At 37.6% G+C, this 461,373-nt stretch carries 461 protein-coding genes, 41 tRNA genes, 4 rRNA genes, 2 pseudogenes, 3 riboswitches and 5 other annotated features (2 of these 516 cut by a window edge); of the genes and pseudogenes, 121 read left to right on the plus strand and 387 right to left on the minus strand.

What is annotated here, in order from left to right:
* Positions 1 to 621 carry the 5' portion of a LysM peptidoglycan-binding domain-containing protein gene (locus MKY88_RS16635; RefSeq protein WP_340814187.1) on the minus strand. It extends 387 nt beyond the left edge of the window, so the window shows 621 of its 1,008 coding nt (coding positions 1-621); its start codon is at positions 619 to 621; its stop codon lies beyond the left edge, outside the window.
* A gap of 141 nt (positions 622 to 762) precedes the next feature.
* On the opposite strand from MKY88_RS16635, the gene MKY88_RS16640 reads away from it, so the two are divergent.
* Positions 763 to 1,296 carry a transcription repressor NadR gene (locus MKY88_RS16640; RefSeq protein ID WP_069482148.1) on the plus strand — a complete coding sequence of 178 codons (534 nt, stop codon included), beginning with the start codon at positions 763 to 765 and terminating at the stop codon, positions 1,294 to 1,296.
* Between the two features lie 75 nt (positions 1,297 to 1,371).
* Here MKY88_RS16640 and MKY88_RS16645 read toward each other — a convergent pair whose 3' ends face one another.
* The 39 genes from MKY88_RS16645 to MKY88_RS16835 all read right to left on the minus strand — a co-directional run bounded on the left by MKY88_RS16645 (position 1,372) and on the right by MKY88_RS16835 (position 43,333).
* On the minus strand, positions 1,372 to 1,764 hold the full coding sequence (locus MKY88_RS16645) for a thiol-disulfide oxidoreductase DCC family protein (RefSeq protein WP_340814189.1): 393 nt from the start codon (positions 1,762 to 1,764) through the stop codon (positions 1,372 to 1,374).
* A 27-nt stretch (positions 1,765 to 1,791) separates the two neighbouring features.
* Positions 1,792 to 2,670, minus strand: a complete 879-nt coding sequence (gene pheA / locus MKY88_RS16650) for a prephenate dehydratase (protein ID WP_069482150.1) — start codon at positions 2,668 to 2,670, stop codon at positions 1,792 to 1,794.
* 182 nt (positions 2,671 to 2,852) lie between these two features.
* Positions 2,853 to 3,308, minus strand: a complete 456-nt coding sequence (locus MKY88_RS16655; protein ID WP_004226679.1) for an ACT domain-containing protein — start codon at positions 3,306 to 3,308, stop codon at positions 2,853 to 2,855.
* 24 nt (positions 3,309 to 3,332) lie between these two features.
* The gene (gene obgE, locus MKY88_RS16660) at positions 3,333 to 4,622 is read right to left on the minus strand and encodes a GTPase ObgE (RefSeq protein ID WP_036119237.1); all 1,290 of its coding nucleotides are present in this window, start codon (positions 4,620 to 4,622) and stop codon (positions 3,333 to 3,335) included.
* Between the two features lie 5 nt (positions 4,623 to 4,627).
* Positions 4,628 to 5,155, minus strand: a complete 528-nt coding sequence (locus tag MKY88_RS16665) for a Spo0B domain-containing protein (protein WP_089986688.1) — start codon at positions 5,153 to 5,155, stop codon at positions 4,628 to 4,630.
* A gap of 349 nt (positions 5,156 to 5,504) precedes the next feature.
* Positions 5,505 to 5,804, minus strand: a complete 300-nt coding sequence (gene rpmA / locus MKY88_RS16670) for a 50S ribosomal protein L27 (RefSeq protein WP_004226673.1) — start codon at positions 5,802 to 5,804, stop codon at positions 5,505 to 5,507.
* Positions 5,801 to 6,157, minus strand: a complete 357-nt coding sequence (locus tag MKY88_RS16675) for a ribosomal-processing cysteine protease Prp (RefSeq protein WP_069482153.1) — start codon at positions 6,155 to 6,157, stop codon at positions 5,801 to 5,803. The genes rpmA and MKY88_RS16675 overlap by 4 nt, the downstream gene beginning before the upstream one ends.
* A gap of 16 nt (positions 6,158 to 6,173) precedes the next feature.
* The gene (gene rplU, locus MKY88_RS16680; protein ID WP_054609178.1) at positions 6,174 to 6,482 is read right to left on the minus strand and encodes a 50S ribosomal protein L21; all 309 of its coding nucleotides are present in this window, start codon (positions 6,480 to 6,482) and stop codon (positions 6,174 to 6,176) included.
* Between the two features lie 14 nt (positions 6,483 to 6,496).
* Positions 6,497 to 6,578: a sequence feature (ribosomal protein L21 leader region), on the minus strand.
* A gap of 45 nt (positions 6,579 to 6,623) precedes the next feature.
* Positions 6,624 to 7,235: a stage IV sporulation protein FB gene (locus MKY88_RS16685; RefSeq protein WP_328204174.1), complete on the minus strand. Its 612-nt coding sequence runs from the start codon at positions 7,233 to 7,235 to the stop codon at positions 6,624 to 6,626.
* Positions 7,225 to 7,779, minus strand: a complete 555-nt coding sequence (locus MKY88_RS16690; protein ID WP_328204171.1) for a peptidoglycan DD-metalloendopeptidase family protein — start codon at positions 7,777 to 7,779, stop codon at positions 7,225 to 7,227. Before MKY88_RS16690 ends, MKY88_RS16685 begins: the two co-directional genes overlap by 11 nt.
* Positions 7,780 to 7,869: 90 nt before the next feature.
* A complete protein-coding gene (gene minD, locus MKY88_RS16695; protein ID WP_008180704.1) occupies positions 7,870 to 8,667 on the minus strand; it encodes a septum site-determining protein MinD in 798 nt (265 codons plus the stop codon).
* A gap of 1 nt (position 8,668) precedes the next feature.
* On the minus strand, positions 8,669 to 9,337 hold the full coding sequence (gene minC, locus MKY88_RS16700; protein ID WP_069482156.1) for a septum site-determining protein MinC: 669 nt from the start codon (positions 9,335 to 9,337) through the stop codon (positions 8,669 to 8,671).
* A gap of 27 nt (positions 9,338 to 9,364) precedes the next feature.
* Positions 9,365 to 9,889 carry a rod shape-determining protein MreD gene (gene mreD / locus MKY88_RS16705; RefSeq protein WP_004226656.1) on the minus strand — a complete coding sequence of 175 codons (525 nt, stop codon included), beginning with the start codon at positions 9,887 to 9,889 and terminating at the stop codon, positions 9,365 to 9,367.
* A complete protein-coding gene (gene mreC / locus MKY88_RS16710) occupies positions 9,889 to 10,803 on the minus strand; it encodes a rod shape-determining protein MreC (protein ID WP_193832689.1) in 915 nt (304 codons plus the stop codon). The genes mreD and mreC overlap by 1 nt, the downstream gene beginning before the upstream one ends.
* 13 nt (positions 10,804 to 10,816) lie before the next feature.
* Positions 10,817 to 11,836 (minus strand): rod shape-determining protein, encoded by a 1,020-nt coding sequence (locus MKY88_RS16715; protein WP_008180696.1) that lies wholly within the window; start codon positions 11,834 to 11,836, stop codon positions 10,817 to 10,819.
* A 593-nt stretch (positions 11,837 to 12,429) separates the two neighbouring features.
* Positions 12,430 to 13,101 carry a RadC family protein gene (gene radC / locus MKY88_RS16720; protein ID WP_193833735.1) on the minus strand — a complete coding sequence of 224 codons (672 nt, stop codon included), beginning with the start codon at positions 13,099 to 13,101 and terminating at the stop codon, positions 12,430 to 12,432.
* A gap of 33 nt (positions 13,102 to 13,134) precedes the next feature.
* Positions 13,135 to 13,728 carry a Maf family protein gene (locus MKY88_RS16725; protein ID WP_193832690.1) on the minus strand — a complete coding sequence of 198 codons (594 nt, stop codon included), beginning with the start codon at positions 13,726 to 13,728 and terminating at the stop codon, positions 13,135 to 13,137.
* Between the two features lie 96 nt (positions 13,729 to 13,824).
* Positions 13,825 to 14,469: a hypothetical protein gene (locus MKY88_RS16730; protein ID WP_193832691.1), complete on the minus strand. Its 645-nt coding sequence runs from the start codon at positions 14,467 to 14,469 to the stop codon at positions 13,825 to 13,827.
* A 179-nt stretch (positions 14,470 to 14,648) separates the two neighbouring features.
* Complete coding sequence (locus MKY88_RS16735) at positions 14,649 to 15,899, minus strand: bifunctional folylpolyglutamate synthase/dihydrofolate synthase (RefSeq protein WP_328204163.1); 1,251 nt, start codon at positions 15,897 to 15,899, stop codon at positions 14,649 to 14,651.
* A complete protein-coding gene (locus MKY88_RS16740; protein ID WP_340814841.1) occupies positions 15,896 to 17,176 on the minus strand; it encodes a bifunctional folylpolyglutamate synthase/dihydrofolate synthase in 1,281 nt (426 codons plus the stop codon). Before MKY88_RS16740 ends, MKY88_RS16735 begins: the two co-directional genes overlap by 4 nt.
* A gap of 137 nt (positions 17,177 to 17,313) precedes the next feature.
* The gene (locus MKY88_RS16745; protein ID WP_069483398.1) at positions 17,314 to 17,712 is read right to left on the minus strand and encodes a hypothetical protein; all 399 of its coding nucleotides are present in this window, start codon (positions 17,710 to 17,712) and stop codon (positions 17,314 to 17,316) included.
* 253 nt (positions 17,713 to 17,965) lie between these two features.
* Positions 17,966 to 20,611: a valine--tRNA ligase gene (locus MKY88_RS16750; protein WP_258268831.1), complete on the minus strand. Its 2,646-nt coding sequence runs from the start codon at positions 20,609 to 20,611 to the stop codon at positions 17,966 to 17,968.
* Between the two features lie 72 nt (positions 20,612 to 20,683).
* Positions 20,684 to 20,941 (minus strand) — a binding site (T-box leader).
* 273 nt (positions 20,942 to 21,214) lie between these two features.
* Positions 21,215 to 21,895, minus strand: a complete 681-nt coding sequence (locus MKY88_RS16755) for a valyl-tRNA synthetase (protein ID WP_340814193.1) — start codon at positions 21,893 to 21,895, stop codon at positions 21,215 to 21,217.
* A gap of 175 nt (positions 21,896 to 22,070) precedes the next feature.
* A complete protein-coding gene (locus MKY88_RS16760) occupies positions 22,071 to 22,517 on the minus strand; it encodes a CoxG family protein (protein WP_193832694.1) in 447 nt (148 codons plus the stop codon).
* A gap of 244 nt (positions 22,518 to 22,761) precedes the next feature.
* Positions 22,762 to 24,054 carry a glutamate-1-semialdehyde 2,1-aminomutase gene (gene hemL / locus MKY88_RS16765; protein ID WP_193832695.1) on the minus strand — a complete coding sequence of 431 codons (1,293 nt, stop codon included), beginning with the start codon at positions 24,052 to 24,054 and terminating at the stop codon, positions 22,762 to 22,764.
* Positions 24,055 to 25,035: a porphobilinogen synthase gene (hemB, locus tag MKY88_RS16770; protein WP_340814194.1), complete on the minus strand. Its 981-nt coding sequence runs from the start codon at positions 25,033 to 25,035 to the stop codon at positions 24,055 to 24,057.
* Complete coding sequence (locus MKY88_RS16775; RefSeq protein ID WP_258268829.1) at positions 25,032 to 25,793, minus strand: uroporphyrinogen-III synthase; 762 nt, start codon at positions 25,791 to 25,793, stop codon at positions 25,032 to 25,034. The genes hemB and MKY88_RS16775 overlap by 4 nt, the downstream gene beginning before the upstream one ends.
* On the minus strand, positions 25,783 to 26,715 hold the full coding sequence (gene hemC / locus MKY88_RS16780) for a hydroxymethylbilane synthase (RefSeq protein WP_340814195.1): 933 nt from the start codon (positions 26,713 to 26,715) through the stop codon (positions 25,783 to 25,785). Before hemC ends, MKY88_RS16775 begins: the two co-directional genes overlap by 11 nt.
* An 18-nt stretch (positions 26,716 to 26,733) precedes the next feature.
* Positions 26,734 to 27,561, minus strand: coding sequence for a cytochrome C assembly family protein (locus MKY88_RS16785; protein ID WP_036119291.1), 828 nt, complete (start codon positions 27,559 to 27,561; stop codon positions 26,734 to 26,736).
* A 174-nt stretch (positions 27,562 to 27,735) separates the two neighbouring features.
* Positions 27,736 to 29,100: a glutamyl-tRNA reductase gene (gene hemA / locus MKY88_RS16790; protein WP_328204156.1), complete on the minus strand. Its 1,365-nt coding sequence runs from the start codon at positions 29,098 to 29,100 to the stop codon at positions 27,736 to 27,738.
* A 197-nt stretch (positions 29,101 to 29,297) separates the two neighbouring features.
* A complete protein-coding gene (locus tag MKY88_RS16795) occupies positions 29,298 to 32,219 on the minus strand; it encodes a VWA domain-containing protein (protein WP_340814196.1) in 2,922 nt (973 codons plus the stop codon).
* An 18-nt stretch (positions 32,220 to 32,237) separates the two neighbouring features.
* Positions 32,238 to 33,686 carry an S-layer homology domain-containing protein gene (locus MKY88_RS16800; RefSeq protein WP_340814198.1) on the minus strand — a complete coding sequence of 483 codons (1,449 nt, stop codon included), beginning with the start codon at positions 33,684 to 33,686 and terminating at the stop codon, positions 32,238 to 32,240.
* 206 nt (positions 33,687 to 33,892) lie between these two features.
* Complete coding sequence (locus MKY88_RS16805; protein WP_340814199.1) at positions 33,893 to 35,551, minus strand: DUF5666 domain-containing protein; 1,659 nt, start codon at positions 35,549 to 35,551, stop codon at positions 33,893 to 33,895.
* A 141-nt stretch (positions 35,552 to 35,692) separates the two neighbouring features.
* A complete protein-coding gene (locus MKY88_RS16810; protein WP_083244723.1) occupies positions 35,693 to 35,866 on the minus strand; it encodes a YjfB family protein in 174 nt (57 codons plus the stop codon).
* A gap of 136 nt (positions 35,867 to 36,002) precedes the next feature.
* Positions 36,003 to 36,584: a ribosome biogenesis GTP-binding protein YihA/YsxC gene (gene yihA, locus MKY88_RS16815; RefSeq protein ID WP_054609155.1), complete on the minus strand. Its 582-nt coding sequence runs from the start codon at positions 36,582 to 36,584 to the stop codon at positions 36,003 to 36,005.
* Positions 36,585 to 36,588: 4 nt separating this feature from the next.
* A complete protein-coding gene (lon, locus tag MKY88_RS16820) occupies positions 36,589 to 38,913 on the minus strand; it encodes an endopeptidase La (RefSeq protein WP_069482224.1) in 2,325 nt (774 codons plus the stop codon).
* A gap of 229 nt (positions 38,914 to 39,142) precedes the next feature.
* Positions 39,143 to 40,414 carry an ATP-dependent protease ATP-binding subunit ClpX gene (gene clpX / locus MKY88_RS16825; RefSeq protein WP_008180649.1) on the minus strand — a complete coding sequence of 424 codons (1,272 nt, stop codon included), beginning with the start codon at positions 40,412 to 40,414 and terminating at the stop codon, positions 39,143 to 39,145.
* A gap of 517 nt (positions 40,415 to 40,931) precedes the next feature.
* Positions 40,932 to 42,221, minus strand: coding sequence for a trigger factor (gene tig / locus MKY88_RS16830; RefSeq protein WP_193832701.1), 1,290 nt, complete (start codon positions 42,219 to 42,221; stop codon positions 40,932 to 40,934).
* A 119-nt stretch (positions 42,222 to 42,340) separates the two neighbouring features.
* Positions 42,341 to 43,333: a DUF3196 family protein gene (locus MKY88_RS16835; RefSeq protein WP_340814842.1), complete on the minus strand. Its 993-nt coding sequence runs from the start codon at positions 43,331 to 43,333 to the stop codon at positions 42,341 to 42,343.
* A 205-nt stretch (positions 43,334 to 43,538) separates the two neighbouring features.
* On the opposite strand from MKY88_RS16835, the gene MKY88_RS16840 reads away from it, so the two are divergent.
* The 7 genes from MKY88_RS16840 to MKY88_RS16870 all read left to right on the plus strand — a co-directional run bounded on the left by MKY88_RS16840 (position 43,539) and on the right by MKY88_RS16870 (position 50,821).
* Positions 43,539 to 44,003, plus strand: coding sequence for a hypothetical protein (locus MKY88_RS16840; protein ID WP_069482227.1), 465 nt, complete (start codon positions 43,539 to 43,541; stop codon positions 44,001 to 44,003).
* A gap of 260 nt (positions 44,004 to 44,263) precedes the next feature.
* Positions 44,264 to 45,106: a DUF2785 domain-containing protein gene (locus tag MKY88_RS16845; RefSeq protein ID WP_328204146.1), complete on the plus strand. Its 843-nt coding sequence runs from the start codon at positions 44,264 to 44,266 to the stop codon at positions 45,104 to 45,106.
* An 817-nt stretch (positions 45,107 to 45,923) separates the two neighbouring features.
* Positions 45,924 to 46,829: a cytochrome aa3 quinol oxidase subunit II gene (gene qoxA / locus MKY88_RS16850; RefSeq protein WP_008180850.1), complete on the plus strand. Its 906-nt coding sequence runs from the start codon at positions 45,924 to 45,926 to the stop codon at positions 46,827 to 46,829.
* Positions 46,830 to 46,889: 60 nt separating this feature from the next.
* Positions 46,890 to 48,833 (plus strand): cytochrome aa3 quinol oxidase subunit I, encoded by a 1,944-nt coding sequence (gene qoxB, locus MKY88_RS16855; RefSeq protein ID WP_069482229.1) that lies wholly within the window; start codon positions 46,890 to 46,892, stop codon positions 48,831 to 48,833.
* Between the two features lies 1 nt (position 48,834).
* Complete coding sequence (gene qoxC, locus MKY88_RS16860) at positions 48,835 to 49,434, plus strand: cytochrome aa3 quinol oxidase subunit III (protein WP_025114588.1); 600 nt, start codon at positions 48,835 to 48,837, stop codon at positions 49,432 to 49,434.
* The gene (qoxD, locus tag MKY88_RS16865) at positions 49,434 to 49,715 is read left to right on the plus strand and encodes a cytochrome aa3 quinol oxidase subunit IV (protein WP_012295499.1); all 282 of its coding nucleotides are present in this window, start codon (positions 49,434 to 49,436) and stop codon (positions 49,713 to 49,715) included. Before qoxC ends, qoxD begins: the two co-directional genes overlap by 1 nt.
* A gap of 248 nt (positions 49,716 to 49,963) precedes the next feature.
* A complete protein-coding gene (locus tag MKY88_RS16870) occupies positions 49,964 to 50,821 on the plus strand; it encodes a DUF6612 family protein (RefSeq protein WP_069482230.1) in 858 nt (285 codons plus the stop codon).
* Between the two features lie 82 nt (positions 50,822 to 50,903).
* On the opposite strand, the gene MKY88_RS16875 is transcribed toward MKY88_RS16870, so the two are convergent.
* The 7 genes from MKY88_RS16875 to MKY88_RS16905 form a co-directional block, all read right to left on the minus strand.
* Positions 50,904 to 51,323, minus strand: a complete 420-nt coding sequence (locus MKY88_RS16875; RefSeq protein ID WP_069482231.1) for a universal stress protein — start codon at positions 51,321 to 51,323, stop codon at positions 50,904 to 50,906.
* A gap of 50 nt (positions 51,324 to 51,373) precedes the next feature.
* Entirely contained in the window at positions 51,374 to 52,441 is a 1,068-nt protein-coding gene (locus tag MKY88_RS16880; protein ID WP_340814204.1) for a PQQ-dependent sugar dehydrogenase, read from the minus strand.
* Between the two features lie 42 nt (positions 52,442 to 52,483).
* Positions 52,484 to 52,648, minus strand: a complete 165-nt coding sequence (locus MKY88_RS16885) for a hypothetical protein (protein WP_008180835.1) — start codon at positions 52,646 to 52,648, stop codon at positions 52,484 to 52,486.
* Between the two features lie 151 nt (positions 52,649 to 52,799).
* Positions 52,800 to 53,216 (minus strand): YugN family protein, encoded by a 417-nt coding sequence (locus tag MKY88_RS16890; RefSeq protein WP_069482233.1) that lies wholly within the window; start codon positions 53,214 to 53,216, stop codon positions 52,800 to 52,802.
* A gap of 128 nt (positions 53,217 to 53,344) precedes the next feature.
* Positions 53,345 to 54,298 (minus strand): alpha/beta hydrolase, encoded by a 954-nt coding sequence (locus tag MKY88_RS16895; RefSeq protein ID WP_340814205.1) that lies wholly within the window; start codon positions 54,296 to 54,298, stop codon positions 53,345 to 53,347.
* A gap of 29 nt (positions 54,299 to 54,327) precedes the next feature.
* Positions 54,328 to 55,053: an SDR family NAD(P)-dependent oxidoreductase gene (locus tag MKY88_RS16900; protein ID WP_340814206.1), complete on the minus strand. Its 726-nt coding sequence runs from the start codon at positions 55,051 to 55,053 to the stop codon at positions 54,328 to 54,330.
* A 25-nt stretch (positions 55,054 to 55,078) separates the two neighbouring features.
* Positions 55,079 to 56,704, minus strand: a complete 1,626-nt coding sequence (locus MKY88_RS16905; protein ID WP_340814207.1) for a flavin-containing monooxygenase — start codon at positions 56,702 to 56,704, stop codon at positions 55,079 to 55,081.
* Between the two features lie 141 nt (positions 56,705 to 56,845).
* Between MKY88_RS16905 and MKY88_RS16910 the strand changes: the two genes are divergently transcribed.
* Complete coding sequence (locus tag MKY88_RS16910; protein ID WP_340814208.1) at positions 56,846 to 57,535, plus strand: response regulator transcription factor; 690 nt, start codon at positions 56,846 to 56,848, stop codon at positions 57,533 to 57,535.
* 115 nt (positions 57,536 to 57,650) lie between these two features.
* On the opposite strand, the pseudogene tsaA reads toward MKY88_RS16910, so the two are convergent.
* The 4 genes and pseudogenes from tsaA to MKY88_RS16930 all read right to left on the minus strand — a co-directional run bounded on the left by tsaA (position 57,651) and on the right by MKY88_RS16930 (position 62,122).
* Positions 57,651 to 58,079, minus strand: a pseudogene (gene tsaA, locus MKY88_RS16915) (tRNA (N6-threonylcarbamoyladenosine(37)-N6)-methyltransferase TrmO).
* 65 nt (positions 58,080 to 58,144) lie between these two features.
* Positions 58,145 to 59,335, minus strand: coding sequence for a Ger(x)C family spore germination protein (locus MKY88_RS16920; protein ID WP_340814209.1), 1,191 nt, complete (start codon positions 59,333 to 59,335; stop codon positions 58,145 to 58,147).
* Positions 59,332 to 60,429, minus strand: coding sequence for a spore germination protein (locus tag MKY88_RS16925; RefSeq protein WP_340814210.1), 1,098 nt, complete (start codon positions 60,427 to 60,429; stop codon positions 59,332 to 59,334). The genes MKY88_RS16920 and MKY88_RS16925 overlap by 4 nt, the downstream gene beginning before the upstream one ends.
* Positions 60,407 to 62,122 (minus strand): spore germination protein, encoded by a 1,716-nt coding sequence (locus tag MKY88_RS16930; protein ID WP_328204116.1) that lies wholly within the window; start codon positions 62,120 to 62,122, stop codon positions 60,407 to 60,409. The genes MKY88_RS16925 and MKY88_RS16930 overlap by 23 nt, the downstream gene beginning before the upstream one ends.
* Before the next feature lie 255 nt (positions 62,123 to 62,377).
* Here MKY88_RS16930 and MKY88_RS16935 point away from each other — a divergent pair, with 255 nt between their 5' ends.
* The 5 genes from MKY88_RS16935 to MKY88_RS16955 all read left to right on the plus strand — a co-directional run bounded on the left by MKY88_RS16935 (position 62,378) and on the right by MKY88_RS16955 (position 67,358).
* Entirely contained in the window at positions 62,378 to 63,385 is a 1,008-nt protein-coding gene (locus tag MKY88_RS16935) for a hypothetical protein (protein ID WP_328204115.1), read from the plus strand.
* Positions 63,386 to 63,620: 235 nt separating this feature from the next.
* Positions 63,621 to 64,742, plus strand: a complete 1,122-nt coding sequence (locus MKY88_RS16940; protein WP_340814211.1) for a hypothetical protein — start codon at positions 63,621 to 63,623, stop codon at positions 64,740 to 64,742.
* Positions 64,743 to 64,910: 168 nt separating this feature from the next.
* Positions 64,911 to 66,407, plus strand: a complete 1,497-nt coding sequence (locus MKY88_RS16945; protein ID WP_340814212.1) for a serine hydrolase domain-containing protein — start codon at positions 64,911 to 64,913, stop codon at positions 66,405 to 66,407.
* Positions 66,408 to 66,520: 113 nt separating this feature from the next.
* Positions 66,521 to 67,000, plus strand: coding sequence for a GyrI-like domain-containing protein (locus MKY88_RS16950; RefSeq protein WP_291756726.1), 480 nt, complete (start codon positions 66,521 to 66,523; stop codon positions 66,998 to 67,000).
* Positions 67,001 to 67,175: 175 nt separating this feature from the next.
* Positions 67,176 to 67,358, plus strand: coding sequence for a hypothetical protein (locus MKY88_RS16955; RefSeq protein WP_340814214.1), 183 nt, complete (start codon positions 67,176 to 67,178; stop codon positions 67,356 to 67,358).
* 52 nt (positions 67,359 to 67,410) lie between these two features.
* On the opposite strand, the gene MKY88_RS16960 is transcribed toward MKY88_RS16955, so the two are convergent.
* Both MKY88_RS16960 and MKY88_RS16965 read right to left on the minus strand, forming a co-directional pair.
* On the minus strand, positions 67,411 to 67,728 hold the full coding sequence (locus MKY88_RS16960; RefSeq protein WP_069482246.1) for a hypothetical protein: 318 nt from the start codon (positions 67,726 to 67,728) through the stop codon (positions 67,411 to 67,413).
* A 59-nt stretch (positions 67,729 to 67,787) separates the two neighbouring features.
* The gene (locus tag MKY88_RS16965; RefSeq protein ID WP_069482247.1) at positions 67,788 to 68,216 is read right to left on the minus strand and encodes an NUDIX hydrolase; all 429 of its coding nucleotides are present in this window, start codon (positions 68,214 to 68,216) and stop codon (positions 67,788 to 67,790) included.
* Between the two features lie 192 nt (positions 68,217 to 68,408).
* On the opposite strand from MKY88_RS16965, the gene MKY88_RS16970 reads away from it, so the two are divergent.
* Positions 68,409 to 68,873: a DinB family protein gene (locus MKY88_RS16970; protein ID WP_069482248.1), complete on the plus strand. Its 465-nt coding sequence runs from the start codon at positions 68,409 to 68,411 to the stop codon at positions 68,871 to 68,873.
* A 144-nt stretch (positions 68,874 to 69,017) separates the two neighbouring features.
* On the opposite strand, the gene MKY88_RS16975 is transcribed toward MKY88_RS16970, so the two are convergent.
* Together MKY88_RS16975 and MKY88_RS16980 are read right to left on the minus strand one after the other, a co-directional pair.
* Positions 69,018 to 69,533 carry a DinB family protein gene (locus tag MKY88_RS16975; RefSeq protein WP_069482249.1) on the minus strand — a complete coding sequence of 172 codons (516 nt, stop codon included), beginning with the start codon at positions 69,531 to 69,533 and terminating at the stop codon, positions 69,018 to 69,020.
* Between the two features lie 308 nt (positions 69,534 to 69,841).
* The gene (locus tag MKY88_RS16980) at positions 69,842 to 71,794 is read right to left on the minus strand and encodes an LTA synthase family protein (protein ID WP_340814215.1); all 1,953 of its coding nucleotides are present in this window, start codon (positions 71,792 to 71,794) and stop codon (positions 69,842 to 69,844) included.
* 810 nt (positions 71,795 to 72,604) lie between these two features.
* On the opposite strand from MKY88_RS16980, the gene MKY88_RS16985 reads away from it, so the two are divergent.
* Positions 72,605 to 73,087: a hypothetical protein gene (locus tag MKY88_RS16985; RefSeq protein WP_328204096.1), complete on the plus strand. Its 483-nt coding sequence runs from the start codon at positions 72,605 to 72,607 to the stop codon at positions 73,085 to 73,087.
* A 17-nt stretch (positions 73,088 to 73,104) separates the two neighbouring features.
* The gene (locus tag MKY88_RS16990; RefSeq protein ID WP_340814217.1) at positions 73,105 to 74,124 is read left to right on the plus strand and encodes a hypothetical protein; all 1,020 of its coding nucleotides are present in this window, start codon (positions 73,105 to 73,107) and stop codon (positions 74,122 to 74,124) included.
* A gap of 358 nt (positions 74,125 to 74,482) precedes the next feature.
* On the opposite strand, the gene MKY88_RS16995 is transcribed toward MKY88_RS16990, so the two are convergent.
* From MKY88_RS16995 to MKY88_RS17025, 7 genes are all read right to left on the minus strand, one after another.
* A complete protein-coding gene (locus MKY88_RS16995; protein ID WP_258268801.1) occupies positions 74,483 to 74,707 on the minus strand; it encodes a hypothetical protein in 225 nt (74 codons plus the stop codon).
* A complete protein-coding gene (locus MKY88_RS17000) occupies positions 74,704 to 74,928 on the minus strand; it encodes a hypothetical protein (protein WP_340814218.1) in 225 nt (74 codons plus the stop codon). Before MKY88_RS17000 ends, MKY88_RS16995 begins: the two co-directional genes overlap by 4 nt.
* Positions 74,929 to 74,970: 42 nt before the next feature.
* Positions 74,971 to 75,585, minus strand: coding sequence for a hypothetical protein (locus MKY88_RS17005; protein ID WP_340814219.1), 615 nt, complete (start codon positions 75,583 to 75,585; stop codon positions 74,971 to 74,973).
* Between the two features lie 224 nt (positions 75,586 to 75,809).
* The gene (locus MKY88_RS17010) at positions 75,810 to 76,526 is read right to left on the minus strand and encodes a peptidoglycan recognition protein family protein (protein WP_340814220.1); all 717 of its coding nucleotides are present in this window, start codon (positions 76,524 to 76,526) and stop codon (positions 75,810 to 75,812) included.
* A complete protein-coding gene (locus tag MKY88_RS17015) occupies positions 76,523 to 76,783 on the minus strand; it encodes a phage holin (protein ID WP_340814222.1) in 261 nt (86 codons plus the stop codon). Before MKY88_RS17015 ends, MKY88_RS17010 begins: the two co-directional genes overlap by 4 nt.
* Positions 76,773 to 77,072 carry a hypothetical protein gene (locus tag MKY88_RS17020; RefSeq protein ID WP_193832725.1) on the minus strand — a complete coding sequence of 100 codons (300 nt, stop codon included), beginning with the start codon at positions 77,070 to 77,072 and terminating at the stop codon, positions 76,773 to 76,775. Before MKY88_RS17020 ends, MKY88_RS17015 begins: the two co-directional genes overlap by 11 nt.
* A gap of 739 nt (positions 77,073 to 77,811) precedes the next feature.
* On the minus strand, positions 77,812 to 78,933 hold the full coding sequence (locus MKY88_RS17025) for an acyltransferase family protein (protein WP_332838549.1): 1,122 nt from the start codon (positions 78,931 to 78,933) through the stop codon (positions 77,812 to 77,814).
* Between the two features lie 419 nt (positions 78,934 to 79,352).
* On the opposite strand from MKY88_RS17025, the gene MKY88_RS17030 reads away from it, so the two are divergent.
* From MKY88_RS17030 to MKY88_RS17040, 3 genes are all read left to right on the plus strand, one after another.
* A protein-coding gene (locus MKY88_RS17030; protein ID WP_340812835.1) for an IS3 family transposase occupies positions 79,353 to 80,710 on the plus strand; the annotation gives its coding sequence in 2 pieces (ribosomal slippage) (positions 79,353 to 79,806 and positions 79,806 to 80,710; 1,359 coding nt in all).
* A 318-nt stretch (positions 80,711 to 81,028) separates the two neighbouring features.
* Complete coding sequence (locus MKY88_RS17035) at positions 81,029 to 81,541, plus strand: hypothetical protein (RefSeq protein WP_340814225.1); 513 nt, start codon at positions 81,029 to 81,031, stop codon at positions 81,539 to 81,541.
* A gap of 101 nt (positions 81,542 to 81,642) precedes the next feature.
* On the plus strand, positions 81,643 to 82,164 hold the full coding sequence (locus MKY88_RS17040; RefSeq protein ID WP_340814227.1) for an SHOCT domain-containing protein: 522 nt from the start codon (positions 81,643 to 81,645) through the stop codon (positions 82,162 to 82,164).
* A gap of 38 nt (positions 82,165 to 82,202) precedes the next feature.
* Here the strand turns inward: MKY88_RS17040 and MKY88_RS17045 are convergent, their stop codons facing one another.
* Entirely contained in the window at positions 82,203 to 82,928 is a 726-nt protein-coding gene (locus MKY88_RS17045) for a hypothetical protein (RefSeq protein WP_069482261.1), read from the minus strand.
* A gap of 96 nt (positions 82,929 to 83,024) precedes the next feature.
* Here MKY88_RS17045 and MKY88_RS17050 point away from each other — a divergent pair, with 96 nt between their 5' ends.
* A complete protein-coding gene (locus tag MKY88_RS17050; RefSeq protein WP_340814229.1) occupies positions 83,025 to 83,351 on the plus strand; it encodes a DUF3139 domain-containing protein in 327 nt (108 codons plus the stop codon).
* Between the two features lie 137 nt (positions 83,352 to 83,488).
* On the opposite strand, the gene MKY88_RS24660 is transcribed toward MKY88_RS17050, so the two are convergent.
* From MKY88_RS24660 to MKY88_RS17065, 3 genes are all read right to left on the minus strand, one after another.
* On the minus strand, positions 83,489 to 84,070 hold the full coding sequence (locus MKY88_RS24660; protein ID WP_445669173.1) for a peptidoglycan recognition protein family protein: 582 nt from the start codon (positions 84,068 to 84,070) through the stop codon (positions 83,489 to 83,491).
* A gap of 414 nt (positions 84,071 to 84,484) precedes the next feature.
* The gene (locus MKY88_RS17060) at positions 84,485 to 85,075 is read right to left on the minus strand and encodes a hypothetical protein (RefSeq protein ID WP_340814230.1); all 591 of its coding nucleotides are present in this window, start codon (positions 85,073 to 85,075) and stop codon (positions 84,485 to 84,487) included.
* Between the two features lie 345 nt (positions 85,076 to 85,420).
* A protein-coding gene (locus tag MKY88_RS17065; RefSeq protein WP_340812835.1) for an IS3 family transposase occupies positions 85,421 to 86,778 on the minus strand; the annotation gives its coding sequence in 2 pieces (ribosomal slippage) (positions 85,421 to 86,325 and positions 86,325 to 86,778; 1,359 coding nt in all).
* A 350-nt stretch (positions 86,779 to 87,128) separates the two neighbouring features.
* Here MKY88_RS17065 and MKY88_RS17070 point away from each other — a divergent pair.
* The gene (locus tag MKY88_RS17070) at positions 87,129 to 88,100 is read left to right on the plus strand and encodes an SHOCT domain-containing protein (protein ID WP_340814231.1); all 972 of its coding nucleotides are present in this window, start codon (positions 87,129 to 87,131) and stop codon (positions 88,098 to 88,100) included.
* 13 nt (positions 88,101 to 88,113) lie between these two features.
* On the opposite strand, the gene MKY88_RS17075 is transcribed toward MKY88_RS17070, so the two are convergent.
* The 3 genes from MKY88_RS17075 to MKY88_RS17085 form a co-directional block, all read right to left on the minus strand.
* Positions 88,114 to 88,329 (minus strand): hypothetical protein, encoded by a 216-nt coding sequence (locus MKY88_RS17075; protein WP_340814232.1) that lies wholly within the window; start codon positions 88,327 to 88,329, stop codon positions 88,114 to 88,116.
* Between the two features lie 154 nt (positions 88,330 to 88,483).
* Complete coding sequence (locus MKY88_RS17080; RefSeq protein ID WP_340814234.1) at positions 88,484 to 89,266, minus strand: Rha family transcriptional regulator; 783 nt, start codon at positions 89,264 to 89,266, stop codon at positions 88,484 to 88,486.
* Positions 89,266 to 89,472 (minus strand): helix-turn-helix domain-containing protein, encoded by a 207-nt coding sequence (locus MKY88_RS17085; protein WP_340814236.1) that lies wholly within the window; start codon positions 89,470 to 89,472, stop codon positions 89,266 to 89,268. Before MKY88_RS17085 ends, MKY88_RS17080 begins: the two co-directional genes overlap by 1 nt.
* 165 nt (positions 89,473 to 89,637) lie before the next feature.
* Here MKY88_RS17085 and MKY88_RS17090 point away from each other — a divergent pair, with 165 nt between their 5' ends.
* Positions 89,638 to 90,153, plus strand: coding sequence for a helix-turn-helix domain-containing protein (locus MKY88_RS17090; protein ID WP_340814238.1), 516 nt, complete (start codon positions 89,638 to 89,640; stop codon positions 90,151 to 90,153).
* Positions 90,154 to 90,576: 423 nt separating this feature from the next.
* Here the strand turns inward: MKY88_RS17090 and MKY88_RS17095 are convergent, their stop codons facing one another.
* The 4 genes from MKY88_RS17095 to MKY88_RS17110 form a co-directional block, all read right to left on the minus strand.
* Complete coding sequence (locus MKY88_RS17095; protein WP_340814240.1) at positions 90,577 to 91,797, minus strand: SIR2 family protein; 1,221 nt, start codon at positions 91,795 to 91,797, stop codon at positions 90,577 to 90,579.
* Complete coding sequence (locus tag MKY88_RS17100) at positions 91,766 to 93,046, minus strand: hypothetical protein (RefSeq protein ID WP_340814241.1); 1,281 nt, start codon at positions 93,044 to 93,046, stop codon at positions 91,766 to 91,768. Before MKY88_RS17100 ends, MKY88_RS17095 begins: the two co-directional genes overlap by 32 nt.
* Before the next feature lie 175 nt (positions 93,047 to 93,221).
* Entirely contained in the window at positions 93,222 to 93,560 is a 339-nt protein-coding gene (locus MKY88_RS17105; RefSeq protein ID WP_340814242.1) for a YolD-like family protein, read from the minus strand.
* A gap of 15 nt (positions 93,561 to 93,575) precedes the next feature.
* Positions 93,576 to 93,848: a YolD-like family protein gene (locus MKY88_RS17110; RefSeq protein WP_340814243.1), complete on the minus strand. Its 273-nt coding sequence runs from the start codon at positions 93,846 to 93,848 to the stop codon at positions 93,576 to 93,578.
* A 165-nt stretch (positions 93,849 to 94,013) separates the two neighbouring features.
* Between MKY88_RS17110 and MKY88_RS17115 the strand changes: the two genes are divergently transcribed.
* Positions 94,014 to 94,160, plus strand: coding sequence for a hypothetical protein (locus tag MKY88_RS17115; RefSeq protein WP_340814244.1), 147 nt, complete (start codon positions 94,014 to 94,016; stop codon positions 94,158 to 94,160).
* A gap of 250 nt (positions 94,161 to 94,410) precedes the next feature.
* Positions 94,411 to 94,611, plus strand: coding sequence for a hypothetical protein (locus MKY88_RS17120; RefSeq protein ID WP_340814245.1), 201 nt, complete (start codon positions 94,411 to 94,413; stop codon positions 94,609 to 94,611).
* 47 nt (positions 94,612 to 94,658) lie between these two features.
* On the opposite strand, the gene MKY88_RS17125 is transcribed toward MKY88_RS17120, so the two are convergent.
* The 3 genes from MKY88_RS17125 to MKY88_RS24665 all read right to left on the minus strand — a co-directional run bounded on the left by MKY88_RS17125 (position 94,659) and on the right by MKY88_RS24665 (position 97,021).
* Positions 94,659 to 96,232, minus strand: a protein-coding gene (locus MKY88_RS17125; protein ID WP_340813836.1) for an IS3 family transposase whose coding sequence is annotated in 2 segments (ribosomal slippage) — positions 94,659 to 95,590 and positions 95,590 to 96,232 — 1,575 coding nt in all. Because the reading frame shifts where the segments join, the coding sequence is not laid out codon by codon here.
* Positions 96,233 to 96,466: 234 nt separating this feature from the next.
* Positions 96,467 to 96,805: a sigma factor-like helix-turn-helix DNA-binding protein gene (locus tag MKY88_RS17130; protein WP_340814246.1), complete on the minus strand. Its 339-nt coding sequence runs from the start codon at positions 96,803 to 96,805 to the stop codon at positions 96,467 to 96,469.
* A gap of 51 nt (positions 96,806 to 96,856) precedes the next feature.
* On the minus strand, positions 96,857 to 97,021 hold the full coding sequence (locus tag MKY88_RS24665; RefSeq protein ID WP_427535614.1) for a YvrJ family protein: 165 nt from the start codon (positions 97,019 to 97,021) through the stop codon (positions 96,857 to 96,859).
* Between the two features lie 101 nt (positions 97,022 to 97,122).
* Here MKY88_RS24665 and MKY88_RS17135 point away from each other — a divergent pair, with 101 nt between their 5' ends.
* The gene (locus MKY88_RS17135; protein ID WP_193832751.1) at positions 97,123 to 97,413 is read left to right on the plus strand and encodes a hypothetical protein; all 291 of its coding nucleotides are present in this window, start codon (positions 97,123 to 97,125) and stop codon (positions 97,411 to 97,413) included.
* A 22-nt stretch (positions 97,414 to 97,435) separates the two neighbouring features.
* Here the strand turns inward: MKY88_RS17135 and MKY88_RS17140 are convergent, their stop codons facing one another.
* The 55 genes from MKY88_RS17140 to MKY88_RS17410 all read right to left on the minus strand — a co-directional run bounded on the left by MKY88_RS17140 (position 97,436) and on the right by MKY88_RS17410 (position 136,925).
* Positions 97,436 to 98,071 (minus strand): hypothetical protein, encoded by a 636-nt coding sequence (locus MKY88_RS17140; RefSeq protein ID WP_340814247.1) that lies wholly within the window; start codon positions 98,069 to 98,071, stop codon positions 97,436 to 97,438.
* 165 nt (positions 98,072 to 98,236) lie between these two features.
* The gene (locus tag MKY88_RS17145) at positions 98,237 to 98,956 is read right to left on the minus strand and encodes a peptidoglycan recognition protein family protein (RefSeq protein ID WP_445669174.1); all 720 of its coding nucleotides are present in this window, start codon (positions 98,954 to 98,956) and stop codon (positions 98,237 to 98,239) included.
* Positions 98,956 to 99,222, minus strand: a complete 267-nt coding sequence (locus MKY88_RS17150) for a holin (RefSeq protein ID WP_322605366.1) — start codon at positions 99,220 to 99,222, stop codon at positions 98,956 to 98,958. The genes MKY88_RS17145 and MKY88_RS17150 overlap by 1 nt, the downstream gene beginning before the upstream one ends.
* Entirely contained in the window at positions 99,222 to 99,494 is a 273-nt protein-coding gene (locus MKY88_RS17155) for a BhlA/UviB family holin-like peptide (protein ID WP_340814248.1), read from the minus strand. The genes MKY88_RS17150 and MKY88_RS17155 overlap by 1 nt, the downstream gene beginning before the upstream one ends.
* Before the next feature lie 147 nt (positions 99,495 to 99,641).
* Positions 99,642 to 100,154: a hypothetical protein gene (locus MKY88_RS17160; protein ID WP_340814249.1), complete on the minus strand. Its 513-nt coding sequence runs from the start codon at positions 100,152 to 100,154 to the stop codon at positions 99,642 to 99,644.
* A gap of 80 nt (positions 100,155 to 100,234) precedes the next feature.
* Complete coding sequence (locus MKY88_RS17165) at positions 100,235 to 100,429, minus strand: hypothetical protein (protein ID WP_340814250.1); 195 nt, start codon at positions 100,427 to 100,429, stop codon at positions 100,235 to 100,237.
* A 15-nt stretch (positions 100,430 to 100,444) separates the two neighbouring features.
* Positions 100,445 to 102,259 (minus strand): phage tail protein, encoded by a 1,815-nt coding sequence (locus MKY88_RS17170; protein WP_340814251.1) that lies wholly within the window; start codon positions 102,257 to 102,259, stop codon positions 100,445 to 100,447.
* 70 nt (positions 102,260 to 102,329) lie between these two features.
* Complete coding sequence (locus MKY88_RS17175; protein ID WP_340814252.1) at positions 102,330 to 102,509, minus strand: hypothetical protein; 180 nt, start codon at positions 102,507 to 102,509, stop codon at positions 102,330 to 102,332.
* Positions 102,506 to 102,799 (minus strand): hypothetical protein, encoded by a 294-nt coding sequence (locus MKY88_RS17180; RefSeq protein WP_340814253.1) that lies wholly within the window; start codon positions 102,797 to 102,799, stop codon positions 102,506 to 102,508. The genes MKY88_RS17175 and MKY88_RS17180 overlap by 4 nt, the downstream gene beginning before the upstream one ends.
* An 11-nt stretch (positions 102,800 to 102,810) precedes the next feature.
* Complete coding sequence (locus MKY88_RS17185) at positions 102,811 to 104,781, minus strand: collagen-like triple helix repeat-containing protein (protein ID WP_340814254.1); 1,971 nt, start codon at positions 104,779 to 104,781, stop codon at positions 102,811 to 102,813.
* Between the two features lie 11 nt (positions 104,782 to 104,792).
* Positions 104,793 to 105,713, minus strand: a complete 921-nt coding sequence (locus MKY88_RS17190; protein WP_340814255.1) for a phage tail domain-containing protein — start codon at positions 105,711 to 105,713, stop codon at positions 104,793 to 104,795.
* A 12-nt stretch (positions 105,714 to 105,725) separates the two neighbouring features.
* Complete coding sequence (locus tag MKY88_RS17195; protein WP_340814256.1) at positions 105,726 to 110,282, minus strand: hypothetical protein; 4,557 nt, start codon at positions 110,280 to 110,282, stop codon at positions 105,726 to 105,728.
* A gap of 13 nt (positions 110,283 to 110,295) precedes the next feature.
* The gene (locus MKY88_RS17200) at positions 110,296 to 110,460 is read right to left on the minus strand and encodes a hypothetical protein (protein WP_340814257.1); all 165 of its coding nucleotides are present in this window, start codon (positions 110,458 to 110,460) and stop codon (positions 110,296 to 110,298) included.
* Between the two features lie 113 nt (positions 110,461 to 110,573).
* Positions 110,574 to 111,077: a tail assembly chaperone gene (locus MKY88_RS17205; protein WP_340814258.1), complete on the minus strand. Its 504-nt coding sequence runs from the start codon at positions 111,075 to 111,077 to the stop codon at positions 110,574 to 110,576.
* 64 nt (positions 111,078 to 111,141) lie between these two features.
* Complete coding sequence (locus tag MKY88_RS17210) at positions 111,142 to 111,915, minus strand: phage major tail protein, TP901-1 family (RefSeq protein WP_340814259.1); 774 nt, start codon at positions 111,913 to 111,915, stop codon at positions 111,142 to 111,144.
* Between the two features lie 10 nt (positions 111,916 to 111,925).
* The gene (locus tag MKY88_RS17215) at positions 111,926 to 112,348 is read right to left on the minus strand and encodes a DUF3168 domain-containing protein (RefSeq protein WP_340814260.1); all 423 of its coding nucleotides are present in this window, start codon (positions 112,346 to 112,348) and stop codon (positions 111,926 to 111,928) included.
* Positions 112,345 to 112,761 carry an HK97-gp10 family putative phage morphogenesis protein gene (locus MKY88_RS17220; protein ID WP_340814261.1) on the minus strand — a complete coding sequence of 139 codons (417 nt, stop codon included), beginning with the start codon at positions 112,759 to 112,761 and terminating at the stop codon, positions 112,345 to 112,347. Before MKY88_RS17220 ends, MKY88_RS17215 begins: the two co-directional genes overlap by 4 nt.
* The gene (locus MKY88_RS17225) at positions 112,761 to 113,084 is read right to left on the minus strand and encodes a phage head closure protein (protein WP_340814262.1); all 324 of its coding nucleotides are present in this window, start codon (positions 113,082 to 113,084) and stop codon (positions 112,761 to 112,763) included. Before MKY88_RS17225 ends, MKY88_RS17220 begins: the two co-directional genes overlap by 1 nt.
* Complete coding sequence (locus MKY88_RS17230) at positions 113,071 to 113,397, minus strand: hypothetical protein (protein WP_340814263.1); 327 nt, start codon at positions 113,395 to 113,397, stop codon at positions 113,071 to 113,073. Before MKY88_RS17230 ends, MKY88_RS17225 begins: the two co-directional genes overlap by 14 nt.
* A gap of 8 nt (positions 113,398 to 113,405) precedes the next feature.
* Positions 113,406 to 113,561, minus strand: coding sequence for a DUF7302 family protein (locus MKY88_RS17235; RefSeq protein WP_340814264.1), 156 nt, complete (start codon positions 113,559 to 113,561; stop codon positions 113,406 to 113,408).
* Between the two features lie 13 nt (positions 113,562 to 113,574).
* Positions 113,575 to 114,438, minus strand: a complete 864-nt coding sequence (locus MKY88_RS17240; RefSeq protein WP_340814265.1) for a phage major capsid protein — start codon at positions 114,436 to 114,438, stop codon at positions 113,575 to 113,577.
* A 29-nt stretch (positions 114,439 to 114,467) separates the two neighbouring features.
* Complete coding sequence (locus MKY88_RS17245; protein ID WP_340814266.1) at positions 114,468 to 115,136, minus strand: DUF4355 domain-containing protein; 669 nt, start codon at positions 115,134 to 115,136, stop codon at positions 114,468 to 114,470.
* A 537-nt stretch (positions 115,137 to 115,673) separates the two neighbouring features.
* The gene (locus tag MKY88_RS17250; RefSeq protein ID WP_340814267.1) at positions 115,674 to 116,693 is read right to left on the minus strand and encodes a phage head morphogenesis protein; all 1,020 of its coding nucleotides are present in this window, start codon (positions 116,691 to 116,693) and stop codon (positions 115,674 to 115,676) included.
* Positions 116,690 to 118,108: a phage portal protein gene (locus MKY88_RS17255; protein WP_340814268.1), complete on the minus strand. Its 1,419-nt coding sequence runs from the start codon at positions 118,106 to 118,108 to the stop codon at positions 116,690 to 116,692. The genes MKY88_RS17250 and MKY88_RS17255 overlap by 4 nt, the downstream gene beginning before the upstream one ends.
* Before the next feature lie 12 nt (positions 118,109 to 118,120).
* A complete protein-coding gene (locus tag MKY88_RS17260; protein WP_340814269.1) occupies positions 118,121 to 119,329 on the minus strand; it encodes a PBSX family phage terminase large subunit in 1,209 nt (402 codons plus the stop codon).
* Complete coding sequence (terS, locus tag MKY88_RS17265) at positions 119,329 to 120,111, minus strand: phage terminase small subunit (protein ID WP_340814270.1); 783 nt, start codon at positions 120,109 to 120,111, stop codon at positions 119,329 to 119,331. The genes MKY88_RS17260 and terS overlap by 1 nt, the downstream gene beginning before the upstream one ends.
* Positions 120,112 to 120,226: 115 nt before the next feature.
* On the minus strand, positions 120,227 to 120,616 hold the full coding sequence (locus MKY88_RS17270) for a helix-turn-helix domain-containing protein (protein ID WP_340814272.1): 390 nt from the start codon (positions 120,614 to 120,616) through the stop codon (positions 120,227 to 120,229).
* Between the two features lie 12 nt (positions 120,617 to 120,628).
* Entirely contained in the window at positions 120,629 to 120,946 is a 318-nt protein-coding gene (locus tag MKY88_RS17275) for a hypothetical protein (RefSeq protein WP_340814273.1), read from the minus strand.
* A 174-nt stretch (positions 120,947 to 121,120) separates the two neighbouring features.
* On the minus strand, positions 121,121 to 121,582 hold the full coding sequence (locus MKY88_RS17280) for a hypothetical protein (RefSeq protein WP_340814274.1): 462 nt from the start codon (positions 121,580 to 121,582) through the stop codon (positions 121,121 to 121,123).
* Between the two features lie 189 nt (positions 121,583 to 121,771).
* Complete coding sequence (locus MKY88_RS17285) at positions 121,772 to 123,058, minus strand: hypothetical protein (RefSeq protein ID WP_340814275.1); 1,287 nt, start codon at positions 123,056 to 123,058, stop codon at positions 121,772 to 121,774.
* 663 nt (positions 123,059 to 123,721) lie between these two features.
* Positions 123,722 to 124,135: a LuxR C-terminal-related transcriptional regulator gene (locus MKY88_RS17290; RefSeq protein WP_340814276.1), complete on the minus strand. Its 414-nt coding sequence runs from the start codon at positions 124,133 to 124,135 to the stop codon at positions 123,722 to 123,724.
* 269 nt (positions 124,136 to 124,404) lie between these two features.
* Positions 124,405 to 124,956: a hypothetical protein gene (locus MKY88_RS17295; RefSeq protein WP_340814277.1), complete on the minus strand. Its 552-nt coding sequence runs from the start codon at positions 124,954 to 124,956 to the stop codon at positions 124,405 to 124,407.
* Between the two features lie 94 nt (positions 124,957 to 125,050).
* Positions 125,051 to 125,773, minus strand: a complete 723-nt coding sequence (locus MKY88_RS17300; protein ID WP_340814843.1) for a phosphoadenosine phosphosulfate reductase domain-containing protein — start codon at positions 125,771 to 125,773, stop codon at positions 125,051 to 125,053.
* Positions 125,774 to 126,043: 270 nt separating this feature from the next.
* Positions 126,044 to 126,220 (minus strand): RusA family crossover junction endodeoxyribonuclease, encoded by a 177-nt coding sequence (locus MKY88_RS17305; protein WP_340814278.1) that lies wholly within the window; start codon positions 126,218 to 126,220, stop codon positions 126,044 to 126,046.
* Positions 126,162 to 126,461, minus strand: a complete 300-nt coding sequence (locus tag MKY88_RS17310; RefSeq protein WP_340814279.1) for a RusA family crossover junction endodeoxyribonuclease — start codon at positions 126,459 to 126,461, stop codon at positions 126,162 to 126,164. The genes MKY88_RS17305 and MKY88_RS17310 overlap by 59 nt, the downstream gene beginning before the upstream one ends.
* A gap of 77 nt (positions 126,462 to 126,538) precedes the next feature.
* Complete coding sequence (locus MKY88_RS17315; RefSeq protein WP_340814281.1) at positions 126,539 to 126,799, minus strand: hypothetical protein; 261 nt, start codon at positions 126,797 to 126,799, stop codon at positions 126,539 to 126,541.
* A gap of 27 nt (positions 126,800 to 126,826) precedes the next feature.
* Positions 126,827 to 126,994, minus strand: coding sequence for a DUF6011 domain-containing protein (locus MKY88_RS17320; protein ID WP_340814844.1), 168 nt, complete (start codon positions 126,992 to 126,994; stop codon positions 126,827 to 126,829).
* Entirely contained in the window at positions 126,994 to 127,596 is a 603-nt protein-coding gene (locus MKY88_RS17325) for a dUTP diphosphatase (RefSeq protein ID WP_340814282.1), read from the minus strand. The genes MKY88_RS17320 and MKY88_RS17325 overlap by 1 nt, the downstream gene beginning before the upstream one ends.
* Positions 127,597 to 127,633: 37 nt before the next feature.
* On the minus strand, positions 127,634 to 128,155 hold the full coding sequence (gene ssb / locus MKY88_RS17330) for a single-stranded DNA-binding protein (RefSeq protein WP_340814283.1): 522 nt from the start codon (positions 128,153 to 128,155) through the stop codon (positions 127,634 to 127,636).
* Positions 128,121 to 128,855 (minus strand): NUMOD4 motif-containing HNH endonuclease, encoded by a 735-nt coding sequence (locus tag MKY88_RS17335; protein ID WP_340814284.1) that lies wholly within the window; start codon positions 128,853 to 128,855, stop codon positions 128,121 to 128,123. The genes ssb and MKY88_RS17335 overlap by 35 nt, the downstream gene beginning before the upstream one ends.
* Positions 128,852 to 129,040, minus strand: coding sequence for a hypothetical protein (locus MKY88_RS17340; RefSeq protein WP_340814285.1), 189 nt, complete (start codon positions 129,038 to 129,040; stop codon positions 128,852 to 128,854). Before MKY88_RS17340 ends, MKY88_RS17335 begins: the two co-directional genes overlap by 4 nt.
* Positions 129,037 to 129,390 carry a hypothetical protein gene (locus MKY88_RS17345; protein WP_340814286.1) on the minus strand — a complete coding sequence of 118 codons (354 nt, stop codon included), beginning with the start codon at positions 129,388 to 129,390 and terminating at the stop codon, positions 129,037 to 129,039. The genes MKY88_RS17340 and MKY88_RS17345 overlap by 4 nt, the downstream gene beginning before the upstream one ends.
* 3 nt (positions 129,391 to 129,393) lie before the next feature.
* Entirely contained in the window at positions 129,394 to 129,579 is a 186-nt protein-coding gene (locus MKY88_RS17350; RefSeq protein WP_340814287.1) for a hypothetical protein, read from the minus strand.
* Between the two features lie 32 nt (positions 129,580 to 129,611).
* Positions 129,612 to 130,487, minus strand: a complete 876-nt coding sequence (locus tag MKY88_RS17355) for a DnaA ATPase domain-containing protein (protein ID WP_340814845.1) — start codon at positions 130,485 to 130,487, stop codon at positions 129,612 to 129,614.
* Positions 130,417 to 131,283 carry a phage replisome organizer N-terminal domain-containing protein gene (locus tag MKY88_RS17360; protein WP_340814289.1) on the minus strand — a complete coding sequence of 289 codons (867 nt, stop codon included), beginning with the start codon at positions 131,281 to 131,283 and terminating at the stop codon, positions 130,417 to 130,419. The genes MKY88_RS17355 and MKY88_RS17360 overlap by 71 nt, the downstream gene beginning before the upstream one ends.
* Positions 131,284 to 131,979: 696 nt before the next feature.
* A complete protein-coding gene (locus MKY88_RS17365; RefSeq protein WP_340814290.1) occupies positions 131,980 to 132,783 on the minus strand; it encodes a PD-(D/E)XK nuclease-like domain-containing protein in 804 nt (267 codons plus the stop codon).
* The gene (locus MKY88_RS17370; RefSeq protein ID WP_340814292.1) at positions 132,734 to 133,621 is read right to left on the minus strand and encodes a hypothetical protein; all 888 of its coding nucleotides are present in this window, start codon (positions 133,619 to 133,621) and stop codon (positions 132,734 to 132,736) included. The genes MKY88_RS17365 and MKY88_RS17370 overlap by 50 nt, the downstream gene beginning before the upstream one ends.
* Positions 133,622 to 133,689: 68 nt before the next feature.
* Positions 133,690 to 133,920 carry a YqaI family protein gene (locus MKY88_RS17375; RefSeq protein ID WP_340814293.1) on the minus strand — a complete coding sequence of 77 codons (231 nt, stop codon included), beginning with the start codon at positions 133,918 to 133,920 and terminating at the stop codon, positions 133,690 to 133,692.
* Positions 133,917 to 134,126, minus strand: a complete 210-nt coding sequence (locus MKY88_RS17380) for a hypothetical protein (protein WP_193832798.1) — start codon at positions 134,124 to 134,126, stop codon at positions 133,917 to 133,919. Before MKY88_RS17380 ends, MKY88_RS17375 begins: the two co-directional genes overlap by 4 nt.
* A gap of 282 nt (positions 134,127 to 134,408) precedes the next feature.
* Entirely contained in the window at positions 134,409 to 134,654 is a 246-nt protein-coding gene (locus tag MKY88_RS17385) for a hypothetical protein (RefSeq protein WP_340814294.1), read from the minus strand.
* Positions 134,651 to 135,169: a helix-turn-helix transcriptional regulator gene (locus MKY88_RS17390; protein ID WP_340814295.1), complete on the minus strand. Its 519-nt coding sequence runs from the start codon at positions 135,167 to 135,169 to the stop codon at positions 134,651 to 134,653. The genes MKY88_RS17385 and MKY88_RS17390 overlap by 4 nt, the downstream gene beginning before the upstream one ends.
* A 176-nt stretch (positions 135,170 to 135,345) precedes the next feature.
* Entirely contained in the window at positions 135,346 to 135,696 is a 351-nt protein-coding gene (locus MKY88_RS17395) for a hypothetical protein (protein WP_340814296.1), read from the minus strand.
* A 41-nt stretch (positions 135,697 to 135,737) separates the two neighbouring features.
* Positions 135,738 to 135,965 carry a hypothetical protein gene (locus MKY88_RS17400; protein WP_340814297.1) on the minus strand — a complete coding sequence of 76 codons (228 nt, stop codon included), beginning with the start codon at positions 135,963 to 135,965 and terminating at the stop codon, positions 135,738 to 135,740.
* A gap of 14 nt (positions 135,966 to 135,979) precedes the next feature.
* Positions 135,980 to 136,204, minus strand: coding sequence for a hypothetical protein (locus tag MKY88_RS17405; RefSeq protein WP_340814299.1), 225 nt, complete (start codon positions 136,202 to 136,204; stop codon positions 135,980 to 135,982).
* Between the two features lies 1 nt (position 136,205).
* Positions 136,206 to 136,925 carry a Rha family transcriptional regulator gene (locus MKY88_RS17410; RefSeq protein ID WP_340814301.1) on the minus strand — a complete coding sequence of 240 codons (720 nt, stop codon included), beginning with the start codon at positions 136,923 to 136,925 and terminating at the stop codon, positions 136,206 to 136,208.
* Positions 136,926 to 137,003: 78 nt separating this feature from the next.
* Here MKY88_RS17410 and MKY88_RS17415 point away from each other — a divergent pair, with 78 nt between their 5' ends.
* Positions 137,004 to 137,207, plus strand: coding sequence for a KTSC domain-containing protein (locus tag MKY88_RS17415; protein ID WP_340814302.1), 204 nt, complete (start codon positions 137,004 to 137,006; stop codon positions 137,205 to 137,207).
* Here MKY88_RS17415 and MKY88_RS17420 read toward each other — a convergent pair.
* Complete coding sequence (locus MKY88_RS17420; RefSeq protein WP_340814303.1) at positions 137,189 to 137,524, minus strand: BC1881 family protein; 336 nt, start codon at positions 137,522 to 137,524, stop codon at positions 137,189 to 137,191. The genes MKY88_RS17415 and MKY88_RS17420 overlap by 19 nt on opposite strands.
* A 67-nt stretch (positions 137,525 to 137,591) precedes the next feature.
* Between MKY88_RS17420 and MKY88_RS17425 the strand changes: the two genes are divergently transcribed.
* A complete protein-coding gene (locus MKY88_RS17425) occupies positions 137,592 to 137,762 on the plus strand; it encodes a hypothetical protein (RefSeq protein WP_340814304.1) in 171 nt (56 codons plus the stop codon).
* Here MKY88_RS17425 and MKY88_RS17430 read toward each other — a convergent pair.
* Together MKY88_RS17430 and MKY88_RS17435 are read right to left on the minus strand one after the other, a co-directional pair.
* Positions 137,751 to 137,930: a hypothetical protein gene (locus tag MKY88_RS17430; protein ID WP_340814305.1), complete on the minus strand. Its 180-nt coding sequence runs from the start codon at positions 137,928 to 137,930 to the stop codon at positions 137,751 to 137,753. The genes MKY88_RS17425 and MKY88_RS17430 overlap by 12 nt on opposite strands.
* 12 nt (positions 137,931 to 137,942) lie before the next feature.
* Complete coding sequence (locus MKY88_RS17435) at positions 137,943 to 138,188, minus strand: helix-turn-helix domain-containing protein (protein WP_340814306.1); 246 nt, start codon at positions 138,186 to 138,188, stop codon at positions 137,943 to 137,945.
* 162 nt (positions 138,189 to 138,350) lie between these two features.
* Here MKY88_RS17435 and MKY88_RS17440 point away from each other — a divergent pair, with 162 nt between their 5' ends.
* The 3 genes from MKY88_RS17440 to MKY88_RS17450 all read left to right on the plus strand — a co-directional run bounded on the left by MKY88_RS17440 (position 138,351) and on the right by MKY88_RS17450 (position 140,533).
* The gene (locus MKY88_RS17440; RefSeq protein ID WP_340814307.1) at positions 138,351 to 138,761 is read left to right on the plus strand and encodes a helix-turn-helix domain-containing protein; all 411 of its coding nucleotides are present in this window, start codon (positions 138,351 to 138,353) and stop codon (positions 138,759 to 138,761) included.
* Positions 138,762 to 138,867: 106 nt separating this feature from the next.
* Positions 138,868 to 139,356, plus strand: a complete 489-nt coding sequence (locus tag MKY88_RS17445) for an ImmA/IrrE family metallo-endopeptidase (protein ID WP_340814308.1) — start codon at positions 138,868 to 138,870, stop codon at positions 139,354 to 139,356.
* Between the two features lies 1 nt (position 139,357).
* The gene (locus MKY88_RS17450; RefSeq protein WP_340814309.1) at positions 139,358 to 140,533 is read left to right on the plus strand and encodes a tyrosine-type recombinase/integrase; all 1,176 of its coding nucleotides are present in this window, start codon (positions 139,358 to 139,360) and stop codon (positions 140,531 to 140,533) included.
* Positions 140,534 to 140,627: 94 nt separating this feature from the next.
* Here MKY88_RS17450 and MKY88_RS17455 read toward each other — a convergent pair.
* A tRNA-Arg gene (locus MKY88_RS17455) sits at positions 140,628 to 140,701 on the minus strand.
* Positions 140,702 to 140,924: 223 nt separating this feature from the next.
* On the opposite strand from MKY88_RS17455, the gene MKY88_RS17460 reads away from it, so the two are divergent.
* The gene (locus MKY88_RS17460) at positions 140,925 to 141,671 is read left to right on the plus strand and encodes an SDR family NAD(P)-dependent oxidoreductase (protein ID WP_340814310.1); all 747 of its coding nucleotides are present in this window, start codon (positions 140,925 to 140,927) and stop codon (positions 141,669 to 141,671) included.
* A 71-nt stretch (positions 141,672 to 141,742) separates the two neighbouring features.
* Complete coding sequence (locus MKY88_RS17465) at positions 141,743 to 142,411, plus strand: hypothetical protein (protein WP_445669175.1); 669 nt, start codon at positions 141,743 to 141,745, stop codon at positions 142,409 to 142,411.
* Between the two features lie 41 nt (positions 142,412 to 142,452).
* Here the strand turns inward: MKY88_RS17465 and MKY88_RS17470 are convergent, their stop codons facing one another.
* From MKY88_RS17470 to MKY88_RS17530, 13 genes are all read right to left on the minus strand, one after another.
* Positions 142,453 to 143,142 carry a YqjF family protein gene (locus tag MKY88_RS17470; RefSeq protein WP_340814312.1) on the minus strand — a complete coding sequence of 230 codons (690 nt, stop codon included), beginning with the start codon at positions 143,140 to 143,142 and terminating at the stop codon, positions 142,453 to 142,455.
* Positions 143,143 to 143,201: 59 nt separating this feature from the next.
* Complete coding sequence (locus tag MKY88_RS17475; RefSeq protein ID WP_258268780.1) at positions 143,202 to 143,375, minus strand: YflJ family protein; 174 nt, start codon at positions 143,373 to 143,375, stop codon at positions 143,202 to 143,204.
* A gap of 100 nt (positions 143,376 to 143,475) precedes the next feature.
* Entirely contained in the window at positions 143,476 to 144,936 is a 1,461-nt protein-coding gene (locus tag MKY88_RS17480) for a protein adenylyltransferase SelO (RefSeq protein ID WP_340814313.1), read from the minus strand.
* Between the two features lie 124 nt (positions 144,937 to 145,060).
* Entirely contained in the window at positions 145,061 to 145,564 is a 504-nt protein-coding gene (locus MKY88_RS17485; protein WP_340814314.1) for a metallophosphoesterase, read from the minus strand.
* Positions 145,565 to 145,576: 12 nt separating this feature from the next.
* The gene (locus MKY88_RS17490; RefSeq protein WP_258268777.1) at positions 145,577 to 146,170 is read right to left on the minus strand and encodes an XTP/dITP diphosphatase; all 594 of its coding nucleotides are present in this window, start codon (positions 146,168 to 146,170) and stop codon (positions 145,577 to 145,579) included.
* A 1-nt stretch (position 146,171) separates the two neighbouring features.
* Positions 146,172 to 146,918 (minus strand): ribonuclease PH, encoded by a 747-nt coding sequence (gene rph / locus MKY88_RS17495; RefSeq protein WP_340814316.1) that lies wholly within the window; start codon positions 146,916 to 146,918, stop codon positions 146,172 to 146,174.
* Between the two features lie 131 nt (positions 146,919 to 147,049).
* Positions 147,050 to 147,847 (minus strand): glutamate racemase, encoded by a 798-nt coding sequence (gene racE / locus MKY88_RS17500; RefSeq protein ID WP_008179152.1) that lies wholly within the window; start codon positions 147,845 to 147,847, stop codon positions 147,050 to 147,052.
* A 10-nt stretch (positions 147,848 to 147,857) separates the two neighbouring features.
* Positions 147,858 to 148,310: a MarR family winged helix-turn-helix transcriptional regulator gene (locus MKY88_RS17505; protein WP_025114538.1), complete on the minus strand. Its 453-nt coding sequence runs from the start codon at positions 148,308 to 148,310 to the stop codon at positions 147,858 to 147,860.
* A gap of 74 nt (positions 148,311 to 148,384) precedes the next feature.
* Entirely contained in the window at positions 148,385 to 148,606 is a 222-nt protein-coding gene (locus MKY88_RS17510; protein WP_004226437.1) for a helix-turn-helix domain-containing protein, read from the minus strand.
* A 187-nt stretch (positions 148,607 to 148,793) separates the two neighbouring features.
* Complete coding sequence (locus tag MKY88_RS17515; RefSeq protein ID WP_069482271.1) at positions 148,794 to 149,258, minus strand: acyl-CoA thioesterase; 465 nt, start codon at positions 149,256 to 149,258, stop codon at positions 148,794 to 148,796.
* A gap of 256 nt (positions 149,259 to 149,514) precedes the next feature.
* Positions 149,515 to 150,294: a succinate dehydrogenase iron-sulfur subunit gene (gene sdhB / locus MKY88_RS17520; RefSeq protein WP_012295561.1), complete on the minus strand. Its 780-nt coding sequence runs from the start codon at positions 150,292 to 150,294 to the stop codon at positions 149,515 to 149,517.
* 5 nt (positions 150,295 to 150,299) lie between these two features.
* Positions 150,300 to 152,054: a succinate dehydrogenase flavoprotein subunit gene (sdhA, locus tag MKY88_RS17525; protein WP_012295562.1), complete on the minus strand. Its 1,755-nt coding sequence runs from the start codon at positions 152,052 to 152,054 to the stop codon at positions 150,300 to 150,302.
* Positions 152,055 to 152,118: 64 nt separating this feature from the next.
* On the minus strand, positions 152,119 to 152,727 hold the full coding sequence (locus MKY88_RS17530; protein WP_193832815.1) for a succinate dehydrogenase cytochrome b558 subunit: 609 nt from the start codon (positions 152,725 to 152,727) through the stop codon (positions 152,119 to 152,121).
* Positions 152,728 to 152,999: 272 nt separating this feature from the next.
* Here MKY88_RS17530 and MKY88_RS17535 point away from each other — a divergent pair, with 272 nt between their 5' ends.
* Positions 153,000 to 153,434 (plus strand): YslB family protein, encoded by a 435-nt coding sequence (locus MKY88_RS17535; protein ID WP_193832816.1) that lies wholly within the window; start codon positions 153,000 to 153,002, stop codon positions 153,432 to 153,434.
* Positions 153,435 to 153,524: 90 nt separating this feature from the next.
* On the opposite strand, the gene MKY88_RS17540 is transcribed toward MKY88_RS17535, so the two are convergent.
* The 14 genes from MKY88_RS17540 to zapA all read right to left on the minus strand — a co-directional run bounded on the left by MKY88_RS17540 (position 153,525) and on the right by zapA (position 170,232).
* Positions 153,525 to 154,751 (minus strand): aspartate kinase, encoded by a 1,227-nt coding sequence (locus MKY88_RS17540; protein ID WP_328204044.1) that lies wholly within the window; start codon positions 154,749 to 154,751, stop codon positions 153,525 to 153,527.
* Between the two features lie 131 nt (positions 154,752 to 154,882).
* Positions 154,883 to 155,061: riboswitch (Lysine riboswitch) on the minus strand.
* Between the two features lie 91 nt (positions 155,062 to 155,152).
* A complete protein-coding gene (gene uvrC / locus MKY88_RS17545; RefSeq protein ID WP_340814317.1) occupies positions 155,153 to 156,943 on the minus strand; it encodes an excinuclease ABC subunit UvrC in 1,791 nt (596 codons plus the stop codon).
* Positions 156,944 to 157,062: 119 nt separating this feature from the next.
* Positions 157,063 to 157,374 (minus strand): thioredoxin, encoded by a 312-nt coding sequence (gene trxA / locus MKY88_RS17550; protein ID WP_008179170.1) that lies wholly within the window; start codon positions 157,372 to 157,374, stop codon positions 157,063 to 157,065.
* Positions 157,375 to 157,501: 127 nt separating this feature from the next.
* Entirely contained in the window at positions 157,502 to 158,812 is a 1,311-nt protein-coding gene (locus MKY88_RS17555; RefSeq protein WP_069483400.1) for an amino acid permease, read from the minus strand.
* Between the two features lie 95 nt (positions 158,813 to 158,907).
* Positions 158,908 to 159,139 (minus strand) — a binding site (T-box leader).
* A gap of 154 nt (positions 159,140 to 159,293) precedes the next feature.
* Positions 159,294 to 160,271 carry an electron transfer flavoprotein subunit alpha/FixB family protein gene (locus tag MKY88_RS17560; RefSeq protein WP_193832819.1) on the minus strand — a complete coding sequence of 326 codons (978 nt, stop codon included), beginning with the start codon at positions 160,269 to 160,271 and terminating at the stop codon, positions 159,294 to 159,296.
* A gap of 37 nt (positions 160,272 to 160,308) precedes the next feature.
* The gene (locus MKY88_RS17565) at positions 160,309 to 161,082 is read right to left on the minus strand and encodes an electron transfer flavoprotein subunit beta/FixA family protein (protein ID WP_025114531.1); all 774 of its coding nucleotides are present in this window, start codon (positions 161,080 to 161,082) and stop codon (positions 160,309 to 160,311) included.
* 116 nt (positions 161,083 to 161,198) lie between these two features.
* Positions 161,199 to 161,972: an enoyl-CoA hydratase gene (locus MKY88_RS17570; RefSeq protein WP_069482276.1), complete on the minus strand. Its 774-nt coding sequence runs from the start codon at positions 161,970 to 161,972 to the stop codon at positions 161,199 to 161,201.
* 14 nt (positions 161,973 to 161,986) lie between these two features.
* Positions 161,987 to 162,568: a TetR/AcrR family transcriptional regulator gene (locus MKY88_RS17575; RefSeq protein WP_193832820.1), complete on the minus strand. Its 582-nt coding sequence runs from the start codon at positions 162,566 to 162,568 to the stop codon at positions 161,987 to 161,989.
* A 148-nt stretch (positions 162,569 to 162,716) separates the two neighbouring features.
* Positions 162,717 to 164,411 carry an AMP-binding protein gene (locus MKY88_RS17580; protein ID WP_193832821.1) on the minus strand — a complete coding sequence of 565 codons (1,695 nt, stop codon included), beginning with the start codon at positions 164,409 to 164,411 and terminating at the stop codon, positions 162,717 to 162,719.
* 426 nt (positions 164,412 to 164,837) lie between these two features.
* Entirely contained in the window at positions 164,838 to 165,251 is a 414-nt protein-coding gene (locus MKY88_RS17585) for a DUF350 domain-containing protein (RefSeq protein ID WP_008179180.1), read from the minus strand.
* 22 nt (positions 165,252 to 165,273) lie between these two features.
* Positions 165,274 to 167,640: an endonuclease MutS2 gene (locus MKY88_RS17590; RefSeq protein WP_328204031.1), complete on the minus strand. Its 2,367-nt coding sequence runs from the start codon at positions 167,638 to 167,640 to the stop codon at positions 165,274 to 165,276.
* An 18-nt stretch (positions 167,641 to 167,658) separates the two neighbouring features.
* Positions 167,659 to 169,368 (minus strand): DNA polymerase/3'-5' exonuclease PolX, encoded by a 1,710-nt coding sequence (gene polX, locus MKY88_RS17595; protein ID WP_291756635.1) that lies wholly within the window; start codon positions 169,366 to 169,368, stop codon positions 167,659 to 167,661.
* Positions 169,369 to 169,426: 58 nt separating this feature from the next.
* Entirely contained in the window at positions 169,427 to 169,966 is a 540-nt protein-coding gene (locus tag MKY88_RS17600) for a CvpA family protein (protein WP_012295574.1), read from the minus strand.
* Between the two features lie 5 nt (positions 169,967 to 169,971).
* Positions 169,972 to 170,232, minus strand: a complete 261-nt coding sequence (gene zapA / locus MKY88_RS17605) for a cell division protein ZapA (protein WP_012295575.1) — start codon at positions 170,230 to 170,232, stop codon at positions 169,972 to 169,974.
* 134 nt (positions 170,233 to 170,366) lie between these two features.
* Between zapA and rnhC the strand changes: the two genes are divergently transcribed.
* On the plus strand, positions 170,367 to 171,293 hold the full coding sequence (gene rnhC / locus MKY88_RS17610) for a ribonuclease HIII (protein WP_328204027.1): 927 nt from the start codon (positions 170,367 to 170,369) through the stop codon (positions 171,291 to 171,293).
* A gap of 204 nt (positions 171,294 to 171,497) precedes the next feature.
* Here the strand turns inward: rnhC and pheT are convergent, their stop codons facing one another.
* The 3 genes from pheT to MKY88_RS17625 form a co-directional block, all read right to left on the minus strand.
* The gene (gene pheT, locus MKY88_RS17615; RefSeq protein WP_069482279.1) at positions 171,498 to 173,915 is read right to left on the minus strand and encodes a phenylalanine--tRNA ligase subunit beta; all 2,418 of its coding nucleotides are present in this window, start codon (positions 173,913 to 173,915) and stop codon (positions 171,498 to 171,500) included.
* Positions 173,916 to 173,927: 12 nt separating this feature from the next.
* Entirely contained in the window at positions 173,928 to 174,965 is a 1,038-nt protein-coding gene (gene pheS / locus MKY88_RS17620) for a phenylalanine--tRNA ligase subunit alpha (protein WP_258268765.1), read from the minus strand.
* A gap of 393 nt (positions 174,966 to 175,358) precedes the next feature.
* Positions 175,359 to 176,123: a TrmH family RNA methyltransferase gene (locus tag MKY88_RS17625; RefSeq protein WP_069482280.1), complete on the minus strand. Its 765-nt coding sequence runs from the start codon at positions 176,121 to 176,123 to the stop codon at positions 175,359 to 175,361.
* Positions 176,124 to 176,320: 197 nt separating this feature from the next.
* Between MKY88_RS17625 and MKY88_RS17630 the strand changes: the two genes are divergently transcribed.
* Entirely contained in the window at positions 176,321 to 176,716 is a 396-nt protein-coding gene (locus tag MKY88_RS17630; RefSeq protein ID WP_193832827.1) for a (deoxy)nucleoside triphosphate pyrophosphohydrolase, read from the plus strand.
* Positions 176,717 to 176,723: 7 nt separating this feature from the next.
* Here the strand turns inward: MKY88_RS17630 and MKY88_RS17635 are convergent, their stop codons facing one another.
* The 3 genes from MKY88_RS17635 to MKY88_RS17645 all read right to left on the minus strand — a co-directional run bounded on the left by MKY88_RS17635 (position 176,724) and on the right by MKY88_RS17645 (position 180,020).
* The gene (locus MKY88_RS17635; protein ID WP_193832828.1) at positions 176,724 to 177,701 is read right to left on the minus strand and encodes a sensor domain-containing diguanylate cyclase; all 978 of its coding nucleotides are present in this window, start codon (positions 177,699 to 177,701) and stop codon (positions 176,724 to 176,726) included.
* 27 nt (positions 177,702 to 177,728) lie between these two features.
* On the minus strand, positions 177,729 to 178,520 hold the full coding sequence (locus MKY88_RS17640) for an alpha/beta fold hydrolase (protein WP_069482283.1): 792 nt from the start codon (positions 178,518 to 178,520) through the stop codon (positions 177,729 to 177,731).
* Positions 178,521 to 178,670: 150 nt separating this feature from the next.
* Complete coding sequence (locus MKY88_RS17645; RefSeq protein ID WP_340814321.1) at positions 178,671 to 180,020, minus strand: FAD-binding oxidoreductase; 1,350 nt, start codon at positions 180,018 to 180,020, stop codon at positions 178,671 to 178,673.
* A gap of 163 nt (positions 180,021 to 180,183) precedes the next feature.
* On the opposite strand from MKY88_RS17645, the gene MKY88_RS17650 reads away from it, so the two are divergent.
* The 3 genes from MKY88_RS17650 to MKY88_RS17660 all read left to right on the plus strand — a co-directional run bounded on the left by MKY88_RS17650 (position 180,184) and on the right by MKY88_RS17660 (position 182,073).
* Complete coding sequence (locus tag MKY88_RS17650) at positions 180,184 to 181,593, plus strand: LysM peptidoglycan-binding domain-containing protein (protein WP_340814322.1); 1,410 nt, start codon at positions 180,184 to 180,186, stop codon at positions 181,591 to 181,593.
* A 117-nt stretch (positions 181,594 to 181,710) separates the two neighbouring features.
* A complete protein-coding gene (locus tag MKY88_RS17655) occupies positions 181,711 to 181,872 on the plus strand; it encodes a YfhD family protein (protein ID WP_139133748.1) in 162 nt (53 codons plus the stop codon).
* A gap of 12 nt (positions 181,873 to 181,884) precedes the next feature.
* Positions 181,885 to 182,073 (plus strand): H-type small acid-soluble spore protein, encoded by a 189-nt coding sequence (locus tag MKY88_RS17660; RefSeq protein WP_008179225.1) that lies wholly within the window; start codon positions 181,885 to 181,887, stop codon positions 182,071 to 182,073.
* 49 nt (positions 182,074 to 182,122) lie between these two features.
* Here the strand turns inward: MKY88_RS17660 and MKY88_RS17665 are convergent, their stop codons facing one another.
* The gene (locus tag MKY88_RS17665; protein ID WP_232540669.1) at positions 182,123 to 184,273 is read right to left on the minus strand and encodes a bifunctional diguanylate cyclase/phosphodiesterase; all 2,151 of its coding nucleotides are present in this window, start codon (positions 184,271 to 184,273) and stop codon (positions 182,123 to 182,125) included.
* A gap of 189 nt (positions 184,274 to 184,462) precedes the next feature.
* A complete protein-coding gene (locus tag MKY88_RS17670) occupies positions 184,463 to 185,005 on the minus strand; it encodes a sigma-70 family RNA polymerase sigma factor (RefSeq protein ID WP_328204012.1) in 543 nt (180 codons plus the stop codon).
* Positions 185,006 to 185,242: 237 nt separating this feature from the next.
* On the opposite strand from MKY88_RS17670, the gene sspI reads away from it, so the two are divergent.
* Entirely contained in the window at positions 185,243 to 185,452 is a 210-nt protein-coding gene (sspI, locus tag MKY88_RS17675) for a small acid-soluble spore protein SspI (RefSeq protein ID WP_069482287.1), read from the plus strand.
* 78 nt (positions 185,453 to 185,530) lie between these two features.
* Complete coding sequence (locus MKY88_RS17680; protein ID WP_340814324.1) at positions 185,531 to 186,910, plus strand: FAD-binding oxidoreductase; 1,380 nt, start codon at positions 185,531 to 185,533, stop codon at positions 186,908 to 186,910.
* A gap of 41 nt (positions 186,911 to 186,951) precedes the next feature.
* Here MKY88_RS17680 and MKY88_RS17685 read toward each other — a convergent pair whose 3' ends face one another.
* The 12 genes and pseudogenes from MKY88_RS17685 to MKY88_RS17740 form a co-directional block, all read right to left on the minus strand.
* Positions 186,952 to 187,464 carry a GNAT family N-acetyltransferase gene (locus MKY88_RS17685; protein ID WP_193832834.1) on the minus strand — a complete coding sequence of 171 codons (513 nt, stop codon included), beginning with the start codon at positions 187,462 to 187,464 and terminating at the stop codon, positions 186,952 to 186,954.
* A gap of 17 nt (positions 187,465 to 187,481) precedes the next feature.
* Complete coding sequence (locus MKY88_RS17690; protein ID WP_193832835.1) at positions 187,482 to 188,189, minus strand: amino acid ABC transporter permease; 708 nt, start codon at positions 188,187 to 188,189, stop codon at positions 187,482 to 187,484.
* A gap of 11 nt (positions 188,190 to 188,200) precedes the next feature.
* Positions 188,201 to 188,905 (minus strand): amino acid ABC transporter permease, encoded by a 705-nt coding sequence (locus MKY88_RS17695; protein ID WP_328204005.1) that lies wholly within the window; start codon positions 188,903 to 188,905, stop codon positions 188,201 to 188,203.
* Positions 188,906 to 188,929: 24 nt separating this feature from the next.
* A pseudogene (locus MKY88_RS17700) lies at positions 188,930 to 189,754 on the minus strand (transporter substrate-binding domain-containing protein).
* 19 nt (positions 189,755 to 189,773) lie between these two features.
* A complete protein-coding gene (locus MKY88_RS17705) occupies positions 189,774 to 190,052 on the minus strand; it encodes a glutaredoxin family protein (RefSeq protein WP_069482293.1) in 279 nt (92 codons plus the stop codon).
* A gap of 12 nt (positions 190,053 to 190,064) precedes the next feature.
* Positions 190,065 to 191,078, minus strand: a complete 1,014-nt coding sequence (locus tag MKY88_RS17710; protein WP_193832838.1) for an LLM class flavin-dependent oxidoreductase — start codon at positions 191,076 to 191,078, stop codon at positions 190,065 to 190,067.
* Positions 191,079 to 191,124: 46 nt separating this feature from the next.
* Positions 191,125 to 192,453, minus strand: a complete 1,329-nt coding sequence (locus tag MKY88_RS17715; protein ID WP_069482295.1) for an LLM class flavin-dependent oxidoreductase — start codon at positions 192,451 to 192,453, stop codon at positions 191,125 to 191,127.
* Between the two features lie 185 nt (positions 192,454 to 192,638).
* The gene (locus MKY88_RS17720) at positions 192,639 to 193,535 is read right to left on the minus strand and encodes a LysR family transcriptional regulator (RefSeq protein ID WP_193832840.1); all 897 of its coding nucleotides are present in this window, start codon (positions 193,533 to 193,535) and stop codon (positions 192,639 to 192,641) included.
* Positions 193,536 to 193,835: 300 nt separating this feature from the next.
* Positions 193,836 to 194,801: an ornithine carbamoyltransferase gene (gene argF / locus MKY88_RS17725; RefSeq protein ID WP_069482297.1), complete on the minus strand. Its 966-nt coding sequence runs from the start codon at positions 194,799 to 194,801 to the stop codon at positions 193,836 to 193,838.
* Positions 194,802 to 195,112: 311 nt separating this feature from the next.
* Complete coding sequence (locus tag MKY88_RS17730; protein WP_440590424.1) at positions 195,113 to 196,618, minus strand: thiol-activated cytolysin family protein; 1,506 nt, start codon at positions 196,616 to 196,618, stop codon at positions 195,113 to 195,115.
* A gap of 218 nt (positions 196,619 to 196,836) precedes the next feature.
* Positions 196,837 to 197,925 (minus strand): M42 family metallopeptidase, encoded by a 1,089-nt coding sequence (locus MKY88_RS17735; RefSeq protein ID WP_008179256.1) that lies wholly within the window; start codon positions 197,923 to 197,925, stop codon positions 196,837 to 196,839.
* A gap of 97 nt (positions 197,926 to 198,022) precedes the next feature.
* On the minus strand, positions 198,023 to 198,508 hold the full coding sequence (locus tag MKY88_RS17740; protein ID WP_069482300.1) for a dUTP diphosphatase: 486 nt from the start codon (positions 198,506 to 198,508) through the stop codon (positions 198,023 to 198,025).
* A 105-nt stretch (positions 198,509 to 198,613) separates the two neighbouring features.
* On the opposite strand from MKY88_RS17740, the gene MKY88_RS17745 reads away from it, so the two are divergent.
* A complete protein-coding gene (locus MKY88_RS17745) occupies positions 198,614 to 199,006 on the plus strand; it encodes a hypothetical protein (protein ID WP_008179260.1) in 393 nt (130 codons plus the stop codon).
* A gap of 27 nt (positions 199,007 to 199,033) precedes the next feature.
* On the opposite strand, the gene MKY88_RS17750 is transcribed toward MKY88_RS17745, so the two are convergent.
* The 24 genes from MKY88_RS17750 to citZ all read right to left on the minus strand — a co-directional run bounded on the left by MKY88_RS17750 (position 199,034) and on the right by citZ (position 222,980).
* Complete coding sequence (locus MKY88_RS17750; protein ID WP_025114501.1) at positions 199,034 to 199,297, minus strand: DUF1294 domain-containing protein; 264 nt, start codon at positions 199,295 to 199,297, stop codon at positions 199,034 to 199,036.
* 132 nt (positions 199,298 to 199,429) lie between these two features.
* Positions 199,430 to 199,789 carry a 50S ribosomal protein L20 gene (gene rplT / locus MKY88_RS17755; RefSeq protein ID WP_025114500.1) on the minus strand — a complete coding sequence of 120 codons (360 nt, stop codon included), beginning with the start codon at positions 199,787 to 199,789 and terminating at the stop codon, positions 199,430 to 199,432.
* A 55-nt stretch (positions 199,790 to 199,844) separates the two neighbouring features.
* Complete coding sequence (gene rpmI, locus MKY88_RS17760) at positions 199,845 to 200,045, minus strand: 50S ribosomal protein L35 (RefSeq protein WP_004226312.1); 201 nt, start codon at positions 200,043 to 200,045, stop codon at positions 199,845 to 199,847.
* A 31-nt stretch (positions 200,046 to 200,076) separates the two neighbouring features.
* The gene (infC, locus tag MKY88_RS17765; RefSeq protein WP_025114499.1) at positions 200,077 to 200,580 is read right to left on the minus strand and encodes a translation initiation factor IF-3; all 504 of its coding nucleotides are present in this window, start codon (positions 200,578 to 200,580) and stop codon (positions 200,077 to 200,079) included.
* A gap of 414 nt (positions 200,581 to 200,994) precedes the next feature.
* Positions 200,995 to 202,926 carry a threonine--tRNA ligase gene (thrS, locus tag MKY88_RS17770; protein ID WP_069482302.1) on the minus strand — a complete coding sequence of 644 codons (1,932 nt, stop codon included), beginning with the start codon at positions 202,924 to 202,926 and terminating at the stop codon, positions 200,995 to 200,997.
* A gap of 429 nt (positions 202,927 to 203,355) precedes the next feature.
* Complete coding sequence (dnaI, locus tag MKY88_RS17775; RefSeq protein ID WP_269781133.1) at positions 203,356 to 204,285, minus strand: primosomal protein DnaI; 930 nt, start codon at positions 204,283 to 204,285, stop codon at positions 203,356 to 203,358.
* A gap of 27 nt (positions 204,286 to 204,312) precedes the next feature.
* Entirely contained in the window at positions 204,313 to 205,677 is a 1,365-nt protein-coding gene (locus MKY88_RS17780; RefSeq protein WP_340814328.1) for a replication initiation and membrane attachment family protein, read from the minus strand.
* Between the two features lie 16 nt (positions 205,678 to 205,693).
* The gene (nrdR, locus tag MKY88_RS17785) at positions 205,694 to 206,164 is read right to left on the minus strand and encodes a transcriptional regulator NrdR (protein WP_008176873.1); all 471 of its coding nucleotides are present in this window, start codon (positions 206,162 to 206,164) and stop codon (positions 205,694 to 205,696) included.
* 182 nt (positions 206,165 to 206,346) lie between these two features.
* Entirely contained in the window at positions 206,347 to 207,369 is a 1,023-nt protein-coding gene (locus MKY88_RS17790; protein WP_008176871.1) for a glyceraldehyde-3-phosphate dehydrogenase, read from the minus strand.
* Between the two features lie 204 nt (positions 207,370 to 207,573).
* Positions 207,574 to 208,167: a dephospho-CoA kinase gene (gene coaE, locus MKY88_RS17795; protein WP_340814329.1), complete on the minus strand. Its 594-nt coding sequence runs from the start codon at positions 208,165 to 208,167 to the stop codon at positions 207,574 to 207,576.
* A 13-nt stretch (positions 208,168 to 208,180) separates the two neighbouring features.
* A complete protein-coding gene (gene mutM, locus MKY88_RS17800) occupies positions 208,181 to 209,053 on the minus strand; it encodes a bifunctional DNA-formamidopyrimidine glycosylase/DNA-(apurinic or apyrimidinic site) lyase (protein WP_340814330.1) in 873 nt (290 codons plus the stop codon).
* A gap of 12 nt (positions 209,054 to 209,065) precedes the next feature.
* Positions 209,066 to 211,693 carry a DNA polymerase I gene (polA, locus tag MKY88_RS17805; protein WP_193832845.1) on the minus strand — a complete coding sequence of 876 codons (2,628 nt, stop codon included), beginning with the start codon at positions 211,691 to 211,693 and terminating at the stop codon, positions 209,066 to 209,068.
* A gap of 53 nt (positions 211,694 to 211,746) precedes the next feature.
* Entirely contained in the window at positions 211,747 to 211,872 is a 126-nt protein-coding gene (locus MKY88_RS17810; RefSeq protein ID WP_269781048.1) for a hypothetical protein, read from the minus strand.
* Between the two features lie 370 nt (positions 211,873 to 212,242).
* Complete coding sequence (locus tag MKY88_RS17815; RefSeq protein WP_232540671.1) at positions 212,243 to 212,659, minus strand: DNA polymerase I; 417 nt, start codon at positions 212,657 to 212,659, stop codon at positions 212,243 to 212,245.
* A 185-nt stretch (positions 212,660 to 212,844) separates the two neighbouring features.
* Complete coding sequence (gene hflC / locus MKY88_RS17820; RefSeq protein ID WP_069482309.1) at positions 212,845 to 213,855, minus strand: protease modulator HflC; 1,011 nt, start codon at positions 213,853 to 213,855, stop codon at positions 212,845 to 212,847.
* The gene (hflK, locus tag MKY88_RS17825; protein ID WP_193832847.1) at positions 213,855 to 214,817 is read right to left on the minus strand and encodes an FtsH protease activity modulator HflK; all 963 of its coding nucleotides are present in this window, start codon (positions 214,815 to 214,817) and stop codon (positions 213,855 to 213,857) included. The genes hflC and hflK overlap by 1 nt, the downstream gene beginning before the upstream one ends.
* Positions 214,818 to 214,916: 99 nt before the next feature.
* Positions 214,917 to 215,630: an LrgB family protein gene (locus MKY88_RS17830; protein ID WP_193832848.1), complete on the minus strand. Its 714-nt coding sequence runs from the start codon at positions 215,628 to 215,630 to the stop codon at positions 214,917 to 214,919.
* Entirely contained in the window at positions 215,627 to 215,995 is a 369-nt protein-coding gene (locus tag MKY88_RS17835; protein ID WP_036196478.1) for a CidA/LrgA family holin-like protein, read from the minus strand. Before MKY88_RS17835 ends, MKY88_RS17830 begins: the two co-directional genes overlap by 4 nt.
* A 382-nt stretch (positions 215,996 to 216,377) precedes the next feature.
* Positions 216,378 to 217,910, minus strand: a complete 1,533-nt coding sequence (gene pnpS / locus MKY88_RS17840; protein WP_069482312.1) for a two-component system histidine kinase PnpS — start codon at positions 217,908 to 217,910, stop codon at positions 216,378 to 216,380.
* Entirely contained in the window at positions 217,907 to 218,623 is a 717-nt protein-coding gene (locus MKY88_RS17845) for a response regulator transcription factor (RefSeq protein WP_012295616.1), read from the minus strand. Before MKY88_RS17845 ends, pnpS begins: the two co-directional genes overlap by 4 nt.
* A 53-nt stretch (positions 218,624 to 218,676) precedes the next feature.
* On the minus strand, positions 218,677 to 219,117 hold the full coding sequence (locus tag MKY88_RS17850) for a MaoC/PaaZ C-terminal domain-containing protein (RefSeq protein WP_069482313.1): 441 nt from the start codon (positions 219,115 to 219,117) through the stop codon (positions 218,677 to 218,679).
* Between the two features lie 283 nt (positions 219,118 to 219,400).
* The gene (gene mdh, locus MKY88_RS17855; RefSeq protein WP_193832849.1) at positions 219,401 to 220,339 is read right to left on the minus strand and encodes a malate dehydrogenase; all 939 of its coding nucleotides are present in this window, start codon (positions 220,337 to 220,339) and stop codon (positions 219,401 to 219,403) included.
* A gap of 183 nt (positions 220,340 to 220,522) precedes the next feature.
* Positions 220,523 to 221,785, minus strand: coding sequence for an NADP-dependent isocitrate dehydrogenase (icd, locus tag MKY88_RS17860; RefSeq protein WP_025114483.1), 1,263 nt, complete (start codon positions 221,783 to 221,785; stop codon positions 220,523 to 220,525).
* A 79-nt stretch (positions 221,786 to 221,864) separates the two neighbouring features.
* The gene (gene citZ / locus MKY88_RS17865; RefSeq protein ID WP_025114482.1) at positions 221,865 to 222,980 is read right to left on the minus strand and encodes a citrate synthase; all 1,116 of its coding nucleotides are present in this window, start codon (positions 222,978 to 222,980) and stop codon (positions 221,865 to 221,867) included.
* Between the two features lie 238 nt (positions 222,981 to 223,218).
* On the opposite strand from citZ, the gene MKY88_RS17870 reads away from it, so the two are divergent.
* Positions 223,219 to 224,184, plus strand: a complete 966-nt coding sequence (locus tag MKY88_RS17870) for an AI-2E family transporter (protein ID WP_069482315.1) — start codon at positions 223,219 to 223,221, stop codon at positions 224,182 to 224,184.
* On the opposite strand, the gene MKY88_RS17875 is transcribed toward MKY88_RS17870, so the two are convergent.
* From MKY88_RS17875 to MKY88_RS17910, 8 genes are all read right to left on the minus strand, one after another.
* Complete coding sequence (locus MKY88_RS17875) at positions 224,168 to 224,557, minus strand: FxsA family protein (protein ID WP_193832850.1); 390 nt, start codon at positions 224,555 to 224,557, stop codon at positions 224,168 to 224,170. The genes MKY88_RS17870 and MKY88_RS17875 overlap by 17 nt on opposite strands.
* A gap of 226 nt (positions 224,558 to 224,783) precedes the next feature.
* Positions 224,784 to 226,544, minus strand: a complete 1,761-nt coding sequence (gene pyk, locus MKY88_RS17880; protein WP_193832851.1) for a pyruvate kinase — start codon at positions 226,542 to 226,544, stop codon at positions 224,784 to 224,786.
* 26 nt (positions 226,545 to 226,570) lie between these two features.
* Entirely contained in the window at positions 226,571 to 227,530 is a 960-nt protein-coding gene (gene pfkA, locus MKY88_RS17885; protein ID WP_008176840.1) for a 6-phosphofructokinase, read from the minus strand.
* A gap of 311 nt (positions 227,531 to 227,841) precedes the next feature.
* Positions 227,842 to 228,798 carry an acetyl-CoA carboxylase carboxyltransferase subunit alpha gene (locus MKY88_RS17890; protein ID WP_193832852.1) on the minus strand — a complete coding sequence of 319 codons (957 nt, stop codon included), beginning with the start codon at positions 228,796 to 228,798 and terminating at the stop codon, positions 227,842 to 227,844.
* Positions 228,791 to 229,648 carry an acetyl-CoA carboxylase, carboxyltransferase subunit beta gene (gene accD, locus MKY88_RS17895; RefSeq protein ID WP_069482319.1) on the minus strand — a complete coding sequence of 286 codons (858 nt, stop codon included), beginning with the start codon at positions 229,646 to 229,648 and terminating at the stop codon, positions 228,791 to 228,793. Before accD ends, MKY88_RS17890 begins: the two co-directional genes overlap by 8 nt.
* Positions 229,649 to 229,672: 24 nt before the next feature.
* On the minus strand, positions 229,673 to 230,314 hold the full coding sequence (locus tag MKY88_RS17900) for a FadR/GntR family transcriptional regulator (protein WP_258268738.1): 642 nt from the start codon (positions 230,312 to 230,314) through the stop codon (positions 229,673 to 229,675).
* A 132-nt stretch (positions 230,315 to 230,446) separates the two neighbouring features.
* Positions 230,447 to 233,530, minus strand: coding sequence for a DNA polymerase III subunit alpha (dnaE, locus tag MKY88_RS17905; RefSeq protein WP_328203971.1), 3,084 nt, complete (start codon positions 233,528 to 233,530; stop codon positions 230,447 to 230,449).
* A 21-nt stretch (positions 233,531 to 233,551) separates the two neighbouring features.
* Positions 233,552 to 234,496 carry a DHH family phosphoesterase gene (locus tag MKY88_RS17910; RefSeq protein WP_083244729.1) on the minus strand — a complete coding sequence of 315 codons (945 nt, stop codon included), beginning with the start codon at positions 234,494 to 234,496 and terminating at the stop codon, positions 233,552 to 233,554.
* Positions 234,497 to 234,586: 90 nt separating this feature from the next.
* On the opposite strand from MKY88_RS17910, the gene MKY88_RS17915 reads away from it, so the two are divergent.
* The gene (locus MKY88_RS17915) at positions 234,587 to 234,892 is read left to right on the plus strand and encodes a YtpI family protein (protein WP_069482323.1); all 306 of its coding nucleotides are present in this window, start codon (positions 234,587 to 234,589) and stop codon (positions 234,890 to 234,892) included.
* A 52-nt stretch (positions 234,893 to 234,944) separates the two neighbouring features.
* Here MKY88_RS17915 and MKY88_RS17920 read toward each other — a convergent pair whose 3' ends face one another.
* Both MKY88_RS17920 and MKY88_RS17925 read right to left on the minus strand, forming a co-directional pair.
* Complete coding sequence (locus MKY88_RS17920) at positions 234,945 to 236,252, minus strand: DRTGG domain-containing protein (RefSeq protein WP_008176826.1); 1,308 nt, start codon at positions 236,250 to 236,252, stop codon at positions 234,945 to 234,947.
* Between the two features lie 152 nt (positions 236,253 to 236,404).
* Entirely contained in the window at positions 236,405 to 237,088 is a 684-nt protein-coding gene (locus tag MKY88_RS17925) for a metal-dependent hydrolase (RefSeq protein WP_340814339.1), read from the minus strand.
* 232 nt (positions 237,089 to 237,320) lie between these two features.
* Here MKY88_RS17925 and MKY88_RS17930 point away from each other — a divergent pair, with 232 nt between their 5' ends.
* Positions 237,321 to 238,409: a M24 family metallopeptidase gene (locus MKY88_RS17930; protein ID WP_340814340.1), complete on the plus strand. Its 1,089-nt coding sequence runs from the start codon at positions 237,321 to 237,323 to the stop codon at positions 238,407 to 238,409.
* Positions 238,410 to 238,609: 200 nt separating this feature from the next.
* On the opposite strand, the gene ald is transcribed toward MKY88_RS17930, so the two are convergent.
* The gene (gene ald / locus MKY88_RS17935; RefSeq protein ID WP_340814341.1) at positions 238,610 to 239,725 is read right to left on the minus strand and encodes an alanine dehydrogenase; all 1,116 of its coding nucleotides are present in this window, start codon (positions 239,723 to 239,725) and stop codon (positions 238,610 to 238,612) included.
* Between the two features lie 402 nt (positions 239,726 to 240,127).
* Here ald and MKY88_RS17940 point away from each other — a divergent pair, with 402 nt between their 5' ends.
* Positions 240,128 to 240,577: a universal stress protein gene (locus tag MKY88_RS17940; RefSeq protein ID WP_008176818.1), complete on the plus strand. Its 450-nt coding sequence runs from the start codon at positions 240,128 to 240,130 to the stop codon at positions 240,575 to 240,577.
* A gap of 58 nt (positions 240,578 to 240,635) precedes the next feature.
* Here the strand turns inward: MKY88_RS17940 and MKY88_RS17945 are convergent, their stop codons facing one another.
* The 5 genes from MKY88_RS17945 to mbcS form a co-directional block, all read right to left on the minus strand.
* Positions 240,636 to 241,565, minus strand: a complete 930-nt coding sequence (locus tag MKY88_RS17945; RefSeq protein ID WP_069482328.1) for a class I SAM-dependent methyltransferase — start codon at positions 241,563 to 241,565, stop codon at positions 240,636 to 240,638.
* A gap of 89 nt (positions 241,566 to 241,654) precedes the next feature.
* Positions 241,655 to 242,158 carry a thiol peroxidase gene (gene tpx, locus MKY88_RS17950; protein WP_069482329.1) on the minus strand — a complete coding sequence of 168 codons (504 nt, stop codon included), beginning with the start codon at positions 242,156 to 242,158 and terminating at the stop codon, positions 241,655 to 241,657.
* Positions 242,159 to 242,297: 139 nt separating this feature from the next.
* The gene (locus MKY88_RS17955) at positions 242,298 to 242,924 is read right to left on the minus strand and encodes an RDD family protein (RefSeq protein ID WP_193832859.1); all 627 of its coding nucleotides are present in this window, start codon (positions 242,922 to 242,924) and stop codon (positions 242,298 to 242,300) included.
* Between the two features lie 12 nt (positions 242,925 to 242,936).
* Positions 242,937 to 243,950 carry a signal peptide peptidase SppA gene (sppA, locus tag MKY88_RS17960; RefSeq protein ID WP_340814343.1) on the minus strand — a complete coding sequence of 338 codons (1,014 nt, stop codon included), beginning with the start codon at positions 243,948 to 243,950 and terminating at the stop codon, positions 242,937 to 242,939.
* 184 nt (positions 243,951 to 244,134) lie between these two features.
* Positions 244,135 to 245,718, minus strand: a complete 1,584-nt coding sequence (gene mbcS / locus MKY88_RS17965; protein ID WP_328203956.1) for an acyl-CoA synthetase MbcS — start codon at positions 245,716 to 245,718, stop codon at positions 244,135 to 244,137.
* A gap of 187 nt (positions 245,719 to 245,905) precedes the next feature.
* A riboswitch (TPP riboswitch) is annotated at positions 245,906 to 246,004 on the plus strand.
* An 86-nt stretch (positions 246,005 to 246,090) separates the two neighbouring features.
* Here mbcS and thiM point away from each other — a divergent pair.
* Genes thiM through thiE form a run of 3 tightly spaced genes read left to right on the plus strand, consistent with a single transcriptional unit; the run spans position 246,091 to position 248,301 of the window.
* Positions 246,091 to 246,858: a hydroxyethylthiazole kinase gene (gene thiM, locus MKY88_RS17970; RefSeq protein WP_340814344.1), complete on the plus strand. Its 768-nt coding sequence runs from the start codon at positions 246,091 to 246,093 to the stop codon at positions 246,856 to 246,858.
* Positions 246,846 to 247,670: a bifunctional hydroxymethylpyrimidine kinase/phosphomethylpyrimidine kinase gene (thiD, locus tag MKY88_RS17975; RefSeq protein WP_340814346.1), complete on the plus strand. Its 825-nt coding sequence runs from the start codon at positions 246,846 to 246,848 to the stop codon at positions 247,668 to 247,670. Before thiM ends, thiD begins: the two co-directional genes overlap by 13 nt.
* Complete coding sequence (thiE, locus tag MKY88_RS17980; RefSeq protein ID WP_069482335.1) at positions 247,660 to 248,301, plus strand: thiamine phosphate synthase; 642 nt, start codon at positions 247,660 to 247,662, stop codon at positions 248,299 to 248,301. Before thiD ends, thiE begins: the two co-directional genes overlap by 11 nt.
* A gap of 73 nt (positions 248,302 to 248,374) precedes the next feature.
* On the opposite strand, the gene MKY88_RS17985 is transcribed toward thiE, so the two are convergent.
* The 5 genes from MKY88_RS17985 to ezrA all read right to left on the minus strand — a co-directional run bounded on the left by MKY88_RS17985 (position 248,375) and on the right by ezrA (position 253,486).
* Positions 248,375 to 248,593 (minus strand): alpha/beta-type small acid-soluble spore protein, encoded by a 219-nt coding sequence (locus MKY88_RS17985; protein ID WP_008176803.1) that lies wholly within the window; start codon positions 248,591 to 248,593, stop codon positions 248,375 to 248,377.
* 151 nt (positions 248,594 to 248,744) lie between these two features.
* Positions 248,745 to 249,959, minus strand: coding sequence for a tRNA uracil 4-sulfurtransferase ThiI (thiI, locus tag MKY88_RS17990; RefSeq protein ID WP_069482336.1), 1,215 nt, complete (start codon positions 249,957 to 249,959; stop codon positions 248,745 to 248,747).
* Entirely contained in the window at positions 249,959 to 251,113 is a 1,155-nt protein-coding gene (locus MKY88_RS17995; RefSeq protein ID WP_193832866.1) for a cysteine desulfurase family protein, read from the minus strand. Before MKY88_RS17995 ends, thiI begins: the two co-directional genes overlap by 1 nt.
* Before the next feature lie 118 nt (positions 251,114 to 251,231).
* A complete protein-coding gene (locus MKY88_RS18000; RefSeq protein ID WP_340814350.1) occupies positions 251,232 to 251,699 on the minus strand; it encodes a GNAT family N-acetyltransferase in 468 nt (155 codons plus the stop codon).
* Between the two features lie 83 nt (positions 251,700 to 251,782).
* Positions 251,783 to 253,486: a septation ring formation regulator EzrA gene (gene ezrA, locus MKY88_RS18005; RefSeq protein WP_069482339.1), complete on the minus strand. Its 1,704-nt coding sequence runs from the start codon at positions 253,484 to 253,486 to the stop codon at positions 251,783 to 251,785.
* Positions 253,487 to 253,648: 162 nt separating this feature from the next.
* Between ezrA and hisJ the strand changes: the two genes are divergently transcribed.
* Together hisJ and MKY88_RS18015 are read left to right on the plus strand one after the other, a co-directional pair.
* Positions 253,649 to 254,443: a histidinol-phosphatase HisJ gene (hisJ, locus tag MKY88_RS18010; RefSeq protein ID WP_193832867.1), complete on the plus strand. Its 795-nt coding sequence runs from the start codon at positions 253,649 to 253,651 to the stop codon at positions 254,441 to 254,443.
* A gap of 24 nt (positions 254,444 to 254,467) precedes the next feature.
* Positions 254,468 to 254,947, plus strand: a complete 480-nt coding sequence (locus tag MKY88_RS18015) for a GAF domain-containing protein (protein ID WP_069482341.1) — start codon at positions 254,468 to 254,470, stop codon at positions 254,945 to 254,947.
* 82 nt (positions 254,948 to 255,029) lie between these two features.
* Here the strand turns inward: MKY88_RS18015 and MKY88_RS18020 are convergent, their stop codons facing one another.
* Entirely contained in the window at positions 255,030 to 256,913 is a 1,884-nt protein-coding gene (locus MKY88_RS18020; protein ID WP_069482342.1) for a sensor domain-containing diguanylate cyclase, read from the minus strand.
* A gap of 471 nt (positions 256,914 to 257,384) precedes the next feature.
* On the opposite strand from MKY88_RS18020, the gene rpsD reads away from it, so the two are divergent.
* The gene (gene rpsD / locus MKY88_RS18025; protein WP_008176787.1) at positions 257,385 to 257,987 is read left to right on the plus strand and encodes a 30S ribosomal protein S4; all 603 of its coding nucleotides are present in this window, start codon (positions 257,385 to 257,387) and stop codon (positions 257,985 to 257,987) included.
* A 306-nt stretch (positions 257,988 to 258,293) separates the two neighbouring features.
* Here rpsD and MKY88_RS18030 read toward each other — a convergent pair whose 3' ends face one another.
* The 3 genes from MKY88_RS18030 to MKY88_RS18040 form a co-directional block, all read right to left on the minus strand.
* Complete coding sequence (locus tag MKY88_RS18030; RefSeq protein WP_340814353.1) at positions 258,294 to 258,545, minus strand: hypothetical protein; 252 nt, start codon at positions 258,543 to 258,545, stop codon at positions 258,294 to 258,296.
* Positions 258,538 to 258,792: a YolD-like family protein gene (locus MKY88_RS18035; RefSeq protein ID WP_340814846.1), complete on the minus strand. Its 255-nt coding sequence runs from the start codon at positions 258,790 to 258,792 to the stop codon at positions 258,538 to 258,540. Before MKY88_RS18035 ends, MKY88_RS18030 begins: the two co-directional genes overlap by 8 nt.
* Before the next feature lie 144 nt (positions 258,793 to 258,936).
* Positions 258,937 to 259,521 (minus strand): DUF4352 domain-containing protein, encoded by a 585-nt coding sequence (locus MKY88_RS18040; RefSeq protein WP_089985673.1) that lies wholly within the window; start codon positions 259,519 to 259,521, stop codon positions 258,937 to 258,939.
* 352 nt (positions 259,522 to 259,873) lie between these two features.
* On the opposite strand from MKY88_RS18040, the gene MKY88_RS18045 reads away from it, so the two are divergent.
* Entirely contained in the window at positions 259,874 to 260,182 is a 309-nt protein-coding gene (locus tag MKY88_RS18045) for a hypothetical protein (RefSeq protein WP_340814355.1), read from the plus strand.
* A gap of 287 nt (positions 260,183 to 260,469) precedes the next feature.
* On the opposite strand, the gene MKY88_RS18050 is transcribed toward MKY88_RS18045, so the two are convergent.
* The 4 genes from MKY88_RS18050 to MKY88_RS18065 form a co-directional block, all read right to left on the minus strand.
* Positions 260,470 to 260,655, minus strand: a complete 186-nt coding sequence (locus tag MKY88_RS18050) for a hypothetical protein (protein WP_069482347.1) — start codon at positions 260,653 to 260,655, stop codon at positions 260,470 to 260,472.
* 84 nt (positions 260,656 to 260,739) lie between these two features.
* On the minus strand, positions 260,740 to 261,594 hold the full coding sequence (locus MKY88_RS18055; protein ID WP_069482348.1) for a malate synthase: 855 nt from the start codon (positions 261,592 to 261,594) through the stop codon (positions 260,740 to 260,742).
* A 720-nt stretch (positions 261,595 to 262,314) separates the two neighbouring features.
* Positions 262,315 to 263,520, minus strand: a complete 1,206-nt coding sequence (locus MKY88_RS18060) for an MFS transporter (protein WP_340814357.1) — start codon at positions 263,518 to 263,520, stop codon at positions 262,315 to 262,317.
* A gap of 91 nt (positions 263,521 to 263,611) precedes the next feature.
* On the minus strand, positions 263,612 to 264,160 hold the full coding sequence (locus tag MKY88_RS18065) for a MarR family winged helix-turn-helix transcriptional regulator (protein WP_008176776.1): 549 nt from the start codon (positions 264,158 to 264,160) through the stop codon (positions 263,612 to 263,614).
* A gap of 545 nt (positions 264,161 to 264,705) precedes the next feature.
* On the opposite strand from MKY88_RS18065, the gene MKY88_RS18070 reads away from it, so the two are divergent.
* On the plus strand, positions 264,706 to 265,911 hold the full coding sequence (locus tag MKY88_RS18070; RefSeq protein WP_069482351.1) for an iron-containing alcohol dehydrogenase: 1,206 nt from the start codon (positions 264,706 to 264,708) through the stop codon (positions 265,909 to 265,911).
* Positions 265,912 to 266,055: 144 nt separating this feature from the next.
* Positions 266,056 to 266,862 carry a cobalamin-binding protein gene (locus MKY88_RS18075; RefSeq protein WP_328203771.1) on the plus strand — a complete coding sequence of 269 codons (807 nt, stop codon included), beginning with the start codon at positions 266,056 to 266,058 and terminating at the stop codon, positions 266,860 to 266,862.
* Positions 266,863 to 266,912: 50 nt separating this feature from the next.
* Here the strand turns inward: MKY88_RS18075 and tyrS are convergent, their stop codons facing one another.
* The gene (tyrS, locus tag MKY88_RS18080; RefSeq protein WP_340814359.1) at positions 266,913 to 268,181 is read right to left on the minus strand and encodes a tyrosine--tRNA ligase; all 1,269 of its coding nucleotides are present in this window, start codon (positions 268,179 to 268,181) and stop codon (positions 266,913 to 266,915) included.
* A gap of 85 nt (positions 268,182 to 268,266) precedes the next feature.
* Positions 268,267 to 268,475: a binding site (T-box leader), on the minus strand.
* Between the two features lie 102 nt (positions 268,476 to 268,577).
* On the opposite strand from tyrS, the gene MKY88_RS18085 reads away from it, so the two are divergent.
* Together MKY88_RS18085 and MKY88_RS18090 are read left to right on the plus strand one after the other, a co-directional pair.
* The gene (locus MKY88_RS18085) at positions 268,578 to 271,652 is read left to right on the plus strand and encodes a transglycosylase domain-containing protein (protein WP_340814360.1); all 3,075 of its coding nucleotides are present in this window, start codon (positions 268,578 to 268,580) and stop codon (positions 271,650 to 271,652) included.
* 111 nt (positions 271,653 to 271,763) lie between these two features.
* The gene (locus MKY88_RS18090; protein ID WP_340814362.1) at positions 271,764 to 272,645 is read left to right on the plus strand and encodes an NAD-dependent epimerase/dehydratase family protein; all 882 of its coding nucleotides are present in this window, start codon (positions 271,764 to 271,766) and stop codon (positions 272,643 to 272,645) included.
* A 52-nt stretch (positions 272,646 to 272,697) separates the two neighbouring features.
* Here the strand turns inward: MKY88_RS18090 and MKY88_RS18095 are convergent, their stop codons facing one another.
* From MKY88_RS18095 to acsA, 5 genes are all read right to left on the minus strand, one after another.
* The gene (locus MKY88_RS18095; protein ID WP_069482356.1) at positions 272,698 to 273,828 is read right to left on the minus strand and encodes an acetylornithine transaminase; all 1,131 of its coding nucleotides are present in this window, start codon (positions 273,826 to 273,828) and stop codon (positions 272,698 to 272,700) included.
* 73 nt (positions 273,829 to 273,901) lie between these two features.
* The gene (gene argB, locus MKY88_RS18100) at positions 273,902 to 274,687 is read right to left on the minus strand and encodes an acetylglutamate kinase (RefSeq protein WP_340814364.1); all 786 of its coding nucleotides are present in this window, start codon (positions 274,685 to 274,687) and stop codon (positions 273,902 to 273,904) included.
* Positions 274,650 to 275,882 (minus strand): bifunctional glutamate N-acetyltransferase/amino-acid acetyltransferase ArgJ, encoded by a 1,233-nt coding sequence (gene argJ, locus MKY88_RS18105; RefSeq protein ID WP_340814365.1) that lies wholly within the window; start codon positions 275,880 to 275,882, stop codon positions 274,650 to 274,652. Before argJ ends, argB begins: the two co-directional genes overlap by 38 nt.
* A 44-nt stretch (positions 275,883 to 275,926) precedes the next feature.
* The gene (gene argC / locus MKY88_RS18110) at positions 275,927 to 276,961 is read right to left on the minus strand and encodes an N-acetyl-gamma-glutamyl-phosphate reductase (RefSeq protein WP_258268714.1); all 1,035 of its coding nucleotides are present in this window, start codon (positions 276,959 to 276,961) and stop codon (positions 275,927 to 275,929) included.
* A gap of 234 nt (positions 276,962 to 277,195) precedes the next feature.
* Positions 277,196 to 278,923 (minus strand): acetate--CoA ligase, encoded by a 1,728-nt coding sequence (acsA, locus tag MKY88_RS18115; protein WP_445669176.1) that lies wholly within the window; start codon positions 278,921 to 278,923, stop codon positions 277,196 to 277,198.
* A 324-nt stretch (positions 278,924 to 279,247) separates the two neighbouring features.
* Between acsA and MKY88_RS18120 the strand changes: the two genes are divergently transcribed.
* From MKY88_RS18120 to MKY88_RS18130, 3 genes are read left to right on the plus strand one after another with little or no spacing between them, the layout of a single operon-like run.
* A complete protein-coding gene (locus MKY88_RS18120; protein WP_025116994.1) occupies positions 279,248 to 279,880 on the plus strand; it encodes a GNAT family N-acetyltransferase in 633 nt (210 codons plus the stop codon).
* A 24-nt stretch (positions 279,881 to 279,904) separates the two neighbouring features.
* A complete protein-coding gene (locus tag MKY88_RS18125; protein WP_193832879.1) occupies positions 279,905 to 280,552 on the plus strand; it encodes an acetoin utilization AcuB family protein in 648 nt (215 codons plus the stop codon).
* The gene (locus MKY88_RS18130; RefSeq protein ID WP_340814366.1) at positions 280,552 to 281,712 is read left to right on the plus strand and encodes an acetoin utilization protein AcuC; all 1,161 of its coding nucleotides are present in this window, start codon (positions 280,552 to 280,554) and stop codon (positions 281,710 to 281,712) included. Before MKY88_RS18125 ends, MKY88_RS18130 begins: the two co-directional genes overlap by 1 nt.
* 119 nt (positions 281,713 to 281,831) lie before the next feature.
* Here the strand turns inward: MKY88_RS18130 and ccpA are convergent, their stop codons facing one another.
* Together ccpA and MKY88_RS18140 are read right to left on the minus strand one after the other, a co-directional pair.
* Positions 281,832 to 282,836, minus strand: a complete 1,005-nt coding sequence (gene ccpA / locus MKY88_RS18135; RefSeq protein ID WP_008176748.1) for a catabolite control protein A — start codon at positions 282,834 to 282,836, stop codon at positions 281,832 to 281,834.
* A 174-nt stretch (positions 282,837 to 283,010) separates the two neighbouring features.
* On the minus strand, positions 283,011 to 284,096 hold the full coding sequence (locus tag MKY88_RS18140) for a bifunctional 3-deoxy-7-phosphoheptulonate synthase/chorismate mutase (protein WP_008176746.1): 1,086 nt from the start codon (positions 284,094 to 284,096) through the stop codon (positions 283,011 to 283,013).
* 174 nt (positions 284,097 to 284,270) lie between these two features.
* Here MKY88_RS18140 and MKY88_RS18145 point away from each other — a divergent pair, with 174 nt between their 5' ends.
* On the plus strand, positions 284,271 to 286,424 hold the full coding sequence (locus MKY88_RS18145) for a cell division FtsA domain-containing protein (protein ID WP_328203750.1): 2,154 nt from the start codon (positions 284,271 to 284,273) through the stop codon (positions 286,422 to 286,424).
* Between the two features lie 54 nt (positions 286,425 to 286,478).
* On the opposite strand, the gene MKY88_RS18150 is transcribed toward MKY88_RS18145, so the two are convergent.
* The 9 genes from MKY88_RS18150 to MKY88_RS18190 all read right to left on the minus strand — a co-directional run bounded on the left by MKY88_RS18150 (position 286,479) and on the right by MKY88_RS18190 (position 296,440).
* The gene (locus MKY88_RS18150; protein ID WP_036119633.1) at positions 286,479 to 286,970 is read right to left on the minus strand and encodes a YtxH domain-containing protein; all 492 of its coding nucleotides are present in this window, start codon (positions 286,968 to 286,970) and stop codon (positions 286,479 to 286,481) included.
* 137 nt (positions 286,971 to 287,107) lie between these two features.
* Positions 287,108 to 287,605, minus strand: a complete 498-nt coding sequence (locus MKY88_RS18155) for a DUF948 domain-containing protein (RefSeq protein ID WP_043990204.1) — start codon at positions 287,603 to 287,605, stop codon at positions 287,108 to 287,110.
* A gap of 108 nt (positions 287,606 to 287,713) precedes the next feature.
* On the minus strand, positions 287,714 to 289,027 hold the full coding sequence (murC, locus tag MKY88_RS18160) for a UDP-N-acetylmuramate--L-alanine ligase (protein WP_193832881.1): 1,314 nt from the start codon (positions 289,025 to 289,027) through the stop codon (positions 287,714 to 287,716).
* 229 nt (positions 289,028 to 289,256) lie between these two features.
* Complete coding sequence (locus MKY88_RS18165; protein ID WP_328203745.1) at positions 289,257 to 292,394, minus strand: DNA translocase FtsK; 3,138 nt, start codon at positions 292,392 to 292,394, stop codon at positions 289,257 to 289,259.
* A 261-nt stretch (positions 292,395 to 292,655) separates the two neighbouring features.
* On the minus strand, positions 292,656 to 293,270 hold the full coding sequence (gene ytpR / locus MKY88_RS18170) for a YtpR family tRNA-binding protein (RefSeq protein ID WP_193832883.1): 615 nt from the start codon (positions 293,268 to 293,270) through the stop codon (positions 292,656 to 292,658).
* A complete protein-coding gene (locus tag MKY88_RS18175) occupies positions 293,267 to 294,091 on the minus strand; it encodes a DUF1444 domain-containing protein (RefSeq protein ID WP_258270488.1) in 825 nt (274 codons plus the stop codon). The genes ytpR and MKY88_RS18175 overlap by 4 nt, the downstream gene beginning before the upstream one ends.
* A 72-nt stretch (positions 294,092 to 294,163) precedes the next feature.
* A complete protein-coding gene (locus MKY88_RS18180) occupies positions 294,164 to 294,682 on the minus strand; it encodes a hypothetical protein (RefSeq protein ID WP_069482368.1) in 519 nt (172 codons plus the stop codon).
* A 101-nt stretch (positions 294,683 to 294,783) separates the two neighbouring features.
* Positions 294,784 to 295,305, minus strand: coding sequence for a DUF84 family protein (locus tag MKY88_RS18185; RefSeq protein ID WP_328203738.1), 522 nt, complete (start codon positions 295,303 to 295,305; stop codon positions 294,784 to 294,786).
* 58 nt (positions 295,306 to 295,363) lie between these two features.
* Complete coding sequence (locus MKY88_RS18190; protein WP_054610884.1) at positions 295,364 to 296,440, minus strand: M42 family metallopeptidase; 1,077 nt, start codon at positions 296,438 to 296,440, stop codon at positions 295,364 to 295,366.
* Positions 296,441 to 296,604: 164 nt separating this feature from the next.
* Here MKY88_RS18190 and MKY88_RS18195 point away from each other — a divergent pair, with 164 nt between their 5' ends.
* Positions 296,605 to 296,919 carry a hypothetical protein gene (locus MKY88_RS18195; protein WP_008176726.1) on the plus strand — a complete coding sequence of 105 codons (315 nt, stop codon included), beginning with the start codon at positions 296,605 to 296,607 and terminating at the stop codon, positions 296,917 to 296,919.
* Positions 296,920 to 296,984: 65 nt separating this feature from the next.
* Here the strand turns inward: MKY88_RS18195 and MKY88_RS18200 are convergent.
* From MKY88_RS18200 to pepV, 8 genes are all read right to left on the minus strand, one after another.
* Positions 296,985 to 298,342, minus strand: a protein-coding gene (locus tag MKY88_RS18200) for an IS3 family transposase (RefSeq protein ID WP_340812835.1) whose coding sequence is annotated in 2 segments (ribosomal slippage) — positions 296,985 to 297,889 and positions 297,889 to 298,342 — 1,359 coding nt in all. Because the reading frame shifts where the segments join, the coding sequence is not laid out codon by codon here.
* A gap of 80 nt (positions 298,343 to 298,422) precedes the next feature.
* Positions 298,423 to 299,649 carry a carboxylate--amine ligase gene (locus MKY88_RS18205; RefSeq protein ID WP_328203733.1) on the minus strand — a complete coding sequence of 409 codons (1,227 nt, stop codon included), beginning with the start codon at positions 299,647 to 299,649 and terminating at the stop codon, positions 298,423 to 298,425.
* Between the two features lie 118 nt (positions 299,650 to 299,767).
* Positions 299,768 to 300,631 carry a YtnP family quorum-quenching lactonase gene (locus MKY88_RS18210; protein ID WP_291756352.1) on the minus strand — a complete coding sequence of 288 codons (864 nt, stop codon included), beginning with the start codon at positions 300,629 to 300,631 and terminating at the stop codon, positions 299,768 to 299,770.
* An 11-nt stretch (positions 300,632 to 300,642) separates the two neighbouring features.
* Positions 300,643 to 301,293, minus strand: a complete 651-nt coding sequence (gene trmB, locus MKY88_RS18215) for a tRNA (guanosine(46)-N7)-methyltransferase TrmB (protein ID WP_258270484.1) — start codon at positions 301,291 to 301,293, stop codon at positions 300,643 to 300,645.
* A gap of 97 nt (positions 301,294 to 301,390) precedes the next feature.
* Complete coding sequence (locus MKY88_RS18220) at positions 301,391 to 302,326, minus strand: diacylglycerol/lipid kinase family protein (RefSeq protein ID WP_340814376.1); 936 nt, start codon at positions 302,324 to 302,326, stop codon at positions 301,391 to 301,393.
* A 2-nt stretch (positions 302,327 to 302,328) separates the two neighbouring features.
* Positions 302,329 to 303,333 carry a nuclease-related domain-containing protein gene (locus MKY88_RS18225; RefSeq protein ID WP_258270482.1) on the minus strand — a complete coding sequence of 335 codons (1,005 nt, stop codon included), beginning with the start codon at positions 303,331 to 303,333 and terminating at the stop codon, positions 302,329 to 302,331.
* A gap of 226 nt (positions 303,334 to 303,559) precedes the next feature.
* Positions 303,560 to 304,414 (minus strand): D-amino-acid transaminase, encoded by an 855-nt coding sequence (gene dat, locus MKY88_RS18230; protein ID WP_069482374.1) that lies wholly within the window; start codon positions 304,412 to 304,414, stop codon positions 303,560 to 303,562.
* Between the two features lie 27 nt (positions 304,415 to 304,441).
* Complete coding sequence (gene pepV / locus MKY88_RS18235; protein WP_193832889.1) at positions 304,442 to 305,848, minus strand: dipeptidase PepV; 1,407 nt, start codon at positions 305,846 to 305,848, stop codon at positions 304,442 to 304,444.
* Between the two features lie 357 nt (positions 305,849 to 306,205).
* On the opposite strand from pepV, the gene MKY88_RS18240 reads away from it, so the two are divergent.
* Positions 306,206 to 306,427, plus strand: a complete 222-nt coding sequence (locus tag MKY88_RS18240) for a DeoR family transcriptional regulator (protein ID WP_004226074.1) — start codon at positions 306,206 to 306,208, stop codon at positions 306,425 to 306,427.
* Between the two features lie 327 nt (positions 306,428 to 306,754).
* Entirely contained in the window at positions 306,755 to 307,924 is a 1,170-nt protein-coding gene (locus MKY88_RS18245) for an MDR family MFS transporter (protein WP_193832890.1), read from the plus strand.
* A 58-nt stretch (positions 307,925 to 307,982) separates the two neighbouring features.
* Here the strand turns inward: MKY88_RS18245 and MKY88_RS18250 are convergent, their stop codons facing one another.
* The 4 genes from MKY88_RS18250 to asnB all read right to left on the minus strand — a co-directional run bounded on the left by MKY88_RS18250 (position 307,983) and on the right by asnB (position 314,120).
* Positions 307,983 to 309,503 carry a GGDEF domain-containing protein gene (locus MKY88_RS18250; protein WP_340814380.1) on the minus strand — a complete coding sequence of 507 codons (1,521 nt, stop codon included), beginning with the start codon at positions 309,501 to 309,503 and terminating at the stop codon, positions 307,983 to 307,985.
* Between the two features lie 161 nt (positions 309,504 to 309,664).
* Entirely contained in the window at positions 309,665 to 310,378 is a 714-nt protein-coding gene (locus MKY88_RS18255) for a pseudouridine synthase (protein ID WP_328203725.1), read from the minus strand.
* 10 nt (positions 310,379 to 310,388) lie between these two features.
* On the minus strand, positions 310,389 to 312,002 hold the full coding sequence (locus tag MKY88_RS18260) for a putative polysaccharide biosynthesis protein (protein WP_193832892.1): 1,614 nt from the start codon (positions 312,000 to 312,002) through the stop codon (positions 310,389 to 310,391).
* Positions 312,003 to 312,272: 270 nt separating this feature from the next.
* Positions 312,273 to 314,120, minus strand: a complete 1,848-nt coding sequence (gene asnB / locus MKY88_RS18265; RefSeq protein ID WP_291756319.1) for an asparagine synthase (glutamine-hydrolyzing) — start codon at positions 314,118 to 314,120, stop codon at positions 312,273 to 312,275.
* Positions 314,121 to 314,407: 287 nt separating this feature from the next.
* Here asnB and MKY88_RS18270 point away from each other — a divergent pair, with 287 nt between their 5' ends.
* Positions 314,408 to 315,658, plus strand: coding sequence for a BaiN/RdsA family NAD(P)/FAD-dependent oxidoreductase (locus tag MKY88_RS18270; protein WP_258270478.1), 1,251 nt, complete (start codon positions 314,408 to 314,410; stop codon positions 315,656 to 315,658).
* Positions 315,659 to 315,701: 43 nt separating this feature from the next.
* Here the strand turns inward: MKY88_RS18270 and MKY88_RS18275 are convergent, their stop codons facing one another.
* From MKY88_RS18275 to MKY88_RS18300, 6 genes are all read right to left on the minus strand, one after another.
* Positions 315,702 to 316,394: an AIM24 family protein gene (locus tag MKY88_RS18275; RefSeq protein ID WP_008176687.1), complete on the minus strand. Its 693-nt coding sequence runs from the start codon at positions 316,392 to 316,394 to the stop codon at positions 315,702 to 315,704.
* A gap of 268 nt (positions 316,395 to 316,662) precedes the next feature.
* Positions 316,663 to 317,931, minus strand: a complete 1,269-nt coding sequence (locus MKY88_RS18280) for an L-lactate MFS transporter (RefSeq protein WP_025117501.1) — start codon at positions 317,929 to 317,931, stop codon at positions 316,663 to 316,665.
* Between the two features lie 763 nt (positions 317,932 to 318,694).
* Positions 318,695 to 319,600: a DMT family transporter gene (locus MKY88_RS18285; protein ID WP_328203714.1), complete on the minus strand. Its 906-nt coding sequence runs from the start codon at positions 319,598 to 319,600 to the stop codon at positions 318,695 to 318,697.
* A 168-nt stretch (positions 319,601 to 319,768) separates the two neighbouring features.
* Positions 319,769 to 320,980: an amidohydrolase gene (locus MKY88_RS18290; RefSeq protein WP_328203712.1), complete on the minus strand. Its 1,212-nt coding sequence runs from the start codon at positions 320,978 to 320,980 to the stop codon at positions 319,769 to 319,771.
* On the minus strand, positions 320,977 to 322,227 hold the full coding sequence (locus MKY88_RS18295) for an amidohydrolase family protein (protein ID WP_193832897.1): 1,251 nt from the start codon (positions 322,225 to 322,227) through the stop codon (positions 320,977 to 320,979). Before MKY88_RS18295 ends, MKY88_RS18290 begins: the two co-directional genes overlap by 4 nt.
* A 42-nt stretch (positions 322,228 to 322,269) precedes the next feature.
* Positions 322,270 to 323,829: a glutathione ABC transporter substrate-binding protein gene (locus MKY88_RS18300; protein ID WP_340814381.1), complete on the minus strand. Its 1,560-nt coding sequence runs from the start codon at positions 323,827 to 323,829 to the stop codon at positions 322,270 to 322,272.
* A 181-nt stretch (positions 323,830 to 324,010) separates the two neighbouring features.
* Between MKY88_RS18300 and MKY88_RS18305 the strand changes: the two genes are divergently transcribed.
* Genes MKY88_RS18305 through MKY88_RS18335 form a run of 7 tightly spaced genes read left to right on the plus strand, consistent with a single transcriptional unit; the run spans position 324,011 to position 330,654 of the window.
* A complete protein-coding gene (locus tag MKY88_RS18305; RefSeq protein WP_069482384.1) occupies positions 324,011 to 324,913 on the plus strand; it encodes an ABC transporter permease in 903 nt (300 codons plus the stop codon).
* A 14-nt stretch (positions 324,914 to 324,927) separates the two neighbouring features.
* A complete protein-coding gene (gene nikB / locus MKY88_RS18310; protein WP_008176673.1) occupies positions 324,928 to 325,848 on the plus strand; it encodes a nickel ABC transporter permease in 921 nt (306 codons plus the stop codon).
* A gap of 15 nt (positions 325,849 to 325,863) precedes the next feature.
* On the plus strand, positions 325,864 to 326,877 hold the full coding sequence (locus tag MKY88_RS18315) for an ABC transporter ATP-binding protein (RefSeq protein ID WP_069482385.1): 1,014 nt from the start codon (positions 325,864 to 325,866) through the stop codon (positions 326,875 to 326,877).
* Positions 326,874 to 327,866, plus strand: coding sequence for an ABC transporter ATP-binding protein (locus MKY88_RS18320; RefSeq protein ID WP_008176669.1), 993 nt, complete (start codon positions 326,874 to 326,876; stop codon positions 327,864 to 327,866). Before MKY88_RS18315 ends, MKY88_RS18320 begins: the two co-directional genes overlap by 4 nt.
* A gap of 37 nt (positions 327,867 to 327,903) precedes the next feature.
* Entirely contained in the window at positions 327,904 to 328,656 is a 753-nt protein-coding gene (locus tag MKY88_RS18325; protein ID WP_328203703.1) for a sensor histidine kinase, read from the plus strand.
* Between the two features lie 38 nt (positions 328,657 to 328,694).
* Positions 328,695 to 329,393: a response regulator transcription factor gene (locus MKY88_RS18330; protein WP_008176665.1), complete on the plus strand. Its 699-nt coding sequence runs from the start codon at positions 328,695 to 328,697 to the stop codon at positions 329,391 to 329,393.
* Between the two features lie 4 nt (positions 329,394 to 329,397).
* The gene (locus tag MKY88_RS18335) at positions 329,398 to 330,654 is read left to right on the plus strand and encodes a permease (protein ID WP_328203700.1); all 1,257 of its coding nucleotides are present in this window, start codon (positions 329,398 to 329,400) and stop codon (positions 330,652 to 330,654) included.
* A gap of 36 nt (positions 330,655 to 330,690) precedes the next feature.
* Here MKY88_RS18335 and MKY88_RS18340 read toward each other — a convergent pair whose 3' ends face one another.
* The 3 genes from MKY88_RS18340 to MKY88_RS18350 are packed head-to-tail and all read right to left on the minus strand — an operon-like array spanning position 330,691 to position 332,145.
* A complete protein-coding gene (locus MKY88_RS18340) occupies positions 330,691 to 331,638 on the minus strand; it encodes a DUF4181 domain-containing protein (protein WP_328203698.1) in 948 nt (315 codons plus the stop codon).
* Positions 331,625 to 331,876, minus strand: a complete 252-nt coding sequence (locus tag MKY88_RS18345; RefSeq protein ID WP_328203695.1) for a sigma-70 family RNA polymerase sigma factor — start codon at positions 331,874 to 331,876, stop codon at positions 331,625 to 331,627. Before MKY88_RS18345 ends, MKY88_RS18340 begins: the two co-directional genes overlap by 14 nt.
* A complete protein-coding gene (locus MKY88_RS18350) occupies positions 331,852 to 332,145 on the minus strand; it encodes a sigma factor (RefSeq protein ID WP_232540674.1) in 294 nt (97 codons plus the stop codon). Before MKY88_RS18350 ends, MKY88_RS18345 begins: the two co-directional genes overlap by 25 nt.
* A 470-nt stretch (positions 332,146 to 332,615) precedes the next feature.
* Between MKY88_RS18350 and MKY88_RS18355 the strand changes: the two genes are divergently transcribed.
* The gene (locus MKY88_RS18355; protein ID WP_069482390.1) at positions 332,616 to 333,797 is read left to right on the plus strand and encodes a NupC/NupG family nucleoside CNT transporter; all 1,182 of its coding nucleotides are present in this window, start codon (positions 332,616 to 332,618) and stop codon (positions 333,795 to 333,797) included.
* Between the two features lie 130 nt (positions 333,798 to 333,927).
* Here the strand turns inward: MKY88_RS18355 and leuS are convergent, their stop codons facing one another.
* The 4 genes from leuS to MKY88_RS18375 all read right to left on the minus strand — a co-directional run bounded on the left by leuS (position 333,928) and on the right by MKY88_RS18375 (position 340,181).
* The gene (gene leuS / locus MKY88_RS18360; RefSeq protein ID WP_340814383.1) at positions 333,928 to 336,345 is read right to left on the minus strand and encodes a leucine--tRNA ligase; all 2,418 of its coding nucleotides are present in this window, start codon (positions 336,343 to 336,345) and stop codon (positions 333,928 to 333,930) included.
* Between the two features lie 86 nt (positions 336,346 to 336,431).
* Positions 336,432 to 336,642, minus strand: a binding site (T-box leader).
* 65 nt (positions 336,643 to 336,707) lie between these two features.
* The gene (locus tag MKY88_RS18365; protein WP_340814384.1) at positions 336,708 to 338,450 is read right to left on the minus strand and encodes a SulP family inorganic anion transporter; all 1,743 of its coding nucleotides are present in this window, start codon (positions 338,448 to 338,450) and stop codon (positions 336,708 to 336,710) included.
* A 57-nt stretch (positions 338,451 to 338,507) separates the two neighbouring features.
* Complete coding sequence (locus tag MKY88_RS18370) at positions 338,508 to 338,855, minus strand: ArsR/SmtB family transcription factor (RefSeq protein WP_008176651.1); 348 nt, start codon at positions 338,853 to 338,855, stop codon at positions 338,508 to 338,510.
* Between the two features lie 147 nt (positions 338,856 to 339,002).
* On the minus strand, positions 339,003 to 340,181 hold the full coding sequence (locus tag MKY88_RS18375; protein WP_340814386.1) for an MDR family MFS transporter: 1,179 nt from the start codon (positions 340,179 to 340,181) through the stop codon (positions 339,003 to 339,005).
* A gap of 226 nt (positions 340,182 to 340,407) precedes the next feature.
* On the opposite strand from MKY88_RS18375, the gene MKY88_RS18380 reads away from it, so the two are divergent.
* Entirely contained in the window at positions 340,408 to 341,364 is a 957-nt protein-coding gene (locus MKY88_RS18380) for a TIGR01212 family radical SAM protein (protein WP_193832904.1), read from the plus strand.
* Positions 341,361 to 341,939 carry a tRNA (mnm(5)s(2)U34)-methyltransferase gene (locus MKY88_RS18385; protein WP_193832905.1) on the plus strand — a complete coding sequence of 193 codons (579 nt, stop codon included), beginning with the start codon at positions 341,361 to 341,363 and terminating at the stop codon, positions 341,937 to 341,939. The genes MKY88_RS18380 and MKY88_RS18385 overlap by 4 nt, the downstream gene beginning before the upstream one ends.
* A gap of 59 nt (positions 341,940 to 341,998) precedes the next feature.
* Here MKY88_RS18385 and MKY88_RS18390 read toward each other — a convergent pair whose 3' ends face one another.
* Both MKY88_RS18390 and MKY88_RS18395 read right to left on the minus strand, forming a co-directional pair.
* A complete protein-coding gene (locus MKY88_RS18390; RefSeq protein WP_340814389.1) occupies positions 341,999 to 343,507 on the minus strand; it encodes an alanine/glycine:cation symporter family protein in 1,509 nt (502 codons plus the stop codon).
* 126 nt (positions 343,508 to 343,633) lie between these two features.
* The gene (locus MKY88_RS18395) at positions 343,634 to 344,440 is read right to left on the minus strand and encodes an alpha/beta hydrolase (RefSeq protein WP_069482397.1); all 807 of its coding nucleotides are present in this window, start codon (positions 344,438 to 344,440) and stop codon (positions 343,634 to 343,636) included.
* Positions 344,441 to 344,573: 133 nt separating this feature from the next.
* On the opposite strand from MKY88_RS18395, the gene MKY88_RS18400 reads away from it, so the two are divergent.
* On the plus strand, positions 344,574 to 345,086 hold the full coding sequence (locus tag MKY88_RS18400) for a gamma carbonic anhydrase (protein WP_069482398.1): 513 nt from the start codon (positions 344,574 to 344,576) through the stop codon (positions 345,084 to 345,086).
* 170 nt (positions 345,087 to 345,256) lie between these two features.
* Here the strand turns inward: MKY88_RS18400 and metK are convergent, their stop codons facing one another.
* The gene (metK, locus tag MKY88_RS18405; protein ID WP_069482399.1) at positions 345,257 to 346,453 is read right to left on the minus strand and encodes a methionine adenosyltransferase; all 1,197 of its coding nucleotides are present in this window, start codon (positions 346,451 to 346,453) and stop codon (positions 345,257 to 345,259) included.
* Between the two features lie 283 nt (positions 346,454 to 346,736).
* Positions 346,737 to 346,855, minus strand: a riboswitch (SAM riboswitch).
* Between the two features lie 392 nt (positions 346,856 to 347,247).
* On the opposite strand from metK, the gene pckA reads away from it, so the two are divergent.
* Both pckA and MKY88_RS18415 read left to right on the plus strand, forming a co-directional pair.
* Complete coding sequence (pckA, locus tag MKY88_RS18410; RefSeq protein WP_193832906.1) at positions 347,248 to 348,834, plus strand: phosphoenolpyruvate carboxykinase (ATP); 1,587 nt, start codon at positions 347,248 to 347,250, stop codon at positions 348,832 to 348,834.
* An 87-nt stretch (positions 348,835 to 348,921) separates the two neighbouring features.
* On the plus strand, positions 348,922 to 349,878 hold the full coding sequence (locus MKY88_RS18415) for an alpha/beta hydrolase (protein ID WP_340814391.1): 957 nt from the start codon (positions 348,922 to 348,924) through the stop codon (positions 349,876 to 349,878).
* A gap of 80 nt (positions 349,879 to 349,958) precedes the next feature.
* Here the strand turns inward: MKY88_RS18415 and MKY88_RS18420 are convergent, their stop codons facing one another.
* From MKY88_RS18420 to MKY88_RS18465, 10 genes are all read right to left on the minus strand, one after another.
* Positions 349,959 to 350,735, minus strand: a complete 777-nt coding sequence (locus tag MKY88_RS18420; protein WP_340814392.1) for an alpha/beta hydrolase family protein — start codon at positions 350,733 to 350,735, stop codon at positions 349,959 to 349,961.
* Positions 350,719 to 351,186 (minus strand): NUDIX domain-containing protein, encoded by a 468-nt coding sequence (locus MKY88_RS18425; RefSeq protein WP_340814393.1) that lies wholly within the window; start codon positions 351,184 to 351,186, stop codon positions 350,719 to 350,721. Before MKY88_RS18425 ends, MKY88_RS18420 begins: the two co-directional genes overlap by 17 nt.
* A 228-nt stretch (positions 351,187 to 351,414) precedes the next feature.
* Positions 351,415 to 352,338 carry an aminopeptidase gene (locus tag MKY88_RS18430; protein ID WP_340814394.1) on the minus strand — a complete coding sequence of 308 codons (924 nt, stop codon included), beginning with the start codon at positions 352,336 to 352,338 and terminating at the stop codon, positions 351,415 to 351,417.
* Positions 352,339 to 352,349: 11 nt separating this feature from the next.
* Positions 352,350 to 353,111 (minus strand): IclR family transcriptional regulator, encoded by a 762-nt coding sequence (locus MKY88_RS18435; protein WP_340814395.1) that lies wholly within the window; start codon positions 353,109 to 353,111, stop codon positions 352,350 to 352,352.
* A 134-nt stretch (positions 353,112 to 353,245) separates the two neighbouring features.
* On the minus strand, positions 353,246 to 354,514 hold the full coding sequence (locus MKY88_RS18440; RefSeq protein WP_036119752.1) for a M20 family metallopeptidase: 1,269 nt from the start codon (positions 354,512 to 354,514) through the stop codon (positions 353,246 to 353,248).
* On the minus strand, positions 354,507 to 355,460 hold the full coding sequence (locus MKY88_RS18445) for a DUF1177 domain-containing protein (RefSeq protein WP_193832910.1): 954 nt from the start codon (positions 355,458 to 355,460) through the stop codon (positions 354,507 to 354,509). Before MKY88_RS18445 ends, MKY88_RS18440 begins: the two co-directional genes overlap by 8 nt.
* 62 nt (positions 355,461 to 355,522) lie before the next feature.
* Entirely contained in the window at positions 355,523 to 356,530 is a 1,008-nt protein-coding gene (locus MKY88_RS18450; protein ID WP_328203674.1) for an ABC transporter ATP-binding protein, read from the minus strand.
* Complete coding sequence (locus tag MKY88_RS18455) at positions 356,514 to 357,536, minus strand: ABC transporter ATP-binding protein (protein WP_340814397.1); 1,023 nt, start codon at positions 357,534 to 357,536, stop codon at positions 356,514 to 356,516. The genes MKY88_RS18450 and MKY88_RS18455 overlap by 17 nt, the downstream gene beginning before the upstream one ends.
* A gap of 17 nt (positions 357,537 to 357,553) precedes the next feature.
* Positions 357,554 to 358,420, minus strand: coding sequence for an ABC transporter permease (locus MKY88_RS18460; RefSeq protein ID WP_328203673.1), 867 nt, complete (start codon positions 358,418 to 358,420; stop codon positions 357,554 to 357,556).
* Positions 358,421 to 358,422: 2 nt separating this feature from the next.
* Positions 358,423 to 359,385 carry an ABC transporter permease gene (locus tag MKY88_RS18465; protein WP_340814398.1) on the minus strand — a complete coding sequence of 321 codons (963 nt, stop codon included), beginning with the start codon at positions 359,383 to 359,385 and terminating at the stop codon, positions 358,423 to 358,425.
* 217 nt (positions 359,386 to 359,602) lie between these two features.
* On the opposite strand from MKY88_RS18465, the gene MKY88_RS18470 reads away from it, so the two are divergent.
* The 4 genes from MKY88_RS18470 (at position 359,603) to MKY88_RS18485 (ending at position 364,154) form a co-directional block, all read left to right on the plus strand.
* The gene (locus MKY88_RS18470) at positions 359,603 to 361,204 is read left to right on the plus strand and encodes an ABC transporter substrate-binding protein (RefSeq protein WP_340814399.1); all 1,602 of its coding nucleotides are present in this window, start codon (positions 359,603 to 359,605) and stop codon (positions 361,202 to 361,204) included.
* A gap of 63 nt (positions 361,205 to 361,267) precedes the next feature.
* A complete protein-coding gene (locus tag MKY88_RS18475) occupies positions 361,268 to 362,338 on the plus strand; it encodes an amidohydrolase family protein (RefSeq protein WP_340814400.1) in 1,071 nt (356 codons plus the stop codon).
* Positions 362,335 to 363,510: an amidohydrolase gene (locus MKY88_RS18480; RefSeq protein ID WP_340814402.1), complete on the plus strand. Its 1,176-nt coding sequence runs from the start codon at positions 362,335 to 362,337 to the stop codon at positions 363,508 to 363,510. Before MKY88_RS18475 ends, MKY88_RS18480 begins: the two co-directional genes overlap by 4 nt.
* Entirely contained in the window at positions 363,483 to 364,154 is a 672-nt protein-coding gene (locus MKY88_RS18485) for an AroM family protein (protein WP_328203667.1), read from the plus strand. Before MKY88_RS18480 ends, MKY88_RS18485 begins: the two co-directional genes overlap by 28 nt.
* Positions 364,155 to 364,219: 65 nt before the next feature.
* Here MKY88_RS18485 and MKY88_RS18490 read toward each other — a convergent pair whose 3' ends face one another.
* Positions 364,220 to 364,537 (minus strand): hypothetical protein, encoded by a 318-nt coding sequence (locus MKY88_RS18490; RefSeq protein ID WP_025117462.1) that lies wholly within the window; start codon positions 364,535 to 364,537, stop codon positions 364,220 to 364,222.
* Between the two features lie 134 nt (positions 364,538 to 364,671).
* Between MKY88_RS18490 and ytzI the strand changes: the two genes are divergently transcribed.
* From ytzI to MKY88_RS18510, 4 genes are all read left to right on the plus strand, one after another.
* Positions 364,672 to 364,821, plus strand: coding sequence for a YtzI protein (gene ytzI / locus MKY88_RS18495; protein ID WP_225316113.1), 150 nt, complete (start codon positions 364,672 to 364,674; stop codon positions 364,819 to 364,821).
* Between the two features lie 51 nt (positions 364,822 to 364,872).
* A complete protein-coding gene (locus tag MKY88_RS18500; RefSeq protein WP_175423068.1) occupies positions 364,873 to 365,034 on the plus strand; it encodes a hypothetical protein in 162 nt (53 codons plus the stop codon).
* A complete protein-coding gene (yidD, locus tag MKY88_RS18505) occupies positions 365,031 to 365,264 on the plus strand; it encodes a membrane protein insertion efficiency factor YidD (protein WP_069482413.1) in 234 nt (77 codons plus the stop codon). Before MKY88_RS18500 ends, yidD begins: the two co-directional genes overlap by 4 nt.
* Before the next feature lie 108 nt (positions 365,265 to 365,372).
* On the plus strand, positions 365,373 to 366,392 hold the full coding sequence (locus MKY88_RS18510; RefSeq protein ID WP_328203663.1) for a metal ABC transporter solute-binding protein, Zn/Mn family: 1,020 nt from the start codon (positions 365,373 to 365,375) through the stop codon (positions 366,390 to 366,392).
* Here the strand turns inward: MKY88_RS18510 and MKY88_RS18515 are convergent.
* From MKY88_RS18515 to MKY88_RS18540, 6 genes are all read right to left on the minus strand, one after another.
* Positions 366,386 to 367,564: a transglutaminase domain-containing protein gene (locus MKY88_RS18515; protein ID WP_340814405.1), complete on the minus strand. Its 1,179-nt coding sequence runs from the start codon at positions 367,562 to 367,564 to the stop codon at positions 366,386 to 366,388. The two genes, MKY88_RS18510 and MKY88_RS18515, sit on opposite strands and share 7 nt — an antisense overlap.
* Before the next feature lie 157 nt (positions 367,565 to 367,721).
* A complete protein-coding gene (locus tag MKY88_RS18520) occupies positions 367,722 to 369,146 on the minus strand; it encodes an o-succinylbenzoate--CoA ligase (RefSeq protein WP_193832918.1) in 1,425 nt (474 codons plus the stop codon).
* A gap of 234 nt (positions 369,147 to 369,380) precedes the next feature.
* A complete protein-coding gene (gene menB / locus MKY88_RS18525) occupies positions 369,381 to 370,199 on the minus strand; it encodes a 1,4-dihydroxy-2-naphthoyl-CoA synthase (RefSeq protein ID WP_008180343.1) in 819 nt (272 codons plus the stop codon).
* Between the two features lie 63 nt (positions 370,200 to 370,262).
* Entirely contained in the window at positions 370,263 to 371,072 is an 810-nt protein-coding gene (gene menH, locus MKY88_RS18530; protein ID WP_193832919.1) for a 2-succinyl-6-hydroxy-2,4-cyclohexadiene-1-carboxylate synthase, read from the minus strand.
* Positions 371,069 to 372,784, minus strand: a complete 1,716-nt coding sequence (menD, locus tag MKY88_RS18535) for a 2-succinyl-5-enolpyruvyl-6-hydroxy-3-cyclohexene-1-carboxylic-acid synthase (RefSeq protein WP_340814408.1) — start codon at positions 372,782 to 372,784, stop codon at positions 371,069 to 371,071. Before menD ends, menH begins: the two co-directional genes overlap by 4 nt.
* Positions 372,777 to 374,162: an isochorismate synthase gene (locus MKY88_RS18540; RefSeq protein WP_328203657.1), complete on the minus strand. Its 1,386-nt coding sequence runs from the start codon at positions 374,160 to 374,162 to the stop codon at positions 372,777 to 372,779. Before MKY88_RS18540 ends, menD begins: the two co-directional genes overlap by 8 nt.
* 248 nt (positions 374,163 to 374,410) lie before the next feature.
* Between MKY88_RS18540 and MKY88_RS18545 the strand changes: the two genes are divergently transcribed.
* Entirely contained in the window at positions 374,411 to 375,328 is a 918-nt protein-coding gene (locus tag MKY88_RS18545; protein WP_069482420.1) for a 1,4-dihydroxy-2-naphthoate polyprenyltransferase, read from the plus strand.
* A 14-nt stretch (positions 375,329 to 375,342) separates the two neighbouring features.
* On the opposite strand, the gene MKY88_RS18550 is transcribed toward MKY88_RS18545, so the two are convergent.
* From MKY88_RS18550 to MKY88_RS18560, 3 genes are all read right to left on the minus strand, one after another.
* The gene (locus MKY88_RS18550; RefSeq protein WP_340814409.1) at positions 375,343 to 376,272 is read right to left on the minus strand and encodes a dipeptidase; all 930 of its coding nucleotides are present in this window, start codon (positions 376,270 to 376,272) and stop codon (positions 375,343 to 375,345) included.
* 45 nt (positions 376,273 to 376,317) lie between these two features.
* Positions 376,318 to 376,770: a TraR/DksA C4-type zinc finger protein gene (locus MKY88_RS18555; RefSeq protein ID WP_340814410.1), complete on the minus strand. Its 453-nt coding sequence runs from the start codon at positions 376,768 to 376,770 to the stop codon at positions 376,318 to 376,320.
* Positions 376,771 to 376,843: 73 nt separating this feature from the next.
* Positions 376,844 to 377,605: a MerR family transcriptional regulator gene (locus MKY88_RS18560; protein WP_291756212.1), complete on the minus strand. Its 762-nt coding sequence runs from the start codon at positions 377,603 to 377,605 to the stop codon at positions 376,844 to 376,846.
* A 176-nt stretch (positions 377,606 to 377,781) separates the two neighbouring features.
* Between MKY88_RS18560 and MKY88_RS18565 the strand changes: the two genes are divergently transcribed.
* Positions 377,782 to 379,095 (plus strand): trypsin-like peptidase domain-containing protein, encoded by a 1,314-nt coding sequence (locus MKY88_RS18565; RefSeq protein ID WP_328203654.1) that lies wholly within the window; start codon positions 377,782 to 377,784, stop codon positions 379,093 to 379,095.
* Positions 379,096 to 379,163: 68 nt separating this feature from the next.
* Here the strand turns inward: MKY88_RS18565 and MKY88_RS18570 are convergent, their stop codons facing one another.
* Both MKY88_RS18570 and MKY88_RS18575 read right to left on the minus strand, forming a co-directional pair.
* Entirely contained in the window at positions 379,164 to 380,369 is a 1,206-nt protein-coding gene (locus MKY88_RS18570) for a diaminopropionate ammonia-lyase (RefSeq protein WP_328203653.1), read from the minus strand.
* Positions 380,370 to 380,487: 118 nt separating this feature from the next.
* On the minus strand, positions 380,488 to 381,483 hold the full coding sequence (locus MKY88_RS18575) for an ABC transporter substrate-binding protein (protein ID WP_340814411.1): 996 nt from the start codon (positions 381,481 to 381,483) through the stop codon (positions 380,488 to 380,490).
* Positions 381,484 to 381,629: 146 nt separating this feature from the next.
* On the opposite strand from MKY88_RS18575, the gene MKY88_RS18580 reads away from it, so the two are divergent.
* From MKY88_RS18580 to MKY88_RS18590, 3 genes are read left to right on the plus strand one after another with little or no spacing between them, the layout of a single operon-like run.
* The gene (locus MKY88_RS18580; protein WP_340814412.1) at positions 381,630 to 382,631 is read left to right on the plus strand and encodes a FecCD family ABC transporter permease; all 1,002 of its coding nucleotides are present in this window, start codon (positions 381,630 to 381,632) and stop codon (positions 382,629 to 382,631) included.
* Entirely contained in the window at positions 382,631 to 383,686 is a 1,056-nt protein-coding gene (locus tag MKY88_RS18585; RefSeq protein WP_328203650.1) for a FecCD family ABC transporter permease, read from the plus strand. Before MKY88_RS18580 ends, MKY88_RS18585 begins: the two co-directional genes overlap by 1 nt.
* A gap of 15 nt (positions 383,687 to 383,701) precedes the next feature.
* Complete coding sequence (locus MKY88_RS18590) at positions 383,702 to 384,499, plus strand: ABC transporter ATP-binding protein (protein WP_328203647.1); 798 nt, start codon at positions 383,702 to 383,704, stop codon at positions 384,497 to 384,499.
* Positions 384,500 to 384,619: 120 nt separating this feature from the next.
* On the opposite strand, the gene MKY88_RS18595 is transcribed toward MKY88_RS18590, so the two are convergent.
* The 22 genes from MKY88_RS18595 to MKY88_RS18700 all read right to left on the minus strand — a co-directional run bounded on the left by MKY88_RS18595 (position 384,620) and on the right by MKY88_RS18700 (position 387,915).
* Positions 384,620 to 384,691, minus strand: a tRNA-Glu gene (locus MKY88_RS18595).
* A gap of 2 nt (positions 384,692 to 384,693) precedes the next feature.
* A tRNA-Ser gene (locus MKY88_RS18600) sits at positions 384,694 to 384,784 on the minus strand.
* A 10-nt stretch (positions 384,785 to 384,794) separates the two neighbouring features.
* Positions 384,795 to 384,871: transfer RNA gene (locus tag MKY88_RS18605), tRNA-Asn, on the minus strand.
* 7 nt (positions 384,872 to 384,878) lie between these two features.
* A tRNA-Ile gene (locus MKY88_RS18610) sits at positions 384,879 to 384,952 on the minus strand.
* 1 nt (position 384,953) lies between these two features.
* Positions 384,954 to 385,027 (minus strand) — tRNA-Gly (locus tag MKY88_RS18615).
* A 5-nt stretch (positions 385,028 to 385,032) separates the two neighbouring features.
* Positions 385,033 to 385,108, minus strand: a tRNA-Phe gene (locus tag MKY88_RS18620).
* A 52-nt stretch (positions 385,109 to 385,160) separates the two neighbouring features.
* Positions 385,161 to 385,236 (minus strand) — tRNA-Asp (locus MKY88_RS18625).
* A 3-nt stretch (positions 385,237 to 385,239) separates the two neighbouring features.
* Positions 385,240 to 385,314, minus strand: a tRNA-Met gene (locus MKY88_RS18630).
* 51 nt (positions 385,315 to 385,365) lie between these two features.
* A tRNA-Ser gene (locus MKY88_RS18635) sits at positions 385,366 to 385,458 on the minus strand.
* 15 nt (positions 385,459 to 385,473) lie between these two features.
* Positions 385,474 to 385,550, minus strand: a tRNA-Ile gene (locus tag MKY88_RS18640).
* Between the two features lie 7 nt (positions 385,551 to 385,557).
* Positions 385,558 to 385,631: transfer RNA gene (locus MKY88_RS18645), tRNA-Met, on the minus strand.
* A gap of 26 nt (positions 385,632 to 385,657) precedes the next feature.
* Positions 385,658 to 385,733 (minus strand) — tRNA-Ala (locus tag MKY88_RS18650).
* Positions 385,734 to 385,750: 17 nt separating this feature from the next.
* A tRNA-Pro gene (locus MKY88_RS18655) sits at positions 385,751 to 385,827 on the minus strand.
* 9 nt (positions 385,828 to 385,836) lie between these two features.
* Positions 385,837 to 385,913 (minus strand) — tRNA-Arg (locus tag MKY88_RS18660).
* 6 nt (positions 385,914 to 385,919) lie between these two features.
* Positions 385,920 to 386,008, minus strand: a tRNA-Leu gene (locus MKY88_RS18665).
* A 5-nt stretch (positions 386,009 to 386,013) separates the two neighbouring features.
* Positions 386,014 to 386,088: transfer RNA gene (locus tag MKY88_RS18670), tRNA-Gly, on the minus strand.
* Between the two features lie 36 nt (positions 386,089 to 386,124).
* Positions 386,125 to 386,209 (minus strand) — tRNA-Leu (locus MKY88_RS18675).
* Between the two features lie 23 nt (positions 386,210 to 386,232).
* Positions 386,233 to 386,308 (minus strand) — tRNA-Lys (locus MKY88_RS18680).
* A gap of 8 nt (positions 386,309 to 386,316) precedes the next feature.
* A tRNA-Thr gene (locus MKY88_RS18685) sits at positions 386,317 to 386,392 on the minus strand.
* Between the two features lie 3 nt (positions 386,393 to 386,395).
* A tRNA-Val gene (locus tag MKY88_RS18690) sits at positions 386,396 to 386,471 on the minus strand.
* Between the two features lie 10 nt (positions 386,472 to 386,481).
* Positions 386,482 to 386,597 (minus strand): 5S ribosomal RNA (gene rrf / locus MKY88_RS18695).
* 247 nt (positions 386,598 to 386,844) lie between these two features.
* A complete protein-coding gene (locus tag MKY88_RS18700) occupies positions 386,845 to 387,915 on the minus strand; it encodes a cysteine desulfurase family protein (protein WP_069483407.1) in 1,071 nt (356 codons plus the stop codon).
* A gap of 100 nt (positions 387,916 to 388,015) precedes the next feature.
* On the opposite strand from MKY88_RS18700, the gene nadB reads away from it, so the two are divergent.
* From nadB to MKY88_RS18720, 4 genes are all read left to right on the plus strand, one after another.
* The gene (nadB, locus tag MKY88_RS18705) at positions 388,016 to 389,602 is read left to right on the plus strand and encodes an L-aspartate oxidase (RefSeq protein ID WP_340814413.1); all 1,587 of its coding nucleotides are present in this window, start codon (positions 388,016 to 388,018) and stop codon (positions 389,600 to 389,602) included.
* Positions 389,559 to 390,419 carry a carboxylating nicotinate-nucleotide diphosphorylase gene (gene nadC / locus MKY88_RS18710; protein ID WP_328203587.1) on the plus strand — a complete coding sequence of 287 codons (861 nt, stop codon included), beginning with the start codon at positions 389,559 to 389,561 and terminating at the stop codon, positions 390,417 to 390,419. The genes nadB and nadC overlap by 44 nt, the downstream gene beginning before the upstream one ends.
* Positions 390,406 to 391,509 carry a quinolinate synthase NadA gene (gene nadA, locus MKY88_RS18715; protein ID WP_340814414.1) on the plus strand — a complete coding sequence of 368 codons (1,104 nt, stop codon included), beginning with the start codon at positions 390,406 to 390,408 and terminating at the stop codon, positions 391,507 to 391,509. Before nadC ends, nadA begins: the two co-directional genes overlap by 14 nt.
* Positions 391,510 to 391,649: 140 nt before the next feature.
* The gene (locus MKY88_RS18720) at positions 391,650 to 392,066 is read left to right on the plus strand and encodes a VOC family protein (RefSeq protein ID WP_258270615.1); all 417 of its coding nucleotides are present in this window, start codon (positions 391,650 to 391,652) and stop codon (positions 392,064 to 392,066) included.
* A 75-nt stretch (positions 392,067 to 392,141) separates the two neighbouring features.
* Here the strand turns inward: MKY88_RS18720 and MKY88_RS18725 are convergent.
* The 24 genes from MKY88_RS18725 to MKY88_RS18840 all read right to left on the minus strand — a co-directional run bounded on the left by MKY88_RS18725 (position 392,142) and on the right by MKY88_RS18840 (position 400,150).
* Positions 392,142 to 392,213 (minus strand) — tRNA-Glu (locus MKY88_RS18725).
* A gap of 2 nt (positions 392,214 to 392,215) precedes the next feature.
* A tRNA-Ser gene (locus MKY88_RS18730) sits at positions 392,216 to 392,306 on the minus strand.
* A gap of 10 nt (positions 392,307 to 392,316) precedes the next feature.
* Positions 392,317 to 392,393, minus strand: a tRNA-Asn gene (locus MKY88_RS18735).
* A gap of 7 nt (positions 392,394 to 392,400) precedes the next feature.
* Positions 392,401 to 392,474, minus strand: a tRNA-Ile gene (locus MKY88_RS18740).
* Position 392,475: 1 nt separating this feature from the next.
* Positions 392,476 to 392,549, minus strand: a tRNA-Gly gene (locus tag MKY88_RS18745).
* Between the two features lie 5 nt (positions 392,550 to 392,554).
* A tRNA-Phe gene (locus MKY88_RS18750) sits at positions 392,555 to 392,630 on the minus strand.
* A gap of 52 nt (positions 392,631 to 392,682) precedes the next feature.
* Positions 392,683 to 392,758: transfer RNA gene (locus tag MKY88_RS18755), tRNA-Asp, on the minus strand.
* Between the two features lie 3 nt (positions 392,759 to 392,761).
* Positions 392,762 to 392,836, minus strand: a tRNA-Met gene (locus MKY88_RS18760).
* Positions 392,837 to 392,887: 51 nt separating this feature from the next.
* Positions 392,888 to 392,980, minus strand: a tRNA-Ser gene (locus MKY88_RS18765).
* 15 nt (positions 392,981 to 392,995) lie between these two features.
* Positions 392,996 to 393,072 (minus strand) — tRNA-Ile (locus MKY88_RS18770).
* Between the two features lie 7 nt (positions 393,073 to 393,079).
* Positions 393,080 to 393,153 (minus strand) — tRNA-Met (locus MKY88_RS18775).
* A 26-nt stretch (positions 393,154 to 393,179) separates the two neighbouring features.
* Positions 393,180 to 393,255, minus strand: a tRNA-Ala gene (locus MKY88_RS18780).
* A 17-nt stretch (positions 393,256 to 393,272) separates the two neighbouring features.
* A tRNA-Pro gene (locus MKY88_RS18785) sits at positions 393,273 to 393,349 on the minus strand.
* Between the two features lie 9 nt (positions 393,350 to 393,358).
* Positions 393,359 to 393,435: transfer RNA gene (locus tag MKY88_RS18790), tRNA-Arg, on the minus strand.
* A 6-nt stretch (positions 393,436 to 393,441) separates the two neighbouring features.
* A tRNA-Leu gene (locus MKY88_RS18795) sits at positions 393,442 to 393,530 on the minus strand.
* Between the two features lie 5 nt (positions 393,531 to 393,535).
* Positions 393,536 to 393,610: transfer RNA gene (locus MKY88_RS18800), tRNA-Gly, on the minus strand.
* Between the two features lie 36 nt (positions 393,611 to 393,646).
* A tRNA-Leu gene (locus tag MKY88_RS18805) sits at positions 393,647 to 393,731 on the minus strand.
* A 23-nt stretch (positions 393,732 to 393,754) separates the two neighbouring features.
* Positions 393,755 to 393,830, minus strand: a tRNA-Lys gene (locus tag MKY88_RS18810).
* 8 nt (positions 393,831 to 393,838) lie between these two features.
* A tRNA-Thr gene (locus tag MKY88_RS18815) sits at positions 393,839 to 393,914 on the minus strand.
* Positions 393,915 to 393,917: 3 nt separating this feature from the next.
* Positions 393,918 to 393,993 (minus strand) — tRNA-Val (locus tag MKY88_RS18820).
* A 10-nt stretch (positions 393,994 to 394,003) separates the two neighbouring features.
* Positions 394,004 to 394,119, minus strand: a 5S ribosomal RNA gene (rrf, locus tag MKY88_RS18825).
* Positions 394,120 to 394,307: 188 nt separating this feature from the next.
* Positions 394,308 to 397,235: ribosomal RNA gene (locus MKY88_RS18830) — 23S ribosomal RNA — on the minus strand.
* 308 nt (positions 397,236 to 397,543) lie between these two features.
* A 16S ribosomal RNA gene (locus MKY88_RS18835) occupies positions 397,544 to 399,095 on the minus strand.
* The 16S, 23S and 5S rRNA genes sit together here with 20 tRNA genes alongside, the layout of an rRNA operon.
* Before the next feature lie 956 nt (positions 399,096 to 400,051).
* A complete protein-coding gene (locus tag MKY88_RS18840; RefSeq protein WP_232540804.1) occupies positions 400,052 to 400,150 on the minus strand; it encodes a putative holin-like toxin in 99 nt (32 codons plus the stop codon).
* Between the two features lie 658 nt (positions 400,151 to 400,808).
* Here MKY88_RS18840 and MKY88_RS18845 point away from each other — a divergent pair.
* Both MKY88_RS18845 and MKY88_RS18850 read left to right on the plus strand, forming a co-directional pair.
* Positions 400,809 to 401,531 carry an MgtC/SapB family protein gene (locus MKY88_RS18845; RefSeq protein WP_008178169.1) on the plus strand — a complete coding sequence of 241 codons (723 nt, stop codon included), beginning with the start codon at positions 400,809 to 400,811 and terminating at the stop codon, positions 401,529 to 401,531.
* A gap of 13 nt (positions 401,532 to 401,544) precedes the next feature.
* Positions 401,545 to 402,522, plus strand: a complete 978-nt coding sequence (locus MKY88_RS18850) for a cation diffusion facilitator family transporter (protein ID WP_193834102.1) — start codon at positions 401,545 to 401,547, stop codon at positions 402,520 to 402,522.
* Between the two features lie 50 nt (positions 402,523 to 402,572).
* Here the strand turns inward: MKY88_RS18850 and MKY88_RS18855 are convergent, their stop codons facing one another.
* The 5 genes from MKY88_RS18855 to pruA form a co-directional block, all read right to left on the minus strand.
* Positions 402,573 to 403,304, minus strand: a complete 732-nt coding sequence (locus tag MKY88_RS18855; RefSeq protein ID WP_340814416.1) for a hypothetical protein — start codon at positions 403,302 to 403,304, stop codon at positions 402,573 to 402,575.
* Between the two features lie 348 nt (positions 403,305 to 403,652).
* Positions 403,653 to 404,816, minus strand: coding sequence for an iron-containing alcohol dehydrogenase (locus MKY88_RS18860; protein WP_069482436.1), 1,164 nt, complete (start codon positions 404,814 to 404,816; stop codon positions 403,653 to 403,655).
* A 219-nt stretch (positions 404,817 to 405,035) separates the two neighbouring features.
* Positions 405,036 to 406,280 carry a Glu/Leu/Phe/Val family dehydrogenase gene (locus MKY88_RS18865; protein WP_008178162.1) on the minus strand — a complete coding sequence of 415 codons (1,245 nt, stop codon included), beginning with the start codon at positions 406,278 to 406,280 and terminating at the stop codon, positions 405,036 to 405,038.
* A gap of 84 nt (positions 406,281 to 406,364) precedes the next feature.
* Positions 406,365 to 407,558 (minus strand): ornithine--oxo-acid transaminase, encoded by a 1,194-nt coding sequence (locus tag MKY88_RS18870; RefSeq protein ID WP_008178160.1) that lies wholly within the window; start codon positions 407,556 to 407,558, stop codon positions 406,365 to 406,367.
* Between the two features lie 248 nt (positions 407,559 to 407,806).
* Positions 407,807 to 409,351: an L-glutamate gamma-semialdehyde dehydrogenase gene (gene pruA / locus MKY88_RS18875; RefSeq protein WP_069480049.1), complete on the minus strand. Its 1,545-nt coding sequence runs from the start codon at positions 409,349 to 409,351 to the stop codon at positions 407,807 to 407,809.
* 145 nt (positions 409,352 to 409,496) lie between these two features.
* On the opposite strand from pruA, the gene MKY88_RS18880 reads away from it, so the two are divergent.
* The gene (locus MKY88_RS18880; protein ID WP_069482437.1) at positions 409,497 to 410,804 is read left to right on the plus strand and encodes a sigma 54-interacting transcriptional regulator; all 1,308 of its coding nucleotides are present in this window, start codon (positions 409,497 to 409,499) and stop codon (positions 410,802 to 410,804) included.
* 43 nt (positions 410,805 to 410,847) lie between these two features.
* Here the strand turns inward: MKY88_RS18880 and yugI are convergent, their stop codons facing one another.
* The 3 genes from yugI to MKY88_RS18895 form a co-directional block, all read right to left on the minus strand.
* Positions 410,848 to 411,225: a S1 domain-containing post-transcriptional regulator GSP13 gene (gene yugI / locus MKY88_RS18885; protein ID WP_008178152.1), complete on the minus strand. Its 378-nt coding sequence runs from the start codon at positions 411,223 to 411,225 to the stop codon at positions 410,848 to 410,850.
* Between the two features lie 84 nt (positions 411,226 to 411,309).
* Positions 411,310 to 412,947: a hypothetical protein gene (locus MKY88_RS18890; RefSeq protein WP_340814418.1), complete on the minus strand. Its 1,638-nt coding sequence runs from the start codon at positions 412,945 to 412,947 to the stop codon at positions 411,310 to 411,312.
* Entirely contained in the window at positions 412,940 to 413,488 is a 549-nt protein-coding gene (locus MKY88_RS18895) for an RNA polymerase sigma factor (RefSeq protein ID WP_069482439.1), read from the minus strand. The genes MKY88_RS18890 and MKY88_RS18895 overlap by 8 nt, the downstream gene beginning before the upstream one ends.
* Positions 413,489 to 413,710: 222 nt before the next feature.
* Between MKY88_RS18895 and MKY88_RS18900 the strand changes: the two genes are divergently transcribed.
* Positions 413,711 to 415,051 carry a sodium-dependent transporter gene (locus MKY88_RS18900; protein WP_340814420.1) on the plus strand — a complete coding sequence of 447 codons (1,341 nt, stop codon included), beginning with the start codon at positions 413,711 to 413,713 and terminating at the stop codon, positions 415,049 to 415,051.
* An 84-nt stretch (positions 415,052 to 415,135) separates the two neighbouring features.
* On the opposite strand, the gene MKY88_RS18905 is transcribed toward MKY88_RS18900, so the two are convergent.
* Positions 415,136 to 415,396: a DUF1871 family protein gene (locus tag MKY88_RS18905; RefSeq protein ID WP_083244733.1), complete on the minus strand. Its 261-nt coding sequence runs from the start codon at positions 415,394 to 415,396 to the stop codon at positions 415,136 to 415,138.
* Between the two features lie 72 nt (positions 415,397 to 415,468).
* Between MKY88_RS18905 and MKY88_RS18910 the strand changes: the two genes are divergently transcribed.
* Positions 415,469 to 416,644, plus strand: coding sequence for a MalY/PatB family protein (locus tag MKY88_RS18910; protein ID WP_340814423.1), 1,176 nt, complete (start codon positions 415,469 to 415,471; stop codon positions 416,642 to 416,644).
* A gap of 111 nt (positions 416,645 to 416,755) precedes the next feature.
* A complete protein-coding gene (locus MKY88_RS18915) occupies positions 416,756 to 418,177 on the plus strand; it encodes a hypothetical protein (RefSeq protein ID WP_069482442.1) in 1,422 nt (473 codons plus the stop codon).
* A gap of 40 nt (positions 418,178 to 418,217) precedes the next feature.
* Here the strand turns inward: MKY88_RS18915 and MKY88_RS18920 are convergent, their stop codons facing one another.
* A complete protein-coding gene (locus MKY88_RS18920) occupies positions 418,218 to 418,430 on the minus strand; it encodes a hypothetical protein (protein WP_340814424.1) in 213 nt (70 codons plus the stop codon).
* A 22-nt stretch (positions 418,431 to 418,452) separates the two neighbouring features.
* Positions 418,453 to 419,040 carry a peptidylprolyl isomerase gene (locus tag MKY88_RS18925; protein WP_012292385.1) on the minus strand — a complete coding sequence of 196 codons (588 nt, stop codon included), beginning with the start codon at positions 419,038 to 419,040 and terminating at the stop codon, positions 418,453 to 418,455.
* A 237-nt stretch (positions 419,041 to 419,277) separates the two neighbouring features.
* Here MKY88_RS18925 and MKY88_RS18930 point away from each other — a divergent pair, with 237 nt between their 5' ends.
* Both MKY88_RS18930 and MKY88_RS18935 read left to right on the plus strand, forming a co-directional pair.
* A complete protein-coding gene (locus tag MKY88_RS18930; protein WP_328201104.1) occupies positions 419,278 to 421,128 on the plus strand; it encodes a transglycosylase domain-containing protein in 1,851 nt (616 codons plus the stop codon).
* Between the two features lie 477 nt (positions 421,129 to 421,605).
* Positions 421,606 to 422,960 (plus strand): IS3 family transposase gene (locus tag MKY88_RS18935; RefSeq protein ID WP_156314004.1). Its coding sequence is split into 2 segments (ribosomal slippage): positions 421,606 to 422,059 and positions 422,059 to 422,960, totalling 1,356 coding nucleotides; the frame shifts between segments, so codons are not numbered across the junction.
* A 69-nt stretch (positions 422,961 to 423,029) separates the two neighbouring features.
* Here MKY88_RS18935 and MKY88_RS18940 read toward each other — a convergent pair.
* Complete coding sequence (locus tag MKY88_RS18940) at positions 423,030 to 423,593, minus strand: DUF5366 family protein (protein WP_069482446.1); 564 nt, start codon at positions 423,591 to 423,593, stop codon at positions 423,030 to 423,032.
* 154 nt (positions 423,594 to 423,747) lie between these two features.
* Between MKY88_RS18940 and MKY88_RS18945 the strand changes: the two genes are divergently transcribed.
* Genes MKY88_RS18945 through mnhG form a run of 7 tightly spaced genes read left to right on the plus strand, consistent with a single transcriptional unit; the run spans position 423,748 to position 429,503 of the window.
* Positions 423,748 to 426,159 carry a Na+/H+ antiporter subunit A gene (locus MKY88_RS18945; protein WP_340814427.1) on the plus strand — a complete coding sequence of 804 codons (2,412 nt, stop codon included), beginning with the start codon at positions 423,748 to 423,750 and terminating at the stop codon, positions 426,157 to 426,159.
* Positions 426,146 to 426,568, plus strand: coding sequence for a Na(+)/H(+) antiporter subunit B (locus MKY88_RS18950; protein WP_008178127.1), 423 nt, complete (start codon positions 426,146 to 426,148; stop codon positions 426,566 to 426,568). Before MKY88_RS18945 ends, MKY88_RS18950 begins: the two co-directional genes overlap by 14 nt.
* Positions 426,568 to 426,909: a Na(+)/H(+) antiporter subunit C gene (locus tag MKY88_RS18955; RefSeq protein ID WP_008178124.1), complete on the plus strand. Its 342-nt coding sequence runs from the start codon at positions 426,568 to 426,570 to the stop codon at positions 426,907 to 426,909. Before MKY88_RS18950 ends, MKY88_RS18955 begins: the two co-directional genes overlap by 1 nt.
* The gene (locus tag MKY88_RS18960) at positions 426,902 to 428,389 is read left to right on the plus strand and encodes a Na+/H+ antiporter subunit D (protein ID WP_269781054.1); all 1,488 of its coding nucleotides are present in this window, start codon (positions 426,902 to 426,904) and stop codon (positions 428,387 to 428,389) included. The genes MKY88_RS18955 and MKY88_RS18960 overlap by 8 nt, the downstream gene beginning before the upstream one ends.
* A gap of 4 nt (positions 428,390 to 428,393) precedes the next feature.
* Positions 428,394 to 428,873 (plus strand): Na+/H+ antiporter subunit E, encoded by a 480-nt coding sequence (locus tag MKY88_RS18965; protein WP_069482449.1) that lies wholly within the window; start codon positions 428,394 to 428,396, stop codon positions 428,871 to 428,873.
* The gene (locus tag MKY88_RS18970; protein WP_008178119.1) at positions 428,870 to 429,151 is read left to right on the plus strand and encodes a Na(+)/H(+) antiporter subunit F1; all 282 of its coding nucleotides are present in this window, start codon (positions 428,870 to 428,872) and stop codon (positions 429,149 to 429,151) included. Before MKY88_RS18965 ends, MKY88_RS18970 begins: the two co-directional genes overlap by 4 nt.
* Positions 429,135 to 429,503 (plus strand): monovalent cation/H(+) antiporter subunit G, encoded by a 369-nt coding sequence (gene mnhG, locus MKY88_RS18975; RefSeq protein ID WP_069482450.1) that lies wholly within the window; start codon positions 429,135 to 429,137, stop codon positions 429,501 to 429,503. The genes MKY88_RS18970 and mnhG overlap by 17 nt, the downstream gene beginning before the upstream one ends.
* A gap of 56 nt (positions 429,504 to 429,559) precedes the next feature.
* Here mnhG and cysC read toward each other — a convergent pair whose 3' ends face one another.
* The 4 genes from cysC to MKY88_RS18995 form a co-directional block, all read right to left on the minus strand.
* Entirely contained in the window at positions 429,560 to 430,153 is a 594-nt protein-coding gene (cysC, locus tag MKY88_RS18980) for an adenylyl-sulfate kinase (protein ID WP_069482451.1), read from the minus strand.
* On the minus strand, positions 430,150 to 431,289 hold the full coding sequence (sat, locus tag MKY88_RS18985) for a sulfate adenylyltransferase (protein WP_328201107.1): 1,140 nt from the start codon (positions 431,287 to 431,289) through the stop codon (positions 430,150 to 430,152). Before sat ends, cysC begins: the two co-directional genes overlap by 4 nt.
* 90 nt (positions 431,290 to 431,379) lie before the next feature.
* Positions 431,380 to 432,444 (minus strand): inorganic phosphate transporter, encoded by a 1,065-nt coding sequence (locus tag MKY88_RS18990; protein WP_340814429.1) that lies wholly within the window; start codon positions 432,442 to 432,444, stop codon positions 431,380 to 431,382.
* Between the two features lie 12 nt (positions 432,445 to 432,456).
* Positions 432,457 to 433,158 (minus strand): phosphoadenylyl-sulfate reductase, encoded by a 702-nt coding sequence (locus MKY88_RS18995; RefSeq protein WP_193832939.1) that lies wholly within the window; start codon positions 433,156 to 433,158, stop codon positions 432,457 to 432,459.
* A 444-nt stretch (positions 433,159 to 433,602) separates the two neighbouring features.
* Here MKY88_RS18995 and MKY88_RS19000 point away from each other — a divergent pair, with 444 nt between their 5' ends.
* Genes MKY88_RS19000 through MKY88_RS19015 form a run of 4 tightly spaced genes read left to right on the plus strand, consistent with a single transcriptional unit; the run spans position 433,603 to position 437,469 of the window.
* Positions 433,603 to 434,655, plus strand: a complete 1,053-nt coding sequence (locus MKY88_RS19000; protein WP_291754518.1) for a sulfate ABC transporter substrate-binding protein — start codon at positions 433,603 to 433,605, stop codon at positions 434,653 to 434,655.
* Between the two features lie 11 nt (positions 434,656 to 434,666).
* Positions 434,667 to 435,500: a sulfate ABC transporter permease subunit CysT gene (cysT, locus tag MKY88_RS19005; protein ID WP_340814432.1), complete on the plus strand. Its 834-nt coding sequence runs from the start codon at positions 434,667 to 434,669 to the stop codon at positions 435,498 to 435,500.
* A 10-nt stretch (positions 435,501 to 435,510) separates the two neighbouring features.
* Positions 435,511 to 436,383, plus strand: coding sequence for a sulfate ABC transporter permease subunit CysW (gene cysW / locus MKY88_RS19010; RefSeq protein ID WP_340814433.1), 873 nt, complete (start codon positions 435,511 to 435,513; stop codon positions 436,381 to 436,383).
* 15 nt (positions 436,384 to 436,398) lie between these two features.
* Entirely contained in the window at positions 436,399 to 437,469 is a 1,071-nt protein-coding gene (locus MKY88_RS19015) for a sulfate/molybdate ABC transporter ATP-binding protein (protein ID WP_069482458.1), read from the plus strand.
* A gap of 44 nt (positions 437,470 to 437,513) precedes the next feature.
* On the opposite strand, the gene cysI is transcribed toward MKY88_RS19015, so the two are convergent.
* From cysI to MKY88_RS19050, 7 genes are all read right to left on the minus strand, one after another.
* On the minus strand, positions 437,514 to 439,232 hold the full coding sequence (gene cysI, locus MKY88_RS19020; protein WP_340814435.1) for an assimilatory sulfite reductase (NADPH) hemoprotein subunit: 1,719 nt from the start codon (positions 439,230 to 439,232) through the stop codon (positions 437,514 to 437,516).
* A gap of 88 nt (positions 439,233 to 439,320) precedes the next feature.
* Positions 439,321 to 441,102, minus strand: a complete 1,782-nt coding sequence (locus tag MKY88_RS19025; protein ID WP_340814437.1) for an assimilatory sulfite reductase (NADPH) flavoprotein subunit — start codon at positions 441,100 to 441,102, stop codon at positions 439,321 to 439,323.
* A gap of 46 nt (positions 441,103 to 441,148) precedes the next feature.
* Positions 441,149 to 441,298 carry a YezD family protein gene (locus MKY88_RS19030; protein ID WP_083244734.1) on the minus strand — a complete coding sequence of 50 codons (150 nt, stop codon included), beginning with the start codon at positions 441,296 to 441,298 and terminating at the stop codon, positions 441,149 to 441,151.
* Positions 441,298 to 442,038, minus strand: a complete 741-nt coding sequence (locus MKY88_RS19035) for a sirohydrochlorin chelatase (protein WP_340814438.1) — start codon at positions 442,036 to 442,038, stop codon at positions 441,298 to 441,300. Before MKY88_RS19035 ends, MKY88_RS19030 begins: the two co-directional genes overlap by 1 nt.
* Positions 442,039 to 442,055: 17 nt before the next feature.
* Entirely contained in the window at positions 442,056 to 442,829 is a 774-nt protein-coding gene (cobA, locus tag MKY88_RS19040; RefSeq protein WP_069482462.1) for a uroporphyrinogen-III C-methyltransferase, read from the minus strand.
* Between the two features lie 395 nt (positions 442,830 to 443,224).
* Entirely contained in the window at positions 443,225 to 443,428 is a 204-nt protein-coding gene (locus MKY88_RS19045) for a uroporphyrin-III methyltransferase (RefSeq protein ID WP_069482463.1), read from the minus strand.
* A 134-nt stretch (positions 443,429 to 443,562) separates the two neighbouring features.
* Positions 443,563 to 445,071 (minus strand): leucyl aminopeptidase, encoded by a 1,509-nt coding sequence (locus MKY88_RS19050; protein WP_258270537.1) that lies wholly within the window; start codon positions 445,069 to 445,071, stop codon positions 443,563 to 443,565.
* A gap of 123 nt (positions 445,072 to 445,194) precedes the next feature.
* On the opposite strand from MKY88_RS19050, the gene MKY88_RS19055 reads away from it, so the two are divergent.
* Positions 445,195 to 445,677 carry a divergent PAP2 family protein gene (locus MKY88_RS19055; RefSeq protein ID WP_029987084.1) on the plus strand — a complete coding sequence of 161 codons (483 nt, stop codon included), beginning with the start codon at positions 445,195 to 445,197 and terminating at the stop codon, positions 445,675 to 445,677.
* Positions 445,678 to 445,774: 97 nt separating this feature from the next.
* On the opposite strand, the gene MKY88_RS19060 is transcribed toward MKY88_RS19055, so the two are convergent.
* From MKY88_RS19060 to MKY88_RS19080, 5 genes are all read right to left on the minus strand, one after another.
* Positions 445,775 to 446,104, minus strand: a complete 330-nt coding sequence (locus tag MKY88_RS19060; RefSeq protein WP_025116669.1) for a YuiB family protein — start codon at positions 446,102 to 446,104, stop codon at positions 445,775 to 445,777.
* 206 nt (positions 446,105 to 446,310) lie between these two features.
* The gene (locus tag MKY88_RS19065) at positions 446,311 to 448,104 is read right to left on the minus strand and encodes a carbon starvation CstA family protein (protein WP_069482465.1); all 1,794 of its coding nucleotides are present in this window, start codon (positions 448,102 to 448,104) and stop codon (positions 446,311 to 446,313) included.
* 118 nt (positions 448,105 to 448,222) lie between these two features.
* Positions 448,223 to 448,966 (minus strand): LytR/AlgR family response regulator transcription factor, encoded by a 744-nt coding sequence (locus MKY88_RS19070; RefSeq protein ID WP_340814439.1) that lies wholly within the window; start codon positions 448,964 to 448,966, stop codon positions 448,223 to 448,225.
* A 6-nt stretch (positions 448,967 to 448,972) separates the two neighbouring features.
* Positions 448,973 to 450,724 carry a sensor histidine kinase gene (locus MKY88_RS19075; RefSeq protein ID WP_328201417.1) on the minus strand — a complete coding sequence of 584 codons (1,752 nt, stop codon included), beginning with the start codon at positions 450,722 to 450,724 and terminating at the stop codon, positions 448,973 to 448,975.
* A gap of 24 nt (positions 450,725 to 450,748) precedes the next feature.
* On the minus strand, positions 450,749 to 451,246 hold the full coding sequence (locus tag MKY88_RS19080; RefSeq protein WP_069482467.1) for an NUDIX hydrolase: 498 nt from the start codon (positions 451,244 to 451,246) through the stop codon (positions 450,749 to 450,751).
* Positions 451,247 to 451,413: 167 nt separating this feature from the next.
* On the opposite strand from MKY88_RS19080, the gene MKY88_RS19085 reads away from it, so the two are divergent.
* Positions 451,414 to 451,968 carry a hypothetical protein gene (locus MKY88_RS19085; RefSeq protein WP_340814440.1) on the plus strand — a complete coding sequence of 185 codons (555 nt, stop codon included), beginning with the start codon at positions 451,414 to 451,416 and terminating at the stop codon, positions 451,966 to 451,968.
* 158 nt (positions 451,969 to 452,126) lie between these two features.
* Positions 452,127 to 452,648, plus strand: a complete 522-nt coding sequence (locus MKY88_RS19090; protein ID WP_340814441.1) for a GNAT family N-acetyltransferase — start codon at positions 452,127 to 452,129, stop codon at positions 452,646 to 452,648.
* Positions 452,649 to 452,841: 193 nt separating this feature from the next.
* Here the strand turns inward: MKY88_RS19090 and MKY88_RS19095 are convergent, their stop codons facing one another.
* Entirely contained in the window at positions 452,842 to 453,216 is a 375-nt protein-coding gene (locus MKY88_RS19095; protein ID WP_328201130.1) for a HesB/IscA family protein, read from the minus strand.
* Positions 453,217 to 453,402: 186 nt separating this feature from the next.
* On the opposite strand from MKY88_RS19095, the gene MKY88_RS19100 reads away from it, so the two are divergent.
* Positions 453,403 to 454,095 (plus strand): DUF2225 domain-containing protein, encoded by a 693-nt coding sequence (locus MKY88_RS19100; protein WP_069482471.1) that lies wholly within the window; start codon positions 453,403 to 453,405, stop codon positions 454,093 to 454,095.
* Positions 454,096 to 454,142: 47 nt separating this feature from the next.
* Here MKY88_RS19100 and MKY88_RS19105 read toward each other — a convergent pair whose 3' ends face one another.
* Entirely contained in the window at positions 454,143 to 454,379 is a 237-nt protein-coding gene (locus tag MKY88_RS19105) for a NifU family protein (RefSeq protein WP_004228295.1), read from the minus strand.
* Positions 454,380 to 454,463: 84 nt separating this feature from the next.
* Between MKY88_RS19105 and MKY88_RS19110 the strand changes: the two genes are divergently transcribed.
* Entirely contained in the window at positions 454,464 to 454,799 is a 336-nt protein-coding gene (locus MKY88_RS19110) for a YuzD family protein (protein WP_193832951.1), read from the plus strand.
* A 45-nt stretch (positions 454,800 to 454,844) separates the two neighbouring features.
* Here MKY88_RS19110 and MKY88_RS19115 read toward each other — a convergent pair whose 3' ends face one another.
* Positions 454,845 to 455,909, minus strand: a complete 1,065-nt coding sequence (locus tag MKY88_RS19115) for an NAD(P)/FAD-dependent oxidoreductase (protein ID WP_069482473.1) — start codon at positions 455,907 to 455,909, stop codon at positions 454,845 to 454,847.
* 269 nt (positions 455,910 to 456,178) lie between these two features.
* Here MKY88_RS19115 and MKY88_RS19120 point away from each other — a divergent pair, with 269 nt between their 5' ends.
* On the plus strand, positions 456,179 to 456,415 hold the full coding sequence (locus MKY88_RS19120; protein ID WP_008178065.1) for a YuzB family protein: 237 nt from the start codon (positions 456,179 to 456,181) through the stop codon (positions 456,413 to 456,415).
* Between the two features lie 80 nt (positions 456,416 to 456,495).
* Here MKY88_RS19120 and MKY88_RS19125 read toward each other — a convergent pair whose 3' ends face one another.
* Both MKY88_RS19125 and MKY88_RS19130 read right to left on the minus strand, forming a co-directional pair.
* Entirely contained in the window at positions 456,496 to 457,248 is a 753-nt protein-coding gene (locus MKY88_RS19125; RefSeq protein ID WP_069482474.1) for a TIGR01457 family HAD-type hydrolase, read from the minus strand.
* A complete protein-coding gene (locus MKY88_RS19130) occupies positions 457,245 to 457,697 on the minus strand; it encodes a DUF86 domain-containing protein (RefSeq protein WP_036119960.1) in 453 nt (150 codons plus the stop codon). The genes MKY88_RS19125 and MKY88_RS19130 overlap by 4 nt, the downstream gene beginning before the upstream one ends.
* 88 nt (positions 457,698 to 457,785) lie before the next feature.
* Between MKY88_RS19130 and MKY88_RS19135 the strand changes: the two genes are divergently transcribed.
* The gene (locus tag MKY88_RS19135; protein WP_008178058.1) at positions 457,786 to 458,052 is read left to right on the plus strand and encodes a DUF3055 domain-containing protein; all 267 of its coding nucleotides are present in this window, start codon (positions 457,786 to 457,788) and stop codon (positions 458,050 to 458,052) included.
* Positions 458,053 to 458,179: 127 nt separating this feature from the next.
* On the opposite strand, the gene MKY88_RS19140 is transcribed toward MKY88_RS19135, so the two are convergent.
* The 6 genes from MKY88_RS19140 to MKY88_RS19165 form a co-directional block, all read right to left on the minus strand.
* The gene (locus tag MKY88_RS19140) at positions 458,180 to 458,362 is read right to left on the minus strand and encodes a hypothetical protein (RefSeq protein ID WP_170844129.1); all 183 of its coding nucleotides are present in this window, start codon (positions 458,360 to 458,362) and stop codon (positions 458,180 to 458,182) included.
* Positions 458,363 to 458,424: 62 nt separating this feature from the next.
* Positions 458,425 to 458,952, minus strand: a complete 528-nt coding sequence (locus tag MKY88_RS19145) for a D-glycero-alpha-D-manno-heptose-1,7-bisphosphate 7-phosphatase (protein ID WP_328201134.1) — start codon at positions 458,950 to 458,952, stop codon at positions 458,425 to 458,427.
* A 111-nt stretch (positions 458,953 to 459,063) separates the two neighbouring features.
* Positions 459,064 to 459,414 (minus strand): YutD family protein, encoded by a 351-nt coding sequence (locus MKY88_RS19150; protein ID WP_193832954.1) that lies wholly within the window; start codon positions 459,412 to 459,414, stop codon positions 459,064 to 459,066.
* Between the two features lie 32 nt (positions 459,415 to 459,446).
* A complete protein-coding gene (lipA, locus tag MKY88_RS19155; RefSeq protein ID WP_069482477.1) occupies positions 459,447 to 460,364 on the minus strand; it encodes a lipoyl synthase in 918 nt (305 codons plus the stop codon).
* 106 nt (positions 460,365 to 460,470) lie between these two features.
* Positions 460,471 to 461,268: a sporulation protein YunB gene (yunB, locus tag MKY88_RS19160; RefSeq protein ID WP_069482478.1), complete on the minus strand. Its 798-nt coding sequence runs from the start codon at positions 461,266 to 461,268 to the stop codon at positions 460,471 to 460,473.
* Between the two features lie 23 nt (positions 461,269 to 461,291).
* On the minus strand, positions 461,292 to 461,373 hold the 3' end of the coding sequence (locus tag MKY88_RS19165) for an HD-GYP domain-containing protein (protein WP_069482479.1). It continues 1,028 nt past the right edge of the window; only the last 82 of its 1,110 coding nucleotides appear in the window; the start codon falls outside the window, past its right edge; it ends in the stop codon at positions 461,292 to 461,294.

Here is a 461,373-nt window from a genome sequence, read left to right on the forward strand (position 1 = left end):
CCACCACATTTGATGATGATAAATTGGTTGATGGCAGCTTGAGCAATGTGGTACCGCAGGCATATGTGGCATGATATGCATTGGCGGTGGTGCTGGTTGTGGCATTGGATGTGGCATTGGCTTCGCTACAGGTGGTGGCGGCGGTGGCGCTGGTTGTATTTGTACTGGTGGTGGTGTTGTGACCGTTTGCTCTATTTGTGGCATGACTACTTGTTGGTGCCAATTCATTTCTACAGGCTGTGGAACCCACATCGGTTGTTGTGGCATCTGCATTGGCATAGGCATTGGTATAGGTATTGGAATCATTTGTGGCTCTGGCATTGGCATTGGAGCTGGCGGTACAATTGGTGGTGGTGGAGGCATTGGCCTCTGTACCTCTTTTTTCGGAACTTCCTTAGGTGTCTCCTTATGCATTTGTGATTCCTTTTTTGGCATTTCTTTATGTGACTCTCTATGTGGCTCTTTGTTTATTTTTTCAGGCAAAATAATTTCCATGCCCGGGACAATATAATCTGGATTGGCAAGATGGACATTGAGCCGCTTCAAATCTTCAAACGAAATGCCGTACTCTTTCGCAATCTTCCACAATGTGTCTCCCTTTTGAACAATATGAATACGCAATTTTTTCCTCCCTTCCTCTCTAGGTATCATATGTTCAATGTTCCAATTGGATACAAAAATTTCAACAAGTTAGAAATGCTTCATGGTACACTAACCTATAGGGAATACTGTTTCCATTATTACGGGCAGAGGTGATCTCATATGAAAAAAATGTTAGGCGAGGAACGCCGACTGCAGCTATTAGCGCAATTAAAAAAAAGTAAAGCACCTATAACAGGGACAGACTTAGCTAAATTCGCCAATGTTTCTAGACAAGTTATCGTCAATGATATGACTTTATTAAAGGCAAGAAACGAACCCATTATCGCTACGAGTCAGGGTTATCTTTATATGCATCAGGAGCAATTACAGCAAACTGTTGAACGCACATTACCTTGCATACACACATCTGAGCAAACAGAAGATGAGCTAATGACAATTGTAGATTGTGGTGGCACAGTCAAAAATGTTATGGTTGAACATCCTATTTATGGCGAACTAACAGCCTCTATCATGGTGTCAAACCGTCATGAGGTAAAACAATTTATCGAACGGGTTAATGCCACTCAGGCTAATTACTTATCTGCACTAACGGGAGGCATTCATCTTCATGTCATTACAGCCCCCTCTGTGGAAGTATTAACATTAATTGAACAAGCCTTACAAAAAAAGGGCTATTTGGTGACAGACCAATAAAAAAAAGCACAGTATTTTCTCATACTGTGCTTCATTATTTCATTCGAGTATGACTCCATCCATTTCCTCAACCTATTAGGAGAGAAATCGTTGTCTTTGTGAATTGGTAGGTAAAAGACATTCCTTTTTTGTACCAAATAAACGATAACGGTGCTTAGCGAACAGTCTATATAACGCATTGCGAATAATTGGAGGCACCAGAATGAACAGATTATAGCAAGGCCAAATCTTCTCCAAATTTTTGGATATTTTTAAAGCTGCCGTCGATTCAACATATGCTTTCCCATCTTCAATGAGGATCACACTATCTATATTGTCGGATATATTAAACTGCCGGAGTAATGCTTGACCGACATCACTTTGTAATGACGCAAATTGAAAATAACCTGCTTGATCATGTTTGATAATAAATTGAACGGTGCTATCACAAAAGTTACAGATACCATCAAATAAAATGATCCCACGCATTATATTTCCCCCTTAGAGCTAGAGCTATTATGCTTCGTCAGATGTAAGATACGTAAAGTATGTACCTAATGACTTTACTTTGCAACCTAGTGCAGCAAGTTCTTCCATAGCACCGCGCATCATTGGTATTTTTTCATCGGCTAGCACATCTATCATGAAGAAATAATCACCTAGTCCTGTTTTCAACGGACGCGATTCGATTTTACTTAAATTCAGTTGACGCCATGCAAAGACAGAAAGCACTTGATGTAATGCCCCTGAACGGTCAGTCGGCAATGTAATCATTAAAGTTGTTTTCGCTTGCCCATCGGATAATTCTTGTGGCAAACGTTGGTTTTTCTTAGACAGAACAAAGAAACGAGTATGGTTAAAATGGAAATCATGGATATTGGACTCTACTATGTCAAGGCCATATTTTTCTGCAGCAGCTGCATTTCCAACCGCTGCAATACATTGTTCTGGGTTTTCGGATACATATTTCGCGGCAGCTGCTGTTGAAGATGTTTGTTGAAGTGGCACGTGACTGAAACGATAAAATAAATATTTATGGCATTGGGCTAGAGCATGTGGATGGGAGTAGACCCCTTCAATGGACTGCCAATTATCCTTCTGCGCTTTATTGACCATTAAATGCTGCTGGATTTTCAGTAATAATTCACCTGTTACATATAGTGATGCTTCATGGAATAGGTAATCAAGTGTGAGCGTAACTGAACCTTCTAAGGCATTTTCTAATGGTACAACGGCTAAATCTACCTTTCCCTCTGCTACTGCCTCAATACATTCTGGAATCGTTGCACAGGGTACAAGCCACTCATTTGGAAAAGTAGACTTTGTTGCTAAGTATGTAAATGATGCTTCCGGTCCTAAATATGCGATTCGATTTTCCCATTGTTGCTTTGTCATTGCAAAAACCTCCTTTATGGAATAAGGAGCAGTCCCTAGCGATTGATGTATCACTAAGGGACAGCTCCTTATTTGAGCTTTGGTATCGTATTATTACTCCAGTGCTTCAAGAACATAAGGATTATTAAACACGATAATTGTCATTTTTGTCAAAAATTAAAGGATCGAACACCTTACTGTGATTACAAAGCACCAGAACTAATGACTTCCGCTGACTCAACAAAATCCAAACGCTTTAATTGCTGGATTAGGTCATCAAGATCACATGTCATACTTGTTACATCTAATGATAATGTAACATTGGCACGTCCCTGAATAGGGATTGTTTGATGAATCGTCAATACGTTACAATGTGTAATTGTCACAGTTTCTAAAAGCTTAGCTAGTGTTCCTTTTCTATCTTGAAGCTGTAAAAAGACTGTTAAAATGCGTTCCTGCACAATTGAATGAAAAGGAAAAACCGCATCACGATATTTGTAAAACGCACTTCGCGATAAATCCACCTGCTTTACCGCATCCCAAATGGAAGATACTGAACCACTTGATAATAAGTGTTTCGCCTCCAAAGTTTTTTGCATTGCATCCGTTAAAACATCCTCACGAACTAAATAATATCGCTGATTCGCAACATTCTTCATACGCTTCCCCCTAAAACTCATGTCTTAATCGACAAATTCAAATTCAAACTCTTGTAGGCGAACTGTATCGCCATCCTGTGCTCCACGTTCACGTAGAGCCTCGTCCACACCCATTGCACGCAATTGACGAGCAAAACGACGTATACCATCTTCACGGCTAAAGTCGGTCATTTTAAATAAGCGCTCAATGGCATAACCACTAATAATAAATGTACCGTCATCGTCACGAGTGATTTCGAAATCTTCACCTTTTGCCTCATGCTTGTACATGACAGTTGCGTCTGATTGTTCCTCTACTTCATCATATAGTGGGAATTCAGGCGTTACTTCTAATAGATCCGCAATAGCAAACAGCAGCTCTTTTAACCCTTGACGTGAAACAGCAGAAATTGGGAAAATTTGAACGTCTTCTCCTACCTTTTGGCGGAATGCTGTTAAGTTTTCCTCTGCATCAGGCATATCCATTTTATTAGCTACAATAATCTGTGGACGCTCTGTTAAACGAAGATTATATTGTTTCAGCTCATCATTAATTGTTAAATAATCCTCATATGGATCTCGACCTTCCATTCCTGACATATCAATCACATGGACAATCACGCGTGTACGTTCAATATGTCGTAAAAATTGGTGGCCTAATCCTACCCCTTCATGAGCCCCTTCAATTAGCCCTGGTAAATCTGCCATCGCAAAGCTTCGGTGATCATCCGTTTCAATCATGCCTAAATTCGGTACAATTGTCGTGAAATGATAAGCACCAATTTTTGGCTTAGCAGCAGAAACAACAGATAGAAGTGTCGATTTACCAACACTTGGGAAACCAACTAAACCTACATCTGCTAAAACTTTTAACTCTAATATAACATTTAATTCTTGTCCTGGCTCACCTTTTTCAGAAAGTTCTGGCGCTGGGTTGGCAGGTGTAGCAAAGCGAGAATTTCCACGTCCACCTCGGCCCGCTTTCGCAATAACAGCTCTTTGCCCATGCTCGACTAAGTCAGCAATAACAGCATTTGTTTCTTCATTCATAACCACTGTACCTGGTGGAACTTTAACAATTAAATCTTCCGCATTTTTACCGTGCATGCCTTTACTCATACCATGCTCCCCACGCGGTGCTTTAAAATGGCGTTTATAGCGGAAATCCATTAACGTACGTAAGCCTTCCTCTACTTCAAATACGACATTACCGCCATGTCCACCATCTCCACCAGCTGGACCACCGTTCGGTACATATTTTTCTCGACGAAAGGCAACCATGCCATCTCCGCCGTCGCCACCTTTAACATAAATCTTTACGTGATCGACAAACATTTAGTTCACTCCCTATTTGCACTCAAGACATATTGCCAGCGTGTATTTGTCTGCTCAATTGTTTGAATGTCGAATTGTTTCAAACCTTTTTCGGTGAATGCATCAGCACTCCATAACCCATTTAGCGTGAATGTCACGGCAAATGTATGATCGTCAACACGTACATCAAGCGTGAGGATCTGCTCTGTAAATGGATCTAATGTATCATAAACATGCATAACTGTTTTGTTTAAGTAATCTACAATTTCCTGATCAATCTTATTGGTCACAGGCTTTTTTATGTCGCCGTTTATTTTCCAAGCTAAGGAAGGGAAACGCCATCCTGCTGTTTGGAGCCATTCGATTGTTTGTGGTAATTGTAGTCGATTGAGGATAGAAAACACTCTTAACTGTTCTGAAAAATGCTGAATAAGTTCCTTTGATTCATCAACTCTACCTAAATCTAAATTCATGCGAATCAATTGTAATTGATTCACAAAATCATGATTTGCAAAACGTAATACTTCACTAATGGTTAGTGATTGATTGTTCATCCCATTCACTCCAATAAAGTTATCTTTACTAGTATAACAAGTTTTACTGTATTTTTCCCTTAATTCTTTATTCAATTACGCTCAGGCATAATTGCGTCTGAAATCGCTCTTTTTTGGGCCAATGAGAAGTTGGTTAGTCGTTGCTACAGGACATGACGACCAAAGTCAGAATTCCTTTATTTCAGTGGCTTTTGACGCTACTGAAAAAATGAAAACTGCCTAAATTTCATCACCTAATTGCTGTGCTACACTTTCGATTTAACAGCCATCTCTTGAAAGTGGCTGAAATTTAGCCAAAAAAAGGACTGCAATAAATGCAGTCCTCCGCTTTATGATATCTTATAAAAGATTAAGCTTCTTGTGGTGCTGGGTATACAGATACTTGTTTGCGATCGCGACCTAAACGTTCGAATTTAACAACGCCGTCAACTTTAGCAAATAGTGTATCGTCACCACCACGACCTACGTTTGTACCTGGGTAAATTTTTGTACCGCGTTGACGGTAAAGAATTGAACCACCAGTTACGAATTGGCCATCAGCACGTTTAGCACCAAGTCGTTTAGACTCAGAGTCACGTCCGTTTTTAGTAGAACCTACCCCTTTTTTCGATGCGAAAAGTTGAAGGTCTAAAGCTAATAATAATTTCATCGAGTTCCACCTCCTACTTGGTTGTAGTTGATTTGGATGTATTGTCCGTAATTTTGCACCATAGAATACACTTGGGCAGTCATTACTTGAACAATTAACTGTAGTTTTGCATCTATTTCAGGTTCTAAATCTGTTGGTAAATCTACCTTAAGATAGCCTCCACCTTCAGCAGCTTGTTCGACTTCTGGCTGGATTTGTAGTAATGCATAAATAGCATTTACCGTACCAATGGCAATGGTAGATGCTCCTGCACATACTAAATCTTTCCCAGATTCATCGTACCCAGCATGTCCTGAAAATTCGAATGCTGACACATGTCTATTTTCATCGTGATGAATCGTAACTTGTATCATTCGCTACACCTCACTATTAAGCGTTGATTGTTTCAACAACTAATTTTGTGTAAGGTTGACGGTGACCTTGTTTACGACGGTAGTTCTTTTTAGCTTTCAATTTGAAAACAACGATTTTTTTCGCACGGCCTTCTTTAACAACTTTCGCTGTTACAGTAGCACCATCTACGAATGGAGCACCAACTTTAACGTTTTCGCCACCTACGAATAAAACTTTATCAAAAGTTACAACCTCGTCAGCTTCTACGCCTAATTTTTCAACGTAGATTTCTTGACCTGCTTCTACTTTGATTTGTTTACCACCAGTTTCAATAATTGCGTACATTTTACTGCACCTCCTCTTAAACTCAGACTCGCCTGTTTCATAAAGGTGATCTTATAGTAAGATACTTAAACCTTCCCAGAGCGGTTGTAGTAGCACGGGTGCTACAAACAATAACATTAAAATATTACCACATGGCTTTTTTTAAGTCAATCTATTCATAACATATTTTTCAAAAGCTATACGATATTTTCGATAACGCCATTCTTTTAAAACTTGAAGCCAAATGAATAAACAAATGATTGCTAAAAAAATAGATTGTGGTAAGAAATTTAAAGTTATCAGAAATAACGTCGTCGCAACCATGAACGACAGCCAATAATACATTTCCACCACTTGAGCTTTTGGATAATATAAAAATAACCATGCTAACAATATCCTGCCACCATCCAATGGTAGGATAGGTATTATATTCACTAATAATAACACAAGTTGAACACTAATTAGCTTACCTGCGATTAGTTCGGGCATAAAAAAAGCGAGGCCAATCCCTAAAATAGTAGCGATTGGTCCTCCTAATGCAATCCATAGGAGTGACGAGGCTTGCACAACCGCTGGATTTTCAAATTGAATTTCCCCCCCGTAAGGTGCAATAACACATGATTTCACTCTTACGCCACACAGTAAGGCTGCTAATAAGTGACCTGTTTCATGCCACATTAGCGAGAAAAAAATAATAGCGTAATAAGCAAGTTGTCCACTAAAAATCATGACAAATACGAGAGGAATACAGAGAAGATGTAATTTAATCTTCATGGGTCTCCATCGTTTCCAACCATTGCACAATTTGCTCTAAATCGTAATGAGTATCTCCTTTTTCAATGGAAAGATAAAGTTGCCCAGCTTCTTTCATACCAATCAAATCATTTACCTGTATGGATGTATAAGGTAGCTGTGCTAAGCTATCTAGCATGCCATAAGAGACGGTTGTACCATCATCATAACTGATGGTCATGGTCTTACCCGTATATTTTGTATGGCCTGTGAACACGACTAAACCGTTCTGTCCGGCATAAACTGGTAAGCCAACATCATACTGCAATAAATATCCCTCTTTAAAAACCTGGGCATTAGCAAAAGTTAAAAGATCTGCTTGCCCCACATCACTAGATACTGTAATGGCCTCATTTTCTTTATCGAACCAACTTTGCCCTAGCTCACTTAAGTACGTTAAATCTGCCGAGGTTGTGACCATCTTTCGAACAGGCGTATCAACTACACCTTGATCTTCTAAACGAATTACAAGCATAGTTGCTGCCACCAGTATTATCGTGACAAACCATTTCCATTTTTTAAACAAGCCCTCATCCTTTTTTCCACACTATATGTGATTGCATGTCCAAACATGCACAAAAAACCTTCTCGCACAAATGCACGAAAAGGTTTTAAATTATCTCGAAAACAATGATTTAAGTTTTGAAAACATACCTCTTTGCTCATCTTGAATAGCCATTAATGGAACCGACTCACCCAAAATACGACGAGCAATATTTCGATAGCCCAAAGATGCTTTATTAGAAGGATCCATAACGATTGGTTCTCCTTTATTAGAGGATGAAATAACACCCTCACTATCAACAATAATTCCTAATAGATCAATAGACAAATGGGTTGTAATTTCATTCACATCCAAAGTGTCACCGCTCTTCATCATATGTTGTCGAATACGGTTAATGATGAGTTTCGGAGCAGTTATGTCTTCCTGTTCTAATAAACCAATAATTCGATCTGCATCTCGAACAGCGGAAATTTCAGGTGTTGTGACAACAATCGCATGATCTGCACCTGCAACAGCATTTCTATAGCCTTGCTCAATACCTGCAGGACAATCTATTAATACATAATCATAATCTCTTTTTAATTCCTCAATTAAGCTCTTCATTTGCTCAGGGGTAACAGCATTTTTATCTGTCGTTTGAGCAGCAGGTAATAAAAATAGTTTATCATCCACGCGCTTATCTTTAATCAATGCTTGATGTATTTTACAGCGCCCTTCCACTACATCGACTAGATCATAAATGATACGATTTTCTAGGCCCAAAATAACATCTAAATTACGCAGGCCAATATCTGTATCAACTAAACATACTTTTTTACCTTGTAGAGCCAATGCAGTCCCAAGGTTAGCCGATGTCGTTGTTTTTCCGACACCACCTTTACCCGAAGTTATGACGATCGCTTCTCCCACACTAGCTTCCTCCCTTAGACACATTTAACAATGGTCGAATATTTTTTAAGGCGTGAATTTGATCGTACGTAATGCGTCCATCGTAACCAATAAATGCACAAGTCATTTCTGCTTGATTGATTTCTTTCACATGCTCATCTGACATTGCTTCCACCTGATCAGCAATCATAATATGCGTAGCCTCAAATCGAGAGGCGGCAATGATAGCTTCTTTATTGCCCTGCATACCAGCATGTACTATTCCTTTTAGTTTACCTAAGACATACACATTACCACCAGCCTCAACCCGACCGTTTGGATTGACATTTCCTACAATGATAATATCCCCTGATGAACGCAGAATCTGCCCTGATCTGACCACACCTAAATATGTATCTTGTTGACTTTCAATCATTTTCTGGTTGCTTTCATGGACAGTCAGTACTTCGCTTTGTACATTTGCTACAATGAGCTGCTCTGTTTCCTGCACAATATGGATAAGTTCATCGATCTGTTCATCAGTACAGTATCGATAGCCTAAGTATAATTGTACATCTACTTTACCATCGATACCGCCTTCTAACACTTTTTTCTTTAATTCTTCTACTAAATCGCTATAAGCACATTGGTCATCAAGACGCAGTACAAATCCGTCCTTCGTTCCCTTCATATTAACTAATTGTTTTTTCATGAATGCCTCACCTCACGTTGTTCTTTGTTAAGAAACCTCACGTGCTCTCTGTAAGACACGCGCATTAATTAGATACTTGAAGGCCCAACCAAGAATCATTAAAAATAAAGCATTTGCAATGATTGTTGGCAGTAGTCGTGAACGTAAGAAATCCGCTAAAGGTATTGCTGTAAAATCGATCAAGAAGAAAAATTGATAGAGTATAAATTCTAAAATGGCTACTAACACAACTGAAATAGTTGTTGTTACGACTAAGTGCTGATGTATAACTTTCACGATAGACCCTGCTAAAAAACATATAAGTGGATATAGAACTGAATATAATCCAATAATATCAATGTAAAACACATCATACAAGACACCAAAAAAAAGTCCATACATTACCGCGCGTTGACGGCTGTAATAGATGGAGATAAAAATGAGATATAAGATTAAAAAACGCGGTACTAGAAAATACACTTCTCCCTTGATTTCAATTGGAGAAAGCATCGCAAACTCTGGTTCTAGCAAGAATAGTAAAACCGCCACAGAAGGAATGAGAAAACGAACCATCATTCCGCCTCCTCTTCATTCGTATCTTGCGGGTTTGTTAAATCTTCGTTCGTTGAGCTGCCATCTGAACCATCAATGACTGTAGATGTACGCTTGGCAATAACAACATGCTCTAAAATCGAAAAATCAGCAGATGGTCTGACATACGCCATTTTTGTTAAGCCGTGATCATCTGTACTAACCTCTGTAATTTCTCCGATAGGGACACCTTTAGGGAAAATACCTCCGAGTCCTGAAGAAACTACCTGCTCGCCTTCTTTAACCTTAAAACTAGAATCGATTCGCTTCATAATGAGTTCATTACGTTCTTCATCAAAGCCCTCGATTAAACCGTATGCTTCTTCTTCACCTAACACCATTGCAGAAACACGATAGTTAGGATTATTTGTATTTAAAAGCTCTACCTCAGAAGTGAAAGGCGTAACTAGTATAATTTTTCCTACTAGCCCTTTCGCCGTCATAACTGCCATATTTTTTTGGACTCCATGAGAAGATCCTTTATCTAAAATGATTTTCTCTTCCCATTGGTCAGGATTTCTAGCAATCACTGTTGCTTGAATAGGATTAAATGCCTTTAAGCTCTCAGTTTTATCCAAAAGCTCACGAAGCTTATTATTCTCTGATTTTAAATCCGTAGCCTCAGCTTGTACAATTGCAAAATCTTCTAAGCGTGCTTTTAAACGTTTATTTTCTTCGTACGTGTTTAAGAGGGAGTCAATATTATTAAAAATACCATTAACATAATTTGCCGGCTTCGCAACAAGCGATTGTGCGACGCCGACAGTATCTTTAATAATTTGCTCTGGTAAAGTAGCATTCGTCCGATCACGTAATGAGAAGCTAATCAATGCCACAAGAAAAACCATGCCTACGAGCAGCAAAATTACTTTCTTATTGAAAAAAAAATGTGGCATTGCCTAAACCTCCTTACCCTTTAACCTGTTGTTGACGAATTAAGTCCATATGATCTAAAGCTTTACCCGTACCAATTGCTACACAGTCTAAAGGATCTTCTGCGATAAATACTGGCATATTTGTTTCTTTACTAATCACTTTATCTAAGTTTGTTAATAGTGCGCCACCACCAGTTAATACGATACCGCGCTCCATAACGTCCGCAGATAATTCAGGAGGTGTCTGTTCTAATGTTTTACGAACGCCATCAATAATTGATGAAACTGCTTCGCGTAATGACTCAGAAATTTCCTGTGAAGAGATTTCAATTGTTTTTGGTAAACCTGTTAGAAGGTCACGACCTCTAATTTCCATCTTCTCTTCTGGTCCTTCAGCTAATGCCGTACCAATTTCCATTTTTACCGCTTCTGCAGTACGTTCACCAATTGTTAAATTATACGTTTTACGGATATATGAAATGATAGATTGATCCATTGCATCCCCACCAACACGTACGGACTCACTTGTTACAATACCACCTAGTGAAATAACAGCTACTTCTGTTGTACCACCACCGATGTCAACTACCATTGACCCTGTTGGATCCCATACCGGTAAATTTGATCCGATAGCCGCTGCAAATGGCTCTTCGATTGTGAAAGCCTCTTTTGCGCCCGCTTGTCGAGCTGCATCAATAACCGCACGTTGTTCCACTGAAGTAATACCATAAGGCACACAAATCATAACATTTGGTTTTTTCCAATTGCCGCCAGAATTTTTAGAGGCTTCTCTTAAATAATACTGAATCATTGCTGTCGTAATATCGAAATCAGCGATAACGCCATCTTTCATTGGGCGAATTGCTACGATTGAGCCAGGTGTACGACCAATCATATTTTTAGCATCATTACCAACGGCAACGATATCTCCTGTTTTCGTATTTTTTGCTACTACTGAAGGTTCTCGTAAAACGATTCCCTTTCCTTTAATAAACACTAATGTATTCGCTGTGCCGAGGTCAATCCCGACATCTTTGCTTCCTAGTCCAAACAAATTGTGTACTCCCTTTCTATTTAAGCCATACTTTCGTTGACATCCATTATCTTTGACAGTCATGTATAGGAAATTGAATTGTATAAAAATACAATTGACTCCTCCGCAAAACCCATAGCACTCCGCCAAAGTTTTTATCTTCATCAGTTAGTGTTTCACACCTTGAAAAAACTACACACTTATTTAGCTCACCACCAATTTCGATGGGAGTCTTTCCTGAATCAAGATAAAATTCATACCGTTCATTATAACGGAAAAGCGCAAGAATTTGTAGTGTCACATACTTTATCTCACAGAAAAGATACTATTTTAATTCCCTCTTAAACTAAAAATAGTACGTATAGATTAGCATATAATTTTTATTCTCATAAGACAATGTGTATCAGGCTACCAATTTTTGTGAAGATAATATCAGTTTCTAGAATACATTAACGATTTGAATCGAAAAAGGTTCGCCATTAAACCACAAAAAAATACAAAAATTTTAGGAATATGCCTCTAATGTCATAGCATTAAGATATTTCGAGTTTTTACGTAAAGTTCCTCTGAGACATCTGCTCAAGATAAAAAAACTCTGCAAATTTCATGCAGAGTTAAAAATACCCTTTTTCCTTCAAACTGATGAATTGATGATCACCGATAATTAGATGATCAATTAATTCAATGCCCATAATATAACCAGCCTCTTCAATTCGCTTTGTGACATCAATGTCCTCCGCACTAGGAGTTGGTACTCCACTAGGATGATTATGTGCACAAATAATTGAAGCAGCAGACCGCTTCACTGCTTCTCGAAAAATTTCCCGTGGGTGCACGATAGAGGCATTTAAGCTGCCTATAAAAATCGTCTGTTTGTGAATGATTTGGTTTTTAATATTTAAAAAAAGAACAACAAAATGTTCCTGATTAAGTGAAGTCATGTCAGGCATTAAATAAGCAGCCGCATCTTGTGGAGAACGAATAGTAAATTTCTCATCATTCTGCTTTTGAGCCAGTCGTCGACCAAGTTCAATGGCGGCTAATAATTGTATAGCCTTCACCTCACCAATCCCTTTAATAGCGACCATTTCCTCAATGGTTGCGTGTTTTAAATGATGGAGACGTTCAAAAACAGTTAATACTCGATTCGCGAGGACAAGAACCGATTCTTCTTTTGTGCCTGTCCTCAATAAAATAGCAATTAGCTCTTGATTGGATAGACTTTCTGCCCCTTGTCGTATCAGTCTTTCACGAGGGCGATCTTCCAGATGAACATCACGTAACATCAACGTAGGCAAAGCCTTATCTAGCAAAAATGCTCACTCCTTCGCAAATTGGACAATTTGTAGGTTTACCAATTGCGAAAACAACGCTGCAAGTGGTAAGCCTACAACATTGTTATAATCTCCTTCAATTCGTTTCACTAAAAGTGTGCCTATCGTCTGGATACCATAACCTCCCGCTTTATCGAAAGGGTCTCCAGAATCGACATAGGCTTCAATCAAATCCTTTGATAGAGGATGAAAAACAACCGTGGTTTCTTCCACAAAGACGCTTTCTTTCCCAGTAGGTTCAATAATAGCGACCGCTGTCATCACGACATGTTTACGGTCAGATAAACGTAATAAATGAGAACTAGCTTCTTCACGAGTTTTTGGTTTATGTAGCAGCTCATCATTGTCGACAACAATCGTGTCAGCACCAATGATTGTTGCATTGGTTGCTTTTTTCGCTACATCTCGTGTTTTTAAGAGAGCTACTCCTTTTACATATTCCTGCATTGAATTAGCTTGTACACTTGTTTCTTCAACTTCACTTGTCACGACCTCAAACGGCAGTGCTAACATTTCCAGCAATTCCTTTCGTCTTGGTGAAGCAGAGGCAAGTATAAGCTTATGGTTTGTTTTTAACATGATCCGACCATCCTTCCTTATCTTTATGATACCGAAGAATGTTCGATTTGAAAATTTTCTAAAAATCAAGATAATAATGATTTACTATCTTTACTTTTAAAATTTCACTTGGAGACATGTATTTTTAGCCTGATAATGAGCAAAAACTTGCAAACGAATGACGCTAACATCATTGGAAATAGTAGAGGCAGCTGCTCCAATTGATTGCCAATCTTCAGGTAAAGTTGAATCCTTCCCGTCTTCCTTAAAATTTAATTTTGTAGCATTTTTATCTGCTAATGCCGTTGGCAATTCCACAAGGGTTGGCTTCTTACAGCTATCACCACTGACACTAAATGCTTTTTTAAAGGTTGCCGGTTCCTGTAAGAATTTAAGCTGACTTTCTTCAATCTCCATGCTTGTCCAAACATAAAACTTGCCATCAACCTCGACAATTGCGCTCTCTTTTAATGCAGGGTACTCGGCAACAAATGCACTTGCACTCTCATAGTTTGAATACACGCCTGCTTGACTAGCATAAAACATAGGTGCATTTGATGTACTAGTTGTCTCACCGGCAGTAGGAATGGTTTCTGATTGTGATTGATTAGTTGCCACATCACTACCATTATTCTTTATCGGTAACTGGGTACTGGCTTGTAAAACACCTAAAAAAATGGCCACACCTAACAAACCTACAAATCCACCAATAATCATTGCCCGAAATATTTGTTTTTTTATCACATGACTTACAATTTTCATCCATCTATCACCTCATCCTTCCACCTATCCGTACACGTTTCAATAAAACGAGATTTCAATATATAAAAGTATATGTAGAATTAGAAGTGTAAATGCGAATTTATTGAGATTTGATTCATAACAAAAACGGCATACATTCATAAAAAAACTAGGACTTCCTATTAGGGGTCCTAGTCATTTCATACTTTTAAGCTATTTCTTACTGCCGTTAATAAATATAATGAGCCCGATACGATCGTTCTTTGCTTGCTGTCTGATTGCATCTGTAAAAATTGTGCATAATCCAATAAGATATTTTTAGATGTCGCTTTGGAAAGCACCAGCAAATTTTGTGCAGTCATTGCTCGTGGATTATCAAAATCAACGAAATAAAATTCATCACTAACTTGCTCTAACAGGCGAAGAATTTGTTGAACATCTTTGTCTGCTAATATCCCCACAACAAATGTGATTCGCTCTCCAGGAAACTCACCCTTAATCGTTTCTACTAATTTTTCAGCACTCGCCGGGTTATGTGCCCCATCGACAATCACAAATGGTATGATTTCTTCAAAGCGGCCTAAAATAGCCGCTTGTTTCACAGCATTCTGAATTGCTGTTTGATTCACAGGCACCTTAAGAAATGCTGTCAATTCTAGGAATGCTGTAATAGCAAGTGCCATGTTATCGCCCTGATGAGTCCCTTTCATTGTACGTGTTAGATGGGAGAATTGGACATGTTGTTCGTCATTTCTATAACATTCTCCTTCACCCACTGAGTGTATTGAAAAATGATTACCTATTTCAAAAACTGCGGCTTTTTTTTGAGCAGCCTCTGCATAAACAACCCGCTTCGCATCTTCTGGCAAATTACCGATAATGACAGGGCGATTTTGTTTAATAATACCCGCTTTATGACGCGCAATACTGTCGATTGTATCGCCTAGAAATTTTGTGTGCTCTAAAGCGATGCTAGGGATTATGGATACGATAGGTGTTACCACATTCGTACTATCCAATAATCCCCCCATCCCTGCTTCAATTAAGGAAATATCAACTTCATAATTCACAAAATGTAAAAATGCTACTACAGTCAAAAGTTCAAAATCTGTTAGTTTCCCGCTTAAACCAGCGGCATGCATTTGTCGAAAAACAACATCCATATCAGCTTCGGTAATAGGTTGACCATCTATTTGAATTTGGTCGTGCACATCGACTATACAGGGTGACATAAATTTGCCCACACGTAAATCATGTTCTTTGGCGATAGCCTCAAGGAAGGTTAATGTGGAGCCCTTCCCATTTGTGCCAGCCAAGTGTACGACATGTAAGTTGTGCTGAGGGTTCCCAACTAATAACAAAGCCTTCTCCATCGCCACAAGACCAGGTTTTATGACATCATCACTGTGGACAGCCCATTTCTTTTTATAATGATCAAATCCTGGTATCATCGCCCTTCCTCCTGTAGCCACTGGCGAACACCCGCAATGAAGTATAAAGAGCCGGTAATCACCACAACATCCTCTTCAGCTCTTTCACGTAATACAGTTTGTACCGATTCCAACCAATCCTTATAGTACGATTTATTGGCATTCGTTGATAACACGACTAAGTCTTCAGCAGGCATTGCATTAGGTAGATTGATTTGTGTAAAAGTAATTGACGTTGCAACATCATCCATTAGTGCAATGCTATTTGCGTGATCTTTATCTGCTAATGCTGCATACACAAAACGATAATGGCTTTTTGGAAATACCTTTTTGAGTGTTTGGATAAGTGCCGCCGTCCCTTCAGAATTATGGGCACCATCTAAAACAATTTTTTGAGGCCATTGTTCGAAGCGGCCAGCCCAATGTGCATATTGAAGTCCATACCGAATGGATGAGTCTGATATAGTAATGGCGCCCTCTTCACGCAATGCAAGGATTGCTGTAATGGCCAGACTTGCATTATTGATTTGATGGGGACCAGCCATTTTTAAAGCTATATCAGTCATCACAATATTAGCTGTTTCATACGTGAATTGCTGAATGTCTGTACTTTGTAAAATATCTGAGACAGTAAAATCTTGTCCTAAAATGAAGCATGGCGCCTGTTGTGCATCCGCCATTTCATTTATAACAGCTAATGCTTCTTCATTCCTAACCCCTACAACAACTGGAACACCCCTTTTTATGATGCCTGCCTTTTCAGAGGCAATTTCGGCAAAAGTATCACCTAAAAAGGCCGTATGCTCAAGCGAAATTGTTGTAATAATAGCTAGTAGTGGCGTCACGACATTGGTCGCATCTAAACGCCCTCCAAGCCCCGTTTCAATAAGCGCTATATCAATTTTCTGATCGGCAAAAAATTGAAACATTATTAGTGTTACTACTTCAAAAAAGCTTGGAAAATCTCCATTATATTGTTCTTCTATAATCCTAGCTAGTTTATTGAAATAGTATAAAAATTGTTCATCAGAAATTGGCTCACCATTAATGGTCATCCTTTCATTGACTCGCTCTAAATGCGGGGAAGTAAATGCCCCTACTTGGTACCCAGCGTGCTGTAGCATTTCTCGAAGGGCATTCACTGTGGAACCCTTCCCATTTGAACCAGCCACATGAATCATGCGTAGTTTATTGTGAGGATTCTCTAAATGTGCTAGTACTTCTTTCATTAGTACAAGCGGTGCACGTTTATGATCAACGGCTTTTAGTGTAAAAATAAATTCCGTACATTCGTTCATTGTGTTAAACAAAAGAAACACTCCCTCTTACTGCAATATCTCTATTTTAGTACAAGTAACGTTTAATAACATAGATTAATTACAAAACAATAGAAAAAACACACAGCTAGCAACTGCGTGTTTGATAAGTATTTTTGTTAATGTACTTGTTGGGCCCCTAGCAAAGCACCCATATTGTCCAAAATAATTTTTGCATCATTGTTTAATAAAGGCATAACATCTGAACGTTGTACTAAATCAAAGGAGTTTTTTAATGTTCTTTTCAACATTGAAATATCAAAATTTGAGCAATACTCATTTATTTTATTGATGGTTAACAGATCTGCCCGTGATAGTTTTGTACACTCCTGTTGAGTTTGCCTATTTGCTAATACATGTTTAATAAGCACACGCGCACTTGTGTTTAATAAACGATAATATTTCGCTTCTGATAATTTCAATAGATTCGTTTCAATCAATACCCTTGCACTAACAAAATCAAAGTCATCACATGCTTTATTGACTTTCGTAATATAGGTTGTCATATTACCTGTCATTTTCACATCTCCATTCATACCATAAACCCGAAAAAAAGCCATTGCTTTGGTATAGCGATTCCATTACAGACCATTTCTTTTCCATCTACTTAACATTGCGTTAGGTTTTGTTTCCTACTATAATAACAAATTACCTCACTATTAGACTAATTATTCTAAATATTACTATATACTTTTACCCATTTCAATGCATAACTTTTGCCCCGTATAAAAAAAGCAATGGATGACTTTATCGTCATCCATTGCTCTACTATTACATCTTTTTTAATTCTTCTAAACGTTTTAATACAACCGCGTGCTTACTTTCATAATCCGCTAATTTTTCACGTTCTACATTTACTAATGCCTCAGGTGCTTTCGACACGAACTTTTCATTTGAAAGCTTACCTGTCACTAACTTCACTTCTTTTGCCCATTTCTCTAATTCTTTTTCAAGACGAGCGATTTCTTCCTCTAAGTTAATAAGCCCAACAAGCGGTAGGAAAACTTGAGCACCTGTAATAACTGCTGTCATCGATTGACCTGGTGCCTCTAAGGCTTCACCAATTGTTAACGTATCTGGGTTACAGAATTTCTCTAAATAGGCTTTATTCGCTTCAAGCACTGCCACTGTTGCAGCATCTTTTGCAGAGATAAATAACGGTACTTTTTTGCTCATTGGCGTGTTTACTTCCGCACGAATATTACGTACTGAACGTATAATATCCATTAGGAGCTTCATATTATCTGCTTCTTCAGCAAAATGAAGATCCGAGCGTACTGTCGGCCATGCAGCCACTGTAATTGATTCTCCATCATGCGGTAAGTGTTGCCAGATTTCTTCGGTAATGAATGGCATAAATGGATGTAATAGACGCATCGTTTGATCGAGAACGTACGCTAAAATAGAACGAGTTGTCTTTTTAGCAGCTTCATCCTCACCGTAAAGTGGTAATTTTGCCATTTCAATATACCAAGAACAGAAATCATCCCAAATGAAATTGTAAAGTTCACGACCAACTTCACCAAATTCATAGCGCTCTGCCAGAGATGTTACACGTTCAATCGTCTCATTTAAGCGTGTTAAAATCCATTTGTCAGCAACCGACTTTTCACCAGTTAAGTCGATTTCATCGTATGTCATTCCATTCATATTCATAAGGGCAAAACGTGACGCATTCCAAATCTTATTGGAAAAATTCCATACAGCCTCTACTTTCTCAGTAGTATAACGTAAATCTTGACCAGGTGATGAACCTGTCGCTAAGAAGTAGCGTAATGAATCTGCACCATATTGCTCAATAACATCCATTGGATCTACACCATTGCCAAGTGATTTACTCATTTTGCGCCCTTCACCATCACGAACTAAACCGTGAATTAATACATCTTTGAATGGGCGTTGTTCTGTAAATTCAAGACCTTGGAAAATCATTCGAGATACCCAGAAGAAAATAATATCATACCCTGTTACGAGTGTATTTGTTGGGTAGTAACGTTTGTATTCTTCATTTGCCTCGTCGGGCCAGCCCATTGTAGAAAACGGCCATAGCGCTGAAGAGAACCATGTATCTAGCACGTCTTCATCTTGTGTCCAATTGTCTGCATCAGCCGGTGCTTCTTTTCCTACGTAAATTTCACCGGTTTCATTATGGTACCAAGCCGGGATTTGATGGCCCCACCATAATTGGCGAGAAATACACCAATCACGAATATTCTCCATCCAGCGAGAATAAGTGTTTTCAAAACGAGCTGGAACAAAGTTTACTTTACCTTCTTGGTCTTTTTGAAGCTCTAATGAAGAATCTGCAAGTGGTTGCATTTTAACGAACCATTGTGCTGAAAGATATGGCTCTACAACAGCACCAGAACGTTCAGAATGCCCTACTGAATGCATATGTTCTTCAATGCGTATTAACACACCCGCTTCTTGTAAATCAGCAACAATTTGCTTACGACATTCAAAACGATCCATACCGTTATATTTGCCAGCAAGTTCGTTCATTGTGCCATCTTCATTCATCACAAGGATACGCTCAAGGTTGTGACGATTACCAACTTCAAAGTCATTTGGATCATGGGCAGGCGTCATTTTTACAACCCCTGTTCCAAATTCCATATCAACATAGTCATCAGCTACAATTGGAATTTCACGACCTACAATCGGTAAAATAACTGTTTTACCAATTAAATGCTGATAACGTTCATCTTTCGGGTGAACAGCTACTCCAGAGTCACCAAGCATCGTTTCAGGACGTGTTGTCGCTACTTCTACATATCCTGAGCCATCAGCTAAAGGATATTTCATATGATAGAAGGCACCCTGCACATCCTGATAAATAACCTCGATATCAGACAATGCAGTTTTAGCAGCCGGATCCCAGTTAATAATGCGTTCACCACGATAAATTAAGCCTTTTTCATATAATTGAACAAAAACTGTATTAACTGCCTCCGAAAGACCTTTATCAAGTGTGAAACGCTCACGTGTGTAGTCTAATCCAAGGCCAAGCTTTGCCCATTGATCACGGATATGCCCAGCATATTCTTCTTTCCATTCCCATGTTTTTTCGAGGAATTTTTCACGTCCTAAATCATAACGTGTAATATTATCCTCACGTAGCTTTGCTTCTACTTTTGCCTGTGTAGCAATACCTGCATGGTCCATACCTGGTAACCAAAGTGCATCATATCCTTGCATACGTTTCATACGAATGAGGATATCTTGTAAAGTTGTATCCCATGCATGACCAAGGTGTAATTTACCTGTTACGTTCGGTGGTGGAATAACGATTGAATAGGGTTCTTTCCCGCTTTCTGGCTGCGCCTCAAAAAATTTCCCTTGCAACCACCATTCGTAGCGACCGGCTTCAATGGACTGTGGGTCATATTTAGTTGGCATTGAAATGTTTTCTGTCATATTGACTCCTCCTAATGTTTGAAGACTATTGATAAAGTAATCACTTTACCAAATAAAAAAACTCCTCTCGTCTAAAAGGACGAAGGAGTTTTAGTTCGCGGTACCACCTTTAATTCCAGCAGCGGTTAAGGAAATGATCATCGAGTACATTTCTCAGCCTTATCTACTGGCTCTTAATTCGGTAACGGTGTTTAACCGGCTTTAACTACTGTTAGTTCACTAAAGCTGCTCAAGGGCTACCTTCAATTAAGTACAAATAGAAACTTCTCAGCTACCGTTTCCTCTCTGAAAATGTAAACATAATTTACTCTTCCCTATCATAGCATCTGTATTTGATTTTCCTTATTGTACCGCAAAAACGTGTAATTTTTCAAGTGATTTAGTCATCTTTTAATAAGAGTAAAGTAAATAGAAAAGGAAGTGAATATTCAAATGCGTCGACGCAAGTATAACCCCTGGCTTTTACCACCTTGGATTAGGCAAGTTCGTTTTTACTGTAGAACGATTATTGTGCCGATTTGTTGTTTTCAGTTTATCCGTGTCATTATTGTTCCAACATCCGGTGATTTAGTTTTCTTATTACTCTTGCTACTTCTCAGCTATTTACTTTTGAAAGACATCATTTGATACACGAACTTTAAGCGGTGTATATTCTTCAGTTAGATCCCAAATCATGGAAGGCACTTCATGCCAAGAGCTGGATTCACGTACAACAATATGACTTGAGGATTCTCTCAAAATTGTTTTTTGGTCAACTGTTGTAGTCTTCTCTTGGTGTGAAGCTGCTACTACTGCGGTAGTTTGTTTCTTCACTTGCATGCTTTCTTCTGGTACAGCAAATGTCTCTTCATGTTCAAAAGCACTGGCAGTAAAGGACTGATTTTCTAACAAATGGTCATTTTCAACAACTGGCTCATATTCATTAAAGATGCTAGTGACTGTCCATTCAAGCTGACATTTCTGATTCGTCAAGCTTGGGCGAATATCTTTGACCATTATATCCTTAAGGTCTGATTCCTTTGGTAAATCGACATGTAATGGCACGGCATACTCAAAATAACCTGTATCTCCTTGGACATCTAAGGCATCAATCGAAATTAAATTTTCATCGCCTGTATAAGCTTGCATATTTTGAAAATCGAAGCGTACATGTGCGGTGATATGATATATACCTATTAGTCGAAGTGAATCCTCTAACTGCATTGCCTGCCATTGTGGCTTAATTTGTACAGCTGCTATTTCTGTTGGGCAGCCGTACCCAGGAAAACAAAATGTTTCACTCATATTCCAAGTTTTATGTTCGATAATAATCCCTCCCTTTGCATCATATGACTTATGAGGGGATAGTATGCTAGAAAGCTTCCTATTCAACCGTATAAAAAAAGAGGAAATTCATATAAAAATGGCATGCTAGAACATTACTTCTAGCATGCCATTTTTAGGAATGTACTTACATCCATTACACATGTACTAATTTAATTTTATTCGCTACACGATCTGTTAACATTCGCGTTGCCTTTGGTACAATCGGTTTGAAAATTGGATTTAAAACAGGACCAGCTAATCCGCCAGCAATAACTTCTAAGAAGCCTGTCATTTTTGTGTTTTCAGCATCGATGCTTTCTGCAAGGAAATAGCCATTTCCTGTAAAATTATCCGAGAGACCTTTAAGTTCAAATGTCACTTTGGACGGGGATACCCACTCTAAAATAATAATTTCTACTTCAACTGTTTTTTTCAGAACTCCAACATTTCCTTTAAAAGTCCATGTTGAATGTTTGTCATCAATCATTTCATGTGCGTTATAACCTGGGACAAGCTTTGCCCATTTTTCCATATCACTGACGAAATCCCATACATGTTCAATTCCTACGGGTACTTCGACCGTATGTGTGCCTGTTGCCATATCAATTCACTACTTTCTTTTATGAATAGCTATATTATAAACGATATCGTCCACATTTTGGCTATGCTGAAAGATATAATTTTGACGAAAACAGGTCCTTCATCCAGTATAGATAATTGTCCCTGGTAGTTAATATATGCTATATTTTCTTTTTTGATCTTTTATTGCTCAAGTACTACAATGACTTCTAACTTATATCTAAAAAAGGGCATGCTAGATTTTATTCTAGCATGCCCTATCAATTTTACTTAGCTAATTGTGCAAATACTTTATGGAAGGCATCAACTGTTTTTGCGATATGCTCCTCTGTATGTGCAGTAGAGATAAATAACCCTTCAAACTGAGACGGTGGTAGGAAAATTCCTTCCTCAGCCATCAAGTGGAAGTATTCAGCAAATAAGGCTAAATCCGATGATTTAGCAGTTGCAAAATCAATTACCTCTTCGTTCGTAAAGAAGAAGCCAATCATAGAACCCGCACGATTAACAGTGTGAGGTATATTGTATTTCGTCGCCGCTTCACGGAAACCAGCCTCAAGCTGATCGCCTAGTTGTTTAAAGTATTCATAAGTATTGTAATCTAAACGTGATAACGTTTCATAGCCTGCTGTCATAGCTAATGGATTCCCTGAAAGTGTACCTGCTTGATAAATTGGTCCAGCCGGTGCTACTTGCTCCATAATTTTTTTAGTACCAGCAAACGCTCCTACAGGAAGGCCGCCGCCAATTACTTTCCCTAACGTCGTCAAATCAGGTGTAACTCCGAAATAACCTTGTGCACAGCCGTAATCGACACGGAAGCCCGTCATAACCTCATCAAAGATTAATAACGCACCATGTGTAGTTGTTAATTCGCGTAAACCTTCTAAGAAACCTGATTGTGGAGGTACAACCCCCATATTCCCTGCAACTGGCTCTACAATAACTGCAGCTAATTCTGCACCAAATTTTTCGAAAACAGCTTTAGCACCTTCTAAATCATTATAGGCTACAGTTAACGTATTACGAGCGATATCTGCTGGTACGCCAGGGCTATCAGGAAGACCCAGTGTGGCAACTCCAGATCCTGCTTTAATTAGTAATGAATCACCATGGCCATGATAAGAGCCTTCAAATTTTAAAATCTTATCCCGACCTGTAACACCGCGTGCTACACGTAATGCAGACATAGTAGCTTCTGTTCCCGAAGAAACAAAGCGAATCATTTCCATGCCTGGAAGACGATCTAACACTAATTGAGCTAAACGATTTTCTGTATAGCTTGGTGCACCAAAGGAAGAGCCTTTTGCCGCAGTTTCAGCAATTGCTTTGACAACCTCTGGATGTGTATGTCCTAAAATAAGTGGGCCCCAAGATAATACATAATCTATATATTCATTACCATCAATATCTTTAATGATAGCCCCATGGCCTGATTCCATGAAAATTGGGTCCATATTTACTGATTTGAATGCACGAACGGGGCTGTTCACCCCACCTGGCATTAACTGAACAGCTTCAGCATAGGCTTGTTTTGATTTTTCGTAAGAACGTGTCATTTATTTCTCCTCCAACCAACGTGCAACATCTTTTGCATGATACGTAATAATTAAATCAGAACCTGCACGTTTCATGCCTAACAATGTTTCAAGCACAACTTTTTTCTCTTCAATCCAACCATTAATAGCAGCTGCTTTAATCATCGCATACTCACCTGAAACATTATACGCAACAAGTGGTAATGGATAATTATTTTTCATATCTCGAATAATATCTAAATAACTTAGGGCAGGCTTAACAATTAAGAAATCCGCCCCCTCTTCGATATCAGATTCTGCCTCACGGAATGCCTCTAAACGGTTTGATGGGTCCATTTGATATGATTTACGATCACCAAATTGTGGAGCACCATCTGCCGCGTCACGGAATGGGCCATAGTAACTTGACGCATATTTCACAGCATATGACATGATTGGAATATGTTCAAAGCCCGCTTCATCAAGCCCAGCACGAATCGCCGCAACAAAACCATCCATCATATTAGATGGAGCAATTATATCTGCGCCTGCCTTTGCTTGTGATACTGCTGTACGAGCTAAAACATCTAATGAAGGGTCATTTAAAATTTGATCACCCTCAATTAAGCCGCAATGACCATGATCCGTAAACTCACATAAGCATGTATCCGCAATGACTAAAAGCTCAGGGTGACGCGTTTTAATTAAGCGAGTAGCTTCTTGGACAATACCATGATCATGGAATGCACCAGTTCCAACAGCATCTTTTTCAGCCGGTAAACCAAATAAAATTACAGCTGGGATTCCTAAAGCAACAACTTCATCAATTTCTGCTTCTAGCTTATCTAATGAAAATTGAAAAACACCAGGCATAGATTGTACTTCATTTTTAATATTTTCGCCCTCTATTACAAAAATAGGATAAATCAGGTCCTCTTTATGTAAGTATGTTTCTTTTACCAATGATCGCATCGTTGCATTGGCACGCAAACGACGATGTCTTTGAAATTGTAGTTTTGTCATGATTTGTCCCCTACTTTCATTAATTCTTCGATGACTGCTTGCATTGTATATACACTTGGCATAATATCCACAGTTGCACCGTATTGTTCAAGAGCTGCTTCCGTAATATGGCCGATGGCTGCAACTCTTGTTGCCTGCCACCCAACATGTACTGCTACACTTTTTGCATATACGTCAACAGCTGAAGGACTAGCAAAAATCACTGTGACGTCCTCATTGTGATGAATGCAATTAATAATAGCTGTTGTTTGATCTTGTCGTTCTACCGTTTCATAAACTGTCCATTCTTTCAAATTAAAGGGCAGTCCATCCTTCAACGTACTTTTCGCCTTTTCTCCACGAATAAACAGACAACTTGGATGGTCTCCAGCTATACTTGGAAATTCCTTGACGAAAATATCAGCACTAAATATGGAAGGCATAAAGCTCACTTGAAATCCTAGATTTTCTAACGCTGTTGTTGTTTTTGTACCAATGGAAGCAATTTTCGATTGGAAATTTTCAGCACTTAATTGATACCGTTCCATCTTATTAGCAAAGGCATCTACTGCATTTTGACTCGTAAAGATTACCCAGTCAAATTGAAGCGCACTGTTCAACAGTTTTGCATCATCGTTGTCCATACGTTCGCATGTTTCAATTAATGGGGCAATTACTGCATGGCCACCTAAAGCTGCAATATCATCTACAATAGCTGTTGTTTTAGATGTACCTGTTAAAAGTACCGTTTTACCTCTTAAAGGTAAATCATTTTGCATCTTGCTCTGCCTTCACACGTTGAATTAAATCGAAAGCTCCTTGTTTCGTTAAAATAGTAGCCAGCTCTTCCCCTATTTTTTGTGCGTCTGAACCAACTACTGTTTCTTTATACACAACTGATGCATCAGGTGCAGCAACAAGGCCTGTTAAAGTAATTTCATCCCCATTTGATGTGGCATAGCCAGCGATTGGCACTTGGCACCCACCATCCATAGCCGCCAAGAATGCTCGTTCTGCATGCGCCTCTTGCCATGTTAATTGGTCTGTTAATTTAGCTAACTCAGCTAGTAACTCGGTATCATCTCCACGGCATTCAATACCAAGAGAACCTTGTGCTACGGCTGGCAAGCAATCTTCCACTGATAAAAATTCAGTGACAACATCTTCACTCCAACCAAGTCGTTTTAAACCGGCTGCTGCTAAAATAATCGCGTCGTATTCTTCGGTCTCAAGCTTAGCTAAACGTGTATCAACGTTTCCTCTAATCCATTTAATTTCAAGATCAGGACGTACTGTTAATAGCTGTGCACTACGACGTAAAGAACTTGTCCCGACTACAGCTCCTGCAGGAAGATCAGCAAATTTAACATGTTCCTTCGAAATAAATGCGTCACGTGCATCTTCACGTGGAGGAATACAGCCAATTACTAAACCTTCCGGCAATACAGCAGGCATATCTTTCATAGAATGGACAGCAAAATCAATCTCTTTATCGTAAAGGGCTTGTTCAATTTCTTTAACGAACAATCCTTTTCCCCCTACCTTTGAAAGCTGTACATCTAAAATTTGATCACCTTTTGTCACGATTTCTTTTACTTCAAATTCAAATGGAGCACCAGCAGCCTTTAATTCATTAATGAACCAATTTGTTTGCGTTAGTGCTAGCTTACTTCTCCTAGAACCTACAATAATTTTTCTCAACAGTCTCCAACCTTTCCTCTAATACCATAAATGGAATCGTGATAAACTACTTCCTAAGAAGAAGTTCACAACAACTAATAAATAGGCATAAATATGTACCCATGCATAAGTTGTACCTATCAGCTTGCTTTTGCGATTCACATATAAGATAAAGCAATACAAAATTAAAATAATGAAGGATCCTATGATCTTCGCATCGAAAATCGAAAGACTCTCTAATGTTAATAATGCCCATTCAAACCCTAATATTAAACTTATAAATAACATCGGGATCCCAATAAAGAATGATACATTCATCCAGTTGCTCGTTTGCTGTAAAGATGGCAGTCTTGTCCATAGATGGGACCACTTTTTCTTCTTCAGTAATCGATATAAAACTAGATATAAAATGGCAAACACAAATGTTAATGTGAATGCTGCATATGACAATATCGCAAATGATATATGAATAAAAAGCATTTCCGAAATTAATGTATCTCCGACAGTTCCCGTAGGACGTTTAGGCATAAATGTAAATATACTAGCAAACAAAAACCCTAAAATATTTATAATAAATACCGGTAAGTCTACTCTTGCAATGCAATGCAGGATAATGGATAACGTCACAAGTAACCAGGAGTAAAAGAGAATCCCCTCTGACAATGATAAGATCGGAAAGCGTTTTGTTTCCACAAACGTTAAAATAATAATGGCACTTTGAATCATCCATACAAATGAAACAAGCCAGAAAGCAATGCGCCTTGCTCGTACTTGCTTATAAAAATAATCAGTAAAGTAAAAAACTAGACTGATCGCATACAAGACGATCATCACCTCATATAGCCTTGTCATGGTCAAATCAGCCAATAGACATCCCTTCTTTGTATTGAAATTGTACAGCTATAAGTAAGAAAACAAAAAACGTTTTCGTATCCTAAGTTTACCATACAGATACGAAAACGCCTCATGTAATATCAGTAGAGAATCCAATAGCGCAAAACCACTTCGTACAACTTCTGTGTACAAAACGCATTAGATAATTTAGAAAGAATACTTTGGTTCAGCAGAAGTTTGAGTTGCCTGTGCGCGTTCTTTACGCTCAAGCTCTTGCTTCGTCATCTCTTGAACTTCAGCTTCCACAGCTTCTTCTATACCAAAAATTTGTTGGAATAAACGTAACTGTTCATTTGCTTTTGGTGAATTAGCCATTTCTTTAGCTTGTAAGATTGGCTCTTTTAACAATTGATTAATAATTGATTTTGTATGTTTACTTAAAATTTTACGTTCACGTTCCGTTAAATCTGGCATTTTATTCTCTATACTAGTCATTGTCTCTTCTTGAATACGATTTGCTTTTTTACGTAATGCAGAAATGACAGGTACAACACCAAGCGTTGACACCCAATCTTTAAATTGGATCACTTCATGCCCAATCATATCCGTAATATCAGCAGCAGCGCGTTCGCGCTCAGCTAAATTAGCTTCGACAATTCCTTGTAAATCATCAATATCATATAAGAAAACATTTGGTAAATCGCCAACACGTGGATCGATATCACGAGGAACAGCGATATCTACCATAAATAATGGTTTTCCTTTACGTAAACGTTCCACGAATTGCATGAGCTCATAATCAATGACATAATCAGTTGCACCAGTCGATGTAATTAAAATATCTGCCTCTAATAAGGAGCACTGTAATTCCTTCATTGATTTAGCTTGACCATGGAATTTAGCGGCTAGGGTTTCCGCTTTTTCAAACGTACGGTTAATCACTGTTACTTTTCCTACTCCACTGCCGTAGAGGTTTTCAATCGCAAGCTCCCCCATTTTTCCTGCACCTAGAATAGCTACATGTTTGCGTTGTAAAGAGCCAAAAATTTTCTTTGCTAATTCTACTGCTGCATAAGAAACTGATACCGCATTCTCGCCGATAGCTGTTTCATTATGTGCTCGCTTTGCAAATGTTACCGCTTGTTTAAATAGTTGATTGTAAACCGTTCCTGTCGTGCCAATCTCTTGTCCACTTAAAAAGCTTTTTTTTACTTGCCCTAAAATTTGTGTTTCACCTAGAACCATTGAATCGATTCCAGCCGTCACTTTAAATAAATGTTCGACTGCCTCATCTTCTTCACGAATTGTTAAATACGAAGAAAATGTCTCCACAGGCAAGTCAAACCAATTAGCTAAAAATTGTTTCACAAAATGACGTCCAGTATGCAATTGATCCACAACAGCATAAATTTCTGTACGGTTACATGTCGAAACAATAACGTTTTCTAAAATACTTTTCTGCTTTTGCAGCGCTTCCATTGCCTGAGGTAGTTCACTCTCAATGAATGATAACTTCTCTCTTATTTCAACAGGCGCTGATTTATAATTCAAGCCTACTACGATGGTATGCATGAATAACACCTCACACGTTCTAATTCACAAATTTCATTATAGCACAGTTCGACAATAGTTCATCTATAATTTGTGAACATGTCATGAAGAACTGCATTCCGTCATCTACATTAGAATTATTATAAACTAAGTGTACCAAATTATACGCTTTGTTTCAAATTAAAAAACTGCCCCGCATAAGGAGGCAGTTTTTATCATTAATTGGTCATGGAAACAGTTTTCATCGCAATAATATTTCCATCTTTATCGTATGCGATAAACTCAATTTCATTATTAACTTTAAAGTCCTGCATAGTTTGTACTGTTTTCGTTAACATAAACACATGATCACTGCGTTTTTGTAATTCGAATTGTACATCACCACTAATCGATTTATAACGTACATTAATCTTCTCAACGTTTGGACAATTACCATCGATTCGAGCACTCATTGTAAGATAGCCTTTTCGTAATGACACAGTTGCTTCTTCAAATAAATCATCCGGGTTGATACAGCTTGATGCTGGAGTTTTACATAAAATAGCATCTATCAACTTTTGGAACACTTGATGCAATTGTAAATTATCAAGCGCATGATAATAAGCTCCACCTGTTTCTGTAGACAATTGCATTAACGTAGCATCGTTTATTTGTGATTTCTTGCCCATACTTACAGTGTATACTTTAACGCCTTGCTTTTTCGCGTCATTGATCACTTTTGTCATTTTTGATTTACTTGTTTTCCCATCAGATACAACCACAATAGCTTTAGCCGTTTTCGTATCGTTTGAGAATTTCGTTAATGCAATATCAATGCCTGCAAAAATATCCGTAGCACCTTTATCTTTAGATGCTTTATAGAGGTCTTTCTTCAATACAGCGTCTGTAGTACCCTCACCAAGAATTGTTGCTTTCGTGTTAGTCTCGATGACAATGTTATTTTTCGCCTTCAATTGATTGATGAATTCAATCATTTTTTTGCCACGATAATTGGTTGGATCAACAGCCTTCATAGAAGAAGAATAATCCACTACATAAGCAATTTCTGTTGCTAATGAACACGAGTTTTTACTGAAGTATGGATTAGTGAAAATATCTTTAGACACTGTTTTATCTTTTAACCCCTTCAAAATCGTTGCATAGCGAGGGTCTATTGGATTGACAAGGGTTGCTTCTACTTTAGATTTTCCATATATAATGGAATCAAAGTACGCAACAGCTGTACCTGGATTACCCGTATTATTCAATGGATCTGAAGTATTCGTTATAAATGAAGCTGTTTTTTCCACTCCATCATATTTAATTTTGACTGTTCCTTGATAATCTGTTACAGGTTCTCCACCAGGGCGAACTAAAGTGACCATGACTTTTGTATAGCGATCTTTGCCTGATGGTCTAGAGGCGGCATCAGCACTTTCTTTCAATGCCTCTACTCGTTTTTTATAAGCCTCTACTTGTCCAAGCAACTTCCCGCCTTGATATTTTAATAATACCGTACGGTCATAATTACTTAAGTTTGTAAAGATAGAATAAATTTTCATGACACTATCATAATGTTCTAGTGTCAATTTTTTCTCTTCCGGCATATGGTTCATAAGCTGGATGATAGCTCCAACTGGATTAATGTTTTCTACCTGTGAGGCGATATCATCATCAATCCCTTGAACACGATAAATCGGACGACCATCTTCTGAAATCATATACATAATTTCTGTTTTGGCTGGCGATGTTACAGAGTTATCTAAACGACGATTTAAAAGTTCCTCAAAAAGGTAAACAGAAATATTGTAGTTTTCGAATTGTAAAATAGCATTTTCATAACCTAGAGCTGGATATCTAGGGTCCGATCCACCATAACGTAAATAGACATTCTGTACATTGCCTAAAGCGTCTGTTACATTTGTTTGTTGCCCAATACTAAATAATTTTTTATCCCCATCATACTTAAATGGAATTGGCGAGTACACATCAATTAAGTTTTGTGTGAAGAACTCTGGCAATTTTTCATATGGGACATACGGCGGTGTCACACTACCATTATCATCATCCGTATTGGTAGGATCGTATACTTGGTAATCAATACGTAATTCAGGTTGTGGTGAATAACGCACTTCTGCATTTAATTTCTCCCCCACGAGACACTTCATTGCTGGATCGGTATTATTAACTAGTTCAAAAGAAATTGTATCACGTCCAGATTTTGTTAATTTTGGTGCTACAACAATAGCTGACACAGTCGAACCATCAGATTGGACGGTTTTAACCGCTTCACCAGAAGTATCGATAATCGTACCGTAACTAGACGTTACTCGGAATGTATAAGATTTATCATCCGCAATCGGGTCGCCATTACAGGCCTTTAACGATACAGTCACTAGTGTGGAATCCACTCCATTTGCAATTAAATCGGGGTTTTCCACTACAATACTTTGCAAGGCATTATTAACATACTCAGGACCCGTAAAATCATTGGTATTATCCTTTGGCTCTTCAAAATCCGCACTATTGGAGCCCATGAATCCTGGCGGCAAGGTAATAGTATCATTATCACGTCCAGCTGCACTACGCTTTAACCCTTGTACAGCAAAATTACCATTTTGAACTGCTCTGTATAAGAATGTAGCGACATCACCGCGCGTTAGTTTTGTTGATGGATTAAAGCTTGCAAATGTCTTTTTGGCTGAACTACTTGTCGATAAATCATTTGAATATAAATATTGAACTGCCTGTGGCTCATCTAAATCCAATCCTTTAAAAGCAGCATAAATTTGTGCAAATTGACCACGAGTAACAGCTTTGGATCGATTAGCATTTACATGTGTCCCATTAAACTGTAAATAAAAATCGCTATAAAAGTTATAGGCAACACTATCCGTATAAGATAAGGCGTAGTTACGATCTAGCTTGGCAAACATAAGGACAAGCTCTCGATCTGTCACTTGCTCATTCGGTAAAAAGTTATTGGCATTGTTCAAAGACATCAATTCATTATCAACAGCCCAAGAAATGGCTTTATAATTACTACTATTCGTCGAAACATCTCTTATTGTTGTAGCTGCTTGCGTAACAACAGGTGTTGCTGTCATCAAAAGAAGCATGAAACACAGCGTAGTGAGCACTGCTTTTTTTACATATGTCATGGTTGTTCAGTCCTTTCTTTAGTTAAAGAACAATATGTCATCACGATAATTTTGTTTTAAATCATCTTCCAAATATTTCAAGAATCGTTCTAGGACAACAGAAGCTTCTGCACGAGTCAGAGGTTTATTTGGATTAAAACGTCGGGCAGAATCGCCAATCATAAATCCAAGCTCATTGGCGATGTAGATGCCGTCTCTTGCATAGTTTGGAATTTGATTGTCATCCGTAAATTTTGTTAAATAGCCAGGATTTGGCGCTCTGTTTTCCAGTCCTAAGGCACGAACAAAAATAGTCGCAGCCTGTGCTCGTGTGATGGCACCATCAGGCATGAAATAATCTGCAGAAACGCCTTTAATGATCCCTTTATTTAAAGCTGATTCAATATAGGAATAGTCTTTAAGAGTACGTTTTAAATCCTTAAAAACACTTGTAGTAGGTGCTTTTTTTGATTTCTTTTCTTCAAATACACGTAAGTCCACCGCTTTACCAATGGCTGTAGTAAAGTCAATGCGTTTCATTGGCGTATTAGGAGAGAAGAAATTACTTGAATCTGAATAGATACCTAGTGAATAAAGCTTTTCAATTGCTTCTTTCGCATAATGACTTGTTAAATCACGGAATTTAGGAATAATAAGACGCTCTATAGTTGGCATATATTCTGTATCTAAATCAAGTGTACCTTTTTGTCCAGAAGATAAATTATAAGTGTACTCCGAGATAACATCTTTTTCACTGACTACCGCATAGCCACCTTCAAAGCTTCCTAGAGTACCTAAATTCTCCTCGTAATTAAGGACACGGGATTTACTTGTAGATAAACGGTTTTTTACATGGCTATTCTTGCCGTCGCTAAAAGAATAAACAGACTCTGTAATTTGTGTTTCAGTTGCTCCCCAAAAATTTTCATAGCCTGCATGTCTACTATCCGTATCAATTGTTACAGTATTTTGAACTGCATTTTTCCCTTTGCCAGTTTCAAAGGCATAAGTCTTTCTTGAAATAACATTCCCCGAGTAATAATCTGAAGCTGCGCGATTATCTGTAACAGTTCCTTGGGAAAATTGATAATCCACTAAAGAATAAGTAATTGATCCAATTGTAATTTTTTCTGTGTATTTCTTAACCTCTCCATTAGAAGTTTTTTGACCAATACTTGCATAATCCACAACATCTGACTCATAGGCAATGTTTCTTGTTAATGTAGCGCCATTGCTCCCCATTAACTTCATGCTATACGTTTCAGTTAGTTTGCCCTTTGATTCTTTTTGTGAAATTTTAATATCTTTACTTGTCCCTTTAAAAATAACGGGTGCTCCAGAAAGGAATACCGCTTCCTCATATGTATATTCATTTTTTACGGCACCTGTTGTTTCTAATGAAGCAGCAGATACATGGAATGGCGTAATCGAACTAATTACAAATATAGCCAGAACGACTAACACTAATTTTGACCAATGTTTTTGCATGCGCTTGTCCTCTCTTTCACTATGCATAAAGTGCATCATGAAGCCAGTTTTAATAATTTCTAAAACAAAAATCTGCTTATCTTTCGAAAGTATTGACAATTTAGCCCATAAGACCTAGCGAAGGTATCCTTTTTAGCTCATGAATATATCGCCTTTTTGCTAATACTATTCGCATTAGACTCGCAGATTTTAGTTTGTTATTTACACTAATCTACTAAAATAAAATGTCCTTTTACAAATCGATCTGATAATACAACTAAACGATCCGATGGCTGTAAATCAGATGCCTGAATCACTTTACCTGCTTTTATCAGTGTCGCTTGATCAATATTCATATTAATCATCTCACCTGCTTCATACCAACGGCCATTTTGCCATTGACTAACACTCTTAACGTTTATAACTGCAGGATACGTCGATTTCACAGATTGTAACTTCCCTGTAAGCATTAATGGTGCAACAGGTTTGGCATTATCTAAAATATGAAGTGCTTGTACATGTCCATCCTTCACATAGAAGTAACCATAATCACCTTCAGATAAATAAAGTTCAATATCAGGCATGACATTATATGTGTTATTTCCGTCATCTACCTTTGCCTTTGTTGAATTACTAACCGACAGAACTGTACGATCTGTTTTCTTGAAAACATTGGATTCTATTTTCATAGCATCATCAATTTCTATAAGGTATCCATCAGCTTGAGATAATCGTCCATAATATAATTCATGACCAGCTAAATTTGGAGACATAAAGCTATCACTTGTCACTTGCACTACCTGTGCATAGTGATCACGAGCAGCACCATCCGTAATTACAAATGCTGTACCATAAGCCATAAGCCCCGTTGGTTCAATTAAACGCCCATTACGGATTAAAATAGTTCCATTATGGAAATACATTGAGCCCGCTGTTTTAAGTTTTAATAGATTGTAATCTGTATCAACAGACAGCATTGGCTCATAATAAGTTCTTTCATTATTTTTCAATACTACAATTTTTTCAATAACCTCTTTCCCAAATTGTTTTACAGTCGCGTAGTAAGCTTCACTACCAATATAATTTTTCAGTTGACCTTTTTCTACCTTAGTATTTCCCACATATATCGGTACCTTGGAAGTAAAAGGCATTGTTGAAAGGTCTGCAGTTATTTGAGAGCCAAATTGCCAGTTAACAAAAGCATGCTGGTTTTTGACAGTTAATTTATTGGCATTAGGGTTAACTGCTTGTATTTCGCCTTTATATAGGTTTTCTACAAGAGTACCCGTTTCACTTATCGCTATTTTTGTAACAATAGAAGTATTTTTATTTTTCAAGCTCAATTTAATTCGATCTCCAACATACAGTGCACTGATATCCGTTGCTGATGAGCTTTTTTGATAAACGGTTTCTTTATTAATATAGTAAGTAGTCTCTGCACCAACATCTGACTTAACCATAATAAATAATCCATTAGGATCGATACTCGTTACGACACCAGCAATTGTTGTACTATTGCCTCCAGTTGATGGAACATTCGTTTCTGTAGGTATATTAGATTTACCTCGTAGTTCCACAACACTTCTTAAAGAAATGTCAGCTTCCACTTCCATGCCCATTTTAAAACCTTCTATAGTTGTGGACGTATTATTAATAAATAAGCGAGTGTTTTTACTAATATTGTAGGTTACAGAACGGCCCCGATCATTTTGCAATGTCACTTTACTCAGCTGCTTTTCTATCGTGCCATCTGGCTTTGTATATTCTGAATATGTTACATCAACAAAGGTACCAGTTACTAATTGGGCAGCCTTAGCTGTTTGGTTAAAGGAAAAAACTAGAACCATCAGTAACATAATCGATAATATGTATGAAATCTTTTTCAAAAATTCTGCCTCCTTGCTAAATTTTAGTCATGAATAGTATATCGTATTATTGGTAGTTTTTCTCATTCAAAAAGTTACAATTTCTATCAAACAATAACTTTAAAAGTAAAGGTAGCTTTCAATTAAAGCTACCTTGCCTGCTCAAACCTGAACATCAATTGTATGTCCGGCTGTCGGATGTGGAGCATCTAACATTTCAACTAATTGTTCTGTGTTTTGCTGTTGCATATCCATTGCTTGTTTTGCTACAGCCAAAGATACGTTTTGCATAAGTGTCGCTTGATTCATTGCTATCGATAAAGCCGCTATATCCATACAGTCCACCTCCTATCTACCTTATCGGCAAAATTTTTTATTTCTCAAGCATATTCTCCAACTTTCTCCATACCTTCATAAGAAAAATAAAAAGCATCTACAGTCCTAATTCATTAGAACCAATAGATGCTTTTTTTTACATTCTATTTTCGATAGTACGCCAAGCCTCTTCAAAACCAAGGCCTGATTCTGAAGAAAAGACAATAAGTGGATCATTTTTTTCCATCTCCAATGTCTCTTTGACAATTTTTTTATGCTTATCCCATTTACCTTTTGGAATTTTATCTGCCTTCGTTGCAATCACAATGCAAGGAATATTATAATGCTTTAAAAAATCATACATCATGCGATCATCTGCTGTTGGAGGATGACGCAAATCAATAATTTGTACAACTGCTTTTAATTCTTGACGCCCTGTAAAGTAACGCTCAATCATTTTTCCCCACGCTTCACGCTCTGATTTCGAAACCTTTGCATAACCATAGCCCGGAACATCTACAAAAAATAATTGTTCTTCGATTTTATAAAAGTTCAGGGTTTGTGTCTTACCAGGTTTAGACGAAATACGCGCTAAAGCTTTACGTCCGATCATTCGATTAATGAAGGAAGATTTCCCTACATTTGAACGACCAGCTAATGCAAATTCTGGCAGTCCATCTTCTGGATATTGGTCTGGTCTTACCGCACTAATGACCATTTCGACATTATGGACTTTCATTTTTCTAAATACCTCCGTCCAGTGCATAGGCTAATACTTCATCTGCCGATGACACTAGTTTAAATGTAAGTTGCTCACGGACACTGTCAGGAATATCTTCTATATCGCGTTCATTATCCTTTGGACAAATAATAGTTGTTAATCCTGCACGATGAGCACTTAATGTTTTTTCTTTCAAACCACCAATTGGTAGTACTCGACCACGTAATGTGATTTCACCTGTCATCCCCACTTCTCTGCGAATCGGTCGGTTTAGAATTGCAGAGACAATAGCTGTCGCCATTGTAATACCTGCAGATGGCCCGTCTTTAGGGACAGCGCCTTCTGGAACGTGAATATGAATATCATGTGTATCAAAATATTCTGGATCTACTTGAAGTTTCTCCATTTTTGTTCGCACATAGGACAGGGCTGTTTGAGCTGATTCTTTCATGACATCTCCCAGCTTACCTGTTAATTGCAATTTCCCTTTTCCAGGTGTTAAGGATACTTCAATTTGTAATGTGTCGCCACCAACTGTTGTGTAAGCAAGGCCAGTTGCAACACCTATTTGATTTTCCTTTTCAGCCTGTCCGTAACGGAAACGATGTTTACCAAGCAATTCTTGTAATGATTTTGAGTTAACCGTTACTCGTTTTTTCTCACCCGAGACAATTATCTTGGCAATTTTACGACAAAGCGTAGCAATTTGACGTTCTAAACCACGTACTCCAGCCTCACGTGTATAATAACGAATAATATCAATTACTGCTTCATCCTTAATAATAACTTGTGACTTTTTCAAGCCATGTTCTTTCAATTGCTTAGGAATTAAATGGTTATTCGTAATCTGCGCTTTTTCAATTTCTGTATAGCCCGCTATAGAAATTACTTCCATACGATCTAACAATGGTCCTGGGATGCTACTTAAATCATTGGCAGTGGCAATAAATAGGACATTGGATAAATCATATGTTTCCTCAATATAGTGATCACTAAATGTATTGTTTTGAGCAGGGTCTAAAACTTCTAGCATTGCTGCAGCAGGATCTCCTCTAAAGTCATTAGACATTTTATCAATTTCATCTAATAAAAATACCGGATTAATGGTACCAGCCTTTTTCATTCCTTGGATAATACGACCTGGCATAGCCCCTACATACGTACGGCGGTGCCCACGAATTTCAGATTCATCACGAACCCCACCTAATGAAATACGAATAAATTTGCGGTCTAAGCTTTCCGCGATGGAGCGAGCTAATGATGTTTTCCCCACTCCTGGTGGTCCCGCCAAGCAAAGGATCGGTCCACGAAGTGAATTCTTCAGCTGACGGACAGCTAAATATTCAAGAACCCGTTCTTTAACTTTTTCTAATCCATCATGATCACGATTCAAAATGTTCTCAGCATGATCAATATTCATACGGTCCTCAGTTGCATTTGTCCAAGGTAATGATATAAGCCAATCAATGTAATTTCGGATAACGCCACTTTCAGCACTAGCACCTGGAATTTTTTCATATCTATCTAATTCCTTCAGAGCCACTTCTTTTGTTGACTCAGGCATTCCTGACGCATCAATTGATTTACGTAACTCTGCTACTTCACCCGTTTTTCCTTCACGGTCCCCAAGCTCGGTTTGGATAGCCTTCATCTGTTCACGTAAATAATATTCTTTTTGCGTACGCTCCATCGATTGCTTTACTTTTGAATTAATCTTCTTTTCTAGATCGAGTACTTCTTGTTCATCGTGCAAACGAATAATTAAGTGATCTAGTCGTTTCTTCACATTCAGCATTTCCAGCACTTCTTGCTTATCTGCAATTTTAAATGGTAAATGTGATGCAATAATGTCTGCTAAACGTCCTGGTTCCTCAATATCCGCCACAGTGTTGATGGTCTCAGCTGTTATTTTATTAGAGGACTTAGCATATTTTTCAAAATACGTTAATAATGTACGCATTAAAGCTTGCGTTTCTACATCCTTACCTAACAAATCCTCTTTTACGTCGATATCAACAAATGTATAATTTTCTAAGGCACGATAGTTTTTCCAAGATGCACGCGCAACTCCCTCAACTAAAATTCGCAATGTACCATTTGGTAATTTTAACATTTGTTTGACATAAGCCATTGTACCAATCGCGTATAAATCTTGTTCTTCTGGCTGTTCATCGTGCATTTCCTTTTGTGTTACTAATAAAATCATCTGGTCCTCTAACATTGCCTGTTCTAGCGCTGCTACAGAACGATTTCTACCCACATCAATATGTAACACCATCGATGGGAATACTAAAAGTCCACGTAAAGGTAATAATGGTACATTTGTTGTTTTTTGTATAGTTACCATGCGGGTATTCACCTCCGTCAAAATTTTCATGTTCAATTCCCGCGCTACTAGTATGTGTTTAAAAAACTGATTCACACTAGTTATTGAAACGAGCCAAAAATTTCTACAAGTCAGTCGGCCAATATGTAAGAATGAATAAAAAGCTGACTGTCGATATGTGCGAACATTGCACAATCGAAGTCAGCTAATTACTCTTTATCTCATAACGGTAGACAGCCAAATCTATACGCTATGCTGAAGTTTTTGTGTCGCTACCTTCATCGAGTTCAGTGCCATCTTCAAGAAGCAATTTCGGTTTTTCTTTATCCGTAATTGTTTTTGCAGTAATGATACATTTTTTAACGTCTTCACGTGAAGGCAGTTCGTACATTACATCAAGCATCGTTGACTCAATTATTGAACGAAGACCACGCGCACCTGTTTTACGCTCAATTGCTTCCTTCGCAATTTCCGCAAGCGCACCTTCATCAAACTCAAGCTCAACACCGTCTAGTTCAAGCATTTTCTGATATTGCTTAGCCAACGCATTTTTAGGCTCCGTCAAAATTTGTACTAGTGCCGCTTCATTTAATTGCTCTAGGCTAGCAAGTACTGGTAATCGACCAATGAACTCTGGTATTAGACCAAATTTCAGTAAATCCTCAGGAATCAACTTAGACATGATAGAACCTTCATCTACGTCCACTATATTCGGGTCTGACCCAAATCCAATTATTTTTTCACCTTGGCGACGTTTAATGATGGATTCAATGCCATCAAATGCTCCACCAACAATGAATAAAATATTGGTTGTATCGATCTGTAAAAACTCTTGATGAGGATGTTTTCGGCCACCTTGTGGTGGAACACTTGCAACAGTTCCTTCTAAAATCTTAAGAAGTGCTTGTTGAACGCCTTCGCCAGAAACATCGCGTGTAATAGATGGGTTTTCTGACTTACGTGCAACTTTATCGATTTCATCAATATAGATAATACCTTTTTCAGCGCGTTCGATATCATAATCTGCTGATTGGATTAGCTTTAATAAAATATTTTCAACGTCCTCACCCACATATCCTGCTTCAGTTAATGAAGTAGCATCCGCGATAGCGAATGGAACATTTAATATACGTGCTAACGTTTGAGCTAATAATGTTTTACCGCTACCAGTTGGGCCGATTAACACAATGTTCGATTTTGCCAGTTCAACATCATCAATTTTACTGTTTGTATTGATGCGTTTATAGTGATTATAAACCGCAACTGCTAATGCTTTTTTAGCACGCTCTTGTCCAATTACATACTCATCTAAAATCGTTAGAATCTCTTTTGGTTTCGGGATATCTTGGAATTCGATTTCCTCTTCTACACCTAGTTCCTCTACAACGATTTCTGAACAAAGCTCAATACACTCATCACAAATATACACACCAGGACCTGCTACTAATTTACGCACTTGTTCTTGTGGTTTTCCACAGAATGAGCATTTTAAATTGCCTTTTTCATCATTAAATTTGAACAATATGTTTCACCCCTATTCAAGCAACAATCTTACAAGATTATTGAACCTTTATCAAATAAATTGTCTGCATCATTTATGCCCTCGCATTCATGCAAGTAGATTATAACATCATGTTGTTTACTTCATTCGCCGTCTGCAGCATATTTTTCAGGAACCCATTTGCGCGACCTTTTGTTTCTAAGGTCTCGGTTCTTCACTACTGACACATAAGATTCAAGCTGTCATCAACTACTGATATCTTGATCAGCTACATAGCTTTTTATTTATAAATCTACTACATTTATCTACCAAGGCTTTTTTCATTCGAAGAAATGTTGATTGTTAATGTCTTTATTATGATCTTACAGAATGAAGTAAAATGAGCATCGTGTAAAAATAAAAACAATACTATGTATAAGTGAAGTGTAAAGTGAGTCGTACTAAACTTTAAGGGGACTGATTTTTAGTTGATGTGATAAAACAAGGCACGGTTTAATGCCGTACCTTGTTTTTTTTAGCTATCTAATTACACAAAATCTTATTCAGTAATTTTAGCGTTTTCTACTAAAAATTCAACTGTTTTTTGAATTTTGATGTCGTTTTCAAGTACTGCTGTACCACCTAAAGCACCTGTAATTTGCTCTTTTGTCATGTTGAATTGAGCAGCCATTTTTTCTAATTCTGCTTCAATATCAGCTTCAGTTGCTTCAATTTTTTCAGCTTCAGCAATCGCTTCTAGTGTTAAAGAAACACGTACACGGCTTTCTGCTTCTTCTTTCATTTGACCACGTAAATCTTCTTCAGATTGGCCAGAGAATTGGTAGTATAAATCTAAGTTCATACCTTGTGTTTGTAGACGTTGACCAAACTCTTGTAACATACGATCAGTTTCAGAGTTAATCATACCTGCTGGTACTTCAAACTCAGCATTTTCAGAAGCTTTTTCTACTAGCTCATCACGAAGAGCTGCATCAGATTCTGCTACTTTTTGTGCTGCTGTTTGTTCTTTAATTTTAGCGCGTAAAGCTTCTACGCTTTCCACTTCTGAATCTAATTCTTTTGCGAACTCATCATTTAATTCAGGAAGTACTTTTGTTTTAACTTCTTTCACTGTTACTTTGAAAGTAGCTTCTTTGCCTGCTAATTCAGCCGCATGGTATTCTTCTGGGAATGTAACAACTACATCTTTAGATTCGCCAGCTTTCACACCTGTTAATTGCTCTTCAAAACCAGGAATGAAAGAACCAGAACCGATTTCTAGTGGATAGTCTTCGCCTTTACCACCTTCAAACGCTTCTTCACCTACGAAACCTTCGAAATCGATTACTGCTGTATCGCCTTCAACGATTGCTTCGTCTTCTTTAATTTCAAGTTCAGCTTTACGAGCTAATTGGTCTTGAATTTGAGCATCTACTTCTTCATCAGTTACTTCAACTGGAAGTTTAGCTACTTCTAGACCTTTGTAGTTACCAAGTTTTGGTTCTGGTTTAACTGTTACTTGTGCAGTGAATGAGAAATCTTGACCATGTACAAAGTTTTCTGTACCAGAGATTTCTGGGTAATCAACTGGCATAATTCCAGCTTCATCGATTGCCTTTGCATAAGAATCAGGAACGATAATTTCTAATGCATCTTGGTATAAAGATTCGATACCGAAACGTTGTTCGAACATTTTACGAGGCATTTTACCTTTACGGAAACCTGGTACGTTAATTTGTTTTACAACTTTTTTGAACGCTTGGTCCATTGCTGCATCTACTTCTGCAGCTGGTACTTCAATTGTAAGAGTACCGATATTACCTTCTTGTTTTTCCCATTTTGCTGACATGTATAAATACCTCCAAATAAATAATCAAGTTTAGGATGTTAGACAATTCATTCGTAACTACGATTTTGACAACCATTTTAGTATAACATAGATGTGTATAGTTTCAACTTTTTTCATACCTAATGTAGTTCTGTTAGCTTTTCTAACATTTGTAAAAAGTCTACGATTTCATAGTCCATTTCTTTTACATTCCCTAGCATTGATGATACAAAGTCTATATAACTATAGGCAACATCTTCTGCCTCAAATGGATGCCATTCAAAGGGAAATGTGACAATGGCATGTTTCGCCATTAAGTATTGTACCATTTCCAACGTCGTTGGGTCTTGTGCCAACTTACTTTCAACTATATTTTTTATTTCACCATATTGTGGTAATTGATTAGGTAAAGATAGTTGTGCGGGGTTTATCGTTTTTGATTGCCCTAATTTTGAAACCGTAATATTAATTGAAACTTCCTGTTCAACTAATAGGATTAAAGCCAAGCTTTGGACAAAAGGATGAACGGTCGTACTTTCAATAATTGCTTGCAACACCGTTTTTAACTGTCTTACATTGGTATTCATCAGACGATGTAATTTTATAGATTGCTCATTGGCAGTTAGTGCACTAAATTTTTCAAGCTCATATTCCTGCTCCTCTATGAACCGTTGGGCATTTTCTTTTTTTTCAAGATTTTTAGATACTTCTCTATTAAGACTTTTTAATCGTTCAAATTTCTCCACTTGATCACTTGGAAGTACACTTTCCTCTAGGAGGGTTGTAAGCAATGTTTCTACTTGATGGTATTCCTTCAATTGCATACAAATTGTAATATACAATTCCATCACTTCCACATACATCGTTGTCCCCATTGCAAAAAGCTGTTCACAAACCCCTTTTGCCTTGTCATAATCCTTTAATTCGTATAAAGCAAAAGCATAGGCGCTAAGCGCAAATTCATCACCAGTTTCATATATAAAGGCCTTTTCAAAACTTGCAATAGCTTTCTCGTATTGATAATTTTCAGCAAACATATGCCCTTCACGTATTAATGTTTGGACAGCGCCTGGAAATACAACAATATTGTCATGTTTAATGACATGACGCTTACGTTTTGTCAATTCCCTCACCTCCTCGGTTCTATTTTTCATTTCGATTATTTACTAAAAAAATCCACAAGTTTCTTATTTTTTACAAAAAATAATTGCTTTTTCATTCATATTTTGTAATAAAATGTATTATAATTAGAATAGTCTAAAATTGATTATAACTTGCAGACTTTCTACCTGGTTATCTGCATACAGAAAATCAAGTTCTTAATAAGGAGTGGAATACATGCAATTACTAGATACAATCACTGAATTTGACCATTGTATCTCACCTGCATTCGAGGCATTATCGATTAAAGTCATTTCATTTTCTACAACGGACGGACCTATTCAAGATAATCCGATCGAATTTGAATTTTTAACACGTACAAAAATTGATGTGTACACACAAGAAGCTAGCACTTATCTTTTACGTATTCTTGGAACAATTCCTGGTTCTATTGCACTTGGTCATCAAAATGAAACTCTTTCCATTATTCCTCAAAAAGTAAACATCGAATGTAATGACAAGCTGTTACATGTTGACAAAAAAGATATGCATCAAATTTTACAACATCCTGAGCCGAATCGCCATTACAGCGAATGGCTTATTGATGCTATAAAAAATACCAATATTCTCGTTGAGCTGAAGACAAACCAGCACTCACTGATTGAATGGCCAATCGGTATAAAATCAGCAGCCATAATATAGGTAGAGATAGACATACTTCATCGTATGTCTTTTTTTGTTACTCTTATTTAAGCCTTTCCATTTTATTGCGTTTCTATCATAACAACTTTCTATAGTTTCTGGAAATAATATTATATCAGCCACCAACATTAAAGTGTTTGTATTGTCGTTTCAAACAGCAAAAAGCTATCCGTCCTGCATTAGGATTGCAAATTGGTCGATTTGCTTGAAAAAGGAGCTATAATAATAAAACAAACCTTATGATGGAGGCGCACATAAATATGAATTTAAAAGAAACACTACGATCTTTTTCTACCATGACACTGCATGAACGTCAGGCAGTGATGAAGGACAAAGGAGAATGGCTCTTACAGGAGATGCTAACGCACATTGGTTCAACTGATGCTGAATTGCGCGATCATTTAATTTATCGTACGTTTGTTGATTTACTGAGTGATAATTTATTAAGCACACAACAATTACAATTATTATTTGAGACAGCAACAAGTGAGGAATTTTTATATGTACATATCGGAGAAGCACCAACAGACAGTGTCTTTACTAGGTCATTCTCCGCACTGCTTGTTGCAGGTTTACTTGCAAAGGATGCCGAGATGCTCGTTTTAAAAGACGACGAATTGCAGCCGTTCTTTAAAAAAATTGGACGCTATCTATTATTAGAACAAGATACAAGAGGTTACGTGAAGGATAAAGGATGGGCTCATAGTATTTCACATGGGGCTGATTTAGCCGCCATGACTATTAAACATCCTAAATTCGATTTACAATATGCCCCATCCATTTTACATGCACTAAAGCTTGTCACGTGGAAAGGCACAGTCTATATCAACGATGAAGAAGAGCGATTAATCAACATAGTAGATGCTTTATTACAACAAAACTACTCGGAGGAAGCTTTGATCGAATTTGTTGAACAAGCCTTTGATAAGTTTGAAATGCATTTAATGACGCAAGGATATAATGAAAGCTTTTTTAGTGGGCGTACTTGTACATTAAACTTCATGAAGACATTGTATTTTTCTTTAAAAATGAATAATAAAGCCCTCAAACTACAAAATACAATCTATGGGCACGTAGCCAAATGGCTCAAGCTTGGTGACTGATTAAAAAATGCTAATTCGATACGTATCTTTCTCAGAAACATAAAAAATTTCTACCATACTAGCAAACTAAGACACTTCTTAGTTTGCTTTTTGTTTTTCAAACAGAATATAAATATGTAAATTTATGTATAATCAAGAAAACTACTTGTTATATTAACATAATTAATAACACTCCCCATTTATTCCCTTTTCAATCATTCCTTTCATTGATAGTTCATCCTAATGTTTCCACACAATGCTCTTCTTCTACTCCTTTTATATAAAAAAGGCAAATAAAAAATATTATTATGTCCTTTGGTATACTGATTTTATTACAAAACAGCGTCCAAAATGTGAAATGCCATTTTTCATAAAAAAAACTATTTACTTAGTTAAACATGAAGAACGCAGTATTTTCAACGTTTCCACAGTGTTTAATAAACAAAACCTTAAAATACCAATACTAAAATAACGTTTTTTGTTCAAAAAATGTTCAAATTCAATGTATCTTTACTATCATTTTCATAACAAAATTATGTTTTTTCTTAAAAACAGGGCGTATAATCCAATGTGCAAACAACGACAAGATGTGACAATCGTAATAGACATGTACGTATGTGAAATGATTGCACAAATCATTGATTTTGCTAACGCTTGCATTAGACCAATCAACTTCAAGATTTATGTTTCATATTGAACCATGCCATTGTAAATTCTTAAGTTGTTGATTGGTACGCCAAGATAAAAGAGGTGACCTCAGTATCCACTATTTATAAATGTGAACTGACAAAAAACACATGAATTTTATGAATAGCCGTTCTATAGAAAGGAGTCAAACATGAAGAAAAAATTAAGTTTAATGTTTGTAGCATTGGGTGCCCTTGCGCTTCTTGCTGGTTGTGAGCCATTAACAGTGTTCAATCCTAAAGGACCAAATGCCGAAACATTATCAAACACAATTATTTTATCCATTATTACAATGGCCTTTATATTACTAGTCGTGTATGTGCTTTTAGCCTTTATGCTAACTAAATATCGTGCGTCAAAAGCATCTGCAGATTATGAGCCACCTCATGAAGAGGGTAGCCATCTTCTAGAAATCACATGGACAGTAATTCCTATTATTATTGTTGCATTCTTGGCTGTTGTAACTGTAAGAACAACATCTACTGTAGAGGCTCAGCCAGCAGGTTATGACGATAAAGAACCTTTAGTAATTTATGCATCATCATCAAACTGGAAATGGCATTTTAGTTACCCTGAAGAAGGTGTTGAAACAGTTAACTATGTCAACCTTCCAGTGGATCGTCCAATTGAGTTTAAATTATACTCATTCGGTCCGATTACAAGTTTCTGGATTCCTCAATTAGCAGGTCAAAAATATGCCATGAGTGATATGTTAACAACTATTCACCTTGCAGCAGATGAAGTGGGTTCATTCATGGGACGTAACTCTAACTTTAATGGACGTGGATTTGCAGAAATGGAATTTGAAGCACAATCTATGACACAAGAAGACTTCGATAAATGGGTTGCTGATGTTAAAGCAAAAGAAAAACCATTAACAGAAGAAAAATTTGATGAGCTATTAAAGGCTGAGCATGTTGGTCGCCAAAGCTTCTCATCTACACACTTAGAATTCAGCCCTGCCCCAATGGAACATGGTAAAAACATGAAAATGGGTGACATGGATCATGGTGACATGTCTGAAGAAGATATGAATAATGAACATTCAGGTCATTAATTTACATTTAACTTTGAACGAGTAGAATATTAATTTTTAATTTTGAAAGGAGCGCATCCAATGAGTATGGAAGAATTATTCCATCCAATGCAAGAACCGATGATTTTAGCGGCAGCTATTAGTATCGTAGTTGGAGCAGTCGTTATCGTAGCTGGCCTTACTTATTTCAAAAAATGGGGCTATTTCTACAAAAACTGGCTATCAACTGTTGACCATAAAAAAATCGGGATTATGTATATCGCTGTAGCATTATTAATGCTATTCCGCGGTGGTATCGATGCACTATTAATGCGTGCACAAACAGCTGTTCCGGATAACGGGCTTCTTGATGCACAACATTATAATGAAATTTTCACAACACACGGTTTATTAATGATTTTATTTATGGCGATGCCATTTGTGATTGGTTTAATGAACATTGTCATCCCACTTCAAATCGGTGCACGTGACGTTGCTTTCCCACGTCTAAATGCTGTCAGCTTTTGGCTATTTGCAGCAGGTGCTGGTTTATTAAACTTATCATTCATAATCGGTGGTTCACCAGACGCTGGTTGGACAGCCTACTTCCCTCTTGCAAGTACGGATTTTAGTCCGACTGTAGGGAATAACTATTATTCTTTAGCACTTCAATTATCAGGTATTGGTACATTGATGACAGGTGTTAACTTCATCACGACAATTATTAAAATGCGTGCACCTGGTATGAAATTAATGAAAATGCCAATGTTTACTTGGTCGATTTTAATTACAAACGTAATTATTGTATTCGCATTCCCAGTATTAACTGTAGCGCTTGCTCTTATGATGTTAGACCGACAATTCGGTACTAAATTCTTTGCTATGCAAGACGGCGGTATGGATATGCTTTGGGCCAACCTATTCTGGGTTTGGGGACATCCTGAAGTTTATATCGTTATTCTACCTGCTTTCGGTATTTTCTCAGAAATCATTGCAACATTTGCACGTAAAAACTTGTACGGCTATAAATCAATGGTTATGAGTATGGTTGTCATTTCTTTACTATCATTCTTAGTTTGGGCCCACCACTTCTATACAATGGGTCACGGGGTAATGGTAAACAGCGTATTCTCTATTACAACAATGGCAATCGCCGTTCCAACCGGTGTTAAAATATTTAACTGGCTACTGACAATGAGGAACGGGAAAATTCAATTTACAACACCAATGCTTTATGCACTTGGCTTTATTCCGATCTTCACAATTGGTGGGGTTACAGGGGTAATGCTAGCGATGGCAAGTGCTGACTATCAATATCATAATACGATGTTCTTAGTTGCCCACTTCCACTACGTTTTAATTCCAGGTACAGTATTCGGTGTACTTGCAGGTTACCACTACTGGTGGCCAAAAATGTTCGGTTTCCGTTTAAATGAAAAATTAGGGAAAACTGCGTTCTGGTTCATTGCAATCAGCTTCAACGTAACATTCTTCCCATTATTCATTTTAGGTTTAGATGGTTATGCTCGTCGTATGTACACTTACTCAGAATCAACAGGCTATGGACCATTGAACATGTTATCATTTGTTGGTGCTTTAGGACTTGCAGTCGGCTTTGCGTTGATCGTTTATAATATCTACTACAGCTGGAAACATATGCCTCGCAATGAAAAGGCTGATGTATGGGATGGTCGTACACTTGAATGGGCTACTCATTCTCCAGTACCAGAATACAACTTTGCTGTAGTTCCAACTGTTACTCGCTTAGATGAGTTCTGGTTCGCGAAAAAAGAAGGTCGCGATATTACAGCAGGTAAAATTGAAAAAATTCACATGCCAAATAATACAGGCACACCATTCTGGATGAGTGGATTCTTCTTCCTTGCAGCATTCTTTGCTGTATTCAATCTATGGGTGCCAGCCATCATTAGTATGCTTGGTGTATTTGGCTTCATGATCCATCGTTCTTTCGAAAAAGACCATGGTCGTTATATTTCAGTTGAGGAAGTTATGGCAACTGAGAAAAGCTTGAGAGGTGATAAATAATATGAAAATCGATTCTTCACTTCCATTAGAATATAGTACAGAGGAAAATCGCCTAAAAATCTTTGGTTTCTGGATTTTCCTTGGCGCCGAGATCGTGTTATTTGCCACATTGTTTACTGTGTATTTCACACTTCACACACGGACAGGTAGTGGCCCGAATGGTGCTGAAATCTTTGAGTTAACACCAGTTCTATGGGAAACATTCTTATTATTAACAAGTAGTTTCACAATTGGTCTTGGTGTTCATGCAATGCGTATTGGTCGTAAAAAGGCAATGATGACTTTCTTCATCATTACCCTTTTACTAGGCTTAGGTTTCTTAGCTATTGAGATTGATGAGTTCATCACTTATGTGCATGAAGGTGCGACAATTCAAACAAGCGCATTCCTGTCATCATTAATGACATTACTTGGAACACACGGTGCCCACGTAACATTTGGTTTCTTCTGGGGCCTAGCTATCATTATCCAAGTAGCTAAACGTGGTTTAAATCCACAAACAGCGAACAAAGCATTTATCTTCTCATTGTACTGGCATTTCCTAGACGTTGTTTGGATTTTCATCTTCAGCTTCGTCTATTTGAAAGGATTGATTAGCTGATGAAGGAATTATTCCCAAAACAACATGTCATGGGCTTCGGCTTCTCATTATTATTGACACTTGTCGCTTTAGCCGTTGTAACCTTTGATATGAGTTATAAAATGGCATTCGCTATTTTACTTGTCACTGCCCTTGCACAAGCAACTGTACAGTTAGTGTTATTCATGCACATCGGTGAATCTGAAGATAAGAAAACGTTATATACAACGATTTTATATTCAGTTTTCGTAGGTGTTGTAACAATCATTGGTACATTATTCGCCATGATTTGGGGTTACTAAGGAATTACATGTAGATATATTCGAGCTTATTGAAAAGCTCCTCAAAAAGCTGTCCCCTACTTTCGTATTAAACGATTGGTTGGTGGCAGCTTTTTTATTAATTTTCATGCTTCTCACTGGTCGTTATTGCAAGATTATTGTTTTTTTAATAAGGAATTAGATATATTTTATAAAATAACGAAACTTTTCCTTTTCTTAGGCGTATACTAGTAGATAGTGTTTTTTACCAAGAATAGGAGATGAAAGTAATGAAGAAGATTTTTAAAGTATTAGCAGTTGGAACATTGGCATTGACGCTCGCTGCTTGTAATTCAAGTGCCACACCTACGAAAGACACAACTAAAACTAGCAATCTCACTTTAGAACAAGTGTATGACAAAGCAGTGGATCGTCAGTCTGACATTAAAAGTGCTAGTGCCAATATGGATATGACACAGATAACGAAGGTTGGATCTGGTGAAGAGGCTATGGAGTTCTCTATCAACTCAAAAATGGAAATGGACATTATCGTTGACCCACTTGCTATGCATTTATCGGGCTCTATGTCGATGCCAGATATGATGAGTGAAGGCCAAGAAACAACGGACATGCCTATTGAAATGTATATGAAAAAAGACGCTGGCCTTTTCATGAAAGATGTGACTACTGACAGCTGGTTAAAGCTTCCTGATGAGAACTTTGATGCAATTTTAGATCAAACGGCTACTTCTGCTGACGCTAAGGAACAGTTAGAACAACTCAAAAAGTTTATTAATGATTTTACCTTTGAACAAACTGATAATGAATATGTCCTTACATTAGAAGCAAAAGGTGATAAATTTAAAGAGTTAATTGATTCTGAGATTAATAAATCAATTGAGGACATGGGATTAGAAGAAAACCCTATGGATCAATTAACAATCGAAAAAATCAACTATGTGTTACACATTGATAAAGAGACTTTCGATACGAAAAAAATGGATATGAATTTTGATTTGAAAATGGCAGTAGAAGGCGATGAATTGTTAATGAATACAAAGTCAGTCGTTACTTATACTGATTTCAATCATCTTAAAACAATTGATATTCCTCAGAGCATTGTAGATAACGCCCAAACAATCGAATAAAAAACAAACCTGCTTGTCATCTATCTACAAGCAGGTTTGTTTTGTTTTTATCCATATAAATATGACGAAGATTTCCGTAAAATTATCGAACGATTAATACATCACAGTGAGCATGACGTACTACTTTTTCTGCTACAGACCCTAGCATCATTTTTTCCATTCGATTTAACCCTGTTGCCCCACACACGATTAAATCAACATGCGTAAGCTGTGTCAAAATCCCCTTTGGCGAACCCGTTTCTACTACTGACTCTACGCTTTGAACACCTATCTGAACCACTTGCTTTTCTAAGCTTTCCATTTTGCTCTTGTTTTCTTTCTTCAATTCTTCCGCATATTTTAAATCATATGCTGACACCGCTCCAAAAGATTTTGTATCAATCACATTCACTAATTGCAAAGTAGCATTGTGTTGCATTGCTAATTGACTTGCTCTTTCTAAAGCCTTCAATGATTGTTCTGAGAAATCAATTGCTACTGCGATTTTAAGATAGTTAGCCATTTTAGTCCTCTCCATTCTTCATGCCATTCCATGTTTTCACAAATATTATATCATAACGGTGTTCTGTATAGTTTATCGTCATCGGGTTGTGGATTTCCGCGTCCATCTGTATTATTACTGATAAAGTATAAATAGCTATCATCCATAAAAACATCTCGGATTCTTCCAAATTCCGATAGTAGTACATCTTGTTTTTTCATGTTCACATCAAATGTTAGCACTGCTGTCCCCCTTAGTGCTGCAGCATATAATTGATCATCTACTACAGTAATACCAGATGGCGCCCACGTATTTGTCGAGCCTGAAGTAAATAGAGGCGTTACCAAATGTTGCTGTTTGTCTGTTCCCTCCATAAGCGGCCAACCATAATTCTTCCCTTTTTCAATAATGTTGATTTCGTCATTTGCCGCATTGCCATGTTCGCTTGCGTACATCGTCCCATCCGTTGCCCATGCTAATCCCTGCGGATTTCGATGCCCATAGCTATACACATACGAACGAGGAAAAGGATTATCATTCGGTATGGAACCGTCCAAATTGAGACGTAAAATCTTTCCTTCCAATGCATCTAAATCCTGTGCTAAAGATGGTTGGGTGGCATCTCCGACAGTAACATACAATTTGCTATCGGGACCTATTTTTAAACGTCCACCATGATGATATGTACCGCTCTGTATTCGATCAATTAAGAGATCCGTTTCCTGCCACTTATTATCGATTAATATTAATGTCACAACCCGATTAAATTGCGCTGATCCCTCCTCATACGTATAGTAAGCATAAGCAATATTGGTTGTTGTAAAATCAGGAGCTAGCACAAATCCTAGGAGACCCGCTTCAGGAGCTGCCGATAATTGTTTCTTTAATAGGACCTGTTGTCTTTCAACTACATCTTCCGTAATCATCACAATATTTCCTGGTCTTTCTGTTACATATAACGCTGTATCGCTTTTTTCAATCGACCAAGGCGTTTGCAATTGCTCCGCTATTATTTCAACGTTTGGAGTGACTTTTGAGGGTTCCTCTTGTTTTACCTTCCTCTCATCCTTCCCCTTAGTAGAAGTACAGGCCGCACACATAATAATGGCTAACAGTAAAACGGGAATCATTTTCTTCATCTTGTCTCCTCCTTTTTTTGAAAATAGAAAAAGACGTCGGCCCTAGACGTCTCTTTTACTTATTTTTATACTTTCGAACATAATTATTTCACCAAATGTTTTTGTGTGCTCTAGCACTTTAAGATAAGCTTCTTTTCGATGGATGAGTCGTTCTTGTCGTAATTTTTGATAGGAATAATAAAAATCATCTATTGTTATTTTATCCATAAACTCACCTCTTATAGTAGTATATGCTAACACTATTATAAGGTTGGTAAATTCTTACGACAATTCTATTTTCTATTTTTGATTATAAGTTCCCAAAAATTGAAGGATAAAAGACATATGATTTCTCGAAAGAATATACATATTTATCTAATTAGTTGATAAAAAAAGGCAGTACTTTTTCTTCTACAACTTGTTCACCCGCCTGAATCCATCTACTTTTATCATGAATATGCCCATCCTTATCAAGCGGCGTCTGGAATTGACTAGCTCCTGTAGCCTCCAGTAAAGAACCTTCATCATAGTCTAAACCAACGTTAGCAACATGTTTAATGACAAACGGCTTTTGAAATCGAATTTGAGCATCTTCATTATCCAATTCCCCAGCTGTTACGATAAAGGGCACGCGCAAATATATCGTTTCGCCCCCGCCTCTCCATAGTACCGCGTCGAAGCTCCCTTTATGATATTCCCAATTTCCACCAATTGTAAAACCACGATGAATAATATGATCTCGCAAATAACCATAGCCTATCTCTTTTCCAACTATTTTTGAATCAAACTGTAGCATTTTGAAACCTCCTCCTTTTACTTGATAAAAGTCTATCCTAAAAAGAGGAATTACAAACTATTTCTCGCACTCAGCAAAAAAATCCCAAAGCCCTTTACTAACAAAGCTTCGAGACTTTAGTAAATAATTTATAAAGGAACTGAGACTGTTCGATTTAAAACATATTTAGCGGCTTCTACATATTCTGTAACAGCCCTTAGGCTAACTGCGGCAGTTGGCACTAAGCTTTCAAAGCCATGATAGCATCCTGGATATAAATGAAACTCAACATCTACACCTGCCTGGCAGAGCTTCGTTACATATTGTAACGTTTCATCACGGAACGGATCTAGCTGACCAACACATGTGTAAGTAAATGGAAGCCCAGTTAAATCATCGGCTCTTGCAGCAGCAGCATATTTTGGCACATTATCACTGCCGTTTTCTCCATTTAAATACATTTCCCATCCCTTTTGATTAAGGGAATGATTCCAGATCATATGACCAGTAATTTCTAAGGAGGATGGTGTATTATTACGATCATCTATCATTGGATATAGAGGCATTTGGAAGCTAAGCTTTGGATAATTGCGATCACGTGTTAGCAGTGCAAGAGCAGCGGTTAGCCCACCTCCAGCACTTGCCCCGGCTATCCCTATACGCAGATTATCAATCTTTAATTCGTCCGCATGATCTGCCACCCATTTTAACGCAGTATAACAATCTTCGAGCGGTACTGGGTAAGGATGCTCAGGTGCAAGTCTGTAGTCTACTGATACAACGACACACTTTGCATCTGTAACAAAGCGCTGACAAAGCAAATCATCGCCCTCTGGAGCTCCTAAAACATAGCCACCCCCATGAATCCATACCATTGCTGGGTAAATTTCACTTTGCTCTTTTGGCTGGTAGATTCTAATGCGCAATGCAACACCCTCTTCAGGTCCTTGAATCATTTTATTAGTAACTAAAATCTGCTCGTTTATTGTTGCTGGTACGGCTACAGCCGCCATACCATCTCTTGTAGCTTGTACATTGTCTAAGTCTAAAGGTGGGAAAACAGCTAATAATTCTTTTAGTTCTGGATCAATACGATGTTCCATTAAGCTTCATCCTCTCTTTTATCTGTTCTTTACGATGTAAGTCCGCCATCAATCGTCACAACTGCACCATTCATATAGGAAGACTCCTGTGAAATTAAGAAAGCGATTACATTTGCGATTTCAGTAGGGTTTGCTAATCTTCTTAGAGGTCCATTCTCCTCTGGGCTCGTTTCAAGTCCCTTTGTCATGTTTGTCATAACACCACCAGGGCATATAGCATTTACGCGGACACCGCTAGGTCCATACTCTATGGCAGCCGTTTTAGTTAGCCCAATGACACCATGCTTACTTGCGGAATAGCCACCCAAATAGGGTTGCCCTTGTATTCCAGCAGCTGAAGCGGTATTCACGATGACACCTGATTGTTGTTGTTCCATCTCTTTTAGTACATACTTTAAGCCTAAAAATGCCCCTTTCAGATTTACAGAGATTACACGATCAAACATCTCCTCATCTAAATCACCTAGTAACGAGGGTGGACTTAATATGCCCGCATTATTAATGAAAGCATCAATTCGACCAAATGCCTGCTTGGCAGCATCCACATACTTCCTTACATCTTGACAGTTAGAAACATCTGCTTGGACAAAGATGGCCTGCTGCTGATACTCTTTCACAGTATTTAAAGTGTCCTGACCACTCCTTTCATCAAAATCTACTAATATTAATGCCTTGTTTTTTGTCGCTAGTAGTTTAGCTGTTTCTCTACCTATTCCGCTTCCCGCACCAGTAATAATCACTACTTGCTGCTCCATATTTTTTATGCTCCTTCCTCGGACACTATGATATAGATTTTAATTTTAATAACTGAAAGCCTTCATAATTATTTTGGGCAACCTCCTGACAGCGTTTTGTGTAATAATTGAATCCACCTAGATAGATTAAGAAGCTACGTGGTTTCCCTGCAATATTTGCGCCTGTATACCACGAATCGCCTTTTACATATAATGTTTCATTTGCAATCTCTCGACAATGTTTACTCCATGCCTGCTCTGCCTCCGCATTTGTCTCCATGACATCGAAATCATGTTCACGTAAATAATCGATGCATTGTGCTATCCATTCTACATGTTGCTCTATAGCAATTGGCATATTTACAAGGACAGAAGGACTTTCTGGACCTGTAATCATAAATAGATTTGGAAAACATGCTGTAGCTAGTCCAAGATATGTTTGAACAGATGCACCATTTTCCCATTTGTCTTTTAATGTCACGCCATTCCTTCCACGAATATCTATTTTAAATAAAGGACCCGTCATGCCGTCATAGCCCGTTGCAAATATGATCATATCTAACTCGAAATGATCGGTAGCTGTTTGGATCCCTGTTTCAGTAATCTTTAAGATTGGCGATTCCTTTACATCCACCAGTAAAACATTATCTCTGTTATATGTTTCAAAATAATCGCTATCTAAAACTTGTCTTTTTGTGCCATACATATACTTTGGACATAGCTTTTCTGCAACGATTGGATTTTGAACAGTTTCGCGTATTTTAGAACGAATAAATGCCGCCGCCTTTTCATTCGACTGTTCATTTGTTAATAAATCCTTGTAAGTCGATGCAAAGGCAAATCCACCTTGCGCCCATGCTTCCTCAAAAACTTCCTGTCTATGATGATCACTATCCTCAATAGCAGATGGGTGGTTATAGGCAAAAGGTGTGCCTGAAACAGAATTTCTCATTACATGCTTCAGACTTTCGAAATTCCCCTTGGTCTCTCGTATAAAGCCTTCATCATACAGATGATTACGAGCAGGAATTGTATACTGTGGTGTTCGTTGAAAGACAGTTAAATGCTTGGCTTCTTTAGCAATTACCGGAATGGCTTGAATGCCACTAGAGCCTGTTCCAATTATACCTACTCTTTTGCCTGTGAAATCTACCTTTTCATGTGGCCAATGCCCGGTATGATACCATTCTCCACCAAACTGATCTAACCCCTGAAACTTAGGAACATTCGCTGCAGAAAGGCAGCCTATCCCTGTAATAAAATACTTCGCTAAAACTTGATGTCCATCATTTAGATAAACCAGCCATTTATTCTGTTCCTCATCAAAATGTGCAGCCTTGACGCGTGTGTTGAATTGAATATTTGCTCGCAACTTTAAACGATCTGCCACATAGTTTAAATACCGTAATATTTCTTCTTGCTCAGGAAATCTAGATGTCCACGTCCATTCTTCATATAATTCTTTAGAGAAAGTATAATTATAATAAATACTTTCAATGTCACATCTAGCACCAGGATATCGATTCCAATACCAAACGCCCCCTACACCACCACCAGTTTCATAGACGATCGTTGAGAATCCTTTACTCTTTAATTGATGTAACATATATAAGCCTGCAAATCCTGCGCCTAGAATAACTGCATCTACCTCTTTAATTGGTTGATTTTTCACATCATTCCCCCTCATCTAATAAATTCTCAAGTGAACATTAAGAAAAAAATAGCTTTTCTTAACATAAATGCTACAACTTACAGAAAATATTGAAAATTCCTTATTTTAAGCGTAGTATATACTTAAAAAAGGGGATAGGTCATGTCCAATCTCTATACCATTCAAAAACGTTTCAACACTGTGCAAAACTATTCCAATCACGAAGAGTTGTTGATTCACATTTTGCAGGTATATCTAGATTCTTTTCCGATCAAGGATGCTTATTTATTAAGGTATTCACCGATAGGCTTTGTCGCTGAAGGTATTATTTATTTAAATGAAGAGGGTGGCAGTCATATCGGAGAAATTCGTGAGGAAATACGTAGCTTCCCTATTATTTATTCAGCTATCGTCGAGAAAAAAGCTAAATTTTGTACGGGCATGGACTATTTAAAAAACATCAGTATTAAATATTCCATCCCCTCTCAAAACAACGCTTTTTTAATTGTTCCTATCTTTATTGGACATTATGTGTTTGGTTATATTTGCAGTACACAAATAGATATGGATGAAATAACTGAAAAGCTACTAGATGACTTTACAGCCTTTGGCAATGTGATTGGTCAGCTCATCATTCAAGCTAGAGACCCTAAAAAGGATAGTATACTTAGTAAGAGAGAATTAGAGGTCATGAGACAGATTGCTTTAGGAGATAGCACGAAGGAAATGGCTGATTTTATGAATTTAAGTGAATTAACAATCAATCAATACGTAAAATCCGCCATCAAAAAATTACAGGCCAAAAATCGCACGCATGCCATCAGTATTTTATATCAAGAGGGGGTTATTTAATAGGGGGAACAAATTTCTCCCCCTTTGAGCCTATCGAATTAGACATCTGAATCGAAAATAAGCAAATACCATATATTGTTTACATTCATTCCCAATATGCTTTCATTAAATCCGTTTACCATGCTGGCTGTTTAATAACTCCTTTCGGTAGGAATTCTTTCATAACTGGCTTCATGTCTATAATAGGCGTCCCATCAATTGCATCAAGCCTTTTTACAAACAATGTTCTCTGTTTGTCCTCTACCAATTCAACCATCGTAATTCCCATTTTATTTGGTCTATTTTTACCTCTTTGTGCGAAAATGCCGACTTTTGGATAGTTTTGATTATTTCTTGGGATGCCTCACTTCATACTGAATTTGATCGTCTGAAACCTGATCAAAATAAAAAATGATTTCTAAATGAGAAAAATCTTCTATTCCTTTCAACGACTATTCATGAAAATTTTCTGAGAGTTCAATGGTTGATATAATTTCTCACCAGTGATCCTCTTTGTTTTCCGGCTGTTGCTAACTGTAGCAATTGGTTGAATCATATATTGCATTCCATCATCCCTCATTCCATAATTCCCGTATATGGGAATAAATATAAAAAAAGGCGATTAACGTATTAATCACCTGACGTTCCATAATCCTTGATGGTTACGTTCACTTCACATTTTATAGGTACCTCACTAAATATTTCATCCCAATCTTTTTTTATCTTTTCCCATTCTTTTGGATACTTAATTCTTAATTTATTACCGAATCCTGAAACATCTGTTTGATATTCTTGTTGAAGCTTTTCAGACGTTTTCATCACTAATCTTTCAATTTCTTGCTCGATTGTTTTCTCCGCTTTTTTTAAAAATTTATTATTAAATGCTTTATCTGACAGTACCCAATGTTCAGCAATTCTTCCTTCAGTTTGAATTTTCACTGTAAAAGAAATATGGTCACCATCTACTTTTGGTACGATCTTACTTTTCATAGACATGATTTCATAAACGAGAGGTGAGCCCGATTCTTTATCAAAACTCTTTACTAAACCTCCTTTACCTTTTCCTGTGATCCATGCAATGCCCTCTAAGTCGCTTTCATTCAAAAAACCTCGAAGTTTTTTAGTTTTCCCATCAATGACAGCAGCGCCTACAAACTTTACTTCTCCATCTTCTGAAATAACGTTTTGTAATAAAAAGCTTGAATCCGAATATAATTTTCCTTCTAATTTCGCAATGGTCATAGGTGGCAATATTTTAGTTGTTCTTTCATGCCCCCCCATCATCTCGACCAATTGAAAGGCAGGGATTTTCGTTGGTTCATTCGTTTCAAGTGTCTCACTTGCCCGCCCCTGAGCAATAAGAAGAAGTCCGCTTGGTCGTATTTCGAGCTCTCTTAGAAAAAAATCCAACAATTGCTGTAAGTTAATAGTGCTGGCAAGATCCTCGCCAATAATTGTGACCTTGGAATGCTCTGCAAATGAATGTTTGTCTGACTTTAATAGCATATTTCGTAAAGTAGGTAAAACAACATCCCCTGTTTCAGAAACATTTTTATATGCCTTTTCTCGTAATGTTCCATCTTTCATTCCAGTAACAGTTGTCTCAGAAGTGACCAATTGATTCGTAACGGTAAGCAACGTTCTATTAGCATATTTAGCCTCTGTTTGTTCCTCAGTCGTAGCCTCTCCTGTTGCTAAATCCAATGAGGTACCAACAATCAATCCTAAATCCTCAATCTCTTTACTACTCCAGCAGCCAGTAAGTAGGAGAGATGCCATTACCACAAGAGAAATACGCAAATATCGATAGGGTCTCTTCATGTTTTATCGCCTTTCAGTTTTGATATAAGGAGTAAAGTTATGGGTAATACACCAAATAAAAATAACGCAGCATGACCGATCTTATGGCCAAACTTAAACAAGTCATTAATATTTTTAGGTGTCATCGCGATAATATAAATAATCGGTAATAACCCATATAGAAAAGGGTGTATGCTTTTCTTAAAAAGCTGAGCTAATCCTAAAGCGGCAGCATAATAGGTAATGGTGAAGGTAGCAAAAATTTGCATAATCCAAATAACAAGTAAAAATGATTCAAAGCGCTCGAAAATTAATCCTGGAATTTCAAAACTCCGCATAAGTTCGATTGTTGGCCATGTTCTTGTCAGAACCCCTTCAATGGAAAGAGCGCCTATCACCATTACAACTGTAATAACATAAAAAAGTAATGGAATCGCTATGCCCACTAAGACGACTTTGACTGCTTTCTTTTTATCAGATGGGTACATAAATGCCACTAAAAGCAGCATAATCTCAGGTCCTAGAAACGCTAATGTCGCCGTTTTGATTCCTTTCAACATGGGAACAACTCCCATCCCTAAAACAGGTCGAAGATTATCTATCTCAAAAATTCCTAAGCTTAAAAAAGCGACAAGTAAAAAAATCACAAAGGTAATGGGAAATATAATTTCGAATAATCGACCGATCGAATTAATCCCACCACTCACCAAATAGAGCCCCACCCATAAAAAGGGTAGAATAATAGCCCATGTGGGTGTTCCCTCCAATAAAAATAGGGAGGTTACTTCAGCCATGATTCGTACCTCAAATGCAGAAATCGTAAAGAAATAAGTAATGACAAGTGCACTAATCAACCAGCCTAGCCATTTCCCAATAATATCTTGATTGTATTGATAAAATGTCTTGTCTGGATATTGTTGACTTAGCTTGACGATAATCACACCTGCAATCATGGCGACAAGGCCACCTAAAAAAACACTAATCCAAACATCTGGCGTTTTTACCTTCTCTACCGAGGCACGAGGCAAGGTGAGGATGCCAGTTGCAAGAATATAATTAATAATAATGACCATTGTTTGGGACGTCGTAATTTTATCTTTTGGACTGGTGATCATGGCTATTATTTTCCTTTCCTCTTATTTCCCCTTTACGAACAGAGTCTTTTGGCTGTAATAATTTTGGTCGGCGTTTCATCATCATTAATGGCATACGTACCATAAAATCTTTCCAATCCCCTGCTCTATATGGGACAGTTGGACTAACATAAGGAACACCAAAACTTTTCAGCTTCACTAAATGACTGCAAAGGAACAGGAAAAATAAAATGACCCCGTAAAGACCAAATATTGCAGCGAAAAACATGGCAACAAATCGGAGCATTCGTAATGTAATCCCAGCGTTATATTGAGGGATAGCAAAGGATGAAATAGCGGTTAAAGCAACGACGATAACCATAATTGGACTTACAATTCCAGCTTGGACAGCTGCTTCTCCAATAACAAGACCACCGACGATTCCCATTGTGGGACCGATCGGCTTGGGTAAACGAAGTCCAGCTTCTCGTAAAATTTCGATTGCTACCTCCATAATTAGCGCCTCGATTAACGCAGGAAATGGAACTCCTTCCCTTGTGGACATCATGGACAGTGCTAGCTTAGTTGGGATTAATCCCTGATGGAACGACACAAAAGCAATATACATGGATGGACCAAAAAGTGTAATCCCAGCTGCTAAGTATCGTAGAAGACGAATGAGCGAACTAGCAAACCATCGTTCATAATAATCTTCTGGCGATTGTAGTAGCATATTAATGGTAACTGGTACAATTAAAGCGAATGGTGTGCCATCTAATATAATGGCAACTCGCCCCTCCATTAATGCCCCATATACTCGATCAGGACGCTCCGTGTTCTGCACTTGTGTAAAAGGGCTCAGAAAATTATCTTCAATTAATTGCTCTATATAGCCCGATTCTAATAGGGTATCAAGGTCGATTGTTTGTATCCGTTTTTTTACCTCCTCCACCAACTCTGGATCTACTATCTCATCCATATAGGCAATAACTAGCTCCTTTTTTACCCTCTCCCCCACTGCCATCTGAATGATAGATAATTGCTGATTTTCACCTTGCTGTCTTAGAAGGGCCGTATTGTCACTTAATCTTTCTGTAAAGCCTACTCTTGGCCCTCTAACAACCGCTTCTGAAATAGGCTCCTCAATATTACGCGTCTTGCCATTTATCGTACAAAGTAATAAAACATTAGGCATACCATCTACAAATAAAGCTGTATACCCTGTTAATACTTTACTTACTATTCCTTGCATCGTTGATTCTTCTAGTATATCCCCGATAGGTATATTATTTTTCATGAGGTTCTGCAGATTGCCGTTTTCTGTTAAAGTAGAGGCGGATGTGTCCGAAAAACGTTCCATAATCGAAGTCAAAATATGCTCTTCGATTTGCACTTTATCTGCCAGTCCTTCCAGAAAAACAATGGCCGCACGAATATCAGTGTTTCCTATGTGAAACTCTCTAAAGTGGGCATCCCAATTATGCCCAAGTTCTTTTTTTATTTGTTCAAAATCTTTGTTAAAATCACCTGTAATCGGGGCAACTGTTTCTTGACCAGATGGCTGATCTACTTCCTTTTGGTTCGAATATTCTTTCATGTCGATCTTGCCATTATTCTTTTTTTCAAGTAATAAACCATTAAATAATTTGAAAATTAAAAATGGAATAATGAATACTAAAAAAGCCTGCATAAAAACTTGCCAATGTGGTATGTAGAATATTATCCTTTCCCACATAATGATCACCCTCTTTAATACAATCGAACATAGAATTACTACATGTTTTTATCATTATCTAAGCGGTCCTATTTTAAACTTCTAAACGTCAACATCTTTCCATGACATAGTGCTAGCATTGGGATGTATTTTTAGCTTAATGATTCATTAGCTTTCCTCAGTCCTTAATATCCCCTTTTATTTATTCGGATCATTGAAATCTATAAAATAAGATATGGTATACTAGCTACTATGAAAAATTAGAAGGTGACATATATGCTAGAAGTTAATGAAAGTAATTTAGCCCACTATAGTATCCATTATTTGAGCGAGGCGACTCTTCTTTTAGGAGAAGAGGCATTTACACAGCCAGAGCTCATGTTAGAAGCTGCATTTACACAGCTTGCATTTAGTAAAATAGAGCTGGAGCAGCAATATGAATTTTTCCATGAAACAGATATTGCGCTAAATGAAGTTTTTGCCTATTCAAAAAAAATATTCGAGCAGGACAGTAGCTTTCTTGAACAATCTCAAAATATGGCGAAGCACTTACATAGTGTATCCCAGCACCCAAATATCAAAAGCGGAGAGCTATTTATTGGCTTGTTTGAAAATTGTTTTCTATTAAATGAGGTTAAAAAGGTCATTGCCATTGTTAAAATTGATGAAAAAGAAATGTTTTTAGATGTCAAAAATGACAATAACAAAATGATCATTCACGGTGTGGATGGTATAAATGTGAAAAAAATTAATAATATGGCCATCATCGTAGATGTGGGACAAGAGCAACCCCCTGCTGTATTTATAAAGACGAAGCGAAAAGAGGATATCGTCTACTGGCAAGAACGATTCTTAAAAATTAAAGCAGCAGATGAACATTATCATAAAACCGATTTAGCGCTCAATGAATGTAAGAAGTATATTTTAAAAGAAGAGAATTACTCGAACACAGAGAAGCTGGGCTTTTTAAATAAAACGTTAGATTATTTTAGAAATGAAGAGGAGTTTCAAGTTGACCACTATATTGAAACCGTATTTGAGCAAGCGGATGCTACCCAAAAGGATATCCTCGTCAATTCAGTCAAACCTTATGAAACTGTTATTTCTGACAGCGCACTAGAAAAAGCTGAAAAGAAATATAAACGTAAAATAAAGCTTGATTCCAATATTGAAATTCAAGTCAATATTCAGCATATCGATCAAATAGACGAACTGATTGAAGTTGGCTATGATGAGGCAACAAATCGAAAATTTTATAAAATTTATTTCCAGGATGAAATATGAATGAGAGAAGCTCACGCTCGATGGTTGTAGTGCTATAGCTTGACCGCTTAGTGAAACTCAATGGCTTACCCTTGTTTCATTATAAAAAAGGCATTCCCTTAAAAAGGGATGCCTTTTTTGCCTTAAAAACCACCATATTCTTTTTAAAGTTTTTTAAAAAAAGATAAAACTTTTTCATTTGGTAAAACGTCTAATAATTGGTAACAGAAGTTAACCTAAAGGAGAATGGATAAAGATGAAAAAACCTTTTAAGAAAACTTGGATTTTAGCTTCCGCATTAACACTAGGAATGGCCGTAATGACCCCGCTTCAAGCTGGTGCAACATCAGTTGATACAACTAAACAAGTCACTATACAAGTAGAACAAAAGATAAAAGGTACCATTAAGTACTTTGATGGCGATGGCCTCTCTATTAAAGGAGCCGATGGCAAAAATTATTTTATTGGCTTACACAAATTCTCTGACAAGCAAATCGAACAATTAAAGCTAGTAGAAGGACAGGAAATCGCTGTTGAAGGAAGCATTGTAGAAGATTACTCAGATTTCTATACATTTGATGTGTATAAAAAAAGCTTACCTAAAGAAGTTACAAAAGAAGAGTTAGTTCAATTAGAAAAGCTCTTCACTGACATGAAAAAGGCAGAAAAAGAAGAGAATTATGAAGAAATGGACCGAGTTTATCAGGCTATGAATAAAATTACAAGACCTTATGAATTGGCAAATTGGCAGCCTGAGCCTTTTGAAGATTTTATTAATGAAGCTGCTTTTGCTGAGCAAAATATCGTCATCAAAAAACAAGATAAAGAACAGCTTAAAGTACTTTATGCTGACTGGGTAAAATTCACTAAAGAAGATAAATCAGATGAGGCACAAGAAAAAATAGATAAAATCTTTACTATTTTAGAGGCATACTTCCAAGAGCTATATCCTCCACTAACTTTTGAGCAGTATATGGCTGATATGGATTTAGACATAACAAAAGAGGATCTCGTAAAGCTAAAGGCGATCTATGAGGAAGCTCAAAAAGCAGATAAAGATAAAAACGAAGAGCTTTCCATCAAGCTATGGGATCAATTCTACGAAGTCATTAATTCATATTATAAGCCAGTTTCCTTTGAAGAATATATGTCAGATATCGAATTTGACATTAGCGAATCAGATTACACAAAACTAAAACAGCTCTATGAGGAAGCAAATGCCTTAGATCAAAAAGGTGAAGATGAAAAGGCTGCTGCCCAATGGGAAGCCTTTTATAAAATTTTAGATCCATATTATTTGGAAAATAGAGACATTCTGATTTCGGCATCGAAGTTAATCATTCACGGGAACGATTTACTTCCAGAGCAAACAAAATAATCTTATTAGGGCTCTCCTATTTACTATAGGAGTAGCCCTTTTCTCTTATATGACAAAATTGTCATGTACTCCATGGAATAGTCATGTTAATCGATAGTTTGACCATAAATTGCTTGTTATAGTAATCCTTGTTGTAACAAGCAATTTATATGTTAAGGAGAAATGAGCATGACACTATTTATTAAAAAATCTGTTGTGATTGCTGTAATGCTAGTATTTTGTACGATGTTACCACAATTCGCACACGCAATATCCGATGACAAAATTCGTAAAATTGAACACTTTATTGAGGAACAACAAGCCCTTAGTAAAATCCCTGGCCTTTCAGTAATTATTGTTGATAAGGGGGTAACCGTATATCAACAAGGCTTTGGGTATGCAGATACGAAGTCAAAGACACCCGTTACTTCAGATACTCTTTTTGAGCTAGGCTCCACATCTAAAGCCTTTACTGGCCTTGCCATTCTTCAATTGGAAAAAAAGGGAGTACTGAAACGTTCAGATGATATTCAAAAATATATCCCATGGTTAACATTAACCTATAATGGAAAAAAGGAAGTTATAACAATTCAGCAGTTACTGTCGCATACAAGTGGGATTCCTTCTAATTCCATTGTTCAAATTCCCGAAAGCACAGCCAAAAATGCCCTTGAACAAACGGTCAAAACATTACTAAATCAAACATTAAATCGAAAACCAGGAAGCTCTTTTGAGTATGCAACGATTAATTATGATGTGTTAGGACTAATCATTGAACAAGTATCCAAACTACCATATGATCAATACGTCAAACAAAAGATTTTAGAACCTATTGGTATGTATGAATCGTTTGTAGGAATTCATCAAGTAGAATCCCCTCATATGGCATTGGGTTATAAAATAGGGCTTATGAAAGAGCGACCTTTTACACCCCCTATCTACCGTGGAAATATCCCCGCTGGCTATGTGATCAGTAACGCAAATGATATTGCAAAATGGTTGAAATTACAGTTGGGCAATAGTGAAATTTATTCAATTGATGCTAACACCATTAAAGAATCACATATCCCTGACCACTCTGTAGAGCCTTTTGATACAAATACTTATTATGCTACCGGTTGGGCAGTGGTTAAAAATGATAACAAGCCATACATTTACCATGCTGGAGAAAATCCGACTTTTACATCGTATTTCATTATGCAGCCTGAGGAGCAAATAGGGGTTGCAATCTTAGCCAATATGAATACAAGCTCGACAACTGCTATCGGCCAAGGAATCATGGATTTGTGGGAAGGTAAAACGACGGCTCCACAACATGCTAATAGCTATCAAAAGCTAGATAAAATCGTCACGATAATAAGTATCATTATAATAGGAATCTGTCTAATCCTTTGCTATCTTTTAATCAAAACTGCCACAAACATTTATAAAAAAAGACGCCAATTGACTAAGCTAACTTACAAGAGAATAATTATATTAGTTTCCCACTCATTACTCGTTGCCATACTGATAACAGCACTTTTTATGGCACCAGAAGTATTACTTGGCGGTTTAAATTGGACCTTTATTAAGGTGTGGGCACCAACCTCTATATCGGTATTATTGTATAGCCTTATAATGGCTTGTATTCTATATTTAACATGGGGGATTATACTCATTATGACAAAAAGAAAAGGGCAAGATTAATTGTCTATGAAATGTTTGAGAGTATGTAGATAATCAGGATGCCACGAACCTTTTTGATTATGTACCAACAATATTATGCTAAGTTATTCTAAAACAGAAAGGTTAGTGAGCAAATGTTATTAATAGATGTTGAAAAGGTCCATAAACAAAAGATGAATTTCATAGGATTTTCTACTAAGGCCAGTCTAAACGAGGACATTCATTTTAACATTGTAAAAAATCTACGAGAACAAGTTTTAATTCAAATCCCTTACATAAAAAATAGGATCGAGGATAGCATTTTTCTTATCCAAGTATATGATGAAGAAGAATGGACACCTGACACTCCTTATACACATATTGTAGCAGTGGGAGTAAGTGATTTTTCATTTGTACCAAACGATATGATTACACATACCATTCCTAACGGTGAATTTTTAGTATTTAAGCACCAAGGACCTGAGGAAGGTATCGATAGTACCTATATGGCTATGAATGAGTGGTTAGAAGACAATAACTATGTAACCCCGCGACCATTTGATATCGAACAATGGGATGATCTAGCAGCTATGAACAATCATGATCATATTATTAAACTCTATATACCATTATAATCTCCTTAACCACATGGATTAAATAAATAGCCAGTTACTCGAATAATAGTGAGTAACTGGCTATTATAAAAAAATGAAACGCTACAAAAAATGAATCTAAATCAAATCTGGAACGTAAAATTATTTAATAAAAGTTATATGATTCGACTGAATTTTGGGAAACGGGGTTTGTTTTATGAATGAATGGTGGCAAAGTAAGAGAAGAAAAACGAGAAAAAGCAAAGAAAAGAAGAATTACTCCCTATTTGAATTATTTCTAGATGTGCTTTTTTGGATACCAGAACTGTTTTTATTCCCATTCAGATTAGTTTTTTGGTTGTTAAGAGGTGTAGGCAAATTAATTGCAGATGTATCTTAATGTCGTGAACCATGACCAATGAAAATTAATGCTGAACATTCATAGCGCTTCGTTATTTCCCCCATGGCTGTTCACCATATCTTTTAAGCTTCACGACATCACCATCATTATTGATCAAACGATTGTATACATAATTAATTTTATATTCATTGTACTTTTCTAATTGTATTTTTTCGTAAAGGTTCTTTGATAAAGTCAACTCTCGGTCATCAATTAACAAATAATATTGGCCGTTCTTTTCGATAATATTTTGTTCTTCAAGTAGATAGGTGCTTTCAACTTGTACATTATTAATAGAATAAATACCGGCTACAAGCAAGCCTACAAATGCAAATAATAAGAACATCACAAAAAGCCTAGTTTTACTCAAGTTCTCACCCCATTAAGCTTAGTAATCATCCGATACTTACACAAGTCATTACGTAAAAGCTAGAGCAATTCAAATAATCCATCCGGAACTAATGTACATTTATTATTTGAGAAGTCACTAATGGGCTTCCACAGCAGTTTGAAGCGTATGCCATTATCTTCTTGCCCCCAAAAAGAAGCTTTTTCATAAAAGGACATTTCAATAAATTCCGCTTCATAGACAAACACTATTTCATGCCTATTATCACCATTATATGTAAATATATTTTCGATTGTACCTACATGCTTTAAGTTAGTAATACTCGCTTTGATTTCTTCCAATATTTCTCGCCTCACCGCTTTCGAACTCGTCTCACCAAATTCAATTTTTCCGCCTATTGGTCGATAATAAAATGTCCCCTTTACTTCATCAAAGCCTTCACAGACAAGTATTACATCTTCTTTTCTAAATACACAAATAGCTTTTGCTATAATTTGCTCTTTCTTCACCTTATTCCTCCAATCTCTTTTCAAGCTGTGTCATAGGTACAATTCTTTATTATATCAATTTGCTCATCGTAAGCAAAAGTCTTTTATGCGAATGTTTTGTACAGATATAGCTCGTATTTATGTATTGTTTTCAGGCCAGTCATTAACATGATAAACTAGTAAGAAGTATACTAGGAAGGAGATGGAACGTGAATGATGGATGCTAAGACTATTTTATTAGATCAACTTCTAGCAAATGCAAATGATCGTAGCTGGTATATGTCATTTCATGAAGTAGTTGAAGGACTATCTGAGGAAGAAGCATTTTGGAAACCCGATGAATCCAGTCATAGTATCGCTGAAATTGTCCAACATCTCATTTATTGGAATGAAACTTGGCAAATCAGATACAAGGAAAATCATGTCCAAGCCAGTCCACAAGTCAAAAGCAATGATGATACCTTTCTTCTTAGAGATGAGGTCACTTTCTTGGAGCTAAAGGATAAATTGTTAAAAACGCTACTTCAGTGGCAGGAACTTCTTGAAGAGGAGCAACTACTATCTGTTGTAAATGGTTATCCAGTGAAGGCCGAATGGTGGGCTATCATTTCAAATGCCGCCACTCATAATGCCTACCATATTGGACAATTAGCATATATTCGTAAGATGAAAAGATAGTATTTATTAGATCATATTTTGGCACCGAATATGTAAAGAAAACGAAACAAATTGCATAAAAATAAACCTCACCCTAAAGAGAGAGGTTTATCACAGGTCTATTCAACCATTCAAAGACAAATTGCCTCTCATCTGAGTGGCTTTTTATTTTGTGTCTGCTTGAAGTGCATCTACCGAATCCACGAATGCTGAAGAAAGACCTCGTCTAATTAAGTTTGCAGAAACTGGCTTTCTCCCAATCTCCCTAGCCCAAATTGATAATTGTCCTATATGGTGAATTTCATGTGCAATAGTATGGCGAATGATTTCACCCCATGTATGCGTCTCAATTGTTCCATCCTCTAATGGAAGATGAAGTAAACGCTCTTCCATACTAGCATCCCATTTGTTTACAAAACTTTCTACTTCTAAATGAAATTCAGCTGTTAATTTCCGAACTTTTTCAAGGCTTTTATAGTCATCAAAATTCTCCTGAAAATCCTCTTTACCTTGTAAAACGCGTATCCAACTCCACTCTACATCCACTATATGGAAGAGTGTATGTAGTATATTTCCCATACCACCTGTTCTATTTTCTAAAAGTTCTTCTTCACTCAACTCTTCACACCAACGGAACCAATCTTCTCTTACCATCCAATTATATTTAAACAATAATTGCAAAAGAATCCCCCTCTTGAAAAAAATATAAGCCCTTTACTACTTCTTCATATATGGATAGTTTTCCTCCATTTTCTCACAACTCCTGCTAAGACTCGTTAGTTTCATTAAATCACAGCATCTTTCCGGAAAAAGATAAAAAGCCTTACAATCTTATAGCTGTAAGGTTTAACTTATTTATTTTGGCAAATGCTGAATCATCAGGCATAAAAAAACAGGTCAAGCTAACGGTAAGATATCATCCGAGCACTCAAACCTACTCTCCTAGATACCTTACTCATTTTCTTAACCTGCCTAGCAAAGGATAACCATTAATGCGATTCTACATCGTCTTCTTTGGAGTAATTAAATTGAGAAGGATCAACTGGCGTATAGCCTGTTGGCTTATAGAATCTCAATAAGTCACCATTCACGACTTTATCAGATAGTTGCAATTTAAGATCTACTTCATTCTTAATTGTTCTCGCAGATTCTAATTGACTATCATCTAGTGGTAAACCTGTTTCATTATCATAAAATTTTTCATTAACTGAATAGATTTTAGGGCTGACAAAATCACCGTTTCTAAATGGCACAATTTCATGGTGCTCTTCTGACAATAGGTCAGATCCAAATTGAACAAATTGTTGCGTATCAATTCCTAGTAAATGTAATAACGTTGGAAGAAGGTCTGTTTGCCCACCATACGTATGGTTAGTACCACCCTCCATACCCGGAACATGGATGAATAATGGAACGCGTTGTAAATTAGCACTTTCATATGGTGTAATATCTTTTCCAATTACTTGACTCATGGCTGCGTTATGATTATCTGAAATACCATAATGGTCGCCATATAGAACAATCATCGAATGATCATATAAACCTGATTCTTTTAATTGTTGGAAAACTTGTTCGATTGCTTCATCTGCATAACGAGCAGTTTGGAAATAATTATCAACACTTGCATCGCCTGTATTTGCTTTATCGATTGTTACTAAGTCTTGATTCATTTTATATGGGTAGTGATTCCCAACCGTAATTAATTTTGTATAAAACGGTTGTGGTAAAGAACTTAAAAGACTTTGCGATTGTTCAAAGAACGGTTTATCTAATAATCCATATTCAGCCATGTCACCTGAAGTGCCCGTATTATAATAACTAGCATCATAGAACTTATCAAAACCAAAGGATTTATAAATCACATTTCTGTTCCAGAAGCTACCGTTATTACCATGGAATACAGCCGATGTATAACCATAATCTTTTAAAATACTAGGAGCTGCCTGGTACGTATTTTGTGCTTTTGTAATATAAGCAGAACCTTGTGGTAGCCCAAATAAAGAATTTTCTAGCATAAATTCTGCATCGGACGTTTTACCTTGTCCAGTTTGATGGAAGAAATTATCAAAATACAATGTATTTTTATCTTTTGCTAATGAATTTAAAAATGGTGTAACTTCTTCACCGTTTAATTTATAGTCGATAAGAAAGTTTTGGAATGATTCTAAATGTAAATAGATAACGTTCATTCCTTTTGCTTTACCAAAATAGTTAGCATTAGGCTTTGCATAGTTAGATTTAGTATAGTTAATCACTTCTGTAATATCACTACTATCCGCCAAAGCTCTTTGTGAAGATGCTTTCATCGTTTCTACTGAATCATAAATCGTATAGTTATACATTCCTAAATATTTCACAATATAGTTTCTATCAAAACCTCTTGTTAATAGCTGCGGACGATTAGCCTCCGCTAACCCTAAATTAAGGATTGAAATTGCTAATGCACATGTAATAATCGCCATTGCCTTTTTGTAGCCAAAACGATTAGTATCTTTTTGAATTCTTTTTGAGAATCGTAGGTAGAACATTACGAATACATCAACAAAGAACAAGATATCATATGGTTTTAATAAAGAAAGAACACTACCACCTAAATCACCAAAGTTCTGCGTTTGAGAAAGTGTTGGCAATGTAATGAAATCACTAAAAAATCGGTAATAAACAATATTAGCATACAAAAGAATAGACATCAGTGTGTACACTACTACAAGTGATGTATATTTTCGTTTTCCTCTAAAGATAAATGAAAATCCTAGAAATAGCATTGCAGAACCAAGTGGATTTAATAGTAAAAGGAACTGTTGAATAACTCCTTCTACGCCTAGGTCAAATTGTGTTTGTTGAGAGATATATGTTTTAATCCATAACATTAAAACAGCTACTACATATATTCCAAAAAAGTTGTTCAATAGGTCGTCTTTTTTACTTAATAAATTTCTCATTTCTTGCACCTACCTTTTACTTATTGAATGTAAATCTTGATGTATATTAATTTAGATTATAAGTATTCCATTAAATTTAAAATAATGTTACGTCACGATAGCTTTTTTCGCGACCAATGTATAGTACTCCCCATTTAGACTTCTGTCAAGTTGTTAGGTATCGCAATAGACAATTCGTATAATCATTACTAATTAACACAAATGTTGTCATAAAAATATCCGGTAAATGTTAGTTTTTTAACTAGCATTTACCGGATATTTTAAGTAGTGATTTTATCTTTTCTATTTCCGTTAAGTTCATCCATTTTTAATGAACATACTTTTATTCGATAACATTCATTTTATATATTATTTTATAATTGGTCACCTCTTGGACCGAATACTCCAACGGAGAACCCGCCTGTTTAGGTTTTGTAAACTGGCCTCAATCTCCTGATTTTCAGATTGTTATATTCATTAAAAACCTCCTAAAAAACTAAAAATAAGTAACTATTTCTTTCGACAACAAATATAGGAAGAAGTGTATGTAATTACTTCCGATTCCACCAGTTCAGTTTTGAATAAGTTCTTTACTATTCATAACAACAAATATCTCAAAAAATTACCAATTTTATTTTTTTTTACTTCAGTTTCTATTAAAACTACTGTGTTTATTTAGGTTAGATTTATAAATTATAATACAATTGAAATATTATGTTTATTTTACTTATATTTACATATATGTTATTGTTTAATTAGGTTTTATAGTTTTAAAGGTTGTAGGTTTTATAAGCAAAAAATCAAAGTGTGAAAAAAGAAAGGATGATTCGTATGAAGAAGAAAAAATTTATAAGCAAGATAGCCCCTATCGTGGTAGTTGCTGGAATTATGTTTTCTAGCATTCCGGCATTTGCCACAGAATTGTCAGAGCCGATTACTCCAGTAGAATTACCAGAATCAATTACTATGGATGGTAAAGTGTTTATAATGGATAAGTCTGCAGGTGGTGGAAGTGGTACTGCAACACCTGACAACAAAAGTATGAGTATCACGAGAAGTTCTTATAAAGTTACGGGCAGTGATGTTCGATGGTATGTTGATTCTTCACATGGACATGGCGGTGACCATTTTTCATCTGGCTGGGTAGATGCAACTGCGCCAAGATTCACTGCACGTGCAGAAGTTTGGTCAAATGGTCGACTGAACACTACTGGTAATAATCAATTGAATAGTGGGATTAGAGCAAATGCAACTTCTTTTCTAGCTACTGGCCTTGTTCCAAATGCTACACCTCGCATTTTCTATAATTGGTAATGAAGATAAAAAACTTATTGTTACGCTTTATAAGGCCTATTTATACAATTGTCGGAATTATGTTTCTCGTCGTGCTGACTGCATGTAGTGCAACAGATGATGTAAGTGTACCAGATGTACAGCAACCTCAAACCGAAACCGTTGAACCAGAAAAATCACAAACAACGGAACCAAAGCCAGAGTCGTTTGATGGTTACGAGGATTACATAGATTACATCTCTGATATACCTGAATTTGAACCGTACTATAAAACCGTTTTTGCTTTTGAAGAACTTTCAGATGGCATCAAATCTGTGCCGATTGAAGAAGTAAAGGCTATGTATGATGAAATGAAAACAGCTTTTAATTATGTTCTTGTAAATGAATATCCCTTAGTTTATAGAGGAAATTATGAGGGCGAAACAAGTTTTGTGGATGGATATGAAGAGTATCAAGCTGCTGGCAACGATAAGGTTATTTCTAACCCAGTTAATGTTGTTTCGCTTGATCAGGAAGGTAATGAGTTTTTGACAACACCTTTAAAAACGATTTTATTAGGTGAAGACACTTTTAATCACTTCGATAATAGTATTGATGTAGGTAGAAACCTTAAAAAGTCTGATTTTACACTTGAGGCACCAAACAAACCCATTAGTGTTGTGTTGGGAATTGCGTATAAGGATATTTATAAAATTGGCGATATATTTTCCTTGGAATTAATTTCTGAAGTAATGGATTTTCAAGTCGTTGGTTTTTATAAGTCTGGTGTTGGTTTTTCAATGAACGTTGGTGCCCTACAAGATGTGAACTTGGATCATACCATCGTTATGCCTCATTTTATACCTGATTACAAACCTGTTGGAGAAGCAGCTGTTTTTCAACATGCTTATCATATTGGTGAATTGCTATCGGGCTATATTCGTATACCAGAGTCAGTCGAGAAAATAAACGAAGATACTTATGAGCATACAATGGACATGATTGATGAGGTAGCGGAACGGAATAATATTTCCGGTCTCTATAAAATGCCATATTGGCCAGTGGGGTTTGTTTGGTAAGACCGCGAAATTTGCTATCCGTATAAATCTTAAAACTTATTAGAGATCTACTAATAATTTCAGTAAAAAGTGCTCCTCTCATTAAATGGTTTGGTTGTAGCAAACCATTTTCTACTAAAAGAGAGGAGTATTTTTTATTCTTCTTTCCCTTGGCTTTAGAAATAAAAAAGTCTAGCATGGCATAATTAAACAGCTTAGAAGGCTGTGGCAATGTTCATCATTATAACAGCCCTGTACATTGCTTTCCTAGCTGGCTCAAAAATCTTTGATTTAGTTTTTTGTTATAGTGATTGTATGATCTCACCTCTTTTTGATACAATAAAAAGCATCCAAATATGAGTGCTTAATAAGTTAAAATTTATCTAATTATTTGATCATACGTTTTCCCTTTTACTGTTAATATTGCTTTTAATGGTTTCCCATCCTTCTCTACTTGTTCTGGTACAGAAGCAATAAAATGTAGTGTACCAGTTTTAAGGGGTTCGATCGATGTAATATTGGTAAATGTGAAATCTGCTCCACCTCGATCTTCTATTGTTGAGAAAGTTGTGTATTCATATTTTCCATCATAAATAATTCTCACATCCACAAATCCATCAGATGATGACCTGTTGTTAGTAAACTTTTTACAGATATAATAGTATCTAAGTACACTTCCCCTTCCTCTTCATTTTGGTAATATGTATACACGGAACACGGATTGGGTGGTGAAATTTGTTTACCGAAATCATTGTTGTTAATTGTGATTTCTGCGTAATTATCAACTACTAATGTGTTACCTTTAGTAATCGTCAGAACTTCCACTACCTCTGTTTCATTTTCTTCATTATTTTCAGTTGATCTAACTTACTTGTTGTCATTTTCATTTAAAGCTTCTGGATAAACCATAGTATCAAATACTTCTCCATTTGATTCATCTTTAAAATTTATTGTGACTTTATAATCTTTCACGTCAGCACCATTAAATAATTGGTAGTACATACCTGCTAAAGCTAGCCCAAAAGACGCTATTGCATCGAAACTACCTTCAAACTTTTCTTTATTTACTGTGAGTGTAAACTCAGAAAATGATTTGTTATAAGCCACATCATTTATAGAAGCAAAATCTTCGCTAGTTTTTAGCTCTTCTACACTTTTTACAATTCCTTCTTTTAAATCCTTCATCATTTCTTTGTGCTCTGATTTTGACATTTTATAAGTTAAAGAACCATCATCATTTTTAGTAACTTCCTTAATTCCACTATTTTTTGCCTCAGAAATAATAGAATCTATATCTTGCCCCTCGTATAATGTAGCTGGTATTGTAACTTCAACATTTATAAGACCTTTATCAACTTTTAATGGTTCTTCGGATGCTTTATCAGCACCATCTGTTTTCTTACCACTATAATCACCGTTGCTACAAGCTATTAATAAAATACTTAGTAGCAATGTAAGTAGTAAAATAAGCAATTTATTCATTTGTTCAATCTCCCTTCCTCACAAATATACATGGATATCAAAGGAATTTCTATTACCATTTTCTTATTTTTGCATTTTTATCTTTACAATAAAAAAATCTAAAATTTCAACTATGTTTTTAACCCCGTCCCTTACTTAGAACGGGGTTAAGCTGGTTTGAGGTCATAAAATTAAATTTAACTATTAAAAAGCCCATTACCAATTAAGGTAATGGGCATGTGCTGTTAAGCGCTACGTTGTGCAATAATAATTTTTAATCCTTCAAAATCACCACTTGTCATAGTACCATTATCGAATTTCTCCAACCAAGATTTATCAATCAATCCTTTATCGACTGCTTGTTGAATGTAATCACGTACTGCAGCTTTGGCGGTTGTGTTAGTGAATTTCATCGTATCATCATCCTCTACTATTTGTTGTTCTGATTCATTTGACTCCATAGCTTTTTTAATTCGGTTCAAGAAACTATTCCAACGACCCTCTGTTAATATACGGTGTGGGCAATACTTACCGTTCCAATCCTGATGCTTCTTCACTCGCTCAATGCCCCACCCAAATTGTTTTAAAAGCTTTGCAATGTATTGAACAGCGTTTTCCTCTGCAACTCCATAACGAACGTCACCACTTTTGCTGTAGCAAATTTCGATACCAATAGAAAGGCGATTACCTTTCTTTAAAGCGTTAGGATCACTACTACCTCCGCCATCCCCACAATGCCAAGCGTTTCGATTAAAAGGTATTGCTTGAATAACCTCTTTATCATCTACAGCCACATGATACGAAATCTGATTGTTATTACCAATCATGTACGAAATTTCGTTAACTGCAGGCGCGTCATTGGCTGTATTGTGTACGGTAATGAATTGTGGTGCCATGATGAAAGGCGCCTTTATTGAATACTTGGTTGAAGGTAAAAGAGTTTGTTTGAATTTGTAGCTCATTTAACCTCACCCTTTGACCTGTCATATTTCAAGGCTCTTTCACTATCATTTATACCCGGCGTCGTTGGGTCACTCACTACTCCAAATAAAACTAGCAAAGCTAGTACAGTATTAAAAATATCGGTTACGTGATCATTATAAATTGTAGTATCAAAACCAAATAAAGTTCCAATTTGTTGAATTAATAACAACAACAAAGAAAATGTTCCCACTAAGAATGGCTTATGTTTTAAACGTACTTTCCAATTAATTTTCATGTGCAATTCCCTCCATTTTATCCAAACGTTTATGAGCTTGTTTACTTGATTCCTCTACTCGAATTACACGCTCTGATAGCCCTGTAACACGCATTTCCTGTGCTTTAATATCAATTCTAATCGATTCGACACCTGCATTAATATTGTCTAATTTGGTTCGTATTACAGCCGAATCAGACGCATCATTTTTCACATCTTTGTCTCGATTTCGATTATAGGTAAGTACAGTGATAACAGCACCTAACACTGTGCATAAAATACCTATTAAAGCTACTGTTTGACTGTCCATTACAACACCTCCTTTATACATAATAAAAAGCTACAGTCATATATTACTTGTAGCTTCTAATCTTTTAATATTTCTACTAACAATAATCCTAAACTTTTTTATTTTCGTTAATACGATCCATCCCTTTTTCATAGTATTCAGCTCGTAATTCAAAGACATTCCAATTGCGCCTACTTTGAGATTGAGAGGCTCCTTCTATGTGAGCCTCTTTTTTACTGCATAAAAATAACGCTAGTCCTATGCCTGCGTCTGCTGTTCGTCCATTAATTTACATAGATCTGAATATTGTTCTAAAATGTTCCTCAACAATCTGGCCCGTTAGTTTACTATTGAAATTAATGCTAATCCTACAACCCCAATAATTAATATAACTGCATTCACAGCAACATTAAATGATCAGAAGATAAACTTCGTGAATATCGGTGGTGCTATCATCAATAAACACATAATTAATAGTGTGTTGCCAGTATCAGTAGCACAAACAGAAATATAATAATCCCCTTCCTCTGTTATCACAGTGAGGAATGAGGGTTATCATGTTCACTGAATGTCAGTTCAAATAAACCATCGATGTTTTTCCTCACAACTGGTTTTACTCTGCAAACTAACGCCTCTGTTAAGGTTCTTCGTAGTTAGTGATTGATAGCATCTCATCACCTTCTTTCACAATAAAAATACGCTACTCGTTGTGAGTAGCGCTTACTGAACAATATGGAAAAAATAATCCATTATATTATATTTATAATTTAGCATTTGCAAACTTCATATAAAATAGTTTAATTCGTTCTTCGAGTTTTCCGTAAATATAAACACCTACGATAGGTATCACCAATCCGGCAACCAGATACAAATACCACCAATCCCAGTTAGAAGAAGGGAATTGAGCAATCATGTATGTCTCTTTATGGTTTAATTTAACATCAATATAGTTAATCACTTTAAAAGCTAAGAAATGTAAAGCCATTATATGAAATGATTTTTCTCCTAAATAAGCAAACATTTTAGATAAATATTTCACATTATTAATTAATTTAGCTGCATATAAAACCAAATAGATACCTGCGAAAGTAACAAAATAATATAGTAAGGAACTATTGCCAATTATTCCTGCAGCATAACTAATTTCTAAACCTCTCCGATAACTAACATAAAGAATTACAACAGAAATTATAGCTAAATACCATTTTAAAGGAACTTTGTTCCAATATAGCTTTGCTAAAAATCCTACATACACAATAGGCATAACCAAAAAGGCAATATCGGCTCTCCATGCTAATTTTAGAGAATTTAGTGTAAGATATGCTCCAATTCCACCCAAAACAGCAGCGAAAATTAATGAATAAATCTCCTTTTTTATACCAGTTAACAATAACAATTGTGATGTGTATCTAATGACACAAAAAGTAACCATCGTCACTAATAAAGGAAAAATAAACCACATTGCTCCTGCCATTTCAACTGAATACATTGAATTTAACAAGGCTTCAAATATCTTAGTAAGATGTTCGTTTCCTGAATATGCTTGTTTAGCATAAATCATAGGTTGGTCTATTACAGTACTATAAATATTCAATTTCAAAAATACGTTATGCAGTAAAATAAACACAATAACATATTTCATTGTTGGCCACCAAATGTCTTTTAATTTCCTACCTGTGTAAGCTAGAGGATCCGTAGAGTGTTTATCACTGTATAAGAATCCTGGTACAAAGAAGAAAATCGCTAAGTGGAAATAATTAATAATAAATAAAATCATAGGATTAGGTAGACCTGAATGACCTAATACTACTGTCATTATTCCTAGTCCTTTTACAATATCCCAATACCTATCTCTGTGTGTAACCGACATAAAATCCCGCATTTCTTTTTTACCTGTATTATATTACAAAATTAACAAAAGTTATAGAATGTATTTTTCCTATGTTGCTAAGTCTTACATAATAGCTAATTAATACATTTACATCATTTCAGGACCTACGCCATACCATACTTCAGCAACTCTTTTAATTCATGAAGGTGAGCATCCAAAAGTTATTCAAGCTCGTTTGGGGCATTCAAGTATTACCACAACATGAATACCTAAGGTTATTTATTAGAAGAAACAAATCAAAGAGCTATCGCTCACTTTGATAAGCTTTTTAATAAGATTGAATCGGACAAATTATGGGCAAATTTTAAAGCTATTCACATTTGTGTATAAAAATAAAAAGCCTTACAACCGTTTTGTGAACTGCCCCGTAAAAGTTGGACATCAATCTAACTTTTACGGGGGTTTTTTTTATGGCAAAAGTAAGTGTTGAACAACGTATTCAAGCAGTTCAACGATATTTAAATGGAAATGAACCTATGATCGAAATTGCGAAAGATATAGGTGTGACAGCTCAGATTGTCAGTGAATGGGTTCGCCGTTATCAAAAAAATGGCGTAGAGACTTTCTTAAAGTCCTATACAAAATATTCAGCTGACTATAAAATGAATGTACTTAATTATATGAACGAGACAGGTACATCTTCGAGAGACACAGCTGCACTATTCAATATTTCATCTCCTGGCATGATTCGGAATTGGAAGTTGAAGTTTGAAGTTGGTGGTTATGATGCCCTTGTTTCTAAGAAAAAGGGGCATCCATCTATGAAAAAAGAGACAAAAAGAACAACGAAATCAACACCAGCTGAAGGATCTGTTGAGGCGTTAGAAGCACGAATCAAACAATTAGAAATGGAGAATGCGTACTTAAAAAAGTTGAATACTTTAGTTCAAATGCAAGAAAAATTACCAATCAAATCAAAGCGCAAGTAATTTATGAACTAAAGGAAATCTATGAAGTAGTGGAATTAATCAAAGTCGCTGATATTCCACGTAGTACGTATTATTACTGGGAAAAGCGTTTGAATCGTCATGATAAATACGCTGATGTGAAAGTCGCAATTCAGTCCATTTATCATGAACATAAGGGACGTTATGGTTATCGTCGGATCACCAAAGAACTAAAAAAATTTGGTATTCACCATGATCCGAAAACGATTAACTGCTTGATGAATGCCATTGGCATAAAGTGTGAAGTCCGCATGAAGAAATATCGTTCGTATAAAGGTAACGTCGGAAAAATTGCCCCAAACATATTACAACGCGATTTTACAGCGGAAAAAATGAACGAGAAATGGGTAACAGACGTGACAGAGTTCCATCTATTTGGTGAGAAACGCTATTTATCACCCGTCCTTGATCTATGTAATGGCGAAATCATTGCATACACGGTTATGAAGCGTCCAGTGTATAAACTAGTCCATAATATGTTAGAACAAGCATTGGAGCGCCTCGAATCAAGTGATCAAGTTATTCTTCATTCAGATCAAGGTTGGCATTATCAAATGAAAAAGTATCAACAAACATTAAAGCAACATGGTATTACGCAGAGTATGTCCCGTAAGGGTAATTGTTTGGACAACTCAGTCATCGAAAATTTCTTTGGCTTATTAAAATCTGAACTCCTGTATCTACAAGAATTTGAATCCATGGCACATTTTGAACAGGAACTCAACGACTATATTCACTACTACAATCACAAACGAATGAAAGAAAAATTAAAAGACCTAAGCCCGGTGGAGTACCGAACTCAGGTCTTAGCAGTTGCTTAACTAAATATGTCTAACTTTTTTGGGTCAGATCATTTGGCTGTATGGCTTTTATTGACGTCCCAGGAGGAAGTATCCTATACCCCCGAAACGTTAGTATGACTGACTTTGTTGCGACAATTAAACCTTGTTTTTTTGCACTTAAATTACTGCTCTAACTCTACTAGGAACCACACTCTTTATCAATAGGAAATTATCCATTTTTTTGGCTTAATAGAGTATATACTTATTAATAGATAACTAGATAAGTTGTTTGTTTTTTATATGTACAATTCTCCCATAATTTCCTACAATAGAATTATTGAGGGAGGATTTTAAACTATGAAAAAAATTTTTTATATTGGTGTTTTGTCAGCACTTTTACTAACTGCATGTGGAGAAGAAACTGCTCCTAAAGAAAATACTTCAACTACTGAACAAACTGATACGAACACTAAACAAGCTGATACAAATACTGAGGTATTTAATTGGCAGGATGAAATTTCAAAAATAGCTTCAAATTCTGATACTGCTGCTGATAAGTTTTATGCACTTGAAAAAATGTTAATGGAATATACTGCAACTGATTCAGAAATTAAAGAATTTTCAACATTTATTGTTGACGACTATAAATCTGGCAACTACCTAAGTGAAATCGATAATCATGAACGTATGTTAACAAACATTTTTAAATCTTATTACGTTGAGAAAGATAGTGAAGGGGCAATAAAAAACTTCGCTTTCGATTACCTCCAGAACATGAAATATACATATCGTGGTGTCGATACTATAGATAGTGAAGCTGTAAAATCTAATGAAGAACAAATGAATGAAGCTCTTAAACAAATTCAATAATTTTCACAAGCTACTCAAATTAAAGGAGTAGCTTTTTATATGTTCTATTGGCAGGATTTTCTTTAAAATGAGATTACAAATATCTGTAAGGGGTGCATGACATGGATACAATTGCAGAAACTATTAAATTTGCTGGCTTTGGTAAGAAGAAAGCAATGGCTAAACAAATTCAAATGTTTGATGATCGCTTAACGGATCAAGGTGAAACTCTACTTGCTGTATGTGCATCTGTTAAAGGCATCAAACAGCTTTATGTAACTGACCAACGTATTTTATTACATGAAATCAAAGGGATTGTTTCAAACGATGAAAGAAGCATTCCTTTAGCTTCAATTAGCAGTATCAACATTTCTAATAAGCTTGTTTGCTCTAGTATCGAAATCGTATCTACAGGAAACAAAGCAATCATTGACGATGTGCCAGCGCATATTGCACTTGAAATAAAAAGTGGGATTGAGAACCTAAAGGCAATGGCAAATACGTCAACGGCTCCTACTAGTAAAGTTGAAAAGGACATGTTTGATGTAGCCGATGAAATTCGAGAATTAAAGGATTTATTAGACGATGGGATATTAACGCAAGAAGAATTTGACGCGAAGAAAAAGCAACTTTTAGGAATTTAGAAAGAGACAAGCAATTTATAAGCTTGTCTCTTTTTTAGTTATATAGTTGTAACTTGTTTTATGTCTGCTTCTTTCTTGAAGTATGATGGTAGACTATAAGGTAAAACAATCATTCCAGCTGGATTAAAGACTTGAGCAGAATAAGGACCGTTCAGATATGCTTGCCATACTATTTTTGAACAATACGTAGGATCTAATTTATGTAACGTAGTAGTTATACCATAGCTATACTTTTTACCTTTGTAATTATTACTAGCCCAGTTAGCCGCTTGAGATGCATCATATGAAGAAGCAATTCTATATACTTCCGTTTTAACGTTTCCACCCTTACCTTTGCCGTATATTGAAACCCAAGTATCTAAACTAACTACGGTAGGATATGCACCTGGTCCAGAAATGTGTAAAATTTCTGATGTGCTAATTGCAATACCTGCATGTCCAGTTAACCCAGCTGAACTAGTACCATTAGAAATTAATATATCACCAGTTTTTAACGTGTAAGCCGCTAAAGTAGATATCGTCGGTTCATCTACTCCTGATGAAAAGGCTCCACCCTCGGAAGACTCCGTATTAATTGAAACCCATAAATCATAAGAGATATCTTCTCCTAGTATCCCTTCATTGACTAATTTTTCGTAGGTTTCATAACTTAAATCTGGTGCATTAGATAATTCTTCACTTGCACTTGCTTTCTCTCCACCAAAACTAAATAGTAAAGTAAATGATAAAACAAACAGCATGAAAAACGCTAACTTCTTGAACATCGTACCATCATCCTCTTTCCATTTGTAATTAGAACTCAACATATGTTAGAATTCTAATTACATTATATACCAAAATAACTAAAAGGTGGTGTTATTTTGAAAACAACCAAATTTTTAACAATTTTGTTTTTAATAGTAATTTTTATTATAGCTGGCTATTCTTTTGTAAAATGGAAAGAACATGAGAAAACAGTTGACGAAGTTGATAATTTCTTAGAATCGCAAAATTACACGGTAGATATTAAATCAAAGAAAGCGAAATATAACTTCAAGACAGGAGATACTTACGTAATAGTCTTTTATAAAGATCTTCCGTCAATACGTTATGAATATTACTACAATTCACATCATAAAGAGGTACGTGGATATGCAGTATCTAATGAAAACAATGTAGAAGTAACAACAGATAAATATCTTCCTTAACGAAAAAAAGAATAATGGTAGATGTCTGTCCATTATCACTTAAACCTTTTTCTATGTAATAATTCCACTATATTTGTATATTGATAGTTTATAGAATGACCAGCTCAGCATAAATTCAGCTTTGCTGGTCATTGTTGTTAAGCGCTACGTTGTGAAATGATACTTTTCAAACCTTCAAAATCACCGCTTGTCATAGTACCATTATCGAATTTCTCCAACCAAGATTTATCAATCACCTTTTTGTCTACGGCTTGTTGAATGTAATCACGTACTGCAGCTTTTGCGGTTGTGCTTGTGAATTTCATCGTATCATCATCCACTACAATTTGTTGTTCTGATTCATTTGATTCCATAGCTTTTTTAATACGGTTCAAGAAACTATTCCAACGGTCTTCTGCCAATATACGGTGCGGGCAATACTTGCCGTTCCAATCTTGGTGCTTCTTCACTCGCTCAATACCCCATCCAAACTTTTTTAAAAGCTTTGCAATGTATTGAACAGCGTTTTCCTCTGCAACCCCATAGCGTACACTACCACTTTTGCTGTAACAGATTTCAATACCAATAGAAAGACGATTACCTTTCTTTAAGGGGTTAGGATCGGAACTACCTCCACCGTCCCCACAATGCCAAGCGTTACGGTTGAATGGTATAGCTTGAATTACCTCCTTATCATCAATAGCAACGTGATAAGAAACCTGATTGTTATTGCCAATCATGTACGAAATTTCATTGGCTGCAGGTGCGTCATTGGCTGTATTGTGAAGTGATTTATTGAGGCACCATTGTGTATGGCACCTTGATTGAATACTTGCTTGCTGGCAAGAAGGTTTGTTTAAAAGTGTAAGCCATTACTGCTCACCTTCTTTTTTTGCCGCCTTTAACAAATCAAATGTACCTGGCGCTATTAATCCTGGAATAAACCCAGCCATTAACATGACATACATTGAATATTCAGCTAACGGCCATAAAAAACCAAACCAATAAAAATACCAATCACTACCGATGTGATTGGTATGTACTGTGTATTAAGGTTAAATGTCTTTTTTAGTACCTCTGAAACTGCTAATACAATTGCAGCCATGATTGCTGCTACAGTAAAAATGTGCCGAGTCTTGAGTCAACATTACTTTTTATATACTTGTTCCATCCGTAAAGATTATGGATTTAATTTTGTAATTAAATGTCATATTCTCAAATGGCAAATTATAAAAACGCATATCTGCATCTTTGAATTGATTTAAATCAACAGCAGTATTGAAGTTTGTAGAACCATTTGCAGGAATAACATCCCACTCGTATTTGAAATCTAATGTGTATACCAATTCACCAAACATATCATAAAAATATGTTTCTGCTAAAAATCCTTTAATGTCTTTATCTTTATGGTTAATATATTTCAAAATAAAATTTAATTCATATCCATATACATTATGATCAATACTTGGGTCTCTAGGAATAACATCTTCTAAAACCAATGTCAAAGATGTATTTAAATGATTATCTTCAGCAATTTCTTCATTATTGGAAATTTTCTCGATACTTTCAACATCTTGATTTGATGTTTCTGCTTTTTCTTTTTCCACTTGATTTAAAGTTTCTACTTTTTCTTGTTCCTTCTCACCTGATTTATCAACACTTTCTTCTTTTTGATTACATGCTGATAAAATTAAAACATAAAATAAACTTAGTAATAAAAATAACTTTATATTACTCTTTTCCATAATAATTCCTCCAAAAATGTATTAAACTATATGGTATCATAAATAGGAAATTTCACTCAATACTAAATAATCATTTTTAATGTCTTATAGTACTAATCAAATTCAAAAAATGTCATCGAAATAAAGTCAAATAACTATATAAAAAGAAAATCTTACACCTATTTCGTTTATAAATATTCCTATACACATCACTATTTCCAGTGAATTGAAGATAGATCCAATCACACTAACATTTTTAATTTGGGCACCTCTTGGGCACCAAATAGTGAATTATACAATCATGAATAAAAAGAAAAAGCCTTACAGCCGTTATTGATCTGACCCAAAAAAGTTAGACATATTTAGTTAAGCAACTGCTAAGACCTGAGTTCGGTACTCCACCGGGCTTAGGTCTTTTAATTTTTCTTTCATTCGTTTGTGATTGTAGTAGTGAATATAGTCGTTGAGTTCCTGTTCAAAATGTGCCATGGATTCAAATTCTTGTAGATACAGGAGTTCAGATTTTAATAAGCCAAAGAAATTTTCGATGACTGAGTTGTCCAAACAATTACCCTTACGGGACATACTCTGCGTAATACCATGTTGCTTTAATGTTTGTTGATACTTTTTCATTTGATAATGCCAACCTTGATCTGAATGAAGAATAACTTGATCACTTGATTCGAGGCGCTCCAATGCTTGTTCTAACATATTATGGACTAGTTTATACACTGGACGCTTCATAACCGTGTATGCAATGATTTCGCCATTACATAGATCAAGGACGGGTGATAAATAGCGTTTCTCACCAAATAGATGGAACTCTGTCACGTCTGTTACCCATTTCTCGTTCATTTTTTCCGCTGTAAAATCGCGTTGTAATATGTTTGGGGCAATTTTTCCGACGTTACCTTTATACGAACGATATTTCTTCATGCGGACTTCACACTTTATGCCAATGGCATTCATCAAGCAGTTAATCGTTTTCGGATCATGGTGAATACCAAATTTTTTTAGTTCTTTGGTGATCCGACGATAACCATAACGTCCCTTATGTTCATGATAAATGGACTGAATTGCGACTTTCACATCAGCGTATTTATCATGACGATTCAAACGCTTTTCCCAGTAATAATACGTACTACGTGGAATATCAGCGACTTTGATTAATTCCACTACTTCATAGATTTCCTTTAGTTCATAAATTACTTGCGCTTTGATTTGATTGGTAATTTTTCTTGCATTTGAACTAAAGTATTCAACTTTTTTAAGTACGCATTCTCCATTTCTAATTGTTTGATTCGTGCTTCTAACGCCTCAACAGATCCTTCAGCTGGTGTTGATTTCGTTGTTCTTTTTGTCTCTTTTTTCATAGATGGATGCCCCTTTTTCTTAGAAACAAGGGCATCATAACCACCAACTTCAAACTTCAACTTCCAATTCCGAATCATGCCAGGAGATGAAATATTGAATAGTGCAGCTGTGTCTCTCGAAGATGTACCTGTCTCGTTCATATAATTAAGTACATTCATTTTATAGTCAGCTGAATATTTTGTATAGGACTTTAAGAAAGTCTCTACGCCATTTTTTTGATAACGGCGAACCCATTCACTGACAATCTGAGCTGTCACACCTATATCTTTCGCAATTTCGATCATAGGTTCATTTCCATTTAAATATCGTTGAACTGCTTGAATACGTTGTTCAACACTTACTTTTGCCATAAAAAAAACCCCCGTAAAAGTTAGATTGATGTCCAACTTTTACGGGGCAGTTCATTATGGCTGTAAGGCTTTTATTGACGTCCCAGGAGGGATTCGAACCCCCGACCGACGGCTTAGAAGGCTGTCGTACCTCATTTATACATTAATATAAGCTTATATAAACCTATTAAAATAACATCTTTTGGATTCCTTCTATATTAAATAAGACTACAAATCTTTTATCCTCTTATCTATTTTTATATCTGTTTGGGCAAATTTTGGGCAAATATTTAAGTCTTGCTGACAACACCTACCAGTATTGATACAATTTTATAGTATTACCATCATGTATTGGAAAGGAGGAAATAAAAATGTATGCAATAGAACAAATAAAAGAATATTTGAAACCTGAAGGTTGGGTACTTTTAAATAATTTCAAAAAAGAGATTAACCTTATTGGTGAGCAAGTAGATGAAGATGAAATCGTAGAGGGTGTCGCAATTCTTGTGCGTGGTATTGGTGGACTTAAACAATATCTTGGAGTTCTGACTTCAAAAAGATTTTTAACTACTGATAAACAAAAGAAATTTATTGGATTTAATTTCAATGAAATTCATAAATTTACTACCAATAAAAAGATTACTTCTACCGAAATTAGCTTTGCCCATAATACTGAAGCGATTTCAATCAATATACTTTCAGATGATTTGGGTAAACGATTCTTAAAAGACCTACAAGATAAAATTGGCATCCTTTCAGATACTCCAGTCGAAAATAATGATACAGAAACTAGACAAATTGTTCGCGTTATGAAAGCAATCAAAATGAACATAGAAATACTCAACGGCAAAGAACAATTAAAACAAAATGGTTCAGGCTATAAGTTAGCACAAGCCAAGCCTGGTACTGTGGAGATTTCAGTTGATTATCATGATGCTGAAACATTTAAACTTGTTAAATGGGAACGAGTTGAAAATGTTCAAAAGAGTGCTTCTAGTATAGTAGGTTGGACTGTAATTGGCAGTAAATTCGGTAATGCGGGAGCTATAGCAGGAGCTATGGGTGCTAATATCGGGAAAGATAAATCAATAGCTACCCTATTTTTAAAAAGAGAAAACGGAGAGAAAGTACCTTTAGTCATCAAATGCGATAAGAAGGACCTTGAAAAGCTTTCATTATTGATTGTTGCTGAAGAGGAAGAGACTACACAAGCAGCTGTCGCTCCCCCTTCTACAACATCTATCCCTACAGAAGAATTGATTAAACTAAAAGAACTTTTAGATGTAGGTATCTTAACTCAAGAAGAATTTGATACAAAGAAAAAACAATTATTGGGTATCTAAATCTCTAAGTGATTTACTTCATTTTCTCGTATACTCGGTTTACATATACTAATTCGCTAGGTATATGTACTGTATTAACTTGTTGTTCAGTACTTAAAGTGAGAAACGCTATTAAAAATTCATCTAGAGAGTCGTATCTTAATAGATCGATACCATAATTGTTTCTGATTTCTTCAAACATTGATGTAAAAGATGTTAAAGAACGTGGTTTGACTTTTGTTTCATTCATATGTTCCTCCTATTGGAAGCAACATCCACTTCATAAAGTAACATCAATATGCTACAATCTATTTGACAAAAGAGTTATGAGTAGATGTTACTCAAATTCATATCACAATCTAAGTTGGCGCTTAGATTGTGATTTTTTTATTTTCTTGAAACATTTATGATACCTCTTGGCCCGTTAGTAATGGAATTAACTCACTAAACTTAGATGGATAATACAATGGCTGTGTCTCTTTTGGATTTTGAGGACTTATTGCATTTAAACCATAATACTTGCCCTTATCTGTAACAGACTTAAATTCTTTAGTTCCACCCTTTGACGATGGACGGTATTTAATCTCAAGGATTCCAACAGTAAGCAGAATTTTATTTGCCTTAATTGCACTTATACCTACGTTATACTCCTTAAGTAATTCAGAAATCGGTTTCTTTAACTCTTCACTTTCTACATATACAGGTAGATGATTTGTTGGCACGCCGTGTTGGGTATGTGCAGCTTCAAGCATTTTGATTTTTGATGACTCGTCCACACGTAAAATTTCTGATGTATACTTCACTCCAATGAGCTGTTTTTCAAATTCGATTACATTGTCTCCTGGTTGTTTAACTTGTTGTTGGATATATTTTTTCATTCTCTTAAACTCTTGAATGAATTTCACTTTCATCTTCATAGCTTCTGGAGTTGTATAAGACATTGCTACTATGGCGAAACCATCCTCAGTTAAATTGTATTTAGGATACAATTGTTTATTTTGTGGATGCTGGTACTGGGTATCGCCAAAGTTGGCGACACCCCATTTTTCTTCGCCTGCTTCCTTCAATTTAGAAATTTGGTTTTCAATATCACGAACAACTTTGTTGTGATCTTTCCCAAACATTTCGGCAATCACCAAACTATCAGTTACAACTTCATTGTTTTCAACAAACACTAAATCTTTCATCAAACTGCCTCCTTTTCAATTTCGAATAATTCACCGACTTCACAATTTAAATAAATACATAAAGCTTCAAGAGTTTGAAACTGGATACCCTTAGCAGTTTCATAAAACAAAGCCCTTATCGTATTCCGAGAAAGGCCTGTCCCTTCTACAACATCTGACATTTTTATTTTCTTTTTTGCTAATATTACCCGAAAGTTATTTTGCACAAAAACAACTCCATTTCACTTTTTTTAGATAAATTCGTCCAATGTACTGAACAAATATATATAATTTCAATATAAACTACCATAGATTAACTGTCAACAACAAAAAGTAAAAAAACTTTAAATTTTGTTCAGACTACAATACAATAGTCAATAAGAGGTGATTAAATGATTAAATGCAATTTAGCTGTATTACTTGCAGAAAGAAATATAAAGATTAGTGAGTTATCTAAACGCACAGGAATATCTCGTACCACATTAACCGCGTTAAATCAAAACCAAAGTAAAGGAATTCAATTCGATACTTTTGATACTATTTGTTCATACTTAAAAGTGTCACCGAATGATCTTTTCATTCAAGAGATTTTCGAATACGACTTTTCTGTTGTGTATTTTGAAGAAAGACGAAATGACGTAAAAGTTGAATTATTAGCAGAAATTGAACATAAATCCAAAAAGTATAGAGAAAACATAAATTGTGTAGTAAATGTGCATACCCAGAATATGGAAATTGAATCTATTTCAATATCCCCAACTTACAATGATGTCGTTTCAGAAATCTTGCGTTCTATTCCCATCACTTTCAAAACTTCATTTGAACAAGAAATTATCGAGTGTATAAAGAGTGAAATTATCATTAAATACCAACTTGATAACGAAGAACTCGATGCCCGAATTTGGTAAAAAATCATTTGACATTCCAAATGAAATGTTGCCTTAAAAAATTAGGTAGAATATTTCTTTTATTTTTTAATATTCGCAACTAAATTTTGTAGTAAATCAATAATCCTTTGTTAACTGCTTCCTTAATGGAGGCAGTTTTTAACAATAAAAAACCCCAAGATGAAATAGACTATCACTTGATAATCAAAATCATCCCAGGGTCTTCCTGCGGAATCATATGTAATTAATAAATAAGAAATTGAATTAATCTTATAAAATATATTATTACATATAATTTTGGTTTTCAAGTGTTTTTCCAACTAAAAAAACACACCAAAAACGACGATTATCTTTCAATAACCTGTTCGCTCTGGGGTGCTTCTCTCAGTTCATATAATTAAGTTTTTTGATTACTAGCTTATTTTAAAGAAACTTTGCCACTCTTTAATGTAACTCTTCTAAAACTGTATTAATAGCCCTTACGTAATCATGCTCGATATTTTTATCTACGTTAATGCCAATAGGTATTAAATTTCTTTTTAATAATTCATCAGCATCAAAAGGGTGTAGATTTGGAACTATAATAAAATGTTCACCTTGTATAAATTCAAAAATTTTATCATAAAGGTCTTTAAAATATTCATCATTAAAAGAAAAACCAATAAACAATAATGTCTTATGACTCATTATTCCCGTTAAGATACTTTTAATCTTCTCACTTTTATAAAGTTTATCATAATCATCCTGAGTTACTATCATAGAATTAGGGATTTCTACATTTCCATGAAGGTGAATTACCTTTTGAGAATTATCATCCATTAAGTCCTGTAAATCATCTAGGTTTTCTAATATCTGTGGCATTATAAATTCGTCTCTGTAATCTCTTAAATAATCAGAAACTATATTGTCATAATTAGTTGTTAGTATAAAATCCGTATCAAGCTTTAAGATATCTAATATATTATGATAATTACTATTTACTTCTTTTACATAACGTTGTTTTAAAATATCTTTAATATCCTTTTTTATTATTTGTTCATTTTTGTATAAACCTGAATATAACTTTAAAAAACTAAGAGCTCTTAAATAGTCACCTTTATCAATTAATTCTTCGTATTTGGTTTTATTTGAACCCGTTAAACCCTTATTTAGTTCTAATAATAGTTTTGACCAGCTTGGTAATTTAAATGGAATTGATGAACCTGCACCAAGAAAAGGGATTAATTTATGTGTTCTATTCTTTAATCTATCTAAATTATGCCTGAAATCCTCAATTAGATATTTATTTAATCGTTCTTTTTTTTGTTGTCCAATTAAATTTATAAAATTCGAATTTAACTTATATGTTTCACGTATTATATGATTCTTTGAATCAAGTAAAACTTCCTTGCAATAGGCACACTGCTCATTTAGACTTACAGCAAAATCAACTTGATCAGTATTTTCACAATCGTAGGAAATATATTTCGAAGCATAACCTTCTCTCAATAGTTCAGTAAGAATTTTATCAAGTATCTGAATATCAATATTATAATTATTTAATCTTTCTTTCGGAAAGATCTCATTTTTCACCACCTCTGCCAAAATTGTTATTTGATCCAATGACTCTTCTTCACTTTTATGTAACTTTGTACTAACGGTTTGAATGAATTGTTCTAATGACATAATGAATAATCTCCTTTTCTAATGGTCTATCTGGAAGAAAAACTACTCTAAAATGGTTTTTTGTTGAATATATGGTAGTTTGTATAACATCTGTATCTTTAGGATTATTAAATTTATAATCAGTAAACCAAGAAATTGACCAAGTGTCTAAACCTAATGCTTGTTCAAAATTAAAATATAAACTATGAAACATATCTGAAGCCGATACAGGAGATTTTGAATTTGCTGATTGTGTAGAACCTCTACTTAATTTACTTGATGTAAAATTTATACGAGTAGGATACCCGACAAGTTTATCACTTTTTGCCTTTTTAACTAAATCATTTGGTGTTATTTTATAATCAATATAATATGATAACAGTAAAGCTTTTATCTTTTTTCCTAAATCATTTTTATCAGGATTTGTTAAACTTTCTGTTTTATTAAATAACGCATGGTTTAAATTTTTCACACTATCTTTAACAGCAATATCAATTCTGGAATCTAAATCTAGTCGAATATCTTCTAACAATTTTCCATCTAACATTCTACAAAAATTAAACATACCCTCACGATCTTTTGTTACTACAGGCTTTTTTAAAGTTATACCTAATTTATGAAAAAGTTTTTGTTGCACGGTATTATGTATTTGGTGAATCGTGGTATCGGTTTTTGAATTTTCTTTTTGTAACCCATTCACATTTTTCACCATAGTTAAAGCCAGGTTCTTCTCAAAATCAATTTCAACACCTGCAATATAATAAACTTGCCCACTCTCTCTTTTGGGAACAACTTCAACAAATAAAAATCTTGCATTTACCACTCTACCATCTTTTTCTTTAAAATCGTATCCTGCAATGAACTTAGTATTAGGTACACTAATATTTAAAGCATCCATTAAATAAAATCCATCTTCATTCATATATTTCTGAAGGTTTATAGGGATGGTATCTTTGAAATTTATATCCTTTATTAGTTCCTTTACACTTTTTTTAAAGGATTCAATCTCAAGGTTAAGGTGCCCTAAAATTTCTCCAATAAAAACATTCTTCAGATGACTGTAAAAGATATTTTCAAAAAATATTTCCCCGATTTCTTTTTTTTTATTAGGAAATTTCACCAATAAGGAACTGTAGTAATCTGGAAAATTCATCTTTTGAATATCCTCAGAAACCTTGAATTTTCCATTAATATCTTTTTTAATTTTATCCACTTCTATATAGTCAAGGAATTTATGACCATTAAATATGTAAACACTTTCTACTACCATATATTTCTTCCCCTCCCTTTTTGGTCTAAATTATAGCATAGTTTTACATACATTTTACCTAATATCGCAGAGACGATTTATATTAAATTATTTATCTTAATACTTTCATTAAAAATGAACAAATTACTTTTCTTAATTTTGAATATATGTTATTACTTGTTAACGCTGTTCTGGATTAATCATCTGCGTCCACCAACGATGCTTTTTGTATTTGATCAAAATTAATACGTTTTATTGATAAATCAGCATCTAAAAGTAGTTCTTTCCTATACAAGTCTGTTTCTGTTATTTTTCCTATTTCATCATGTAGCTTGTTATAGTCCCATAGTGTTAATTTAATTAACTTTTGCATTTTAAATGCTCGCTGTATGGTTTGCTCGATTTCTTCAAGCTCCCATTCTGTCAACTCACGCTTTTTATCGTAAAATTGTTCTCTCTTCCACTCCTTCAACTGAACTAAATGCTCAGGTAGCATTAATGATTTCCATTTCATATTCCCACGATCATGCAACATACAAATCACTCTCCATTAATAATCGATATCTGAAATTTTTAGGATATCTAAGAAATGTACTTTGTGAATATTCATGTACTTATCTTTAATATGGATTAATTTAGTGTTTGCATCCATTTTCGTTACTGTGCCAGTTAGTGGTTCTTCCCGTTTGTGAATTGTAAATGCTTTTGTTTTTTTGCCTTCTATTACATCTATCAATGTATAGGCCATTTCCTCAAGTTCAAATTCATCTTGATCTAGATGTTTGGGTTCTTTCTTCTTTGCAGGTGTTTTTGATTTTGCCATTTTAACCTCTCCTTTAACAGAACATTTGTTTGTATTAATAATAGAACAAATGTTTGTTGTTTGGCAATGAAATAAATTTTATTTTAAGGAAAATTAATGAAAATAACTATTGATTTTAAATACTAGTACTAGTATAATTAAAGTATAGAAAGGAGGTGAACAAAAGTGGATTATGATAAGGTTCTTGCTTATCTAGTAGGTATCGCAACATTCTTTAATCAACTAACTAGTGGATTAAAAAATATAAGCGATATGAAAAATAAGCAAAAGAAAAAGCGACGCCCCTCTACCAAGAAGAAACGTCGCAAATAACACACCGAAGGAGGTTAGCCCCTCCTTCACCCTTATCCTATCATATTTTAATAATCATAATCCATTCTAAGTATGAAGAAAATTTTCTTTAATATCATTACTTTTCTTGTGGCTATTTACATTTTGGTTGTCATGGTCAATTGGAAAGAACCTAAATTTTTCGATTACTCAATGATTATTATCTATTCATTATGCTTAATCTTAGTAATTGTAAACATCGGTTTTTATTTTAAAAAAAGGAAGGACTAACATGGATAAAAATTCACAGACTGAAGCCAATAAACGTTGGCAGGAGAAGAATAAAGAACGCTCTAAGTACATTAGCGCTCGATCAAGAGCTCGCAGCTTTATTAAAAACCACGCTTTAGAAGAAGATTTAGACGAGTTTATGGAGTTAATTTTAGAACGTAAACAAATATTAAATGAAATGAAAATAGACCAAGATAGCTAAATGAACTGCACCCCGTCAAGTAGACAGTGGAAATAATAAAAAATGTATTAAGCGGCTTGAGTCCTGAATTCTAACGGACTCAAGCCGCTTAATCTTTTCTGATAACGATAGTAATTATAAAAATGAATATAATCACCAATCGCTAGTTTTAACTCTTCATATGAATCGTACTTATGTAAATAATATTTCTCACACTTCAATGTGCCCCAAAATGATTCAATTGGTCCGTTATCAATACATCGACCAATACGGGACATACTCTGTGTCATATTGGCAGTTTCCACAATTCGCTTAAATTCCTTTGATGTATATTGAAAACCTCGATCACTATGTATTAATGGCTGTTCGCCTGATTGTAATGATTGAATAGCTGATTTTATTGTTTTGAAAACAAGGGAATTATTATTCGAATGACTGAACACATAACTCACAATTGAACCATCATATAAATCGATAATTGCACTTAAATAAGCTTTTTTCCCATTTCCATACTTAAACTCTGTGACATCTGTACACCATTTTTCATTGGGCTTTTTCGATGTAAATGCTCTATTTAATACGTTCTCCGCCACATGATGTGCTGGGGATTTACGATAAGGCTTGCGCTTTCTACGAATAACAGACTTCAATCCACTAATCTGCATTAGACGATAAATACGCTTTTCGTTAACCATCGTTTGATTATGTTCTTTTCGCTGACGATTGATGGTCAACGTTGTACGACGATAGCCGTAAATACCATCTACTTGTTGGTAAAGGAGATGAATGTCCTTTAAAATTGCTTCATTTTCAACTTCTCTGTTAGAGGGCTTGCGACTTAGCCACTTATAGTAAGCTGCACGCGAAACATCAGCTATTTCACATAGTAAAAGAATCGAAAGCTCTTCCTCTCGATGTAATTCTTGAATCGCTAAATAGCGTTGCTGTAGACGTATTTGGCTTAACGATGCCTCCTTTCGATTTCCTCTAACTTTTTTAAAAATAAATTTTCTGCACGTAAACGTTCATTTTCACGTTCAATACGCTGAATCTCTAATTTCAATTTCTCCTCAACGGTTAATTCGACTTCATCTTTTGTGCGACCACGACGATCACGTAATCCCTCTTCACCGTTCGTTTCAAATTTCTTCGTCCATTGATATACCTGTTGATACGAAACACCATAGGTGTGCGCTGCCAACTGATAATTTTTCTGGTGCTTCAAACAGTACTCGACAATCTCAATACGTTCTTCAAAAGTTGTCTTTCTTCCTTCTGTTATAGCTTGACTCATTCCTTTACCTGAATCTTTTATTTCACTATGACTAGTATACTTTTTTACCCAGCTTTTTAAAACGGAGGTACTGCTAATCTCGTATTTCGCCAACACCTCCATCTGTGAATAATTTCGTTGAATGTAGTCCTCCACAGCCGCTAATTTTAACTCTTTTGAATAGAACTTACATGAAGTAGCTTCTTGTAATCCTTCACGTCCACCTGCCTCAAATTTCATTTTCCATCTATGAAAAGTTTGATGATCTATTGAAAACCTTTCACACAATTCATTGATAGAATAGTGACCTTCTTCGAACAATTGAAGGATATATAGTTTCAACTCGAGTGGATGTTTGCTTCGCCCCATAAAAAATACTCCCCTTAGATAAACAGATTTTATTTTTTCATCTGTCTACCTAATAGGGAGCATATCAAAACGTCTTGGTCTTTACCTTTTATTACTACGCTGTGCAATATTAATTTTCAAACCTTCAAAATCAACATTTTTCATTCCTCTTTTTAAGAACATTTGTTCTTTGTATGGCATAAAAAAATAGCCAAATAGGCAAATTCATTAATATTCTCTATGTCACACATGGTTTCATCTTACATTGTCAATTGATAACAACTCATTTTCCTTATTATAAAGTAAATGGCTTATTCCAAGATAGATTTTCATCAACACTTTTTTACGTATGACATAAATCATCTGCTGGCTGTAATTCATTTCTTGGGCTACCTTAACTATCGTCCATCCTTTTATGTATCTAAAGTTTATAAATGTAACTTCTTTTTCTGGCAATATATCTAATAATTCACTAATACATATCGCTATTCTTTGATCTAAAGTCAATTCCCCTACTCTTTCTTTACTAATGTAAGGGTACATTTTTAGATGTTCTTCTACTAATTTATCAACTTCACGAGCGTTCATTTTCATATCCATTTTCCCCTTGCCCTATATGTTTGCCCTTTTTGATTTAGCCTCTGTTTAGCACTTATTCCTGGATCTTGAGTTCTTAAGTTCGTTTGTTAAATTAACAATAGCAATTTCTATGTTTTTCATACTCTTGTCCAATTTAACAAGTAAAAATGTAGAAACAACAACTGGAAAGCCTAATTCCATTATTGATTTAGTTAACTCTACATACTCCATGTAAACCACCTCCGCGAGAACATAAGTTCTCTTTTACTTAACTTCATTATACTGTATACTTAATATTATTTTCAAATTTTTACATTTAAGGGAGAGATAATGTGAGCCCAGAACAAATTACACAGATTTATTCGTTTTACTTCTTAACAACACCAATTTTAGTAAGATTAATTGTATTTAATTTTATTTTTAAAGAACACAAACATTTAATGGTTATTTTATTGGATTCATTTGTTTTAATATCAACAACTATTTGGTTAATACTGGTTAGGGATGTAATATTACCTCTACCTTCAATAACTTTAAATGGTTCTATTGTACTTTATATAATTTTGATTATTGACATAGCTTTTAATTTTAATCGATTAAAAAAAGCAAAAGCACTTAATTAATCATTAAGTGCTTTTCTTTTATTTATTTTGGATAAGTGATATATTTAGCAACTGTTGGCGCTGAAGTGTAAGTACCACCACTAAATGAATTACCAAATTTATCCTTATAAGGTTTTTGAACAAACTTGACTACTGTTTGTACTCCCCCGATAACAGGTGTATACGTTGTTGTCAGAGTATCACCTGCTCGTGGGTTAGGGAATGTAATTTTTGTTGATGCAGCTTGTCTTGTACCAAAGTATATAGAAAGAACCGAACCCAACATCGCAGCATACATTCCAATACCTGTGATAGCTCCTAATAGGAATAGTTCACCATCTTGAACTTTTTGCACATCTGCTGCTTTGTATGTGTATTTTTTTTCCTTTACAGCTTTTAAGAATACATTGCGATAAATAAAGTCGTACGTTTGACCATTGTTAGACTTAATATGAACTTTATATTCCCCAAAGTACGGAACTTCAAATGTGAAAGATCCCTTCTTATCACCTTGGTTATACGTCTTAGAATATACAATTTGACCATCTCCAGGACGTTGGATGTCAATACGACCATTATAACCAATACCACCACTACGACTCCATGATACTTTTAAACTCTTCTCCCCTGTTTGTGAAACGCTTAAATTAAAATCAGTATTTCCATTATTAATAGACATAAATAATTTCCTCCTTGTGTTGTTTAATTGGTACATTTTAATAATAGGCTTTTTAGAATATACAAAACTCTGCAAAAAATACATAATTATTACAATTAATATCTATCAAAACTCTATTTCAACAATAAAAAAAGCCCAGGCTCATAAATATGAGCCTGGGCTTTTTTAGTTACTACTTCGTTGTGCAATGATGATCTTCAATCCTTCAAAATCACCACTCGTCATAGTGCCATTATCGAATTTAACTAACCAAGATTTATCAACTAAACCTTTATCGACTGCTTGTTGAATATAATCACGTACTGCAGCTTTTGCGGTTGTGCTTGTAAATTTCATCGTATCATCATCCTCTACAATTTGTTGTTCTGATTCATTTGATTCCATAGCTTTTTTAATACGGTTTAAGAAACTATTCCAACGGTCCTCACTTAAAATCCGGTGTGGGCAATACTTCCAGTTCCAGTCCTGGTGTTTCTTCACTCGTGCAATGCCCCAACCATACTGCTTTAAAAGCTTTGCAATGTATTGAACAGCGTTTTCCTCTGCAACCCCATAGCGTACACCACCACTTTTGCTGTAACAAATTTCGATACCAATAGAAAGTCGATTACCTTTCTTTAAAGCGTTAGAGTCCGTACTACCTCCGCCATCCCCACAATGCCAAGCGCTACGGTTAAAAGGGATTGCTTGAATAACCTCTTTATCATCTACAGCAACGTGATAAGAAACCTGATTGTTATTACCAATCATGTACGAAATTTCATTAGCTGCAGTAGCATCATTGGCTGTATTGTGTACAGTGATATATTGAGGCACCATGGTGTATGGTGCCTTAATTGAATACTTGCTTGCTGGCAAGAAGATTTGTTTAAAAGTGTAAGCCATTACTGCTCACCTTCTTTTTTTGCTGCCTTTAACAAATCAAATGTACCTGACGCTGTTAATCCTGCAATAAACCCAGCCATTAACATGACATACATTGGATATTCAGCTAACGGCCATAAAACCAAACCAATAAAAATACCAATCACTACGGATGTGATTGGCATGTATTGTGTATTAAGGTTAAATGTCTTTTTAAGCACCTCAGCAACTGCTAAGACAATTGCGACCATCATCATTGCAATCATAAAAATATTTGTTAAATCCATTATTCATCATCCTTCACTTTGTTTTTATAAGTATGTTTTTCCATGCGGTCCATACGTCCTTCTAACGATGTTAAACTACGACTGATTCCTTGCATTGCAGTTGCTTGTTTACCTTGTGCTGCAGTTAAAGCTTCTAAATTTTCCGTTAGTTTTTGTTCTCGTTTTGCTGAATTCCAAAATACATATACAACTAAGCAAATGCACAAAATCGACCACACAACCTGCGAGTTTGCTATATGACTAGCTGTTGTTACTGCGGATACAATATCCATTCGATCACCAATCCTTTGCCCTATTTAAAATAAAAAGCCATGAGAAGCATCGAGATTCGGTACTGTGTACCGTTGCCCATCTCGATTGCTCTCATAGCATTAAAAATTTTAGCACACTTGTTTGAGCGTGCTAAAATTTTTAATTTTTTAATCAAACCTAATTCTCATGTATTCTTCATTTAAGAAAGTGATTACTTTACTAAAAGTTTCAAGTACATCTTTTCCTTCTAAATAATTTATATAGTTCTCCTTTTGTTCTGGATATTTACCATTCAATACGTCACCTGCTGGCATCCAATTTACTGTGATTTCATCTATTTCAATAGGAAAAGTCATAGGAAATTCTAAACCTCCATCTTTTCTGTGAATTTGGAAAAATGCCATATTATGCTTCAACATATTGAAAGCATGCCTCATTCCAAATATTATTTCCCCATCTGTATTTTTATTTCTTCTCTTTTTATAGTCTCCTAAGCCGTGGATTTGGTGCCATTCATCTGTCGTCACGACCCATAATAACAGTTCTCCAATCGCAGTGTATATATATTGATCATCTAAATTATCAGAAGTTATAGATTTTTCAAGTTTTTCAAATGATGCTCGAATAGAATTATGATTAAACATTAATCGAATACTTTGTTCATATTTTAACTTTTTCACAGAATCCCTCCCGTATATTTCACATTTCGACAAAAGGAAAGGATTTCCTGCTAGTATAGTCAATAAAAATAACGCTAAGCCTATGCTTGCGTTTCAGTTTGAGTGGCCGATACTGGCAACACACTAATTATGATGTGTTTATTGATGATGGCTCCTCCGATATTAACGAAGCTAATCTTCTGATCATTGAGTGTGGCCGTAAATGCAGATGCGTCAAACTCAGCATTCTCTAAATTAATCGCTTGCCCATTGTTTAGTTGTACTTGATAATTCATGATATCATTCTCCTTTTATGTTAGTTTTACTGATCCTACTGTTGAACCGTTCACCTGCACAAACAGCGTTTTGTCTGAATAAGAAATACCTATACCTGATGAATTAGCTCTTGCGACTCCTCGAACAGATGCGTATGAAAAATCTACAGTCCCATTAAAATCTGTAATACCACCACTCGTTCCGATTGTTATATCTGCAGAACTTAAGTTAATTTCTTGAGCGTTTAATTCCATACCGTAACCTGAACTATTGATGCGATTAGAATTGTTAAATACCAAAGATTTAGAACCGCCACTTTTACCCAAATACAAATTGTTCCCTACTGTAGCATCAGTGCTAATGTCAATTGTGGCACCTTCAATCCTTCCAGCATGTATGGTACCAAGATTCCCATTAATATCAGAAAGCGCATAGATTTCACCAATCCATTTAATTTTACCTGCCCTAATCAACACTTCAGAGGCAGTTTGATTTATCAAAGAAGATATTGTATTGCCATTGTAATCTGTTTGCGATACCTTACTACTGATCTGACCAGCTTGTTGGACAATCGAACTCTCAGCTGTACCAAGTCTTGAGTCAACATTAGACACCCTCGTTGATATTTGACCAACCTCGATAGACAATGATGAAACCTGTGTCTGTGTACTATCAGCTTTTCGTTCTACTCTGGTAACTTCCGCTGTTATGCTGTCAGCTCGAATGTTTAATTGAGCTACTTCATTCGTTATTCGATTGTTAACACTTAGATTGATGTTATCGGCTTTAATATCAATAGCAGCAATACTATGGTTAATACGTTCCACTTCTAAGCGAATATTCGAGTCCGTTTGTGTAAATGATGAACGATATTCTTTAATCGACTCTTTTAAGATTTCTTGTGTTTCTGTTAATTCATCAGATAATGTTTGAGGAATGGCATTACCGATGACAACGGCCACTGTCTTAAATTCGTCTGTCTCTTCATCGATTACTTGAGTGACCTCTAAAATACGAGTCTGCATTTCATAATCCCATGGCTCGTAAATTAGCCATATACGTTCCCCAAGCTGTTTATCTAACAATTCAATTGAATTCAACTCGATAGATATTTCTGGTTGATCTTTCAATGATTTTCGTGCCTTATCCATCAAATTTTCTGAGTCTGAAAATCGTTCATCGCTCATATCATCAGCATCGCGAATACCCCATTTAGCAGCCTGTGGCGAAGTGTAACGAACTACTAGACCTTCTTTACCTTTGGCACTAATACGAGTCCTTAGATTGTCTGTATTGACCGATTTAGATAGCTCAATAATGTTATCTCCATATTGATATAAGAAATCATTATCTGGACCAAGCATCTTACTAAAATGAATGTTACTGTTTGATGTGATCTCATATTCACATTCAAATGCTTCACATATTTGATTCACTAATTTAACGATGTTGTCATTCCCAAAAGCATCTATAAAGCCATCTTCATTAAAATCACTTGTGAAGGTCCAATTTGTATTACGTAATGCAAAAGTGGCAAATTCATTAAAGGTTTTATGGCCTCCGTTTGTACCCTCTTGCCTACGCCATATGTTGTCAAAGAATATATGCTGCGCCAATATTGACTTAACATTCCCTTTAGATTTCCGTTGTAATTGCTTTATCCTGAACTGAAAGCCACTTGCCTCGACAATGCTTTCTTCTGTAATCAAATTGAATGAATGTGGATTATCTTGTTGGCTTGCTTCCATTGTCAGTTCGAATAGACCATCAATGTTTTTCCTTACCACTGGCTTACCTCTACACACCAACGCCTCTGTTAAAGTACCTTCATAGTTAGTGATTGATAGCATTAAATCACCTTCTTTCGCAATAAAAATACGCTACTCAATTAAGTAGCGCTTCCTGAACAATATGGAACTGTCATTCACTTACTAGAGCCGCTATTTCACGTTCTGCAATTTCCAACTCTACAAAATGCTGCAACTCTGTCGGCTTAACATCTGCAATTGTCCTTACTTCGCCCATAACAGTTGTAGCGTAGGCTTTTGTTAACCGTTTCTGAGCTTCTGTTAAGCCTGCCAAATGTTTTTCGTCTGTCATTGCACTACCTCCAAATCTGTAAGCATAGTCAGTATCTTAATTTCTAGTTCTGCATCTGCAATTTCTTTTGGAGAAGGTTTTAATGATTCTAGTAATTGTCTTTCTTCACGTTCTGTTTTTTCCTCTTCTGTTTCACCTTCTACCCACTCCTCACCATCCCATTTTGGACGAATGTAAGGTAGAGGTTGTGGGAGCTGTACGTTAATAGCTGTACTTGGGACGGCAATATCACCGCCAACTAAATAGCTTTTAATAATAAATCCTTTTGTATCAATCGTATATGCGTACATATGATTCCTCCTTAGTCTGTACGGTATGTGACATCTATGAGAATGTTTTGACCTTGGTTAGTATACAATGCTGTGACAGTACCAGTATACCTAACCTCGAAGTTCACTACGCTTGAAGCTCCAGCCATACCGACAAATTCCTCAGACTGCATAATACGGTATCCTACAGGCATTGTAGTAACATCAGGTGTCATTTGTGAAACATTACGTACACGACCTTTTAGATGAACAATGCCGAAGCTATCTTTATAGTACCTAAGCGGTGGGTATCCGGCTATATTTTCCCAACCTGCGCCTAAAACTGCATTTGTCCATCCTTCCATCTTAGACGGTGCAAAGCTAGTCTTTTGAGGCAACCAAGGGTACATACCGTTACCTGAGGGATTCCCACTATCGAATACAACTACGTAGGAATCCTTCAGTAGGTTGTACATGGAACTTACTTGTCCTACCATAGTACCTATAAGTTCTACAGATATAGTCAAATGGTTATTTGCATTAGGTGCTTTTTTAAGCATAAGAGCGATTATTCCCACGTCTAGGTTAGTATATGCTCCGTAAACTAAGTAATCTTTAGCAAACTGAGGAGATATGGACGTTATTTCAAAAGAGTTAAGCCTTGCCTGAGCATGTCCTAAGTAGGCTCCCATCTGATACGTTACTTCACACCCTCCTATAGCTTCAGAAGTTGTCCAATAAGAAGTGTAAGTAACCTTTATTATGCCTGAGAAATTACCTAAGATAGGCAAGTTTATATCTAACTGCTCGACGTTAGTTGTAGACTTCCAGTTGTTAGCAGGGATATGAAATACACGTTTAGCATAATAAGGTGACACGTTAGCTAAGTCGTCAGGGTTAGCCACTCCTACCTGTCGAGCCTTGTCTATTTTAGTTCTGTCACCTGCTTGCAAGTGAACATCCTTATTGTTGATATGTCCTGTAGTCTTTTGGTCAATTTCATAACCAGCTCGTGCTGATAGAGCCTTTGTAGGATCTTGAGTAACGAGGTTATCTATTATCTCAACATCTTCTCCAGGATCTCCCTTGTCACCTTTATCTCCTTTTGGGCCTTGAATACCTTGGTCACCTTTAGGCCCTTTAATCTGCCCCACATTCTTCCATATTTCTTCATTGTCTTGCCAAACATAAAGATTCCCCTGCTCTCCTACCATATAAGCGTCTCCTGGTTCACCCAAAGGTGGCAATGCGCTCTCATTTAGTAACGTTCCTAGAATTCTTACCCCTGTACCTTGTTCGCCTTTCTCACCTTTTTGGACTAACATAGCCCAATCATCAGTAGATAGCACAGGGAATGAAGGAGGTCTTGTATTTGTGTTATCCCGCAAAGCCATGTACCCATTGCCTTCTAAAGTGACGAAATTATTCTTTTTGTAGGCGATCGTGTTTGACCATTCTTGCAAGTTCACAAGACCTGTTACATTTGGCAGAACCACATTAATTGCATTCGTAGCTGTTTTAGCATCTTGTGTAGCTTGATTAGCATTAGCTGTAGCTGTATTCGCATCTTGTGTAGCTTGTACAACATTAACCTTTAACTGCGATAGGTTAGAAGCTTCTTGATTAGCGTTATCTGCTGCCTCTTGTGCTAATACCGCCTTATCATTAGCATAGTTAGCTTTCTCTTCAGCAAGTAATGCACTAGCATTCGCTAATTCTGTGGCTGTTGTAGCTAAAGCTGTAGCTTCTTCTGCGGCTGTTTTAGCTGTTCTAGCATCTTGTGCAGCAGTTAAAGCTTGTTGAATAGAATCGGTAAGGCGCTCTAGTAATTCTCCAATGTTCTCACCAGTCAGCATATCGATTTGTTGCTGAAGGTTATAAATCTTTTCAAGCATTTCCTCTCTCAAGTTATCGGTTAGTCCATTGGCTTCACCAATTAAGGATTCTAACAGCCCGAAATTATAGTTTAAATCGTCACGGTACCCTTTATCTAAAGAAGCACCGATAACACGCATACGTGCCATTGTAGCCCTCCTCACTTGTAATAAAATTTGAATTTAAACGATATTAGAAATTGTGATACACCTGAAATTTGAATGGTGTTCCAACCAGGGTTCAAAACCAACACTTTACGATTTGTATCTTTGAAAATACTACTGCCGTTTTTAGTAAACCTAGTGGGCGTTTCAAGCTTTATAACATCATTAGCACCACTAGAACCGTTGTATTGCCATTGTGTACCGTTTGTAACATTCCTAATATTTAGGTTAGTACTAGCACCCCGAAATTCAATTTCAAAGAGCATGTCTCTTAAGTTAGTTTTTAGTGGCACATCACCAGCGTTGTAAACTTGAAAAGACGCTTCATTTTGGAATACATATTTTAAGGTTGTCGGATCCACAGCCATTAAGCCTTGCCCTGTTTGCCATATCTCTTTATCAAAGGTACGTTCCTCTAATGTAGTACCTGGTGATTCTGCATAGGGTATTTGATAGGTCTCAAACTCAATATCTACCTTTCCTATCAATCCATTTTGTTCAACTTCATTCATATTGGTGCGGATTACTTTGTAGCGTTTACCTTTAAGAATTTCAATGTTGTTTGGTAACTGCGGATTCTCGCCCCATGTTTGACCAGGTAACTCAAATTCATAAGTACTTGTCTTGTAGGTTGGCCGTCCCTCGTAGATATAAAAAGGCTCCAAGTCGCTAAAAATTGAAAACAATTTATCGCGTCTTAGAGCAAAATCTATTTCATCTGAAGCTATGAACAAAACAGGCAAGATTATCACCCTTGTTCCATGATTGACTGTTTCTCGTACTACTCCCGGTCGTCCATCCACATCTACACTAGATGATTTTTGATCAATAGGTCTTATTAACAAATCTTGTGTAATATACCCCTCTTTGACAAGGGAGAGTGTAGCCCCTGTACTGTATTCGATTAATGTGTCCATTGACTACACCCCTTAACCTAGAATTGTTCTTCTTGATGAAACTCTATTACTTTGGTTTCTATCAACGTATTCACTGATTACATCTCCATCTAATTCCACAACAAAGTCCAGCTTGCTAATTAATCCAGCAATCTGTTTTAAGACTCCCATTTGATCTTGGCTTGATGTTAATTCATAGCTGTTTAACAAATGTGAATCCATTCCACCATTTAGAGCTGTAGATAATCCAATAGATGCTGCTGAAATATCAGTCTGCATAATATCAGTTAAACTTTTTACAGCACTTGTTAGAATACCTTTTGTACTTGCAAGTCCCTGAGTGATACCTTGGCCTGAGAAGACACCTAATTTTTCAAGCACTCTAGATGGAGATTTAATTTGTAATGCTTTACGAATTGTTTTATCAATCGTATTTGCTATCTCGCTGGCTTGTGCTTGCAGTGCTGGCACTTGGCTAGCTAATCCATTACGCAAGCCCTCTATAGCATGGATACCAATCTCTTTCATGCTACTAATCATAGGGTTAAACTCGTTCTTCGTACCTTCACGAATTTGTTTGACTTGTTCAACCCATTCGTTTTGATATTGCGTTAGCTTAGATTTCGTTTCTGTTTGTAGCTTTTCGATTTGATCTGTCATGTCTTTTCGTTGACCAGTTAATTCAAACTGAGCTTGTTGTCTAGCAATCTGCGTTTTTTCTTTCCAAAGATTTTCGTACTCATTTAGTTCACCTGTGGAAAGTTTATTTAATGCAGAAATCTCAGCTTGTGCATTAGGACCAAGAGCTTGTAACTCAGCGAGTAAGCCTGTATCAATACCTTTAGAAGCTAACAATTGAAGATCAGTTGCCCAGTCACGCATTGCATCTACTTGGCCTCGTAAATTCTCAATCAGTTTGGAACCAAACACATCTGTTTTACGCTCAAATTCATCAAAAATACTTATCGCACTAGTAATCTCTTTAGTACGTGAATCCTCAGCATCTTGGTAAGCTTTTTGAAGTTCTTTTACGCCATCTATTTCAGCCTGTTGGACATCTTTAATTTTGCCAATGTATTCTTCGTTTAATGCAATCAGTCGGTCGTGAATCGCTTGCTTTGTCTCTGCTATTTTATCCTCATAGTAGATACGTTCCTCACTACCCACTTTGTAGGCTTTGACGTATTTTTCATAAGCAGCTAGCTCTTGCGTCAACGACATTAGGTTGTATTTCTTACGACGTTCAACGTAATCCTTTTCTTTGTTGAATTGTTCAGTCGTTAACTCGGCCATCGATTTGTTGTACTCGATTTGAGCTTTGATACGCTCTTCTGTGCCTTCTTTAAACAAACTAGTAGCGTACTGCCAATAAGCTGCTTGTTCCTTAGTAGACCACTTTTCTAACCCTACTTGATGTTCTGCATACTCTTTCAACTTATCGTACTGTTCTTTTGCAGATTTGGAACGAATAGCATCAATTTTCTTAGCTTTTTCTTTCTCGATTTTCTCTAACGCTGATTTTTCATCTTCATGTAATCTCAAAATCTGACGTTGTTGAGCAGCCGTTAGCTTTTTCTTTTTATCATTAGCTTTAGCATTAATGTCTGCCACTTTATTGTTAGCTTTCTTTGTAGCCTCTGCCTTTTTCTTCGCATACTCTGCTTCAACTGTTTTGATTTCCTTTTCAATTTCACTTGTCTTGGATGCGATGATCTTCTTAGCACTCTCCATCATATTGGTCGTAGCTTTTACAGTTTGTTGAAAGTTCGGTATAGCTGCTTTAGACATCGCTTCAGCAGATTTTTTTACATAATCGATATTGTTGTAAATACCAGTAGCTACACCTGCCGGAATCCACTTAGCTACGCTCGCCATAACTCTTGATGGTGAGTGAATACCAAGCTTTTTACGTAGCCATTCAGGAAGTAATTCAGCAAGCTCTGCAACTTTTGCTTTCACTTTACCAAACCAGTTATTAATTCCTGTCACTAAACCAGCTACGATGTATTCACCGATTTTCACTAGACTAATGTTTTCTAAAAACGATTTAGCTGTATTCCAACCATTAACAATGGCAGTTTTCACATTATCCATAGCAGTTGTAACTGTATTTTTAAAGCCATTCCAAATTGTTTCAATCACATTTTTTATGGAATTTAGTAATGTTGATACTGTATTTTTAATGCCTGACCATATACTTTTAATAACATTGGCGATAGCATTTAAAATGCTTGAAATGACATTCTTAATTCCGTTCCAAACTGAACGAACAGTACCTGTGATACTTGTAAACATATTATCTAAAAATGAAGCGATCCCCCGCCAGATATTCATGAAAATTGATTTGATACCTGTAAGAATGGAATCAAAGAATGACTTTATCCCTTTCCATATAGCCTTAATTGATGCACCCATTCCAGTGAAAATAGTGTCAACAGTATTTCTTATAGTAGCTAAAGTGTTAGTGAAAATGCCCTTAATTGCTGTCCAAATACCCTGTAAGAATGTCTTGGCTGTTGAACCGAATGCTTTTAATGGTCCAAGTAATTTCCCTACGAAATAAAGGTTAATTAAACCCCAAGCTGCTTGTAAGGCTCCAAGTAATATTTGCTTTACGCCATCCCAAACACCTTTCCAATCCCCTTGGAATAAAGATGTGAACACCTTTACAATGCCTAAAATTATGTTAATGGCGCCTTTTATAACATTCATTATTGCGTCCCAAGTAGAGACGATTAAAGCTTTTACTACTGGCCAGATAAACTGCATTATTGCTCCGATTACTGACATAACTGTTGTTACTACATTACCAATAGCGTTCCATATCGTTGATGCTGTCGACTTTATGCTTTCTTGATTTTCATTCCAGAATGCTGTTATCTGTGACCAAACAGACATGATTAAATCTTTAACTGCTGTTACTGCAATGGAGATACCTGTTTTGATAGCTGCCCAAGCTGTTTGAACTTGAGCTCGGAATTTATCGTTAGTTTTATATAAATGTACTAAAATGGCGATTAGAGCCACAATAGCAATTACAACTAAACCGGCTGGATTTGCGATTAAACCTAGTCCTTTTCCGAAGTTTTTAGCAAAGGAAACTACTTTAGGTCCCAGTGCTGCCATAGTTCCACTAAAATTAGTGAAAAATCCAGTAATGAATGGTATCGCCTTACCAATACCACCTGTAATTGCAGGTCCTAATCCTTTAAAAAGTTCTCTAAATGCAATTATGTTTGGAACAACTGCTAGTAAAACACCACCAATAGAAATAAAACCAGCTAATAGAACACCGATAATACGATTACTTTCCATCCCACTATTCATAAACTCTAGGATATTATTTACAATGTTCATCAGCCCTGCGCCTACTGGAGCCATACCGATCCCTAAGTTCACAAGAAACTTAGTCAAGTTACCTATTAACTGAAGAACACTAGGTGCTGTCTGTTGTACATAGGCCAAGAATGTTTGGAATCCTTGATTTTGAGATAAACTTGCTGACCACTCTTTAAATCGAGCCATCATAGAAACAAGTCCATCCATCATGCCTGATGATGATCCAGAAAATGCACTAAAGAAGTACACAACGCCTGCTGTTGCATCTCTGAAGATAGCTCGGATTTTTGGCATGTTCGTATTCACGTAGTCCATAAAGGATTGGAACTTAGAACTTCCTGAAAGACCATTTGACCATTCTGCAAAACGTGCTGTCATTTCCTCAAAGCCTTTTGCTGTTGAGGCTGTTAACGGTGCGAATGCTGTTAACATAGAGAATACACCTTGCATTAGATTTCCCATGGAACGAGCCACAGTTTTTAACATTTGTGCCCCTGATGTGTTTAAGTAATCCAAGAACTTTTGAATTGGTGGCGTACCAATAGCTGTGTTAAGTTGCGTCATTAAGCTTGATACTGCTTGAGCACTGGATATAAACAATGGTCTTAACTTTGTAAGTAATGTATTGGTTATTTCCATTGCACTTGTAAAAGCTTTCAGCACTGGCTTTTCTGTCTCTTTTACAAGTCCTTGATAGGTTGATTTCATGTTGTCAAATGAGGCTTTAGCGCTCTTTTGAGCAGAATTTAACTCTGCGTTTTCATCAAATAACTTTTTGATCGTTGGTATCGCTACAGCTGCAAACGCTCCAGCGGCTACCCCTGCACTTACAAATGCCCCTGCTAAAGCAAAGGTAGAACCTGCTAATGCACCGATCATTGGACCAAGATTAGCTATAGCTACTCCTATATTAGCTATTAGTGGTGCAATCATCGGTAGAACGGCAATCAATGAACCGGATAGAGTGTGCTGCATTAATTCACCAAAGGCCCGAATATCTGTTGCAATACGTTGTATTTTTCGTTGAAAGTTCTCTATTCGTGCCTCAATTTTGATGACGACTCGGTCTCGAGTAATTGCTGCTATACGAGCCCGGATTTCAGCCATACGTCGATTGAATTGGCTAATATCTGCCCCAACGTCAACACTTGCGTCGTTAGCCGAAGTTCTAATTGTCTCTCTGACTTGGCGCATACGAGCCATAAACTCTGTAATTCTCGCACCAATTCTAGCTGTAAAATTTCCGTTCATAACGTTCTCCCTTCTATGGCTTCCAGTTTTTCAGTGCTGCCATTGCTTTTGCGTGTTGGCGTTTCTTAACCTCTGGGTTAGGTCCTTTATGATGTAGAGATTTTCTTACTTTCTCTGCATCAAATAAGTCACTCTTTGGATTAATACGCTGTTTATTAGTTGCCACTCGATTAAACATAGCTGCATCAGCCAATGTTTGATAATGGTCAATACGTGCATCATTGGCGCCCTCTAAAAAGGCTTTAAACTCACTTGGACGCCAAGATAGAATTAACTCTGGATCATAGACCTTTAGATATCTTGCTGCGTCTCGGTAGATTTGTCGGATTTCACTAACGCGATCTGTTTGTTCCCTAATAATTCGACTCTCGCTGATTTCATCATTTCGATTCCTGCTTTGGCCTGTTCTTTTTCTTCCTCGGATGCTACTGATTCGAATAGCTCTAAGTTCTCCCAGAACGTCTTGACAGCTTTTTTGAAAAAACCTGATTCATCAATCTCTCGAAATGCTTCTTGGAATAATGGCTCAACATCGCCATCCTCTTCGATTCGCCCTTCCAATGCTGCTTCAATTTCTGTTTTGCTAGGTTGTTTAGATAAATGAGCAAGTCCACACATCCAAAATGCGCGTAAAGCATCTAAATCAAATTGCAATAAACCTTGATAGATCTGATTAAATCCACCTGGTCGATTACCATGAGCATCTAAATCATTGAATTCTTTATCTGCCTTATTTTTAAAAGCAAAAGTAAACTTTGCTGTAAAAGTGTTTTCACCAATTAGTAATTGAGCCATTTATAATCATCCTTTTCTGTTTGTTTTCAATAAAAAAAGAGAGCTAATTAGCCCTCTCGTTCGTTTATGCAGTTACTGTCACCGCTGTTGTTGCCGTAAATCCACCATCTACTGTAGTCGCTGTAATCGTAGCTGAACCCTCTGCTACACCTGTTACAACGCCTTGTGCATTCACTGTAGCGATTGAATTATCACTTGATGTAAATGTCACTGCTTTATTGGTAGCATTCACAGGAACTACATTAGCCACAATACTACCTGTAGCACCTTCAGCGATTGTTAATGCTGTAGGATCTACGGCCATCCCTGTGACTGGTACAACATCGTTTTCTTCACCATTAAACTCGCCAGTTTTTTCACCTGGGTTTTCGTAATCGTAATCTCCAAAGTTCAATACATCATCAGGTAGAGGGTTCATTTCACCTTTCTTAGATGTATTCATCACTTGTAATGTAGCCGAAATTTCTAAGAAATTATCTGTTGGTGCTGATTTTTCTAATGATTCTACGTATGTGTACGCAAATAAAGAATCGTGCTTACCATTCTTATTGAGACGCTTTTGAACTTCCCAAATTTTTAGTTGTGTACCCTTTTGAATTGCTTCTAACACTGCTGTTTGTCCAGGATCATCAGGATTTCCGTAGAAGGTAACATCCAAGGATTCTGATAACTGTCCGGGACCAAGAATACGTCCGAATTTCGTTTGTTCGTCCGTTAATTCCCTTTCATATGAATGTGTATGCTCGGTTTGATCTCCAATTAAAAAACCTTCTGCGCCTAATGCGTTATCAGAAGGTTGAACTAGTAATAGACTGTCTTTACCGTTTAAACGTGCCATTGTATCACTCCTAGTTGATTTGTACTTTGTAGCGTACCGTTAGTACGCCATGTTTAAGCCCTATTTCTACATCGTCAAACACTTGAGCCCCATTCCTAGTAACATCTAATACTGTAAGACCATTAATAGAGTACCTTCGCGAAATTAAAGCCTGTTGACAAGCGCTTAGGATCTTATAAAGGATTCGTTTCCCTGTTGATTCATCATTGTCTTTTCGCCATGCATGAATCGTGAAGGTGACTTGCTCACAATTATTTGTCTTTGTATCAAGTGAGTTGCTGTAAGGCTCCCCAATCGTTACGTAAGGATAAGGCGTGTTTTCATCAGGTGTATCGTATACTTCTACACCTAGTGTTTGTAAATGTGGGCTAGCTTTTAACTTCTGATAAATTGCTGTCTGTATCTCATAAAACGGAAGTATAAAATAACTCATAGCCCTAACCTCCGCATTTCTATTTCAAAATAATTTTTACCAGCATCAACAGCAGGACCCCAAAATGGTTGAGCTCTCATACCCTCAGTGGTTACATAACGCCCTAGCTTTGTGCTGAAATATGTCCAAGGTGTTCTACGACCATTTCCGTTCTCAGCGTAAATGCCTGTCCCATGCTCCACGTAAACAGCATAGTGGCTTCCTACTGTAACAACAGCGTTGTATTTACCTAACATCTTCATTTCGATTGAGTCTCGTAAGCTACCATCATCTACTGGCGCAAGAGCCTTTGCTTGAGATTTTATTAATCTGGCTGTCTCATACACAATATCCGATACTTTATCAAGTAGGCCTTCCTCGTACCTTTGTGCAGCCCTCATTAATTGGCGACCTGAGTAAGTAATCCTAGCCATTATTCAGTCACCAACTTTAATGCCACACGCATGATTTCGTGTTGGCCTCCTTGGTCTTCGGCTCGACCTGCAAATTCATATATATCGCCTTCATAGCGAAGTCTCATGCTAGAAGTCAAATCGGTTCTGTAAGGATAATACATATACCTTTGTAACGGATTGCCTAACTGTTGAGCATAATACTGCTCTTTACTTGTAGGTGTATCAACAAATGCCTCCATAGCATCTACTTGGAACCATTCTGTTTTAAAGCCACCTGCACCATCGGATACCTTACGTTTCTGAACTACTTCAACCTCATGAGGAAATTCATCGTAATGCATGGAATTTCACCTTCTTATATGGCCTTAAATAGGTCCAGATGGCTTTTGGGAACTCAGTATCATATGAATACGAAACAGTCCCCATAGAACGTCCTGTCAGACCTGTTGTTTGAGTATTAAACTGAATGGCTTTAGCAATGAACAACTTAACTCCCTGTGGCATTTCTGATAGTTCCCACTTGCCGTTACAGTAGTCTTTCGCCACATCAAATAAAACAGGAGCCATTGCACGATAAAATCCATCATGCTTAGCCCCTGTTACGTTATTCATTTGCTTTAGTTGATCTATTTCTTCTTGTGTTGGTTCCCACATAAGATCACCTACTTTTCTGTTTCATCTGATTCAAATTTCTTGGCAGGCGTACGTTTTGGTTTTGGTGCTTCTACCTCTTCAAATTCATCAGTACGTAAAAGACGGACACCATGTTCCTCAGTGACCGCCCAAGTAATATCTGTTTTTAAGTTTTTAACTAACACGAATTGCCCCTCCTTATTCTGGACGTTTAGCTGATAACACTGCTAGCGCTTCTGGACGTGTCACTTTGGCACCGTATAGGTGAAGTCCTTTTACTGCATCTGCAAAACGTTTCTCTGGGCGGTATCCCTCAACCTGTGCTGCTTGCTCAGCATACGTCCAAGCCATATTATGACCAGCAATGATTTTTGAGTTTGCTACTACTCCAGTGTCTGCAGCAATAGAAGGTGCATTATTGGATTTCATTAACAGGAAGCCTGCTGCTCGCCCCACTACACCATTTAATAATCTTTCGTCAGCCGGTAAAGCACCTGAGCCAACGAAACGATCATCTTTTAACAGTAATCCTTCAAACCAAGGTGGCAGAACAGCAAAGCGACCTTGTGTTGGTACGTTTGATTCATCAAGTTTTGTTGAAAGATCCACTAAATACTCGTAAGCATTTTCCTTTGTCACTTCAATTGGTGCAGCATCAGTACCAATAGTATTTGTAGCATGCACATAATGTGAGGCAATAAATTGATCAGCAACATTCGATAAAGCGTAAGCAGCCTCAGCCATTGCAGCATCCATCAACTTTGGGTTTTGTTGAATTTTATCAAGATCATCAATTTGGAAATTGAAAAATTTTGATTCAGTGATTTGAAGTGAGCGAGTATGATCTGTTAACTCTTCTGGATCACCCATATTAGAGTTTTTTGTATAGTCACCGATTGTTACTGCCCCAATACCATTGATTTTTACAGTATCGCCATAAGCCTTGATTTCGCCTTCATAATCACGATTGATTACACCTGTTTGTCCAAATACTAAAGATTTTTGTAAGTTGTGTAATAGTCGAGCAGACCAGATTGTTGGAATAAAGTTTGTAATTGCCATATTGTTATTTCCTCCTTACCGATAAACGGTTATAGTAATTTGTTTTTAACGATTTCATCCCAGTTGGCATTGATTTCATCAGGCGTCATTTTCAGTACTGCCTCTTTCGTCAATGTAGTTTGGTTGCCACCTTTTGGTGGTGGTTGCGTTCCCCCATCTTTGAAGCGTTTATCTACTTCCGCTTGTACAGCAGCATTAAATTCAGCTTCAAAAATACCTAGATTAGCAGTTGTCTTTTCTGCATCTTCACCAACAAAGAACTCTACTAATTTACTGGGCAGACTCTTTTCAGTTGCAGTGGATAGTGCTTGATTCACTAACTTTTCTCGTGCTGCTTCTTTTTGAGACTGCTCAAATTGTGCTTTTAAATCGCGTAACTGTTTTGCTTCCTCAGATTCAGGTGGATAACGCTTGGAAATCTCATCTTCTAATTTCTTTGGAAGAGTTTTAGTTTCATAGGTTTTAAGAGCATCAGTTACTCGAGTATCAGCAAATGATTGAAGCCATTTCTTACCCTCGTCATTGTCGTTTAGAAATGATTGAACCGATTCAAGTGTCAATGTAGCCCCTTGACCGTTTCCGCCATCTCCTGGTGGTGGGTTATCCGTCGGGGGAGTTCCTTCGCCACCGTCAGCAAGCATTTGAATATCTAAAGGTAATAGAGTTCTTAAATTGAATGGATTTTGATAATATTTCATGTTTTCCTCCTTGCCCAATTTAGTTATTCAATTGAATCCCTAAACTGTTCAATAGTGTATTTGTTCTCGTTCTTTATAGCGTCTACGAGAGTAAAGACAAAAATAAAAAGCCGTATGACTACGACTAAAATTACTCCAAATTTCATCTGGACTTACATTATTTAGTTAACTATCATAAAAATGAGGTGATACTTTGTCAGGCATTTTTAAATACACAAAATATATTCTTATGTTTATTTCTGCAATTCAGTTAACAAGGTTTAGTCCAGAATATTTAGAACCAATACTTCTTTATGAGTATCTAGTATTGATAGCGTCTTGTTTTTTTCTTGGCATACTGGAAGATTTTTTAAAGCCAAGTAAAAAAACAAATATTTTAGTGCGTGTAGTCATTATCATTTGTTCTCTTGTGTTATTAATTACATCACTCTCTCTCAAATCCACTGCTACAATTATTTTTTCAATATTAATGTTTATTGCTATCAGTTTCTCAGTTTATTTAGAGATTAGGCAAAAGGATTAAATCACCTTTTGCTTTTACTCCTCTCCACTGAATTGTTTTCTCCACTCTTCATAACTCATGAATGGAAATGTAACGCTAGGTGGTTGTACTTCTTTGTAAGCCTTATTAAAAGCTTGCCTATAAGTTAACCCTAAGTCAGACATGTAAGCATCAATACGAGCAGCCAATTGCTTCTGGTAGGTATCGTCCATGTAGTCTCTGCCTCGTCTATATCCGGGTAACTTGCCATTCACCATATAAATCGTATGACAACGGCACTGGATATCCATGGATGCAATGCCCCATAACCTCGGTGCTTTTGATTTACATTTACCATAATGATAATAGCCATCTTTATCAGCTTTCTGACCATCTAGCTTTCTATGAGACTTCCTTACCCTGGTATCAAGTGAGGACATCCAAACCTTGGTTAGCCGAGCTGATTTACTTGCCTGTTCCTCAATGGCTAAATCAACTTGTGATCTGACTCGACCACCCTCTGTACGAGCAACAAGGATAGCTTTCTTCCTCGTCCATCCCATAGCGTTTTCAATCCGTATAGCCATGTCTGTATAGCTTTCACCAGCTTGTAAGCTCTGTGCTATCTCAATATTCAAACGCCTGATGATCTCATTCCTATGAGCTTCAAATATCTTCGGAAGAGTAAGAAACTCAACAGGATTAGTTAGCGCTGCTTGAATCACCTCAGCAGATGGTATTTTAAAGCCCATTTCCTCGCCTGTAGACTGTTGTAAGAGATAAGCCATCAATAAGTATCTCTCAATGTAAAGATGTTCCTCTGAAGCTTGTATGAGCTTGATAATCTCTTTGTAATCAACGTTCAACTGTTGAGCAATCAACTCCATTTCTTGGTTAAAGCGATTATATTTGTTAACGTCAGTCCAAGTTGCTTTGCCATTTCTGCCAAACTTCCGATGCATGTCTAACATTTGGGCAAGAATAGTCTTTAAACGTCGTGCAAATACAACCTCAACGTCTCTCTCTGCTTTGGCTTCCAAATTATCTAAGATTCGATTGATCTCCTGTTGATTCATGACTCATCAACTTCTTTCGGACCTACGTTATCCTCGTTCAAAGGTTCAAGCTCATTGCCAAACAATTGTGCATCCTTCTGGATCTCTAAAAGTTCATACTCCACATCATCAACAATAGACAATTTAGAAAGACGTGTACGTTCAGAAACTAGACCTTTTAGAGCTTGAGAAGCTTGAGCCTCAGATAGTAAATCAATAGGAATGTTTCGTTTGTACTCATACCAAACTTTCAAGTAATCGTCCTTTGAGCAAATGCCTTTTTTGGCCCATGCACTACACAGCACCTTAAATTGATAACGTAGAGCAGTCGTAAATTTTCGCTCCATCGTCTTACATTTGTTCTCAAGTGCCATAAGCTTATATTTCATTGCTACGCCAGTAGCATTACCTGCAAACGATTCATCACTGAAGTTTACACTCTTTGCTAACCGCATGATATTCTCTTCAAGTCGGTTTAAATGGTTCTCAATCATTTGATCATTAACATCTTTAGTTAGATATTTAATTTCATCATTTTCACCCATCAACTCAAAGATGCCAGTTCGAGCAACCTTCTTCGCATCTTCGTCATCCATCCCCATTCCTTTAAGAACCAGATAGGCCAATCGGAACTGTTCAATTTCATTTGATGCATCGGATAGCGTTCGATCATAAGCGTCGATGAGGTTATACACCTTGTCTGCATCACCCTGTAATTCCTCATTATTGGGAACTCCGAATAAAGGGCAATAGTCGAATAAGTGTTTACGTTCATCTTTCAAAACAAAAGGTGAATCAGCATCAGCTCGAGTATAGAGTCTTTCAGTTGTTGCATCGTAAAACACCAGCTGCTCAATCTCTACTTTTTCTCCCTCAACATCTAGTTCAGCGCTTTTGAAATATCGCAAGGCATATTTCGGCTCGCTGACTTCCGCTGTTTCCGAAAGGATAATAGTTTCCCACGGATCAATGACTGTTGCTCTTTCATTTCCATCTGTATCAATGTAAAGCAGTCGTGCTGAATAACCGCAAATAGCTGTTTTCTTGCCTGACTCACTATCGAGATCATCGACAGAATTACGCAAATTAAAAAGCTCAATGGCCTCGGATAATTTATCAAGGCTTTGAGCTTGCTTATCTACTACGTATGAAATTGGATTACCGAACATGTAGCCAACCTTTGTATCTACTATTTCAGCGTCTAAAGGATTATTAAGTGTGTTATTCACCTTGTCGTCAACACGTACAACATTGTCATTACCTTGAGCGTAATCAGTTGGTTTACGTGTTAATATCGGTACTGCTGATAATTCTGCTTTATACCGGTTGTAGTTTAGTAGTCGCTTGTTTCTTTCAGCCTTTGTCTCATCTACTAGCTTATTAAGTAATAAAGGTGTAACACCCTTCTCGTCGATATAAGTAATGTATTCGTTCACTGTGCCACCTCCTTATCGGTTCTTCCCTTTTAGAATTGCTTTCTGATAATGCGTATAGATTCCATATCGAATCATGTCCAACACGTCATCCCAAAGCTTAATTGGTTCTCCAGTAGTGCCATTCCAAGCGTATTGATGTATTTCATCCTTGAACCTCTTTACTTTATCTTCAACGATAAAAAGCCGCCCTATTTTAAACATCTTGGCGACTTCCTCAATTCCTGCTATTACTTTTTTAATTGCATTAATGGCCCTTAACCCTTCGCGTCTAAAGCGTTGAACATGTTCTGGCCGTGCCGAATCACAATAGAAATTGATATTACCATAACGTTTTTTTATGTCTTTGGCGATGTCTACCCAGTAATCAATTTCTTCATGTTGCTTTGCATACTCTTCACATAAATAAACATTCCCATGCTCATCTTCTGCAAATACCCCGATTGCTCCAAAGTGCTCATAACCCCAGTCAACAGCAGCAAAGTATTTAACGATATTGAGTTTATTGAACTTTTCACTAGAAATATAATTTCGGTCTTTATTAAAGTCCTTGTATATAATCCCTTCTGCCGATACCCATAAGCCATGAATATCACGGTCAGTAAACATTCCTGTAGGTGTAGAAGCAATAATTGACTCGACATATTCAGGATCTAGAAAGATATTGTCAAACAAAGTGAAATGAAATACTTTAATATTTAACCTACCACTATCAAGTGTTTGACCGTCGTTATCAATAATGTCTGTCTTAACTGGATGCGCTGGATTTTCAGGGTTTGTATCTAGTAGTATTTGAGCTCCAGGATATGAACATCGTGAAATAACCTCTTTAACAAACATGTCATGTAATGCGGTGCCTTCATTCAAAAACCCACCTGCTGCCGTAAAACCACGAGCCTTTTTCCATGCATCTGCATTCGTGCCATCAAAGCAGTACACCCTATTACCAAAAACACGGACTGCATTGGTTTTATCCAGCTTTAATTCCTTGCCTAAGATGGCCTCCATGTCATTAAGCACGTTACGACGAATACTCGCTTGAGTGGAACCTCCGATAATAAAAGAGAGCCCCTGGTTTTCAAACTTAGCAATATGCATTAAAAAAAGCAGTATAAGAACAAACGTCTTCCCCGCCCTCTTTGCGCCACTAGCAGCCAATATTTTAGGCTTTTCATGAATAAAGCAGTCCATAACCTCTTTTTGTTTGGGTGTGAGCTCTGCCATTATTCATCACCTGCCATTTTACGCAGCATCTTAGCAATTTCGCTTTCTTGGGTTGTTGTATCTCCAGATTGAATCTTTTCGATTTCTAGTTTTGTTTTATCGATACCTAACTGCATCTGCTCGAGTTTTAGTCTGCGCTCATCATCTTGATCAGCCATTTCCACGAACTGACGAATAGAAGAACGCAACTCCCCGATTGCTCTAGATTGAGCAGTGAGTAGTTGCGCCTGTCGTTCCCATGCGAATTGGAATTCATATTCTTCTTCTGTTACAGCCTTTTCTACACCTCCACCATCCTCTTTAGAACGTGGATAATAATCGTATTTAGCCTTTTTAAGCTCTTTAACTATTTCATCTTTAGATTCGACGTACATAATACGTTGAGCACGAATGATTGCAGCATACTGTATCTGTATTTGATCCCAAATTAAATCGGCTGGAGAACGTTCATTCATCGCTTCCATGATTTCAAGCGTTTCCTCTGGTAGGAACTTCGAGAAGAAGCCATGTGTTGTAGCATTCTGATTTTGCTTAGGTGCACCATGGCCCTTTGCGTTATTGTTACCTATAGGAGCACCACGATTTCGTTTAGTAACGTTACCATTGCATTTAGTAACGTTACCTTTCAAATGGACATCCCATTCATCTTGGTTCTTCCACTTTCGAATTTGAGAATCGGATAACTCTAACTGTTCGGCTATATCCTTCAAAAGCATTTGCCCTTTACTATCTAGCCACATTTGAAACGCTTCATCACGTTTCGGATTTCTCGGTCTAGCCATATCTCATACACCACCACCTCCATCGTCATTTGTTTGTTTTGTAATCACCCCATTAGGCTAGTTGCTTGGAAATTAAAACAAATTTCTATACGACACATCGTTATGTCTAAAAATTTTATCTTTTATTTTTCTCTAATAGCTGATTTATTTTACTATTAGTATTAAGTAATACTTGTTTTATTTGTTTAATCTGATGTTCTTTTTGTAACATTTGCTCATACTTTTCCTGGAATAAAACTTTTATCTCAAGAAGATTTTGTATTTCTTCTTTTTTGAGTTTTTTATTTTGATCAGTATTTCCCGACCATTCAAAAAGCATTTTGATTTCTTGGAGTGAAAATCCAGTTTGCTTAAGTTTAAGGATTGTTTCAACTATATCAATGTCTTTCTTATTATATTCACGCTGCTTATTTTTAATTTCTGGATGCAATAAATCCATTTTTTCGTAATATCGGATAGTATCTTTACTAAGGCCTGTACATACTGCAAATTCAGCAATTTTCATTATTATCACCTTCTAGATTATAAATTTATAAACCATTAGGGCCATTATACAATGGAATATAAAGCGAACGATATGATGGTTATACGTAATCCGTCCATTTGTTAATAACCCTTCAGTAACTGCTAATATGTGTAACAGAATAAATGCAAGTATCAACAGCATAAACATCCAGTTTTTGTTTGGTATAAATAATATTAAAAGAATACTAATTGATACGCTAACAAACAAAAATGTTTGTACTTGGAATCCGATTTCTTTCCATTTTTTTAGTCCTGCAATTCCTATTAAAACTGTGTATAAACCAATTAATATATTTGTGACAATTACCATTTCCATCACTCCATTCTTTTATTTCATTCATCTTAAAAGATGGAGTTGACTCCATGTCAATAGATAATAAACAATTTACTTTCACTCTCAAAAGTAAGTACCGTTGCCCAACAGTCAAAGGGGAGGAAACTGCTCGATACTCACTTTTCAAGGCAAAAGAAAAACACCTTACAATTAAGGTGTGAATTTTTTGTAATATATTTTTCCTGTTATATCTTCAAATCCAACATAGAACTTACTTCTTTTATTACGTCTAGTTCCAAGCGCTTCACACTGCCTTTGAATATTAAAGGTAATTGTTTCAGTTTTCATTTCGCCAAATCCAATAGAACCAAGCAATATATTTTCACTATCAGTCATTCTTGTTATTCTATTCTTTTTAAATTTATTACCAACATAGAACCCTAAAGCTCTAATATGTACTGTCCTTGGTCTAACGTTCACTACACAAATGTCATAAGTATTTGGTTTAACACCATTAGATTCATATCGGAATTTATCATTAATAACTGTAATGCTTAATTTAATCCGGCTATCCTTTGTAGCTAAATATATTGCATAAAATAAAGCGCCTATTGTTCCGATAGCACTAATCCAATCTGCTAAATTTCCGAAATCATAAGTAATTGTTCTCATTATTATCCCCCCAACCCTAATCATAGTCTTTGAGCTAATGAATTGGAACAATTTTCTACAAATTCCACTCTCAAAACCACACCAAACTCTGCCCTCTCAACTCGTAGTGTTTTGGCTGTTTGATGCAGTTTTCAAAGCAAAAGAAAAAGCCACGCTCGTAAGAACGCGACTCTAAATAACTAAATTTAATTACTTACCGTCTGTAACTGTTGAGATTCCTCGTTGAAGCATACCTGCAAATCCTCCCATTGCTCGGTGAGCAGCAGCTTCACCTGTACGAGAATATGCCACGATTACAGATGAACCGTTAGTTGATTCTGAGCCAAGGAATACTGTTTCTCCAGCTGTTCGTACAGCTTTATCTAAGGCTACCAAGAAAGTCTGGTCGCCATTCCAAGCTAGAGTATATAAGTAACCCGTTGTACTAGCTGTGTGCGTAGCAAGCATCTCGTCAATTTCTGTTCGAGTATAACCTAAAGCTACAACTGCTTGAATAGTAGCTTCTGTTAACTTTTTACCTGTAAAGTCAGCTGGTTCACTTAGTTCATAAGCTTTCTTGTTTGGCTGAGCGTCAAATACACCTTTGTAGAAGTTGCCGATTTTCTTTGAGTCATTGATTAGTCGAGATCCAGGAATTGTTGATAAAGACCCTGTGTAAACAATACCGTGAGCTAACCATGCTAGACCCATTCCGACATAGCCATTATAGCCTGATGACGGGAAAAACTTACGACCGTATTTTGGAGGAGTATTAGCACCCCCGATAGCAATCGATGCTTTAGTACCAGTAGCATCAAGAGTTGCACATTTATCGAAAACATAAGTACCAAATTTATATAAAGCATTATACTTTGGATACTGTGATGCGGAAGTATGTGTTGTAATTAAATCAGAATATAACGCTAAGCCACCTGCATGTAGGATTGGTCCATTAAGCGCAAAATTTCCGTACTTCTGACTTCTCCAACTATTAACCGCTAAATCTAAAGCTGTATAGTTTGGATTTGAAGAACTATCAATCCAAGTTGCAATTTGATTTGCCATTGAAATTGTAGCTGAAGCCACTCGACTTTGATCAGCTGTCCCTAAACTGTAATAAACACCTTTACGAGCCATAACTAAACCAGCTAAAACAATACCACCTGCCGGTGCAGCACCTAGACCAGCATTAGTTGAAAGTAGTGACTGTCCATCTGTGTTTTTTAAACTTTCCAGCCCTGTTAATGTAGCAAGGATTGCACTCTTCACATTATTTTTTAGTGTAGTATCAGAAGATTTGTCATATAAACTTGCTAGAAATTGTAGTTGATTTCCTAAACGTTGAAATCGAAGATATGGTTCTAGTTTTGTGCCATTTGCCTCTATGCCATCTCGAATAACCTGAACTCTTGAGTACAGCGGTTTATATTGACTTCCTTCAGGGAATTGTTCGTTAAAAAATCTTGTTGCCTCAGTTAATGTACTAATTGTTGTCATGTTTTCTTCACCTCATGAAATATTTTTTGTATGATCCTGCTTTGTTGAATTACACTTTGATTCCTCCTTGTAAATAATTGAACAACTCTCTTTTTTCAATAGAAAAAACCACTCATAAATTTTGAGTGGTTTCATGTAATAAGAGACTTATGCCCAATATGATATGGAACTTTAGCGTTTTTAGCCTTTTATATTAATTAAGATACCTAATCTCTTAAAAAATATGGGCCGGCCTTGTATGTCACGCTTCGAACTAGTCTGTCAAGCGCAGGTCGGTCGTCGGTCTGTCTTTCCCTAATATTTAGGTTTTTATTAATACCAAAGGAGGAAAACCTTACCGCACCGACCTACCTCCGATTGTACATTATTATTTTTATCTCATCTAATGTTGAAAGTATGGCAAGTTTGGAAACTTTGGAATGTACAAATAAAAAATTATGTCCTTTTGGTGCTAATTGTTGTCACTAATCAGATCGCATCCCCATATCCAATGAAAGGATGTGATCTGATGTCATTAAAGTTAAAATACGAATCTAAACACAAAACTAAGAAGAAAACCTCATCATTTAAATTCGAATTAAAATTAGGGTCTAAATCGTTCATTAAAAGTCTAATAAAAAGACTCATGAATAAATGGTTGAAATGTAATTGAGTAAAAAAAGCTTATCCTACCATCTGTTCAACAATATTGTCCTTGATGTTCTGGATGTGCGTATGGCTTAATCCCATATTAGTTGCAATCCAGCGCTTAGACTTGCCATCTAACATCCAGTTAAGGACTTGCATTTCTCTGTCACCTGTAACCCTATCAATAAGCATCTGTACTTCTAATAACTTTCTCTCATACTCTGCAACACGCTTTATGTTCTTAGACCGTCTAATTGCTTCCTGCATAATTGGATCACCTACACTGCCTACTGCCTTGGGTAGTGTAGCTTCGATTCCATACTGTGCCGTTTTTGCCCCTATAACCATTTCTGATCGCATTTCTTTGATGGCGTTAACCATCCAGTGGTAGTCTGTAATCATTGAATCTAAAGCATCTGGTGTAATCGTTAGTGTTCTTTCTTTTAACATAGGTTTGCCCTCCTAAGTTGTGATATAATACCGTTATCTGACTAGCCTAAAAGGGCATAAACCAATTCGAGCTGTAGCGTGTGCAAACGCTGCGGCTTTTTTGATGTATAAGGAACTGTAATTTGCACAAATTATTATCGAGTGTATCGCACGCACTTGCTGTGGCGTTGGTTGACCGTCACGGCCTCCAAATTACTTAGGGTCACTACCAGTTGTGTGACCCTTTTTTAGTTTCTTTCCTCAAAACGTTCAATACCCTTTAAGCTATTCTACTTAAAATTATGCATATCTACTTTACTAGAATCGTTCATATTAGGATAAATGTTAGTTTTCTTCCTATCATCATTTTTTTCGATATACTTTTCTAAATAATAGTCAAGTATTTCCAATTCTTTTATCTTCCTAAGTAATAGTACTTGTCTTATAAGTATCCACGCACCAATAAAAAAAACCACAACAACGGAGAAATATACAACGTTAACAATATTTATTATCTTTTCATCAGGTGAATTTTTTATAAGGTATGTCGCTAATCCTACTTCAATTGGCGAACTTCCATCTTTTGTTGAAGAAAAGTAATAAGATGTATCGAATATAAAACTCCCATAAAATGCAATACTAGAAACTAAAATTGCAACCGCAGAGAAAACTATTGCTCCAATCTCTACTAGATTTGGGCTATTCGCTTGAAAAGCTTTTAAGCTTTTAACTTCTAATTGCAAAGCTTCGTAGTACTCTAATCCTCGAATCTCTTTGCTAATTTTAATTTTTAATTTCCGTTTCAGCCTAAAAATATTACTAATTAATATGTTATTATCCAAAAAAACCCCTCCTAAGTATAATTTACTAAATTAATAAAAGAGGTACACTATTTTTGTACATTCTGATCTAAAATAAGGAAGGGATTACTTTCGATCACCCAACTATATTTCCATAAGCGATTTCGCACAATATTCCACACTCGCCCATGACTTCATCTTCAATGTGTCCACGACCTGGCTCTAATTCGTCTAAATAAATGCCTTTAATACAAGTAGCACCTATTTCTCTTTCTAGTGCAGCCATTTCTTTAAAACGTTCTGGAAAATGCTTACGAATTATATTCCAGTAGCCCATACCGCCTTTAACGCATCCAACGCAATTGTTATTACGGAATCCTAGCTCATACATCAAAGGTCTTTTAATGCCCAATCGTTCGAGCAAGCCATGTACTTCATCTTTCGTCAGCATTGCATCAATTAGAGGAAATACATGTTCATGTTCTGGCGTTGTTTGCAATAACCGTTCTGCTCGATGCTTTTCTTCGCTGTCATAGCCCCATACATAGCGCAATAGATCATCTTGCGTCTGTTCCCAACGTTGCCTTACTTTGCGCTTTAATTCACTTGTACAAGGCGCTCCAGATGGACCATTGATATACCTGCGTTTACGTATAGTATCCATAGCGCTATGTGTTTTTTCATTTTTTATTATTGTAAATTTACGTCCAATTGCTTTCTCACAATCTCTCAAAAATCTATAAGTGTCTGGGTGTTGTTCTTTCACATCAATGAAATAAATTTCATCTATTTGATCTTTCAACAAATAAATTGATATAAAGCTACTTACACCACCACTAAACCAAGCAATAGTTTTAATTTTTGCTTCCCTCCTTGCTGCACAATATCTTTCAACTAACCACTTTCCTCTTACCTAACAACCCACCAGCCCTTGGCCCAATCCGGCCTGCCATTTCAAGGTCCATCACAATCAAAGCTACATTAGCGTTACTGATTAAAAACCTTTGAGCAATTTTATTGATAGCCACGCCTGCATTCTAAAGACTGATAAATATTTCGATCTGTTTGTTTGTAAAATCAAATTTCATATTTTCGTGAGCCTCACCAGTGAATAAGATGTACCGACTCTCTATTTTTGGTGCCATTCAATCGTCACCTCTGCCCTCGGATTATGCGAATACCACTTACGAGCAATTAACTCCGTTACTTGGCTATCATCACGCCATATAACCTTACTTAGACCATCTTTAATGCCTTTTGCCAGATTGTCGATGTCTGGGTTTAGTTGTTGGTCGCAACTCACCATTTAACGCTTGCTGTAGCTTTTTCTTGCTATTGCTGATAGCTTTTGGCATCTTACGATAAACATCGATAGTTAGCTTTATATCCTCTGTTATTAGTGTTTCTGGTGCTATTTGTGAAGCTACCAATCTTACAAATGATTTGTAGTCTTTGGATTCCTTCGGATCGAATGTGCCATTTCGTGTCACTCGCGGTCTTTGCTGTGCCTGCACATCTCCTGGTATTTCAAATGTGAGTACGTTCATGTTTACCTCCTATCAGCACTCTTAGAAGTCTGCTGATAAAACAACCTAATGCCGTTCTACCAGCAGCGTGTATTTAGTTAAATTAAACTTCCATCAATAACTAACAATTCTGGTTCCTTGCTTTGTAATTGCTCTAAAATTTCATCAATTGGAACTAAATTTCCGTGTTCATCTTTTGCTTGGCTAAACTTAACGATTGCATAATCTCTGCCGATTTCATCAAACTCTAAATCACCTTCGTCATCAGCCACCCACTCAACATACTTTTCTTTCGCCTGTTCCTCATTTTCAGCCATAATTAATGCGATATATGGATTGTAAAAATCAAAGAATTTCATAATGTAAAACCTCCGTTTTAGTTTTATTTAACTTGCTTGTGATTCTTCCATCACTTCATCAATCGTAATCTGGTTCTTATTGAACTCAGCCTCCGCTTGTTCAGCCTCATGTTTTTTCTTACATGTTGGCCCCATACCTACATCTATCGATTTCTGAGACTTTAACTTACGGTTGCAGCGTTCACATAGCTTCATCAATAACCACTCTCCTGACGCTTATGGTTGACCTTATTCTTTTGGAAATAAGCAGCCACTATTTGCTCCCAAGTAAAACCGAAGCCATTCATCCCAATGTTTAAGAACAAAATCCAAGCTGTTCTAAAGCAGTATTCATTGTTTAAATATCCAAACGAGTCCTTGCATTTAGCTTCTTCCTCCTCTGTAAATACTCGGATATATGCCATACTTAAGAAGTAATCCATTTCTAAGAACCAACTTGTTAAATCACCATTAAATTCATCTGGATCAAGTTGCTCTTCATACACCCAAAGTGAATCTTCCCAACCTTTCTGATTAGCGATTGATACAAAGAAGTGAACCGCATCGACGAATTCTTCTAAGGCTGGATTCTTGTCATTTGGTATAGAATGGTGTTCGCACATTATGCAACCACATATCGAATCAGCCTTAGTTCTCGGCTCCTGGTTATCGCTCCAATGTTTAAACCAACGTCCTTCATTAGCGAATTCAGCTAATTCAACTTTTAAGGCTAAAAATGTGTTAGGTGCTAACTCTTTACCTTGGGTAATTCGAGCATCAAGCTCTTTTTGTGCATCGATAATATTTTGTAAATTCATCCGTTTCGCTCCTTAGTTTTATTATTCAGAAGGCAAGCTATCTCACTTGCCTGAAATCAAAAGGGAGATCATCCTCACTAACCTCAATCGGTCCCTTACTATTAGCAAATGGATCTTCATCTGCTCTTGTATAACTTGGCTGTTTGTTATTACCACCATAATCGCCCTGTGGAGCCCCTTGATACTGTCCACCTGTATTTGTACTAGATTCGTAGTTTGATGTGCCCTGTGAGCCTCCTGAGCTGTTTCTTGGCTCTAAGAATTGGATACTGTCAGCTACAACGTTCGTAAAATAGATTCTTTGCCCATCTCTCTCATACGAACCAGTGCGTACAGATCCTGTTATCCCTGTTAAACTACCTTTCTTTAAGTAGTTAGCAGCATTTTCAGCAGTTTTTCTCCATGTTTCTATTTGGATAAAGTCAGCTTCATTCTCGTTATTCTGATTTTTGAAAGATCGATTTACAGCTAATGTAAAACGTGCTCTTGCAATACCTGATTGAGTGTACGAAATCTCAGGATCTTTAGTTAGCCTTCCGATAAGCTGCGTTTGATTCAACTTTTATTCCCTCCATATATTCTCTTTTGTACCTCTTTACTGTTGTTGTACTGATGCTATATTTCTTAGCAATATCAATATTTCTCGAACCATTTTTGAATTCCGTTTCTAATACTTCATAAGGAACCTTGGTTCTAACATCTTTATTGCTTCGTATTTGTATTCCGTGTTGTTCCAGTAGCCTTTTAATTGTTTTGCTATCACACCCTATTTGCTTCGCAATTGTATTGCAACCACTATTCCTGTCTTCTAAATAGGTCTGAATTATCAACTCTTCTTTATTCTTAATAGACCAATCTCTTTCGCCTGAACGATATGCGTGTACAAGGTTTTCTGAATGTGTACACCATTCCAAGTTTTCTACATTGTTGTTTAACGGATTACAGTCGATATGATTTATTAACTCTTTACCTTCAATCTGTGGAATAAAAGTAGTGGCTACTAATCGATGCACTCTAAACATCTTGTTTTTATTTTCTGGTTTAACTAATGTCACCCTCATGTAACCTGTTGTTGTTTTGGTTTGTTTTAATATGCGACCTTTCATGTAACAATGGATTTTGTTCCCTCTATAAACTGGTCTATCTAAAGATCGAACTTGCCCTTTGCTACTAACTTCATACAGCCCTTCATAACCAACAACAGGTTTCCAAATCTCATAATCTTCAAAATGAAACGCCAGTTGTTCGGTTAATGTCATGCAGCCATAACCCCTTCCATTCGTGAAATAAGATAATCTGTAGCTTCTTCAGCATCTTTCAGTCCTACTAAAGCTCTCAATTGCTCCAAACGCTTATAAGCCATGGTTTCGTTGTACTTGCCTCCAAAGCGCTGATGTTGCCCAAGGTACAAAATGATTTGATCAATTAAAAACTGTTCATTCATTTTGCTTCACCACCTAAAGCCTCTTGAGCAATTTTGTAAGCAGGTGTTTCCCAACCTTCCGCAATCGGTGCTTCGACTTCCATGACTTGCTCAAGTGCTTTGCGTAAACGCTGGACCTCATCTAAAAAGTCATTTGTAATGTTTGAAATCGCGCATTCTCGATCAATTACCAAACCTTCATTTTCACGCTTTAGTTGTTTTAGCTCTTCATTTTGTTGTTTGAGTGTTTTGGCTGCATTGTTTACTAAATCAACATCTCCTTTTTCAATTTCAAAGTTAAAACCTAAATCAAAGTGACGTTCAAAAATTGTTGCAAAAGATTGAAATTCTTCTATTTGTTCTTGCTTCATCACTCATTCACTCCCCACTAATTTGTTAAAAGCCTCTCGATTGCCAGTAGCCAAAGCTATGTCAATGGCATTAGCGATGTTAAACGCTTCAATTTCGCTCATAAGCTTGCCCATCTCTATTTCAAGTTGTGCTCTGTGAAGTTCATTAGCTGCTTTTGCTACATCGTTTACAAGCTTCCAAAAGTCCATCCCTTCACCCTCCATCAAGGGGCTGTTGCCCCTCACTTTAATCTGTAATTCAGCGATAAATCCTTATCGATTATTAAAAAATATCGTTTGCACATCTGATAAAGCCTTGTACCTAACGCTTCATCTAGTAGAATCATTTGGTCAAATTCTAGCTCACTGCTTAGGAAAACAGGTTTCTTATTCATGTATCGATAGTTAACCACTGAATAAATCTGTTTTATCTCCCATGAGCTAGCTTGCGGTATCTTTACTGGCTTATTGTCTTTATCCAATACAACCTCACCGATACGATCACGTTTGTTTACAGGTTTAAATAGGTCATCTATGAATAAAATATCCACTTCTTTCATGCGGATTAGCTTCGCTTGCAGCTTTTCGAAGTCATCTCGCAAGTCATCAAACCCTTCAACGTAAGGGAAATACAAGACAGACTTTAATTTCTTTTGCATCATGTTGTTACTAAGCGCTGATAACAAATGTGTTTTACCAAAGCCGGGTTGTCCAAGTACTGCAATACCAACAGCCATTTCCTCAGCCTCTGTAAGCCCTGTAATCGGCTTTTCAAAATCCTTAAAGTATTTCATCGCTAAATCCTTCGCTTCAACCACTAGACTGGATTGCCCCTCCGTGTAGTAGTTTGCAAATGTCATAGCTTTAAAGTTATCTGTGATTTCACTGGCCTTGATTAGCTTATTAGCAATCTTTTGCTTTTCGCATGAACAGTCAACCCATATTTGAAATGACTTGCCATAAGTAATTTTTCTTTCATCCTCATCAACCTTCATTTCAAAGAAACCACCAACATCTTTGCATTTAGGACAGGAGAACTCTTTTTGTTCATTCGTTGCTACTTCTTCGGGTGATAATTTTAGGTACTTCTCTTGTATTTTTTGAATTACTTCTTGCATCGGATCCACTAATCTTCACCTGCCAATCTGCATATGTTTTAACACCATCATCTTTTCTCCAGTTATCTAAAATGCCGAGTACATAAGCAAATGACTTACCACGCATTTCTTTAGCTATTTTAATGGCTTCTAAAATTAAGGCTGGTTCATAAAAATCAAGAGCTTCATTTAGCTTTGTAAGATCAGTATTTTTAGGTTCCCGAATACTTTGGCTAAAGGAATCTTTTATTTTTAAAAACTGAATATCAGTGACAGGACTGACCGACTGACTGACAACTTCTTCTATGTTGTTTATAGTCTCTGTTCTCTTAACTCTAGTCTCTAAACTCTGTTCTCTGTTCTCTGGTGGAAGTTTGTCGGACATTTGTCCATTTTCATTTGGACATTTGTCCGACGTTTGTCCAATTAATAGCTTTTTCTCAGCTTCGATAGTCATCCGAGCACGTTTTTTACGTTCAGCTTCTGTGGATGCTTTACCAATAAATAATTCAATATCGTTCATGTAAATAGTGCCGTTATCCAGTACTTCGATAAGCTCTAAATCTCTGAATATAGTAAGTGCTTTCTCCACTGTTCCAATCTGGTGACGTGTGATTGTAGCTATCATTTGAGCGTTGTAAGGGATTGTATCCTTGAACATCAAACGACCTTCATTTTTTAAACTTTTTAGATATAGTTTGATTAGAATATTTGAGTACAACATGCCCTCTGGCATTGATTCCAACATGACTAATTCTTCACTTTCGAAGAAATTTTCTTTTAGCCTCATGTAATAGTATTTCTTGTTGTCTGCCATTTGCCCTCACCTCTCCTACTTACGCTTTCTACGTGGTCGATTAAACGTTTTATGGTGCCACGCTGTCCATTTTGGTGCTGGTGGTAACTCTTTTGCCCAAGATCTAAAACCACGCAATAATTCGTCATACATACACAACCCTCCATATTTTCAATATTCAAATTTTTATTCACAGATTTATTCACAAAATCCACAATGTACACTTAAAAGTAAATCCGCATTTTCAAACATCTCCCAATTGTGTTATCCTTTTATAAGTTATTGAACCCAAATATTAGGAGCAGATATGCATTGAAAACACATTATTCTATAATTGAACATATCCTATTTGTTTTAGGTGCCCTTGTTCTTTCAAGTGGAATGGGAAGATTAACTGGTTCCCTCGACTACAATTCACTTATTCAAAATAAATATGTTGCGATAATATTCATCGTTATAGGAGTTTCTGTTATGTCCATTTACATTAGTAAATCCCGAAAGCAAAAATGATTTTACTTTAACCATATCTTCTATAAAAACTCTTCTAATCTGTCACAAACCGCGAAACTACCACTCACTTTGATAATTCGATAGTTTGGGTAACGCCTCATATATTCCAGCACCAAGCGCCTGATTTCATCGTTATCCTTCGCCTGCTCAAATATCCAAGCTAGCAGAAGGACTTTGTGGGGTACGTTATTCATCCATTTGCGCCGCCTAATCTAATAGATACTCAATTTCGAATGTCCCACTCAGTTTCTTAGTCCCTCGGCAAAATTCGCACTTGTCACATCGATGTGCATTTTTATGCCCTATCTTTGCATCTATAATGCTTGGTAACATTGATTGAACATATTCTTTCTCGAAGTCGAAACGCCCTGAATCGAAGTGTAAAACGGCTTTATCAGGTGGCGATTCTTTTGTAACTGCCACAATGTATGGATCATAATAACGTCCTGTATTTTGAAAGATAATTTCTCGATACACCCACATTTGCAGCACATAATCAAAGGCTTGTACGAATGAAACCCAAGTATTATATTTTTCACTCCAATAACGCTTTCGAAGCTCCTGCGTACTCTTTAAATCGCTGAAAAATCCACGTTCATGATTGATGTTATCGACTTTGATTTTCCACTCTACACCGAATAAATCGCCTGTATAGATGACCTCTTTTTCGCCCTGTAAAGCGAACATACAAAACTCGTCATTTTTGATAGTCTCTATCATGTCATCTGCTTTTTCGTAGTCCTTATACTTGTTGCCACGATTGTTATAAATGCTATCGTGGTTTAGTTCTAGAAATTCAGTTAGTGCAATATCACTTTCAAAAGCAGCGTGTAAGTATGAACCAACCATTAATGCTGTAGATGGAGGACGAGAAAACTCGCCCTTCACTTCTGCAAATGTTCTAGCCTCGCACTCCATAGCACTTTTAAACTGAGATACTGACATATAGTGCTGGTTGGCCTCATTCGAGTGATAGTTCTGACTGTTCAATTGGAATGTCGTTTGGTGCATCTTGTTTCACCTCTGGTTTTTGCTCCTCTTTAAATGCTTCACCTAAGCCACTAGATTGATTTTTCGCATCATCTTTCGGGAACCAATCCTCAACTTTTGACATGTTGTCTTTTAAGCTGTTAGCGATATTTAAAAGCTCTACATAATCGTACTCACTGAAAGAATCAGCATTGTAACCAAACTTTGTTTCTACCATTTCTTGTGTAACTCGGTAATGATCTTTGAAGCCTTTTAACATAGAAGCAATTCGGTCTTTTAAAGGCCCTTTGCTATTGCCAGCCAGCGTTTCTGTGCACTGTACAACTGCTTTATCTACAATGTCTCCAGGGATAACACCAAGGATACAAGAACGTAATCGACGTGCTCCATCGTTTGCTACTTTTTCATAAATGTCGCGTGGATCAGTTAATTGCTTCAAACCTTTTTTAGTACCAATAGCGTGTTTTACTGTAAATACTTTTTCCTGGCGTACATTTGTTTCAAGGTCCCAACAAAACGCTTTAGCTACTGATTCGCCATTACGCTGCTCTAGCTCTTGGATACCGTATGATAAGTTACCCCAGTTCTGAGCAATTGCTTCAGCTAATCGGATAGACGGACCGGTTACCTTTGTGCCACCTTTTGGATAACTATACATTGCTGTTTGAGCTAGTGCCGGACGTTTACATGTATCTAACACACGTTGTTCAGCTTGGAATACGTTTCTAGGAAACTGTTTCGCCATGAAAATTTGTCCTTTAACTTCTTCCATCTCACGGGAGGAACTAGCTTGTGCTAGTACCCCTTGTGGTTGTTGGAAAGGGATTGGATTATTAAATTGCTCTGCTAGGTTACTCATTGAAATTCCTCCTATAGTCCGCTATAATTGCTCTAATAATTGATTTGTAAGCCACTCTGCAAAGTGGTTTATTTTTTTGTGCAAAATTTGGCATTATAGTTATCCTCTAAATACGTATGGATGTTATCTAGATGAACGATATCCCCATTTGGAAATTCCATATAATCATCATTGAAAACTATTAAGCTCCCATAGATATCACGGAAATCTGTCTCTATATATTTAAATGTAGGTACATTATTTACAGCTTCAATTGTTCCTAACACCATCGGATTCTCGACTTCAATAAGTTGTCTCACGCTATCACCACCTTTTGTTTTTGTAAGACATCTGCATATGATTTTGTGACAAAGCTTGTGTAGCGTACATTTTCCTCAATTGCTACTAATGTAAGTATTATCCCGGTAAACTCACTGATAATGTCATACTCAGCAAATCGTTCCTCAAATACTTCTGTGTCTAATCGCACCTCTCGCATCTTTGGCTTGAATTGATCAATACTCATGATTCCCACCTACTTTCTGATGGTGTCCCATCAAGCAACTCACAGTGGCAAAGCTTTACTGTAGGGAGACAGTACTGTAAGCTGCTTGACGAGAGCGAGATAACACTCGCAAACGTTCAATTTTCATGCTATAATGTTTCTATATTCCATAGTTTATTGGCTGTTTAATCCCGCAATGATTAAACAGCTTTTTTATTGTCAATTAACTTCTCCAACACCCTCTTATCACAAAAGAAATGTACATAAATTAACCTCTGCTTTAACGTCATGTGTCGCCACGCTCTAGGCTTGATGCGCAAGTTTCTTCACCACCTGAACTAGTATTCCTCGTTGGTTTAAATCTGCTACTGTTGTCCATAACTCTTTTTTCTTATGAAGTTTTTCTAGTTGAGTTAACGAATTATGTAGGTCTCGCTCTAGTTGTTTTGCTATGTTGATACGACCTGCTTTTGCATGTAGTTTTATTACATCTGTTAGATCATCAATACAAGTTAGTTCACGTTCGATTTGTTCATCTATTTCAATCATTTAATAAACCCTTCTTTCTGTAAGTACTTATAGTGGTCCATCCAAACCCCTGTGTAACTAATTCCAAGGTGCTCCGTAGTTACTGCTATAAAATTCGCTAGTGCTGTTGCTGCCTCTACAGCCTCCTCAATCATGTCCATAATATTTTTCCGCTCATAATGCTCGATGGCATCACTTGGTTTGGCTAGGCTGGTACTAGTTATGGAATCCAAGGCTTCTTGAAGTTCTTCTATTGTTTTCTCACGCACACTACACCTATGAAGGTCTACATTTGGTCCGTTCAACCATATTGGGCCGGTGCCTGTATATTGATGTTGTACAGCAAGCGCAAACTTGGGATCATCGAACTTCTCTACGATGCTTTTACTTATATCTGCCGGGACCTTACTACGGCCGTTCTCATATTTGGATATGGCCTCTCTTCCTACTCCGAAATCAAATCCAAACCTTAACTGTGTTTCATTGCCCCTTATTTCTTTCATTACCTCGCCAACTAAATTTCCAGTAACAGTCATATTTCCATTCCTTTCTTTTTGAATAAGTCACATTTCATCGAAAAGTTAACTTGTAAGAGACCGCACTTTGTATAAATTCTCTGTATAATAATGGTTAAGAGGTAGTTGCCCCTACCTCTCGATTTCTACTAGATTGGTAGTTTGATTTATCTTGAGGCCATTTGCCCTGGCCTCTCCTATGCTCTTAATAATCTGAGACTTTCATTTTCACTCACATAGATACCAAGACGTGAGTTCATGTACATTACATTTTTGTCTCGCCATTCCAACACTTTATCCCTTGGATAACGAGCTGTTAGTGCATGACATTTTGGAAACCCATCCATACGAATTATCTTTTCTACGGTTGGTAATTCACATTGGAATATTTGAGCTACATGTTCTTTCCTTAAATTTGATGGTAGAGACAACTCAAATTTCATACTTTTCCTACAATCTTCAACACCTTGTTGATACGCTCGGTGTAAAAAATCAACTAGCTCCGCTTTAAGTAGCTCCGCTTTTAATTCTTCGATTGTTAGATTCATAGTTTCGCCTCCAATCTCAGGCGCTGCTATAGCGCCTTCCTCTATTTGGACTCTCGTTCTTGATGCTTTAATATATCGACGATAGCGTAATAAATTTCCTGTAATTCATCCGGTGAAAGAATTACACCAACTACACCAACTTCTTTAAAATTACTATCCATATCTCGTAAAACTACGTGAATGATACCTTGTTCACCATCACTTTCAAGTTCGAATAAAGTGTGACTTGCAGGACCTTCTATCGTTACTTTTACTTCTTTATTACTCATTGGTTATACCTCCATTAATCTATTTGTGGGAATACGCACCCTAAAGTCGTTAAAACATAATCCATGACACTTTCTAAATGCTCTTCACGGCTTGCAATATAATCGCGTGTCCCATGCTCATCTATAATTTTTGTTGGGTAAGCTTTGCGCCCATCACATAAAACGCTGTTCATAATGTCGCAAACCTCTTGCAAAACTTCTGACTGATCCTTTGTAAGGAGGTTGACTACTTTCGACATATCACTTCACCAACTTCAATTGCAATTGCGTGTTGTAATGTTCGATTTCAAGGCGCAATTCTGTTCTTGGTTGCCACATAAACAAGAATTTCAAACCATCTTCAAACTTGTTTTTTTGCAAATCTCTAAATTCATTAATATCAAAATAGTCTTTGAACTCGCCCCAACATGCGGAGAACAACTTTTTATTCAAATGTTTGTACGCCTTACTTTCTTTGCCACCAAGTGCTTCATATACTTTCTCTGCAACTTTTTTTCGGATTACTTTTGCTTGTGAACTTGTGATGTGAAGGTTGTCTCGTAATTCCTCGATGTCAGCCTTAACCTCTTTTACCTCCGTTTGAATCGTTTGTACCGTTTTACGAGTTTCGAGTGCTGCTTCTAAAGCTAGAGTAATAGGATCTTGTGGTAAGTTAGTTTGATTGATTACTTGTTTTTCCATTTCGTTGAAACGTTCGATGTATTGAACAGCAAATTGAGTACCCTTTTCACCAGTCATTCGAGTACCATATAATTCACAGCCTTTTTTAGTAAGTAAGAAGCAAGGTAACTCTTTATTTTGAGTATTAGTGTAAGTTGATTCGATGAAATAGGACTGGGGTAAATTCCCCTCTCCTAATTGATTAATGATACGACGTATATCTTTCAATACTTCATTGTGGTCACGACCAACCATTTCAGCTACCTCTGTACTTGGGATATTTCTTGTTAATTGATTCATGATAAAACCTCCTGATTTTTATTAAAGGTTCCCTTCTATTTTTGTCGAATATTAACAAATAGAAGGAGGTGTTAAGTTATGGATAGACAATATGTTTCATCAAGTCGTATTCGTAATGTTGGATGGGAAAATGGTGTTTTAGAAATAGAATTCCATGATGGCGCTATCTACCATTACTACGATGTTTCTGAATATGAGTACAGAAGCTTTATGAGTTCTAGTTCGCTTGGTTCAGAACTTTCAAGACTTGATAAAATTAAACGTTATGCGCCAGTACGATAATTTTTTGGAACGCTGATAACATCTTGAACAACCTTGATGGAATCTTGAGTGATTTCAATACGACAATACGGGTTGAAATTGTTGTGAAGAAACTTAATTAATGGAGCTACAAGTACCTCAAGTTCATCCATTAATTGAACTGGATCTTTTTCCGCTTTCTTTGCATTTGAATTAACCTTCACTCGTGCAGGACCAGTGAATTCATGAGTGCGCTGGTCTTGTACAACAACAAATTCCTCATAGAGTGCTACAACGATTTCTGTTACGCCTTCACGATTTGATAGTTCTTCGTGAAGTTGTTGAGATTTTTGTTCCATAATTGAACCTCCTATATTTTAAAATTTTCCAATCTGATAAACTATTGGTAGATTGGAGGTGATACATATGACAAATAAAACAGATAAAGAATTAGCAATTGAAGTTGCTATAGCTTACATTCAAGCTACAGGCGAAAGAAAATTACCTAATGGTGGTTCTGCTAACTTACTCAGTTTTGACAACTTAGAAACTGTAATCAAAACTGTTCACAAAACACTAAAATCATTAAATGATTGATGGTATGTTAGATTCCAACTGCTTGTACAGCTCCACCATTGCTAATGTAAGTAGAGGTAAATCTGAAACGCTTGCATCATTAGCACTACGCTCTGCTAACAGTTCCAGCTGTTGGCGGAGTATCTCTTGATTTGATACTGATTGGGTTAATTTCTGTTCCACATCCACACCCCCTTTTGCTTATGCAATCATATTAGAATCGCGTTTCGCGATTTTGTTATCAAAAAAAATTTCATCCAACGTCACACCTAAAAGCTCTCTTATTTTTGGTAAATATTTAGTTGGTAAAACACGATGACCGTTTTCGATTTGACAATAGTAGTTTGCTGAAATGCCAATTGATTTTGCCACAAATTTTTGCTGGATACCTCTTGTTTTGCGCAATTGTTTAAGGTTGTTTTGTACAATTGGTTTTTCTTTCATCATTAACACCCCTTTATTTTCGCAAATTGCGATTCGGTTACTTACACTTTAACATCGCAAAATGAGATTGTCAAACTTTTTTATCACATTATGCGAATATTAATATAAAAAATCGAGGATTGCGATATTATTTATAATAACGATCACATAGAAAGGTTGTTTTTCATGGGCGAAGATATTTTAGCTAGACGCTTAAGAGCGCTACGAGAAGAACATGGTTACCTCCAGAAATTTGTTGCTGATAAATTAGGTATTAAAAGCAATACTTTGTCCGGATATGAAAACGGAACAAGGTCGCCTGATCCATCAATGTTATCTGACTTAGCAGACTTGTATAATGTCTCTATAGACTACCTATTAGGAAGAACGGATAATAAAGAAGCTTTACATAAACAAGCTGGTATCTCAGATGATGACTACAACAATCTAAGTGCATATCAAAAAGAGGTTATTGATTTCTTTTTAACTAGAGAGAATTTGTTTTTCAAAAACCAACCTGAAAATTTGCTTGATGCTTTAGAGCAATTCGAAGTTTATTACGAGGTTTGGAAGAAACAACAGGAGAACAAGAAGTGATTTTACATCTTTGTGTAGATTTTCCAGATATTTAAAAATTCGCCTTTTCATCGGTGAATTTTTTTGTTAACATAAATAGAACATACGTTTGTAAAAGAGGGATGTTATGATTTTTGTTTATACTCATTTAGAAGATTACATAAAAGATCTATTCACTAGCATTAATGTTACGAATCCAAAGCAATTAGATCCAACGATAATAGGCCCTAAACTCGGTTATGAGGTCATTTACTTACCTTTCGATTCGGTAAGTTATGACAACATCATATATATAGACTCACGATTATCCCAGCAGGTACAATGGCAAGAATTTTGCCATGAGTTAGGACATGTAATCTCACATTCTGGCAACCAAACAAAAACCCACTATTTGTTTAGAGAGTACCAGGAAAGGAAAGCAAATAATTTTGCTCTGCAAGCATGTGTACCAACATTCATGCTCAATAAAATAAAACTTCCTATAAATGAAGAAAAGGCTATTAATAAAATTTGTCTATTATTTAATGTTGAATACGATTTTGCGCAAAAAAGGTTTAATCATTACCTTAACAATCATTTTTTTAACAATTGTACTCTTCTCGAAAGGAGTTGTTAGTATGGGATATGTAAAAAAATTAGGAAAAAACAAATACTCTTTATATGCAGACTTAGGTTATAGAGGAAAGAAACGAGTTCGTAAATATAAAACAGTTGAAGCTAAAAGCGAAAAAGAAGCCAAACGCTTACTAATATTATTCGAAGAAGAATTACTACGAAATAAAGAAGTCTACTTTAATAATTTGGACAGTATCACTTTAAATGATCTTTATCCTCGTTGGAGAGATGAGTATGCTGAGCAACATTATGGTATTAGAAATTTTAGAGATAATTGTAACCATCTTAAAAACCGTATCCTTCCTATTTTTGGGGATATAAAAGTGAGGGAAATCAAAAAAGTAGATATTATTTTCTTTGTTAATGAGCTTCAAAAAAATAATAAAAGAAGAGATGGTAACGCTGGAACCCTTGCTCCATCAACGGTACACAATATATACAAAGCTTTTTCAAGCATAATGTCCGTTGCTTTAGATTGGGAGATTATCGAAAGCAATCCTTGCAAAGATATCCCTTTACCTAAGTTAAAATACAAAGAAGGTAAAGCATATAGTCAAAATCAAATTGTAACTTTATTTGATCGGTTACATAAGAAAGCCTCTCCCGAAAGAAGGTTGCTAGTTGAATTAGCGATTGTAAGTGCTGCTCGACAAGGTGAGATTGTTGCTTTAGAAGAAAAGCACTTAAATCCTTCTAATAATACGATATTAATAGAACAAGCTCTTGTTAATGTTAAGGGTGACGGAATTGTACTGAAAGAGACGAAGGGAAAAAGAAAAAGAACAATTTCTATTCCACCCAATATTATGAGTAATCTCATTACTCTAGCAGCAGTTAAAAAATATCAACATGAACAAGCTGGGGATGAACGAGAATGGAAAGAACATGACTTCCTTTTTTCTAATGAATTTGGCAAACCGTATAGGCCGGATTCAATAAGCCAGTGGTGGGAACGTTTTATGAAAAGAAATACGGATTTGGAGACTATTCGTTTTCACGACCTACGCCATACTTCAGCAACTCTTTTAATTCATGAAGGTGAACATCCAAAAGTTATTCAAGCTCGTTTGGGACATTCAAGTATTACCACAACAATGAATACCTATGGTCATTTATTAGAAGAAACAGATCAAAGAGCTAGCACTCACTTTGATAAGCTTTTTAATAAAAAAGATTAAATCGGACAAATTATGGGCAAATTTTAAAGCTATTCACATTTGTGTATAAAAACAAAAAGCCTTACAACCGTTGTGGCTGTAAGGCTTTGTATGACGTCCCAGGAGGGATTCGAACCCCCGACCGACGGCTTAGAAGGCCGTTGCTCTATCCTGCTGAGCTACTGAGACATGATGTCGTTTCTTATGTATTTCATAGGAAGGACAATATTTATTATATGTATTTTATGGCGTAATGTCAACATTAATTTTACTATGTAGGCAAGGTTTCCCTCATCTATGTTTTATCATATGTTTTAGCCATATAGATTATACCACTTTTTTGCCTTATCGATAGGTCGAACATGAAAATTTTTGTTAAAATATTGGCTAGAAATCAATGGGAGGTATGTAGATGTTTAAGGATGCTGTTGTAGTTGTTACTGGTGGTGCACAAGGAATAGGCAAGGGCATTGTGCTGGCGTATGCACGACTGGGTGCGAAGGTGGTCATTGCTGATATAAATAAGGGATTAGGTCAGCAATTAGAGAAGGATTTGCTCGATCAGGGCTTCTCTGTCATCTTTGTTCATACGGATGTGGCGAAGGAACAGGATATTGTTTCATTGATGCGACGAGCGGTTGTACAATATGGGACGATTCATATATTCATTAATAATGCTGGAAAGTTTCGACATATATCCCCTTATGATATTACGTGGGAGGAGTGGAATGATCTCTTGCAAACGAATTTAACGAGTGCCCTTTTCTGTGCAAGGGAGGCTGCGAAAGTGATGAGGCACAATGCCAAAGGTGGCTCGATTGTATGTCTAGCCTCTACACGGGCTGAAATGTCTGAGCCTTTTACTGAAGCCTATACCGCTACAAAAGGTGGGATTGTGGCATTGACTCATGCTTTAGCACGATCGTTTGGTCCTGATCAGATCACTGTGAATTGTATTTCGCCTGGGTGGATTGAGACTGATAATTATGAGGAGCTTCGTCCGATTGACCATGCCCAGCATTTGTCAGGGAGAGTGGGTGTGCCAGAGGATATTGCTCAAGCATGTCTTTATTTAACAAATCCGTTGAATGATTTTGTTACGGGCATTAACTTAACGGTCGACGGTGGGATGACGAAGAAAATGATGTACGAGGATTGATGCTATACCTCCTCCCTTTGCCTTCTTTTCATACATAGAGCGACCCTAGAGTATGCTAGTGTAGGAAAAAAATGAAAAGGAGTGAAGTTTTGTACCCTTATTCAAATGGATTTTCATTAAGCCAGTTGTATCAATCCCCCTCTACGCAATACACAGCACCGATTCGTCACTTTTTACGTTCTTCTGATAATCGACGCTGTATTAGTAAAGCTGAGGCGGATTATATGGCGATGAATCGGTTACTGTGGATGGAGCATGTGAATTGGACACGGATGACGATTATTAGCATCGTTTTCAATTTGCCGGATTTACCCTTTGTACAACAGCGTTTGTTACGAAATGCAACCGATTTAGGTAATTGCCTCCGTCCCTTTTATGGTGACTCTATAGCGGATCGATATGCAGCTTTAATTAAAGAGCATCTTTTTATTGCAGCTCAGTTAGTGACTGCTGCTACTAAAGGAGATACTGCAACGGCTGAGGCAAAAGAAAGAGATTGGTATCGTAATGCAGACGATATTGCACAATTTTTGCATACGATCAATCCTTATTTAAGTATAGAGGCCGTACAAAAGATGTTTTATATGCATTTGGCTTTAACAAAGAATGAAGCCGTGTCCATGATCCAAAAAGATTATCAAGCCGACGTGGACATATTTGATGACATTGAGGCGGAGGCACTTGCCATGTCAGATATGATTGCCGGCGCTATTGTCATGCAATTTTGTTATCTCTTTTAAAATAAAAACAAGTTTTTCTCTCACTTACAAAAAAACAAGGTCTAATTTTGGATAGATCTTGTTTTTCGTTGTTCAATCACTGGAGGAAAAACTTTTGCCTCTTTTTTCTTTGCATAATGTGCAATGGGTCGTGTCCCCTGGAAGGTTCCCTTCATAAAAGAAGCTAACGTATTGCTTTGTATCTTTACTTCAGCCTGTCGTAATTCCCACGGTGTATGTTGAATATCAATACGAAATAATGTCTCGTTCCATATTGCCCATGAATGATAACGCTCTACAAGCCATTGGTCAAAATTAGTTTGAGTGTTGTCCCCTATTGTATAAGACACCCTCAATCTTTCATCCAACGTTTTGTAATAGCTTGTATAGGCGTTGTCGTTGTCCCTTTGCTTTCCTACAATTTTTGAATATCGATAGGGTAAACTGACTAATGCCGTTATTTTTGAGAAGACATAATTGGTCACATCTAAATGAAAAAAATAAATTCCTTTCTTGCCCTCATACTCAACATATGTTCGTACATTCAATTGTAAGGAAGTATTCAAGCCAGGAATGGGTGGTAGAAATCGCAAGCGATGCCCATGGACTTTAAAAAGAACCGCACTCACCCAGGCATCATCTGCGAATAGATCTAGCGTCAGTTCTGGAGGTATATGTTTTTCTAGTTCTGGGGGTGAGACTGGCCAATGTAAAAATAGGACATCCTGCCAAGTCTGTGCTATCATCCACATAGTAAAACTCCTTTCTATTCTCATTTTTTCCTAGAAAGGAGTTATTCAAACAACAAAGGCTATTTTTGATCCTGCTCAGCCGCTTCTCTTTTTACATAGCGATAATATAAATTTCGTAATTCAGATTCTTTAAATAACCCTAGATGACTTTTAAGTTGTGGATGTACTAAAATGCCATGTGTTCGTAACTCTTTTACAAACCAACCTTTTGAATATTTATGCACCGAATCCATTCTCCTTTACCTTTATTCATACATAGCGTATGCGCTTGGTTTGTGTAGGGTGCCATTGCACAATAAAAAAACGAGAGGAGCAATTCCTCTCGTTGTCTTCTTATGTGCCACAAAAAGTCCGATATGGTTGACTAGACGGTTCTGGTAATGAAGCATATTCCTGTTGTTCATTCGTGTGGGCAAAGGGATGGGTCAGAGCTGTCATTAAGTTATTCATCACACTATAGTCTCCCCGCTCTACAGCTGCTTCCAATGCTTCCTCCACCCTATGATTACGTGGAATAACAGCGGGATTATGTTGGCGCATTAATTGTTGTGACATGTCTTTTGTTTGTGACTGTCTTGCTAATCGTGCAAGCCATTTTTGATGCCAGTCTTTAAATGCTGACGACTTCCATAACGAGGTTTTATCGATTTGGTCAAAACTTAGGGCAATGAACGTATTGGTATAATCCGCTTTGTCCTGTTGCATGAGCTGTAAAAGTTCTTCTATAAGCTTCATATCCTCTTGCTCTTCATCAAATAATCCTAATTTTTCTCGCATTCCTTTCAGCCAGTTTTGAACATACAACTGAGGGTATTGTTCTAAGGTAGCTTGAGCAAGTTCAATGGCCTGCTCTTGATTTTCATGAATTAAGGGAAGTAACGCCTCTGCCAAGCGTGTTAAGTTCCAACCACCAATGTTTGGCTGGTTACCGTACGCATAACGCCCTTGTCGATCAATTGAACTGAACACTGTTGCTGGGTCATAGGCATCCATAAAGGCACATGGCCCATAATCAATGGTTTCCCCACTAATGGTCATATTATCGGTGTTCATGACCCCGTGAATGAAGCCCACTAACTGCCACTTTGCTATAAGAGATGCTTGTTTTTTAATGACTTCCTGCAATAAATAAAGATAGCGATTCATGTCACCGTAATGATTTGGGAAATGCCGTTCTATTGCATAATCTGCTAAGATCTGGAGTTCTTCGTCTGTACCCCATTGTGCTGCATATTGAAAGGTCCCTACCCGTAAATGACTGCTGGCAACTCTCGTAAGGATAGCACCAGGTAGATCAGTTTCACGGATAATCGTTTCACCTGTGCTCACTACCGCTAAACTTCGGGAAGTGGGAATTCCCAACGCAAACATCGCTTCACTAATAATGTACTCCCTAAGCATTGGCCCCAATGCGGCTTGTCCATCTCCACCACGTGAATAAGGTGTTCTGCCAGACCCTTTTAGCCCGATATCCATACGCTCATTAGAGGGTGTTATTTGCTCACCATATAAAAGTGCCCTTCCATCACCTAACATATTAAAATGCCCAAACTGGTGTCCTGCATAAGCCTGCGCAATAGGAATACTATCCTCAGGGGATTTATTACCGGCTAATATGGCTAGGCCCTCTTCGCCTTTTAAAGCTTGACTATTTAATCCTAGTGATGCAACAACCGCTTCATTTAACAGGACTAATTTGGGTGAGCGAACAGGGTTTAACGTCATATCGGAATAAAAAATACTTGGAAGTTGAACATAGCTATTGTCCATATTCCAGCCAATTGTCTTTTCCATATTTTCTCCTTTGTTACCTTTTCCATTTATTTTTTCCACTTCAACATCATTCATTCCTAGTCAATTTTACCACCCAATATAAAAATCCGCTTACTTTAAGAGTAATGCGGATTTTTAAGTCGTATTAATTTCGTTGGAAAGTATGACTTGATATACATTGTTGATCATCCGTCAAAAATTCCACTGTAAAAGTCGAATCTACTATTTCTAGCACAGCAAAGCTTTTTTCTTTGTGACCCCGTGGCTTTAATAAGCTTCCTGGATTAATAAATAAAATATGATCCATCATTTCAGCCCCGAGAATATGAGAGTGCCCAAAACAAACTATTTGGGCATTCAATTCTTTTGCCCGATAGGTTAAAGACAGCATAGAACTTTTTACATTAAATAAATGACCATGAGTCACCAAGATTTTTACACCATCGACCGTAAAAATTTCTTCCTCAGGAAAAGCTTCCTCCCGATCACAGTTCCCTCGTACTTTTTTCATTTCTTTTAATGCATCATGCACATAAGGAAGCTCACTATCACCACAATGTATGCGAACATCTATTTCAGGATAAAAATTTCTGACCTTGTCGATCACATGACTGTCGCCATGTGTATCGCTCATGATAAGTATTTTCATGAATACCACCTCTTATTTAATAAGATTCGGCAATTGCTCCTTCAACTTACGAATAGCATTGCCTCGGTGAGAAATGGCGCCTTTTTCTTCTGGCGTAAGCTCAGCCATCATACGATCAAGACGTGGAACAAAGAAGATTGGATCATAGCCAAAGCCATTCGTACCACGTTTCTCGTGTGCAATCACGCCCTCGCAAGTACCAAATACAGTCGTCGTTTCAAAATCTGGACCTGCAATAGCAATACAGCAGCAGAATCGAGCGGTACGTTTGCCATCTTCTACACCTTGTAGGTTTTCTAACAGCTTCACCATATTAGCTTCATCATCATGATCACCAGCATAACGTGCAGAGTAGACCCCTGGTTCACCATTTAATGCATCTACTGCTAAACCACTATCATCAGCAATAACAATGGTACCAAGATTTTTCGCTAGGGCTTCTGCCTTTAAGATTGCATTTTCTTCAAAAGTTGTACCTGTTTCTTCTATCTCCATGTCTGGTGCTACTTCAAACATTGTGACAACTTCATAACCAAGTGGGCCAAATAATGCTTCGAAATCTTTAGCTTTTCCTTTATTTTTTGTTGCGATCACTACCTGTTTCATACTATTTCCCTCCGACCATGTTTGCTTGTTCAGCAAGCGCTGTTTTTTGGAGCTCAACTAATTGCTGGATGCCTTTTTCACCTAATGCTAGTAAATCATTCAATTCTTCACGAGAGAATGTTGCTTCCTCGCCAGTACCTTGTAATTCTACAAAGCGACCTGCACCTGTCATAACAATATTCATATCAACAGCAGCAGCCACATCTTCTACATAATTTAAATCTAAAACAGCACCCTGTTCTTCTACAATACCTACACTAGTTGCGGCTAAAAAATCAGTTACAGGAAACCTCACGAACGGCTTTTCTTCCGCAAATTTAGCAATTGCCTGTGTCATCGCAACAAATGCTCCTGTAATGGAGGCTGTACGAGTGCCACCATCTGCTTGAATCACATCACAATCGATCCATACTGTACGCTCTCCAAGCGCCTCCAAATCGACCACAGCACGTAATGCACGCCCAATTAGACGTTGAATCTCCATCGTACGTCCATTGACCTTCCCACGAGATGATTCACGTGGTGTACGTTGAGCTGTTGCACGAGGTAGCATCGAATATTCAGCTGTGATCCAGCCTTTCCCTTGCCCGCGTAAAAAGCCAGGAACTTTGTCTTCGATTGTTGCTGTACAAATTACTTTTGTATTTCCTACTTGAATTAAGACCGAGCCCTCTGGGTGTAGTAAATACTCACCATCCATTTTTACAGGTCGTAGTTCATCTGCCATTCTTCCATCAAATCTTGTCATATTTATTGTTCCTCCTAAAAACTTTCGCGCCCTCATCTTATCATAATTTATTTCTTCAAAAAAGTACTCAATGATTATGTAAAATGCTGAAAACGGCAAAAATCAGCCTAGCCCATTGCTAAGCTGATTTTTTATTTTAATGTAATGCGTTTTATGTCGAGAGTACCTTGCTCCAACCAATTTTCAGCGATTGAACGGAAAATTGGAACAGAACCAGTTGCAAAAAATTTATGAGCAGGCACTGTATTTGCATTTGCTAAAGTGCCATTATAAGCTAGCATTTCTTGAACATCCTTTGCTGTTTCTTCCGCAGAAGATAAAACATTCACTTCATCTCCTACGACAGCTTCAATTTGTTTTTGTAGAATAGGGTAATGTGTACACCCTAAAATAACCGTATCAAATTGTTGATTTTTCAACGGCTTTAAGCCTTCTGCTATTAACTTCGTCGCAAATTCACCTTTATACTCGCCACTTTCTACAAGTGGAACGAAAGTTGGACAGGCTAGTGGAATAATATGTGTTGACGTATTAAGTGACAGTAAGGCCTCTTCATATGCACCACTTTTAATTGTTCCTTCTGTTGCAAGCACAACGACTTCATGTCGCTTCGTTTTCTTTACAGCTGCACGTGCGCCAGCATTTATAACGCCTAGTACCGGAAAAGGCATATTTCTTTGTAAACTTTCGAGTGCTACTGCAGTCGCTGTATTACAAGCAATAACGAGCATCTTAACATTCATTTTTTCTAGCGCTTTCGCCATTTGCCAAGTGAAGTTCCGTACTTCCTGACGGCTTCTTGGACCATATGGACACCTTGCTGTATCGCCAATATAATAAATTGTTTCGTTTGGCAATCGCTTCATAATTTCTTTTGCTACGGTTAACCCGCCTACTCCTGAATCAATAACGCCTATCGGGGCATTCATACTTTCCGCCTCAATCCTGTTTCATGTGTACATGTAGTTTTTCTAGGTAGCTTGATAATTGCGCGACTTCTTGCTCATTAAAACCAACAAGCATCTCTTGCAAATATTGCTGTCTTTTTTCTATAACCTCTTGAATAATACGTTCGCCCTTTTCGAGAAGATGAACAACAACGACACGGCGGTCATTTTCATCACGCATACGCTTGACTAATTCATTTTTCTCCATCCGGTCCACTAAATCTGTTGTCGTGCTAAAAGCTAAATATAAACGGTTTGATAATTCGCCAATTGTAATATCACCAAGCTCTTCTAACCACTGTAATGCAACAAATTGTGGCGGCGTAATCGCATAGTCGGAAACAATTTCTCTTCCCTTTTGCTTCACGATGGCCGCAATATAGCGTAATTCCTTTTCAACCGTTGCAACGGTTTCAGGTGAGTGTTTTGTTACTTCATCCGACATATAACTATTTCACTCCTAAAAATACGTTGAATAGTTCTATTTTGTCGTTTTTTTCACGAAATAGCAAGTGTCCATTAGTCTAATTTAAATTCTTCTAAGCGTAACAGCTCAATTAACGCCTGAGATCGATTTGTTACACCTAGCTTTTGAATTGTATTGGAAATGTGATTTCGCACTGTTTTTTCACTAATACCAAGCTGCTCTGCAATATCTCTCGTTGTTTTTTCAGCTAATAAAAGCGCAAATATTTCACGTTCTCGGTTTGTTAATAGAGAACGATGATGAGAGCCATTCATTCAGTTACACCCTCCTCCCCCGCACGTATTGTAACTTATGTTAAGGGGCTTGAAGCGGTGACGGCTATTTGCATGATTATTACATGTTTCCTTAAAAATTTCGGAAATTGCTTCGACATTTTCATAAATTTTATGTAAAACATAATTCCTACTATTCTCATAATTATTTATGGCATAGCCCTACTCACTAATTAGGGATAATTTCCAGACTAATCAAATGCGCTCTTTCCTCTTTAGAAATCGGTACACTTTTGCCTGTTCGAGGGTCCATTTGCACAATTGTTCCTCGACCTGTGAAGCAAACTTCGTCCCTTTGATTTTTTGCTAAATAATGAATATCCATTGAAGAACTTCCAACTTTCGCTATCTTTGTGTAAATTCGTAGCACGTCATCAAAGAAAACCTGCTTTACATAATCACATTGTAAATCAGCTACAATCGGTATACTCTTCACATTCTCATCAGCTACAGATGGCATTAAAATACCTAAATGTCGGAAATAATCAATTCTCGCCTGTTCAAAATATGTAAAGCTTACAGTATTATTCATATGCCCATACATATCTGTTTCTGAAAATCTTACACGTACCTCACTATAAAAGGAAAAACCCTTTTCCCACTCTTGTAAATCTTCAATATAACTTGCTTTCATAATAACACCATCCCCTACAATTAATTTGCCATCTTTTTTAGTCTGGTTCAGACAGCCCATAAGTAATGAATACAAATTCATTATAAAAGAAAATGCTATATTATCATAGAAAAAACCAAAATTCCCTTATTTTATTGCTAAATCTCTTTTTTGACATAGTATGGTTTTCCTTGAAACATGCTAACTATGTTTATATCACTATAAAAAACTCCCTCACACTAAGTGTAAGGGAGTTGGGAGTTCAGCTTGTCCGATGTTAGTCTACGTAGTGGTCAGAACCGAAGAAGTTACGGAACATTTGCACTGTAGTAGCACGGTTTAATGAAGCGATTGATGTTGTCAAAGGAATACCTTTTGGACATGCAGCAACACAGTTTTGAGAGTTACCACAGTTCGCAAGGCCACCATCGCCCATAATAGCATTTAAACGTTCATCTTTAATCATTGCACCAGTTGGGTGAGTGTTGAAAAGACGTACTTGTGATAATGGAGCTGGCCCGATGAATGAAGCTTTTTCAGACACGTTTGGACATGCTTCCATACATACACCACAAGTCATACATTTAGATAATTCATAAGCCCATTGACGTTTACCTTCTGGCATACGTGGACCTTCACCTAAATCATAAGTACCATCGATTGGTACCCATGCTTTCACTTTTTTAAGCGCGTTGAACATACGTTCACGGTCAACTTGTAAGTCACGAATAACAGGGAATGTTTTCATTGGCTCCAATTTAATTGGCTCAGTCAATTGGTCAACAAGTGTTGAACATGATTGACGTGGACGGCCATTAATAACCATTGAACATGCACCACAAACTTCTTCTAAACAGTTCATATCCCATGATACTGGTGATGTGTTTTCACCATTCTCAGTAACAGGATTTTTTTGAATTTCCATTAAAATAGAAATTACGTTCATACCATGACGGTAAGGCACTTGGAATTTTTGCCAGTAGCTATTGCCGCCCTGTGTATCTTGACGTAAGATTTCAACTTTAACCATTCTTCCAGTATTAGCTGCGATTTGCATAACTTTTAGTCTCCTTTCGCAGAGTAGTCGCGTTTACGTGGTGGAATTAAAGAAACGTCGACTTCTTGGTACGTGATGATTGGGTTACCAGTAGTTGGGTCAAATTTCGCCATTGTTGTCTTCAAGAATTGCTCGTCATCACGGTTAGGGAAATCAGGTTTATAGTGCGCACCACGAGATTCATTACGTAATAATGCACCTTTTGTCATTACTTTCGCAAGCACTAACATATTTTTAAGCTGACGTGTAAAGTGTGCGCCTTGATTACTCCATTTTTGCGTATCGTTGATGTTGATGTTGTTCCAACGCTCAGTAAGGTCATCAAGTTTTTTCAATGTATCTTCAAGCTGATCATTGTAACGTACTACAGTCATTGTAGCAGTCATCATTTCACCAAGCTCTTTATGCAGTAAGTAAGCGTTTTCTGTGCCTTCCATTTTCATGATAGCATCCCATTTCGCTTGTTCTTCTGTTACGCGAGCATCGTAAATCTCTTGTGGAATATCTTCTGCATGCTTTTTAAGGTGTTTTACATAATCTACTGCGTTTGGTCCTGCAACCATACCGCCATAGATTGCAGATAATAATGAGTTCGCACCAAGACGGTTTGCCCCGTGTTGAGAGTAATCACATTCACCTGCTGCAAATAGACCAGGAATTTCAGTCATTTGGTTGTAGTCAACCCATAATCCACCCATTGAATAGTGAACTGCTGGGAAAATTTTCATAGGTAATTTACGTGGGTCATCTCCTACGAATTTTTCGTAGATTTCGATGATACCACCAAGTTTAACGTCCAACTCATGTGGATCTTTATGAGAAAGATCTAGGTATACCATATTTTCGCCATTGATACCAAGTTTTTGGTTTACACAAACGTCGAAAATTTCACGTGTTGCAATATCACGTGGCACTAAGTTACCGTAAGCTGGGTATTTCTCTTCTAAGAAGTACCAAGGTTTACCGTCTTTATAAGTCCAAATACGGCCACCTTCACCACGAGCTGATTCTGACATTAGACGGTTTTTGTCATCTCCAGGAATCGCTGTAGGGTGAATTTGGATGAACTCACCATTCGCATATGAAGCACCTTGTTGGTAAACGATAGAAGCAGCAGAACCTGTGTTAATAACAGAGTTTGTTGTTTTACCGAAAATAATACCAGGGCCACCAGTCGCCATAATAACAGCGTCTGCACGGAATGATTTAATTTCTTCTGTACGCATATCTTGCGCTACGATACCACGGCACACGCCGTCTTCATCGATAATAACACCAAGGAATTCCCAGTGTTCATATTTATTTACTAAACCAGCTACTTCATGAGAACGAACTTGCTCATCAAGCGCATATAGTAATTGTTGACCAGTTGTTGCACCAGAGAAAGCTGTACGGTGCATTAAAGTACCGCCAAAACGACGGAAATCTAATAATCCTTCTGGTGTACGGTTGAACATTACACCCATACGGTCCATTAAATGGATAATACCAGGGGCTGCATCACACATACCCTTAACTGGTGGTTGGTTCGCTAAGAAGTCCCCACCGTATACTGTATCATCAAAGTGGATCCATGGAGAATCCCCTTCACCTTTAGTATTTACCGCACCATTAATTCCGCCCTGCGCACAAACAGAGTGTGAGCGTTTTACAGGAACTAATGAGAATAAATCAACTTCAGTACCAACTTCAGCTGCTTTAATCGTTGCCATCAGACCGGCAAGACCACCGCCGACAACAATTATTTTGCTTTTCGCCATGATTATTTCTCACTCCTCTTAAAAAATTGCATTGATTGCATGCTCTATCGTAGCTTCTATTGAATTATACGAAAGCTAAAATAGCAGCAATACCAACTACACTTAGAATTACGAAAATGATGTTTGTTACGTAAGTAGCAATCTTTTGAGCCTGTGGAGATTGTGTAATACCCCAGCTTACTAGGAATGCCCATAAACCGTTAGATAAGTGGAAAGTTGCTGATAAAATACCAACAATGTAGAATCCAAGCATGAATGGATTAGCAACGATATTCGCCATCATGTCGTAATCAACGTGTGTGCCAAGTGCTTTTTGAATACGAGTTTGGAAAATATGCCATGCAATGAAAATCACTAGGAATACACCAGTGAAACGTTGTAATGAGAACATCCAGTTACGGTATGTGCTGAAACGTCCTGTGTTTGGTGAAGCAGTGAATGCAATGAACACTCCATAAAATGCATGGAACATCAATGGAATATAGATGACAATCCATTCAACTAGGATAAGGAATGGAATCTTTTCCATTACTGCGGTAGCATCGTTATAACTATCTGCCCCGCCTGTTGCTGTAAAGTTAATGAACAGGTGCATCGTTAAAAACAGACCTACTGGAATGATCCCAAGTAGAGAATGTAAGCGACGCCATAAAAACTCTCGATCTTTCGACAAGACTGTTACCCCCCTTAGTACTTAAAATAGCACAACAAAAGAAGTCATCATTTTGTAAATGATACTTCATTGACTGTGTATTTCATCATGGTACAATATTATGACATGTTTATTGTACTCTCAAGAGCTACGAGCGTCAAGGCAACTCGGAGTTTTTCATAGAGCTTATTAAAGAACTAATCTAGTGCATAATGCGTCGTTTTTTCTCGAAAAATCTACCATTACTTTATTAACGTTAAATTATAAGAAAATTCTAAGAAAGAAGGATAACAATGTTAAACACTCCATCTCCTACAATCTCATCCTTTGGTTATGAGATCATTCGCGATCATATTCTATCTTCTATACTAGGTAAACATGAGGATGATGTCCTTTATTGGGCAGGTAAAGAGCTTGCGCGCAAGTTTCCATGTAAAAGTCAAGACGAACTAATCGCATTTTTTGCAGATGCCTGTTGGGGTACATTAGAGCTAATGAAAGAATCGAAGGACGGACGCATTTTCCAGTTGACAAACGACCCTGAAATATTGCAAATCAAACAGCGTAGCTTCAGACTTGAGGCAGGATTTATAGCTGAACAGATTCAGCTAGCTAAAGGCTATTTGACAGAATGTTATGATGAAAAACGTGAAAAACAACATTACGTTATGTTTACAGTCAAATGGGATGTGAAGGAACGAATTATGAATACGATCCCAACAGAGTAACAAAACAGGATTGTCTCCCCATTCAATAAACGGGATGACAATCCTTCCTTTTATTTCGGACAATTACAAAAAATGCTGTTTCTTCTATTATTATATGTAAAGAGCCTGCTCTAAATTAAATTCATCATGCAATGCATTTGCTGCACGAATCATTTCATCCTGCGGTACTACAACAGACACTTTAATTTCTGAGGTGCTGACCATCTTCACAGGAATATTTTCACGACGTAATCGGTCGAACATACGAGCAGCGACACCTGGATTCGAGACCATACCGGAGCCAACTATCGAAACTTTCGCTAATCCAATTTCGAAATCAGCAAAGCTAAAGCCAAGTGATACTTTACTATCCTCTAAAACACGTAATGCTTCCGCAAATTCTTCTTTCAAAATCGAAAAGGACACAGTTGGTTTTAATCCATCAATGATTGCTTGAACAATAATATCCACGTTGATGCGATTTTCAGCAAGAGTTGAAAATATATCCGCTAATGAAGCATTAGAATAAGCATCATACCCAATTGTTAAACGAATAACATCTGATTCAAAGGCAACACCACGGACTACTAAATTTTTCTCCATCTCTACTTCCTCCTTCAATAAAGTACCTACTGACTCCACTAAACTAGAGCGTATGATCACTGGCATTTGAAACTTTTTAGCTAACTCCACTGCACGTGGATGAATGATGTGTGATCCTAAATGTGCTATCTCCAACATTTCATCATAGGAAATTTCCTGTAGTTTTTGTGCCTTTACAACAAAGCGTGGGTCTGCTGTATACACACCATCAACATTCGTGTAAATGTCTGTCCGCTCGGCATCTAATGCAACAGCAAGTGCAACGGCTGTCGTTTCGGTTCCACCTTTCCCAAGCGTTGTTATATTTTGGTCATTGTCAATGCCTTGATCTCCAGCAATTACGACGATTTGTCCTTGCAGCAATTGTTCATCGATACGGCTAACATTGATATGATGTATCCTTGCATGACTATGCATATGATCCGTGTAAATGCCAGCCTGCCAGCCTGTTAGTGACACCGCATTATAGCCAGCTTCTTGTATTGCAATGGCAAACACGGAGCTTGATAACTGAGAGCATGAAGACACAACTGCATCTAATTCACGTTTTGACACATCATCCGTGAAATGAAGTACGCTCATTTTCACATCCTGTATCGTTTGTCTCATCGCACCAACTACTACTACCACATCGAATCCTCTATCTCTTTCAGCAATTGCTTTTCGAGCAGCCTCTTGAATTTGTTCGGGCGATGCTAAAGCAGCCCCTCCAAATTTCATCACTATTCTAGACATTTCTTTTGTTCTCCTTTCCAGTCATGTAATTCACCTAAAATGAGGTGTAAAACAGCCTCTAGAAAACTAAAAAGGCAGCCTTCACAAAACGTGAAAGCTGCCTATAACATGTACAATAACGAAACTTGCGCATGTGTGATAGCTCTCCGAAACGTTTAGAATCGACAGTCTTACATTTTTTAAATGCAAAACCAGTACAACAGCGGAAACAACAATGCTGTACTTCGGCAAGCTCCCCTTTCACGCAATGTCTTAGGATTTGTTCATCCTCTTTTGCGCTACTTTTGAAACTTGCACCTCTATCATCACCTTAAAAGTGATTATATTAAATTTTTCCGCCCTCATAAACAAGTGGGCTGTTAACATTGGATCACAATGTTATTTACAACCTTAGCATATGTCTATTCCTTTGACAATGACTCCTGCTGAAAATAGGTATAAATATGATTTGCTAAATTAGCTGGCATCCCTGCTTCCTGTAAAGCTAGCTCACTAGCCTCACGTATTTTCTTCACGGAACCAAAGTGTTTCAGTAACTGCTGTTTTCGTTTTGGACCGACACCTTCAATTTGGTCCAACACAGATTGGATAGCATGCTTTTCATGCTGTTGGCGCAAGAAGGTAATCGCAAAACGATGGACTTCATCTTGTATTCGTTGTAGTAAATAAAAACCGTCACTTGTGCGTTTTAAAGCAATGACCTCGGGTGGATCACCAAACAATAGCTGGGATGTATTATGCTTGTCATCCTTCGCTAAACCAGCAATAGGTATAACTAGTCCTAGTTCATCCTCTAATACTTCACGGGCAACTTCCATTTGACCTTTACCACCATCAATTAGCACTAAATCTGGTAATGGAAGACCTTCCTTCAAAACACGAATATAGCGTCGACGAATTACCTCTTGCATAGCACCATAATCATCATGCTTGGCTGCTGTACGGGTTTTATATTTGCGATATTCCTTTTTGGCGGGTTTCCCATCAATGAAAACAACCATTGCAGATACGGCGTCTGTTCCATGCATATGACTATTATCAAAAGCTTCAATTCGTAATGGTGTCGTTATGCCCATTGCATCACCAAGTGCCTCGCATGCACCAATAGTACGTTCTTCCTGTCGTTCGATAAGCTGGAATTTAGCGGACACTGCAATTTCAGCATTTTTCGTCGCTAAATCTACCAACTCCTTTTTTTGACCTCTTTTTGGCGTAAGAACTTTGATACCTAATAATTCCGTTAAAATGGCACCATCAATTGCTTGGGGAATAAAAACTTCTTTTGGCTTAATATGTTCTGGTTTTTCATAAAATCGTCCCACAAATGTTAGGAACTCTTCCTCTGCATCTTGATAGATCGGGAAAATAGAAACATCCCGCTCAATCAGCTTACCCTGCCGAACGAAGAAAACCTGAACACACATCCACCCTTTTTCCACAGCATAGCCAAAGACATCGCGGTTAGTAGTGTCACTTGATACTATTTTTTGCTTCTGCATAACCGTATCGATATGGGCAATTTGATCACGAAACTCCTTAGCTCGTTCAAACTCTAAGTTTTCGGCAGCCGCAAGCATTTTTACTTCAAGCTCTTTTTTGACTGCTTCCACACCGCCGTTAAGAAACTTCGTCATATCCTCAATCATTTCCTGGTAAACATGACCCTCAATTTCTTTCACACAAGGTGCTATACATTGACCCATATGATAATACAAACAAACTTTTGAAGGTAGTTGCACACATTTTCTTAATGGATATAAACGGTCCAACAGCTTCTTTGTTTCACTTGCCGCATAGGCATTGGGATACGGTCCAAAATATTTAGCCTTATCCTTTTTTACTTTACGTGTCGTAATTAGACGAGGATGTTTTTCATTCGTAATTTTTAAATATGGATACGTCTTATCATCTGTTAACATGACATTATATTTTGGATCATGCAGTTTGATGAGATTCAGCTCTAAAATGAGTGCTTCAATATTTGATGATGTCACGATATACTCAAAATCTTCTATTTCGCTTACAAGTCTTTGCGTTTTACCTTCATGTGTTCCTGTAAAGTAAGAACGAACACGATTTTTCAGTACCTTCGCTTTACCGACATATATAATTGTCCCCTGTCGATCCTTCATCAAATAGCAGCCAGGCTGGTCTGGTAGAATATCCAGTTTACGCTTGATTAAATCGTTCATTACCTACCTGCCCCCTACGTAAGATTCCCCTCAATGAATCATTTTTTCTTTCTTTATTATATAACGAAAAAAAGCCGAACACATCATTTGATGGTCCGGCTTTTTGTGAACTTCATTCATTACGCATGTTTTGCGATAAATGCTTCTAAAGCTTCTTTCGGTTGGAAGCCTACAGTTTTGTCAACTAATTCTCCATCTTTAAATAATAATAATGATGGGATTGACATGATTTGATACTCAGCAGCAGTACCTTGGTTATTATCTACGTCAACTTTTACAATTTTAGCCGCACTACCTGCAGCGTCCATTTCTTCAAGAACTGGCCCAATCATTTTACAAGGTCCGCACCAAGCAGCCCAAAAGTCCACTAATACTAACCCTTCTTTAATATCGCTTTGGAACGTAGCATCTGTTGCATGTACAATTGCCATTTGAAATCCTCCTTAAACTTACTATGATTGTAGTATAGCATGGATAAATTCACTTGAGCGAACAATCTGCCTGTAATGTATTTTTTATGAAAATCCATGTCGAAATATTAAACGCTATCGATTAATTCTATTGATGACGGCCTTTCCATAAATAAGTTAACGTAATGAAAATATAGATTGCTAATGTAATACTCGTTACGATTATTGAAGTGGTAAAAATAATCCCAATTAAGATCGTACTCAACGCAATGATTGCTATCCAAGTAGTATAAGGATACCATTTCACTTCATACACACTTGAGTTGGCTGACTGTTTTTTTCTTGACTTTAGATGGGCTATTGCAATAATTAACCATATAAATAATACCGTATATCCAAGTGACCCCATTAGAAAGTCAAACGTCTTGCTTCCAGCATATAACGAAAGGATGACACCTAAATACAATGCTAATGTACACATCAAAATCGCATATACAGGAACATTTCTTTTGGATAATTGAGCAAAGATTTTAGGTACACGACCGTCTACCGCTTGCGTATAAAGTACACGTGATGAACCATAAAGGCCCGAATTCATCGAAGAAATAATGGCAAGTAAAACTACAGCATTCATAATATGATCCGCACCAGGAATCCCAATCATTTTAAATACCATTACAAATGGACTTTCTGGTACTCCATTCACTTCATTCCAAGGAATCAAACTAACGATAATAAAGAATGGCAGTAAATAGAAAGTAACAATACGGATTAATGTACTGCGCACAGCTTTTGGTACTACCTTTTCAGGATTTTTTGTTTCAGCTAATGTAATCCCAATGATTTCAGTCCCACCATAGGAATAGATCACCACAAGCATAGCTGCAATTAATCCCATTGATCCATTTGGGAAAAAACCACCGTGCGAAGTTAAGTTAGAAAAACCAACAGCACTATGATGTCCAAATGAGACAAGCAATAAAATTAGGCCTGCAATAATAAATACAATAATAACTGTAATTTTAATCAATGCTAGCCAATATTCTGTTTCAGCAAAAATCTTCACAGATAACAGATTAATAGCTGTCACTAGTACCGAGACAGATAACGCCAATATCCAAATTGGGTATTCTGGTAACCAATATTGAATAAAAATAGCAGCCACTACAGATTCTGCAGCAATATTTAATACCCACATCTTCCAATAAATCCAATCTAAAAAATAAGCTGGATATTTACCTAAGACGGATTCAACTAAATCTCTAAACGTCCTTGCCTCTTTATTGCGGACTGCCATTTCTGCAAGACCTTGCATAACAAATAATAAAATAATGCCCCCTAATAAATAGGCTATGAGCACCGATGGACCTGCCATATCGATGGCTGCACTACTTCCTTTAAATAATCCTGCGCCAATAGCACCACCTAATGCCATCATCGTAATGTGACGCGAGGTCATTGTTCGTTTTAATTGTTGTTGATTGTTCTTTTCCACTTTCTTACCTCCTAAAAATCAAAAAAGGCATACCGTCTGTTCCTTCATCATCAAATGAAAGAAGAGACGATATGCCATAAGCAAACCGCGGTACCACTCTAATTGGTTCTTTATGAACCCTACTTAAAACCTTGTAACGAAGGTTAATCGTCAAACAAATAGAATAATCAGACAATTCTATTTATCTTACCACTCCTAGGCAAGTTCAAAGTCTTATTGGTCTGCGTTGCACCAACCCGCAGCTCTCTTTACCTAATAATGACTTTTACTACTCCTAATCTTTGCGTTTAAAAACATTATGATTGAAAATTTAATGATTATTCAACACTATAATCGCAACTGTTAATTATGTCAATATTTTATTTTGCGATAATTTTCAAATAGCAGCTGCTTGCTTAAAAAATAAAAAAAGGCAGGAAGGATTCATCCCTTCCTGCTATAACCTTTATGCATTCACTTTTAAAGCCTTAAATTCCTCAATTAATAGCGGAACTACTTCAAATAAATCTCCAACGATTCCATAGTCTGCTACTTTAAAAATATTTGCTTCAGGATCTTTATTGATAGCAACAATCACTTTAGAGTTTGACATTCCTGCTAAATGCTGAATAGCACCTGAAATACCAGCAGCAATATAAAGATCAGGCGTTACAACCTTACCAGTTTGACCAATTTGAAGTGAATAGTCACAATATTCAGCATCACATGCACCACGAGATGCACCAACTGCACCGCCTAGTAAATCAGCAAGCTCTTTTAGTGGCTCAAATCCTTCTTCAGATTTCACACCACGTCCACCAGCAACTACTACTTTCGCCTCTGATAAGTCAACACCTTCTGAAGATTTACGAACAACCTCTTTAATAATTGTGCGAAGGTTTGTAATTTCTACAGTAACTGCCGAAACATCTCCTGTTTTACCGTCAACTTTTTCTAAAGGTGTAATGTTATTTGGACGAATAGATGCTAATACAATTCCGTCTTTTACTTTCACCTTTTCAAAAGCTTTACCAGAGTAGATTGGTCGGATGAATACAACATCATCGCCTGAACCTTCAATTGTTGTAACATCAGATACTAGACCTGCTTGTAATTTACTTGCGATTTTTGGCGATAAATCTTTTCCATTTGCCGTATGGCCAAAGACAATGCCAGCTGGCTTTTCTTGCTCAATAACAGCTAGTAGTGCTTGACTATAGCCATCAGATGTATATTGTTTTAAATGTGGGTGTTCCACCGTTACAACGCGATCAGCACCGTATTCAAATAATGGACCTGTTAAATTTGCTACAGCATCCCCTAAAAGTACCCCTACAACCTCGCCACCATCAGCGATTTGTTTTGCAGCTGCAATTGCTTCGAAAGAAACATTACGTAAGCTTCCTTCACGAACTTCACTTAATACTAATACTTTTTTTGACATAGCATATTCCCTCCGTTACCCTTTAAGATTCGATTTTTTAAACTACTTTTGCTTCTGTGTGAAGTAGATTTACCAGTTCTTTTACTTGTACAGAAAGGTCGCCTTCAAGAACACGGCCTGCTGCTTTTTGAGCTGGTAAGAAGATATCAACCGTTTCAATCTTCACTTCTACATCATCTTCATCGATATCTAAATCATCTAACTCAAGTTCTGCAAGCGGTTTCTTCTTCGCTTTCATAATACCTGGTAGAGATGGATAACGTGGCTCATTTAACCCTTGTTGAGCTGTTACTAATAGAGGTAAAGAAGTTTCAATTACTTCAGAGTCCCCTTCTATATCACGAACAATTTTTGCAGAAGTCCCATCAATTTCAAGCTTTGTAATCGTTGTTACATAATTAATATCTAGTAAGTCTGCAACACGTGGACCAACTTGGCCAGAACCACCATCAATCGCAACATTTCCTGTTAAAATTAAATCAGCATCTTTATCTTTTAAGTATTCTGCTAATAGATAAGCAGCAGCATTTTGGTCTAATTCATCTAAATCATCTTCCGTATTGATAAGCACTGCTTCATCAGCGCCCATTGCTAGAGCTGTACGTAATTGCTTCTCAGCATCCTCGCCGCCAATTGTTACTACCGTCACTTTACCACCTGCGGCGTCACGCACTTGGATTGCTTCTTCGATGGCATATTCATCGTAAGGGTTAATAATGAATTCTGCGCCGTCCTCTTGGATTTTACCACCCGACACAACGATTTTTTCTTCTGTATCAAACGTACGTTTAATTAATGCAAAAATATTCATATATCCATACCTCCTGGAACGTTTTATAATTCTAAGTAAACTTATAAATATTATATATATTTAGTTTCAATAACATCGATAACATACTTGCTCGTTGCTATCGACATATGGGAAAATTATTTGCCAGTAAACATAGGCTCACGCTTTTCAATGAATGCTTGAATTCCTTCTTTTGCATCTTCTGTGACGAACACTGTACCAAAGGATTTCGCTTCCGCTTCAATACCTTCATAAAATGAAGCATGTTTTGCATATTGCAATGTTTGAATAGCTGCCTTTAAAGCAATTGGGCTCTTCTTGGCAATACTCTTTGCAATTTTTAACGTTTCCTCTAATAGTGTCTCTTCTGAGAATGCACGGTTTGCTAAGCCCCATTGTACCGCTTCCGTACCTGAGATCGGTTCGCTCGTAAACATCATTTCAGCAGCCTTTGCTACACCAACATAACGTGGTAGGCGTTGCGTACCCCCAAAGCCAGGAATAAGGCCTAATTGTAACTCAGGTAAACCTAGTTTCGCTGATTCCGTAACAAAGCGCATATGACAGCTCATTGCTAGCTCAAGACCACCACCTAATGCTGCACCATGAATAGCTGCGATAACCGGCTTAGGAAATGATTCCAAACGCTCAAATACTTGCTGTCCATTGCTAGCTAGCTTCGTAAACTCTTCTCCAGATTCTACCCCAGTAAATTCTTTAATATCTGCACCTGCAGAGAAGAAACGGCCTTCACCATGAAGTACAAGGACTCTTACAGCATCATCATGTTCTACAGCATCTAGCACAGCATTTACTTCTGCAATAATACCGCGAGATAATGCATTTGCTGGTGGACGTGCAATTGTAACATTTGCTACCCCATCTTCCACTTTCCAACTTAGAAATTCCATTTCTCCACATCCTTTTAACCTTTAATGGCGTTCAGGATTAATGCCTGAACCTTCGGAACCTGTTCCATCAAATCATATCGATAGTCATTCATAACCCACGACGTAATAGTTTCATCGATTGTTCCAAAAACCATTTGACGTGCCAAGCGTACATCCATCGTTTGATTGAACTCACCTGAAAGCATACCTTCGATTAAAATTTGATCAAGTAAATGTAAATACTCACGTAATACCGAATTAATTTTTAGTCGTAAGTCTTTGTTTGATTGGCGAAGCTCTAGTTGTGTGACGGTTGCTAGGTATCGATCTGTCGCTAGAACATTAAAATGATTTTCAATCATTCGGGAAAGTTTGTCTTTAGACGTAATCCCATTTTCTATTATATCTTGTAATGACTCTACAAAAACAGCCATTTTTTCATTAAAGACAGAAATTAATATATCTTCTTTATTTTTAAAATATAAATAGATTGTTCCATCGGCCACCCCAGCCTGTTTGGCGATTTTCGATACTTGCGCTTGGTGATACCCATTTTCTGCAATAACGATGACAGCTGCATCAATAATTTGCTTATATTTTGGCTTATCTCGTTTCACTTTTATATCACCACCTAAAAAACATGCGCACGTCAACATAATCAAGTATGACGTGAGAACCTAAAAAAATACGAAAATATGAATGGTCATTCATTCATATTTTCATATTATATTTTACATCATTGCTTGTCAATACTTTAACACGTATTTATTTCGCTTCTTTATTCGCTATTTTCGTTTTTTCTTCTTCCACTAATGTACGGCGCAAAATTTTTCCAACGGCTGTTTTTGGCAGCTCATCTTTAAACTCATAATACCGTGGAACTTTAAATGCCGCTAGATGCTGACGGCAATATTTATTTAATTCGTCTTCTGTAATCGAATATCCTTCTTTTAAAACGATATAAGCTTTTACCGTTTCTCCTCGATATGGGTCAGGTATACCTGCTACAACGCATTCTTGGATTTCTATACGCTCGTATAACACTTCTTCAACCTCACGAGGATATATGTTAAAGCCTCCAGCAATAATCATATCTTTTTTACGATCCACTACATAAAAATAGCCTTGCTCATCCATATAGCCAAGATCTCCTGTTAAAAACCAGTCATCTGTGAATGTAGCGGCAGTATCCTCCGGGCGATTCCAATAGCCCTTCATTACTTGTGGTCCTTTAACTGCAATTTCACCAACTTCACCAACTGGCAATTCTTCGGTATCCCCTGTCCGCAAAATAATCGCTTCTGTATTTGGCCAAGGTAATCCTATCGAGCCAATCACCCGCTTACCCCAAATGGGAGTAGCATGTGTCACTGGTGATGTTTCAGTTAATCCATAACCCTCTACTAATTTTCCACCTGTTACCTCTTCAAACTTCTCTTGTACTTCAATTGGCAATGAAGCGGAGCCACTTAGGCAGGCCTTAATAGATGATAAATCGTAATTAGCAATGTCTGGATGATTTAATAAACCGATGTATAGGGTTGGCGCACCAGGAAAAAGTGTTGGCTTTTGCTTATCGATTGTCTTTAATGCTGTTTCAGCATCAAATTTCGGTAAAAGCACCATTTTATTTTGTGTGAAGACTGATAAAAGCATAACAGTTGTCATACCATAGACGTGGAAGAATGGTAGAATACCCATAATGACCTCTTCACCGTGCACACATTTATACATCCATGCATCACACATTGTCGTATTGGCGATTAAATTTTTATGGGTTAGCATGACTCCTTTCGGGTATCCGGTTGTTCCACCTGTGTATTGAAGTAACGCTAGGTCTTCTTCAAAATCAAAAGGAATATGATCCATTACCTTGATTGGTGCCGAACGCATTATTTCTGAAAACAAATGATTTTGTCCACTATGTTCAACCTTGACACTAAAGCCATATTGCTTTTTTTGAATAAATGGATAGACTAAATTTTTTGGGAATGGTAAATAATCTTTGATGGCTGTCACAATGACATTTTCTAGGGCGGTCTCTTTTATAATTTTCATCACTCTTGGGTACAAAATATCCATCACAAGAATAACTTTTGCACCCGAATCTGCCATTTGATATTGAAGCTCACGTTCAGTATAAAGTGGATTTGTTTGTACGACAACAGCACCTGCATACATGGCACCGTAGTAAGCGATTACACTTTGAGGCGAATTAGGTAACATAATTGCCACCCGGTCTCCCTTTTCCACACCTAATGATTGTAAATAGTTTGCGAATCTTAAAGCAGACTCATATAGTTCGGTGTACGTCAAATCCTTCCCCATAAAATGAATCGCTACTTTAGATGGATTCTTCTTATAGGCGCGTGTCAAAAACTCTTGCACTGGAATTTCTTCAAACGTTAAAGACGATGGTACTTCTTCAGGATAATTTGCTAGCCATGGTTTTGCTGTCATACGTCCTCTCCCCTTTGTCCCAAACTTTGTCAATTCTTAATTTTATTATAATGAAAAAGAAATGCACTTTCAAACAGAAAATAGAAAATAAACGCATTTTCGATTAATTATTATGCATTTAACAACATTATTATGACTAATTCTAAATAGGATTTGTATGGATAGATATGATGAATACTCATTCATTCACTGGTTTTTTAAATAGAAATAATCTATATATTTCTATATTTGAAAAATAATTTTTCCTTTCAAGGCTTTAGTAGAGTTTAGTTGAAGCCACCTACAATAAGCTCAATAAAAAACGCATCCCTTTAAAAGGATGCGTTAAAGTGTTTAAATAGTCATCATATAATAGACGCCCACTGCCAAAAATGCGATACAGACAATGATTAGTACTTTTGCTAATTTTTCCATGTCATGACACTCCTATGCAATACTTGCCCCAATTACAAACGATAGTCCAACTGAAATGGTAAAGGAAATGAATCCAACTGAGCGATTATCATTGGCAATCTCTTGATCAACATTAAAACGAGGTGTCATAAATTCAAATAAGAAATATGCAACAATTAACAACGTAAAACCAAAAAGACCCCAGCCAATCATTTCACTTAATGTACTATGACGAGCAATAGAAAAACGAAAAATATTACAAATTCCTAGTATTTTTCCGCCTGTTGCAAGTGCCACAGCAACATTACCTTTTTTAATTTCTTCCCAATTTTTATACTTCGTCACGACTTCGAACAATGCCATCGACACGACCAAACATAACACAACAACACTAAAGTATCCTGCCGTTTCGATAATTGGATATCGCCAAAAGCCAGAATTCAGCATTTTTCTCCGTCCCCTTTATAGCTTATTTCAATTCAACAACTGTGACGCCTAAGCCCCCTTCGCCGGCTTCACCAAAACGGAAGGATTTCACACGCTTATTGTTTTTCAAATAGCTTTGAATACCTTGGCGTAAAGCCCCAGTACCAACACCATGGATTATAGATACACGACCATAATTCGCAAGTAAAGCGTCATCAATATACTTTTCAGTCCTTAAAATCGCATCTTCATAGCGCTCTCCACGCAAATCCAATTCTAATTTCACATGGCCATTTCGATTTTTTACACCTGCTGTTCGTACAATAGGCTCTTTTTCAGGTTTAATATACTCCAAATCATTATCAGAGATTTTCATTTTTAAAATCCCCATTTGGACAACCCATTCTGCATTCGAAACTTTTTCTATCAAAGTACCTCTTTGACCATAGCTTAACACCTTTACCTCGTCCCCGACAACTAAGTTTTGCGCACGGGCTTTTACTTGTGCAGCTTTTTTTAATACTTTATTGTTTTCAAGCGGTGTTGCTTCTTCCAAACGTTTACGCGCTTCAATTAGTTCATGCTCTTTAACAACTTGGTCGGCATTTTTACGCATTTCTCTCAGCTCAGCAATAATGCCTTCCGCTTCATGTTTTGCTTCTTCTACAATTTTACGAGCTTTTTCTTTAGCTTTCTTATCAAGTGCCTCTTTACGTTCGTCATAGGCTTGCAATTTATCTTGCAACTCTTTACGTAAGCTCTCTGATTCTAACAATAATGCATGAGAACGCTCTGCATCATCTTCTGATTGACGACGTGTTTCCTCTAATGAAGCAATCATCGATTCAACCTCATGTCGATCTGTTCCTGTGAAGCCTTTAGCACGCCCAATAATCGATTCTGGGAGACCCAAGCGACTGGAGATTTCAAATGCATTCGAACGTCCAGGAACACCAATTAGTAGACGATAGGTAGGACTCAATGTTTCTATATCAAATTCTACACTAGCATTGGCAACACCAGGTCGGTTATAACCGTATGCTTTAAGCTCAGGGTAGTGAGTCGTTGCCATCACACGAGCACCGCGACCATGCACCTCGTCTAAAATAGAAATGGCTAAAGCTGCCCCTTCTTGGGGGTCTGTACCTGCTCCTAACTCATCAAAAAGAACAAGTGACTCATCATCAAATTTTTGTAAGATGTCAACAATATTGACCATATGAGATGAGAATGTAGAAAGCGATTGCTCTATAGATTGCTCATCTCCAATATCAGCAAACAATTTTTTAAACACGGCAAGCTGAGATCCATCCAATGCTGGTACCGGTAACCCTGCTTGAGCCATTAATGTACACAAGCCAACTGTTTTTAATGTTACCGTCTTACCACCTGTATTTGGACCCGTAATTACTATTGCCGTAATGTCTTTCCCAAACTCAATATCGTTTGGCACAGCTGTATCTATTGGTAATAGAGGGTGGCGTGCACGAACAAGGCGGATATAGCCATCCCGATTCATTTTAGGCATAGTACATTTATTGGCTTGGCCATACTTGCCTTTAGCTAAAATGACATCGATATCCCCTAATACCTTTACTAAGTTAAATAAATCTGGTGCTACTTCTTGCACCATTGCGCTTAATGCTAATAAAATTCGTTCAACCTCAGCCTGTTCTTTCATTTTCAAACGATGAATTTCATTATTCGCTTGGACAATAGAATCTGGCTCAATGAATAGTGTTTGTCCAGAAGAAGATTGGTCATGAACGATTCCACCATAATGATGACGATATTCTTGCTTAACGGGAATAACAAAGCGATCATTCCGAATTGTAACAAGTGTATCAGATAGCATTTTCGATGCATTACTGCCACGGATTAAGCTCTCCAATTTAGAGCGCACCTTTGCTTCTTCAGAGCGTAAGGATTGGCGAATAGTTCGTAAAGTTGAGCTAGCCGAATCTAAAACAGCTCCATTATCATCAATACAGTTATTAATTTCATGCTGTAAACCCGTTAATACAGGCATTGTTTCCTTTTTGGCGATGAAATGGGGAATCTCAATCACTTCATCGGCTTCCAAATCCTCAATAAAATTGCGAAGAATTCTACTAGCTCGAATTGTACTAGAAATTTCCATTAGTTCTATTGCTGCTAACATGCCTCCTATTTGTGCACGTCTTGCAGATGGTCGAACATCAAATATTCCACCCATCGGTACATTACCTTTTACACGTAAAATGGATAAACCCTCATCCATTTCCTCTAATAGTTGTACTACTTTATCAAAGTCAGTCTGTGGTACAAGCTCCTCGATGGCAGATTTCCCAATTGAAGAAGTACAATAGGTAGCCACTTGTTGCCGTACTTTATCGTATTCTAGTGTTTTCAATGCGCGTTCTGCAATCACTGAGAACACCTCCTCAACCTATTTATTTCGTCGTATGAACGCCTCAAATTGTTCGCGCGTCCATGTATTCACAATCAAATCTTTTGGCATCCATGCTCTATTGGCATAGCGAACTCCAATATCCATAAAACGTAAATGTGCCGTATCATGGGCATCCGTATTAATCGCTATTGGCACACCTGCTGCTAAAGCCATCTCTAAATGTTCAACACATAAATCAAGACGATATGGATTAGCATTTAACTCTAAAATTTTACCATATTCCTTCGCCCAGGCAATTAACTGTCGCATATCAGGATTATAGCCATCACGATCTTCAATAATTCGCCCTGTAGGATGGGCAATCATATGGACATAAGGATTTTGCATAGCTGTCAGTAGCCGTGCCATAATTTTATCTTGTGATTGTGTGAAACTTGAATGTATAGAAGCAATAACAAAATCTAATTCGCACAAAACTTGATCATCAAAATCTAAGCTACCATCCGGTAAAATATCCATTTCTGTACCTGTAAATAAATAGAATTCGGGATGGGCTTCATTAAATGCTTCAATTTCCACTCGCTGTTTTTCTAAACGCTCTGGTGTTAAACCATTTGCGACTTTTAGAAATTGGGAGTGATCCGTAATAACGCTATATTGATAGCCACGCGCTAGTAATGCTTTGCCCATTTCTGTAACAGAGTATGCACCATCTGACCACGTCGTATGCAAATGCAAATCGGCCTTAATATCCTCTAGTCGAACTAATTTTTGGATACTCTCTGTTTTGTCAAATTCTACTGTCCCTGTACGCAAGCTTGGTGGAATCCAAGGTAAATCAAAATGAGCAAAAAATGCCGCTTCATCTTGAAATGTTAGAACAGTACCATCTTCCTGCTCCACACCATATTCACTAATTTTTTCACCTCGTGCTTTTGCAAGTTGGCGCATGCGGACATTATGGTCCTTAGAACCTGTAAAATGATGCAAGGCAGTCGCATATTCGATGTCCTTCACTAAGCGGAAATCAACGCTGACTGGCTCATCTAAGTCCAAAATCACTGAGATTTTTGTATCTCCTGCAGCAACGACTTCTTGAATGGCTAATGTATTTATTAATTTTTCACGGACTGCCTCAGCTGCTTCTGTTACAACAATAAAATCAATATCTTTACTAGTTTCAGCTGCCCGACGGAAACTTCCAGCTACAGAAAAGCGTTCCACTTCCTCCATACTATCTAGAAGGGCTTCTATTTGTAAAACCACAGGCTCTAGCTGCCAAATAGGTAGACGTTCAGAGCGATTAGCTAAATTGGCAAGTTCCTTTAAAATTTTCTCCTCTGTTTTGGCAGCAAAGCCAGCTAATTCACGAACATTGCCTGCTTCACAAGCCGCCTTTAAGCTTTCTGCTGAGTCGATGCCTAGCTCTTGGTGAAGCTTGGCTATCTTTTTTCCACCTAAACCTGGCAACTTTAACAATGGCAATAACCCTTTAGGGACAAGCTCTTCTAGTTCCTTTAGCAAACTTGACTCACCTGTTACCATCAAATCCTCAATAACAGCAGCCGTCCCCTTGCCAATTCCTTTAAGTTTTGTTACATCATCCATTTCACTTAATGAACGCTCGTCTCCTTCAAGTGCCGCGGCTGCTTTTCGAAAGGCAGAAACCTTGAATGGATTTTCACCTTGTAATTCCATATACAGAGCAATTTTTTCGAGCGTGCGAATAATGGTTTTTTTATTCACCGATAATTCCTCCTATCGTAAAAACACTTCTCTCAAAACAGAGAGAAGTGCATAGTTACTATTGCATATAAATATACCACCAGTTTTGGAACATCTTTGTAATGACCGGTGTATGCTCTAAAATAAGACCACTTAACAATGACTTCGACATTAAATTTTGTATGCTATCAATCGGTAGTAGAGCGCATACGTATAGCAAAATAAACATAATTAAATAGTTTTCAATCATGCCGAATAACGCTCCAAGCCAACGATTTACTGTGTTCAGTACAGGTAAATAAGCGATAAAATCAAAAATCGATGCCACAATTTGCAATGTTATTTTTACAGCGAAGAAAATTACTGCAAAAGCAATTACACGATAGAATGTGCGGTCTAAATCTAGACTGTCTATCACGACACCAAGACTACCTGTATCAGTAACTCCTGGATACGGAACCCAAAATACAAATTTTTGTGCTAATGGCTTATAATAAATATACGCAACAATTAGGGCTACTATAAAGCTGACGATGTGCATCATTTGTACAATGAAACCACGTTTTGCACCGACACCAATTCCAGCTAAAAGTACCACTAATATGATTAAATCTAACATTCTCTTCAACCCTTTAATTTTTTCAATTCTTCTTCCAGCTGCTCCAGCCGCTCTTTTAATAGTAAATTATCATGTACTGTATTTACTGCTGTCAGAACAGCAAGTTTTGTGCTATCAAGTGAGGGATTATGTACGTTCATCTCGCGCATACGGTCATCAACAATCGAAGCAACAAGTCGCATATGGCCAATGGATTCCAAGCCGACCATTTTATATGTATGACCATATATTTCCACAGAAATTTTATTCTTTTCTTGTTTTTCCATAGTCGCACCCTCCTATAAATTCGATACACGCAAGATTTTTTTGCTTGCTAGCACCATCACACAAAAAAGCTATTTATTATCATACCATGAAAGGTATAAAATTGTGAACAATGAGGACAGAAAGGATCGATTAAATGTCAAATATTGTACTTTCCATTTCAACAAATATTCAAAAAGAGGTGATGGCATACTATGCATCCAACTATATTGAACGCAAGGCTGCTGGTGTAATCTTCGCCGCAAAACTACCAGATACCTCCATAACAATGTATAAATCAGGAAAATTAATGTTTCAGGGTGGTGGAGCTGAACGTGAAGCTGCCCGCTGGGGGACAATTGAAAAAACACCGAACCCGAAATCATCTACTATTGGGGCAAAGGGTGATACACTACCCGACCAATTTGCAATGATGTCCGTATTAGGCTCAGACGAAACAGGCACTGGTGATTATTTTGGCCCTATCACAGTAGCTGCCGTGTATGTACCTGCCTCCAAAATTGAACTGATCAATGAGCTTGGTGTCAAAGACTCTAAAATGTTATCAGATGATTACATGCGGAAAATTGCTCCTGATTTACGCGCAGCTTGCGTTCATAGTGTTCTCATCTTACGTAATGAAAAATATAACAGCTTACAGGCAAAGGGCTACTCCCAAGGGAAAATGAAAGCCATGATGCACAACAAGGCCCTACAAAACACACTGACAAAAATGGCTCCCGAAAAACCTGCATGTATTTTAATTGATCAGTTTGCAGAACGAGGTGTTTATTACAATTACTTAAAAAACGAACGAGAAATTGTACAGGAAAGCGTGTACTTTTCTACTAAAGCCGAGCAATTACATGTAGCCGTGGCTACAGCATCCATTCTAGCTCGTGCTGCGTTTTTAAAGGAAATGGATCGTCTAAGTGAAATGGCAGGTTTAGAGTTAACTAAAGGGGCCTCAAACAAGGTAGATATGCAAGCTGCACGTATTTGGCGTAAACAAGGGGAAGAATTTCTACGCTCCATTACAAAATGGCATTTTGCTAATACAGAAAAAGCGCGAAAGATGATTTAGAAAAACATTGAGCTCCAAACGAAAAAGATTGTCTAGATGACAGTCTTTTTTCTTTACCAAAATAAAGTAAAGGTTGTTTTCCATGAAGGGGACACTTTCCTTATGATAGTGTAAGAAATATGACAAAAGCCATCGAGAGTAAACTTCTCGATGACTTTTGACTAAGTCTGAGACTATCTAGTACGACAGTCTTTTAAATAAATTTTAGCGCACCTCTGTACCATCGATTGTAGCAATTGCTTTTAGTACTTTATTGTGTGCAGCTACTACTTCTTCGTCTGTTAACGTGCGTTCTGGGTCGAAGTATGTGAGCGAGAATGCTACGGATTTTTTCCCTTGCTCCATTTTTTCACCCTCGTAAACGTCAAATACGCGTATATCCTTCAATAATTTTACACCAGCTACATTAATAGCTTTAACGACTTCGCCTGCAGTTGTTGTACGGTCCATAATAAGCGCAATATCACGAGACATCGCAGGGAAACGAGGTACTGGTTTGTAGGAAAGTGGCGCTTCTTGATCAGTTGCATTTAAAAGAGCAACGAGATTCATTTCCATAACATACGTGTCTTTTACACCCCAAGCCTTTTCCTCTGCAGGATGTAGGCCACCAATAATACCAACTTGCTCGCCATCCAACAATATACTAGCTGTACGACCTGGGTGTAATCCATCAATTTGTGCTTTTTCAAATGAAATGCGATTTCCTAGGCCAAGCTTGCCAATAACACCTTCTATAACACCTTTTAAGACGAAGAAATCTACAGCCTTTTTCTCGCCTTGCCATGCGTGATCAAGCCATTTCCCTGTAAGGACTGCAGCAAGATGCTCTTCTTCGAAAGGCTGCCCTTCCTCCGATTGACCAAGGAATACTGAGCCAATTTCATATAGAGCTACACTGTCTGCTTGGCGGGCAACATTATAGGCTGCTGCTTCGATTAAGTGTGGAACCAGGCTTTGTCGTAATGTAGAGCGTTCTTCACTCATAGGCATTAGTAAACGTGTCACTGGTTCAGCTTTCAATGCAAATCGTTGTGACAAAGCATCAGATGTTAATGAATACGTCACTGCTTGATACAGACCAGCACCCTCCATATAATTACGAACAACACGACGATTAGCTTGGTAAGATGTCAAACTACCTACTTGCGTAGGACCTTCTGGTAATGTCGTTGGAATCTCGTCGTAGCCATAAAGACGAGCAATTTCCTCTACGATATCCTCTTCGATTTTAATATCCTGACGACGTGTTGGTGCATCGATAATTAATAAACCATTCGCAGCTTCTACTCCGAATTTTAAGCGCTCTAAAATAGAAAGCATATCCTCTAATGCAATCTTCATGCCTAAACGTTCGTTAATAAAATCTGGTGATACGACAACACGCGCTGGTGTTTTATCTAACTCGTCTACTACACATGTACCTTCTAATACTTCACCACCAGCTAATGCAGCAAGTAATGTTGCAGCACGCTCGGCTGCAGGTAAAACACGGTTCGGGTCTACCCCTTTTTCAAAGCGGGCAGATGCATCAGATCGAAGTCCAAGATGACGAGATGTTTGACGCACTGTTAAGCCGTCGAAATAAGCCGATTCAATGACAACAGTCGTTGTAGAATCTGTTACCTCAGAATTAGCACCACCCATTACACCAGCAATAGCAACTGGCTCTTTGCCATTCGTAATAATTAAATCTGACGCTTTTAATGTACGTTCTTGGTCATCCAAAGTTGTGATTTTCTCACCCTCCGTTGCTTTACGAACAACGATTTCACCTGTTGCAAGGCTATCATAGTCAAAGGCATGAAGTGGTTGACCATATTCCATTAACACATAATTCGTTACGTCCACTACGTTATTATGGGGACGTACACCTGCTGCCATCAAACGATTTTGAAGCCACATTGGTGACTCACCAATTTTGACGTTTTTCACAACTTTTGCGACGTACATTGGGTTTGCTTGCATATCATCCACACGAAGCTTTAGTAAATCCTCTGCTTTTTCGCTGGCAGCTTGATAAGCGATATTTGGATACTTTACTTCCTCTGACAGGATAGCGCCCACCTCATATGCTACACCCAGCATTGAAAGTGCATCTGATCGATTTGGTGTTAAACCAAGCTCTAGCACCGTATCGCGTAAGCCTAGAATAGCCAGTGCGTCCGTTCCTACTTCCGCACCTTCTGGAAGCACGTAAATGCCCTCAGAATACGCTTTAGGAACAAGCTTTCCTTCAATACCTAGCTCTTGTAATGAACAAATCATGCCATTTGATTCATGTCCACGAAGCTTAGCTTTTTTAATTTTAATACCGCCTGGCAAATGGGCACCTGGGCGAGCCACAATTACTTTTTGACCAGCATCTACATTGGGAGCACCACAAATAATTTGTTGAGGTTCTTCTTCTCCAACATCCACTTGACAAATATTTAATTTATCGGCTTCTGGATGTTTTTCTTTTGATACAACATATCCAACTACAACTTTATCCATTGCATTTGCACGATCAATGACCGCGTCTACTTCAATTCCTGAACGTGTAATTTTTTCTGCTAATAGCTCAGGTGCTAGGTCCTGTGTATTGACATAATCTTTTAACCATTCTAATGATACTAACATGTTTTATCCCCCTTACGCCTCTGTTCGCTCGAATTGTGATAAGAAACGAGTGTCACTTGTATAGAAGTGTCGAATATCGTCGACACCATATTTCAACATGGCAATACGCTCTGCTCCAATACCAAATGCGAAACCAGAAACTTTCTTCGGATCATAGCCAGCCATTTCTAAGACGTTTGGATGAACCATACCTGCGCCTAGTATTTCAATCCAGCCAGTGCTCTTACATACGTTACATCCTGCACCACCGCATTTAAAGCATGAGATATCCATTTCAACAGATGGTTCTGTGAATGGGAAGAAGCTCGGACGAAGTCGAATTTCACGTTCAGCACCAAACATTTTTTTTGCTAAAGTATCTAAAGTTCCTTTTAGATCACTCATACGAATATTTTCGCCAATTACTAAACCTTCAATTTGCATAAATTGATGTGAGTGCGTGGCATCATCATTATCACGACGGAATACTTTCCCTGGACATATGATACGAATAGATTCACCTTTTTTAGCCTCCATAGTACGAGCCTGTACAGGCGAAGTATGAGTACGTAATAATATTTCCTCGGAAATATAGAACGAGTCTTGCATGTCTCGAGCAGGATGACCCTTTGGTAAATTTAATGCTTCAAAGTTATAATAGTCCTTCTCTACTTCAGGACCCTCAGCAATTTCATAGCCCATCCCAATAAATAAATCTTCAATTTCTTCAATGACACGTGTCAATGGATGGCGATTTCCTACTTTTATTTCACGTCCAGGTAAAGTAACATCAATCGACTCACTTGCTAATTTTTCAGCAATAGCTGCTGCTTCAAGTACAGCAGCTTTTGACTCTAATACTGCCGTTACGTTCTCACGAACATTATTCACTAAAGCACCCATTTTTGGTCGCTCTTCAGCTGATAATTTCCCCATTCCTTTTAATAAATCAGTAATAGGTCCTTTTTTCCCTAAATATGCAACACGTACTTCATTTAATTCTTTTAGACTTGCTGCTGCTTCAATTTTAGCAAGTGCTTCTTGCTCTAATTGCTTTAATTGCTCTTCCATGTTAAAACCTCCTTAGAAAATTAATGCCTGTTTTTAGGCATAAAAAAACTCGCCCCTAAAAAAGGGACGAGGACATATTCGCGGTACCACCCTAGTTATTGCAAGGCCAATATCCTTACAATCACTTCATTGACATAACGACTTTATAAAGCCGGCTTACCTTTACAGCATCAGGCTGGTCCCGGTAGCTGCTCACGGGCTGAATTCAAAATTGCATCGGTACGGCGTTGGCTCTCAATCTCCGGCCACACGCTCCCTGTCGTCCATTCACAATTTTTACTACTTCCCGGTCATAGCATTTCATATTTAAACTTACATTTTAGAATTGATTATACAATAATGATCAGTTGCAAATCAAGGGGCAACTAGCGGAAACCCGCATGAATCTGTCAATTATTTCACAAAACCATATAAAACTATTCCAGTTGCTACAGCTACATTAAGTGATTCTGCCTGACCAAAAATAGGAATGATTATATTTTGGTCTGTCAATGCTAAAAGCTGCGGCTGAATGCCACTACCTTCATTCCCCATTATAATCGCAAATGCACCAGTATGCTGAATGTCGCTATATGGCACGGCGTCTTCATCCAATGCCGTACCAAATACTGGAACACCTTGATCCTGTAAAAAGTCTACACATTCTGTTAACTCTTCACGTACTACAGGGATGTGGAAATGTGAGCCTTGTGCAGCTCGTAACGTTTTAGGATTGTAGACATCGGCACAGCCCTTCCCTAAAATAACGGCATCTAACCCGGCTGCATCGGCTGTACGAATCATTGTCCCAATATTACCTGGGTCTTGAACAGCATCTATCAATAGCACTTTACGCCAAGATGCCTTCACTTCCTCTTCTAATACAGGCTGTTTACAGATAGCAAAAACACCTTGTGACGTTTCTGTTTCCGCAAATTCCTTCGCTACTACTGACGTCACCTCTACAATAGCGATTCCATCAATCGGCCATAGCATCGGTAAATCTACACCTTCACGTACAATAATTTGCAGCACTTGCTCTTTATTTTTTAATGCTTCTTCTACAAGATGAAAGCCTTCTACTATGAATTCACCTGATCGTTCCCGTTCTTTTCTTGTTGTCGCTAATTTTTTCCAATATTTCACTAGCGCATTTTGCGTAGATTCGATTCTCTTCATTGCTACCTATTACCGCCTTTTCCCTATATATTGACCATTATTATACCTTAGGAAATACTAAATTTCATAGCTATGTGAGAAAACTGTTATTTTCCTAAGACAAGTGTAATTTTAATGCAGTGTCTAACATCTTCACCATGCTATAATGATACATATTTCGAAATAATTTTACAGTATCGAGAAAAAAGGTGATAAGGGTGAAAAAAACAATACATGTAGTGGGTGCCATTATTGAAAATGATCGACAAGAAATTTTCTGTGCTTTAAGAAATGCTCATATGGTACTCGCTAATTATTGGGAATTCCCTGGTGGTAAAATTGAACCCGGTGAAACTCCCCAGCAAGCACTTTATCGAGAAATTCTTGAGGAATTCAATTGCATCATTCAAGTTGGTGAACCAGTGACCGAAACTCTTTATGAATACGAACAATTTTTTGTTCACCTAGAAACTTATCTAGCCACTATTGTTAAAGGTACTCCACAAATATCGGAACACGCTGATGCAAAATGGGTTCCTCGTCAGCAATTGCTGGAGCTTTCTTTTGCTCCTGCCGATTTACCTTCCATTGAAAAACTATTAGCGGAACAATAACACATATTTACTTCATATCATAAAAATGAGTCACTTGGTTACGTCCGTTTTTTTTCGATGCATACAAGGCATCATCCGCATTTTTTAGCAATGTCGCACCAGTATCTTCGGATGTGACGGTTGCCATTCCAATACTTATCGTCACCTGACCAGCTGGCCAATAATCTAACGCCACCGTTTTTCTTATTTGCTCCCCTAACTCTTTTGCTGCGGCAATATCAGTTTCCGGTAAAATCATGACAAATTCCTCACCACCATAACGAGCGACGGTATCTTCTTTACGCGCTCGTTGTGTTAATAGCTGTGCCAATTGAGCAAGAACATCGTCACCTACTTGATGTCCAAACGTATCATTAACCTTTTTAAAATGATCAATATCAAGAATACATAGTGAAAAAGGCTTAGCTAATTCATAATAACTATTGAGCTGTTGTTCAAGTTTATCTTGAAAGAATCTTCTATTTTTTAAACCCGTTAGTTTGTCTGTCTCCGATAATTCAACTAAAGTAGCATTCATGGCTAACAATTTTGCCTGTTGTTGTTCGATTTCTACATGAATTTGCTCCAAATTGGCTAATGCCTGCTCTTTTTCTTGGTAGGCTGCCTCTAGTAGCTTTTTAGCCGAACGTAATTCTTGTTCATAATCAATACGTTTTTGCATTTTGACTAAAATACAATCAATTCGCTCTACCGTATCTTCGGTATACAACCTAGCATTCATTAGAAATGGGATAGCCATCCCTTCCTTATGTTTGAGATGAATAAACAATTCCTCTACTTGCTGTTCTAAATTTATTATCGGATAAAAATACGAGTGAAAAATTAATTTATTAGCAGTAGATAGAAGTATCTCTAGATGTTGTTGCAGCAAATCTGCCTGCTCAAAGCCTAACCAATTTAATAAAGTGTGATTGACCTCTGCAATTACTCCTTCATGAGTGATGGAAAGAAAACCACATGGCGCATCATTAAGTCGTTGTTCCATTTACAATAATCCTTTCATTATTCTTCCCTACAAAAAACCCGTAATACACTGAATGGTTTCATTTGGGTGACTAATGTGAGGGTAATGTCCTTTCGCTTCCATTAAGCTAAAAGTACTGCCTTTAATATGTTTATGTAAATAATCTCCTACACCTATGGGCACAATACTGTCCTCGGAGCATTGTATAATTAAAACCGGGACTGTTACCTTTGATAATTCATTTCGATGATCCGATAAAAATGTTACCTCGGCAAATTCTCTCGCAATGACAGGGTCTGCAGATTTAAATGTTTGTTTGAGTTCATCGGTTAATGCTGGATTTTCAGGATTGCTCATTGCGATAGGAGCCATATAACTTGCCCAACCTGCAAAGTTCATTTCCATCATATCTAATAATTCCGAAATATCACTACGCTCAAATCCGCCAATATATTCACCATCATTTAAATAACACGGTGAAGGTCCAATCATAATTAATTTTTTAAAGTATTCAGGTCGTTGGATGGACGCAAGTAGTCCAATCATGGAACTAATAGAATGTCCTACAAAAATACTTTGCTGTAATTTTAAAGATTCAATAATATCCAATAAATCTTGCACGTAGCCCTGCAAATTTTGATATTTCTCTGATGTATAGGCATTTTTATCTGAGCTTCCAGATCCGACATAATCGAATAATATAATTTTATATTTGTCCATAAATGCAGGCGTAATAAAACGCCACATGTTTTGATCACAGCCAAAACCATGTCCAAAAATAATCGGTTGATCTCCTTGTCCAATTACTTTCACATGATTACGAACAACAATATTTTCCATCCTACTAACTCCTTTTTAGAAATATATGTAATAGTTTTATTGTGACCTTTGATACTGTAATTATCAAGATTAATTTCCTTTTATAGATCGGACATGCTTTCACTATAAAAAGCGAGCAGCAATGCATCCGCATACTGCTCACCTTATAGGCTATAACCATTTTCTAATAGGTGGAATACTTTGCGGAAATTGAAAAACATTAAAAGGATCATATTTTGTTTTCACTTCTCTCAACCTTCTAAAATTACGACCATAATAGGCTGTTGGCCAATCCTGAATAAATCGATCAGGAAAATTGACATAATCGCCTGTGGTATATGGAGATAAAGCTCTCCGTATGTCCTCCACCCATTCGATATTTTGTTTTTCTTCATCTGTTTTTTTCCAAGAGGTATTGTATTCTTGAGCCATAATTGCATTTCGGTAGAAATAGGCTGTGCGATTAGGCGTAATTTCACTGACAGCTCCTCGTAAGGATTGCTGCCAAATTGTCGTATTTGGATTAGGGGCATGCGTTAAAAACTCCTTCATTCTCTTAATGGCCTCAAAAGGAAGCGGTCTCTCAATAAAGGAACCTGATCTTTTATAGAGAACTGGTTGATTACCACTTGGTAGATCAAAAAATTCTACAGCCTTGATATAGGGTACTTCCTTTATCCATATATTTATTGGTGAACCTGCTTTTCTTAGTGGTCGAAGAAGTTTTTTTAATTCAGCTGCGGAACCCACAAATTCCCCTTGAGATACGATCTCCCCAACTTCTTTAGTCTTTAACTCAATTTGTGATGTCAGACGCATATCAGTAAATGGAGCCCATTTTTGCCATGTATCAAAAGCAAGCTCAAAATCGGTCCATCCCCATGTGATGGAAAAAAGCGAAACTTCGCTGATAGCATGTAGCTTAAATGTTAATGAAGTGACAATGCCGAAATTGCCACCACCGCCACCACAACTTGCCCAAAAGAGGTCATTATTGTTTTGCCTATTTGCTTGGATAATCTTGGCACCATCCTGCCCACCTGCAATCACTATCTCTAATTCGAGGAGATTATCACAAGTTAGTCCAAAAAGTCGTGACAGCATGCCAATCCCTCCACCAAGGGTTAAGCCAACAACGCCAACGCTACTTTCTGTACCAGCAGGTATCGTTACACCTTTTTCCCATAATTCTCTGTATACCTTTCCTAAATTGGCACCAGCCTCGATTTTGACCGACATATCTTGGAGATTAATCGCCATGTTATTCATATCGCTTATATCAATAACAAGACCCTTATTTAATAACGAATAATTTTCATAGCTATGTCGGCCACTGCGAACCCTGAAAGGTTCATTGTTTTCCCTTGCCCATTTTAAGGCATTGACCACATCTTTTGTTCTTTGACAAAATACAATTAAGCTCGGATATTTGGGATTATTTAAATTATTATTCGTCCGCGCTTGTTCATAATTCGGATCTTCAGGAGTAACAATTCTACCTGTAAGTTTCGCTTTCTTCACCTAAAACCCCTTCCCCTTCATATCTAATCTATGTCATATCCTATGCTAGGTATCCTGGGGAAAGAATTTGAAGCTTTAAGCTTTTGCATATCTCTTATAAAATACTCATTTCATGATTTGAATCATATGATGCAGTAATGAACTATCATTTAGGAGGTGTTCTATGATTATTCATGTAGTAAGTGCTGGGGAAACGCTTTGGCATATTGCCAATCGTTATGGGGTATCTGTTCAATCTATTACTCTGTTAAATGCGTTAGCTACACCAGATCAATTAGCCATCGGACAATCACTTGTTATCCCTTCATCGTATACCACATATACCGTGAAAAGCGGAGATACATTATGGTCGATTGCCCAACAATTTGGCGTTCCGCTACAAGCAATCATTGCAGACAATCATCTAACGAACCCTGATATGTTAACACCTGGTACTAAATTAATTATTCCACCAGTCATTCATATTGTGCAGCCTGGTGAAACTTTATGGCAAATAGCTCAAAATTATGATACGACTATCCAAGCAATTATTGCTGCAAATCATATTAACAACCCTAATATGATTTATGTGGGTGCTCAATTAATCATCCCTAGAAAATTACCACTTATCGAAGTAAATGCTTATTCTTACCAACCATATAAGGAAGCAATTGATTCCATTAATGCCGTTGGCCATCTACTTACTTATTTTAGTCCTTTTGCTTATAAAATGAAGGAAGACGGTACATTACAGCCTATAAATGATGAAGAAATGATAGCAGCTGCACAGGCTAAAAACATCATTCCTATGTTAACCCTCACTAATTTTACTTCAACAGAAGAAGGCTCTAATTTGGCACATGTTGTCTTGTCCAATGAAGAGTTACGTGTCAAAGTGATGAATAATGTTTTACAGGTGATGAAAGAGAAGGGCTATCAAGTTTTGAATATTGATTTTGAAAATGTTTTGCCTGCTGATCGAGAAAATTACAATGCATTTATCCAATTAGCAGCGGATATGCTACATCCTATGGGTTATCTCGTATCAACTGCACTCGCACCTAAAACAAGTGCAACGCAAGTTGGAACGTTATATGAAGCACATGATTACGAGGCACATGGTCGAATAGCAGATTTTGTAGTTTTGATGACGTATGAATGGGGATATCGTTTTGGATCTCCTCAAGCCATTTCCCCTATTAATGAAATGAAAAGAGTTGTTGAATATGCACTTACAGAAATACCTGCGGATAAAATTTTATTAGGCTTTGAGCTATATGCCCGTGATTGGTTATTACCTCATCTCAAAGGCCAAGAAGCCGAGACATTTAGTCCACAGGAGGCTCTTAATCGAGCCATTAAATATGGTGCCACCATCCAATATGACCAAACAGCGCAATCCCCATTTTATCGTTATGTCGATGAACAAGGAAGAAACCATGAGGTATGGTTCGAAGATGCGAGAAGTGCACAAGCTAAATTTGACATGGTCAAACAATATAATCTTCGAGGAATTAGTTATTGGGCTTTAGGTTTCCCATTCCCACAAAATTGGGTACTTTTAAATGAGAATTTTTCTATAAAAAAACCGTAGTTTTTTTATTGTGCACTCAACTAATAAAGATATGCTACATTTCCCGATTTTTTCCCATGATAAAAAGCTTATTTAAAAGCCATATTAAGATATACCAATTTGAAAGGAGCAACTCACATGGGAAGAGACAATAAACAAGGTCAAAGTAACAATAAAGGTTCATTACCTCAAACGCCAAAAAACCAGAAGATCGCCCCTAATAAGGTTAGTGAGGAATTTTCTCAAGAGTTCATGGAGCTGATAAATACAGTAACGCAGCACAATAAGAAGAAAAAATAAGGGGGGCTTCTGTTGGATTTTCAACGTGCACGTGAAATTGTCGCCTCACCGTTAGAATATGAAGTAAGCTATAATGGTGTATCCGTTTGGATCGATAAACTCCATGATGAGAAAACAGCGACTGTTCACCTACGCCGCTCTTTAGAGGAGCGGTCTGAAGTAGATATATCTGAACTGAAGGAAGAATATCTCGTTCACTAGAAAAGAAAGAACCTGCTTATCTTTACCTAAGCAGGTTCTTTGCATTGCTTTACATACTATATTGTTTTTTATATCGAAGCTGCGTTAAGACTTCATCTACATGGTAGTGTAAATCATGAAAGGTTTCCGAAATTTGCTGAGGTGAAATCGGTCTACTAAATAAATAACCTTGAATATAATCACACCCACCTTCCATCAGAAACGACAGCTGCTCAACCTCTTCGATGCCCTCCGCCACAACCTTCAAGCGTAAATGCTTTGCCATCGAAATAATCATCGACACAAGTGCCTCATCATTTGGATTATGTTGAACATTTCTCACAAAAGTACGGTCAATTTTTAGACAATCAATTGGGAAATCCTTTAAGTAGGATAACGATGAATACCCTGTGCCAAAATCATCTACTGCTATTTGAATACCAAGCGCCTTTAATTCATGCAGTAGCTGTGTCATTTGATCAATATTCATTGTCATACTTTCCGTAATTTCTAATTGCAAATAATGGGCATCTAATTTCGAACGTTGTAATATGTCACCCACCATTTCAACTAAATCTTGTTGAAATAATTGTCCAAGTGAAAGATTCACGGCCACTTTGATTGGAGGTAACCCTTGTTCCTCCCATTGTTTCGCTTGCTGACAGGCTGTTTCTAATATCCATTTGCCAAGTGGAATAATGAGACCACATTCTTCGGCAATCGGAATAAATATTTCAGGTGACACAAATCCTCGATTTGGATGTCGCCAGCGGACTAGTGCTTCAACTGATTCAATTGCACCACTTTTTAAATTTACCTGTGGTTGATAATCTAAATAAAATTCGTTATTGGCTAACGCATTATGTAAATCTTGCTCTAACAATATCCGATCTGCAATTCCTTTAGACATGTAAGGCTTATAGAAAAGAAATCTTTGCGGAATTTGTCTAGACTCTCGCATGGCTAATTGGGCATGCATCAATAGCTCTTCACCTGTCCACTTTTCCTCCTGTAAGGCGATTCCCATATTTAAATTGCCATTTAAAGAAAATAATTGTACTTGTAAAGGTTTTTTCATGGCACTTTTTAGATTTAAACAAAATTGTAATAGCTCCTCAACAGTCTTTACATGATGAATGTAAATGACAAATTGGCCCTCTTGTAGTTTGGTCGCAAAATAATGCGGTGGTAAAATCGTTTGAATACGTTCTGCCACTAGCTGCATCATTTTATTAGAATGACTGATCCCTATGGAAGAACGAATGGCTGCAAACCGATCGATCTCTATGGCAATGATCGCCTTTTGAAGTCCGTTTTCATGTAATTTTTCCTTTAATGTTTTAAGTAATAAATGCTCATTTGGCAATAGTGTAATATCGTCATGATAGGCTTGAAATTGTAGCTCCCGTTGTGATTGTTCAAGATCCTTCTTTATTTTTAACAGTTGTTGAAATGGTTTTTCAACAGATGTATAATAAATCGCCTTTAAGAAAAAGTAAAATGCTAAAAATTGATATATAAGGGCGGAGAAATCCCAAATCGCATGCGTATCTTGGCTAATAATAAAAAACGTATCACTTATAATGAGCGAGATAGCTGCACTGATGAGCCACATGGAACGCTTTGGCATTTTCTTAAAAAACCTACTAATAATGTTTATTGTTATCAGTTGAAGAACAATAGAAAATAGGTGTACCATATTATCAATATGATCTATCCATTGTACAGGCAATAATTTTGGTGAGATATATACTAGGAGAATACTTGCTATAACAAAAAGTAGAGAACCGCTATAACTAAGGGTTCGATGCTTCATTGTTAATTGTTTTTTAGGGTATAAAATAATAAATAAAAAACCGAGTGATAAATAAAAACGTATTAAGATATGCAAAGTTCCATCCATATAATCCCATTTAATGTAATGATTATGGCTAAAAAATAAACTGACTAATTCAAGTAATGCTAGAATAAAAAACACATTTCCTATGTATAAAGTTTGATTTGATAGTAAGTGGGAAAAAACTAAATAAGATTGTATGGCAATTGCCATTGTAAATACAATAATTAAAACTTGTATAATCAATTTTAAATTTGTATAAATCTCACCTTGAAAAACACCATATATTTGATTGCTAAAACTTAATAATGGTATGACCAGTAGTAATGGTAATACCATGTACCAAACCTCTTTTTTATCGATCTGATTAAACCATTTGCCCAACACAAACCCTCCATACTACTATGTAAAAAATCGCTAGGTATTTTTAACTATCACAATTGAATAATTTATGTAAAATTGTATTTTTCTTTGACTACTTACAAATCATAACACTTTTATCGTAATTTGTATGCATTCAAGTGAAGTATGCTAATATTCATTTTATTACAATATTAGCATACTTTTGATATATTATTGCTTTTTTCTCACCCTAAAATCCTTATTTCTTAACTTCTTAATGATTCTTTGCCTTCTTTTTTTACTGGCTGCTACGGAAAAACCAAGTATTTTAGCGATGTCTTGATCACTGAGATCTTCTACATAATATAGGTATAAGATCCTCCTTTCTACCTGTTTTAACTGGCATACCAAACTTTCTAGAAGGTTTGAACTTTCTGGATAGTTATATTCCTCCCACTCAAACTCACTACGAAGATAGTCAAGTGTTTCATCATCCACTGTAGCTATTTTCGCTAAATAGTTTTTTTCCTTTATTAATTCATTTAATATTTCTCCTTTTATGTTGGAATAAATATAACCAGATAATTGTCCTTTTGATGGATCTGCTTTTAGCCATGCTCTCCAAACAGCAATAGTCGCTACTTGACGATAATAATCATAATCTTTATAAATGCTCAAATTTGTAAGAATAGAGCTAATCATCGGTTGCACACTTTCCAAGATTTCCTCAAATGATTGGGTAGTTGTGAGCTTTCGATTGTTATGAATGGTCATATGTCTCTTCCTGTTGACTATGCACAGTCCAATATTCCTAGGTGACATTATCTTAATCTGGATATTTTTTGAAATCGAATGTTCACTTTTATCATTTGATTACTCAATATGGTTCAAATTCCTATCGTTTTTCATCCTAATTACAGCTTATTTTTGTAAATTTGATATATTTTCTTTGGCATTTCGTACATATATAAAAAGATACTTGGACAAATTACTATTAAGGAGGCGAAATAGATGAATTTTCAAATTAGAGATGCGATTACAGCCAATGTACACGGTCAATCTGCGGCAGAAATTAAAGATATTGTTGAAGATGCCATTAGCCGTGGAGAAGAGCATTTACTGCCAGGACTTGGGGTATTTTTTGAAAAATGGTGGAAGCAATCAAACTCCACTGAGCAAGAAGCATTCGTTCAAAAGTTAGAAAAAGCATTTGCAAACTGATTTTTTATAAGCAATGCATTCCATTTCCAATAAATGCATGATAATGTTTTACTTATCAGAAAATTTGGAGGGATTGGAATGACTGTTGCAGTAGAATTTATTGTCAATCAACTCAAACAGGTATTATTAGAAGAACAAGTGTCAACAAACGAAACGGTACGACAGCTACATGGTAAGGATGAATCCCATCATGCGATGAGCTTACCTGATATCGTTGTTTTTCCCCGTTCCACCGCTGATGTCAGTGCCATCTTAAAAGTCGCGCATGCACAACGTGTTCCAGTTGTACCATTCGGTGTTGGCTCAAGCCTAGAAGGAAATGCAATTCCCATTGCAAATGGTATTTCAATCGATTTCTCTGAAATGAATGCTATTTTAGAAGTTAGACCTGAAGACCTTCTTGTAAAAGTACAGCCAGGCGTCACACGTTCACAATTGAATAAGGAATTAAAAAAGTATGGGCTACAATTTACAGTGGACCCAGGTGCTGATGCCACACTAGGTGGTATGGCAGCTACTAACGCTAGTGGCACTACTGCGGTTCGCTACGGTGTTATGCGCGATCAAGTTCGTGATTTAGAAGTAGTACTGGCAGACGGCTCTGTAATCCATACAGGAAATTTGGCAGCAAAGTCCTCTTCTGGCTATCATTTAAACGGTTTATTCGTTGGTTCAGAAGGTACGCTCGGTTGCTTTACTGAGCTTACACTGAAAGTATATGGAATACCTGAATTTGTGACCGCAGGACGGGCTGTCTTTAATACAGTCGGTGATGCTGTCAGTTCCGTCACAGCATTATTACAGACAGGAATATCAATTGGTCGTGTGGAATTGGTCGATGAGGCCTCCATTCAACAAGCCAATATTTATAATGACACTGCCTTTAACGAAAAGCCGACACTCTTTTTAGAGTTCCATGGAAATGAAGCAGGTATGCATGCCGATATAGCATTTGCTACAGAAATTTTTGAGGACTTTCATTGCCTATCTGTTGAGTTTGAACACGATAATGCTGGACGTAATAAGCTTTGGGAAGCACGCCATTCATTGGCCTATGCTTATATGCATGCTCATCCTGGTAAAAAGCTTATGTCGACAGATGTTTGTGTTCCTATTTCCATGCTTGCAGAAACTATTTTATATGCAAGGGAGCAACTAAATACTGTTGGACTAGCAGGAGGAATTGTCGGGCATGTAGGAGACGGAAACTTCCATGCGCTGTTAATGTTAAATCCCGATGATGCAGAGGAGCAGACAAAAGCCGATCGCTTTAACGAGCACATCGTTCAATATGCTCTACTTCGTGGGGGCACATGTACAGGAGAACATGGGGTTGGAATTGGCAAGATGAAATATCAAGCTACTGAACACGGCACCTCCCTTGCTGTCATGAAAAGTATTAAGATAGCACTTGACCCCCTTAACATAATGAATCCAGGGAAAATTTTCTCCCTATAGCCATAAAGAAACCGCTGATTCCAACAATCAGCGGCTTTAATTTATAAATCATAGCGGAAGCTCTTTACTAATATTTCTCCCTTATAAAACTCCTTTGACTCGTCTCTTACAAAACCTAAAGATAAATAGAGATTAATAGCAGCCTGCATAATATCTCCTGAATGCAAATATAGTGCTTGATCCTGTCTCTTTCTTGCAAAGGCAAAGCTTTCATGCAATAATTTCTTGGCAACTCCCTGCCCTCTTCCTTTTGGATGGACCCCCAATAAACGCACGATGGTCGATTGAATATTAAGCTCAGGCAGCCCATATGCTTTCTCCGCATCGGTAAACAATTGTAGTCCACCTAAAATCTCATCTCCTCGTTTTGCAACTAGAATAGTTTCAGCGTTTGGATTGCCAACAGATGCTCGAATATCATTTAAATACGAAGCCCAGTGCTCTGGGTCCTTATAATCCTTTTCATATTGCCCATAGCTTTCTACTAAAACCTCAAGATAAGCTGCATAATCTTCCTCTTGTAAATGTTCAATAACAATTTCCGCTATTGTCATATATTTTCCCCTTTCTACTACAGGCCACTTTTACTATAGGCCGTTACTCTTTTTTCAATACGATGTGAGATCCATTCTGTAATAATTGAAATCCCCCAATAAATGATTCCAACCGCAATGAAAGCCTCTAAAAACTTCAAGTTCACAGAAGCAACAATGTTCGCCACTCCTGTCAATTCTTTAATGGACAGAAAAAAGGCTAATGATGTAGCATGTAAAAAACCAATAAAGACATTAGTAAAGTTAGGAATTGACTTACCAAATGCTTGGGGTAAAATATAACGTCGCATTGCTTGTGTAAATGTTAAACCTATTGCATAAGCCGCTTCCAATTGTCCTTTCGGTACACTTAAAATACCAGAGCGAATAATTTCTGAAGCATAAGCCCCTGCACTGAATGTAAGTGCAAGTATTACAAAAAATAATATAGGAATGGAACTGGATTGAAATGATAAGTGGAAAGTATTTGCCACAACATCCACTAGCATGGGTAATCCAAAATAAACAAGCATGATATGCATAATAATAGGTGTGCCTCTGAAAAAGGAAACATAGAAATTTAAGAAGGGTGTCAAAAATTTTATTTGTTTTATCCGCACAAAGGCTATTAGTATCCCTATTACAATACCTAATAAAACAGGTGTAAATGTCATGAATAGAGTTAGTGGTATTACTCTACTAATTTCTTGTAAAGCCACCAACACAAATGCAATATCAATGGTCATAGCACATCCCCCTAATGAGTGGCAACTTCTTTTAGCATATAGCGATTGAAATAACGTTCATTGAATTTGAATATTTTTTCAAGAATTAGGACAATCGCAAAGTAAACGATCGATAATGCCACATATATTTCAAATGCCCGAGTTGTGGACGCGATTAAAGTTTCTCCACGCCCAACCATATCCATTACACCTATGGAAAAAGCGAGTGATGTATCTTTTAATGAACTAATCATTGTGTTCGCTATATTAGGAAAAGCAACGCGGATTGCTTGTGGGAAAACAATTCGCAGAAAAGCCTGAGGACCGCTTAAGCCCACGGAATAGGCTGCCTCCATTTGCCCACGGTCGACAGTTAATATGGCTGCACGAAATATTTCAGCAAAGGCTGCCGCATTGCTCAAAGTATACGTAATAATGACAAAATACATGGCATCCATTCGAGTAACATCAATTTGAATGAGCTTTAGGAGTGCTGGTACCCCATAAAATACTAAAAACAACTGCACTAAAATTGGTGTGCCACGAATAAATGAAATATAAATTGTGATAATTTGCTTTAATCCTGCTATGTTTAGAAGCTTTGGTATAGCTAGCATTATTCCAAGCACCATACCAAAAAGTATGGAGAACACTAGTATTTCAGCTGTTACTGGTAAATACTGAAGCAATGTCGGAAGTACTTTCGCAATAAGTACAAAATCAAAATTATTATCCATACTTCTTTCTTCCTTTCCTAATTGTTAGAAGTCTACTGTGTAATCATCTCCTAACCATTTTTTACTTAGATCGCTAATCACTCCCTCTTTCTTTAGCTCAACAATGGCCTCATCTAAACGCTCTTGTAATTCCACCTCATCCTTATTTAATAAGAAATAAACCTTCGAATTTAATAATGCATCCCCAACGACCTTTTGCTGTGCCTTATTGCTTTCGTTATAATATTTCACCGCAAAGGGTGTCGTAATAATAGCATCAATACGACCACTTGCCAGTTGATTATTCACATCGACTGAACCTGAAGAATAAACGATATTCGCTCCTAAATGATGGTCCTTATTATATTTTTCAATAAAGACAGCAGAGTTACTTGTTGGAGAAACGCTCACGTTTTTCCCTTTCAAATCTTCAATAGATTGAATCTCATTATTCTTTTCATTTACTGTCACCTTTAATGGGAAAACATTATATGGTTCTTTATTAAATAAAAACTTTTCTTCTCGTTCACTATTAACTTCCATTTGATGGGCTATAAAATCTATTTTTCTTGTTTCTAAACTTAGTAATTAATTTGAAAATTCCATTGTTTTCAATTCAAATTCATACTCAGGTAGCTTTTCATCGATTGCTCGAACTAGCTCCACATCATAGCCAGTTAAGTTTCCTTTTTCATCTATAAAACAAATATTTGGAAATTGTGTACCTGTACCGACAATAATTTTTTGGACATCTTTCCCACCTTGTGCTGTTTTTTGTTCATTCGAATCTCCGTCCGATTTTTCTGAACTCGCACATGCTGTTAAAAGTGCCATCAGTAAAAGTAGCATATAAAATAATATTTTTTTCATAAAATTCCCTCTCCTCCTTCTATAAATGTGAGGGTAAGCCCACAGCAAGTGCATTCTTTACATGCTCTAATCCAATTTCTGTTATGGCTCTATAGACACCACTTTCGCTCGAGCCAATTTCCACAATCGGCACATAACGAACGCCATATTTTAAGTCAAGAATGTCTCTAAACGTATCATTATTGGTTACATCAACTGTTTTATAAGGAATATGTTGTTCTTGTAAATACGCTTTTATATCATCACAATAGCTACATCCCTGCTTCGTCCAAACAATGATATCTCTTGTCACTGTCATTAATTTTCCTCCTTAGATTACCGTTATTTGTTGCTGCAACTTTAAATGAATAGGACTTAAAAGCTCAAAGGAGCGTTGCCGTTCAAATTCCTTTCGTACAGGCGTGTGCAAAATGAATTCATCTATTTGATACTGCATATGAAAATGATCTAGTAGATCTTTAATTTCTTCTGGTGACCCATAAACAATATCCGCATCATATTGTTTGACCGTATATTCCTCTCCAGATTCCTGCCCAAATTTTTCTGCTAGCTCTACTGATTGTAAAGTCAACGTCCTACCGCTTGCCAAATGAACTTTTGTAATTTTTTGGTCTTCTATCAAGCCTTTTGCTTCTTTATTTGTCGGTGCAGCAACTGCTGCGATCGAGACAGAAAAGTGACCATTAGGATGATGTTCACGATAAATAGTAGACGACTGAGCCAATAATTCATTGTCGCTATTAATAAATCGTGCAAAGACAAATGCAATTCCAAGTTTCCCTGCAAGTTCTGCACTTTGCGGACTTGCCCCTAATAAGAATAGAGCCGGCTTTACTTTTGGAATGGGTGTTGCTTGCACACCATGAAGATCATGATTCGTAGGTACATTTTGTTCAATTAATTGCTGTAAAAATGTTAGTCTCTCCTCAAAGTCCTCGCCTTGATTGAGCGTGCCATATTGTAAAGCTTTTGTAGAAAGCGGTAAACCACCTGGTGCCTTCCCAATGCCTAAATCAACACGCCCCGGCTCTAATGATGCAAGGACATGAAAATTTTCAGCTACTTTGTATGGACTGTAATGCTGAAGCATGACTCCACCAGACCCAATGCGAATAGTCTCGGTTTTTGCAAGTAAATAGGAAACTAATACTTCTGGAGATGACCCTGCTAGTGCATCCGTATGATGATGCTCCGATACCCAAAAACGAGAGTAGCCTAACTGCTCCGCTTTCTGTGCCAATGCGACAGTTTTTTGTAATGTTTGTTCATTTGTAGCTCCATCAATAATTGGACTTTGATCTAATATGCCTAATGTATAACTCATACACAGCCTCCTTAATTTCACTTATTCAAATAACTTTACTTGGTTTTTAAACAGACTGCTTGATATACCGGCTTTCTTTAAATGGCAAACCTAAATTTCCACGTAATGTATCAGCTTCATAGTCTTCTCGATAAAGTCCTCTAGCTTGTAATATTGGTACTACTTTATCAACAAAATCTTCTAAGGCACCTGGTACCGTTACACCGATTATGAAGCCATCTGCTGCCTCCTTTTCAAACCATTCCTGTACTAGATCTGCCACTTGTTCTGCCGTTCCAAAAAATGCTGTTTTAGGAGTCGCCTCACGTAAAGCGACTTGACGTAATGTAAGTCCCTCCTGCTTAGCATAGCGTTTAATATAATCAGTCGTACTTCTAAAGCTATTGGCCCCTATATCACCTAGTTCAGGAAAAGGCGCGTCCACATCATATTGTGTAAAATCATGATGATCGAAATAACGTCCAAGATAAGCCAGAGCACGGTCAATGGAAACTAATTCAACAATCTCCTGGTATTTTGCCTCTGCTTCCTCAACTGTATCGCCAATGATTGGGGAAATACCTGGGAAAATTTTTACCTCATCTGGATTTCGCTCAAATGCTGCAATCTCTGCCTTGACTCTTTTATAAAATTTTTGTGATTCTTCAATAGATGCTCCATGTGTAAAAATGGCATCTGCATCCTTAGCAGCTAATCGAATCCCAGCATCAGATGCCCCAGCCTGGAATATAACTGGCTGACCTTGCTTTGTTCGTCCAATATTAAGTGGACCTTGGACTGAAAAATACTGCCCTTTATGATGTAATGTGTGCAATTTTTCCGGGTCAAAAAATTGGTCATTTTCGACATCTGCGATAAAGGCATCATCTTCCCAAGAATCCCATAAACCTTTGACAACCTCTAAATATTCTTCAGCGATTTGATAGCGTTCTGCATGACTAGGATGTTGTTCAATAGTTTTATTGTAGTTCAAAGCTGTACTTTCTAAAGGAGTAGTTACAACATTCCAGCCTGCACGCCCTGCACTAATATGATCTAAAGAAGCAAACTGGCGTGCCACTGTGAATGGTTCGCTATAGGAAGTTGATACTGTTCCAACTAGCCCAATATTGTTAGTTGCTACAGCCAATGCTGATAATATCGTAATAGGCTCAAAACGATTTAAAAAATGAGGAATCGATTTTTCATTAATAAATAAGCCATCCGCAATAAAAGCAACATCAAATTTCCCTTCCTCTGCCTTTTGAGCCTGTTGAATATAAAAAGGTAGGTTGACACTTTGATTGCTCGCTACCTTTGGATGACGCCAACTTGAAATATTACCACCTACCCCGTGAATAATTGCTCCAAAACGAATTTTGTCTTGTCTAGCCATATTAATTCCTCCTCATTTTTATTTTTTACTAAACATAGTGGTTAAGTATGTTTTTATGTTAAAAAAATATTTATTTACGATCATTCATAAATAAATTTGGATTGAGAATGATATTACAGTTCATTCAGATAATATGCAATAGGTTAAGTAATAGAAAAAATTTAGCGTTTAAATAAAAAATTTTATCACTCCATCATTTGTACCCTTTCAAAATCCTTCGCTGTATGACAAATTGTCTCCCAAAAAGCAGAAGTCAATGTATCTTTATTTTTATAAGTTAGGAAGATATGTTGATTCATATCCAGTAAATGCTTGATATCTACTTCAACAAATTCGCCGCTTTCAAGTTCATTCTTGACACAAAGCTGTGGTAAAAAGCTAATATAGTTTTTTGTGCGAATGAAAGCCTTAGCGATTTCTAAATGGTCTGTTCGAACCTCTATATTGGCGGCTACCCCCTCTACCTCGAACATTTTATGCACATAATTCCAATCGAACGCTCCACACTCAAAAAACACCATTTTCTGTTGTGCCAATTCTTTCGCTTCGATGCAATCATATTGTGGTAACGGGTGTTCACAATGCCTCACAAGTTTCACCGCATTATTTAATAATAACTCGTTGAATATTCCTTCTCTGTGTACATACTGAATGAAAGCTACATGAATTTGGTGACTCTCCAATTTTTCTAATAGCATAGTTGTTGAACCTGTCACCAATTGAAAACGCAAATTAGGAAATTGTTCTTTCCATTTAGGCAACGCATACGCTAAAAAATATTGAGCTGTTAGGCCATTTGCACCAATACATACATCATCTGTTTCCTGTGTCTTTTCCAATTGCTTCTTTCCTTGCTGAAACGTTTGTACGATTTGAGTCGCGAAAGGTAAGAAACCTTTGCCTTTATCTGATAAGGTTACACTTCGTCCCTCTCGATAAAATAACTCAACCCCTAGCTCCCGCTCCAATGATTTGATGCGTGCAGTCACGGTGGGTTGAGAAAGAAACAAGGCGTTGGCTGCCTTATGTGTACTCTTATAATGGACAACATATAAAAAAGCCTCGATATGGTCTATATTCATGTAAATTCCATCCCTTCATCCTTATTTACTCTATTATATAAATAATTCTTTATATTCTCTATATTTTATAGGAAAACTTAGTTTTTAGTCTTATATCCCTCGATACAAAAGAAAAAAGTAACCCAGCGTCTCCCAGGTTACTTAACTATGTAGCGATGCAGCCATCCATCTTGACAACAAGCATCGCGCGTGGTGAACATCCCTCTGTCTGCCAACCACTGTATGTTATTCACATGGGCACCCACTGTTGCACACGTAAACTCTATTTTACTTCTCAACCTGAAAAGTATAGGTCAAATCTTACGCTAAAATCGATGCAAGAACTGCTTTCTGTGCATGAAGTCTATTCTCAGCTTGCTCAAAAATATAAGAATTAGGGCCATCAATAACAGATGTTGCCACTTCTTCCTCACGATGTGCTGGCAAGCAGTGTAGGAACATGTAGTTCGGTTTCGCATACGCTACAAGCTCATCATTAATTTGGTAATCTGCAAAATCTTGCAAACGTTTTGCTGCTTCTTCCTCTTGGCCCATCGATGTCCAAACATCTGCATAAACAACGTCTGCATTTAATACAGCTTCCACAGGGTCATGTGTCATCATAATTGTGCTGCCATTTGCCGCGGCAATTACTTGTGCTTTAGCGATTACTTCTGCATCACATTCATAGCCTGCTGGTGTCGCCACAGCTACATTCATCCCAACATGCGCTGAAGCAACTATTAAAGAATGTGCTACGTTGTTGCCATCTCCCACATAGGCAATTTTAAGCCCCTTTAAAAAACCTTTGTTCTCTGCAATTGTTTCTAAATCCGCTAAAGCTTGGCATGGATGATAAATGTCTGTTAATCCATTGATGACAGGAATAGCCGCATGCTCTGCTAGTTCCTTCACCATTGCATGGGAATTTGCTCGGATCATAATGCCATCCAAATAGCCTGATAAGACATGTGCTGTATCGTAAATGGATTCACCACGACCTATTTGTAAATCACGCGCATGCATAAACATACTTTTCCCACCTAGCTGATTCATGCCGACTTCAAATGAAATACGAGTACGCGTTGAATGTTTTTCAAAAATCATACCAAGTGTTTTACCTTCTAGTAATCTTGGGCATTTCCCCTCTTTGGTAATCATTTTAAGCTGTGTTGCTAATTCAATAAGTTCTTCAACTTCTTGACTTGTATAGTCTAGCAAAGTTAATAGGTCTTTTCCCTTTAAACTAGAAACTAACTTTAGCTGTACTTCTTCGAGTAATTTCATGGCCTTCGCTCCTTGTATCATTGCTGTTGAAATTAGTATAACATGCATAAATATAAAATCAATTGAATTTTTATAATTTTATTCAATAATTATTAAATGTTACAAAAATTCGTCAAAACGAATATTTATGCATTTTAGTTATTTTTACGGCCGAATCCTTTGTAGAAATTCACTTAAAGAAAGATTGGTTATGAATAAAGAAGGAAAAGTGAGCGCAGTTATTGAAAGAACTTGAAAACGATAAAAACCTCCTAACAATAATTTGTTAGGAGGTAAAATTCTTTATAGTCATTACCTTTATATACTGCTACTTACTCGATACTACCAGTTGGGTATAATGTAGTACCTCCAATGGAGACTTTGATTTCATTAGACAACGGAACATTATATTCATCAATAACCGTTCTCCACCATTCCCATGCAAGACCTGTACATTCTCTAGCATAAATTCTTATATTTTTCGAATTAGCTGGAAGCGGTATTACTGTAGAAAAATGAGCTGTTTTGTCCTTCCAATTTCCATCCCAAGTTTTATGGGTTAATACTTCATTTCCATTTTCATCGTAAGAGAATTCGTCCCAAGCTACTTCAAATTGAGCAACGTATGCACCATAATGATCGAGGATGATCTTTCCTTTAGAATATTCCGTAGCTGTCGTCTCGATATAATCTGTATTATTATGAACAGCAGCAATTGAATGATCCTTTAAGAAAACACTTGTATATGAAATTGGATAGGCTGGGTTTTTAAGACTAAATTCTCCATTATCTTTAATTACATCTCTAATATCATTAAAGTCCTTTGAGACAATTTGATTATGCTTTTGTGAATCTCCGCCTAATACTACAGCCGTAAAGGAACTTTCCTCAAAAATATCTTTGTATTGTGCACTAGTTTCCACATTCGTATTAACATTCTTCAGTAATGCTTTAAAAGCAGCTTGTACATCCTTACTCTTAGAGCTTGTTTCTAATTTCACATAAATTGTTCTCCCATAGGCTACATTCGACACCATAACGGGAGGGGCATCATTGCTTACTCCTTTACGAGTTAACTCTGCAAAATTAACGCTATCATCGAAAAGTTCTGATGGATTGTTAGGCAGTTCGGCACTTACGGTATAAAAAATTTGTTTGTATGCCGCAACCATCACTTTTTTCTCTCCATTCGCAATCGCATTAAAGTCAATTCCCAGAGAATTGTCGAGAACTTGGGCGTTTACATTCAAAGCGCTTGCTATTTGAGATTTGCTATAAACCATAGATTCTGAATATTGTAGTCTTGCAGGCAACGTATGTGTTGTGGAATACTTCTCACTCCAAGTAGACACTAACTCATCCACTGCACCAGATACATTACCATATGTCGGATTATCCACAGTCAAAGTATTTTCCCTTTTCATGCCAGGTAAATCAATGCTAATATTTAGTGGTTTTCTTTTAGCCACCAATAAGTTAGGTTGATTGTCTACAAAAGCTTGGTTGGCAAGTTGTAATGCCCCTGGATATGTACGATTCGCCATAGAATCAATAATTGATATATCCACTGGTGAAGTTGTCAGTGATTTCTTGTTACGTTCCACCACTATAAATTTATCATTTGAGCTAACTCCTTCTTTAGGAACAAAGCTATCAACCCTGTCACCATTCACTGCTAATATTTCCATGTTGTTGTAGTTCAAGTTTGCTATACCCGTATCAATATCACTTGAACTATTAGTCACAAGTGTTTCAGCAAATGAAATACTTGGATAAGTTAGAAGGCATAAACTAATAGATAAACATATTAAAAACTTGATTGGTTTTTTAATTCCCAAATAAATCCACTCCTTTTATAGGAAATTATACCATATAAAAATAATTTTCAAATATAGTATTTTCGTTTCATTTTCATTGTGCTAATAATATGTACTTATGATCAATATTAATAACTATTATGTTAAATCGTTGTGGTCCCTTTCCAACGAAAAAAGCCTCCTAACATTTTAGTTAGAAGGCAAACCGCATATAATTCTAGTTAGTTTTTTCCATACAATTAATCGAATGTAATTTTATTCACTGCATCACGGTCTAATTTTTTAATGACTTCAACCATTAATTTAACAGCGTTATCATAATCATCACGATGTAGGATACCTGCATGTGAATGGATATAACGTGTCGCAATACCGATAGATAGTGCTGGTACACCATTTGCTGTTACGTGGATAGAGCCAGCATCTGTACCACCGCCAGCCATTGCTTCAAATTGGTAAGGAATATTGTTCTCGTCTGCTACGTCTAATACGAATTCACGTAAGCCACGGTGTGATACCATAGATGCATCATACACAACGATTTGAGGGCCCGCTCCCATTTTACTAGTTGATTCTTTAGCTGTTACGCCTGGAGTATCTCCCGCTACACCTACATCAACTGCAAATCCAATATCCGGTTGGATTTTATGTGTTGCTGTTTTAGCTCCACGAAGTCCAACTTCTTCTTGCACATTTCCTACTGAATAAAGAATATTAGGATGTTTTTCATTTTGTAAAGCTTTCATTACATCAATAGCAATGGCACAACCAATGCGATTATCCCAAGCTTTTGCTAATAGATATTTTTCATTTTTCATCACATTAAATTCGAAATATGGTGTTACCATATCGCCAGGACGTACGCCCCACTCAAGCACTTCATCTTTAGAAGCGGCACCAATATCAATAAACATATCTTTAATGTCTACTACTTTATTGCGCACATCAGCAGGTAAAATATGAGGTGGTTTTGAACCGATAACCCCAATTACTTCATCGCCTTTACGTGTCGTAATTGTAACGCGCTGTGCCAGCATAACTTGGCTCCACCAGCCACCTACTGTTTGGAATTTGATAAAGCCTTTGTCATCGATTTGTGTAACCATGAAACCTACTTCATCTAAATGTCCTGCCACGACGATTTTAGGTCCGTTTTCATCGCCTACTTTTTTAGCAATTACACTACCTAAGTTATCTGTTTCTACAGTATCTGCATATGGTGCAATGTATTTTTTCATGACCTCACGCGGTGCACGTTCATTGCCTGCAATACCATTTGCATCTGTTAAATCTTTAAACATTTGTAATGTTGGATCTAGTTGTGTCATCCTTTTGCCTCCTACGTCTTGTATCTATTTTATTATACTTCGTTTACCGAAATATTCCTAGCTTAATCGTCTGAAAATTGGTGTATTTCTTAATTATTTAATATCCTGTACGTTGACGATTATAATTTTCTTGGTTTTTTTCAATATACGCACGAACTACATCTTCGAAAGTAAAACCAAGATTGTACGCAAGTAAACCATAACATTGCCAAATCGCTATATATCGATCCTCTGTCGGTTGTTGGATAAATGCTAAAATAGCACTTTGTGTCTCTAAAAATGTTGAAGTTAAATGTCTCTGTTCTTCTATCAATGGCCATTTTTCGATTGTTGTATAGTTCTTTAATAAGCCTAGGGAAAGGATAAAATGAATAGAATCCACATATTCTTCTAAAATGACTTCTCGTGCTGAAGGACCTTTTGTACTCCAAAATTTAAAGCAGCGCGTTTCATTGGCTAGCTCCGCTAACTCTACCATTAATGCTAGTCCTTTTTCTTGAAATACATCTTGCTGAATATTTTGAGTTTGCTCAATGAAATCATCCAGCTCTTTTTGCATGATAAACAATTGTTGTATATTCATTTTTTTCTCCTAAATTTCTAAAAAATATTTAAATAAAAGTGAAACTATTTGACCTCCCTAATCGTATAGGAAAGAATAACCTTTCTTCAAGGGGGAAATTTAAACATGTTGCCGTTACTAATTCGACTTGCTGTAATTGCGCTTATTATTTATGTATTTTATAAAGCGATTCGTTATATAACTGATCCTAAACGCAAACTTGATGAAGCCTATGAAAAAGGCCAATATTACTTTTATGATGACGTTAAAAATGTCCGGAAAAATTTCTTTATTTCCTATAAGGGTGCTCTTTTTGAAGGCGAAAAATACTTAGGCACAACTGAGGATGCCTTCGAGGTTGTCACTATTTTTGTCGGCGCACGGGATACTGCAACATTGCAGGGCTTTACAAAAGGCGACTTTGAATATTTACAGCAAGAAATTCTATTGAATTATCCAAGTGCGAAAATTAATTGGAAACAGCCCATTGAACAGCTTATGCGTAACACATCCTCTTGATGAGGATGTGTTTTAAAATGTTTTCATTTATAACCAAAGCTGTACGATAATAAAAATTTGGATGGCTGCAAGTAGAGGAAATCCAAATGCAAAACTATTATGACGTGTTTTATGGCGGAATAAATACATGCCAAGCACTCCGCCTACTGCTCCTCCTACGATGGCTAGTGTAAACAAAGTACGCTCTGCAATACGCCATTCATGCTTTTTAGCACGCGATTTGTCCATACCCATTAAAATAAGTAACACAATCGATATAATACTCATATAAGCTAATAATGCTTGTCCCATTCTCTACTCCTTTATTAACAAACGTATATTATTAATCTAACACAAAAAAGACTGATGGAAAAATCCATCAGTCTTTTTTACACCTGTCGCATTCGCTTTGGGTGGAGAAACAATATTTAACTGACTCAAATATTATTTAGCTACAGCTTTTTTAGCAGCGTCTGCTAATTGAGTGAATGCAGTAGCATCAGTTACAGCAAGGTCAGCTAACATTTTACGGTTAACTTCGATACCAGCAACTTTTAAACCATGCATTAAACGGCTGTAAGAAAGACCGTTCATACGAGCAGCTGCGTTAATACGAGTGATCCATAATTTACGGAAATCACGTTTTTTCTGACGACGGTCACGGTATGCATATTGACCTGACTTCATTACTGCTTGGTTAGCAACTTTATATAATGTATGTTTTGAACCGTAGTAACCTTTAGCTAATTTTAATACTTTTTTACGACGTTTGCGCGTCACTGTTCCGCCTTTTACGCGTGGCATATGAATTACCTCCTGCTTTTCATTAAAAAATGAATGTTAGTATTTTTGTAGTCAATTATTTCATGTAAACAAGTAGAGATTTGATGCGTTTGAAGTCACCAGATGAAACGATGTTTGCTTTACGTAGGTGACGTTTTTGTTTCGTAGATTTGTTTGCGAATAAGTGGCTTCCATAAGCACGGTCATATTTTAATTTACCTGAACCCGTTTTTTTGAAACGTTTCGCAGCTCCACGGTGAGTTTTCATTTTTGGCATGTCGAATTCCTCCTAAACTGTTCGTCTAATATTATTTCTCGTTCTTTGGTTGAAGAACTAAGAACATGCTTCGGCCTTCCATCTTCGGTTTTTGTTCTACCGTTGATACTTCAGCACAAGCTTCAGCAAAACGATCTAACACACGTTGACCAATATCTTTGTGTGTAATCGCACGACCTTTGAAACGTAGGCTACATTTTACTTTATCGCCTTTTTCAAGGAATTTAATCGCATTACGTAGCTTCGTTTGGAAATCATGTTCATCGATTGATGGGCTCAGACGAACCTCTTTCATTACGATGACCTTTTGATTTTTACGAATTTCACGGTCTTTCTTTTGCTGTTCAAACTTAAATTTACCATAGTCCATGATACGAGCGACTGGCGGCTTGGCTTGAGGGGCCACAAGGACAAGATCCAAGTTTACACGAGTGGCGATTTCTAGCGCTTCATTACGTGTCTTTACACCAAGCTGGTCACCATTGTGATCGATTAATCGAAGTTCACGTGCGCGAATGCCTTCGTTTACATACATGTCTTTGCTAATAGTAATCCACCTCCAAGTAGTTGTCGCGAATACATGGTTTGGGCAAAGCCTTGCCCGGTTGAACGGTACATCCTCTTGTCATGTCCATAAAAAAAGGACGGACATTTTTGAAGATGTCCGCCCGCTATATGTGCATGCGCAAGTCTACGCAAAACAATTCAACGTGTCATACCTGTTCACAGCCTTTAAAGCGTTGTATCAGGTGAGAAGCGGGCAGCCTCTACTTCAACCACAAACTTTGTATTCATTAACCTTAATTATATTAGCATGTATATGATAAGCTGTCAAATACTAATTTTCTTATCATACCTAGATTGACCTAATATTAAATAATTTATACAACAGCAAGATTCATTTTATACAAAAAACCTCACTTATGCAAGTGAGATTTTTTATGAAAGATTATTTTGTAATTTCCGCTTTTATAGCTGTTAGGAAATTCTCAAAGCTAATTGTTTCGGAATCTTTAGAGCCATAACGGCGAACATTTACACCATTAGCTTCAACTTCTTTATCACCAATGACAAGCATATACGGAATCTTTTTCATTTGTGCTTCACGGATTTTATAGCCTAATTTCTCTTCACGATCATCCATTTCCACACGTAAGCCCGCAGCTGTTAATTGCTCTTCAATTTGTTTTGCATAATCGAAGTGCGCTTCATTCGATACTGGAATGACTTCTACTTGCACTGGAGCTAACCAAGTTGGGAATGCACCTTTATATTCTTCAATTAAGAAGGCAACGAAGCGTTCCATTGTTGATACAACGCCACGGTGAATAACGACTGGACGATGTGGTTTGCCATCTTCTCCAACGTAACTTAGGTCGAAACGTTCTGGTAATAAGAAGTCTAGCTGAACTGTTGATAAAGTTTCTTCTTTACCGATCGCTGTTTTTACTTGCACATCCAGTTTTGGGCCATAGAATGCTGCTTCACCTTCTGCCTCGAAGTAATCTAAACCAAGCTCATCCATTGCTTCTTTTAACATGCTTTGTGCTTTTTCCCACATAGCATCATCATTGAAGTATTTTTCAGTATCTGCAGGGTCGCGATACGATAAACGGAATGAATAATCATTTAAATCGAAATCTTTATAAACCTCTAAGATTAACTGAACGACTTTTTGGAACTCTGCTTTAATTTGATCTGGACGAACAAAGATATGTGCATCATTTAAAGTCATCCCACGTACACGCTGTAGGCCAGAAACGGCTCCCGACATTTCATAGCGGTGCATTGTACCAAGCTCTGCAATACGTAATGGTAAACTACGATAAGAATGCATGCTATTTTTGTAAACCATCATATGGTGAGGACAGTTCATTGGACGCATAATTAATGTCTCGTTGTCCATTTCCATTGGTGGGAAAATAGAATCCTGGTAATGATCCCAGTGACCAGAAGTTTGATAAAGCTCTTTTGAACCTAATACAGGTGTATAAACATGCTTATATCCAAGAGATAATTCTTTATCGACGATATAACGCTCAATAACACGACGAATTGTTGCACCATTTGGTAACCAAAGTGGTAAGCCTTGGCCAACCTTTTGAGAAGTTGTAAATAGCTCTAATTCCTTCCCGATTTTACGGTGATCCCGTTCTTTTGCTTCTTCTAGCATTTGTAGGTGATGTTTTAATTCTTCTTTTTTGAAGAACGCTGTGCCATAAATACGTTGTAGCATTTTGTTATCAGAGTTTCCTCTCCAATAGGCACCTGCTAATGATAACAGCTTGAACTCGCGAAGTTTACCAGTAGATGGTACGTGAATACCACGGCAAAGATCGAAAAACTCCCCTTGATAATAAATGGACACTTGTTCATCTGCAGGGATTGCTTCTAGTAATTCTAATTTATATTCATCGCCAATTTTTTCATACATTGCTTGTGCTTCCGCACGACTTACATTTTTACGTTCTACCTCTAGATTTTCAGCAATAATTTTTTTCATTTCCTTTTCAATTGCTGGTAGATCTTCGGCAGTGATTGGTGTAGGAGAATCAATATCGTAGTAGAATCCACCATCGATAACAGGTCCAATACCCAGTTTTACATCTGGGAATAAACGTTTAATTGCCTGTGCTGTTAAGTGGGCTGTTGAGTGACGTAAAATCTCAAGTGCTTCTGCATCATCTTGTGTGATAATAGCAATTGCAGCATCTTCTTCGATTGGTGTTTTTAAATCTACTAATACACCGTTAATTTTACCTGCGTAAGCTTTTTTTCGTAAGCCAGGGCTGATTGATAAGGCTACGTCATCTGTTGATGTACCTTTTACAAATTCCTTTACAGCGCCATCTGGGAAAGTTAATTTAATCATTTCTGACATATTCGTTGCACTCCTTTGTTTTTGTTGAATACATAATGATTGATGGAATGTTGACTAATGAATAAAGTGATACGGCTGCTTTTATGAGCGCTCTCCAACTCGGATTGAGCGAGGTCTTTCCACAAAAATAAAAAAAGCCCCGTCCCTCACGAAAGGGACGAAGCGTATGCTCGTGGTTCCACCCTTCTTCCTTCCGACTTATCAAGTCAGACGAAGCTCAAGGCTAGCTAACGGGCTAGGGACCGGCGAAAGATTATCCCTTTCGCTGCTCAGCAGGTAGTAAATGATGCGTTCATACTAGGAAGCTTTCAGCCGTTGACTTCCCTCTCTAGAAGCTGATACACAAAATTCATGTCCTCATCAATGCATATTGATATTTAGTATATGAGTCAGTATACGCTCGATTGTCGAAAAATGCAACTACCAATGTTACATCCTACGGTTATTGCCACGCATTTCAATTGGCTCTGTTAAGGCTTTTATACGCTCCATTATACGCCCTGCCTTGACAACCTCAATATCACCTTTTTGCGATTGGGCTAAATGGTGCTCTAATTCTCCATAATTAAAATTAGATGTAATAAACGTTGGCAATTGTTCAGCCATCCGATAATGGAAAATAGTCCCTAAAATTTCATCCCGTGTCCAGGCGGTCATTGTTTCTGCCCCTAAATCATCAAGCATTAAAACAGGTGCCTTTTTAATATAGTCTATTTTTTCATTCAATGTATTATCGCCAATAGCATTTTTCATTTCCCGTAAAAATTCTGGCACGAAGACAACAACTGAACGTATTTTAATAGACGCTAATTCATTGGCAAGTGCACCAAGCACAAAAGACTTCCCTACACCGAATTTACCGTATAAGTAAAAACCTTTTGATGGTAAATGATTTGATTCTTTTGTCGCTTTTACAAATTGTGCTGCTTTTTGGGCAATCATCACGCGAGACTCATCATCAATACTTAAATCGTGAATCGTTGCTTGTAGCACATCTTTGGGCATATGCATACTGGCAATCATATTCGCGACATCCCGACGCTCTTCTTCTCTGATTTTTTGCTCACAGCGTACATAATCAATTTCAACTGTATTCCGAACTACCCTTAAAGTAGGAAGGAAGCCTTTTAAATAGTTTGTACAATGTTCTGTGTTATCACAACCACAGCATTCCGTAGATTGACTAATAAATTCATGGAGCTTAGGTAAATTTCGTTCGATATTATCATAGCTTAATTCATCTGCATGACGTGCTAGAAATTCTTGTACGCGTGGATTTTCTAAAATTTCACGTCGCATGGCTTCATAGCGTTCTTGAAACGAGGGTACATTAATAGCTCGTTTTAATGGTCCATTTATAGGTTCGATTGTTGCTCACCTTCTTTACTATTCACTTTTCCCTAGCATCTCTAAGATTTTTTGACGTTCTTTTTCAAAATCTATCGTGCTAGAAGTACTTTCCTCTTGTTTCTCATCACGTTTATAAAACCACTCGGGGACTTTTTCTTCTCGTTGATGTCCTGAACGTCCCTTACCTCGCTGGCTTGTTTTAGTGGTTGTTTGAGGTTTGTTTTTCCAAGTTGTATATTTATCATGCTCTTGGCGTGCAAGTTCCATTGCTTCTTTAGCAGTTTGGATATTTTTACGAACCCAATGATCCGCAATTGTTTCCACATATTTTTTAGGTAACTTCATATCCGTTGTTAACATAACATACTCAAGTAACGCATTGACTACCCCAATCGGCATGCCGTGCTGCACAATTAAACTTTCTGCAAGTTGCACAGAGGTTTGCAAAGGTTCTTTCCCATTATTAATGTCACGCAACACTTGAATAGGAGCCGTAGTCTCTAAATAGTGTTGTAGCTCCTGATCCTTCGATTTTTGTCCGGTTTCTTCCACTGGCAACGGCTCGCTAACTCTCGCTATTTTGGGGGGCTCTTTTGACATCGTTAACTTGTAGAAATCAGCAGCTGCCTTGCGTAAGCGCTCCTGTGAAATCCCTAAATCATCGTCTAAAGCAAGAATTACTACTTTTTGCATATCAAGCGCTGTTAAATGATATAGAAATGCCAGCTTAGCAATAGCCTCACGAACTTCTAATGTCAGTAAATTGGATGGCACCAATTGCTCAGATAAACCTGCTTGCAACAGATCGAAGTCAAATTGCTCCAAATAAAAAGGATACACCCTTTGTTGTTTATCCTTACGATTCGTATCCACTTGTAAATCTGATGGAATATTGGAATGAACGGGCTTATAGACATCTATAAAGGCACGAGATACATCTTTAAAATCCGCGTCCCTCACAGGGGATATAAAACGTTGCCGTAAATTACGATAGGCCTGCTCTCCAATTTTGCTAAATAAAAACATCGATAACAACGGGTCTTTCATAAAGCTTTCCGCATCTAATGGGCGCTGCAGCTCATATAAAAAACTTCGCTCACCAGCATTTTCTTTTTTCCATGTACGTAGTAAACCAATCGCTTCAAGGGCTATACGCGCCTCAAACACTTTACCAATAGGCAGACCGAGCACATTCATTAAATAATAATGTGTCATTTGCGGCTTTGGTATCTGCTCTGCTTCTGCCCATAAAGTTAAATAAAGGCTTATAGGGTCTGAGCCCGTTAACGGTTGATAGAATAATGTTACTAATTGACGCTCTTGAGTAGAAAATGCATGAGGTAGACGAATGTCAAAAGGATCGCCAGGCTGCAATTCCTTAAATAAATGAATCAACGTCATTCATCCTCTCTATTTTCTATGATTTCTGCTCCGTTTGACGTTGAATAATATCTTTAATCTCCTCGATAAAGACATTGATATCCTTAAACTGTCGGTAGACCGATGCAAAACGGACATACGCCACCTCATCAATTTTGGCTAAGCGATCCATTACCAATTCACCGACATCTTCTGAGCGTACTTCTGAATTTCCAATACGACGAAGATCTTTTTCAATTGATAGGACAAGTTGCTCCAGTATATCAAGCGCAACTGGGCGTTTCTCACAGGCACGAATAAGTCCACGAAGTACCTTTTCACGGCTAAATTCCTCTCGTGAACCTTCTTTTTTCACTACAACTAATGGGGTCTCTTCAATTTTTTCAAACGTTGTAAAACGGAAGCCACATGACTCACATTCACGACGTCTACGAATTTCTTTATTATCATCTACTGGCCTCGAATCCACAACACGCGTTCCGTTAAATTGGCAAGATGGACATCTCATATAATTACTCTCCTGGTTTACAACAATTTAATATTTCTATTATAACAAATTTCCTACATATAAGAAAAGTGCATTCACGTAGTGAGCTCATGATAAACCTAAAGCACCTAAAGTACAAGGAAAGTTTTTTAAAAAAAGCACATTGAAATCAGTTAGATTTCAATGTGCTCAAAATGAAAATATTATGCGTTTACCGTTTCTAATGCATTAGCCACTTTTTTCACTAGGTCAACAACGCGTGCAGAGTAACCCCACTCATTATCATACCAAGCAAGTACTTTCACTTTACGGTTACCTAATACCATTGTGGAAAGTCCATCGACTGTTGATGAGTAAGTAGTTGTGTTGTAATCAGAAGATACTAGTGGTTCAACTGAGAAATTTAAAATGCCTTTCATTGGACCTTCTGTTGCAGCTTTTACGAATGCTGCATTAACAGCATCAACTGTTACATCTGTATTTAAATCTACCACAAGGTCAACTAAAGAAACATTTGGTGTTGGAACGCGAAGTGCCATACCATGAATTTTACCTTCTAACTCAGGTAGAACTAATTTTAATGCTTTGGCAGCGCCTGTAGATGTAGGGATAATGGATTGTGCACACCCACGTGCACGACGTAAATCTTTATGTGGATTATCTAAGTTCTTTTGATCGTTTGTATAAGCATGAACAGTCGTCATTAAACCATTTTCAATACCAAATGTATCATTTAATACTTTTGCTACTGGTGCTAAGCAGTTTGTTGTACAAGAAGCGTTTGAAATTACATCATGTTTAGCAATATCAAGTTTGTCATCATTAACGCCTAAAACAATTGTTACATCTTCGTTTTTACCAGGTGCTGTTAAGATAACTTTTTTCGCACCCGCTTCTAAGTGCATTGCTGCTTTATCACGTTCATTAAATTTACCTGTAGCTTCAATAACGATATCAACACCCATTGTAGCCCAAGGTAATTTTAATGGATCGCGTTCGCTAATAATTTGAACACGTTTGCCATTTACAACTAAAGCATCGCCTGCTGGTTCTACTGTACCCTCAAATGTTCCGTGATTTGTGTCATACTTAATCAAATGTGCTAACGTTTCTGCTGGATAGCTAGCGTTAATAGCAACAATATTTAAATTTTCTTGTACGATCGCTTGACGGAAAACCATACGTCCGATACGTCCGAAACCATTAATAGCAATTGATACTGTCATTTAAAAATCCTCCTGTGAGTACATACTCAGATTAATTATATACTTTATGGTGATTAGTATAACACAATTTTAAAAAAGATGAACATTATATACTAATATTATTAAAGTTCTTATTTTCTGAAAAATTATCTTTTATTATGGCATTCGCCCATAAAAAAATGTGTAGCAAGATTTACTTGCTACACATTTTTAGTTTGAAACACTTTAAATTACACCCCAGAAAGCTAGAATTTTTTTTAATTGTTCCTCTGTATTTTCCAGATTCTCATTATTATAAATAACTGCATGGGCTCCCTTTTCTTTGACAGACATAGGTAACTGTGAGTGCATGCGCGCTAAGGCATCCTCTTCTGATAAATGATTGCGTTCCATTAAACGTCGAAGCTGAACCTCTTCACTTACTGACACTACAATGATACGCTCTACAAAAGGCTGAAGCTTACTTTCAAATAACAGGGGAATATCCATAACAACATGCTCGTGACCGCCCTCTAAATAGGCATCACGTTGTCGTAGCATTTCCTTTCTAATGGCCGGATGCATAATATCATTTAAAATTTTGCGTTTGGCAGGCTCATGAAAAATAATATCTCCGAGCATTGTCCGATTTAAATTGCCATCCTCTAGTAAAATATCTTGGCCGAAGTTTTCTGCAATAAATGCCAATGTCTCCGTTCCTGGCTCGACGACATCTCGCGCTACAATATCTGCATCAACAATCGGTAATCCTAGTTCGAGCATCATTTTTGCTACTGTACTTTTACCGCTTGCAATACTTCCTGTAAGTCCGATAATCATTGTTAAATCCCCTTTAATGTTGACAATTTGGGCAAAAAACCGATGTACGCCCACCAATCGTCATTTGACTTGTTGCCGTTTCGCATGCTGGGCATAACTTTTTCCCATACATTTTCAAACGATTCTGCATGCTCCCAGCTTCCCCATTAATATTTCGATAATCAGAGATGGTTGAACCACCTGCTTCAATACTTTGACGCAAAACAGCAACGATCTCCTCAAATAATGCTCGTTTACGCTGCTCACTTATACGGTTCATTTTTCGAGCAGGATGAATTTTCTGAGCAAACAACGCCTCCGTTGCATAAATATTGCCACAGCCCGAAATGACTTGCCCATCCATAATCACTTCTTTTACGGCCTTATTCGCATATTTTGGTAATTTTGATTTCGTTATAAAAAAATCACACGCTAATTCATCAAACGGCTCTGGTGCCATTTTTGTTAATGGTACATGATCTTCAATTTTTGCCAGAAATCGTAGTTCACCAAAGCGTCGTATATCTGAATAAATTAAGTAACCACCATCAGCCATCTTAAATGTAGCATGTATATGCTTTTGGAATTTTGCTTCATCGATGTCTTCTGGTGAATTCACAACAAACCATGCGCCTGTCATTCCTAAGTGACTAACAAGAACATAGGGGACCTCATCTTTCAATAAGTGAAAGAAAATATATTTCGCACGTCGTTCCATTTTTGTAATCGTCATTTCAGACAACGTTAATTCAAATGCATCAGGCTCTGCTTGTTTAACGATACATTGTTTCCCCTCACTAAAAGAAAAGTGTACCCTTTCAGAAAGCTGAACATGTTGAATTGTACGTCCTTCAACCTTTGGCTTCAATGCCTGGACGACACCTTCTACCTCTGGTAATTCAGGCATTTGAACCCCTCCTTATTTTGCTTCATACCATGTCGAACCATGGTTAAAATCTACTTTTAGCGGTACGGAAAGCTCAATTGCATTTTCCATTACCTCTGGCACAATTTTTTCTAGCAACGCAATCTCTTCCTTAGGTGCTTCAAAGATTAACTCATCATGCACTTGTAAAAGTAGCTTTGCCTGCATATTTTCTTTTTTTAATCGAGCATCCATATCAATCATCGCTTTTTTAATAATATCCGCGGCACTTCCCTGAATCGGGGTATTCATCGCCGTACGCTCAGCAAAGCTTCTTAAATTAAAGTTCGAGCTTGTAATATCTGGTAAATAACGACGTCTATTTAAAATTGTTGTGACATAGCCATTGAACTTCGCATTTTGTACAATATCATCCATATACTGTTTAACACCTGGGAAACTAGCGAAATATTTCTCAATAAAAGTTGCCGCTTCCTTACGGGTAATATCTAAATTTTGTGATAGACCATAATCACTGATACCATAAACAATCCCAAAGTTAACAGCCTTCGCTGCACGACGCATATTACTATCAACTTCATCTTCGGCTACATGGAATACATCCATCGCTGTTCGTGTATGAACGTCCATCCCTTCACGGAAGGCCTCTACAAGATTTTTATCTTCCGACATATGTGCGAGTACGCGTAATTCGATTTGCGAATAGTCCGCAGAAAACAGTATCCAATCCTCTTTTGAAGGGACAAATGCTTGACGGATTTTACGTCCCTCCTCTAAACGGATAGGGATGTTTTGTAAATTTGGATCTGTTGAGCTTAGTCGTCCTGTAGCGGTTAAAGCTTGTTGGAAACGAGTATGCACCTTGCTATCCTTTTCATGGATTTCCTTTAGCAATCCTTCAATATAAGTAGACTGTAATTTACCAAGCTGACGATATAACAGAATATATTCAATAATGGCATGCTCTGATTTTAACTTTTCTAATACATCAGCAGCCGTTGAATAGCCCGTCTTCGTTTTTTTAATAACAGGTAAACCTAATTTATCGAATAAAATAACACCTAATTGTTTTGGTGAATTAATATTAAACGTTTCTCCTGCCTCCGCATAAATCTCTTGTTCAAGCACGACGAGCTTTTCATTAAGCTCTTGACCCATTTTTACTAGCGTAGCACGGTTAACGGTAACCCCTTCACTTTCCATCTCACCTAAAATGGCGGCCAATGGCAATTCCAAGTCTTTATAAAGATCAAATTGTTCATTTTCCTTTAATAATGCTTCTAGCTTCGGCTGTAATGACCAGACAGCATAAGCTTTTCGGCTAACATGCTGTGCAAGCTTATCTATTTCAGGTATAGCACGTTTAGCTCCCTTGCCATAAACCGTTTCATCGGCTTGTACATCATAATATCCAAGCTCCCTTGCAAGAGTGGCAACATCATCCCCACTAAGTCCAGGATTATTAATATACGAAGCAAGCACTAAATCAAAATCAACACCAGCTAATTGAATACCCGCTCGTTTTAATGCTGCTTGAGACGCTTTGGAATCAGACATATATTTTATTTTTGAGGAATCCTCTAACCAGCGACGTAGTGTTTCTGATTTTGCCACAATGTCAAAAGGAATGTATTGAGTCTTTGTTCCATCAGATAAGGCCATGCCTAGTAGGGCACAAGTGTGGTAATGTTCATTCTCTAGCTCAACATGCACAGCCATCACATCTTGTAAGTCTTCTTGTTGTACTTCTTGAACTTGTTCAAAATCAAAAGGTGCTTGCTCTTGCTCTTGCACAGTAAAATCACTTTTCTCGAGCAGTGATTTAAAGCCGAGCTCACGCCATACATTGATTAATTGTTCTTCATTCGGTCCATGGTACGCGAGATCAGTTAGTGAAATGGTAATTGGGGCATCTGTAAAAATCGTTGCCAGCTTCTTACTCATCTTGGCCTGCTCTTCGTTGGCTACCAGCTTTTCTTTCATTTTAGAAGCTTTCAATGTATCCATCGCCTCGTAAAGTGCCTCAACGGAGCCATGCTCTTTTAATAATTTGACAGCAGTCTTTTCACCAACACCTGGCACACCAGGAATATTATCTGAAGAATCACCCATTAAGCCTTTCATATCAATAATTTGTAGGGGCGTTAAACCGTACTTTTCTGCAATAAAGGCTGGAGTGTTTCTCTCAATTTCCGTAATCCCTTTTTTCGTAATATAAACCGTTACTTGCTCTGTCGCAAGCTGCGTTAAATCACGGTCTCCAGATACGATGATAACATCCATATCCTGTGATGAAGCCTCTTTTGCCAGCGTCCCGATAATATCATCTGCTTCATATAGGTCTTGTTCATATTGCTTAATTCCATAAGCATCAATTAGCTTGCGTATATAAGGGAATTGCTCCGATAATTCTGGTGGCGTTTTTTGTCGTCCACCTTTATATTCTGTAAAGGTTTCATGGCGGAATGTTGTTTTTCCAGCATCAAAAGCAACTAAAATTTGCGTTGGTTGCTCTTCCTCTAATATTCTTTGTAGCATTGTTGTAAAGCCGTATACAGCATTAGTATGAATACCACTATCATTCGTCAACAATGGCAACGCAAAAAACGCGCGATATGCTAAACTATTACCGTCCAATAATAGTAATTTTTCCTTTGTCATAATATTATCCTCCTGCGTTGTCTTCTACTTCTACTTTATCATAACAATACATTTCAAGTAAAAAAAGCAGACGGGTCATCCCCAAGATTATCAGCTACTTTTGATTCGCTATCCGTCACATTTCTAGTTTTATCCACTACATTTGGATTGCTATCCGCCACTTTCGTAGTTTTATCCATCACTTTTAGCTCGCTATCTGCCACTTCATGCTTTATCCATCACTTTTGGCTCGCTATCCGTCACTTTAAACATGCTATCCATCACTCCTGCATTTCAACCTATAGCGAAAAGCCAATCGCAAAGGGCTTTTTTAATAAATATCAATATTAGAAGCGAATGTGAATCTTTTATTGTGAAAATCAATAGCTGCTGGTAATAAGATTTCTTCTGTAACAGGATCAGTATAATATTGCTTCATTCAATGTAATGGTACCTTGTTTGACCTCAATTTAACATGGTAGATGATTCTTCTTATTCAGTGCATAAAAACAATAAAAAAACTCCCATTCGCGGAGAAAACTCCAGTGAATGAAAGTTCTATCATAGATATTATTGATTGGCTGTTCGGTGAAAAATTTCTTCATATATGATTGTTAAGATAAACGCATTCATAAAGCCAAATACTAAAAATAATGGCATTCCACCCAGTTGTGGCTGTGTTAACTCTTTACTAAATACCATCACAACACTAATTTGCGCTAAAAAGAAAATGAAGCCAATACCGACTTGCCAAATAGGACGCTTGACCTTTCGTTTTTCATACCAAAACAACTTTTTAAACAAATTTCTTACATCATTTGCAATAATAATACTCACTAAAAAGATACTTACAAAAAATACAGGTATATGATAAACACTCTTTGTCATCCATGCAAAATCAGACAGGCGGAAGAAAAGAGTCAATAACGATGCTATACTACAAGCAATTCCTACATTTTGGAGCCATGTGCTAATTCGTAATTTCACAGCTATTACCCCCAACAGTTCTTTTTTAAACATTATCATTCTATCAAATTATAGGCGGTTGGGGAATAGAAATTTGTAAGTTTCTATTATTTTCACAATATAACAATTCAATTGTAGGGATATTTATAATTTTCATAGTAACAAAAAAGTCGCCTTCCTAATAGGAGAGACGACTTTTTTATCAATTACTTTATATAACCAGATAAAATTTTCGCATATGGTGATGATGCTGGCAAAATAATGACCGTATCCTCTCCAACAGTTTTCTTATAGGATTCTAGCGTACGGTATAAAGAATAAAATTCAGGATCTTGAGAGAATGATTTATTGTATATTTTCGCAGCCTCTGCTTCTCCCTCAGCTTGAATAATGGATGCCTGCTTATTCGCTGTAGCTAACATTTCCTGCACCTGTTGATCCGTTTGGGCTTCGATACGTCGTTTATCTGCATCCCCTTCTGAAAGATATAATTGAGCCGTTGATTCACGCTCTGAAATCATACGGGTAAATACAGACTGCTCATTTTCAGCAGGTAAATCTGTTCGACGAATACGTACGTCCACTACTTCTACACCATACTTGTCATTTTGTAACAATTCATTAACTCGCTCTGTTACACGATCGTTGATGCTTCCTCGTGATGAATTTTCATCATTAATAATTTCATCGTATCGTAGTTGGCCAAGCTCTGTCCTTATGACGGAGTAAATAAACTCCTCCATTCGAGTCTCTGCCTTACTAAGTGTACCAGCATTCGATATTAAAGCTTTTGGATCCGTAATACGCCACACAGCATAGTTATCGATGATAATTCGTTTTTTATCCTTTGTATTAATTTCTTCTTCTGAAATATTGTAGGTCATCTGATTTTTTGGTAATCGTGTAACACTTTGAATAAAAGGTATTTTCATTTTTAAGCCTGGATCCCGTTCAAATTTCACTACCTCTCCAAACTGGCGAACCACGGCGTATTCAGATTCCTTTACAATATAAACATTCGCAAAAATAATGATGGCTGCTGCAAAAACAATTGTTAATGTAATGGCAATAGACAGATATTTTTTAGGGTTGAGCGGGCCTTTTTTCTCCATTTTCACGACATTGTCTCCCGAGTTATTGTCTGTTGGAGCCGCTTTTTTGCTTTTTCCTGATAAAAAATTGAGGAATTTATCAAGGTCCTTATTTTTTTGGTCCATTAATTACTGCTCCCTTCTTTTTTATCTGTTTGTGCCTGCTGCGGCTGTAATGGCTGTAGTGGTAAGTACTTCATCGTGCTGCCATCATCATTCATAATGTATATTTGCGCCTTCGGTAAGACGTTTTCAAGTGTTTCTAAAATTAATCGCTCTCGTGTAATTTGTTGATTCCCTTTATATTGCTCATACATCTTATTAAAGACAGCTACATCACCTTGAGCTTGCTCGATACGTGCTGTTTTTGCACCTTGAGCCTTGGAAATAATTGCATCTTTTTCACCCTCAGCTTCACTTTTACGCTGATTCATATATTTTTGTGCCTCATTAGTTTTTGTATTCTTTGTTTCACGTGCATCCGTTACTGCTGTGAAGGCAGCACGCACTTCCTTGTTCGGTAATTCAACGTCTTGTAACTTTACGCCTAATACGCCAATACCAATATCATATTTTTCGATTAAGGAAACTAGTAAATCACGTGTTTTTGCTTCAATTTCAGCCTTCCCATCTGTTAATGCTGCATCAATGGTAGAGCTACCAATAATTGAACGAATGGCGCTTGATGTGGCGCTATGTAAAATTTCTTCGGGGCTTTGTGCGTTAAATAAAAATTTACGAGGGTCGGTAATTTTCCATTGTACAACAAGATCAGTTAGTACAATATATTCATCTCCTGTAATCATCTTTGTCTCAGCATCATAGGCTTCTAAATCTCCTGCCTTATTTTGCTTATAGCCAAACTGTAAACTGAACGTTTCTTTCGATAAAATTTCAACTGATTGAACTGGCCAAGGTAATTTAAAATGAAGTCCTGGGTTTGTAACCATTTCATCGGCACGGCCAAATGTAATGACAACCGCTTGTTCTGATTCATCTACTGTGTACCAAGATGTAAATACGGTAATAAGTGCAATAACTCCAAAAATCCCAAGTCCAACCATCATTAGTGTCCTTTTCACACTCATGTCTGTTCCTCCTTTTTATTGATTACTACTGTTTACGGAAGAGTTTTATAAAAAGTTTCAAAATATAGTGAATTTAGCATAAAAAAATCCTGCTACCTTTTATGGTAACAGGATATTAATAACTAGATGTTCGAAGACTGGGAAAATGGTTGTGGTTAATACAATGCTAATTAAAGCAGCAACAATCATTGCTAAGCTGGCAAATGTACCCTCTAGTTCGCCAAATTCAAAAGCTCTAGATGTACCTGCCCCATGCGCGCCCATTCCTAACATTAAGCCTCTAGACGATGGGTTGTGGAATCGACATATTTTAATAACGATAGGTGCTAATAGGCTTCCTAAAATGCCTGTCGTCATAACAAAGACAGCTGTTAAAGTAGGAGAGCCTCCAATCATATTTGAAATGTCCATTGCAATAGGTGTTGTCACTGAACGTGGCACTAAACTATGCACAAGCTCATTGTTTAACCCTACTACTAAGGCCATTATGAAAGATGAAATAATGGCAACTGTTGAACCAACCGCAATACTTATAAAGATTTCAAATGCATGTTTTTTTAATAAATTGACATTTTTATAGATAGGAACCGCAAAAGCAACCGTTGCTGGTCCTAGTAAATTCGTTAAAACACTAGCTCCTGCATTATAAGATGTATACGGTATACCTGTTAGTAATAATAAAATAATAATGACGATCGGTGTCACCAGCATAGGTGTCAGCCATTCTTTTTTATATTTCTTATAAATTATTTTACAAATATAAAAAAGAATAATTGTCCCAAGTAAGCTAATACCAGCTATCCATAAACTCATACTGTATCACCCTTCTTTCGGCGCTCTAGCCATTGTGCTGTATAGCCCGTTACAAACATCACAATAATCGCGCTTCCAACAATGACCAAAACAACCTTCATGCCTTGTACACCGAATAATGCATCATAATCGATGACACCAATGGCAGATGGAATGAAGAAAAGTAAGAGTTCACTTAGTAATAATGCTGCCCCTAGCTCAATCCATTCAAGCTTAATAATATGAAACTGTAAAAGTAAAAATAATAGAACGAGTCCTATTATGCTCCCTGGAATCGGCAAGTGAAGTAGGCGTGCAATACTATTCCCAATCAATAATAGGAAATAAAGAAAGCCGATTTGCACGATACTTTTGACGATTTTCATGGTCATCCTTCTCTCATTTTTTTCTCTGCTTCAACAGTCAGAAAAACACGATTCAAATGAAAAGAAGTTATGATTTCACTGACTGTTCAAGCTTTAATTTGACAAACAATCTACTATGGATTGATGTTAAACTTTTATGCTACTATACTTTACACCTATTTACCCTCTCTGTAAAACAGAAAAAGAATCTAGTGCCTAATAATTAGACAATAGATTCTTCTATAGTGAAAAATAATGCAGTTATTAAAAAATCTGTCATCACCATATTAAGTGGTGAGCGCGATTTTTTAGGTTATAGTCTTAACAATCATATAAGGGGGTTTCTAGTTACAAGTATAGTTCCCAAATATGAATGTAACATTTTGCTCATGTAAAGGATTTGTTAATTTTTCGGAATCATCACAATCATTGTTGTCCCTACGCCCACTTCACTTTCTACTTGAATGCGTCCATGATGGGCCTCTACAAGATGCTTTACAATGGCTAAGCCTAAGCCTGTTCCACCTGAATTTCGGCTTCGAGCACGATCAACGCGATAAAAGCGCTCAAAGACTCGGGCTATTTCATGCTTTTCAATTCCGATTCCTTGATCTTCAATTTCAATAATGCCATGTGTTTCATTTTCCTTTAAACGAATGGACACCGTTGTATTTTCTGGAGAATAGGTGATGGCATTGGTAATTAAATTCGTCACGATCTGAATAATACGATTGGCATCTCCCATTACTTGTACATCACGGTCAATATCCACTTGGAAGCTCATATTTTTTTCATCTAATCGTGGCGCTGTTAGCTCTGCTCCACGAATCAGCACATCCTGCAAGCCCATTGGCATAATGTTGACCGTGAAGCCATGCTGTTCAATTTTAGAAAGCTCTAACAAATCCTGAATGAGCATTTGAAGACGATTACTTTCTTTATAAATAATTTCTAAAAAAGATATTAACATTTTTTCGTCTTTATAGGCTCCATCCAATAAGGTTTCAGAAAAGCCTTTAATAGAGGTAATAGGTGTTCGCAATTCATGGGATACATTGGCAACAAAATCTTTGCGAATTTGCTCTAAACGGACAAGCTCCGTTATATCATGCATAACAATGACAACGCCTAACCATCGTCCATGGTCCCCAATAACAGGTGCTCCATATACTTCTTTATTATAAAGCTCCTGCTTTATCTCCATTTTAATTTGCTGTCGATAAGGCATCTCTGTAAGAAATACGTGATCGATAAACTGCTCTAATGATTTTGGTAAGCCAATTGTCCTGAATACCTTCCCCTGAACTTCATCAATCTGCATTCCAAAACGTTCTAAAAATACGCGATTCACGATTGAAATATTGCCCTCACGCCCAATCATCATGAGAGAGCTACCCATATTTTCGATTAACGTTTTCAGCCTCTCTTCCTCTACTTCACGGACCGTCGTAATATCCTGTAAATTACGAGCCAAAATATTAATAGAATGACTTAACGGAATCATGCGTTCATATTCATTTTCCTGTGCACGTGCACGATAGTTCCCCTTTGCAAGTTCAAGAGCCGTTTCCGTAACATTATCGATTGGTGCTGTAAAATTCCGAATCATATAGCGACTGACAATCCCAATTAAAATCAATGTAATAGTAAAAAGAATGGCCAATATGATATAGAGTCTAGCTCGCACAAAGGTCAAAGAATCCTCTAGATCCAAGCTCTGTGATGCGAATAATGCTTCTTGATCTTCCTGTGAAAGCTGGAGTTCGCGTTCATCTATTACTTGAGTCATTGATGCTTGTTTATGAGTATTTGCATCCTCATTGTATTGCTTAATATAAACAGGAAAAAGCTGACCTATAACAATCATTAGGACAGCTAATATCGTTCCAAGTAAAAGCATGAATGTCAAAAATAAGCGGTTGCTCATTGATTTCATGACGTTTTCGGCTCCTCAAATTTATAGCCAAGCCCTCTGATTGTTTTAATAAACATTGGCTTACGGCTATTTTCTTCAATTTTATCGCGAAGGTGGCTAATATGAACATCCACAATTCGAGTATCGCCAGCAAAATCATATTTCCATACAGCACTTAATAGCTGATCACGTGTTAATACACGATTTTTATTTTCAAGTAAGTAAATAAGTAATTCAAATTCCTTTGGCGTAAACTCCAGTGCCTCATCTTGTAAAAAGACTTCAAAGCGTTCTGGAAATACACGCAATTGTCCAAACTCAAACATTTTCTCTTGAGGTTCATCTTTCTCATCTGATACTACATTTTGTGTAAAACGTCTTAAAACAGCCTTAACGCGTGCTAGTACTTCCCGTGGACTAAAGGGTTTAGTCATATAATCATCTGCGCCTAATTCTAGACCAAGTACTTTATCAAATTCGTCATCTTTTGCTGTTAACATTATGATCGGCGTATTCATACGCTGTTGACGTATTTGTTTGCATACTTCCATACCATCTAGTTTAGGTAGCATCAAATCTAACAGGATTAAATTAGGCTGTATGTCAATTGCTTTTTCCAGACCTTCTTGTCCATCTGCAGCTGTTTCCACTAAATAGCCAGCCTGTTCTAAATTATATTTCAATAATGTTGCGATTGAAAATTCATCTTCAATAACTAATATCGTTTTTGTCATAATATAATGCCTCCGTTAGTGATTTGAAACCCCCATTTCAAATCTCAAGACGTCTATAATGCAAGTGGTGGTGTCACCAACAACATACCTTCAATCACAAGCTGCTTTTGCTCATTATAAGAGTGTACAGACACAGTAACCGTATTTTCGTATTTATTGACTGCTGTTACCTCTAAAAGCGTATCAAACAATTCATAATGATAGAGAGGCCCTAAATATTTTAAATGTTGCTCAATAATTCGTGCACCTGGTCCTGGAATATACTTTGATACAGCTGATGTAATAATACCATTTAACATGATGGTCGGGACAATCGGTTTTTCAAAAGGTGTCATCGCCGCATAATCATGTTGAATATAAAGCGGATTACTATCGTTCGTGAGCCCTAAATACAACAACAGATCTCTATCCTCAATCTTTTCAGTTATATGGATCTTTTCGCCAACTGTAATTTCATCGATTGTCAGACCAAGTTTACTATTTTTTTGAAGCAAAGATACGCCAACCCCTTTTCTATCATACTACATTCATAGTATCAATTTTATGCCAAAAGTACAACGAAAAGCCGAGTACCTTAAGCCTCCCAATACTTATGCATAAAAAAACGAGCAGGAGTTACCTACTCGTTTTCTTAATTCAGCAAATACTCATGTACCGATATTGCAACTTCAGATATAGGGCATTGCTTATATTTTTTTCGATAGCTGACATAGAGAGAAATCGACATGCTGTCCTAAAGATTCTGGCCTAAAACGCCTTAAGTCGGACATCATTAATCTATACTAAAATTTTCATCACGTTGCGTACTGCATCTGCCGATTGGTCTAAAGCTGCTTTTTCTTTGTCTGTTAACTCAAGCTCAAAGATTTTTTCTATACCATTTTCGCCAAGTAATGTAGGAACACCCAGATATAAATCGCTATAGCCATATTCACCTTCTAAATAAGCAATAGATGGTAGAATACGCTTCTGATCTTTGATAATTGCTTCAGCCATTTCAATCAATGCAGCAGCAGGTGCATAATACGCTGAGCCGTTACCAAGTAAGTTAACGATTTCAGCACCACCATTACGTGTGCGATCTACGATTGCTTCTAGACGTTCAGCAGAGATTAATGTTTCTAATGGAATACCGCCTGCAAATGAATAACGTGTTAAAGGCACCATCGTATCTCCATGACCACCTAATACAAAACCAGTAATGTCTTTTACTGAGACATTCAACTCTTCTGCGACAAATGCACAGAAACGCGCCGTATCAAGAACACCAGATTGACCGATAACACGATTTTTTGGGAAACCAGTTTCCTTATAAACTGTGTAGGTCATGGCATCAACTGGATTGGTAAGGACGATAATTGTGGCATTTGGTGAATGTGCGGCAATCTCTTTGGACACTGTTTTCATGACGCCTTGGTTGATTTGTACAAGATCATCACGACTCATACCTGGTTTACGGGCTACCCCAGCTGTAATAATGACTACGTCAGAATTAGCTGTATCCGCATAATTTGATGTACCTTTTACATAAGCATCAAAGCCTTGTATTGGCGCTGCTTCCCACATATCTAGAGCTTTTCCCTTTGTAGGATTTTCTGCTTGTGGGATATCCACTAATACAACGTCACCAAGTTCTTTCTGAGCTGCTAAAAAAGCTGCGGTAGCACCTGTAAATCCTCCACCGATTACTGATAATTTTTTACGTTTAAGAGACATTTGAATACGCTCCTTTAAAATGGGTTTATATATTTTAAAAGAGGGAGGAGAAATACATCTCACTCCCTCGATTAAACAAGTTCATCGTAAATATTTTATTTAACGAAAATTCACTTTTACCCTAATTATATCGGCATTTAAAAGTATACTTTTACGTGAAAATTTCTATATCAGAATAGAAAATTATAAGTTTTTGATTAACTCATTAGCGAATTCTGAACATTTCACTTCTGTAGCGCCGTCCATTAAACGAGCGAAGTCATAAGTTACAACTTTAGAAGAAATTGTATTCTCAACAGATTTAGTGATCATGTCAGCAGCTTCTTGCCATCCTAAGTGTTCAAGCATTAATACACCTGAAAGTAATACTGAAGATGGGTTTACTTTATCTAAACCAGCATATTTTGGAGCTGTACCGTGAGTAGCTTCGAAGATCGCATGTCCAGTAACATAGTTAATGTTAGCTCCTGGAGCGATACCGATACCACCAACTTGTGCAGCAAGTGCATCAGAAATATAGTCACCATTTAAGTTCATTGTAGCTACTACATCGAACTCAGTTGGACGAGTTAAGATTTGTTGTAAGAAGATATCAGCGATAGAATCTTTCACTAAGATTTTGCCAGCTGCTAAAGCATCAGATTGAGCTTTGTTTGCTGCTTCTTCACCTTGTTCAGCTTTGATAGCATCGTATTGGTTCCAAGTGAAAGTTTGATCAGCAAATTCTTTTTCTGCTAATTCATAACCCCATTTTTTGAATCCACCTTCAGTGAATTTCATGATGTTACCTTTATGAACTAAAGTAACAGATGGGCGTTTATGTTTAATTGCGTATTCGATAGCAGAACGTACTAAACGCTCAGTACCTTCTTTAGATACAGGTTTAACACCGATACCAGAAGTTTCTGGGAAGCGGATTTGATTTACACCAAATTCAGATTGTAGGAAGTTGATGATTTTTTGAGCTTGTTCTGAACCAGATTCGAATTCAATACCAGCGTAGATGTCTTCTGTGTTCTCACGGAAGATAACCATATCAACGTCTTCTGGGCGTTTAACTGGAGAAGGCACTCCATCAAAGTGACGTACTGGGCGTAAGCATACATATAAGTCAAGTTGTTGACGTAATGCTACGTTAAGAGAGCGGATACCACCACCGATTGGTGTAGTAAGAGGACCTTTAATTGCAATTAAGTATTCATTAATTTTGTCTAAAGTTTCTTGTGGTAACCATTCACCAGTTTGGTTAAATGCTTTTTCACCAGCTAAAACTTCTAACCATTCAATTTTCTTTTCACCGTTGTAAGCTTTTTCTACTGCTGCGTCAATTACGCGTGATGCTGCTGCCCAGATATCTGGACCAATTCCATCACCTTCGATGAAAGGAATTACTGGATTATTTGGTACATTAAGTACGCCATTTTCAACTACAATTTTGTTTGACATTCTGTTGCCTCCTAAATTCATAATCATAGGACTGTGTTAGTGATAACACAGTCCCAAACATTCTAGCATATTTTCCAAATTAGCGCTCGCTGATTGGAACATATTTTTGCATGCCTGGTCCAACATATTCAGCACGTGGACGGATTAGGCGGTTATTTGCATATTGCTCAAGGATGTGTGCCACCCAACCTGAAGTACGTGATACTGCGAAAATTGGTGTGAACAGGTCATGATCAATACCTAAAGAATCATACACTGACGCAGAGAAGAAATCTACGTTAGCTGGTAATTTCTTTTGTTCAACGATCATGTCATGGATTTTAACTGACATTTCATAAAGCTCTGGTTTACCAGTTAGTTCAGTTAATTTTTTAGACATTACGCGTAAATGTGGTGCACGAGGGTCGCCTTTGCGATATACGCGGTGACCGAAGCCCATGATTTTTTCTTTGTTGTCTAATTTATTTTGAATGTAAGATTCAACATTTTCAAGAGAGCCGATTTCAGTTAACATCTTCATAACTTGCTCATTTGCTCCACCATGAAGTGGCCCTTTTAAAGCGCCGATTGCCGCAGTTACACCAGAATAAACATCTGATAATGTAGCTACACATACACGTGCAGTGAATGTAGATGCATTTAACTCATGGTCAGCATGTAATACTAATGCTTTGTCGAATGCTTCAATTTCAATATCTGCTGGCTCTTCGCCTTTAAGCATGTATAAGAAGTTTGCCGCATATCCTAGTTCAGGTTTTGGTGAAACTGGTTCTAAACCTTTACGAACACGTGCAAAAGCAGTTACTACTGTAGCAATTTTAGCTTGAAGACGAATTGCTTTACGGTAGTTTGCTTCTGGATCCATAACATCCGCTTCTTCATCGAATACACCAAGTAGAGATACTGCAGTACGTAGTGCAGCCATTGGATGTACAGTTGAAAGTGGGTATGTTTTGAATTGGTCGACAATCGCTTGCGGAATTGACATATTGTCTGCCAATTGTTGTTTTAACTCAGCTAGCTCGTCCGCTTTTGGTAAACGAGTATGCCATAACAAGTAAATTACTTCTTCAAATGACGCATTTTGTGCTAAATCATCAATGTTGTAACCAACATATGTAAGTGTGTCATCGATAATTGAACTGATTTTAGATTCCGCTGCTACGATACCTTCTAATCCTTTAGTTGCTGACATAAATTATCGCTCCCTCATATTTATATTTTGTTGTAAATGCGTTTTTTTCTTGCATTTACGGATTTTGCTCATATGAACCATTAAGTAAATCGCTTACATTGCTATTATAATCATTTTTGACAGCTTTGTGAATGAAAATCCTCTAAATAAAGAAAAAGACGTCCGAACGACTATATATTTGTCCTAAAGAGTTTTTATTGTATTTTTTGACATTATGATTTGAGGTGAATTTGTTAAAATGAGGAATTTAAAGTATTTTTCATACGAAAGAACCACAAGTATTTTACTTTTTATTTTTTATTTAGTCATACTTTGGTTTGTATTGCCAGTATCACTTGCGATTTTTTTGTCATTTTCGACGTACCCTGTCATAAATTTCTTGCATAAGTATTGCAGGATCGCCTATTGGATAGCAGCAATAATTGTGGAGGTATTGATTTTAACTTGTATTTTTTTGCTTGTCGTCATATCCATTAACAGTGTGATTGTCATCTTTCCAGAGATTCGTAATACATTACAAAACTTCCCACTTTTTAGTGAATATGAATCGATGTTTATACAAGTTTTAAAGGAGAAATCACTTTCTATTTTTGATTCGATCATCATATATACAGCTGATCTTTTCCAATTATTAATGAAACATGTCATTGAGGTTTTCATATTCTTGATCGCCTATTATTTCGCTCTCCTTGAAACACGTAAATCACGCTATTGGTTTTTTCAATATGTGCCAAAGAAATATCGTCATGAGTGGCAATCACATTTTGCGAAAATCATGCAACTTTTTCATTATTTTTTATTTGTGGAATTTCAATTATTTACAATAACCTTACTTATTCTTTGTGGAGGCTTTATGATCCTTCAATTTGAACAAGCTATTATTAAAGCTTTTATTGTAGCCTTCGCAGATGTCCTGCCATTTTTCGGTATCGGTGTATTTCTTGTGCCGATGAGTATTTATTTTTATTTCAATGGAAATACATTTTTATGTGTAGCTATTTTACTGTTGTATTTATTTGTACAATTAACAAGGCAGCTAGCTGACTCAATGCTTTGGTCCAACACGCTTCAATTACGTACATTCCATACATTTTTCATCAGCGCCGCCTCTATTCTACTATTTGGTTTTTATGGAATATTACTTAGCCCAATCTTTTTATTTTTAGCGGTTAAGCTAAAAGAAAACTCTATCTTTGAACGATAATAAATTGACCTTTTTTCATTTTTTTACGCATCCAATAATAGACAACGGGTTGGAACATTTTTCGTGAAAAAGGCAGAAGCAGTAGTAAGCCGATAAGATCTGTAATAAATCCTGGTAATGCTAAAAGTAGCCCACCACTAAAAGTTAATAATGTATCAACCAATGCAGATCCCGGAGCCTCTCCACGTGCTAAAGTATTTTTTACATTTTGGACAGAATTCATACCTTTATTTTTCATTACATAAACCCCAAGTACACTAGTGGCAATAATGAGTAATAATGTACTTAAAACACCAATGTTTTGTCCTATAACTATTAATAACGCCAATTCGGCTATTGCGTAGACAATGAAACCAAGAAAAATTTTTCGCATATTTTTCTCCTTCCTACTTGAAAAGGTATACCTTTTATACGTTATTATAGCCCATTTAGTTTCATAAAAAAATGAATGCCTCCCATCAAATAATACCAAATCACTTATCTTTCTTGATGGTGATATAAAAAGTAGCTTTCCATATAGCACGAAATATAGTTAATTTATACAACCCTTATTAAAAAGCTCTAGTACAACAAATCGCACTAGAGCTTTTTGTTTATATTTAAAGAACGCTAGCATGTCCTTTATAGATAACGCCTGTTTCAGCGTCCATCGTAATTTCTTGACCATGGCGTAATAACGTTGTTGCTTCTTTTACGCCAACAATTACTGGAATACCAAGACTTAGTCCAACTACTGCAGCATGACTAGTTAGTCCACCTTCTTCAGCAATTAGCCCAATGCAATTTTCTATTGCTGGCATCATTTCACGGTCTGAACCAACTGTTACAAGGATGCTTCCTTCTGTATCATAAGCAAGTGCTTCAGCTGCATTTTTAGCAATAACCGTTTTACCTACAACGGATGCCTTGCCAATCCCTTGACCACGAGCAAGTAAATCGCCAATAATGTGTACTTTCATTAGGTTTGTTGTACCCGCTTCACCAACTGGCACACCTGCTGTAATTACAACAGCATCACCATGTGTGACGAAACCGTGTTTCAAGCTTTCATCTACAGCTAATTCTAAAATCTCATCTGTTGTTGTAACACGTTGGCAAACAATTGGGTGCACACCCCACACTAAAGTTAATGTTTGAGCCGTATTTGTTGAGCCTGTTACTGCAACAATTGGTACACCTGGTCGATATTTTGCAATCATTCTAGCTGTATTACCACTTTCTGTTGGTGCTAATACTGCTTTAACACCTAAATTAATAGATGTGTAAGCAACTGCTTGTGAAATAGCTTCCGTCATATTGGCTTCTTTTTCACGACTACGTGTAGAAACAATCGATTTATAATCTAATGAATCTTCAGTACGTTGAGCAATTTTATTCATTGTTTGTACTGACTCCACTGGATATAGACCCGCAGCAGTTTCTCCTGATAACATGATTGCATCTGTACCATCGATGATGGCGTTCGCTACATCACTTGCTTCTGCACGTGTTGGACGTGGGTTACGTTGCATAGAATCCAACATTTGAGTAGCCGTAATAACTGGTTTCCCTACTTGATTACATTTTAGAATTAATTTCTTTTGTACAAGTGGTACTTCTTCTGCTGGAATTTCAACACCTAGATCTCCACGTGCTACCATCAATCCATCGGACACAAGGATAATCTCATCGATATTATCGACACCTTCTTGGTTTTCAATTTTCGGGATGATTTGGATATGCTCACCGCCATTTTGCTCAAGCAACTCACGAATTTCAAGCACATCTTTTGCTCGACGAACAAACGAGGCTGCAATGAAATCAACACCTTGTTTAATACCAAATAAAATATCTTGTGCATCCTTTTCTGTAATACCTGGAAGTTGTACAGAAACACCTGGTACGTTGACACCTTTTTTATTTTTCAATACACCAGCATTTTCTACAATCGTATGAATTAAACCTTTTTCAACATCTGTAGCTAATACACGTAATTGGATAAGACCATCATCAAGTAAAATAATTGAGTTTTGCTCAACATCTTCTACTAATTGCTCATAAGTAACAGAAAAGCTTGTCTCCGTACCTTCCACTTCAGTCATTGAAATATCAATCACTTGACCAGCTGATAAATGAAGCTCACCATTTTTCATATTATGCGTACGAATTTCAGGACCTTTTGTGTCTAATAAAATCCCTACTGGTTTATTTAACTTTTGTGCCACTTCACGAATTAAATGAATTCGTCCCGCATGCTCTTCATGAGAGCCATGTGAAAAATTCAAGCGGGCTACATTCATACCTGCTTCAATTAATTTTTCTAATGTTTCTGGTGACTCACTTGCAGGTCCAATTGTACATACGATTTTTGTTTTTCTCATTTTTGCCCACTCCGTTTATAACAAAATTATATTGATAGTTCTTTCATAAGTGTGTATAGACTTACATCTGCCTCATGATTTTTTTCAAAAGCCTCCGGCATATCGTAATCGATAACTTGATGATTGCGAATACCTACCGCTCGGCCATACTTGCCTTCCATTAGTAACTCCACTGCATGTGCGCCAAACTGACTTGCCAATACGCGATCACGTGCAGTTGGTGAACCACCACGCTGAATATGACCTAACACAGAAACTCGTGTTTCTTTTCCAGTCTTTTCTTTTATCAACTTAGCTAGTTCATTTCCAGACATAACGCCTTCTGCAACAATAATGATACTATGCTTCTTCCCACGTGCTGCGCCACGATCTAAGCGTGCCACAATATCATCTAAATCATAATCCTCTTCTGGAATTAAGACTGTTTCAGCACCGGCAGCAAGTCCTGCCCATAAAGCAATATCCCCTGCGTCACGACCCATAACCTCAACTATGAAAGAATTTTCATGAGAAGTAGCTGTGTCACGGATTTTATCAATGGATTCTACAACTGTATTGAGTGCCGTATCAAAGCCTATCGTATATTCTGTCCCAGGAACATCATTATCGATAGTTCCTGGGACACCTACAGCAGGGAAGCCTTTTTTCACTAAATCCATAGCCCCTCTATAAGAACCATCACCACCAATGACAACAAGTCCTTCAATGCCGGCAGCTCGTAAATTTTCAATGCCTTGTAGTTGCACGGCATCTTCTTTAAATTCTGGACATCTGGCAGAATTTAAATGGGTACCACCACGCTGAATAATACCACCAACTGAACCTAGATCAAGTTCTTCTAAATAACCTTTTACTAAGCCCTCATAACCATGTTTAATTCCGACAACATCAATTCCATGGAATGCTGCCTTACGAACAACCGCTCGAATAGCTGCGTTCATTCCAGGCGCATCTCCACCACTAGTTAATACAGCAATTTTTTTCATTGTCGAACCTCCTGCAGTTACTATTATTATTCACATTAACATGAAAAAACAAACTATGTAAGGGTTCTGGGGATACAAAAACATAACTTTTACATAAAAAATGAAAAGAATGCGCTTTCACACACTCTTTCCATCCAAAAACATCCTAAATCTAACATTTTTTCAAGAAGTCTGACGTTCAGATTGCGTACCTAGCTTCTTTAATTTTTATAGCTTTTTAATATGTTAAGTAACAAATTTTGTCTCTTAACGAGCAAATTCATATCCCCATTTTTTTGACGCTATCAGAAGATAGGCTTCCAAAAATGGTTTTATACTTCTGTATATTGTCCGATTTTTTTGAACTTCTCATAACGATCGTCAATTAATTGTTCTCCATTTAGAGAATTTAATGCATGAAGTGTAGTGCTGATGCATTCTTTAATATAAAGTGCCTGTTTTACTACATTACGATGCGCACCACCAATAATCTCAGGGATGATACCATCTATAACACCAAGCTCTTTTAAATCCGGTGCCGTTATACGCATTGCTTCAGCTGCCTGCTTAGCTAGGCTACCATCACGCCATAAAATTGACGCCGCTCCTTCTGGAGAAATAACGGAATATGTTGAGTTTTCTAGCATAAAGACACGGTTTGCAACACCTAATGCTAGCGCACCACCACTTCCTCCTTCTCCAATCACAATACTGATGACTGGGACTGTTAAGCCTGCCATTTCAACAAGGTTTCTAGCGATTGCTTCACTTTGCCCACGTTCTTCAGCAGCTTTACCTGGATAAGCACCTTTTGTATCAATAAAACAAATTATTGGTCGATTAAATTTTTCTGCTTGCTTCATCAAACGTAGGGCTTTACGATAACCTTCTGGGTGCGGCATACCAAAATTACGTCGTATATTTTCTTTTGTAGATTTTCCACGTTGGTGTCCGATTATTGTTACAGGTTGCCCTTCAAAAATACCAATTCCACCAAGGATCGCAGCATCATCACCAAAAGTACGATCTCCATGCAATTCAATGAAATTCTCACATATCGCTTCAATATATTGTAAAGTGGTAGGTCTTTCTGGATGTCTTGCAACTTGCACACGATCCCACGGCTTCATATTCGCATAAATAGATTGCTCTAATTGTGATAACCGTGTTTCTAATTTTTCTATTTCACCTGTCATATCTACATCTGCTTCAGTAGCTATTGTTTTTAATTCATCAATTTTTTCTCGTAATTGGATAACTGGTTCTTCAAACGCTAAATTTTTAGACATGTTGCACGCCGCCTTTCGTATGCATTTTTACAAGTAAAGAAACTTGTTTACGTAAATCTTTGCGAGGGAAAATGGCATCAAGTTGGCCATGCTCTAATAAAAATTCTGCTGTTTGGAAATCATTCGGTAGTTTTTCTCTTACAGTTTCTTCAATAACACGACGACCAGCAAAGCCAATTAATGCTTGTGGTTCTGCAATATTTATATCACCAACAGAGGCAAAGCTTGCTGAAACCCCACCAGTTGTAGGATGCGTTAAAATGGAAATAAACAATAAACCTTGATCGCTATGACGCTTTAAGGCAACACTTGTTTTTGCCATTTGCATTAAAGACAGTACACCTTCTTGCATACGCGCACCACCACTAGCCGTAAAGATAATAAATGGCACACCTAATTCAGTTGCTTTCTCTACTGCACGAGTAATTTTTTCACCCACAACTGAACCCATAGACCCCATACGGAAGTGAGAATCCATAATGGCAACAACAATTTCTTCTCCATCTAATGCACCAACGCCTGTTAGTACAGCTTCATTCAAGCCTGTTTTTTCTTGGTCAGCTGAAATTTTCTCCACATATGCTGGGAAATTCAATGGATTGCTTGTTTGTAAATGATCATCCATAGAAACGAATGAACCTTCATCCAAGAAGTAGTCTACACGTTCTTGTGCAGTCATTTTGAAATGATGACTACATTTTGTACATACTTTATGATTTTTTTCTAGTTCTTTCGTTAATTGAATATGGCGGCATTCAGGACATTTTGTCATTAATCCTTCTGGAAATGAATTTTCCTGTCCATCCTCTTTCTTTTTTCGATTACCACTAAATAAGCTACGTATTGCCATGTTTGACTCCCCCTTTGTTGTTGTCTAAGTGCTTTGTACAGTACTCATCCACTGCTCATAAGCTTTTAGTGCTTCTTTTTCGTACCCTAGCTGCATCGATTTCAACATGGTTTGAATGATTATTTTTTCATCTTCTGTTGAGTTTCGATTTAAACGGTCGCCATCATAAGCTGCCAATTGAAACCAGATTTTTAATGATAAACGATTACCTGTTGTGATTAAAAGTTCTCGCAATATATCACGACAATTAATCATACCTTCTAATTCTAGTTTCACAAAAAAACTATCCCACACAGGTAGTGTGCGAAGAATCTCTGTACAACTTATTACGCGAATAGCTTCCTTTTCATGAATTTGCCGCGTATATTCGACATCTTTTTTCGATTTTTCATCTTCTAATATAAACATCGACAGAATTTCTACAAGCTGATGCTTATGTGTGGAAGCAAGAAAAGTACCACCACCATGTCTCGTTTCAATAAGACCTAGCAATTCTAGACTTCGCAATGCCTCTCTGACAGAGGATCGCCCGACACCTAGACGCTCAGATAAGACTCGTTCTGAGGGAAGCTTTTCACCTGCTTGAATTTTTTCCATTTTTATGAGTTGACGTAGTTGTTGGACGATTTCTAAAAACACTTTTTTTTGTTCGGTTTTTTTATCCATACGACTAACTCCCCTTATCAAAAAAGTGGTCAGACCACTTTTTAACGTTGACTCTAGCTTACAAAATTACTGTTCAAAAGTAAAGAAAAAACTGCATAAAATTTAATGCAGTTTCTAAATTCTCGTTTCATTTTATATCTTTTTCCTCGTTTGCGCATGTTTTACTTTAATTTGTGGCTTTCCAAAACGTCTTTCTAAAGTTCCTTCTATAAACAGAATTTCATCTTCTATTAACAAGTCTTGAACGAATTGGAAAACTTGTGGAAATAACGTAACAGAAACAGTTCCATGCTCATCCTGTAATTGAACAAAGGCCATCTGCTCTCCTTTTTTGGTACGAATTTTTTTTACTTCATCAATGACACCAATCATCTTCACATACGTACCATCCCGCATCTGCTTTAACTCACGACATGTACTATTCACATCAGCCCAATATGGTCTTTCTTGCGTAACAGGATGGGCAGAAATGTAAAAACCTAAACTTTCCTTCTCATGTATCAATTTTTCTTTTTGTGGCATATCATCCACCTGCATATATTTGGGCTTTCCAAAGCTAAATTCTGTAGCAGTTGTTATATCAATATCCTCAGTTGGCCGTAAAAGTTCAGCGTGTTTTAAAGCAGCGTCAATTGTCATGATTAGTATTGCACGGTCTTTCTCTAGATAATCTAGGGCTCCTGCATAAATTAATGATTCTATTATTTTCGGTTTAAAATGCTGTGCACTTAATGCTACAGCTAAATCAAAAAGGTTATGCAATGCCTGGGGGTTCGTTTGGCGCAAAGTATTGATATTCTCAATAAAAGTATGAGGGACGCCTTTAATTCCTGATAAGCTATAACGTATTCCCTCTTGCTCGACAGTAAAATACTTTGTACTGTCCTTTAATGAAGGTGGATAAAATGGGATACGTTTGTCCTTGGCCTCTTGCACTAGCTGTTGAATTTTATCTATATTTCCCGTTGCATTAGATAATAATGCGGCGTAAAAGCTTTGAGGGAAATGAGCCTTTAAATATGCCATTTGATAGGAAATAACACTATAGGCTACAGCATGACTTTTAGGAAATCCGTAATCGGCAAAGCGGACAATTAATTCGTACACCTCTGTCGCCACATGTTGTTCATAGCCTTGTTTTAATGCCCCTTGCACAAAGGCAACCTGTTGCTCCTCTAGCACTTGGCGATTTTTTTTACTAACTGCACGGCGAAGTAAATCTGCTTGTCCCATTGAGAATCCTGCAAGCACAGAGGCAATCTTGATAATCTGCTCTTGATAGACAATTACACCAAAAGTCTCTTGTAAAATGGGCTCTAGCACAGGGTGAGGCATAACAACCATTTCTTTGCCGGCTTTTCGTCTAGCATAGACAGGTATAAATTCCATTGGACCTGGACGATAAAGTGCGTTTACGGCTACAATATCTAAAAAGTGTGATGGATGAATGTCACGTAATGCTTGTTTCATTCCTTCTGATTCTAATTGGAAAATACCTGATGTATCACCCTTTTGCAATAAATGAAAAGTCTTTTCATCATGCATAGGAATTCGTTCAAAATCAATCCATGGTCCACCAGCTTTATAAATGGACCAACGCATTTGCTCTAAAATAGTAAGATTACGTAAACCTAAAAAATCCATTTTGACGAGACCACATGCCTCTATATCCCCCATCGGCCATTGTGTGCAATAGATGCCTTCATGTCCATCCTCTATGGGGACTGTATTTACTAATGGAGAGGGTGCAATAACAACGCCTGCCGCATGGGTAGAGGAATTTCTCGGCAAACCCTCTAATTTTAGCGCCACTTCAAACCAACGCTGATGTTGGTCATCCTCAGAGAGCCAGCTCTGTAAATCATATGATTCTTCTATAGCCATTTGTAATGTAATGCCTGGTTTATTCGGTATCATTTTAGAAATTTTTTCCAACGTCTCTGCACCAAAACCAAAAACTCTCGCGACATCTCGAGCAACTGCTTTGGCAGACAATGTACCGAATGTAATGATTTGCGCCACATTGGCTTTACCATACTTTTGTGCAACGTATTGGATCACTTGATGTCGTTTACTATCGACAAAATCAATATCTATATCAGGTAAAGATATCCGCTCAGGATTTAAAAATCGTTCAAATAATAAACCATAGGCAAGGGGGTCTACTTGCGTAATAGCTAAACTATAGGCAACCAGTGACCCAGCGGAAGAACCACGACCAGGTCCAGTCAAAATTCGATTGTCTTTCGCAAAGCGCATAAAATCAGCTACTACTAAAAAATAATCAGCGAAGCCCATTGAACATATTATTTCAAGCTCATATTGTAATCGTTCTCGGTAACCATTTGGAATATCCATCTGGTTGAACCGCTCCTCTAATCCAGCAAATGCTTCTTTAACAAGTAAGCTTTCAGATGTCTCACCAACTGGCACAGGAAATTTAGGCATTTGTACAGACATTTCTGGGATGATAGCGTGACAGCTGGCAAGCATTTGTCCACAAGACTCTAGCCATTCTGGTCGATCAACAAACCAACTTTGCCACTCTGGTGCTGTAGGTGCATAATAACCTTGTAAATTAGCTGTTAGCATCGTATCGCCAAGCTTGTCTCCCGTATCGATAGCTCTTGCTACTTCGTATGCAAAATGATCATCAGGACGTAAAAAATAACAGCTTTGAACGGCTACAAGTGGAATCGTCTGTCCTTCACACCACTCTACAAGTTCTTTCTCATTAGCTTGCGTTACCCCTCCAGGTCTGGTAATTCCCATATAAAAATGATGCGGAAAGAGATGGGCTAAGGCAGAAACTAATGCATGACAATCTTCTAAATCACCTATATCATCTGAAGAAAGCAATGCCAAGCAGCCTGCTGCATAGCCCTCTAGCCATTTCCAAGGTAGCACTTCATCTTCCCTAATGGAAACCGCACTACTAATTTTCAATAAATGCTGGTAGCCCTCCTGAGACTGTGCATACAGCACAAGAGGAAACGTTTTGTCATGCCATTGCACCTTTACTGAAAGCCCAATGACAGCATGTATATTTGCTTGCTGCATGGCTTTACAAAAAGGCAAAAGCCCGTACAATTTCGTATTTACGATTGCACAGGCCTGTGTCTTTTGTTCTTGTAAAAAAGGAATCAATTGCTCAAGCCGAATTGTGCTTTTCAATAAATCCGCGCTCGTATGCATCTTTGTGTATACATGTGTCAAATGAATCCCTTCCTTTTCTTTTTAATGATACGCTTTACAAATCTCTTGTAATCTTATGATGACGTCATCTGCCTCTTTCCATGAATAAGCCGTAGCTCCAGAAGCCAGCGGATGTCCACCACCATTAAACTCTTTTGCTAATGTATTAATAATTGGACCCTTCGAACGTAAACGCACACGAATTTGATCTTCTTCTTCAATAAATACAACCCACGAACAAATCCCTTTAACACTTCCTAGGCAGCCTACTAGCAACGATGCCTCTGATGGTACAATATCATGTTCTGCTAATAATTCTTTTGTTAGCTTTACATGGGCTGCTCCATACTCATCCATTTTAAAGTTCTGATAAATATAACCTTGTAAATTGAGCAGTTTTTGCTCCATTTCATACATACCATCAAAAATTTGATTTCGATCAAAATCATATGTAATCAGGTCTGCGGCTACTTTAAATGTTTTAGCAGTAGTACTTGGGAATTGGAATCTACCTGTATCCCCTACAATTCCTGCAAATAATAATCGTGCAGCAGTATCTGACAGTTGCCAGTTAGCTACTTCCTTACCTTCCTCATACAGCTCGTAAATCATTTCACTGCAAGAACTTGCTGTCGTATCAACCCATAAAAGATCACCATAGGCATCATCATTTGGATGATGATCAATTTTAATCATCATTTTTCCCTTTGTATAGCGTTGATCGTCAACACGTTCTGTATTGGCTGTGTCAGTCACAATTACTAAAGCATGTTCATAAACGGCATCGGCTACTTGATCAGGCTGTGCCATAAATGTTAAGGAAGCATCATGGTCACCTACAGCAAAAACCTTTTTCTCCGGATAATTTGCTAAAATTAATTCTTTTAACCCAAGTTGTGAGCCATATGCATCTGGATCCGGTCGTACATGACGATGAATAATGATTGTTTCATAGGCAGCAATTGTGTCGATGATTTGTCTTTTCACAATAAATTCCTCCAAAATGATAGTAAGAACCGTTAGCATTTTTCTACAATTATCGTTACAATAATGTCTAGTTATGCTAGGAGGTTTACTATGCTCAATTTATTATTTGTATTTGCGATAATTATATCTTTTGTCTTTTATTTCTATTTTAAAACAAAACAGTTCCGTTCTTCATTACCAATCGCTAAAAATTGGTATAAAAGTAAGGCTAATATCGGCTTCGGTTCATTCCTACTGTTTTTCGGATTCAATCAAGCCTATTTATTCCCTAGCTTATATACATTTATAATTGTAGCAATTCTTGTCGTGCTAGGCATCTTTGTCGTAGTAGAAAATACGAAAAAAGCGCGTCATTATGGTCAATTTGTTGAGGAAGAATTTCGCATTAATCGATAATATGTAACAAAGGGATGACCAAGCAATTGCGCTAGGCCATCCCTTTCAATCCTTAACGTTCTAACAGCTGGAACATCATCATTGCTTTACCAACAAGTATTTGTTGATTATACACTTCAAAATCCATTTTCACAAACTTACGACTCATGTCTAAAATTCGTGGCTTGACTGTAAGTGTACTTTCCATTTGTACTGGTTTAATAAAGTAGATGGTCATATTCTCGGCTACTGCATCTCCACGTTTTCGACGCTTTAATGCAAATGAACCCACTTCAGCTAATAGAGTTGTGAAAGCACCGTAAGAAATCGCCCCGTATTGATTCGTCATTTGAGGTGTAACTTTAAATTCCACGACGAGCTCCTCATCACCAAGTACCTTCATCTCATTTTTCACTAAATCATCTATAGTTTCACCATGCTGGGGCTGTCTTTGAGCTAGCTGTAGTGCTTTAAGCACGTCCTGACGACTAATGACTCCTTGTAAAATGTTGTCATCATTTACGATTGGTAATAGGTCAATTCCTTCCCAAATCATACGATGCCCGGCTGAAGCAACACTCATTTTCATAGAGCCAGCAATTGGATTCTTCGTCATAACCTTTTCAACTAGCTCATTTTCCTCTCGACCAATAACATCTTTTACAGTAATCATTCCGACAAGTTTATTTTGATGAGTGACAACTGGGAATGCACCGTGTGTTGTGCGTTCATTTAACTTTTGGAAATGACGGATGGTTTCATCATTTTTTAACGCTGCTGTGTCAGTCATAGGAACATAAATATCTTCAATAAATAAAATATCCTTTTTGATGAGCTGATCATAAATGGCTCGGTTAATCATCGTTGCTACAGTAAACGTATCATAGCTAGTTGAAATTATTGGTAAATCCAACGAATCAGCAAGTTGTTTATTGGCATCCGTCGTATCAAAACCACCAGTAATTAAAACAGCAGCACCTGCTCGAAGGGCATTTTCATGGGCTTTAATACGATTCCCTACAATCAATAAGCTACCTGCATCTGTGTAGCGCATCATGTCTTCTAATTGCATGGCTCCTATGACAAATTTCGTTAACGTTTTATGTAGACCTGATTTTCCACCTAAAACTTGACCATCTACGATATTAACAATTTCTGCAAAAGTTAAGCGTTCAATATTTTCTTTCTTTTTCTTTTCAATGCGAATTGTTCCAACACGTTCAATTGAACTTACTAAGCGACGGTTTTCTGCTTCTTTTATAGCACGATATGCAGTCCCTTCACTCACTTGCATTTCCTTCGCGATTTGACGTACTGAAATTTTATCGCCCACTGGTAGTGACTCGATGTATTGTAAAATTTTCTCATGTTTTGTAGACAAAATATCACCTATTTCCTAAGCTTCAATTCTGCTCTTAGTGTACCATATTTTTTATAAAAATATTTAATATAAAGTGATCAAATTGTTTAAAAACCCCCACCATTTCAACTACCAGCGTGGTGTCAATTCATATAGTACAGCATTATCAACGATTAGAAACAGTTTACTTTCTCACCAGCTTTTAAAATTTGAACCTCTGAGTTTTGTACTAAATCAGCAAAAACCTGTGGATCTTGCTCGATAGGTGGGAATGTATTGTAATGAATTGGCACGGCAATCTTAGGCTTTAAGAATGAAACTGCACATGCAGCGTCTTCAGGACCCATTGTAAAATTATCACCGATTGGTAGGAATGCTATATCTATTGGGTGTCGTTCACCAATTAGTTTCATATCACCAAATAGAGCTGTATCGCCTGCATGATAAATCGTTACCCCTTCAACAAACAGTAATATCCCGGCTGGCATACCCATATAAATAATTTCATTTGTCTCTGTTACATAAGAAGAGCCATGGAATGCTTGTGTAAACTTCACTTTCCCAAAATCGAATTCCTTAGCTCCTCCAATATGCATTGGATGTGTTTTTACTCCTTGCCAGGAAATCCAATTGGCTAATTCATTTGGAGCAATGACTAGCGCATCTTTTTTCTTCGCTAGTTCTATGGTGTCTCCAACATGATCATTATGACCGTGTGTTAATAAAATAATATCTGGTTCTTCCTCAGCAACCTTTAAATCTGTTTGTCCATTACCGTTAATAAAAGGATCAATTAAAATTGTTTTCCCATTTGTTTGTATTTTGACAATAGAATGTCCATGATAACTTATTTCCATCTTAATGTCCTCCTTGATTTATTAATGAAAACCCCTCCAATTTAATTCGCTACTCATGCGCTTTTTCCCTTTTTTTGATATGCTTGTACAGAGAATAATCGTATCACTTTCTAACAATTTTATACTTTGTTAGATCACAATTATTCAGTGATTAAGAGGAACAGCCATTTTCTTTAGAAAGTCGAAAGTTCCTCATTAAAATTTCCCATGTACTAAAAAGGAGGACATATTTATGTCAAAGGTTGAAGAAATCCAAAGTTATTTGCAGCAACATCACATTGATGCAGCATTTATCACTACACCTGACAATGTTTTTTACGTTTCAGGCTTTAAAAGTAATCCACATGAGAGATTACTAGGTGTCATGATTTTTAAAAATGCTGAACCTTTTCTAATTTGTCCGCAAATGGAAATTCCAGATGCAAAAGCGGCTGGTTGGTCTTATGAAGTTATTGGCCACCAAGACACTGACAATTCGATGGAAATCCTTGCACAAGCCATTACATCTCGTGAAATTCAACCAACTACGTTTGCCATTGAAAAGGCACAGCTAATTGTGGAACGCTTAGAGGCCCTACAGCAATCCTTCCCACAAGCAAATTTTGTACGTCTAGACGAAAAAATTAATGCAATGCGCGTAATTAAAGATGAAAGTGAATTAGACAAATTACGCAAGGCTGCGGAGTTAGCTGATTATGCTATTGAAATCGGTTGCAAGGAAATTGCTGAAGGTAAAACAGAAATGGAAATATTAACAGCCATTGAAAGTGCTATTCAAGATAAAGGCTGTAAAATGTCCTTTGAAACAATGGTCTTGAGTGGACCTAAAACGGCCTCTCCTCATGGTCATCCAGGTGCACGTAAAATAGAAAAAGGGGATATGGTACTATTTGACCTTGGTGTCATTTACGATGGCTATTGCTCTGATATTACACGTACGGTTGCCTTTGGTGAGCCAAGTGAAGCACAAAAAGAAATTTATCATGCTGTGTTAGCAGCTAATCAAAATGCCGTTTCAGCTGTGAAACCTGGTGTCCGTGCTATGGACTTAGATAAAATCGCACGCGATACGATTACAGAAGCAGGGTTTGGAGAATATTTCACACATCGTCTTGGACATGGTCTTGGTATTTCTGTACATGAATTCCCATCTGTTACAGGAACAAATGACATGACAATGGAAGAGGGCATGGTCTTTACGATTGAGCCTGGAATTTATAAATCAGATGTAACAGGTGTACGTATCGAGGATGATGTTGTTGTAACAAAAGATGGTGTGGAAGTATTAACAAAATTCCCGAAAGATTTAATCATTCTATAATATAAAAAGGAAGCATCCGAATGCCCTCCTTCAGACTGTAGACAAACTCAAAAACTTTGAGAGTTTGTCTATAGTCTTTTTTCTTTTCCATTGAACTAAAATAAAAGCGTCGTTGATCTTTACTAGAGAAATGTTTGGAAGAAAAATAACAAAATCCTTCGAGAGTGAATTCTCGAAGGATTTTTCATTTTTACATGAAATTATTGAATAAGCTCATCCACATTTACATATGGAAGTCCTTGTGAATCTGCAACAGCTTTATATACTAGTTGTCCATCTAATGTATTGACACCTTTTTTCAGTGCAACATTGTCTAGACAAGCTTGTTTATAGCCTTTATTCGCAATTTGAAGTGCATAAGGAATTGTATTATTTGTTAAAGCAATTGTTGATGTACGTGGTACTGCTCCAGGCATATTCGCAACTGCATAATGTACAACGCCGTGTTTTACGTATGTTGGATCATCATGTGTTGTGACACGATCTGAAGAAGCAAAAATACCGCCTTGGTCAATAGCTATATCCACTACTACAGAGCCTGCTTGCATTGATCGAATCATTTCTTCTGACACAAGTTTCGGTGCTTTTGCGCCTGGAATTAACACAGCGCCAATTACTAAATCGGAAGTTTTTACAGATTCTGCAATATTATAAGGATTAGAAATCAATGTTTGAACATCACGGCCAAACATATCTTCTAATTGGCGTAAGCGCTCAGGGCTTAAATCGATAACTGTTACATCTGCTCCCATACCAACAGCGATTTTCGCAGCGTTAGTTCCCGCGATACCACCACCGATGACTGTTACTTTACCGCGTTGTACACCTGATACACCGCCAAGTAAAATACCTTTACCAGCATGATTTCTCTCTAAGAACTGTGCACCAATTTGTGTAGCCATTTTACCTGCTACTTCACTCATCGGTGTTAATAATGGTAGTGAACCATTTGCTAATTGAACTGTTTCGTAGGCAATCCCTACAACTTTTTTATTTAAAAGTGCCTGAGTCAATTCAACTTCTGGCGCTAAGTGTAAGTAAGTGAATAAGATTTGACCTTCATAGAAGTAATCATATTCAGAAGCTACAGGCTCTTTCACCTTCATAATCATCTCTTGTGACCAAGCTTCTTTAGCAGTTTGCACAATATGAGCCCCAGCTGCAATATAATCAGCATCCGTAAAGCTTGATCCTAAGCCTGCTCCAGTTTCAATGTACACCTCATGACCTGCATGTGTTAAAGTAACAACTCCTGCTGGTGTCATTGCTACACGATTTTCATTGTTTTTAATTTCCTTTGGAATACCAATTTTCATAGTTTCCTATCCCCTTCCATTACGTAAAAAATCAGCATCATTTATGTAATTAATTATTGATGCACCCCTTGCAATTCCATATTACCAAACAAATAAAAAAAAAGCTTTAATTAAAATAAATACAAATAAAATTTCTAACATTTCCAAAATACAAAATATTTAAACGGTGATTTTAGATAATAAATTATTATATTTATAAAACAAAAAGGAAAATTACAGCAATATATAACCTTCTATTACGAAAACCAAAATTACGTTTACACGTTGCTAATAGTGGGAATTAAGTAAATATATTTTCTTCATGAAATGCCTTCACTTTTTCATAATTTTTCTTCCGGAAAGTATTTCCTTTAGAAAATCATTTGGTATAATCAACATATACAAATCAGGGAGGTTTTTCAAATGGCTAATCATTATAAAAGCATTGTGGTTGCAGTAGACGGTTCTAAGGAAGCTGAATACGCTTTTCGTAAATCAATTGACGTGGCGAAGCGTAATGAGGGTTCTGTATTAAATTTAGTGAATGTTATTGATACACGTTCATTCGCTGCGATTGAAGCATACGACCGTTCCATTGCAGAACGTGCTCAAGCATTCTCTGAAGAACTATTAAATGGTTACAAAAAGCAAGCTGAAGATGAAGGTATCGCAAACGTTAACCTAATCATCGAATATGGTTCTCCAAAAAATATTATTACTAAAGAGCTTTCTAAAATTGTAGACGCAGATCTAATCATTTGTGGTGCAACAGGTCTAAATGCAGTAGAACGTTTCCTAATTGGTTCAGTATCAGAAGCAATTGTACGTTCAGCTAATTGTGACGTTCTTGTAATCCGCACACCTGAAAACTAATTTGCAATACATAAAAAGGTATCCTACTGTAGGATACCTTTTTGAATTCTATGAGCAATTACTTGCCCTCTTTCCACATTTTCACTTTTTCAAAGAATAAAGCAAGTGCCTGTTTGTTTTGCATATTAGGTACTTTTGCTAAAAGCACTTCTTTAGGAGATTTACATTCCTTCGATTGTTTTTGCAAAATGACAATGCTCTTTTCTAATGATTTATTGGCAAACATGGATTCAGGTAGTTGAATAATCGCTTGAATCCAAGCATGCTTTTGAATGTACTTATGAAGTTGCTTAGACTGCTCTGAATCAAAAAGATGTGATGGCGCAAGGAAAAATAAGTAGCCACCTTCCTTTGTATAATTCATAGATTGCTCAATAAATAAATGGTGGGCATAGCTCATTCCCTCAGGCGCGCACAATTCATACTCAAGGGCAATTTCTTCATTTGGATAATAGCCAACAGGTAAATCACATACTACTGCATCAACAGGATTTGCCAATAAATCTTGTAAGGCATCCTGACGATATAACGAAATCGGTTGCTCTGTTAAATCAGCTGTAGCTGCAGCCAAACGTATAAGTAGCTCATCTACCTCTACACCTGTAGCCTCCACTTTACCATCTAATAAATTCATAACTGTTAGTAGTAAATTTCCCGTACCTACTGCTGGATCCATAATCGAAATTTTGTCATGCTCAAGACGTTCAGCAAAGATTTGCTCAACAAAATAGCCCACTAATAACCCTAACGTATCAGGTGTCATTTGATGGTTTGGTTGAGAACTTTTACGCATTCCTTTTAGAATGGCAATTTGAATAGCCTTGCGAATATCCTCTTTTGTCGCATCTTTTTGTGAGAAATCCACTTCGCCATCAAGCCATGCCTCTAGCCCATCTAGTAACCCCTCTAACAAAGTTGTATTGTGTTCTTTTTCGATTTTTTCAGCATGCTCATTTAGCATACCAAATAATTTCTCGATGTTTTCCATAGATAACTTCCTTTCAAGCAGAAAAGAGCCGTGACAAACACTCGTCACAGCCCCTTTGTCTAGTATTATCTTAGCCTAAATGCAGGCCATTATGCTAGTGCTTTAACAGCTTCAATAGCCGCTTCATAGTTTGGATGGTCTGTTGCCTCAGATACATACTCAACATATGTTACTTTATTGTTTGCATCCACAACAAATACAGCACGTGTCAGAAGACGTAATTCTTGAATGTACACGCCATAAGCCTCACCAAATGAAAGGTCGCGGTGATCAGAAACCGTTTGAACAGCATCAATACCTGCTGCCCCACACCAACGTTTTTGAGCGAATGGAAGATCTACAGATACTGTATAAATCACTACATTATCACCTAAGTTAGCTGCTTCTTCATTGAAACGACGTGTTTGCGCATCACATACACCAGTATCTAATGATGGTACAACACTAAATAAACGAATTTTCCCCTCTGAATCTTTTAATGTTACAGGTGAAAGGTCATTCGCTAATACTGTAAAATCTGGTGCTGAATCGCCCACCTTTACTTCATTACCTACTAGTGTCACTGGACCATTTTTAAATGTTACTTGTGCCATATAAACGCCTCCTAATCTTCATATGTACATAATATTACTAAATGAAGGGAATTAATTGCAACTAAGATAGCTTACTTTATTCGAAGTGTGTAAGCTATCAATAGAAAAGACTGTCTCTTCGTTTGAGACAGTCTCTAGTTTATTGTTCATTTTTTTCTTCTAGTTTTTCTAGCTCAGGTTTTCCCTCTTGTTCAATAGAAGCTATATGCTCTTCCTTTTTCTCTATAGAAAGTGGTGCCAAATTCTTTTCAATATAGACTTTCTCATGGACCACTGTTGTATCGGCGAAATAATCATGCAACCCTTGATTGTCTGGCAAAATAACTACCAAAATATAAAGAGGCATCACAATATTATTAATAATACGCCCAATCCATTCACGGAATAACACATCCGACCAAGTAAGGTTATCATGCTTTAATGATATAACACGTAATCCAAATACCATCTTCCCTAGCGTTTGACCAAAAAATTTTGTCATAAGGACAAAATAACAGTAATAAAGAATCGCCGAAATAATGGAGATTGGGGCATACCAAACTGATTCTGATAAGGACCAATCCATTAAATAAAAGATAGGATTAATGAGTATTCCAACTACAGCAGATACAATAAATCCATCCAATAGAAATGCCCACAATCGAATCCAAAAGCCTGCCGTTTTTAATGTGTAGTTTTTTTGCCTTGTTGAATCTTCCGTGCCATTGTTAAAAAAGTCATTTTCCATTGAGGGTGAACCTTGCATAACAACTTCATTGTTTGTCATTGAACTCCCTCCTTAGTATTCCCCGTATAAATACATCATTTTAGGTGCATTGTAATCCGTCATAATTTTCATTAGCATTTTTTCCTCCGCAGAAGGACCGAACATAGAGCCAATTTTCATTCCGACAACAGATTGCCATCCGCCCATGTCATAGGCATATTCAAACAATACAGCATCTTCTAGTCCAAAATCTGCGCGTAAAGCTGCAATGGCAGCTTGTTCGTCGCCAATTTCATCAACTAAACCTGCTTCAAGTGCTTTTGTACCGCCTAGGATACGGCCATCCGCCACTTTCTTCACATCAGCTTCTGACATATTACGGCCTTGTTCAACGATATCCACAAATTCTTCGTATGTTTCATTGATCATATCCTGCATCATCGCACGTTCCTCTGGTGTCACATCACGCATTGGACTTAGCATATCCTTATGCTCGCCAGATTTAAACGTTTCGAATTTGACACCTACTTTTTCAGCCAATGCTTGATAATTAATAGATTGCATGATTACACCAATCGAGCCTGTTATCGTATCACGATGGGCAAATATTTTATCTGCTGGAGCTGAAATATAATAACCACCAGATGCTGCCATCGAATCCATCGATACATAAATTGGAATTTGTCGTTCTTCTTTAATCTTCAATAGCTTTTTATAAATTTCAGCAGATTCTTTTACCCCTCCACCCGGAGAGTTAACACTTAAAACAATTCCTTGAATCGTATCATCATACAAAATATTATCCAATTGTTCTAAGAAAAATTGATGATCATATGCAACAGGTTGCCATAGTGAACTTGATCCAATATCTTGGATTGTTCCATCTACCTTTAAATAGGCAATCCTTTTATCAAAATTATCTCCTTCAATTACATTTTCATATACATCTAGGTTATTTCCTGCCATTAAACTGTCAAAACTACCTAGGAAATCTGCTTTAAATAGTGCAAAAATGGTATTAATCCCTAATGAAAATAGTAAAAGAACACCTGCCACTATTAAAGCAACCCACCTTTTAACATTCATGTCTTTCCGCCTCCTTATCACGTAATACGTATGACTTGCTCGTTTGTTTCATTTTTTTGCAATAATATGCAAAAAGTTTTATTCTATTTATTTCCTCATAATACCTTACCTAAAAATAAAAAAAAAATCAAAGTTCATTTCTTTGCATGAACTTTGATTTTCGACATTATTTCCTAGGAAATGATTAATGTACAAGGTATTTTAATTCTTGTTGTCTTAATTCGACACGTCTAATTTTACCAGATGCAGTTTTGGGTAACTCTGTAACAAATTCAATAGCACGTGGATATTTATAAGGTGCCGTTAATGATTTCACATGATTTTGAAGGATTTGAATAAGCTCTTGATTACCATTGACACCATTATGAAGGATAATAAATGCTTTAACGATGTTCCCGCGAACCTTATCGGGGCTTGCAATGACAGCAACCTCTTTCACAGTCGGATGCTTCATCAATGCATCCTCTACTTCAAAAGGTCCAATTGTATAACCTGAGGAAATAATAACATCATCTCCGCGACCTTCAAACCAAAAGTAGCCGTCCGCATCTTTATAAGCTCGATCCCCAGTTATATACCAATCACCACGGAATTGTAAATTTGTACGTTCAGGATCATTTAAATATTTTTTAAAAAGTGCAGGTGTTTCTCGATGAACAGCAATATCACCAACTTCTCCTATAGCAACTGGCTCACCAAAATCGTCTATAATTTCAACGGTATTGCCTGGCGTAGGTTTGCCCATCGAACCAATTCTTGCCTCCATACCTACCATAGTCCCTACAAGAAGTGTATTCTCAGTTTGACCATAACCATCTCGCACTTGTAGATGGAAAGTGTCCCAGAATTTTTTAATGACTTCACTGTTCAACGGCTCACCTGCTGAAACAGATTGTCGAATTGTGCTGATATCATACTCCTGTAAATTTTCAAGCGCTGCCATAAAACGATATTCAGTCGGTGTGCAACATAAGACATTCATTTTAAATTTTTCAAGCAACGCTAAATACGTTGCTGCATCAAACTTTCCTTTATAAACAAATGCAGTGGCACCGCTCCCTAAAATCGCGAGAAACGGACTCCAAATCCATTTTTGCCATCCTGGTGCTGCTGTTGCCCATACAATATCACTTTCTTCTACACCTAGCCAATTTGGGGCTGTTGTCCGTAAATGTGCATAGCCCCAACTATGTGTATGCACTGCAGCTTTCGGATTTCCTGTTGTGCCACTTGTATAAGCTAAAAAGGCATGGTCTGTACTTTTTGTTGGTGTAGAACTTATGTAAGTTGTTGGTTGCTTTCGCATTTTGTCTAATAACGGCTGCCATGGCTCATGTGCATTTCCGATAACAAATTGCTGTATATCTTGTAAATTTCCTACTTGATTAAATTGCTCAATATAAGGCTCAAAGGCTACAACTGCTTTAGCATCAGCATGATGAATACGATACTCAATATCTTTAGTTCTTAGCATTTCAGAGCTTGGAATGATCGTTAAACCCGCTTTTAATGCAGCAATATAGACAATGTATGCTTCTACTGAGCGTGGTACCATTACTAAAATGACATCACCTTTAGTTAATCCATTTTTCGTAAAAACATGTGCCGCCTGATTTGCTCTTTCAAGTAAATGTGCATAGGTGATAAATTGTACATCAGAATGCTCATCATAAATAATCAATGCATTTTTAGTTAAATCCTTTGCATATTTTTCAAATTCATCTGTTATGTTATACCATTCTGGTGCTACTAATTCTTGTCTATTCATGGCAATTGCCCCCTTTTGTTAAGACACATTATACTCCTTTCTTAGTATTTTCAATGGTTTACACTTGATTTAAGTAAAGTCATGACAACTATCATGCTTAGCTATATGGCATCAGTCACGTTTTGTCGATAGGAAAACTCGCTATTGAATACATATAAAAAGTATGGTACATTTTGGTCAACTAAAAGCAAGATTGCAGGGGGACTCATAAAGAGTTGAGAAGGTAAAACCTGACCCTTTGAACCTGTTAGTTAATACTGACGTAGGGAGCAATGAACATCGTTTTTTCAGATGAAAGGCTCTTTTTCGTGCGTTTTTACACAAAAAGGGCCTTTTTTGCATGCTTACGTCCACCCATAAAGGAGGACAAAAATGATTTTTCAAACAGTTCGTCAACAACAACCGCTTATTCACTGTATAACTAATTATGTCGTGGCTAATTTCCAAGCAAATGGCCTATTGGCATTAGGTGCCTCTCCTGTCATGGCTGATGATAGCCATGAGGTTGAGGAAATGGTCGCCATTGCAGACGCTCTTTTAATCAATATTGGTACACTAAATGCTCGAACAAAAGAGTCGATGCTGTTAGCAGGAAAAAAAGCAAATTCCCTTGGCATTCCTGTTATATTAGATCCGGTTGGCGCAGGTGCCACAGTTTATCGCAAGGAAACCATACACCTATTACTTACAGCGATACAATTTTCAGTCATACGCTGTAACAAAGGAGAGCTTGCGGCATTAGCCAATGTGGAATGGCAACAAAAAGGTGTTGATAGTGGTGAGGGATTTATTGCCATAGAGAAAGAGGCTACATTATTGGCTCAACGCTACAACTGTATGGTCATTGTTACAGGCAAACATGATTTTATGACAGACGGTGTGCAGAGCCAATGGATTACTGGTGGAAATTCACAAATGACTGAAGTAACTGGTACAGGCTGTTTACTTAGTGCTATATGTGGAGCAGCCTACTCTGCAGGAGAAGATCCGTATAGCCAATTAGCGGAAACACTCACATACTACAAAAAAGCAGCTGAGTTAGCATCCGCATTTACAGAGGATATCGGGGATATTCAAATTGCTTTGCTTAATGCCTTACATCGTCTTTCAAAGGAGGGTGAGGCTTCATGCATATTGTAACGACAATTGCAGGCTCAGATAGTGGCGGTGGCGCTGGCATTCAGGCTGATTTAAAAACATTCCAGGAATTAGGGGTTTTTGGCACTTCAGTTATTACAGCTTTAACTGCTCAAAATACACTTGGTGTAACAGGGGTTTTCCCAATTGAAGTTGACTTTGTTGAAAAACAATTTCATGCATTAATAGAAGATTTTTCGATTTCTGCGATTAAAACAGGGATGCTTTATTCCTCGGAAATTATCCAAAGTATCGCACACATTATTGACGATTTAAAAATCCCACTGATTGTTGATCCAGTTATGATTGCAAAAGGTGGAGAAAGCTTATTACAACAAGAAGCTATCGAGGCCATGCGCATGTCTTTACTACCTCTTGCTACAATTGTGACACCAAATATACCGGAAGCAGAGGCACTTACAGGAAGAAAAATAAATCAATTCTCGGATATGGAGAAAATTGCTCAATGCTTTTTCCAACTAGGTGTTCAATGTGTCATCATTAAAGGTGGGCATCTACCCAATTCGTTAGATGCAATTGATTATGTATTTATAAAAAATAACAAATCCTTTTCCATGCAGTCTCCTCGTATTCCGACGAAAAACACACATGGTACAGGTTGTACATTTTCAGCAGCTCTCACTGCTTTTCTTGGTAAAGGGTTGACTATTGAAAAAGCTATTATCGAAGCTAAAAAATTTATACAATTAGCCATTATGCATGATTTAGCCATTGGTAATGGTCATGGCCCTACAAATCATTTTGCTTATCAGCTACATAAAGGTGCCTGCGAGGTGAAACTACTTGAAACGTGAAGATTTACAGCTTTATTTTATTATGGGTACAGGCAATGTTTCTCAACAGGAACCTTTAGCTGTACTCGAACAAGCGCTGCGGGCTGGCATTACTATGTTTCAATTACGTGAAAAGGGTCCTTTTGCATTAACAGGACTAGCTTATGAGCAATTTGCCCGTCAATGCCAAAAACGATGTCAACATTACCATGTGCCGTTTATTATCAACGATGATGTAGACCTTGCAGTTCGACTTGGTGCAGATGGTGTTCATATTGGCCAAGATGATGAACAGATTGCCATTGCACGTAAAAAAATGGCAAACCGGCTCCTTGGCGTTTCTGTACATTCACAGGAAGAACTACAAACGGCTATTGACCATCATGTGGACTATGTAGGAATTGGACCTATTTTTGCCACAACATCTAAAAGTGATGCACAACCACCATGTGGCACATATTTTTTACAGCAAGCTTCCAAATTACAACCTAACTTGCCCATTGTGGCCATAGGTGGAATAAATTGGACTAATGCTGATAGTGTTTTGCAAGCTGGTGCTGACGGAGTTGCTGTTATTTCTGCTATCTGTGGCAGTAAGGATATTGAACAAACAGTATCCATGTTTAAGTCTTTATCTCGCATAAAAAAATGATTGATAAACAAACTAAAACCAGTGCCTTTTACGGTCACTGGTTTTGAGTTTATAAATGCTTAGTTAGCATTTATTAGTTGTTGTTGTTTGGCATACCTTTTAATTGAGATTCTGCCATTTGTACAAGACGTTTAGTGATTTCACCACCAACGGAACCGTTAGCACGAGCTGAAGCGTCAGCCCCTAATTGAACACCAAATTCTTGTGCAATTTCGTATTTCATTTGATCAAGTGCTTGTTGTACACCAGGTACTGCAAGCTGGTTTGAACTGCGGTTGTTGTTTGAAGCCATGTTTCTCACCTCCTTGTGAATATAGAATGTGCGTTATTAGATTTTTAATACAAAAAAAATAAAGGTAATATGTACCTCTATTGGCATATGGCTAACTATACAAAAAAACCGTCTCAAATAAGCTATTTGAGACGGTTTTTGAAATTCTGATTTATAAAAGATCAGCAAACTTATCTTGCTTTTTCTCTTCTTCTTTCTTAGGGAAAATATAGACCTCACGATTTTTGACCGCGCGTGCTATAAGTTCATCAAAATCAGAAAAGCTTTCGTAATGCTCAACCTTTTCGAGCTTAGGCTTTGTTTTAGGACTAGCAGGCGTAAAGATTGTACAGCAGTCCTCAAAAGGCTGAATAGATGTTTCATATGTGCCGATTTGTTCAGCTAACTCGATGATTTCTAATTTATCTGATGAAATTAATGGTCGTAAAATAGGTGTATTCGTTACTGCATTTATTGCCGTTAAGCTTTCAAGTGTTTGACTTGCTACTTGTCCAAGACTTTCTCCTGTGACAATTGCAAGAGCACCGATTTCCTCTCGCACTTGATCAGCAACCTTCAACATCATACGACGAGTTGTTGTCATTGATACATTAGAAGGTACTTTTTCTTTAATCAGAACTTGTATTTCAGTAAAAGGAATAACATGCAATCGTATATTAGCTCCAAATTTAGTTAACTCATTTGCAAGCACTTTTACTTTTTCCAATGAATTTTGGCTTGTATAGGGCGGACTAAAAAAGTGAATGGCTTCTAAACGGACTCCGCGTTTCATCATTAAATAACCTGCAACTGGACTATCAATACCACCTGAAAGCATTAACAATGACTTCCCGTTTGATCCTACTGGCATTCCTCCTGCACCTGGAATGACTTGTGCCATCATATAGGTTGCATCATGGCGGACTTCTACACGTAACTCAATATCAGGTTGCTTCACTTTAACAGATAAATTATTAAATTGAGGTAAAACATATCCACCAATCTCCCGTTGAATCGCGTGTGATTCTAATGGGAAGGTTTTATCGGTACGTTTCACTTCCACTTTAAACGTATATGGCTTTTCTTTAAATGTCTCCATTATCGTAATCGCAAGTTTTTTCATACTTTCCATATCTTTTTCACATGCTGCAACAGGACTAAATGATTGAATACCAAAAATTTTAGGCAAACCTGTTACTAGTGTTTGCATTTGTGCTTCATCCTCTATCGCAATAAACATTCGATCACGCTCTGTACGAATATGGAGATGTCCTAAATCCGCAAAAGCATGACGGATATTTTCACGTAAACGACGGATAAAATCCATCTTGTTGCGACCTTTTGTAGAAAGTTCACCGTATCTAATTAAAATTTCTTTCCAAATCATTACTTTATTTCTCCTTTAAGCTCTAGCATTACTTCTGCTAATACTTGTTTAAACTTTTCTATATCTTCGGTTGTGTTATGTGCACCAAAACTAATACGGATGACACCTTTTTTATAATGCTCATCTAGATGCAATGCTTCGACAACATGACTTGTTTTAGTTTGCTTCGAGGAACAAGCACTTGATGTTGATACAATAACGCCTCGTTTTTGCATCGCATTAATGATGACTTCTCCTTTTAAATCGCGAACACTGAAAGATAAAATATGTGACGCTCCCTGCGGAGTCGATAAAATATGAATAGCTTCTCCATATTCGTGTAGCTGCGCAAGTATTTCATCATGCCATTGACGATAATTTTTTGCATGGTCATTCATGGTTTCAACCGCAATACGAGCTGCCTTAGATAAAGCGACAGCTTGTGGAACAGCTACAGTCCCACTACGCAATCCAAATTCTTGGCCACCTCCAAGTGCATATGGCTGCCATCTTATCGCTTTACGAAATGCTAATACACCAGAGCCTTTAAAGCCATGAATTTTATGTCCTGAGATTGAAATACAATCCGGTCCCTCTTCACCCTTAAAGGATACAGCTAATTTTCCAAAGCTTTGTACAGCATCCACATGTAAGGCTGCCCGACTCATTTCATGGATTAATTTAGCAGCTTCCTCTATCGGTTGAATAGCACCCATTTCATTGTTTACATGCATCATACTTACTAAAATTGTATCTTTACGTATTTTTGCACGAAGTTCATCCAACGAAATAATACCATGCTGATCAACATTTAAATATTCCACTTCAAAGCCCTCTTTTGAAAGCTGTTTAACAGTCTCTAAAACAGAAGGATGTTCTATTTCAGACGTTAAAATATGTTTTCCTATATGTGTATTGCTACGTGCTATTCCAAAAATCGCCGCATTATTCGATTCCGTACCACCTGAAGTAAATAGCACATTTTTTGCTTCTGTTTGCAAAATATCTGCTACTTGCTCACGTGCACGCATTAATAAATCATTTGCTTCAACACCCATCGCATGGATAGATGCAGGATTGGCATAATACTGCTCATTCACAACCATAAACGCCTGTAGAACTTCTTTTAATGGCTTTGTTGTGGCACTATTATCTAAATAAATTGTATCGTTCATTATATTTTCACACACTTTCAAAACGTTGATGTAACGGTTTTTATCATAACGCAATCTGTGGAGATTGACCACTAACTTTAACGATAATTCATATTTTAATCATTAGAAAGGATCGCACTTACAATTTTTTTAACATCGTAATAAATTCCGTTGGTGTACTAAATTCGAGCTCTTTCACAAATCCTAATTTTTCATAAAGGCATATAGCTCGCTTATTGAATTGGGCGACTGTTAAACGGAGTGGCATAGAGTATTCTTGATGGATATTCTTGATGATAAATGAAAAGAATTTTGTACCAAAACCTTTTCCCGTTAGCGTTGGCTTCATGCCAATACCAATATCTATATACTCTTTTGAATAAGCGTTAAAATCATGTCCTTTTGGCACTTGGGCAGCTGACCCCGTGCAATAAAAACCGATTAATTTCTCATGCTCATTAATAATGGCAAAATATGGATTGTCAAGAAATTCTCGCAAGGATTCCTCGGATAATTCATTATTATAAAAATCATAGGGCTTTTCGTATTGCCAACATATAATTTCCTGAGCATACGTTTCATTCATATTTCGAATTAATAGTTCCACCCGTATCACACCTTTTTCAAAATTTAAAAAGAAAGCTGTCTAAAAAGTAATTGCTATACTTTTTAGACAGCACAAATGTAGTTTTAATTTTTTGTCATAGACTGTTCTGCTACCATTTCTTGAATGCGTTTTAATGCACCTGGCTCCATTTCTTCCACTGCTGTCCCTGCTTCCTCTAATGCTTTGGAATAACGGAATTGATGGAATGCTTCCTCTGCCTCTTTTAAACGTGTATTTAATGTTGGATTGGATGCACGATGGCGATTACCATACTGAATAATGCGTTCAATGAGCATGACATTCTCTATTAATTCATGAGCTTTTGCTTTAACATCCTCTACACAAAGTGTCGCAGCATTTAAATTATTATGAACCGTTCCCATATTTAGCGGAACTTCCTGTAGACTTTGCATAACTACGTATATATGCTCTGCCGCTTCATCAAGTCGTGCGTCCATCTCCTCCGGGACTCCTGGAATATTCGCCTTATTTAGGAGACGATCTGTATCTTGTAATATTTTCTTTAAGTTTTCGACTTGAGCACGAGCCTTGTTTTCATCAATACGAAGTTTCTTCATTGTATTAGACAGATGACCTTGCTCTTCATGAATTCGTTCAAGCTCTTCACTTATTTCTATTAATTCTTCTTGCAAGCTTGAATACGCAGACTTTTCTTCTTTGACACGCATTGCTAATAAATCATAACGACGTTGCAGTGCTTCCAATTGCTTTAAAGCTGCTTTTGGAATTTCAGCATCCTTTTCGTTTAAGTGATAGCTTTGTTGTACATAGTTTGCCTCATCACTCACTGATTTTGTAGACGTTATAACATTTGTGATTGAGCTTAATAAACGGTCACAATTTTGATCCACATAATTTTTGGCAATAACCTCTTTTTCCAGTAAATCATAAAAATGATCAATTTCTTCATTTATTTCAGTTACGCGAGGTTTAACAACCATTAAATTTAGCTCTGCTAGGTCATTTTTTAACGAAGCAAATTCTTTTTCATAATTGTTTAATGCCTCTGCTAATTCTAAATGCTGCAGATAGTAGGATTGGTCTTCCATTTCACGTTGACCATTACGCAATTCCTGAACTGCTCCTGGGAGTTTAACTTGTAATTCCGTCAAAATTGTTGGGACATCATTAATATATTCGAATGTCTGCTGTGACTCTTGATTTAAGCTAATCACAATTTCTCTTGCTTGCAAGTAATTACCTTCATTCGTCAGAACATCAAATTTTTCAAATTTCTCAACAAATTCCTCTAGCTTTTTCTCCAGTGCAGGTAATGCTACACCAAAGGAATGCTGGTGTGCTAGCAATGTTTTTCTCGCAGAACGGTAATATTCCTTTAACTGTTCAATTTCAATTCTATTTTTTTCTTCGCTGCCAATTAATTCATTTAATTCCTCTAAAATTTTATCTTTATCTTGGTCACATTTTTCTATATAGTCTTCGATTTCACGTTCAATTAATGTCGCTTTTTTAAAACGAAGTCGATTAATTTGATCTTCTGCATCAAATAAAAGTGAATCGATTTTAGTCATATGTACATCGATGACTTCATCCCAAATATTGCGCCATCGTTCAAACATTTCTTCCGTTTCACCGTTCATGTTCAAAGATTTTACTTTTGAAATTTCTTCATTTATAGGTTTATGTTGTATTTGTAATTTTTCATTTTCAAGTTTTGCAATAATTGCAACATGTTTTCTTCGCATCATAAATCCTACTATGGCTAAAATTAATAGTAGGATAATCGGAATGATGATATACTCCATCGTAAGCCTCCTATTCTACAATAAACGAATTGGCTAGTTGTATTTATTATATACTATGTTTTCGCCTTTTGTACTAAAATTTAAGTGATTTTCAGAAAACTGTATTTTTGCTATTGTAAAATATTAAAATAGCGGTCTATAGATCTAAAGGAGTGGTACATTTTGAAACGTGATGGGCATATACATAGTCCTTATTGTCCACATGGCAGTTCGGACACGTTCATTCAATATATTGAAAAAGCAATTTCTCATAATTTCACAGATATAACGTTTACAGAACACGCCCCATTACCAGACAGTTTTATTGATCCTACCCCACAGCAAGATAGTGGGATGAAACCCGAGTATCTCATGCCATACATTGAAGAATTACAATGCCTGCAAAAACAATATGCCAATGATATTCGCATTCGTATCGGGTTAGAAGTTGATTATATCAAAGGTTTTGAACAAGAAACTCGTCATTTTCTTGATACCTATGGACATTTTTTAGATGATGCCATCTTGTCAGTCCATTTTTTACAGTGGCAGGATACCTTTGAATGTATCGACTTCTCTCCTGAATGCTTTATCAATTTCTCTAAGAAAGTTGGCTCTGTTGAACAGGTATATCATTTATATTATGATACAGTCCTACAATCTATAAAGGCAGACCTTGGTCCCTATAAACCAAAACGGATTGGGCACCCAACACTTATTCATAAATTTCAGCTAGCACATCATGAAAAAATAAATGACGACACTCGAATTCACCAAGTTTTAGACATTATGAAGCAAGATGGCTATGAATTAGATGTAAATAGTGCCGGTTTAAGTAAGCAATTTTGTCAGGAGCCCTATCCCCCATTTGCCTTTATCAATTATTGTCATGCTATTGAATTACCTTATGTATTTGGTTCAGATGCCCACTGTGTGGCGGATTTACATCAACATTATAATGTTATATTACCAATCTAAATAACTTTTAAACGAGGTGCTTATATGTTTACACAAATTAATTATGAAGGATCTATTGCTGACCAATATCTTACACTATCTAAGCAATTAGACGCACTACTAACGGGTGAAACGGATCAGATTGCAAATTTAAGCAATGCTTCTGCCATTCTAAATCAATTTTTAACAAATATTAACTGGGTCGGCTTCTATCTTTTACAAGAAGATGAGCTTGTACTTGGTCCATTTCAAGGTCTGCCTGCCTGTGTTAGAATTCCGATTGGCCGTGGAGTTTGCGGAACAGCAGTGGCAACAAAAGAAACGATTGTTGTCAAAGATGTTCACGATTTCCCTGGACATATCGCTTGCGATGCAGCTTCCCAATCTGAAATTGTCATACCATTAATGAAGCAAGGCGAGATTATTGGTGTACTTGATATCGATAGTCCTACAGTGAATCGCTTCTCTAAGGATGATCAAGATGGTTTAGAACAATTTGTTCAAACATTACTGCTTCATTTATAAGGTGCTAAAAAATTGCCCTGAAATGCATGGTCATTTCAGGGCAATTTATTTTATAGTACCATTTACATTAACTTCATCCATCTTATTGGTTTGTTTGAAAAGAACCATCATGGATGCAAAAACGATTTTTACCACTATTTTTTGCTTCATATAGAGCAGTATCGGCATGTAAGAAAACAGATTGGAATGCAGGTCGGTCTTGATCATTCCATGTAATGAGACCTGCTGAAATCGTTACTTGAGGGTCCGTGGCACTTGGAATTACTTCAACGATGGCTGCTGCTAATTCTAAAGCTTCTTTTTCACTTATATTAGGTACATATACAGACATCTCTTCGCCGCCCCATCTTGCACAAATCCCTCGACTACCTATTGTTTCCCTCAACTGAACGGCAATCTGCATAAGAATTTTATCACCTACTTGGTGACCATACGTGTCATTAATACGTTTAAAATTATCAATATCAATAAGTAAAAACATACCTGATTGATCATATTCAAGCGACTTTTCTACAAAATGATCTAGGTAACTACGTGCATACAGTTTCGTTAAATGATCCAAATCGACCATTTCCTGAAGCTGTGTTCGTAAAATAGAGTTTGCAATTGCTAAAGATGAGTGGTGGATTAAAGACTGCATTAATTTAAAGCTATCAAACGAAAAGAAATACGGCTCTTTATGTAATACAATACTAAAGCCATTGATCTTTTCTTCCATTAGAATGGGGATGGCCATTATGGAACGATAATCAATTTGTTTAGAGGTTAATCGACTAAAATCAGCTATAAACAGCGGATCGTTAGTTTGAGTAAAATGTTGTTCAACATGCTTAATATATGTTTGACCCTCTTCAGAACTAAATAACGAAGTACTTGCCCCCGTTACTTCAAAGGTGTCATCTTTTTTAAATGCGAAGCAAACTTCCATTGGTTGAAAAGATTTTAGTAACTGCTTTTGTAGGAAAAGTAACATTTCATGAATGTCAATCCTCATATTTAAACGATGTGATGTTTCATTGATAAGTTGTAAGTCACTGACGAGGCGATGCGACTGATGATATAACTTTGCATTTTCTAGTGCATTCCCTGACGCCTGTGCAAGCATCCGTACAAAATCTTTTTCAGTCGTTGAAAAAAGGTAAGTAGTTGGAGCACTTACTTGTAAAATGCCATAAATTGCCTGCCTTCCTTTAATAGGTGCATTTAATAATCGGCAATTTAAATCACTCGCAAGTTCTGTTGTTAACTCTCCTGATACAAAAGCCTCAATAGTTGTAGGTCTTTCGGATAAATAATCAAAAAGCTTAATATCGATGGTCGTGTGTCGGTCTTGATCATTCGATAATATAAGCTCAACATTAAATTCAGGGAAGTTATCCCTTATATTTTTTAATACATTTTCTAAAATTAAATCAATATCCATTGTTGAATGAAATAAATCAGTCATGTTATATAGTTTTCTATATTGGTCTTCATTTATTTTTACATCTAAATTATCTCTCATCATTTGAAGAACTTGAGAAAGTATTTCTATACATTTTTCGCCGTAATCTGAGGTCATAAAGTCTGTCCAAGACTCTGTTGCCTCCACAAGTAATACACCAATGGGATTATTGCCCTCTGCTTGGAAAAGCACCATATCTGTCATCATTGAATAGGCCTGTCTTGCCTTTAATATATAAGGAATTTTCACTACTTTTTGTTGATAAAAACTAGCTTCGATCATCAGCCATGACACAGCATTTAGCTTTGTTTCAATTGTTAATGAAGCCATCTCCTCAATAGGTATTAAAGAATTACCTTCAAAACTAAGAAAAGCTGCATTATCAATTTCCAAGTGTTTCTTAAGACACTGTTTTAATGAATAAAAATACCCATTAAAACTAGCTTGTTCTTCATTAGAACTCACCCAAAAGCTCAAAACATCAGATTTTATATATTTTAGCGTTTGTAAATGGTCTGTCATGAAATCACCTTTTCTATATAACGTCCAAATCAATTACTATTAACTTATAATATATTATACATAATTTGTGTCATTTTGACTATGTAAATTCTCCCTTACTTTTACATTTTAGATTTTACAGCGTATCTTTAACTATTTCTGACACATTAGGAATGTACAGAGAGGAATTTTCTACTATACGCCTATTATAAAATTTTAAATACTAATAATTGACGTACATGTCCTAAGCAGTTACAATGGAGGTTGTGTAAAATAAACGCAGCAGTGGTATAAGCTTATATTGTATTTTATTCCTCTATTTTCTTCTGTACAACTACTTAGATAGTCAACTATTTTAAAAATAGATGGTGTATTGCGTAACCTAACGGCTGCATAGGCGAAAATACATGAAAATAAAATGCGTGTAAGAATGGGTACTACTGGTTTTTGTTTTACAACAAAAAAACCAAATTTAAAGGAGGAGACAACAATATGTCTCGTTATACAGGTCCATCTTGGAAATTATCACGTCGCCTTGGTATCTCACTAAGCGGTACAGGTAAAGAAATCGAAAAACGCCCTTACGCACCAGGTCAACACGGTCCAAACCAACGTAAAAAATTATCAGAATACGGTTTACAACTTCAAGAGAAGCAAAAACTTCGTCACATGTACGGCATGAACGAACGTCAATTCCGTACATTGTTTAACCGCGCTGGTAAAATGAAAGGTGTACACGGTGAAAACTTCATGATCCTTCTTGAAACTCGCCTTGACAACTTAGTTTACCGTTTAGGTTTAGCTCGTACTCGTCGTGGAGCTCGTCAATTAGTTAACCACGGTCACATCTTAGTAGATGGCAAACGCGTTGATATCCCATCATTCAGTGTTAAACCAGGTCAAACGATTTCTCTTCGTGAAAAATCTCAAAACCTTGCTGTTGTAGGTGAAGCAATCGAAGTAAACAACTTCGTACCTGACTACTTAACATTTGACGCTGACAAAAAAGAAGGTACATTCACTCGCCTTCCAGAGCGTTCTGAGTTATCAGCTGAAATCAACGAATCATTCATCGTAGAGTACTACTCTCGTTAATTTTTTAACGGTAGAATTCTTCGGATTCTTAAACCCCGTAACCTTGGTATACCAAGTGTTTGCGGGGTTTTTGTTTTGTATTTCACTTTCGATAATTAGCGTTTTTTACTGGGGGTTTGGGGGTGCTAATGGGGGAGCGTTTTTTGCTTACTTAGTTTTTAAAAAACAAACAACGGACAGGTGTACTTTATTTTTATTTAACGCCCTAGGTATTTCGACTATTCAAAGTTAAGCATAATAATAACTAATAATTACTTTAAGCTTTTTACAATATGGCTTATTTGTTCTGTATTTTAAATAAGAGAATCATTTAATCTTACAATGTTTATTAACATATACTCTTTTATTTATTTCTTTATCATTACTTCTCTCGATAAATGATCCTTCTGCCCAATCAGCACGAATATATTCATTCCATTCCTTATAACTAATTAGGGGCACAAAGACTTTTTTAATTTTAAATTGTTCGACTTTCTGATAATCCATCTGTAGTGACTTTACTGCTAGTTCTATTAATAAGTATTTGTGTAAAAGCTGGCGTTGCTCTGGATTAATCATCAGCGTCTACCAATGACGCCTTTTGGATCATATCAAAGTTAATACGCTTAATTGATAAATCTGTTTCTAATAGTAATTGCTTTTTATAAACATCGATGCCAGTTATTAACCCTACCTGGCCTAGAAGTTTATTCTGGTCCCATAGCATTAATTTAACTAATTTTTGCAATTTAAACGCTCGCTGTATGGTTTGTTCTATTTCCTCTAACTCCCACTCAGTTAGGTCACGTTTTTTATCATATTTGATTAACCATCATAGATACTGCATTATGCATCGCACGCATCGGTTGACTTAAACGATCTTCAATCTGAATTGCTGTTTGGATGGTTGCCATGTCATCACATCCTTTTTTTGGCATAATAAAAAGCCACTCAAAGGTGGCTTTATTAATTAATTTAATTTTATAATTCCTGTTTCTGTACCCCAAAAACCTGTTTGTACTTGTAAGTCTAGACCTGTTAATCCAGTTGGAACTTCGAATAGTACGTTACCTGTAAGTGCTAATCCAGGATTAATTCCTTCAAAAGTAAAATATTTATCATCTGCTACGATAATAGTTGATGGTGAATATGATGCTCCATTAGCAGCTTTTAATTTAAAGAAACTCGAATCTGTTTGAATCATTTCTGTTCCACTATTTTTTACAGTCACATTTACATTCAAAAATACTGCACCTTCTGCATCAGGTTTATATTTCATGTATCCATTAGCAGCACTAATCTCATTAACTTCGTTTATTGAATTAACTTTAAAAATAACTTTTCCAACTGATAATTCTTCACCTATACTAACCTTTTTGTCCTTCCCAGCATCTGGTTTATCATTTTTTGAATCAGTGTTAGTTGATGCTGTAACTGGTTCTTTCTCTTTATCTGTTGTTTCTTTATTATCATCGCCAACAAACATCCCGATAATTATTAACAAGATAAATAAAGCAATAAAACCACCGCAACCTATTTTTAAAAATTTTTTCATTAAAATATCCCTCCTTATACACAAATATACATGGATAATCGAGGTAAATCTATTACTTTTTTCATATTTCTACATTTTTCATCACTCTTTTCATTGAAAAAACACCCTCAAATGAGAGTGCTTAATAGTTGTCTTTTTTCGATTTGCTTTATTAATAACTGGTTCATTCGCTTAAGATTTGGCTGATTGCTTTTAGAAAAGAAACCAAAATTTTTAAGATTCAATAACTGAGGTCGCTCATTTTTTCTACTGACTCCTGCCACCAATACCCTATGTTATTACACCCTTATTGAAGGATTACAAACCTTCAATATTTCGACTATTTCATCGTGTGTTTAAAGTTGCAGTTAATGTGGCTGTTGATGCGGAATTAATCCCTCGTAATCGTTTTACTAAAGTAGTTATTAACGACGAAGAACGAGAAGAACCTAATGTACTGAATATCCAGCAGCTTAATCGATTACTTGAAATTGCAGAATTAGCTGAACCTTTAACCTCTTATGCCATTAGAGTGTGGAGTTCTGGAATTCTATTAGAAGATGGTGAACAACTTAAAGAAAGTGGTTATGTATTTATTTTTTTTCACATACTAAAGAGCCGTATGCAGATAACTGTCTATTTTATGCATTCAAACGTTTATCAGAAAAGATGGGTATTTTAGTTTTTATTTTAGGGGATTTTTAAGGAGGAGGACAGAAGTATAATTATCTTCTTATTTATCCTCGAATACTTCAGCCTTTATATTATAACTACGCATTCTTACTTCAACAAAATTGTTTACTACTACAAGTATAAGTGAATAAAGGGTAAATCTGGTTGCAGTCCAGTCGCTTATCGATAAAAGAAAAACCAGAATGGATTTCTCCATTCCGGTTAAAGTCATACTTTCAGGGTTCACTATAAAATAAATGGCTTGATTACAAATTTATCTTTCCAACTATTTTTTAATTATAATCGCTCTAAATCTTGGTATTCTTTCATATAAGGCCCATCCTCTGCAACAAATGAATGGTACAAAGCCTTTACAGCAAAATTTTTCTCTAAACCCATTTCAGATTTTAGCTTTTTTAATTCATCATGCAACGCTCGATGTTCATTGATAAGCTTTAGCATAATTGATTTATTATATTTCATTACATCCATCCTTTTGTTTAAGTACAACTTTAAAATAGTTAAATTTTGTTTCTTGGTACTGCATTTAATCGATTGTTTTTCCTTCTAAATACGCATTAATGCACCATTAGGTTTTGGTAATTCTTGAGCTGATATCTGATTCATTTTACAAAAATGTTGAAAAAATTGTTGTGCCTGCTCTCGTTCATTTGGGTCACTTTTCAATGACATAATATCAAGTAAAATTTGAGCCATCCATAAATTTTCAAAATAACGGTATTTACCTGTATTCCATGTCATTTTTTCAGGAGATTTTTCATTTAAATAATATTTCCAGAAAAGTAACTGATCCGATTCTTGTTCTGTAAGTTGAATTCTGTATATTGAATGAGCAGGAATATATCCATCTTCACAAATTTTACCAACAAAATCTTCTTTCACCATATAGACACCTAAGATACGTCTGTCTTTTTCAAGCTTGCTGGAATCTACTGCTGTTAATAACACAGCGCTATTTGGATGCAAGCGGCTCGGCTTGTTTGGTTTTCCTTTGTTATTTCCACTTTTTAATACTCCCGAAAAAACTTTCCATTCTGAAAAAGAAGTATTCTGTTCTTCTGTATCACACCAAAAAACCATTTGTGATGAGGGATGAAGTTTATGGTTTTTCATAAGTTTTTCGTGTTCTAAGCGAAGTGCCAGTTTTTTTCGTTGGAGATTTTTTTCCTCTTCCTTCTTCAATTCCTCCTCTTTTCGTTCATTTTCCTTTTTTTGTATAATCTCTTCAAGTGACTTAGCATCACTTTTATCATGTAGCTTCAGATGCGTTCCAAATACATCAGGGAAAACAAACTTTTTATTTTCAGATGCGAAATGTATTTCAATACTAGAATCATTATGTTTAACGATACTACCTACGCCAAAACGCTTGTGCGTAACTTTCTTATTGATTAGATTCATTATTCTAGTCCTCCTTATGGAATAAAAACTCGGTTACTATTAGATAATAAATTAATAATTATTCAACTAACTTCCTTAAAAGCTCACATAACTGTTTTGATTTTTTCTTTAGCTTAAAAAAGATATTAAAAAAGTATCCAAATTCAATCTGTAAAAAAGGACATCGGATTTCGGAAATACGATTTCAAAAAATAATTATAAGACTATTATAACATTTTTTGAAAATTTCACAAATTTATTATTGACAATACATTTTATCATAAGGTAAAATTATAAATTATTCTCTGAATCACTTTAAAATAAAGGCCTCCAACAAGTCCCGAAACTTCTGAAAAATGCCCCTATCTTGTGATCAGCACCTCCCTGTAAAAGAAAACGAATTGTCTAAGGAAATGATTCCACAATTATGTACCATATAAAAAGACCCCAATTTTGCAAAAGGCTATTGCAAAAATTAGGGTTAGAATTTGTTTAAACCAAGCTTATCACATTTCTCAAAATTAGATAGCCGCTCATTTACTTGTTGTCGGTCTGTTTACACTACTGTAAATTTCTATTTGTAAATATCATTCCCCCTATACTCTCCTACGTGTTTACATCCATTTTTGAGACTGATCTGTCTGTGGATCTTCCCATTTGTAAATGTTTATAAGTTAACCTCGATTTATACATCATGGTTTCAGGTATTTTTTCACCCTTTAATCATAATGATCCTAATTCCTATGAACAATAATTCGAACCTACGTTTTTTCCACTTTTAATCATTAGCGCAGAAACTAAGCCAATACTAAGTGTTGCAGCAAGAAGAAGGAAGGCTACAGTAAAGCTACCAGTTTGGATTAAATAAACAGATATGAATGGTGCAACACTTGTTCCAGCAAATAAAATGACTGTATACATAGAGACTGCAATCCCTCCCATATTCCAGCCTAACTGACTAACAAGTGTTACTAATGAAGGAACCGCCAGTGCAATCCCACCGACAAATAAAATACTAATGATCGTTAAACCAGCTATAGTTGAAACAAAGCTCATCACGGTTAGTGAGATAATCGAAAGACATAAGGCCATTTTTAATACAAATAGCACATTAAAACGCTTCGCTAGTTTACCAGCAAATGGTGACATCACCATTCCTACTATCCCAAAGGCACGAATATAAATGAGGTTCTGACCTTTCATACTGAAGGAATCACTCGTTAAATATGCACCTAAAATAATGTACATACTGACAAATGACATTAATAATACAAACGCAATGATATAACTAAATATCAAATTTCTATTAGAAAAAATTATACCGATTCTCTTCAGAGGAGCCCATATATTTTTAGATTCGTTCTGAAGTACTCCCTTCGGTAAGATCCACACAACCAACAAAGCAGTTATCAGATACACCGCAGCAAGCACATAAAATATGACGTGCCAATGACTATGGTCACTTACATATCCACTAAACACCTGCCCAACTATACCTGCTACAAGAAATCCCGTACTGATAAAACCAATTGCCCCAACCTTTCGATCATTAGGAAAAATCTCAAGAGTATAAGCAAGTGCTACTGGTGAAAATGTTGCTGCCGCAAGCCCTTGTAATCCTCTCAATAAAAGAATAAAAGAAAAATCATTAACTAAACCTAGAAGTAACGTGATCATGCTTAATGAAAAAAGCCCGAATACAATGACATTTTTACGACCATATTTTTCTGATATCGCACCATAGAAAAAACAACCTAGTGCAAAACCAAGTGAAAAAACACTTGATGTAAAGCCTGCTTTAGCCAATGAGATATTAAAATAATCACTGAATAAACTAATCAGAGGTATTGTTAAATAGAGACTCGACATCACTACCATACCTGTCCAGGATAAAATAGTTGTCATTAAAGCATAATTTGCGCGATTACCTGAAATTACAATATTCATTAAATAATTCACCCTTTTTAGTTTGATTGACTTATAGTTAGATAATCTAATTAAACGATTGAAAATTAAACTGTACCAACATAGCTACAGTTTAACGCTCCACATTTAGTTTTCTTTGTATTGATGTTAATAATTTACTCACTAGCTTCTCAAATACTTTTCGTTCATCAGGCTCCAAATCAATTAAATTAGAAGCACACGACGACCAATATGTCGGTAAAACTTCAGCTATAAAAGTACGACCTTCATCCGTTAAACTTACATAGATCTTCCTCCGATCTTCCTTACTATGATTTCGTACAACAAGATTTCTTTTTTCTAACCAATCAAGCATTGACGTTGCAGATGCTCTCGTAATTCCCAGTCGTTTGGCTAAAGCAGACGGAGTCGCACGTCTCTCTCCATGTAATGTCAGTAATAGCAATAAGTCTAATTTACTTTCTGTAATACCAAAAGGAGCTAACTCATTGTCTGTTACATCTAAAACATAATCACTTAACCATAACAACATTAAACCCAATTTCGCATCTTCATGATTTGTTTCATTTGATGAAGACATCTGAATCAGTTCCACATACGGCTCTATCCCTAAGGCTGGTAAATCATCTTCATTCATGTACGTTTTTTTAAGTTTTGTCATTGAATCACCTTTTAATTAGATTATCTAACTATCAACCATTCTAACTATAAATTTAATTGAAGGCAAGCACTTTTATTCCCATAAATTTCTTTAAAATAGCAGCTAGTTTTTTAGCACAAACACAATGCCTCAATTATTATAATCAACGATCATGATCCCCTCTCATTTTGTGACAATTTTATGTACTTTAAAATAGTAATTACATAGTTTCAAAATAACATATTCACTACCTTAATATTAAAAAATAAATATCAGTTATTTACTATTCAAAGACCACTTCAAATAGAACCATTTCCCAAAAAATATATTTTATTTTTATAGTAAAACATTTTCCAAACCTTATTATAATCAATATTCTTATACAATACTTATTTTTAAAGAACCTTTTAACAAGCTAACTTTTTTGTAAAATAATAACAAGGGTAAAACGAACAATTTTAATAAAAATACGAGTTGAACTTTAACAAAAAATAGAATACGATGAATTCCGAAAGGTGGTTCACCATCATTCAAGCAATAATAATTTTTAAAAAGGGGTTGGAAGTATGTCAGACGTTCTAAAGCAATTTGTTATGCCGAAAACAAACTTATTTGGACCTGGAGCAATTCAAGAAGTTGGTAAACACTTAAATGATTTAGAAGTGAAAAAGACATTAATCGTAACAGATGAGGGCTTACACAAATTAGGTCTCTCTGAACAAATTGCAAACATCATTACAGCTGCTGGAATTGATGTAGCAATTTTCCCTAAAGCAGAACCAAATCCAACAGATCAAAATATTGAAGATGGTATTGCAGCTTACCACGCTGAAGGCTGTGATTCAATCGTTTCTCTTGGAGGAGGGAGCGCTCATGATGCAGCAAAAGGTATTGGACTTATTGCTTCGAATGGTGGACGCATTCACGACTATGAAGGCGTTGATAAATCACAAAATCCACTTGTGCCATTAATTGCTATTAATACAACGGCTGGTACTGCTAGTGAAATGACTCGTTTCACCATTATTACAGATACAGCACGTAAAGTGAAAATGGCCATTGTTGATAAACATGTGACTCCATTACTTTCGATTAACGATCCAGAACTGATGATTGGTTTACCTCCTGCTCTAACAGCAGCTACTGGTGTTGATGCATTGACACATGCTATTGAATCATTTGTTTCGACAAATGCAACACCAATTACGGATGCTTGTGCTGAGAAGGTACTTCAACTAGTTCCCGAATTCCTACCACGTGCCTATGCAAATGGAGCTGATTTAGAAGCACGTGAACAAATGGTATATGCACAATTTTTAGCAGGTATGGCCTTTAATAATGCTTCACTTGGCTATGTCCATGCAATTGCTCATCAGTTAGGTGGCTACTATAACCTTCCTCATGGCGTATGTAATGCTATTTTATTGCCACATGTTTGCCGCTACAACGTAACAGCACGTACTGAGCGTTTTGCTCGAATTGCTGAATTATTAGGTGAAAATGTGGAAGGATTAAGTAAGCGTGATGCTGCTGAAAAAGCTATTTCAGCGATTGAAAAGCTATCAAAAGATTTAAATATTCCTAGCGGCTTCCGCGAATTAGGTGCAAAAGATGAGGATATTGAAATTTTAGCAAAAAATGCGATGTTAGATGTATGCGCTGAGACAAATCCTCGTAAGGCAACACTAGAGGATATTAAACAAATTATTACAAATGCAATGGGCCCTATCGTGAAAAAAGAGGAATCACTGGAAGCTGTTGCTCTTTCATAATTAATAAAAAAACAAAAGGTGGAGATAAACAAAGCGTTTTCTCCACCTTTTTTTCTATGCACAAAGATGAAAAAAGAGGTACACACATTGTATAGAATGCAAACTCTCGCTATACTTTTCTTAAAAAGAATAGGAGATAACAATATGCGTTTAATCTCGATATGTCCAAGTAATACGGAGCTTGTAGCTTATTTAGGATTGACAGACCAGCTTGTTGGAGTGGATAATTTCTCTGATTGGCCATCAAGCGTTAAAGATTTGCCACAGCTTGGACCAGATTTATCTATTAATATGAACGATTTAGAGGATTTACAGCCTGATCTTGTTCTTGCTTCTTTAAGTGTGCCTGGAATGGAGAAAAACATCGAGGAATTGCAAAGAAGAAATATCCCACATATTGTTTTTAATGCTAACTCGTTAGAGGAAATTGCTCAAGATCTCCTTTTACTAGGGAGAGCTTGTCATGTAGAAGAACGTGCTAAAATAATAGCGGAAGAATATTTGCAATCGATTGACAAAATGCGTACGGTTGCAAACTCCCTCATGAAGAAACCAACCCTTTATTGGGAATGGTGGCCAAACCCAATTTTTACACCAGGAAAAATAAATTGGCTAACAGAAATTAGTGCTATTGCAGGTGGAGTCAATTTATTTCAGGATGTTGAACTAGCCAGTGTTCAAACAGATTGGGCAGATGTTGTTAAACGAAAGCCAGACTACATCATGATGGCTTGGGTAGGTGTAGCTTTTGAGCGGATACAACCAACCAACTTATTAAAGCGCCCCCATGCTAGTGAGCTACATGCCGTGAAAATGGAACAGCTCCATGTGATGGAGGAATGGCTTTATTGTCGCCCTTCTCCTCGTCTTATTGAAGGGGCTATAAAGCTAGCTAAAATATTGCACCCTCAACAATATGAAAAGATAGAATTGCCAAGTTTTTTATTATAAAAAAACAACATCCCCCGACAAAAAAGGGGGATGTTGTTTAATCATAACAATTACACAAACTTCACCATATGATATTTTTTCTTACCGCGACGAACAATGCTAAAGGCATCCTCTAGACGATCCTTTGCATTGAATACATATTCTAAATCCGTCACTTTTTCTCCATTGACACTAATTGCACCGTTTGAAACGTCTTCACGCGCCTGACGTTTCGATGATGAGATGCCAGCTTCCACTAGAAGGTCAATAATATTTTTATCTTCCTTAGCCATTTCAATAGAAGGAACATCTTTAAAGGCATCCTTCATTTCTTCAGCAGAAAGTGCTTTTAAATCGCCTGAAAATAAAGCTGCCGTAATACGGATAGCTTGCTCTAACGCTTCTTGACCATGAATTAATCGTGTCATTTCCTCAGCAAGTGCTTTTTGAGCCTTACGTAAATGTGGCTCTTCCTCTACAGAAACAGCTAATGCTTCAATCTCTTCACGAGTAAGGAATGTGAATATTTTCAAGTATTTGATCACATCTGCATCAGCAGCATTGATCCAGAATTGGTAGAACTCATATGGAGATGTTTTCTTACCATCTAACCAAACAGCACCACCAGCTGTTTTACCAAATTTCGTACCATCAGCTTTCGTTACTAATGGAATCGTAATGCCAAAGGCTTTAGTTTCTTCTTCATGAGTTTTACGAATAACCTCTAAACCTGTTGTAATATTACCCCATTGGTCAGAACCGCCTACTTGAATACGACAATTGTAGTGGTTGTATAAATGATTGTAATCAATCCCTTGAATTAATGTATAAGCAAACTCTGTGAAAGATATCCCCGTATCAAGTCGAGAAGCAATTGTATCTTTTGCCAACATGTAGTTAACATTAATTAATTTCCCGTAATCACGTAAAAATTCAATCGTATTTATATTGCCGATCCAGTCACGATTGTTCACAAGCTGAGCACCATTACCATCTTCAGCAAAGTCAAAAATACGTTCTAGTTGACCGCGGATACCTTGAACATTTTTATCGATTTGCTCCACAGTTTGTAATTGACGCTCTTCTGAACGACCTGAAGGATCTCCGATCATGCCTGTAGCTCCACCTACAAGTAAAATTGGACGGTGACCAGCTTTTTGGAAGCGACGTAATGTTAAAAGCGGGACAATATGCCCGATATGCATAGAATCTGCTGTTGGATCAACACCACAGTATAAAGAGACGGATTGATCTTCTAATAGTTTTGCCATACCATCAGCGTCGGTTTGTTGATATAGCAGCCCACGCCATTCTAAATCTTGTAATAATTCGTTTGTCATGATGATTCCTCCTATTGATTGAAATTCGCTACGTGCATGGACAAATTCATGAGATAAAAAAAATCCCTACACGCAAACAATTGCATGCAGGGACGTTAAATTGTAAATTAACGCGGTACCACCCGGCTTGAAGATGTCATCCACCTTCCACTTCATTCAACCGCCTTTATCGCAGGCGCGCACGTCTAAGCTCCAAGCACGTAATTCATCTCTACATTATGACCAGTTTTCACCAACCACTGGCTCTCTAAACAGGGAATATAGAAACTACTCCAAACTCTTCATCACTAGAAAACTATAACCATTATTCTATACGAATCTATTTCAAAGTCAATAACTATGTTCGAGCTAAAACAATATGTGCTATAATAAACAAGATTTTAGGAGGTCGATACATTGAAAGATTGGATTGAAAAAATCAATGCAAAGATCGATACATTAATTGAACAAAAATGGATGAAGAAATTACGTATTTCAGGTAGCGTTACCTGGAACTTATTTTTACTATTTTTAGTCTTTGCATTGGTTGGCACTGTATTTGTCGGTTCAGTAGGAGCTGGTTATTTCGCTTCTCTTGTAAAAGAAGAGCCCTTACGCTCAAAAGAAGAATTGCGAGATCAAATTTTTAGCTATGAAGAAACAAGTGAGATTTATTTTGCCAACGATATTTATATCGGAAAATTACGGACAGATTTAGATCGCCGTGAAACTTCACTTAAAAATGTTGCACCAGATGTTCTTAATGCTGTACTAGCAACAGAAGATGAATATTTCCGTGAACATAACGGAATCGTACCAAAAGCGGTTATACGAGGCTTATTACAAGATGTTACGAATTCTGCTACACAGACAGGTGGCTCTACCCTTACGCAACAACTTATAAAAAACCAAGTATTAACCAATGAAGTTTCCTATGAACGTAAAGCAAAAGAAATTTTACTTGCTATGCGTTTAGAGCATTTTATGACAAAGGAAGAAATATTAGAGGCTTATTTAAATATTATTCCATACGGTCGTAACTCTTCAGGGCGCAATATTGCAGGTGTAGAAACAGCCGCGGAAGGGATCTTTGGTGTGAAAGCTAAAGATTTATCACTAGCGCAAGCAGCTTACATAGCTGGTATTCCTCAGGCGCCATTTGCTTACACACCTTTTACAAATACGGGTGAACTGAAAAGTGAGGAAGCGTTAAAACCAGGTATTGATCGGATGAAAACAGTTCTTTATCGTATGAAAGAAGCTGGTTATATTGACGATGCCCAATATAAAGAAACACTTAACTATGATATCGCTGCTGACTTCCGTGGTCCAGAAATGCGAGCGGAGGATCGTTATCCATGGCTTACATATGAGCTTGAGAGTCGCGCAAAAGATATTATTGCAGAAAAACTCGCAGAAGATGACGGTGTTGACCCAGAGCGATTAAAAACAGAAAAGAAATTAAAAGATAAATATAAAATCTTAGCAGATCGTGATGTTCGCTCAAAAGGTTATCGTATTTATTCAACCATTAACAAAGATATGTATGATGCCATGCAAAAAGCTGCTAAGGACTTCCAATATTATGGCCACACGTATACTGGTAAAGGGAAAGACCCTGTAACTGGTGAGGAAGTTGATATCGAAATGCCCGTACAAGTGGGTAGTATTTTAATGGAAAATACGACGGGTCGAATTTTAAGTTTTGTAGGTGGTCGAGACTTTAATACAACTCAAGTTAACCATGCAACACAAGCTTATCGTTCAAATGGTTCTACGATGAAACCATTACTTGTATACGCACCAGCTATTGAGTATGGCGTAATTGGTGCAGGTAGCCCGCTCGTTGACGTAAAATTCTCAATTGGTTCATGGAGCCCAAGTAACTATATTACTAGTGATGAGCGAGGACTTATTCCCGCGCGTGAAGCTTTAGCAGACTCTCAAAACATATCAGCGTTACGTTTATATAATGATATTATTAACAAACGACCTGCTGATCTATTAGTAAAAATGGGGTTCACAAAATTACACCCCGATGATTTCACTAACCTAGCAACTGGTATCGGTGCTTTAAGTGAGGGGACTACTGTAGAAGAGAATACGAATGCCTTTGCTACTTTTGCAAATGGTGGTCAATTCGTTGATGCTTATATGATTGATCGAATTGAAGATCAAGAAGGAAATATTATTTACAAACATGAAGTAGAGCCCGTTCAAGTATTCAGTCCAGAAACGTCCTATATTGTGACGGATATGCTACGTGACGTGTTAACAAAAGGAACAGGAACTCTTGCACGTAACACATTAAAATTCTCTTCAGATTTTGCTGCAAAAACAGGGACTTCTCAAGAGTATAAAGATGTTTGGTTAGTTGGCTATAATCCAAATGTATCTCTAGGTGTTTGGATGGGTTACGACCAACCTCGTACATTGTACGCATTTAATAATACGTACCAACAGCCAAGCGTTCGTGTCAATAAACTATGGGGTACTTTAATGAATTCCGTTTACGATGTGGCTCCTGAGTTTATTGATCCACCAACAAGCTTTAAGGCACCTAAAAATGTGGTGACCGCTTCGTTCTGTGGTATTTCTGGGATGGCACCTTCTGCAGCCTGTGCAGACGCAGGTTTAGTCCGTTCAGACTTATTTAATGCGAAAGTATTTTTACCTACACAACCAGATGATAGTTTAGCTGCTTCAAGTGTTGTAACGATTAAAGGAAAAACTTATAATGCATTACCAAGTACACCAGCAGAATTTATTAAATCAGGTGGCGCAGGTATTAATCAAGCGTTCATTAAACGCATGTTAGGCCGTCTTGGCGGTAATCCAGCAAGTTTATTACCAAAGAATTCAACTTTATCAAATTCATCTGTTTCAGCAGTTGATTTCCCTGCAGATGGAAGTGCACCTGCAGCGGTAACGGCATCCGTAAATGGCTCAACTTTATCTTGGACGGAGTCATCAAACGATGTAGTTGGTTATCGAATTTATAATGTTACAAATGGTGGCAACACATTAGTAACGTCCGTTCTTGAATCTACACAAAGTATTACGGTTGCTAGTGGACAAGCCTATGTTGTAGTGGCTGTAGATATTACAGGCTTAGCATCACCACATTCTAATGTAGCCTCTACTGGTGGTAGTGATGATGAACCTGACCCAGAGGATAACGGTCAAGAGACAATTCCACCGACAACACCGCCTACAAATGGTAATGGGTCTGGTAATAATGGGAACGGTTCAAACAATGGAAATGGATCAGGAAACGGCAATGGATCTGGTGGCAACGGCAACGGCTCCAACAACGGCAATGGGTCTGGTGGCAATGGTAACGGCTCTAACAACGGCAATGGTTCCGGTGGTAACGGCAACGGCTCCAACAATGGCAATGGATCTGGTGGTAACGAATCAGGCCAACCGGAAGATGGCTCAAACGGCGGAGACAACAGCAATACTACTCCCCCAGAAACATCAAGCCGATAATCAATTTTGTTTCAATGTCAAACAGACTTACTACAATTCACTTTTGATTTGTAGTAAGTCTGATTTTTTGTCATTATTAAGAAGACTACTATTTTGAAGGAGAGGGAAAATATGAACATATTAGTTTTAGGTGGCACACGTTTTTTTGGAAAAAAATTAGTGGAACTTTGCATTATGAATGGACATGATGTAACGATTTTAACACGCGGTCAAAGCGGCAATCCTTTTGGAACAGCTGTCAAACAATTAATAGTTGATCGGGATGACCATGACGCATTAGAAAATGCTCTCGCCCATACAACGTGGGATATTGTTTATGATAATATTTGCTACTCTCCTAACGAAGCACATACCATTTGTGAGCTTTTAAAAGGGAAAACGAAAAAACTTGTCTTTACGTCTACTCTTTCAACCTATGAAGTAGATGGCAAGATGAAAAAGGAAGAAGATTTCGATCCTTACCATTATCAAATTCTTATGGGGGATCGAGATGAATTTTCCTATGGAGAAGGAAAACGACAGGCTGAGGCTGTGTTGTTTAAAGAAGCTTCATTCCCAGTTGTTGCCGTACGTTTCCCAATTGTTATGGGCGAACATGATTACACACGTCGCTTGCATTTTCATGTTGAACGTATTTTACATGATCAGCCAATCTCATTACCAAATATCGATGCACAGATGAGCTATATTACAGATGAGGAAGCTGCTGAATTTTTATATTTTGCAGGCGTTACTCCTATAGAAGGACCGTACAATGCTACTGCTTCTGGTGCCATTTCATTGAAAGAACTTCTTGCATTGATTGAGAAAGAGAGTGGAAAGCGCGCAAAAATTTCGCTTGTTGGTGGCGATGAAGAATCACAATCACCATATGGTGTACCTGCTGATTGGTATATGACGAATGCGAAAGCAGAGAAAGCAGGGTTTACATTTAGTCAACTTCATGATTGGTTACCAAAACTAGTTAAAACATTAGTAAAACAACTTCAATAAAAAAGAAAGACAAAGAGTCTGCTAAATAAGCAGCAGATTCTTTGTCTGTAGATTAATATAATATAGTCTTTAAAATAGCTACTGCTTCGTCAATCTCTTCCTTCGTTACAGTTAATGGTGGCAATAAACGAATAACATTTGGACCTGCCCCCACTAACAAGAGACCCTTCTCCTCTGCAGCTGTGATATAAGCCGCTACTTCTGTTTCGCCACAGCTAATTCCCAGCATTAAGCCCTGACCCTGAATAATGTAGTTAGAAGGTAAATGCGCTTTTAGTTGTGCTACAAAATACGCTGACTGATCTTGTACTTGCTGTAAGAATGCTGGCTCAAAAACATGACTCAAGACGGCTTGAGCTACATTCATCGCAAGAGGGTTGCCACCAAATGTAGTGCCATGTGTACCTGGACTAAAGGTTGAATAAAGCTCGGCAGTTCCTAGCATTGCCCCTACTGGGAAGCCACCACCTAGGCCTTTCGCTAATGTCACAATATGTGGCTTTAACACAGTTTGTTCAAAGGCATAGCGTGTTCCTGTTCTTCCAATTCCTGTCTGGACTTCATCGATAATGAGTAATATCCCCTTGTCATCACATGCTTTCGCAATCGCATTAGCGAATTCTAGCGATACACAATTAACGCCACCTTCTCCTTGAATCATCTCCAGCATAACGGCTGCTACAGAGTCATCAATAGTAGCTTCTAGGGCGGCAGCGTCATTGAATGGCAAAATCGTAAATTTTTCAACGAGTGGTCCAAAGCCGTTATGTATTTTGCCTTGACCTGTTGCAGACATTGCTCCGAATGTGCGACCATGAAATGATTTTTCGAAAGTAATAATGTGATTTTTCCCTGTATGTTTACGCGCTAACTTAATGGCCGCTTCATTTGCCTCCGCTCCACTATTACAGAAAAAAGCATGTGCAAAATGCGTATGAGCGATTAATTTTTCAGCCACTGTTTCCTGACCAGGGATATCAAAAAGGTTCGATATATGCCACAGCTTTTCACTTTGCTCTTGCAGTGCCTGCACGATGGCTGGATGAGCATGCCCCAGACTTGCTACTGCAATACCACTAGTAAAATCTAAATATTGTTTTCCTGTAGAATCCTCTACGACGGTGCCCTGCCCTTTGACGATTTGCGCACGACGTTTACCGTAGTTCCCGAATAAAGCACTCATGTTATCATCTCCGCTATTATTTGAAATGGTCTTCTTTCAACATCTATACTTTTAATAAGCTCTTATTAGAACATTAGGTAGCATGAAGTTTATCGGAAGTGACAATTGTAGTGCCAATCAATGTCTCTCCGACAATTTGCACGGAAGGTATACCTGCACGTAAACAATCGATAGCTCCTTGTACTTTCGGAATCATCCCCCCATATAGATGCCCTTGTTCTATCCATTGGTCAATAAGAGAAGGTGTTGCCATTGTTTGATATTCATCACAGACTCGAATACCACTTACATCTGTAACGAGTAATAAACTATCTGCCCCTAAGGCTAATGCCATTTCACTTGCGACTGTATCACCGTTAATGTTTAAAGCCTGACCTGCTTCACTTGCTCCAACACAAGCAATAACAGGTACAATTCCCACTGACAATAAAGTTTCAAGTAAGGCTGTATGGATGGCTTTTACTGCTCCTACAAAACCATAAACATCTTTATCTAAATAATCTGCCACCATTAATTGACCATCAAAACCGTTTAGCCCAATGGCTTTAACGCCGGCACTTGTTAATTCATGAACTAAAGTAGGGTTAACCTGCCCAATCAAAGTTGATTGGACAACATTCATAGCTATCTCATTTGTCACACGTATACCATTTAATGTATGCGATTCTATGCCTCGAGCAGCTAATTCACGATTAATAGCTGGGCCACCGCCATGAGTAATAATAAGCTCCACACCGCTATCTTGAAGCTTTTTAAAATTATTAAAAAAATCTTTATTTAAGCCCTCTAGTGTACTACCTCCGAGCTTGATCACCATTCGTTTACGAGCGGTATGATGCGTTGATTTGGACGTAGTCATACGTTAAGTCACATCCCCAAGCATGCCCCTTACCTTCACCCATACCAAGGGACACATATATTTTCACTTCATGCATTTTTAAAATTTGTATTAATTCATCCTCTGAGAAAGGAATTGGCTCACCGTTTTCTACCATTGTAGCGCCTCCAATTTGAATCGTAATTTTATCCGGATCTACATTCGCACCACTATACCCTACTGCTGCAATAATTCGTCCCCAGTTCGCATCACAGCCAAAAACAGCAGTCTTTACAAGTGGTGAACCTACGACGGTCTTCGCAATTTTTCGTGCCTCTTCATCTGAAACTGCGCCAACAACTTCTACTTCAATAAGCTTGGTTGCCCCTTCTCCATCCTTGGCAATCATTTTTGCTAAATCTTCGGCTACTGTTTTCAATGTGTAATAGAAATTTAACCAATCTGGATGCTTAGGTGTTAACGGCTTATTTCCGGCGAAACCGTTCGCCAATACAACAACTGTGTCGTTTGTAGATGTATCCCCGTCGACTGTAATGGCATTAAACGTGAGATTGGTAATATCGGATAATGCACTTTGTAATACATCAGATTCTATTTGGGCATCTGTCGTAATAAAGCCCAACATTGTTGCCATATTTGGTTCAATCATGCCTGAACCCTTCGCAACACCAGCGATAATGACTTCCTTGCCATCTATCGTAGTACTATAGCTTGTGTTTTTCATAACTGTATCTGTCGTTAAAATCGCCTGTGCAAAGTCAATAGCACTTTCTAATTTGTCCTTCGGTTCTAGCTGTTGAATACCGTTTATTACTGGCTCCAACTTCATCATTTCGCCAATGACACCCGTTGAACAAACTCCCACCAATTCAGGTGCAATCCCTAATTTTTTAGCCGCTTGCGCCTGCATTGTTTGGGCATCCTTCACCCCTTGCTTCCCTGTACAAGCATTAGCATTACCCGAATTCACGATTATCGCCTGCATTTTTTTTGTTGTGTAAACAACTTCCTTTGTTACTTTTAATGGGGCTGCCTGCACAGCATTTGTTGTAAAAACACCAGCAACACTAGCTGGTACCTCACTTAATAAAATCGCTAAATCTTTCTTCTTATGTTTTAAACCACAATGTAACCCAGCTGCCTTAAAGCCTTTTGGTGAAACAATATTTTTACTTGATAATTTTTTCATTACATTTATTGATGTAGTAACTGTCATCCATAATTCCTCCTTATTTTTTCATCAAACTAAACGTGGAACTGTTAAATAAAGAACGGTACGACATCAAGGCCTGTCGTTTGTGGTAAGTCAAATTGTACATTCATATTTTGGATAGCTTGCCCTGCAGCCCCTTTGACTAGATTGTCAATCACACTAACGATTGTGGCACGATTTGTACGAGAATCTACTTTCACCAAAATATCGCAATAATTGGAACCCTTGACACGGTTAGTCCCTAAACTAGTAGCATCTGTAACAATTCGAACAAAAGGATGTTTTTCATAAGTCTCCTGTAAGCAAGCAATCAACTGAGCCTCTGTAACACCTGCCATTACAGGCGCATAGGATGTTGCTAAAATCCCACGTGTCATAGGTACTAAATGAGTATTGAAAGTAATATTTTTTTCTACATGAGCAAACATGGATAAAGCCTGTTCTATTTCTGGTATATGTTGATGTGTATTTACTTTATAGATAGAGAAGTTCTCATTCGTCTCACTAAAATGAGTTGTTTGTGACGGCTTATTGCCAGCTCCTGAGATGCCACTTTTTGCATCAATCACTAAAAAGCTTGGATCAATTAAGCGTTCTTTCACTAGCGGTAGTAATGATAACAACACTGCTGTTGGGTAACAACCTGGATTAGCAATAAGAGTAGCTTGCTGTATCTGCTCTGAATTCCATTCCGTTAAACCATAAACACTTTGCTGAACTGTATTAAATGGTGCTGCTTTTTTGCCATACCATGCTTCATAGCTTGCAAGATTTTTTAACCGGAAATCACCAGATAAATCTATTAGTTTTGGACCCTTGTTAACCAATGATGGTAATAACTTACTTGTTACGCCAGATGGTGTACTTGTAAAAATTACATCAAACATCGCTAAAGTATCTTCCTCTATTTTTTGTAACGGCCTATCTACAATCGTCAAAAGATGACCAAACTTTGAAGAAAAAAGAACTCCCTCCTCGGAAGAAGTAAATAATGTTAGCTGCTCTACAGCCGGATGATTATGTAAAAACCGAATAAGCTCTAGCCCACCATAACCTGTTGCTCCAACAATTCCTACTTTCAATGCACTCACCTCTAAAATAAGTTAAAAATAGTATACGTCTGCATAAATATTAAGTCAACTGAATTTTTATTTAATTTTATTTTTTTCCGTACACCATAACTTCCCGTTAAAATATCCCTTCAGCATTGTGAAATAAAGAAAAAAGAAGACAAGAATCCTTTCATTGATTGAATGAATCCTTACCTTCTTTTCATGCATAGATTGTATAAAAATTAATTGATGTCCTTTACTTTATCAGTCTTCCATCGTCGATAAGTCACCCGTAGGTAAATTTAACTCCCATGCCTTCAACACTCGACGCATAATCTTACCACTGCGTGTTTTTGGTAGTTTTTCCTTAAATTCAATTTCCCGTGGTGCAGCATGAGCCGATAAACCTTTTTTAACAAAATCTCTTATATCCTCAATTAATCGATCAGAAGGTTCAACGCCCTCTCGTAAGGATACAAAGGCTTTTATGATTTCCCCTCGGACTGGATCTGGTTTTCCAATGACTCCTGCTTCAACAATATCTGGATGCTCCAATAGCTTGCTTTCCACTTCGAATGGTCCTACACGCTCACCGGCTGTCATAATGACATCATCCACTCGACCTTGGAACCAGAAGTATCCGTCATCATCCATATAGGCAGAATCTCCAGATACATACCATTTCCCTTTTAAAAAGTAAGATTCATAGCGCTCTGGATTGCCCCAAATTTGACGCATCATAGCTGGCCAACCTCGTTGAATAGCTAAATTTCCCATTGTAAACGGTGGTACTTCGTTTCCAGCATCATCTACAATCGTCGCATGAATACCTGGAAGTGGTTTTCCCATCGATCCTGGCTTAATATCCATCGAAGGGTAATTACAAATCATATGCGCTCCTGTTTCTGTCATCCACCATGTATCATGGATTCGATGACCTAATTCTTCTACTCCCCAACGAATCACTTCGGGGTTCAATGGTTCACCGACAGATAGCACATGACGTAAAGATGATAGGTCATAGCTTTCAAGCAAGCCACTCCCTGCCCCCATCAGCATACGGAATGCAGTTGGTGCACTATACCATACCGTAACACTATAATCTTCAATGGCTTGATACCATGCTTGCGGTGAGAATCTTCCTCCAACGATCACCATTGTTACCCCATTTAACCATGGCCCAAAAATACCATAGGCTGTTCCTGTCACCCATCCTGGATCAGCCGTACACCAATAAATATCTTCCTCACGTAAATCAAGAACCCATTTCGTAGATTGGTATTGTTGAAGCATAGCATTATGAACATGTAGCACTCCTTTTGGAGCACCAGTTGATCCAGAGGTATAGTGAAGAATCATCCCATCTTCTCGATCTACCCACTCCATATCAAACTGAGCAGAAGCCCCTTTCAATCGTTGATTAAAGTCTAGAATTTGGGCTGTTTCCTCAATATCTTCACCTATTAAAAAGATATGCTCGAGATGAGGTAATTTAGCGATAGGTACACGTTCAAGTAGCGCCGGTGTAGTAACTAATACTTTCGCCTCACTATCTGCTAGTCGATCATACACAGCACCTTCCATAAAAGCTTCAAATAATGGTCCAACAATAACCCCCATTTTCAGCGCACCTAATAATGAAAAATAGAGCTCAGGAGATCGTGGCATAAAAATAAATAAACGATCACCTTTTTGTAGATTAGTAGCTGTTTTGAGCACGTTGGCAGCCTTGTTCGTTAACCTTTTCATTTCATTAAATGAATACGCCTCTTTACGTTTACCATCATTAAAATAAAGGGCAACTTTATTTTTACGATGTGTTTCTGTATGGCGATCAATTGCCTCATACGCCATATTCACTAAACCTGTTTCGTACCAGCTAAATGCTTTTTCCGTATCAGCCCAATTATGAGACTTTGCCACTTCTTCATAATTCATTAAATGGTGCTGACCAGCTAAAGCCGTTAACTTCTCCTTCATTTTCATCTCCATGAAACTACCCCTTTCTTTGCTTTTGCTTCAAACTGTTCATTTTTCAACAATCCCCTCTGCTGAAATAATAAATTTACGTTCCAAGCAAAATATATATGCAGCTTTTGTTATATAACAGTTTATCACATTACAAATGACATAATTCTTAATTACACTACTTTTATCTGTTAAATAACAGAAGCAATATATTATATTTTACACGAATCCAAATAGATTGTCTTAATATTTTTACTTTTCCGAAAATACGGGTATATTTTGCAAAAATAAGCGTTTTTACGCAAGAAATCAGCTATAATGGAATTATTAAACTCAGGTGGTGGCATTATGGAACATAAAAAAACTTTTTTTTCTGTCAAAAGGGAAACTAAGCATGGTACTGTGTATGTGGAAGGACCTGTTCCTCCAGAAAAATTAGCAACATATTCTTTCCATGAGGGCTTGGTTGCTTTTAGACCTCCAAAACAGCAACAACAAGCTATCATTGAAATTGCAGGGCTTCCTGAAGGGCGTATTATTATTATTCGAAACGAAGATATCGTTGTAGGCTATGTGACCTATCTTTATCCTGATCCACTTGAACGATGGGCGGAGGACCGAATCGATGACATGATTGAATTAGGGGCAATTGAAGTGATTCCCGACTATCGCGGAACCGGTTCAGGAAAGGCATTACTAGCCGTTTCATTTATGGGTGATGAAATGGAAGATTATTTAGTGATAACTACCGAATATTATTGGCATTGGGATTTAAAGGGGACTGGCTTAAATGTTTGGGACTATCGCAAAATGATGGAGAAGATGATGAGCTCTGTCGGATTCGAATATTTTGCTACGGATGATCCAGAAATTACATCACACCCAGCAAATTGTTTAATGGCTCGCGAAGGTAAACGCGTGCCTCCTGAGACAATCGAAAGATTTGATAGGCTTCGTTTTAGAAATCGTTTCATGTATTAAAACCAATGCAAAGGGGATGCGTATATGATCGTAGAAGAAATTATGAATGAGGAACCTTACACATTAGCTCCTACCAATACCGTATTGGAGGCACTAAAGCTAATGCGTGACAAAAAAGTTCGCCATTTACCAGTTATAGATGATGAACGTCACGTTCTAGGAGTGATTACAGAAAGGGACATTAAAGAAGTTTTGCCATCATCTTTACAAGATGAACCTAAATCTCCTGTTTTTCATGCAAAAGTAGAAGAAATAATGGTCAAGGATCCGCTTGTCGGTCATCCACTTGATTTTGTTGAAGAGGTCGCTCTTACCTTCTACGAATCCAAAGTGGGTTGTTTACCTATTGTCTCTGGAGGGAAATTAGTAGGAATTGTTACTACAACGGATTTACTCTATACATATATAGAGCTGACCGGTGCTACGGAACCTGGCTCAAAAATTGAAATTCGAGTAGCTGACACGCCAGGTGTTTTATTTGAAATAACAAAGATATTTCATCATCATCATGCCAATGTCCAAAGCGTCTTAGTGTATCCTGATTCTGAAAATACGCAAAATAAAATTTTAAGTGTCCGAGTAAAAACACTGAATCCTTTAGCTATGATTAAAGACCTTCGCAAAGAAGGATTTGATGTACTCTGGCCTAATTTACCAGGTGTTTCGTTATAATGAAAAAGGCAGTATTTGTTTACTCGCCTGAACAACTCGGATATAAATTTTCAGATACACATCCTTTTAATCATAAACGCTTGACGCTAACGATGGATTTACTAAAAAAAATAGATGCTCTCGATGATATAGATATTATTCCAGCACGTGTTGCAACAGAAGAGGAGCTACTGCTTGCCCATGACCCTAAGTATATTGATATCGTAAAGAAGGCAGGACATGGAGAATTATCGGTAGCCCAATGTGAAAGCTATGGTATCGGCACAGAAGACACACCAATTTTTAAAAATATGCATGAAGCAAGTGCCCAATTAGTCGGTGGGACATTAACTGCCGTTGATTATGTAATGGAAGGAAAAGCTGAGCATGCGCTCAATCTTGGTGGAGGGCTACATCACGGTTTTCGTGGTCGCGCATCAGGATTTTGTATTTACAATGATAGTACAGTTGCGATTCGATACTTACAGGAAAAATATAATGCCCGTGTATTATATGTCGATACAGATGCGCATCATGGGGACGGTGTGCAATGGAGCTTTTATGAGGATCCAAATGTTTGTACATTGTCTATTCACGAAACAGGGCGCTATCTATTCCCTGGAACAGGCAATATTACTGAACGAGGCAACGGACAAGGGTATGGTACCTCCTTTAATTTCCCTATGGATGCTTTTACAGAGGATGAAAGTTTCCTAGAAATCTATGAACAATCTATGAGAGAGGTTTTCGAATATTTCAAGCCAGATGTTGTGCTCACGCAAAATGGAGCAGATGCCCATTATTTTGATCCTTTGACACATCTTCATGGCACTATGAATATATATCGTGAAATTCCAAAACTCGCACACCAATTAGCCCATGAATATTGCGATGGTAAGTGGATTGCGGTGGGTGGAGGTGGCTATGATATATGGCGAGTAGTTCCACGTGCTTGGTCCATGCTCTGGTTAGAAATGACTGACCAGGCGTTACCATCGGGACCTCTTCCACAGGTATGGCTTGACCGCTGGCAAACTGAAGCTCCCGTTCCTTTTATTCCAACTTGGGAGGACCCATATCCTTTATATGAGCCCATTCCACGGAAGACAGAAATAGAAGAAAAAAATGCTCAAATGTTAGCAAAAGCACTACACCTTATACGCAATGAAAAACGAGATTAACACCTTTCCTCACGATTTTTCGTGGGGTTTTTTTCATTGGTTTAAAGCCACATCCCCCTGCGCTCCATTTTAAATAAAAAACACGCAAATCCTCGATAAGATTTACGTGTTCCTAAATATTATTTACTTTTGACGGATTGTCGATGTTCAATACGATGGGGTAAAATTACCGCCTCATCTTCGACCGGTTCCTTACTCATCAATTTAGTAAGTAGGCGCATAGCAACAGCACCAATGTCGTACAGTGGTAATGCAACACTTGTTAGTTGTGGACGAACCATTCGTGCTAATTTAGAATTCTCAAAGCTAATCACTTCGATATCCTCTGGAACATTTTTACCGGCGTCTTGTGCACCATGAATTAAACCAATTGCCAATTCATCACTGCCCGCAAAATAGGCTGTAGGTGGTTGTTCAAGCGCTGATAAAATCTCCCAAGCTTCTAAGCCCATGTCATAGCTAGATTCTTCAGCAGCAATTAATGCTTCATCTATTGGCAAGCCAGCATCCTGTAATGCTTTCTTATAGGCTGCTAGCTTGAATTTTCCGTTAATTGTATACGAAAGTGGGCCCGTTACGAAACCAATGCGTGTATGACCATTTTGAATCAGTAAAGATATCGCTTCATAAGCCGCTTGGAAATAGTCAATATTGACAGTAGCTATTGTTTGCGATTCATCTACAGAGCCTGCTAATACAATTGGGACCGGTGAATGATCCATTGTTTGTTGCATCTTTTCTGTTACTTCATCACTCATCATCACAATACCATCTACTTGTTTGCCAAGCATAGTATCAAGTAACTGTAACTCTTTATCTTCATGTTGATCTGAGTTGGCTAAAATAATATTATAACGGTACATTGTGGCTATATCCTCTACACCACGAGCCAGCTCTGCATAAACATTGTTTGCAATATCTGGGATAATCACGCCAACTGTTGTTGTTTTCTTACTTGCTAATCCACGCGCTACTGCGTTTGGACGGTATTCTAATCGTTCAATTACTTCTAGTACTTTTTTTCGTGTTGCTGGTTTTACGTTTTGATTACCATTGACTACACGAGAGACCGTTGCCATAGAAACATTTGCTTCTCTTGCAACATCATAAATTGTAACAGTCATCGTACGTGCCTCCCTTTTTTCCTATTATAGCCTTATCATACGATAATTTTCATATTATTTTCAAGAAGAACTACGTAAAAACCAAGTACTAATAGTCCTATTCTAGACATTATTTTGTCACGATATAACAAACACCGCCTGCCAAAGTAAGCAAGCGGTGTTAGCTGTTAACAATTAAGCATGGATTTCATGATTTTTCATGAATTTTTGTAGTGTTTCATAGAATGCGTCGAATGTTGGGATGTCCATTTGTTGTTGTGAATCAGAAAGTGCTACAGATGGATCTGGATGCACTTCTGCCATAACACCATCAGCACCGATTGCAATGGCTGCTTTGGCACATGGTAACAATAAATCACGACGTCCTGTTGAGTGTGTAACATCTACGAATACTGGCAAATGCGTTTCTTGTTTTAACACTGGTACGGCAGAAATATCTAATGTATTACGAGTTGCTTTTTCATAAGTACGAATACCACGCTCACAAAGGATGATATTTTCATTTCCTTTAGACATAATGTATTCCGCTGCATGGATGAACTCATCAATCGTTGCAGCTAAGCCTCGTTTTAGTAGGACAGGTTTATTAGTTGCACCTGCTGCTTTTAATAATTCAAAGTTTTGCATATTTCGTGCACCGATTTGAATCACATCAATATAATCTAATGCTTCCTCTAAATGACCTGGCGTCACAATTTCAGTAATAACGCCTAAACCATATTCCTCAGACACACGTTTTAAGATTTTTAAGCCTTCTAATCCAAGACCTTGGAAGTCGTATGGAGAAGTACGTGGCTTATAAGCACCACCACGGATTAGCTTTTCACCTTTTGCCTTAATAGAAGCCGCTACTGCAGCTACTTGCTCATAAGATTCAACGGCACAAGGACCAAATACGAAAGATGGCTTCCCTTGTCCAATTAATTCACCATTAATATTAATGACTGTATCTTCGGATTTCTTCTTACGAGATACAAGTAATTCTTTCTTCTTATCAGCTTCAAGTTGTTTTAAAGCTGTTTTAAAGATTTGTTTAAATATATAATCTACCGTCATTTGGTTTAATGGACCTTGGTTGTGTTCTTTAATAAGATCAAGCATGTGTCTTTCACGCAGTGGGTCATAGCGATTTACACCTTGTTTTTCTTTAATTTTACCGATTTCATCAACTACAGCTGCACGTTCGTTAATAAGACGAAGAATTTCTAAGTTTAATCCGTCGATTTGACTACGTAAGCTTTCTAAATCTTTTTGGCTCATGCTTTCTTGCTCCTCTCCTCATGACAGACACTTTCAGAACTCTGAAATGTATGTTACATTTTTAGATAATAGCAATATTATAATCAATGTTGTTCAGAATGTCACGCATTTTTAATTTAGCGCTTCAACTCGCTAAATTAAAATTGAGATATAACGCGGAAGGAAGCGATTACATTGAGTTCTAAATTATTTGCACTTGATATTGGTACACGCTCAGTGGTCGGAATTATTCTTCAAGAAGAAAATGACCATTATCATGTAGAAGATATTGTAGTGAAAGAGCATAAAGAACGTGCCATGGTGGATGGTCAAATACATAATGTCATGTATGTGGCAGAATTAATTAATACAATAAAATATGAACTTGAAGAGAAACACGGTCCCCTGACGAAAGTAAGTGTTGCAGCAGCGGGCCGATCCTTGAAAACTGAACAAGCTAGCGTGACGATCAATATACGTAATCGTCCTATTTTTACAGAAGAAGATATAAGTCGCTTAGAGCTCCAAGCAGTTCAACAAGCCCAACAGCAACTTTTACAACATAAAGAAGATGCCAAAATAAGCCACTATTACTGCGTAGGCTACTCAGTCCTCTACTATCGCTTGGATGGTGAAGAAATTGGCAGCCTCTTGGATCAACAAGGAGACGAGGCACAAATCGAAGTCATCGCTACGTTCCTACCTCGTGTTGTAGTCGAATCACTAATTGCCGCTTTAAAACGAGCTGATTTAGAAATGGAAGCTTTGACATTAGAACCTATTGCAGCTATTAATGTCCTTATCCCTTCCACGATGCGTCGTTTAAATGTGGCTCTTGTCGATATAGGCGCGGGTACTTCTGATATTGCCATTACCGATAAAAGTACTGTTGTAGCCTATGGTATGGTTCCAACAGCAGGCGATGAAATAACAGAGGCTTTAAGTGACCATTATTTACTAGACTTTCCTGTTGCCGAAATAGCAAAGCGTCAGCTTCAAACAGCAGAAGAAATATTAATTCAAGATATTCTTGGTTTTGATCAGTATTACCCTAAAGCTGAAGTTTTATTAGCAATTGAACCTGCTGTCAAGCAGCTTGCAAAGTCCATTGGAGAAGAAATTTTACGACTCAATAACCGTGTGGCTCCAAAGGCTGTTATGCTTGTTGGCGGAGGTAGCTTAACACCTAACTTAACAACAGAACTTGGACTAGTCCTTGATTTACCAGCAAACCGTATAGCTGTTCGAGGCATTGATGCTATTCAAAACCTGACAAAAGAAGAGCATATCAAAGCATCGCCAGAGTTAGTTACGCCAATCGGTATTGCCATAGCAGCGAAAAAAATGCCTATCCAATATATGAGTTTAACGGTAAATAATCAGGTGGTTCGTCTTTTTGAGCTAAAAGAAATGACAGTTGCAGATGCTTTTTTAGCGGCTAATATCCGCGCTAAACAATTGTATGGAAAACCTGGCCACGGCTTATCTATTAGTGTTAACGGACAAGATATATTCATTCCTGGTGGTCATGGACAGCCAGCTGAAATATTAGTCAACGGACAACAAGCATCAACGAAAACACTAATTAAAACAGGCGATGCCATTCAGCTAGAGGAGGGACAAGATGGACAGCCAGCCACAGTAACGGTGAGAGATCTTATTGATCATGCTGCAATCAAGACCATAACTATTCAAAATACAAAATATGTCATTGAGCCGAAAATTTCAGTCAATCACTCACCCGCATCGCTGGATACAGTTTTGAATGATCGTGATAGTGTCGTTTTTGAGATAGCTGAAACCATTGAGGAAATTTTTAAAGTCACAAACAACTGGCATTTATTGAAGCAATTTGAGTCTTATACAATACATGTCGATGGACAGCCTTTATTTTTACCTGAGTTTTCTTCCCAATTAACGATTAATGGGAAAACTACTAAATTGAGCTATGCTGTGCAAGATGGTGACATGATTAACTTTCAGCAGCAATCATTGCCAACTGTTCAGCGCATTGCAGACCAAATGAATCTTTTGCTGGAAGATAAAATCATCATTCATTTCCAAAATGAAGTAGTGGAGCTTTCCAAAACAGTACATGAAGCACTGGTCAATCAAATGATTGTAGCTCCTCTTTCAACTGTGCCCAATGGAGCCACTGTATTATTTACAGAGAAGGATCGCAGTCGTTGGATTTATCAAGATGTATTTCGCTTTTCTAATTGGCAGCTCCCAAGCACATTCAAAGGAAATTTTACGATTTTAAGAAACGGCCAGCCTGCAAGTTTTGATATGGAAATTTTCGGTGGCGATCGACTTGAAATACTATTAGCTGAAACCCCTATCGTATAAAAAAAAGGGATACGTTACACGATGATCATGTAATGTATCCCTTTTCGTTATGCATTATGCACGTACTTCTTCATTTGAGTCTTTTGTTTCGTCTTTTTTCTCTTCTGCTTTTACTTCTTCGTTAGGAATAAAATCCTCAAGTGGTTCTTCACCCTCAAAGGAAACCGTCCCATCATCAAAAACTGTAGGAGCCTTTGCTGTTTTTAAAGTTTTTACTTTCTCCACTAATTGTGTAGATTGTTCTTGAATTTGTTTAGAAAGTTGAACCGTTTTATCTTTTGCAGTTGTCGAGAAGTCTGCACTCTTATCTTTTAAATGAACAGCTTGTACAGCCACTTCACTACGTAAATCTTTTCCTGATTTTGGAGCCAACAGTAGACCTGCTGCAGCACCTACAATTCCACCTACTAATGCGCCAATCACAAAATCTTTCATGTTTACACGCTCCTCTTCATAAATCGAATCTTGCGAATGATAAAGCTGAGGCAATGAACTTTCAAGCTGTTTTTCCTTTACTTCATTAAAATTTGGCTTTTGAGTTGTCATGCAACAATTCCTCCCCATCATATTATCAATTTTGTCTAGACAGGTTGTCCATCTACTTTTTACAGATGCATGTTCAACTTATGTCCAAGACTTTATTTTTATTCAGACCGTATCATGTACTTACTGAATAATTTTTACTATTTACGACCCCATTTTCTTTTCGGCTTTTCTACTTGAACCGTTTCAAAGCCATACACATCCTCAGATACAGTTTCTTGCTCTATGATTTTGCGCTTTTTCCATTTATCAGCAATGCCCATTGCAACATTGCTCCACTGTACTACTTGCGCAATTTTTTCTTCATTTTGTTCTACACTTTTAGAAACAGAAGAAGTAATTTGCTGTACAGAATTATTTAAACCATTAACAGAATCACCAATACCTTTAACAGCTTGAACCACTGAATTTAACTGTTCAGATTTATGTTGAATATCCTCTGCTAAGCTATTTGTTTTGGATAATAAAGAAGTTGTTTCTCGTGTGACCCCTTCCATTTGGCCTTCAATACCTGATAAAGTACCAGATAAACTGCTTAAGATGGACTTGAGCGAGAATAATGTCATTCCTACACTCACACATAAAATTAAAAACCCGATTGCAGCGATAATGGCTGCAATATACAAAATCACTTCCATAAGTTGACCTCCTGCTAGTAAATTCTCTTTACTATTACTTTCCCTATCTTCGACAAAAAAAACGGAATTCCTGCTCAAATTTTAAAAAAACAGCTTAACCCCTACGGACTAAGCTGTTTCATCGTTTTTAAGCACGGCTTCAAAAGCATCTTGGAATTTATGAACATCTCCAGCACCCATAAATAAGAATACTGCGCCTTGATGTTTTGTTAGTATATCAATTCCTTCAGTGGTAATCACTGCACTGCCCTCGATTAATGACGCCAAATCTTGAATAGAAAGTGCGCCTTGCGTTTCTCTTGCAGAGCCAAAAATATCACATAAATAGGCTGTATCTGCAAGGCTTAGACTATCTGCGAAATCTTGTAAAAAAGCTTGTGTACGTGTAAATGTATGTGGTTGGAATATAGCAACTAGCTCACGATCTGGGAACTTTTGTCGCGCTGATTGAATGGTAGCACGAATTTCCGTTGGATGGTGGGCATAGTCATCTATTAATACATTATCCCCTATATCTGTTTCAGTAAAACGTCTTTTTACACCTTTATAGGTGTGCAAACGATCCTGAATAATATCAGGTGAAATTCCTTCATATTCACATAGAGTAATGACCGCTAATGTATTTAAAATGGCGTGATCCCCAAATAATGGAATGAAGAAAGTGCTATAAAATTCATTACGAACAAAAACATCGAATTTTGTACCTTCTGTCGTTTTTTCAACATTACGAGCTTCGAAATCATTCTCAGATCCAAATCCATAATAAACAACCGGAACTTTTGCTTGGATACGTTGAAGTTGTTCATCATCGCCACATGCAATAATAGCTTTCTTTACTTGTAAAGCTAATGATTGAAAAGCAGAATAGACATCATCTATATTGGCAAAGTAGTCTGGGTGATCAAAATCAATATTTGTCATCACCGCATAGTCAGGATTATATGCTAAAAAGTGTCGGCGGTATTCACACGCTTCCATCACAAAGAAGTCAGCATTCGCATGACCAGCACCAGTACCATCACCAATTAAATATGATGTTGGTTTATAACCACCTACCACATGTGCCATTAAACCTGTAGTTGAAGTTTTACCATGTGCACCTGTTATGGCAATGGATATATAGTTACCAATATATTCTCCTAAAAATTTATGGTAACGAATAATCTCTACGCCGATTTCTCGGGCACGAATTAATTCTGGATGATCATCAGGAAAAGCATTACCTGCAATTACAGTCATGCCTTCTTTAATATTATCTGCATTAAATGTAAAAATTGGAATATTACGTTCACGTAACGGCTGCTCCGTGAAGAAATATTTATCGACATCTGAGCCCTGTACTTGTTCACCAGCATCAAATAAGATTTGTGCAAGTGAACTCATGCCAGAACCTTTAATGCCTGTGAAATGAAAAACTGTCATTAATTAAACCCCCCGGGAATTTCAATATCCCATCTATCATCTATTAGGTGTAACGTATTATTTCACGATTGATTAGGTATTAATACCTTCACAAGTATTAAAAAATACGTACTATTCAACACATCTTGTCTATTATAGCACTTTTTATGCATAAGGATAGATGTGTAACTTTTCTAAAAAAACTAATTTCTACGTAAATTAGATAATGTAGACGAAAACAAGGCAATTCTTATTCAAACATAGTAATTAAATCTTCTTCCGTAATGAAACTTTCACGCGGCTTACTACCTCTTGCCTCTGAGATAAAGCCATGTGATTCCAACATATCAATTAAACGAGCAGCACGATTATAACCAATATGATATTTTCGTTGAATCAATGATGTAGAAGCTCCGCCTTGTTCAAAAACAAAACGGCAAACATCTTCAAACAAATCATCCTGTTCTGCGGATACCTCTGTTTTTTTCAATAGCTCCTCTTGATCAAAAATATAATCTGGCTCTCCTTGTTCACGAACATGCTCGATGATCGCTTCAATTTCATCGTCTGTAACAAATGTACCCTGGAGACGTACTGGTGCTGACATACCGTTACCTAAATATAGCATATCGCCTCGTCCAAGTAACCTTTCTGCTCCCTGCCCATCCAAAATTGTACGAGAATCAATTTGTGAAGATACTGCAAAGGCAATACGTGTAGGAATATTGGATTTAATTAATCCTGTTATAACGTCTACAGATGGTCTTTGTGTTGCAACAATTAAATGGATTCCACATGCACGTGCCTTTTGAGCAATACGGCAAATTGCCTCCTCTACATCTGCTGGAGACATCATCATTAAATCCGCTAACTCATCAATAACAATTAAAATATATGGCAATTTCAAGCTATGTTCATTATTTTTATCTGCTATTGCATTATAACGAGTAATATCCCTTGCCCCAGCATGCGCAAACAGTTGATATCGACGTTCCATTTCCTCTACTGCCCATTTAAGAGCTGCCGTTGCAGCCTTCACATCTGTAATTACAGGGCTAACTAAGTGTGGGATATGGTTAAATGGCGCCAGTTCTACCATTTTAGGGTCTATCAACATTAGTTTTAGCTCATGTGGTGCAGCTTTATATAATAAACTAACCAAAATAGAATTGATACAAACGGATTTACCTGAACCTGTCGCACCAGCAATTAAACCATGAGGCATTTTTCGTAAATCTAATGTAACAGGCTTACCTGTTAGATCAAGACCTAAAGCTGCCTCTAACGGTGAATCTGATTCAAGGAAGGATACACTATTCGTCACTTCTGATAATCGAACCGCTCTTGATACTCGGTTTGGAATCTCAATACCAATCGAACTTTTCCCAGGGATCGGTGCTTGAATACGAATATCCTTTGCTGCTAAAGCAAGCTTTAAATCATCTGCTAAATTTCTGATTTTGCTTACCTTCGTACCGTGACTCACAGTAATTTCAAATTGAGTAACTGCAGGTCCCTGCATAATCGATTCGATTTGAGCAGAAACCTGGAAATAAGAAAGTGCTTCCACCAATGTATCGCCCTGCTGCTCCATCCAATCTGTATCCTGCGTTTTTTCCTCTGGTGGCTCTAAATATTCGTCAGTAGGTTTTTGATAAACGTGCACAGGTATTGCTTTTTCCTCTACTTGTAGCTCCTGTTCCGCTTCTAAAACCTGTTCTTGAATTTCCATAGGTATTACTGGAGAATCCTCTACAATTTCAGGAAGCACTTCAGTGACTGAAATTATCTCTGATTCTAGCTCTGTCGTTGCAGCAACTTCATCTACACTAATTCTTTCAATTTCTGCTCCTTCATTCGTAGATACACGAGTCATAGTTGTTACAGGAGCCATTGTAATAACTGCTACTGGATTTTCTGATTTGGTTTCTGTAATGAGTTCTTGTCTTTCATCGTCGTGTCCATTGTATTCGACATCTCCTTGAATTTGACTGAATAAAGCAGATTGTGAATCGCTTTCTTCCTCTAGCTGTGGTTCAACTAGCTGTATAGCATCTGAATCTATGCTCTCCGAAGGCAGGGATTGTTCCTCTTCTTTAGCTTCCGTCGCATCCATCAGCACATCTTCTACCGCTGCCAGATTACTTTCCACACGAATAGGTTGTGCCATTTTCATTTGCTGTTGAATCCGCCATTTTTCTTTATCCGTTTTTAACATTAAAACATTGAAAGGAATGCGACTTTTTTCTTCCTTTGGCAAAGCATCAGATGATTGTTCATCAATATCCAACTGATAGTCCTCTTCATTACTAGAAGGCTGTACGACAGTTACCTCTCCAATATGAATGGTAGAATTTTCAATTTGGACTTGTTCCACAATCAATTCTTTAACATGAATCTCTGACTGCTCTGCAGAAAGCTGCTGTATGGTTTGATCTTGCATAGCTGCTTCCTTCACTTGATCTTCAAATGCCATGGCAAAAGGTGTGGTTTGTGGCACCACGATATCCGTTGGCGCACTGTCCGGTACACCCTTTTCTTCATCCAATACATCAGCATCAAATGTAATAGGTTCGACAGTCGGTTCATGGAATTCTTGTTCAATTTCAACATGATGTTCTGTACTAGGCGGCTCTTTTTCTTCTAGTATATTTTCATTAGCTACATTTGTTGTCGCTTCTTTTAATGACTGATGAATTGTCAATACATCAGAGGTTGTCCTAGCCGTTTCTTGTAGCTCCTGTTCTTCTTTTCTTTTATCCAATAATTCATTGATAGGACTTGGTTTCGCAAATCCATAAACGGGTGAAGGTACATCCGTTGGGATAAAGCGTTTACGATTTTCAAGAAAATCGCTATCTACTTTTTGAACTTTTTGTTCTTTCCACTGTGGTTTATCTTTTGGTGCAGATGTTGTCTTAGGTATGATTGACTCTTCACGATCTTGTGCATCTCGGAAAACTAAACTCGCTCTTGAACGGTGTTCCTGTTCAACTGGTTGACTTTTCATAGTTGTTTTTCTACCAGTGCGTTTTGAACGATTCGCTAATAAATCTCGAATCCCTGATACATCTACATCATAAACGCTGGAATCAACAATATGATGATTTAAATGCTTGGGTAAGGATAAATCCTCAATTTGCCCATAATAATCATCATTTTCTACCTGATTGAACATTTCTTTTGGGGGCGCTTGTGATACAACGCCTTCCTCATCATCGTCAATCAATGGGAATCGGAAAGTTTTTTGCTTAGTCATCGGCGCCTCTTGCTGAATATGTAACTGTTCTGCTTGTTCCTCACCGTAGTCCTCATAAAATTCTTCATACTCGTATTCATTTTCATCTTTATTTAAAATTTTAGTTATTTGTTTTTTTAACCAGTTCACTTCGTTTCACTCATTTCTCTTACACTTCATTTATAGCATTGTCTAGTATTCCTCAAATCAATAGCTCAATGTCTATATCAAAAGCATACCATAAAAACGGTCGCGAAACTTGCATTTAGAGGCTCATTCTACACAAAAAAATCGTTATGTTACTAGCATATTAGTAACATAACGATTTAGGGAATTTCACCTTGATACATTGGATAATATCATGATAAAAATTTAAATTTTTAATAATTTTATTTTTTAAAAATGAGTTTATTATTTACTCATTGATTCAAATGCACTACCTACGATAGCATCTTCAGGCAAAACTAAAATCCCTTTTTCAGATGGAGCATTCGGAATAGCTAGCTCACGTGCTGAACAAAGCATGCCAAATGAATCTACACCTCTTAAATTCCCTTCTTTTATAAGCATTCCTGAAGGCATAACTGCACCAATTTTTGCAACAACCACCTTTTGTCCTGCTTCTACATTAGGTGCGCCACAAACAATTTGTAAAGTCTCATCTCCAACGTTTACAGAACAGATACTTAATTTATCAGCATTTGGATGCTTCTCTTTTGTCTCTACAAAACCTACGACAAACTTCGGAGAAAAATCAACATCTAGGCTAATGTTAGCACCGTTCTTCTCGATTGCTGCTGCTAATTGTTCAACTAACTCAGGTGTTACCTCAACTAATCCTTTTGCATCTGTTTGTACATATTGGCTCGCGTTAAATAAATTAAATGCTTTAACTTCACCTGTTTGAGCTTCTTTTAAAATAGCAATATCTCCAGCACGCTCTACTGCTGTATTAACGATAGACTCCGTTGCTAGTTGAACTAGTAATACATCTCCTACATGCTCTTTGTTGTAAAATACGTTCATTGTTTTTCTTGCTCCTTTTTCACTCTATTTTTTGCTAAGATAAAGATCGGTTCTAATTCCCCATCTTCATAAATAAAAGATAATGACGTGATTGGTACTGTACCAACTGCAAAGAAATGCATAGTCATCTGCGCTAATACATCATACCCTGTTTCATTCCGAATATCACCTATAATTAGCACATCTTGATGGGGCACAGACAATGTCATATCCCCCTCTATTTGAGTACGCATTTCTTTTAAAAAGCTCTCATTTAAAATTCGGCTTGCATCATAGCCATCATTCATATTAACAAAATAAAAGATGTTATTGGCGACCTCATCCTTTTTATAAGAGGTTGGTAATTGTTTAACTGAAAAACGTGCCATTTCACGAATTTGCTCTACACTTAATTGTAAAGCTTCCAGCATAGATTCATCGATAAAACGATAGGTTTTGCCTAAATCAAGCGCATAAAAGATACGTGTTTCCGCTGTATGGTCTGTTGTAATAAACGCATGTCCCTCTTTTGACGCTTGAGGATATGATGTCGCACGAATAACAGGATAAATGTGTGTATCCGTTTGGAAACCCTGTTCTTTTTCTTGTTCCATCGCATTAAAAGTTTGCGTAATCGTATACACAACCTCATCAATAGCTGACTCTTGCTTATCATTGTATTTTGCTAAAATTCCAGGTAACGAAAGCTCCATACCTTTTTCAATCGTCTTATGATTTAATCTTAATTTATCGTGCTTTTTATCGAAATGAAAATCGTATTTCTCTTCGTTTAATCGTTTTCTTAATAGCTCTACAAGCTGCTCTGATGTCAATTGCTTCATTCTTTCTCACATCCTATCTTCAAAATGAAACGGCTCACATGTTTGTGAACCGTCTTGTTCAATCTTGTTTATTTACTTCATCTTAACCGAATGAACGATTTTCGTCATCTCACGCAAATTATCTTCTATATGTTTGGCCTTAGAAATCGTGGTCATTTTCACGCCACCACTACTCACAATGAGCTCCATTTCATTCTCATCATCTGTTTTTAGTACCGCTGTAAAGCCAAAGCGACCATCTTTATCATAAGTAGTCTCCTCAATGATTTTATCAGCTTCATTTTCTTTTAAAAGATGATAATAAAGTTTACTATCTTGTGCTTCTCTATCGTTAATGAAGAGGATGTAGCTTTCTTTTCCTTTTGAAATAACAATATTGTAAGCATCTGAACTATCTTCAACTTTAAAATTTGAAGGTAAGTATAAATTAATATCCCCAATTTCCTCGGTATGTTCTTCAGGCTCTTCTGCAAAAACCGTTTCTGTGATTTGAAGCCCGTTGGCAATTTGCTCATCGATCGATTGATTGCAGCCAGAAAGCATCAGAAGTAACAGCGTCAGGCCAATAGCTTGTAGCCATTTATATGACATGTCTCTCTTCCTTTCTCTTTCACTACTAACTTTTTTTCTATTTTAAAAAAATTATTAGGAAGATGCAACCTCTCCGCATGCACATCACTAATTCCATTTAACTATTTTTCAGAAAATGTGAACAAATATTGACCAACCAATAGTGATACAATATGCTCAAACATCATTTGTCGGCTTACTAAACCTTGTGTAAAAATCCCTACTGCTCCAGCGCCCTGACGAATATCTCTGCGCTGTGTATACTGCTCCATCAGTGGGCCAAGCTCTCCACCAGATCTGATTTCCTGGGCAATTTCTTTTGGTAAAATAATTTGTGCACCTGCCGCTGTAAACGTTGTTCCATCGGATACTGTTAATGCACCCCAATTACACACATACATATCGCCTTCTATTTCAGTTACACCACCTTCTAAGCCAAAGGATAATGATGCATCTGTTGTTATCATGGCATTTTTGGCACGGTTTATGGCACCTAATCTCGTTTCCTCATTCGACATAGGTTGATCTGATACTTCAGAAGCAGCTTTCACATAGGTAAAGATTGTATCCTCAAAATATTTTTGAGCTACAGCTTCAACTGCTTCAGTTTTCGCTTTATTAGTAGTTCCAATTGCTATTTTCATCAAACCCCTACTTTCTTCCCATAGAAAAAGATGCCTTTACAGGCATCTTTCCAACTTCTTATACATTAGCGCGAATAGACTCTAAAGTCGAACGATCTGCTTTTTTCACTAATTCAACAATTAATGCTTTAGCAGCAGCATAATCATCAATGTGAATGATAGACGCAGATGTGTGAGTATAACGTGAGCAAACACCAATTACTGCACTTGGTACACCGTCGTTAGCTGTATGTACTCTCCCAGCGTCAGTTCCACCCTGTGATACAAAGTATTGGTAAGGAATATGGTTAGATTCAGCTGTATCTAAAATGAATTCTCGCATACCACGATGTGTCACCATTGTAGGGTCTAGAATACGAAGTAATGTTCCTTTACCAAGCTGTCCAAATTGATCTTTTTTACCGGATGTATCATTTGCAGGTGATGCATCTAATGCAAAGAATAAATCTGGTTTAATCATGTTTGCTGACACTTGAGCACCACGTAAACCAACCTCTTCCATTACATTTGCCCCTGAATATAAATGAGATCCAAGCTTATCATTTTTGACTTCTTTCATTAATTCAATTGCTAAACCACAGCCGTAGCGGTTATCCCAAGCCTTGGCCATAATTTTTTTCGGATTGGCCATTGGTGTAAATGGACAAACAGGAATGATGGATTGTCCTGGACGAACCCCTAATGCTACCGCATCTTCCTTGCTGTCAGCACCAATATCGATTAACATATTTTTTATATCCATAGGCTTAGAGCGTTCTGCATCCGTTAATAAATGCGGTGGGATAGATGCGATAACACCAGGGATAGCCCCATTTTTCGTATAGACTTCTACACGTTGTGCAAGCATAACCTGGTTCCACCAGCCACCTAACGTCTGAAAACGGATCATGCCATTATCAGTAATAGAAGTAACCATAAACGCTACTTCGTCCATATGACCTGCAACTAAAATTTTTGGAGCATCCGCAACATCACTATGCTTTACACCAAAAATCCCCCCCAAATTGTCTTGAACGATTTCATCTGAATACTTTTCCAACTCAGATCGCATGAACGCGCGAACAGCGTGCTCATTACCAGGAGCGCCTGGTAACTCTGTTAATGTTTTAAATAATTGCAATGTTTCCTCATTCATGTTGACTCTCTCCCCACGAAGTAGAATATTCTTCCTCGCCTATTGTAACATATTTATTTCCGAATTCGAAATATTGATACATTTCCTAAAACTGTTATCGTGTGAACGTGCATTCACTCTATAGGCTATGCTAAAATATAGGTACAGAAAAAGGAGGAAGATGTATGAAATTACGTGATTTTTTAATTGGTGTTGCAACTGGCTTAGCTGCCGCAGTCATTATTAAAGAAGCTAGTGAAAAAGTTTCTCCGTTCGTACCTGCAGGACAAGTACTTGAAAACATAAAAAAAGAATTTAAAAAGGATGCTCCGATTGACGGTTCCTGGATTTTTATGAAAACAGAAGATTATACAAATGGTATCATTACTATTCCTGTTTATCGTGGAGGAATCTCGCGCATGCATGAGGGTGACATGCAAACATTTGAATTTGCTGCTGATGCACGCTCTGGCGTTGTAGTAGAATTAACAGAGGTTTAACCCTAAAAAAATGCAAAAGAAGCCATCTCATTTTGATCTGACCCAAAAAAGTTAGACATATTTAGTTAAGCAACTGCTAAGACCTGAGTTCGGTACTCCACCGGGCTTAGGTCTTTTAATTTTTCTTTCATTCGTTTGTGATTGTAGTAGTGAATATAGTCGTTGAGTTCCTGTTCAAAATGTGCCATGGATTCAAATTCTTGTAGATACAGGAGTTCAGATTTTAATAAGCCAAAGAAATTTTCGATGACTGAGTTGTCCAAACAATTACCCTTACGGGACATACTCTGCGTAATACCATGTTGCTTTAATGTTTGTTGATACTTTTTCATTTGATAATGCCAACCTTGATCTGAATGAAGAATAACTTGATCACTTGATTCGAGGCGCTCCAATGCTTGTTCTAACATATTATGGACTAGTTTATACACTGGACGCTTCATAACCGTGTATGCAATGATTTCGCCATTACATAGATCAAGGACGGGTGATAAATAGCGTTTCTCACCAAATAGATGGAACTCTGTCACGTCTGTTACCCATTTCTCGTTCATTTTTTCCGCTGTAAAATCGCGTTGTAATATGTTTGGGGCAATTTTTCCGACGTTACCTTTATACGAACGATATTTCTTCATGCGGACTTCACACTTTATGCCAATGGCATTCATCAAGCAGTTAATCGTTTTCGGATCATGGTGAATACCAAATTTTTTTAGTTCTTTGGTGATCCGACGATAACCATAACGTCCCTTATGTTCATGATAAATGGACTGAATTGCGACTTTCACATCAGCGTATTTATCATGACGATTCAAACGCTTTTCCCAGTAATAATACGTACTACGTGGAATATCAGCGACTTTGATTAATTCCACTACTTCATAGATTTCCTTTAGTTCATAAATTACTTGCGCTTTGATTTGATTGGTAATTTTTCTTGCATTTGAACTAAAGTATTCAACTTTTTTAAGTACGCATTCTCCATTTCTAATTGTTTGATTCGTGCTTCTAACGCCTCAACAGATCCTTCAGCTGGTGTTGATTTCGTTGTTCTTTTTGTCTCTTTTTTCATAGATGGATGCCCCTTTTTCTTAGAAACAAGGGCATCATAACCACCAACTTCAAACTTCAACTTCCAATTCCGAATCATGCCAGGAGATGAAATATTGAATAGTGCAGCTGTGTCTCTCGAAGATGTACCTGTCTCGTTCATATAATTAAGTACATTCATTTTATAGTCAGCTGAATATTTTGTATAGGACTTTAAGAAAGTCTCTACGCCATTTTTTTGATAACGGCGAACCCATTCACTGACAATCTGAGCTGTCACACCTATATCTTTCGCAATTTCGATCATAGGTTCATTTCCATTTAAATATCGTTGAACTGCTTGAATACGTTGTTCAACACTTACTTTTGCCATAAAAAAAACCCCCGTAAAAGTTAGATTGATGTCCAACTTTTACGGGGCAGTTCATTTTTAATTGAGATGGCTTTTCATTATTATTCTGATAAACCTTTATTATTAAAGTATTTTTTATATTTACGATAATAATTTAAGTTATTGAGTGTTAGCTTCACCCAACGCTTGGTATTCATATCTGCATTATAGTAAAGGGAGTTTGTGTATTTACCCTCACTAATTAATTTTTTTGCCTCTAATTTAAGCTTTTCGTTCGATGCATATTTGAATAATACACCTTTTGGAATAACCATCCACAGATGTTTGTCCTCCACATAAGTAACTTCTTGCTCGATGTTTAACATATGATCATCAGCAACATACTTCATTAAATTATGGCCACTTGCCGTTACATAATAGCTGGATCGTCCATTACGTAAATTAATTTCAAACAGCTTGTACTGTTTATCACGAATATCGTATTTCATATCGAAATTGGCAAAGCCTGTATAGCCGATGTCCTCTAAGAAGAAACGTACTTGATCCATTAATTCTTTATCGTATGTTGTAACAATTGCTGCATAACTTCCGATTCCTTCAGGTGAATGTTCTTCTAGAATAGGATTTCCTAGACACATTAGCTTGACTTTCCCGTCTTTGCCCACATAAGCGTTAAGCACACGCATATAAGAATCATCACCAGGGATAAATTCTTGAATAATCATTGTATCTTGATAGCTTGAGCTATAAATCGCTTTTAAAATAGCTGTTTTTTCTGCCTCATCATGCGCAACAAAAACCTTTTTCTTCCCTGGGAATTTACATGCCCAGTATTCAACCGAATTTGACGCCTTTAAAATAATTGGATACTCAAATGGAGGCGTAAAATTTTCATAATTATCTGCTGTTACAGTCGTTGTCCCTGGATATTTAAAATCGTATTTATCACACATCTTGTAGAAATTCTCTTTGAGTAAGATTTCATCCATTAAAGACTCATCAATGTAAGGCACTGTGAAATGCTCCTGTAGCGCTGGCTTATTTTTAATAATAAGCTTGGCATAATCGTCACCACACGCTAAGAGTAATAGTTTTTTATCCGCATATTGTTTTGCAACTTGTGCAAGGGCAGGAGCAAATACATCCTGCTCATTTAAACGGTCGATTTCTTGAAATTGTAAGATATGACTATCTTGTGTGGCTGTTAAATGAGAACGTCCTAAGACAAGTGGTTTAATTCCATATGCTTCATAAAATGCACGGGCCATCCCATATGCATTCATATCTGATCCTAGTAAAACTGGTAAAAATGGTTGTTCAGTTGCCATGTTTATTTCAACTCTCTTTTATTTTTTAGTTTCGTGTTTAGTGTATCATATTTTCTATCATCATCACGAACAAAAAAGCGAGGTATCGACATTTTACATGTCAACTACCTCGTAATTGTTAGAATGGAATAACAGCTTGTCTACTACGTTCGAGCTTAGCCTTGATTTCTTTCCCAGTTTCATCCCATTTAATCATGCGGTAATAGGCATCATGGTAGAAAATAAAGCCATAGTTATTGGCAAGAGCTTCTTTCATAAGACGCTCTTTGGCAAAAACACTTGTCATTGGATAGTCATCATAAGCTAAAACCCATAATGGATTTTGATGAGCATGAGTAGGCATAATGTCTGCCATATGCAAAAGTACTTCGCCTTGTTGGGTAAGTTTAATTACAGCATGTCCTTCACTATGCCCACCTGTATGAATCAGCTCGATTCCTGGTGCTACTTCCAACATACCTTCATAGGTTTCAACTAAGTGCTGCACAGGCTCCCAATTTTCTTTCCAGTACGTATTTTTCGAGCGAATATTTGGGTTACGCATCTCATCCCATTCAATTTTTGTCGCGAAAATTTTAGCATTTGGGAAAGTAGGCACAAGCACATCATCTTGCCACTGAGTTAAACCACCAGCATGATCAAAATGTAAATGTGTCATTAGCACCGCATCAATATCTGCTGTCGTTAAGCCAAGCTCTTGTAAACTATCCGCTAACGAAGATTCCTCAGTTACACCAAAGTTTCTTAGCTGTTTTTCATTTAATTTATTAAAGCCAACACCCGTATCAATAAGATAGTTTTTGCCCTCATATTGAATAAGAATTGGTTCTGTTGGTAATTCAATTTGATTTTTTTCGTTGACTGGATATTTGCGCGACCAAAGTGGTTTCGGTACCACTCCAAACATCGCACCACCATCTAGGCACGTAACACCCCCGTTAAGCCATGATAATGTCATATTGTGAAACTGTAACTGATCCATCCATATTCCCCCTACAATTTAGTAATAAATTGCGACTCTAAGCGATAAATCGGCTGTCCTTTGGCAGAGAATTTCTGCTCATATTCAGTCATCACATTATCCTCTGGCATGTTTGCATGTAGGTCGAGTGATACATATTTTAGTAACATACCATATTCAGATATACTGATTAATGAAAATTCAAACAAACCACGGTTATCCGTTTTAAAATGGATTTCCCCATTATCCACCAAAATCGACTCATATAATTTCAAAAAATCCCCATGCGTCAAACGTCTTTTGGCATGACGTGTTTTTGGCCAAGGATCTGAGAAATTCAAATATACACGTGCTACATCATTTTTATTAAAGAATTTATTTAAATCAGCGCCATTTACTTTAAGCAAACGTAAATTGGCTGGAGATTTTGCTTCTAGAACTTTCTCTAATGCACAAACGATTACACTATCATAAAGCTCAATCCCTATATAATTAATATCTGGATTTTGCAAAGCCATTCCCGTAACAAATTGTCCCTTTCCAGTACCAACTTCAATATGAATTGGGTTGTCATTTCCGAAAACAGCCTGCCAATTTCCTTTAAAGTCTTCAGGATTCGGAACGATTACCTCTGGATGATTTGTAATCATTTCCTCTGCCCAAGGCTTATTTCTTAATCTCACTATTGTTCCTCATTTCTTTCTTATAAAATTATTGATTTTTTTATAGTATAACGTATTCCTCTTACATTCGCATAAAATTATTGCGCAATGATATTATTTAAGAACTCTTTGTCATTATGTTCCATGCACTCTGTTGCACTGTACAGTGGATGGTAGAACCCTGATGAACACGTCCACTATAATTACCATCCATATGACAATCAACCTTGTGGTCATTCACGATAATATCGAAATGTTGTCCTTGTAAAAATGTGATTTCTTTAAATTTCGTATGCTTTTCAAAAAAAACAGTAACAAAAATAAGTAATAATTTTAAACGCGAAATATCATGGACGATTGTAATATCGACTCGTCCATCATCTGCTTTTGCAGCTGGTGATATTTTCATACCTCCGCCGAAATATGGCTGATTGCACATGGCGACAAACCATGCTCGTTGGAATTGCCACTCTTGATGATCGGAACGTATCGTGACGTTAAAACATTCAAAGCTAAATAAGCCTCTAATGACAGCAATAGCATACGACAGCTTACCCAATCCTATTTTATTGAGGTAAAATTTAAGGCGAGATGTATTAATCGATTTTGTTACATAAGCATCAAAGCCTATGCCAGCATTGTTGACAAAGATTTCATCCCATCTATTGCCGAGCTGAATGCTTCCCGCATCTATTTTTGTATAGGCCGTAGCAGCATTCATTACATAGTCCTCGATTTGCTGAGCATTGTAAAATGTGGAAAATGAACGCGCAAAATCATTACCAGAGCCAGCACGAACCACACCAAGCACTAAAAATTCATTATGTACAACACCACTAAACACCTCATGGATAGTGCCATCTCCACCAACAACTATCAGTAATTTTTGATCCTGCTGTTGTCGAGCCCATTGTTTGGCAAGTTCTCGTCCATGTCCCTCATATTCTGTAAAAGCCACTTCATAGTCTATCGTTAGCTGCTTTCGAAGTTGGGACCATACTTTCTTACCTTTTCCATTCCCTGCAGCTTCATTGACAATAAATAGAATTTGCATACTCAATCCTCTGTTGTTTGTGGAGCTTGCTGCCAAATATCTCTATTAAACGAAGTAGTTTGTACAGTATTTAGAATCGCTTGAGCCGCACGTATTTGCATATGCTTCATTGGAGAGGAGGCCTTTCGCAAATGCTCCATCCATTCTCCGTAATTTCGGCGATCAACAAAACGAACCCCATACGGTGAACCCGGATAATCAAAATAACCATTTCGAGTTAATACAACTTTTCTAATAGGCATATCTATATTCTCTTCTTTAAACAATTGGGATAGTACCGATTCCATACGGGCTAAGTTTATCGTTGGATTCAGAACTTTAGAATCCTTTGTCCCCACCTTTTTCATCCAAAAGCGATCACTTCCTCCAACATATACAGCTTGATTATCTGCTTCCAAAACGGTAATACAAATACACTCCGTTGGAGACATTAATACGACATCAAGCTCAATCGGTGCTTTTCTTATTTGTAGTATAGGATAATAAAACAACAAGAAATTATCTGGTAAAGTTTGTAATAAAGTACGTAGTAACGAGTCCCGCATGAAGCGAGGATCTACATATGATTTTTCACGTAATGTTGAACTAGCCCATTTCATTTGGAAATGGAAGAATTGATCAATAAACATTCGCTTCAATTCATGAATGGATTGCGGAGCATACACAATCTTAGGTTCAAATGTTAGTGTTGTTTCTTCTTCTGGAATGGTATCCTCGCTACTTATGAGCTCGTTTGATATTTCTATATCTTCCACGTCTTCTGCTGCTTCTTTTTGTCGTCCTGTAAATATTTTTTTAATAAAGGAAAATCGCTCTTTCTCCTCGAAAGTATCCGTTTCCGTCTCATTATCAATATGTTGCCACTCGCTTATATCTTCTCCCAATTCCCATTGACGCTTAATGCGATCCCATTGGCTTTTCTTCAAGCGTACAAATTGTGTAGGATATCTCGCTAAGTCAATTTGATAGCGAGAAATATAATCTTGTATTTTCACTAATTGTGCCATGTAAAGGTCACTCCATTCTTCCTTACCATCTCGTTAGTTCTCTCTTTTTTCAATTGCTTAAGATAAAAGTGTCATGCATTCTTATGTATTCATTACATCGACATTTGTTCTACAAATTTCAATCTGTAAGATTATGCTACTATCCTTTTCATTTTACATGACGAGACCTAACATTACACCATAAATAAAGGGAACTATCCATACAGATAGTTCCCTACAAGGTCTTTTATTTTGTATTGATTGAAAGTGGTAATTTCGCTTCAAATGTTTGCTGTAATTGACGAGTCCATTCACCTGGAACTCCAGCACCAATTTGGTTGCCGTCCACATCAATGACTGGCGTAACCTCAGAAGATACAGACGACACAATGATTTCATCCATTGTTAGTAAATCCGCTTTCGTCATTGGCTCTTCGATTACGGGTAAATTAATTTCTTCCGCACATTTTAAAATAACTTGACGTGTAATACCATTTAAGATGAAATTATTAGCTGGATGTGTATAAAGTTTTCCATCTTTAATGCCGTAAACATTTGCTGAAGAGCATTCTGTCACAATATCTCCGCGATGTAAGATCGCTTCATAGCAACCTTTTTCAGCAGCTTCTTGTTTTGCTAAAACTGCACCAAGCAGGTTTAAAGATTTAATGTCACAACGTAACCAACGAATATCCTCAACAAAAGTGGCTTTAACACCCTTTTCAAAGTTTTCATATGCACGTTCACCCGCTTTTACATTACCAGTTAATACTGCTGGAATACTTGCATCCGGGAAAACGTGATTACGGGAGTTAGCTCCACGAGTAATTTGAAAATAAACATGTCCTGTTTCCAAATTATTCTTTTCGATTAGCTCATGTAGTAATTTGTGTAAAACATCTTTTGTATAAGGAATAACAAGGCGAATTTTTTCGGCGCTCGCATAGAAACGATCAATGTGCTCTTGTGCTGTAAACATATTTCCGTTATATACTTTGATTACTTCATAAATACCGTCACCGAACTGATAACCTCTGTCTTCTGGTGAGATTGCAATAGATCCTTCTTCAACAATTTGATCATTCCATAATGAATATGCCATTTTCCGTTCATCCTTTTCGTCTTTATGTTATTTTTTTCCCGCAAGCTCAACAATTGCTTCCGCATAAATAGCCGCTGCTTTTACAAGATTTTCAACCACTACAAACTCATCCGCCCGATGCGCCACATCCTGCTCCCCAGGGAATAACATGCCAAATGCCACGCCTTTTTTCAGCACACGTGCATACGTCCCACCACCTGTAGATAATAACGGTGTTTCTGTATCACCTGATTGACGTCTATAAATGGACGCTAATGTTTGGATAAATGGATCATCTTCACTGACATAATGAGGCTTGGAGTCGTCTTGAATATCTAATGAAAATCCTCTTTTTACAACTAAACGTTGAGCCTCTGTAATTTTTTCATCGAATGGATAGGACACAGAATAGCGCATACTAATTACTAAACTGCCACCTTTACTAACATCATAGCTAACAATGCCTGGATTTAACGTCGTATGACCAGACATGGCATCTTCAAATTGTAATTCAAGCTGATGGCCATAATGATCCTGATAAAAAACATCTGCGATAAAGTCGACAAATTGTTTACTTGTCTCTGTCGTCAACTCTTGTTGTAAAAACGCAGCAAGATAAACAGCTGCATTGACACCTTTTTCTGGTTCCATTGCATGGGCTGCTTTACCTTTGATAGTTATTATATAGCGAGAGTCCTCCATAAATAAAGAGCCATCTAGCTGATTTTTGCTTAAAAATGTTTGAAAATTCTGTTCGAATTGCGCTGATACATGCTGAACTTTAGCTTGGGCCAAATCTGGTACCATATTTGGGCGCTTTCCTGCATTAAATAATAGTAGTTGTTCTTTCGTTGCATCACCCACTTTATTTTGAGAGAACACAAGCTCTGCAATGCCTTTCTCAGCATTAATGAGCGGGAAATCTGCATCGGGGGCAAAACCGATTGACGGCATTTCTTCCTGTTTGAAATAGTGGTCGACACAGCGGAACCCTGTTTCTTCATCCGTACCAACGATCATTCGCACTCTTTTATCCAATTGAATACCTGCATCTTTGACAAGTTTCATGGCCATCCATGCCGCAACTGTAGGGCCTTTATCATCAATTGCACCACGTGCATACAGCTTACCATCGGCTACAGTGCCGCTAAATGGTGGGTATGTCCAATCAGCTTCATCTCCAATTGGAACAACATCAACGTGACATAAAATACCTAATAATTCTTCACCTGCACCCATTTCGATATGTCCAGCATAGTTATCAACATTTTTCGTTAGTAACCCTTCTTTTTGGCCCTTTGCTAGTAGCCATTCAAGCGCTTGAAGTGGACCATTACCAAAAGGTATCTCAGTAGTTTTCGTATCCTCATCAAGAATACTATTAATTTGCACAAGCTCCTGTAACTCTTGTACTAATTCATCTTGCCTTTCTTTTGCAGCCTGTAACCAATTCATACCATGTACCTCCTTCAAGTATTAACATTATTCTACACCTTACAACATATATGACAATCTTCTTTCTGACAACTATTTTCAGCAACTTGTACTGACACTACCACATATAGCATGTTTTTCACGTATTCCCACAAAATACAGTAAAAATTTTATGTTTCTATTGTAAATTTCTATTGCATTCACTAGAAAATCATGTAGTTTTTCTATATAATGAAGTTATCAGAATAATTCTTCTGACCATAAAAATTAGAAAAGGGGATGTCTAAGGCAGCTACTTAATAGCCTAAGTGCACTCCGCACATATTGTCGTCCGCTAGTCTTTGCCAAGAGAATTAAGATGAAGGAGTGGTTCATTTAATGAAACCAACTACTGATCGAATGCTTAATCGTATTAAAGACGTGTACATGTTTATTTTAGACAAAGGAACCGTGTCTACACAGGATTTAGTCGAAGAGTTTAGTATCACTCCTCGCACCGTTCAAAGAGATTTGAACGTGTTAGCCTTTAACGATTTGGTGACGAGTCCAAGTCGAGGCAGATGGACAACGACGAAGAAAAAAGTAAAATTGACGTCTTAGTTTTACGTAGAATGCGTAAAGCATTGTGTATGGAAAAGAATGACCTTTCGTCGGGGTCATTCTTTTTTTGTTGTTAGAAGATTATTAGATATTGTTTATCCTGTTGGATAAATCGAAGACCAGCATTATTTTGCTGTTTCATTGGCAGTGGGAATAAGATAATAAATTGAAAGCCCTTCTTGCTCCTTGAAATAAAATGAAGCTCGTTCAGTCATTTCTAGTGTAACTTCACGGAAACGTATCTTCCGAGAATATTTTGACTATTTACAGTTGCTTAACAATCCGTTAAACTCGAAACATTCTAAATTGTTGAGAGGAGGATTTTTTATGAAACTGTCAAATTTGTTTCATCCATTAGTTTGGATCATTTTGGGTGGAACAGTTTTCACACGTATTGCAAGCTTTATGGCAATGCCTTTTTTAGCTATTTATTTACATAATGAAATTGAAGCCTCTCCTTTACAAATTGGATTGACGATTGGGATTGCACCCCTTATTTCTACTGTTGGCGGGTTTTTCGGTGGATATTTAACCGATCGTTTCGGAAGGAAAAGCATCATTTTATTAACGATCATTGTGTGGAGCCTTGTTTTCTTCGGCTTTGCCACTGTCCATACGGTTTGGTTATTTATTCTATTCAACGCCTTGAACGGTCTTTGTCGCTCATTTTTTGAGCCTTCCACTCAGGCATTAATGATTGACTTTACACCTGCTGATAAACGGAAAAGACTTTTTTCATTACGTTACACGGCCATTAATATTGCCGCAGTCATTGGTCCAATAATAGGCGTCTATATCTCGCAGTTAGCAAGTCCTAGTATCCCCTTTATGCTAACAGGTATTATGTATATTATTTACGCCATATTTTTATTTTTCGTGTTAAACCGTTATCAAATGCAACAACAAAAAGCTGTTACGCAAACAAAAATTTTGCACACTTTCACAATTCTTTTAACAAATCGTGTGTTACTTAGCTTTATTTTGGGGGCGATCCTTATCAATATCGGATACTCTCAATTTGATTCGACATTGCCACAAATCATTGAATTAACCGTTGAAAATGGGACAAAACTGTATTCCCTATTGATTTCACTCAATGCAGCGGTCGTCTTATTATTACAATTGCCTATTAGTATTGTGTCTGAACGATTTTCATCATCCGCGACTTTATTAGTCGGTATTCTGTTTTTTGCTATCGGACTATTCATGTTCGGGTTCTCCGACAACTATACGCTCTATATCATCGCGATGATTATTTTTACGATTGGAGAAATCTTTGCCTTCCCTACAATGAATGTCATGATTGATGAAATTGCGCCTGACACTCAAAAAGCGACCTACCTTGGCGCTGCGCAATTTAAAAATTTAGGGGGCTTTATCGGACCCATTATAGGAGGTTGGCTATTAACACACTATATAGATGCCATGTTTGCAATTATAGCTGTCCTTGTATTATGTAGTTGTATCTTTTATCGATCTAAAACATCAACACATTAAAAAACGCTCCATATCTATCCAATAGCTCATTTTGCTATTTATAGAATGGGGCGTTTTTTCAAATCTTGGCGTCTTTGTCAGCAGCGACTTCGTTGTAGCTAGAGTATTGGTCTTTACCAGCATTTTTCGATTGATATAGTGCTTGATCCGCTCGCTCAAATAAGATCATTTCTGAATCATCTTCGGGATGATGATAAATAGCCCCTCCCATACTCACTGATAGTACCGACCATTTCTCAATAGCATGACCTTCCAATTTGAGAGTCCTTATTTGCACCAAAATGGCATCTGCTATCTGTTGCATATGATGCTCTGTTGTATCATACAAAACGATGGCAAATTCATCTCCACCAAATCTTACGACAAAACCATCTTTTTTCACTACTTTTTTTAAGATTTTGGCCGTTCCAATTAAGATATGATCGCCTTCCGCATGGCCAAATTGATCATTTACTTGTTTAAAATTGTCTAAATCGATTAACAATAATCCAGGCCTATTTATTTTTCGTTTCTTTAGTAAGCTATCCATTTTTCGTATATAGGTCGCACGATTATAAACACCTGTTAACGGATCAAAAGTGGCGAGATAGATTGTTTTAGAGAGTATTTTATTAATAACTGACAGCATTACAAAGGCTGTAACTAAAGCAATGGCTAGTAAAACCCAAAACTGTTTTGCGTTTTTTTGAAGCGCTTCCATTTTTGTGAAATTAGCATATTTCACATAAACAATTCTTTTGGAAGACTCCCCTCTGACCGTCTCTGCTTCATAGGGTAAAAAAAGATGCGTTTCAATATAACCCTGATCAATTGCTTTTTGATACTCGACAGGCTGCAGCTTCTTCCTTGCTAGCTCAAAATATTTCTGAAACTGTTCGGATTGTTCTTGAACGGTGATCCGCTTCGATTTTGAATCATTAAAGAAAACCCCACCAGCACTAATCGTTTGCACTTCTACTAAATCAACGTATTTCGCTACCAAATATTCTGAAGTTTTCTCAAAATTAAAAGTTTGAAAGACTGGATTTTTTAATAAGTCTATACTTAGTTCAAGAAGATATTTCTTATCATGTGTAGCAAGGTAGGCAAATTTCCTGTATTTTCCTGTAGTTGTAGAAATGTCTATTCCATCTGTGAAAAATTCCCCACTCGCACGTCTTTCATCCAATAATGCAGAAAAACGCTGACAGCACTTAGAAAAATTGAAACCAATATCTTTATCAAATGTTGTGTATATCACTGTATTAGTCTGATCTACTATGTATATATCCATATCATGTTTATTTTCCATTTGTTGTAAATCCCATGCAGCAACATTCGGATTCTCACGATAATAGTTTTTTAAAGCTCTCAGTTCATGCTCCATTTTGTCTGACATGTTTTCATCAAAATATAAATGAGCATTATCTACTGTTCGCATATCTGTAAGAATATGATTTTCTATTAACACTCTATTTCTGGCAACTTGTTCTTCTATATCATCAACTAATATTTGCCTATTCACACTTGAAATTACAGCAACAAGTATAACTGCAAAAGCTATTAAAGATAGTAATAATTTAATTCGCAGGTTCTTCATTTATTGGCCCTCTACTTATTTTCACCATCATTTTTTAAAAATATTTTAGACAATAATACGTTTCTTCACTATATTAAGATAACTCATTACATATTATACAGTTACTGTCACAAGGCTGTATATAAAAAATCCCCGATGCTAAGTTAGCATCGAGGAACATGTTAAGGGGTATTTTGTAAGCAGTGTAATTCTTCTGCAGTTAGCTCACGATATTCTCCTAACGCCAGATGATCGTCTAATTTTAGATTCCCCATAGATATACGCTTTAAATAGGTTACACGTTTACTTACAGATTCAAACATCCGCTTCACCTGATGAAATTTGCCCTCCTGAATTGTTAGCTCAATTTCAGATTGTGGCGCAGATTTTAGAATAACAAGCTTTCCAGGCTTTGTCATATACCCATCATCTAGCTCCACGCCATCTGCAAATTTCTCTACGTCCTCTTCCGTTACAACACCTTCAATATGTGCGTAATAAACCTTTGGCACGTGTTTTTTAGGAGACAATAAATTATGAGCTAGTATACCATCATTCGTTAATACCAGTAAGCCTTCTGTATCTTTATCGAGTCGGCCAACCGGAAAAGGTTTAAAATGCTGGTCTAATGGCTCCAATAGATCAATAACTGTTTCATCTCTTAAATCTTCTGTTGCAGAAATAACACCTGGTGGTTTATTCATCATAAAATAGACAAACTCTGTATAAACGACACGCTCTCCATAGACGGACACATTTTGCTGTTCTGGGTCGACATGCATAGCAGCATCTTTGACAGAAGCTCCATCTACTGTGACAGCTTTTTGCTTTAATAGCTGCTTAACTTCCTTCCGTGAGCCATATCCCATATTTGCAAGTAATTTATCTAAACGCATCTTACCACTCCTATTTCATTCCCAGCTTGCTCATAATACGAGTCAATCGTTCACCTAATAGCTTCTGTGCTAAACCTATACGGAGTGACAAAAAGCCATAGACAGCTACGCCAACAACTGCACAAATAACAGAGAACAGTAATGCTGAGAATTTACTATCAACTGGACCCATTAGTAATTCCAGTAACTTATGGACAATCAACACACTAATCGCCATTGCCATAGTCAATAATGCGATTAACACAACACGTCGAACGACCATCTCTGATCGATAATTTAACGTTTTACGTAACACAAGAATATTAATAATAATAGATACACTATACCCGATTGCAGTTGCTACAATAGCGCCATCTGCCTCCAACAAACGGATTAACGGGATATTTAGCGCTAGCTTAACGAAAATACCTGATAATAAGCTGAAGACAATCCATTTTTGAAAATCAATTCCTTGTAATAGGGCAGCTGTTACTTGGAATAACGCAAATAAAATGGCAACAGGTGCATAATGGGCTAAAATCATCGAACCCATTTCACTTTCAGAATACAGCATAAAATAAATTTCATTTGCTAATAGAGAAATACCAACTACAGCTGGCAATGTAATGAAGATTAAAATTTGATAGGTTTTATCCATCGCATGACGTAGCGATAAATATTCGCCCTGAGTGTAATATTTTGTAATTGTCGGGACAAGCGCCATTGAAAAACCTGTTGCTAGCATGACAGGAATGATGACAACCTTATGTGTCATAAAGTTAATCATCGATAAATAGGTATCTGTCACCTCAGCTAAGCCAATGGATGTCATAGCCCCATTAAATGTAAGCATATCGACTAATTGGAATAGTGGATTGGCTACACCTACAAACACCATTGGTATGGAGTAGGTAATAACTTCTTTATAAATATTGGACATTGGCAGCTGTGTAGAGGTTACACTTTGACTGCGTAATAAGTTAAATTCAGGCTGATATTTTTTCCAATAATAATAAAGAACACCTAAGCCACCAATCGCTCCTATAAAGGCTGCAAATACTGCAAAAGAAATGGCAGTCTCTGGCTTACCTTTGAACACAACAACCACGATGAAGGAACCGCCTAGTAACACGACAATTCGCACAATTTGCTCCACTAATTGTGAAACTGCGGTAGGCTCCATTTTGTCATAGCCTTGGAAGAAACCTCGCCAAAGACTCATAAATGGTACAACAATTAAGGCAAAACTAACCCATCTTATGACCGAAGCAATCTGATCTACTGTAAAAACTTGTTCTTCACTCTTAATCACTAATCCTGCTATAGGTGTAGCAAGGAAGAAGAGTGCAATAAATGCAGCAAAACCTGTCATCATCATAATGAGTATGCCTGATTTCATCAGCTTTCGACCTGATTGATAATCCCCCATTGCATTGTATTTAGAAACAAATTTGGAAACAGCAATGGGCGCACCTGATATGGCGATTGCCAGCATAATAGAATAAGGGATGTATGCATATTGATAGAGAGCGATATTTTTCTCTCCGACAATTGCATAAAACGGAAAAATATAAATTAATCCGAGCACCTTAGATAAAAACATCCCCAATGTTAATATCGCAGTACCTTTCATTAAATTGGACATCATACCCATCCATTCATTGTAAAATCAATATTATAGTTATACTTTCAGGTATACTTATAAAAATCTTTTCGTTTTTTTAAAGTCACAACATGCAAGCGCTGTCACTCGAAAGTTTCATAAGTAAACCAACTGTAATCTTAACATATTTATAGGAAATGAGACGCATAAAATCATCAAAAAGTTCATTAAAAAGTATACTTGATGAAAAAAGACCTGAAAATAATCGGTGAGGATTACAAAAACCCCCACCGATTAAAGCCCATTTCTTTATTACATGTCCACAAAGAACTTTTTATACCACACTAGGAATACATAGGCTGTCCAAATATAACGGCCGCGGTTTGCTTTTCCTTCATAGTGTTCATCTAAATAGCCAACTAATTGTTTTGTATCAAAGAATTCATCGGCAAAGTCAGTAGTAAACATTTCTTTTACCTTGTTGTAGTACTTTTCTTCACGCAACCAGTGACGAATTGGCACTGGGAAGCCTAGTTTTGGACGTTTAGCCCATTCTTCTGGTAATTCTTGATGTGCAGCTTGGCGTAGAACATATTTTGTATCAATGTCGTTGACACGATATTGAGATGGAATATTTTTAGCTAATTCCATTACTTCTTTATCTAAGAATGGTACTCGTAGTTCAATCGAATGCGCCATACTCATCTTGTCAGCTTTTAATAAAATATCGCCTGGCATCCAAAGATTTAAATCTAAGTACTGCATTTTCGTCACATCATCTTCGCCTGGTACTTCGTCATAAATACGTTTTGTAATAGATTTTACAGATGGCGCATTTTTATAGTCAGGTTTTAATACATTAATCGCATCTACTTCATCCCAAACTACAGCTTCCCCTATAAAGCGTTCCTCTACCGTTTGACCACCTTTAATAAGGAAGTTCGTATATTGGCTTTTAGGCAGACCTTCCGCTATTCCACGTAACGTTTTACGAACACCCCATGGAAGTTTTTCATATTTTTGCATTCTTCCTGAGTTTTGATACCAAGAGTAGCCACCAAAAATTTCATCCGCGCCTTCACCTGATAGTACAACTGTTACATCTTTAGAGGCTAGCTCTGAAAGGAAGTACAGAGGTACAGAAGAAGGGTTCGATTGTGGCTCATCCATATGCCATTGGATTTTTGGAAGAGCTTCAAAGCACTCATCTGCCGTAATATATTTACGTTCATTTTGAATATTTAACGTATCTGATAAATCCTTTGCTAGGTTCGTTTCATTAAACATATCTTCATAGTCAGCAAACCCAACTGAGAATGATTTATCTGGACGTAATAAAGACGTAATATAACTTGAGTCAATACCACCTGATAAGAATGAACCAACTTTTACATCACTGATTTTATGTGCTTCCACTGATTCTTTAACAGTTGATCGAATTTCTTCAATGTATTTTTCAATGGAAGCTTCTTTTGCATGGAATTTTTTATCCCAATATTGCACAATTTGCTTTTTGCCATTTTGAATAAGCATATAGTGTGCTGGTGGTAATTTAAAGACCCCTTTAAAGAATGTCTCATCCATCGCAGAATATTGGAATGTTAAATAAGGACGTAATGCCTTTTTATTTAATTCTTTAATAAATGAAGGATGTGGTAAAAATGATTTAATTTCAGAGCCAAAAATAAACGTACCATCTGTTGTATGTTCAGAGTAATACAATGGTTTAATACCAAAACCATCACGAGCAATGAATTGTAAATCATTCTTTTTATCCCAAATACAGAAAGCAAACATACCACGTAGCTTTTTCACAAAGTCTACACCGTATTCTACATAGCCATAAATAATAACTTCACTATCTGATTGCGTTTTAAAGGTATGTCCTTTTTCAATAAGATCTGCACGTAGCTCTTGGAAGTTAAAAATTTCACCATTGAATACAAGCACGATATTGCCGTCTTCACTATATAATGGTTGATTCGCTACATCTGATAAATCAATAATACTTAATCGTCTGAAGCCTAACGTTACTGTATCGTCACTGTGAATACCACCACTATCTGGCCCGCGGTGAATAATTGTATTCATCATATTTTCAATTGTTTGATGATGATCAATCACATTTGTTCCATTAATATAACCTATAAATCCGCACATTCTATTTTTCACCTCATAATTTAGTGCATAACCTTTACCATAATAGCATGAAAAGACATTCATTTCATGCTGACAATGCTAATAAAGGAAACTTTCATCGATATAATTGTATAACAAAATTTATTGTGTTTCATTCTACTATAAAATACCCTTCTATACGAAGGAAGGGATAAAGAATTATAAAACACTTTGCTATTATTTTCAATGTCAAAGAAGCCCCTACTCTATATAGACTTCATGTATAATAGGAAAGATTCCTAAATTGAAAAGAAAGTGAGTTTCTAACTATGTATGATGTAATCGTGATCGGTGGTGGCCCATCTGGTTTAATGGCGGCGATTGCTGCTGGAGAGCGGAAAAAGAAAGTTTTATTGTTAGAAAAAGGTGCAAAACTTGGCAAAAAACTAGCCATTTCTGGTGGTGGGCGCTGTAATGTGACTAATCGTTTGCCTGTTGAAGAAATCGTGAAGCATATCCCCGGTAATGGTCGTTTTCTTTATAGTCCTTTTACCGTTTATAATAATGAAGATATTATCGCATTTTTTGAAGGGCTTGGTGTCGCTCTAAAAGAAGAGGATCACGGTAGAATGTTTCCTGTATCTAACCGTGCACAAGATGTTGTCGATGCGCTAATTCGCCAGCTTCAACGTTTACATGTTGAAGTTCGTTTACACACAGCCGTTAACAAGCTTGTTATGGATGAAGAAAAAATTCTCGGTGTCCGTCTTGCAGATGGCTCCGAAATTCGTAGCCAAGCAGTCATTGTGGCCGTTGGTGGCAAGGCTGTCCCACAAACGGGATCGACAGGTGATGGCTATCCATGGGCAGAGCGGGCTGGCCATACAATCACAACATTATTCCCAACAGAAGTCCCTGTTATATCGAAAGAGGACTTTATTCAAGCACGTGAACTACAGGGTCTAGCCTTACGCGATGTTGCTGTCTCTGTACTAAACAAAAAAGGTAAAGTACTCGTTACCCATCAAATGGACATGCTCTTTACACACTTTGGCTTAAGCGGACCTGCCGTTTTACGCTGTAGCCAATTCGTTGTAAAAGAATTAATGAAAACAGGCTACGAGCCCGTGACAATGCGTATACAAACTTTAACTAATTATAATGAAGAAACCTGTCTACAATATTTAAATAAGTTGATTAAAGAGGACCCTAAAAAAGCTGTGAAAAATGTTTGGAAAGGCATCGCCCCTGAACGTTGGCTATTATTTTTATGTGAACAGGCAAATATCGATGTACAAGTAACGGGTGCTGAATTATCTCAAGATAAAATTCGTCAGCTAGCTCATTTACTCGTTAACTTCACTTTGACAGTAAGCGGCACGCAATCACTTGATAAAGCATTCGTTACAGGCGGTGGTGTTTCCGTAAAAGAAATTGAGCCAAAAACAATGGCTTCAAAGAGAAAAGAAGGACTATTCTTCTGTGGTGAAATTCTGGATATTCACGGCTATACGGGAGGCTATAATATTACCTCCGCCCTTGTAACGGGACGTATTGCAGGAATGAATGCGGCTTTATAACAATAGAAGAAAAAGCGTGTCCGAACAAAACGGACACGCTTTTTTAGCTTTCACTAGACATATATACTTCTTCAAATGGCTGGATAATGACAAAGCCCTCACCCGAAAACGCCATCTGGATTGATTCGCCACTCCCACGACCGATAAATGTACGGAAGCTGATATCTGTTTTAAACTCAGGTGTTAAATTACCTGACCACGCGACAGTAGCATGCGGGTCAGTATAAACCGTTTCACCTGGTTTTACTAATAATGTTAATGGTTCGAAATGTGTTGTAATCGCCACTTTCCCTGTCCCTTGTAACGTTACATTAAATAAACCGCCTGACATGATGCCAGCCATTTTTCTCATTAAACGTATATCCCAGTTAATGCTAGGCTCAAAAGCAAGTAGATCATTCCCATTTACACAAAGACTGTCGTTTTTCAAATCAAAGACGGTTACTTTCTTACCTTGATCGGCTAAATAAAGTCTGCCCTTTCCGCTCGCTTTCATCAATTGTGTACCTTCACCTGTTAAAGCCTTTTTAAACATCTTACCAAGTCCGTGCTCCAATACGCGCTCACGTTCAAATTTAATGTCTCCTGTATAGGAAATCATTGCGCCCATTTTGGACCATACTTCACCGTTTAAATTAACCTCTAATACACGCTCAGTTTCCAATTCAAAATAATCATTTTCTTGATCATCCTGCTGTGTTTTATGAACAAATTCATCTAAAGAAAATTTCCCCATAGTAGATCCCTCCCTAATTACTTTATATACGATTACTTTTGAGAAAAGATTCAAATTTTAGCTGTTTATCCCTTATCTTGTCTTTCGTTATAAATTTTCTCTTTTAATAACGAAATCTTTTTATTTCCAGTAATGGTATTGACACCAGATATGCACTGTTATACATTAAACAAGGAACAGATAATTGTTATATAACAATCAATACAAAAAAATAACTATATAAGTGCCATGTGCGAAATGACACCTATACAGTTATCGCAAAAATATATTATTGAGTAGCGGAAACGTCTCCAACATTTTGTGCCGCTTTTAAAGCAGTTTGTTTACGTACATCAGCACGTAATGTTATTGAAATGATTAATGAAGCAGCGATTAACCCTGCAAATACATAAAATACAGGAATATAGCTTCCATAAGCATTTTTAATTGTGCTTACTAACAACGGTCCGAAAATACCACCCAATGACCAAGTTGTTAATAAATAACCATGAATAACACCAAGTTGCTTCGTTCCAAATAAATCACTTGCAAAAGCAGGTAAATTTGAGAACCCTCCACCATAGCAACTAACGACTAAGAAAATAAGTGCTTGGAAAATAATCACGTTCGTTGTATGTGGTAAAACGATAAATGTAATTAGCTGTGCTGTAAAGAAAATAACAAAAACATTTGAACGCCCAATATAATCAGACACAGCGGCCCAAATTAAACGACCACCACCATTAAATAACCCCATGATTCCTACCATCGCGGCTGCTCCTGCAACTGATAGCCCAACAATTTCCTGCGCCATTGGTGAAGCAACAGAAATCATCATAATTCCTGCTGTAACATTGACTAAATGCATAGACCATAGCATCCAGAAATGCTTTGTTTTGACAGCCTCACGTGCTGACATAACTGCTAAATCTTTTTTTACTACTTCTTTGCCGTTATCTGCTGCTGCCTTCATATTAGCTGGCATATAACCAGGCTTAGGCGGCGCTATATAAGAAGCCCCTAAAATCATTAACGTGAAATAACTTGCCCCTAAAATAAAGTATGTTGTAGAGATGCCAACTGCCTCCATTAAGTTGGCTGCGACTGGCGCTGTAATCAGTGCACCAGATCCAAAACCAAGTACGGCCATCCCTGTTGCTAGACCTCGTCGATCTGGGAACCATTTTACAAGCGTTGATACTGGCGCAATATAACCAATCCCCATACCTAATCCACTAAGTACGCCATATGTTAACCAGTACAACACAACAGAATCCATTGAAATCGCAACACCTGCACCAGCTTGTCCTGCTCCAAATAAGACAGCTGCTACCATCGCCGATTTACGTGGTCCCATTTTCTCTACTAAACTACCAAATAATGCAGCTGAAAACCCAGCAAGTCCCATCATAATGGTAAAGGCAACCGTTACCTTTGTTTCACTCCATCCCATTTCTGTGACAATCGGTAGCTTGTATACACTGTATGCATAGGCTCCACCGATTGAAAGGTGAATAGCGATTGCAGATAATGCAATTAACCATCTATTTTTATTCATAAATTCTCATTTCTCCCCTCTTTTGCTACCTGTGAAAATTCTATGAACGTCCATGTAAAACAATTTACCACTTAGAATTATTCAAATGCAAGATGTTTTTCTAAAAAATATTATTTCTCCAAAAAGTATTTTGTTTTTCTATTAATGTTTTTCATCAAATAAACCTTACATTCTCTAAGCAGAACAGCGTTTATCTTACAAAAAACATAACAGCTTTTAGCTATTATTACTTTTCCACTCTATTTTACAAATAACAACAAATTATATTAATATAATTATTTTTGTGCATAATTTCACATTCACTAGATGCATACGTCTCATTTTACCATTTCTAATAGGATGACTATAACACTTAAAATGCAACAAATGCATTAGATATAATGTAGAATTTTTTAGAATAATAGAGAATTTTAGAACAGAAACGGACAGAATTTTTATTTTTAAAAATAAACTTAAAAATGTAATAACACTTCTTTTTTTACTTAAAATTGTAAAAAAATATTTTTATAACAATACAGTGAATGTATAATTTTTAAACCGCTTTCAATTTTTCTTCATTTTTATTATTTAAATATAAATTTTTTTCAACTAAAATTGAACGGTCAACACTCTGAATCATAACCCCATGCTTCTATCAGGTTATAAATATGCTAGAACAAGTCCATTTTTCACGAAATATTATTTTTGTGAAAAAACAAAACATATACAAAAAAAACAGCATGCTAGAAATATTTCCAACATACTGTACAAAATAATAGATTTTTTAAGTCGTTTTTCTTTTCATAAAAAGTAAAGTTCTTATTTCCTTATAGTAAATACACAGTAGAATTCCTAATAAAATCAATAAGGAGCCGTATATTTGGACAGTTGTAGGAAATTGCTTTAAAAAAATCGCACTTAACAGCATAGCGATAGCTGGCTCAAAATTCAATAATAGCGAAGCATTCGTTGAGCCAATCTCCTTCATTTTTTGATTCCAAAGTAAATTACTAATTCCATGAATAATAACCGCTGATAAAATGAGTAGCATCCAATAAGGGTATGTTACTTGCCAATTTGTTCGTGTCCACATCGTCACCGAAAATGGTAGAAGCACCAGCAAACCGATTAAATTTGTATAAAAAGTGATGGACTGTGCTGACAATTTCAGACTGAGATGATTCACAATAATAAGGAATAAGGCAAAGCTTAACATCGTAATTAAACTTAGCACCTCCCCCTTCCCAATAGAAATCGTGATGAGGGCTCCTTTAGTAATGATGAGGCCAACTCCTATAAATGAAATGATTGCCCCTAACCAAAAGATACCGTTTCGTGATTCATGATAAATCATTTTATTAAGTAAAGATGTGACAATTGGTGCGCAGGCTAAAATTAATGCCGCGGTAATAGGAGAGGTATGCTGAAGACTTGCATAAAAGCTATAGTGATTGATGGAAACACCTAGTATTCCTGCAAAGATCAGCAACAGTAGGTCATTGCGTGTAAACGTTGTACGGATAATAGCCTTCCAACCAATGCAGCCTAAAAATAGGACAATGACCATTAATCTAAAAATGGCAACCATGATTGGAGACCAATGGTCAATTAAAATAGTGCCAATAATAAAGTTACTGGCCCAAAAAAATACACAGCTAAATAATATCAAATAGATCGTTAGTTGCTTCATATTTATTGCACCTGTATATAAGAGACTTCTACATAGTTAATGATCAACTCTTTTAAAAATCTACTTCCCTTTCTTGTATTTCTTCCTAACTATTAAAACATAAGTATAGCAAACTAGAAAATCTCTAGTTTGCTATGTTATCTAAATAAGGGGGATTTAGATTGATACTTAATTGATAAACTTGCCTTTTGACATAACCACCCGTTTTGATGGTTTACGAGCAATGACTTCAGCGCTTGAAACGGCGTCAAAGAAAACAAAACTTGCTTCATCTTGCACGTTTGGCCAAACCTTTTGACCATTTGCATCCAATGGTGTGACACCATTTGTAATGTATTTTAAAGTTTGTCGAATAGAACGCTCATCTAGCTTACGTGTATTGTCTGCAAAAGTCGTTGCTTTTTCTAAAATATCTCCCGAGCCATATGGACTCCATGAATCATAAAAACCATCACAGCCAAAATGAACATCTACTCCATGCTCTGTTAGTAAATCAATCGGTGGGATTAATCGTCTCAAATCAAATGGCACCGTTGACATAATCTTTACTTGCTGTTGTGCTAGACGATCTGCAATTTTATGCTGTTCCAAAGCTGATACATCTCCAAGAGAAAAAGCATGACTAATAGCCGTTCTCCCTTGATAGTTTGCATCCTCTACAATATCTATCCATTTATCGATTGTATAATAACCAACATGACCACTATCATGTAGGTGAATATCAACATCTACGTTAAATTCTTGTGCGATATTCATTACTTCATAAAGAGAAGGCTCAATCGAATTATCAATGCCAGCAGGATCTAGCCCACCAATCATCGTTGCCCCATTACGTAAGGCTTCACGTAATAATTTAGGCACATCGTCTCTTAGTAAGCCATGCTGTGGAAAGGCAATAACTTCTGATGTCACAACATCTTTATACTCTTCCAGTGCTCCTAGTACACCCTCTAAGTTTTTTAAGCCAATATAAGGATCAATATTGACATGTGTACGAATATGATTGGCACCATTTTTGAGGATTTTCTCAATCATGGCTACTGCTCGTTGTTTCCCAGTCGTTGCAAGGACCGATAATTCTTGTGCTTCACGATCCAAGCGTTCTTTTAAGTTCTTTACAGGTACGCATGCTTTCCACGGTAAAGATAAGTATGTCTTATCTAAGTGATTATGCATTTCTTTAAAAGCTGGTAATAGCAGCTTCCCTTTCATATCTGTTACTTCATCTAGAGAATCAATATTTTCTGTTGCTGGTACAATTTGAGAAATAAAGCCATCCGTAATTTCAAGGTGAAAAAGCTCCACCTTTGTACCGACAGTATCATTTTCTTTTAGATATTCTCCTGTTTCAAGTAGAACATTTGTAAGCCAGTGCTTCATCTGTATTCTCCTTTCAACTCTCCAACTTCCTGTTGGTGAATAATATGTCCTTGTGAAATAACTGTAGAAATAGGGCATCTTCTTGCTACAACATGCGCCGTACTAATTCCATCTACTAAAAGCATATTGGCTTTATCACCAACCTGTGGCCAAACACGTTCTCCTACATCATTCAATGGTGTAATGCCACCTGAAGCATATTTCCAAGCGCGACTTAATGAATATTCATCAATAAAACGGAATCTCTCTGCCATTACATTTAATTTCATAATGGTGTTTCCTGTACCATAAGGAGACCAATGATCAGTTAAACTATCATGTCCAATAGAAACTTTTACATCATTGTTATAAAGATACGGAATCGGTATCGTCGAGCGATTAATATCGGTTGGTACCGTTGTTGTAACATCCATTTGAACAGCAGCCATCGCCTGAACTAAGTTCTCTAATCTCGATTGTTCTAAATCTGCAAGCGCCATTGCATGACTAATCGTAACTTGTCCTTCTTTTTTCGCCTGTTTTGTTAATTCGATTAGTTTATAAAATTCAAATTCTCCTAAAGTATTAGCTGTATGAATATGAATATCAATCCCTGCCTGATAATCTTGAGCAATAGCCATCGTTGTTTGCAATGACTTCTCAATATTTCTATCTACTATGGATGGGTCAACTCCTCCAACAAGCGTTGCGCCCATTGCCATCGCCTCACGGATTAGTCCTTCCACATTCGAGCGCAGTAAACCATGCTGTGGGAAAGCCACAATATCATAAGTAATTTGATCTTGATATTTTTCTAACACTTGCTTTGTAATTTCAATATGCTTGGTCCCTATTTGTGGGTCCACATTACAATGCGACCGTATATGTGTATGTCCTTGTGAAATTAACCACTTAACCATTTCCTCAGCCCGATAAGCCGCGGTCGGTAATTGTTTAGGAAGCAGTGTTTTTTCTTCCTCGATGCGCGTTAATATCCCTTTTGTAATAGGTCTTGGCGCCTGCCACTCTCCACCAAAATAAGTTTTATCAATATGAATATGCATTTCTCGGAAAGATGGTACTAATAATTGCTTTTGAGCATCTACTATCTCTACATCGCCATCGACTACTATATTCTTATCTATTTGTTGAACATATCCATCTACAATTAGAACATCATAAATAGCAGTACGAGTTGCAACAATGCGTTCATTTTCTTGCTCAAATGCCTCTTCTAATCTCACATTTTTCAGCAGTAATTTATTCATAGTTTCCTCCTCATTGGTATTTTTAGGTTTCACCAAGTTTGATTATTCTACAATTTCAACGCCACTGATCATCGTATAGTTTGATGCATCTAACCAGAACCCTTTGACAGCATTACTGTAAACAGCTAAATGCTCATAGTTTCGAACTGGAATATACACAGCATCATCTAACTCCATTTGCATTGCTTTTTTGTAGATTTCATTACGTGCCTCTTGATTTGATTCAGAACGTCCTTGCTCAATTAGCTTGTCTATTTCTGGATTTGAATAGTAGAAATGGTTTCCTGGAGGTCCCATAGAAGCCGTATGGAATAGGTTAAATTGGTTATAATCAGCATCTCCAGTTGCATTACCCCAGCCACTAATAAATATTTGGTGTTGTTCTTTCGTAATTTCAGAAATAAATGCGCCGTATTCCATTACTTGAATTTCAACGTCTAGACCAATGCCCTTCAATTGAGATTGAATAACCTCTGCCATATTAATACGCTCTTTACGGTCGCTCGTTAGTAATTTAACTTTTGTTCCTTCTTTAACACCTGCTTGTTTTAATAGTTCTTTTGCTTTTACTACATCATAATCATATGGTTTTGTTTCACTAGAGTAACCGATAATTTTAGGACTCATTGCGGAATTGGCAAGTGTGCCTACATTATCATAAATACCGCTAATAATTGCTTCACGGTCCACTGCATAACTAATTGCTTGACGTACTTTAACATCTGATAACAGTTCATCTTTTACATTGAAACCGATGAATTCTACTGCCAATCCTTCTGCGCGGAATAGATTCATAGTTGGTGAATTTTCAATACGATCGATTTCAGTTACTGGTACTTGCTCAGCGATATGCGCTTCTCCACTTTCAATCATCGCTAAACGTGTAGAATCCTCGGGTACTACTTTAAATGTTACTTTATCTACTTTTGGTACCGTACCCCAATAGTCTTTGTTTGAATTTAATGTGATTTCTTGACCTGATTTCCAAGAATCAAATACAAATGGACCTGTCCCTACTGGATGTGTTGCTAATTCATCTGCCGCTTCTGCAATAGCTTTCGGGCTGATCATACTACCTTCCTGACTTGCTAAAATTGATAAAAGCGGTGCATATGGCTCTTTTAATTTCAACGTGACAACATACGTATCATCTACTACTACTTCACTAATCATTGATAATTTATCACGCTGCGGTGACCCAGTCGCAGGATCTAAAATGCGATCGAATGTAGCTTTTACAGCCTCCGCATTAAAATCAGCTCCATCATGGAATTTAATGCCTTCATTTAAAGTAAACGTCCATGTAACATCATCTTTTTGTTCCCATTCTTTTGCAAGTAATGGAGCAATTTTACGATCTCTATCAAAAGCAACAAGTGTTTCATATACTTTGCCATGAATAATATTCGCTGAAGGGATATCTGTAATAAAGTGAGGATCAAGGCTTGTTGCATCTGATGCTCTTAAAACAACTAATTCCCCTCCTACACTTTTAGATCCCTCATTGGAACCTTCAGCACTCTTATTACTAGCAGTTGAGCATGCCTGCAAAACTAGAACAGTAATTAGTGTCATCAATAAAAAAAGCTTCATTCTCTTCATAAACATTTCCTCCTTTTGTGTTTTGGTCCTTACATTTCGAATTATAAAGAAATAAAATTCACTTGTTTTTTAAAATCTTTACTTGTTTTTTAAATTTTCTGACTAATACCTTCTGAAATATTTACATTCTTTACGCTTTTCACTAAATTGAAATCAAATCAAATAGAAAAGGAGTTTCATTATGGATAAAGTAACTACTACTATCGACCATGCTGTTTTAGTGAATGCACGTAAGGCTTCTAGAAAAAAGAATCTTGTCTCGTTCCTAAACAAAATCAAGAAAAATAAGGCTGCTGTCGCAGGGGGGATCATCATTCTCCTATATATTTTGATGTTTCTTATCGGGCCAATTATAGCTCCTTATGATCCATTCGATGTTCAGTTAGATCAAAAATTGCAAGGACCCAGTTTAGATCATTTAATGGGTACAGATGACAAAGGACGAGATATTTTAAGTCGAATATTATATGGCTCCCGTTTATCTCTTGGTGTTGGTATTTCAGCCGTGTTATTTGGTGGAACAATTGGGACAATCCTCGGCCTTATCTCTGGCTACTATGGAAAATGGATTGATTCGATTATTAGTCGTATTTTAGATATCATGCTTGCCTTTCCAGGTATATTACTAGCTTTAGCGATTGTCAGCGCATTGGGACCAAGTCTTATTAATGTAACTATTGCTGTTGGTTTCTTCTCGATCCCTATGTTTGCCCGTATTGTACGTGGATCTACAATGGAAGTAAAAAAATTAGAATATATCGATGCTGTTAAAACACTCGGTGCGAATGATATGACCATATTAATCAAACATATCTTCCCGAATATTTTATCACCTATTATTGTCCAAGCATCTATGCGTTTAGCAACAGCCATTTTATCTGCTGCAGGTCTGTCATTCTTAGGATTAGGTGCACAACCGCCATCTCCTGAATGGGGTGCCATGCTATCTAATGGTAGGGATTTTCTTTTTACGGCCCCATATATGGCCCTTTTCCCAGGTATTATGATTTCCATCCTTGTTCTAGGATTTAACCTATTCGGAGATGGTTTACGAGATGCTTTAGATCCAAGAATGAAAAATTAAAGGAGAGAAGTTATATGACATTATTTATCCTAAAACGACTTGCTCAAATTATCCCCGTGACGCTCGGTGTAACGCTTGTTGTTTTTCTAATTATGCAAATGATTCCAGGCGATCCAGCCATCATTTTAGCTGGTGAAGGAGCTTCACAAGAAACCGTTAATGAATTACGTGAAAATTTAGGACTGAATAAGCCTTTAGCCATTCAATATACTGATTACATTAAAAATCTTTTACAAGGTGACATGGGTCATTCTTTAAAAAATAATCAACCTGTATTTGAAGAAATTACGGCTCGTCTACCAATTACAATTGAACTGGCCTTTTATAGTATTTTAATTACCATTGTTCTCGGGCTTATTGCCGGCATCATCTCAGCAATCCGCCCTTATTCCTTCATGGATGTTGGTTTAATGATTGTAGCATTATTAGGAATCTCCCTCCCTAGTTTCTGGTTAGGCATTTTATTAATGTACGTTTTCTCCGTACAGTTACATTGGCTACCTGTTGCAGGCTGGGACAGTGCTAAACATATCATTCTCCCAGCGGTTACACTCGGTGCAGGTGGTGCTGCCATCGTTGCACGTATGACACGTTCAAGTATGTTAGAAGTCGTCAATCAAGATTATATTCGAACGGCTAAAGCTAAAGGCTTAAAAGGTTACATTATCATTTTAAAGCACGCATTACGGAATGCCTTAATTCCAGTTATTACTGTAGTAGGCTTACAGTTTGGTAGTTTACTTGGCGGCACAGTATTAGTAGAATCTGTTTTTGCCGTGAACGGATTAGGTCGAATGATTGTCGATGCGATTCGTACACGAGATATACCAATCGTTCAAGGAGGCGTTCTAGTCGCTTCATTAATATTCGTATTCATCAATCTTTTCGTCGATATTTTGTATCGAATCTTTAATAAACGGATGGATTTAAACTAGGGAGGGAAAAAACAGATGAAACAAGATACAGTGTTAGAAGTAAAAAATTTACAAACTTATTTTTATTCGAGTGAGGGAGTCGCTAAAGCTGTTGACGGTGTTTCCTTTACACTTCAAAAAGGAGAAACACTAGGCATTGTGGGGGAATCTGGTTGTGGGAAATCCATGACTTCCCTATCATTACTTCGATTAGTCCCTTCACCCCCTGGCAAAATTATTAATGGTGAAATTCTTTTAAACAATACAGACATCTTGAAGTTATCCGATGAAGAATTACGTAAAATTCGAGGCAATAAAATCTCAATGATTTTCCAAGAGCCAATGACAAGCTTAAATCCTGTGCTTTCCGTTGGCGAACAAATCGCTGAATCCATTCGTTTACACCAAGGTTTATCACGTAAAGAAGCATGGCAAAAAGCGGTGGATATGATTCGCCTAGTTGGAATTCCAGCCCCTGAAAAAAGAGCGAAACAAGAGCCTTATCAGCTAAGTGGCGGGATGCGTCAACGTATTATGATCGCCATGGCACTTGCTTGTACGCCTGATGTTTTAATTGCTGACGAGCCGACGACTGCCCTAGATGTAACCATTCAAGCTCAAATTATTGATATTATTCAAAATTTGCAAAAGCAGTTAGGAATGAGCATTATCTTCATTACCCATGATCTTGGTGTTGTAGCTGAGATTTGCGATAAAATTGCCGTTATGTATGCGGGGCAAGTTGTAGAGGAAGGCTCAACTGATAGCCTTTTTGAAAAACCATTACATCCTTATACTAATGGTTTAATTCAATCCTTACCAAAATTATATGAGGATCAAGAGGAATTATCTACTATTCATGGAACCGTTCCAAGCCCGTATCATTATCCAATTGGCTGCCGCTATGCAGAACGCTGTCCATTTGCTACAGAATTATGCCGTGAAAAACAGCCTGAACTTCTTACGATTGAGCCAGGGAAAAAGGTAAGATGCTGGATGTACAGTAAGGAATGGCAGGGAGCAACACTTATGGAGGAGATGACCGTATGATAAAAGAGCAGCAAGCACAGCCACTATTACAAGTAAATAATTTAAAACAACATTTTTCCTTAAAAAAAGAAAAACTCTTCGGTCCACAGCAGGTGGTTAAAGCGGTGGACGGTGTTTCCTTTGAGATTATGCCTGGTGAAACACTTAGTATTGTTGGAGAATCTGGCTGTGGTAAATCAACGACAGGCCGCTCTATTTTAAGATTAGATGAACCCACATCTGGAGAAGTGTTATTATTCGGCAAAAATTTAGTAACTATGAATAAAAAAGAGCTGCGAGTAGCGCGCAAGGACATTCAAATAATTTTCCAAGATCCGTATGCATCTCTGAACCCAAGACGCACCATTCGCAAAATGTTAACAGAGGCCATGTCTATTCAAAAAATAGTTCCTCCAGAGCAGCAAGAGGCACGCATGATTGAATTAATGTCACTTGTCGGACTGCGACCAGAATATTTGGAGCGTTATCCACATGAATTTTCTGGTGGGCAACGTCAACGTATTGGGATCGCCAGAGCACTTGCCGTCAATCCCAAAATTATTATTTGTGATGAATCAGTTTCTGCCCTGGATGTGTCTATCCAAGCACAGATTTTAAATTTACTGAAACAGCTACAAAGAGATTTAGATTTAACCTTTTTATTTATCTCACATGATTTAAGTGTAGTGCGACATATATCAGACCGGATAATGGTTATGTATCTTGGAAAAGTCGTAGAAATTGCTGATAAGCAATCCCTTTTCACCCAGCCGCATCACCCTTATACAAAAGCACTATTTTCGTCGATTCCAGTCATTGATAAGGAGCATCGTAAGGAGCGTATTATTTTAAAGGGAGATCTACCATCACCGTTAAATCCGCCTACAGGCTGTAGTTTCCATACACGTTGTCCGTTCGCTACAGATAAATGTAAAGCAGAGGTGCCCGCTTTACGGGAAATTACGGCAACCCATAAGGTAGCTTGCCATTTTGCAGAAAATTTAGTTTAATGTAACTTACACTTATAAATTCAATGGAGAGGTCATTATGTTACAACTAGAAACCTTCAACATATATATTCTCCTATGTGTAATCGCTCCAATTATTGGAGCTTTTCTGCTTACTTTTATATTTATTTTCGAAAAACAAATTGATAGCCTAGAGGAAGAAAAAAGAAATTTAGAGCTGAAGCAAGATTTACAAAGAGCCAATATTCTTCAGCTAAATCAGCAAATACAGCCCCATTTCTTTTTTAACGCATTAAATTCATTACTGAGTCTAGCCCGCATCAATCGAAAGGAAGATTTGGTAGCGGGCATTGAGGCCTTAGCAACGTTTTTTAAATTTAAATATAATAATCATGAGGTGTTAATTGCTTTAAAAAACGAGGTGCTATTTGTCGATAGCTATTTAAATATTCAACAGCTACGCTTTGGACATCGTTTGACGGTCCATAAGTATGTTGATGATGCAGCATTATCTGTTCTAATACCACCATTTATTCTCCAGACCATTATTGAAAATGCATATAAACATGGCTTTGAAAAGCATATAGGACCTGCTGAACTTTTCATTTATATAAAGAAAATGGACAAGTTTTTATTAATAGAAATAAAAAATACACAACCATCAGAAAAGATAGAATCGGCTATTGAGCAAGTAGAAGATGAATTGCAGCAAGGTTATGGTCTTGAAAATATTAAAAAACGTCTCGAGCTTATTTATGGACTCGAAAGTATTTTATTTTCAATTCAAAATGATCAACATTTTTACACTATAACGATCCATGTTCCCGCTTAGGCTTTCTACTAATTTGAATATAAAAGGAGAACCTCAACATGAATATATTAATCGCAGATGATGAGCCTTTAGAGCTTGAGCAAATGATTTATTTATTAAAGCCACATTTCCCTAATTGGACATTCCATACTGCTCAGGACGCTTCACAAGCTCTGCAATTAGCTAAAAAGCACCGTATGACTATCGCCTTTTTGGATATTCAAATGCCTGGGAAAGATGGAATCACTTTAAGTAAAGAGTTAAAAGAACTTTATGATGTAGACATTATTATGGTAACAGCTTATCAAACCTTTGAATATGCGCAGCAAGCGTTACGTATTGGGGTAAAGGACTATCTAACAAAGCCTGTTATTGCTAGTGAATTAAATGCTATTGTGGAGAAATATAAAGTATGGAGCTCTAACCATGATGCGATCCAAAGCGCCCTTTCCTATATTCATGAAAACTATCATGAAAAACTGAGTTTAAATATCATTGCTGAAAAAATCCATTTGAACCCTAGTTATTTAAGTCGTAAGTTTTTGGAGGAGCAATCCATCGGCATTAATGAATATATTAATAATTATCGCCTAGAGATGGCCGTGAAGAAAATAAGTGAAAATCTGGATGCTAGCATGTCAGCAATTGCGGAGAGCTGTGGTTTTAATAGCCAACACTATTTTAGTGTAGCTTTTAAGAAAAAATATAATCAATCACCTCGTCAATACAAATCGTCTAAAACGAGTAAAGGTAATTGAAGATATGCTAAAGAAATTTTCATTGCTCGTACCATTTGCAAGTTTAAGCACAGCAGCAGGTGTCATCATACTTTTAGCGAGATGGATTAATGGTAATTTACTATTGTCCTCTCCTTCTGCCCTTATTTCGTATGGCTTTATGGCGGGCATTTGTTATACATTAGCGACAGCTATTTCTTTTGTCATACTGGGCTCATTATTAAAAAAGAGTGATTACACACAAAACCAGCATACACAAAGCTTTTTACTCTTTACGATACAAAAAAAATTGAGTGGTATGAATTTAAAAGTCATACGATTTTTTTACCTTTTGACAGGCATTGAACTTTGGTTAATACAATTAATAAGCATTAGTGTGTTATCTGAAATTATGTTAACCATACCAGTCCCCATCACAATTTTTTTATTTTTGGTGGGAATGTTACTTCTGGATCGCATTATGTCTGTGAAAAGTATATTGTGGCTAGAAATATTATTTATCATCGCTTTATTTTCTTTACTTATTTTTATCCCTATTTATTATTTTGTACAAAATGGTGCTAGCACCGTTTATGAAGGCATTCGCTTGTATCACCCTTATTTATTTTATTTTAAAAATAGCGAAATCCTGCTGTTCTATGTCATTATTCAACTAGCCGTTTTAGGACAAGTTCTCTTTGATAAATCAACATGGTATTTAATCGCATTTATCAAGCCCAAAAAAGTACGTCGCAGCCTGTTTTCATCAGGTGTGATTTTAGCTTTATTAACGCTATCCTTTACAGCAATTTTAATGATTGCTTTATACAGTGGCTCATTTGGTCAGTTTCAAATTTTAATTTTTACGTTTTTATATGAAGTACAGCCTGGGTTTCTGACATTTGCTTTCCTTGTCATTGTACTGTTGGCCATTGTCACAACCTTACTTGTGGATTTGCGGGCAACCAAACGATTTTTTGTGAAGAAAAGACCCTATTATTTTTATTTAATTGGTTTACTCATCCTTTTATTTACCTTCTTCTTATCTATAGATTTAACGATTTTAGGAGTTATTTATTCATTCGCATTTCTTCATATTACCATGCTACCGTTTATGTTTATTCTTTTATTTACGAATCGTCATATTCATAAACATAACTGGCTTGTCATACTGTTTTCCATCATCATAGGGATCGGTGTTGGTTTAAGCTTCAATGCCCTTTATGGATTAGCAGCTAGCTTTATAATTTCGAGTATTTATCAATTAATGCTACAGACTGAAACAGAAGATAAAAACGCCTGAACTCGCAAAATAGCGGGTTCAGGCGTTTGTCTTCTTTTAACTGATATAAATAATGAATATGCCAAATAATAGTAGACCAACAATGGCTGAACTAATGGAAAGATAATGTCTTTTTTCTTCTCTACCATAGTAATAGTCAATGAAAATAGAACTGACAACTATAACAGTTAGGTAACCTATTATTACGACGGTAAATAAGATCAACCCTTTCAGTATGAAAAAACAGACCAAAACAATATTTACAATTTTAATGATCCAACTGACTCGCCGATGACCTTTATTAACATACCCTTTTGGAATGTTGAACTTTTTTCTCATTAATTTTTCGACAAAAAAATGACTAACGAATAAGACTACTAGAAATATAGATAAGCCCTTCATTCCAAAAGCTATATCATCTTCTTTTAGGGCAAGGCCTAAATAAGCCTTTGCCAAATCTTCATTATTTACTTGATAAAAGGATTTATTGTGATAATCCTCTATAACGGTATACTCCTCGTTTAAAAATATTTTCATTTTAACTACTTGGCCATTTTCAAACTCTGCCCATACATCACGCATGGCTTGAAATCTAAATGGATTATCCCCATTTATCTGTGTCACAGTTGCCTGCTGTAATAAATGTTGTAATAAATCCTTGTCATTACTTTGCTCAAATATTTTTTGGCCAATCGTCCATCCAGGTCTCCCTGCCATAAAGGTCTCCATATCCGCGTTGTAAATCATTGTATACCTTTTTATTGTTTCTTGCTGTGCTAACTCTACAAATGAAGCATTTTTAGCTTGATCGCTCCTTCCTAGTGGACCGAGTTCTATGATAAACAAAAGCATGACAATCGTACCTAAAATAATCAACGGATATTGCCAGCGTCTTGTTGTAGGATTTGCTTGGTGTACCTGTTGTGAAATATTCTTCTGTAAAGCCTGTGTAAATCGTGGCGTTGTGCCAAGCTCTTTATCCAACTTCTCCTTAAAAGCTGTCATCCATTAACACCTCCCAATCACTAGGGTTTAATTTAGACTGTAACATTTTCCTTGCTCGACGGAGCCTAGTTTTAACTGTATTTTCTGCACATAAAAGTATGTCAGCTATCTCTCGAACCTTTAATTCCTGATAATAATAAAGAATAATGACTTCTCTATAAGTAATAGGTAATGCAAATAATGCTATCGTCAATGTTATTTGCTCATCCTTAGCTATAATGTCATTTCTGGTGTACATTTATTTGCACCCATATGTATCTTTTCTAATAATACATGTCGCTTATTTTTCCAACTTCTTAAATAGTCATGACTTTTATGTACAGTGATTTTTACTAAATACGTCTTTAGAGAGGATCTTTGTTCGAAGCGATCCAGTTGACGATAATAGGCAAAAAATACATCTTGAACAATTTCTTCAGCTATCGTCCAGTCCTTTACATATAAATAAGCCACTCGTAAACAATATTCTCCATGCTCCTCCATGACCGCCTCTAAATGCTTACTCAACGTAACATCTCCATAGTCGTAGTAATGGAGCATTTAGTTTCCTAAAAAGAAATAACTTTTCAATATATATGTTTAATTTAAACGATGGACATAATATTTTAAAAACATCACACAATAAAATGTGTTTCAACTTTTGTACGTGATGACATTTTGAATGTAAGTGAACAACTTTGTGCAAGAAGTAGTTTTGAGTTCATCCATTCAGGGAAATCACCGTTTAAGTAAGTCTTATAAAAGATTTTAGTTGTTTTTATACTGGATTTGTCCTTTTCGTATGCCAAGTCGCATACTTTTTTTCTTTTAACTCTTGAATAGCTAGTTAAAAAACTGTTATAGTGAGATTGTTTGTCTGACGTCTGACAAATTAAGATCATTGGTTGTTCTACAAATTTTTAGATGGAACATACTGAGCGAAAGAGTATTTGTTGTCTTGGATTCAAACGCCCTAAATTATACTTATGGAGGAATTTATGAAATACTTAATATCCCTTTGTGGATTGCTACTTGTTTTTGGTTTAGCTCTGTTAATGAGTAAAAACAAAAAAGAAATAAAATATAAATATATATTGATTATGTTAATCATCCAATTTATATTAGCGGCTTTACTATTAAATACAACGATTGGTTATGTACTAATCAAAGGAATAACAAATGTATTTGATCATTTATTATCCTACGCAAATACAGGTATATCATTTGTTTTTGGTGGCATAGCGAATGAAGGAGAATCTCCCTTCTTCTTAGGTGTCTTATTACCAATTGTCTTTATATCTGTGTTAATTGGGATTTTACAGCATTTCAAAATCCTTCCTTTCCTTATGAAATGGATCGGTTATTTTTTAAGTAAAGTAAGTGGCATGGGAAAATTGGAATCCTATAATGCTGTTGCTTCAGCAATGGTAGGTCAATCTGAGGTATTCATTACAGTCAAAAAACAACTAGACAAGGTTACTCCTCAGCGTATGTATACATTATGTGCATCGGCGATGTCGACCGTCTCTATGTCAGTTGTTGGCGCGTATATGACGATGATTGAACCAAAGTATGTAGTAACGGCGATTGTTTTAAACTTATTTGGTGGTTTTATAATTGTTTCCATCATTAATCCGTATACCGTAAAAGAAGAGGAAGATATATTAACCATTGAAGATGAACAGAAGCAAGCTTTCTTCCAAATGCTTGGTGAATATATTATGGATGGCTTTAAGGTAGCCATCATTGTTGGAGCTATGCTGATTGGTTTCGTAGCATTAATGGATTTAATCAATTCATTGTTTGATATGATTATCGGGGTTTCTTTCCAAGAAATATTAGGGTATATCTTTGCACCAATAGCTTTCCTAATGGGTATCCCATGGGTAGATGCTGTTTCAGCTGGAGGAATAATGGCCACTAAATTAGTAACGAATGAATTTGTTGCTATGATTAACCTTGGAGAAGTTGCGAACTCAATGAGCGAACGTACGCTAGGTATTATTTCTGTATTCCTAGTATCTTTTGCTAACTTTTCATCCATCGGTATTATTTCTGGTGCAGTCAAAGGGTTAAATGAAAGACAAGGAAATGTTGTTGCACGTTTCGGCTTAAAGTTGCTTTATGGAGCGACACTTGTAAGTATTTTAACGGCAATAATTGTTGGTTTGATTATTTAAGTGGTTAGTCATTTTATTGCTTACACTGCAGGTGCAGTTTTTTTATAGCCTTATGATTTTCTCCAATCTAAAAAAATGTACATCACTAAAATTTAATTTAGTCATGTACATTTTTATCATTTATGTCTCTTTATTTAACGACAATATTTACAAGTTTGCCTGGAATAACGATAACTTTTACTAAGCTCTTCCCTGCCATATATTCTTGTACTTTTTCATCAGCAAGCGCTATTTTTTCAATGTCTTCTTTTGAAGCGTCTTTAGCTACGACGATTTTTGCACGCACTTTACCAGCAACTTGCACCGCTACTTCCACTTCATCATCCACAAGTTTTGACTCATCGTATGTTGGCCATTGCTCATAAGAAAGTGTTCCTTCATGACCTAATAGCTTCCAAAGCTCTTCTGCGATATGTGGAGCCATTGGTGCCAACATTTTAACAAAGCCTTCCGCATAAGCTGTTGGAATTACTTCAGCTTTATAGCAATCGTTGATAAATACCATCATTTGTGAAATAGCCGTATTAAAGCGGATGCCTTCATAATCCTCTGTCACTTTTTTAACTGTTTGGTGGTATGATTTTTCTAATGTTTCATCATTAGACACTTGAATTTTCTCCGAAATAGTTCCATTCTCTTCATTGACAAGTAGACGCCAAATACGGTCTAAGAAGCGACGTGCCCCATCTAAACCATTTGTAGACCAAGCTACAGAAGCTTCAAGTGGCCCCATGAACATTTCATATAGACGTAATGTATCTGCACCATGTGACTCAATGATTTCGTCTGGGTTAACAACATTGCCCTTAGATTTAGACATTTTTTCATTACCTTCACCAAGAATCATACCTTGGTTAAATAATTTCTGGAATGGCTCTTTCGTATGAACAACGCCTAAATCATATAACACTTTATGCCAGAAACGTGCGTATAGTAAATGCAATACAGCATGCTCCGCTCCGCCAATATAAATATCAACTGGTAACCAGCGTTTTAGTAATTCTGGGTCTGCAATTGCTTCTGTATTGGTAGGATCGATATAGCGTAAGAAGTACCAGCTAGATCCTGCCCATTGTGGCATTGTATTTGTTTCACGGCGTCCTTTTTTACCTGTCTCTGGATCGACAACATTCACCCATTCTGCAATGTTAGCTAATGGTGATTCACCCGTGCCTGAAGGACGGATATTATCTGTTTTCGGTAGCATTAACGGTAATTCCGATTCTGGAACTGCTGTTATCGTACCATCTTCCCAATGGATCATTGGAATAGGTTCTCCCCAGTAACGCTGACGAGAGAATAACCAGTCGCGCAGACGATAAGATATCTTCTTCTCTCCAACGCCTTTTTGCTCTAACCATTCAATAGCTTTAGCAATACCATCTACTTTATTTAAGCCATTTAGGAAATCAGAGTTAATATGTTGCCCATCACCTGTAAACGCTTCTTTACTAATGTCCCCACCTTCAAGTACAGGAACAATGTCTAAGTTGAATGCTGAAGCAAATTCATAGTCACGTTCATCATGGGCAGGAACCGCCATAATAGCACCTGTTCCATAAGACACTAATACATAGTCTGCAATCCAAATTGGAACTTTTTTACCGTTAATCGGATTTACTGCATAGGCACCTGTAAATACGCCTGTTTTTTCTTTTGCTAAATCTGTACGCTCCAAATCAGACTTCATTTTAACTTTTTCTAAATAAGTTTCTACCGCTTGACGCTGGTCAGCTGTCGTTATTTGTTCCACTAATTTATGCTCAGGTGCAAGCACACAATATGTAGCGCCAAATAATGTATCAGGGCGAGTTGTGAACACGGTAAAGTTCTGATCAGTCCCATCAATACCAAATGTTACTTCTGCACCTTCTGAACGTCCAATCCAGTTGCGTTGCATATCTTTAATAGATTCTGGCCAATCAACTTCCTCTAAGTCGTCAATTAAACGATCTGCATATGCAGTAATTTTAAGCATCCATTGCTTCATTGGTCGACGTTCTACTGGGTGCCCACCACGCTCTGATTTGCCATCAATTACTTCTTCATTCGCCAATACCGTACCAAGCGCTGGACACCAGTTAACAGCTACTTCATCCACATAAGCTAAACCTTTGTTATAAAGCTGGATAAAAATCCATTGTGTCCATTTATAATACTCTGGATCAGTCGTGTTAATTTCACGATCCCAATCATAGCTGAAACCTAGCTCTTGGATTTGACGTTTAAATGTCGCAATATTTTTTGCTGTAAATTCTGCCGGATCATTCCCCGTATCAAGTGCATATTGCTCCGCTGGTAAACCAAACGCATCCCAGCCCATTGGATGTAATACATTATAGCCTTGCATACGTTTAAAGCGTGATAGAATATCTGTCGCCGTATATCCTTCTGGATGTCCTACGTGCAGTCCAGCGCCAGATGGATATGGGAACATATCTAATGCAAAGAATTTAGGCTTTTCTGTTTCATTTTCAGTTTTGAATGTTTTGTTATCAGCCCAATATTGCTGCCACTTTTTTTCAATTTGTTGATGATTAAAACTCATTTTTTTTCCTCCTTCAATGAATCTTGCTGCTCTTCATTAGAATTGACAAAATATTTAAAAAATAAAAAAACTCGCCCCTTCCTTATAGAAGGGACGAGAGAATTTGCACTCCCGCGGTACCACCCAAATTAGTGATTACACTCGGCTCAAGCTTCCTTAACGCGGAAGAAACGACACGCGCTATTTTACGCGAGCAGACTCAGTAGGCGAGTTCGATTTGCTTTCCTACTAGCTCTCACCAGCCGCTAGCTCTCTAAAAAGAACCACAAATCTACTATTCCTCATCACAGTCTTTACATGATATTGCATTTATTCTAATGGAAAGTATTGAAAAGCACAAGCCTTTGTTTACAGGTTACCCATTACTGAACAATTAATTCCTTTTTTTCCTCAGATTTAGAGAATTCTTTGCATTCATGAAAAGCAAAATGCTGACATCCGATACATCTATTTCTGTCCAAATAGTTGAAGGCTCTTGTAATCGCTTCTCCTGTATGCTGATAAAAATGATGGGCTCCTATTTTATCGTAAAGGCCATTTTGCTGGAGGGCTATCTTTAAGTCATCCTGCACCCCTGTTACCAAAATGTTACCACCCTGTGCTGTAAAATTGTCAATGATATTGCTAAAATATGCTTCACCCGTAGAGTCCATAAAGGGCACTTTCCCCATGCGTAATATCAAAACTTTAGATTGCTGTTGTAAAGTGATTGCTATCGTTTGTTCAAATCTTTGTGCTGCACCAAAGAACAGTGGACCTTCGATGGTGTACATGCTTATTTGTGGACAATCATGCTGTTGGTGAACGACATGAGGCTGTACCTTCTCGCTTTTATTCGAATGGTCTGGTAGTACCTTTGTCACAACAAGCTTTTCACTCATTCGTTTGGCAAACAATAGCACGGCTAACACAAGCCCTACTTCTACAGCTAATGTAAGGCTAGTAAATACGGTTAATAAAAAGGTAATTAATAAAACGAGCGAATCACCAGATTTCAATTTTAAAATATGAGCAAAATGCTTACGTTCACTCATATTCCAGGCAACAACCATTAATACGGGTGCCATACTTGCTAAAGGTATATGGGAAGCATATGGTGCTAATAACAATAATGTGATTAACACAAACACACCATGGATGATACCTGACATTGGGGATACTGCCCCTGTTTTAATATTAGTTGCTGTACGAGCAATCGCTCCTGTCGCAGGTATTCCTCCAAACATCGGCGTTACGATATTAGCAATTCCTTGACCGATTAGCTCTCGATTACTATTATGCTTGCTATTCGTCATCCCGTCTGACACGACTGCAGATAACAATGACTCGATACCTCCAAGCATGGCGATGACAAACGCAGGTCCAATGAGCTGCTGTAGGCGCTCGAATGTAATAGTAGGTATAGCGAAATTGGGTAATGTATTAGGTATTTGACCATAGGCTGTGGCAATCGTAGCCACTTGTCCTGAAAAAAAGAAAGTCGCCACAAGAGTGGAGACAACTATCCCCACTAATGCCCCGGGAACCTTTGGAAAAAATTTAGGTGTCATCATTATTGTTATGAAACAAATGACTGCCGTTAAAATACTGAAAATATTAGTAGTATCAATTTGCTTTCCTATCTCTTGAATATTCGCTATAAAATACTCATGTCTTGTCATATTGGTTAGACCTAAAAAATTGGCAATTTGACCTGTAAAAATAATTACTGCTATACCTGCTGTAAAACCGATTGTTACAGGACGGGGAATAAATTTTATTAAAGTCCCCAGCTTAAAAATGCCCATTAAGCAAAGCAATACCCCAGCCATTAAACCTGCCAGTAATAAATCCTCATAGCCATACGTTAGGACAATTCCTAAAAGAATCGGCACAAAAGCCCCTGTAGGTCCTCCAATTTGATATTTTGATCCACCAAAAATGGAAATCAAAACACCTGCAATACAAGCCGTATAAATACCATATTCAGGCTTTACACCTGATGCAATAGCAAAGGACATAGCAAGTGGAATAGCAACGATTCCAACAATGATTCCGGACAATAAATCCTTTTTAGCATGATGGACTGAATACCCTTCAAAACGTCCTGTAAACAGTGACTTCATCGATAAATCTTCCCTTCCCAATAATAAGTAAAGCATAACTTTTCCACATTATGGAGGTTACTTATTTTCTTCGTCACTATCATTACTTGTCATTTCCTCTAATCTTGAAATGGTATGAACTAAATGGTTATTAAAAATATCCTTGGCCACGCCAAGTAATTCACCAATCATTGGATCGCTTAAAGAATAGTAAACTTTCTTGCCTTCTTTCACTCCATAAACGATATTTTTAGCGCGTAATACACTTAGCTGCTGAGAAACAGCAGAGCCCTCTTTCTCTAAGCAATCTTGAATCTCATTGACACTCTTCTGACCTTCTACAAGAAGTTCCAGTATTCTTATACGTAATGGATGTGCTAACGCTTTAAAAAAATCAGCCTTAAACTGCTGTAATCCTTCTTCCATAAAATAAATCCCTCCATACAACTACATATTCAAATATTTGAATATGTATGATTGTAAGCCTATATCGTTAATTTTTCAATATCCACTATGAAAAAAAGAGCAAACCAAGTGTGTAACACTCGTTTTGCTCTTTGCATTTATTCACTATTAATCTACTACTATGTTGTTCTTCTTGAGAGGATAATCATAAATAAGACATGGTATAATCGCGAACAGCACAATTACTACTAAAGTTAAAACGAGAGGAATCATGCCAAATTGATCCACCATAATACCGCCAAATAAAGGACCAATCATACGTCCACCAGTCGCAGCACTGTTAATAATACCCTGATAGAAGCCTTGTCGACCTTTTGGCGCAAGTTGATTTGCAATAGTTGGTAATGCTGGTGTATAAAACATTTCTCCGAAAGTTAAGACAAGCATGGCTACACCAAACATTTTAAAATCACTCGCAAACGCGATAATACCAAAGGATATAGCGATTAAGATGACACCAAAAACCAATTGACGTTTTAACTGATGCTCCCAACGTTTGATAAGTGGTGCAATGAGCGGCTGCCCTATCACAATTAGCAGACCATTAATCGTCCATAGCAAACTATACTGCTTTAATCCTAAACCTAAATCTTGCGTATAAGATGAAATCGTTGCACTCCATTGCGAATATGCTAACCAACATAAAACGGAGGATGAACTAATAATTAATAAGGCATAGAATGGTGCCTTGTTAATGATTCGCTTACTTTCACCAACCACATTCTTCGGTGCAATACTCCCTACCTCTAAACGTTTAAATGTCAGCAAAGCAATGATAAAGAATAAAATATACATCCCTAAATTGACCTTAAACACATAGTCAAATTGATAATCGGCCACCACACCTGCGAGTGCAGGACCCACAGCTACGCCGACATTTTGAGCCAAATAGATGGCATTAAAGGACTTTCGTCCACCCTCTGGCCAGGCTGCTCCAGCCAATGCGAACATACTAGGAAAAACAATACCCCCACTAAAGCCTAATATCGTTAAAAACCATACATAATGTGGCCAACCGTGCCAAAGCGTTAAACCTATTAATGATGCAATTGTTAAAAGGATTCCAAGCATGATGGCTTTATAACCACCTATTCTATCAAATAGGTAGCCACCTAATAGATTGCCTAAAACACCTGCAGCAGAATTTAACATCAGCACAAAGCCAGCCATCGCCAGCGTTTTCCCTAAATAATCATGCATATATATGGCATTTAAAGGCCATAAAAATGAGTTACCTGTTGTGTTCACAAGCATTCCGATAATTAAAAACCAAACACGTTTTGGCATTTGATGTCCTCCATTATTTCGCGTCTCTAAATAGCTAGTTTATGCTGAAATACTTAAAAGTACAAGGAAAATAATTTTACCCTTTTTACAATTTATTAAATGCTATAAATAGCTATAATTAACTAGATACAAGCGAAAATTAGAGCATCATCTTTCATGATAAATCCTTACCCCATGACGGAACGAGATGCTCATGATAAAATAAGTCGTTAGAGGAGTGAAATAAATGACAGAAATAAATTTTCCTTTTCCTTCTGAAGGGAAAAGATACTATACATGGAATCGCTATTTACGCGATCAATTTGGTCATAAAGTATTTAAAGTAGCATTAGATGCTGGCTTTGATTGTCCAAACCGTGATGGTACGGTTGCCTTTGGCGGCTGTACATTTTGCAGCGCTGCAGGCTCAGGTGATTTTGCAGGCAACAAGGTTGATCCGATTGATATTCAATTCGCTGAAATCCGAGACAAAATGCACCAAAAATGGAAAGATGGCAAGTATATGGCCTATTTTCAGGCCTATACGAATACACATGCTCCGCTCCCAGTTTTAAAGGAAAAATTCGAAGCTGCTTTAGCGCAGGAAGGTGTTATAGGTCTTTCTATCGCTACTCGACCTGATTGTTTACCAGATGATGTTGTAGAATATTTAGCAGAATTAAACGAGCGTACGTATTTATGGATTGAGCTTGGTCTTCAAACCGTTCATGAAAAAACTGCCAATCTCATTAATCGTGCACATGATTATGCAACCTATGTGGAGGGCGTTGAAAAACTTCGGAAGCATGGTATTCGTGTTTGCTCACATATTATAAATGGTCTACCACTTGAAGATTATGACATGATGATGGAAACTGCACGAGAAGTGGCAAAGTTAGATGTCCAAGGTATTAAAATCCACTTACTTCATTTATTAAAAGGGACACCCATGGTGAAGCAATATGAAAAAGGGATGCTTGAGTTTTTAGATCAGGATGTTTATACAAAACTAGTCGCTGATCAGCTAGAAATTTTACCACCTGATATGGTCATTCATCGCATTACAGGTGATGGACCTATAGATTTAATGATTGGTCCAATGTGGAGCGTTAATAAATGGGAAGTATTAAATGGCATCGATGCCGAATTGGAGCGCCGTGGTAGTTGGCAGGGGAAATTTTATAAGGCTGAGGTTGCTAAATGAAACTACAACGAGTTTTACAATATGCTCAACAGCTATTAAAAGATAGTGTGAAAGAAGGAGATACAGTTGTTGATGCCACTGCTGGAAATGGCCACGATACGCTGTTTTTAGCACAGCTAGTCGGAGATGAAGGACAAGTTTATGCTTTTGATGTACAAAAAGAAGCAGTGGACGCAACACTACATCGTCTACTAGACCATGGTTTAGAACATCGCGCCCTTGTTTTAAATAAAGGGCATGAAGAAGTAGCCAATTTCGTACACAAGCCAGTAGCCGCAGCCATCTTTAATCTCGGCTATTTGCCGGGTGGCAATCATGATATTATTACCAAGCCTACTACAACGATTCAAGCTATTGAAGACTTACTTAAGCTTTTAAAGGTTGGCGGTTTAATCATTCTTGTTATTTATCACGGTCACCCTGGTGGCAAAGAAGAGCGAGATACTGTAATAGGCTTAGTCAGCCAACTTCCACAAAAATATGTCCATGTTTTAAAATACGAATTTCTCAATCAGCAAAATGATCCTCCATTCGTCATTGCGCTAGAAAAGATGAAGGATTATCCTAATTTATAGACAATTTAAAAGGCTAACTAATAGTATAGTAGGAACTATTAGTTAGCCTTTCTCTTTACCTATTTATTTTTACGTTTTTCATTATAGTCTATCCAAAAATCTGCACCTTTAATGCCTAGTTTACGAGGATCAAAGACAGGGTCTTTTCCTTCTTTTTTCTGTTTCTCGTAATCTTTTAAAGCAACAATAGCCGGTTTCATAATAATTAAAATGGCTAGAACGTTAATCCATACCATCAGACCAAGGCCTACATCCCCCATTGCCCAAGCAAGTCCAGACGTACGGATTGTACCATAGAATGCTGCAACTAAAATCGCTATTTTCGCAATCCAGATGAAGACCTTTTCGGTACTACCTCTAAATAAATACGCCACATTTGTTTCAGCGATATAGTAATAAGCCATAATTGTTGTAAAGGCAAAGAAGAATAGTGCGATAGCTACAAACGGTGCACCAAGTCCAGGTAAGGATGATTCAACTGCATATTGCGTATACGCAGCACCTTCCTGAATACTTTTAGCAAATGTCATTTGCTCATCACCCGTTAAACCACCTTTATTGAATTCCCCAACATGGATAAATGGATCTGTTCCTTCGGCTGCCTTTTCATCTTGTACATTATACATACCTGTAAATAAAATCATAAAGGCTGTAGCTGAACAAATTAATAATGTATCAATGTATACAGACGCTGCTTGGACAATCCCTTGTTTAGCAGGGTGGGATACTTCTGCTGCGGCAGCAGGATGCGCCCCAGTCCCTTGACCAGCCTCATTTGAATAGATTCCTCGTTTCACACCCCAAGCAATTGCGGAGCCAATAATACCTCCAAATATTTCTTGTGCCCCAAATGCACTTGAGAAAATTAAAGCGAAGACAGACGGTACCTCTGAAATATTCATAGCGATTATAATAATAGCCATAATAATATAGGCTATTGCCATGAACGGTACAATTACCTGTGCAGCGTTGGCAATCGATTTAACGCCTCCAATAATGATAGCACCAAGTAAAACAACAATAATTAGTCCTGTAATCCAAGTTTCAATACCGAAAGCGTTTACAACAGCTCCCGCAATGGCATTAGATTGCACACCAGGCATAAGTATTAACATAGCAATCAAAGCAGCTACAGCGAAAATCACTGCAAACCATTTTTGACCCATCCCTTTTTCTATGTAATAGGCCGGTCCACCACGATATTCAGTATCTTTCTCTTCTTTATAAATTTGCGCTAATGTTGACTCTACATATGCGGTAGCCGCACCAATAAAAGCAATTGCCCACATCCAAAAGACAGCACCAGGTCCACCCATCCCAATAGCTGTTGCAGTACCGGCAATATTCCCTGTACCTACACGACCTGATAGTGCGATAGACATTGCTTGGAAGGAGGAAATCCCCTTTTCTGATTTCTCCCCTTTAAACATTAATACAAACATATCTTTAATAAGCCTTACTTGCAGGAATCTTGTAATGATTGAGAAAAAAAGCCCAATCAACAAGATACCATAAATAAACCAAGGTCCCCATAATATGTCATTCAATTTACCAACAACTACATCCATCTTACCCCTCCAATTTGAATTACCTTACTTTAAGTCACTATATTATTACACTTTTCAGAAAATTACAACATTATATTCAAGTAACAATAATTAAGTAAGTATCCTATTATTTGGAAGTTTTCGAAACTATTTTATTATATATCCAATCCGTCTAAGAGCATTATTGATAAAATCTCGAATATACATAAAAATCTCTTCACGCTCTACTTCATGAAATAAATTATGATAACAATTTGCCCATTCTTTAAATTGAAACTCCGTTAGCTCTTGTTCATGAAGCCAATTGCGCATTTGTCGAGTTTCCGTAATTTTATCTTTTTCAGCTGTCATAATTAACATAGGCATATTAGGAAATTCATGCTTAGGTAGCATAACTAAATTTTTCATCATCTGTTGAAGCTCACGATACCATTTGACTGAAACAACAGACATAAATGGTATATCATCCTTCATTTCCTCTCTACCCTCAACACTGCGCGTTAATGTCTCAAATGTCAGGTCATGAGTCAATTTAACATTTGCTGTTAATGCACTCAAACTCGTTAAAGCATTTGATAATTTACCTGGTAAAAGCTTCAAATGCAGCCAGGGTGATGTCAAAATAATACCTGCACACTCATACTTTTTCTTTTGCATGGTATGAAGAACTAAAGTAGCACCTAGTCCATGCCCTATTACAAAGGTTGGTAAATTATATGAAAAGGCATTCTCAATGAGATTTCTTGTATATTTATTGTACAATTTGAAGTCCTCATCATGGACACGCGCAAATCTTGCATTGATGCCATGATTCGGTAGATCCCCCATGACTATGTGGAAGCCTTCCATTCTTAATTTTTCTATAAGCCATGCATACCAACGGTGGTTTTCATAAGCACCATGAAGAATAGCAATCACAGCCTTTGCTTGTCCATCAGCTTCCCATTTCCACATTCACATAGTCCTCCTAAAAAATAATTACACTTTGATTATATCGAAATAACAGCACATTTTAATTTTATATTTCCTTAAAGTTGTGTATTTGATACGATAATACTATATCTACAGAAAGAAAGAGGCGATTCTCATGATTTATCCATTTAAAGATAAAACACCAAAGATCGATCCATCTGTTTTTATTGCCGATTATGCAACTGTTACTGGAGACGTAACAATTGGAGCTGAAACAACTATTTGGTTTAATACCGTGATCCGCGGTGATGTTTCCCCAACAATTATTGGTAAACGGGTAAGTATCCAAGATCTTTGCTGCTTACATCAAAGTCCTAGGTTTCCACTCATTATTGAAGATGAGGTAACAGTAGGCCACCAAGTAACTTTACATAGCTGTACCATTCGAAAAAATGCCTTAATCGGTATGGGCTCCATTATTTTAGACGGAGCAGAGATTGGAGAGGGTGCATTTATTGGAGCCGGAAGTCTCGTGCCTCCTGGTAAAGTCATACCTCCAAATAGCTTAGCATTAGGTCGTCCAGCGAAAGTTGTCCGAGAATTAAACGCTGAGGATAAAGAGGATATGGAACGTATCGTACGTGAATACGCAGAAAAAGGTCAGTATTATAAATCTCTACAAAAATAAAAGCTTATAAAGAAATTGATCCATTATAAAAAATCCCCGCTTTCCATGACAATTTTCAAGGAATAAAGGCGAGGCATTTTTGCAAAAAAACAAAAGGGGCAGAAAAGCCCCTTTTGTTCATAATACATTAGAATAATTTTCTAACGACTTCAGCACTTTAGCACAATAGTTTACAGACGTGCTTTTACGCGTAATGCGTCAGCTTTATCAGTTTGTTCCCATGGTACATTTAAATCTGTACGACCAAAGTGACCATAGGCTGCAGTTTGTTTATAAATTGGACGACGAAGATCAAGCATTTTAATAATACCTGCTGGGCGTAAATCAAATAGCTCACGAACCCATTCTACGATTTCGCTTTCCTTCACTTTTCCTGTACCAAATGTATCAACAGCAATGGAAACAGGCTGTGCCACACCAATTGCATAAGCCAGTTGTACTTCAGCGCGTTCTGCTAAACCAGCTGCTACAATATTTTTAGCTACATAACGTGCCGCATAGGCAGCTGAACGGTCAACTTTTGTTGCATCCTTACCTGAGAATGCACCGCCACCGTGTCGTGCATAGCCACCGTATGTATCAACAATTATCTTACGGCCCGTTAAACCAGCATCTCCTTTTGGCCCACCAATGACGAAACGGCCAGTCGGATTGATAAAGTATTTTGTGTTTGTATCTAATAATTCGCTTGGCACCACAGGAGCAATCACAAGTTGTTTTAGATCAGCCTGAATTTGTTCAAGTGTTGCTTCTTCATCATGCTGTGTTGAAATAACAATTGTATCGACACGTACAGGTACGTTATTGTCATCGTACTCAATTGTTACTTGTGTTTTACCATCGGGGCGTAAATAAGCTAGCTCACCAGATTTACGAACTTCAGTTAAACGACGTGCTAACTTATGAGCTAAGCTAATTGGTAATGGCATTAGCTCAGGTGTTTCATTACATGCATAGCCAAACATTAAGCCTTGGTCCCCTGCACCAATTGCTTCAATATCTGCATCTGTCATAGAACCCTCACGAGCCTCTAAAGCTTGGTCAACACCTTGAGCAATATCTGGAGATTGCTCACCAATTGCTACAAGTACCGCTAAGTTTTCAGCATCAAAGCCATATTTTCCACGTGTATATCCGATTTCTGCAACAGTATCACGTACAATACCTTTGATATCTACATAAGTAGAAGTAGTAATTTCTCCTGCTACTAATACTAATCCTGTTGTTACAGTTGTCTCACACGCTACACGTGCATTTGGATCTTCTGCTAAAATAGCATCTAAAATGGCATCCGAAATCTGGTCACAAATTTTATCTGGATGCCCTTCTGTTACACTTTCTGATGTAAACAGTCGACGTTTTGTCATTTAGTTTTCCTCCTATTACTCTTACAAAAAGTATTTGAATACGGTACTCATTACCCATGTCAAGTCCGCTCCTAAGGATTGAACTCTCAAGCCGCTGTTGTTGTCATTTCACTTTACGTGAAAAAATAACTGCTACTTTTAACACGAGGATTTCGAAAGATCCGTCATTATAATAAGGAAAGAACTACATATACTTACCTTTACATTGATTTTTAACAATAAAAAAATCCTTTACTCACGTTACTATACATGAGGAAAGGAATAATGACTTCGTTACCTTTCACTCTTATCGTTCAAGGGATTTTCCCTTGCATCAGGTTGGCACCAACGCATGTCGTGAAATAATTCATGCAGGTTGCCGGGTTTCACAGGGCCTGACCCTCCACCAGCTCGGGATAAGAGTATCCGTTCAATTTTCATGTTACTGAAAAGGTAGAACGTTGTCAAATATTTTCTTATGTATTACTGTATAGTAAGGAAGGAACAAATAATCGCCATAAAAATTTTCATTCTTGGGTGATGATGTAAACAGAAGAAAATTAATCCCTACAACATACCTAGCATCTTGTGGTAACATATGTGTGGCTCAAATTTTAGACAATTTACTGTAGCATTGAATGTTTTCTACTCGAAAAACATTATTTTTTGTCAGTTTATTGAAAAGTAATAAAAACTCTAAAATAATTTCTTAATTAGTATAGATTATTTAACCAATTGTGTTATACTATTTTTGAAATTAAGAAAAAATCCCTCTAAATCAAGGGAATACTATAAAAAAGGATGGTATTTAATCGATGAATTCAGTAGAAATTGCAAACGAACTGAAGGAATTATTAAGCGGCGGTAACATTAACGTTCAACTTTCAGTACCACAATTAGCAGAAAAAGCTACTTCTCGTGGTGAGGCAATGTTAACAGTAGATGGCGCAGTTCGTGCAGAAACTGGCAAATACACTGGTCGTTCACCTAAAGATAAATATACAGTAGAAGAAGAAAGCACAAAAGATCAAATTGACTGGGGTAAAGTCAATCAACCAATTTCCTCTGAAGTGTTCGATAACCTGTATGTAAAAGTAATAAAATATTTAAAAGAACAAGATGAATTATTTGTATTCAAAGGCTTTGCTGGTGCTGACAAAGATTCACAATTAAGCATCCAAGTTATTAATGAATACGCTTGGCACAACCTTTTCGCTCATCAATTATTTATCCGTCCAACTAAAGACGAATTAGCTTCGCATGTTGCAGACTTCACTGTCATCTCAGCTCCTAACTTTAAAGCAGATCCTGCGGTTGACGGTACTGCTTCTGAAACATTCATCATTGTATCACTTGAAAAGAAAATTATCTTAATTGGTGGTACTGAATATGCTGGTGAAATGAAAAAATCTATTTTCGGTATTATGAACTACTTATTACCACAACAAGGTATCCTTTCTATGCACTGTTCAGCAAACGTTGGTGAAGCTGGCGACGTAGCATTATTCTTCGGTCTATCTGGTACTGGTAAAACAACATTATCCGCTGATCCAGACCGTAAGCTTATCGGTGACGATGAACACGGCTGGTCTAATAATGGTGTATTCAATATTGAAGGTGGTTGCTATGCAAAAACGATCAACCTTTCTGCTGAAAAAGAACCAGAAATCTACAATGCAATCCGCTTCGGCTCTGTTTTAGAAAACGTAGCTGTTGATCCAGAAACTCGTATTTGTGATTATGATGATGGTTCATTAACAGAAAATACACGTGTAGCTTATCCGATTCAATACATCGAAAACATTGTTGATCCATCTGTAGCAGGTCATCCAAAAACAATCATCTTCCTAACAGCTGATGCGTTTGGCGTATTACCTCCTATCAGTAAATTAACAAAAGAGCAAGCTATGTATCACTTCTTAAGTGGTTTCACTTCAAAACTTGCTGGAACTGAACGTGGTGTAACAGAGCCAGAACCAGTATTCTCTACTTGCTTCGGTTCTCCATTCCTTCCACTTCCTGCAACAGTTTATGCAGAAATGTTAGGTCAAAAAATTGACGAACATGGCGCACAAGTATTCCTAGTGAACACTGGTTGGACTGGTGGCGAATATGGTACTGGTAGCCGTATGAAACTTTCTTATACACGTACAATGGTACGCGCAGCTATCGATGGTAAATTAACAAATGTTGAAACGACACAAGATGCTGTGTTTGGTTTACACATCCCAACAGCCGTTGAAGGTGTACCTTCACAAGTGTTAAATCCTCGTGAAGCATGGGCAGATAAAGCTGCATACGATGCAAAAGCTGCTGAACTTGCAGGCTTATTTAATGAAAACTTTAAGAAATTTGCAAACGTTTCTGAAGCCATCACTACACTTGGTGGCCCATTAAAATAACGACTAGAACAAGAAAAGGGAACGATATGATTCGTTCTCTTTTTCTTTCCCATAAAACATAAATGAAGCTAATTTAGGGAGATACATATGAAAAGAAAATACAAATTACTAGTAACAATCATTACTATATTATTGGCATTATTTATTGGTGCTGGTTTTTTTGCAGGCAACTACTTTTATAATCTGGCATTAAATCCGGATACTGATAAGACAGCTGTTCTAGATGCCCCCCATAATTTAATCGATAGCAATTCAAATGAAGCTAAAGAGAAAGAGGAACGTGAGCAATGGTTTAACAAGCATTATGAGGAGAAGTCAATTCAATCCTTTGATTCTCTTAATCTGCATGCATACGCTATCCAAAACAGCCAGCCCACGGACAAATGGGCAATTATCTTCCATGGCTATTCAAGTGATGGTACACAAATGACTAAGTATGCTAAACAATTTTACGATATGGGCTATCATGTGCTCATTCCTGATGCAAGAGGACATGGTCAGAGTGAAGGTGATTATATCGGCATGGGATGGCATGATCGTTTTGATGTTGTTTCGTGGATTGACAACATTGTAAACGTGAATGAAGATGCTGATATCGTGCTATTTGGGGTTTCGATGGGAGGCGCCACTGTGATGATGGCTTCAGGCGAGGATTTGCCCTCACATGTAAAGGCAATCATTGAGGATTGCGGTTATTCTTCCGTATGGGATGAATTTTCCTATCAATTACAAGCAATCTTTCACTTGCCTTCATTCCCAATTATGCAATTCTCTTCAGTCGTGACTAAACTAAAAGCAGGCTATACTCTAGGAGAAGCTAGTGCTGTTGATCAAGTAGCAAAATCGAAAACCCCCATGCTGTTTATTCATGGAGACAACGATACTTTTGTCCCTTCGACCATGTTGAATGACGTATATGAGGCAGCAAATGGTCCGAAGCAAAAATTACTTGTTGAAGGTGCTGGTCATGGCGAGGCGGAAAGCGTAGCTGGCGAGCTCTATTGGGAAACGATTCAACATTTCTTGGAAACTTATATGAAATAATAAAGTGCCCCTTCCTTTAGAATACCTATTCATCTCCGGATGATAGCTATTTAAGGAAGGGGCTTTAATTTTTTCATTTTCTAGTGCTGCTTCATCCATTCACAAAGAGCACGTACGGTTTCACGATTTTTAGCTGGCGGGTATTGATGTGCATAATGAAGGTCAAACCATGTTTCGTATGTTTTATTTGCATCCTCTAAGAAAAATGCCAATTGTCTAGCATGCTCTATATCCACATTCTCATCCTGATAGCCATGAATAATTAACACTGGAGCTGTTATATGCTCTACTTCGAACAAAGGTGTACGAGCATCATAGGCCTCCGGTAAACGGTTTGGTGTTCCTCCGATAACGCGTTTCATCATCCGTCGCATATCAGTACGTTCCCAGTAAGTGGCCGTTGCATCAGAAACCCCAGCCCATGTAACAACAGAAGTAATATCCCTTCGTAAAATTGCTGTCCACAGAGCCATGATACCACCACGCGAAAAGCCAAAAACATGTATATTATCATTGCAAAATTGCTTCAGTACATCGACAGCATAAACAGCATCATAACGGTCTGCCCCTGCAAATTCATCTTTACCTTCACCACCTCTATTCCCACGATAATATGGTGCAAAGACGATAAAGCCTTGAGCGGCAAATTGGGCAATACGTGAGGGTCTTACCATACCTATGCTTTGCATACCCCCTCTTAAATATAAAAAGCCATCATATGTACCCTCAATCTTCGGCTCTGCTAAAAGTCCTTTTATTCGCAAGCCCTGTGACATATAAGTGATTTCTGTTAACCGTATTGCTGGATTGGGTGAAGGATAGGCACGCTTTTCAACGATATCACCATTTTTTGTCACGTCGTTTCAACTCCTCCAGCATTCTCTTCATTCCCTCATCCTTCATATGAAAGCTCAAGTTTGGATGTTGGGTAAATTTCTCATCAGATAACCACAGCATACCGGATGTTTCTAAATCAAATTCAACGTCCTCCTGCCCAGCAAATTGGGCAGTAAAAACCGCTTTACAAAATAATATGTCATCATGAACCGCATATTCTGCAAACCATTGAAGATTTTTCACACGAACACCAGTTTCTTCAAATACTTCCCTTATGGCTGCATCCTCTAGCGTTTCGCCTTTCTCCAATTTGCCTCCTGGCACCTCGACACCACGTCGTTTATGAATAGTACATAGCCACTTATTTTGATGCTTTAAAAAAACAAGGACATGTTTGGGTTCTACGGTAAACTCCCCTCTCGTAAAACTCAAATCTACGCGCAGGCCATGTAAATCTGTAAATGTTAACATATCTTCAACCTCACGTTCTTTCATGCTGAATAACAGAAGTCATTTTTCATTGCCTTCACTTACAGGCATCGGTGAATTCCTAATTTCTGTTTTGTTGGGATTGCATTTCCACTCCAGTTCCCTCTATCTTACCTAAGTTAACTATAGAGTAATCATACAGAAACAAGCAACTTTAAATATAGTTCAAGCAAACAAAAAAGCGCGCTTCAAATGAAGACACGCTTTTCATTAAATTACTCGTTCACCATCGAAATAAACAATCGGATTTTTCACAACACAATCAATATGGACATCCGCTGCATTCGCTCCACCGAATGGCACATTGCTACCGAATGCGATATGGATTGTCCCATAGACCTTCTCATCCTCCAGTACATTACCACATAACACGGCACTTTTATTAGCTCCAATACCGAACTCTGCAATGAGCCGACCATTCTCTTCGCCAAGTAACTCCAGCAATCGAGGACCATCCGGACCAATTGCTTCTACCAATCGTCCGTTTGAAATTTTCAATAATAATGGTTCCTTTAAGACACCAATATTAGCAATAGAACCATCCACTAAAATTTCACCATTTGCCGATGTTTCTATTGGCGCAATATAGGATTCACCCGAGGGAATATTACCATGCTCCCCTGCTTGGCGAATAACGCCAGTTGAACGAATACCTAAACGGTTTTCTACACTAAAAGTTAGCTCATGACCATCTTTAACAATTCGAATTCCTGCGGCCATATCAAGAAGCTGGACATATTTTTCTACCATTTCCTCAATCTCTTGCGCATCTGCATGAAGCGCACCTTTTTCAAGCATCTCTAATGTAATACCTGGCATTGTCGCTACACGACCACCTTTTTCACAGGCATTTTTACGGGCTGCTGTATGTGTCAAAGAGTGAGAGGTCAAACAAAGTGAGACATCAGCATTTGCCATAAGCGATGAAACTGCATGAATAGGCTCCTGCCCTGATTTTTCCAATAACGGCATAACCAGAAGCATTGTATTAGCCGTAATTGTTAGCCCAGCATCATAAAAGATTGTCGCTAAGTCTTGCTTTTGAACATCTGTCAAAATTAAAAGCGTTTCTGACGATTGAACATTTAAATTATTTTTTAATACCCTCAGTGCAATATCATGTAAATGCTGCATAGTAGTACTCCTTAATTAAAATTTAAATGATATCTACGAATGATTCCTTCTATTTCATTCCTAGCCTCCGTTAAAGGCCCTAAAAATTCTGGTACTCGTTGTTCAGTAAAACGATAGATGGGGCCAGAAACAGTGATAGAGGCTACGACCTTTTCATCACTATTAAATATAGGCATAGCAAGTGCCAATACATCGACGGAATATTCACTGTTACTGAGCGCATAGCCACAGCTACGAATTTTTTCAAGCTCTAACCGTATGTCATTTGCATTCGTCATTGTATTGGTCGTATAAGCAGTTAGCGGTTCATCAATAACCTTAGAAATTTGGTCATCACTTAGGAAAGCAAGCATAGAACGATAGGAAGCACCTACATAAAGCGGGGATCTACTTCCTCTTGAAACAGTAAACTTCACCTTATTCACAGGCTCCGCTTTTAGTAAAGTTAACGCTTCCAATCCATTCAAAACTGTAAATATGGCGGTTTCACCAGTAACATCCTTTAAGTTATCAAGAACAGGCATACATAGCTGATCTATGTTTAATGAATCATACATATTCATACCAATTTCCCATAATGCAATACCCAAGGAGTACTTTTTTGTTAAAGGATCCTTTGTAATAAACCCATTATTCTCAAATGTTTCAAGAATGCGATATAAATTTGTATGATTCATGTTCATCGCCATCGCTAACTCTCGACCACCCCATACAGGCTTTTCCTTTGTAAACATTTTTAAAACCGCAATTGATAAATTTAACGTCTTTAGCATATCTCTCATCCTTTTGATCTATTTATCTGTACAAACGGCTGCAAATCCCTCGCTTAAGGGGGAGTTAATTGAAAGATATAACAGCCGTAAGCACCTGATATCACTTTATCAAAAGTAAGAGAGAAGCTAATCTCTTACTTTTGATATAGGAAATCAATAGCAGCAGTAATATATACTTTTGCACAGCGTACGATATCCTCAACACGCACTTTTTCATTATACCCGTGAATACTTGGTAAATAGGCTGGCCCATATTGTAAAACCGGAATATCATACTGTCTGAAGTGTCGAGCATCACTGCTTGCCCATTGCATAACACCATAAGCTTCTAATCCTGTTACAAATGAAATATTATCCACTATTGATTGGCAAACAGGATTTTCAGCAGGGGTATAGTTGGCTACACTTTTGAAACCAAAACGTCTGATCGAATACTCAATGTCTAAGGCATCTAATTTATTCTTCAGGATTTCTGTTACTTCTTCTTGTGTAATACCGAATGGTAAGCGACAATCGACCTGTACCTTACAATAATCTGGGATAACATTGGACTTCGTACCCCCCTCAATTGTACCAATATTTACAGTAATTTTCTCTAGTACTTCTTGATATTTCAGACGGTCTTTCTCCACTTCACGCATGTATTTTTTAGATACTTCTATTAGTGGCTGTACTTCTTCAGGAATGACGATATTCATGTCCCATAATGTGCGAATTTCTTGAATAGCTCGGATTGCATCATTAATTGCATTACGACCTGCTAAAGGTGATAAGCTTCCATGTCCAGGTTCCCCATGCACCTCTAATTCAAACCAGTAGGAACCTTTTTGCCCAATTGTCGGATTTAATGGAGATGAAGGCTCTGCAATTAAACATCCATCACCCTTTACTAAACCACGCTCCAACAACCAAGGAACACCAAATTCGCCACCAGTTTCTTCATCAGGGACAATGGCTAAAGTTAATTTCCCTGGCAATTCAATATTCAATTTCTTGAGTAGTTTTGTGGCGAAAATAATACCTGCTAAACCGGCTTTCATATCGCTTGCACCACGACCAAGCATCCAACCATCCTTCACTTCTCCAGAGAAAGGATCAAAATCCCATTTAGATAAGTCTCCAACCGGCACAACATCTGTATGCCCACAATAAACGAGTTCTTTGCCTTCATCATTTCCAATAGAAGCTACTAAATTAAACATTTTATCCGCAGCCTCATATTTTTGGTAAGCAATGCCTACATCATTTAGATAGTGCTCGATAAAAGCTGTTATTTCAGTCGTATCTCCTGGAGGATTGACACTCGGAATTTGAATGAGTTTCGAACAAAAATCAATTAACTCTTCTTGATGATTTTCCACTTCATCTACTAGTTGCATTTTTAGTGCTTGTAAGTCATTCATGTGCTTGTACCTCAATTCCTTTAGTTTGTAAATGCTTCATGCTACCGTATAAATTCTTCATATGTGTGAACTGCTTTTCATCAAAGAAAGAGCATTTATGTGCACCATATGTTTTCGCCACTTCTAAGACAAATCGAACAACATTCTCTACGTCTGTAACATGTGTTGCACCTGTTGCACAGCCTGCCACGATAGATTCGGTTGTAATTGCTACCCCTACAACAGGACTTGATGTCGCCACAGCGGGTTGTAAAATACTATTGATATGGAATAAGCCATTCCCATATGGGGTAATGTCTTGCATTGTCAGTGGCAGTACAACTGGTGCAATACCTGCTGATTGCGTGTAAATTTGCAGCAAATCATCACTAATTTTTAATATGTAACCTTCTTTAACTGTTGGTGTAATGGCAAATCCTTTATGGTTACATACTTGATTACCTTTTGTTGTATCAATCGAAAGAATAGCATCCATTGTTTCTTCCACTTCATTCTCGTTCATGACGCTAATATCGACTGGAGAATTCATAAATGGCACTGGCTCATGTGGTAAAGTGGGTGCAGTTGGACAAATATGAGTGGAGAAAATTACATCCCCCTCTAACTGGTCACCTTTTAAAGCCATATCAATGGCTTTTGCTGCGCCGGCCATACAGGCTAGTGCACCATCTCCATCCGATACAAAGCCCGTCATTTCGGGGCGTGCCCCGATACCACCTAAGCGACCGATGATGCCTAATGTAGGCGCATGGCCACCTGAGGATTTACCATTCTTTCCTTTCACTAGAACGCGGACAAAATCGGTTGAGCCATTTTCACCTTTAATTGTTTTAACTACTACATCTGCTGCTGGATTAATATTGTGTAAATACTCTTTGATAACCTCACCATTTACATACATACTATCCATTACCTCGTATAACTCCATAACATGCTTCAATGACATAATTAGTCCGCTCCTTTTTTCTATCAAAAATTCTTATTCCTTAAAATTTATAAGATTTTCATCTATATTGTAGATACTTCTTGCTGAATAGCTTTCCATAAATGACATGATACTTGATGGGTTGCTGTCACCGTATCGAGTGTTGGTTGCTCTTCTGAACATTTGTCTGTGGCAAAACGACAACGTTTATGGAAAGCACAGCCACTCGGAGGATTCACAGGGCTTGGAACATCCCCTGTTAAAATAATTCGATCCTTTGTATCAAAAGGATTTTCCTTAGGAATAGCCGATAACAAAGCCTGTGTATATGGGTGTTGAGGGTGATCATAAATTTCTTTATATGTGCCCATTTCAACAATTTTGCCTAAATACATCACAGCAATGCGATCACACATATAATTCACAACATTGAGATCATGTGAAATAAAAATATAGGTTAAACCAAAATCTTTCTGTAAATCTTTTAATAGATTGATTACTTGTGCCTGTACAGATACATCTAAGGCGGAAACAGGTTCATCACAAACAACTATATCCGGTTGAAGTGCAAGCGCCCGTGCAATATTAATGCGCTGCCTTTGTCCTCCTGAAAACTCATGAGGATAGCGCTTTGCATGATAAGCACTCAACCCTACTGTTTCAAGTAGCTCCATGACACGCTTTTTACGTGATGATTCATCACCTATCCCATGTATCACTAATGGTTCAGCAATTAAATATTCAATCGTTTTACGAGGATCTAGTGATGCATAGGGATTTTGGAAAACCATTTGTATAGATTTTCGAGCAGAGCGAATATCCTTTGTATTTAAGCTTGCTAAATCGGTTCCCTTAAACTCAACTATACCCTCGGTAGGTGCTATTAATTGGTTGATTAAACGAGCAACCGTCGATTTCCCGCAGCCCGATTCACCTACAATCCCAAGTGTTTCTCCTTTAAATAATTCAAAGCTTACTCCATCTACTGCTTTCACAAATTGTGTGGACTTTTTAAAAGGAATTGAGCTTTTAATAGGAAAATGCTTTTTTAAATTATTTACCTTTAAGATCAATTCATTGGGCTGTTGCATGAAAAACCCCCACCTTCCTAGCGACAATTTGATCTTTTGATTGCAAATGGCAGGCTACAAAATGATTGTCCTGGACTTCCACTAAATCGGGTATTGTACTACGGCATATATCTGTTGCTAACGGGCAGCGAGCTGCAAAATGACAACCACTATGTGGCATTGTTAAATCGGGTGGACTTCCTGGGATGGCTGGCAGCCTTTGCTGGCCTTGTGTCCCCATCGTAATCTGCGACTCTAATAATCCCCAAGTATAGGGGTGTAATGGTTTTTCATAGAGCTGTCTTGTTGTAGTCGACTCCACTGTACGACCTGCATACATGACATTCACTTTGTCACAAAGCTCCCAAACTACACCTAAATCATGCGTAATCATAATAATGGCTGTATCGTGTTCTTGCTGTAATTTTTTCATCAAATCAAGAATTTGGGCCTGTACAGTTACATCCAATGCTGTAGTGGGCTCATCAGCAATAAGTAGCTTTGGATTACAAGCAAGCGCGATAGCAATCATGACACGTTGACGCATCCCACCTGAAAATTCATGAGGATACATTTTCAAACGCTTTTCTGGCTCAGGAATCCCTACCATTTTCAGCATATCCACAACTTTTATTGCTGCATCCTTCTTGGATATATGCTCATGCGCTTGGATCACTTCTAAAATTTGATTGCCCACTGTTAAAACGGGATTTAGACTCGTAATAGGGTCTTGAAAAATCATCGACATTTCATTACCTCTGACATTCCGCATTTCCTTTTCTGAAATCCCTATTAAATCGCGCCCATTAAAACGAATTACTCCGTTCGTTATTTTTCCTGGCGGAGATGGAATTAAACGCATGAGAGCAGTGGCTGTAACACTTTTTCCCGATCCAGATTCACCAACAATTCCTAGCGTTTCTTTCTTATTTAATTGTAAATTAACTCCATTAACAGCTTTCATTGTAGAGCCACCACTTTTAAATTCTACTGTCAAGTTTTCTACATCTAGTAAACGTTCAGTCATGACGCCACCCCCTTTCATTAAACTTTCATTTTCGGATCTAATGCATCACGTAATCCATCTCCTAAAAGGTTTATACCAAGGACTGTTAACAAAATACAGATACCTGAAAATGTCGCCATTTGAGGATTTAATACTAAAAAGTCTTTACCATCCTTTAAAATGCTACCCCATGAGGCTGTTGGAGGCTGTACCCCTAACCCTAAAAAACTAAGTGCAGCCTCCGAAATAATAGCGCCTGCTGTACTCATCGTTCCATAGACAATCAATGGAGCTAAACAGTTGGGTAGTATATGACTAAAAATGATACGTGAATGTGTAGCCCCTAAAGAATGCGTCACCTCAATAAACTCTTCTTCTTTAACACTTAAAACCTGACCACGAACTAGCCTAGCAAACCCTGGTATATTGGCTATACCAATAGCGACAATAACATTTACAAGTCCTTGTCCTAATACCGTCATTAGCGTAATAGCTAATAAAATGAATGGAAAGGCGAAAAGACCATCCATTGTGCGCATGATAATGGAATCACTACGCCCCCCAAAATATCCCGCAACAAGACCGAGTAATGTCCCAAACACAGCACCAAATAACACTGCTGCAATTCCGACAATCATAGATATTCGGGTTCCATAAACTAAACGACTAAATAAATCTCGACCATAGTTATCTGTTCCAAGCAAATGTCCTTCGGTATTCATGGGTAAAAATGATTTACCAACAGTCATTTCATTTGGTGGGTGGGTAGCAATTAATGGAGCGAAGATAGCAACAATGGCCATCAAGGATACAATCACTAACCCAATTGTTGCTAATTTATTTTTAAGCAACTTTCGTAACAACGTATTTCTTTTTTTAGTTTCATTGACAACTGCTTGAGTCATTGTTATTTCTTCCCTCCATTCGATTCAAGATTGACCTTTGGATTCACAACCTTATACAACACATCAACGATTAAGTTAATAAGGACAAAGATAAAGGCAATGAAAATAACTGTACCTTGTACAACGACAAAGTCACGTTTATCTATAGCATCTACAATCAGTCGACCCATCCCAGGCCAGCTAAAAATCGTTTCTGTTAAAACGGCACCACCTAGTAAATTAGAAATTTGCATACCTAGTACCGTTAAGATTGGCGTTAAAGCATTTTTAAACGCATGCTTCCCAATAACCAAATATTCTTTTATGCCCTTAGAACGTGCTGTTTTAATATAATCTTGTGAAATGACCTCTAACATACTCGAACGTGTAATACGCGCAAATGTCGCCATTGGAATTGTTGCTAAAGCAAAGGCTGGCAAAATTAAATGCTTTACATATGGCCAAAAACCTTCACTCATATTCCCCATTCCAGTCGCAGGGAACCAGCCAAGATTGACACTAAAGAATAAGACAAGCATGATTCCCAACCAAAAAATTGGCATGGATACTCCTACTAGTGACACAAGCATGACCACATAATCAATGATCGTATTTTGTTTTCTAGCTGCCAATATACCTGCTGGGATGCCTATTACGACAGCTATTAATAAGGCTGCTAGTGCAAGTACAACTGTATTTGGGAATCTTTCAATAATAAGCCCCAACACAGACTCGCTATAAGAATAGGAATAACCCAAATTTAACTGGGCTAAGTCACCTACATATGAAATAAATTGTGAAGGCATTGACTTATTTAATCCCAGCTCTTCTCTTAAATTCTCTACATCTTCCACACTAGCCTGGGGACCAAGCATGACAGTAGCTGGATCACCTGGAATCATTCGCGTAATAATAAATACGATGATACCAACTACTAACAGTGTTGGAATAAGGTTTACTAACCTTCTTAAAATAAATGAGCCCATCTTATTAAGACCTCCTTTTCATTATTAGAATCAGTGGTTCATATTGTGAATAATTAAATACTACACCTAGCGATAATTATTTGTAAATATATTTTTTTCTGAATCTTTTTAATTTTTTATTTACTTCTTGTTTACAAATGTGCTACTTTTATTTCGAACCTACCATTTTTGAATCAACGGTTCATATTGTGAAACAAAATAAAGGAGGCTAGCACGGATGAAGAAAATAAACGTAAAAAAATCTTTCCTACTTTTCTTTTTAACTTTAATGATTGCTGTTTTAGCTGCTTGTGGTGGGAATACAGAAAAAAATAACTCAACAGATGAAAAAGATGGAGAAGTTACTTCTGGAGGCTCATTAAATGTTGGTCTTTCAGCGAATGCCAAAACGTTTGACCCGATCAAATATACGGGGGTTTATGAATCACAGGTAATGCGTCAAATGGGTGATACTTTAGTTGTTTATAACAAAGATCTGTCGGATATCATTCCCTCTTTAGCAACGGAATGGAAAGTATCAGATGATATGTTAGTTTATACGTTCAAATTACGTGAGGGTGTAAAATTCCAAAAAGGACAATACCAAGATGGTCGTGAGATGACAGCTGAAGATGTGAAATATTCATTAGAACGTTCTGCTAAAGGGTCGGCTATGAATCGTCTTAGTGGCGTGACAGAGGTTAAGGTACTATCTGATTATGAAGTAGAGATTCACTTAGCTACTCCTAATGCTGCCCTACTTGCTATGCTAACTGATGCTGGGAATATCATTATTCCAAAAGAAGAGATTGAAGGATGGGGCGATAAATTTTCTGAGCATTTCGTTGGTACTGGTCCATTCCAGTTAACAGAGTGGAAAAAAGACCAAGAAGTAAAACTGGCGCGCCATGAAAATTATTGGGGGGACAAACCACATCTCGATCATTTAACAATGAAATTTATCTCCGACCAAAATATGATGACCAATGCATTACGTTCAGGTGATATTGATATCGCGATGGACGTAAAAGGCCAAAATCGAGAAATTATCAATCAAGATAGTAATCTTGAGCTTTTAACAAATCCGGGCTTATCCATTGTTTACCTAGATCTTAACAATAAGGTTGGTCCAACTGCCGATAAACGTGTACGTGAAGCCATTTATATGGCAACAAATGTTGAGGAAATCATTTCTGGTGTTAATCAATGGGGTGGCGGTGACGTCTCATATTTACCATTACCTCCAGGTTCTTGGGGCTATGATAAATCCTTAGTCGATATGGTACCGAAATATAATCCTGAAGAAGCTAAAAAATTATTAGCGGATGCCGGCTATGCTGACGGCTTCAAAACGGAGATTTACGTATCAGAGGCACGTGTCCCTTACGCAACGATTTTCCAAAGTCAATTGAAGAAAAATTTAAATATAGATGTTGAAATTAAAGTACTTGAATGGGGTACTTACAGTGATACAGTAGCAAAGGGCAATGCTCCAATGAATATTGGTGGTTGGACTTGGTATCCAGATCCATATTTCTTCCTCTACCAATTATTTCACACAAATCAAATAGGAGCGTTAGGTAATGGTAAAGGCTACAGCAATCCAGAGGTTGATAAATTATTGGAGCGTGCTGTATCCGAAACAGTCGTACAAGAAGAACGAGCAAAATTATATCAAGAGGCATTAAAACTTATACTAGCGGATGTTCCACGTATCGAATTAGAAGCAACTCAAACTGTTGCAGGCGTGAATAAAAATGTGCAGGGCTTTGAAGTTTCTGCTGATAACTCTGTTCAAATTGTTCATCCAAATGGTACAAACGTATCCATTTCAAAATAACTCAACCAGAAAAGTGGAGATTCTTGTCTCCGCTTTTCTCTTCATAAGGAGAGATCTGATCCGATGACTCGATATATAAATGGGCTTGTATTTAACTCTGACACTCGTAGCTTTGCCAAACAGTCATTCCAAGTACAAGGAGAGTATTTCGAACAAGCTACACATACTGATGAGAATGAAATAAATTTGGATGGCTATTATATTACTCCTGGCCTAATCGATAGTTGTTCACAAATTGGTTTAGCTGAAATTGGCATTCGTTGGGAAGGTGATGATAGTTATGAATTTGATTCGCATCTACAATATTCAGTTGTTGATGGCATTTACCCGTTTGATGTAGCCTTTCAAAAGTCTGTCTCACATGGGGTTACAGCATCTCATATTGTTCCTTCTCCAAAAAGCTTAATTGGTGCCAAAACGGCTATCATTCATCATACACATACAACTGTAGATGAAATGGTGATTGCAAAAGATGTCGCTTATTCCTTTTCTATAGGGCACCAGGCAAAAAGTACATTTTTTGCTGAAAAGAAAAAGCCACTGACTCGTATGGGCATCGCTAAAATCTTAAGGGACACACTTCAACAAATTCAACAACAGGATCCTTCCATCCATAAAATTGTTGTGCGGGCACATAAAGCTGTCGATATTGAACTAATTCATCGACTACAACAAGAATTTAATAATGCTTTTGACTTTCATATTATTCATGGCACGGAAATTCCTCTTCTTGAGGAGACAGCTTTCCATACGGTTATAGCTGGACCAACATTCCGTTATATTGAGCATAATGAGATGATGGAGCTGTCGCCAAAGCTGTATCGTCAGCTATTCACTCAAACAATTCCATTTGTTTTTTGTACAGATCATCCTGTTAGTAGCACATCTCATCTGACATTAGAAGGTTGTTTAGCCGTTAGAGAAGGTATGTCACGCTCCGATGTTCTCTATTCATTGACAACGGGTGCTGCTGATTTCCTTGGCATTGCCCATAAAACAGGTGCTATTCGTGATGGCCTTTATGCTGATTTTGTGATATGGGATAAGCACCCATTAAATTTAGACGCACAGGTTATCGCTACTTTTATTAAAGGGGAAAAAGTTTATGCAACGGAAGAAGGTATGTCAAAATGATAATTTATCATCATGCAACGTTTCTCACAGTCAATGAACAAAATGATACTTTTGACCAGCTATGGGTTGAAAATGGTCGCATTGTTTATGTAGGGTCAGCCAAAGAAATTCCCCCTCATGCGCACGTAATCGATCTACAGGGAGCTTATGTCACACCAGGATTAATTGATATCCATGCACATGTCGGAACATGGGCTGAAGTAACCGAAGATATTAATGATGCTAATGAATATAGTGAGCCATTTACGCCGCTTATGCATGCTTTGGACAGTGTTGATATTCGCCATTTCTCCTTTCAGCATGCACTTGAAGGTGGCGTGACAACAGTACAAACTGGTCCGGGTAGTGCCAATGTTATTGGTGGTATTTGGAGTATCCTAAAAACAGCAGGTCCTACCCTTGCTTCTCGTGTCCTAGTAGAACGAAGTGGATTAAAAGGAGCATTAGGGGAAAATCCAAAGAACGTCTTTGGTAATCAATATAAACGAAAGCCAATGACCCGTATGGCGATTGCTCAGCTGCTACGTGATGGCTTCCAACGGGCTAGCCTGCTGAATGAACAGGAGCAATCTGAAGAAGTATCCCAAAATACCGAATTACGACCATTTATTGAGGTACTTCGTGGTGAAATGCCCCTTCGTCTTCACTGCCATAGAGCAGATGATATTATGACCGCTATACGAATTGCCAAAGAATTTAATGTGAAGCTCCATTTAGAGCATTGTACAGAAGGGTATCTCATTGTTGATGCAGTAAAAAATAGTGGATTCCAGGCTACGCTTGGTCCTTATATGTTAACCCCATCTAAATATGAAACACGGCATTCTACACCAGCGATTGCTGCCATATTTAAAGAGCATAACATTCCTTTTGCTATCATGACGGATCATCCCTTTGTACCGATTCAGTACTTAAAGTATTGTGCCTCTGAAGCAATTCGTTATGGGTTAGATGAACAAACAGCCTTAAAAAGCATTACGATACATGCAGCAAAGCTTGTACAGCTTGATCATCGAATTGGTAGTCTTGAGAAAGGTAAAGATGCTGATTTTGTTGTTTGGTCTCACCCTATTTTTGAAACCGAAGCGAAAGTACTACAAACTTATGTAAACGGAGAAAAATATTATGAAGCGGAGGAAGTCCAATGGAAAACTCAAAAATTGCCATTGTAACTATTGGTCAAGCCCCTCGCAAAGATATGGCGGAGGATATTCAGCAATTAAGACAAGGAGGCCTTCATGTTCATGAATTTGGTGTCCTTGATTCTCTTTCACCATCTGAAATTGCTGCGCTATCTCCCTCACAGGAAGACAATGATGTTTTAGTGACTCTCCTGACAAATGGTCAGCAGGTAAGGTTAAGTAAAGCAAAGCTCATGCCCCATATTCAGCAATGCCTTCATGATCTCCATGACTTTACTTGGATTTTACTGATGTGTACAGGCGATTTTACCAATAAACTATCCTTTAAAAATCTTTTACTCCCCGATCGTATGATGACTAACTTAGTGAAGGGCCTTCATACGGAATTAGCCATTGGTTTAATAGGTCCTGAGCCTGAGCAACAAATAACTGTTGAAGAAAAATGGCAAAATGCTCATTTTGACGTGATCTTTTCTGCAAGTTCACCTTACCACTTTAATGCACTTGATTTATTAGCAAAGGCACAGCAATTAGAATACGATGGAGCTGATCTGCTCATTCTTGATTGTATGGGCTATTCGACACCTATGAAAAATATGATTAAACATCAACTGAATATACCTGTAATCGTCCCACGTGAAGCTGTTTTTACTATATTAAAGGCAATATGTTAATACCCTCTACTAAGGTGATTGATTTTCACTGAGAGTGGCGACACTCAAAGTGAAAATCAACCCCATTAGACACGCTTATTAAAATAAGGTAGCTGCTCCACAAAAGCCTTCGTTTCCTCATCTCCATACTCATGAACTAATGCATAAATTTTCATCAATCTTAAATCAATTTCATCATTTTCTCTATCTAAGTGATATTGGATATACGGTAACTGTGCACGCCATGCATTGGAGATTTCTAACAACTGCATTTGCTGAAAAATTCTCTCAAAAACATCTAATGCTTGTCGATCCACATTAAGTTCAAAATTCCAAGGTCCTGCATATGGATTAGTATAATAGGTTCTATTGGCAAGTGAAAAATATACACGCTGACGATCCATCTTTACGATTCACTCCTTTTCCCATAGTATGGAGAGAAAGGTGTTGTTTTATTCCCTGGAATGTCAAACTTCCTTCACAATTAAAATGTCATTTTAACTTATAATAAATATGATGAACAAAGAACGGAGTGAGTATGATGAGTTTAACTACGCTCTTAATCGTCGCAATCATCATCGTTATTATTATCACTATTGCGACAGTTATCAGTGTCAACCGTGCCTATGCTTTTAAACATACCGTTGATGAAAAACCTAAACAAAGCTATCATCAAGAGGAGAACTAGCAAGTCATTCATTATTTATACATTTTATTAATTGAATTTGGAGTGAAAGCAATGGGTGTGCCATTACCAATTATTATTATGATTGCTATGATGATGTTAATGTTCGGTCTTTCTGTCATTTTCATTATCAAGAAAAAAAACAATATCTTTACGCAAACAATTGACGCAAAGCCAGAACAATTTACATCGCAACAAGAGGAAGAACAACGATGAAATATCCCTTTATTTGGCTCATTAAGTTTTACAGAAAATACATCTCACCTATGACGCCACCTACTTGTCGTTTCCATCCCACATGTTCTTCTTATGGCCTCGAAGCTTTTCAAAAACATGGGGCGCTAAAAGGATTTATTCTAACTATTACGCGTATATCCAAATGCCATCCATTTCATTCTGGTGGCTTTGATCCAGTGCCAGAAAAATGGCCTTCGAAAAAGAATTAATTTTCGGAGGTCATTTTTTCTTGTACTTTTTGAAGTTGTGCGTTATTATAATAACTGTTCTAAAAAATAAATCGTAATGGTTACTATTTAAAGAAGGGATTATATTATATGAAAAAAGTTTATGTATTATTGCTAGTCACAGTTCTTGCCCTGTTTACCGCTGCCTGCGGAGACCAATCATCTACTACCCAAAAATCTTCTAATGAGAAAGATAAATTAACAATTTATACTACTGTATATCCTTTAAGCTATTTTGCACAGCGTATTGGTGGTGACTTTGTGGATGTTTCTTCTATTTATCCTGCTGGTGCTAATGAACATACATTTGAACCAACACAAAAGGATATGATGAAATTAGCAGATGCTAATATCTTTTTCTATATTGGCTTAGGACTTGAGGGCTTTGTTGAAAATGCTAAAAAGACCTTAGCCACTGAAGATGTCACAATGGTGGCAACTGCTGATGAGGTGTCTGATGAAAAATTAGCTATCAGCACAGGTCATGTTCATGCTGAAGATGATGACCATGAGCATGCTACAACAGAGGAAGATCATGCTCATGCAGAAGATGAACACGGTCATGACGACCATGAGCATGGAGATATCGACCCTCATGTTTGGCTGTCTCCAACAATTAGTCAAGATTTAGCACTTGCTATTAAAAACACGTTAGTGGAAAAAATGCCTGCTGAAGAATCTACTTTTAATCAAAATTACGAGACATTGGTAAAAGAATTACAAGATTTAGATGGTGAGTTTAAAGCAATGGCTGATCAAGCACAAAATAAAACATTTTTTGTATCTCATGCAGCATTCGGCTATATTGCAGGTCAATATGGTCTAACACAAGTACCTATTGCTGGCTTGAATTCTCAAAATGAACCATCACAAAAAGAACTAACAACGATTGTTGATAAAGCTAATGAACTGCATATTCACTATATTTTATTTGAACAAAATGTCTCTTCTAAATTAGCAGAGGTAATTCAAAAAGAAGTTGGTGCAGAATCCCTTGTATTGCATAATTTAAGTGTATTAACGGCAGACGATGAAAAAAATAAAGAAACTTACTTTACATTGATGAAGAAAAACATTCAAACATTAGATAAAGCTCTAAGCATTCAATAATTGATTGAAAGAAGGAGGTGCCCCGAAAATGGATGGGACACCTCCTTTATTATGACGTATTTTTCTTGCGGCATTCGTTTTTCTGTTCGCTCTATCGATATGAACCGCTTCGTTGTTTGGGAAACTTGAATATCCTTTGAATGAGGCACTAGGAAAGCCACCATACTTTCTACTAAAATCGTTGCCCATCCATTAAAGCCAAACGGAACTATAGTGTTTGACTCATTTTGGTTTTGTGAAACAAGTTTTGTAGGCTTTTCTATGAATGGTTGGTTGGCAAGCCTATTTCCGTCCAGTATAGATATACCCCTATCTGGATTGAAACCTTCATGCAAAGGCGTTGTTATACTTTGTCTTTTTGTTACTTCCTGCATATCAGAATATTTCTCACTTGTTGCAGCTGGAAAGCTTGCATAATCCCAGGTATGGTCCTGTGATAATTGGCGATCCGACACCAAGAAGTATTGATAACGTACTTCCCCCTTCTGGTCAGGTAATGGATCATCCCATGTCACATCGATATGATACCAATTATGATCAAGTTTCACTAATACCCACGCATGGAGCTGTTCGCCCACTTTTCCAGGTACATACTGCACCTCAAAGCCCAGCATTTCTAACATTCGATAAAGCACTAATGCATATGCCTGGCAGACTCCCTTATTTTCTGTCAGTAGTGTGTAAGGGGAATATTGACTTCCTTCTGTTTCCTTGGAATATTCCGCAGTTAGAACAATAAAATCATGTGCAGCCTGTAATTTTTGTATGTCGCTTAATCCTTGCATAGGTGCAATGATATCTGTCAATGTTTGCTCGACAATTGCTTCTTCTGTTTGTGAAAGATGATAGGTAAATGTAAAAGCAATAGCAATATTATTGCTATAACCATCATACTTCCATTTAAAGCTAGAAATATTAGTATAAATATAAGAGTTTTGAATCGCACCTTTCGTAATGTCTGTTAGTTCATCTTTAATATCAGATATGTCACCAGTATAGTGAATAGAGAATTCCGTTGATAGCTGCATAACTTCTTTATTAATGAGAGATTGTAGTGTTTTAATTGAATGAGCAGTTGCTACATCATCTTTTTCATAGTTTGCAAAAACTTGCACATGACTCATTTGTAGAACAAATAATATAATGACAGCATTATATATATATTTCCTCATATGAGTCATTCTCCTTTACTAAATAGTTTATGCCTCTCCTTTTTTATTATGTTAATGAATGATTAATTTCATGCTAAAAGTTCAAATATTTACAAAATAAAAAGAAGCCTAGCGTACAAAAGGCTTCTTTTTTACAAGTATTTTATTTACAAGTATTTTATTGTAGTAATTTTCGTCTAAGCAGCTTATCTGCTCCGTTTCGTGGGAGACTGTTTGTAATAATAATTTCCTTTGGCAACTTATATTTAGCCAGCTTCTGTTGACAGAAAGCTTGTAATTGTTCGACTGATACTTGTTCATTCAACACAACAAAGGCAAGCGGTACTTGTCCCCATTGCTTATCATCGACACCACATACCCCTGCTTCCTTTACAGCTGGATGCATGAGCAGCACATTCTCTATTTCAGCAGGATATATATTTTCTCCACCAGAAATTATCAAATCTGCTCTGCGATCTATGACAAATAAATACCCATCTTCATCTAGATAACCAATATCTCCTGTATGCAACCAGCCATCGCGCGTGGCGCTTTTTTGTGCAAAACGGCCGATATAGCCAGGTGTAACATGTGGCCCTTTAATGCAAATTTCTCCTTCGCCTTGCACGTTTGGTTCTACAATTTTGATTTGATTAAAAAATAAAGGCTTTCCAGCGGAGCCAATTTTCCGTATCGCATCCTCACTTGCTAATGTAGCTGTTTGTGAGGAGGTTTCTGTCATTCCATACGTTTGAGCTACAGCTAAGTTTAACGCATGTGCTCTCGCTAAGTAATCAGCTGGCACTGGCCCTCCACCAGCAAGCATTAATTTAAAACGGGAGGAAGCTTTACCTTTGTGTTGCTCCAACGTATGTAAGATTCTTTCCAACGTCACAGCTACAACTGACATATGCGTTACTTCACCATTCATAATATGATGCGTAATAGCTTCTACATCAAAATGATCATATAAATAGACTTGATTGCCATATAGCAGTGAACGCACTAATATCGAAAATCCACTAATATGGAATAACGGAACAGCACATAGCCAAACATCATCAGCGTGTAGGCCAATATTTAAAACCGAGGCCGTTGCACTTGCCTGATGGTTACCTACCGTTTGACGTACCCCCTTTGGAAAGCCTGTTGTCCCAGAGGTATACATTATCGTCGTTGTTTGGTCCAAAGGCCATTCCTTTCCTATATCGAATGCACCTTCTTCCCCCTCTTCAATCATTGAAAATAAATAATGAGCGGTATTTGCAGGCAACTTATTTACATCCTCATCCGCAATCAATACGGCAACTGCCTCAGAATCCGCCAACTGGTAACCAAGTTCATCCTGTGACAACCTACGATTTAGCATAACCATCTCACATTGCAGATGCATGCAAGCATACATGGTGATTACAAGCTCTGGTTTACTTGGCCCCATGATGGCAATCCGATCTCCCTGCTGTATACCCAGTCCCACTATTTGGCGGGCACGTTTAATAGATAAATCATTCAACTCTAAAAAAGTCCAACTTTGTTCTTTATAAGTTAATGCCTTACGTAACGGTGTTAAATAGGCACGCTGTATAATCCAATTCGGATACATATTTGTCACTCCAATCATCCTACATCTTAACGCTTTACCCTAGCCCTTGTCTATTCATGATACATTTGCTTTTAAACGTTATAATTTTGCTTTTATCGATTACTTTTTTGTTTTATCCGTCACTTCACTTTTATCCATCACTTTCCCCGCTCTAGCCACCACTACCAATTTTCCAGGCATACAAAAAAGCTCGTATCTCTAAAAGATACGAGCTTTACAAGCACTCTAGCTAAATCAAGGGAATCTTGGGAATTGGCCAAAGTCTGGTTGACGTTTTTCTTTGAAAGCGTCACGACCTTCTTTTGCTTCATCTGTTGTGTAATAAAGAAGTGTAGCGTCACCAGCCATTTGTTGCAGACCTGCTAAGCCGTCAGTATCTGCATTCATCGCTGCTTTTAAGAAGCGCAATGCAGTTGGAGACATTTGTAGCATTTCTTCACACCATTGAACAGTTTCATCTTCTAATTGGTCATAAGGAACCACTGTATTAACTAAGCCCATATCAAGCGCTTGTTGTGCATCGTATTGACGGCAAAGGTACCAAATTTCACGAGCCTTTTTATGTCCAATAATACGAGCAAGATAGCCTGAGCCGTAACCAGCATCAAATGAACCTACTTTTGGACCTGTTTGTCCAAAGCGAGCGTTGTCAGCAGCAATTGTTAAATCACAAACAACATGTAATACGTGTCCTCCACCAATTGCATAGCCTGCAACCATTGCCACTACAGGTTTTGGAATTACACGGATTAAACGTTGTAAATCAAGAACGTTTAGACGTGGGATTTCATCGTCTCCTACGTAGCCACCATGACCGCGAACTTTTTGATCTCCGCCTGAGCAGAAGGCATGTTCACCTTCACCTGTTAAAATAATTACACCGATATTTTTATCATCGCGTGCACGTGAAAATGCATCAATCATTTCCATAACCGTTTTTGGGCGGAATGCATTACGCACTTCTGGACGATTAATCGTAATTTTTGCGATTCCGTTATAGAACTCATACTTAATATCTTCATAAGTATGTAATGAAGTCCATTGACGTGTCATTGAATTGCCTCCTATATTCTAAATTCGTCTCGTTATTATCGAGGCGCTAACGTAACAATAATATTACGTTATATACTCCTCTACTATTGTAGCAAACTCAGCGGGATTTTCCACATGAATTGCATGTCCAGCATCAATTACTGTCATATGCCTAACAGTTTTTAATAGCGCTTTCATTTCTAGTGCAATTTTACAAAATTTCTCATCCAATGAACCCGTAATCAGTAGCACAGGTATTTCTAGTTTGTCCAAGAGGTGCCAATTTGAAGGTTGGGTTCCTGTTCCAACACCTCTTAAGCTTCCTGCCAATCCTTCTTCCTTCTGAGAAAGTCTTTCTGCACGAATGGCCTTTCGCACAGTGTCAGAAAGATGACGCTGTGATGCAAAAAGCGGTATATTCTCCCATGCATTCACAAAAGAGACTAACCCATTAGTGATGATTTTTTGTGCTAATATGTCATCTCGCTCACTACGTTCACGTCGTTCCTCTACTGTTCGTAAACCGGGAGATGCACTTTCTAGAATAAGCTTTTGAATACGATTAGGAAACGCAATGGCATAAGATAATGCAATCCTTCCCCCCATTGAATAGCCCAACAATGTAAATTTCTCAATATGAAGCTGACAAAACAGTTCCTCTAAGTCCTGTAACTGTTCCTCCATTGAAAAACGCTTAATTTGTTCTGGAGTAGCTGTATGCCCATGCCCAATTAAATCAATCGCAATTATACGGACATCCGGCAGAGCTTGTGCTAGATTGTTCCAGGTAACCGTGCTTCCCGTAAATCCATGTAAAGCTACTAATGTATGGCTACCGTTTTCATTCCATATGTCCACATGGGTTTTAAGTCCACGGATCAATAAGCTCGTCATGCTTTTAACTCCGCATTAATCCGGTTCCATAACGCTCGATGAGCCTGAACGTTTTCCGCTCTATTTGTAAATATTTCAATTAAGCGTAAAGGCCGTGTTTTGTCTGATGAAAACTTCTCTGATAATTCAGAGATAGTATCTACTCGTACATACTCCATATTATACATATGGGCAATATCATGGAATTCAAGTGCAGTCGGTGTGCCAAAAAGATCCTCGTAATGGGCTTCTACTGTCGATTGAGGTAAATAAGAAAAAATACCTCCACCATCATTATTCATCACAAGAATGGTTAAGTTACATTCTTGGTATCTAGAAGCAATCAGCCCATTCACATCATGTAGAAAGGCTAGATCACCAATCAATAAATAGGTTTCTCGGTCATTTCCTTCACTGAAGCCCAATGCTGTTGATACTACGCCATCAATCCCATTCGTCCCACGGTTCGCAAAGAAACGGATATCCTTCGGTGTTGCTAATAAAAATGTATCAATATCACGCACTGGCATACTACTGCTAACGAATATATCGCTACCATCAGGAATCATTTTCAATAAACGACTGACCATCGCTCCTTCATCTTTTTCTACCTCTGAATATTGTTCAATATAAGTAGCAGCCAACTGATTGGCTTTTTGCCATTCGGTTAAGTATGCTTCCTCAAATGCCGTGTTAGTAATGGCTAATTGTGTTAACCATTGGTCGATATTTGCATGAACAAAATGTGTAGATACGCCAGTAGCATCTCTAAACATTGGATCTTCATCAATAATGACATAAGCATTTGGCTCTGTTTTAGTAATAAATTGCATTATAAATTTAGAAACAGGCTGTGCCCCTATACGTAAAACTGTATCCGGCTGAACAAGTGCCTTAAAATCCTCACTCTTCATAATGGCATCATAGGTTGTCACGAGATATGGTAAGCAATCCTCTGGTACAGCTGCACGCATATTTGACAAGCTTTCCACTATGACAGGCCATTTCAACTGACGTACAAATTCCCAGACAAACGCTAGATTCGTGCCAAGTGCTAATTCTCCAACAATAATAAAGCCTCTTTTAGTCGACTTTAAAATAGCGGAAAGTTCCTGCATAGCAGCGCTTGTTGGGATTAATTGTCCCATGCTGCTATGTTTAAATGTCATGGTTGGCAATTCATCCTGTAAATCAATTAATAAAGGCTCTCGGAAAGGAACATTCATATGCACTGGTCCAAAAGGTGCACTTGTAGCAATTGCTATTGCTCGTGCAATATGACGTTCGATAAAAGGCAATGTAGGAGCAGCACCATCTGCTAATGGAAAATCTACACTCCATTTCACATGTGAACCATATAAATGAGGCTGATTAATTGCCTGCGGTGCACCTACCTCACGTAGTTCATGTGGTCGATCAGCCGTGATGACAATCAGCGGCACACGAGCATAGCTTGCCTCAACAATTGCAGGGAAGTAGTTTGCTGCTGCTGTACCGGATGTACATAAGAGAACAACAGGCTTAGCAGTAGCTTTCGCAAGCCCTAAAGCAAAGAAAGCAGCTGAGCGTTCATCTACTTGACGATACATTTTTAATTGTTTTGTAGAAGCGACCGCGTAGGCAAGAGGTGTTGAACGTGACCCTGGACTAACGACAACAGTTTCTACCCCAGCTTGTACTAACGACGCGACCATTTTATAAACATAATCTGTTAAAATTTTCCGTTCACTCATGTAATTGTCCCCCTAGCGCACGAAGCATTGGACGGAATTTCACTAATGTTTCATCATATTCAGATTGTGGTTCTGAATCTGCTACAATACCGCCACCGGCATATAAATAAGCTTTATCATGAAGCAATGCTGCTGACCGTATCGCAACTGCAAATTCACCATTTCCCTCTGCATCTAACCACCCAATTGGCGCAGCATACAAGCCTCGATTCATCGGTTCATACTTACGAATAGCCGCCAATGCTTCCATACGTGGTACGCCTCCTAATGCTGGAGTAGGATGTAAAGTTTTTGTGAGTTGTAGTATCGTAGCATCCTTATTTAGCTGTCCCTCGACAGGTGTGTATAAATGTTGAATATCTCGTATTTTTAATAGACGTGGACTTTCAGGGAGGGTTATATCCACACAATTTTTACGGAATGTGTCTGCAATCATATCGACAACATATTGGTGTTCCCCTCCGTTTTTGGGATCATGTAACAAGCTTTGTCCATAAGCCTCGTCTTCTACTGCTGTTTTTCCTCGCTTAATTGAACCAGCAACACATGAAGAAAATGCTCGACCATCCTCCACTTTTACAAGACGCTCAGGTGATGCTCCGAAGAATAATAGATTTTCATGCTCTAAGCCGAACAAATAACTTTCTGGTTGTTCATGGATAATTTGCGACAGCACTTGTGGAGCAGTTACTTGCTCTTTAAATTGCAGTGCAAGTGATCGTGCAATAACAACCTTATCCGCTTTCTTTTGCTTAATTAAAGCTGTCACTTGGTCAATAGAAGCTAAATAAGGGTCTTTATAAGGCTCAAAGTAGCTTGATATTTCAGGCTTTGAATACGTTTTCACTTCCTTAACCTGTGCTGCATGAACTAAATGATCTCGCTCTTTTCTCAATGCCTCAAACTTAGCCTCACCATCCTGATCCGGTGTCAGAAGATGAATGCTAACATATGCCTTATCATCGCGTATGACAAGCTGAAATGTCGCTAATGCAAAATAAGACTCTGGAAAACCCGTCCATTCCCCAGCAACATTATTTTGTGGATCAAATGTAAAGCCCCCGAACAAAATAGGTTGGAGCTCGCTTTGTCCTTTCGGACAGTTTTTCGTTAAACTTTTCCATTCAGCTTCTACAGCATCAAAACGTTCATTTTTTTTATTATTTTGAATGGTATGGGCATGTCCTAGCCCAACTAATGTCATTGTTTTTTCTCTATTTTGCCAATAAAATCGTTCACCTTTATAGCACTCTTCACCTGCTGCATAAAACGCTAATGCAGATAGGTGACTCACTTCCATTGTTTCCATATAAAAATGAAGGCTTTGGCCCAAATAGTCCACTTCTACTTCTGTGGCTTGGTACCACTTCTGTTGCATGAAAATTACCTCCGTTGTTGCAGTGTACATAATAAATGATGGCGAAATTACATCATTTTGGGGGCTGGCAACCGTGTCATTCGTACTGTTGCTATTCACCCTATTTTTATTTTCAGTTCATAAATGCATGTTCTATTGTATCACTTTTTTTCATTTTACAGTATGTAATAAGCTGTGAACCTACCCATTTTCTCAATCTTCGTTTAAAATAAGAAGAGTCGACAACATTTGAAGGAGAGAAAGACCTTATGACCAAAGTCATTGAAGCTGATAGGGGTTTTAAAGTTTGGTGGCATTTAACACGTCCACATACTTTAACCGCTTCATTTGTTCCAGTATTCCTAGGAACAGCAATTGCACTAGCAATTGAAAAAGAAACAATTGATTTTGGACTATTTTTTGCTATGCTCATTGCAAGTATGCTTATTCAAGCAGCAACGAATATGTTCAATGAATATTACGATTACAAATTAGGATTAGATAACGAGCATTCTGTCGGAATTGGGGGAACGATTGTCCGTCATGGTGTACAACCAAAAACGATTATGATGATTGCGCTAAGCTTTTATGCTATTGCCATGCTACTTGGCATCTACATATGTGCCTCAACATCTTGGTGGTTAGCTGCTGTCGGACTAGTTTGTATGCTTATTGGTTTTTTATATACAGGTGGGCCATATCCAATCGCCTATTCACCTTTTGGAGAAATTATTTCTGGGGCAGTAATGGGAATGGGAATCGTTTTGATTGCTTTCTATATTCAAACGCTTACAGTAACACTTGATGCCATTTTACTTTCCGTTCCAAGTATGATTTTAGTTGGTGCTATTATGCTATCCAATAATATTCGTGATATTGTTGGCGATACAGAAGGTGGACGCAAAACATTAGCCATTTTGGTAGGACGTGATAATGCAATCTCCGTGCTATCAGGATTTTTTATCGTATCATACTTATGGGTGATCGCCCTTGTTGCAATTGATGGCATTACTTTTTGGGCTTTGATTATTTTCTTAAGTATTCCTAAACCATTACGTGCCATTCAAATATTCAGAGATAAAAAAGAAGCCAAAGAAGTGATGCCTGCGATGAAATATACTGCGCAAACGAATACAATCTTCGGCTTCCTATTAGGAATTGGTTTATTAATTGATTATTTCTTTTAAAAAGTGCGGCAGCCTTAACGGGTTGCTGCTTTTTTTACATACCGTTTGAAATTTTGACTAGCGATGCCATGTACTTCTTCTTCTGAAAAGCGAGTTCGTAATGCCTCTAATAAATTTTGAGTCTCTCCCGCATGCGCTAATCCTTTTACGGTCACACCTATGCCATCAAAATCTGACCCTAACCCTATATGCTCGACACCTACTAAATTGGCTAAATGGTCCACATGATTTACCAATTGTTCTAGCGTTGCATCTTGACCACCAATAAAGAGTGGATAATAAACAACATGGATATGCCCTCCATGTTTTACAAGAGCCTTCGCTTGTGCATCTGTTAAATTACGAGGGTGATCACATAATGCTCGTGCATTACTATGACTAGCAATAATATGTTTCGCTAACGGTAACACATCCCAAAAACTTTGTTCATTTAGATGGGAGACATCAATAATAATGTCACGGTCATTTAATACTTGAATGACTTCTTTACCAAATGGCTTCAATCCAAGACTTGCATCTTGATCCGCTCCATGTGCAGCAGTATTTTCTTCATTCCATGTTAAACCGACTAATTTGACACCTGCATCAAGTACAGCAATTAGCTTTGTTAAATCTTCGCCAATTGCACTACAACCTTCTAAGCTTAAGATAGCTCCTATTTCATGGGGAGCCAATTGCTCTAACTGGGCCCAATCTGTAATATGCACCATGCCCTCTGTTTGTAAAACATGGGTATGAAATGCTTCCATTTGGCGTATGACTTCAAGAAATTGCTGGTTTTGCGGGATTTCTGGGTCAATAAAGATGGCGAATACTTGAGCTTTTATTTGCCCTAACTGCAGTCTTTTTTGATTGACGTGTATACGCACATCCTCTGCAAAACTAGCCGCTTCAAGCGTTGTTAATTTCAAAAGTGCATCACAATGTAAATCAATAATGTTCATCTTCTCACCTCTACAGCTATTATACTGCTTTGGTCAGGAAAATACTTACTGATTTTTGTCCTGTGGTGTATCAGAAGAGCCAAATTCTTCAAGCTCTATAAAATCATCCGATCTTGGTGTTGAAGAAAGCACTTCCTCTTCCACTGGTCGTAAATGATCCTCTTTCTTTTCTGCATGCTCGACACATGTCAGAGCTTGAGGCATAGCCTCTAAACGTCCAATTGGAATCTCTTTACCACAGACAGCACATTTGCCATATGTTCCGTCTGCCATTGCTTGAAGAGCTTCTTTTATTTCCTCTGCATTGTCGCCACGATGCTCATCAATAGCCATTTCTGTAAGCTGATCCGTTAAATCACTAGCATTATCAGCTGGATGATTATCATAATTAGATAGCTCTGTCGCTTGGGGACGCTCTGATTCATCTATTCGCTTTTCGATTTCTTGTAATTCTTGCTCCAATTGTCTTTTTAATTTTTGCATAACTTGTTGATCCAAAAAAATCTCCTCCTTATGCTTTTATTTTTTCCTAATTTATTATTTCTAAAACATCAGCATAAGGAAGGTTTATTTATTTATTCGTATAAGCTACGATTGCATCGTGTAAAAACTGTGCAGCTCCCACTACACTACGCTCGTCGTAATAAGCGGTGAAACGTTCATCTGCTATATACATTTGAGCGAGTCCTACATGTGCCTCTTTAGAATATTCTTTCCATGTAAAGCACAGCCATCGTTTATGGAGCTCCGCGACTTCCATTGCAATATCATTTGTTGCGTCCCCCTCCTCGATTGCTTCTGTTAAACGTTCAAACATTTGCTGCTCCAATTGCTGCATCGCCTGAAATTGTTCCTCTGTCATATTCATGAGCTTAGCATTGGAAGCATCTACCGTTTTATCTCCATATTTGGCGCGAATCTCTTGACCATATTTATGTTCATTATCCTCGATTAACTTTTCTTTAAGTCCATTAAATTTTTCTTCATTTGACATAGGTCTTTCCCCCTCAATTGATAGTATCGTTTTTTCTACCGTCTGTAAGATCGTCTCAAGCTGTTCTTTTCGTTTAAGCAGAGCAGCTTTATGTGACTTTAGCGCCTCGGAATGTTGAAAATGAGGAGCTTGAATAATATCCTGAATAGTTGCTAGCTTCATATCCAATGCTCGGTAAAATAAAATCTGCTGCAGCAAATCGACTTCCGATTGACCGTAAAATCGATAGCCCGCCTCATTGGTTCTAGCTGGTTTCAGTAGCCCAATTTCATCATAATAACGCAGAGTTCTCGTACTTACACCAGACAATTGGGCAAGCTCTTGAATTGTATATTCCATGTTTTCACCTCCATTACTGCTACTGTAAACTTTGACGCAACGTTAAGGTCAATAGGAAAAATAAATTTTTTCTCTTCCTATAATCATCCTCTCCGTTCATATAATTCCATAACTACCTATAAAACTATATTTTCCAACCGATATAAATAGTAAATATTTCACAGGAGGGTAATAGGATGAAATGTCCAAATTGTCAACATGAGAATCTAAATGACAGTAAATTTTGCTCGGGTTGTGGTACAAAATTGACAAATACACCCTCAAAACAGGGTATCTCAACATGGGCCATTATCGTATTGTCCGTCTGTTTCATTGCACTTGGTGGGCTGGGCTATGCCTATTGGGATTTCTTCTCCAATAAAAAAAGTAGTTCAGCCACCTATTCGGAAATAAATGACAATCAGAATTTAGAGACAAAGCAAGTTTCCTCTGAGGAACTGACGAAAAAGCAAGAAGCTCATGCACAGCAGGTTGATCGTGTCACTCTTATAAAGGAGATTCAGCAAAAGGTATTCACTATTCTAACAAACAATGCGCAAGGTTCCGGCTTCCTCTATAAAAAAGGGGGGTATGTTATTACTAATGCGCATGTTGTCCAAGGTGAAGTCGAAGTAATGGTTCGAAATTCTATGGGCCAAGAATCACCTGGTACAGTAGTCGGTATATCTGATCGTTACGATATAGCTTTAATACATGTTCCTAGCTATCAAGACACAGCACCATTAGGTATTGAAAGATCAGAATCACCTATTGGCTTAGAAGTCATTGCCTTTGGAAGTCCACAAGGCTTTGAAAATTCAGCCTCCATCGGCTATATAACAGGCAATAAACGGGATATGAAGCTTGAAAATTTTATATACAAACAAATATATCAGGTCGATGCACAAATTGATAAAGGTAGTAGTGGCGGTCCTTTGGTGGATGTTAATACAGGAAATGTAATTGGGATTAACTCACTACTTTACACAACCGAAACAAACACACACTTCGCCTTCTCTATCCCTCTATACAGTATGGTAGACCAATTTGATGGGTGGATTGCTCAGCCCCTTTCTGCAAATGAGGTTCGTTCTGTTGCTAATCTATACGAAAGTAGTCAACAACCCGCTAGTAAAACAGAGACTACTACTGAAGCAGACAATTTGTTAGCAGGTCAATTCGTGCAAGCATTCCGCTTATACTATGAAATGGCCCTAAATGAGGGTGATTTTTATTGGATTGTCGATATGCTTGCGCCTAGTAGTTCTGCTTATAAAGAACTGGAAAAATATATTAATGAAATTGCGTATCAGGGCAATTACTTCTATTTTACAAACAATGAAGTGCTTGATGTACAATATTCGAATGGCAAATACTATGTTGATATGAATGAAACCTTTGATTTCTATGATGCCCAAGGTAATTATCAATTTTACGATCGGTATAAGACGTATACTGTGATTACAGATGAATACGGTGCTTATAAAATCGCCACTATTAAAATTCACTAATATCGTCTTTTCTTGTACGATGAAAGCCATCGGGAGTAACTTCTCGATGGCTTTCGTCTAAATTGTTATTAATATTTTCCATGCCACACTATTTGTCGATAATTTTCTTTATCCGTGTCACCCTCTGTATTAATTAATAATACTCTCGCATCGCTATTTAACTGTAACATCTCTTTTAATTGTCTATAACGATCATTTGTCATGATTTCATAAAGACAACCAAATGGAGCTGCTCCCGATTCTCCTGCTACAATGCGTGTGTCTGTGTTCAATGGATTACCAAGGATACGCATTCCTGCTGCTGCAACTTCTTCCCCACAGCTAATGCTTACTTTCGTATAGGCTTTTAACAGTTGCCATGCCTGAGGATTCGGTTCGCCACACGCAAGCCCTGCCATTATCGTTTGCATGTCGCCGCCAACAGTTACAAATTCATTGGTCCCCGCTTTAAAGCTTTTATAATAACAATTAGCTACATGCGGCTCCACTAAAACAATCGTCATTTCCTGCTTATAGTATTGTCTTAAAAAGGCAACTACTGCTGCTGCAAAAGACCCTACTCCAGCCTGTAAAAACACATGAGTCGGTGCTTGTTCTATCTCTTCAACAACCTCTTGTATTAGAGTTGTATAGCCCTGCATAATCCATAATGGGATTTCCTCATAGCCATCCCACATTGTATCCTGAATTAAAACCCAACCATGCTCTTCAGCTAGCTGCGAAGTATAACGAACAGTATCATCATAATTCATTGCGGTGATTTCACCATAGGCTCCCTCATTGATAATGTTTTGTAATCGTTCCTTGGCGCTACCAGCAGGCATATAGATTCGTGCTTGAAAACCTAGCTCTCGAGCTGCCCAAGCTACCCCTCGACCATGGTTCCCATCAGTTGTTGAAATAAACGTTAACTCACCCAACTGATCTTTTATTTCTGAAGACTTTAATTGTTCAAAGGAAAGATCTTCAATATCTTTATTGAGCATATTGGCAACATATTGTGCGATAGCATAAACGCCTCCTAGTACTTTAAAGGCATTCAAACCAAATCGAAACGATTCATCTTTTATCCAAATTTTTTCTACATCCATATAGGATGCCAATGATGCTAAATGATGGAGTGGTGTCTTTTCAAACTTCTCATATGTACGTAGGAATTGACTAACTTTCTTTACTTGTTCTAGTGTAAAATTCGAAAGTAAGGCTGTTATTTGTTCATCATTATCTTGCCCTACATCATGTTGATTAGGAACCCATTTTAATTTTTCACTCATATCTATCCCCCCTCTACCACATCTTAGTCTATCTCGCTAAAAAATACAAAACGCTCTTCCGGAAATAAAAAAACTATACACTCATCTTATTTCGATGAATGTATAGCTTATCCATTAATTATTTCGCAAAGATTTCTTCTACTTGATCTAGCATAATATCAGCAGCTAGAATTCCTCCAGCTGTATTCCAAATGACATCATCTACTTTATGTGCGTTGCCTTTTTGGACAGCAGAAAGGTTTTTCCAAAGAGGATCTTGTGTCCACTCTTGTTCAGTTGCTAATGCTGAATCATCACCTGTTGGCATGTATGTGAAGTAGAAAATAACATCCCCATCCATTTGAGGAATTACTTCTTTCCCTACCTCTACAGCTAAGTTTCCTAGCTTTGCATTATCTTTAAATAAATCTGCTTGCGCTGGAACACGTTTAAATCCTAACGCATCAAAAATAATACCTGAGAATGAATCTGTGTAATAGATACGAGATTTATCTGCCATAAAGCGGACAAATGAAACTTCTTGGTTTGTTTGATCACCAAGTTTTTCTTTTAACGCTTGTAGCCTATCATCATAAGCTGTTAACACTTCTTTACCTTTTGATTCTTGATTTACTGCTTTTGCGTATAACTGAAAGTTCTCTTTCCAATCACCACGTAGTGTTTCAGAGAATACGGTTGGCGCAATTTTGCTAAGTTTCGCATAATCCTTTTCTTGTCGTAATTTATTACCAATGATTAAATCTGGTTTTAATGAAGCAATTTTTTCTAAATTAATTTCATGCTCAATGCCGACTACTTCGACACCTTCCATCTGGTCCTTAATATGGTCATACCATGGATTACCCGTCCATGATTGTACCGCACCAACTGGCTTAATACCTAACGCTAAAAGCGCCTCTGTTCCTTCATTTGTTAAAACCACAATGCGTTTGGGTGTGTCTTTTACTTCAGTTGTCCCCATTGCCTGTTGTACACTGTAAGCGTTGCTTTCTTTTGAACTTTCTTCTTTCTTATCATCGTTAGAATTACCGCAAGCTGCCAGAACAAAAATAGCAACAATAGCTAGCAAAACTAAGAGTTTTTGAAATCCTTTTTGCACCTTTTCTTCCCCCATTGTATATGATAAAATGTTTAAGCATAATTGACGAGAATGAAAATCAGTTTCATTTGTCTCTTAGAACGTTACTAATCTTATTGTATGAACTTATCAGTGTCAATACCTATTTTAATAATTATGAAAGAAAAGAGTATAGTTTAAACATGATTTTAAAAAATAATTATTCTAAAACGTTCGCTTTAATCATAGGGGTTTTGCTACTACTTCTTTGCATGGGCATAAGTATTGTCTATGGCTATGCAAATACTTCTATTCAAACTACCTTTGAATCTTTTTTTCATTTTAACCATTCAAATGAGCATATTATTATTCAAAATGTTCGTATTCCAAGAGCACTTATAGCCAGTTGTGTCGGAGCATCGTTAGCTATTACAGGTGTACTTATGCAAACTTTAACGAAAAATCCTTTAGCTTCTCCTGGAATATTGGGAATAAATGCTGGAGCAGGATTTGCAGTTGTCTTTGCCATGATTTTTTTCAATATCTCAGGTTTACAATCATTTGCATGGATCGCCTTTCTAGGTGCTGCCATCGCGGCACTAGCTGTTTATGCAATCAGTTTCTCCGGAAGAGATGCCGTTACACCTGTGAAAATTACTTTAGCAGGCGCTGCCATTAGTGCACTTTTTGCATCATTTACACAAGGGTTACTCGCTACAAATGAAGCAGAACTTGAGCAAGTATTGTTTTGGCTAGCTGGCTCTGTACAAGGGCGAAAACTCGAAATTCTGCTATCAGTTCTCCCATATTTAATCATCGGGTGGTTAGCTGCTCTAGTCATTTCCCCTAAAATGAATACTCTTGCGCTAGGAGATGACGTGGCAAGAGGATTAGGATTACGTTTAGGGTTAATGAAAATAACTGTAGGTTTGATTGTTATTTTTTTAGCAGGGGGTGCTGTTGCTATCGCTGGCCCCATCGGTTTTATTGGCATTGTAGTTCCTCATTTTGCGCGTAAGTTTGTCGGCACAGATCATCGATGGCTTATTCCGATGGCTGCCTTACTTGGAGGCATTTTATTATTGTTAGCGGATGTCGCAGCTCGATATATCATCATGCCACAAGAAGTACCAGTCGGAGTCATGACCGCAATGATTGGCGCGCCATTCTTTATTTACCTTGCGCGAAAAGGTGGAAAAAAATAATGAAAAACATAAGAACAGTCCGTTTATTTCACAAAAAAATATCTTTTTTATTAGATGTACAAGCTACGAAAAAATTACTGGTGATTAGCTTTCTAACACTAGCAGTTTTCTTTCTTAGCGCATCATTCGGTGATTCTTTTATTAATCCTTTTAAAGTTTTACAAACTCTCTTCGGCCAAGGCTCTGATTTTGATCAGTTGATCATTATTGATTTTCGAATGCCCCGAATTTTTATGGCTATGTTTACTGGCATGGCGCTAGCCGTAGCAGGTGCCGTTTTACAAGGAATCATTAAAAATCCACTGGCCTCTCCCGATATTATCGGAATATCTGCTGGTGGCGGTGCAGCAGTTGTTGGTTTCTTAGCCATTTTCAGTGACTCTAATCACTCTTTAACAGTCAGTATAGAATGGATGCCATTAGCAGGTTTTATTGGTGCTACTGTTGTTGGGTGTTTGGTTTACCTATTTGCATGGAAAGAGGGTGTTACGCCAAATCGTCTTGTTTTAATCGGTATTAGTGTATCCGCATTGATGCAAGCCATTACGACCATGCTAATGATTATTGGTCCAATCTACCAAGCGAGTGAAGCGAATAAGTGGATTACTGGGAGCGTCAAAAGCGCAGACTGGGATCAAGTTCAAATCGTTGTGCCCTTAATACTAGTACTCCTACTTGTCACCTTCTTTACTACACGACAGTTAAATGTACAAGAATTAGGTGATGATACAGCGGCAGGATTAGGACAATCCGTTCAAAAAACTCGTCTATATTTAATTCTTTTATGTTGCTGCTTAGTAGCAAGTGCCATTTCCTTTGCGGGGGCAATTGGATTTGTAGGGTTGATGGCCCCTCATATCGCACGTCGTATCGTTGGTTCATCGTTCGGAGTACTTGTGCCAACATCCGCAGCCATTGGAGCATTGCTCGTAATGATTGCTGATATTATCGGTCGTACTGCGTTTAGCCCTTTAGAAGTGCCAGCTGGTGTCTTTACTGCTGCCATCGGTGCTCCTTATTTTATCTATTTATTATTTAGAAATCCTAATAAATAAAGGAGTCCATACAACATGACTGAATCCTTATTAACTAAATCCCTAACATTAAGTTATGGTGATTCCAATATTATCGAAGATCTCAATTTATCTATCCCTTTGAATGAAATTACTGTCTTGATTGGAGCGAATGGCTGTGGTAAATCTACACTTCTACGCTCCATTGCTCGATTATTAAAACCAAAAAAGGGATCTGTTTTATTAGATGGCGAAGATATTTTTAAACTATCTACAAAGCAAGTAGCTAAAAACCTTTCTATTCTTCCTCAATCACCAGTAGCACCAGAAGGCTTAACGGTCCTACAGCTTGTTAAACAAGGGCGATTTCCTTATCAAAGTTGGCGCCAGCAATGGACGGTGAAAGATGAGGAAATTGTGCTAAATGCCTTAAAAGCTACAGGAACGGAGCAATTACAAGATAGACCAGTGGACGAGCTATCAGGTGGGCAACGTCAACGTGCATGGATTGCTATGACACTCGCTCAAGATACAGATATTATTCTGTTAGATGAGCCTACAACCTATCTAGATCTAACTCATCAAATAGAAGTGCTAGATTTATTATTTGAATTAAATCAACTGCAAAAGCGAACAATTATTATGGTCTTACATGATATAAATCTCGCTTGTCGTTATGCTGATCATATCATTACTGTGCGTGATCGTGGAGTTTATCGTCAAGGTAAGCCTGAAGAGATCATGACAACAGAATTAGTTAGCCATGTATTTGATCTTGAATGTCAAATGACATCAGATCCTATCTTTGGAACACCTTTATGTATTCCTTATGGTAAAGGACGAAATATTACGTAAGTCTTCAAAAAACAACGAGCCTTCGCAGATTCATTATCTGGCGAAGGCTTTCTTGTTACTTTTTCTTTTCAGCTCATAAAAAAAGTACAGTAGATGTAAATTCATCTACTGTACTTAGTATGACCCGTACGGGATTCGAACCCGTGTTACCGCCGTGAAAGGGCGGTGTCTTAACCACTTGACCAACGGGCCCATGGCGGAGAAGGAGGGATTTGAACCCTCGCGCCGGTTACCCGACCTACACCCTTAGCAGGGGCGCCTCTTCAGCCTCTTGAGTACTTCCCCACAAAAAAAATGGCTCCGAAGGCAGGACTCGAACCTGCGACAACCTGATTAACAGTCAGGTGCTACTACCAACTGAGCTACTTCGGAATAATGATGGGCCTAAATGGACTCGAACCATCGACCTCACGCTTATCAGGCGTGCGCTCTAACCAGCTGAGCTATAGGCCCTTGGAGCGGGTGATGGGAATCGAACCCACGACATCAGCTTGGAAGGCTGAGGTTTTACCATTAAACTACACCCGCATAAATGGTGGGTCAGGACGGAATCGAACCGCCGACACTTAGAGCTTCAATCTAATGCTCTACCAACTGAGCTACTGACCCATTTCGTCCATGCTAAGCTTGCTCACTCTTTGCTTCTCATGTCTATAAAAAATGGCGGTCCCGACCGGGATCGAACCGGCGATCTCCTGCGTGACAGGCAGGCATGTTAACCGCTACACCACGGGACCATTTGGTTGCGGGGGCCGGATTTGAACCAACGACCTTCGGGTTATGAGCCCGACGAGCTACCACTGCTCCACCCCGCGATAATCTTATTGTCTTTTCGAGTTTTTAAAGCACCATTTATGAATATAAACTGGAGGAGGTAGAGGGATTCGAACCCCCGCGCGGTGTTACCCGCCTGTCGGTTTTCAAGACCGATCCCTTCAGCCAGACTTGGGTATACCTCCGTAACAATATATAAATGGTGGACCTTGCAGGACTCGAACCTGCGACCGGACGGTTATGAGCCGTCTGCTCTAACCAACTGAGCTAAAGGTCCTTTAAGATGGCGGCAGAGGGGATCGAACCCCCGACCTTACGGGTATGAACCGTACGCTCTAGCCAGCTGAGCTACGCCGCCAGGATCTTTATACTGGTTAATTACTATGGTGGAGCCTAGCGGGATCGAACCGCTGACCTCCTGCGTGCAAGGCAGGCGCTCTCCCAGCTGAGCTAAGGCCCCATAATATTTTTTGGAAATGGTCGGGAAGACAGGATTCGAACCTGCGACCCCTTGGTCCCAAACCAAGTGCTCTACCAAGCTGAGCTACTTCCCGTTCGTTTTATGGCGCGCCCGACAGGAGTCGAACCCATAACCTTCTGATCCGTAGTCAGACGCTCTATCCAATTGAGCTACGGGCGCATAAAATGGTGCCGAGGACCGGAATCGAACCGGTACGGTAGTCACCTACCGCAGGATTTTAAGTCCTGTGCGTCTGCCAGTTCCGCCACCCCGGCACATTTGGAGCGGAAGACGAGGTTCGAACTCGCGACCCCCACCTTGGCAAGGTGGTGTTCTACCACTGAACTACTTCCGCATGTGCATAAGTTTTTTTATCTGGCATATTGAAAAATGGTGCGGGTGAAGGGAGTCGAACCCCCACGCCTTGCGGCGCTAGATCCTAAGTCTAGTGCGTCTGCCAATTCCGCCACACCCGCTTAATATGGTTGGTACTTATAAATGGTGAGCCATGAAGGACTCGAACCTTCGACCCTCTGATTAAAAGTCAGATGCTCTACCAACTGAGCTAATGGCTCGTCTGAAATGGTGCCGGCTATAGGAATCGAACCCACGACCTACTGATTACAAGTCAGTTGCTCTACCTGCTGAGCTAAACCGGCAAATGGTGGAGGATGACGGGCTCGAACCGCCGACCCTCTGCTTGTAAGGCAGATGCTCTCCCAGCTGAGCTAATCCTCCTGGGTATTATGCCTAGCGACGTCCTACTCTCACAGGGGGAAGCCCCCAACTACCATCGGCGCTAAAGAGCTTAACTTCCGTGTTCGGTATGGGAACGGGTGTGACCTCTTTGCCATCATCACTAGACTGCTTTATTATGTATCTTGTTTTGAAGTTATTTACCTGTCCTTCAAGACAAGAATTATTGTATAACGTTTTCTCATATTGTGCAATACTTTTTTATAAAAAAAAGAAATTATTACTTTTAAGAGATATTTTTGTTAAGTAAGAGAAAATATTGCCCTGCAAAATATTATATCAATAGTTGTTTCAAAAGAAAACAATTATTTTTTATCTATATATTTTCAGCTTATATCTTGCTTAAAACTTTCTACTAAATAGTAGCAAGTTCCATAGTCAATCTATCAATTTCTTTAAATGTTGTTGAATCTCCGAAAGATATTCTAAAGAATTGGCGTGCCGCTTCCTGTGAATAATTCATAGATAAAATGGCTTTTGTTCCGGATTCGCTATGAATATCACACGCACTTCCTGTTGATATACTGATCCCTGCCTCGTTTAATTTTAATAATACATATTGCCCCTCCACTTTACTCATCATGACACCACAAATATTCGGCAATTGCTGCTTACACTCTATTAGTTGACCTGTTTTAGGTAGACGACTTTTAAAATAACTTCTTAATTTCTCGTAATGCTGTCTTTCATAATTATTATTTTCAACCGCTACCGCAAAGGAAACAATTGAAGGTGTATCTAAAGTCCCCCCTCTTAATCCTCTTTCATGAGTTACGCCTGGTGTTAGTGCTGGAACACGGATTGCAGGGTTTATATAAATAGCACCACATCCTTTAGGTCCTCCTATTTTATGTGCGGAAATTGTCAGAGCGTCTCCCCCTTTTGGTATAGTTAATTTTCCAAAGGATTGTACACAATCTATATGACAGTAAACAACGGATTCTTTTGCTGCTTCGATTATTTTTTCCACAGGTTGAATAGAGCCAATTTCTGAATTTACATGTTGAATAGAGATTAATGCTGTATCTTTTCGAATGGCATTTAGTAGTTGTTCTGAGTCAATACAGCCATCTTTTTGCAACGGTAATTTTGTCACTTCAAAACCCATTTTCTCCAATGTATTCAAAGCTGCATGTACAGACGTATGCTCAGCTTGTGATGAAATAATATGTTTTCCTTTTTTAGAGGCTAATGCTAATGACAAAATGGCTATAATATTTCCTTCCGTTCCGCTTCCAGTAAAGATAACGCCATCACTATTGACGCCGAGTTCATTGGCTATAATCTCTCTTGACTGCTGGATAAAATAATGAGCTTGTCCCCCTAAATCGTGTAGACTTGCGCTATTTCCATAATAACGCTGCGCCACCTCTACATATGCTTCAAGCGCTTTCTTCGTCATTGGTGATGTTGCTGCGTAATCCATGTAGATCATCGTATTCTTCCTCTCTCGTTCAACAGGTCTTGTTTTCTTTTTTATTTTATGTAAAGATAGGTGTAAAGACAACTGTAAAGAAGGTATAACTATGGATGTAAAGACAGACGTCCTTATAATTGGCAGTGGTATTGCAGCACTTCAGGCAGCTCTACTACTCGAAAAACATTTTAAAATACAAATAGTTACAAAATCATCCGCCCTTACGAGTAGTTCCTATCGTGCACAGGGTGGTATTGCCGCCGTGACAAGTGAGGAGGATCATATTGATTGCCATGTTGCGGATACATTGAAGGCCGGAGAGTTTCATCATGAAAGTAGACATGTCCAAACGCTCATAGAGGAAGGCGCAAAAATAATGCGTAGCTACCTTAAAGCTGGTTTTCCTATTGATCGACATAGCAATGGAGCACCTGCTCTAGGTCTGGAGGGGGCACATAGCCATCATCGTATTCTTCATGCAGGTGGTGATCGTACTGGTCAAATTTTCATAGATTACTTGCTTCATAAACTTTCACCTAATACAAAGGTAAATTGCTATGAAATGGCCTATGAACTTTTACTAAATACTAATGGTGACTGTGTAGGTGTACTTACAAAAGGAAGCGAAGGCACTAAACGCTATTTTGCCCATCATGTTATTTTAGCGACAGGTGGTGCAGGATCACTTTATTCAAGTACATCTAATTATCCAACAAATACTGGTGATGGAATTGCTTTAGCCTTTCGAGCTGGAGCTGCAATCAGTGATATGGAATTTATGCAGTTTCATCCAAGTCTGCTTTGGTGTGAAAACGAGGCAAAAGGGTTGATTTCTGAAGCAGTACGAGGAGCTGGCGGTATCTTTGTCGATGCCCAACGTCGTCCAATTATGAAGGGCATTCATGCACAACTTGACTTAGCGCCAAGACATATTACAGCACTCACACTATTTAAGAAACGGGCTGCTGGTGAGGAAACATTCCTTGATATATCCTCCATCCAAAATTTTGATGTTAAATTTCCATCAATCACACAGCTTTGCCGTAACAACCATGTTGACTTACAAGATGGCCTGATTCCTGTTTCACCAGGTAGTCATTTTTTAATGGGCGGTATTATCGCTGATGATAAAGGAAGAACCACTATAGCCAACTTGTATGCTATCGGCGAAGTGGCTTGTACAGGGGTCCACGGAGCTAATCGTTTAGCTAGTAACTCCCTATTAGAAGGAATTACTTTTGGTCAAAAAACGGCACATTTCATTATTCAACAAGGCTGTAGCCAAAAAGATTTCTTACTTGCTAACGATAAAAATGTCGATTCAATGCCTTCATTATTTAGCAAACAACAATTACAGCAACATATGATGCAGTACTTAGGTATCGTTAGAAACGGTAACGACTTGCAATATTCCCTTCAGCAATTACCCTCTATACAAGCACTTCTCCATGCAAATTTAAAGGGTTTGCAACAGACTGAGCTGGAACTATATATGATGCATGTTGTCGCTACATTAATAACCCATGCGGCCTTTACAAGGACTGAAACACGTGGAGCCCACATTCGTAGCGATAAACCCGCAATGGAAGCACAATGGGCAAACCGATGGATTATTTTTTCGCAAGGACAAATGAAAGTGAGGAATTCATTGTATGAATATCATCAAACTCGAGGAAATGCTCAAGCAATTTTTTAATGAGGATATAGGTGATGGGGATTTATCGAGTGAATATATTTTTTCTCCTAAAAAGCAAGGAACTTTTTCTTTTTATGCCAAAGAAAGTGGCATTTTTTGTGGCGCACCTATTATTGAGCATGGTTTTCACTTATTAGATCGGTCTATAAAAGTAAACCTTCCTAAAAAAGATGGGGAAGCCGTAGAGGTTGGCGACGTCATTGCCATTATAAATGGCCCCTTACAAAAATTATTAATGGGAGAACGCGTAATTTTAAATCTTATACAACGGATGTCTGCGATAGCTACGGCGGCTCACCTAGCAGTACAGGAAATTGCAGGAACGAACACAAAAATATGCGATACCCGTAAAACGATTCCTGGCTTGCGTATGCTTGATAAATATGCTGTTCGAATCGGTGGTGCTTTTAACCATCGCAATGGTCTATATGATGCAATCATGCTAAAGGATAATCATATTGCTTTTGCTGGTAGCATTACAAACGCCATTCAGGCTGCTAGAGAGAAAGTTGGTCATACCGTTAAAATTGAAGTGGAAATAGAAACAAAAAAACAGCTAGATGAAGCCATTTTAGCTGGAGCAGATATTATAATGTTTGATAATAGAAGTCCTGAAGAAATACGTGCATGGCTGCCTGCTGTTCCTTCTTCTATCACGACTGAAGCGTCAGGAGGCATAACTCTTGAAAATATAAGAGCTTATGCTCAAACAGGTATACAGTGGATTTCACTTGGTTCTCTAACCCACTCAGCCAAAGCCTTTGACATTAGCGCTCTCGTACAAATGAAAGGAGGCTATTCCATTGTCCATCACTAGTTTATTACAGCAGACGACGTTACTTCCTGAGCATTATCGGGCATTATCCGTAACGGAAATGGAATCTCGTATTTTATCAATCAAAAAAAAATTAGGATCCAAGCTTTTTATTCCGGGCCATCACTATCAAAAAGATGAAGTTATTCAATTTGCTGATGCAACGGGAGATTCCTTACAGCTAGCTCAATTATCCGCCGCAAACAAAGAGGCGGAGCACATCGTATTTTGTGGTGTGCATTTTATGGCTGAAACTGCTGATATGCTAACATCAAAACAGCAGCATGTGTATTTACCAGATATGCGTGCAGGTTGCTCGATGGCTGACATGGCTGATATCTATCAAACTGAACAAGCATGGCCCATTTTACAGCAGCTCTTTGGTGATACGATCATTCCACTCACCTATGTTAATTCAACAGCCGCTATTAAAGCCTTTACAGGAAGACATGGTGGTGCATGTGTAACATCCTCTAATGCGAAAGAGCTTGTTCAGTGGGCATTTACACAAAAACAGCGTATCTTCTTTTTACCCGACCAACATTTAGGCAGAAATACTGCTTATGACTTAGGTGTTCCACTCGAAAATATGGCCGTTTGGAATCCACATAAGAATATAATTGAAACTAAACAGCCTCTTGAGAACATCCAAGTTATTCTGTGGAAGGGTCATTGCTCTGTCCATGAAGGATTTACAGTTCTACATACAGAGGCTGTTCGTAAGGGATACCCAGCCATGAGAATTATTGTTCACCCTGAATGTAGTCGTGAGGTTGTAGACGCGGCTGATGATGCTGGCTCAACTAAGTACATTATTGATACAATTAATCAAGCACCTAGTGGATCTGCATGGGCAATAGGGACAGAAATGAATCTGGTCAATCGTATTATAAAGCAGCATCCAGATAAACAGATCATCTCTTTAAATGAAAACTTTTGTCCTTGCCTAACGATGAATCGCATTGATCTCCCCCATTTACTATGGTGCTTAGAAAGTATTGAACAAGGTCAACCACATAACCGTATTCAAGTTGATGGTCATACTAGCACTGAAGCTCTTAGTTCTCTGGAAAGAATGTTAGCAAGAAGATGAATTATGATTTTAAAGCAGAGATGTTGTAAAAAACAATATTTCTGCTTTTTATTTGCTCATAGAATTAAGTATCCGGGTTATCTTCTGAAATTGACACCCATTTATTTTTTATGATAATGTCGATTTGGAGGTGATAAGAAATGTCTTTTCAATCGAAAAATATTTTCATTAATTTACCAGTCAAAAATGTAAAGAAATCCACGTCGTTTTTTCAGGAGTTAGGTTTTGAGTTCAATCAACAATTCAGTGATGAAACGACTTCCTCAATGATTATTAGTGAAAATATTTTTGCTTTACTAATGGTCGAAGATCGTTTCAAAGGATTTAGTAACAAGGAAATAACGGATACTTCTGTTTCTGCGGAAGCAATTTTATGTCTATCTGCAGAAAATCGGGAGCAAGTAGATCAGCTAGTAAATAAGGCACTTGCCTCCGGGGGTAAACCTTATAGTGATCCACAAGATCATGGATTTATGTATGGCTGGGGTTTTCAAGATTTAGATGGGCATATTTGGGAAGTTGTTTATATGGATGAACATGCAATAAATCAAGAGTAAATCGTTTATCTTACATTAGTTTTCTATAAAAAAAACAGTAGACGCAAATGCATCTACTGTTTTTTGTTTTTTGTATGACCCGTACGGGATTCGAACCCGTGTTACCGCCGTGAAAGGGCGGTGTCTTAACCACTTGACCAACGGGCCCATGGCGGAGAAGGAGGGATTTGAACCCTCGCGCCGGTTACCCGACCTACACCCTTAGCAGGGGCGCCTCTTCAGCCTCTTGAGTACTTCCCCACAAAAAAAATGGCTCCGAAGGCAGGACTCGAACCTGCGACAACCTGATTAACAGTCAGGTGCTACTACCAACTGAGCTACTTCGGAATAATGATGGGCCTAAATGGACTCGAACCATCGACCTCACGCTTATCAGGCGTGCGCTCTAACCAGCTGAGCTATAGGCCCTTGGAGCGGGTGATGGGAATCGAACCCACGACATCAGCTTGGAAGGCTGAGGTTTTACCATTAAACTACACCCGCATAAATGGTGGGTCAGGACGGAATCGAACCGCCGACACTTAGAGCTTCAATCTAATGCTCTACCAACTGAGCTACTGACCCATTTCGTCCATGCTAAGCTTGCTCACTCTTTGCTTCTCATGTCTATAAAAAATGGCGGTCCCGACCGGGATCGAACCGGCGATCTCCTGCGTGACAGGCAGGCATGTTAACCGCTACACCACGGGACCATTTGGTTGCGGGGGCCGGATTTGAACCAACGACCTTCGGGTTATGAGCCCGACGAGCTACCACTGCTCCACCCCGCGATAATCTTATTGTCTTTTCGAGTTTTTAAAGCACCATTTATGAATATAAACTGGAGGAGGTAGAGGGATTCGAACCCCCGCGCGGTGTTACCCGCCTGTCGGTTTTCAAGACCGATCCCTTCAGCCAGACTTGGGTATACCTCCGTAACAATATATAAATGGTGGACCTTGCAGGACTCGAACCTGCGACCGGACGGTTATGAGCCGTCTGCTCTAACCAACTGAGCTAAAGGTCCTTTAAGATGGCGGCAGAGGGGATCGAACCCCCGACCTTACGGGTATGAACCGTACGCTCTAGCCAGCTGAGCTACGCCGCCAGGATCTTTATACTGGTTAATTACTATGGTGGAGCCTAGCGGGATCGAACCGCTGACCTCCTGCGTGCAAGGCAGGCGCTCTCCCAGCTGAGCTAAGGCCCCATAATATTTTTTGGAAATGGTCGGGAAGACAGGATTCGAACCTGCGACCCCTTGGTCCCAAACCAAGTGCTCTACCAAGCTGAGCTACTTCCCGTTCGTTTTATGGCGCGCCCGACAGGAGTCGAACCCATAACCTTCTGATCCGTAGTCAGACGCTCTATCCAATTGAGCTACGGGCGCATAAAATGGTGCCGAGGACCGGAATCGAACCGGTACGGTAGTCACCTACCGCAGGATTTTAAGTCCTGTGCGTCTGCCAGTTCCGCCACCCCGGCACATTTGGAGCGGAAGACGAGGTTCGAACTCGCGACCCCCACCTTGGCAAGGTGGTGTTCTACCACTGAACTACTTCCGCATGTGCATAAGTTTTTTTATCTGGCATATTGAAAAATGGTGCGGGTGAAGGGAGTCGAACCCCCACGCCTTGCGGCGCTAGATCCTAAGTCTAGTGCGTCTGCCAATTCCGCCACACCCGCTTAATATGGTTGGTACTTATAAATGGTGAGCCATGAAGGACTCGAACCTTCGACCCTCTGATTAAAAGTCAGATGCTCTACCAACTGAGCTAATGGCTCGTCTGAAATGGTGCCGGCTATAGGAATCGAACCCACGACCTACTGATTACAAGTCAGTTGCTCTACCTGCTGAGCTAAACCGGCAAATGGTGGAGGATGACGGGCTCGAACCGCCGACCCTCTGCTTGTAAGGCAGATGCTCTCCCAGCTGAGCTAATCCTCCTGGGTATTATGCCTAGCGACGTCCTACTCTCACAGGGGGAAGCCCCCAACTACCATCGGCGCTAAAGAGCTTAACTTCCGTGTTCGGTATGGGAACGGGTGTGACCTCTTTGCCATCATCACTAGACTATAGTCGGCTTTCAATATACTTCGCATTTCTTCGTCAGCTTCTGTCGTTCAGTCAGTCACGTACTTGAGTACGCTCCTTCCCTCTCTCCATTGCTTCCTTGAACTACTCGTATCTTGAAACCCTTCATAAAAGAAATTATTCTTTCAAAACTGGATAAACGGTTCATTGAATGCTTCAAACTTTTTTTGGTTAAGTCCTCGATCGATTAGTATTCGTCAGCTCCATGTGTCACCACACTTCCACCTCGAACCTATCTACCTCATCGTCTTTGAGGGATCTTACTTACTTGCGTAATGGGAAATCTCATCTTGAGGGGGGCTTCATGCTTAGATGCTTTCAGCACTTATCCCGTCCACACATAGCTACCCAGCGATGCCTTTGGCAAGACAACTGGTACACCAGCGGTGTGTCCATCCCGGTCCTCTCGTACTAAGGACAGCTCCTCTCAAATTTCCTACGCCCACGACGGATAGGGACCGAACTGTCTCACGACGTTCTGAACCCAGCTCGCGTACCGCTTTAATGGGCGAACAGCCCAACCCTTGGGACCGACTACAGCCCCAGGATGCGATGAGCCGACATCGAGGTGCCAAACCTCCCCGTCGATGTGGACTCTTGGGGGAGATAAGCCTGTTATCCCCGGGGTAGCTTTTATCCGTTGAGCGATGGCCCTTCCATGCGGAACCACCGGATCACTAAGCCCGTCTTTCGACCCTGCTCGACTTGTAGGTCTCGCAGTCAAGCTCCCTTGTGCCTTTACACTCTACGAATGATTTCCAACCATTCTGAGGGAACCTTTGGGCGCCTCCGTTACCTTTTAGGAGGCGACCGCCCCAGTCAAACTGTCCGCCTGACACTGTCTCCTGCCCCGCTAAGGGGCATGGGTTAGAATTTCAATACAACCAGGGTAGTATCCCACCGACGCCTCCTTCGAAGCTGGCGCTCCGAGATCTCTGGCTCCTACCTATCCTGTACAAGTTGTACCAAAATTCAATATCAGGCTACAGTAAAGCTCCACGGGGTCTTTCCGTCCTGTCGCGGGTAACCTGCATCTTCACAGGTACTATAATTTCACCGAGTCTCTCGTTGAGACAGTGCCCAGATCGTTACGCCTTTCGTGCGGGTCGGAACTTACCCGACAAGGAATTTCGCTACCTTAGGACCGTTATAGTTACGGCCGCCGTTTACTGGGGCTTCAATTCGCAGCTTCGCTTGCGCTAACCACTCCTCTTAACCTTCCAGCACCGGGCAGGCGTCAGCCCCTATACGTCACCTTACGGTTTTGCAGAGACCTGTGTTTTTGCTAAACAGTCGCCTGGGCCTATTCACTGCGGCTCTCATGCGCTTGCACGCTCAAGAGCACCCCTTCTCCCGAAGTTACGGGGTCATTTTGCCGAGTTCCTTAACGAGAGTTCTCTCGCACACCTTAGGATTCTCTCCTCGACTACCTGTGTCGGTTTGCGGTACGGGCACCTCTCACCTCGATAGAGGCTTTTCTTGGCAGTGTGAAATCAGGAACTTCGTCCATACGGACTCGCCATCACAGCTCAACGTTACAGTGTGCGGATTTGCCTACACACACGCCTTACTGCTTGGACGCGCATAACCAACAGCGCGCTTACCCTATCCTACTGCGTCCCCCCATTTCTCAAACGGTGAGGAGGTGGTACAGGAATATCAACCTGTTGTCCATCGCCTACGCCTATCGGCCTCGGCTTAGGTCCCGACTAACCCTGAGCGGACGAGCCTTCCTCAGGAAACCTTAGTCATACGGTGGACGGGATTCTCACCCGTCTTTCGCTACTCATACCGGCATTCTCACTTCTAAGCGCTCCACCAGTCCTTCCGGTCTGACTTCAACGCACTTAGAACGCTCTCCTACCACTGACATCGTAGATGTCAATCCACAGCTTCGGTGAATCGTTTAGCCCCGATACATTTTCGGCGCAGCGTCACTCGACCAGTGAGCTATTACGCACTCTTTAAATGATGGCTGCTTCTAAGCCAACATCCTGGTTGTCTGTGCAACGCCACATCCTTTTCCACTTAACGATTACTTTGGGACCTTAGCTGGTGGTCTGGGCTGTTTCCCTTTTGACTACGGATCTTATCACTCGCAGTCTGACTCCCGTGTATAAATATCTGGCATTCGGAGTTTGTCTGAATTCGGTAAACCGGGATGGCCCCCTAGTCCAAACAGTGCTCTACCTCCAGTATTCTCATCACGAGGCTAGCCCTAAAGCTATTTCGGAGAGAACCAGCTATCTCCAAGTTCGATTGGAATTTCTCCGCTACCCACACCTCATCCCCGCACTTTTCAACGTGCGTGGGTTCGGGCCTCCAGTAAGTGTTACCTTACCTTCACCCTGGACATGGGTAGATCACCTGGTTTCGGGTCTACGACCACGTACTATTTCGCCCTATTCAGACTCGCTTTCGCTGCGGCTCCGCCTTCTAAAGCTTAACCTCGCACGTAATCGTAACTCGCCGGTTCATTCTACAAAAGGCACGCTATCACCCATTAACGGGCTCTAACTACTTGTAGGCACACGGTTTCAGGATCTCTTTCACTCCCCTTCCGGGGTGCTTTTCACCTTTCCCTCACGGTACTGGTTCACTATCGGTCACTAGGTAGTATTTAGCCTTGGGAGATGGTCCTCCCGGATTCCGACGGAATTTCACGTGTTCCGCCGTACTCAGGATCCACTCAGGAGAGAACGAACTTTCGACTACAGGGCTTTTACCTGCTCTGGCGGACCTTTCCAAGTCGCTTCATCTAACTCGCTCTTTTGTAACTCCGTATTGAGTGTCCTACAACCCCAAGAGGCAAGCCTCTTGGTTTGGGCTCTTCCCGTTTCGCTCGCCGCTACTCAGGGAATCGATTTTTCTTTCTCTTCCTCCAGGTACTTAGATGTTTCAGTTCCCTGGGTCTGCCTTCAAGACGCTATGTATTCACGTCAAGATACTACGCGATTAAACGTAGTGGGTTCCCCCATTCGGAAATCTCCGGATCAAAGCTCACTTACAGCTCCCCGAAGCATATCGGTGTTAGTGCCGTCCTTCTTCGGCTCCTAGTGCCAAGGCATTCGCCGTGCGCCCTTAATAACTTAACCTATCAGCTTTCAATACACATCACATTTCGTTGTCAGCTTCACTCGTTCATTCAGTCACGTACTGAAGTACGCTCCTTCATTTACTCGATTGCTTCCTAGAACTGCTCGTGTCTTGAAACCTTTTAATGTTATTAAGCCTATAAAAAAACTTAAAAAAATAAATGTGTTTGTTACTATTTCAATGTCGTTTTATCCAGTTTTCAAAGAACAAGTTTTGAAGTATTTCATTCAGAAAGAATGAACCTTCAAAACTGAACGCAAAACGTAATCTTACAAACCCTAGGTTTGTATTCCGAAAATATCCTTAGAAAGGAGGTGATCCAGCCGCACCTTCCGATACGGCTACCTTGTTACGACTTCACCCCAATCATCTATCCCACCTTCGGCGGCTGGCTCCAAAAGGTTACCTCACCGACTTCGGGTGTTACAAACTCTCGTGGTGTGACGGGCGGTGTGTACAAGGCCCGGGAACGTATTCACCGCGGCATGCTGATCCGCGATTACTAGCGATTCCGGCTTCATGTAGGCGAGTTGCAGCCTACAATCCGAACTGAGAACGACTTTATCGGATTAGCTCCCTCTCGCGAGTTGGCAACCGTTTGTATCGTCCATTGTAGCACGTGTGTAGCCCAGGTCATAAGGGGCATGATGATTTGACGTCATCCCCACCTTCCTCCGGTTTGTCACCGGCAGTCACCTTAGAGTGCCCAACTAAATGATGGCAACTAAGATCAAGGGTTGCGCTCGTTGCGGGACTTAACCCAACATCTCACGACACGAGCTGACGACAACCATGCACCACCTGTCACCGTTGCCCCCGAAGGGGAAACCATATCTCTACAGTGGTCAACGGGATGTCAAGACCTGGTAAGGTTCTTCGCGTTGCTTCGAATTAAACCACATGCTCCACCGCTTGTGCGGGCCCCCGTCAATTCCTTTGAGTTTCAGTCTTGCGACCGTACTCCCCAGGCGGAGTGCTTAATGCGTTAGCTGCAGCACTAAGGGGCGGAAACCCCCTAACACTTAGCACTCATCGTTTACGGCGTGGACTACCAGGGTATCTAATCCTGTTTGCTCCCCACGCTTTCGCGCCTCAGTGTCAGTTACAGACCAGATAGTCGCCTTCGCCACTGGTGTTCCTCCAAATCTCTACGCATTTCACCGCTACACTTGGAATTCCACTATCCTCTTCTGCACTCAAGTCTCCCAGTTTCCAATGACCCTCCACGGTTGAGCCGTGGGCTTTCACATCAGACTTAAGAAACCACCTGCGCGCGCTTTACGCCCAATAATTCCGGACAACGCTTGCCACCTACGTATTACCGCGGCTGCTGGCACGTAGTTAGCCGTGGCTTTCTAATAAGGTACCGTCAAGGTACAGCCAGTTACTACTGTACTTGTTCTTCCCTTACAACAGAGTTTTACGAACCGAAATCCTTCTTCACTCACGCGGCGTTGCTCCATCAGGCTTTCGCCCATTGTGGAAGATTCCCTACTGCTGCCTCCCGTAGGAGTCTGGGCCGTGTCTCAGTCCCAGTGTGGCCGATCACCCTCTCAGGTCGGCTACGCATCGTCGCCTTGGTGAGCCGTTACCTCACCAACTAGCTAATGCGCCGCGGGCCCATCCTATAGCGACAGCCGAAACCGTCTTTCAGTGTTTCACCATGAGGTGAAACAGATTATTCGGTATTAGCCCCGGTTTCCCGGAGTTATCCCAAACTATAAGGTAGGTTGCCCACGTGTTACTCACCCGTCCGCCGCTAACGTCAAAGGAGCAAGCTCCTTCTCTGTTCGCTCGACTTGCATGTATTAGGCACGCCGCCAGCGTTCGTCCTGAGCCAGGATCAAACTCTCCATAAAAGAAATTTGATTAGCTCAAATTGTTTTGCTGGCATCAATTTTGATGTCCAAAATTTTGTTTCGTTCACTAGCAAAACTAGTTACTAAAAACTTTATTGATTACGTTTTGCTTGTTCAGTTTTCAAAGTTCATTATTATCTCAGTCGTTTTCAGCGACTTCATTATTATAACTCGTTTATAACAAGGAGTCAACAACTTTTTTGTTTTTTATTTTCAAAGTGTTTCGTCTTGTTAAGGACAAGTAATAATATATAATATAGCATTTTAAAAATCAAGCATTTTTTGAAAAAAAGTTAAAAATCTTTTTTATATCAATAACAAACAATAGAGCGCTCCCTTCTAAAACAATATATAGCAGTACTAACAAGTTTCAATCATAGTCAAAAAAACAAGTAAACAAAGTATGGACAAATAAGTTAGTACTAACACTATTAAGAAAAACCTACCCCATCCCTTATAAGGTCCACTTGATCTTCTTTATATTATAGATCAATTAATTGATGGTACTATCAACATCATCAGCCATTATCCAACGCTCATCGCATACGTATATTCCGTCCTATTATATAATAAGATCTAGCAAGTGAGTGCATCCCACTTTTCTCAACACTTATTGTTGTCGAAACTTCAAATGAACATTTTGATTTAACGAATATTCAATCGTTATCTTCAATCTGGATTTTGGAATATCTATTTATATATAGAAAGCATACGTCCAATATAATCAAAGGTGCTTCTCGCATGCCTTGTATCCTATAAAAATTTAGAAATGTACTCATTTCCAATTAATTTGAGTAATTTAACAATGCATGTTATAATTTTTCATGAAGATGGATATAAAAAAAGGACCACTTGGTGTGTCACCACCAAATGGTCATGTAACAGACGAATCGCTTCAAAGGCGATTTGCATAATGAAGGAGTAAACCACTCACATGCTTGGAGGGCAGGGGCGGTTTACTTTTTTTTCTGAGAAAAAGTAAATGACAGAACAATTACCGAAACAATCAATCCACTAAAACTGATCATTAAGGACATTGACTCGTAAGTTGTCATTAGCAACACCTCCTTCCCCTCCAGAAACCTGAAGAACGGGTGAAGAATGTATGCTTACCGCCCATGAAACCTCTATCTAGTTACCCCTTTATTATACCATTTTATGTGAATGAAATATAGTTTTTGGAAATTTAATTAGGATATAAATCTGGTCATAACCTCTCTTCAATTCTTGTTACAAGCTCGCCGTTTGCTTCATCTCCCCTTAACAATTTTAGTATTATCTAGGCCTGGTGCGCAATTAGGTTTCCGAATCCGATCAGCATTCTTTATTGAAAATGCGATTAAAAACTTTCCTTATAATTAATCTCTTATTTTCCCCTATTAATAGAGAAGAGCTCTAATCTCATTCCCTAATATCATTAACCCTTTTTCCATTCCCCTAAAAACAGAGTCGCCATCATCAAATTAGAAAAGAGCATACGGAAAAATGCAATGATATCCGCTTCCACAGATACTTATTTTACATATATAACCGACCTAAAATCAAAGTGATATCAGTTACGAAATGGATGTATTGATGAATTTTAGATCCTTATAAAATAAAACACATATATTTCCTTACTTCCATGTTGTACAATACAAAAAAGTAATACACATATAATAATGACTGGTTGCATATCTCTTAGCAATGCGAAATATCTATGGAGGGTCGTGTATGGGAACATTATTGGAAAATATGATTACATATGAAGTTGGCATAAAATTAGTTTTAGCAGCCACATTAAGTTTAGTAATCGGAATTGAAAGGGAATTAAAGAAGAAACCAGTTGGATTAAAGACAAGTTTGGTCATAGCAACATTCAGCTGTTTGCTAACCATTATTTCCATTGAAACAGCTTACTCCACCCCTTCTAGAGAAGATATAAATATTACAATGGATCCCCTTCGCTTAGCAGCCCAAATTGTCAGTGGGATTGGATTTCTAGGAGCAGGCGTAATTTTAAGACGCGGCAATGATAGCATCTCTGGTTTAACGACTGCAGCCATGATATGGGGAGCTGCTGGCATCGGAATCGCTGTAGGCGCTGGTTTTTATATGGATGCAACGTTAGCTGTCATTATCATCGTTTTCGGAATTGAAATTCTCTCTCCTTTCCTAATGAAAATTGGACCAAAACGTATTCGCATGAGAGAGATTTTACTAAAGGTTCAAATTGATGATGACAAACATACGGAATCTTTTCTATTATTCCTTAAAAACAACAATATCATCATCGAAAACATCCGTATTAAAGATGTACCTTTAAAAAATGATAATGTTTTACATGAGTTGGATTTACGTTTATCCTTAATTGTTTCTGATAATTTACTGTCGTTTTACCGTTCATTAAGAACATTATCATATATTGAAAAAATCGAAATGGAAATTTTAAACTAGTTGGAGGATTTTTATGGCAGAATTATTTAAACTACTAAAGGATGGTAACAAACCTTCCCTGATGGCGGCTTGTGTCAATGCCTTTTTAGGTATTATTAAAGGCATTGCCTTTTTCTTAACAGGTAATGTGGCTATGTTCGCAGAAATGATGCATTCACTTGGAGATGCAGCTAACCAATTGTTCGTGTATATAGGCTCCGCTCTATCGAAAAAAGCACCTACAAAGAAATTCCCTAGCGGCTTCGGCCGTATTGTCAATTTAGTATGCTTATTTGCAGTTATTATTGTAGCAATTCTTTCCTATGAAACAATCAAAGAAGGATGGCATCATTTTATCCACCCTACTGGTGAATCAAGTGGGGTACTAATCGCACTTGGAGTTTTATTTATAGGTATTGTTTTAGAGGGCACAGTACTTGCTAAAGCAGCAGTAGAAGTATTACATGAAGCTGGACAGGAAAAAGCAGGTATTACATCTATCCCAAAAGCTTTCAATTATTTAAATCGCGCAAAGCCTGCGACTAAATTAGTTTTTATGGAAGATTTAGTCGCTACAAGCGGAAATATTTTGGCCTTCGTTGCTATTGTTATCGCTCATTTTACAGGTTGGACTAGAATAGAAGGTCTTGTTTCCATGATTATTGGAGCAATGATGTTTTATGTTGTTGGTAAAGTATTCTTAGACAATGCTAGAGGTGTAATCGGTGAGACAGATGAAGAAATGTTAAATCATATCGCCCATCTTGTGATGGATGATCCAAATATTAAAGATATTGTACGCCTTGAAGTCATTAAAGAAGGGGAATTTTTACATGTTGAGTTAGTGGCAGAAGCTGACCCTAAACTATCCTTAGCTTTTTTAGATGATGTTCGGGATCATTTAACTGAAGTTATTTTAAGTCAGAAAGGTGTATCGAAGGTTGCCATTTTATTTGATGAAGATGACGGAAAAGCTAGCTGGACACATCTTGGCGAAAGACCTGAACATTAAATCTAGAAGCTATAAAGCCAATTGCCTTGTTTCAGGCAATTGGCTTTTTGTTAAACTGATATTAAATGATCCCGATCAAAATTAGTTTCCCTTAGATTGTCAGGGATGGACTCGTAGCTTACAAAGATTTGATTGGTTATCATAAATGTTAGGAATTGATTACTAACAACAGTCTTCTTTGTACCATTTTGTTGAATGACTATTTCTGAAAATATTAAAGTAGCTTGTCGATTGGCTAAAGCATATTCTTGGGCATTTAGAATATCTCTACCATCCACATGACAACCTAAAACAAAATGACCAGCAAAAGAATCTTTTAATACGTTAGGGTGCATGGATTGATAATGCACTTCATAAATTGAATCTTCACGATTCATGTATTGATGGGCTACCAAATAATGCTTTAAAGCACCTTTTAAATCAATTGCGATAACTGTATCTGCTAATATTGTTCGAAAATAAACCGGAACAATTTCAGCATCTCCTAAATAAGGTTTTACCTCTATCACAATTTCCCCAGAAGGACGGACAAATAAATGTCCACTTGCTTTATTTACACCATCCGAAAAAGTAATGTTCGTTTGCCCAAAACGTAAACTCTTAAAGAAAATACTTTGATCAACAATGTAACCCGTAACAATGTTATCATTTTCAATTTGTATTGATCTTGTTTCAATTCCCAAAACTTCTACACAATTTTGTATTTTATGAACATGCTGCTGAAATGGTATCTCTTTACAACTTAATGTAACCACACGATCCTTAAGCAATTGCTTCAACATTCGATCCCTCACCTCTTTGTTTAAGTCATTATTTTAATAAAGGTGGCTAAACAGTTTCTGAACAATTAATGGAGCTATTGCGACAAATACCATCATTTCTCTAGCAATCACAAGTCTAATATGTATTAAAATATCCAATTTAAGTTGAATATTTTGATTAAAATTATGACTTTTTTCACTTTTCTTAATGAAATTAATCATTACACTCATTTAAATATCTAACTATTTCATTATATTGTAGGTCTTAAGAAACTTCTACGACAAAATCCAACATGATTCGTTAATTTTTTTTAACCTTCAATAAAAAAGTGTGAGGCTAACTACACAGCCTCACACTCAATCATTATTTTAAAGAGAATTTTGTAAAATTGTACGTACATCTTTTTCTTGTAACTGATGGAAGTTTCCAAAAGGACCATTATGCATTGCATGCTCTACAATCTGTTGGAATTTCGAATCATCGATATTATAATCGGCTAAACGATTCGGTGCCCCTAACGATGACCAAAATGCTGATAAGCGATCTATCCCTTCATAAGCAACCTCTTCTACCGTTTTGCCTTTTGCATCCACCCCGAATACTCGTGTTGCTATCCCCGCAAAGCGTTCAGGATTCACCGGCACACTTAAACGCATCCAATGAGGCTGTAAAATAGCTAAACCACCTGCATGCGGAATATCATATACCGCCGATACAGCATGCTCAATATTATGTGATGCCCAATCCCCACGAGATCCGATTGATAAGAATCCATTTAATCCAATCGTTCCTGCTAATAGAATTGTTTCACGTAACTGTGTATTCTCTAGATCCTCTAATAATTGAGGTGCTGTCGTAATAACCGTACGTAATACACCTTCACACATTTCATCAGTGATTGGTGTATTCGTTGTATTATGGAAATACTGTTCGAATACATGTGACATCATATCAACGATTCCGTAAACCGTATGATTTTTAGGTACAGACACCGTATACGCAGGATTCAAGATTGAAAATTTCGGGAATGCTGCAGGGCTACCCCAGCTTAATTTTTCTTCTGTAGCAGCATTAGTAATAACAGATCCAGAGTTCATTTCAGAACCCGTAGCGGCTAATGTTAATACAGTTCCTAATGGTAAAGCTTGTTCTACAAATACCTTGCGTTTAACGATATCCCAAGCATCCCCATCATATTTTGCACCAGCAACAATTAATTTGGAGCAATCGATAACAGAACCACCACCAACTGCAAGAACTAAGTCGATTGTTTCTGTTTTACAAATTTCAATACCACGTCTAGCTGTTTCCACACGCGGATTAGGTTCTACACCACTTAATTCAAAAATTGTTTTATCTGCTTGCTGTAATTTGTCAATAACAGCGTCGTAGACACCATTCGTCTTGATGCTACCGCCACCATATACAACCAATACTTTTTTTCCATACTGCTCTAATTCCTTCGGTAACTTTTCCAGCGCATCTTCACCAAAGTGTAGTTTCACTGGGTTATAAAATGTAAATGAATCCATTTAATTCGCCCCTTTCTAGTTGGATTTTCTCATATTTCTGTTTAAGAAAGCAAAGATAAACGTTTGGGGTTGTATCAGCAAAACAGTTTAATTAGATTCTGTTTGGACGATTTATTGAAGGGTTAAGTAAATGGATTGCACTCTTAGATTTCTAAAGAGATGAAAAAAACGAGTCCTCCCATTAAAATAGGAGAAACTCGTTGTAAATTGAACTTATTCTTAAACCCATCCACGGAAGCGTGAAGCTTCTGCAGTGCGGCGAACACCTACCATATAAGCTGCTAAGCGCATGTTAATGTTACGTGTTGTAGCTGTTGTATAAACATTATCAAATGCTTCAACCATTTTTTTGTATAGACGTTCTTCAACTTCTTCTTCCGTCCAATAATAACCTTGGTTATTTTGTACCCATTCAAAGTAAGAAACTGTAACACCACCAGCAGATGCTAATACGTCTGGTACAAGTAAAATGCCACGTTCTGTCAAGATTTTAGTTGCTTCAGCAGTTGTTGGACCATTCGCTGCTTCTACTACGATATTAGCTTTAATATTGTGTGCATTGTCAGCAGTAATTTGGTTCTCAATTGCAGCAGGTACTAAAATATCACAGTCAAGTTCTAATAATTCTTTATTTGAAATTGTGTTTTCAAATAAAGTTGTTACAGTACCAAAGCTATCACGACGATCTAATAAGTAGTCGATATCTAAACCTTCTGGATCATGAAGTGCACCATAAGCATCCGAAATACCGATTACCTTTGCACCTAAATCATGCATAAACTTCGCAAGGAAGCTACCTGCGTTACCAAATCCTTGAATAACAATACGCGCACCTTTAATATCAATACCGCGTTTTTTCGCTGCTTCTTCGATTACAATTGTAACACCTTGTGCTGTCGCACGGTCGCGACCTTGTGAACCACCAAGAACTAGTGGCTTACCTGTGATAAAGCCTGGAGAGTTGAATTCATCCATACGACTATATTCATCCATCATCCATGCCATAATTTGTGCATTTGTAAATACGTCTGGCGCAGGAATATCTTTTGTTGGTCCTACGATTTGACTTACAGCACGTACATAACCACGACTTAAGCGCTCGATTTCGCCCATAGACATTTGACGAGGATCACAGATGACACCGCCTTTACCACCACCATATGGTAGATCGACAATACCACATTTCAATGTCATCCACATTGAAAGCGCTTTAACTTCCTCCTCAGACACTTGTGGATGGAAACGAACCCCACCTTTAGTTGGTCCTACAGCATCGTTATGTTGTGCACGGTAACCAGTAAATACTTTTGTTGTACCATCATCCATTTTCACCGGGATACGTACTTGTAGCATGCGAAGCGGTTCTTTTAGTAATTCATACATTGCTTCATCATAGCCAAGTTTGTTTAGAGCATCTTGAATGACATCTTGTGTTGATGTGAAAAGATTTAAGTTTTCAGACATTATTAAATCGCCTCTTTGTTTTATTTAATGATAGTATATCGGCATCATTGTAACATACTTCCGAATTAAAATGTGAACATTTTGTTAAAGATTAAATACTTTTTCAATTTGTTCGATTGACCAATCTAAATCCTCTTGCGAAATAACAAGTGGTGGAGCAAAACGAATAACTGTATCATGTGTTTCTTTACATAATAAACCTAATTCTTTTAGCTTTTCACAGTATGGACGAGCTGCCTCTGTTAATTCCATACCAATAAATAAACCACGACCACGTACTTCTTTAATAACTGGGTTGTTAATTTCTCTTAACTTACCTTTGAAGTATTCACCAAGTTCATGTGAACGTTCAGCTAATTTTTCATCTAATAATACTTTAATAGATGCAATTGAAACTGCACAAGCTAAAGGATTTCCACCGAAAGTTGATCCGTGTGAACCTGGGTTGAATACACCTAGAATATTACGGTTTGCAGCTACACAAGAAATTGGGAATACACCGCCACCTAATGCTTTACCTAAGATATACATATCCGGTTCTACTTCTTCCCAATCACAGGCAAACATTTTACCAGTACGTGCTAAACCTGCTTGGATTTCGTCAGCAATGAATAATACGTTGTTTTCACGGCAAAGTTCGCGAGCAGCTTTTAGGAAGCCCTCTGTTGGGATAACAATACCAGCTTCACCTTGAATTGGTTCAATTAAGAATGCTGCTGTGTTTGGTGTAATAGCTGCTTTTAATGCTTCAAGATTACCGTAGTCTACTAATTTAACGTTTGGTAACATTGGACCGAACCCACGACGGTATTCTTCATCAGAAGAAAGAGATACAGCAAGCATTGTACGACCATGGAAGTTACCATTACATGCAATCACTTCTGCCTTGCCTTCTTCTACGCCTTTTACATCATATGCCCAACGACGAGCTGCTTTAAATGCAGTCTCTACTGCTTCAGCACCAGTATTCATTGGTAATACCATTTCTTTATTTGTTAACTTTCCTACTAGCTCATACCATTCACCAAGGTTTTCACTGTAAAATGCACGTGAAGTAAGTGTTACTTTATCAGCTTGCTCTTTTAAAGCAGCGATAATTTTTGGGTGACGATGTCCTTGGTTTACAGCTGAATAAGCTGATAACATATCTAAATATTTGTTACCTTCTGGATCTTTAACCCAAGCACCCTCAGCCTCTGAAATTACGATTGGCAGTGGATGATAGTTTGCTGCACCATAATTTTGTGTTTGTTCAATAACTTGTTGAGTTTTTGTCATATTCTATTCTCTCCTTACTAAATGATGATAAAAAATCTATGCAAGAAAGGACTATGTATTTCTGTAAGTAGAATAATTAAGAATTTAGCAACAATTCAAACGATCAACTTGCAAACTCACCCCAAGTATACTACCTCATTAGTGGCTACTGTTTTAGCCAGCGATAGTATTACTTGGAGAAGTTTCACAAATTTTGTCACAATGCTTCAATTACTACTTATTAAAATAGCCCTAACATCGATGTAAAATTAAAGCATTTCTGAAGTTGTTTTTGCTTGCATGTGAAGTTGTAGGTAGTCTGGGCCACCAGCTTTTGAGTCTGTACCTGACATGTTGAAACCACCAAATGGTTGGTAGCCAACAATCGCACCTGTACAGCCACGGTTGAAGTAAAGGTTTCCAACATGGAATTCTTCACGTGCTTTTTCTAAGTTTACGCGGTTTGTCGTAATGACAGCACCTGTTAAACCGTATTCTGTATCGTTAGCAATTTCAATCGCATGATCGAAATCTTTTGCTTTTGCGATCGCGACTACTGGTCCGAAGATTTCTTCTTTCATAATTCGTGCAGAAGGCTCTACGTCAGCGAATACGGTTGGTTGTACGAAATAACCTACTGAATCATCAGCTGTACCACCAGCTACTAGACGACCTTCGCCTTTACCGATTTCGATGTATTCCGTAATTTTATTGAATGCCGCTTGATCAATAACCGTTGCCATGAAGTTGCTGAAATCTGTTGGATCTCCAACTGTTAAAGCATTTGTTAACTCTTCTACACGGTTCACCACTTGGTCATACACATCTTCTACGATAACAGCACGAGAACATGCTGAACATTTTTGACCTGAGAAACCAAATGCTGATTTCACGATCGATTGTGCAGCTAATTCAAGATCTGCTTCTTTATCGACAACGATTGTATCTTTACCGCCCATTTCAGCGATCACTCGTTTGATCCAAATTTGACCATCATTTAGGACAGACGCACGTTGGTTAATACGTAAGCCAACATCACGAGAACCTGTGAAGCTGATAAAACGAGTTTTTGGGTGATCAACTAAGTAGTCGCCCACTTCAGCACCTGAACCTGGTACAAAGTTAACAGCTCCTGCTGGAAGACCTGCTTCTTCTAATACTTCGATAAATTTATACGCCACTACTGGTGTTGTAGAAGCTGGTTTTAGTAATACTGTGTTACCTGTTACTAAAGCAGCTACTGTTGTACCAGCCATGATCGCAAATGGGAAGTTCCAAGGTGAGATAACGATACCAATTCCAAGTGGAATATAGTCGTAACGGTTGTATTCACCTGGACGGCTTTCTACTGGTTGACCGTTTTTAATACGTAGCATTTGGCGACCATAGTATTCTAAGAAGTCGATTGCTTCTGCTGTATCTGCATCAGCCTCAGCCCATGGTTTCCCTGCTTCTTTTGTTAATAATGCTGAGAATTCGTGTTTACGACGACGAATAATAGCGGCTGCTTTGAAAAGAACATCAGCACGAATAGCTGGATCTACCTTTTTCCAAGTTTTGAATGTTTCATCTGCTGCTTGCATAGCTTTTTCAGCTAAATCTTTGCTCGCTTTTGACACACGGCCAATAACTTCTGTTTTCTTTGCAGGATTGTACGAAACGATTTTATCTTCAGTTGTAATACGCTCGCCACCAATAATAAGTGGGTAGTCTTGCCCTAAGTAACCTTCAACTTTATTTAAAGCCTCTACATAAGCATTGTAGTTTGCCTCTTGTGAAAAATCTGTGAATGGTTCGTGTTTGTATGGAATCATACTTAATCCTCCCTTGTGAGATATATTTGGGTATGCAAAAAACATTGACGCAAAATATCTTTGCGTATAAAATATTCTTACACTTATTATAATGCAAAATTTCGTTGCATATTTCAAGTAAAAAATTTTTGAGGTGCACATTTTTATGAAAAATTCTGAACCTTTACTACCTTTTTATGAGTTTATTGCAACAAATGTATCCGTTGGTATTCATGCAGTAGACCTATCCGGCAAGACGATTATTTATAATACAAAAATGAAAGAAATTGAAGGATTCCATTTTGATGAACTTGCGGATCGTTCGATTATTGAAATGTTTTCCTTCCGTCAGCACGAAAGTACATTAATGCGTGTATTACAAACAGGAAAGAAAGAAATTAATGTCAAACAATCCTATTGGAATAAAAATGGCCATGAAATTACAACCATTAATGATACTTTTCCACTTATTGTAGAAGGAAAACTGATTGGGGCAATAGAATTTGCGCGTGATATTACATCATTAGAAAAACTTGTTTATCAACCCCTTCGTCGTTATGATGAGCCTTTGACGTTCGACATGATAAAAGCTGAATCTGAAGCAATGAAGCAGGTCATCGAAAATGCTAAAAAAGCAGCGGCTGTAAAATTACCAGTATTATTAATTGGGGAATCTGGGACAGGCAAGGATTTAGTGGCTGAAGGTATTCACCACGCCGCTTCACCAGATCCTGAAGCCTTTATGACTCTCGTTAGTCGTCGTTCCGCTCAATCGGTGCTTGACAAATTAAATCAGCTTTTAGAAGAAGATAAAGACTATACCTTTTTCTTTGAGCGCATTGATTTTTTGAGCTTAGACATTCAAGAGCAATTATTAGATATACTCCAATCCCTACCGCAGTCCAAGTATATGTTAATTGGTAGTGTAGGTAGCGACCCGATTACATTAATTGCTGAAAAAAAGCTGTCCAAATCCCTTTATTATTTCTTTGCAACGATGGCTATTACTATTCCCCATTTAACTGATCGAAAAGAAGATATTCTTCCATTTGTGGATGATTATTTTAGCCGTCATCGAGAACGATTTGCTTCACAGGTTACAGAGCTAGCGCCAGATGTACAGGAATTATTCTTACAATATGATTGGCCTGGCAATTTAAAGGAACTCGAGTTACTATTGGATGAAATTGTTTCATTTATGACGATAGAGTCTACCGTAACCTCTGATTTATTGCCGCTGCATTTTCGCTTTAAGGTACAGCAGCAAGATACCAACAATCGTGAACCAGAATTCTTTATGTTCCATCAAAATCATGATGTCATGCCATTAGATGCTTATTTGCGCGAAGCCGAATCATATTATGTGCAAAATGTCTTAAATTTATATGAGGGCAATATTACAAAAGCAGCGAATGCACTTGGAATGAGTAGACAAAACCTTCAATACCGAATCCGAAAAATAAAAAAGCAATAACATAAAAACGAGGATACCTTCACTCTGAAAGTATCCTCGTTTTTTATTGTCCAGATTGTTCAATCCAGTCCTGTAATTTATCTTTTAAGGAATTAAAACCATTTGCATCCGATTCATCTACACGGTCTTGCAATGATTTTCGTGGTGGTGCTTCTTTTTTTCTTACTGTTGCCGGGCGTTCCTGTAGCGCTCTCATCGATAAACTAATTTTTTCGGCCTCTTCATCGATTTCAAGTATCTTGACCTCTACTTCTTGCCCAACAGCTAAAAATTCACTAACGTCCTTTACAAAGCCGTATGTTATTTCCGAAATATGCACAAGGCCTTGCGTATTGTCATCTAATGCAACAAATGCACCGTATGGTTGAATACCTGTAACTTTTCCGGTCAACACGTCTCCTAATTCATATTTTTTTACCATAACCTTTGCCCACTTTCTTTTGGTTTGCTACGTATATATCGGTTAAATTATAACATACGTGTAAAATCGGGGCAAAAAATCTCCTTACTCAGAAATGGCTGTAATGATGCAACGTTTTTCACCTTTTCCTGTAGTCGCTGTACCTAACTGGAAGGTTAAATGCTGACCAATCAGTTGAACTGATTCTGGCTTAACACCCGCTTTAATGGTTGTTTGAGAAGCATCTGTTGCATAAAGAATTGTAAAATGTTCCATACCCTCAAATTGAACCATTTTACTCAAATCTACTTCTTGAGACAATAACCGTTTAGCTGTTTCTTGATCACCTTTTCCGTGTGCATATAAGAATAGGCTAACGACGTTCATTGGGTTTAATGAATCTAGGATGGTATCATCTTTGCTTGTTATATAGGAATTGTATAGTGCTTCCGTTTGGTAAATCCATCGGAAATCAATACGTAAACCTGCTGAGCCGTCTTCTGTTTCTATATAAACTTTGTCTCGTAAATTTAACAACTCCAACCAGATATCCTTTGTTGTAAGTATGTCTAATGTTTTTGATTGTTTATTTGCGTTATATTCTTCAACTATAAATTGAGCGGTCAAGCGCATCGATTCTCCATACTTTCCATTTGCAGCTGCAGTTAAAAACTCGATATGTTCGGGCGAATATCTACTCATGTCTTTAGTACCTTTTAGAAGTACAAGCCACGTATTTTCGAATTCTTTCTTTAAATCCCGTAATAGGAAATCAAGTCCTGCTATTGATAGGTCCATTATTAAAGTTCTTTCGTATAATTTTAAAATTCGAACAGTTTCTTCTGCAGAAAACCGTAAATTTTCACCTTCCAATAAAGAGCCAGTAGCCAAATATTTAAAAAGACCTAATATATCAGAGTGAAGACGTTCAGCATATGCTGGTGAATTTTTCTGAAAAATAGGATTTGCTCTAAAGCTAAAGTTATTCCCATCATTAGATAACTCAAAATACTGTTTTTTAGCCGTAGCGATTAATTGATTTAGTTCTTTAGGGTAATTTTTCTCTTTTTGTGCTAGTACACTCGTATACGGAGAAAGCTGATTTGTATAATATTGCAGAACATCTTTCGTTGAGTAGAAATAATTGCTAAAGAAATATCTAGATTCTTCATATGACATAGAGTTTTCAAATGTGTTGAGTTGCTCTATCAGCTCCCGAGGTGTTTGCAAATTATCTAGTATTTCTTGCTCCAGCTCCACTAAATATTTTGGATTATCCATCATTCTATTAACAACTAGTTTTTTATTTCTAGCTTTATCATTGTATCTATTATCAGCTGTTCCAATAAACGATAGTTTCCTAAAATCTTGCTCAGGTATATTGAGCTCCTGACGTGTTTTTTCGCGCTTTTCTAGATACTTTTTTTGTAAGCTCAAGAACCATTCTTCATAGCTACTTTCTATCTTTTCTTCATCTGAATGCACGGCTGTTGACGGATGGAACATATATGACGACATTAGAATTCCAACTAATAACACACTGGCGATGCTAGCAATCCAAACAGCATGCTTTTGCCATTTTGTTGAAGATTTTGGAACCGTATTATTGATTTCATGAGATTCCCTTATGGCATCCTCATTTTCAACTTGCTGAATAACTTGTTGTGGATCTAGCTCTGATTCCATTCGCTCATAGGATTTTTTCAGTAGTGCCATACGTTGATTAAATTGTTTATCATCCATTTTCTACACTCCCCTCTTGCATTAATGCTGCCTTCAACTTTTCTTTCGCACGTAATAACCGTACCTTAACCGTTGATAATGAAATATTTAAAACCTCTGCGATTTCTTCATATTTTAACTCGTGAAAATAATACAGTACGATAGGGTACCTATATTTTTCATCTAGGGCTTGAATAGCATTGTGTAAGAGTTTATCTTCTTCAAATAATAGAACATCGTCTTCAGCAGAGAGGAAAATAGTTTGCCTTTGCGCATTAAGCTTGTCCTCTTTTGCCAGTTCTCTCTGTTCCTTACGATAATAATCACGTGTAGCATTCAATGTAATTTTATAAAGCCACGTTGTAAATCGATCCTGTTTAAATTGATGTAAAAAGCGATACAGTTTAACAAATACCTCCTGTGAAACATCTGCTAAATCATTGCTATGTACGCCACACTGAAAGGCAAACTTTTCAACTGTTTGTTGATGAATTCGAATAAGATCGATATAGGCTTCTTTGTCTCCTTGCTGTGCCCTCGCTATTAATTCAGCCTCCTCCAAAGCAATCCCCTCCTTTTGTTTATGGAACGACAGAACCTCCCTAATTGTTACATATTAAGGATGTTATTTACTCTAAAAGGAGGAACCTTACTAAAACTCCACCACACGCTATATAAATTGGCTCTTAATGTAGAAATCCCCCCAATCAATATTCAGATATTTGCTTGTGTTATGGAAATATTGCGGTAAAATAAAACTTTAGTACAAGGAGGCTTTATTTTTGTGTCATCGAGAGATCAATTTACAACTAAAATTGGGTTTATTTTAGCTGCTGCCGGAAGTGCTATAGGGCTAGGAGCCATTTGGAAATTCCCTTATATGGCTGGTACGAATGGTGGTAGTGTCTTTATTTTATTATTCATTTTATGTACATTCTTTATCGGCTTACCAGTACTCATTGCAGAATTTATGATTGGTCGTCGTGGACAAAAGGATGCTGTCACATCCTTTAAAGAACAAGCGCCAGGAAAGCCATGGTATTTAATTGGTTGGGGTGGTATGGTCATTGCTGGCCTTATCTTATCTTTCTATAGTGTTGTAGGTGGTTGGATTTTAAGCTATTTGGGTCGTGCCTTTACGTTTAAGCTAACGAATGCAGGTTCTAACATCAACTACGCAGATTTATTTGGCCATATAATTTCGAGTCCATTAGAAGCCGTGCTTGTGCAAGGGCTATTTATGATATTGACAGTAGTCATTGTGTCAGCTGGCATTAAGGGTGGCATTGAGAAAGCCAGCACATGGATGATGCCGCTCCTATTTATTTTCTTCATTATATTAGTCATACGCTCTTTAACATTGGATGGTGCAATGGAAGGCGTTAAATTTATGTTTGTGCCTGATTGGTCTTACTTGAATGCAGAAACATTTTTAATGGCATTAGGACAAGCATTTTTCTCATTAAGTGTTGGTATTGCTGTGATGATTACCTATGCTTCATATCTATCAAAAACAGAGAAGATTGGTAACTCAGCAATCAATGTTGCATCCATGAACATTATCATCTCTTTACTTGCTGGCCTTGTTATTTTCCCAGCAGTATTCGCACTTGGCTATACGCCTGATCAAGGACCTGGCCTTGTATTCATTATTTTGCCGGCTGTCTTCGAACAACTGCCTCTCGGTGGTCTATTCTTAACCATTTTCTTTATTTTATTATTATTCGCCACAGTTACATCTTCCATTTCTATGTTAGAAATTGTCGTGGCAATTGCGATTGGAGATAAACCAGAAAAACGAAAAAAAATTGCCTGGATTGGTGGCATCATTATCTTTATTGTTGGTATTCCTAGTGCATTGTCATTTGGTATACTATCAGATGTGAAGATGTTAGACCGTTCTATTTTTGATTTTGTTGATTTTATGACCAACAATATCGGAATGCCTATTGGCGCTCTGCTAATATCAATTTTTACAGGTTATTATTATACAAAAGATATTTCTCGTAAAGAGCTAGCCGCATCTAATTGGACGTTTACAATTTGGTACATGTTAATTCGTTATGTGTCCCCAATTGCTATATTAATTATTTTCATTCAGGGCATCTTACCAATATTTAAATAAGCATATAGAACCTCTATTATTACAATGCAAAAAAGAGGTTGTCGTAGGACAACCCCTTTTTTTATAGGAAATATGCAAAATATTTTAAATAATACATTTTGCTTCAAATTTAATAGCAATCAGTTTGTAAGAGATGGATACACAATCTTCAAAAGGAATCCATTGCTCAAACGAATGCTCATATGTTTCTTGAATTACTTTTGCAAGCGTCGATGGATCATCGATTCCTTGCAATGCCGCTACAACATCTGCCGTTTCCGTATCATAATGGTCTGGACCTAAGTGGAATGGATCCCACTCCTCTAGCAGATGGACAGCTGCTTGATTCATTTTTACATTTTCCAAAATACTCACCTATTATCCTTTGATCATAATCGTATGATACCATAGTAAATAAAAAAGAAAAGAGTGATTTACTTGTCTATTTTTGATCAAACTATCAAACGACGTTGTACAAACTCCGTAAAATGGGACGCAATGAAAATGGTTTATGGACTAAACGATGCGTCCGATATTCTGCCAATGTGGGTAGCTGATATGGATTTTGCTGCTCCAACGGCCGTTTCAAAAGCATTGCAGGAACATGCTGAACGCACTATTTTTGGTTATAGCTTTATTAGCGAGGAAGCGATACAGTCAATCGTGGACTGGCAAAATACTCGTCATGATTGGCACATTGACAAGGATTCCATCGTATTCTGTAATGGTGTTGTTGCTGCCTTAGCAAATAGCATTGTAGCCTTTACTAATCCAGGAGATAAAGTCCTTATATCTACACCTGTTTACCCACCATTTTTTAACATCCCAAAAAGCAATGGGCGCGAAGTAGTAAGCTGCCAACTAGTTGAAAAAAATGATGGTAAATTTATCGTTGATTTTAAAGCTTTTGAACAGGCATTAGCTCAAAATGTGAAAGCCTACATATTATGTAATCCTCACAATCCTGGCGGTTATGTATGGGATGAAGCTACTTTAAAGGAAATTGTACGACTCTGTGCTCAATACGATGTCCTTATTATTTCAGATGAGATTCATGCTGATTTAATGATAAATGGAGAAAAACATATTCCTATTGCCAAAGTAGCAGGCGATGAAATCAATCGTATTATAACGTGTATGGCTCCTACTAAAACATTTAATTTAGCAGGTATTCAGGTTTCTTATATGATTGTGCCAGATAAGAAAAAACGTCTACAGCTTGAAGCCGTGAATATGGCAAGTGGACAAGGCTCATTAAATACTTTTGCCTCTGTAGCATTGCAAGCTGCATATACGGAAGGCTCCCCTTGGTTAGATGAATTGCTGCCGTATATTTCAGCAAATATGGATTATGTTAAAGAGGAGTTAGAGCAGATTCAAGGCATTCGCATCTTTAAACCACAATCCACTTATTTAATATGGATCGATTATAGAGAGCTTAAGCTTGAAGAAAAAGATATTATGAACAAACTTCTCGAATTTGGTAAACTAGCATTAGAGCCAGGGACAAAATACGGAGAAGAGGGTCGAGGCTTCTTACGTATGAATGTAGCTTGTTCATTTGAAACAGTACAAGACGGCGTAGAACGCTTTAAAAAAGCGTTTGAACAATAAAAAACAAGAGAAGGAATCCCGATTATTTAGGATTCCTTCTTTTTATATGTTTAAAATCCTTAATATGTGGAAAAGTTTCTTAACAATCGGATGGAAAAAGGGGTGTTTTCAATGGACTTAGTTCCTTTAAAAATTCAGCGTGCCTATATGACATTCTTATTTCCTTTCGCCTACCAAACAAAAGATCGGCAAAAGATTGGTAATATCCTTTTAGAAGAAGAGTTTTCTTTTTTTGAATTGAACAATGCTACTCTTGAAAAAGCCTTTTATGGAGACATAACAATCATCCATGAAGAACTTGCCCAGTTTTTTTATCCCTTTCTTGAAGACAAATTATTTCCAAACAAAATGGATAGCCCAGACTTTCTTCGTTTCTCAAAAGCATTTTATACACAAGGGGCCTTACACCATCAAGAAAATTGTATAAACTATGAGCTTATGAGTATCGATGTAACGCTATGCCCTTTCGGCAATGGCATCGTCACTGTACGAACAAGCATAGACAACCCTTATGACATTAGCGATATTTTAAATTTCATTCATTACTTTAGGGTGCTGGAGGCAAAACTGCGAGAGGAAAAGGGCGCAAGTCACCATTTCTCGTTCGGTCAATGTGATTCTACGAGTGAACTATTATTTAACTATTTTATCCCCTTCTTAAAGCCTTTTTTACAGCATCACCAAGACCATAGCTATGAAGGATTACCCTTTTTTGAAGATGAACGAATGTTTTCCTCAGCCTATTTAATTTGTGATGAACAAGCAGAACTTTTACCTGAGCATCTTTTTCGATTAGGGCAAGTAGATGGAAGAACACCTGATGGCAAACCCTTTATTTCAAGTACAAATCCTAAGTATATTTCAAACTATGTGCAGGAACACGCCCATACACGATGGGCACCAAATAGTTATATTATCTCCTCAGCGCAGGCGCAAATGACACTTACAAATAAGGCATTTAAACATTGTTCACATAGCATTCAAGAGTTTATGGGGACTCACTATTATAATTTGTTCATTCATTATTTTTATAAAATGATGCTCTTAAAGCTTTCCTATGAATACAGTGAAATAAAGTGGGGAAAAGATAAACAAATTGTCAATGAATTAATCGAACTAATCACAAAGTTTTCTGCACGATATTATTTCGAAGAAGTTGTTGTTCGGACTGAAGGTAGGGAAATTTCTCAAATGCTACGAAAGCATTTCCGTATCAATGAACATTATGTAGAAACAAAAGCGACATTGAACAGCTTGTATCGAACACAAGAAGATCAGTCTGATAATCGAAGTAATAATTTATTATTTATTTTAACTGTATTTACGGTTATATCCGGTATTTACGGAATGAATTTAGTCATTGAAGAATGGAAGGACAGTAGTGATCTAGATAGTGTTTGGAGCTATACGCCGTTCGAATGGGTTGCTTTTATTACAGCCATGAGCGGGATTGGCCTATCCATTGTACTCGTTTGCTTCAATGCCTTCAAAACTCTACAAAACATAGTTCGTCGTTCTAAAAGAAAAATTTAAATAAAAGAATCTGTCTCCATTAGAGGCAGATTCTTTTTAATTAGACATTTTGTTGGTTGTTTGTACTTTTCTTTTCTGCTAGTATACGTGCTTCAATTTCCTTTGACTTAATTTCCTGTTTCTTAGAAATTTTACGGAAAAGCGTAAACACGATTATACATAAAATAAGCATGATTAAAAATTCAAATGCTGCTGGAATATATCCTGATTTATCTTCAGGGAAATATAAAAATTGATACATTAAGTTTTCCATGCTCTACACGTCCTTATAATTATTATTCAAAGACTGTAATTGACTCAATTTTCACATCTTCTAATGGTTTATCACGGGGATCTTTTTCTACATCCGCAATTTTATCCACAATATCCATTCCTTCTACAACATGACCGAATACAGTATGTTTATGATCTAACCAAGGTGTACCGCCATTTTGTGCATAAGCTTCGATAATTTCCTCTGGGAAGCCTGCTCCTTGTAATTGACGAAGCATATCGCTTGGAAGATGTTTCATCTGAACGATAAAGAATTGAGAACCATTTGTGTTTGGACCGGCATTTGCCATTGATAGCGCACCGCGTAGGTTAAACAATTTATCTGAGAATTCATCTTCAAAAGAATCACCCCAAATTGACTCTCCGCCCATACCTGTTCCAGTTGGGTCACCACCTTGAATCATAAAGTCTTGAATAACTCGGTGGAAAATGATGCCGTTATAATAACCTGATTTAGCATGACCCAAAAAGTTTTCAACAGTTTTTGGTGCAAACTCTGGGAACAATTTAATTTTAACTGCCCCTAATGTTGTGTTCATTTCTACAAGCACTTCGCCTGCTTGTACGTCTGTTGTTAATTGTGGAAACATGGAAGTCTCTCCTTTAATGATAATTTTCAGTTTCAATGAAAAAGATGACAATTCATCCTTCTTGACCTCATTTTAGTCTAACATACTTCCGATTGGTTTTCTTCATCAAAGTATTGACGATTTATGCACTTTTAACTTCCTTTCTCAAAATAAAAGAAATAGGTCTGACCGAGTATTTGGAATCAATCCAAAATATGTTATTCTGTTGAAGGATTCATAGAAAGAGTGGAGGCACACATGAAAAAGGCTTTTGGTTTTTTTATTATACTTCTTTCCTTACCTGTTTTATGGTGGATTAGCACAAACATACGAACAGAAATCAATACGGCACAAGCACATGAGGAACAAATTACACAGGCTATTCATTTACCTGAAGTACAACCTCAGCTTCCTGTAACACTTAAGGATCAAAATGGCCAAACATTTAGTGAAGAATATGTCGAATGGCGGCAGCCACTAACATTACAAGAAATTCCACAAATTGCCCAGGAAATATTCATTGCAAGTGAGGATGCCGACTTTTACGAACACATCGGCTTTGATTTAAGTGCTATTATGCGTGCAGTAGTCGCCAATTCAAATACGAGTACTAGCTCACAGGGTGGCAGTACAATTACACAGCAGCTTGTTCGGATGCGTTATTTATCTGATGAAAAAACATATGAACGAAAATTAACCGAACTTTTTTATGCTTATGAATTAGAAAAAGAGTTCGATAAAGAAGCAATTTTAACGATGTATCTTAACGAATCCTATTTTAGCAATCAAGTTTACGGAATTGGTGGAGCCGCAACTTATTATTTTCAAAAGCCACTTCAGCAATTATCAATAGCTGAAATTGCTTTTATTGCAGCGATTCCCAACAACCCCTCCCTTTATAACCCTTTAAAAAACTTTGATCAAACTAAAGCACGTCAAGAACGCTTATTAGATACACTTGCCGTGAAAGGTAGCATTACAAAGGAAGATGCAACGGCTTATAAAGCAGAATCTATTACATTGCATATTAAGGATAAAATACAAAGCTATCCTATGTATGGCACTTACGTTCTTCAAGAATTAAAATGGTTAGTTGCAGAAAAAGAAGGCTATGCGGATCGACTTAACAATACAGAAAATGAGGAAGAAAAGAAAAAAATTAAGACACAATTAGACAATCGACTTGATACATTATTTCAAAATGGACTCATAATTAACACTGCATTGAATCCACAAAAACAGCAGCATGATGAGCAACAAATGACCGCTACCTTGGGTGCCGGTTCATTGCAAGCAGCAGGTGCTGTTATTCAAAACCAATCCAGAGAAATCGTTAGCTTATATGCAGGAAAAAACTATGAAAAGTTTGATTATCATCGCGCATTTCAAGGAACACGTCAGCCAGGTTCCGCCTTTAAGCCACTAGCTGTCTATGCTCCTTTTTTTGAAACAACAACACATACACCTGATTCGATTGTAAATGGTGGTAGTTATTGTGTTGGATCCTTCTGCCCTCAAAACTATGGGGGCTACAAGTACGGTGATGTGTCGCTGCGCACTGCGTTTCGACATAGCTACAATACATCGGCACTGCGGCTGTTCCAGACAGTTGGCGTTGATACAGCATTTCAATATTTAGATCGTTTCCATTTCCGCTCCATTGTAGAAAAGGATCATAATTATGCTGCTTCCTTGGGCGGGCTTACTTACGGTGTAACAGCATTAGAGCTAGCAGATGCCTATACAAGCTTTATTGATGGATCTTATGTTCTAGCCCATAGCATTCGTAAAGTTACAGCTTTAGATGGAACTGAACTCTATAGTTGGGAAACACAGCGTGATCAAATTTGGTCTCCTAAAACAGTAAAATACATGCGTGAGCTACTTGCCGATGTTGTGGCGAACGGTACGGGACAGGGAGTCTACAGTAATAGCAGCTATGTTGGTGCCAAAACAGGGACAACGAATGACTATCGAGACTATTGGCTTGCCGGACTTAATGATACCTATACAGCTGCCGTATGGATTGGATATGATAAGCCTCAATCCATGCAAAAATTAGAAGAATACAAAATTCATCATCAATTATTTAATGTTTTACTTGAGTAAGATAGTGGTTTGGATGTAATGATCGCAAAAGGGAGCAGAAAGAGATGTTCTGCTCCCTTCAGACTGTAGACAAACTCGAAAAAGTTGAGAGTTTGCTTATAGTCTTTTTTCATTTACATTCGAATAAAGTAAGCCATTGATTTCCACTACGGGTGGGGTGGGGTGGAGCTGCTTCCTTTGCTTTGTTGCTGCCGCTTCACTTTCGCCAGAAAACATCCGCTCAGTCCAGAATCTCGACTTTCCCACTTTTCCCGCTGAAGTCACCGCCCTTCGTTCTAAACAACTTCTACATAAAGCACTTCATTGTTGCCATGAATGGAAAGCTTGGACGTGACAGGTAAAATAAGAAGTTGCCTATGCTCGAACAACATGTAGTCATTCACCAAATAGTAACTTGAACATAACAAAAACCATCGAGTTTGTGAACTGCACCCCAATTGTTAGACACATCTAACAATTGGAGGTGCAGTTTTTTTAATGGCTAAATATACTGCAGAGGAAAAATTACAAGCAGCTTTACGATACTTAGAAGGCAAAGAAAGTTCACATGAAATTGCTAAATCGATCGGGACAGATAATAAGGCAATTCTTATTTGGGCTAAACAATATGAGTATAACGGTGTAAAAGCGTTTATAAAATCGTATACAAACTATACAGCACAGTTTAAACTAGACGTACTAAACTACATGATTGAACACGGTACGTCCTTAATAGAAACAGCAGCTATCTTTGGTATAGCAGCTCCATCGTCCATTATTCATTGGCGAAAACAGTTTGAAACAAAAGGATTCGATGCCCTTCAATCAAAGAAAAAGGGGCATCCATCCATGAAAAAAGAAACCAATAAACAACCACAACAAACACCAGTAGAAGGCTCACCGGAAGCACTTCAAGATCGTATCAAGCAGCTTGAAATGGAAAACGAGTATTTAAAAAAGTTGAACGCCTTAGTTCAAGCCAAGGAAACATCACCAAAGAAGACAAAGTAAAGGTCATCTATGAATTAAGGCATAAATACTTGGTGAAGGCACTTGTCGCATTCGCACAGATTCCACGTAGTACGTATTATGACTTAGTGAAGAAACTGAATCGTCCAGATCCAGATACCGACTTAAAGGCCGAAATTCAATCCATCTATAACGAACATGAAGGCCGATACGGATACCGTCGCATTCGTGATGAACTCGCAAATCGTGGACGAAGAGTGAATCATAAGAAGGTACAACGTATCATGAAAACACTTAATTTAAAGTGCATAGTCAGAATGAAAAAGTATAAATCATATAAAGGGGCAGTCGGTAAAATCGCACCGAATATTTTAGACCGCAATTTTACAGCTGAAGCCCCTAATGAAAAGTGGGTAACAGATATTTCGGAGTTTAAATTGTTTGGTGAAAAACTCTATTTATCTCCTGTTCTAGACTTATTTAACGGAGAAATTATTACTTACACAATTGGTCATCGACCAACGTATTCACTTGTTTCAGAAATGTTGGAGAGAGCATTAGAGAAGTTACCAGAGGAACGCCAATTACTGATGCATTCCGATCAAGGCTGGCATTATCAAATGAAGCAATACCGTCACGCGCTTGCATCAAAAGGCATTGTGCAAAGTATGTCACGTAAAGGCAACTGTTATGACAACTCGGTGATGGAGAATTTCTTTGGGATTTTGAAATCGGAATTCCTTTATTTAAAGGAGTTTGAAAGTATTGAGCATTTTAAATTGGAGCTCGAAAACTATATAACGTATTACAACACGAAACGAATTAAGGCAAAATTAAAACTGAGTCCGGTACAATACCGAACTCAGTTTACCCAAGCTGCCTAAATGAAATAACCGTGTCTAACTTTTAGGGGTCACTTCATTGAGCCTCTCGATGGTTTTTTTGCCTACAATTTAGTGGGCAAATGGAAGACTTGCTAAAATACCATTATATAGTTTCAATACAACATAAACGATGAATGTTAATAGAATCGTCCACATAAATAGTTCAAAGATTAATAGGCCGATTGTGCCGCCCATTGACATGAAATGACTCATTTTGTAAATAAGATAAATGAAATATGTAAAAACAGTTAGGACAAAAATTCCTATTAACACATAAATAAATTGGATGGCAAATGCTGAACACATGGCACCAATAAACAAAATAATATAGCCGCCTCGCGCTTGGCTAACAGTTGCTCCATCGTTGTCTTTTGAAAAAAAGAGCATTCCTAACTCATGGATGGTTTCTCCTACTAGTTTGAGTGCTGAAAATAGCATAAAAAAAACAACTGCAAACACTATGAGTAAAAATACACGTAATTCAACATCAGATAAAAATTCTCGCATTCCTGAATATACACCGATCGCTCGAAAAATCTGTAAAGATTCTCCAACTGCATACATACCAAATGTCAAACTAAACAATAAAATTGTAATTAATGGTAAATAACCGTAGATATATGGATTCTTCATAAAAAATTTTTTCCTCTATTTTTATTGATAACTTCCTATTTATAATATAACGAAAATTCTTCCACTACCGCAAGCTAAATCCCAATAGTACGTATGCATTCCCAATTAAAGTACGTTATAATTGATTTACTTACCTGCATAAAGGAGGGTTTTTTTGTTACAAGTACTTTATATTTTCATTCCAATGCTTGCTGCAATCTTTGTACCATTTTTATATAAAAGCATAAAAAATATTCATACTGGCTGGTTTGTTCTCGCTGTTCCAGCTACGCTCGTAGTTATTTATGCATCCTATATTGCACAAGTAGCTAAAGGTGGAGTATTTACCGCTAAACTTCCTTGGATTCCATCGCTTGATATTTCCTTCGTCTCCTATTTGGATGGCCTTAGCTTATTATTCTCGCTATTAATTACTGGAATCGGGTCTTTAGTTGTCCTCTACTCCATTTTTTACTTAGATAAACATAAAGAAAAATTACATAATTTTTATGTTTACTTACTGTTATTTATGTCTGCCATGCTTGGAGTAGTACAGTCAGATCATTTAATTACACTGTATTTCTTTTGGGAATTAACGTCCATTTCCTCATTCCTGCTCATTGGTTATTGGTATAACCGTGATGCATCACGCCTTGGCGCACTGAAGTCAATGATGATAACAGTTGGCGGCGGATTAATGATGCTAGGTGGATTCGTACTTCTCTACTTAATGGGAGGAACTTATTCCATTCGAGAGCTAATTATTATGGCACCAAATCTAATCGATCAACCTTTATTTACATGGTCGCTTGTTTTATTACTTCTAGGAGCATTTACAAAATCTGCGCAATTCCCATTCTACATTTGGCTACCAGATGCAATGGAAGCACCTACACCAGTAAGTGCATACCTTCACTCTGCCACAATGGTCAAAGCAGGTATTTATTTAGTAGCACGCTTTACCCCAATATTTGCGGCTTCCGAGCTCTGGGTATGGCTTGTAACAGGTATAGGTATTGTAACTTTATTCTGGGGTTCCTTCTTTGCAGTCAAACAAACGGACTTAAAAGGGATTCTAGCCTTCTCGACAGTTAGTCAACTTGGACTTATTATGTCACTACTTGGGGCAAGCGCAGTTGCGTTTCATGCTAATGAATCAGTAGATACAATTAAATTCGCGGCATTTGCTGCCATCTTCCATCTAATTAATCACGCAACATTTAAAGGTAGTCTATTCATGATTGCAGGGATTATTGATCATGAAACAGGGACACGTGATATTCGAAAATTGGGTGGGTTAATGAGTATTATGCCTATCAGTTTTACAGTTGCAGCGATAGGAAGCTTATCGATGGCTGGTCTTCCACCGTTTAATGGCTTCTTAAGTAAAGAAATGTTTTTAACAGCCATGCTCTCCCTACAAAAGTTTGAGCTCTTTGGCTTTGATACCTGGGGTGTGCTCTTCCCAATCGTCGCTTGGATTGCTAGTATTTTCACATTTATTTATAGCTTTTATTTTGTTTTCCGAACATTTAATGGCAACTACAAAACAGATCAATTACCTCATAAACCACATGAGGCACCTATTGGAATGCTAGTTTCTCCAATGCTTTTAGCGGGATTAGTTGTGTTCATATTCTTTATTCCGAATTTTATTGGCGATACATTTGTCAAACCAGCTGTTCTAGCGATTCAGCCATTTTTATACGAAACACCACAAGATATTGACATACAAGTAGCAGCTTGGCACGGGATCAATCCCGAACTTCTGATGACGATAGGAATTATCATTATAGGGGTACTGCTATTTGTATCACTACCGAAATGGCAAGGAATGTATCAGCGATTCCCAAAGGCTTTCACCTTGAATAATGCTTATGACAAAATTATGCAGGGGTTAGATGTTGGCTTAAATCGCCTCTCTCGACTCTATATGACGGGTTCAATGCGCCATTATTTACTCTATATGTTTAGTGGTATTGCTATTATCGTCATTGGTTCTCTTTTTGTGAAAAATGCCTTTAGTCTTTCAGTCCAAGGGACCGCTCCGATAAGACCATATGAAATTATTTTAGTCGTGGTTTTATTAATTGGAACAGCTATCACCATTCTAGCCAAATCGCGGTTAACGGCCATTATAGGTCTGGGCTCTGTTGGTTATACGGTAGCTCTATTCTTTGTTATTTTTAACGCGCCTGATTTAGCCTTAACACAGCTTGTTATTGAGACCATATCTGTAGCCCTCTTTTTATTAGCATTCTACCATTTACCAAAGCTTGGTAAACGAGAAGAACGTATGAGATTTCAATTAAATCGAGCTGTTATATCCATTGCAGTCGGTGTCATGGTAACACTTGTCGCACTATCTGCCCATTCGCAAAAACTCATTCCTACTATTTCTAAGTACTATGAGGAAACCGTTTACTCTTTGGCGGGCGGAGGAAATATTGTCAACGTAATATTAGTAGACTATCGTGGCTTTGATACATTGTTTGAAATTACAGTACTCGCTATTGCTGGGATGGCCATTTTTGCAATGATTAAATTGCGTATGAATAGAAAGGAGAAAACACATGAAAACAAATGATGTGATAATACAATTTACGGCTAAAATTGTATTCTTCATTATTTTCTTCTTCTCCATTCATATTTTTTTAGCAGGTCATTACACGCCTGGTGGTGGCTTTGTTGGAGGGCTTTTAACCTCCAGTGCCATCGTGCTATTAGTATTAGCCTTTGATATCCGTACTGTACGACATATTTTACCTATTAATTACACGTATTTAACGGCTATTGGTTTATTATTAGCCCTTGCTACTGCGGCATTCCCTATGTTTGTGGGCGAACCTTTTTTTACACATTTCTTTGATTATTTCGATTTACCGCTTCTAGGCAAACAGTCTTTACACACGGCTATGCTTTTTGATAGCGGTGTCTATCTGGTTGTTGTTGGTGTTACGATGACCATTATTCAAACGATTGGAGAGGATGAATAATGGAAATAATTATGGCCTTTGTCATTGGCTTCCTCTTTATGGCAGCTGTCTATTTAATTTTATCAAAAAGTTTATTACGAATTATTATTGGTACAGGACTTTTAAGTCATGGTGCTCATCTACTTATATTAACGATGGGTGGTCTTGGTGGTGAGGCTCCACCCGTGTTAAACGAAGGAGCCAAAACTTTTGCAGACCCATTACCTCAGGCACTTATTTTAACTGCTATTGTAATTAGCTTTGGCGTCACAGCGTTTTTCCTAGTGCTGGCATATCGTTCCTATCAGGAGCTACAAACTGATGATATTAGCTTAATGAGAGGAAGTGATGAGGATGAATAACTTCCTACTGCTGCCTATCATCATTCCGTTTTTCTTCGGTATGATTTTAATGTTTGGGCAAAAAAATCTATTTTATCAACGAACGTTTTCATTACTTGGAATTGGGATCTCCTTGATCACTGCTATTTCACTTCTAATGAAAGTGAAACATGATGGTATCCAAAAGGTCACTTTTGGAGATTGGCCAGTTCCTTATGGTATTACGATGGTTTCTGATATGGTATCTGCATTGCTCGTGACAACGACATTGTTAATTGCCTTTTTTGTTGTTTGGTATGGCTTTGGTTCTATTACGAAGGAACGTGAACGATTCTTTTATTACCCTGGTATCATGTTTATTTTAACTGGGGTTAATGGGGCTTTTACTACAGGTGATATTTTTAACTTATTCGTTTTCTTCGAAGTATTATTAATGGCTTCTTATTTACTGATCGTCCTAGGTGGCGAGAAAGGGCAACTGAAAGGATCGATTAAATATATTTTAATTAATGTTATTTCATCTGCCCTATTCGTCATTACTGTAGCCTTTTTATACTCGGTTGTAGGAACATTGAATATGGCTGATATTGCCGTTAAAATAGCTGAAATCAATCAACCAGGTATCATTACCGTTATAGCTGTACTCTTTTTAATGGTATTTGGATTAAAAGCAGCCATTTTCCCATTGTATTTTTGGCTTCCTACTTCATATGCAGCGGCTCCTATACCTGTACTAACATTATTCGGTGCACTGCTCACAAAGGTAGGTGTCTATGCAATTACACGTACCTATACATTATTCTTTGTACACGATTTATCCTATACTCATGATCTATTGATGGTACTAGCCATTGCTACAATTGTGGCTGGATGCATTGGGGCACTCGCTTACTTTGATGTCAAACTTATTATTATCTACAATATTGTCATCGCCGTAGGAGTTATTTTATTTGGTGTCTCACAAATGAATGAAGCTTCCTTAAAGGGAGCAATGTTTTATTTAGTACACGATATGCTCATAAAGGCTGCACTCTTTATGTTAATCGGTATGATCATCTACATTACAGGTACATCTGATTTGCGTAAGATGGGTGGTCTGATGAAAAAATACCCGGCACTTGGTTGGTGTTATTTAATTGCAGCATTTGGCTTAGCGGGAATTCCACCACTTAGCGGATTTGTTGGTAAACTATTGATTGTTCAAGGTGGCTTTGAAGCCGGAAATATGTGGAGTAGTATTTTCATATTAGCGTCATCACTGCTCGTACTACTTTCCGTAATTCGTATCTTTATCTATGCCTTTTGGGGCGAGGAAAAAGAAACGAAGGTTATCGTTGACAGATCTATCTACAAGATGCTGTTTATGCCTTCAGCCCTTTTAGTACTTATTTCTGTCGCATATGGTGTCGGTTCCGAATGGATGACACCATTTATGGACGATGCAGCAAAACTTTTAAATGATCCATCTATCTATATAGATGCTGTGATGAAGGGGGATTAACGCTGTGGCATTTCAAATGATTTTAAACTTTGTACTTGCCTTCGTATGGATGTTCCTATCCTCTAATTACACAGCAACCGGCTTTATTATTGGGTTCATAATGGGCATCATTTTACTCATAATAATGCGAAGATTTTTTAAATCTCGTCTTTATGTCTACCGCCTATGGGCCCTTTTAAAATTAACTTTGCTGTTCTTTAAAGAGTTAGTATTAGCGAATGTGCAAGTACTGAAGGTAGTATTAAAGCCTAAATTGGACATGCAGCCTGCCTTTTTTGCTTATCCTACTGTATTAACGGAAGATTGGGAAATTACATTATTATCCAGTCTTATCACTTTAACGCCAGGAACTGTAGTCGTACATGTATCGGATGATTCTAAAACACTATATGTACATGCTATTGATATTAGTGATGTGGATGAGGCTGTTGCTTCCATTCGAGATTCATTTGAGAAAGCGATTTTGGAGGTGAGTAAATCATGACAACATTTATTATAACGGTCATTGTAGTGATTTGCTTATCGATGATTGCGGTCATTTATCGAATGATCAAAGGACCTTCAGCATCTGACCGTGTAGTCGCTTTAGATTCACTGGGTGTCTCACTTATTTCCTTGATTGGACTATTTTCGATATTAGTGGAAACAAGCTTCTTCCTTGAGATTATTTTATTGCTAGCGATTTTATCATTTATTGGTACAGTTGCTTTCTCTAAATTCATAGAGAAAGGAGATATCATTAAACGTGACAATTCTCGCTAATAGTTTAGTTATCTTTTTCATTTCTGTTGGAGTACTTTTTATTGTCGTCACAGCTATTGGGCTTATCCGCCTACCTGATTTATATACGCGAGCACATGCTGCCTCAAAAAGTGCTACACTTGGTGTCATGTGTGTACTAATTGGTGTATTCTTACACTTTTGGCTAATTGAAGATCATTTTAATCCACGTATATTACTAGGGATACTATTCCTCTTCATCACTGGCCCTGTTGGAGGACATATTATGACCCGCTCCTCTTATATTGCTGGTGTAAAGCCTTGGAAAGGTACAGTACGTGATGAATTAGGTCCTGAAATTGACAGAATGAAAAAAGAACAAGACGCACAATAAGACATATAAAAAATCTGCTCAATCGTTCTGAACGAGCAGATTTTTTTATTGGTTTATTATATATACCCTTTGGAAGTTAAAATACTAGTCAACTGTTCCACACACTCTTCTATCGTATGATGTTCTGTATCTAAAATAATTTCTGGGTTTTCTGGTTCCTCATAAGGGGCACTAACACCAGTGAAATTAGATATTTCTGCTTTTCTCGCTTTTTTATATAGACCCTTGGGATCCCGTTTTTCACATGTTTCTACTGAACACTTTACAAAGACCTCGATAAATTCACCATCTTCAACAAGCGCACGGACCACCTGACGATCTTCTCGATAAGGCGAAATAAATGCCGTTAATACAATTTGACCACTTTCTATAAAAAGCTTCGAAACTTCCCCTATACGACGAATATTTTCTTTTCGTCCTGCCTCATCAAAACCTAAATCCTTGTTTAGGCCATGACGGACATTATCGCCATCCAACACAAAGGCTTGGTTGCACCTTTCATATAATTGACGGGCAAACGCATTGGCTATAGATGATTTTCCTGAAGCAGACAAGCCCGTAAACCATAAAATAAAGCTTTGATGTTTATTTTGAGATCGACGCTCCTCTTTTGTAACGGAGGCCTCATGCCAAACAATATTCGAACTCATTTGACTACCTCCTTTTGCATGCCTTTTATTAATACTTCTACTACCTCTTTACGGCTAAATGTACTTGGTGGTACTTCCCCATTGCGTAGCATCTCTCGTACTTTTGTTCCTGATAAAATAATATGGGCAGAGCTATCGTGTGGACAAGTTTTTGTAGTAGCCATTCCTTCACATTGCTGACAATAAAAACTATGCTCGAACTTTAATGGAACAATCCCTAATTCATCTTCCGTAAACTGTTCAAAGATTTTTTGTGCATCGTACGTTCCATAGTAATCCCCTACACCTGCATGATCTCGTCCGACGATAAAATGTGTACAGCCATAATTTTTCCTTACAAGTGCATGAAAAATGGCTTCTCTTGGTCCTGCGTAACGCATAGCAGCCGGAAACACTCCTAATTGCACACGATTTTCAGGATAGTAATTTTTTAATAGAATCTCATAGCTCTCCATGCGGATAGCCGCAGACACATCATCCGACTTTGTTTCACCAACAAGTGGGTTTAAAAATAAACCATCAATCGTTTCAAGTGCTGCCTTTTGGATATATTCATGCGCTCGATGCACCGGGTTACGCGTTTGAAAGCCAACAATGGTTTGCCAACCCTTTGAAGCAAATAGTTGACGGGCTTCCACCGGATCAAATGAATACGTAGGAAACTTTTGTGCCAGACGTTTGATTAAAGTAATTTTCCCTCCGACATATAGGGCAGGACGTTCATGTAGCTTGTGAACGCCAGGATGTGCGAGATCCTCAGTACCATATACAAGTAATGCCTCTGTTCGCTTATTCGGCTCAAAAATATCAGCCACCTGAATAACGCCATAAGTTTCACCTTGGTAGACTAATTTTACCTCTTCGCCAGGTTGTAATGTTGCTGCCTTCTCTTTCGTCACAGGGAGGGTAATTGGAATACTCCATACTATACCTGATGCTAATCGACTTTTTTCCACTACTGATTCATAATCTGCTTGTGTTAAAAAGCCTTCGATGGGGCTGTAGCCACCTATGGCAATTAACTCTAAATCACTCAAAGAAATGGCATCCAACTCAATCTCCTTATGAATAGTTGTCATATCCTTTTCGGGATGAAAAGCTTGCACAAGAAACCCTCCATGTGGTTGTAAACTCATATAATCTCCTCCTAATTCTAGTTAAATACTAAGTTTAATAGTTGAAATGTATGAAAGATCAATATCAATGATGTTCTAATACTAGTGAAATTAAATACCCTCTCCTGCATCATATATGGATTGCTCTTCTTCTCGCATTGTACGCATTAAACTAATAACCCCAAGCGTTCCAACGATAATGCTGCCATTCAAAATAATCGCATAAAGATCTTTTTCTAAAAACAACTGCACTAAAAAATAAGAAATGGCTAATGAAAAAATTGGGGATACAACCCATATACGAATAATCTTTTTCACAATATGCTTATGGAAAATTTGTTTTCCGTTCTTCGCCATGCCCATTCCAATAATAGAGGAAGATGTTACTTGCGTTAGTGGCACTGGAAGTCCAAAAATGGAGCTTATACCAACAAGGAGCGCACCCGTACTTGAAATTAAAATACCCTCTGCCTTTTGAAAACGTATGATTTTCTTACCGTTTGTTTCAAGAACTCGTTTTCCAAGTAGGATGGCTCCTATAGCGACAAATGCACCCCCAAGCATAATGCCGATAGTAACATCCATCATGCCAGCACCTACAAGCGGTCCAACTGCATTCGCAACATTATTCATACCTGCCGAAAAGGCTTCAAAAAATCCTGCTAATACAAGTAGAACCGTTAAAATTGGATGATCTTTTAGTAGCCCCCTGTGCTGTAATTTATATAACAACTTCCCACATATAAGGGCCATAACAAAAGCTATAAGTGGGACGATAACCCAAAAGGACATGATAACAAGTAAAGAATGGACGAATAGCACTTTATAAGCCATTCCCACACCAACGACTGCACCGACGGTCACCTCACTCGTAGATAAGGGGATGCCTAAAAGATTGGCAAAAAATAAACTGCTTGTTGCAGAAATTAAAATAATGATGACAATTTTCACCGTAATATATTCCTGAGGCATAATGCCTGAGCTAATCGTTTTGACTACTTCTCCTCCGCCTAAAACTGCTCCACTATAAACTCCTATGGCGCATAACAGTAATGCTTGCCAAGCCTTTTTTATAGCTCCGGCCCCATAAGCAACTCCCATCGAAGCCGCTGCTCCACTTGCACCAATATTCATTGCAAAAAATAAACTAATAGCTATGGCGAAATATTCTAGCATGGCATAACTCCTTTATTCATGTAACCCACATTCCGTCTTACCAGAGCCTTGCCACCTACCTGAACGTAAATCATCCATCGTAAACGCCGGCTTTGTACAATGCTCACAGCCGATACTTGGATAGCCTTGATCATGCAAAGGATTGTATGGCAAATTGTGTTTTGAGACATATCGCCAAACATCCTTCCATGTCCAATGGATAAGTGGGCAAACTTTAATCGACTTAAATTTATCATCACGATTAAGAAAATTTGTCTGTTGACGTGATGGCGATTGTTCACGACGTAAACCAGATATCCAAGCCTTTGTACCTGAAAGGGCTTCATGTAAAGGCTTAATCTTACGTATAGCACAGCATTGATTTGGATCTGACTTCCATAGTTCATCACCATATTGGGCCGCTTGTTGTTCAAGTGTAAGTGCAGGCTTTTTCATCACAATATTTAATTGTGGATATTTTTCCTTTACACGCTGGATCGTTTCATAGGTCTCTTTAAAATGGACATCTGTATCTAAAAAGACAATGGTTGCATCTGGCTTTACCTTTGAAATGAGATCAATTAAAACTATGCCCTCTATCCCAAAGCTACAGGCATAGACAATTTCATTCCCATACTCTTGATAGCTCCACTGTAAAACCTCTAATGCTCCCTTATACGTTTCATCAACTTGAAAATTAATGTTTGGCTCTTGCCAATTTGCATGTGTTAACATTGAATCCCCCTCATAGCGAAAAAAGGCGTTCTAACAAAAGACACCCAAAAACATGTCTTTGTTAAAACGCCTCTAGTTTGACTAGCCAGCTCATTATTCAACGATTTTTCACTAGTAATTGCTACCTCATTTTATAATCGTCTTTTCTTATTACCAAATATATACTAAAGTACACCAAGCAGTCAACTAGGCTTTTGAAATATATTATGCAATTAACCCATTTTTGACACTCTTAGTTGCATAAGATAAACGATAGCTAAGTAAATCACCGTTATTTTCAACATTCCACAATTCCTTGTTGACTAATAGGAAATATATGTTTAATGTATTATCTACAAATACTAAAATGCTGATCAGAGGATCTGAAGGCCATCTACCTATGACGAATAATCGTGATAGGGGATGGCCTTTTGCATTCTTTAGCCGAAAAAGGAGCGAAATGGAATGAAGAAAAGGAAGAATGTCTTTCAATCTTTGGCACTGCTAGCTGTATTAACTTTATCTGTAACAGGATGTAGTAGTGCTACCTCAAATGAAGAAGCAAGTGGCCAGAAAGGTAACAAATCAGTAGAGCTATTAAATGTATCCTATGATCCAACACGCGAGCTTTACGATGAGTTCAATCAAGATTTTATAAAAAAGTGGAAGGATGAAACAGGACAGGATGTCACGATTAAACAATCTCATGGAGGCTCAGGAAAACAAGGTAGAGCAGTGATTGATGGCCTCGAAGCAGACGTTGTCACGCTTGCTCTCGCCTATGATATTGATGAAATTGCCCAAACTCGTGAACTGCTGAATAAAGATTGGCAAACAGAATTTGACCATAACTCTACTCCATATACATCCACTATTGTCTTTTTGGTACGCAAGGGCAACCCGAAAAATATACAAGATTGGGATGATCTCATCAAAAAAGATGTATCCGTCATTACCCCTAACCCTAAAACATCTGGTGGTGCAAGGTGGAACTACCTAGCTGCTTGGGGATATGCTGGAAAGTTATATAACAATGATGAAACAAAAATAAAAGAATTTATGAAATCACTATACAGCAATGTTGAAGTACTAGATTCTGGTGCCCGAGGTGCTACCACAACTTTTGTGGAACGAAAAATTGGGGATGTCTTAATTGCATGGGAAAATGAAGCTTACTTATCACTTCATGAATTAGGAAAGGACGAATTCGAGATTATTACTCCATCATTAAGTATTTTAGCGGAGCCACCAGTGGCGGTCGTTGACAAAATCGTCGATAAAAAAGGAACACGCGAAGTAGCCGAGGCATACTTACAGCATTTATATAGCGAAACAGGTCAAGAAATTGCTGCCAAAAATTATTACCGCCCTCGCAATGAAGCTGTTCTAGCTAAATATAAAGACCAATTCCCTCAGCTTGAACTTGTTTCTATCGATGATTTTGGTGGCTGGACAAAAGCACAAGCAACTCACTTTAAAGACGGTGGTACCTTTGATGAAATCTACTTACCACAATAAGGAGTGTTCTGATGAGTAGTTTAACCTTGACGAAGAAATCACGTCGGATTATTCCAGGATTTCACCTATCTCTTGGATATACGATGTTATATGTTAGTTTATTAGTGTTATTACCACTTTCTATGATTTTTTTCCATACGATGTCCTTAAGCTGGACTGCGTTTCTCGATATTATCACCGATCCTCGTGCTGTTGCTTCCTATAAAGTGAGCTTCAGCACAGCCTTCATTGCAGGTCTATTAAATGTACTTTTCGGTACAATTATCGCTTGGGTTCTGGTTCGCTACCAGTTTCCTTTTAAAAGGATGATTGATGGATTAGTAGACTTACCCTTTGCTTTACCTACTGCTGTAGCGGGGATTGCTTTAACATCACTCTATGCCCCCAATGGTTGGATTGGCCAATTTTTTGATTTTAAAATTGCCTTTACGCCCCTTGGTATTATAATTGCCTTAACTTTTATTGGTCTCCCTTTCGTTGTACGGACAGTACAGCCAGTATTGCAAAATATTAGTGCTGAAGTCGAGGAGGCTTCTGCTAGCCTTGGGGCCAATCGTTTACAAACCGTTCGTAAAGTGATTTTACCAGAGTTACTACCAGCCATATTAACGGGCTTTTCATTAGCCTTTGCCCGTGCTCTAGGAGAGTATGGCTCAGTTGTTTTCATCGCTGGAAATATGCCGATGAAAACCGAAATTACCCCTTTAATTATTATGACTAAACTTGAGCAATACGATTATGCTGGTGCCACTGCAATTGCAGTAGTAATGCTTGTTACTTCATTTATTTTATTATTAACCATTAACGTCATACAATGGCTAGCCAATCGTCGGTTTGTACATTAGGAGGAGCTATATGGAACAATCAACATTTATTCAACAGGCTAGTACTGAAAAAAATAAGGTGTCTAAGTCTGCCGCCTTACAGGAGCCTCGTGTTATTCGCTATACGCTTACATTTATTGCATTAGCCTTTTTAGCTTTTTTTATCGTCCTACCATTAGCTTCAATTTTTATTACAGCCTTTCAAAAAGGTGTTGATGTTTACTTCGCAGCTATCACACATCCAGATGCATTAGCTGCTATTAAACTCACTTTAACAGTTGTAGCAATTGCTGTGCCTCTAAATGCAATCTTTGGCGTAATGGCTGCATGGACCCTTACAAAATTTAATTTTAAGGGGAAAAATCTTTTACTAACCATTGTTGATTTACCTTTTGCGGTCTCCCCTGTTATCGCAGGTTTGGTATTTATTTTACTATTTGGATCGCAGGGATTATTTGGTGATTGGTTATTCGCCAAAGATATTAAAATTGTTTTTGCCCTACCTGGCATTGTCCTTGCGACTATATTTGTCACACTGCCCTTTGTTGCTCGTGAGCTAATACCTCTAATGCAAGCACAGGGTACGTCTGAGGAAGAGGCGTCAATTTCGCTTGGTGCAAGTGGCTTTAAGACATTTTGGTATGTCACCTTACCTAATATTAAATGGGGTTTATTTTATGGTCTAATTTTGTGTAACGCACGAGCTATAGGAGAATTTGGTGCAGTTTCAGTTGTATCTGGCCATATACGAGGCATGACGAATACAATGCCCCTTCATATTGAAATTCTCTATAATGAATATCAATTTTCAGCCGCCTTTGCTGTTGCATCCTTAATGAGTGTCATAGCTATCTTTACATTAATTTTAAAAGACATAATTGCATGGAAGTCCAAATCTAGTTAAAAGGAGATGATCAACATGAGTATTCAAATTCAAAATGTCTCGAAAATATACGGATCCTTTCAAGCATTAGAGGATATTTCTATTCATATTCAGTCAGGGGAGCTTGTTGCATTGCTCGGCCCCTCTGGATCAGGAAAAACCTCTCTATTACGTGTTATTGCAGGGCTGGAAACCGCCGATACGGGTGATATTTTTTTTGATGGACATTCCATGACGGATCGGCATCCAAAGGAACGTAATGTAGGCTTTGTGTTTCAGCATTATGCCCTATTTCGTCATATGACAGTCTTTGAAAATGTCGCCTATGGCCTAAAGGTTCGCCCTCGGAAAACTAGACCTACTAAGCAAGAAATACGAGACAAAGTGATGGAATTGCTACAATTAGTGAAACTCGAAAATTTCTCTGACCGCTATCCTACACAGCTTTCAGGTGGTCAAAGACAGCGTGTGGCACTTGCAAGAGCACTTGCAGTAGAGCCGAAAGTTCTTCTGCTAGATGAGCCATTCGGGGCACTCGATGCAAAAGTGCGCAAGGAGTTGCGTCGCTGGCTACGAAAGTTACACGATGAATTTCATATTACAAGTATTTTTGTTACGCATGATCAAGAGGAAGCATTGGATGTGGCAGATCGTATTGTTGTCATGAACAATGGCAAAATCGAGCAAGTTGGGAGTCCCGATGAGGTATATACGCATCCCCAAAGTCCATTTGTCTATGATTTTTTAGGGAACGTTAATCTTTTTAAAGGACGCTTACATAACGGTAAGCTGATGCATGGAGAAGTTGCACTGGATGTGCCTGATGTACAATCACATACAAAAGATAATGTGATTGGTTATGTTCGTCCCCATGATATACAAATAGAAAAGGTAAGTATTCCAGGTACGGTTCCCGTCAAAATCAATCATATCCATCTGTTGGGACCAATTGTCCAAATTGAGCTACGCCGTGAAGATTTAGATGAATTTTTAGAGGCAGAATTATCAAAAGAACAGTTCTATCATCTTCAGCTTGAAGTGGGCGATCATGTATTTGTTAGGCCGAAGCAATTAAAGGTCTTTATCCCCGAAGATTACTCCATTTAAAAAACCATGTAGCAAATTTCTTTGCTACATGGTTTTTCTATTTATTATATGTGAAATTCTTTACCATCATATACAGCCGTCACATATCCAGCACGAATGACAAAATCACCAAAATGTTCACCGTCTAAACGTTCCTTCGCATAATGTACAAGAATTGGTCGTAGCTCCGCTAGTATCTCTTCCTCACCTATATTTTCACGATAGATTTTATTCAATCGATTACCAGTAAAACTTGCCCCAAGATATAAATTGTATTTCCCAGGACCTTTACCGATAAAGCCTATTTCAGCCATCGCTGCTCGGGAGCAACCATTTGGACAGCCTGACATCCGAATAACAATTTCTGTATCATTTAACCCAGTTTCATCAATGATTGTTTCCATTTTTGTAATAAGAGATGGCAAATAACGTTCCGCCTCCGCCATGGCTAAACCACAGGTTGGTAAGGAGACACAGGCAATGGAATTACGGCGCAATGCGGAATAATGCGCACCATCCGTCAGCTTATATTGCTCTATAATAGCATCAATCATTTTCTTTTTCTGTGGTGTTACATTACTAATCATTAAATTCTGGTTAGGAGTTAAACGGAAATCACCTGTATGCACCTTAGCTATTTCACGTAACCCTGTTAACAACTCATAATCTTGAAAATCTTTAATGCGGCCGTTTTGAATAAATAGCGTATAATGCCACTTACCCTCTGCCCCTTTAATCCAACCGAACTCATCTCCTGTACGTTCAAACGTATAAGGACGCGCTTCTTGAATACTCCAACCCAAACGTCGCGTTAGTTCTTCGTTAAACCATTCTAGTCCTCTTGCATCAATCGTATATTTGAAACGTGCATTTTTACGAACTGAGCGATTCCCATAATCCCGCTGAATTGTTATAATCTTTTCTGCTGTTTCCAATAGTTTATCTGGTGTAATAAAGCCAATTTCACGCGCAAGCTGTGGATAGGTAGCATGATCGCCATGCGTCATCCCCATTCCTCCACCAACAGCTACATTAAAGCCAATCAGCTTTTGATCTTCTACGATCGCGATTAGTCCGATATCTTGTGAAAACACATCGACATCATTACTTGGCGGAATCGCAATGCCAATTTTAAATTTACGGGGTAAATATTGTTCTCCGTAAATCGGTTCAATTTCTTCATCCTGACTGTCTATTACCTTTTCTCCATCTAACCATAATTCATGGTATGCACGTGTACGAGGTAGTAAATGCTCACTTAGTTTAGCAGACCAGTTATAAACTTCTTCATGTAATGTTGATTGATTTGGGTTTACATTACACATAACATTACGGTTTACATCCCCACAGGCGGCAAGAGAGTCCAATAACACGTCATTAATTTCTTGCATATATTTTTTGACATTCCATTTTAAAATACCGTGCACCTGAAACGCTTGACGTGTAGTTAGTTTTAAGGAGCCATTGCCATACTTTCTAGCCATTTCATCCATTACAAGCCATTGTTCCGGCGTAGCCGCTCCTCCAGGTGTTCGTACGCGTACCATGAATTGATAGGCAGGCTCTAGTTTTTGTCGTTGTCTTTCATTGCGAAGGTCTCGGTCATCCTGTAGGTAACTACCATGGAATTTCATTAAACGATTGTCATCTTCAGGAATACCAGAACTTAATGGGTCATTCATAGTCCGTTCGAGTGTCCCACGAAGATAATTACTTTCCGTCTTAATACGCTCTACATCACTTGGTTTCCCTGACTGTGGAGGCAAAACAATTTTCTCAGTCATTCTTTATCGCTCCTTTAATCCATTACACCTCTCCAGAGGCTTTGCTTGCTAGCAAATAGTCATCTGCCTACGAGGAAGAGTTTTTTTCTTAATAAACATCCCGTTGGTATCGTTTTTGTTGCTTTAGTTCTTGCACAAGGGCTTTTGCTTGCTCAGACGTTTTCTGCCCCTGCTGCTCTATAATACGGTGAATGGTTGCATCCACATCAGCTGCCATTGATTTCTCATCACCACATACATAAATGACAGCACCTTGCTCAAGCCATTCATAAAAATTAGCTGCATTTTCTTCCAATTTGTGTTGAACATAGACTTTTTTATCGGTATCACGTGAAAAGGCTATATGCATTTGGCTTAATGTGCCAGAAGCTAGCCAGCGTTGCCAATCTGTTTGATAGAGGAAGTCCGTGACAAAATGCTGATCACCAAAAATAAGCCAAGATTTTCCCTCTACCCCTAACTCTTCTCTTTCCTCTAGGAAAGCTCGATACGGTGCTATACCTGTGCCCGCGCCAATCATTATTATGGGTGTTTCCTTCTGCTCAGGTAATCTGAAATTTGGATTTTTATGAACATAGATTGGTAATGTAGCGCCAATTTGAAGTTCTGCCACACTGCCTGAACATACTCCCAGACGTTGTCGACCGTTCGTCTCATAGCTTACCTTGCTAATCGTTAAATGCACCTCATCATGATTCGCCAATTGGCTACTTGCAATGGAATACAGTCGTGATGGAATTTTTCGCAGAATGTCCACGAATTGTTGCGCACTCCATGTGAAAGGAGCAAAATCCTCTACTACATCAAGTAAATCCCTTCCCTTAGCATAATCCTTCCATGCATTAGGTTCTTCTAATAACGATGAAAATTCATTATGTTCTGTGTAAGCTTTAATTTTTTCAAGAACTGGCTTAGATAACACTGTAATTTCCAATTTTTTTTGTAAGGCATTCTTTAAGGACACTGTTTCATCAAACACAGTCACCTCAGTAGCTGGATCAAATTGTAGTACTCCCAGTAATACATCGACTAATGGCTCACTATTTTCCGGTTGAATCCCAATACTGTCTCCTGGCTCAAATTGAAAATTAGCCCCTTCAATGGATAACTCTAGATGACGTGTCTCTTTGTTGGAGCCGCGACCATTTAGATTAATATTTTCTAACACTTCAGCGTAAAATGGATTTTTTCTTGAATATGTAGTAGCTCCTTGTATTTCATCGCTCTGTGTTGAAGTAACCGATATTGTAGTAGCCTGTTTGAGAAATTCTTGTTGAACAGCTGAGAACCATTGAGCAGCAGCGTCATCATAATCCACATCACAATCAGTACGAGGAACAATTCTTGTTGCACCTAGTTTGGCAAATTGCTCATCAAAGTCTTTACCTGTTTTACAGAAAAATTCATAGGAGCTATCCCCTAATGCAAGTACCGAATATTGAAGATGCTCTAGTTTTGGTGCTCGTTTACTATGCAAAAATTCATAGAACTGGATCGCCTGATCAGGTGGATCACCCTCACCATGTGTACTCACAATAAGTAATAGATTGGTGATTTTCTTTAAGTTACTTGCTTTAAATTTCCCTAATGATGAGACAGTAACGTCTACGTTTTGAGCCTTTAATAGAGAGGCATATTTTTCAGCTAGCCCTTGACTATTACCTGTTTGGGAACCATATAAAATCGTCATGGTTTTCGTAATAGGGGCTGCGGCTGGGATCGTCTCAACTACGGCCTCCTGAGTAGCTTGTGGTGCACTTAAATAACCGTTTAACCAAATTTTTTGCTCCAGTGTTAATTGAGGTAAAAGTTCGTTTAATAATTTTACCTGCTCTTCATTAAATGGACTGTTTATAACTTGCAGTTTCAATCTTTGCCACCTCGCGAATCGTCATCATTTCATCCTCTAAAAAGATTTATCGGAGTCTTATTTTTTCTTTCTTTTCGATTTGAACCACATAAGAGTTTTGAACAATCAATGTAATCGAACCATGGTTCACAGTATTTAGCATTTGGCGGACATTATCTAATGCTAGATTTACATTTTCAAGCTTTTTATCTGCCATTATGAAACACCTTCCTCTTTGAAATGTAGTAATTCATCAATACGTTCCACTAACACTTTTTTTACATTGACGTCATAACCTAAGCTTTCACATAACATCATGTTGTTGTTAGATAGTCCTTGTAATCGCTTTGTAATGCTTTGCCGTAAAATACCTGTAAATAAGAGATACGGCACAATAAAAACTTGATGCTGCCTCTCTTTTTCTTGCTGGAGCCAGTCATCAAAACTCGGACCCATCCCATATAAGAAGCAAGTATCTACTGTTTGATAGTTGTATTTCATTCGCAATCTTGTTGCAATTTCAGCTAAATCTCTCTTTACGGTCGGATCACTACTGCCACGTCCTATTAGTAAAACACATGCTTCGCAGTTAGGCTGCTGCTTTTCTAAAATCCTAGCCTGCAACGTGTCAATGATTCGTTCATGAATGCCTAATGGTTCACCATAGGAAAATTTGATATGCGGATAGAGCTTTTGAGCTTCGGCAATTTCTCTTGGAATATCTTGCTTCGCATGCTGTGCAGCTAGCAATAGAATGGGCATAACAGCAATCATAGTTGCCCCTTGTCTAACACAGTTGGCAACCCCCTCTGCAATGGTAGGTGTTGCAAGCTCCAAAAAGCATATTTCCTGAATAGATACATGAACCTCTTGTTGAACGCCTTCTAGAAAAGCTACAGCTTGATCTGTACCTGCCTTAACACGACTACCATGAGCAATATATAAAATAGCCTGCATAAAGTCACATCACATCCTTACCCCGTAACTTGGATTGGTTGTGGACTGTTATGCTCGAACCATTGTATCGTTTCTCTTAATGCCACAACCTCTCCAACTAAAATGATACTCGGGTTCTGAATATTTTCTGTTTGAACGATTTCTTCAATTGTTGCTAAAGTGCCCGTAACCGTTTTTTGCTTAGCAGCAAAAGTTCCCCAATGAATAACGGCTACAGGTGTTTCTTCCTCACGTCCATATTTGAGAAGTTGCTGTCGGATGTACGGCAGATTACCTACCCCCATATAAATAGCAATCGTATCGATTCCTTTTGCAAGACTTTCCCAACGTATTGCGTCATCTTTTCCTTCCTGCATATGTCCCGTAACCATGGCAAAACTAGAGCTTAGATCCCGATGTGTCACAGGAATTCCTGCATATGCCGGGGCTGCTATACCTGAAGTAATCCCTGGTACAATTTCAAATGGAATATGATGTTTGGCTAGCACTTCAGCCTCCTCTGCCCCTCTTCCGAAGACAAATGGGTCACCTCCCTTTAATCTTGTAACGATTAACCCTTGCTGTGCATAACTGACAAGCGTTTGGTTAATATGCTCCTGAATCATGGCATGTTGCTGTGGCAGTTTTCCGCAAAATATTAATTGAGCGTCTTGTCGAGCATAGTTTAATAGCTCTTTATTTATGAGTCTGTCATATAAAATGACATCTGCACATTCAATACAACGTAAACCCTTGACCGTAATAAGATCAACATCCCCAGGACCAGCACCAACGATATATACTTTCCCCATTTCATTTCACTCCTTCTATCCGTTGCGCCTTCGCGTCATGGTGTCCAGTTTTTAGTTGACGGAGTAGCAACCGTCACGCCCTTTGACAACCGCAAGCGGTTGTATCTCCAACTGGTGGCGTTTGAACAAAGCTTTTGACTCTCCCCTATAGAGGAAAAAGATTGCTGTAATCAAGGTAAAGAAAAAAGGCCAATATTATCCCTAGGCACAAAAATGCCCATGAACAATAAAAGCCTCTAGTTTGCTAGTCAGCTACTTATTTAATTCTTAGTAATATAATAAGAATAATAAATAATTTAGTATATTCTGTCAACACAAAATTTGATACTTCCTCAACACAACAAAAAACCAGTTGCCGTTTTTGACTAGGCAACTGGATTATTTATTTTATGTTCTTACCAGCGTCTACGATACCGTGGTCCTGGTCGGTAAAATGGACCAGGCGGATATGGCCGATAGTTTGGATAATATGGATTGTAAGGATATTGATTAAATTGAGACCCTAGGAAACTTCCTAAAAAGCCACCGAAAAACGGTGCACCGAATGGCCAAATACCTCCTCCAAATCCTCCTCCTGGGTAACCTCCGAAATTACGCATATGCTACCTCCCTTTTTATTCTATCGTATGAAGGAAGATGCATCTATCATATGTACATTGCCTAATCTATCGGGATAAGTGCTGAAAATACAAAAAATCAGCGGAAAGACAATCCCGCTGATCAAAATGCTCTATTATTTTTCTTCTCCTAAACGTTGGACAAAATTAGCGAGTGTACGTACCATTACGCCTGTACCACCTTTAGGACCTAGATCATGGACAGCTACTGCATCGGATGTTCCGGCAATATCAAGGTGAATCCAAGGTGTTTCACCAACAAATTCTCCGACAAAGCCCCCACCAAAAATCATATGACCATCACGACCAGGTGAGTTGTTTAAATCTGCCACATCAGATTTACGAATTCTCTTTTTATCATTCTCTGTCAAAGGCATACGCCAAACAAATTCATCCGTTTCCTCTGCCGCTTCCATAAATGCTGCAAAAAATTCATCATCATTAGAAAGAGCACCTGTTTTATCCATACCTAGCGCAGTAATGACGCCTCCTGTTAAAGTAGCGACATCAATTAGCGATGCAGCCCCTTGCTGCTTCGCATATGTAGTTGCATCTGCCAGAACTAAACGTCCTTCTGCATCCGTATTTAATACTTCGACTGTTTTCCCACTATACGTTGTAATGACATCATCTGGTTTAAATGCTGTGTCAGATACCATATTATCAGTAGATCCGATAACGGCTACTACATTTTTATTTGGACGTAATTCACCGATAATTTTCATGGCACCAAGCACTGCTGCTGCACCGCCCATATCGCCTTTCATCCCAACCATCGAGTCTTTTGGTTTTAAGGAATAGCCACCTGTATCATATGTTACACCTTTACCTACGAGACCAATTGGATTTTCAAAATCATCAGTCGCTTTATATTTTAATGTAATTAATCGAGGTTCTTCGTAAGAGCCTTGGTTGACACTTAAAATGCCGCCCATTCCCAATTCTTCTAATTGCGCTTTACCTAGAATCTCTACTTCAAAGTCATATTCACTTGCCAAAGATTCCGCATAGTTTGCTAAATCAGTTGCCGTTAGTAAATTCGGTGGTAAATTAATTAGACTACGTGCCTCATTCACTGCATCCGCATAAATGACGCCGACCTCAAAGCCTGCTACAACTTCGTCTAAATCCCCTGCTGACGTCACTAGATGAACAGCATCAATACGTTTATCCACTTCGTTTGAAGTTGTTTTGTAATGAGGAATAGAATAATAGCCTAGACCAGTTCCTTCACCCGCTAAAAAGGCTACATCAGTCACTGAAATTGTTTCTGTTGTAAATGATTCAAGCCAAATGGAATACTCTTTTACTTTTAAAGCTCTTAACTCTTTCCCAACTAAACCAAAGGCTGCTCGAATATCCCCTTCTGTTAGGTTTTTACGCTCATCTAGCCCTACAAATAAAATACGTTTTAAATTGGCATGATCCTTCACAAATGGCAGCTTCGTTAGCTTCTTAAGCTCTGTTGAAACGTCTCCCGCGCTAACCCACATATCAAGTGATTCACCATAAAAAGATGAAAAGCTTGCCCAATCCTGCATTTGCTCACGGTGTTTAGTGACACCCACCACTAATAATTCAGTAGAAATTGTTTCAAATGTCTTTGCTTCTTTTACAATATTCATGTAAATTCCTCCATTCCATCTACTATTATAACGAAGTTTCTGAAAAGCGCGTAATATTTGCCTATATCTTCTTTTAGAAAATAATGAATGTTATAATAAAAGCAATTATTTGCGAAGGTTGTGATGAATTTGAGTTTACTTCAAAATACCCCATTACTGATTGCCCTCTTTTCGGTTATCTTTGCTCAGTTTGTCAAGATTCCTATCCATTTTCTAATGACCAGACAAGTGAAATGGAGCCTCTTTACTTCAACGGGCGGAATGCCTAGCTCTCACTCCGCTTCTGTTACTGGACTGGCAACATCTATTGCTTACGAGACGGGTTTAGCATCCCCAATTTTTGCCGTAGCCGCTATGTTTTCCATTATTGTTATGTACGATGCCAGCGGTGTACGTTACCAAGCTGGGCAACATGCTGCGATTTTAAATCAATTGCGTAAGGATTTCCAAACACTGCTTCATGATTTAAAAAAATGGCCTCAAATGGATGGGCAAGAGAAAATGGAGGAATTAAAAACGTTATTAGGACACAAACGAAGCGAAGTATTTTTTGGGGCGCTCACTGGTATTTTTATCGCCATCATAACCTACGAATTTTTCATATGATAGCTAAGACACATCCTTTTATGATGGAGGATGTGTTTTTTATCGAATAAAAAAAGTACTCTTCTTTCAGTCAATAGAAAGAAGAGTACTGAGCAAATTAGAACATGCGATATCCACTTTTTCGTAAAAAAATCATCACAATACCTGCCACGATGGAGCCTGCAAAGCCTCCCGATAAAATAGCAATATCTACAAACTGAAGGGCTTGTAATTTATCGATTAACGCTGGAAATGCAGAACCTGGCTTGAAAATATAATCTAAGAAGCTTACTTCATCCACGATAAAGATCACAACAATTGGATATACAATCGCCATTAACCACGTCATACGTAACAGCATGTTTAATAAGAATCCGATACCAAAGAACATGACAAAAAATAACAAAATAGATATGATTAACTGTACTAATGAAACTGGACCATCCATGTATGTATAACCTCCGTTTTCCTCTCATTAGTTTACATGATTACGACAACGCTTTCAATGAACATATCCTTGTTTTCGCTTGTTCGACATATTTAGGAAATCATTTTTGTTGATTGTGATTGATCATGGATATTTCATACCAAAAAATACCATAAAAAAAAACTATTGAAGACCATTTCTTATCTCCAATAGTTTCTTTTATTACATTATGAAGTTGATTGAGTTAATACAAACTTTGGAGATTTCCACAGCTGTGCCCATTTTTTAAAGGCTGAAATAACAATGAGTAGCCCTAGCATCAGCATGATAACGGATAATATGCCATTTAACATATTAAAGCCGGCAGCTGCGGGATTCCAATAAACATTTTTAATCATCCAATAACCTGCCACATTCACAGTGATGTATAAATAAGTTAATGGGATAAAACAAGTTAGTGCATAGATTCGTTTATCTGCCACCTTCAGTACCATCGTCACTCCACATACTAAACCAATTGCCGCCATTAGCTGATTAGAAACCCCGAATAATACCCAAATGGAGCTGATATCTCCTGAATACAATAAATAACCCCACATAAAGCAAGCAAGTGCACTAGCGAAAATTGTCCCTGGTATCCAATTAGTACGCTTCAATGGCTTATAAACATTGCCCCCAAAGTCTTGAATTAAATAACGTGCCACTCGTGTTCCCGCATCTATCGCTGTTAGAATAAACACAGCCTCAAACATAATGACAAATTGATAGAAATAGGAGGATAACTCCGCAAACCAAGGAATACCTGTAAAAATATCCGTCATTCCGACAGCTAATGTCACGGCTCCTCCTGTTCGTCCCTCTAAGTCCATTCCAATACTTTGAGATAATGCTTGTAAATGAACAGGCTCCATTCCTAATGTAGCAAAAACTGCTGGCGCTGAGTTAATGGCAAAATAGTCTGCTGGATGCAGGGCTGTAGCTGCAATTAACGCCATCACACCTACTAACGACTCAACTAACATTGCTCCAAAGCCAACGATTCGAATATCTTCCCAACGGTCAATCATTTTAGGTGTCGTTCCTGAGCCTACAAAGGCATGGAAGCCGGAAATAGCTCCACAGGCAATCGTAATGGACACGAATGGCCAAACAGGACCTGCAATTACCGGACCTCCACCATGAATAAACTCTGTAAATGGTGGGAACTGAATAGCTGGGTTAACGAAAAAGACACCAATAATTAAAGCGATGAACACCCCAATTTTCATGAAACTACTTAAATAATCACGTGGAGCCAATAATAGCCACACAGGTAATGCCGCTGCAAAAAATGCATAGATAGGTAAAATAATTGCTAATGTATCACGATCAAACGTTAAAAAATCACCAAATGCAGTTCCTTGAATAAGCGGCCCTATAAATACGCCAATCATTAATAAAATAAACCCAACTGCTGACGTAACAAGTAAATTGCCTGTTTTACGATAAGCAATACCCACAAGCATAGCAATTGGAATGGTAATCCCTACTGCAAACGTCCCCCATGGATTGCGTTCCAAAGCTCCTAAAACTACCATAGAAAGACCTGCCATTGTAATTGTAATAATAAACAGCATGGCAAGGCCTGTACAGAAGCCAGCAATCGGACCGAGCTCTTCCTTCATCACTTCGGATAAAGACTTACCACCATGGCGCATAGAAGCAAACAATACGACTGCATCATGGACAGCTCCTCCAATGACCGCTCCTATTAATAACCATAGAAGACCAGGTAAATAACCGAACTGTGCAGCTAAAATTGGTCCAACTAATGGTCCCGCAGCAGCGATCGCTGCAAAGTGATGCCCAAAGGTTACCCATTTATTCGTCGGAACATAGTCTTTACCATCTTCCAAAGCATGGGCGGGCGTGGGCGTATCATCCTTTATTTTCAATACCTTTTTTGTAAAAAATATGCCATACAAACGATAGCTAATCACCAAAACACAAATAGAGCCTATCACAATTGTAATCGCATTCATGCAAACACCCCTTTTACTTTTTCCACATCATAGCAAAGGAATGTCCATGATATTCATAAAATTAACTGAAATGTCAGAATCAAAAGTTGAAATGTAGTTTTCTACCGTTGAAATGCAACTACCTCGATAGGTCAAAAATTTTCCGCACATCCTTCATATAGAGCCTACTGACAGGAATGGAATGTCTGTTGTGCAAAATTAAATTATATTTAGAACTACTCCAAGGCTCTAGCTCCACAATATGCTCTAAATTTACGATAAACGCACGATGGACACGCACAAATCCTTTTAATGTCAGCTTCTTTTCTAATGCTGCCAATGACTCCGAAGCAAAAAACCTCCCTTGCTCTGTGACAACCACCGTTTTACTGTCCTCCGATGTACAATATAAAATATCCTGTATTTTAATTAATAAAATTCGATCATTGACATAAACCGTTAATTTATCAAGCTTGTCAAGCTGTGATATCTTTATTTCTTCCATTGTTTTCGCCTGTGTAGCTATTTTTTTAGCTACTAACTTTTCTACAGCAGCCTGTACTCTCTGTGCTTCAAAAGGTTTCAGAATATAATCAAAGGCATTCACCTCGAATGCCTGTAATGCGTATTCATCAAAGGCAGTAGCAAAGATAATTTCGGGTCTTTGTGTATGCAACAGTAATTGTTTAGCTAAATCAAGTCCATTATTCATGCCTAACTCAATATCTAAAAATACACAATCAACCTGTTCATACTGTGTCGTGTTGTAAAAATCCTCCAGACTTTCAGACTCACCACAAACATTTACTAACGCTGTTTGCTCTAATAAATAGCGCAATTCAGCGCGAGCCAACGGTTCATCATCCACAATAAATACATTCAATCTCTTCTACTCCCATCTAGTCGCCTTTAACGGCAGTTGAATCATTATTTTTGTTCCTACATCCAATGTACTCACTATATGAAAATCAGCGTCAGAGCCGTAAATTTCATGAATACGTTGATAAATATTCCATAACGCCGTTCCAGTCCCTTGCTCCGATTGCATAATCTGTTTACCGAGCTGCTTTACCTGCTCTTTTCTCATGCCACAACCGTTATCTTCGGTTAACAAGACTAGCTTATCGTTCGCTCGTTGTACTTTGACAATAATCTTGCCTTCCTTACTATTTTTAAAAGCATGATAAATAGCATTTTCAACAAGAGGCTGTAATGTAAATGGTGGAATCTGCACATCGAAAAGTGATTCATCCATAATAAACTCAACTTCGTAACGCTTAGGAAATCTTGTTTGCTCAATGGATAAATAAGCCTCAACATGATCTATTTCATTTTTCAATGGAATAAGCATTTGCCGTGCACCTTGCAAATTGCTTCTAAAAAATGTACTAAGCTTGATCAATAATGCTCTTGCCTCATCTGCATCTGTACGGATCAAGCTTGATATCGTATTAAGGCTGTTAAAGAAGAAATGAGGATGAACCTGTGCCTGTAACGCTTTAATTTCAGCATCCTTTAATAACTTTCGTTGTTGTTCAATTTCAGCATATTCCAGCTGTGAAGAGAATAGTCTACTTAAACCCTCCGCAAGCTCCTTCTTCACCCCTGTTAATGAATCTGCTTTGGTGAAATACAGCTTTAGACTTCCAACCGTGCGATGCTGTACCATTAAAGGCAAAACAATGGCAGCGCTTAAAGGACAATCATCATGTGGACATTGAATTTCCTTTGCCGAAGTAGCCATTAAAATTTTCCCTTCCTCTAGTACTCTCTTCGTCAAAGCCGTCATAATTTCCCGATGAATTAAATGATGGTCTTCCCCAACGCCAACATGTGCTAATACACCGTTTTTATCCGTAATGGCGACCGCCTCTACATTAATTTCTCTTTTAATAATTTCAGCCACCGTCTGACAGGATTCCTCATTCAAGCCTTTTCGGAAATGCTCAATCGTTTGTTGAGCAATTGAAAAAGCTTGATGTGTTTGCAGTGCCTTTGCTCGTTCTTCTTCATCGATAAATGTTTTTATAATCATGAAAAATAAAAAGATTCCAAAGGCATTCATCAAAATCATTGGCATGGCAATCAATGTCACTAGCTGCAAAGCTTGCTCGAATGGCTTCGCAACTACTAAAATCACTAACATTTGAATCGTTTCTGCACAAATTCCAATGATAACAGCTTTCTTATAGGAAAAAGTTTGACGTATTTTGAAACGGTTGCTTAATCCACCGGTCATAAAGCCTGCTAAAATCGTCGAAATGCCACAGGCTATCGCTGTAAAGCCCCCAAGTGTCATACGGTGAATCCCTGCAATAATCCCTACACATACACCAACAAGGGGTCCACCGAAAATGCCTGCAATGGCTACACCAATTAATCTTGTATTAGCAATAGCCTCCTCAGCATTAATCGTACTATGTATCATCTGATTTAACGGGTGTATCGTACCGCTTTCAATTTTAATCCCTGTATAACTACTAATAATACATAAGCTACTAAAGATAATGACGAGCCATATTTTCTCCTTCGTCCCTTGCTCCTGAAACAGCTTCTCTCGAAACAGTCTCCATCTTGACATTAAAAAGGCAAACACAATGATCAGCCCGACGCGCTCTAACATAAATAAAAACAGCTCCATCATAGGTCCCCTCCCGAAGTCATATCATTTTTTAAAGAACAGTCGATACGAGGTATACCCAAAAATATCGCCAGGATTAATCCCCTCTATCGCTTCTAACTGATGTTTTTCGAATTGATTGGATGCCATTTCTTTTAACATAACGGAGGTTGTTTCATCTTGTGCGAGCTCCTGAGGATACAACCATTTGGCTTCTAGTATTTCTTTTTCCTGAATGCATACCTGCTGTTGTTCATCTAGCATACGACAATAAAAAATCGCCATATTATCACTGATATCGTCACGGATAACGCCTGTACGAAATCCAATTAAGCCTGATACACTGCAATCTATTCCTGTTTCTTCCTTTATTTCACGTATGACCGCCTCATCCACGGTTTCACCTGCGTTAACAAATCCCGCTGGCAATGACCAACGTCCTTTCAATCCGCTATAAGCCTTTTTCACAACTAACCATTGTCCAAGCTCATTCACCGTAACACCGGATACACCCAACCATATTTTCCCTCGATCTTTTCTCATAACCTTCACCTCTATATAACTATTATACCTGCTCGCTTTCAGTGGAATGAAGCTTTTATTCAGAATTTTAAGACCAATCTTTATAATTCAAAAATGCATAGACAATCCTTATTTGTAAATATGTTACACTGAGTGCATCTCATCATTTTAATAAGAAAGGAGATTTTATGTTACATGCACTATCAGTACGAGCAAAATACTTTGTAGCAGCTCCTCTTATATTAGCGATACTCACGCCTTTTTTAGCCTTTTTTACGCCTCTAACCATATCGCAGACATTCTATGCCCATAGAGAGGATGTCGTCCTGATGACACCACCTAGCAACTTTATTATGCTATTAATAGCCTTAGGCTTGATCTTCGTAGTTTTCATTGTACTCGGATTAAAAAGGAATCCAAACATCTACACCCTTGCATGCGTCATCATCTTAAGTAGTATCGTATTAGGTTATTATTCTTTATTAAGCTATAGCGCCATACAAAAGGATCAAATCGTTTTTCAACAGTATCACCATCAAACTATTTATAAATGGCAAGATTTACATGAGGTTATCTATGAATACGAAATAGGTACGTTTGGAACCTATTACTTTCAAACTAAAAGCAATGAACACTTTGTCATTAAGGAAAATGGACAATTTGGTCTTGATGAAAAGAGGGCCATCTATAAGCTAGCAGTTTTAAACGGCGTAAAGTTTATGGAGCGTGAAAAGTCTATTTAACTCCATGCTAAAAGGGTTCTTCCATCACTATCAAAAGAAGCCATTTTCTTATTTTCACTTTGTTCCACTATCCAGCAATCGGGGGAGGAGATATAGATTTTCAGAAAATAAAAGCCATCCAACCTACCACATGGTTGAATACAGAAAGGGAGAGTAAAATGATCATTAAAATGACTCCATCTACTATGAAGGATTTTAATAAATCAAATGACGGTTTTATAGTCTCGGGGAAAATTATACCGACATTCAAAGATAAAGTTTGGACATTTACAGAGGAAATATGTTCGGAGCCTTACTTCAAAAAATATGAAGAAGATGTAATTGATCTCAGTTACATAGAAGATATCGAGAAAGCTGTATTTTTTTATTATATTGACAACCACTGTGTAGGACAGATTAAGATGTGCTCTAACTGGAACGGATATGCACTTATTGAAGACATCGCTGTCGCAAAAGATTATAGAAAAAATGGCGTTGGCTCTGCCTTACTAAATAAAGCCATTGAGTGGGCAAAAGAAAGAAACTGCTGTGGTCTCATGCTTGAAACACAAGATATCAATGTTTCAGCTTGTCATTTTTATGCCAAAAATCAATTCGTAATAGGTGCAGTGGATACAATGCTATATTCAAATTTTCCAACAGCTAATGAACTAGCAATTTTTTGGTATTATAAATTTTAAATTATTAGAGTGCCTTGTTTAATTATCTAGACAAGGCTTTCCTTTAAGACTTTTATGTTTTCAAAACAAAGTAAAAGCCTCTTCAATTTGTTGTTTTCAAAACATACAAATCAAAAAGGCTTGGTATTCACAACTAGTTCAGATTGTGTTTACATATTATCAGGATTGACTTCTACATTTATATCACGTTTAATTATTCACAAATCTCAGGTGTACCTTCACGCTTTGCTGTTTTGAAAGATGTACCGCAGCCACATGATGCAATGGCATTTGGATTATCGATTGTAAAGCCACCGCCCATTAGCGATTGTTTATAGTCAATTTTTGTTCCCATCAAAATCGGCGCATCTTCACGGGAAACAAGAATTGTTAAACCATGTTGTACATCTACAAAGTCATCCTCTTTTTTCTCTTGATCAAAATGCATACCATAGGATAGTCCGCTACAGCCGCCACCGTTTACTACTACACGTAAAAAAGAACCTTGCTCTTCATTATGCTCCATCATCTCATTAATATGAAAGGCGGCAGCCTGTGTAATTTCAATAACTTGCTTTGTACTTGTCATCCCCATCACCTTCCTTCTTACCTAATATCATATCAATTTTGACCATTGTATGACAAACATTCAGCTTCAAGGTAAATTTTAGTGATAGTTCTCATATTTTTCACATGTTTAGGAATTTTTGTTCATGTTTCTACTAGCTCCATTGGTATAATAGTTACAATGACTTCTATGTAGGGGGTAATATATATGGATATTTCACCGTATTATGAAAAACAAATTCAATGTTTGAATTGTAAAAAGGATTTTCCGACGTTAAAAGTTCGTTCCAAATTTATTAAAGTAGAACAAACAGAAACCGATTTCCACCCTATTTATACGGATGATGTGAATGCACTTTATTACAATGTCTTCGTTTGCGAGCATTGTGGCTTTTCATTTACAGAGGATTTTACAAAATATTTTGCACCAGGTATTCAAGATGAGATTCACACGCAGATTACAAAAAAGTGGGTGCATCATGATTTTAAGGGAGAACGTACTGTTTTTCAGGCGATACAGGCGTATAAATTGGCTTTCCTCTGCGGCACGATAAAAAAAGAAAAACATGTCGCTATTGCTGGTTTAGCTTTGCGTCTTGCTTGGCTCTACCGTTCTCTCAAAAATAGTGGGCAAGAGGAGCGCTTTATGAAACTTGCGCGGGATCATTATATGGAATCATATTCAACAGAAGATTACAGTTCTACACAAATGTCTGCTGTACGTATCATGTATATGATTGCTGAATTATCAAGAAGAATCGGAGACATTGAAAATGCGACACGCTTCTTCTCTAGAGTGATTGAAAAACAAAGTAGCGGTGGTGAGGCAAAAATTATAGATATGGCAAAAGAGCAATGGGCTATCATCCGCGAAGAAAAAGAGCATGCGCGCCACATATAAATAAAAAAAGTTCTAGTCTGAGATTCAGCTAGAACTTTTTTTATGTCTTAGAATACTTGCTCTACTTCCACAATACCTGGTACTTCTTCTAATAATGCGCGTTCGATACCAGCTTTCAATGTAATAGTAGAACTTGGGCAACTGCCACAAGCACCTAATAAACGTAATTTTACAACGCCATCCTCAACATCTACTAATTCACAGTCTCCACCGTCACGTAGTAAAAATGGACGTAATTTATCTAATACCTCTTGAACTTGGTCGTTAATTGTTGCTTCAGCCATTTTATCTCGACTCCTTTCCTTATAATGATTATAATGTTAGCAACAGAAAAAATCCAATATTGAATCACAAGGAGAGAAAATACGATGCAACCAACTAAACCTATGATTGAAATTTATGGAACAGCTGTAATTTGCGCTAGCTGTGTCAATGCTCCATCTTCCAAAGATACATATGAGTGGCTACAAGCAGCTATCGACCGAAAATATCCAGATCAACCCTATGATATTCGTTATATCGATATCGAAGGTCCAATTGAGAATGATAGAGATCAAGACTATGCGACACGTATTCAGGAAGATGAATTTTTCTACCCTCTTGTTCTCATTAATAATGAAGTCGTTGGTGAAGGCTATGTACAGTTGAAACCGGTATTCACTGCACTTGAAGGTTTAGGGTTTGTTCCAGATAAAACAGTTTAATCAAACCAAGGGATTGTTTCAAGTAGAAACAATCCCTTTTACTAACTAATCATTTTGACGTTTGTAATACCATAATAATCCAGATTTCATTAAACGAGCGATACGACCTGTAACTGTTGTATCTGCCAAATAGACAAAACCTTGTTTTTTACCAAGGGCACCCATGAAACCTTTTAATTTAATATCTGGCATTTTTTCAGGTAATTGTTCGCCCTTCCAGCGCATACGAAGTACTTTTACAATTAGCTCTGCTTGTTCCTCTGCTAACTGTGCAGTTGGAGGTAAATCTGAGGAAGCACAATCTCCAACAATATATACATGTTCATCGTCAAGTACATTAAAGTACTGTGTTACTAGTGGACGACCCTGTTTATCCTTCTCTACATCCATATCACGTACGATTTTGACAGGCTGTACGCCAGCTGTCCAAACGACCTTATCGAGTAAAATTTCATCTTCATGATTAAAAATTTTACCTGGTTCCACTTTAGTAATATTGGAATTGGCAATAACATCAACGTTATGCTTAACGAACCAATCCTTTACATATTTACTTAGTTTTTCAGGGAAATCCTTTAGAATACGTGGACCTCGGTCAAATAGCTTTATTTTTAAATCAGATCGACTTTCACGTAGCTCACTTGCAAGTTCGATACCACTTAAGCCAGCCCCTACAATTCCGACTGTAGACCCAGCTGGTAAACCACATAGAGCTTGAAGTGTAGCACGTGATTGTCCCATTGTTTGAATGCTATAAGTGTACTCCTCTGCACCTGGTACACCATGATATTTATCTTCGCAACCAAGACCAACGACTAAATCATCATATTCAATACGTTGCCCATCTTCTAAAACGACTACTTTTTCCGCACGATTAATTTCAGTGATTTCTCCATATACAGGCGTTAAACGTTCATGCTCAGGGAAGCTTACACGAATCTCTTTATCTGTAGCAGTACCTGCTGCTAACGCATAAAACTCAGTTTTTAAACTATGGAAAGGGGCTCTATCTATTATGACTACCTCTCTGTCTAATGGCAGACTATTTAATAGACGAAGCATGACACGCATATTGCCATAGCCGCCACCTAAAAGTACTAATTTACCCATAATATTCTCCTTTAATATCTCTTTTAATAATTGTTCACAAAGTATCCACAAACGAGTATACCCGATTGTGAGAAGTTTCACAATATCAGAATGAAAATTTGTGAAGGATTTCACAAAATAAATGAAAAGATGTTCATTTCGATAGATTTTTAATCAATTAATAACGGTTTTCCCTTAAAGTTTTATATAAAAACGCTTCTTTACCTTCAATTTAAATAATTGACGAATTTCGTAAAACCGAGTAGCATTACTTTGGTGAGGTGACATGGATGAATCCAATGGTTGAATTTTGTATTAGTAATTTAGCAAATGGCTCTCAAGCAACTTATGAAGTACTCGAACGCGATCCGAATATTGACGTTTTGGAATATGGCTGCCTCAGTTATTGTACAAAGTGCTCAGAATCTTTTTATGCTATTGTCAATGGTGAATTAGTAGAAGCTGATTCTCCAGAAGCATTAACGAAAGCCATTTATCAGTTTATTGAAGAAAATCCTTTATGGTAGTTTGCTAAAACGCCTATATGAATAAATTTGAACAAAAAAAATGGATGTTATGCTAAAAAATCTGCATAACATCCTTTTATTTATTGTAACGCTTCCACTACATATGTAGGTTGAAGTTCTTTCTCTTGTACAACCTTTGTGGGCGTAACGCCTGTATTCACATGGATTGTATCACAGCCAAAATTAATACCGCACATAATGTCCGTATCATAATTATCACCAATCATAACCATGTCTTCTTTAGCAAAATGATGTTCTGTCGCAATCACTTCTAGGATAGCAGGTGATGGCTTACCTATATAAATAGGATCAACGCCTGCAACCTCTCCTACTAAACGAGCAAAAGAACCATTCCCTGGTAAGAAGCCATATTCTGTTGGGAACTTAATATCCTGATTTGTGGCAATAAAGACTGCTCCTTTTTGGACAAAGATAGTCGCTCTAGCAAGTGCCATATAATCAAGCGTTCGATCAATTCCCATGACAAATACATCCGCCTCATCTTCAACAGGCACAATATTTTCACTAAGTAATGCCTGACGAATACCATCAGAACCCATCATAGCTACTTTTTTACCTGCATAATGGAGTGCCACATACTTCGCTGTGACGGACGCACTTGAATAAATATGTTCTAATGGTGCACTAATCCCTATAGACATTAAAGCATCTTGCAGTTGTTCACGTGTTTTAGAAGAGTTATTCGTGACATAAAATGGCTCGATTCCTCCTTGCTGTAAGCGATGAATAAAAGCAACAGCAGAAGAAATCCCTTCCTTTCCACGGTAAACAGTGCCGTCTAAATCAAAGCAATAGGCCTTATAATCTCTCATTGATGATCCTCTGGTAAAAAGGCAGAAACTGGACCTAGCTCATTTGTTAAATAACTATGGACTGCAGGCGAGAATTGCTTTAATGCTGATAAATTGGCTGTAAGTACGTGGACAACTTCATCGATATCTACCTCTATAAACTCGCGTACAAGCATTTTACGCAAGCCAACAACTGCTTTATATGGTGCCTCCATTTCAGCAACTACGACTTTTTCATCGACTAATATATCAATAATATCCTCGTAGCTTCCTGGGTCGCGCATTATGAAACCGTCAATCATTAAATTTCCTACATCCATCATTGACTCCATAATGTTGTGACCAATTCGCTCGATAGCTAATTTCTTTATATCATTTTGAGACCAATTATTCTCTGTCTCCAAAATGGCTAATAGCCCATCTAAGTACTGTAAATTTTTTGTGATTTTATTACGATCTACAAAATACACAAGGAAAGCCCCCATTCAAATCTTTAAAAGTTGATAGTCTTTTCTCTTCTATAGTACCATAACTATAGGACTGGAAGGAGATTAAAAGATGGAACGTTTTTTTTTATATGATGATGTAGAAGATACAAAAACTCGCTTTGTTAGCTTTGCAGGAAAAAAATTACGCTATGATTTAGCGATATTACAATCTGGCCGCTTCTTTGGGAAAGTGCTTGTCATGGATATTCAATTTGGTCGCTTTGCGATTATTGGTCCTGATGATGTAGAAGAGCCTGGCTACTTAGAACATGTATACAATCGTACAGAGGACGAAACAGAAGAACTTCGGGAATATTTACGTGAGCTATTGAACTAACACCCTTTTTACAGGGTGTTTTTTTGTAGGCCATCATTAAATTGCACGAGCATTTTTTGTGAATCAATAAATCAAGATAAAAAAATTTCGCTCACCAGTTGGCTTTTGCGAAATCTTTTAAGGTCGATTATTTATTGAGCGTGGATGGATTATCTTTATTATGTGGCTTGTCTTTATTTTCATTATCATTTTGCTTTTTCGCTTCGTTATTTTGACCAATAACGCCTAAATCATCTACACTAATATCAAAACCATATCCATATTCTTCACGATCTAGGGGCTTTTTATTGCGCTTATCCTTCGTCAACATCATCACCTCCACTCATAAATTATCCTTTTTTCAACGTTTTATACTTCTTGTACCTTCATTTCTCAAGCTGTTGCATCCTTAATTATCCACCGCGTTGCACTCATCAAATCAGGAAAAATTGCATCTGCTAATGGGTCATCCCCACCTAAAAACACGCCCTTTGTACCTGCTTGTTTTCCAGCTATAATATCTGTATCCGTATCACCAACCATATAGGATTTCGATAAATCAACGTTATATTTCTTTCCTAAATCAATAATTAGTTTACTATTAGGTTTCCTACAGGCACAGCCTGACTTAGGTTTATGGGGACAATAAACTACTTCATGAATAATGGCACCTTTTTTCTTTAGCTCCTTGACCATATGCTCATGTATTTTTTGCAAGCCACTTTCGCTCATAAAGCCTAAACCAACACCACCTTGATTTGTCACGACAAAAATATAGTCAAAGTGTTTATTTAATTTGCGAATAGCTTCTGGAACTTGTGGTAAAAAGTATAAATCTCTAGGTTTATTAACAAATTTCACGCGTTTTGTTAATACTTCATTGATTACACCATCACGGTCTAAAAAGACGGCTCTTTTCATTTGTATCTCACCTTTAATTAGCTGTTTTGAGCTTTATTATTCCCCAATCATACAAAAGCTAATAAAAACAAAGAAAAAAACTTGATGCACATCACATCAAGTTTTTTCTTTTTATTCTGCTAATGGTTCTTGGTCGGTTGGTTCCGCTATTATTTCATTAGCATCCAACACCTCTGGCTGTTTCATAACTTTCCCTGTTTTACGTAAGACAAAATAGGCGCAGCCAAAATTACAATACTCGTATAAATAATCTTGAAGCGTACTTATTTTCGTATCAAAAGTCGACTTTTGATTTTTATCATCAAAAAAGCCCTTTAATCGTAATTGGTTATAGCCCCAATCACCTACTATATAATCATATCTAGCCAATATATCGGAATACCTTTCCTGAAAAACTTCCTCCTGAAAGGCTTCACGAAAATCTTCTAATAGTTCATATTCTAATCCTTCAACTATGATCAAAGTGACACCACCCTCTTGTTCATCCTTGACGCTTAGAGCTCTGCTTGTAACTGACGTTCTTTTGTTGCAGCATTTACTTGTTCGTCAGCATGGTAACTACTACGTACAAGTGGGCCAGCTTCACAATGTTTAAAGCCTTTTTCCATAGCAATTTTTCGCAGTTTCCCAAACTCTATCGGTGAATAATATTTTTTAACTGGTAAATGCTTTTTCGTAGGCTGTAAATATTGACCAATCGTCATGATATCTACATGATTTGCTCGTAAATCATCCATTACCTCTAAAATTTCATCATGAGTTTCTCCTAAACCAATCATTAAAGATGATTTCGTCGGAATATCTGGTTGCATTTCTTTAGCTAGACGAAGGAACTCCAAAGAACGCTCGTATTTTGCACGAGCACGTACTCTCGGTGTTAATCGGCGCACGGTTTCAATATTATGATTTAAAATGTCTGGCTTCGCATCCATTAACATTTGAAGGTTTTCCTTCATACCACCTAAATCGGATGGTAATACTTCAACAGATGTGAAAGGACTTTTACGGCGAATAGCACGTACTGTTTCTGCTAAAACTTCCGCTCCCCCATCTTTTAAATCGTCACGTGCTACCATAGTAATGACAACGTGCTTTAGGTTCATAATTGCTACTGAATCTGCAACACGTTCTGGCTCTGCCAAGTCTAATTCATTGGGTAAGCCTGTTTTTACTGCACAAAATCGACAAGCACGTGTACAAACCGAACCAAGAATCATCATGGTAGCCGTACGTCTTTCTCCCCAGCATTCATGAATATTTGGACAGCGAGCCTCTTCACAAACTGTATGAAGATTTTTCTCACGCATTAGCTTCTTAAGACCTTTATATTCATCATTAGTGTTTAGTTTTATTTTTAGCCAGTCTGGTTTTCTTAAATGTTCTTCCTTACTTGTAGGTTTACAAGATGTCATACGGATATCGCCCCTATCAAAAATATGCATTTTTTATATTAACTATCTTCACTGTTGTCAATGTAACATAATAAATGAACTCCAACAACTATCACAGTAAACATTTCTATTTAAATGGCACAGGTATTTCAATGGAAGGTTGAGGCGCATCACTGCTATTGGTATAGATGTTCGGTACTGGTCCTCTAGTTAACCCCATAGCTACAGGAATATCCTGTGCAACGGTTGAAGATTTACTTGCAAACGGAACAATAATTTGGACATTTACCTCTAAATGAATGCCTACTTCAACATACGCACTATTGATCCCAAATTCTTGAATGGATGAGGTCACATTACTATGGACATTTCCTATCACATGAAATCGTATAGGGATTTTTGGCCCTAAATTTCCGAGCAAAGGAATATTCGCGGCTTGCCCCAGCGGTACAAAAAAGACAATGCCATCGCCTTCCTGAATTCGGTTAATATCATATTCAACATTATCTAATTCAGGTAAATGTGATAGTTCTCCTTGTTCTGCCTGCTCTAAATACATTTTTACAAGCTCTAATGTCTCCGCTCTAACACGATTAATAATTTCCGTATTAAACTTTGTTGTCATCATATCAGAACTACCTGGAGGAATATCTTCAATGATATCATTTACATCTAATACATTGGAGGTTCGTGAGTTAATGGCTTTACTTACTACATATGATGCAATTTTTGTAGTTTGTACCTCTGCATACTGCAAATATGTGGGCATGAGCCGTTCATTTAAATAATAAATAAATAATATAAGACAAACAACCATACTAACAATTAAAATGGTTAATCGATTAAGACGTATTCCCCGTTTATTATACGAGCGCAATTTCATCCTTTTTCGAGGGAAAAACAAAAAAATCTCCTCCTGTTCCATAACGTATGAACAGGAGGAGTATTTTATTCTACCTTTGCAGGAACCATATAATCCGTCTCAACATTTTCAATTAAAACATTTGGATAGTCCACTAAATTAACCTCA

The sequence above is a fragment of the Lysinibacillus sp. FSL R7-0073 genome, from assembly GCF_038009065.1.
Taxonomy (GTDB): Bacteria; Bacillota; Bacilli; order Bacillales_A; family Planococcaceae; genus Lysinibacillus; species Lysinibacillus fusiformis.

What these genes read in the sequence shown, in the direction of transcription:
- MKY88_RS16640 (WP_069482148.1), top strand. Translation starts at nt 763, where the DNA reads ATGAAAAAAATGTTAGGCGAGGAACGCCGACTGCAGCTATTAGCGCAA.
- MKY88_RS16645 (WP_340814189.1), bottom strand. Translation starts at nt 1,764, where the DNA reads ATGCGTGGGATCATTTTATTTGATGGTATCTGTAACTTTTGTGATAGC.
- pheA (WP_069482150.1), bottom strand. Translation starts at nt 2,670, where the DNA reads ATGACAAAGCAACAATGGGAAAATCGAATCGCATATTTAGGACCGGAA.
- MKY88_RS16655 (WP_004226679.1), bottom strand. Translation starts at nt 3,308, where the DNA reads ATGAAGAATGTTGCGAATCAGCGATATTATTTAGTTCGTGAGGATGTT.
- obgE (WP_036119237.1), bottom strand. Translation starts at nt 4,622, where the DNA reads ATGTTTGTCGATCACGTAAAGATTTATGTTAAAGGTGGCGACGGCGGA.
- MKY88_RS16665 (WP_089986688.1), bottom strand. Translation starts at nt 5,155, where the DNA reads ATGAACAATCAATCACTAACCATTAGTGAAGTATTACGTTTTGCAAAT.
- rpmA (WP_004226673.1), bottom strand. Translation starts at nt 5,804, where the DNA reads ATGAAATTATTATTAGCTTTAGACCTTCAACTTTTCGCATCGAAAAAA.
- MKY88_RS16675 (WP_069482153.1), bottom strand. Translation starts at nt 6,157, where the DNA reads ATGATACAAGTTACGATTCATCACGATGAAAATAGACATGTGTCAGCA.
- rplU (WP_054609178.1), bottom strand. Translation starts at nt 6,482, where the DNA reads ATGTACGCAATTATTGAAACTGGTGGTAAACAAATCAAAGTAGAAGCA.
- MKY88_RS16685 (WP_328204174.1), bottom strand. Translation starts at nt 7,235, where the DNA reads ATGAAGATTAAATTACATCTTCTCTGTATTCCTCTCGTATTTGTCATG.
- minC (WP_069482156.1), bottom strand. Translation starts at nt 9,337, where the DNA reads ATGAAAAAACAATTAGTTAATATGAAGGGAACGAAGGACGGATTTGTA.
- mreD (WP_004226656.1), bottom strand. Translation starts at nt 9,889, where the DNA reads ATGGTTCGTTTTCTCATTCCTTCTGTGGCGGTTTTACTATTCTTGCTA.
- mreC (WP_193832689.1), bottom strand. Translation starts at nt 10,803, where the DNA reads ATGCCACATTTTTTTTTCAATAAGAAAGTAATTTTGCTGCTCGTAGGC.
- radC (WP_193833735.1), bottom strand. Translation starts at nt 13,101, where the DNA reads ATGTTACGTGATGTTCATCTGGAAGATCGCCCTCGTGAAAGACTGATA.
- MKY88_RS16725 (WP_193832690.1), bottom strand. Translation starts at nt 13,728, where the DNA reads ATGTTAAAAACAAACCATAAGCTTATACTTGCCTCTGCTTCACCAAGA.
- MKY88_RS16730 (WP_193832691.1), bottom strand. Translation starts at nt 14,469, where the DNA reads ATGAAAATTGTAAGTCATGTGATAAAAAAACAAATATTTCGGGCAATG.
- MKY88_RS16735 (WP_328204163.1), bottom strand. Translation starts at nt 15,899, where the DNA reads ATGATACCAGGATTTGATCATTATAAAAAGAAATGGGCTGTCCACAGT.
- MKY88_RS16740 (WP_340814841.1), bottom strand. Translation starts at nt 17,176, where the DNA reads ATGAACGAATGTACGGAATTTATTTTTACACTAAAAGCCGTTGATCAT.
- MKY88_RS16745 (WP_069483398.1), bottom strand. Translation starts at nt 17,712, where the DNA reads ATGACAGGTAATATGACAACCTATATTACGAAAGTCAATAAAGCATGT.
- MKY88_RS16750 (WP_258268831.1), bottom strand. Translation starts at nt 20,611, where the DNA reads ATGACAGAAAACATTTCAATGCCAACTAAATATGACCCACAGTCCATT.
- MKY88_RS16755 (WP_340814193.1), bottom strand. Translation starts at nt 21,895, where the DNA reads ATGAGTGAAACATTTTGTTTTCCTGGGTACGGCTGCCCAACAGAAATA.
- MKY88_RS16760 (WP_193832694.1), bottom strand. Translation starts at nt 22,517, where the DNA reads ATGGCAACAGGCACACATACGGTCGAAGTACCCGTAGGAATTGAACAT.
- hemL (WP_193832695.1), bottom strand. Translation starts at nt 24,054, where the DNA reads ATGACACGTTCTTACGAAAAATCAAAACAAGCCTATGCTGAAGCTGTT.
- hemB (WP_340814194.1), bottom strand. Translation starts at nt 25,035, where the DNA reads ATGACAAAACTACAATTTCAAAGACATCGTCGTTTGCGTGCCAATGCA.
- MKY88_RS16775 (WP_258268829.1), bottom strand. Translation starts at nt 25,793, where the DNA reads ATGCAAAATGATTTACCTTTAAGAGGTAAAACGGTACTTTTAACAGGT.
- hemA (WP_328204156.1), bottom strand. Translation starts at nt 29,100, where the DNA reads ATGCATACCATCGTAGTAGGCTTGAATTATAAATCAGCGCCTGTTGAA.
- MKY88_RS16795 (WP_340814196.1), bottom strand. Translation starts at nt 32,219, where the DNA reads ATGACATATGTAAAAAAAGCAGTGCTCACTACGCTGTGTTTCATGCTT.
- MKY88_RS16800 (WP_340814198.1), bottom strand. Translation starts at nt 33,686, where the DNA reads ATGCAAAAACATTGGTCAAAATTAGTGTTAGTCGTTCTGGCTATATTT.
- MKY88_RS16810 (WP_083244723.1), bottom strand. Translation starts at nt 35,866, where the DNA reads ATGGATATAGCGGCTTTATCGATAGCAATGAATCAAGCGACACTTATG.
- yihA (WP_054609155.1), bottom strand. Translation starts at nt 36,584, where the DNA reads ATGAAAGTCCATAATGTCGAAATGGTCATTAGTGCGGTAAGACCAGAC.
- lon (WP_069482224.1), bottom strand. Translation starts at nt 38,913, where the DNA reads ATGGTAACTATACAAAAAACAACAAATGTACCATTATTACCTTTACGT.
- tig (WP_193832701.1), bottom strand. Translation starts at nt 42,221, where the DNA reads ATGTCAGCAAAATGGGAAAAACAAGAAGGTAATATCGGTACTCTTACA.
- MKY88_RS16840 (WP_069482227.1), top strand. Translation starts at nt 43,539, where the DNA reads ATGCAATTACTAGATACAATCACTGAATTTGACCATTGTATCTCACCT.
- MKY88_RS16845 (WP_328204146.1), top strand. Translation starts at nt 44,264, where the DNA reads ATGAATTTAAAAGAAACACTACGATCTTTTTCTACCATGACACTGCAT.
- qoxA (WP_008180850.1), top strand. Translation starts at nt 45,924, where the DNA reads ATGAAGAAAAAATTAAGTTTAATGTTTGTAGCATTGGGTGCCCTTGCG.
- qoxB (WP_069482229.1), top strand. Translation starts at nt 46,890, where the DNA reads ATGAGTATGGAAGAATTATTCCATCCAATGCAAGAACCGATGATTTTA.
- qoxC (WP_025114588.1), top strand. Translation starts at nt 48,835, where the DNA reads ATGAAAATCGATTCTTCACTTCCATTAGAATATAGTACAGAGGAAAAT.
- qoxD (WP_012295499.1), top strand. Translation starts at nt 49,434, where the DNA reads ATGAAGGAATTATTCCCAAAACAACATGTCATGGGCTTCGGCTTCTCA.
- MKY88_RS16870 (WP_069482230.1), top strand. Translation starts at nt 49,964, where the DNA reads ATGAAGAAGATTTTTAAAGTATTAGCAGTTGGAACATTGGCATTGACG.
- MKY88_RS16875 (WP_069482231.1), bottom strand. Translation starts at nt 51,323, where the DNA reads ATGGCTAACTATCTTAAAATCGCAGTAGCAATTGATTTCTCAGAACAA.
- MKY88_RS16880 (WP_340814204.1), bottom strand. Translation starts at nt 52,441, where the DNA reads ATGAAGAAAATGATTCCCGTTTTACTGTTAGCCATTATTATGTGTGCG.
- MKY88_RS16885 (WP_008180835.1), bottom strand. Translation starts at nt 52,648, where the DNA reads ATGGATAAAATAACAATAGATGATTTTTATTATTCCTATCAAAAATTA.
- MKY88_RS16890 (WP_069482233.1), bottom strand. Translation starts at nt 53,216, where the DNA reads ATGCTACAGTTTGATTCAAAAATAGTTGGAAAAGAGATAGGCTATGGT.
- MKY88_RS16895 (WP_340814205.1), bottom strand. Translation starts at nt 54,298, where the DNA reads ATGGAACATCGTATTGATCCAGAACTAAAAGAATTATTAGCTGTTTTC.
- MKY88_RS16900 (WP_340814206.1), bottom strand. Translation starts at nt 55,053, where the DNA reads ATGGAGCAGCAAGTAGTGATTATTACTGGTGCGGGAAGCGGAATAGGT.
- MKY88_RS16910 (WP_340814208.1), top strand. Translation starts at nt 56,846, where the DNA reads ATGTCCAATCTCTATACCATTCAAAAACGTTTCAACACTGTGCAAAAC.
- MKY88_RS16920 (WP_340814209.1), bottom strand. Translation starts at nt 59,335, where the DNA reads ATGAAGAGACCCTATCGATATTTGCGTATTTCTCTTGTGGTAATGGCA.
- MKY88_RS16925 (WP_340814210.1), bottom strand. Translation starts at nt 60,429, where the DNA reads ATGATCACCAGTCCAAAAGATAAAATTACGACGTCCCAAACAATGGTC.
- MKY88_RS16930 (WP_328204116.1), bottom strand. Translation starts at nt 62,122, where the DNA reads ATGTGGGAAAGGATAATATTCTACATACCACATTGGCAAGTTTTTATG.
- MKY88_RS16935 (WP_328204115.1), top strand. Translation starts at nt 62,378, where the DNA reads ATGCTAGAAGTTAATGAAAGTAATTTAGCCCACTATAGTATCCATTAT.
- MKY88_RS16940 (WP_340814211.1), top strand. Translation starts at nt 63,621, where the DNA reads ATGAAAAAACCTTTTAAGAAAACTTGGATTTTAGCTTCCGCATTAACA.
- MKY88_RS16945 (WP_340814212.1), top strand. Translation starts at nt 64,911, where the DNA reads ATGACACTATTTATTAAAAAATCTGTTGTGATTGCTGTAATGCTAGTA.
- MKY88_RS16950 (WP_291756726.1), top strand. Translation starts at nt 66,521, where the DNA reads ATGTTATTAATAGATGTTGAAAAGGTCCATAAACAAAAGATGAATTTC.
- MKY88_RS16955 (WP_340814214.1), top strand. Translation starts at nt 67,176, where the DNA reads ATGAATGAATGGTGGCAAAGTAAGAGAAGAAAAACGAGAAAAAGCAAA.
- MKY88_RS16970 (WP_069482248.1), top strand. Translation starts at nt 68,409, where the DNA reads ATGATGGATGCTAAGACTATTTTATTAGATCAACTTCTAGCAAATGCA.
- MKY88_RS16980 (WP_340814215.1), bottom strand. Translation starts at nt 71,794, where the DNA reads ATGAGAAATTTATTAAGTAAAAAAGACGACCTATTGAACAACTTTTTT.
- MKY88_RS16985 (WP_328204096.1), top strand. Translation starts at nt 72,605, where the DNA reads ATGAAGAAGAAAAAATTTATAAGCAAGATAGCCCCTATCGTGGTAGTT.
- MKY88_RS17005 (WP_340814219.1), bottom strand. Translation starts at nt 75,585, where the DNA reads ATGAATAAATTGCTTATTTTACTACTTACATTGCTACTAAGTATTTTA.
- MKY88_RS17010 (WP_340814220.1), bottom strand. Translation starts at nt 76,526, where the DNA reads ATGAGCTACAAATTCAAACAAACTCTTTTACCTTCAACCAAGTATTCA.
- MKY88_RS17015 (WP_340814222.1), bottom strand. Translation starts at nt 76,783, where the DNA reads ATGAAAATTAATTGGAAAGTACGTTTAAAACATAAGCCATTCTTAGTG.
- MKY88_RS17020 (WP_193832725.1), bottom strand. Translation starts at nt 77,072, where the DNA reads ATGGACAGTCAAACAGTAGCTTTAATAGGTATTTTATGCACAGTGTTA.
- MKY88_RS17025 (WP_332838549.1), bottom strand. Translation starts at nt 78,933, where the DNA reads ATGCGGGATTTTATGTCGGTTACACACAGAGATAGGTATTGGGATATT.
- MKY88_RS17035 (WP_340814225.1), top strand. Translation starts at nt 81,029, where the DNA reads ATGAAAAAAATTTTTTATATTGGTGTTTTGTCAGCACTTTTACTAACT.
- MKY88_RS17040 (WP_340814227.1), top strand. Translation starts at nt 81,643, where the DNA reads ATGGATACAATTGCAGAAACTATTAAATTTGCTGGCTTTGGTAAGAAG.
- MKY88_RS17045 (WP_069482261.1), bottom strand. Translation starts at nt 82,928, where the DNA reads ATGTTCAAGAAGTTAGCGTTTTTCATGCTGTTTGTTTTATCATTTACT.
- MKY88_RS24660 (WP_445669173.1), bottom strand. Translation starts at nt 84,070, where the DNA reads ATGATTGGCAATAACAATCAGGTTTCTTATCACGTTGCTATTGATGAT.
- MKY88_RS17060 (WP_340814230.1), bottom strand. Translation starts at nt 85,075, where the DNA reads ATGGAAAAGAGTAATATAAAGTTATTTTTATTACTAAGTTTATTTTAT.
- MKY88_RS17070 (WP_340814231.1), top strand. Translation starts at nt 87,129, where the DNA reads ATGTATGCAATAGAACAAATAAAAGAATATTTGAAACCTGAAGGTTGG.
- MKY88_RS17075 (WP_340814232.1), bottom strand. Translation starts at nt 88,329, where the DNA reads ATGAATGAAACAAAAGTCAAACCACGTTCTTTAACATCTTTTACATCA.
- MKY88_RS17080 (WP_340814234.1), bottom strand. Translation starts at nt 89,266, where the DNA reads ATGAAAGATTTAGTGTTTGTTGAAAACAATGAAGTTGTAACTGATAGT.
- MKY88_RS17090 (WP_340814238.1), top strand. Translation starts at nt 89,638, where the DNA reads ATGATTAAATGCAATTTAGCTGTATTACTTGCAGAAAGAAATATAAAG.
- MKY88_RS17095 (WP_340814240.1), bottom strand. Translation starts at nt 91,797, where the DNA reads ATGTCATTAGAACAATTCATTCAAACCGTTAGTACAAAGTTACATAAA.
- MKY88_RS17100 (WP_340814241.1), bottom strand. Translation starts at nt 93,046, where the DNA reads ATGGTAGTAGAAAGTGTTTACATATTTAATGGTCATAAATTCCTTGAC.
- MKY88_RS17105 (WP_340814242.1), bottom strand. Translation starts at nt 93,560, where the DNA reads ATGTTGCATGATCGTGGGAATATGAAATGGAAATCATTAATGCTACCT.
- MKY88_RS17110 (WP_340814243.1), bottom strand. Translation starts at nt 93,848, where the DNA reads ATGGCAAAATCAAAAACACCTGCAAAGAAGAAAGAACCCAAACATCTA.
- MKY88_RS17120 (WP_340814245.1), top strand. Translation starts at nt 94,411, where the DNA reads ATGGATAAAAATTCACAGACTGAAGCCAATAAACGTTGGCAGGAGAAG.
- MKY88_RS17130 (WP_340814246.1), bottom strand. Translation starts at nt 96,805, where the DNA reads ATGAAAATGAACGCTCGTGAAGTTGATAAATTAGTAGAAGAACATCTA.
- MKY88_RS24665 (WP_427535614.1), bottom strand. Translation starts at nt 97,021, where the DNA reads ATGGAGTATGTAGAGTTAACTAAATCAATAATGGAATTAGGCTTTCCA.
- MKY88_RS17140 (WP_340814247.1), bottom strand. Translation starts at nt 98,071, where the DNA reads ATGTCTATTAATAATGGAAATACTGATTTTAATTTAAGCGTTTCACAA.
- MKY88_RS17145 (WP_445669174.1), bottom strand. Translation starts at nt 98,956, where the DNA reads ATGGCTTACACTTTTAAACAAATCTTCTTGCCAGCAAGCAAGTATTCA.
- MKY88_RS17150 (WP_322605366.1), bottom strand. Translation starts at nt 99,222, where the DNA reads ATGGATTTAACAAATATTTTTATGATTGCAATGATGATGGTCGCAATT.
- MKY88_RS17155 (WP_340814248.1), bottom strand. Translation starts at nt 99,494, where the DNA reads ATGGATATTGTATCCGCAGTAACAACAGCTAGTCATATAGCAAACTCG.
- MKY88_RS17165 (WP_340814250.1), bottom strand. Translation starts at nt 100,429, where the DNA reads ATGAATTATCAAGTACAACTAAACAATGGGCAAGCGATTAATTTAGAG.
- MKY88_RS17170 (WP_340814251.1), bottom strand. Translation starts at nt 102,259, where the DNA reads ATGCTATCAATCACTAACTATGAAGGTACTTTAACAGAGGCGTTGGTG.
- MKY88_RS17175 (WP_340814252.1), bottom strand. Translation starts at nt 102,509, where the DNA reads ATGACAGACGAAAAACATTTGGCAGGCTTAACAGAAGCTCAGAAACGG.
- MKY88_RS17180 (WP_340814253.1), bottom strand. Translation starts at nt 102,799, where the DNA reads ATGTACGCATATACGATTGATACAAAAGGATTTATTATTAAAAGCTAT.
- MKY88_RS17185 (WP_340814254.1), bottom strand. Translation starts at nt 104,781, where the DNA reads ATGGCACGTATGCGTGTTATCGGTGCTTCTTTAGATAAAGGGTACCGT.
- MKY88_RS17190 (WP_340814255.1), bottom strand. Translation starts at nt 105,713, where the DNA reads ATGGACACATTAATCGAATACAGTACAGGGGCTACACTCTCCCTTGTC.
- MKY88_RS17195 (WP_340814256.1), bottom strand. Translation starts at nt 110,282, where the DNA reads ATGAACGGAAATTTTACAGCTAGAATTGGTGCGAGAATTACAGAGTTT.
- MKY88_RS17200 (WP_340814257.1), bottom strand. Translation starts at nt 110,460, where the DNA reads ATGTTTAATCGAGTGGCAACTAATAAACAGCGTATTAATCCAAAGAGT.
- MKY88_RS17205 (WP_340814258.1), bottom strand. Translation starts at nt 111,077, where the DNA reads ATGGCTCAATTACTAATTGGTGAAAACACTTTTACAGCAAAGTTTACT.
- MKY88_RS17210 (WP_340814259.1), bottom strand. Translation starts at nt 111,915, where the DNA reads ATGGCACGTTTAAACGGTAAAGACAGTCTATTACTAGTTCAACCTTCT.
- MKY88_RS17215 (WP_340814260.1), bottom strand. Translation starts at nt 112,348, where the DNA reads ATGAGTTATTTTATACTTCCGTTTTATGAGATACAGACAGCAATTTAT.
- MKY88_RS17220 (WP_340814261.1), bottom strand. Translation starts at nt 112,761, where the DNA reads ATGGCTAGGATTACTTACTCAGGTCGCCAATTAATGAGGGCTGCACAA.
- MKY88_RS17225 (WP_340814262.1), bottom strand. Translation starts at nt 113,084, where the DNA reads ATGCATTACGATGAATTTCCTCATGAGGTTGAAGTAGTTCAGAAACGT.
- MKY88_RS17230 (WP_340814263.1), bottom strand. Translation starts at nt 113,397, where the DNA reads ATGTGGGAACCAACACAAGAAGAAATAGATCAACTAAAGCAAATGAAT.
- MKY88_RS17240 (WP_340814265.1), bottom strand. Translation starts at nt 114,438, where the DNA reads ATGGCAATTACAAACTTTATTCCAACAATCTGGTCTGCTCGACTATTA.
- MKY88_RS17245 (WP_340814266.1), bottom strand. Translation starts at nt 115,136, where the DNA reads ATGAAATATTATCAAAATCCATTCAATTTAAGAACTCTATTACCTTTA.
- MKY88_RS17250 (WP_340814267.1), bottom strand. Translation starts at nt 116,693, where the DNA reads ATGAATCAACAGGAGATCAATCGAATCTTAGATAATTTGGAAGCCAAA.
- MKY88_RS17260 (WP_340814269.1), bottom strand. Translation starts at nt 119,329, where the DNA reads ATGGCAGAGCTCACACCCAAACAAAAAGAGGTTATGGACTGCTTTATT.
- terS (WP_340814270.1), bottom strand. Translation starts at nt 120,111, where the DNA reads ATGGCTAGACCGAGAAATCCGAAACGTGATGAAGCGTTTCAAATGTGG.
- MKY88_RS17270 (WP_340814272.1), bottom strand. Translation starts at nt 120,616, where the DNA reads ATGAAAATTGCTGAATTTGCAGTATGTACAGGCCTTAGTAAAGATACT.
- MKY88_RS17275 (WP_340814273.1), bottom strand. Translation starts at nt 120,946, where the DNA reads ATGGTAATTGTCACAAATATATTAATTGGTTTATACACAGTTTTAATA.
- MKY88_RS17280 (WP_340814274.1), bottom strand. Translation starts at nt 121,582, where the DNA reads ATGAGAACAATTACTTATGATTTCGGAAATTTAGCAGATTGGATTAGT.
- MKY88_RS17285 (WP_340814275.1), bottom strand. Translation starts at nt 123,058, where the DNA reads ATGACAACAATTAGTACATTAACTGAGGCAACAAGATTTTTTAACGAA.
- MKY88_RS17290 (WP_340814276.1), bottom strand. Translation starts at nt 124,135, where the DNA reads ATGTTAAAAGAAAGAACACTAACGATTACACCAGATGCTTTAGATTCA.
- MKY88_RS17305 (WP_340814278.1), bottom strand. Translation starts at nt 126,220, where the DNA reads ATGGTGAGTTGCGACCAACAACTAAACCCAGACATCGACAATCTGGCA.
- MKY88_RS17310 (WP_340814279.1), bottom strand. Translation starts at nt 126,461, where the DNA reads ATGAACGTACTCACATTTGAAATACCAGGAGATGTGCAGGCACAGCAA.
- MKY88_RS17315 (WP_340814281.1), bottom strand. Translation starts at nt 126,799, where the DNA reads ATGAAATTCTTTGATTTTTACAATCCATATATCGCATTAATTATGGCT.
- MKY88_RS17320 (WP_340814844.1), bottom strand. Translation starts at nt 126,994, where the DNA reads ATGAAGCTATGTGAACGCTGCAACCGTAAGTTAAAGTCTCAGAAATCG.
- MKY88_RS17325 (WP_340814282.1), bottom strand. Translation starts at nt 127,596, where the DNA reads ATGAATTTACAAAATATTATCGATGCACAAAAAGAGCTTGATGCTCGA.
- MKY88_RS17335 (WP_340814284.1), bottom strand. Translation starts at nt 128,855, where the DNA reads ATGACATTAACCGAACAACTGGCGTTTCATTTTGAAGATTATGAGATT.
- MKY88_RS17340 (WP_340814285.1), bottom strand. Translation starts at nt 129,040, where the DNA reads ATGAATGAACAGTTTTTAATTGATCAAATCATTTTGTACCTTGGGCAA.
- MKY88_RS17345 (WP_340814286.1), bottom strand. Translation starts at nt 129,390, where the DNA reads ATGAAGCAAGAACAAATAGAAGAATTTCAATCTTTTGCAACAATTTTT.
- MKY88_RS17350 (WP_340814287.1), bottom strand. Translation starts at nt 129,579, where the DNA reads ATGGACTTTTGGAAGCTTGTAAACGATGTAGCAAAAGCAGCTAATGAA.
- MKY88_RS17355 (WP_340814845.1), bottom strand. Translation starts at nt 130,487, where the DNA reads ATGCAAGAAGTAATTCAAAAAATACAAGAGAAGTACCTAAAATTATCA.
- MKY88_RS17360 (WP_340814289.1), bottom strand. Translation starts at nt 131,283, where the DNA reads ATGGCAGACAACAAGAAATACTATTACATGAGGCTAAAAGAAAATTTC.
- MKY88_RS17365 (WP_340814290.1), bottom strand. Translation starts at nt 132,783, where the DNA reads ATGCACCAAACGACATTCCAATTGAACAGTCAGAACTATCACTCGAAT.
- MKY88_RS17370 (WP_340814292.1), bottom strand. Translation starts at nt 133,621, where the DNA reads ATGAGTAACCTAGCAGAGCAATTTAATAATCCAATCCCTTTCCAACAA.
- MKY88_RS17380 (WP_193832798.1), bottom strand. Translation starts at nt 134,126, where the DNA reads ATGAGTATTGATCAATTCAAGCCAAAGATGCGAGAGGTGCGATTAGAC.
- MKY88_RS17385 (WP_340814294.1), bottom strand. Translation starts at nt 134,654, where the DNA reads ATGATTGAAATAGATGAACAAATCGAACGTGAACTAACTTGTATTGAT.
- MKY88_RS17390 (WP_340814295.1), bottom strand. Translation starts at nt 135,169, where the DNA reads ATGACTGTTACTGGAAATTTAGTTGGCGAGGTAATGAAAGAAATAAGG.
- MKY88_RS17395 (WP_340814296.1), bottom strand. Translation starts at nt 135,696, where the DNA reads ATGAATCTAACAATCGAAGAATTAAAAGCGGAGCTACTTAAAGCGGAG.
- MKY88_RS17400 (WP_340814297.1), bottom strand. Translation starts at nt 135,965, where the DNA reads ATGAGTAATAAAGAAGTAAAAGTAACGATAGAAGGTCCTGCAAGTCAC.
- MKY88_RS17405 (WP_340814299.1), bottom strand. Translation starts at nt 136,204, where the DNA reads ATGTCGAAAGTAGTCAACCTCCTTACAAAGGATCAGTCAGAAGTTTTG.
- MKY88_RS17410 (WP_340814301.1), bottom strand. Translation starts at nt 136,925, where the DNA reads ATGAATCAATTAACAAGAAATATCCCAAGTACAGAGGTAGCTGAAATG.
- MKY88_RS17415 (WP_340814302.1), top strand. Translation starts at nt 137,004, where the DNA reads ATGGATAGACAATATGTTTCATCAAGTCGTATTCGTAATGTTGGATGG.
- MKY88_RS17420 (WP_340814303.1), bottom strand. Translation starts at nt 137,524, where the DNA reads ATGGAACAAAAATCTCAACAACTTCACGAAGAACTATCAAATCGTGAA.
- MKY88_RS17425 (WP_340814304.1), top strand. Translation starts at nt 137,592, where the DNA reads ATGACAAATAAAACAGATAAAGAATTAGCAATTGAAGTTGCTATAGCT.
- MKY88_RS17435 (WP_340814306.1), bottom strand. Translation starts at nt 138,188, where the DNA reads ATGATGAAAGAAAAACCAATTGTACAAAACAACCTTAAACAATTGCGC.
- MKY88_RS17440 (WP_340814307.1), top strand. Translation starts at nt 138,351, where the DNA reads ATGGGCGAAGATATTTTAGCTAGACGCTTAAGAGCGCTACGAGAAGAA.
- MKY88_RS17445 (WP_340814308.1), top strand. Translation starts at nt 138,868, where the DNA reads ATGATTTTTGTTTATACTCATTTAGAAGATTACATAAAAGATCTATTC.
- MKY88_RS17450 (WP_340814309.1), top strand. Translation starts at nt 139,358, where the DNA reads ATGGGATATGTAAAAAAATTAGGAAAAAACAAATACTCTTTATATGCA.
- MKY88_RS17460 (WP_340814310.1), top strand. Translation starts at nt 140,925, where the DNA reads ATGTTTAAGGATGCTGTTGTAGTTGTTACTGGTGGTGCACAAGGAATA.
- MKY88_RS17465 (WP_445669175.1), top strand. Translation starts at nt 141,743, where the DNA reads ATGAAAAGGAGTGAAGTTTTGTACCCTTATTCAAATGGATTTTCATTA.
- MKY88_RS17470 (WP_340814312.1), bottom strand. Translation starts at nt 143,142, where the DNA reads ATGTGGATGATAGCACAGACTTGGCAGGATGTCCTATTTTTACATTGG.
- MKY88_RS17475 (WP_258268780.1), bottom strand. Translation starts at nt 143,375, where the DNA reads ATGGATTCGGTGCATAAATATTCAAAAGGTTGGTTTGTAAAAGAGTTA.
- MKY88_RS17480 (WP_340814313.1), bottom strand. Translation starts at nt 144,936, where the DNA reads ATGGAAAAGACAATTGGCTGGAATATGGACAATAGCTATGTTCAACTT.
- MKY88_RS17485 (WP_340814314.1), bottom strand. Translation starts at nt 145,564, where the DNA reads ATGAAAATACTTATCATGAGCGATACACATGGCGACAGTCATGTGATC.
- MKY88_RS17490 (WP_258268777.1), bottom strand. Translation starts at nt 146,170, where the DNA reads ATGAAACAGGTAGTGATCGCAACAAAAAATAAAGGAAAAGCTAAAGAT.
- rph (WP_340814316.1), bottom strand. Translation starts at nt 146,918, where the DNA reads ATGACAAGATTTGATGGAAGAATGGCAGATGAACTACGACCTGTAAAA.
- racE (WP_008179152.1), bottom strand. Translation starts at nt 147,847, where the DNA reads ATGAATGCCCCGATAGGCGTTATTGATTCAGGAGTAGGCGGGTTAACC.
- MKY88_RS17505 (WP_025114538.1), bottom strand. Translation starts at nt 148,310, where the DNA reads ATGTCGGATGAAGTAACAAAACACTCACCTGAAACCGTTGCAACGGTT.
- MKY88_RS17510 (WP_004226437.1), bottom strand. Translation starts at nt 148,606, where the DNA reads ATGAATGGCTCTCATCATCGTTCTCTATTAACAAACCGAGAACGTGAA.
- MKY88_RS17515 (WP_069482271.1), bottom strand. Translation starts at nt 149,258, where the DNA reads ATGAAAGCAAGTTATATTGAAGATTTACAAGAGTGGGAAAAGGGTTTT.
- sdhB (WP_012295561.1), bottom strand. Translation starts at nt 150,294, where the DNA reads ATGCAAATCGCAGCTAATACTGGAAGAATGGTTAAAGTTGAAATCTTA.
- sdhA (WP_012295562.1), bottom strand. Translation starts at nt 152,054, where the DNA reads ATGGCGAAAAGCAAAATAATTGTTGTCGGCGGTGGTCTTGCCGGTCTG.
- MKY88_RS17535 (WP_193832816.1), top strand. Translation starts at nt 153,000, where the DNA reads ATGTTAAACACTCCATCTCCTACAATCTCATCCTTTGGTTATGAGATC.
- MKY88_RS17540 (WP_328204044.1), bottom strand. Translation starts at nt 154,751, where the DNA reads ATGTCTAGAATAGTGATGAAATTTGGAGGGGCTGCTTTAGCATCGCCC.
- uvrC (WP_340814317.1), bottom strand. Translation starts at nt 156,943, where the DNA reads ATGAACGATTTAATCAAGCGTAAACTGGATATTCTACCAGACCAGCCT.
- trxA (WP_008179170.1), bottom strand. Translation starts at nt 157,374, where the DNA reads ATGGCAATTGTACATGCAACAGATGCTACGTTCCAAAGCGATATTAAA.
- MKY88_RS17555 (WP_069483400.1), bottom strand. Translation starts at nt 158,812, where the DNA reads ATGACCTCGCGTCACATTACGATGATGGCATTAGGTGGTGCTATTGGC.
- MKY88_RS17560 (WP_193832819.1), bottom strand. Translation starts at nt 160,271, where the DNA reads ATGTCAAAAAAAGTATTAGTATTAAGTGAAGTTCGTGAAGGAAGCTTA.
- MKY88_RS17565 (WP_025114531.1), bottom strand. Translation starts at nt 161,082, where the DNA reads ATGAATATTTTTGCATTAATTAAACGTACGTTTGATACAGAAGAAAAA.
- MKY88_RS17570 (WP_069482276.1), bottom strand. Translation starts at nt 161,972, where the DNA reads ATGGAATTTCTAAGTTGGAAAGTGGAAGATGGGGTAGCAAATGTTACA.
- MKY88_RS17580 (WP_193832821.1), bottom strand. Translation starts at nt 164,411, where the DNA reads ATGACAGCAAAACCATGGCTAGCAAATTATCCTGAAGAAGTACCATCG.
- MKY88_RS17585 (WP_008179180.1), bottom strand. Translation starts at nt 165,251, where the DNA reads ATGCTGAATTCTGGCTTTTGGCGATATCCAATTATCGAAACGGCAGGA.
- MKY88_RS17600 (WP_012295574.1), bottom strand. Translation starts at nt 169,966, where the DNA reads ATGTTAGATTTAATCATATTAGTGGTACTTTTAGCTGGAATTGGTGTC.
- zapA (WP_012295575.1), bottom strand. Translation starts at nt 170,232, where the DNA reads ATGGAAAAACAAGAAAAGAATAAAATTTCTGTGGAAATATATGGTCAT.
- rnhC (WP_328204027.1), top strand. Translation starts at nt 170,367, where the DNA reads ATGTCAAATATTGTACTTTCCATTTCAACAAATATTCAAAAAGAGGTG.
- pheT (WP_069482279.1), bottom strand. Translation starts at nt 173,915, where the DNA reads ATGTTAGTATCATTAGAATGGTTAAAAGATTATGTCAATACACAGGAC.
- pheS (WP_258268765.1), bottom strand. Translation starts at nt 174,965, where the DNA reads ATGGAAGAGCAATTAAAGCAATTAGAGCAAGAAGCACTTGCTAAAATT.
- MKY88_RS17625 (WP_069482280.1), bottom strand. Translation starts at nt 176,123, where the DNA reads ATGAAGAGAATCGAATCTACGCAAAATGCGCTAGTGAAATATTGGAAA.
- MKY88_RS17635 (WP_193832828.1), bottom strand. Translation starts at nt 177,701, where the DNA reads ATGGAACAACGACTTAATGATGCGCCATGTGGTTTTCTTTCCATCACT.
- MKY88_RS17640 (WP_069482283.1), bottom strand. Translation starts at nt 178,520, where the DNA reads ATGGAAAATATTGTTGTTCGTAATCATGTGAAAGTAATTGGACAAGGA.
- MKY88_RS17650 (WP_340814322.1), top strand. Translation starts at nt 180,184, where the DNA reads ATGATTATTCATGTAGTAAGTGCTGGGGAAACGCTTTGGCATATTGCC.
- MKY88_RS17655 (WP_139133748.1), top strand. Translation starts at nt 181,711, where the DNA reads ATGGGAAGAGACAATAAACAAGGTCAAAGTAACAATAAAGGTTCATTA.
- MKY88_RS17670 (WP_328204012.1), bottom strand. Translation starts at nt 185,005, where the DNA reads ATGACCATTCATAACAATCGAAAGCTCACAACTACCCAATCATTTGAG.
- sspI (WP_069482287.1), top strand. Translation starts at nt 185,243, where the DNA reads ATGAATTTTCAAATTAGAGATGCGATTACAGCCAATGTACACGGTCAA.
- MKY88_RS17680 (WP_340814324.1), top strand. Translation starts at nt 185,531, where the DNA reads ATGACTGTTGCAGTAGAATTTATTGTCAATCAACTCAAACAGGTATTA.
- MKY88_RS17685 (WP_193832834.1), bottom strand. Translation starts at nt 187,464, where the DNA reads ATGACAATAGCGGAAATTGTTATTGAACATTTACAAGAGGAAGATTAT.
- MKY88_RS17690 (WP_193832835.1), bottom strand. Translation starts at nt 188,189, where the DNA reads ATGACCATTGATATTGCATTTGTGTTGGTGGCTTTACAAGAAATTAGT.
- MKY88_RS17695 (WP_328204005.1), bottom strand. Translation starts at nt 188,905, where the DNA reads ATGGATAATAATTTTGATTTTGTACTTATTGCGAAAGTACTTCCGACA.
- MKY88_RS17705 (WP_069482293.1), bottom strand. Translation starts at nt 190,052, where the DNA reads ATGACAGTGACAAGAGATATCATTGTTTGGACGAAGCAGGGATGTAGC.
- MKY88_RS17710 (WP_193832838.1), bottom strand. Translation starts at nt 191,078, where the DNA reads ATGAGTTATACATTAGGCATATTAGATCAAAGTCCAATTATTGATGGA.
- MKY88_RS17715 (WP_069482295.1), bottom strand. Translation starts at nt 192,453, where the DNA reads ATGGCTAGACAAGACAAAATTCGTTTTGGAGCAATTATTCACGGGGTA.
- MKY88_RS17720 (WP_193832840.1), bottom strand. Translation starts at nt 193,535, where the DNA reads ATGAATATAGACCATATCGAGGCTTTTTTATATGTTGTCCATTATAAG.
- argF (WP_069482297.1), bottom strand. Translation starts at nt 194,801, where the DNA reads ATGAAATTACTCGAAGAAGTACAGCTAAAGTTAGTTTCTAGTTTAAAG.
- MKY88_RS17735 (WP_008179256.1), bottom strand. Translation starts at nt 197,925, where the DNA reads ATGACACAACTAGATCCAACATTACAAATGTTTAAAGATTTAACAGAT.
- MKY88_RS17740 (WP_069482300.1), bottom strand. Translation starts at nt 198,508, where the DNA reads ATGAATATACAACAATTGTTTATCATGCAAAAAGAGCTGGATGATTTC.
- MKY88_RS17745 (WP_008179260.1), top strand. Translation starts at nt 198,614, where the DNA reads ATGTTGCCGTTACTAATTCGACTTGCTGTAATTGCGCTTATTATTTAT.
- MKY88_RS17750 (WP_025114501.1), bottom strand. Translation starts at nt 199,297, where the DNA reads ATGGGACAAGCATTATTAGCTTATATGAGTATTATATCGATTGTGTTA.
- rplT (WP_025114500.1), bottom strand. Translation starts at nt 199,789, where the DNA reads ATGCCACGCGTAAAAGGCGGAACAGTGACGCGCAAACGTCGTAAAAAA.
- rpmI (WP_004226312.1), bottom strand. Translation starts at nt 200,045, where the DNA reads ATGCCAAAAATGAAAACTCACCGTGGAGCTGCGAAACGTTTCAAAAAA.
- infC (WP_025114499.1), bottom strand. Translation starts at nt 200,580, where the DNA reads ATGTATGTAAACGAAGGCATTCGCGCACGTGAACTTCGATTAATCGAT.
- thrS (WP_069482302.1), bottom strand. Translation starts at nt 202,926, where the DNA reads ATGTCAGAAATGATTAAATTAACTTTCCCAGATGGCGCTGTAAAGGAA.
- MKY88_RS17780 (WP_340814328.1), bottom strand. Translation starts at nt 205,677, where the DNA reads ATGACGTTGATTCATTTATTTAAGGAATTGCAGCCTGGCGATCCTTTT.
- nrdR (WP_008176873.1), bottom strand. Translation starts at nt 206,164, where the DNA reads ATGAGATGTCCATCTTGCCAATTTAACGGAACGCGTGTTGTGGATTCG.
- MKY88_RS17790 (WP_008176871.1), bottom strand. Translation starts at nt 207,369, where the DNA reads ATGACAGTATCAATTGCTATTAATGGTTTCGGACGTATCGGACGTATG.
- coaE (WP_340814329.1), bottom strand. Translation starts at nt 208,167, where the DNA reads ATGATTATCGGACTTACAGGAAGTATTGCAAGCGGTAAAAGTACAGTA.
- mutM (WP_340814330.1), bottom strand. Translation starts at nt 209,053, where the DNA reads ATGCCTGAATTACCAGAGGTAGAAGGTGTCGTCCAGGCATTGAAGCCA.
- polA (WP_193832845.1), bottom strand. Translation starts at nt 211,693, where the DNA reads ATGACAAAGGAAAAATTACTATTATTGGACGGTAATAGTTTAGCATAT.
- MKY88_RS17810 (WP_269781048.1), bottom strand. Translation starts at nt 211,872, where the DNA reads ATGGATAAAACTACGAAAGTGGCGGATAGCAATCCAAATGTAGTGGAT.
- hflC (WP_069482309.1), bottom strand. Translation starts at nt 213,855, where the DNA reads ATGGACCAAAAAAATAAGGACCTTGATAAATTCCTCAATTTTTTATCA.
- hflK (WP_193832847.1), bottom strand. Translation starts at nt 214,817, where the DNA reads ATGAGTGTGAAAAGGACACTAATGATGGTTGGACTTGGGATTTTTGGA.
- MKY88_RS17830 (WP_193832848.1), bottom strand. Translation starts at nt 215,630, where the DNA reads ATGAGTTTATGGATAGCTGGTATTAGCTTACTTGGGACAATTATTCTT.
- MKY88_RS17835 (WP_036196478.1), bottom strand. Translation starts at nt 215,995, where the DNA reads ATGAAAATCGTCAAAAGTATCGTGCAAATCGGCTTTCTTTATTTCCTA.
- pnpS (WP_069482312.1), bottom strand. Translation starts at nt 217,910, where the DNA reads ATGAAATCAATGAGCAACCGCTTATTTTTGACATTCATGCTTTTACTT.
- MKY88_RS17845 (WP_012295616.1), bottom strand. Translation starts at nt 218,623, where the DNA reads ATGACAAAAACGATATTAGTTATTGAAGATGAATTTTCAATCGCAACA.
- mdh (WP_193832849.1), bottom strand. Translation starts at nt 220,339, where the DNA reads ATGTCTCTTAAACGTAAAAAATTATCAGTAATCGGTGGAGGATTTACA.
- icd (WP_025114483.1), bottom strand. Translation starts at nt 221,785, where the DNA reads ATGTCAAACAAAATTGTAGTTGAAAATGGCGTACTTAATGTACCAAAT.
- citZ (WP_025114482.1), bottom strand. Translation starts at nt 222,980, where the DNA reads ATGTCAGCAACTAAAGGATTAGAAGGTATCGTAGCAGCGGAATCTAAA.
- MKY88_RS17870 (WP_069482315.1), top strand. Translation starts at nt 223,219, where the DNA reads ATGAGGAATTTAAAGTATTTTTCATACGAAAGAACCACAAGTATTTTA.
- MKY88_RS17875 (WP_193832850.1), bottom strand. Translation starts at nt 224,557, where the DNA reads ATGCGAAAAATTTTTCTTGGTTTCATTGTCTACGCAATAGCCGAATTG.
- pyk (WP_193832851.1), bottom strand. Translation starts at nt 226,544, where the DNA reads ATGAGAAAAACAAAAATCGTATGTACAATTGGACCTGCAAGTGAGTCA.
- pfkA (WP_008176840.1), bottom strand. Translation starts at nt 227,530, where the DNA reads ATGAAAAAAATTGCTGTATTAACTAGTGGTGGAGATGCGCCTGGAATG.
- MKY88_RS17890 (WP_193832852.1), bottom strand. Translation starts at nt 228,798, where the DNA reads ATGTCTAAAAATTTAGCGTTTGAAGAACCAGTTATCCAATTACGAGAA.
- accD (WP_069482319.1), bottom strand. Translation starts at nt 229,648, where the DNA reads ATGGCAATACGTAGCTTATTTAGTGGTAATCGAAAAAAGAAAGAGGAT.
- MKY88_RS17900 (WP_258268738.1), bottom strand. Translation starts at nt 230,314, where the DNA reads ATGGATAAAAAAACCGAACAAAAAAAAGTGTTTTTAGAAATCGTCCAA.
- MKY88_RS17915 (WP_069482323.1), top strand. Translation starts at nt 234,587, where the DNA reads ATGCTCAATTTATTATTTGTATTTGCGATAATTATATCTTTTGTCTTT.
- MKY88_RS17925 (WP_340814339.1), bottom strand. Translation starts at nt 237,088, where the DNA reads ATGGAAATAAGTTATCATGGACATTCTATTGTCAAAATACAAACAAAT.
- MKY88_RS17930 (WP_340814340.1), top strand. Translation starts at nt 237,321, where the DNA reads ATGTCAAAGGTTGAAGAAATCCAAAGTTATTTGCAGCAACATCACATT.
- ald (WP_340814341.1), bottom strand. Translation starts at nt 239,725, where the DNA reads ATGAAAATTGGTATTCCAAAGGAAATTAAAAACAATGAAAATCGTGTA.
- MKY88_RS17940 (WP_008176818.1), top strand. Translation starts at nt 240,128, where the DNA reads ATGGCTAATCATTATAAAAGCATTGTGGTTGCAGTAGACGGTTCTAAG.
- MKY88_RS17945 (WP_069482328.1), bottom strand. Translation starts at nt 241,565, where the DNA reads ATGGAAAACATCGAGAAATTATTTGGTATGCTAAATGAGCATGCTGAA.
- tpx (WP_069482329.1), bottom strand. Translation starts at nt 242,158, where the DNA reads ATGGCACAAGTAACATTTAAAAATGGTCCAGTGACACTAGTAGGTAAT.
- MKY88_RS17955 (WP_193832859.1), bottom strand. Translation starts at nt 242,924, where the DNA reads ATGACAAACAATGAAGTTGTTATGCAAGGTTCACCCTCAATGGAAAAT.
- sppA (WP_340814343.1), bottom strand. Translation starts at nt 243,950, where the DNA reads ATGAATGTTAAAAGGTGGGTTGCTTTAATAGTGGCAGGTGTTCTTTTA.
- mbcS (WP_328203956.1), bottom strand. Translation starts at nt 245,718, where the DNA reads ATGAATAGACAAGAATTAGTAGCACCAGAATGGTATAACATAACAGAT.
- thiM (WP_340814344.1), top strand. Translation starts at nt 246,091, where the DNA reads ATGATTTTTCAAACAGTTCGTCAACAACAACCGCTTATTCACTGTATA.
- thiD (WP_340814346.1), top strand. Translation starts at nt 246,846, where the DNA reads ATGCATATTGTAACGACAATTGCAGGCTCAGATAGTGGCGGTGGCGCT.
- MKY88_RS17985 (WP_008176803.1), bottom strand. Translation starts at nt 248,593, where the DNA reads ATGGCTTCAAACAACAACCGCAGTTCAAACCAGCTTGCAGTACCTGGT.
- thiI (WP_069482336.1), bottom strand. Translation starts at nt 249,959, where the DNA reads ATGATTTGGAAAGAAATTTTAATTAGATACGGTGAACTTTCTACAAAA.
- MKY88_RS17995 (WP_193832866.1), bottom strand. Translation starts at nt 251,113, where the DNA reads ATGAACGATACAATTTATTTAGATAATAGTGCCACAACAAAGCCATTA.
- ezrA (WP_069482339.1), bottom strand. Translation starts at nt 253,486, where the DNA reads ATGGAGTATATCATCATTCCGATTATCCTACTATTAATTTTAGCCATA.
- MKY88_RS18015 (WP_069482341.1), top strand. Translation starts at nt 254,468, where the DNA reads ATGTTTACACAAATTAATTATGAAGGATCTATTGCTGACCAATATCTT.
- MKY88_RS18020 (WP_069482342.1), bottom strand. Translation starts at nt 256,913, where the DNA reads ATGACAGACCATTTACAAACGCTAAAATATATAAAATCTGATGTTTTG.
- rpsD (WP_008176787.1), top strand. Translation starts at nt 257,385, where the DNA reads ATGTCTCGTTATACAGGTCCATCTTGGAAATTATCACGTCGCCTTGGT.
- MKY88_RS18030 (WP_340814353.1), bottom strand. Translation starts at nt 258,545, where the DNA reads ATGATTAATCCAGAGCAACGCCAGCTTTTACACAAATACTTATTAATA.
- MKY88_RS18040 (WP_089985673.1), bottom strand. Translation starts at nt 259,521, where the DNA reads ATGAAAAAATTTTTAAAAATAGGTTGCGGTGGTTTTATTGCTTTATTT.
- MKY88_RS18050 (WP_069482347.1), bottom strand. Translation starts at nt 260,655, where the DNA reads ATGAAATATAATAAATCAATTATGCTAAAGCTTATCAATGAACATCGA.
- MKY88_RS18055 (WP_069482348.1), bottom strand. Translation starts at nt 261,594, where the DNA reads ATGAATCTAATCAATAAGAAAGTTACGCACAAGCGTTTTGGCGTAGGT.
- MKY88_RS18060 (WP_340814357.1), bottom strand. Translation starts at nt 263,520, where the DNA reads ATGAATATTGTAATTTCAGGTAATCGCGCAAATTATGCTTTAATGACA.
- MKY88_RS18065 (WP_008176776.1), bottom strand. Translation starts at nt 264,160, where the DNA reads ATGACAAAACTTAAAAAAACGTACATGAATGAAGATGATTTACCAGCC.
- MKY88_RS18070 (WP_069482351.1), top strand. Translation starts at nt 264,706, where the DNA reads ATGTCAGACGTTCTAAAGCAATTTGTTATGCCGAAAACAAACTTATTT.
- MKY88_RS18075 (WP_328203771.1), top strand. Translation starts at nt 266,056, where the DNA reads ATGCGTTTAATCTCGATATGTCCAAGTAATACGGAGCTTGTAGCTTAT.
- tyrS (WP_340814359.1), bottom strand. Translation starts at nt 268,181, where the DNA reads ATGACAAACGAATTATTACAAGATTTAGAATGGCGTGGGCTGCTATAT.
- MKY88_RS18090 (WP_340814362.1), top strand. Translation starts at nt 271,764, where the DNA reads ATGAACATATTAGTTTTAGGTGGCACACGTTTTTTTGGAAAAAAATTA.
- MKY88_RS18095 (WP_069482356.1), bottom strand. Translation starts at nt 273,828, where the DNA reads ATGAGTGCTTTATTCGGGAACTACGGTAAACGTCGTGCGCAAATCGTC.
- argB (WP_340814364.1), bottom strand. Translation starts at nt 274,687, where the DNA reads ATGACTACGTCCAAATCAACGCATCATACCGCTCGTAAACGAATGGTG.
- argJ (WP_340814365.1), bottom strand. Translation starts at nt 275,882, where the DNA reads ATGACAGTTACTACATCAATAAATGTAATGAAAAAATTATCAAGTAAA.
- acsA (WP_445669176.1), bottom strand. Translation starts at nt 278,923, where the DNA reads ATGGAGATGAAAATGAAGGAGAAGTTAACGGCTTTAGCTGGTCAGCAC.
- MKY88_RS18120 (WP_025116994.1), top strand. Translation starts at nt 279,248, where the DNA reads ATGGAACATAAAAAAACTTTTTTTTCTGTCAAAAGGGAAACTAAGCAT.
- MKY88_RS18125 (WP_193832879.1), top strand. Translation starts at nt 279,905, where the DNA reads ATGATCGTAGAAGAAATTATGAATGAGGAACCTTACACATTAGCTCCT.
- MKY88_RS18130 (WP_340814366.1), top strand. Translation starts at nt 280,552, where the DNA reads ATGAAAAAGGCAGTATTTGTTTACTCGCCTGAACAACTCGGATATAAA.
- ccpA (WP_008176748.1), bottom strand. Translation starts at nt 282,836, where the DNA reads ATGACTGTTACAATTTATGATGTTGCAAGAGAAGCAAATGTTTCTATG.
- MKY88_RS18140 (WP_008176746.1), bottom strand. Translation starts at nt 284,096, where the DNA reads ATGAGCCAAAAAGATTTAGAAAGCTTACGTAGTCAAATCGACGGATTA.
- MKY88_RS18150 (WP_036119633.1), bottom strand. Translation starts at nt 286,970, where the DNA reads ATGACAACTCAAAAGCCAAATTTTAATGAAGTAAAGGAAAAACAGCTT.
- MKY88_RS18155 (WP_043990204.1), bottom strand. Translation starts at nt 287,605, where the DNA reads ATGGAAGTGATTTTGTATATTGCAGCCATTATCGCTGCAATCGGGTTT.
- murC (WP_193832881.1), bottom strand. Translation starts at nt 289,027, where the DNA reads ATGACAGTTTTTCATTTCACAGGCATTAAAGGTTCTGGCATGAGTTCA.
- ytpR (WP_193832883.1), bottom strand. Translation starts at nt 293,270, where the DNA reads ATGAACGTATTTTACAACAAAGAGCATGTAGGAGATGTATTACTAGTT.
- MKY88_RS18175 (WP_258270488.1), bottom strand. Translation starts at nt 294,091, where the DNA reads ATGAAGCAATTGACATCAGAGCAGCTTGTAGAGCTATTAAGAAAACGA.
- MKY88_RS18180 (WP_069482368.1), bottom strand. Translation starts at nt 294,682, where the DNA reads ATGTCATATAAATGGCTACAAGCTATTGGCCTGACGCTGTTACTTCTG.
- MKY88_RS18185 (WP_328203738.1), bottom strand. Translation starts at nt 295,305, where the DNA reads ATGAAAATAGCAATTGGAACTACTAATAAAGCGAAAACTGAAGCAGTT.
- MKY88_RS18190 (WP_054610884.1), bottom strand. Translation starts at nt 296,440, where the DNA reads ATGAATGAGGAAACATTGCAATTATTTAAAACATTAACAGAGTTACCA.
- MKY88_RS18195 (WP_008176726.1), top strand. Translation starts at nt 296,605, where the DNA reads ATGAAATTACGTGATTTTTTAATTGGTGTTGCAACTGGCTTAGCTGCC.
- MKY88_RS18205 (WP_328203733.1), bottom strand. Translation starts at nt 299,649, where the DNA reads ATGGCAACTGAACAACCATTTTTACCAGTTTTACTAGGATCAGATATG.
- MKY88_RS18210 (WP_291756352.1), bottom strand. Translation starts at nt 300,631, where the DNA reads ATGGATCAGTTACAGTTTCACAATATGACATTATCATGGCTTAACGGG.
- MKY88_RS18220 (WP_340814376.1), bottom strand. Translation starts at nt 302,326, where the DNA reads ATGCAAATTCTATTTATTGTCAATGAAGCTGCAGGGAATGGAAAAGGT.
- MKY88_RS18225 (WP_258270482.1), bottom strand. Translation starts at nt 303,333, where the DNA reads ATGGCACAATTAGTGAAAATACAAGATTATATTTCTCGCTATCAAATT.
- dat (WP_069482374.1), bottom strand. Translation starts at nt 304,414, where the DNA reads ATGGCATATTCATTATGGAATGATCAAATTGTTGAAGAAGGATCTATT.
- pepV (WP_193832889.1), bottom strand. Translation starts at nt 305,848, where the DNA reads ATGAATTGGTTACAGGCTGCAAAAGAAAGGCAAGATGAATTAGTACAA.
- MKY88_RS18240 (WP_004226074.1), top strand. Translation starts at nt 306,206, where the DNA reads ATGAAACCAACTACTGATCGAATGCTTAATCGTATTAAAGACGTGTAC.
- MKY88_RS18245 (WP_193832890.1), top strand. Translation starts at nt 306,755, where the DNA reads ATGAAACTGTCAAATTTGTTTCATCCATTAGTTTGGATCATTTTGGGT.
- MKY88_RS18250 (WP_340814380.1), bottom strand. Translation starts at nt 309,503, where the DNA reads ATGAAGAACCTGCGAATTAAATTATTACTATCTTTAATAGCTTTTGCA.
- MKY88_RS18255 (WP_328203725.1), bottom strand. Translation starts at nt 310,378, where the DNA reads ATGCGTTTAGATAAATTACTTGCAAATATGGGATATGGCTCACGGAAG.
- MKY88_RS18260 (WP_193832892.1), bottom strand. Translation starts at nt 312,002, where the DNA reads ATGTCCAATTTAATGAAAGGTACTGCGATATTAACATTGGGGATGTTT.
- asnB (WP_291756319.1), bottom strand. Translation starts at nt 314,120, where the DNA reads ATGTGCGGATTTATAGGTTATATTAATGGAACAAATGTGATTGATCAT.
- MKY88_RS18270 (WP_258270478.1), top strand. Translation starts at nt 314,408, where the DNA reads ATGTATGATGTAATCGTGATCGGTGGTGGCCCATCTGGTTTAATGGCG.
- MKY88_RS18275 (WP_008176687.1), bottom strand. Translation starts at nt 316,394, where the DNA reads ATGGGGAAATTTTCTTTAGATGAATTTGTTCATAAAACACAGCAGGAT.
- MKY88_RS18280 (WP_025117501.1), bottom strand. Translation starts at nt 317,931, where the DNA reads ATGAATAAAAATAGATGGTTAATTGCATTATCTGCAATCGCTATTCAC.
- MKY88_RS18285 (WP_328203714.1), bottom strand. Translation starts at nt 319,600, where the DNA reads ATGAAGCAACTAACGATCTATTTGATATTATTTAGCTGTGTATTTTTT.
- MKY88_RS18290 (WP_328203712.1), bottom strand. Translation starts at nt 320,980, where the DNA reads ATGAAGCACTGGCTTACAAATGTTCTACTTGAAACAGGAGAATATCTA.
- MKY88_RS18295 (WP_193832897.1), bottom strand. Translation starts at nt 322,227, where the DNA reads ATGAATAAATTACTGCTGAAAAATGTGAGATTAGAAGAGGCATTTGAG.
- MKY88_RS18300 (WP_340814381.1), bottom strand. Translation starts at nt 323,829, where the DNA reads ATGAAGAGAATGAAGCTTTTTTTATTGATGACACTAATTACTGTTCTA.
- MKY88_RS18305 (WP_069482384.1), top strand. Translation starts at nt 324,011, where the DNA reads ATGGATAAAGTAACTACTACTATCGACCATGCTGTTTTAGTGAATGCA.
- nikB (WP_008176673.1), top strand. Translation starts at nt 324,928, where the DNA reads ATGACATTATTTATCCTAAAACGACTTGCTCAAATTATCCCCGTGACG.
- MKY88_RS18315 (WP_069482385.1), top strand. Translation starts at nt 325,864, where the DNA reads ATGAAACAAGATACAGTGTTAGAAGTAAAAAATTTACAAACTTATTTT.
- MKY88_RS18320 (WP_008176669.1), top strand. Translation starts at nt 326,874, where the DNA reads ATGATAAAAGAGCAGCAAGCACAGCCACTATTACAAGTAAATAATTTA.
- MKY88_RS18325 (WP_328203703.1), top strand. Translation starts at nt 327,904, where the DNA reads ATGTTACAACTAGAAACCTTCAACATATATATTCTCCTATGTGTAATC.
- MKY88_RS18330 (WP_008176665.1), top strand. Translation starts at nt 328,695, where the DNA reads ATGAATATATTAATCGCAGATGATGAGCCTTTAGAGCTTGAGCAAATG.
- MKY88_RS18335 (WP_328203700.1), top strand. Translation starts at nt 329,398, where the DNA reads ATGCTAAAGAAATTTTCATTGCTCGTACCATTTGCAAGTTTAAGCACA.
- MKY88_RS18340 (WP_328203698.1), bottom strand. Translation starts at nt 331,638, where the DNA reads ATGACAGCTTTTAAGGAGAAGTTGGATAAAGAGCTTGGCACAACGCCA.
- MKY88_RS18345 (WP_328203695.1), bottom strand. Translation starts at nt 331,876, where the DNA reads ATGTACACCAGAAATGACATTATAGCTAAGGATGAGCAAATAACATTG.
- MKY88_RS18355 (WP_069482390.1), top strand. Translation starts at nt 332,616, where the DNA reads ATGAAATACTTAATATCCCTTTGTGGATTGCTACTTGTTTTTGGTTTA.
- leuS (WP_340814383.1), bottom strand. Translation starts at nt 336,345, where the DNA reads ATGAGTTTTAATCATCAACAAATTGAAAAAAAGTGGCAGCAATATTGG.
- MKY88_RS18365 (WP_340814384.1), bottom strand. Translation starts at nt 338,450, where the DNA reads ATGAAGTCACTGTTTACAGGACGTTTTGAAGGGTATTCAGTCCATCAT.
- MKY88_RS18370 (WP_008176651.1), bottom strand. Translation starts at nt 338,855, where the DNA reads ATGGAAGAAGGATTACAGCAGTTTAAGGCTGATTTTTTTAAAGCGTTA.
- MKY88_RS18375 (WP_340814386.1), bottom strand. Translation starts at nt 340,181, where the DNA reads ATGCCAAAACGTGTTTGGTTTTTAATTATCGGAATGCTTGTGAACACA.
- MKY88_RS18380 (WP_193832904.1), top strand. Translation starts at nt 340,408, where the DNA reads ATGACAGAAATAAATTTTCCTTTTCCTTCTGAAGGGAAAAGATACTAT.
- MKY88_RS18385 (WP_193832905.1), top strand. Translation starts at nt 341,361, where the DNA reads ATGAAACTACAACGAGTTTTACAATATGCTCAACAGCTATTAAAAGAT.
- MKY88_RS18390 (WP_340814389.1), bottom strand. Translation starts at nt 343,507, where the DNA reads ATGGATGTAGTTGTTGGTAAATTGAATGACATATTATGGGGACCTTGG.
- MKY88_RS18395 (WP_069482397.1), bottom strand. Translation starts at nt 344,440, where the DNA reads ATGTGGAAATGGGAAGCTGATGGACAAGCAAAGGCTGTGATTGCTATT.
- MKY88_RS18400 (WP_069482398.1), top strand. Translation starts at nt 344,574, where the DNA reads ATGATTTATCCATTTAAAGATAAAACACCAAAGATCGATCCATCTGTT.
- metK (WP_069482399.1), bottom strand. Translation starts at nt 346,453, where the DNA reads ATGACAAAACGTCGACTGTTTACATCAGAAAGTGTAACAGAAGGGCAT.
- pckA (WP_193832906.1), top strand. Translation starts at nt 347,248, where the DNA reads ATGAATTCAGTAGAAATTGCAAACGAACTGAAGGAATTATTAAGCGGC.
- MKY88_RS18415 (WP_340814391.1), top strand. Translation starts at nt 348,922, where the DNA reads ATGAAAAGAAAATACAAATTACTAGTAACAATCATTACTATATTATTG.
- MKY88_RS18425 (WP_340814393.1), bottom strand. Translation starts at nt 351,186, where the DNA reads ATGTTAACATTTACAGATTTACATGGCCTGCGCGTAGATTTGAGTTTT.
- MKY88_RS18430 (WP_340814394.1), bottom strand. Translation starts at nt 352,338, where the DNA reads ATGCAGCATTTACATGATATTGCACTGAGGGTATTAAAAAATAATTTA.
- MKY88_RS18435 (WP_340814395.1), bottom strand. Translation starts at nt 353,111, where the DNA reads ATGCTAAAGACGTTAAATTTATCAATTGCGGTTTTAAAAATGTTTACA.
- MKY88_RS18440 (WP_036119752.1), bottom strand. Translation starts at nt 354,514, where the DNA reads ATGAATGACTTACAAGCACTAAAAATGCAACTAGTAGATGAAGTGGAA.
- MKY88_RS18445 (WP_193832910.1), bottom strand. Translation starts at nt 355,460, where the DNA reads ATGTCATTGAAGCATGTTATGGAGTTATACGAGGTAATGGATAGTATG.
- MKY88_RS18450 (WP_328203674.1), bottom strand. Translation starts at nt 356,530, where the DNA reads ATGCAACAGCCCAATGAATTGATCTTAAAGGTAAATAATTTAAAAAAG.
- MKY88_RS18455 (WP_340814397.1), bottom strand. Translation starts at nt 357,536, where the DNA reads ATGACTGAACGTTTACTAGATGTAGAAAACTTGACAGTAGAATTTAAA.
- MKY88_RS18460 (WP_328203673.1), bottom strand. Translation starts at nt 358,420, where the DNA reads ATGACTCAAGCAGTTGTCAATGAAACTAAAAAAAGAAATACGTTGTTA.
- MKY88_RS18465 (WP_340814398.1), bottom strand. Translation starts at nt 359,385, where the DNA reads ATGGGCTCATTTATTTTAAGAAGGTTAGTAAACCTTATTCCAACACTG.
- MKY88_RS18470 (WP_340814399.1), top strand. Translation starts at nt 359,603, where the DNA reads ATGAAGAAAATAAACGTAAAAAAATCTTTCCTACTTTTCTTTTTAACT.
- MKY88_RS18475 (WP_340814400.1), top strand. Translation starts at nt 361,268, where the DNA reads ATGACTCGATATATAAATGGGCTTGTATTTAACTCTGACACTCGTAGC.
- MKY88_RS18480 (WP_340814402.1), top strand. Translation starts at nt 362,335, where the DNA reads ATGATAATTTATCATCATGCAACGTTTCTCACAGTCAATGAACAAAAT.
- MKY88_RS18485 (WP_328203667.1), top strand. Translation starts at nt 363,483, where the DNA reads ATGGAAAACTCAAAAATTGCCATTGTAACTATTGGTCAAGCCCCTCGC.
- MKY88_RS18490 (WP_025117462.1), bottom strand. Translation starts at nt 364,537, where the DNA reads ATGGATCGTCAGCGTGTATATTTTTCACTTGCCAATAGAACCTATTAT.
- ytzI (WP_225316113.1), top strand. Translation starts at nt 364,672, where the DNA reads ATGATGAGTTTAACTACGCTCTTAATCGTCGCAATCATCATCGTTATT.
- MKY88_RS18500 (WP_175423068.1), top strand. Translation starts at nt 364,873, where the DNA reads ATGGGTGTGCCATTACCAATTATTATTATGATTGCTATGATGATGTTA.
- yidD (WP_069482413.1), top strand. Translation starts at nt 365,031, where the DNA reads ATGAAATATCCCTTTATTTGGCTCATTAAGTTTTACAGAAAATACATC.
- MKY88_RS18510 (WP_328203663.1), top strand. Translation starts at nt 365,373, where the DNA reads ATGAAAAAAGTTTATGTATTATTGCTAGTCACAGTTCTTGCCCTGTTT.
- MKY88_RS18515 (WP_340814405.1), bottom strand. Translation starts at nt 367,564, where the DNA reads ATGAGGAAATATATATATAATGCTGTCATTATATTATTTGTTCTACAA.
- MKY88_RS18520 (WP_193832918.1), bottom strand. Translation starts at nt 369,146, where the DNA reads ATGTATCCGAATTGGATTATACAGCGTGCCTATTTAACACCGTTACGT.
- menB (WP_008180343.1), bottom strand. Translation starts at nt 370,199, where the DNA reads ATGACACGTCAATGGACTTCATTACATACTTATGAAGATATTAAGTAT.
- menH (WP_193832919.1), bottom strand. Translation starts at nt 371,072, where the DNA reads ATGACGAGCTTATTGATCCGTGGACTTAAAACCCATGTGGACATATGG.
- menD (WP_340814408.1), bottom strand. Translation starts at nt 372,784, where the DNA reads ATGAGTGAACGGAAAATTTTAACAGATTATGTTTATAAAATGGTCGCG.
- MKY88_RS18540 (WP_328203657.1), bottom strand. Translation starts at nt 374,162, where the DNA reads ATGCAACAGAAGTGGTACCAAGCCACAGAAGTAGAAGTGGACTATTTG.
- MKY88_RS18545 (WP_069482420.1), top strand. Translation starts at nt 374,411, where the DNA reads ATGACCAAAGTCATTGAAGCTGATAGGGGTTTTAAAGTTTGGTGGCAT.
- MKY88_RS18550 (WP_340814409.1), bottom strand. Translation starts at nt 376,272, where the DNA reads ATGAACATTATTGATTTACATTGTGATGCACTTTTGAAATTAACAACG.
- MKY88_RS18560 (WP_291756212.1), bottom strand. Translation starts at nt 377,605, where the DNA reads ATGGAATATACAATTCAAGAGCTTGCCCAATTGTCTGGTGTAAGTACG.
- MKY88_RS18565 (WP_328203654.1), top strand. Translation starts at nt 377,782, where the DNA reads ATGAAATGTCCAAATTGTCAACATGAGAATCTAAATGACAGTAAATTT.
- MKY88_RS18570 (WP_328203653.1), bottom strand. Translation starts at nt 380,369, where the DNA reads ATGAGTGAAAAATTAAAATGGGTTCCTAATCAACATGATGTAGGGCAA.
- MKY88_RS18575 (WP_340814411.1), bottom strand. Translation starts at nt 381,483, where the DNA reads ATGGGGGAAGAAAAGGTGCAAAAAGGATTTCAAAAACTCTTAGTTTTG.
- MKY88_RS18580 (WP_340814412.1), top strand. Translation starts at nt 381,630, where the DNA reads ATGATTTTAAAAAATAATTATTCTAAAACGTTCGCTTTAATCATAGGG.
- MKY88_RS18585 (WP_328203650.1), top strand. Translation starts at nt 382,631, where the DNA reads ATGAAAAACATAAGAACAGTCCGTTTATTTCACAAAAAAATATCTTTT.
- MKY88_RS18590 (WP_328203647.1), top strand. Translation starts at nt 383,702, where the DNA reads ATGACTGAATCCTTATTAACTAAATCCCTAACATTAAGTTATGGTGAT.
- MKY88_RS18700 (WP_069483407.1), bottom strand. Translation starts at nt 387,915, where the DNA reads ATGGATTACGCAGCAACATCACCAATGACGAAGAAAGCGCTTGAAGCA.
- nadB (WP_340814413.1), top strand. Translation starts at nt 388,016, where the DNA reads ATGGATGTAAAGACAGACGTCCTTATAATTGGCAGTGGTATTGCAGCA.
- nadC (WP_328203587.1), top strand. Translation starts at nt 389,559, where the DNA reads ATGAATATCATCAAACTCGAGGAAATGCTCAAGCAATTTTTTAATGAG.
- MKY88_RS18720 (WP_258270615.1), top strand. Translation starts at nt 391,650, where the DNA reads ATGTCTTTTCAATCGAAAAATATTTTCATTAATTTACCAGTCAAAAAT.
- MKY88_RS18840 (WP_232540804.1), bottom strand. Translation starts at nt 400,150, where the DNA reads ATGACAACTTACGAGTCAATGTCCTTAATGATCAGTTTTAGTGGATTG.
- MKY88_RS18845 (WP_008178169.1), top strand. Translation starts at nt 400,809, where the DNA reads ATGGGAACATTATTGGAAAATATGATTACATATGAAGTTGGCATAAAA.
- MKY88_RS18850 (WP_193834102.1), top strand. Translation starts at nt 401,545, where the DNA reads ATGGCAGAATTATTTAAACTACTAAAGGATGGTAACAAACCTTCCCTG.
- MKY88_RS18855 (WP_340814416.1), bottom strand. Translation starts at nt 403,304, where the DNA reads ATGTTGAAGCAATTGCTTAAGGATCGTGTGGTTACATTAAGTTGTAAA.
- MKY88_RS18860 (WP_069482436.1), bottom strand. Translation starts at nt 404,816, where the DNA reads ATGGATTCATTTACATTTTATAACCCAGTGAAACTACACTTTGGTGAA.
- MKY88_RS18865 (WP_008178162.1), bottom strand. Translation starts at nt 406,280, where the DNA reads ATGTCTGAAAACTTAAATCTTTTCACATCAACACAAGATGTCATTCAA.
- MKY88_RS18870 (WP_008178160.1), bottom strand. Translation starts at nt 407,558, where the DNA reads ATGACAAAAACTCAACAAGTTATTGAACAAACACAAAATTATGGTGCA.
- pruA (WP_069480049.1), bottom strand. Translation starts at nt 409,351, where the DNA reads ATGATTCCATACAAACACGAACCATTCACAGATTTTTCACAAGAGGCA.
- MKY88_RS18880 (WP_069482437.1), top strand. Translation starts at nt 409,497, where the DNA reads ATGAAAAATTCTGAACCTTTACTACCTTTTTATGAGTTTATTGCAACA.
- yugI (WP_008178152.1), bottom strand. Translation starts at nt 411,225, where the DNA reads ATGGTAAAAAAATATGAATTAGGAGACGTGTTGACCGGAAAAGTTACA.
- MKY88_RS18890 (WP_340814418.1), bottom strand. Translation starts at nt 412,947, where the DNA reads ATGGATGATAAACAATTTAATCAACGTATGGCACTACTGAAAAAATCC.
- MKY88_RS18915 (WP_069482442.1), top strand. Translation starts at nt 416,756, where the DNA reads ATGGACTTAGTTCCTTTAAAAATTCAGCGTGCCTATATGACATTCTTA.
- MKY88_RS18920 (WP_340814424.1), bottom strand. Translation starts at nt 418,430, where the DNA reads ATGGAAAACTTAATGTATCAATTTTTATATTTCCCTGAAGATAAATCA.
- MKY88_RS18925 (WP_012292385.1), bottom strand. Translation starts at nt 419,040, where the DNA reads ATGTTTCCACAATTAACAACAGACGTACAAGCAGGCGAAGTGCTTGTA.
- MKY88_RS18930 (WP_328201104.1), top strand. Translation starts at nt 419,278, where the DNA reads ATGAAAAAGGCTTTTGGTTTTTTTATTATACTTCTTTCCTTACCTGTT.
- MKY88_RS18940 (WP_069482446.1), bottom strand. Translation starts at nt 423,593, where the DNA reads ATGAAGAATCCATATATCTACGGTTATTTACCATTAATTACAATTTTA.
- MKY88_RS18950 (WP_008178127.1), top strand. Translation starts at nt 426,146, where the DNA reads ATGAAAACAAATGATGTGATAATACAATTTACGGCTAAAATTGTATTC.
- MKY88_RS18955 (WP_008178124.1), top strand. Translation starts at nt 426,568, where the DNA reads ATGGAAATAATTATGGCCTTTGTCATTGGCTTCCTCTTTATGGCAGCT.
- MKY88_RS18960 (WP_269781054.1), top strand. Translation starts at nt 426,902, where the DNA reads ATGAATAACTTCCTACTGCTGCCTATCATCATTCCGTTTTTCTTCGGT.
- MKY88_RS18970 (WP_008178119.1), top strand. Translation starts at nt 428,870, where the DNA reads ATGACAACATTTATTATAACGGTCATTGTAGTGATTTGCTTATCGATG.
- cysC (WP_069482451.1), bottom strand. Translation starts at nt 430,153, where the DNA reads ATGAGTTCGAATATTGTTTGGCATGAGGCCTCCGTTACAAAAGAGGAG.
- sat (WP_328201107.1), bottom strand. Translation starts at nt 431,289, where the DNA reads ATGAGTTTACAACCACATGGAGGGTTTCTTGTGCAAGCTTTTCATCCC.
- MKY88_RS18990 (WP_340814429.1), bottom strand. Translation starts at nt 432,444, where the DNA reads ATGCTAGAATATTTCGCCATAGCTATTAGTTTATTTTTTGCAATGAAT.
- MKY88_RS18995 (WP_193832939.1), bottom strand. Translation starts at nt 433,158, where the DNA reads ATGTTAACACATGCAAATTGGCAAGAGCCAAACATTAATTTTCAAGTT.
- MKY88_RS19000 (WP_291754518.1), top strand. Translation starts at nt 433,603, where the DNA reads ATGAAGAAAAGGAAGAATGTCTTTCAATCTTTGGCACTGCTAGCTGTA.
- cysT (WP_340814432.1), top strand. Translation starts at nt 434,667, where the DNA reads ATGAGTAGTTTAACCTTGACGAAGAAATCACGTCGGATTATTCCAGGA.
- cysW (WP_340814433.1), top strand. Translation starts at nt 435,511, where the DNA reads ATGGAACAATCAACATTTATTCAACAGGCTAGTACTGAAAAAAATAAG.
- MKY88_RS19015 (WP_069482458.1), top strand. Translation starts at nt 436,399, where the DNA reads ATGAGTATTCAAATTCAAAATGTCTCGAAAATATACGGATCCTTTCAA.
- cysI (WP_340814435.1), bottom strand. Translation starts at nt 439,232, where the DNA reads ATGACTGAGAAAATTGTTTTGCCTCCACAGTCAGGGAAACCAAGTGAT.
- MKY88_RS19030 (WP_083244734.1), bottom strand. Translation starts at nt 441,298, where the DNA reads ATGGCAGATAAAAAGCTTGAAAATGTAAATCTAGCATTAGATAATGTC.
- MKY88_RS19035 (WP_340814438.1), bottom strand. Translation starts at nt 442,038, where the DNA reads ATGCAGGCTATTTTATATATTGCTCATGGTAGTCGTGTTAAGGCAGGT.
- cobA (WP_069482462.1), bottom strand. Translation starts at nt 442,829, where the DNA reads ATGGGGAAAGTATATATCGTTGGTGCTGGTCCTGGGGATGTTGATCTT.
- MKY88_RS19045 (WP_069482463.1), bottom strand. Translation starts at nt 443,428, where the DNA reads ATGCGTAATTTCGGAGGTTACCCAGGAGGAGGATTTGGAGGAGGTATT.
- MKY88_RS19050 (WP_258270537.1), bottom strand. Translation starts at nt 445,071, where the DNA reads ATGAATATTGTAAAAGAAGCAAAGACATTTGAAACAATTTCTACTGAA.
- MKY88_RS19055 (WP_029987084.1), top strand. Translation starts at nt 445,195, where the DNA reads ATGAATTTGAGTTTACTTCAAAATACCCCATTACTGATTGCCCTCTTT.
- MKY88_RS19060 (WP_025116669.1), bottom strand. Translation starts at nt 446,104, where the DNA reads ATGGATGGTCCAGTTTCATTAGTACAGTTAATCATATCTATTTTGTTA.
- MKY88_RS19065 (WP_069482465.1), bottom strand. Translation starts at nt 448,104, where the DNA reads ATGAATGCGATTACAATTGTGATAGGCTCTATTTGTGTTTTGGTGATT.
- MKY88_RS19075 (WP_328201417.1), bottom strand. Translation starts at nt 450,724, where the DNA reads ATGGAGCTGTTTTTATTTATGTTAGAGCGCGTCGGGCTGATCATTGTG.
- MKY88_RS19080 (WP_069482467.1), bottom strand. Translation starts at nt 451,246, where the DNA reads ATGAGAAAAGATCGAGGGAAAATATGGTTGGGTGTATCCGGTGTTACG.
- MKY88_RS19085 (WP_340814440.1), top strand. Translation starts at nt 451,414, where the DNA reads ATGTTACATGCACTATCAGTACGAGCAAAATACTTTGTAGCAGCTCCT.
- MKY88_RS19090 (WP_340814441.1), top strand. Translation starts at nt 452,127, where the DNA reads ATGATCATTAAAATGACTCCATCTACTATGAAGGATTTTAATAAATCA.
- MKY88_RS19095 (WP_328201130.1), bottom strand. Translation starts at nt 453,216, where the DNA reads ATGACAAGTACAAAGCAAGTTATTGAAATTACACAGGCTGCCGCCTTT.
- MKY88_RS19100 (WP_069482471.1), top strand. Translation starts at nt 453,403, where the DNA reads ATGGATATTTCACCGTATTATGAAAAACAAATTCAATGTTTGAATTGT.
- MKY88_RS19105 (WP_004228295.1), bottom strand. Translation starts at nt 454,379, where the DNA reads ATGGCTGAAGCAACAATTAACGACCAAGTTCAAGAGGTATTAGATAAA.
- MKY88_RS19110 (WP_193832951.1), top strand. Translation starts at nt 454,464, where the DNA reads ATGCAACCAACTAAACCTATGATTGAAATTTATGGAACAGCTGTAATT.
- MKY88_RS19115 (WP_069482473.1), bottom strand. Translation starts at nt 455,909, where the DNA reads ATGGGTAAATTAGTACTTTTAGGTGGCGGCTATGGCAATATGCGTGTC.
- MKY88_RS19120 (WP_008178065.1), top strand. Translation starts at nt 456,179, where the DNA reads ATGAATCCAATGGTTGAATTTTGTATTAGTAATTTAGCAAATGGCTCT.
- MKY88_RS19125 (WP_069482474.1), bottom strand. Translation starts at nt 457,248, where the DNA reads ATGAGAGATTATAAGGCCTATTGCTTTGATTTAGACGGCACTGTTTAC.
- MKY88_RS19135 (WP_008178058.1), top strand. Translation starts at nt 457,786, where the DNA reads ATGGAACGTTTTTTTTTATATGATGATGTAGAAGATACAAAAACTCGC.
- MKY88_RS19140 (WP_170844129.1), bottom strand. Translation starts at nt 458,362, where the DNA reads ATGTTGACGAAGGATAAGCGCAATAAAAAGCCCCTAGATCGTGAAGAA.
- MKY88_RS19145 (WP_328201134.1), bottom strand. Translation starts at nt 458,952, where the DNA reads ATGAAAAGAGCCGTCTTTTTAGACCGTGATGGTGTAATCAATGAAGTA.
- lipA (WP_069482477.1), bottom strand. Translation starts at nt 460,364, where the DNA reads ATGACATCTTGTAAACCTACAAGTAAGGAAGAACATTTAAGAAAACCA.
- yunB (WP_069482478.1), bottom strand. Translation starts at nt 461,268, where the DNA reads ATGGAACAGGAGGAGATTTTTTTGTTTTTCCCTCGAAAAAGGATGAAA.